General features: G+C 40.6%; 474 protein-coding genes, 2 tRNA genes, 3 pseudogenes, 10 riboswitches and 2 other annotated features (1 of these 491 cut by a window edge). Of the genes and pseudogenes, 152 read left to right on the forward strand and 327 right to left on the reverse strand.

Features of this window, described 5'->3' with window-relative positions:
* The 7 genes from cbpB to fadH form a co-directional block, all read right to left on the reverse strand.
* Nucleotides 1–234: the 5' portion of a cyclic-di-AMP-binding protein CbpB gene (cbpB, locus tag MHH23_RS14300; RefSeq protein ID WP_007498671.1), read on the reverse strand. It extends 210 nt beyond the left edge of the window; only the first 234 of its 444 coding nucleotides appear in the window; the start codon lies at nt 232–234; its stop codon lies beyond the left edge, outside the window.
* A gap of 147 nt (nt 235–381) precedes the next feature.
* Nucleotides 382–573 (reverse strand): antirepressor AbbA, encoded by a 192-nt coding sequence (abbA, locus tag MHH23_RS14305; RefSeq protein WP_008347999.1) that lies wholly within the window; start codon nt 571–573, stop codon nt 382–384.
* 149 nt (nt 574–722) lie between these two features.
* Entirely contained in the window at nt 723–1,238 is a 516-nt protein-coding gene (locus tag MHH23_RS14310) for a ribonuclease H-like YkuK family protein (RefSeq protein ID WP_340959697.1), read from the reverse strand.
* Nucleotides 1,239–1,377: 139 nt separating this feature from the next.
* Nucleotides 1,378–1,620, reverse strand: coding sequence for a YkuJ family protein (locus MHH23_RS14315; protein WP_003212254.1), 243 nt, complete (start codon nt 1,618–1,620; stop codon nt 1,378–1,380).
* A 184-nt stretch (nt 1,621–1,804) separates the two neighbouring features.
* On the reverse strand, nt 1,805–2,701 hold the full coding sequence (locus MHH23_RS14320) for a manganese catalase family protein (RefSeq protein ID WP_019743902.1): 897 nt from the start codon (nt 2,699–2,701) through the stop codon (nt 1,805–1,807).
* A gap of 261 nt (nt 2,702–2,962) precedes the next feature.
* Entirely contained in the window at nt 2,963–4,183 is a 1,221-nt protein-coding gene (locus tag MHH23_RS14325) for an EAL domain-containing protein (RefSeq protein WP_039168704.1), read from the reverse strand.
* 64 nt (nt 4,184–4,247) lie between these two features.
* Nucleotides 4,248–5,012: a 2,4-dienoyl-CoA reductase gene (gene fadH / locus MHH23_RS14330; protein ID WP_138278462.1), complete on the reverse strand. Its 765-nt coding sequence runs from the start codon at nt 5,010–5,012 to the stop codon at nt 4,248–4,250.
* 139 nt (nt 5,013–5,151) lie between these two features.
* On the opposite strand from fadH, the gene MHH23_RS14335 reads away from it, so the two are divergent.
* From MHH23_RS14335 to MHH23_RS14345, 3 genes are all read left to right on the forward strand, one after another.
* Nucleotides 5,152–6,009, forward strand: a complete 858-nt coding sequence (locus tag MHH23_RS14335; RefSeq protein ID WP_024719571.1) for a metallophosphoesterase — start codon at nt 5,152–5,154, stop codon at nt 6,007–6,009.
* A 156-nt stretch (nt 6,010–6,165) separates the two neighbouring features.
* Nucleotides 6,166–6,663, forward strand: coding sequence for a L,D-transpeptidase family protein (locus tag MHH23_RS14340; protein ID WP_073414335.1), 498 nt, complete (start codon nt 6,166–6,168; stop codon nt 6,661–6,663).
* Nucleotides 6,664–6,736: 73 nt separating this feature from the next.
* Nucleotides 6,737–8,014: an MFS transporter gene (locus tag MHH23_RS14345; RefSeq protein WP_251210769.1), complete on the forward strand. Its 1,278-nt coding sequence runs from the start codon at nt 6,737–6,739 to the stop codon at nt 8,012–8,014.
* A 227-nt stretch (nt 8,015–8,241) separates the two neighbouring features.
* Here the strand turns inward: MHH23_RS14345 and MHH23_RS14350 are convergent, their stop codons facing one another.
* Nucleotides 8,242–8,418, reverse strand: coding sequence for a hypothetical protein (locus MHH23_RS14350; protein ID WP_340959700.1), 177 nt, complete (start codon nt 8,416–8,418; stop codon nt 8,242–8,244).
* 167 nt (nt 8,419–8,585) lie between these two features.
* Between MHH23_RS14350 and MHH23_RS14355 the strand changes: the two genes are divergently transcribed.
* Nucleotides 8,586–8,801 carry a hypothetical protein gene (locus MHH23_RS14355; protein ID WP_008348016.1) on the forward strand — a complete coding sequence of 72 codons (216 nt, stop codon included), beginning with the start codon at nt 8,586–8,588 and terminating at the stop codon, nt 8,799–8,801.
* A gap of 165 nt (nt 8,802–8,966) precedes the next feature.
* Here MHH23_RS14355 and MHH23_RS14360 read toward each other — a convergent pair whose 3' ends face one another.
* Complete coding sequence (locus MHH23_RS14360) at nt 8,967–9,398, reverse strand: hypothetical protein (protein WP_178930097.1); 432 nt, start codon at nt 9,396–9,398, stop codon at nt 8,967–8,969.
* A 312-nt stretch (nt 9,399–9,710) separates the two neighbouring features.
* Between MHH23_RS14360 and MHH23_RS14365 the strand changes: the two genes are divergently transcribed.
* Nucleotides 9,711–10,172, forward strand: coding sequence for a YkyB family protein (locus MHH23_RS14365; protein WP_007498684.1), 462 nt, complete (start codon nt 9,711–9,713; stop codon nt 10,170–10,172).
* Nucleotides 10,173–10,207: 35 nt separating this feature from the next.
* Here the strand turns inward: MHH23_RS14365 and MHH23_RS14370 are convergent, their stop codons facing one another.
* The 3 genes from MHH23_RS14370 to MHH23_RS14380 form a co-directional block, all read right to left on the reverse strand.
* Nucleotides 10,208–11,116, reverse strand: a complete 909-nt coding sequence (locus tag MHH23_RS14370) for a chemotaxis protein (RefSeq protein ID WP_024719666.1) — start codon at nt 11,114–11,116, stop codon at nt 10,208–10,210.
* A 73-nt stretch (nt 11,117–11,189) separates the two neighbouring features.
* Nucleotides 11,190–12,500: an MFS transporter gene (locus MHH23_RS14375; RefSeq protein ID WP_007498688.1), complete on the reverse strand. Its 1,311-nt coding sequence runs from the start codon at nt 12,498–12,500 to the stop codon at nt 11,190–11,192.
* A gap of 124 nt (nt 12,501–12,624) precedes the next feature.
* A complete protein-coding gene (locus tag MHH23_RS14380) occupies nt 12,625–13,164 on the reverse strand; it encodes an RDD family protein (RefSeq protein WP_058337409.1) in 540 nt (179 codons plus the stop codon).
* A 300-nt stretch (nt 13,165–13,464) separates the two neighbouring features.
* Here MHH23_RS14380 and MHH23_RS14385 point away from each other — a divergent pair, with 300 nt between their 5' ends.
* Nucleotides 13,465–13,617: a hypothetical protein gene (locus MHH23_RS14385; protein ID WP_017367142.1), complete on the forward strand. Its 153-nt coding sequence runs from the start codon at nt 13,465–13,467 to the stop codon at nt 13,615–13,617.
* A 64-nt stretch (nt 13,618–13,681) separates the two neighbouring features.
* Here the strand turns inward: MHH23_RS14385 and MHH23_RS14390 are convergent, their stop codons facing one another.
* Nucleotides 13,682–14,566, reverse strand: coding sequence for a cation diffusion facilitator family transporter (locus tag MHH23_RS14390; protein WP_340959702.1), 885 nt, complete (start codon nt 14,564–14,566; stop codon nt 13,682–13,684).
* A gap of 294 nt (nt 14,567–14,860) precedes the next feature.
* Between MHH23_RS14390 and MHH23_RS14395 the strand changes: the two genes are divergently transcribed.
* The gene (locus MHH23_RS14395; RefSeq protein WP_007498694.1) at nt 14,861–16,033 is read left to right on the forward strand and encodes an aminotransferase A; all 1,173 of its coding nucleotides are present in this window, start codon (nt 14,861–14,863) and stop codon (nt 16,031–16,033) included.
* 25 nt (nt 16,034–16,058) lie between these two features.
* On the opposite strand, the gene MHH23_RS14400 is transcribed toward MHH23_RS14395, so the two are convergent.
* Both MHH23_RS14400 and MHH23_RS14405 read right to left on the reverse strand, forming a co-directional pair.
* Nucleotides 16,059–17,885, reverse strand: coding sequence for a PAS domain-containing sensor histidine kinase (locus MHH23_RS14400; protein ID WP_041507383.1), 1,827 nt, complete (start codon nt 17,883–17,885; stop codon nt 16,059–16,061).
* A gap of 156 nt (nt 17,886–18,041) precedes the next feature.
* Nucleotides 18,042–20,165: a peptidoglycan D,D-transpeptidase FtsI family protein gene (locus tag MHH23_RS14405; protein WP_138278460.1), complete on the reverse strand. Its 2,124-nt coding sequence runs from the start codon at nt 20,163–20,165 to the stop codon at nt 18,042–18,044.
* Nucleotides 20,166–20,501: 336 nt separating this feature from the next.
* Here MHH23_RS14405 and MHH23_RS14410 point away from each other — a divergent pair, with 336 nt between their 5' ends.
* Nucleotides 20,502–21,299 carry a CAP domain-containing protein gene (locus MHH23_RS14410; protein WP_007498701.1) on the forward strand — a complete coding sequence of 266 codons (798 nt, stop codon included), beginning with the start codon at nt 20,502–20,504 and terminating at the stop codon, nt 21,297–21,299.
* Between the two features lie 114 nt (nt 21,300–21,413).
* Here the strand turns inward: MHH23_RS14410 and MHH23_RS14415 are convergent, their stop codons facing one another.
* The 17 genes and pseudogenes from MHH23_RS14415 to MHH23_RS14490 form a co-directional block, all read right to left on the reverse strand.
* On the reverse strand, nt 21,414–22,289 hold the full coding sequence (locus MHH23_RS14415; RefSeq protein ID WP_340959704.1) for an NAD(P)-dependent oxidoreductase: 876 nt from the start codon (nt 22,287–22,289) through the stop codon (nt 21,414–21,416).
* A 13-nt stretch (nt 22,290–22,302) separates the two neighbouring features.
* Entirely contained in the window at nt 22,303–23,088 is a 786-nt protein-coding gene (locus tag MHH23_RS14420; protein WP_251210771.1) for an SDR family oxidoreductase, read from the reverse strand.
* Between the two features lie 76 nt (nt 23,089–23,164).
* Entirely contained in the window at nt 23,165–24,112 is a 948-nt protein-coding gene (locus tag MHH23_RS20160; RefSeq protein ID WP_370529227.1) for a methyl-accepting chemotaxis protein, read from the reverse strand.
* Nucleotides 24,104–25,126: pseudogene (locus tag MHH23_RS20165) on the reverse strand (cache domain-containing protein); the annotation flags it as partial. The gene MHH23_RS20160 and the pseudogene MHH23_RS20165, both read right to left, overlap by 9 nt.
* A gap of 115 nt (nt 25,127–25,241) precedes the next feature.
* Nucleotides 25,242–26,270 carry a spore photoproduct lyase gene (gene splB / locus MHH23_RS14430; RefSeq protein WP_007498710.1) on the reverse strand — a complete coding sequence of 343 codons (1,029 nt, stop codon included), beginning with the start codon at nt 26,268–26,270 and terminating at the stop codon, nt 25,242–25,244.
* A gap of 80 nt (nt 26,271–26,350) precedes the next feature.
* Nucleotides 26,351–26,578, reverse strand: coding sequence for a transcriptional regulator SplA domain-containing protein (locus MHH23_RS14435; RefSeq protein ID WP_008361179.1), 228 nt, complete (start codon nt 26,576–26,578; stop codon nt 26,351–26,353).
* Nucleotides 26,579–26,692: 114 nt separating this feature from the next.
* Complete coding sequence (ptsP, locus tag MHH23_RS14440; protein WP_008348058.1) at nt 26,693–28,411, reverse strand: phosphoenolpyruvate--protein phosphotransferase; 1,719 nt, start codon at nt 28,409–28,411, stop codon at nt 26,693–26,695.
* The gene (locus MHH23_RS14445) at nt 28,411–28,677 is read right to left on the reverse strand and encodes a phosphocarrier protein HPr (protein ID WP_003211078.1); all 267 of its coding nucleotides are present in this window, start codon (nt 28,675–28,677) and stop codon (nt 28,411–28,413) included. Before MHH23_RS14445 ends, ptsP begins: the two co-directional genes overlap by 1 nt.
* Nucleotides 28,678–28,770: 93 nt before the next feature.
* Nucleotides 28,771–30,870, reverse strand: coding sequence for a glucose-specific PTS transporter subunit IIBC (ptsG, locus tag MHH23_RS14450; RefSeq protein ID WP_024719659.1), 2,100 nt, complete (start codon nt 30,868–30,870; stop codon nt 28,771–28,773).
* A gap of 202 nt (nt 30,871–31,072) precedes the next feature.
* Nucleotides 31,073–31,927 (reverse strand): glucose PTS transporter transcription antiterminator GlcT, encoded by an 855-nt coding sequence (gene glcT / locus MHH23_RS14455; protein ID WP_017359435.1) that lies wholly within the window; start codon nt 31,925–31,927, stop codon nt 31,073–31,075.
* A 55-nt stretch (nt 31,928–31,982) separates the two neighbouring features.
* On the reverse strand, nt 31,983–32,972 hold the full coding sequence (locus MHH23_RS14460; protein ID WP_256689214.1) for a LacI family DNA-binding transcriptional regulator: 990 nt from the start codon (nt 32,970–32,972) through the stop codon (nt 31,983–31,985).
* A gap of 292 nt (nt 32,973–33,264) precedes the next feature.
* Nucleotides 33,265–34,359 carry a M24 family metallopeptidase gene (locus tag MHH23_RS14465; RefSeq protein ID WP_340959707.1) on the reverse strand — a complete coding sequence of 365 codons (1,095 nt, stop codon included), beginning with the start codon at nt 34,357–34,359 and terminating at the stop codon, nt 33,265–33,267.
* 104 nt (nt 34,360–34,463) lie between these two features.
* Nucleotides 34,464–36,383, reverse strand: coding sequence for a heavy metal translocating P-type ATPase (locus tag MHH23_RS14470; protein WP_340959709.1), 1,920 nt, complete (start codon nt 36,381–36,383; stop codon nt 34,464–34,466).
* A gap of 295 nt (nt 36,384–36,678) precedes the next feature.
* A complete protein-coding gene (gene stoA, locus MHH23_RS14475; protein ID WP_340959710.1) occupies nt 36,679–37,167 on the reverse strand; it encodes an endospore biogenesis thiol-disulfide oxidoreductase StoA in 489 nt (162 codons plus the stop codon).
* Nucleotides 37,168–37,221: 54 nt separating this feature from the next.
* Complete coding sequence (locus tag MHH23_RS14480; protein ID WP_340959711.1) at nt 37,222–38,538, reverse strand: polysaccharide biosynthesis protein; 1,317 nt, start codon at nt 38,536–38,538, stop codon at nt 37,222–37,224.
* 114 nt (nt 38,539–38,652) lie between these two features.
* Nucleotides 38,653–39,306 carry a cell wall hydrolase gene (locus MHH23_RS14485; protein ID WP_045035134.1) on the reverse strand — a complete coding sequence of 218 codons (654 nt, stop codon included), beginning with the start codon at nt 39,304–39,306 and terminating at the stop codon, nt 38,653–38,655.
* A 306-nt stretch (nt 39,307–39,612) separates the two neighbouring features.
* The gene (locus tag MHH23_RS14490; RefSeq protein ID WP_008348081.1) at nt 39,613–39,807 is read right to left on the reverse strand and encodes a hypothetical protein; all 195 of its coding nucleotides are present in this window, start codon (nt 39,805–39,807) and stop codon (nt 39,613–39,615) included.
* Between the two features lie 167 nt (nt 39,808–39,974).
* Between MHH23_RS14490 and MHH23_RS14495 the strand changes: the two genes are divergently transcribed.
* Complete coding sequence (locus MHH23_RS14495) at nt 39,975–40,163, forward strand: YkvS family protein (protein ID WP_003211747.1); 189 nt, start codon at nt 39,975–39,977, stop codon at nt 40,161–40,163.
* Nucleotides 40,164–40,296: 133 nt separating this feature from the next.
* On the forward strand, nt 40,297–40,821 hold the full coding sequence (locus MHH23_RS14500; protein WP_047946005.1) for a GNAT family N-acetyltransferase: 525 nt from the start codon (nt 40,297–40,299) through the stop codon (nt 40,819–40,821).
* Between the two features lie 99 nt (nt 40,822–40,920).
* Here the strand turns inward: MHH23_RS14500 and MHH23_RS14505 are convergent, their stop codons facing one another.
* Nucleotides 40,921–41,139, reverse strand: a complete 219-nt coding sequence (locus MHH23_RS14505) for a hypothetical protein (protein ID WP_035700544.1) — start codon at nt 41,137–41,139, stop codon at nt 40,921–40,923.
* 567 nt (nt 41,140–41,706) lie between these two features.
* Here MHH23_RS14505 and MHH23_RS14510 point away from each other — a divergent pair.
* A complete protein-coding gene (locus MHH23_RS14510; RefSeq protein WP_340959712.1) occupies nt 41,707–43,467 on the forward strand; it encodes an AIPR family protein in 1,761 nt (586 codons plus the stop codon).
* Between the two features lie 137 nt (nt 43,468–43,604).
* Here the strand turns inward: MHH23_RS14510 and queF are convergent, their stop codons facing one another.
* The 5 genes from queF to MHH23_RS14535 form a co-directional block, all read right to left on the reverse strand.
* Nucleotides 43,605–44,102: a preQ(1) synthase gene (queF, locus tag MHH23_RS14515; protein ID WP_003211403.1), complete on the reverse strand. Its 498-nt coding sequence runs from the start codon at nt 44,100–44,102 to the stop codon at nt 43,605–43,607.
* Between the two features lie 15 nt (nt 44,103–44,117).
* Nucleotides 44,118–44,849, reverse strand: a complete 732-nt coding sequence (gene queE / locus MHH23_RS14520; protein ID WP_340959713.1) for a 7-carboxy-7-deazaguanine synthase QueE — start codon at nt 44,847–44,849, stop codon at nt 44,118–44,120.
* Nucleotides 44,842–45,282 carry a 6-carboxytetrahydropterin synthase QueD gene (gene queD, locus MHH23_RS14525; RefSeq protein WP_024719651.1) on the reverse strand — a complete coding sequence of 147 codons (441 nt, stop codon included), beginning with the start codon at nt 45,280–45,282 and terminating at the stop codon, nt 44,842–44,844. The genes queE and queD overlap by 8 nt, the downstream gene beginning before the upstream one ends.
* Entirely contained in the window at nt 45,283–45,939 is a 657-nt protein-coding gene (gene queC, locus MHH23_RS14530) for a 7-cyano-7-deazaguanine synthase QueC (RefSeq protein WP_008348090.1), read from the reverse strand.
* Nucleotides 45,940–46,098: 159 nt separating this feature from the next.
* A riboswitch (PreQ1 riboswitch) is annotated at nt 46,099–46,143 on the reverse strand.
* 71 nt (nt 46,144–46,214) lie between these two features.
* Nucleotides 46,215–47,258, reverse strand: a complete 1,044-nt coding sequence (locus MHH23_RS14535) for a YkvI family membrane protein (RefSeq protein ID WP_135008967.1) — start codon at nt 47,256–47,258, stop codon at nt 46,215–46,217.
* Nucleotides 47,259–47,503: 245 nt separating this feature from the next.
* Between MHH23_RS14535 and MHH23_RS14540 the strand changes: the two genes are divergently transcribed.
* The 3 genes from MHH23_RS14540 (at nt 47,504) to motB (ending at nt 51,727) form a co-directional block, all read left to right on the forward strand.
* Entirely contained in the window at nt 47,504–49,609 is a 2,106-nt protein-coding gene (locus tag MHH23_RS14540; protein ID WP_340959715.1) for an ATP-dependent Clp protease ATP-binding subunit, read from the forward strand.
* 563 nt (nt 49,610–50,172) lie between these two features.
* A complete protein-coding gene (motA, locus tag MHH23_RS14545) occupies nt 50,173–50,967 on the forward strand; it encodes a flagellar motor stator protein MotA (RefSeq protein ID WP_008346088.1) in 795 nt (264 codons plus the stop codon).
* A complete protein-coding gene (gene motB, locus MHH23_RS14550; RefSeq protein ID WP_340959716.1) occupies nt 50,960–51,727 on the forward strand; it encodes a flagellar motor protein MotB in 768 nt (255 codons plus the stop codon). Before motA ends, motB begins: the two co-directional genes overlap by 8 nt.
* A 186-nt stretch (nt 51,728–51,913) precedes the next feature.
* On the opposite strand, the gene MHH23_RS14555 is transcribed toward motB, so the two are convergent.
* Nucleotides 51,914–52,369, reverse strand: coding sequence for a MarR family winged helix-turn-helix transcriptional regulator (locus tag MHH23_RS14555; RefSeq protein WP_003211701.1), 456 nt, complete (start codon nt 52,367–52,369; stop codon nt 51,914–51,916).
* A gap of 204 nt (nt 52,370–52,573) precedes the next feature.
* On the opposite strand from MHH23_RS14555, the gene MHH23_RS14560 reads away from it, so the two are divergent.
* Nucleotides 52,574–54,073, forward strand: coding sequence for an ATP-binding protein (locus tag MHH23_RS14560; RefSeq protein ID WP_007498739.1), 1,500 nt, complete (start codon nt 52,574–52,576; stop codon nt 54,071–54,073).
* Between the two features lie 51 nt (nt 54,074–54,124).
* Here MHH23_RS14560 and MHH23_RS14565 read toward each other — a convergent pair whose 3' ends face one another.
* The 6 genes from MHH23_RS14565 to MHH23_RS14590 form a co-directional block, all read right to left on the reverse strand.
* Entirely contained in the window at nt 54,125–54,367 is a 243-nt protein-coding gene (locus MHH23_RS14565) for an aspartyl-phosphate phosphatase Spo0E family protein (RefSeq protein ID WP_008346101.1), read from the reverse strand.
* A gap of 301 nt (nt 54,368–54,668) precedes the next feature.
* The gene (locus MHH23_RS14570) at nt 54,669–55,199 is read right to left on the reverse strand and encodes a 1,2-dihydroxy-3-keto-5-methylthiopentene dioxygenase (RefSeq protein ID WP_019743068.1); all 531 of its coding nucleotides are present in this window, start codon (nt 55,197–55,199) and stop codon (nt 54,669–54,671) included.
* Between the two features lie 16 nt (nt 55,200–55,215).
* Nucleotides 55,216–55,848, reverse strand: a complete 633-nt coding sequence (locus MHH23_RS14575) for a methylthioribulose 1-phosphate dehydratase (RefSeq protein WP_099496475.1) — start codon at nt 55,846–55,848, stop codon at nt 55,216–55,218.
* The gene (locus MHH23_RS14580) at nt 55,812–56,507 is read right to left on the reverse strand and encodes a 2-hydroxy-3-keto-5-methylthiopentenyl-1-phosphate phosphatase (RefSeq protein WP_099496474.1); all 696 of its coding nucleotides are present in this window, start codon (nt 56,505–56,507) and stop codon (nt 55,812–55,814) included. Before MHH23_RS14580 ends, MHH23_RS14575 begins: the two co-directional genes overlap by 37 nt.
* A complete protein-coding gene (gene mtnW / locus MHH23_RS14585) occupies nt 56,508–57,725 on the reverse strand; it encodes a 2,3-diketo-5-methylthiopentyl-1-phosphate enolase (RefSeq protein WP_340959719.1) in 1,218 nt (405 codons plus the stop codon).
* A 98-nt stretch (nt 57,726–57,823) separates the two neighbouring features.
* Nucleotides 57,824–57,925, reverse strand: a riboswitch (SAM riboswitch).
* A gap of 44 nt (nt 57,926–57,969) precedes the next feature.
* Nucleotides 57,970–59,160 carry a pyridoxal phosphate-dependent aminotransferase gene (locus MHH23_RS14590; RefSeq protein ID WP_251185363.1) on the reverse strand — a complete coding sequence of 397 codons (1,191 nt, stop codon included), beginning with the start codon at nt 59,158–59,160 and terminating at the stop codon, nt 57,970–57,972.
* A 164-nt stretch (nt 59,161–59,324) separates the two neighbouring features.
* Nucleotides 59,325–59,482, forward strand: a riboswitch (SAM riboswitch).
* An 80-nt stretch (nt 59,483–59,562) separates the two neighbouring features.
* On the opposite strand from MHH23_RS14590, the gene mtnK reads away from it, so the two are divergent.
* Both mtnK and mtnA read left to right on the forward strand, forming a co-directional pair.
* Nucleotides 59,563–60,756 carry an S-methyl-5-thioribose kinase gene (gene mtnK / locus MHH23_RS14595; RefSeq protein ID WP_017359452.1) on the forward strand — a complete coding sequence of 398 codons (1,194 nt, stop codon included), beginning with the start codon at nt 59,563–59,565 and terminating at the stop codon, nt 60,754–60,756.
* Between the two features lie 6 nt (nt 60,757–60,762).
* Nucleotides 60,763–61,824, forward strand: coding sequence for an S-methyl-5-thioribose-1-phosphate isomerase (gene mtnA / locus MHH23_RS14600; RefSeq protein WP_340959722.1), 1,062 nt, complete (start codon nt 60,763–60,765; stop codon nt 61,822–61,824).
* Between the two features lie 24 nt (nt 61,825–61,848).
* Here mtnA and MHH23_RS14605 read toward each other — a convergent pair whose 3' ends face one another.
* From MHH23_RS14605 to MHH23_RS14615, 3 genes are all read right to left on the reverse strand, one after another.
* The gene (locus tag MHH23_RS14605; RefSeq protein WP_017359454.1) at nt 61,849–61,983 is read right to left on the reverse strand and encodes a hypothetical protein; all 135 of its coding nucleotides are present in this window, start codon (nt 61,981–61,983) and stop codon (nt 61,849–61,851) included.
* Between the two features lie 89 nt (nt 61,984–62,072).
* Nucleotides 62,073–62,564, reverse strand: a complete 492-nt coding sequence (locus MHH23_RS14610) for a methylated-DNA--[protein]-cysteine S-methyltransferase (RefSeq protein ID WP_058337424.1) — start codon at nt 62,562–62,564, stop codon at nt 62,073–62,075.
* A gap of 1 nt (nt 62,565) precedes the next feature.
* On the reverse strand, nt 62,566–64,761 hold the full coding sequence (locus MHH23_RS14615) for a PAS domain-containing sensor histidine kinase (protein ID WP_024719640.1): 2,196 nt from the start codon (nt 64,759–64,761) through the stop codon (nt 62,566–62,568).
* 293 nt (nt 64,762–65,054) lie between these two features.
* Here MHH23_RS14615 and MHH23_RS14620 point away from each other — a divergent pair, with 293 nt between their 5' ends.
* The gene (locus tag MHH23_RS14620) at nt 65,055–66,074 is read left to right on the forward strand and encodes an acyltransferase family protein (protein WP_007498757.1); all 1,020 of its coding nucleotides are present in this window, start codon (nt 65,055–65,057) and stop codon (nt 66,072–66,074) included.
* Nucleotides 66,075–66,103: 29 nt separating this feature from the next.
* Here MHH23_RS14620 and MHH23_RS14625 read toward each other — a convergent pair whose 3' ends face one another.
* The 5 genes from MHH23_RS14625 to htpX all read right to left on the reverse strand — a co-directional run bounded on the left by MHH23_RS14625 (nt 66,104) and on the right by htpX (nt 69,660).
* Entirely contained in the window at nt 66,104–66,289 is a 186-nt protein-coding gene (locus MHH23_RS14625) for a hypothetical protein (protein ID WP_039169158.1), read from the reverse strand.
* Nucleotides 66,282–66,446: a hypothetical protein gene (locus tag MHH23_RS14630; protein ID WP_178897130.1), complete on the reverse strand. Its 165-nt coding sequence runs from the start codon at nt 66,444–66,446 to the stop codon at nt 66,282–66,284. The genes MHH23_RS14625 and MHH23_RS14630 overlap by 8 nt, the downstream gene beginning before the upstream one ends.
* Nucleotides 66,443–66,970 (reverse strand): DUF421 domain-containing protein, encoded by a 528-nt coding sequence (locus MHH23_RS14635; protein ID WP_159145630.1) that lies wholly within the window; start codon nt 66,968–66,970, stop codon nt 66,443–66,445. The genes MHH23_RS14630 and MHH23_RS14635 overlap by 4 nt, the downstream gene beginning before the upstream one ends.
* 300 nt (nt 66,971–67,270) lie before the next feature.
* Nucleotides 67,271–68,617 carry a TrkH family potassium uptake protein gene (locus tag MHH23_RS14640; RefSeq protein WP_007498761.1) on the reverse strand — a complete coding sequence of 449 codons (1,347 nt, stop codon included), beginning with the start codon at nt 68,615–68,617 and terminating at the stop codon, nt 67,271–67,273.
* A 143-nt stretch (nt 68,618–68,760) separates the two neighbouring features.
* Nucleotides 68,761–69,660 carry a protease HtpX gene (htpX, locus tag MHH23_RS14645; RefSeq protein ID WP_008346130.1) on the reverse strand — a complete coding sequence of 300 codons (900 nt, stop codon included), beginning with the start codon at nt 69,658–69,660 and terminating at the stop codon, nt 68,761–68,763.
* Between the two features lie 278 nt (nt 69,661–69,938).
* Between htpX and MHH23_RS14650 the strand changes: the two genes are divergently transcribed.
* On the forward strand, nt 69,939–70,655 hold the full coding sequence (locus MHH23_RS14650) for a DUF1836 domain-containing protein (protein WP_268430922.1): 717 nt from the start codon (nt 69,939–69,941) through the stop codon (nt 70,653–70,655).
* A gap of 124 nt (nt 70,656–70,779) precedes the next feature.
* Nucleotides 70,780–70,974 (forward strand): alpha/beta-type small acid-soluble spore protein, encoded by a 195-nt coding sequence (locus MHH23_RS14655; protein ID WP_008346135.1) that lies wholly within the window; start codon nt 70,780–70,782, stop codon nt 70,972–70,974.
* A 23-nt stretch (nt 70,975–70,997) separates the two neighbouring features.
* Here the strand turns inward: MHH23_RS14655 and MHH23_RS14660 are convergent, their stop codons facing one another.
* From MHH23_RS14660 to MHH23_RS14675, 4 genes are all read right to left on the reverse strand, one after another.
* The gene (locus MHH23_RS14660; protein ID WP_268430923.1) at nt 70,998–72,206 is read right to left on the reverse strand and encodes an anti-sigma factor domain-containing protein; all 1,209 of its coding nucleotides are present in this window, start codon (nt 72,204–72,206) and stop codon (nt 70,998–71,000) included.
* A complete protein-coding gene (gene sigI, locus MHH23_RS14665; RefSeq protein ID WP_268430924.1) occupies nt 72,203–72,958 on the reverse strand; it encodes an RNA polymerase sigma factor SigI in 756 nt (251 codons plus the stop codon). Before sigI ends, MHH23_RS14660 begins: the two co-directional genes overlap by 4 nt.
* A 215-nt stretch (nt 72,959–73,173) precedes the next feature.
* The gene (locus MHH23_RS14670; RefSeq protein ID WP_039169162.1) at nt 73,174–73,965 is read right to left on the reverse strand and encodes a TerC family protein; all 792 of its coding nucleotides are present in this window, start codon (nt 73,963–73,965) and stop codon (nt 73,174–73,176) included.
* A 32-nt stretch (nt 73,966–73,997) separates the two neighbouring features.
* Nucleotides 73,998–74,168, reverse strand: a riboswitch (yybP-ykoY riboswitch).
* A 78-nt stretch (nt 74,169–74,246) separates the two neighbouring features.
* A complete protein-coding gene (locus MHH23_RS14675; RefSeq protein ID WP_039169164.1) occupies nt 74,247–74,861 on the reverse strand; it encodes a DedA family protein in 615 nt (204 codons plus the stop codon).
* A gap of 247 nt (nt 74,862–75,108) precedes the next feature.
* Between MHH23_RS14675 and MHH23_RS14680 the strand changes: the two genes are divergently transcribed.
* Nucleotides 75,109–77,532 carry an EAL domain-containing protein gene (locus MHH23_RS14680; RefSeq protein WP_340959728.1) on the forward strand — a complete coding sequence of 808 codons (2,424 nt, stop codon included), beginning with the start codon at nt 75,109–75,111 and terminating at the stop codon, nt 77,530–77,532.
* A gap of 30 nt (nt 77,533–77,562) precedes the next feature.
* Here MHH23_RS14680 and MHH23_RS14685 read toward each other — a convergent pair whose 3' ends face one another.
* The 3 genes from MHH23_RS14685 to MHH23_RS14695 form a co-directional block, all read right to left on the reverse strand.
* Entirely contained in the window at nt 77,563–78,027 is a 465-nt protein-coding gene (locus MHH23_RS14685) for a MarR family winged helix-turn-helix transcriptional regulator (RefSeq protein WP_088004396.1), read from the reverse strand.
* Between the two features lie 357 nt (nt 78,028–78,384).
* Nucleotides 78,385–78,549, reverse strand: a complete 165-nt coding sequence (locus MHH23_RS14690) for a hypothetical protein (RefSeq protein ID WP_008346148.1) — start codon at nt 78,547–78,549, stop codon at nt 78,385–78,387.
* Nucleotides 78,550–78,587: 38 nt separating this feature from the next.
* Nucleotides 78,588–78,743, reverse strand: a complete 156-nt coding sequence (locus MHH23_RS14695) for a hypothetical protein (protein ID WP_008346151.1) — start codon at nt 78,741–78,743, stop codon at nt 78,588–78,590.
* A gap of 192 nt (nt 78,744–78,935) precedes the next feature.
* On the opposite strand from MHH23_RS14695, the gene MHH23_RS14700 reads away from it, so the two are divergent.
* The gene (locus MHH23_RS14700) at nt 78,936–79,265 is read left to right on the forward strand and encodes a MerR family transcriptional regulator (protein WP_007498778.1); all 330 of its coding nucleotides are present in this window, start codon (nt 78,936–78,938) and stop codon (nt 79,263–79,265) included.
* A 258-nt stretch (nt 79,266–79,523) separates the two neighbouring features.
* Here MHH23_RS14700 and MHH23_RS14705 read toward each other — a convergent pair whose 3' ends face one another.
* Nucleotides 79,524–79,886, reverse strand: a complete 363-nt coding sequence (locus MHH23_RS14705; protein ID WP_084231747.1) for a cupin domain-containing protein — start codon at nt 79,884–79,886, stop codon at nt 79,524–79,526.
* A 208-nt stretch (nt 79,887–80,094) separates the two neighbouring features.
* Between MHH23_RS14705 and MHH23_RS14710 the strand changes: the two genes are divergently transcribed.
* Nucleotides 80,095–80,958: a LysR family transcriptional regulator gene (locus MHH23_RS14710; RefSeq protein ID WP_160757952.1), complete on the forward strand. Its 864-nt coding sequence runs from the start codon at nt 80,095–80,097 to the stop codon at nt 80,956–80,958.
* 144 nt (nt 80,959–81,102) lie between these two features.
* Here the strand turns inward: MHH23_RS14710 and MHH23_RS14715 are convergent, their stop codons facing one another.
* From MHH23_RS14715 to MHH23_RS14755, 9 genes are all read right to left on the reverse strand, one after another.
* On the reverse strand, nt 81,103–81,501 hold the full coding sequence (locus tag MHH23_RS14715) for a hypothetical protein (protein WP_286070000.1): 399 nt from the start codon (nt 81,499–81,501) through the stop codon (nt 81,103–81,105).
* 100 nt (nt 81,502–81,601) lie between these two features.
* A complete protein-coding gene (gene mgtE, locus MHH23_RS14720) occupies nt 81,602–82,960 on the reverse strand; it encodes a magnesium transporter (RefSeq protein ID WP_007498785.1) in 1,359 nt (452 codons plus the stop codon).
* Between the two features lie 208 nt (nt 82,961–83,168).
* Nucleotides 83,169–83,333, reverse strand: a riboswitch (M-box (ykoK) riboswitch).
* 131 nt (nt 83,334–83,464) lie between these two features.
* Entirely contained in the window at nt 83,465–83,608 is a 144-nt protein-coding gene (locus MHH23_RS14725) for a hypothetical protein (RefSeq protein ID WP_008346168.1), read from the reverse strand.
* A gap of 174 nt (nt 83,609–83,782) precedes the next feature.
* The gene (locus MHH23_RS14730; RefSeq protein ID WP_008346169.1) at nt 83,783–84,301 is read right to left on the reverse strand and encodes a PepSY domain-containing protein; all 519 of its coding nucleotides are present in this window, start codon (nt 84,299–84,301) and stop codon (nt 83,783–83,785) included.
* Nucleotides 84,302–84,394: 93 nt separating this feature from the next.
* Nucleotides 84,395–85,084 (reverse strand): PepSY domain-containing protein, encoded by a 690-nt coding sequence (locus MHH23_RS14735; RefSeq protein ID WP_019743443.1) that lies wholly within the window; start codon nt 85,082–85,084, stop codon nt 84,395–84,397.
* A 66-nt stretch (nt 85,085–85,150) separates the two neighbouring features.
* Nucleotides 85,151–86,500, reverse strand: coding sequence for a sensor histidine kinase (locus tag MHH23_RS14740; protein WP_100324919.1), 1,350 nt, complete (start codon nt 86,498–86,500; stop codon nt 85,151–85,153).
* Between the two features lie 3 nt (nt 86,501–86,503).
* Nucleotides 86,504–87,190 (reverse strand): response regulator transcription factor, encoded by a 687-nt coding sequence (locus tag MHH23_RS14745; RefSeq protein WP_019743445.1) that lies wholly within the window; start codon nt 87,188–87,190, stop codon nt 86,504–86,506.
* A gap of 199 nt (nt 87,191–87,389) precedes the next feature.
* Nucleotides 87,390–87,605 (reverse strand): helix-turn-helix transcriptional regulator, encoded by a 216-nt coding sequence (locus MHH23_RS14750; RefSeq protein WP_169476040.1) that lies wholly within the window; start codon nt 87,603–87,605, stop codon nt 87,390–87,392.
* Nucleotides 87,595–87,897 carry a hypothetical protein gene (locus tag MHH23_RS14755; RefSeq protein ID WP_039170291.1) on the reverse strand — a complete coding sequence of 101 codons (303 nt, stop codon included), beginning with the start codon at nt 87,895–87,897 and terminating at the stop codon, nt 87,595–87,597. The genes MHH23_RS14750 and MHH23_RS14755 overlap by 11 nt, the downstream gene beginning before the upstream one ends.
* Nucleotides 87,898–88,356: 459 nt before the next feature.
* Between MHH23_RS14755 and MHH23_RS14760 the strand changes: the two genes are divergently transcribed.
* The 3 genes from MHH23_RS14760 to MHH23_RS14770 all read left to right on the forward strand — a co-directional run bounded on the left by MHH23_RS14760 (nt 88,357) and on the right by MHH23_RS14770 (nt 92,679).
* Nucleotides 88,357–89,316 carry a S8 family peptidase gene (locus MHH23_RS14760; RefSeq protein ID WP_007498796.1) on the forward strand — a complete coding sequence of 320 codons (960 nt, stop codon included), beginning with the start codon at nt 88,357–88,359 and terminating at the stop codon, nt 89,314–89,316.
* Nucleotides 89,317–89,428: 112 nt separating this feature from the next.
* Nucleotides 89,429–89,621, forward strand: a riboswitch (cobalamin riboswitch).
* A gap of 156 nt (nt 89,622–89,777) precedes the next feature.
* Complete coding sequence (metE, locus tag MHH23_RS14765) at nt 89,778–92,066, forward strand: 5-methyltetrahydropteroyltriglutamate--homocysteine S-methyltransferase (protein WP_340959731.1); 2,289 nt, start codon at nt 89,778–89,780, stop codon at nt 92,064–92,066.
* Between the two features lie 142 nt (nt 92,067–92,208).
* Nucleotides 92,209–92,679: a nucleoside deaminase gene (locus tag MHH23_RS14770; protein ID WP_008346184.1), complete on the forward strand. Its 471-nt coding sequence runs from the start codon at nt 92,209–92,211 to the stop codon at nt 92,677–92,679.
* A 73-nt stretch (nt 92,680–92,752) separates the two neighbouring features.
* On the opposite strand, the gene MHH23_RS14775 is transcribed toward MHH23_RS14770, so the two are convergent.
* Nucleotides 92,753–93,172 carry an organic hydroperoxide resistance protein gene (locus tag MHH23_RS14775; protein WP_008346186.1) on the reverse strand — a complete coding sequence of 140 codons (420 nt, stop codon included), beginning with the start codon at nt 93,170–93,172 and terminating at the stop codon, nt 92,753–92,755.
* A gap of 161 nt (nt 93,173–93,333) precedes the next feature.
* Here MHH23_RS14775 and MHH23_RS14780 point away from each other — a divergent pair, with 161 nt between their 5' ends.
* A complete protein-coding gene (locus MHH23_RS14780; RefSeq protein ID WP_008346188.1) occupies nt 93,334–93,780 on the forward strand; it encodes a MarR family winged helix-turn-helix transcriptional regulator in 447 nt (148 codons plus the stop codon).
* A 34-nt stretch (nt 93,781–93,814) separates the two neighbouring features.
* Here MHH23_RS14780 and MHH23_RS14785 read toward each other — a convergent pair whose 3' ends face one another.
* Nucleotides 93,815–94,243 carry an organic hydroperoxide resistance protein gene (locus tag MHH23_RS14785; RefSeq protein WP_007498801.1) on the reverse strand — a complete coding sequence of 143 codons (429 nt, stop codon included), beginning with the start codon at nt 94,241–94,243 and terminating at the stop codon, nt 93,815–93,817.
* Nucleotides 94,244–94,490: 247 nt separating this feature from the next.
* Here MHH23_RS14785 and MHH23_RS14790 point away from each other — a divergent pair, with 247 nt between their 5' ends.
* Nucleotides 94,491–95,846, forward strand: a complete 1,356-nt coding sequence (locus tag MHH23_RS14790) for an IS1182 family transposase (protein ID WP_073416015.1) — start codon at nt 94,491–94,493, stop codon at nt 95,844–95,846.
* Between the two features lie 99 nt (nt 95,847–95,945).
* Here the strand turns inward: MHH23_RS14790 and MHH23_RS14795 are convergent, their stop codons facing one another.
* From MHH23_RS14795 to purU, 5 genes are all read right to left on the reverse strand, one after another.
* On the reverse strand, nt 95,946–96,080 hold the full coding sequence (locus MHH23_RS14795; RefSeq protein WP_008346190.1) for a hypothetical protein: 135 nt from the start codon (nt 96,078–96,080) through the stop codon (nt 95,946–95,948).
* Nucleotides 96,070–97,206, reverse strand: a complete 1,137-nt coding sequence (locus tag MHH23_RS14800) for a Rap family tetratricopeptide repeat protein (RefSeq protein WP_024719625.1) — start codon at nt 97,204–97,206, stop codon at nt 96,070–96,072. Before MHH23_RS14800 ends, MHH23_RS14795 begins: the two co-directional genes overlap by 11 nt.
* A gap of 125 nt (nt 97,207–97,331) precedes the next feature.
* The gene (locus tag MHH23_RS14805) at nt 97,332–98,579 is read right to left on the reverse strand and encodes a glutamate-5-semialdehyde dehydrogenase (RefSeq protein ID WP_041092333.1); all 1,248 of its coding nucleotides are present in this window, start codon (nt 98,577–98,579) and stop codon (nt 97,332–97,334) included.
* A gap of 12 nt (nt 98,580–98,591) precedes the next feature.
* The gene (proB, locus tag MHH23_RS14810) at nt 98,592–99,689 is read right to left on the reverse strand and encodes a glutamate 5-kinase (protein ID WP_156060684.1); all 1,098 of its coding nucleotides are present in this window, start codon (nt 99,687–99,689) and stop codon (nt 98,592–98,594) included.
* Between the two features lie 56 nt (nt 99,690–99,745).
* Nucleotides 99,746–99,965 (reverse strand) — a binding site (T-box leader).
* A 43-nt stretch (nt 99,966–100,008) separates the two neighbouring features.
* The gene (purU, locus tag MHH23_RS14815) at nt 100,009–100,911 is read right to left on the reverse strand and encodes a formyltetrahydrofolate deformylase (RefSeq protein WP_007498809.1); all 903 of its coding nucleotides are present in this window, start codon (nt 100,909–100,911) and stop codon (nt 100,009–100,011) included.
* A gap of 163 nt (nt 100,912–101,074) precedes the next feature.
* Here purU and MHH23_RS14820 point away from each other — a divergent pair, with 163 nt between their 5' ends.
* Nucleotides 101,075–101,260: a hypothetical protein gene (locus MHH23_RS14820; RefSeq protein WP_024719622.1), complete on the forward strand. Its 186-nt coding sequence runs from the start codon at nt 101,075–101,077 to the stop codon at nt 101,258–101,260.
* 33 nt (nt 101,261–101,293) lie between these two features.
* On the opposite strand, the gene MHH23_RS14825 is transcribed toward MHH23_RS14820, so the two are convergent.
* Nucleotides 101,294–101,608 carry a DMT family transporter gene (locus MHH23_RS14825; RefSeq protein WP_017367096.1) on the reverse strand — a complete coding sequence of 105 codons (315 nt, stop codon included), beginning with the start codon at nt 101,606–101,608 and terminating at the stop codon, nt 101,294–101,296.
* Nucleotides 101,605–101,934, reverse strand: a complete 330-nt coding sequence (locus tag MHH23_RS14830) for a DMT family transporter (RefSeq protein WP_024719620.1) — start codon at nt 101,932–101,934, stop codon at nt 101,605–101,607. Before MHH23_RS14830 ends, MHH23_RS14825 begins: the two co-directional genes overlap by 4 nt.
* Before the next feature lie 66 nt (nt 101,935–102,000).
* Nucleotides 102,001–102,110, reverse strand: a riboswitch (guanidine-I (ykkC/yxkD leader).
* A gap of 199 nt (nt 102,111–102,309) precedes the next feature.
* Between MHH23_RS14830 and MHH23_RS14835 the strand changes: the two genes are divergently transcribed.
* Nucleotides 102,310–103,353: a bifunctional transcriptional activator/DNA repair enzyme AdaA gene (locus tag MHH23_RS14835; protein WP_047945982.1), complete on the forward strand. Its 1,044-nt coding sequence runs from the start codon at nt 102,310–102,312 to the stop codon at nt 103,351–103,353.
* Nucleotides 103,354–103,371: 18 nt separating this feature from the next.
* On the opposite strand, the gene MHH23_RS14840 is transcribed toward MHH23_RS14835, so the two are convergent.
* From MHH23_RS14840 to MHH23_RS14860, 5 genes are all read right to left on the reverse strand, one after another.
* Nucleotides 103,372–103,917 (reverse strand): GNAT family N-acetyltransferase, encoded by a 546-nt coding sequence (locus tag MHH23_RS14840; RefSeq protein WP_340959735.1) that lies wholly within the window; start codon nt 103,915–103,917, stop codon nt 103,372–103,374.
* 17 nt (nt 103,918–103,934) lie between these two features.
* Nucleotides 103,935–104,423, reverse strand: a complete 489-nt coding sequence (locus MHH23_RS14845) for a small multi-drug export protein (protein WP_007498817.1) — start codon at nt 104,421–104,423, stop codon at nt 103,935–103,937.
* A gap of 110 nt (nt 104,424–104,533) precedes the next feature.
* A complete protein-coding gene (locus MHH23_RS14850) occupies nt 104,534–105,286 on the reverse strand; it encodes an HAAS domain-containing protein (protein WP_268361379.1) in 753 nt (250 codons plus the stop codon).
* Between the two features lie 4 nt (nt 105,287–105,290).
* A complete protein-coding gene (locus tag MHH23_RS14855; RefSeq protein WP_017367090.1) occupies nt 105,291–105,617 on the reverse strand; it encodes a PadR family transcriptional regulator in 327 nt (108 codons plus the stop codon).
* Between the two features lie 114 nt (nt 105,618–105,731).
* Nucleotides 105,732–106,253 (reverse strand): acyl-CoA thioesterase, encoded by a 522-nt coding sequence (locus MHH23_RS14860; protein ID WP_008346212.1) that lies wholly within the window; start codon nt 106,251–106,253, stop codon nt 105,732–105,734.
* Between the two features lie 179 nt (nt 106,254–106,432).
* Here MHH23_RS14860 and MHH23_RS14865 point away from each other — a divergent pair, with 179 nt between their 5' ends.
* Nucleotides 106,433–107,293, forward strand: coding sequence for a dimethylarginine dimethylaminohydrolase family protein (locus MHH23_RS14865; protein WP_340959736.1), 861 nt, complete (start codon nt 106,433–106,435; stop codon nt 107,291–107,293).
* Between the two features lie 61 nt (nt 107,294–107,354).
* Here the strand turns inward: MHH23_RS14865 and MHH23_RS14870 are convergent, their stop codons facing one another.
* The 10 genes from MHH23_RS14870 to proG all read right to left on the reverse strand — a co-directional run bounded on the left by MHH23_RS14870 (nt 107,355) and on the right by proG (nt 117,750).
* Entirely contained in the window at nt 107,355–108,323 is a 969-nt protein-coding gene (locus MHH23_RS14870; protein WP_008346217.1) for an ABC transporter ATP-binding protein, read from the reverse strand.
* On the reverse strand, nt 108,313–109,230 hold the full coding sequence (locus MHH23_RS14875) for a C40 family peptidase (protein ID WP_024719615.1): 918 nt from the start codon (nt 109,228–109,230) through the stop codon (nt 108,313–108,315). Before MHH23_RS14875 ends, MHH23_RS14870 begins: the two co-directional genes overlap by 11 nt.
* Nucleotides 109,230–110,309: a dipeptide epimerase gene (locus MHH23_RS14880; RefSeq protein ID WP_340959737.1), complete on the reverse strand. Its 1,080-nt coding sequence runs from the start codon at nt 110,307–110,309 to the stop codon at nt 109,230–109,232. The genes MHH23_RS14875 and MHH23_RS14880 overlap by 1 nt, the downstream gene beginning before the upstream one ends.
* Nucleotides 110,306–111,247 (reverse strand): S66 peptidase family protein, encoded by a 942-nt coding sequence (locus tag MHH23_RS14885; RefSeq protein WP_340959739.1) that lies wholly within the window; start codon nt 111,245–111,247, stop codon nt 110,306–110,308. The genes MHH23_RS14880 and MHH23_RS14885 overlap by 4 nt, the downstream gene beginning before the upstream one ends.
* A gap of 114 nt (nt 111,248–111,361) precedes the next feature.
* Nucleotides 111,362–112,981, reverse strand: a complete 1,620-nt coding sequence (locus MHH23_RS14890; protein WP_035700454.1) for a peptide ABC transporter substrate-binding protein — start codon at nt 112,979–112,981, stop codon at nt 111,362–111,364.
* Entirely contained in the window at nt 112,978–113,991 is a 1,014-nt protein-coding gene (locus tag MHH23_RS14895; RefSeq protein ID WP_007498841.1) for an ABC transporter ATP-binding protein, read from the reverse strand. The genes MHH23_RS14890 and MHH23_RS14895 overlap by 4 nt, the downstream gene beginning before the upstream one ends.
* Nucleotides 113,992–113,998: 7 nt before the next feature.
* The gene (locus tag MHH23_RS14900; RefSeq protein ID WP_024719611.1) at nt 113,999–114,961 is read right to left on the reverse strand and encodes an ABC transporter permease; all 963 of its coding nucleotides are present in this window, start codon (nt 114,959–114,961) and stop codon (nt 113,999–114,001) included.
* Nucleotides 114,958–115,893 carry an ABC transporter permease gene (locus tag MHH23_RS14905; RefSeq protein ID WP_048001639.1) on the reverse strand — a complete coding sequence of 312 codons (936 nt, stop codon included), beginning with the start codon at nt 115,891–115,893 and terminating at the stop codon, nt 114,958–114,960. Before MHH23_RS14905 ends, MHH23_RS14900 begins: the two co-directional genes overlap by 4 nt.
* An 18-nt stretch (nt 115,894–115,911) precedes the next feature.
* Nucleotides 115,912–116,736 carry a M55 family metallopeptidase gene (locus MHH23_RS14910; RefSeq protein WP_268431445.1) on the reverse strand — a complete coding sequence of 275 codons (825 nt, stop codon included), beginning with the start codon at nt 116,734–116,736 and terminating at the stop codon, nt 115,912–115,914.
* Between the two features lie 189 nt (nt 116,737–116,925).
* Entirely contained in the window at nt 116,926–117,750 is an 825-nt protein-coding gene (gene proG / locus MHH23_RS14915) for a pyrroline-5-carboxylate reductase ProG (protein ID WP_268431442.1), read from the reverse strand.
* 169 nt (nt 117,751–117,919) lie between these two features.
* Here proG and MHH23_RS14920 point away from each other — a divergent pair, with 169 nt between their 5' ends.
* On the forward strand, nt 117,920–119,239 hold the full coding sequence (locus MHH23_RS14920) for a S1C family serine protease (protein WP_268431441.1): 1,320 nt from the start codon (nt 117,920–117,922) through the stop codon (nt 119,237–119,239).
* A gap of 42 nt (nt 119,240–119,281) precedes the next feature.
* Here MHH23_RS14920 and MHH23_RS14925 read toward each other — a convergent pair whose 3' ends face one another.
* Complete coding sequence (locus MHH23_RS14925) at nt 119,282–120,232, reverse strand: ring-cleaving dioxygenase (RefSeq protein WP_072367660.1); 951 nt, start codon at nt 120,230–120,232, stop codon at nt 119,282–119,284.
* A gap of 329 nt (nt 120,233–120,561) precedes the next feature.
* Here MHH23_RS14925 and MHH23_RS14930 point away from each other — a divergent pair, with 329 nt between their 5' ends.
* Nucleotides 120,562–121,887 (forward strand): APC family permease, encoded by a 1,326-nt coding sequence (locus MHH23_RS14930; RefSeq protein WP_144678892.1) that lies wholly within the window; start codon nt 120,562–120,564, stop codon nt 121,885–121,887.
* Nucleotides 121,888–121,900: 13 nt separating this feature from the next.
* On the opposite strand, the gene MHH23_RS14935 is transcribed toward MHH23_RS14930, so the two are convergent.
* The 18 genes from MHH23_RS14935 to ggt all read right to left on the reverse strand — a co-directional run bounded on the left by MHH23_RS14935 (nt 121,901) and on the right by ggt (nt 139,238).
* Nucleotides 121,901–122,230, reverse strand: a complete 330-nt coding sequence (locus MHH23_RS14935) for a hypothetical protein (protein WP_024719605.1) — start codon at nt 122,228–122,230, stop codon at nt 121,901–121,903.
* Nucleotides 122,231–122,293: 63 nt separating this feature from the next.
* Nucleotides 122,294–123,250: a sugar-binding transcriptional regulator gene (locus tag MHH23_RS14940; protein WP_007498849.1), complete on the reverse strand. Its 957-nt coding sequence runs from the start codon at nt 123,248–123,250 to the stop codon at nt 122,294–122,296.
* A gap of 92 nt (nt 123,251–123,342) precedes the next feature.
* The gene (locus tag MHH23_RS14945) at nt 123,343–124,128 is read right to left on the reverse strand and encodes an SDR family NAD(P)-dependent oxidoreductase (protein WP_326116653.1); all 786 of its coding nucleotides are present in this window, start codon (nt 124,126–124,128) and stop codon (nt 123,343–123,345) included.
* Complete coding sequence (locus tag MHH23_RS14950) at nt 124,106–124,801, reverse strand: SDR family NAD(P)-dependent oxidoreductase (RefSeq protein WP_268431435.1); 696 nt, start codon at nt 124,799–124,801, stop codon at nt 124,106–124,108. The genes MHH23_RS14945 and MHH23_RS14950 overlap by 23 nt, the downstream gene beginning before the upstream one ends.
* Before the next feature lie 31 nt (nt 124,802–124,832).
* Complete coding sequence (lpdA, locus tag MHH23_RS14955; protein ID WP_268431433.1) at nt 124,833–126,215, reverse strand: dihydrolipoyl dehydrogenase; 1,383 nt, start codon at nt 126,213–126,215, stop codon at nt 124,833–124,835.
* Nucleotides 126,216–126,227: 12 nt separating this feature from the next.
* The gene (locus MHH23_RS14960; protein ID WP_178897143.1) at nt 126,228–127,550 is read right to left on the reverse strand and encodes a dihydrolipoamide acetyltransferase family protein; all 1,323 of its coding nucleotides are present in this window, start codon (nt 127,548–127,550) and stop codon (nt 126,228–126,230) included.
* A 17-nt stretch (nt 127,551–127,567) separates the two neighbouring features.
* Nucleotides 127,568–128,548, reverse strand: coding sequence for an alpha-ketoacid dehydrogenase subunit beta (locus MHH23_RS14965; protein WP_026050078.1), 981 nt, complete (start codon nt 128,546–128,548; stop codon nt 127,568–127,570).
* 31 nt (nt 128,549–128,579) lie between these two features.
* The gene (gene pdhA, locus MHH23_RS14970) at nt 128,580–129,563 is read right to left on the reverse strand and encodes a pyruvate dehydrogenase (acetyl-transferring) E1 component subunit alpha (protein WP_048001645.1); all 984 of its coding nucleotides are present in this window, start codon (nt 129,561–129,563) and stop codon (nt 128,580–128,582) included.
* A 180-nt stretch (nt 129,564–129,743) separates the two neighbouring features.
* Nucleotides 129,744–130,775 (reverse strand): alcohol dehydrogenase catalytic domain-containing protein, encoded by a 1,032-nt coding sequence (locus MHH23_RS14975; RefSeq protein WP_017367078.1) that lies wholly within the window; start codon nt 130,773–130,775, stop codon nt 129,744–129,746.
* A complete protein-coding gene (locus tag MHH23_RS14980; RefSeq protein WP_008346260.1) occupies nt 130,772–131,218 on the reverse strand; it encodes a hypothetical protein in 447 nt (148 codons plus the stop codon). The genes MHH23_RS14975 and MHH23_RS14980 overlap by 4 nt, the downstream gene beginning before the upstream one ends.
* Before the next feature lie 62 nt (nt 131,219–131,280).
* A complete protein-coding gene (locus MHH23_RS14985; protein ID WP_017367077.1) occupies nt 131,281–131,559 on the reverse strand; it encodes a PTS sugar transporter subunit IIB in 279 nt (92 codons plus the stop codon).
* Nucleotides 131,560–131,578: 19 nt separating this feature from the next.
* Complete coding sequence (locus MHH23_RS14990) at nt 131,579–132,952, reverse strand: PTS galactitol transporter subunit IIC (protein WP_035700436.1); 1,374 nt, start codon at nt 132,950–132,952, stop codon at nt 131,579–131,581.
* Between the two features lie 50 nt (nt 132,953–133,002).
* Nucleotides 133,003–133,470 carry a PTS sugar transporter subunit IIA gene (locus tag MHH23_RS14995; RefSeq protein ID WP_008346265.1) on the reverse strand — a complete coding sequence of 156 codons (468 nt, stop codon included), beginning with the start codon at nt 133,468–133,470 and terminating at the stop codon, nt 133,003–133,005.
* A 240-nt stretch (nt 133,471–133,710) separates the two neighbouring features.
* Nucleotides 133,711–134,442 carry a sulfate/molybdate ABC transporter ATP-binding protein gene (locus MHH23_RS15000; protein ID WP_217967307.1) on the reverse strand — a complete coding sequence of 244 codons (732 nt, stop codon included), beginning with the start codon at nt 134,440–134,442 and terminating at the stop codon, nt 133,711–133,713.
* Nucleotides 134,443–134,457: 15 nt separating this feature from the next.
* On the reverse strand, nt 134,458–135,327 hold the full coding sequence (gene cysW, locus MHH23_RS15005; RefSeq protein ID WP_138278430.1) for a sulfate ABC transporter permease subunit CysW: 870 nt from the start codon (nt 135,325–135,327) through the stop codon (nt 134,458–134,460).
* 5 nt (nt 135,328–135,332) lie between these two features.
* Nucleotides 135,333–136,178, reverse strand: a complete 846-nt coding sequence (gene cysT / locus MHH23_RS15010; protein WP_144666491.1) for a sulfate ABC transporter permease subunit CysT — start codon at nt 136,176–136,178, stop codon at nt 135,333–135,335.
* An 11-nt stretch (nt 136,179–136,189) separates the two neighbouring features.
* Entirely contained in the window at nt 136,190–137,221 is a 1,032-nt protein-coding gene (locus tag MHH23_RS15015; protein ID WP_045034931.1) for a sulfate ABC transporter substrate-binding protein, read from the reverse strand.
* Between the two features lie 262 nt (nt 137,222–137,483).
* Nucleotides 137,484–139,238, reverse strand: a complete 1,755-nt coding sequence (ggt, locus tag MHH23_RS15020) for a gamma-glutamyltransferase (protein ID WP_035700423.1) — start codon at nt 139,236–139,238, stop codon at nt 137,484–137,486.
* Nucleotides 139,239–139,465: 227 nt separating this feature from the next.
* On the opposite strand from ggt, the gene MHH23_RS15025 reads away from it, so the two are divergent.
* The 6 genes from MHH23_RS15025 to MHH23_RS15050 all read left to right on the forward strand — a co-directional run bounded on the left by MHH23_RS15025 (nt 139,466) and on the right by MHH23_RS15050 (nt 143,055).
* Entirely contained in the window at nt 139,466–139,924 is a 459-nt protein-coding gene (locus tag MHH23_RS15025) for an ASCH domain-containing protein (protein WP_024719593.1), read from the forward strand.
* A gap of 206 nt (nt 139,925–140,130) precedes the next feature.
* Nucleotides 140,131–140,748, forward strand: coding sequence for a DUF47 domain-containing protein (locus tag MHH23_RS15030; RefSeq protein ID WP_017359157.1), 618 nt, complete (start codon nt 140,131–140,133; stop codon nt 140,746–140,748).
* A gap of 15 nt (nt 140,749–140,763) precedes the next feature.
* Nucleotides 140,764–141,762, forward strand: coding sequence for an inorganic phosphate transporter (locus tag MHH23_RS15035; RefSeq protein WP_024719592.1), 999 nt, complete (start codon nt 140,764–140,766; stop codon nt 141,760–141,762).
* 146 nt (nt 141,763–141,908) lie between these two features.
* Nucleotides 141,909–142,679, forward strand: a complete 771-nt coding sequence (locus MHH23_RS15040) for a type II toxin-antitoxin system SpoIISA family toxin (RefSeq protein WP_019743468.1) — start codon at nt 141,909–141,911, stop codon at nt 142,677–142,679.
* Nucleotides 142,648–142,824 (forward strand): type II toxin-antitoxin system SpoIISB family antitoxin, encoded by a 177-nt coding sequence (locus MHH23_RS15045; protein WP_008346289.1) that lies wholly within the window; start codon nt 142,648–142,650, stop codon nt 142,822–142,824. Before MHH23_RS15040 ends, MHH23_RS15045 begins: the two co-directional genes overlap by 32 nt.
* Before the next feature lie 99 nt (nt 142,825–142,923).
* Complete coding sequence (locus MHH23_RS15050) at nt 142,924–143,055, forward strand: hypothetical protein (RefSeq protein WP_256734188.1); 132 nt, start codon at nt 142,924–142,926, stop codon at nt 143,053–143,055.
* On the opposite strand, the gene MHH23_RS15055 is transcribed toward MHH23_RS15050, so the two are convergent.
* Nucleotides 143,044–143,943, reverse strand: a complete 900-nt coding sequence (locus MHH23_RS15055; protein WP_017359601.1) for an N-acetylmuramoyl-L-alanine amidase — start codon at nt 143,941–143,943, stop codon at nt 143,044–143,046. The genes MHH23_RS15050 and MHH23_RS15055 overlap by 12 nt on opposite strands.
* A 311-nt stretch (nt 143,944–144,254) precedes the next feature.
* On the opposite strand from MHH23_RS15055, the gene MHH23_RS15060 reads away from it, so the two are divergent.
* Nucleotides 144,255–144,839 (forward strand): ImmA/IrrE family metallo-endopeptidase, encoded by a 585-nt coding sequence (locus MHH23_RS15060; protein WP_008346294.1) that lies wholly within the window; start codon nt 144,255–144,257, stop codon nt 144,837–144,839.
* Here the strand turns inward: MHH23_RS15060 and MHH23_RS15065 are convergent.
* Nucleotides 144,830–145,453, reverse strand: coding sequence for a poly-gamma-glutamate hydrolase family protein (locus MHH23_RS15065; protein WP_047945590.1), 624 nt, complete (start codon nt 145,451–145,453; stop codon nt 144,830–144,832). The two genes, MHH23_RS15060 and MHH23_RS15065, sit on opposite strands and share 10 nt — an antisense overlap.
* Nucleotides 145,454–145,697: 244 nt before the next feature.
* Between MHH23_RS15065 and MHH23_RS15070 the strand changes: the two genes are divergently transcribed.
* Nucleotides 145,698–146,069, forward strand: coding sequence for a DUF5412 domain-containing protein (locus MHH23_RS15070; RefSeq protein ID WP_017359605.1), 372 nt, complete (start codon nt 145,698–145,700; stop codon nt 146,067–146,069).
* A gap of 39 nt (nt 146,070–146,108) precedes the next feature.
* On the opposite strand, the gene MHH23_RS15075 is transcribed toward MHH23_RS15070, so the two are convergent.
* Nucleotides 146,109–146,933 (reverse strand): methyl-accepting chemotaxis protein, encoded by an 825-nt coding sequence (locus MHH23_RS15075; RefSeq protein WP_019743472.1) that lies wholly within the window; start codon nt 146,931–146,933, stop codon nt 146,109–146,111.
* 221 nt (nt 146,934–147,154) lie between these two features.
* Here MHH23_RS15075 and MHH23_RS15080 point away from each other — a divergent pair, with 221 nt between their 5' ends.
* On the forward strand, nt 147,155–148,624 hold the full coding sequence (locus MHH23_RS15080; RefSeq protein ID WP_159159572.1) for an NAD(P)/FAD-dependent oxidoreductase: 1,470 nt from the start codon (nt 147,155–147,157) through the stop codon (nt 148,622–148,624).
* Between the two features lie 27 nt (nt 148,625–148,651).
* Here MHH23_RS15080 and hag (MHH23_RS15085) read toward each other — a convergent pair whose 3' ends face one another.
* From hag (MHH23_RS15085) to MHH23_RS15100, 4 genes are all read right to left on the reverse strand, one after another.
* Complete coding sequence (hag, locus tag MHH23_RS15085) at nt 148,652–149,572, reverse strand: flagellin Hag (RefSeq protein WP_041092274.1); 921 nt, start codon at nt 149,570–149,572, stop codon at nt 148,652–148,654.
* 283 nt (nt 149,573–149,855) lie between these two features.
* Entirely contained in the window at nt 149,856–150,722 is an 867-nt protein-coding gene (gene hag, locus MHH23_RS15090; protein ID WP_159159571.1) for a flagellin Hag, read from the reverse strand.
* A 225-nt stretch (nt 150,723–150,947) separates the two neighbouring features.
* Nucleotides 150,948–152,420 (reverse strand): Kelch repeat-containing protein, encoded by a 1,473-nt coding sequence (locus MHH23_RS15095; protein WP_326112541.1) that lies wholly within the window; start codon nt 152,418–152,420, stop codon nt 150,948–150,950.
* Between the two features lie 133 nt (nt 152,421–152,553).
* Complete coding sequence (locus MHH23_RS15100) at nt 152,554–153,168, reverse strand: TetR/AcrR family transcriptional regulator (protein WP_159159569.1); 615 nt, start codon at nt 153,166–153,168, stop codon at nt 152,554–152,556.
* Nucleotides 153,169–153,382: 214 nt separating this feature from the next.
* Here MHH23_RS15100 and MHH23_RS15105 point away from each other — a divergent pair, with 214 nt between their 5' ends.
* Nucleotides 153,383–154,495, forward strand: coding sequence for an NAD(P)-dependent alcohol dehydrogenase (locus MHH23_RS15105; RefSeq protein WP_159159568.1), 1,113 nt, complete (start codon nt 153,383–153,385; stop codon nt 154,493–154,495).
* Between the two features lie 74 nt (nt 154,496–154,569).
* On the opposite strand, the gene alr is transcribed toward MHH23_RS15105, so the two are convergent.
* Entirely contained in the window at nt 154,570–155,751 is a 1,182-nt protein-coding gene (gene alr / locus MHH23_RS15110; RefSeq protein WP_268431424.1) for an alanine racemase, read from the reverse strand.
* Between the two features lie 182 nt (nt 155,752–155,933).
* Nucleotides 155,934–156,539: a hypothetical protein gene (locus tag MHH23_RS15115; RefSeq protein ID WP_340959753.1), complete on the reverse strand. Its 606-nt coding sequence runs from the start codon at nt 156,537–156,539 to the stop codon at nt 155,934–155,936.
* A gap of 167 nt (nt 156,540–156,706) precedes the next feature.
* On the opposite strand from MHH23_RS15115, the gene MHH23_RS15120 reads away from it, so the two are divergent.
* Nucleotides 156,707–157,054: a YunG family protein gene (locus MHH23_RS15120; protein WP_072367649.1), complete on the forward strand. Its 348-nt coding sequence runs from the start codon at nt 156,707–156,709 to the stop codon at nt 157,052–157,054.
* Between the two features lie 61 nt (nt 157,055–157,115).
* On the opposite strand, the gene MHH23_RS15125 is transcribed toward MHH23_RS15120, so the two are convergent.
* The 4 genes from MHH23_RS15125 to MHH23_RS15140 all read right to left on the reverse strand — a co-directional run bounded on the left by MHH23_RS15125 (nt 157,116) and on the right by MHH23_RS15140 (nt 160,217).
* Complete coding sequence (locus MHH23_RS15125; protein ID WP_072367648.1) at nt 157,116–157,574, reverse strand: GyrI-like domain-containing protein; 459 nt, start codon at nt 157,572–157,574, stop codon at nt 157,116–157,118.
* Between the two features lie 263 nt (nt 157,575–157,837).
* A complete protein-coding gene (locus MHH23_RS15130; RefSeq protein ID WP_039168787.1) occupies nt 157,838–158,257 on the reverse strand; it encodes a GNAT family N-acetyltransferase in 420 nt (139 codons plus the stop codon).
* A gap of 31 nt (nt 158,258–158,288) precedes the next feature.
* The gene (locus MHH23_RS15135) at nt 158,289–158,828 is read right to left on the reverse strand and encodes a TetR/AcrR family transcriptional regulator (RefSeq protein WP_235632433.1); all 540 of its coding nucleotides are present in this window, start codon (nt 158,826–158,828) and stop codon (nt 158,289–158,291) included.
* Nucleotides 158,829–159,059: 231 nt separating this feature from the next.
* Nucleotides 159,060–160,217, reverse strand: a complete 1,158-nt coding sequence (locus MHH23_RS15140; RefSeq protein WP_251210863.1) for an MFS transporter — start codon at nt 160,215–160,217, stop codon at nt 159,060–159,062.
* A gap of 112 nt (nt 160,218–160,329) precedes the next feature.
* Between MHH23_RS15140 and MHH23_RS15145 the strand changes: the two genes are divergently transcribed.
* Both MHH23_RS15145 and MHH23_RS15150 read left to right on the forward strand, forming a co-directional pair.
* Nucleotides 160,330–161,235, forward strand: coding sequence for a LysR family transcriptional regulator (locus MHH23_RS15145; RefSeq protein WP_019743043.1), 906 nt, complete (start codon nt 160,330–160,332; stop codon nt 161,233–161,235).
* A 16-nt stretch (nt 161,236–161,251) separates the two neighbouring features.
* Nucleotides 161,252–161,815, forward strand: coding sequence for a GNAT family N-acetyltransferase (locus tag MHH23_RS15150; protein ID WP_047945580.1), 564 nt, complete (start codon nt 161,252–161,254; stop codon nt 161,813–161,815).
* A gap of 4 nt (nt 161,816–161,819) precedes the next feature.
* Here the strand turns inward: MHH23_RS15150 and MHH23_RS15155 are convergent, their stop codons facing one another.
* Nucleotides 161,820–162,344: a DinB family protein gene (locus tag MHH23_RS15155; protein WP_079919373.1), complete on the reverse strand. Its 525-nt coding sequence runs from the start codon at nt 162,342–162,344 to the stop codon at nt 161,820–161,822.
* A 192-nt stretch (nt 162,345–162,536) separates the two neighbouring features.
* On the opposite strand from MHH23_RS15155, the gene MHH23_RS15160 reads away from it, so the two are divergent.
* On the forward strand, nt 162,537–163,235 hold the full coding sequence (locus MHH23_RS15160) for an aspartate/glutamate racemase family protein (protein WP_047945578.1): 699 nt from the start codon (nt 162,537–162,539) through the stop codon (nt 163,233–163,235).
* Nucleotides 163,236–163,258: 23 nt separating this feature from the next.
* Nucleotides 163,259–164,134 (forward strand): LysR family transcriptional regulator, encoded by an 876-nt coding sequence (locus MHH23_RS15165; protein WP_340959763.1) that lies wholly within the window; start codon nt 163,259–163,261, stop codon nt 164,132–164,134.
* 33 nt (nt 164,135–164,167) lie between these two features.
* Here MHH23_RS15165 and MHH23_RS15170 read toward each other — a convergent pair whose 3' ends face one another.
* From MHH23_RS15170 to MHH23_RS15190, 5 genes are all read right to left on the reverse strand, one after another.
* On the reverse strand, nt 164,168–164,998 hold the full coding sequence (locus tag MHH23_RS15170) for an SMI1/KNR4 family protein (RefSeq protein WP_178897155.1): 831 nt from the start codon (nt 164,996–164,998) through the stop codon (nt 164,168–164,170).
* 273 nt (nt 164,999–165,271) lie between these two features.
* Nucleotides 165,272–166,390, reverse strand: a complete 1,119-nt coding sequence (locus MHH23_RS15175) for a response regulator aspartate phosphatase (RefSeq protein ID WP_178897156.1) — start codon at nt 166,388–166,390, stop codon at nt 165,272–165,274.
* A 221-nt stretch (nt 166,391–166,611) separates the two neighbouring features.
* Nucleotides 166,612–167,259, reverse strand: coding sequence for a type A chloramphenicol O-acetyltransferase (gene catA, locus MHH23_RS15180; protein ID WP_178897157.1), 648 nt, complete (start codon nt 167,257–167,259; stop codon nt 166,612–166,614).
* A gap of 336 nt (nt 167,260–167,595) precedes the next feature.
* Nucleotides 167,596–168,198 carry a YczE/YyaS/YitT family protein gene (locus MHH23_RS15185; protein ID WP_096881299.1) on the reverse strand — a complete coding sequence of 201 codons (603 nt, stop codon included), beginning with the start codon at nt 168,196–168,198 and terminating at the stop codon, nt 167,596–167,598.
* A complete protein-coding gene (locus MHH23_RS15190) occupies nt 168,191–168,643 on the reverse strand; it encodes a GNAT family N-acetyltransferase (RefSeq protein WP_249856026.1) in 453 nt (150 codons plus the stop codon). The genes MHH23_RS15185 and MHH23_RS15190 overlap by 8 nt, the downstream gene beginning before the upstream one ends.
* Before the next feature lie 546 nt (nt 168,644–169,189).
* Here MHH23_RS15190 and MHH23_RS15195 point away from each other — a divergent pair.
* The gene (locus MHH23_RS15195) at nt 169,190–169,810 is read left to right on the forward strand and encodes a LysE family translocator (RefSeq protein WP_249856027.1); all 621 of its coding nucleotides are present in this window, start codon (nt 169,190–169,192) and stop codon (nt 169,808–169,810) included.
* A gap of 285 nt (nt 169,811–170,095) precedes the next feature.
* Here MHH23_RS15195 and MHH23_RS15200 read toward each other — a convergent pair whose 3' ends face one another.
* From MHH23_RS15200 to MHH23_RS15220, 5 genes and pseudogenes are all read right to left on the reverse strand, one after another.
* Nucleotides 170,096–170,257, reverse strand: coding sequence for a RapH phosphatase inhibitor (locus MHH23_RS15200; protein ID WP_178897158.1), 162 nt, complete (start codon nt 170,255–170,257; stop codon nt 170,096–170,098).
* Nucleotides 170,247–171,365, reverse strand: coding sequence for a response regulator aspartate phosphatase (locus MHH23_RS15205; protein ID WP_268431407.1), 1,119 nt, complete (start codon nt 171,363–171,365; stop codon nt 170,247–170,249). Before MHH23_RS15205 ends, MHH23_RS15200 begins: the two co-directional genes overlap by 11 nt.
* Before the next feature lie 226 nt (nt 171,366–171,591).
* Nucleotides 171,592–171,729, reverse strand: a pseudogene (locus MHH23_RS15210) (CatA-like O-acetyltransferase); the annotation flags it as partial.
* A gap of 266 nt (nt 171,730–171,995) precedes the next feature.
* On the reverse strand, nt 171,996–172,319 hold the full coding sequence (locus MHH23_RS15215; protein ID WP_045035245.1) for a SunI/YnzG family protein: 324 nt from the start codon (nt 172,317–172,319) through the stop codon (nt 171,996–171,998).
* Nucleotides 172,320–172,446: 127 nt separating this feature from the next.
* Entirely contained in the window at nt 172,447–173,274 is an 828-nt protein-coding gene (locus MHH23_RS15220) for a sialate O-acetylesterase (protein WP_268431406.1), read from the reverse strand.
* Nucleotides 173,275–173,524: 250 nt separating this feature from the next.
* Between MHH23_RS15220 and MHH23_RS15225 the strand changes: the two genes are divergently transcribed.
* Together MHH23_RS15225 and MHH23_RS15230 are read left to right on the forward strand one after the other, a co-directional pair.
* Nucleotides 173,525–173,971, forward strand: coding sequence for a MarR family winged helix-turn-helix transcriptional regulator (locus MHH23_RS15225; RefSeq protein ID WP_340959776.1), 447 nt, complete (start codon nt 173,525–173,527; stop codon nt 173,969–173,971).
* A 32-nt stretch (nt 173,972–174,003) separates the two neighbouring features.
* The gene (locus tag MHH23_RS15230; protein ID WP_268431404.1) at nt 174,004–174,948 is read left to right on the forward strand and encodes an acetyl-CoA carboxylase carboxyltransferase subunit alpha; all 945 of its coding nucleotides are present in this window, start codon (nt 174,004–174,006) and stop codon (nt 174,946–174,948) included.
* A gap of 158 nt (nt 174,949–175,106) precedes the next feature.
* On the opposite strand, the gene MHH23_RS15235 is transcribed toward MHH23_RS15230, so the two are convergent.
* The 3 genes from MHH23_RS15235 to MHH23_RS15245 form a co-directional block, all read right to left on the reverse strand.
* A tRNA-Val gene (locus tag MHH23_RS15235) sits at nt 175,107–175,179 on the reverse strand.
* A gap of 128 nt (nt 175,180–175,307) precedes the next feature.
* On the reverse strand, nt 175,308–176,486 hold the full coding sequence (metC, locus tag MHH23_RS15240; protein WP_268431255.1) for a cystathionine beta-lyase: 1,179 nt from the start codon (nt 176,484–176,486) through the stop codon (nt 175,308–175,310).
* Entirely contained in the window at nt 176,483–177,601 is a 1,119-nt protein-coding gene (locus tag MHH23_RS15245) for a methionine biosynthesis PLP-dependent protein (RefSeq protein ID WP_025207168.1), read from the reverse strand. Before MHH23_RS15245 ends, metC begins: the two co-directional genes overlap by 4 nt.
* 79 nt (nt 177,602–177,680) lie before the next feature.
* Nucleotides 177,681–177,802: riboswitch (SAM riboswitch) on the reverse strand.
* A gap of 220 nt (nt 177,803–178,022) precedes the next feature.
* On the opposite strand from MHH23_RS15245, the gene MHH23_RS15250 reads away from it, so the two are divergent.
* The 3 genes from MHH23_RS15250 to MHH23_RS15260 are packed head-to-tail and all read left to right on the forward strand — an operon-like array spanning nt 178,023 to nt 179,772.
* The gene (locus MHH23_RS15250) at nt 178,023–178,763 is read left to right on the forward strand and encodes an esterase family protein (protein ID WP_268416955.1); all 741 of its coding nucleotides are present in this window, start codon (nt 178,023–178,025) and stop codon (nt 178,761–178,763) included.
* 52 nt (nt 178,764–178,815) lie between these two features.
* Nucleotides 178,816–179,331 (forward strand): YjcG family protein, encoded by a 516-nt coding sequence (locus MHH23_RS15255; RefSeq protein ID WP_024720139.1) that lies wholly within the window; start codon nt 178,816–178,818, stop codon nt 179,329–179,331.
* A 6-nt stretch (nt 179,332–179,337) separates the two neighbouring features.
* Nucleotides 179,338–179,772, forward strand: coding sequence for a GNAT family N-acetyltransferase (locus MHH23_RS15260; protein WP_008348412.1), 435 nt, complete (start codon nt 179,338–179,340; stop codon nt 179,770–179,772).
* Between the two features lie 83 nt (nt 179,773–179,855).
* Here the strand turns inward: MHH23_RS15260 and MHH23_RS15265 are convergent, their stop codons facing one another.
* Entirely contained in the window at nt 179,856–180,113 is a 258-nt protein-coding gene (locus tag MHH23_RS15265) for a hypothetical protein (protein WP_008348414.1), read from the reverse strand.
* A 126-nt stretch (nt 180,114–180,239) separates the two neighbouring features.
* Here MHH23_RS15265 and MHH23_RS15270 point away from each other — a divergent pair, with 126 nt between their 5' ends.
* Nucleotides 180,240–182,549 carry an ATP-dependent helicase gene (locus MHH23_RS15270; protein ID WP_268431253.1) on the forward strand — a complete coding sequence of 770 codons (2,310 nt, stop codon included), beginning with the start codon at nt 180,240–180,242 and terminating at the stop codon, nt 182,547–182,549.
* A 16-nt stretch (nt 182,550–182,565) separates the two neighbouring features.
* Here MHH23_RS15270 and MHH23_RS15275 read toward each other — a convergent pair whose 3' ends face one another.
* From MHH23_RS15275 to MHH23_RS15295, 5 genes are all read right to left on the reverse strand, one after another.
* Nucleotides 182,566–182,823, reverse strand: a complete 258-nt coding sequence (locus tag MHH23_RS15275) for a stage VI sporulation protein F (RefSeq protein WP_008348417.1) — start codon at nt 182,821–182,823, stop codon at nt 182,566–182,568.
* Nucleotides 182,824–182,959: 136 nt separating this feature from the next.
* The gene (locus MHH23_RS15280) at nt 182,960–183,097 is read right to left on the reverse strand and encodes a YjcZ family sporulation protein (protein WP_008348419.1); all 138 of its coding nucleotides are present in this window, start codon (nt 183,095–183,097) and stop codon (nt 182,960–182,962) included.
* Nucleotides 183,098–183,181: 84 nt separating this feature from the next.
* Nucleotides 183,182–183,403 carry a hypothetical protein gene (locus MHH23_RS15285; RefSeq protein ID WP_008348420.1) on the reverse strand — a complete coding sequence of 74 codons (222 nt, stop codon included), beginning with the start codon at nt 183,401–183,403 and terminating at the stop codon, nt 183,182–183,184.
* Nucleotides 183,404–183,487: 84 nt separating this feature from the next.
* A complete protein-coding gene (locus MHH23_RS15290; protein ID WP_008348422.1) occupies nt 183,488–183,616 on the reverse strand; it encodes a hypothetical protein in 129 nt (42 codons plus the stop codon).
* A 71-nt stretch (nt 183,617–183,687) separates the two neighbouring features.
* Nucleotides 183,688–184,038, reverse strand: coding sequence for a DUF1360 domain-containing protein (locus MHH23_RS15295; RefSeq protein WP_035700339.1), 351 nt, complete (start codon nt 184,036–184,038; stop codon nt 183,688–183,690).
* Nucleotides 184,039–184,215: 177 nt separating this feature from the next.
* On the opposite strand from MHH23_RS15295, the gene MHH23_RS15300 reads away from it, so the two are divergent.
* The 5 genes from MHH23_RS15300 (at nt 184,216) to MHH23_RS15320 (ending at nt 186,851) form a co-directional block, all read left to right on the forward strand.
* Nucleotides 184,216–184,602 (forward strand): spore coat protein, encoded by a 387-nt coding sequence (locus MHH23_RS15300; RefSeq protein WP_041092031.1) that lies wholly within the window; start codon nt 184,216–184,218, stop codon nt 184,600–184,602.
* A gap of 44 nt (nt 184,603–184,646) precedes the next feature.
* The gene (locus MHH23_RS15305; protein ID WP_035392394.1) at nt 184,647–184,982 is read left to right on the forward strand and encodes a hypothetical protein; all 336 of its coding nucleotides are present in this window, start codon (nt 184,647–184,649) and stop codon (nt 184,980–184,982) included.
* Between the two features lie 88 nt (nt 184,983–185,070).
* Nucleotides 185,071–185,556, forward strand: a complete 486-nt coding sequence (locus MHH23_RS15310) for a spore coat protein (RefSeq protein WP_008348431.1) — start codon at nt 185,071–185,073, stop codon at nt 185,554–185,556.
* 147 nt (nt 185,557–185,703) lie between these two features.
* Nucleotides 185,704–186,195, forward strand: a complete 492-nt coding sequence (locus MHH23_RS15315; protein ID WP_008348432.1) for a CotY/CotZ family spore coat protein — start codon at nt 185,704–185,706, stop codon at nt 186,193–186,195.
* A gap of 212 nt (nt 186,196–186,407) precedes the next feature.
* Nucleotides 186,408–186,851, forward strand: a complete 444-nt coding sequence (locus tag MHH23_RS15320; protein ID WP_008348434.1) for a CotY/CotZ family spore coat protein — start codon at nt 186,408–186,410, stop codon at nt 186,849–186,851.
* A 37-nt stretch (nt 186,852–186,888) separates the two neighbouring features.
* Here MHH23_RS15320 and MHH23_RS15325 read toward each other — a convergent pair whose 3' ends face one another.
* From MHH23_RS15325 to MHH23_RS15370, 10 genes are all read right to left on the reverse strand, one after another.
* Nucleotides 186,889–187,464: a CotO family spore coat protein gene (locus MHH23_RS15325; RefSeq protein ID WP_217967353.1), complete on the reverse strand. Its 576-nt coding sequence runs from the start codon at nt 187,462–187,464 to the stop codon at nt 186,889–186,891.
* A 113-nt stretch (nt 187,465–187,577) separates the two neighbouring features.
* Nucleotides 187,578–188,354: an enoyl-ACP reductase FabI gene (gene fabI / locus MHH23_RS15330; protein WP_003211867.1), complete on the reverse strand. Its 777-nt coding sequence runs from the start codon at nt 188,352–188,354 to the stop codon at nt 187,578–187,580.
* A 148-nt stretch (nt 188,355–188,502) separates the two neighbouring features.
* Nucleotides 188,503–189,309, reverse strand: coding sequence for a bifunctional hydroxymethylpyrimidine kinase/phosphomethylpyrimidine kinase (gene thiD, locus MHH23_RS15335; protein WP_047945548.1), 807 nt, complete (start codon nt 189,307–189,309; stop codon nt 188,503–188,505).
* A 17-nt stretch (nt 189,310–189,326) separates the two neighbouring features.
* Nucleotides 189,327–190,340, reverse strand: coding sequence for a thiazole biosynthesis adenylyltransferase ThiF (locus tag MHH23_RS15340; protein WP_340959786.1), 1,014 nt, complete (start codon nt 190,338–190,340; stop codon nt 189,327–189,329).
* Complete coding sequence (locus tag MHH23_RS15345; RefSeq protein WP_007498979.1) at nt 190,337–191,104, reverse strand: thiazole synthase; 768 nt, start codon at nt 191,102–191,104, stop codon at nt 190,337–190,339. Before MHH23_RS15345 ends, MHH23_RS15340 begins: the two co-directional genes overlap by 4 nt.
* 4 nt (nt 191,105–191,108) lie before the next feature.
* Nucleotides 191,109–191,312, reverse strand: coding sequence for a sulfur carrier protein ThiS (thiS, locus tag MHH23_RS15350; RefSeq protein WP_008348442.1), 204 nt, complete (start codon nt 191,310–191,312; stop codon nt 191,109–191,111).
* On the reverse strand, nt 191,309–192,421 hold the full coding sequence (gene thiO / locus MHH23_RS15355) for a glycine oxidase ThiO (protein ID WP_178930038.1): 1,113 nt from the start codon (nt 192,419–192,421) through the stop codon (nt 191,309–191,311). The genes thiS and thiO overlap by 4 nt, the downstream gene beginning before the upstream one ends.
* The gene (tenI, locus tag MHH23_RS15360; RefSeq protein WP_144678917.1) at nt 192,405–193,022 is read right to left on the reverse strand and encodes a thiazole tautomerase TenI; all 618 of its coding nucleotides are present in this window, start codon (nt 193,020–193,022) and stop codon (nt 192,405–192,407) included. Before tenI ends, thiO begins: the two co-directional genes overlap by 17 nt.
* Nucleotides 192,997–193,707, reverse strand: coding sequence for a thiaminase II (tenA, locus tag MHH23_RS15365; protein ID WP_268431247.1), 711 nt, complete (start codon nt 193,705–193,707; stop codon nt 192,997–192,999). The genes tenI and tenA overlap by 26 nt, the downstream gene beginning before the upstream one ends.
* A gap of 78 nt (nt 193,708–193,785) precedes the next feature.
* A riboswitch (TPP riboswitch) is annotated at nt 193,786–193,895 on the reverse strand.
* A 53-nt stretch (nt 193,896–193,948) separates the two neighbouring features.
* Nucleotides 193,949–195,796 carry a monovalent cation:proton antiporter family protein gene (locus MHH23_RS15370; RefSeq protein WP_007498989.1) on the reverse strand — a complete coding sequence of 616 codons (1,848 nt, stop codon included), beginning with the start codon at nt 195,794–195,796 and terminating at the stop codon, nt 193,949–193,951.
* Between the two features lie 160 nt (nt 195,797–195,956).
* On the opposite strand from MHH23_RS15370, the gene prpE reads away from it, so the two are divergent.
* The gene (prpE, locus tag MHH23_RS15375) at nt 195,957–196,700 is read left to right on the forward strand and encodes a bis(5'-nucleosyl)-tetraphosphatase PrpE (RefSeq protein ID WP_017359667.1); all 744 of its coding nucleotides are present in this window, start codon (nt 195,957–195,959) and stop codon (nt 196,698–196,700) included.
* A 40-nt stretch (nt 196,701–196,740) separates the two neighbouring features.
* On the opposite strand, the gene MHH23_RS15380 is transcribed toward prpE, so the two are convergent.
* The 4 genes from MHH23_RS15380 to MHH23_RS15395 form a co-directional block, all read right to left on the reverse strand.
* Complete coding sequence (locus MHH23_RS15380; protein ID WP_178897242.1) at nt 196,741–197,634, reverse strand: RluA family pseudouridine synthase; 894 nt, start codon at nt 197,632–197,634, stop codon at nt 196,741–196,743.
* A 17-nt stretch (nt 197,635–197,651) separates the two neighbouring features.
* Nucleotides 197,652–198,452 (reverse strand): NAD kinase, encoded by an 801-nt coding sequence (locus MHH23_RS15385; RefSeq protein ID WP_008355343.1) that lies wholly within the window; start codon nt 198,450–198,452, stop codon nt 197,652–197,654.
* A gap of 65 nt (nt 198,453–198,517) precedes the next feature.
* The gene (locus tag MHH23_RS15390; RefSeq protein WP_008348457.1) at nt 198,518–199,147 is read right to left on the reverse strand and encodes a GTP pyrophosphokinase; all 630 of its coding nucleotides are present in this window, start codon (nt 199,145–199,147) and stop codon (nt 198,518–198,520) included.
* A 33-nt stretch (nt 199,148–199,180) separates the two neighbouring features.
* Complete coding sequence (locus MHH23_RS15395; protein ID WP_024720125.1) at nt 199,181–199,546, reverse strand: UPF0738 family protein; 366 nt, start codon at nt 199,544–199,546, stop codon at nt 199,181–199,183.
* Nucleotides 199,547–199,763: 217 nt separating this feature from the next.
* Between MHH23_RS15395 and MHH23_RS15400 the strand changes: the two genes are divergently transcribed.
* The 5 genes from MHH23_RS15400 to MHH23_RS15420 all read left to right on the forward strand — a co-directional run bounded on the left by MHH23_RS15400 (nt 199,764) and on the right by MHH23_RS15420 (nt 203,183).
* On the forward strand, nt 199,764–200,339 hold the full coding sequence (locus tag MHH23_RS15400; protein ID WP_025207157.1) for a CYTH domain-containing protein: 576 nt from the start codon (nt 199,764–199,766) through the stop codon (nt 200,337–200,339).
* A gap of 25 nt (nt 200,340–200,364) precedes the next feature.
* Nucleotides 200,365–201,129 carry a lytic transglycosylase domain-containing protein gene (locus MHH23_RS15405; protein WP_008348461.1) on the forward strand — a complete coding sequence of 255 codons (765 nt, stop codon included), beginning with the start codon at nt 200,365–200,367 and terminating at the stop codon, nt 201,127–201,129.
* Nucleotides 201,130–201,406: 277 nt separating this feature from the next.
* Nucleotides 201,407–201,805, forward strand: coding sequence for a globin domain-containing protein (locus MHH23_RS15410; RefSeq protein ID WP_007499001.1), 399 nt, complete (start codon nt 201,407–201,409; stop codon nt 201,803–201,805).
* On the forward strand, nt 201,802–202,713 hold the full coding sequence (locus MHH23_RS15415) for a ClpXP adapter SpxH family protein (protein WP_007499002.1): 912 nt from the start codon (nt 201,802–201,804) through the stop codon (nt 202,711–202,713). The genes MHH23_RS15410 and MHH23_RS15415 overlap by 4 nt, the downstream gene beginning before the upstream one ends.
* Nucleotides 202,714–203,009: 296 nt before the next feature.
* Entirely contained in the window at nt 203,010–203,183 is a 174-nt protein-coding gene (locus MHH23_RS15420) for a hypothetical protein (RefSeq protein ID WP_008348466.1), read from the forward strand.
* Nucleotides 203,184–203,409: 226 nt separating this feature from the next.
* On the opposite strand, the gene pepF is transcribed toward MHH23_RS15420, so the two are convergent.
* From pepF to mecA, 4 genes are all read right to left on the reverse strand, one after another.
* Nucleotides 203,410–205,236: an oligoendopeptidase F gene (pepF, locus tag MHH23_RS15425; protein WP_340959787.1), complete on the reverse strand. Its 1,827-nt coding sequence runs from the start codon at nt 205,234–205,236 to the stop codon at nt 203,410–203,412.
* Nucleotides 205,237–205,450: 214 nt separating this feature from the next.
* The gene (locus MHH23_RS15430) at nt 205,451–206,611 is read right to left on the reverse strand and encodes a competence protein CoiA (RefSeq protein ID WP_340959788.1); all 1,161 of its coding nucleotides are present in this window, start codon (nt 206,609–206,611) and stop codon (nt 205,451–205,453) included.
* A gap of 162 nt (nt 206,612–206,773) precedes the next feature.
* Nucleotides 206,774–208,294: a cardiolipin synthase gene (cls, locus tag MHH23_RS15435; protein WP_008348473.1), complete on the reverse strand. Its 1,521-nt coding sequence runs from the start codon at nt 208,292–208,294 to the stop codon at nt 206,774–206,776.
* An 85-nt stretch (nt 208,295–208,379) separates the two neighbouring features.
* Entirely contained in the window at nt 208,380–209,045 is a 666-nt protein-coding gene (mecA, locus tag MHH23_RS15440; RefSeq protein WP_008348474.1) for an adaptor protein MecA, read from the reverse strand.
* A gap of 264 nt (nt 209,046–209,309) precedes the next feature.
* On the opposite strand from mecA, the gene MHH23_RS15445 reads away from it, so the two are divergent.
* Complete coding sequence (locus tag MHH23_RS15445; protein WP_007499010.1) at nt 209,310–209,975, forward strand: TerC family protein; 666 nt, start codon at nt 209,310–209,312, stop codon at nt 209,973–209,975.
* A gap of 40 nt (nt 209,976–210,015) precedes the next feature.
* Here the strand turns inward: MHH23_RS15445 and spxA are convergent, their stop codons facing one another.
* The 8 genes from spxA to MHH23_RS15485 all read right to left on the reverse strand — a co-directional run bounded on the left by spxA (nt 210,016) and on the right by MHH23_RS15485 (nt 217,344).
* On the reverse strand, nt 210,016–210,411 hold the full coding sequence (gene spxA / locus MHH23_RS15450) for a transcriptional regulator SpxA (protein ID WP_003211421.1): 396 nt from the start codon (nt 210,409–210,411) through the stop codon (nt 210,016–210,018).
* Between the two features lie 193 nt (nt 210,412–210,604).
* The gene (locus MHH23_RS15455) at nt 210,605–211,183 is read right to left on the reverse strand and encodes a GNAT family N-acetyltransferase (protein ID WP_024720065.1); all 579 of its coding nucleotides are present in this window, start codon (nt 211,181–211,183) and stop codon (nt 210,605–210,607) included.
* Nucleotides 211,184–211,320: 137 nt separating this feature from the next.
* Entirely contained in the window at nt 211,321–211,608 is a 288-nt protein-coding gene (locus MHH23_RS15460) for a hypothetical protein (protein WP_025207152.1), read from the reverse strand.
* Between the two features lie 105 nt (nt 211,609–211,713).
* Nucleotides 211,714–212,631, reverse strand: coding sequence for an ABC transporter ATP-binding protein (locus MHH23_RS15465; protein ID WP_024720064.1), 918 nt, complete (start codon nt 212,629–212,631; stop codon nt 211,714–211,716).
* A gap of 1 nt (nt 212,632) precedes the next feature.
* A complete protein-coding gene (locus tag MHH23_RS15470) occupies nt 212,633–213,712 on the reverse strand; it encodes an ABC transporter ATP-binding protein (RefSeq protein WP_007499018.1) in 1,080 nt (359 codons plus the stop codon).
* Between the two features lie 12 nt (nt 213,713–213,724).
* Nucleotides 213,725–214,642, reverse strand: coding sequence for an ABC transporter permease (locus tag MHH23_RS15475; RefSeq protein WP_017360167.1), 918 nt, complete (start codon nt 214,640–214,642; stop codon nt 213,725–213,727).
* A 3-nt stretch (nt 214,643–214,645) separates the two neighbouring features.
* Nucleotides 214,646–215,590 carry an ABC transporter permease gene (locus MHH23_RS15480; RefSeq protein WP_007499022.1) on the reverse strand — a complete coding sequence of 315 codons (945 nt, stop codon included), beginning with the start codon at nt 215,588–215,590 and terminating at the stop codon, nt 214,646–214,648.
* 116 nt (nt 215,591–215,706) lie between these two features.
* Nucleotides 215,707–217,344: a peptide ABC transporter substrate-binding protein gene (locus MHH23_RS15485; protein WP_007499024.1), complete on the reverse strand. Its 1,638-nt coding sequence runs from the start codon at nt 217,342–217,344 to the stop codon at nt 215,707–215,709.
* A 482-nt stretch (nt 217,345–217,826) separates the two neighbouring features.
* Nucleotides 217,827–218,045, forward strand: a binding site (T-box leader).
* Nucleotides 218,046–218,098: 53 nt separating this feature from the next.
* On the opposite strand from MHH23_RS15485, the gene trpS reads away from it, so the two are divergent.
* A complete protein-coding gene (gene trpS, locus MHH23_RS15490) occupies nt 218,099–219,094 on the forward strand; it encodes a tryptophan--tRNA ligase (RefSeq protein WP_008348488.1) in 996 nt (331 codons plus the stop codon).
* 35 nt (nt 219,095–219,129) lie between these two features.
* Here trpS and MHH23_RS15495 read toward each other — a convergent pair whose 3' ends face one another.
* From MHH23_RS15495 to MHH23_RS15535, 9 genes are all read right to left on the reverse strand, one after another.
* Nucleotides 219,130–219,882, reverse strand: a complete 753-nt coding sequence (locus tag MHH23_RS15495; protein WP_025207150.1) for a YjbA family protein — start codon at nt 219,880–219,882, stop codon at nt 219,130–219,132.
* A gap of 165 nt (nt 219,883–220,047) precedes the next feature.
* Nucleotides 220,048–220,947, reverse strand: coding sequence for an oligopeptide ABC transporter permease (opp4C, locus tag MHH23_RS15500; RefSeq protein ID WP_008348491.1), 900 nt, complete (start codon nt 220,945–220,947; stop codon nt 220,048–220,050).
* Between the two features lie 33 nt (nt 220,948–220,980).
* Nucleotides 220,981–221,931 (reverse strand): ABC transporter permease, encoded by a 951-nt coding sequence (locus MHH23_RS15505; RefSeq protein WP_008348492.1) that lies wholly within the window; start codon nt 221,929–221,931, stop codon nt 220,981–220,983.
* 77 nt (nt 221,932–222,008) lie between these two features.
* Nucleotides 222,009–223,643 carry a peptide-binding protein gene (locus tag MHH23_RS15510; protein ID WP_025207149.1) on the reverse strand — a complete coding sequence of 545 codons (1,635 nt, stop codon included), beginning with the start codon at nt 223,641–223,643 and terminating at the stop codon, nt 222,009–222,011.
* A gap of 85 nt (nt 223,644–223,728) precedes the next feature.
* Entirely contained in the window at nt 223,729–224,724 is a 996-nt protein-coding gene (locus tag MHH23_RS15515; RefSeq protein WP_029575386.1) for an ABC transporter ATP-binding protein, read from the reverse strand.
* A 23-nt stretch (nt 224,725–224,747) separates the two neighbouring features.
* Nucleotides 224,748–225,728, reverse strand: a complete 981-nt coding sequence (locus MHH23_RS15520; protein WP_035392443.1) for an ABC transporter ATP-binding protein — start codon at nt 225,726–225,728, stop codon at nt 224,748–224,750.
* A 170-nt stretch (nt 225,729–225,898) separates the two neighbouring features.
* Nucleotides 225,899–226,693 (reverse strand): DUF2268 domain-containing protein, encoded by a 795-nt coding sequence (locus MHH23_RS15525; RefSeq protein ID WP_056407963.1) that lies wholly within the window; start codon nt 226,691–226,693, stop codon nt 225,899–225,901.
* Between the two features lie 77 nt (nt 226,694–226,770).
* The gene (fabF, locus tag MHH23_RS15530; protein WP_116306714.1) at nt 226,771–228,012 is read right to left on the reverse strand and encodes a beta-ketoacyl-ACP synthase II; all 1,242 of its coding nucleotides are present in this window, start codon (nt 228,010–228,012) and stop codon (nt 226,771–226,773) included.
* A gap of 21 nt (nt 228,013–228,033) precedes the next feature.
* Nucleotides 228,034–228,972 carry a beta-ketoacyl-ACP synthase III gene (locus tag MHH23_RS15535; RefSeq protein ID WP_024720058.1) on the reverse strand — a complete coding sequence of 313 codons (939 nt, stop codon included), beginning with the start codon at nt 228,970–228,972 and terminating at the stop codon, nt 228,034–228,036.
* A gap of 169 nt (nt 228,973–229,141) precedes the next feature.
* On the opposite strand from MHH23_RS15535, the gene MHH23_RS15540 reads away from it, so the two are divergent.
* On the forward strand, nt 229,142–229,375 hold the full coding sequence (locus MHH23_RS15540) for a hypothetical protein (protein WP_116306712.1): 234 nt from the start codon (nt 229,142–229,144) through the stop codon (nt 229,373–229,375).
* Between the two features lie 11 nt (nt 229,376–229,386).
* On the opposite strand, the gene MHH23_RS15545 is transcribed toward MHH23_RS15540, so the two are convergent.
* From MHH23_RS15545 to MHH23_RS15560, 4 genes are all read right to left on the reverse strand, one after another.
* A complete protein-coding gene (locus tag MHH23_RS15545) occupies nt 229,387–229,584 on the reverse strand; it encodes a ComZ family protein (protein ID WP_008348507.1) in 198 nt (65 codons plus the stop codon).
* A gap of 11 nt (nt 229,585–229,595) precedes the next feature.
* Complete coding sequence (locus MHH23_RS15550; protein ID WP_193804220.1) at nt 229,596–230,561, reverse strand: BMP family ABC transporter substrate-binding protein; 966 nt, start codon at nt 230,559–230,561, stop codon at nt 229,596–229,598.
* A 90-nt stretch (nt 230,562–230,651) separates the two neighbouring features.
* Nucleotides 230,652–231,227 carry a hypothetical protein gene (locus tag MHH23_RS15555; protein WP_039167361.1) on the reverse strand — a complete coding sequence of 192 codons (576 nt, stop codon included), beginning with the start codon at nt 231,225–231,227 and terminating at the stop codon, nt 230,652–230,654.
* A 75-nt stretch (nt 231,228–231,302) separates the two neighbouring features.
* Complete coding sequence (locus MHH23_RS15560; protein WP_007499048.1) at nt 231,303–232,043, reverse strand: hypothetical protein; 741 nt, start codon at nt 232,041–232,043, stop codon at nt 231,303–231,305.
* Between the two features lie 212 nt (nt 232,044–232,255).
* Here MHH23_RS15560 and MHH23_RS15565 point away from each other — a divergent pair, with 212 nt between their 5' ends.
* The gene (locus MHH23_RS15565; protein ID WP_024720055.1) at nt 232,256–232,450 is read left to right on the forward strand and encodes a YjzD family protein; all 195 of its coding nucleotides are present in this window, start codon (nt 232,256–232,258) and stop codon (nt 232,448–232,450) included.
* Between the two features lie 119 nt (nt 232,451–232,569).
* Here the strand turns inward: MHH23_RS15565 and MHH23_RS15570 are convergent, their stop codons facing one another.
* The 13 genes from MHH23_RS15570 to MHH23_RS15630 form a co-directional block, all read right to left on the reverse strand.
* A complete protein-coding gene (locus tag MHH23_RS15570; protein ID WP_268432030.1) occupies nt 232,570–233,835 on the reverse strand; it encodes an MFS transporter in 1,266 nt (421 codons plus the stop codon).
* A gap of 169 nt (nt 233,836–234,004) precedes the next feature.
* On the reverse strand, nt 234,005–234,184 hold the full coding sequence (locus MHH23_RS15575; RefSeq protein WP_008348517.1) for a YjzC family protein: 180 nt from the start codon (nt 234,182–234,184) through the stop codon (nt 234,005–234,007).
* A 103-nt stretch (nt 234,185–234,287) separates the two neighbouring features.
* Nucleotides 234,288–235,238, reverse strand: coding sequence for an ornithine carbamoyltransferase (gene argF / locus MHH23_RS15580; protein ID WP_268432029.1), 951 nt, complete (start codon nt 235,236–235,238; stop codon nt 234,288–234,290).
* Nucleotides 235,235–238,315 (reverse strand): carbamoyl phosphate synthase large subunit, encoded by a 3,081-nt coding sequence (locus MHH23_RS15585; protein ID WP_268432028.1) that lies wholly within the window; start codon nt 238,313–238,315, stop codon nt 235,235–235,237. Before MHH23_RS15585 ends, argF begins: the two co-directional genes overlap by 4 nt.
* The gene (locus MHH23_RS15590; protein ID WP_017367005.1) at nt 238,308–239,369 is read right to left on the reverse strand and encodes a carbamoyl phosphate synthase small subunit; all 1,062 of its coding nucleotides are present in this window, start codon (nt 239,367–239,369) and stop codon (nt 238,308–238,310) included. The genes MHH23_RS15585 and MHH23_RS15590 overlap by 8 nt, the downstream gene beginning before the upstream one ends.
* A 69-nt stretch (nt 239,370–239,438) precedes the next feature.
* On the reverse strand, nt 239,439–240,590 hold the full coding sequence (locus tag MHH23_RS15595; protein WP_340959795.1) for an acetylornithine transaminase: 1,152 nt from the start codon (nt 240,588–240,590) through the stop codon (nt 239,439–239,441).
* On the reverse strand, nt 240,587–241,363 hold the full coding sequence (gene argB, locus MHH23_RS15600) for an acetylglutamate kinase (RefSeq protein ID WP_017360181.1): 777 nt from the start codon (nt 241,361–241,363) through the stop codon (nt 240,587–240,589). Before argB ends, MHH23_RS15595 begins: the two co-directional genes overlap by 4 nt.
* A 14-nt stretch (nt 241,364–241,377) precedes the next feature.
* A complete protein-coding gene (gene argJ, locus MHH23_RS15605; RefSeq protein WP_039167371.1) occupies nt 241,378–242,598 on the reverse strand; it encodes a bifunctional ornithine acetyltransferase/N-acetylglutamate synthase in 1,221 nt (406 codons plus the stop codon).
* 20 nt (nt 242,599–242,618) lie between these two features.
* Nucleotides 242,619–243,656, reverse strand: a complete 1,038-nt coding sequence (gene argC / locus MHH23_RS15610; RefSeq protein WP_202394317.1) for an N-acetyl-gamma-glutamyl-phosphate reductase — start codon at nt 243,654–243,656, stop codon at nt 242,619–242,621.
* A gap of 138 nt (nt 243,657–243,794) precedes the next feature.
* Nucleotides 243,795–244,343 carry an MFS transporter gene (locus tag MHH23_RS15615; RefSeq protein WP_052320257.1) on the reverse strand — a complete coding sequence of 183 codons (549 nt, stop codon included), beginning with the start codon at nt 244,341–244,343 and terminating at the stop codon, nt 243,795–243,797.
* Nucleotides 244,340–245,785, reverse strand: coding sequence for an FAD-binding oxidoreductase (locus MHH23_RS15620; RefSeq protein ID WP_268432026.1), 1,446 nt, complete (start codon nt 245,783–245,785; stop codon nt 244,340–244,342). Before MHH23_RS15620 ends, MHH23_RS15615 begins: the two co-directional genes overlap by 4 nt.
* Before the next feature lie 122 nt (nt 245,786–245,907).
* Nucleotides 245,908–246,216, reverse strand: a complete 309-nt coding sequence (locus tag MHH23_RS15625) for a metal-sulfur cluster assembly factor (RefSeq protein WP_003211530.1) — start codon at nt 246,214–246,216, stop codon at nt 245,908–245,910.
* A 46-nt stretch (nt 246,217–246,262) separates the two neighbouring features.
* The gene (locus MHH23_RS15630; protein ID WP_041093094.1) at nt 246,263–247,048 is read right to left on the reverse strand and encodes an alpha/beta fold hydrolase; all 786 of its coding nucleotides are present in this window, start codon (nt 247,046–247,048) and stop codon (nt 246,263–246,265) included.
* Between the two features lie 137 nt (nt 247,049–247,185).
* Here MHH23_RS15630 and MHH23_RS15635 point away from each other — a divergent pair, with 137 nt between their 5' ends.
* From MHH23_RS15635 to MHH23_RS15650, 4 genes are all read left to right on the forward strand, one after another.
* Complete coding sequence (locus MHH23_RS15635; RefSeq protein WP_008348537.1) at nt 247,186–247,998, forward strand: Cof-type HAD-IIB family hydrolase; 813 nt, start codon at nt 247,186–247,188, stop codon at nt 247,996–247,998.
* 88 nt (nt 247,999–248,086) lie between these two features.
* Nucleotides 248,087–248,239: a hypothetical protein gene (locus MHH23_RS15640; protein WP_008348539.1), complete on the forward strand. Its 153-nt coding sequence runs from the start codon at nt 248,087–248,089 to the stop codon at nt 248,237–248,239.
* Entirely contained in the window at nt 248,236–248,427 is a 192-nt protein-coding gene (locus tag MHH23_RS15645) for a DUF3813 domain-containing protein (protein ID WP_008348541.1), read from the forward strand. The genes MHH23_RS15640 and MHH23_RS15645 overlap by 4 nt, the downstream gene beginning before the upstream one ends.
* 101 nt (nt 248,428–248,528) lie before the next feature.
* Complete coding sequence (locus MHH23_RS15650) at nt 248,529–249,884, forward strand: IS1182 family transposase (protein ID WP_268357090.1); 1,356 nt, start codon at nt 248,529–248,531, stop codon at nt 249,882–249,884.
* A 111-nt stretch (nt 249,885–249,995) separates the two neighbouring features.
* Here the strand turns inward: MHH23_RS15650 and MHH23_RS15655 are convergent, their stop codons facing one another.
* Both MHH23_RS15655 and MHH23_RS15660 read right to left on the reverse strand, forming a co-directional pair.
* Nucleotides 249,996–250,451, reverse strand: coding sequence for a BsuPI-related putative proteinase inhibitor (locus tag MHH23_RS15655; protein ID WP_008348542.1), 456 nt, complete (start codon nt 250,449–250,451; stop codon nt 249,996–249,998).
* Nucleotides 250,452–250,465: 14 nt separating this feature from the next.
* The gene (locus MHH23_RS15660; RefSeq protein WP_007499067.1) at nt 250,466–251,308 is read right to left on the reverse strand and encodes a YitT family protein; all 843 of its coding nucleotides are present in this window, start codon (nt 251,306–251,308) and stop codon (nt 250,466–250,468) included.
* A gap of 141 nt (nt 251,309–251,449) precedes the next feature.
* On the opposite strand from MHH23_RS15660, the gene MHH23_RS15665 reads away from it, so the two are divergent.
* Nucleotides 251,450–252,307, forward strand: coding sequence for a DegV family protein (locus MHH23_RS15665; RefSeq protein WP_008348544.1), 858 nt, complete (start codon nt 251,450–251,452; stop codon nt 252,305–252,307).
* Nucleotides 252,308–252,348: 41 nt separating this feature from the next.
* Here the strand turns inward: MHH23_RS15665 and MHH23_RS15670 are convergent, their stop codons facing one another.
* The 3 genes from MHH23_RS15670 to MHH23_RS15680 form a co-directional block, all read right to left on the reverse strand.
* Nucleotides 252,349–253,998 carry a methyl-accepting chemotaxis protein gene (locus MHH23_RS15670; protein WP_098680893.1) on the reverse strand — a complete coding sequence of 550 codons (1,650 nt, stop codon included), beginning with the start codon at nt 253,996–253,998 and terminating at the stop codon, nt 252,349–252,351.
* A complete protein-coding gene (locus tag MHH23_RS15675; protein WP_024720046.1) occupies nt 253,995–254,972 on the reverse strand; it encodes a BMP family lipoprotein in 978 nt (325 codons plus the stop codon). Before MHH23_RS15675 ends, MHH23_RS15670 begins: the two co-directional genes overlap by 4 nt.
* Nucleotides 254,973–255,129: 157 nt before the next feature.
* The gene (locus tag MHH23_RS15680) at nt 255,130–255,978 is read right to left on the reverse strand and encodes a CvfB family protein (protein WP_024720045.1); all 849 of its coding nucleotides are present in this window, start codon (nt 255,976–255,978) and stop codon (nt 255,130–255,132) included.
* 226 nt (nt 255,979–256,204) lie between these two features.
* Here MHH23_RS15680 and MHH23_RS15685 point away from each other — a divergent pair, with 226 nt between their 5' ends.
* The 5 genes from MHH23_RS15685 (at nt 256,205) to MHH23_RS15705 (ending at nt 264,298) form a co-directional block, all read left to right on the forward strand.
* Nucleotides 256,205–256,696: a YajQ family cyclic di-GMP-binding protein gene (locus MHH23_RS15685; RefSeq protein ID WP_340959796.1), complete on the forward strand. Its 492-nt coding sequence runs from the start codon at nt 256,205–256,207 to the stop codon at nt 256,694–256,696.
* 81 nt (nt 256,697–256,777) lie between these two features.
* Nucleotides 256,778–256,896: riboswitch (SAM riboswitch) on the forward strand.
* Nucleotides 256,897–256,974: 78 nt separating this feature from the next.
* Nucleotides 256,975–258,816, forward strand: a complete 1,842-nt coding sequence (locus MHH23_RS15690) for a bifunctional homocysteine S-methyltransferase/methylenetetrahydrofolate reductase (protein ID WP_340959797.1) — start codon at nt 256,975–256,977, stop codon at nt 258,814–258,816.
* Nucleotides 258,800–262,228 (forward strand): methionine synthase, encoded by a 3,429-nt coding sequence (gene metH, locus MHH23_RS15695; RefSeq protein WP_340959798.1) that lies wholly within the window; start codon nt 258,800–258,802, stop codon nt 262,226–262,228. Before MHH23_RS15690 ends, metH begins: the two co-directional genes overlap by 17 nt.
* Before the next feature lie 117 nt (nt 262,229–262,345).
* Nucleotides 262,346–263,281, forward strand: a complete 936-nt coding sequence (locus MHH23_RS15700) for a hypothetical protein (protein WP_017360193.1) — start codon at nt 262,346–262,348, stop codon at nt 263,279–263,281.
* Between the two features lie 159 nt (nt 263,282–263,440).
* A complete protein-coding gene (locus tag MHH23_RS15705) occupies nt 263,441–264,298 on the forward strand; it encodes a GNAT family N-acetyltransferase (RefSeq protein ID WP_340959799.1) in 858 nt (285 codons plus the stop codon).
* A 45-nt stretch (nt 264,299–264,343) separates the two neighbouring features.
* Here the strand turns inward: MHH23_RS15705 and MHH23_RS15710 are convergent, their stop codons facing one another.
* Genes MHH23_RS15710 through MHH23_RS15735 form a run of 6 tightly spaced genes read right to left on the reverse strand, consistent with a single transcriptional unit; the run spans nt 264,344 to nt 272,654 of the window.
* Nucleotides 264,344–266,158: an IucA/IucC family protein gene (locus tag MHH23_RS15710; protein WP_340959801.1), complete on the reverse strand. Its 1,815-nt coding sequence runs from the start codon at nt 266,156–266,158 to the stop codon at nt 264,344–264,346.
* Between the two features lie 13 nt (nt 266,159–266,171).
* The gene (locus MHH23_RS15715; RefSeq protein ID WP_039167398.1) at nt 266,172–267,521 is read right to left on the reverse strand and encodes a lysine N(6)-hydroxylase/L-ornithine N(5)-oxygenase family protein; all 1,350 of its coding nucleotides are present in this window, start codon (nt 267,519–267,521) and stop codon (nt 266,172–266,174) included.
* A complete protein-coding gene (locus tag MHH23_RS15720; protein WP_007499091.1) occupies nt 267,496–268,050 on the reverse strand; it encodes a GNAT family N-acetyltransferase in 555 nt (184 codons plus the stop codon). The genes MHH23_RS15715 and MHH23_RS15720 overlap by 26 nt, the downstream gene beginning before the upstream one ends.
* Complete coding sequence (locus tag MHH23_RS15725; RefSeq protein ID WP_282746857.1) at nt 268,047–269,828, reverse strand: IucA/IucC family protein; 1,782 nt, start codon at nt 269,826–269,828, stop codon at nt 268,047–268,049. The genes MHH23_RS15720 and MHH23_RS15725 overlap by 4 nt, the downstream gene beginning before the upstream one ends.
* Nucleotides 269,825–271,321, reverse strand: coding sequence for a pyridoxal phosphate-dependent decarboxylase family protein (locus MHH23_RS15730; protein ID WP_138278379.1), 1,497 nt, complete (start codon nt 271,319–271,321; stop codon nt 269,825–269,827). Before MHH23_RS15730 ends, MHH23_RS15725 begins: the two co-directional genes overlap by 4 nt.
* Nucleotides 271,308–272,654, reverse strand: a complete 1,347-nt coding sequence (locus MHH23_RS15735; RefSeq protein WP_193804211.1) for an aspartate aminotransferase family protein — start codon at nt 272,652–272,654, stop codon at nt 271,308–271,310. Before MHH23_RS15735 ends, MHH23_RS15730 begins: the two co-directional genes overlap by 14 nt.
* A 387-nt stretch (nt 272,655–273,041) precedes the next feature.
* Between MHH23_RS15735 and MHH23_RS15740 the strand changes: the two genes are divergently transcribed.
* Entirely contained in the window at nt 273,042–273,578 is a 537-nt protein-coding gene (locus MHH23_RS15740; protein WP_017360201.1) for a serine O-acetyltransferase, read from the forward strand.
* Between the two features lie 167 nt (nt 273,579–273,745).
* Here MHH23_RS15740 and MHH23_RS15745 read toward each other — a convergent pair whose 3' ends face one another.
* The 3 genes from MHH23_RS15745 to MHH23_RS15755 all read right to left on the reverse strand — a co-directional run bounded on the left by MHH23_RS15745 (nt 273,746) and on the right by MHH23_RS15755 (nt 275,526).
* Nucleotides 273,746–274,021 (reverse strand): hypothetical protein, encoded by a 276-nt coding sequence (locus MHH23_RS15745; protein WP_035392471.1) that lies wholly within the window; start codon nt 274,019–274,021, stop codon nt 273,746–273,748.
* Between the two features lie 63 nt (nt 274,022–274,084).
* Nucleotides 274,085–274,645 carry a GNAT family N-acetyltransferase gene (locus MHH23_RS15750; RefSeq protein WP_035392472.1) on the reverse strand — a complete coding sequence of 187 codons (561 nt, stop codon included), beginning with the start codon at nt 274,643–274,645 and terminating at the stop codon, nt 274,085–274,087.
* A 14-nt stretch (nt 274,646–274,659) separates the two neighbouring features.
* Nucleotides 274,660–275,526 (reverse strand): helix-turn-helix domain-containing protein, encoded by an 867-nt coding sequence (locus MHH23_RS15755; RefSeq protein WP_045034702.1) that lies wholly within the window; start codon nt 275,524–275,526, stop codon nt 274,660–274,662.
* A 113-nt stretch (nt 275,527–275,639) separates the two neighbouring features.
* Between MHH23_RS15755 and MHH23_RS15760 the strand changes: the two genes are divergently transcribed.
* On the forward strand, nt 275,640–277,016 hold the full coding sequence (locus MHH23_RS15760) for an MATE family efflux transporter (RefSeq protein WP_340959804.1): 1,377 nt from the start codon (nt 275,640–275,642) through the stop codon (nt 277,014–277,016).
* 81 nt (nt 277,017–277,097) lie between these two features.
* Here MHH23_RS15760 and MHH23_RS15765 read toward each other — a convergent pair whose 3' ends face one another.
* The 4 genes from MHH23_RS15765 to asnB form a co-directional block, all read right to left on the reverse strand.
* A complete protein-coding gene (locus MHH23_RS15765) occupies nt 277,098–277,937 on the reverse strand; it encodes a phytoene/squalene synthase family protein (RefSeq protein ID WP_024720032.1) in 840 nt (279 codons plus the stop codon).
* On the reverse strand, nt 277,930–279,405 hold the full coding sequence (locus tag MHH23_RS15770) for a phytoene desaturase family protein (RefSeq protein WP_340959806.1): 1,476 nt from the start codon (nt 279,403–279,405) through the stop codon (nt 277,930–277,932). Before MHH23_RS15770 ends, MHH23_RS15765 begins: the two co-directional genes overlap by 8 nt.
* Nucleotides 279,402–280,919, reverse strand: a complete 1,518-nt coding sequence (locus tag MHH23_RS15775; RefSeq protein ID WP_056705142.1) for a phytoene desaturase family protein — start codon at nt 280,917–280,919, stop codon at nt 279,402–279,404. Before MHH23_RS15775 ends, MHH23_RS15770 begins: the two co-directional genes overlap by 4 nt.
* Nucleotides 280,920–281,066: 147 nt before the next feature.
* On the reverse strand, nt 281,067–282,908 hold the full coding sequence (gene asnB / locus MHH23_RS15780; protein WP_340960147.1) for an asparagine synthase (glutamine-hydrolyzing): 1,842 nt from the start codon (nt 282,906–282,908) through the stop codon (nt 281,067–281,069).
* A 156-nt stretch (nt 282,909–283,064) separates the two neighbouring features.
* Here asnB and MHH23_RS15785 point away from each other — a divergent pair, with 156 nt between their 5' ends.
* Nucleotides 283,065–283,592: a DUF2777 family protein gene (locus tag MHH23_RS15785; RefSeq protein ID WP_100324866.1), complete on the forward strand. Its 528-nt coding sequence runs from the start codon at nt 283,065–283,067 to the stop codon at nt 283,590–283,592.
* 38 nt (nt 283,593–283,630) lie between these two features.
* Here the strand turns inward: MHH23_RS15785 and MHH23_RS15790 are convergent, their stop codons facing one another.
* The 4 genes and pseudogenes from MHH23_RS15790 to MHH23_RS20170 all read right to left on the reverse strand — a co-directional run.
* Complete coding sequence (locus MHH23_RS15790; protein WP_007499115.1) at nt 283,631–283,999, reverse strand: YisL family protein; 369 nt, start codon at nt 283,997–283,999, stop codon at nt 283,631–283,633.
* A gap of 91 nt (nt 284,000–284,090) precedes the next feature.
* On the reverse strand, nt 284,091–284,996 hold the full coding sequence (locus MHH23_RS15795) for a fumarylacetoacetate hydrolase family protein (protein WP_178897182.1): 906 nt from the start codon (nt 284,994–284,996) through the stop codon (nt 284,091–284,093).
* Nucleotides 284,997–285,014: 18 nt separating this feature from the next.
* Nucleotides 285,015–285,302, reverse strand: coding sequence for a hypothetical protein (locus tag MHH23_RS15800; RefSeq protein ID WP_375839929.1), 288 nt, complete (start codon nt 285,300–285,302; stop codon nt 285,015–285,017).
* Nucleotides 285,187–285,648 (reverse strand): annotated as a pseudogene (locus MHH23_RS20170) (CotG/ExsB N-terminal domain-containing protein); the annotation flags it as partial. The pseudogene MHH23_RS20170 and the gene MHH23_RS15800, both read right to left, overlap by 116 nt.
* 202 nt (nt 285,649–285,850) lie before the next feature.
* On the opposite strand from MHH23_RS20170, the gene MHH23_RS15810 reads away from it, so the two are divergent.
* The 8 genes from MHH23_RS15810 (at nt 285,851) to MHH23_RS15845 (ending at nt 289,320) form a co-directional block, all read left to right on the forward strand.
* Nucleotides 285,851–286,945: a CotH kinase family protein gene (locus MHH23_RS15810; RefSeq protein WP_340959810.1), complete on the forward strand. Its 1,095-nt coding sequence runs from the start codon at nt 285,851–285,853 to the stop codon at nt 286,943–286,945.
* Between the two features lie 122 nt (nt 286,946–287,067).
* Nucleotides 287,068–287,229 carry an aspartyl-phosphate phosphatase Spo0E family protein gene (locus MHH23_RS15815; protein WP_008348605.1) on the forward strand — a complete coding sequence of 54 codons (162 nt, stop codon included), beginning with the start codon at nt 287,068–287,070 and terminating at the stop codon, nt 287,227–287,229.
* Nucleotides 287,230–287,356: 127 nt separating this feature from the next.
* Nucleotides 287,357–287,578 carry a spore germination protein gene (locus MHH23_RS15820; protein WP_003211745.1) on the forward strand — a complete coding sequence of 74 codons (222 nt, stop codon included), beginning with the start codon at nt 287,357–287,359 and terminating at the stop codon, nt 287,576–287,578.
* 14 nt (nt 287,579–287,592) lie between these two features.
* Nucleotides 287,593–287,826: a spore germination protein GerPB gene (locus tag MHH23_RS15825; RefSeq protein ID WP_003210877.1), complete on the forward strand. Its 234-nt coding sequence runs from the start codon at nt 287,593–287,595 to the stop codon at nt 287,824–287,826.
* Between the two features lie 31 nt (nt 287,827–287,857).
* Nucleotides 287,858–288,472: a spore germination protein GerPC gene (locus MHH23_RS15830; RefSeq protein ID WP_008348607.1), complete on the forward strand. Its 615-nt coding sequence runs from the start codon at nt 287,858–287,860 to the stop codon at nt 288,470–288,472.
* Complete coding sequence (locus tag MHH23_RS15835) at nt 288,469–288,645, forward strand: germination protein GerPD (RefSeq protein WP_003210893.1); 177 nt, start codon at nt 288,469–288,471, stop codon at nt 288,643–288,645. Before MHH23_RS15830 ends, MHH23_RS15835 begins: the two co-directional genes overlap by 4 nt.
* Nucleotides 288,645–289,079 (forward strand): spore germination protein GerPE, encoded by a 435-nt coding sequence (locus MHH23_RS15840; protein ID WP_024720023.1) that lies wholly within the window; start codon nt 288,645–288,647, stop codon nt 289,077–289,079. The genes MHH23_RS15835 and MHH23_RS15840 overlap by 1 nt, the downstream gene beginning before the upstream one ends.
* Nucleotides 289,080–289,101: 22 nt before the next feature.
* A complete protein-coding gene (locus MHH23_RS15845) occupies nt 289,102–289,320 on the forward strand; it encodes a spore germination protein (protein WP_003211468.1) in 219 nt (72 codons plus the stop codon).
* A 47-nt stretch (nt 289,321–289,367) separates the two neighbouring features.
* Here MHH23_RS15845 and MHH23_RS15850 read toward each other — a convergent pair whose 3' ends face one another.
* From MHH23_RS15850 to addB, 5 genes are read right to left on the reverse strand one after another with little or no spacing between them, the layout of a single operon-like run.
* On the reverse strand, nt 289,368–289,667 hold the full coding sequence (locus tag MHH23_RS15850; RefSeq protein WP_017360217.1) for a hypothetical protein: 300 nt from the start codon (nt 289,665–289,667) through the stop codon (nt 289,368–289,370).
* A 17-nt stretch (nt 289,668–289,684) separates the two neighbouring features.
* Nucleotides 289,685–293,077: an exonuclease subunit SbcC gene (sbcC, locus tag MHH23_RS15855; protein WP_340959812.1), complete on the reverse strand. Its 3,393-nt coding sequence runs from the start codon at nt 293,075–293,077 to the stop codon at nt 289,685–289,687.
* Nucleotides 293,074–294,249 (reverse strand): exonuclease subunit SbcD, encoded by a 1,176-nt coding sequence (gene sbcD / locus MHH23_RS15860; protein WP_249855776.1) that lies wholly within the window; start codon nt 294,247–294,249, stop codon nt 293,074–293,076. Before sbcD ends, sbcC begins: the two co-directional genes overlap by 4 nt.
* 25 nt (nt 294,250–294,274) lie before the next feature.
* On the reverse strand, nt 294,275–297,979 hold the full coding sequence (gene addA / locus MHH23_RS15865) for a helicase-exonuclease AddAB subunit AddA (protein WP_340959813.1): 3,705 nt from the start codon (nt 297,977–297,979) through the stop codon (nt 294,275–294,277).
* Complete coding sequence (addB, locus tag MHH23_RS15870; RefSeq protein ID WP_340959814.1) at nt 297,957–301,466, reverse strand: helicase-exonuclease AddAB subunit AddB; 3,510 nt, start codon at nt 301,464–301,466, stop codon at nt 297,957–297,959. Before addB ends, addA begins: the two co-directional genes overlap by 23 nt.
* A gap of 166 nt (nt 301,467–301,632) precedes the next feature.
* Between addB and MHH23_RS15875 the strand changes: the two genes are divergently transcribed.
* Nucleotides 301,633–302,079, forward strand: a complete 447-nt coding sequence (locus MHH23_RS15875) for a ferritin-like domain-containing protein (protein ID WP_007499129.1) — start codon at nt 301,633–301,635, stop codon at nt 302,077–302,079.
* Nucleotides 302,080–302,269: 190 nt separating this feature from the next.
* On the opposite strand, the gene MHH23_RS15880 is transcribed toward MHH23_RS15875, so the two are convergent.
* The 3 genes from MHH23_RS15880 to MHH23_RS15890 are packed head-to-tail and all read right to left on the reverse strand — an operon-like array spanning nt 302,270 to nt 303,992.
* On the reverse strand, nt 302,270–302,680 hold the full coding sequence (locus MHH23_RS15880; protein ID WP_008348626.1) for a DoxX family protein: 411 nt from the start codon (nt 302,678–302,680) through the stop codon (nt 302,270–302,272).
* A gap of 57 nt (nt 302,681–302,737) precedes the next feature.
* On the reverse strand, nt 302,738–303,577 hold the full coding sequence (locus tag MHH23_RS15885) for a M56 family metallopeptidase (RefSeq protein ID WP_025207106.1): 840 nt from the start codon (nt 303,575–303,577) through the stop codon (nt 302,738–302,740).
* Nucleotides 303,570–303,992 (reverse strand): BlaI/MecI/CopY family transcriptional regulator, encoded by a 423-nt coding sequence (locus MHH23_RS15890; protein ID WP_007499135.1) that lies wholly within the window; start codon nt 303,990–303,992, stop codon nt 303,570–303,572. Before MHH23_RS15890 ends, MHH23_RS15885 begins: the two co-directional genes overlap by 8 nt.
* A gap of 274 nt (nt 303,993–304,266) precedes the next feature.
* Here MHH23_RS15890 and MHH23_RS15895 point away from each other — a divergent pair, with 274 nt between their 5' ends.
* The gene (locus MHH23_RS15895; protein WP_024720016.1) at nt 304,267–305,409 is read left to right on the forward strand and encodes an AbrB family transcriptional regulator; all 1,143 of its coding nucleotides are present in this window, start codon (nt 304,267–304,269) and stop codon (nt 305,407–305,409) included.
* 239 nt (nt 305,410–305,648) lie between these two features.
* Here the strand turns inward: MHH23_RS15895 and lepB (MHH23_RS15900) are convergent, their stop codons facing one another.
* Nucleotides 305,649–306,161, reverse strand: coding sequence for a signal peptidase I (gene lepB, locus MHH23_RS15900; protein WP_007499139.1), 513 nt, complete (start codon nt 306,159–306,161; stop codon nt 305,649–305,651).
* Nucleotides 306,161–306,778: a TVP38/TMEM64 family protein gene (locus tag MHH23_RS15905; RefSeq protein WP_243825096.1), complete on the reverse strand. Its 618-nt coding sequence runs from the start codon at nt 306,776–306,778 to the stop codon at nt 306,161–306,163. The genes lepB (MHH23_RS15900) and MHH23_RS15905 overlap by 1 nt, the downstream gene beginning before the upstream one ends.
* Before the next feature lie 159 nt (nt 306,779–306,937).
* Here MHH23_RS15905 and MHH23_RS15910 point away from each other — a divergent pair, with 159 nt between their 5' ends.
* Together MHH23_RS15910 and MHH23_RS15915 are read left to right on the forward strand one after the other, a co-directional pair.
* Nucleotides 306,938–307,300 (forward strand): hypothetical protein, encoded by a 363-nt coding sequence (locus tag MHH23_RS15910; RefSeq protein WP_017360224.1) that lies wholly within the window; start codon nt 306,938–306,940, stop codon nt 307,298–307,300.
* A gap of 85 nt (nt 307,301–307,385) precedes the next feature.
* On the forward strand, nt 307,386–307,820 hold the full coding sequence (locus MHH23_RS15915) for an enoyl-CoA hydratase (protein WP_340959818.1): 435 nt from the start codon (nt 307,386–307,388) through the stop codon (nt 307,818–307,820).
* A 232-nt stretch (nt 307,821–308,052) separates the two neighbouring features.
* Here MHH23_RS15915 and MHH23_RS15920 read toward each other — a convergent pair whose 3' ends face one another.
* The 7 genes from MHH23_RS15920 to MHH23_RS15950 all read right to left on the reverse strand — a co-directional run bounded on the left by MHH23_RS15920 (nt 308,053) and on the right by MHH23_RS15950 (nt 314,621).
* Nucleotides 308,053–309,009 carry an LCP family protein gene (locus tag MHH23_RS15920; RefSeq protein ID WP_007499147.1) on the reverse strand — a complete coding sequence of 319 codons (957 nt, stop codon included), beginning with the start codon at nt 309,007–309,009 and terminating at the stop codon, nt 308,053–308,055.
* A 337-nt stretch (nt 309,010–309,346) separates the two neighbouring features.
* Nucleotides 309,347–310,291, reverse strand: coding sequence for a siderophore ABC transporter substrate-binding protein (locus MHH23_RS15925; protein WP_340959820.1), 945 nt, complete (start codon nt 310,289–310,291; stop codon nt 309,347–309,349).
* Between the two features lie 22 nt (nt 310,292–310,313).
* A complete protein-coding gene (locus MHH23_RS15930; protein WP_019743341.1) occupies nt 310,314–311,072 on the reverse strand; it encodes an iron ABC transporter ATP-binding protein in 759 nt (252 codons plus the stop codon).
* On the reverse strand, nt 311,063–312,013 hold the full coding sequence (locus MHH23_RS15935) for an iron chelate uptake ABC transporter family permease subunit (RefSeq protein ID WP_039963452.1): 951 nt from the start codon (nt 312,011–312,013) through the stop codon (nt 311,063–311,065). Before MHH23_RS15935 ends, MHH23_RS15930 begins: the two co-directional genes overlap by 10 nt.
* Nucleotides 312,006–312,956, reverse strand: coding sequence for an ABC transporter permease (locus tag MHH23_RS15940; RefSeq protein ID WP_017366964.1), 951 nt, complete (start codon nt 312,954–312,956; stop codon nt 312,006–312,008). Before MHH23_RS15940 ends, MHH23_RS15935 begins: the two co-directional genes overlap by 8 nt.
* Before the next feature lie 154 nt (nt 312,957–313,110).
* On the reverse strand, nt 313,111–313,389 hold the full coding sequence (locus tag MHH23_RS15945; RefSeq protein WP_017360231.1) for a barstar family protein: 279 nt from the start codon (nt 313,387–313,389) through the stop codon (nt 313,111–313,113).
* A 62-nt stretch (nt 313,390–313,451) separates the two neighbouring features.
* Complete coding sequence (locus MHH23_RS15950) at nt 313,452–314,621, reverse strand: MFS transporter (protein WP_212360640.1); 1,170 nt, start codon at nt 314,619–314,621, stop codon at nt 313,452–313,454.
* A 142-nt stretch (nt 314,622–314,763) separates the two neighbouring features.
* On the opposite strand from MHH23_RS15950, the gene pdxR reads away from it, so the two are divergent.
* A complete protein-coding gene (gene pdxR / locus MHH23_RS15955; protein ID WP_340959822.1) occupies nt 314,764–316,203 on the forward strand; it encodes a MocR-like pyridoxine biosynthesis transcription factor PdxR in 1,440 nt (479 codons plus the stop codon).
* Between the two features lie 30 nt (nt 316,204–316,233).
* Here pdxR and MHH23_RS15960 read toward each other — a convergent pair whose 3' ends face one another.
* The 3 genes from MHH23_RS15960 to MHH23_RS15970 all read right to left on the reverse strand — a co-directional run bounded on the left by MHH23_RS15960 (nt 316,234) and on the right by MHH23_RS15970 (nt 318,931).
* The gene (locus MHH23_RS15960; protein WP_008348662.1) at nt 316,234–316,716 is read right to left on the reverse strand and encodes a hypothetical protein; all 483 of its coding nucleotides are present in this window, start codon (nt 316,714–316,716) and stop codon (nt 316,234–316,236) included.
* A gap of 386 nt (nt 316,717–317,102) precedes the next feature.
* Nucleotides 317,103–318,209, reverse strand: coding sequence for a D-TA family PLP-dependent enzyme (locus MHH23_RS15965; protein ID WP_268430746.1), 1,107 nt, complete (start codon nt 318,207–318,209; stop codon nt 317,103–317,105).
* Between the two features lie 143 nt (nt 318,210–318,352).
* Complete coding sequence (locus tag MHH23_RS15970) at nt 318,353–318,931, reverse strand: competence protein ComK (protein ID WP_017366958.1); 579 nt, start codon at nt 318,929–318,931, stop codon at nt 318,353–318,355.
* Between the two features lie 289 nt (nt 318,932–319,220).
* Between MHH23_RS15970 and MHH23_RS15975 the strand changes: the two genes are divergently transcribed.
* Nucleotides 319,221–319,451 (forward strand): IDEAL domain-containing protein, encoded by a 231-nt coding sequence (locus tag MHH23_RS15975; protein ID WP_003210924.1) that lies wholly within the window; start codon nt 319,221–319,223, stop codon nt 319,449–319,451.
* Between the two features lie 64 nt (nt 319,452–319,515).
* On the opposite strand, the gene MHH23_RS15980 is transcribed toward MHH23_RS15975, so the two are convergent.
* Complete coding sequence (locus tag MHH23_RS15980) at nt 319,516–320,376, reverse strand: SDR family oxidoreductase (protein ID WP_017360297.1); 861 nt, start codon at nt 320,374–320,376, stop codon at nt 319,516–319,518.
* A gap of 142 nt (nt 320,377–320,518) precedes the next feature.
* Here MHH23_RS15980 and MHH23_RS15985 point away from each other — a divergent pair, with 142 nt between their 5' ends.
* From MHH23_RS15985 to MHH23_RS16000, 4 genes are all read left to right on the forward strand, one after another.
* On the forward strand, nt 320,519–322,051 hold the full coding sequence (locus MHH23_RS15985) for an FAD-dependent oxidoreductase (protein WP_047947076.1): 1,533 nt from the start codon (nt 320,519–320,521) through the stop codon (nt 322,049–322,051).
* A gap of 40 nt (nt 322,052–322,091) precedes the next feature.
* Nucleotides 322,092–323,438 carry a globin-coupled sensor protein gene (locus MHH23_RS15990; protein ID WP_373368001.1) on the forward strand — a complete coding sequence of 449 codons (1,347 nt, stop codon included), beginning with the start codon at nt 322,092–322,094 and terminating at the stop codon, nt 323,436–323,438.
* A 61-nt stretch (nt 323,439–323,499) separates the two neighbouring features.
* Complete coding sequence (locus MHH23_RS15995; protein ID WP_025207047.1) at nt 323,500–324,084, forward strand: histidine phosphatase family protein; 585 nt, start codon at nt 323,500–323,502, stop codon at nt 324,082–324,084.
* A 387-nt stretch (nt 324,085–324,471) separates the two neighbouring features.
* A complete protein-coding gene (locus tag MHH23_RS16000; protein ID WP_008348814.1) occupies nt 324,472–325,617 on the forward strand; it encodes a serine alkaline protease SapB in 1,146 nt (381 codons plus the stop codon).
* A 46-nt stretch (nt 325,618–325,663) separates the two neighbouring features.
* Here the strand turns inward: MHH23_RS16000 and MHH23_RS16005 are convergent, their stop codons facing one another.
* Nucleotides 325,664–326,947: a M48 family metallopeptidase gene (locus MHH23_RS16005; RefSeq protein ID WP_335364796.1), complete on the reverse strand. Its 1,284-nt coding sequence runs from the start codon at nt 326,945–326,947 to the stop codon at nt 325,664–325,666.
* 177 nt (nt 326,948–327,124) lie between these two features.
* On the opposite strand from MHH23_RS16005, the gene MHH23_RS16010 reads away from it, so the two are divergent.
* Nucleotides 327,125–327,541, forward strand: coding sequence for a sporulation protein (locus tag MHH23_RS16010; protein ID WP_340959823.1), 417 nt, complete (start codon nt 327,125–327,127; stop codon nt 327,539–327,541).
* Nucleotides 327,542–327,734: 193 nt separating this feature from the next.
* Here the strand turns inward: MHH23_RS16010 and MHH23_RS16015 are convergent, their stop codons facing one another.
* From MHH23_RS16015 to MHH23_RS16025, 3 genes are all read right to left on the reverse strand, one after another.
* Nucleotides 327,735–329,288 (reverse strand): fatty acid--CoA ligase family protein, encoded by a 1,554-nt coding sequence (locus tag MHH23_RS16015; RefSeq protein WP_035392511.1) that lies wholly within the window; start codon nt 329,286–329,288, stop codon nt 327,735–327,737.
* A gap of 172 nt (nt 329,289–329,460) precedes the next feature.
* Nucleotides 329,461–330,450: a lipoate--protein ligase gene (locus MHH23_RS16020; RefSeq protein ID WP_008348846.1), complete on the reverse strand. Its 990-nt coding sequence runs from the start codon at nt 330,448–330,450 to the stop codon at nt 329,461–329,463.
* Nucleotides 330,451–330,452: 2 nt separating this feature from the next.
* Nucleotides 330,453–331,196 carry an MBL fold metallo-hydrolase gene (locus MHH23_RS16025; RefSeq protein ID WP_285527981.1) on the reverse strand — a complete coding sequence of 248 codons (744 nt, stop codon included), beginning with the start codon at nt 331,194–331,196 and terminating at the stop codon, nt 330,453–330,455.
* A gap of 155 nt (nt 331,197–331,351) precedes the next feature.
* Here MHH23_RS16025 and yhfH point away from each other — a divergent pair, with 155 nt between their 5' ends.
* Nucleotides 331,352–331,489, forward strand: a complete 138-nt coding sequence (gene yhfH / locus MHH23_RS16030; protein WP_008359029.1) for a protein YhfH — start codon at nt 331,352–331,354, stop codon at nt 331,487–331,489.
* Nucleotides 331,490–331,828: 339 nt separating this feature from the next.
* Entirely contained in the window at nt 331,829–333,118 is a 1,290-nt protein-coding gene (locus MHH23_RS16035; RefSeq protein WP_008348850.1) for a cation:dicarboxylate symporter family transporter, read from the forward strand.
* 32 nt (nt 333,119–333,150) lie between these two features.
* On the opposite strand, the gene MHH23_RS16040 is transcribed toward MHH23_RS16035, so the two are convergent.
* The 8 genes from MHH23_RS16040 to MHH23_RS16075 all read right to left on the reverse strand — a co-directional run bounded on the left by MHH23_RS16040 (nt 333,151) and on the right by MHH23_RS16075 (nt 343,197).
* Nucleotides 333,151–334,200, reverse strand: a complete 1,050-nt coding sequence (locus MHH23_RS16040) for a M42 family metallopeptidase (protein WP_024720001.1) — start codon at nt 334,198–334,200, stop codon at nt 333,151–333,153.
* Nucleotides 334,197–334,322 (reverse strand): hypothetical protein, encoded by a 126-nt coding sequence (locus MHH23_RS16045; protein ID WP_008348854.1) that lies wholly within the window; start codon nt 334,320–334,322, stop codon nt 334,197–334,199. Before MHH23_RS16045 ends, MHH23_RS16040 begins: the two co-directional genes overlap by 4 nt.
* A 21-nt stretch (nt 334,323–334,343) precedes the next feature.
* The gene (locus MHH23_RS16050) at nt 334,344–336,653 is read right to left on the reverse strand and encodes a YhgE/Pip domain-containing protein (RefSeq protein ID WP_045034864.1); all 2,310 of its coding nucleotides are present in this window, start codon (nt 336,651–336,653) and stop codon (nt 334,344–334,346) included.
* A 64-nt stretch (nt 336,654–336,717) separates the two neighbouring features.
* A complete protein-coding gene (locus MHH23_RS16055) occupies nt 336,718–337,296 on the reverse strand; it encodes a TetR/AcrR family transcriptional regulator (protein WP_007497184.1) in 579 nt (192 codons plus the stop codon).
* A 176-nt stretch (nt 337,297–337,472) separates the two neighbouring features.
* The gene (hemY, locus tag MHH23_RS16060; protein ID WP_008348859.1) at nt 337,473–338,885 is read right to left on the reverse strand and encodes a protoporphyrinogen oxidase; all 1,413 of its coding nucleotides are present in this window, start codon (nt 338,883–338,885) and stop codon (nt 337,473–337,475) included.
* A gap of 22 nt (nt 338,886–338,907) precedes the next feature.
* A complete protein-coding gene (gene hemH / locus MHH23_RS16065; protein ID WP_268430738.1) occupies nt 338,908–339,846 on the reverse strand; it encodes a ferrochelatase in 939 nt (312 codons plus the stop codon).
* A 32-nt stretch (nt 339,847–339,878) separates the two neighbouring features.
* Nucleotides 339,879–340,937, reverse strand: a complete 1,059-nt coding sequence (gene hemE / locus MHH23_RS16070; RefSeq protein ID WP_340959824.1) for a uroporphyrinogen decarboxylase — start codon at nt 340,935–340,937, stop codon at nt 339,879–339,881.
* A gap of 124 nt (nt 340,938–341,061) precedes the next feature.
* Nucleotides 341,062–343,197, reverse strand: a complete 2,136-nt coding sequence (locus MHH23_RS16075; RefSeq protein ID WP_268430737.1) for a transglycosylase domain-containing protein — start codon at nt 343,195–343,197, stop codon at nt 341,062–341,064.
* A 127-nt stretch (nt 343,198–343,324) separates the two neighbouring features.
* On the opposite strand from MHH23_RS16075, the gene MHH23_RS16080 reads away from it, so the two are divergent.
* Nucleotides 343,325–343,810 carry an antibiotic biosynthesis monooxygenase family protein gene (locus MHH23_RS16080; protein WP_007497177.1) on the forward strand — a complete coding sequence of 162 codons (486 nt, stop codon included), beginning with the start codon at nt 343,325–343,327 and terminating at the stop codon, nt 343,808–343,810.
* A 257-nt stretch (nt 343,811–344,067) separates the two neighbouring features.
* Here MHH23_RS16080 and MHH23_RS16085 read toward each other — a convergent pair whose 3' ends face one another.
* Nucleotides 344,068–344,361: a hypothetical protein gene (locus MHH23_RS16085; protein WP_224562986.1), complete on the reverse strand. Its 294-nt coding sequence runs from the start codon at nt 344,359–344,361 to the stop codon at nt 344,068–344,070.
* 143 nt (nt 344,362–344,504) lie between these two features.
* Here MHH23_RS16085 and MHH23_RS16090 point away from each other — a divergent pair, with 143 nt between their 5' ends.
* Nucleotides 344,505–345,692: a M20 family metallopeptidase gene (locus MHH23_RS16090; protein WP_041507510.1), complete on the forward strand. Its 1,188-nt coding sequence runs from the start codon at nt 344,505–344,507 to the stop codon at nt 345,690–345,692.
* A gap of 28 nt (nt 345,693–345,720) precedes the next feature.
* On the opposite strand, the gene MHH23_RS16095 is transcribed toward MHH23_RS16090, so the two are convergent.
* The 3 genes from MHH23_RS16095 to MHH23_RS16105 are packed head-to-tail and all read right to left on the reverse strand — an operon-like array spanning nt 345,721 to nt 348,428.
* Complete coding sequence (locus MHH23_RS16095; protein WP_340959825.1) at nt 345,721–346,428, reverse strand: EcsC family protein; 708 nt, start codon at nt 346,426–346,428, stop codon at nt 345,721–345,723.
* 46 nt (nt 346,429–346,474) lie between these two features.
* Complete coding sequence (locus MHH23_RS16100) at nt 346,475–347,695, reverse strand: ABC transporter permease (protein ID WP_007497169.1); 1,221 nt, start codon at nt 347,693–347,695, stop codon at nt 346,475–346,477.
* Nucleotides 347,688–348,428 (reverse strand): ABC transporter ATP-binding protein, encoded by a 741-nt coding sequence (locus MHH23_RS16105; RefSeq protein WP_008348877.1) that lies wholly within the window; start codon nt 348,426–348,428, stop codon nt 347,688–347,690. The genes MHH23_RS16100 and MHH23_RS16105 overlap by 8 nt, the downstream gene beginning before the upstream one ends.
* Before the next feature lie 487 nt (nt 348,429–348,915).
* Between MHH23_RS16105 and MHH23_RS16110 the strand changes: the two genes are divergently transcribed.
* From MHH23_RS16110 to MHH23_RS16120, 3 genes are all read left to right on the forward strand, one after another.
* Nucleotides 348,916–349,344: an HIT family protein gene (locus tag MHH23_RS16110; RefSeq protein WP_340959826.1), complete on the forward strand. Its 429-nt coding sequence runs from the start codon at nt 348,916–348,918 to the stop codon at nt 349,342–349,344.
* 158 nt (nt 349,345–349,502) lie between these two features.
* Nucleotides 349,503–350,582 carry a 3-phosphoserine/phosphohydroxythreonine transaminase gene (serC, locus tag MHH23_RS16115; RefSeq protein WP_039167563.1) on the forward strand — a complete coding sequence of 360 codons (1,080 nt, stop codon included), beginning with the start codon at nt 349,503–349,505 and terminating at the stop codon, nt 350,580–350,582.
* A gap of 125 nt (nt 350,583–350,707) precedes the next feature.
* A complete protein-coding gene (locus MHH23_RS16120; protein WP_008348886.1) occupies nt 350,708–351,226 on the forward strand; it encodes a tryptophan transporter in 519 nt (172 codons plus the stop codon).
* A gap of 55 nt (nt 351,227–351,281) precedes the next feature.
* On the opposite strand, the gene MHH23_RS16125 is transcribed toward MHH23_RS16120, so the two are convergent.
* The gene (locus MHH23_RS16125) at nt 351,282–351,473 is read right to left on the reverse strand and encodes a hypothetical protein (RefSeq protein ID WP_008348888.1); all 192 of its coding nucleotides are present in this window, start codon (nt 351,471–351,473) and stop codon (nt 351,282–351,284) included.
* A 128-nt stretch (nt 351,474–351,601) separates the two neighbouring features.
* Between MHH23_RS16125 and MHH23_RS16130 the strand changes: the two genes are divergently transcribed.
* Nucleotides 351,602–351,958 (forward strand): YtxH domain-containing protein, encoded by a 357-nt coding sequence (locus tag MHH23_RS16130; protein ID WP_007497160.1) that lies wholly within the window; start codon nt 351,602–351,604, stop codon nt 351,956–351,958.
* 187 nt (nt 351,959–352,145) lie between these two features.
* Nucleotides 352,146–352,760 (forward strand): HTH-type transcriptional regulator Hpr, encoded by a 615-nt coding sequence (locus MHH23_RS16135; RefSeq protein ID WP_008348891.1) that lies wholly within the window; start codon nt 352,146–352,148, stop codon nt 352,758–352,760.
* Here MHH23_RS16135 and MHH23_RS16140 read toward each other — a convergent pair.
* Nucleotides 352,738–353,082 (reverse strand): YhaI family protein, encoded by a 345-nt coding sequence (locus tag MHH23_RS16140; protein WP_007497157.1) that lies wholly within the window; start codon nt 353,080–353,082, stop codon nt 352,738–352,740. The genes MHH23_RS16135 and MHH23_RS16140 overlap by 23 nt on opposite strands.
* 234 nt (nt 353,083–353,316) lie before the next feature.
* On the opposite strand from MHH23_RS16140, the gene MHH23_RS16145 reads away from it, so the two are divergent.
* Together MHH23_RS16145 and MHH23_RS16150 are read left to right on the forward strand one after the other, a co-directional pair.
* Nucleotides 353,317–353,835: a DUF3267 domain-containing protein gene (locus MHH23_RS16145; RefSeq protein WP_007497155.1), complete on the forward strand. Its 519-nt coding sequence runs from the start codon at nt 353,317–353,319 to the stop codon at nt 353,833–353,835.
* A gap of 82 nt (nt 353,836–353,917) precedes the next feature.
* A complete protein-coding gene (locus MHH23_RS16150; RefSeq protein ID WP_072368131.1) occupies nt 353,918–354,103 on the forward strand; it encodes a hypothetical protein in 186 nt (61 codons plus the stop codon).
* 53 nt (nt 354,104–354,156) lie between these two features.
* Here MHH23_RS16150 and MHH23_RS16155 read toward each other — a convergent pair whose 3' ends face one another.
* Together MHH23_RS16155 and MHH23_RS16160 are read right to left on the reverse strand one after the other, a co-directional pair.
* Complete coding sequence (locus tag MHH23_RS16155; RefSeq protein ID WP_017360317.1) at nt 354,157–354,246, reverse strand: YjcZ family sporulation protein; 90 nt, start codon at nt 354,244–354,246, stop codon at nt 354,157–354,159.
* A 145-nt stretch (nt 354,247–354,391) separates the two neighbouring features.
* Nucleotides 354,392–354,478 carry a YjcZ family sporulation protein gene (locus MHH23_RS16160; protein ID WP_008361129.1) on the reverse strand — a complete coding sequence of 29 codons (87 nt, stop codon included), beginning with the start codon at nt 354,476–354,478 and terminating at the stop codon, nt 354,392–354,394.
* Nucleotides 354,479–354,639: 161 nt separating this feature from the next.
* Between MHH23_RS16160 and MHH23_RS16165 the strand changes: the two genes are divergently transcribed.
* Nucleotides 354,640–355,515, forward strand: coding sequence for a peptidylprolyl isomerase (locus tag MHH23_RS16165; RefSeq protein ID WP_024719991.1), 876 nt, complete (start codon nt 354,640–354,642; stop codon nt 355,513–355,515).
* 55 nt (nt 355,516–355,570) lie between these two features.
* On the opposite strand, the gene MHH23_RS16170 is transcribed toward MHH23_RS16165, so the two are convergent.
* The 4 genes from MHH23_RS16170 to MHH23_RS16185 all read right to left on the reverse strand — a co-directional run bounded on the left by MHH23_RS16170 (nt 355,571) and on the right by MHH23_RS16185 (nt 360,943).
* Nucleotides 355,571–355,801, reverse strand: coding sequence for a sporulation YhaL family protein (locus tag MHH23_RS16170; protein WP_017360318.1), 231 nt, complete (start codon nt 355,799–355,801; stop codon nt 355,571–355,573).
* 108 nt (nt 355,802–355,909) lie between these two features.
* Complete coding sequence (gene yhaM / locus MHH23_RS16175) at nt 355,910–356,863, reverse strand: 3'-5' exoribonuclease YhaM (protein WP_007497151.1); 954 nt, start codon at nt 356,861–356,863, stop codon at nt 355,910–355,912.
* A 62-nt stretch (nt 356,864–356,925) separates the two neighbouring features.
* On the reverse strand, nt 356,926–359,712 hold the full coding sequence (locus MHH23_RS16180) for an ATP-binding protein (RefSeq protein WP_340959829.1): 2,787 nt from the start codon (nt 359,710–359,712) through the stop codon (nt 356,926–356,928).
* A gap of 16 nt (nt 359,713–359,728) precedes the next feature.
* Entirely contained in the window at nt 359,729–360,943 is a 1,215-nt protein-coding gene (locus MHH23_RS16185; RefSeq protein ID WP_047946609.1) for a metallophosphoesterase family protein, read from the reverse strand.
* Nucleotides 360,944–361,116: 173 nt separating this feature from the next.
* On the opposite strand from MHH23_RS16185, the gene MHH23_RS16190 reads away from it, so the two are divergent.
* On the forward strand, nt 361,117–361,305 hold the full coding sequence (locus tag MHH23_RS16190) for a YhzD family protein (RefSeq protein WP_024719988.1): 189 nt from the start codon (nt 361,117–361,119) through the stop codon (nt 361,303–361,305).
* A gap of 35 nt (nt 361,306–361,340) precedes the next feature.
* Here MHH23_RS16190 and MHH23_RS16195 read toward each other — a convergent pair whose 3' ends face one another.
* Nucleotides 361,341–362,156 carry an enoyl-CoA hydratase gene (locus MHH23_RS16195; protein WP_081105402.1) on the reverse strand — a complete coding sequence of 272 codons (816 nt, stop codon included), beginning with the start codon at nt 362,154–362,156 and terminating at the stop codon, nt 361,341–361,343.
* Nucleotides 362,157–362,291: 135 nt separating this feature from the next.
* On the opposite strand from MHH23_RS16195, the gene MHH23_RS16200 reads away from it, so the two are divergent.
* The 3 genes from MHH23_RS16200 to MHH23_RS16210 all read left to right on the forward strand — a co-directional run bounded on the left by MHH23_RS16200 (nt 362,292) and on the right by MHH23_RS16210 (nt 364,407).
* Nucleotides 362,292–362,618, forward strand: coding sequence for a potassium:proton antiporter (locus MHH23_RS16200; protein WP_234833554.1), 327 nt, complete (start codon nt 362,292–362,294; stop codon nt 362,616–362,618).
* 64 nt (nt 362,619–362,682) lie between these two features.
* A complete protein-coding gene (locus MHH23_RS16205; protein WP_017366937.1) occupies nt 362,683–363,180 on the forward strand; it encodes a cation:proton antiporter regulatory subunit in 498 nt (165 codons plus the stop codon).
* Nucleotides 363,181–363,183: 3 nt separating this feature from the next.
* Nucleotides 363,184–364,407 (forward strand): cation:proton antiporter, encoded by a 1,224-nt coding sequence (locus MHH23_RS16210; RefSeq protein ID WP_007497140.1) that lies wholly within the window; start codon nt 363,184–363,186, stop codon nt 364,405–364,407.
* A 36-nt stretch (nt 364,408–364,443) separates the two neighbouring features.
* Here the strand turns inward: MHH23_RS16210 and MHH23_RS16215 are convergent, their stop codons facing one another.
* The 6 genes from MHH23_RS16215 to MHH23_RS16240 form a co-directional block, all read right to left on the reverse strand.
* Nucleotides 364,444–365,718 carry a lysine N(6)-hydroxylase/L-ornithine N(5)-oxygenase family protein gene (locus MHH23_RS16215; RefSeq protein WP_340959833.1) on the reverse strand — a complete coding sequence of 425 codons (1,275 nt, stop codon included), beginning with the start codon at nt 365,716–365,718 and terminating at the stop codon, nt 364,444–364,446.
* 75 nt (nt 365,719–365,793) lie between these two features.
* Nucleotides 365,794–367,293, reverse strand: a complete 1,500-nt coding sequence (locus tag MHH23_RS16220) for a coproporphyrinogen III oxidase (RefSeq protein WP_340959834.1) — start codon at nt 367,291–367,293, stop codon at nt 365,794–365,796.
* A gap of 113 nt (nt 367,294–367,406) precedes the next feature.
* Nucleotides 367,407–368,273, reverse strand: a complete 867-nt coding sequence (locus tag MHH23_RS16225) for a Cof-type HAD-IIB family hydrolase (RefSeq protein ID WP_340959835.1) — start codon at nt 368,271–368,273, stop codon at nt 367,407–367,409.
* 231 nt (nt 368,274–368,504) lie between these two features.
* On the reverse strand, nt 368,505–368,651 hold the full coding sequence (locus MHH23_RS16230) for a hypothetical protein (RefSeq protein WP_008348925.1): 147 nt from the start codon (nt 368,649–368,651) through the stop codon (nt 368,505–368,507).
* 68 nt (nt 368,652–368,719) lie between these two features.
* On the reverse strand, nt 368,720–369,076 hold the full coding sequence (locus MHH23_RS16235) for a YlbF family regulator (RefSeq protein WP_008348927.1): 357 nt from the start codon (nt 369,074–369,076) through the stop codon (nt 368,720–368,722).
* Nucleotides 369,077–369,198: 122 nt separating this feature from the next.
* Nucleotides 369,199–370,332 (reverse strand): DUF445 domain-containing protein, encoded by a 1,134-nt coding sequence (locus MHH23_RS16240; protein ID WP_274661003.1) that lies wholly within the window; start codon nt 370,330–370,332, stop codon nt 369,199–369,201.
* A gap of 214 nt (nt 370,333–370,546) precedes the next feature.
* Here MHH23_RS16240 and MHH23_RS16245 point away from each other — a divergent pair, with 214 nt between their 5' ends.
* The 7 genes from MHH23_RS16245 to MHH23_RS16275 all read left to right on the forward strand — a co-directional run bounded on the left by MHH23_RS16245 (nt 370,547) and on the right by MHH23_RS16275 (nt 376,796).
* Entirely contained in the window at nt 370,547–371,653 is a 1,107-nt protein-coding gene (locus tag MHH23_RS16245; protein WP_340959837.1) for a YheC/YheD family protein, read from the forward strand.
* Nucleotides 371,610–372,965, forward strand: a complete 1,356-nt coding sequence (locus MHH23_RS16250) for a YheC/YheD family endospore coat-associated protein (RefSeq protein WP_340959838.1) — start codon at nt 371,610–371,612, stop codon at nt 372,963–372,965. The genes MHH23_RS16245 and MHH23_RS16250 overlap by 44 nt, the downstream gene beginning before the upstream one ends.
* Nucleotides 372,966–373,110: 145 nt before the next feature.
* A complete protein-coding gene (locus MHH23_RS16255) occupies nt 373,111–373,320 on the forward strand; it encodes a YheE family protein (RefSeq protein ID WP_008348933.1) in 210 nt (69 codons plus the stop codon).
* Between the two features lie 20 nt (nt 373,321–373,340).
* Nucleotides 373,341–374,216, forward strand: coding sequence for a helix-turn-helix domain-containing protein (locus tag MHH23_RS16260; protein ID WP_340959839.1), 876 nt, complete (start codon nt 373,341–373,343; stop codon nt 374,214–374,216).
* Nucleotides 374,217–374,353: 137 nt separating this feature from the next.
* Nucleotides 374,354–375,460, forward strand: coding sequence for an ABC transporter ATP-binding protein (locus MHH23_RS16265; RefSeq protein WP_340959840.1), 1,107 nt, complete (start codon nt 374,354–374,356; stop codon nt 375,458–375,460).
* Between the two features lie 226 nt (nt 375,461–375,686).
* On the forward strand, nt 375,687–375,890 hold the full coding sequence (locus MHH23_RS16270; RefSeq protein WP_340959841.1) for an alpha/beta-type small acid-soluble spore protein: 204 nt from the start codon (nt 375,687–375,689) through the stop codon (nt 375,888–375,890).
* 288 nt (nt 375,891–376,178) lie between these two features.
* Nucleotides 376,179–376,796 (forward strand): NAD(P)-dependent oxidoreductase, encoded by a 618-nt coding sequence (locus MHH23_RS16275; RefSeq protein ID WP_008348943.1) that lies wholly within the window; start codon nt 376,179–376,181, stop codon nt 376,794–376,796.
* Between the two features lie 206 nt (nt 376,797–377,002).
* On the opposite strand, the gene MHH23_RS16280 is transcribed toward MHH23_RS16275, so the two are convergent.
* From MHH23_RS16280 to MHH23_RS16290, 3 genes are all read right to left on the reverse strand, one after another.
* Nucleotides 377,003–378,355 carry an IS1182 family transposase gene (locus tag MHH23_RS16280; RefSeq protein ID WP_340958755.1) on the reverse strand — a complete coding sequence of 451 codons (1,353 nt, stop codon included), beginning with the start codon at nt 378,353–378,355 and terminating at the stop codon, nt 377,003–377,005.
* Nucleotides 378,356–378,501: 146 nt separating this feature from the next.
* A complete protein-coding gene (locus MHH23_RS16285; RefSeq protein WP_340959843.1) occupies nt 378,502–380,517 on the reverse strand; it encodes an ABC transporter ATP-binding protein in 2,016 nt (671 codons plus the stop codon).
* Entirely contained in the window at nt 380,514–382,271 is a 1,758-nt protein-coding gene (locus tag MHH23_RS16290) for an ABC transporter ATP-binding protein (protein WP_024719974.1), read from the reverse strand. The genes MHH23_RS16285 and MHH23_RS16290 overlap by 4 nt, the downstream gene beginning before the upstream one ends.
* Nucleotides 382,272–382,830: 559 nt before the next feature.
* Between MHH23_RS16290 and MHH23_RS16295 the strand changes: the two genes are divergently transcribed.
* Nucleotides 382,831–383,337 (forward strand): universal stress protein, encoded by a 507-nt coding sequence (locus MHH23_RS16295; RefSeq protein ID WP_017360333.1) that lies wholly within the window; start codon nt 382,831–382,833, stop codon nt 383,335–383,337.
* A gap of 47 nt (nt 383,338–383,384) precedes the next feature.
* On the opposite strand, the gene dat is transcribed toward MHH23_RS16295, so the two are convergent.
* Nucleotides 383,385–384,239, reverse strand: a complete 855-nt coding sequence (dat, locus tag MHH23_RS16300) for a D-amino-acid transaminase (RefSeq protein ID WP_340959845.1) — start codon at nt 384,237–384,239, stop codon at nt 383,385–383,387.
* 295 nt (nt 384,240–384,534) lie between these two features.
* Between dat and MHH23_RS16305 the strand changes: the two genes are divergently transcribed.
* Nucleotides 384,535–385,389, forward strand: a complete 855-nt coding sequence (locus tag MHH23_RS16305; protein ID WP_024719972.1) for a polysaccharide deacetylase family protein — start codon at nt 384,535–384,537, stop codon at nt 385,387–385,389.
* A gap of 38 nt (nt 385,390–385,427) precedes the next feature.
* Here MHH23_RS16305 and MHH23_RS16310 read toward each other — a convergent pair whose 3' ends face one another.
* The 3 genes from MHH23_RS16310 to MHH23_RS16320 form a co-directional block, all read right to left on the reverse strand.
* Nucleotides 385,428–386,159, reverse strand: a complete 732-nt coding sequence (locus tag MHH23_RS16310; protein WP_026050067.1) for an NAD-dependent protein deacylase — start codon at nt 386,157–386,159, stop codon at nt 385,428–385,430.
* A gap of 29 nt (nt 386,160–386,188) precedes the next feature.
* Nucleotides 386,189–387,277, reverse strand: coding sequence for a mechanosensitive ion channel family protein (locus tag MHH23_RS16315; protein WP_024719970.1), 1,089 nt, complete (start codon nt 387,275–387,277; stop codon nt 386,189–386,191).
* Nucleotides 387,278–387,441: 164 nt separating this feature from the next.
* Nucleotides 387,442–387,543, reverse strand: a complete 102-nt coding sequence (locus MHH23_RS16320; protein ID WP_017360338.1) for a YhdX family protein — start codon at nt 387,541–387,543, stop codon at nt 387,442–387,444.
* 306 nt (nt 387,544–387,849) lie between these two features.
* Here MHH23_RS16320 and MHH23_RS16325 point away from each other — a divergent pair, with 306 nt between their 5' ends.
* From MHH23_RS16325 to MHH23_RS16335, 3 genes are read left to right on the forward strand one after another with little or no spacing between them, the layout of a single operon-like run.
* The gene (locus MHH23_RS16325; RefSeq protein ID WP_100325438.1) at nt 387,850–388,566 is read left to right on the forward strand and encodes a glycerophosphodiester phosphodiesterase; all 717 of its coding nucleotides are present in this window, start codon (nt 387,850–387,852) and stop codon (nt 388,564–388,566) included.
* Nucleotides 388,566–388,967, forward strand: a complete 402-nt coding sequence (crcB, locus tag MHH23_RS16330) for a fluoride efflux transporter CrcB (RefSeq protein ID WP_034647784.1) — start codon at nt 388,566–388,568, stop codon at nt 388,965–388,967. Before MHH23_RS16325 ends, crcB begins: the two co-directional genes overlap by 1 nt.
* Nucleotides 388,968–389,333 (forward strand): CrcB family protein, encoded by a 366-nt coding sequence (locus MHH23_RS16335; protein ID WP_007497111.1) that lies wholly within the window; start codon nt 388,968–388,970, stop codon nt 389,331–389,333.
* Here MHH23_RS16335 and MHH23_RS16340 read toward each other — a convergent pair.
* Nucleotides 389,330–389,722 carry a hypothetical protein gene (locus MHH23_RS16340; RefSeq protein WP_017360342.1) on the reverse strand — a complete coding sequence of 131 codons (393 nt, stop codon included), beginning with the start codon at nt 389,720–389,722 and terminating at the stop codon, nt 389,330–389,332. The two genes, MHH23_RS16335 and MHH23_RS16340, sit on opposite strands and share 4 nt — an antisense overlap.
* Nucleotides 389,723–389,811: 89 nt before the next feature.
* Nucleotides 389,812–391,194, reverse strand: coding sequence for a hemolysin family protein (locus MHH23_RS16345; protein ID WP_025207018.1), 1,383 nt, complete (start codon nt 391,192–391,194; stop codon nt 389,812–389,814).
* 335 nt (nt 391,195–391,529) lie between these two features.
* Between MHH23_RS16345 and MHH23_RS16350 the strand changes: the two genes are divergently transcribed.
* Together MHH23_RS16350 and MHH23_RS16355 are read left to right on the forward strand one after the other, a co-directional pair.
* Nucleotides 391,530–391,970: a MerR family transcriptional regulator gene (locus tag MHH23_RS16350; protein ID WP_076821966.1), complete on the forward strand. Its 441-nt coding sequence runs from the start codon at nt 391,530–391,532 to the stop codon at nt 391,968–391,970.
* Between the two features lie 58 nt (nt 391,971–392,028).
* Nucleotides 392,029–393,360, forward strand: coding sequence for a hemolysin family protein (locus MHH23_RS16355; protein WP_008348975.1), 1,332 nt, complete (start codon nt 392,029–392,031; stop codon nt 393,358–393,360).
* A gap of 40 nt (nt 393,361–393,400) precedes the next feature.
* Here the strand turns inward: MHH23_RS16355 and MHH23_RS16360 are convergent, their stop codons facing one another.
* On the reverse strand, nt 393,401–394,003 hold the full coding sequence (locus MHH23_RS16360) for a lysophospholipid acyltransferase family protein (RefSeq protein ID WP_024719965.1): 603 nt from the start codon (nt 394,001–394,003) through the stop codon (nt 393,401–393,403).
* A gap of 386 nt (nt 394,004–394,389) precedes the next feature.
* Here MHH23_RS16360 and MHH23_RS16365 point away from each other — a divergent pair, with 386 nt between their 5' ends.
* The 3 genes from MHH23_RS16365 to MHH23_RS16375 are packed head-to-tail and all read left to right on the forward strand — an operon-like array spanning nt 394,390 to nt 396,210.
* On the forward strand, nt 394,390–394,881 hold the full coding sequence (locus MHH23_RS16365) for a sigma-70 family RNA polymerase sigma factor (RefSeq protein WP_008348979.1): 492 nt from the start codon (nt 394,390–394,392) through the stop codon (nt 394,879–394,881).
* Nucleotides 394,874–395,932: an anti-sigma factor gene (locus tag MHH23_RS16370; RefSeq protein WP_024719964.1), complete on the forward strand. Its 1,059-nt coding sequence runs from the start codon at nt 394,874–394,876 to the stop codon at nt 395,930–395,932. The genes MHH23_RS16365 and MHH23_RS16370 overlap by 8 nt, the downstream gene beginning before the upstream one ends.
* Nucleotides 395,920–396,210 carry a hypothetical protein gene (locus MHH23_RS16375; protein WP_008348984.1) on the forward strand — a complete coding sequence of 97 codons (291 nt, stop codon included), beginning with the start codon at nt 395,920–395,922 and terminating at the stop codon, nt 396,208–396,210. Before MHH23_RS16370 ends, MHH23_RS16375 begins: the two co-directional genes overlap by 13 nt.
* 44 nt (nt 396,211–396,254) lie before the next feature.
* Here the strand turns inward: MHH23_RS16375 and MHH23_RS16380 are convergent, their stop codons facing one another.
* Nucleotides 396,255–397,655, reverse strand: a complete 1,401-nt coding sequence (locus MHH23_RS16380; RefSeq protein WP_338704850.1) for an amino acid permease — start codon at nt 397,653–397,655, stop codon at nt 396,255–396,257.
* Nucleotides 397,656–398,111: 456 nt separating this feature from the next.
* Complete coding sequence (locus tag MHH23_RS16385) at nt 398,112–398,942, reverse strand: C40 family peptidase (RefSeq protein ID WP_007497097.1); 831 nt, start codon at nt 398,940–398,942, stop codon at nt 398,112–398,114.
* A 354-nt stretch (nt 398,943–399,296) separates the two neighbouring features.
* Here MHH23_RS16385 and MHH23_RS16390 point away from each other — a divergent pair, with 354 nt between their 5' ends.
* Entirely contained in the window at nt 399,297–400,661 is a 1,365-nt protein-coding gene (locus tag MHH23_RS16390) for an alkaline phosphatase (RefSeq protein WP_041507529.1), read from the forward strand.
* 50 nt (nt 400,662–400,711) lie between these two features.
* Here MHH23_RS16390 and MHH23_RS16395 read toward each other — a convergent pair whose 3' ends face one another.
* Nucleotides 400,712–402,136 (reverse strand): SpoVR family protein, encoded by a 1,425-nt coding sequence (locus tag MHH23_RS16395; protein ID WP_007497093.1) that lies wholly within the window; start codon nt 402,134–402,136, stop codon nt 400,712–400,714.
* Nucleotides 402,137–402,203: 67 nt separating this feature from the next.
* Nucleotides 402,204–403,403 (reverse strand): globin domain-containing protein, encoded by a 1,200-nt coding sequence (locus MHH23_RS16400; protein ID WP_340959850.1) that lies wholly within the window; start codon nt 403,401–403,403, stop codon nt 402,204–402,206.
* A gap of 183 nt (nt 403,404–403,586) precedes the next feature.
* Between MHH23_RS16400 and MHH23_RS16405 the strand changes: the two genes are divergently transcribed.
* Nucleotides 403,587–404,018, forward strand: coding sequence for an Rrf2 family transcriptional regulator (locus MHH23_RS16405; RefSeq protein ID WP_041507532.1), 432 nt, complete (start codon nt 403,587–403,589; stop codon nt 404,016–404,018).
* Between the two features lie 160 nt (nt 404,019–404,178).
* The gene (locus tag MHH23_RS16410; RefSeq protein WP_045034838.1) at nt 404,179–405,654 is read left to right on the forward strand and encodes a catalase; all 1,476 of its coding nucleotides are present in this window, start codon (nt 404,179–404,181) and stop codon (nt 405,652–405,654) included.
* 45 nt (nt 405,655–405,699) lie between these two features.
* Here the strand turns inward: MHH23_RS16410 and MHH23_RS16415 are convergent, their stop codons facing one another.
* Nucleotides 405,700–406,083 carry a YqzG/YhdC family protein gene (locus MHH23_RS16415; RefSeq protein WP_203144215.1) on the reverse strand — a complete coding sequence of 128 codons (384 nt, stop codon included), beginning with the start codon at nt 406,081–406,083 and terminating at the stop codon, nt 405,700–405,702.
* Between the two features lie 128 nt (nt 406,084–406,211).
* Here MHH23_RS16415 and MHH23_RS16420 point away from each other — a divergent pair, with 128 nt between their 5' ends.
* Complete coding sequence (locus MHH23_RS16420) at nt 406,212–406,460, forward strand: YhdB family protein (RefSeq protein ID WP_008349000.1); 249 nt, start codon at nt 406,212–406,214, stop codon at nt 406,458–406,460.
* A gap of 162 nt (nt 406,461–406,622) precedes the next feature.
* Here MHH23_RS16420 and MHH23_RS16425 read toward each other — a convergent pair whose 3' ends face one another.
* The 11 genes from MHH23_RS16425 to MHH23_RS16475 form a co-directional block, all read right to left on the reverse strand.
* Nucleotides 406,623–407,273: a response regulator gene (locus tag MHH23_RS16425; protein ID WP_007497084.1), complete on the reverse strand. Its 651-nt coding sequence runs from the start codon at nt 407,271–407,273 to the stop codon at nt 406,623–406,625.
* Nucleotides 407,270–408,415 (reverse strand): GAF domain-containing sensor histidine kinase, encoded by a 1,146-nt coding sequence (locus MHH23_RS16430; RefSeq protein ID WP_340959851.1) that lies wholly within the window; start codon nt 408,413–408,415, stop codon nt 407,270–407,272. Before MHH23_RS16430 ends, MHH23_RS16425 begins: the two co-directional genes overlap by 4 nt.
* Before the next feature lie 151 nt (nt 408,416–408,566).
* The gene (locus MHH23_RS16435; protein WP_024719954.1) at nt 408,567–410,312 is read right to left on the reverse strand and encodes a phospho-sugar mutase; all 1,746 of its coding nucleotides are present in this window, start codon (nt 410,310–410,312) and stop codon (nt 408,567–408,569) included.
* 143 nt (nt 410,313–410,455) lie between these two features.
* Nucleotides 410,456–412,117 carry a glycerol-3-phosphate dehydrogenase gene (gene glpD / locus MHH23_RS16440; RefSeq protein ID WP_039169256.1) on the reverse strand — a complete coding sequence of 554 codons (1,662 nt, stop codon included), beginning with the start codon at nt 412,115–412,117 and terminating at the stop codon, nt 410,456–410,458.
* 139 nt (nt 412,118–412,256) lie between these two features.
* Nucleotides 412,257–413,753 (reverse strand): glycerol kinase GlpK, encoded by a 1,497-nt coding sequence (glpK, locus tag MHH23_RS16445; protein WP_007497075.1) that lies wholly within the window; start codon nt 413,751–413,753, stop codon nt 412,257–412,259.
* A gap of 15 nt (nt 413,754–413,768) precedes the next feature.
* Nucleotides 413,769–414,584: an MIP/aquaporin family protein gene (locus MHH23_RS16450; protein ID WP_008349011.1), complete on the reverse strand. Its 816-nt coding sequence runs from the start codon at nt 414,582–414,584 to the stop codon at nt 413,769–413,771.
* Between the two features lie 215 nt (nt 414,585–414,799).
* Entirely contained in the window at nt 414,800–415,357 is a 558-nt protein-coding gene (locus MHH23_RS16455) for a glycerol-3-phosphate responsive antiterminator (protein ID WP_017360356.1), read from the reverse strand.
* Nucleotides 415,358–415,715: 358 nt separating this feature from the next.
* The gene (locus MHH23_RS16460; protein WP_135009107.1) at nt 415,716–417,053 is read right to left on the reverse strand and encodes an aspartate aminotransferase family protein; all 1,338 of its coding nucleotides are present in this window, start codon (nt 417,051–417,053) and stop codon (nt 415,716–415,718) included.
* A gap of 240 nt (nt 417,054–417,293) precedes the next feature.
* Nucleotides 417,294–418,886, reverse strand: coding sequence for a PucR family transcriptional regulator (locus MHH23_RS16465; RefSeq protein WP_285528037.1), 1,593 nt, complete (start codon nt 418,884–418,886; stop codon nt 417,294–417,296).
* 28 nt (nt 418,887–418,914) lie between these two features.
* On the reverse strand, nt 418,915–419,832 hold the full coding sequence (locus MHH23_RS16470) for an AEC family transporter (RefSeq protein ID WP_007497064.1): 918 nt from the start codon (nt 419,830–419,832) through the stop codon (nt 418,915–418,917).
* Nucleotides 419,833–419,915: 83 nt separating this feature from the next.
* Nucleotides 419,916–420,332, reverse strand: coding sequence for a VOC family protein (locus MHH23_RS16475; RefSeq protein WP_024719950.1), 417 nt, complete (start codon nt 420,330–420,332; stop codon nt 419,916–419,918).
* Between the two features lie 166 nt (nt 420,333–420,498).
* Between MHH23_RS16475 and MHH23_RS16480 the strand changes: the two genes are divergently transcribed.
* Nucleotides 420,499–420,915, forward strand: coding sequence for a hypothetical protein (locus MHH23_RS16480; RefSeq protein WP_024719949.1), 417 nt, complete (start codon nt 420,499–420,501; stop codon nt 420,913–420,915).
* A gap of 45 nt (nt 420,916–420,960) precedes the next feature.
* On the opposite strand, the gene MHH23_RS16485 is transcribed toward MHH23_RS16480, so the two are convergent.
* The 3 genes from MHH23_RS16485 to MHH23_RS16495 form a co-directional block, all read right to left on the reverse strand.
* A complete protein-coding gene (locus MHH23_RS16485; RefSeq protein ID WP_007497061.1) occupies nt 420,961–422,499 on the reverse strand; it encodes a bifunctional GNAT family N-acetyltransferase/carbon-nitrogen hydrolase family protein in 1,539 nt (512 codons plus the stop codon).
* A gap of 14 nt (nt 422,500–422,513) precedes the next feature.
* Nucleotides 422,514–423,179, reverse strand: coding sequence for an HAD family hydrolase (locus MHH23_RS16490; protein WP_024719948.1), 666 nt, complete (start codon nt 423,177–423,179; stop codon nt 422,514–422,516).
* Between the two features lie 307 nt (nt 423,180–423,486).
* Nucleotides 423,487–423,828 (reverse strand): DUF5365 family protein, encoded by a 342-nt coding sequence (locus MHH23_RS16495; RefSeq protein ID WP_048003243.1) that lies wholly within the window; start codon nt 423,826–423,828, stop codon nt 423,487–423,489.
* A 108-nt stretch (nt 423,829–423,936) separates the two neighbouring features.
* On the opposite strand from MHH23_RS16495, the gene MHH23_RS16500 reads away from it, so the two are divergent.
* Nucleotides 423,937–424,839 (forward strand): RluA family pseudouridine synthase, encoded by a 903-nt coding sequence (locus tag MHH23_RS16500; RefSeq protein ID WP_249855787.1) that lies wholly within the window; start codon nt 423,937–423,939, stop codon nt 424,837–424,839.
* Nucleotides 424,840–424,873: 34 nt separating this feature from the next.
* On the opposite strand, the gene MHH23_RS16505 is transcribed toward MHH23_RS16500, so the two are convergent.
* The 3 genes from MHH23_RS16505 to MHH23_RS16515 all read right to left on the reverse strand — a co-directional run bounded on the left by MHH23_RS16505 (nt 424,874) and on the right by MHH23_RS16515 (nt 431,824).
* Nucleotides 424,874–425,440 (reverse strand): class D sortase, encoded by a 567-nt coding sequence (locus MHH23_RS16505; protein ID WP_081114735.1) that lies wholly within the window; start codon nt 425,438–425,440, stop codon nt 424,874–424,876.
* A gap of 32 nt (nt 425,441–425,472) precedes the next feature.
* Entirely contained in the window at nt 425,473–428,379 is a 2,907-nt protein-coding gene (locus MHH23_RS16510; RefSeq protein WP_340959855.1) for a 5'-nucleotidase C-terminal domain-containing protein, read from the reverse strand.
* An 82-nt stretch (nt 428,380–428,461) separates the two neighbouring features.
* Nucleotides 428,462–431,824: a CheR family methyltransferase gene (locus MHH23_RS16515; protein WP_340959857.1), complete on the reverse strand. Its 3,363-nt coding sequence runs from the start codon at nt 431,822–431,824 to the stop codon at nt 428,462–428,464.
* A 144-nt stretch (nt 431,825–431,968) separates the two neighbouring features.
* Here MHH23_RS16515 and MHH23_RS16520 point away from each other — a divergent pair, with 144 nt between their 5' ends.
* Nucleotides 431,969–432,613, forward strand: coding sequence for a spore coat protein (locus tag MHH23_RS16520; protein WP_217967405.1), 645 nt, complete (start codon nt 431,969–431,971; stop codon nt 432,611–432,613).
* A gap of 29 nt (nt 432,614–432,642) precedes the next feature.
* Here MHH23_RS16520 and MHH23_RS16525 read toward each other — a convergent pair whose 3' ends face one another.
* Entirely contained in the window at nt 432,643–433,518 is an 876-nt protein-coding gene (locus tag MHH23_RS16525) for a hypothetical protein (RefSeq protein ID WP_041507543.1), read from the reverse strand.
* A gap of 156 nt (nt 433,519–433,674) precedes the next feature.
* Entirely contained in the window at nt 433,675–434,181 is a 507-nt protein-coding gene (locus tag MHH23_RS16530; protein ID WP_008349054.1) for a YhcN/YlaJ family sporulation lipoprotein, read from the reverse strand.
* Nucleotides 434,182–434,334: 153 nt separating this feature from the next.
* Between MHH23_RS16530 and MHH23_RS16535 the strand changes: the two genes are divergently transcribed.
* On the forward strand, nt 434,335–434,751 hold the full coding sequence (locus MHH23_RS16535) for a spore coat protein (RefSeq protein ID WP_212360732.1): 417 nt from the start codon (nt 434,335–434,337) through the stop codon (nt 434,749–434,751).
* A 35-nt stretch (nt 434,752–434,786) separates the two neighbouring features.
* Here the strand turns inward: MHH23_RS16535 and MHH23_RS16540 are convergent, their stop codons facing one another.
* The gene (locus MHH23_RS16540; RefSeq protein WP_340959859.1) at nt 434,787–435,167 is read right to left on the reverse strand and encodes a hypothetical protein; all 381 of its coding nucleotides are present in this window, start codon (nt 435,165–435,167) and stop codon (nt 434,787–434,789) included.
* A gap of 94 nt (nt 435,168–435,261) precedes the next feature.
* On the opposite strand from MHH23_RS16540, the gene MHH23_RS16545 reads away from it, so the two are divergent.
* Nucleotides 435,262–436,353: a GGDEF domain-containing protein gene (locus tag MHH23_RS16545; RefSeq protein ID WP_045034824.1), complete on the forward strand. Its 1,092-nt coding sequence runs from the start codon at nt 435,262–435,264 to the stop codon at nt 436,351–436,353.
* A gap of 211 nt (nt 436,354–436,564) precedes the next feature.
* Nucleotides 436,565–436,765: a cold shock-like protein CspB gene (cspB, locus tag MHH23_RS16550; protein ID WP_008349061.1), complete on the forward strand. Its 201-nt coding sequence runs from the start codon at nt 436,565–436,567 to the stop codon at nt 436,763–436,765.
* A 114-nt stretch (nt 436,766–436,879) separates the two neighbouring features.
* Here the strand turns inward: cspB and MHH23_RS16555 are convergent, their stop codons facing one another.
* The 9 genes from MHH23_RS16555 to queG form a co-directional block, all read right to left on the reverse strand.
* Nucleotides 436,880–437,239, reverse strand: coding sequence for a hypothetical protein (locus tag MHH23_RS16555; protein WP_017360371.1), 360 nt, complete (start codon nt 437,237–437,239; stop codon nt 436,880–436,882).
* Nucleotides 437,240–437,252: 13 nt separating this feature from the next.
* Entirely contained in the window at nt 437,253–437,777 is a 525-nt protein-coding gene (locus tag MHH23_RS16560; protein WP_008358701.1) for an NAD(P)H-dependent oxidoreductase, read from the reverse strand.
* A 17-nt stretch (nt 437,778–437,794) separates the two neighbouring features.
* Nucleotides 437,795–439,414 carry a DHA2 family efflux MFS transporter permease subunit gene (locus MHH23_RS16565; protein ID WP_340959862.1) on the reverse strand — a complete coding sequence of 540 codons (1,620 nt, stop codon included), beginning with the start codon at nt 439,412–439,414 and terminating at the stop codon, nt 437,795–437,797.
* Nucleotides 439,415–439,453: 39 nt separating this feature from the next.
* Nucleotides 439,454–440,086, reverse strand: a complete 633-nt coding sequence (locus MHH23_RS16570) for an HlyD family efflux transporter periplasmic adaptor subunit (RefSeq protein ID WP_007497037.1) — start codon at nt 440,084–440,086, stop codon at nt 439,454–439,456.
* 362 nt (nt 440,087–440,448) lie between these two features.
* The gene (yhbH, locus tag MHH23_RS16575; protein ID WP_340959864.1) at nt 440,449–441,612 is read right to left on the reverse strand and encodes a sporulation protein YhbH; all 1,164 of its coding nucleotides are present in this window, start codon (nt 441,610–441,612) and stop codon (nt 440,449–440,451) included.
* Between the two features lie 140 nt (nt 441,613–441,752).
* The gene (locus MHH23_RS16580) at nt 441,753–443,648 is read right to left on the reverse strand and encodes a PrkA family serine protein kinase (RefSeq protein WP_017360374.1); all 1,896 of its coding nucleotides are present in this window, start codon (nt 443,646–443,648) and stop codon (nt 441,753–441,755) included.
* Between the two features lie 443 nt (nt 443,649–444,091).
* The gene (gene trmL, locus MHH23_RS16585; protein ID WP_003211950.1) at nt 444,092–444,565 is read right to left on the reverse strand and encodes a tRNA (uridine(34)/cytosine(34)/5-carboxymethylaminomethyluridine(34)-2'-O)-methyltransferase TrmL; all 474 of its coding nucleotides are present in this window, start codon (nt 444,563–444,565) and stop codon (nt 444,092–444,094) included.
* 43 nt (nt 444,566–444,608) lie between these two features.
* Complete coding sequence (locus MHH23_RS16590) at nt 444,609–445,511, reverse strand: amidase domain-containing protein (RefSeq protein ID WP_019743970.1); 903 nt, start codon at nt 445,509–445,511, stop codon at nt 444,609–444,611.
* A 61-nt stretch (nt 445,512–445,572) separates the two neighbouring features.
* The gene (queG, locus tag MHH23_RS16595) at nt 445,573–446,721 is read right to left on the reverse strand and encodes a tRNA epoxyqueuosine(34) reductase QueG (RefSeq protein WP_041507594.1); all 1,149 of its coding nucleotides are present in this window, start codon (nt 446,719–446,721) and stop codon (nt 445,573–445,575) included.
* 95 nt (nt 446,722–446,816) lie between these two features.
* Here queG and MHH23_RS16600 point away from each other — a divergent pair, with 95 nt between their 5' ends.
* Nucleotides 446,817–447,401, forward strand: coding sequence for a hypothetical protein (locus MHH23_RS16600; RefSeq protein ID WP_340959867.1), 585 nt, complete (start codon nt 446,817–446,819; stop codon nt 447,399–447,401).
* Between the two features lie 96 nt (nt 447,402–447,497).
* On the opposite strand, the gene MHH23_RS16605 is transcribed toward MHH23_RS16600, so the two are convergent.
* The 8 genes from MHH23_RS16605 to MHH23_RS16640 all read right to left on the reverse strand — a co-directional run bounded on the left by MHH23_RS16605 (nt 447,498) and on the right by MHH23_RS16640 (nt 452,941).
* Nucleotides 447,498–447,571 (reverse strand) — tRNA-Gly (locus MHH23_RS16605).
* 127 nt (nt 447,572–447,698) lie between these two features.
* A complete protein-coding gene (locus MHH23_RS16610) occupies nt 447,699–448,355 on the reverse strand; it encodes a hypothetical protein (RefSeq protein WP_138825438.1) in 657 nt (218 codons plus the stop codon).
* A gap of 79 nt (nt 448,356–448,434) precedes the next feature.
* The gene (locus MHH23_RS16615; protein ID WP_072368395.1) at nt 448,435–448,716 is read right to left on the reverse strand and encodes a hypothetical protein; all 282 of its coding nucleotides are present in this window, start codon (nt 448,714–448,716) and stop codon (nt 448,435–448,437) included.
* Nucleotides 448,713–449,618 carry a PqqD family protein gene (locus MHH23_RS16620; protein ID WP_008349091.1) on the reverse strand — a complete coding sequence of 302 codons (906 nt, stop codon included), beginning with the start codon at nt 449,616–449,618 and terminating at the stop codon, nt 448,713–448,715. The genes MHH23_RS16615 and MHH23_RS16620 overlap by 4 nt, the downstream gene beginning before the upstream one ends.
* Nucleotides 449,602–451,068 carry a hypothetical protein gene (locus MHH23_RS16625; RefSeq protein WP_019743966.1) on the reverse strand — a complete coding sequence of 489 codons (1,467 nt, stop codon included), beginning with the start codon at nt 451,066–451,068 and terminating at the stop codon, nt 449,602–449,604. Before MHH23_RS16625 ends, MHH23_RS16620 begins: the two co-directional genes overlap by 17 nt.
* The gene (locus MHH23_RS16630) at nt 451,046–451,792 is read right to left on the reverse strand and encodes an ABC transporter ATP-binding protein (RefSeq protein WP_008349096.1); all 747 of its coding nucleotides are present in this window, start codon (nt 451,790–451,792) and stop codon (nt 451,046–451,048) included. The genes MHH23_RS16625 and MHH23_RS16630 overlap by 23 nt, the downstream gene beginning before the upstream one ends.
* 115 nt (nt 451,793–451,907) lie before the next feature.
* Nucleotides 451,908–452,120: a hypothetical protein gene (locus tag MHH23_RS16635; protein ID WP_003211695.1), complete on the reverse strand. Its 213-nt coding sequence runs from the start codon at nt 452,118–452,120 to the stop codon at nt 451,908–451,910.
* 665 nt (nt 452,121–452,785) lie between these two features.
* Nucleotides 452,786–452,941 carry an FbpB family small basic protein gene (locus MHH23_RS16640; RefSeq protein ID WP_019743964.1) on the reverse strand — a complete coding sequence of 52 codons (156 nt, stop codon included), beginning with the start codon at nt 452,939–452,941 and terminating at the stop codon, nt 452,786–452,788.
* Nucleotides 452,942–453,206: 265 nt separating this feature from the next.
* Here MHH23_RS16640 and MHH23_RS16645 point away from each other — a divergent pair, with 265 nt between their 5' ends.
* The gene (locus tag MHH23_RS16645; protein ID WP_019743963.1) at nt 453,207–454,499 is read left to right on the forward strand and encodes a homocysteine synthase; all 1,293 of its coding nucleotides are present in this window, start codon (nt 453,207–453,209) and stop codon (nt 454,497–454,499) included.
* Between the two features lie 42 nt (nt 454,500–454,541).
* Here the strand turns inward: MHH23_RS16645 and lepB (MHH23_RS16650) are convergent, their stop codons facing one another.
* Entirely contained in the window at nt 454,542–455,108 is a 567-nt protein-coding gene (lepB, locus tag MHH23_RS16650) for a signal peptidase I (RefSeq protein WP_017360387.1), read from the reverse strand.
* A gap of 156 nt (nt 455,109–455,264) precedes the next feature.
* The gene (locus MHH23_RS16655; RefSeq protein ID WP_007497007.1) at nt 455,265–457,208 is read right to left on the reverse strand and encodes an LTA synthase family protein; all 1,944 of its coding nucleotides are present in this window, start codon (nt 457,206–457,208) and stop codon (nt 455,265–455,267) included.
* A gap of 534 nt (nt 457,209–457,742) precedes the next feature.
* Between MHH23_RS16655 and MHH23_RS16660 the strand changes: the two genes are divergently transcribed.
* From MHH23_RS16660 to MHH23_RS16680, 5 genes are all read left to right on the forward strand, one after another.
* A complete protein-coding gene (locus tag MHH23_RS16660; protein ID WP_096881164.1) occupies nt 457,743–458,546 on the forward strand; it encodes a DUF2262 domain-containing protein in 804 nt (267 codons plus the stop codon).
* A gap of 18 nt (nt 458,547–458,564) precedes the next feature.
* Nucleotides 458,565–459,254: a DUF1963 domain-containing protein gene (locus MHH23_RS16665; protein ID WP_024719926.1), complete on the forward strand. Its 690-nt coding sequence runs from the start codon at nt 458,565–458,567 to the stop codon at nt 459,252–459,254.
* A gap of 64 nt (nt 459,255–459,318) precedes the next feature.
* Nucleotides 459,319–459,612, forward strand: a complete 294-nt coding sequence (locus MHH23_RS16670) for a hypothetical protein (protein ID WP_039170151.1) — start codon at nt 459,319–459,321, stop codon at nt 459,610–459,612.
* Nucleotides 459,613–459,729: 117 nt separating this feature from the next.
* The gene (locus MHH23_RS16675) at nt 459,730–459,921 is read left to right on the forward strand and encodes a hypothetical protein (RefSeq protein WP_008349128.1); all 192 of its coding nucleotides are present in this window, start codon (nt 459,730–459,732) and stop codon (nt 459,919–459,921) included.
* 71 nt (nt 459,922–459,992) lie between these two features.
* Nucleotides 459,993–460,538, forward strand: coding sequence for a histidine phosphatase family protein (locus MHH23_RS16680; RefSeq protein WP_268430681.1), 546 nt, complete (start codon nt 459,993–459,995; stop codon nt 460,536–460,538).
* Nucleotides 460,539–460,580: 42 nt separating this feature from the next.
* On the opposite strand, the gene MHH23_RS16685 is transcribed toward MHH23_RS16680, so the two are convergent.
* Nucleotides 460,581–461,285, reverse strand: coding sequence for a hypothetical protein (locus tag MHH23_RS16685; RefSeq protein ID WP_268430679.1), 705 nt, complete (start codon nt 461,283–461,285; stop codon nt 460,581–460,583).
* Nucleotides 461,286–461,373 lie beyond the last annotated feature (88 nt).

Genomic DNA, 461,373 nt, shown 5'->3' on the forward strand with positions numbered 1-461,373 from the left:
AAATTCAATTCGTTCTAAGCCAAAGATTTTATCCATGATCATATTTGTTCCAATTAACCCATGAAGGTGATAAGAAGCATCCAGAACAGGTATCGCTGTATATCCTGTTTTTGTCAGGACCAATAGGGCGTGCTCAAGATTATTTCCAATTTGAACGTGTGCCACTTTATCTGCATCAATCATATGCTCAGCTACTGTTGACTCAAGTAATTGAGCCGGTTCTATCTCTATCATGTTTCTTCGACCCCTTTTCTCTCAATCATCAATCATACATTCCCCTTTAACATTAAGCATAAACTAAAACGAATTTTGTCGAAAGATTTTTTTTCTGCATAAAAAAGATACTCAGCGTAGAGTATCTAATAGAATGTTCAATCGATATTAATTCTCAAACCTTACTCTGTCATACAATGTGATCAATTTCTTATACGTATTGTCGTCGACATTTTTTGTTCCACATTCTATATCATTGATCTCACTGCTTAGTAATTCGACAGCATATTCCTGATTCAGTAATACGTTTAATAATAGCTTTTTCTCTTCTTCATTAAAACGATTTTCGATGACGCTCATTCAACATCAGGCCCCCTGTTTCATATATGCTTTTATATTGATTAGCAGGCGTTTGAATGTCTGCTTCCTCTCTATACAGCTAGAATAAGGAACTAGAATCGAATCGTCAACCGCACGTTTCGACAACGTTTGGAGAAAAATGACGGAATTTATTTTGTGTATCGATTGGCGTAGCAAAATGCTGCGTATGAGTCGGGTTTTATTTTTGCTTCAATTCCCATGACTGTGATCATTCCGGTCATTTCCTGGATCAGCTCTTTTGTACTTCCTTTTTTGCCAATATCTAGATGGACTTCAAAACGAAGGTCTGCCCCTTCCTCAGCAAACGGAAGAAGCAAATCCATCAGTTCTGTTAAAGGTCCCTCAAGGATGTCTGCACATACCTTTTGGCTAAACGCTGTTTCTAATGAAATTTTTTCTCTAAGACTTTGTACAGGCCGATTCAACACTTGCTGCGTGAGACAGCCCCAAGCTCCTTTGCCGATCCGGTGAAGATGAATTGCAGTCATAAATCTTGTGACATTCTGATTGACCTGAGAGTCCGTACCAATTGATAGTACATAAACAGATCTCGGGTCTTTCTGAATAAAGTCTTTCATTCTCATGACAACATCAGAAAACGCTAAATGCTCTTCAGAAAGATTAAAGAAAAAAGAATCACTCACAGAAAGGAACTCCTTTTTAATGGTCTCTTATCCGAATATTGCACTGAATGATCATCTTCCATTTGTTCATCACTTATGAAGTGTATGCTTCCGTAATCAACGAAGGAATTCTTAGAAAAAACATTTCATACGATTCAGCTTAGGATTGTAGAAGCTCAAAAATCTCAATCGAAATCATATCAATGTTGTCAAATGGGAAAGTGTTTGGCTTATCCCCTTGTTGAAAAACAGTCAATTCAAACGTTTGATTCTTTTCGAAATACTTAACACTACAGATTTTCTCACCGTTCACTTCGAAATAACGCTGTGCCGGCTCGTTTGCAGCTTCTGCTGTCTCTTGAAGACTTTGCAGCCTTGTAATGATACCCATTAATTGTGACATTCTAAAAAAAGACTCCTTTCAAAAAAACAACTCAAGATGAACCCGTATTGATTATACACAAGTCCTACAAAGCATCATACCATAAAGTGTTCTCAGATGATATTTTTCCTCTTGAATTCAAAAAAAGAAAAAGAATCTGTTTTTTTATTTTGAGTCTTTTTTCTTTTCTCATGCATCTTGTTTTTTATAAACCGGCCGATCTCATCAGGCGTTTCGCAATTTCGTCAAAATCTTCTTTCGAAATACCTGGAGCAAACTCTTCCGGCAAATCTCTATAATCTGGCACGGGTGCACCTTTTGGCGTGCCCTCAATAACTGTCAGCGGCTTTCCATCAATCGGATGGTTTCCTTTCCAAATTTGATTGATATCCTTATAATCCGTATCACTAAATGTATACAGTTTTGTATGAATATTCTGATCTTCAAACTTTCTTGCAGAGTCAAAGTATTTATTGTCGAGATTTGGAATTGGCAGCATCTTCCCAACATCTACCCCTGTCGCTACCTCAAGGGCTTTTGCATACGCCACAACATGAACGCCGCCTCTGACAAGTAAATAACCGATCATTTCTCTTGCCGTAGGGTGATCAGTCATTTCATATACACGCATTTTATGCGTGCGAGCTCCGCACTCTAGGAAGAAGTTATGAAGAAGATCCAGAATCAGATTACCACTTGAGAACACATTCTCACCTGTCCACGGCTTTGCCATGGAGTCAAACGGATAGCCTGTTTGTGCCGTTTGGATAAAATGCTGCGTATTTCGTTTATCAACAGCCGCTTTCATCGGGGTCGTATCTGGATCGCCCCCATGGGTGGTTCCCGTAATCATGAGATTGACTGCAGTTGTCACAAGCTCTACATGACCGAATTCTTCAGCTGTAATACTTGATACAAGATCATAAAATGGTTTGAGCTTTCGTTTCCCTCTAAAGTTAAACGATTGAAACATGTAGTTATTTAATGTGGACATTTCACCAAATTTTCCGCCGAGTAATTCTTGCACAGCCGCTGCACCATTTGCATCTGGGTGATCTGGCATTGGTAAATCAATCAGCAGCCGCTTGTCACGTTTGATCATGACTTTTCCCTCCTACTGTCTAACTATCATCATTTAAGGTGTATGGATGAATTGGGATGTCCTATGCATGAAGGAAATGATTGGCGCACAAAAAAAACTTGGCGGGGGTAGCGCCAAGTTTTTTGGATCTTGATCTGATAGAGGGGTTGGGGAACAGAGAGTAGCTTCTCTCTATAACTAAATGATAATGATTATCAGTTTCATTGTCAACCATTTTTTCTATCTTTTTTCTAATAAAAAAAACAGCCTTGACGGCTGCTTTTAAATTAATCCTTCCTGCTCATATAGATAAGCATACGGAAGATCTACAAACAAATACACGTCTCCCTCTAACGGATAAGAAAACGTACGTATTCGTTCTCCAGTTTCTAAATCACTGTAGATATCGCTGAAAAATCCTTTTCCGCTAATTCTCATTTGAAGAATATTTGCTAGAAAATAAGGGCGCCAGCTCCAGTTTTTCTCTATATACTCTGGCTGAAACAGCCATTCTTTCTCTTTCTTAAACACATTTCCAGTGATTTGAAACCCTTCTTCATTACACATATAAATGCGAAAGCTGCAATCGGTTAGTTCAAGTGCCAGTTTTTGTATAAGTTCATCATTTGTGCTGCATGATTTTTTTAACGTACTGACGGCTTGATGAATTCGCTTATAAAAGGTTTCAGAATGTTCATAGACAGCTTGGAGTTTCTTTTTCTCATGGGCAATGAATTGTTGAAATTCTTCTTTAAGCTGCTCTTTTCGTTTGTTACGGTCAATTAATTGTGCGGCAGGCTCGTGAAGGTAGAAGCCTTGAAAATATCTTCCGCCATTTCTCCATGCATATTGCAGCTGAAAATTTGCTTCAATGTCTTCATAGATTAAAGCCGCTCCTATTTTTCTTGCAAGAAGTGAAATGCTGTATAACACATATTCATAGGAAGGAGATGGAGACGAAGCTCTTAAAGCCTGAAGATCTATTTTTAATAGATCAGGTGAAAGCAGAGCAATCCGGTCAAGATTGCTGCTTTCTTTTCCTATATTAGATACGGCGATTTTGATCCCATATGTACGATAATACGTTAACGTATGGTAAAGTTGTTCAATGTCGCCGCTAAACGTATGTTCAGTAATTTCAATGACAAACCGGCTAAGCTGAATACCCCTTGCTTCATATTCTTTTAAAAGTTCTAAAAAACTTTCGCCATGATCAAGCATGAGGACATTCGCATCATGATTAATAAAGATGAGCAAATCTTCATCTGCGGTTGTGAAGAGATCAAGCGCTTGACTTAATACTTTGTGATCTACTTCCAATTTATATTCGTCAGGAATAGATGAATCCGTAAAGAAGGAGCCTAGACTAACTGTTCCCGACTCAAGCTTCATTCTTCCAAGAATCTCATAGCCTATCACTTTTTGTTCCTCCGCACTGAAGATCGCTTGATAGTGCGGGAAAACATCTTCAATATTCGTTAAAATATCCAATGGATCGACCATTTTCATCACCTGCTTCTCTCTTTGTGTGATTATACCATATCAAAAGCAGGTCTTACACGGTCATTCAAAATGGTGATTGGTTGAGCCATTGCCCCCCATCCATCGTGATACAATCTCCATTAATATAAGATGCATGCTCAGATAATAAGAAACTCGCAAGTTCTGCAATTTCTTCTGGTGTGCCAAGTCTACCGAGCGGAACACTATCTAATGTTCTTTGGGCAGCCTCTTCTGATTCCCACAGTTTATCTGCACCACCTGTTCTTTCAATGGGCCCCGGCGCAATGGCATTTACGCGAATTCGATATTGCTTTCCCCATTCGACTGCAAGCGTTCGGGTAAGCGACAGTACGCCTGCTTTTGCGGCTGCTGAATGCGCTACACCAACACCAGCCCCCCATGCATATGTGGCGACCATGTTGATCATACTTCCACTTTTCTTTTGACGAATCCAATAGTTGCCCACTGCATGGCTGCAAAAAAAGGTGCCATTTAGCACAATATCAATGACCGCTTTCCAGCCGTTAGGAGACAGTTTTTCTGCTGGAACTAAAAAGTTCCCTGCTGCGTTATTAATAAGTGCATCCACATCACCAAATGTATCTACCGCAAACTTCACCATTTGATCAGCATCTTCTGGATGTCGCACGTCCATTTGAAAATAAGCGATCGAACCACCTTTCTGTTTGATTTCATTTGCCGTTGTTTCAAGGGTCTCTTCTGTTCTTCCAGTAATCACAACATTCCAGCCCCCGAGTGCCAAATGAGTCGCCATCGCCTTTCCCATTCCGCTTGATCCTCCTGTGACAATCACTGTTTGCTTCGTCATTTGTTCTCCCCCTTTGTGTGTTTTGAATGACTATTCATTCATTATTCGTCTATCATATCATGATTCCCCCTCCATGCACCATATAGGAGATTCATCAAAAATCATGCTATACTTAATTTTATTTTTAAAGGAGTCTTATATGAAGCAACTTTCCCGTAGGCAGTTTTTAAAAGGAGCAGCTGGTGCGAGTATTCTCGGACTTTTGGCGACCACATCCGGTTATGGCTATGCTCGGTACATTGAGCCGCGCATGATCGACACCGTATCACTCACCATTCATGATGCTCAGCTACCGGCTTCTTTTGACCAATTTAAAATTGCGCAATTTAGTGATGTTCATTTAAGTGATACATTTTCGGCAAAAGATTTAGAGACTGTTGTCCAAAAGATCAACGCTGCATCTCCAGATCTCATTGTGTTTACAGGTGACCTTGTTGATTTTGAAGCATCGATTGAAGAACATGAAAAAGCCAAAGCCTCTTTGTCTAAGCTTGATGCTCCGTTTGGAAAGTTTGCCATATGCGGAAATCATGACTACGGACCCTTTGGCATTGATGTATATGAAGAAACGATGAAAGCTTGCGGTTTTACATTATGTAAAAATGAAGTGTTTCACTTAGAAAAAGAAGGCGGACGCATACAGATCGCTACACTGGATGATCTCATGATGAGTATGCCTGATTACCATTTCATCAAACGAGAAGTCTCTTCTGATCTCTTTACGTTATTGCTTGTGCACGAGCCTGATGCCGCACTAGAACTTGAAACAACACCTATTAACTTGCAGCTTTCTGGGCATACGCATGGCGGTCAAATACAGCTTCCTTTCTATGGACCGATTCTCACAGCACCTTTTGGGCGTACATATGTCGAAGGCTTATACGGTAGCTATCAGCACCGTATCTATGTCAACCGAGGGCTTGGGACAACTAGACTGCCGCTTCGGTTTTTAGCCAAACCTGAAATCACTTTTTTCACCTTAACATCTCACGTGTAAAGAGAAGCCAAATCACCTTTTCCTGCATATGTATAAACAAAGATCATTCTCATGACAAATGTTAGGAGAAACCTTACTGGGCCTGATCCCGTCCATATAGTATATGTGAGGCGGGGATCATGGCTTCTTTTATTTGAGTAAAAGGAGTGTGCTTTCGTGCTGCGATACACGGTAAAAAGTGGAGAAACACTTGCTTCTATAGCACTTGATTTTCGAACAACGACAGAGGATTTAAAGGCTGCAAATCCGTCACTTCAAGCCCGCGAGCCAGAACAAAATGAAGTCATCATCATCCCTGGGTTACCGGATCCTAACACGATCCCTTACCGCATATCTGTGTCAATTTCAGCGAAACGTCTCGTGCTGTTTTCTGGATCACAGCTCTTGCGCTCATACCCGATTGCAACTGGCAGAATATTAAACATGACACCGACTGGTTCTTATTATATTGTCAACAGACAGCCAAACCCAGGAGGTCCCTTTGGCGCCTATTGGCTGAGCCTTTCAAAAGTTCATTACGGCATCCATGGAACGAATAACCCGTCTTCAATTGGTAAAGCTGTGTCTAGAGGGTGCATTCGCATGTACAATCAGAATGTCATCGAACTTGCTTCAATTGTTCCAAATGGAACACCTGTGACCATTAGCCAGTAGGAGAAATCAATTGTACGAATGGTTAAAATTTTATATGATAGAAAGTGGGATCTTCAGGTTAAGGAGCGTATTTATGGATATTTTTAAAAACAGAAATTTTGTTCGTCTCTTTTTTGCAGCACTTGCCTCGCAAATGGGGACAACAGTAGGCAATATGGCGTTTGCCTTTTATTTGCTCGATCATTTTAGTCATCAGCCCGCTTACGCCACTTTAGCAGAGTTAATGTATTCACTGCCTACGATCTTTGTCTTTTTTATGGTCGGTGTGGTCGCAGACCGTTTTGATCGTAAAAAAGTCGCAGAGAATTGTGATTGGATACGAGCTGGGCTGACGATCGTTTTATTTATCGTCATTTATTTAAATTCACTACCGCTTATTTTCTTGATCTTGTTTATACGAAGTGCCATTACGAAGTTCTTCTATCCAGCTGAAGCCTCTCTCGTTCAGGCCATTTTAAATAAAGATCAATATGCAAAAGCTGCAGGTTTAAATCAGATGCTGTTTAGTTTGTTTATGGTATTTGGTGTTGGAATTGGTGCCATTATGTATAAAACGATTGGACTTCACGGTGCCATTACCATTGATTTGGTCAGTTTTATTATTTCCGGTATTCTTATTCGATCATGCAATATTCCAATTGAAGCACGACAGCCTAATGGACAAGCAGGCTGGAAAGGCATGACCGTTAAAACGTCTCTAAAAGATTTTAAAGAAGGCATTCTCTATATTTTAAAAAATAAATTATTGGCTTCTTTAATTTTTGGCTTTTTTGTTTTTGGTCTTGTGAATGGCGCATTTGCCGTTCTTCCGATGTTTACAATGAAATACGGTCTTTCACCGGACCATTTTGAACTGCATACATCCTTTTTTACGATCGCGATCGGTGCCGGACTTCTAGTTGGAAGCTTACTTGGCTCTATTCTTGCGAAAAAGGTAAAGATGCAATATCTCATGTCGATTCCAATTCTAGTTGCAGGTATTTTAATTTTTGTCCTTGGTTCTACCCATACATTATGGTTATTTTATGTCACATCATTTGTCATTGGTACATGTATTGGTCCAGTCAACATTGTCATTGGAGGCTGGCTCCCAAGAATTGTTCACCCTCGTCTGATGGGACGCGTATCAGGGTGGGTTGATCCGCTCACCATGTTTGCACAATCAATGACGCTAGGTTTAATTGCCGTGTTATTTCCAAAGCTCATCACCAATGTTTCTTACATTTATTACGGAATGGGTATTATTATTTTACTCGTCTTTCTTTTTTACTTCATTACACTGCCAAAGTTCAGCAGAGAAGCTGCTGACTTAGATGTACAGCGTGAATTAAAAGGTCAGGGAGTACAATAGATGAAGCAAAAAGGCTAAAATAATGTTTATTTTAGCCTTTTTGCTTCTTTTCAGCGTGATAGAAAACCTTTGAAGTCTAGGAAGGACGAGTACTGGCGCGGAGCGAATTTGTCATTCGTGAGCACCAGCACACAGGACTGACAAAGAATGCGAGGGTTTGTCTACACGCTGAGGACTTTCTTCTATAGAAAGTCCTTTTTTCATGGAAGTATCAAGATAAACGACGCTTATTTTTTCTGCTCATCGAAATGAATTGAAGCAAAATGAACGATTCTATCGACTGTATAAATGCTAATAAATAAGATGAGAAAAAGAAGAAAAGGATGAATCGGCTGAACATCTATCACGTACACAATGCCTCCAACGACAAAAGCGACCAATAAAGGCGTTAAAATATCTTTCAATCTAAACCGTCCTTTCTGTTCTCATTGACTTTGATCTTCATATTTTATAACACATTTCCCTTTTTATGAAATAAAAGGAATGTGCATAAAATTGCAACAATTTTAATAAAAAACCTTTACATTATTGGAAGTTTTATAGTAGGATAGTCAGGTTGGAGGTGAGGGGTATGCTAAAAAGCTATTATTTTATTCATACAAAAAATGATCAAGGACAATACGTTGTACATACAGAAGACTGCGCATTTTTAGGTGATGCAGCAAGCCGTACGTTGATTGGTCTACACATGAACAGTGAAAGCGCCATGGATGAAGCCAAAAAAATGACGAGTGAAACTGATTTTAACGGCTGTTTTTACTGTGCTTATTCTAGCCATACGAAATAGTCCATGTTTTTAAGCCATATGTTTGACTTTGATTGTCTTGCATATGGTAGATCTGCAATCATCAAAAACTTATTTAATTTTGATCTGTACAATAAAAATCCCCTATTAAAAGGGGATTAAGTTATATCTATTTGCTATTAACTTTTAGACATGTTTATGAATTTTCTAACGTTTTTTTATATTAATTGTTTTAGAATTTACATACCCTAGATCTTTACCATTCTTACTAAATAAATCGACATGTACAACAGCTTCATATCCTCTATGTTTGTATTCTGGTAGATTTAAACTTAATTTTTTCAGCGGGGTTTTATATTTAAAACTCCCTCTTTCAAATTTTGCGGTATATGTATAGAGTCCGATTGGAGACAAATGAGCATCATATCTTAGTTCACCACATTTACCATTTTGTTCAATTGTAAAATCAACAGTTTTAGCTTTTTTAGAATAATTGGTAGCATCTGTCCATACTCTTACCTTACATGTAGATTTAGCAAAATACGGGGTTTGCCAATTGCTAGTAGCAGCTGATGCATCGATAGAAAAAAAGATTGATACACATAAAAATACAAACGAAATTACTAGTCTTAACTTCATAAAATCACCCTTTTTTAAAAATATATAGAAATTATACAATATTATTACATTTTACTCAACAATTCCTTCTGAATCACAATATACGAAAACGTTTCCAAAATTATTTTTTCAATTTTCATATTATAAATAATTTTTTGCGTATTTAATCCATTTTGTTTCTATAATAAACATCAAGTCATGTGCACAATTAAAAAAATGCCTATCAAGTCCAATACATATATCACTTTTAACAATAACTCTATTTGCAATTTACTAATAAAAACGTATAATTTATACTAAGCACAGGAAGACGAAAGACAAAGGAGAGAAAAAATGGACGATTATGCTCATACTAAAGACATAGAACCTACAGCAGAAAACATCGCAAAAGCCATTTATACTGTTAACCGCCATGCTAAAACCGCACCAAATCCCAAGTTTCTTTATCTTTTGAAAAAACGTGCGCTGCAAAAACTATTGCAAGAAGGTAAAGGAAGAAAAGTGGGCCTACATTTCTCTAACAATCCCAGATATAGTCAACAACAGTCCGACGTGCTGATTGAAATCGGAGATTATTATTTTCATCTGCCACCAACTAAAGAAGACTTCGAATTTTTGCCACACTTAGGAAATTTAAATCAATCATATCGCAATCCGAAAGCGAATATGTCATTAAATCGAGCAAAACAAATACTTCAAACGTATGTCGGTTTAAAAGAAAAACCTGCCGCCACAAAACAAAAATCACATTATACAAAACCCGTCTTCAAACGTCTCGGGGAAAGTTACTTTTAAACAGAAAAACCACTCAAAGCGAGTGGTTTTTTTCTTTAGATAATAAAATGATCTACTTTTTCAATCAGCTGATGAATTTCTGGTTTACTAATTTGATCATCTGCACCGATGGTTTCCCCTTTATGACGCAGATCGTCCGTAATTAATGAAGAGAAAATGAGAATTGGAATGGACTGTGTTAAAGGATTGTCCTTCAGCAGCTTTGTTAATCGATGTCCATCCATTTTTGGCATTTCTATATCTGTAATAATCATATCAATTTCTTCTGTCACACTAATGCCTTTACTGACGAGATCCATGACATGGTCATATGCTTGTTTCCCATCTTCAAAGGTCACAATGTTTTTATAGCCTGCCTCGGTTAATTCATTTGTTAATAAGCGCATGAGAAGCGGAGAATCTTCAACAACATACAGCTTCTTCCCTGTTCTTCTCTCGTCTTTCTCACCGTCAAACATATGATATGTGTCTACGCCAGATGCGGATTCAATATCATAGATGATTTTTTCGTAATCTGGAAGGAAAATCATTTTCTCGTCAAGCTTGATGATCCCTGTTAAATGACGGTCCATTCCTTGATTGAGTGCAGTTGGTTTTTCAATCTCTTCCCAGCTGACGCGGTGAATTTGTGATACCGTTCCTGTATGGAACACAAATTTCCGTTGGTTGAATTCAGTCACAATGTATTTCTCTTGTTCTGACTGATCTGACTCGACATTAAAAAAGGAAAATAGATTGATGACTGGTAAAATCTCGCCTCGTAAACTAATCATCCCTTCTACATCTTGGTGAGAGTGCGGTATAACTGTCACCTCAACTGGCTGAATAATTTCTCTTACTTTCATGACGTTAATGCCGAATTGATTTGAACCAATTTCAAACTTCACAATTTCCAATTCATTAGTACCAGAGTCAAGTAAAATTTCTTGTTTGTTTAAAGCCACGGAAATCCCTCTATTCTTCAATATAAGATTGTACTTTTTATATCGGCAGCATGGGTAAAAAGTTGACGTTTCTTTACGCTTTCTCTCGCACGAATTGATGAATCACAAGTCCTATGGCTGCAAGGATGAGCAAAGACCCTAATGCAAGACGGCTTGCGAGATTCCCATGTGCTGCAAATAGCAGTGTGACGGAGCCATAAATGATGGGACCGACGATTGAAGACACCTTTCCCGAAAACGCAAAGAGACCAAAAAATTGCCCTCGTTTTTCTTTAGGCGTCAGCTCAATAATGAGGATTCGTGATGATCCCCAGCTTGCACCAAGTGAAATTCCGAATAGACTGCCTGCTACCCAGAAGACCCATTCAGTTGTCGCTGTCACAGCTAGAATGAGCGCCACAATTAAAATGACATACACGACTGTAATCGAGCGCTTTGCCCCGATGGCCTTTGTGACATATCCGAATAGAAACGAGCCAATGATACTTGAAATCGTGGACACAAGATAAAGCAAAATAAATTGACCTGCCGTAAAGCCAATGATAATTTTCGCATAAACAGCCATCATCGCAATCGCTGTCTGCAACGCATCATTCATAAAAAAGAAAGCGATCATAAAAATAAAAGCCGGTTTGTACTGCTTCATCTCTTTAAACGTACGAATAATCTCTTTATACCCGCTGAAAAAAGACGCCTTTTTCTCTTGCTGCGGGAGAGGTTGAGGATCTTTTATAATAAAGAGAAAGGGAAGAAAAAAGAGAAAGAATAAAAGGGCTGTCGGAATAAATGCTTCATGAAACTGGTCATTTCCTACAAGTAAATAAACAGAAAGGCCGACAAGTGTACCTAAATAGCCGACAGCAATACCGAATCCAGAAATGAGGGGGATTTCATCCTTTGTCCCAAGATCGGGCAAAATGGTGTCATAAAAAACAAGACTAGAGTGATAGAAAAATTTGGCGATGACGAACAAAGTAACCACCACCAATAAGGAGACAGGAAGACCAAACCATTCGCTTGAGAAATCAATCCCAGCAAAGATCCCCATCATAAAGGTACAGGCAATACAAATCAGGGTAAACACCGTGATATACCGCTTCTTTTTCCCTGTACGATCAATCAGCACACCGTATAAAGGCGTAAAAATGACGAGGAAAAAGCTTGCAAGTGCGTTCGCATAAGAAATAAATGTACTGGCGATTTGATCCATCCTCGCACTGTCACCTATCGTCTCCTGCAAGTAAAATGGGAAGAAAATGGTGATCATATTCGATGAAAATATCGTATTTGCAAAATCATACAATGCCCAGGCCAAAACAGGTGCGGTGAAAAAGAGCCCGAAGCTTGCCCCTTTTTTTTGAACGGTCATTTTCCCTCTTTTCAATAGATTGACTCCCTTCTCTGCTTTATTTTCACTATCATTCTACTTTATGTGACGTTTCCCTCTTCCATACAAGCAATCTATACAAAAAGCACCCCTAACTATTTAGCAGAGGTGCTTCTTTTCATTATTTCTTTACGACAATGGTACTTGCAATCAAATCGTGAAGTGCTTGTTTTTTTTCTGTGAAAAACGCAATGATGTAGCCAATACATAAGATTGGAGACAAAAAGCCTTTTGCAAAAAAGCGGCCTGTCGCGCGCCCGAATGTTATTTTTCCACCCGTTACTTTTGTCACTTTGATTCCAAGAGCCATTTTACCAAGAGTTCCTTGCAGCTTTGATGATTCCATGATCGCATAATACAGCCAAGTCACCGCGATACCGACTAAAATCGTTGCGCCATAGAAAAAGATAAAGCCCATTATGACTGCCCATTCTTCATCCGTGATCACCGTAGAAGAATAGTAATAGCTATCATCATACATTAAAAATGCCGCCTCAGGGCTTGAGACAAAAAAGAGTGTGGCGAGAATAAATACAATGAATGAAAATGGTACACTAATAATGACACCGTCTAAAAGATGAGCAAGAAAACGATAACCTACTCCAGCTAGTTCAGGATGTTTTTCTTCTTGAATAGGTGCTTCTGACATGTTTGTTTCCATCCTATTTCTCCTTTATTATGTATGTTTTCTATAAATTTCTTATAATCATTCGTTATTATATCTTATGAATATCGCAAGATCAATGGAGCTTTTCATTTTTACATGAATTTTAGATCATTTTGCAATGATGATTTATGTGAATAAATACTGAAAATTCACGAAAATTATGGCACATCTAGTTCTTTCAACGCCTGATTTTTTAACATTTTGTGATATTTTTGTCTCATTTCGATTCTTCTGTTGACAATCACGTTTCACATGGTACAATAGTCAAGGATTTTTTAAAGAAAGGTGTTCATGATGGGAACTGTCGTACTATTAAAGAACAACGAAATGACTGTGATTGAAGATATTTGCGAAGCTGATTTTTTAGATATGAAACATGGTTTATCTAATGAAGATGCTGCTTATATCTCTTGGTATGAAGATTACGATACTGCTTATGGATATTGATTTCATTTCATAGATGAAGCGTAAAAAAAGGCGATACAACCTTCAAAGAGGTGGTATCGCCTTTTTACGTTTGTGTGCTTCTTTCACTTTCAGGTTCTACATGAATAAAGATTTGTGCATGCGGAAACGCCTGCTGAATGTTCTCTTCAATTCGATCACATAATTGGTGGACATTTTCAATGGTTGTTTTTCCATGAACAATCAAATGGAAGTCAATATATTCTTCAGCACCGGATCGTCTTGTTCGAAAGTCATGATATTCAATGAATTCTTGACTAAATGTTTGAATGATGCCCTCTATCGCTTGTTCTTCTTCCGGGGTTAACCGGGCGTCGACAAGCGGCGGGAAGGCTTCCTTCATGAGTTTAAATGCTTCACGCATAATATAGAGCGCTAGCACCATTCCAATAATCGGATCGAGGAAATACCAGTCCGTTAATGCAACAAGCAATAAACTAAAGGCAACCCCTAGTGACGTAAACACATCTGTTAAAAGATGCAGTGCATTCGATTTCATGGCAACAGAATGTACTCGCTCTGCCTCTTTGTTCACAACTCTCGACACAACAAAATTGATAAGTGCCCCGATCAGCATGACCACAATACCAAGTACCGGCAGTTTAACAGGCGCAGGATGCATTAATTTATGAACACACTCATAAATGATCCAAATCCCAGCTACAAAAATCAACAAAGTTTCAATCGTTCCAGAAATATTCTCAACTTTCCCATGTCCATAAGGATGTTTTGAATCTGCCGGCTTTCTTGAAATACGAACAGAGATAAATGCAATAAAAGAGGCCATTAAATCGAGAAAAGAGTGAATGGCTTCTGATAAAACCGCAACAGATCCAGTTAACACCCCTACAATGATTTTAAGGACCACAACAAACGTATTACTCATGACGGATAAAAAGGCTATTTTCGATGTCTTTGCTGATTGATCCATCTATTATCGTCCTCCTTCAGGAGATCGTATGCCTGTGAAAGCAATTCCCATGACTTGATTCTCTCGTTCTTTCAGTTTATACCGTTTTGCCTTATTCTAATCATCTTAAGCAGAGCTGTATTTTCCGAGCAGGTTACGCTATAATAAATGTTGCTCTTTCTTCATATATCACTCATGCTGTGATGGATGGGAGAATAGACTACATATAACGATATCCGAAGCCTTTCCGCAGGTGACATTTATGCAGTGAATGGTAAAATAGGATAAAAACATAAATTTTTAAGGTGATGAGAAATGGAGCATTTGCTGAATCCAAGAGTAAAGGATATTGAAATTTCAGGCATTCGAACATTTTCAAATCTCGTATCTTCATATGAGGATGTCGTTTCATTGACCATAGGTCAGCCCGATTTTTATACGCCGCATCATGTCAAAACAGCTGCCAAAACAGCCATTGACGAGAATTTCACCTCGTATACTCATAATGCTGGATTTTTAGAGCTAAGACAAGCGATCCAGCAGTACATCAAAAAGAAAGTCCATCTTGATTATGATGCAGAGACAGAAATCATTGTGACAACAGGTGCGAGTCAAGCAATTGATGCTGCGTTTCGAACCATTTTGACTGAAGGCGATGAGGTCATCCTGCCCGGCCCTGTGTACCCTGGCTATGAACCGATCATTCGGATGTGCGGTGCGGTGCCTGTGCATATCGACACAACAAATGCCGGTTTTAAATTAAACGCCAAGCTGATTGAAGATGCATTAACGGAAAAGACAAAGTGTGTTGTCCTTCCATACCCTTCAAATCCAACTGGGGTCACGCTATTAGAAGAAGAATTGAAAGAAATTGCACAGCTTCTTGAAGGAAAGGATATTTTTATTCTATCTGATGAAATTTATAGTGAGCTGACATTTGATCGTCCGCATCACTCCATTGCTTCTTTCTTAAAGGAACAGACGATTGTCATCAATGGACTGTCAAAATCTCATAGCATGACCGGATGGAGAATCGGCTTTTTATTTGCTTCCGCCCCTATTGCTAAACATGTATTAAAAGTACATCAATATAACGTGTCTTGTGCCTCGGCTATCTCACAAAAGGCGGCACTTGAAGCAGTGACAAATGGTGTGGATGATGCACTGATCATGAGAGAGCAATATAAGAAAAGACTCGACTATGTATATGATCGACTCATTTCTATGGGGCTTCCGGTCATTAAGCCTTCCGGCGCTTTTTATATTTTCCCTTCCATTGAATCGTTTGGGATGAGTTCATTTGATTTTTGCATGGAGTTGTTAGAAAGTACAAGACTTGCGGTCGTACCTGGTTCTGCTTTCTCTTCACTCGGAGAAGGATATGTGCGCCTTTCCTATGCATATTCACTTGAAACGTTAAAAGAAGGACTTGACCGTCTCGAACAATTTGTTCTTGAAAAGCGTTCCATACAATCAATAGACGGATGAAACAACGGCTCTCTTGCCGTTGTTTTTATTTTGCGGGAAACATGATGTGAAACACAGTCCCTTTCTCTGGGTCGCTATCTACCCGGATGGTTCCGTTGTGATTTTCTAAAATATTAAATGTCACCATGAGCCCAAGTCCTGTTCCCTTTTCTTTTGTTGTTAAAAAAGGTTCGCCGATCCGCTTCATGACCGATTCAGGAATACCAATTCCTTCATCTCTAATCGTGACAAGTATCCCTTCTTTTTCGGCTTTGGCGGTAATGTCTACCTTCCCTCCGTCCGGCATGGATTCGACGGCATTTTTGATTAAATTGATAAATACCTGCTTCAGCTGGTTTTGATCCCCATTCATCAGGAGATCCTCCTCGATATCACTTGTGTTCATCAAAATTCCATTTAAGTTGGCCTGTGTCTCTAACAGAGCGGTGACTTCGCTAATGATTTTTTTCAAATCAAGCGTCTGCATGGATGCTGTTTGCTGCGGCTTCGCAAGCATTAGTAGCTCACTTAAGATGATTTCAATCCGGCTCAGCTCAGAGAAGACAATTTCAAAATATTGATCACGGTCTTTTGTTTTTGGTTTAATGAGCTGTAAAAAGCCCTTAATCGCCGTCAGTGGATTCCTTATTTCATGTGCAATGCCTGCTGCCAATTGACCTGCGATTGATAATTTTTCAGAGCGCAGCATGAGTTCTTCTGTCTGTTTTCGTTCAGATATATCTCTTAAAATAATTTGAACGGCTGTTTCACCAAAAAATGTGGTAGGGATACAAACCATTTCTGTATAAATCAACCGGTGTTTAAACGTATGGCAGCTCATCGTCACAATCTCAGAATCTGATGCTCTTTCGATTATACGTGATAAGCTCTTTTTGACTTTTTGTTGATCACATGAATGGATTTGATGAAAGATATCTTTTCCGATTAATTTATCGTAATGTTCGGCTTCAAATAATTTAATACCTGATTCATTCATAAATACCCATTTATGATCGTGGATGACGGCAATGGTATCAATAGAATTTTGGATAAGCAGCTGATACCGCTCTCTGCTTTTCTGAAGAACGGTTTGAAATTTTTTACGGGAAGAGATGTCTACTAATAGTAAAAGTTCTGCCCGTTGATTTTGATAAATTGCCGGAGATGACTTCACCTCAATATGAATCATGCTCCCGTCTTTCCTTTTCCATATTTGTTCAATCATTCCGACTGGAAGGCCTTGCTGCAGTCTTTTGATTCGGCTTCTCACAATGTCATGGTACTCCTCGGCAATAAAATCAAACGCAGACTTGCCGATCATTTCATCTTTTGTACATACACCCATTAATTGCAGCATCGCATCGTTGGCATACACAATTTTCCCAAGCGCCGTAATACATAACGGATTTGGCAGCATGGCAATCAGATTTTCAGCTTCACTGACATCTTGGAAAGCCGGTAGACTGCCTAACGACTGTTCTGACACTTCTGTTGGTTGAAATGCTGCTTTTTGAGGCTCTGTATTCATTACCCTCATTTTCAGGATCATTTCTCTACTTAAATCGTTGTCTAACCCATCACAAGCAACAAAATCAATGCTTGCTTCTACCCATACAGCTGTAAGATCACTTCTAAGCAGTCTAAAGTGGCAAATCTCTAGCATGTGCTGATTATAGAAATAACTTTCGACGAGAAATTGATCTTCGGTATGAACAAAGTCTTTCAAAAAACACCCTAGTAAATCCTTTTGTTCATAGAGCAAAAGCTGCTTACAATTGGAAGAAATGTAGAGAAAGCGGCCATTAGAAGAAAGAACGGCATGTAAATCAATATTCGAGTACAGCTGATTCGAATCTTTCATTTTTTGTTCCATCGTCGTCCGACCCTCCTTTAATTTTTTTAGGGTTGTCCTTAGTTTGATGTATAAAAAGGATTCGCTAGAAAAACCGTATTTTCCTCCCAATCTCTTGTGAAACGTCCATATTTTCAGCAAAAAGGGAGCACTTTCTCTTGCTGTGCTCCCTGCTGTTTATTGCTTTTCATATTTCTTTTGTAATTCAACGTACTTATCAACAATTTTACTTGGAATGGTTTTAATGACAGGATCTTTATCTGATACATACGGTGTGACGACACTAAATGCCACTTTCGGATTGGAAGAAGGATAATATCCTCCAAAGGTTAAATTGTACGTGGCATTCCCCCACCAGCTCCGGTTGGCACCATAGTAGAAGGTTTGGGCTGTACCCGTTTTCCCTGCGACATCATGCTGACCGAACCGGCCAGCGGCAGTCCCGCCTGTTGATGTGACCATTTTTAGTCCCATTTTGACACGGTCGATATCTGCTTTCGAGTTGTTAATGGTGTTCAGCACCTTCGGCTCATATTTCTTCACAACAGGACCTACTTCTTCCTTATTCGTTGGGAAGTGAACACTTTTCACCACTCTTGGCTGAATACGGTTACCTCCATTTGCGATGGTCGACATGTATTGTGCGACTTGAAGTGGTGTATATGTGTCATACTGACCAATCGCTTCATCAAGCAAAAGTCCGCCGACTGTCTTAGGATGCGTCTGCATTCCGCTTGATTCCTGCGGCAAATCGATGCCTGTTTTTACGCCAAGACCGAATTGAGCATAGTAGTTTCTCATTTTTTGTAAGTGTTCAGGTCTTGCTGGTAACGGGCCATCCTTTTGATAGGTGATCCCTGCCATTCTCATCGCTACTTGGAACATATAAACGTTGGAACTCTTTTGGAGTGCCTGAAGGTCATTAACCCACCCAAGATCTTTGTAAGACCTCTTCGGTTTTCCACTTCCCGCAAAATACAGCGGTGTATCCGTATAGGATTGGTTGTGTGACATACCATCTTGATAACCAGAGAGGACAGTAGCTCCTTTGACAACAGAGCCCATTTCATACTGTGTCGTAAATGTTCCGATCGCATAATCTGTGACGTCTCTTCCGTCCATTTTCTTCCCTGACATTGCGAGAACATCACCTGTGTTAGGGTCCATCATCACAACAAAGGCACGGTCCATCATATAGTTTCTTGCACTAGCAGATCTTAGCTCTGACTCAACGATTTTGTCGACTTCCTTTTGCAGCTCCATATCAAATGTGAGTGCAAGGTCAAGTCCTCTTCGTCCTTCTGTCCGCTTGATTTCATCAAGCAGTTTGCCGCCGACCTGTGTATATTGAACAGTTGCTTTTTCTGGATTGAGAAAATCTTCATATTGATATTCTAAATAACTTTTTCCTACTCGGTCATTTCTCGAGTAACCTCTTGCCATATAGTAATCTTCACGCTCTTTTATAATGCCTTGCTCTGGGGTGGTGACACCGCCAAGGACATTATAGAGGGTTTTTTCGTACGGATATTTCCTTGTCCAGTCATTGATGACATTTACACCAGGCAGTTCATCAAGATGCTCTGATACTAGTGAGATCTCTTCGTATGTCAAACTTACGGATGATGTCTGTTTTGATTCTTTTGTTTCATCAAGCAACGCAACTTTTTCGTCCCCTTTTTTCTCTTCGTTCGGGTCCATTGCTTTCACGATTTGAGGTTCAAAGGCATATCCGCCTGTAAACCTGCGATAGATCGCTGCAACTGCTTTTTCCTCTGCATCTTTTTCGATCGCCTTGACTTCTTTCTTAGGCACACGCTCTACTTGAAGAGGATAGACATCTTTTGCTTTAAGATTCTTTTGCTCTGCTTTTGAAATGAGCTTATCCGCTTCTTTCGGATGGCTTGCCAGCCAAAAATCTCGAATGTCACGCTCTCTCAAAAAATCTGTATCCATTTTTATATAAGTCGCAAGTTTTCTTGCTACTTTAATCTTATCCTCCGCTTTCACACCGCTTTCTGATGTATAAACGATGGCAGGTACACTTTCGTTATCAACAACGACTCTTCCTCTCGCGTCATACATTTTTCCTCTTGGAGACGGGTATGATGCTGTTTTGACCTCAGTTCGGTTGGCTTGCTTTTTATAATCCTCACCATTGACGATTTGCAGCACACCGAGCTTGATGACAAGTCCAGCAAATAAACTAAATACAGCGAAGAAAAAGAGATTAATTCTCCAGGCGTTCCGGCGCTTCATTTTTTTCTGCTCGGCAGCACCTTGATGCTGTTTCTCTCCCACTTATGTAGCTCCTCTCATCCTTTCAATCTTTTACAATTACCACTCATTATTGTAACACTTTTGTAATAGTTGTTACAGCGAAACAAGTGAAAAAAAGCTGTCAATCCCTATTCTGCAAAAAAATATACTAACACTTTAAAATATTGGTATGTTTATGTCGTTTTCTTTAAATAGAAAGATTCTCCATTCATTGATATAAGGAGACTCTTTCTATGACTTTAACAAAAATGACAAATGGGCGTTGTCAATGGAGGATGCTGGTACGTTTATAACAAAAAGTCTATGTTATGATTTTCTGTGAGAAAACAAAACAAAGATTTTAGGAGGAGTTACAAAATGAAAAAGAAATCATTCATTTTTTCAGCGCTGACAGCTGCTGCATTGATCACGTTCACTGGAGGGCATTCAGCTGATGCGAAAGAGCTTAACCTGAAACAAGTCATAAACGTACAGCATCAAGCCATTGATCTTCATACATTAGCTGCAAAATTACATATCTCTTCAGATGTAAACAAGCTAAGCACTTCAAATCAAAAAGAGATCGAAGCTCTATTAAACAAGCTGATCAAAAGTGGTCAACCTGTTACTGGAACAAAAGTGGTGAAAGAAGTAAACAAAGCAAAAAATGAGCAAAAACAAGAATCAGTGAAAAAACCAGCTGCTTCTAAACCAAGCACACCAGCAAAAGAAAACACAACGAACAACAGCTCAAAATCTGATCAAAAAGACACAACTGCAACAAAAGCAGACAGCAGCTTAAATGCATTTGAACAAGAAGTGGTTGAGCTGACAAATAAAGAGCGTGCAAAACAAGGCTTAAAAGCTCTTTCTGTTGATTCTAAATTAAGCAAATCTGCTCGCGCTAAATCACAAGATATGAAAGATAAAAACTATTTCTCTCATACAAGCCCAACTTACGGATCTCCATTTGATCAAATGAAGCAATTTGGTATCACGTACAAAACAGCAGGTGAAAACATTGCTCAAGGTCAAAGATCACCTCAAGAAGTAGTCACAGCTTGGATGAACAGTGAAGGTCACAGAGCGAACATTTTAAACAAAAACTATACACATATCGGTGTAGGTTATGTGAAATCTGGTAACTACTGGACGCAGCAATTCATCGGAAAATAAGATCAAAAAAACCTGTCTCTATTTGGGACAGGTTTTTAGTTTGTCTTCTTTTTTCAGCAATGTGAGGGCTTGTTTACACGCTACAAACTGTTCCACGTAGGCGGAGCAGTTTTTTTATTTCACCCATAATTTATAGATGCTTTGTGTTCCGCTGTTTTCTTCGCCCTGTTCGCTGAGCTTTTCATATAATGACTTCGCTAATGACAGACCTGGCATCTCTTCTCCCATCAGCTCTGCTTCTTCAAGCGCAATGCCCATATCCTTAATAAAATGCTTCACATAAAATCCTGGCTCGAAATCACCTTTCAGCATTCTTGGTGCAAGGTTTGACAAAGACCAGCTGCCGGCTGCTCCTGTTGTGATGCTTTTAAGTACCTGCTCTGGATCAAGTCCTGATTTTTCCGCATAAGCCATTGCCTCAGCGACACCTACCATCCCTGCTGCGATAGCAATTTGGTTACACATTTTTGTATGCTGACCACTTCCTGCAGGTCCTTGATATTGAATATTTTCCCCCATTTGCTGAAATAGCGGCAGGCACGCTTCATAGGCTGCTTTTTCTCCGCCAATCATAATGGCAAGCGTGCCGTTTTGGGCTCCAACGTCTCCGCCAGAGACCGGCGCATCTAATGCAAATAGTCCTCCTTTTCCCTTCGCTTTCGCTTCAATTTCTTTTGCCAGCTGAGGTTTCGATGTGGTCATATCAATGAGGTATGTACCAGGCGCAGCATGTTCCAAGAGTCCATCTTCTCCTAAATAGACTTCTTCTACATCTGATGGATACCCGACCATTGTGATGACGGCATCTGCCTCCTTTGCGATCTCCTTTACGGTCGATTTCCATAGAGCACCTTTTTGAACCAATGTGTCTGCCTTTTCTTTTGTTCTTGTATAAACGAGAACTTCGTAGCCAGCATCCATTAAATGCCCTGCCATACTACGTCCCATTACACCGATTCCAATAAAACCAACTGTTTTGATTTGTGCCATCAAGAATTCCTCCTTATAGAGACTTTGTCAATCCACCATCAATGATGAGGGTTTGACCTGTCATATATGTATTGGCTTCAGATAAAAGAAAAGCCGCATATGCTGCAAATTCCTCTGGCAGTCCGTAACGGCCCAGCGGAATCATCCGTTCAGCTTGTGCTTTGATCTCTTCAACCGATTGTTGCTCCTCCTGTGCACGGTGTTTGTCCAACTGTTTCACGCGCTCTGTTTCAATTTTCCCCGGGGCTAAGGTATTGATCAAAATACCATCTTTGGCAAGCTCCTGGGCAGCTGTTTTTGTCCAGCCGGTAATGGCCGGTCTAAATGTATTCGACAGCATCAAGCCTGGGATCGGTTCTTTGACCGACATAGATGCAATATTTAAAACTCGTGCACCTTGTTTTTTTAAATACGGCAAGGCTTCTTTTAATAACCGAATATAGCTGAGTAAATGAAGCTGAAAGGATTCCATCCAATCTTCATCTGTTAAGGTTTCAAGTGTTCCTGTTTGAGGACCGCCTGTATTGTTCACGAGTATATCAAGGCGTTTTTCATCACCTGCTGCTGCGACGACAAGCGCTTTAATTTGCTCGGCATCAGATACATCACATACTTGATAAGTCAGCTTCCCTTTTACAAGCGGGGATAATTCTTTGACCGCTTCTTGCAGCGTGTGCTCATGTCTTCCCGAGAGCATCACATCTGCTCCCTCTTTTGCAAGATGAAAGGCAATGGCTTTACCGATACCTTGACTGCTTGCAGCGACCAATGCTTTTTTTCCAGATAGATTAACATGTATGTTGGCACCCTCCTCTGTTCATATTTTATCATACAAAAAGAACCTTGCTCACATGGCAAGGTTCTTTTCTGCAAGATTATAGTTTAAACCGATTGACTGCCTGACGCAGTGCCTGACTTGATTCGTTCAACATTTCTGTTGAAGTTTTCGTTCTTTCTAAAGCTTGTACTTGTTCGTCTGTGGAAGCATGTACTTCCTCAGCTGAAGCGGCGGATTCTTGTGAAATGGCCGCAATACTTTGAATGGAATCATTCATTTTCTGCTGTTCTTCAGTCATTTCATTGATTTGTGTATGAATGCTGTCAATGGAGCCGACAAGTGCCTGCATTTCCATTGTGATACTGCTGAGTGCCTCACCTGTTGAATTGATGGCATCACCTTGTTCTTCATTCATTTTACTTGCTGCTGTCATCGCTTCAGCTGCCTTTTTCGATTCATCTTGAATGAGTTTTACGGTTTCACTAATATGTTTGGTTGATTCTGCAGATTGTTCAGCCAGCTTTCTGACTTCTTCTGCAACAACAGCAAATCCTCTTCCGCTTTCTCCTGCTCTCGCTGCTTCAATACTTGCATTCAGTGCGAGTAAATTCGTTTGATCTGAGATTTCAGAGATCGCTGTTACGACGTTTTCAATATTTTTCGTTTTATGCTCAAGGTCAAGCAGCATTTGCTCTACCTTCTTCGATTCTTCATTCGCTTGTGTTGATTTTTGGACGAGCAGACCAAGAGCATCAAGTCCTCTATAGCTTGCATCTTCCGATGATTTTGAGTTGGTTTGCATTTGCGTGGCAAGCTCACCCATATGACGAACTTTTTCATACAAATGCTCTGATTTTTCATTAATGGTTTCCGCTTCTGATGCTTGTTTCGTCGCTCCTACAGCGACCTCTTGAATAGCCGTTGCAATCTGTTCACTAGACAGCAAGGTCTCGTTTGAAATTTGGGTCACTTCATCCGTTGATTTCACAACCTGATCTGAAGACTCTTTCACTTTTTCAATTAAATCCCTGATGCCTTCAGTCATTTGATTAAAGCTTTTCGTCAGGAACCCTATCTCATCCTGAGACTTCGACTCAAGCGAGCTGGTTAAATCGCCTTCAGACACTTTACGAACATGCTCGATGAGGCGTTTAATTGGTGTTGTAATGCTTCTAGCCAATAAGTAGCTTAGAATCATGGCAAGTATAATGGCAATGACAGAAATAATGATACTTGTCTGATTCATTTGTTCAGTGATCCAAAGAAGTTTCTTTTTCTCGAAGCTCACACCGATCGTCCAGTTTGCCTCTTTAATTTTTGAGATGACGGTCAGCTGTTTGTCATCATCAATACCCGAGTTGTCGATCGCTTTTTTCACAGAAGCGACTTTTGAGATATTTTTTCCTTGCTCTGTTGGATGTGCCAAAATGGTCCCTGTGCCGTCAACTAAGAAAGCCGTTCCCATATAAGGAATCTTTTGTTCTTTTATATAAGACTGAATGGAAGCCAGTTTCAAGTCAAGTCCAGCGACACCGACTACTTTCCCGTTTCGTACGATCGCCTTTGTGGCTGAAACGACCATTTCATTTGTTGCTTTATCAATGTACGGATCTGTCCATAGGACGTCGTCAGGCTTTTCAGCCGCTTGAATATACCAGTCTCGTTTAGACGGATCATACCCTTCACCAAAATCGGACTCCGGGAAAGCGAACATTTTACCATCACTTGTTCCTATATAGGCAAGCGAGATGAGTTCATCCTGCTCCTGCAATCCTTTTAATTCATCGTTTTCAAATGCCAATGTCTGCTTTGTTTGTTTCTGTGCAAAATCTTCAGTAAGTGTACTTGTTGCCAATTTGTTAATCGTATCACCGTAATTCTCAAGCTTTAGTGCTATGATGTCTCTCATGCTTTCTGCCGTTGCTGCTGTCGTTGTTTTCGCATCTCGTTCAATCAGTGGTCTTAATACTAAATTGGAACCCACTTGAACTGCGACAACGGTTAAAATTAAAATAACTGAGATGAAAACAGCTATTCTCACTTGAAGTTTCTTAAACATCTCATCACCCCTACATCCTACTTTCGCATCTTAATGTGTATATCGGCAAAATTGGTACCGCATTCAATAGTTGTAAGAAAATTTAAATAGAAAAAACAAGCCATAATGACTTGTTTTAAGTAAAATATTCAATTTTTGCAGACGGAAAGTACTGTTCTATATATGATTCTAATGTCTGTCTAAGTTCTTGTTCTTCATCTTTTTGATAGATATATTTTCCAATTCCGTATCTACCCCACTTATATCTTCTCTTTTCTTCATCTAGTTCTAGTTTTGTTTTTGGATAGTTTTTTTGGATGACACGCTTCGCCGGTTTTGTAAAACGGTGCTGAATCATTTCAAAGGTGATATCTTGTCTCACTTCTTCAGGGAGAGCTGCATCGAGTTTTTCAAATAGGACTTTATAGCCCTCTTGCCACCCTTCATGAATGTAAATAGGGGCAATAATAAAGCCAAGTGGATAGCCTGCTTTTGCTACCTTTACAGCCGCTTCAATCCGCTGATCGAGTGGTGATGTTCCAGGTTCGAAATATTTAATGACATAATCGGCATTGATACTAAAGCGGAATCTTGTTCGTCCATTGTGTTTTGCATCTAACAAATGGTCTACATGATGAAATTTCGTAACAAAGCGTAGTTTGCCAAGATCGGTTTGACCAAAGTATTCAATCGCTCGTTTGAGTGTGTGAGTCAAATGGTCAATTCCGACGATATCAGATGTACACGAGGCTTCAAATCGTGTGATATCAGGCGCACGCTCGTTCATGTACTGTTCAGCCTGATCTAAGATCTCTTCTACATTGACATATGTGCGAATGTACGGCTTACTCCCCATAGTCGTTTGCAGGTAGCAATAATGGCAATGCCCCATGCATCCTGTCGCAAAAGGAATGGCATACTCTGCAGATGGTTTAGATGTATCAAATTTTAAGGTTTTTCTCACGCCGATAACGAGCGTCGACTTTGCATTACGGTACTTTTGCAAATCATTTTTCCCCGGAATATTTCTCACTTGGTTGTGTGAGGTTGTTTCTCTAATTTCAATTCCCATGCCTTCAAACTTTTCTTTCAGCTCTTGTCCTAATGGGTACTCTAGCGCCCGAGGTTCAATATACACAAGCTGGGGAACGAACGGTTTGATCATAATTAGCACATCCTTACCTTATAGGTTCATATCGTTACTTTAACCTCTCAGGATGGCTTCTATCCTTTCTAAAATCTCCCTTATTCAAACAGATCTTGATAAAGGGCTTCTGCTTCTTCGTATGTTGGAAATACGGCATCATCAGGGGCTAATGGGTGATATGTTTCAAGTAGAAATAGCGCAAGCTCTTGCTCATTGTAAGGGTGTGAAACGATTTCCGCTTCTTTAATTTGTGCGACATTGGCTGCATGTGGATTTCGATAAATGACATATACTTGATCACCCGGCTTATAGTTAGAGAAAGACAAACTGGTCACCTCCATTTTTTTATTTTAGGATGCCCTTCTCTGCAAGCGATATGACTGATTATGATAAAATTCGACAAAAAAACCAGACAGTTTGACCTGTCTGGTTTACATCACCTAGTTATGTTGAAACGTTTTTTTCACGAAATCAACCACTTCTTCAGTTGTGCTCAGTGATAAGATATGCTCTTTAAATGATGCAGCTTCTTCCTTAGAAAGCTTGCTTAACTGCGTTCTTGCTGGAAGAATCGATGTTGCGCTCATTGAAAATTCATCTAATCCTAATCCAAGTAGGAGCGGGATTGCGATTTCATCTCCTGCCATCTCACCGCACATGCCAACCCATTTACCTTCTTTATGCGCTGCTTCAATCACAAGAGTTATGAGGCGTAAAATAGCTGGATTGTATGGCTGGTAAAGATAAGACACTCGTTCGTTCATTCGATCAGCAGCCATTGTGTATTGAATCAAATCATTTGTTCCAATACTGAAGAAATCTACTTCTTTTGCAAATTGATCTGCGATAACAGCTGTTGATGGAATTTCTACCATCATTCCGATTTCAATTGAATCAGATACTTCTGTACCAGCAGCAACCAATGCTTCTTTTTCTTCAAGTAAAATAGCTTTTGCTTCTCTAAATTCTGATAACGTCGCGATCATAGGGAACATGATTTTCAAGTTTCCATATGTACTTGCACGAAGTAACGCGCGTAGCTGTGTTCTGAAAATCTCCTGCTCTTCAAGGCAAAGGCGGATCGCTCTATAGCCAAGGAACGGGTTCATTTCTTTTGGAAGCTGCAAGTAAGGAAGTTCTTTATCGCCACCAATATCTAGTGTGCGGACAACCACTGCTTTGCCTTCCATCTTCTCTAAAACGGTTTTATACGCATCGAACTGCTCTTCTTCTGTTGGGAGCTGATCTCTGCCCATGTATAAAAATTCTGTACGGTACAATCCAACTGCTTCGCCGCCATTTTCAAGTACACCTTTTACATCTTCAGGTGTTCCGATATTTGCAGCTAGCTCTACGTGAACGCCGTCTTTTGTGACCGTTGGCTGGTCAACAAGTTTCGCCCATTCCGCTTTTTGAGCTAAGTAGTCTTCATGCTTTTTTTGATACGCTTTCACTTCATCTTCAGAAGGCTGAATGATGACGTCTCCACTAATACCATCAACAATGATCAGATCATTGTTTTTCACCGTTTTTGTTGCTTCTTTTGTCCCAACAACTGCTGGAATTTCCATTGATCTTGCCATAATCGCTGAGTGAGAAGTACGACCACCGATATCTGTCGCAAAACCTTTGACGAATTGTCTGTTCAGCTGAGCTGTATCAGAAGGTGTTAAATCTTCAGCAATGATAATGACTTCTTCAGAAATCATACTTGGGTTTGGAATGTCAACGCCTAGCAAATGACCAGTGACACGTTTTGTAACGTCGCGAATATCCGCTGCACGTTCTTTCATGTATTCATTGTCCATTGCTTCAAACATTGTAACAAACATTGTTGCTGTTTCTTTTAAAGCAAATTCAGCATTTACTTTATCCGATGTAATTTTATCCTTTACTGGGTTGAGCAGCTCTGGATCACTTAACACAAGAAGGTGTGCAGAAAAGATATCTGCTTTGTCTTGGCCAAGCTCTTTTAGCGCATGTTCTTTAATTGCTTCAAGTTCTTGTTTAGAAACATGAATTGCTTCTTCAAAACGCTTCACTTCTGTCTCTGGATCGTTGATGTCTTTTTGGTGAACTGTTAAATCTGGTTCTTCCAGACGATATGCTTTTGCAATCGCAACGCCTGCTGAAGCACCGATTCCTTTCAGTTGTTGCATTACTCGCCTAGGCCTTCACTTTTCATTGTGTCTTTAAGTGCAGCAAGTGCATCATTTTCATCAGAACCAGAAGCAGAGATAGTGATTGTAGCACCTTTCGCAATTCCTAGAGACATTACACCCATAATAGATTTCAGGTTCACTGTTTTACCATTATATTCTAAGTTGATATCAGCATCATATTTACTAGCAGTTTGTACAAGAACTGTTGCAGGACGTGCGTGAATTCCAGAATCTGCAGTTACTTTGAATGTTTGTTGAGCCATTTTTATCAATCTCCTTTTTATACATTTCATACATCCACAATATTATATCATACTGCCGAGCTTGTCATCTAACAAGAACGGCAGTTATGAAAATTATTTTGAAATTTTCATGATGTTTTCTTGGCCAGCTTTGATTTCACCGGATTCTTGAAGGTCAATAAATTGTCCTTCACTTAAGTTTGTAAATACAATTGGTGTCATTAAAGATGGTACTTCTGACTTAATTTTATCAATATCAACCTCTAAAAGTTTTTGACCGATTTCTACTTGGTCTCCCTCTTGTACAAATGCTTCAAATCCTTCTCCTTTGAGGCTGACTGTATCAATCCCGAAGTGAATCAAGATTTCAAGTCCACCATCAGACTGGAGGCCGATGGCGTGTTTTGTTGGGAACACATTTAAGATTTTTCCTCTTACTGGTGAAACCACTGTTCCCTCTTTTGGCAAGATAGCAAAACCGTCACCCATCATTTTCCCTGAGAATACTTGATCTGGCACATCTGTAATTGGATGCAGCTCCCCTGTAATTGGTGAAGCAAACGTTTCTTCCCCTTGTTCGTTTTGAAGCGGTTTTGCAATGACTTCTTCAACCTGCTGACTGACTTCTTCTTTTGCAGAAGGGTCTTTCGCTGGTCGAGGTGTGCGCCCTGCAATAATGTCTTGCATTTGTGTTTTTAAATTATCAGAGCGTGGTCCAAAGATGGCCTGGATGTTATTCCCTACTTCAAGGACACCTGAAGCGCCAAGCTTTTTCAAGCGGTCTTTATCCACTTTTTTCTGATCATTTACAGTGACACGTAAACGCGTAATACAAGCATCTAGGTGTTTAATGTTTTCTTGGTCACCCATTGCTTCAAGAATTTCATAAGGTAAGTCATCGCCTTTTCCAGATTGAGCGCTACTTGCACCGTCAGCTGCTTCATCTTCTCGTCCTGGCGTTTTCAGATTAAACTTGCGAATCGCAAATCTGAATCCGAAGTAGTAAATGACAGCCAGTACGAGACCGACTGGAATAACAAGCCACCAAGCGGTTCTATTCGGCAGGATACCAAATAGGAAGAAGTCGATTAACCCTCCTGAGAAGGTCATCCCGATTTTCACGTTTAGAATATCCATTATCATAAAGGATAATCCAGCAAATACACAGTGAATCGCAAATAATATCGGTGCAACAAACAAGAATGAGAATTCAAGCGGTTCAGTGATCCCTGTTAGGAAAGAAGTAAGGGCCGCTGACCCCATAATTCCTGCTACAAGTTTTTTATTCTTAGGTTTTGCTTCATGGTAAATCGCAAGTGCTGCTGCTGGAAGTCCAAACATCATGAACGGATATTTCCCTGTCATGAATGTCCCGGCTGTCAGCTGAACACCATCTTTGATTTGCGCCATGAAAATACGCTGGTCACCACGGATAATATCTCCTGATAAGCTCTTATAGCTAAAAAATTCATACCAGAATGGTGCGTAGAATATGTGGTGCAGACCAAACGGAATTAATGAGCGTTCAATGACACCGAATACAAAGGCAGCTAGCGGCTCATTCGCTGCAAGCAGTCCAGTTGAAAATGAGTTCAATGCACCTTGGATTGGCGGCCAAATGACGAGCATCAAAAGCCCTAAAATAAGTGCTGAAATCGACGTAACGATTGGAACAAAACGCTTACCAGCAAAGAAGCCAAGATATTGCGGGAGCTCAATTTTGTAAAATTTATTAAACATATAAGCGGCTAATACCCCGACAATAATCCCGCCAAAAACGCCGGTAGACAAGGTCGGTATGCCGAGCATATTCACATACGCTGGATGACTTTCCTTAAAGAACTTAGCCAATTTGATTGAATCGGATGGAATGGAACCGTTGGCCATTAATACGGCACTCATCGTTACGTTCATGACAAGGTAACCGATGATCGCGGCAATCCCTGCCACACCGTCTCCATTGGCAAGACCGATGGCAACCCCTACAGCAAATAAGAGTGGAAGATTCGAGAAGACAATATTCCCCGCATTCTCCATAACACTAGCAACAAGCTGAATTGTATCATTGCTTAAAAATTGAGCGACATCAATCAGCTGCGGATTTTGCATCGCATTTCCGAGTGCTAGTAAAATACCAGCAGCAGGAAGGATCGCAACTGGAAGCATAAGTGCTCGTCCAATTTTTTGCAACACACCAAAAAGTGATTTAAACACTGGTTGAACCTCCTTTTGTTTTCGCTTACAACATGCATTTCAATTACACACTGACGTACATTTCATAATTAACCGTTTACATTTCACTTTCAGAACACAAAAAAGACATGGTGATATAAGGTTGCGCAAATAACAGGATCTTATCCTGTATTTACCTTAAGTCACTCATGCCTGATCGAATCAGTTACACGTTTCAAGGAAACTATGAAATTTTATTCGTCAATCTGTACAGGTGAAGTGTCAAATAGACAGCTTCGGCATCTTGTACAGGCTTTTTCAATGCATGTTGCAAAATTTTGATCATTTTCCAAGCAGTATTGTAGCATAAAGGATATTCATTTTTCAATAGATGAAGCAACTTTTCTGGCTCCTCTAATGATTCTTCCCGTTTAATACGCTCAATCGAAAACGTAATATGGCGCAGTAAGCGTAAATAATGAATACTTTCTCTATCTACTTTCATATGAAATGCATCTTCTATGACTTGGACCATTTGTGTCATGAGCTGCGAATGACGGTTGACCTCGGATAAAGGCCGGTTCGTTAAAGCAGAGTGAATGTGGAGCGCAATAAAGCCAATCTCTCCTTCGGGCAGCTTTGTTTCAACATCTGGCCGCGCATTTATCAGTTCCACGACTTCCTTTGCGACCTCGTATTCTTTCGGGTATAAGGATTTCGTTTCAAGCATAAAAGGATTGGTGATATCATAGCCTTGCTTAACTCGCTTAAAACTAAAGGCAATATGATCTGTTAGTGCAATATGAATATGCTCATTTAAACGATGCCCCATTTTTTCTCGTATATGATAAATGACGTCATTGGCAAGCTCAATCATGTCCTCATTAATGTGGTGCAGCAATTGTTTGTATTCTGTTTGCTCTTTTGTATTCTTTAACACAAACATTTTCTCAAATGCCGCTTGATCGAGAACGTCACCCGATTTTTTCCCAAAGCCGATCCCTTTATCAATCAGGACCACTTCGCCTAAAGAAGGGTGTTTTGCGATGATGACATTATTATTTAACGCTTTATCAACGGTGAAGGATTCCATGAACATCCCCACCTCCTTCTTATTCAATCCTTCTTATCGTACAAAACAGATGAAACGTGCGTCAACGATTGTTTTTCAAAATAGTCGTTGTGCGCTCAACGAGTCGATATGACAGCACCCTTTTTTCTGGTGCCTCACCTTGTAATACTTGGTTGAACAAGTCAAATGCTTCCTGCCCCATTTGTTTGAGGGGAATATCTATACTAGAAATCCCCAATGCTTCACTCAATTGATCGTTTTGAAAGCCAAGTATGGCTGGTGATTCTCCAACGTTTATTTGGTGACGCTGTGCTTCTAGTAAAAAACCTGCTGAGACATCATCGTTTGTAATCAGTAAGGCTGTCGGACGATTTTTCATCTCTTTCCATTCTGTAAATAATTGCTTGCCATCAAAAATGGTTAGTTTTCCTTCAATGACCCATTCATCATCAATGTCCTGTCCAAGCGACCGCATCATTTCTTGATAAGTCTGAATGCGAACTTGGCTGTTCTCCCCTTCTGTTCTAGCAAGAACGATTGCGATTCGCTCATGACCGCATGCCGCTAAGTGTTCAAGCCCTTCCTTAAAAGCCTGATCATGCGCAATCGATACCGATGAACATGTATCATGCGGAGTAGGATGACAAAAGATAATAGGACCAGATTCCTGCCACTTTAAAATTTCTCGATCACTTAACGCATTTGAGCAAAAGATTAAACCATCCACACGCTGCTCTTTTAAGCTCATTAATGCTTCTTTTTCCTTTAATGGGTCATATCCTGTTTGAAACAAGGCAAAATGCATTCCGCACTCCTGTGCTTTCTCTGCAATCCCTGTGACAATTCCGCTGAAATAGGAGTGATCAATTGTCGGAAGTACAATTCCAAGCATATTGGAATAGCCCTTTGCTAAATGCACTGCCTGAATATTCCGTGTATATTTGAGCTCTTTCATCGCACTAAGTACGCGCTCTCGCTTTTCTTCTTTGACATAAGGATGATCATTCATCACTCGTGATACGGTGGTAACAGATACACCCGCTCTTTTCGCAATATCCCTTATGTTAGGCATTTTTTCTCCTACTTTCTCTTGATATGGTAAGCGTTTCATACTTTAAGATGTATGTGAGCTGAACAAATCACTGGGTGGAAAGGGGAATTCAAGATGGGTATTATCATATGGATTATATTATGTTTGACTATTTTGTTTTCTGCTCGATTCGCACTACATCCTTTAGGAAAAGAACATAAAATCAAGCCGTTTCAATCAATTGATGATTTTTTTGTTGATAAGGATCGCAAAGAGTGACAAAAAAATCACGATGACGCTCCCAATACTTGGACGTTCATCGTGATTTTTTTCATTACTTGATGATCGTCAACTCTTTTGGATAATTGGTTAAGGTGACTGGGCCATCTTTTGTAATGAGAACATCGTCTTCAATTCTAACCCCGCCGACTCCTGGTAAATAAATACCCGGCTCGATCGTATAGACCATCCCTTCTTTTAGAAGGTCATCATTTGCTTGACTCATAGAAGGGAACTCATGAACAGAAACCCCGAGTCCATGCCCTAGACGGTGCGGGAAGTATTCGCCATATCCTGCTTCTGCGATCAGCCCTCTTGCTTTTAAGTCAAGGTCACCAATTCTCACACCCGGCTGGCTCATATCAAGTGCTGCCAATTCGGCTTTCAAGACGGTGTTGTAAATATCCTTTTGTTGTTCAGACGCTTCTTGATAGATGAAGGTTCTTGTAATATCTGAACAATAGCCATCCACAATCACGCCGAGGTCAAATAAAACAAAATCACCTTTTTTCAAGGCTGCCTGCCCCGGATTTCCATGAGGTTCTCCTGATTTTTCTCCGAATAGTACCATGGTTGAAAAGGACATGCCCTGAATGCCTTTTTTCTTCAGTTCATATTCGATGACAGCAAGAACTTCGGTTTCCGTCACCCCTTCTTTTAGGGCATGAACCCCAATTTTGACGCCTTCGTCTGCCAATTGAGCAGCTTTTTTCAATGTTTCAATTTCAGCTTCGTCTTTAATTAGTCTTAGCTGATTGAGCACATCTTCTGCCCGGACGAATGTTTCTGCCCCAGTGACAGCTTGAAGCTGCTCTGCTCTTTGCAAAGGAATGGATTCTTTTTCAATCGCTAGGCGAGTCGCTTTTACTCCTCGTTTTTCTAGTGCCTTTTGTATGAAATCAAAGGGGTTTTCATGGTCTTCATATCCAATGATATCTCCAGCCCATCCCGCATTTTTTGCTTGCTCAACTTCCATCTTAGGCAAAATGAAAAATGGATCTGCTTCCTCAAAAACAAACAGCCCCATCACTCTTTCATGCGGCTCTGTGAAGTATCCAGATAGATAGAATACATTCTCCTTTGTATGTATAAATGCACCTTGAATGTCTTTTTTCTTAAGCCAAGAAGACAAGTTTTTCATTCGATTCATCGTGATCCTCCTCACACGTTTGACTACTGATCTATTGTATCAGTTTTCACTGTATTTCGCACAAAAGCGCACTGACCTAAAGCCAGTGCGCTTTTGTGATTTGCTTAAGAAGCACGAAGCAAACGAAGTCCGTTTAAAATAACCAAAATCGTACTGCCTTCATGCCCAATGACACCAAAAGGTAAATCAAGAACTTGTAAGAAATTCGCACAGATTAACAAACAAATAACTGTTAATGAAAAGATGATGTTTTGTTTAATGATTCGGTTCATCTTTCTTGAAAGACGGATCATCTTTGTTAGATTGTTTAAGTTATTTTTCATTAAAATGAGATCTGCTGTTTCTAAAGCAACATCTGTGCCTCCGCCCATTGCGACGCCAACATCTGCTGTGGCGAGTGCCGGTGCATCATTGATTCCATCTCCGACCATAATGATCGAATCACCTTGTTTTTTCAGTTGATTGACTTCATGTACCTTTTCATCTGGAAGACATTCAGCGACAACGGTTTGGATGCCTGCTTCCTCTGCAATCGCTTCAGCTGTTTTTTGCTGATCCCCTGTGAGCATGACGGTTTGGATGCCTAAATCATTCAGCTCCTGAATCATTTTTTTGGCTTCAGGTCTAATTTGATCCTTCAAACCGAGACAGCCGACGACTTCTTGATTTTTTTGAACATAGACAACTGTATATCCTTTGGATGAAAGAACATCACCATTCTCTTCAATGTCACGATCCATTGAAGCTTTTCCGGCAAAATCTTTCTTCCCAATCCGCCATGTGTCCTCATTTAATTGTGCTTCCACACCAAAACCTGATGTTTCTTCAATGGTTACGTGGGCTGCCCGCTCTGTATGATGCTCTTTTGCCATATCAGAAATGGCTTTAGCTAATGGATGGTTTGACTGACTTTCAATTTGATAGAGTGCATGATAAAAGGTCGATTCATCTTGCCCTTTTGCCAAGACCACTTTTTCAACAGCTGGTTTTCCACTTGTAATCGTACCCGTTTTATCAAATGCAATCATCGTACTTGTGCCCAGTTTTTCTAAAAAGACACTTCCTTTTACAAGCATACCGTTTCTTGCACCGTTTGAGATGAGTGAAAGAGCTGCTGGCATAATTGAGGCAACAAGTGCACAAGGCGAGGCAACTACCATAAACACCATCGCACGGTAGAACGTTTCACTCATGCTCCAGCCAAGTACAAAATGAGGCAGGAACATTAAAATCGCTACAGTGATGAGCACACCTTTTACATATGCACCTTCAAATTTTTCAATAAACGCTTGGCTTGGCGATACACTTTCTTGTGCAGATTCCACAAGCTTAATGATTTTATGAAAAAGTGTTTCTTCATTATGTTTTGTTACTTCTACTGTTAATGAACCATTTAAATTCACTGTTCCTGCAAACACATCTTCCCCTTGCCCTTTTTCCTGAGGCACCGATTCACCCGTTAAGGCAGATTCGTCTACACTTGTTCTTCCGTTCATGATCACACCATCTGCTGCAATTCGTTCGCCCGCTTTGATTAAAATACGGTCACCTGGCGTAAGTGAAGAAGCAGCGATTTGGATGGTGGTGCCATCTTCTTCAATTAAAGTGGCTTCATCTGGAGCGATACTCATTAAAGCCGTTAAGTCTTTTTTACTTTTATTTGACGTATACGTTTCTAGCGCACCGCTAAGCGAAAAAATAAAAATTAAAATGGCGCCCTCTGCCCAGTAGCCAATGATCGCTGAGCCTATCGCAGCAAATATCATTAAAAGTTCTACATTTAATGTCTTGGATGAAATGGTTTCTTCAATTCCTTCCTTTGCCTTTGCAAAACCACCAATAACAAAAGCAAGAATGAAAAGAGGAATACTCCACATCGTTTCATCCTTTAGAAACCATCCAATCAAGATGAGAATCCCCGAAATGCCTGCTGCGATTAATTCTCCGTGCTGTGCCCATTTTTGAAAGAGCGAGTTGGATCCTTTTTGATCTGTCGTTTGATAAAGTGCTGTATTCTCATTCATGATTACTTTCTCCTCTCTAATTGATAATGATTTTCACATTATCAATCGTTGCCCGTTCCGTTTATCATCTATATTTTCTGCTATTTCAAGCTTTTTATAGGTCTGTAACTCATTATAACAGGTTCTGATCAATTTTCAATTAATAATTATTATAATTTCTTTTTGATAATAATTATCATTATTAGTGTCCGACATTTCTTCCTCTTTCTGAGCACATTTTATTCATCTGAAAGGTAATTGAACACAAAAAAGAACCAACGGATCGCCCATTGGTTCTTTACAGAAAGCTTGTGTTCTACGAATTTGTCCACTCTTTGATTTGTTTTTTCGTCAGCGGACCTACATGGTTTTTGACCACTTCACCCTTTTCATTGATGAAAAAAGTCGTCGGGATCGTAATAATTTGGTATTTCTTCATCATTTCGCCGTGCTCATCGAGAACGATCGGAAATGTGAACTTTCTGTCTTTCACAAATTGGGCAACTGCATGCTTGCTTTGCTCAGCACCAAGTAAATTCACAGTTAGTATGTCTACATCACTTTGATTTTCTTTCACGATCTGTTCAAAGGCTGGCAGCTCCATTTTGCAGGACGGGCACCACGTTGTCCAAAAATGCAGAATGGTCCGCTTCCCTTTCACCGGGATCACCTGCGTTTCACCTGTTAATGTAGGAGCTTCTATCCTCGGCGCCATTACAGGCTCTTTTGCTTCAGCCTCTATGTTCATCAGAAATAAAAGAAGGGTCATCATGAGAAGACTGGCGGGTAGATATTTAAAATTCATCAGCATCTTCCTTCCTGATTTTCCTATAGCTTGCCCGCTAGCTGCACATGACATTCAAGCTTTTTTCAATGTAAGAAACATGGAGACGCCGAGTTCCTTGCAAATCGTCGCATAATGCAAAGCCGTTAATAGCAGCATCCCCGTGTTCATTCCTAAGATAACGCCCATCATATTTAAGGATTCAATGGACCCTAGGAAATACACCATAGAGAACGACACCACGTGCACCCATATATTATGTAGGAACACATCTTTAATGAGACCCATACCAATTAAGCACGCTTGAAACGGCATGACGAACAGGTGGCATAAGAAGTAAGGCCAGAGCAGCTGCAAGTAGACGGCTGCTTGAGGTGAGTCAAAAAAGAGCTGCGTGAGCGGATAAGCGAAATAATACATGATCATCACGGCTGGCACCGCATAGCCAAACGTAATGAGAATCGCTTGTCTGACACGTTTTTTCACGAGATCATACTGCCCCAAGGCATAGGCTTCTGATACATTCGGAATCATCACAATCATAATGGAATGAGCGATAAACGCCGGAAAAAAACCGATCGACATCGCTACGCCAGCAAGCATTCCGTAATGATCAACAGCAAGCGTACCAGAAATGCCCGCTGCAACGAGGGCTCCTTTGATTAAAAACGGTTCAACCGCATTGGCAATGGCATGAAAGATACGCATACCTGTTGTCGGAATGGAGACTGCTAACAAACGTTTTCTGACGTCAATCCCTCTTAACTCAACCGATCTGACATTCACAGCATTTTTCGCCATGACGTATTGGGAATATAAATAGATAAAGACGACGAGATCACTTGCAACAATCACACCAATCGCGATAAGCACCGCTGTTTCAATATCAAACGAATACCAATGAAAAAACAAAAATAAACAGATAAGCTGGATCGTTTTTTTCAGCATATTGGCTAGAGCAATTCTACCCATTTGCTGCTTGCCCATAAAATAACCGCGTGCAATGGACGTAAATGCGATGATTGGAATAAGTGACAGAACCAATCCCTTCATCAGCGGATGATACGATTGAAATACAGGAATGAAAGGCAGTACAATGGCTGCTATTGTCGTTGTTGTGCATGTCACCACAAGCGTCATTTTAAATGCATGGCGAAGCATACTTTTATGAAGCCGCTCATGCGATTCTGCAATGAATTTAGAAATGGAGACTGGCAGCTCTAAGCTGGCGATCACAAGCACAAGCATGATGATGGGAAGGATGCTCATATATAAACCCATTCCATGTTCTCCAAGCTCTCTCGCTAAAATCATATTGACTAAAAACTCGATACACTCAGCAATGAAAGCTGCGACAGATAGCAGAATGACCCCTTTTACAAATCGATTCATGTAGCCTCCCCTTGTCTAAAAGCAAATTCTTTTCACATTCTATGAGACAAGTCCTGAAAATATTTTAATAATTGAAGACAAAAAAAACAGCGACTGATTGATCGCTGCTTTTCTTTACACTGCAAACACGTGACGGCCTATGCGTTCTACAATTTTACGAGAACGAATCCAGTTATCTGTCGCCGTTTTTGGATTATAAAAATAAATCGCCTTTGTTGTTCTGTCATCTTCTTTGACAACCTGCTTCACAGCTTTTACGGAATCCTGGTCTGCCTTATCATTGATACTTCCATTTGATACGGGCTGGAAGGCATTTCGCTGATAAATCACGCCTCTGACACTGTCAGGAAAAGAGCGGTGTTCCACGCGGTTTAAGACGACGCTTGCTACAGCTTTTTTCCCGGCGTAAGATTCACCTTTTGCTTCGGCATGTACCAACCGAGAAAGCAAGTCCATTTCTTCATTAGAATAGTGTGATTGATTTCTTGAGCTTGCTGGCTTTGCCGTTTCCTTTTTCTTCGGCTTCGGTTTTGATGCCTTTTCCTCTGTTGATGTGCTTAGCATTTTCACTTTCGGCTGATGTTTCTCCTCTGAAAACGCAGGAATCACGGTATGCTTATTATCTTGATCTATATATGAAAGCTGATGCTTTTCAGGTGCTTGTTCAAGTTTCTGACTTAATGTGCCCTCTTGCTCTTGTATATTGTCCATCTTGATCGCTGAGATGAGCATAAGGATGGCAAAAAGAGCTGTATGAATTTTGATCATTCGCCTCATTCCTCCCTTAATTAATGTAGGCCGTAAGATACTTGTCCACTCTAACAAGAGCTTCTTCTATTTTCACGCACAAAGATTTTCATGCCTGTCCAAATTCCGTCATTAAATGGCATGTCCTAGATGAAATACGCATGAACTGGTAATGTAAGCGTTTAATATAGTCTCTTTTTAGCCTATAATCATCCTTATGCTCCTGATTATGGATTATTACATTTTCTTTTCATATGTATCAAGCTGGTTTGAAGTGTGACAAAAGAACCAAAATAAAAAGCTTTTTCTCATGAATGAGAAAAAGCTTTAGCTTCTTGCTTCTTTAAGATATTCAAAAATAACATCTCCACCATGCTTGGCAATTCCGCGAAAATGTTTAAAATCATCTTGATTGACCAATACAGAACGAAATGTTAAAAAATCATCCTTTTGAATGGTCACTTGTTTTTCAGTACCATTCCGTAATGATTCTAGTATTGTGTTGATGTGTTCTTCAGTCAAAAAAATCGCTCCTTTTCAGCCTTGATCAAATATTAAATATACCATTCGTTTTCAAAGCGTACAACGAAAACGAAAGAAAAACGTCTTTATCCTTTACATTGGTATGAAAATATTGCAAAATACTTTTTAATAGGGAATGAAATCTGTTTTTAAAGGAGAGGGATCGGTTGAAGATTGCAAAAATTGGGAATGTGATCGAATTTAGAAATGGTTTAACAGGTGTAGTTGAAAAAGTGAATGAAAACTCTGTTATTGTGGATGTCACCATTATGGACAACTATAGAGATTTAGAACTGGATTCACTAACAGTCGTTAATCATAAAAACTATAAAATCATCAAAGACTCCGTACATTAATTTGCAATCCTCAATTCAGACTACCGTTACATAAGGATATACGAAGCAGAGCTGATCACAATACCTTACTCTTTATGATTTATGTAAAAAAAGTGATCTGATGCAATATTAGCTCTAGACAGGAGAAACTAATATGCAACATTCAAATGATATCATTGTACGTTTTGGAAAAATAGAAGATGCTGAAACTACTTTAGAAATTCAAAAATCAGTGATTGCTGAGTCAGATTATTTACTGACAACGCCGGAAGAATACAAAAAAAACTTGTTAGAACACAAGGAATGGATACAGAAAAGAATAGAAAACGAAAATGAGACGTACATAGTTGCCCAAACTGGCGATCAAGTCATTGGATGGATAGCCTTTGAACAATCATCAAATAGAAAAAGAAACTCTCACGTTGGTTCTTTCGGTTTGATGGTTGATAAGAGCTATAGAGGTTTAGGCATAGGGGAAATGTTACTAACAGCATTATTAAATTGGGCAGAAAAAAACCCTTCAATTGAAAAGGTTAGTTTAGCCGTTTTCTCCACAAACCAAAAAGCTATTTCTTTGTACAAAAAGATGGGTTTTTTAGAAGAAGGGCGTAAAATAAATGAATTTAAAATAAATGATCATGAATACTGGGATGATGTATTAATGTATAAGCTCGTTTAATACGATGAAAAAGAATTGCAGAAATAAAGACATAATAAATTGAATCATCAATTTATTATGTCTTTTTCTTATTTTCTCTAACATCATTTGATGAAGGCGTCAGTCTTTTTGCGCGTGAAAGGTTTGCATTTCCGCTTTTGTTTTGTACATATCAACTTCTTCAGGTGTTATCACACCTTTATCAATTAAAAGGGCGATCACTCCAAGTAATGTGGAGGCACTCCATTTATATCGTTCTTTGTTTTGATGTTCAAGCATCTGAAGCTCTTCCTTTAATTCCATCAGCAGCTTCTCTGTTTTGTCTTCTTTGTTTGCCAACACAAACGCCTCCATTTCCATTCGCTCGTTTCAATTTTATCTTAAAGTAAATATATCAAGAATAAAAGCATGATACACCTTTACAAACATACGTTCTGTCATGTATACTATACATACGAGCTGGTAGCCCCCAGCCGTCCTAGCAAGTTCTATTCCTATTGGTATGAGAAGAGTGACATGACTCTTCTCTTTTTTTATGTGTGATCATGATCTTTCCCATAAAAAAAGACATGTCATCCACATGTCTTTTCTTATTGTTAGGCAAAACATGATTTTGAATGTTCAATGTCACCTACTATAGGCTACCATCTAGCATCTAGCACAAAAAATACCCCCTGTTTTTATACCTTTTCTTATAGAAGTCATTATCGCTCAGATGTTTCTTTATGTGATGTATGATTCACACTATACTAAAGATCATTTAGCAAGTTTTCAAACACAAAACTTTACTGATAACATTTTGCTGTTCAATCAGATCAAAATTCATACAATTTAACAAATATATGGATGATTTAAAATTGGTATGTTATTCTTATCAGGTAATTATTACTAATCAACTTAAAAAGGATGATAGCTTTGAGCAACCAATTGACTTTACTAAATGTTCATTTAGATGATTATATAACTAATAGCCAATTCGACAATTCTGATAAAGCATTTGAGTTATTCGCAACTGAGCAGATATTTAAAGACCAAGATATAGCAATTGATGAAGTCTCCGTCGGTCTAATTGGTGATAGCAAGGATTATGGTATTGACGGAGTCTACATCTATCTGAATGATGAATTAATCAATAATATTGAAGAAGTCGAAATTCATAGTAAGATGAATTTAGATCTTCATTTTCTTCAATATAAAAATACTAACACTATTCATGAATCTGTCATTGATAAGTTTATTGTAGCTACTGACTTCATTTTTGATTTAGATCAGGATCTTGACTCGATAAAAGATGCTGTCTCTATAAATCTCATTGAAAAAATGAATTTAATCCATACTATAATAAAGAAAATAGCCATAAAACACCCTAAAATAAATATTACCTTTTATCATGTGTGTAAAGGTGATAGCCGAAAAATACAAGGTCAAAAATATACAAACCATTCATATTTAAATAAAATTAAAATATTAAGAGATAAAACGCTCGAATCAAACTTAGGTAAGATGGATTTTGACTATAAGATCATCGATGCTGAAGTTTTACTGAACCTTTTGCGCAAAGAACCTGACTACTCGATTGCATTAAAGCTAAATGAAAATCCTATTGCTATTGATTACAGAGAATCTGACCAAAGAGGCTATATAGCATCTGTAAATGTAGTGGAATATTATAAGTTCCTGTGTGATCCTGTAGATAATTCTTTAAGAAAGTACTTGTTTGAATCTAACATTCGGGACTTCCAAAACAACACTTCTGTGAATAACGATATTGCAGAGACTCTTAAAGAAAAAAATGAATTTGATTTTTGGTGGCTAAATAATGGTATTACTATCATTGCAGAAAACGGCACATTAGTTGGGAAAACATTACAATTGGAAAACATCCAAATTGTGAACGGTTTACAGACTTCTCATACTCTATATAATTCTTTCAGTACTGATCTTCCTAAAACTGAAACTCGCTCAATATTATTAAAGATTATAATAACTGATAAAAAGGAAACTATGGACACTATTATCAAGTCGAACAATTCTCATAATCCTGTCCCTCCTGCTTTATTAAGAGCCACTCATAAGGTACAGAGAGATATTGAAGATTATTTTTTAGCAAATGGCTATTACTATGATAGAAGAAAGAATTATTATAGAAATCAAAACAAACCGATAAAGAAGATAATTTCTATAAATTATCTTTCTCAATGCTTAACATCTATTGTTGAAAAAAATCCATCAAAAGCTAGATCAAATCCTACAATTCTCACCAAAAAGGAGAGTGATTATGACAGACTCTTCCCTGATAGAAGACCAATGGAAACTTATCTCCAATCTATAAAAATAATGAAACGCATAGAACAATTCATAAAACAAGTGTTTAAACCAACGGATGAAGTAGACGTCGCTCTATCAACTTATTACCATTTCCATATTTCTAGGGTTCTAGTTTCAGTTATTTTGAATCAAGCTCGTTTCAATGGCGATAGAGACTTATGTAGCTTCAATATAGAAGACATAACTGACGAGATAATATTCACATCTTATCAATTTACAAAAGAATTAGTTTTAAACTACTCGCGTGAAAACGCTCAAAACAATCTAACCTATGTTTCGAAACAAATCCCTTTTAGTGAATATATAAACAATAATATCTCTGACCTTCTTACTAAATAAGATTATCTATACTCCTAAAAAATTAAACCTGAATTTTTCAAATTAAAATTCTATACTATTTAACAGAGCAATATAAAAAAGGTATCTCTATATGGAGATACCTTTTTTGCGTAAATTGCATGGTAACACATTTGAACTTAGCGATTATCAATCGTTTCTGGATACATATCGTGATTCATCATACGATACGATGCCATCTCTTCATACTTTGTCCCAGGTTTTCCGTAGTTCGTATACGGATCAATTGAAATACCGCCTCTTGGTGTAAATTTGCCCCATACTTCGATATATCTTGGGTCCATTAATTCAATGAGGTCGTTCATGATAATATTCATACAATCCTCATGGAAGTCACCGTGGTTACGGAAGCTGAACAAATATAATTTTAATGATTTACTTTCGACCATGATTTCATTTGGGATGTAGCTGATATACACGGTCGCAAAATCTGGCTGCCCTGTTTGCGGGCAAAGTGATGTGAATTCTGGGCAGTTGAATTTCACAAAATAATCTCTATTCGTATGTTTATTCGGGAACGTTTCAAGCACTTGTGGTGCATAGTCAAACAAGTAATTGGTCCCCTGGTTTCCTAGTAAAGTGACACCTTCTAATTCTTCTGGTTTTCTTGTCGTCATTTTGTTTCTTCCTTTCTATACGCCTCGTTTATTTCCCCACAATAGCGTGTGCAGTTGTGGTAAGACTCTCACACGATTCAAATCAGGGTCTTGCGCTACTTGATCTACAAGCATTTCGTATTTCTTTAATAAGTGCGTCAATAGGTACGCATCATTAGCTGTTGTTGTATCATCATTTCCCACCTGCAAATAAAAGGGGAGTTCTGGGTATTTCGCATGAACATCCTTTGCATAGGCTAGATCAAGATCATCAAAGATCACGACCTTCAGACTTGCATGTTGCAATCTGTTTCCCTTTTTCAATTCATCTATGATACGCGTAAGTTTCGTAAAATCTGTTTTCATATTAGAACTTGGTGGCTTTGGAGAAATGGTTAAATCATCTATCTTCAAAAACCAATCTTGATACATCGTTCCCTGCGTTTCAAGCGCCGTATCAATTCCTTCTTCATGCAATAAATCAATAAGTGATTCCATTTGTTTTAAAAGCGCAGGATTCCCACCTGAAATGGTGACATGAGAAAAAGCCTTTCCACCTATTCTCTTCAGCTCTTTTACAATGTCCTCTGCCTGAAGCCACTGAATATCATGCTTAGCTGAGCCATCCCATGTAAAAGATGAATCACACCAGCTGCAAGAGTAGTCACAGCCAGCCGTTCTGACAAACATGGTTTTTTGGCCAATGACCATTCCTTCTCCTTGAATGGTTGGACCAAAAATTTCTAAGACAGGAATCGCTTTAGTCATTGAGCTCAACTCGTTTCGGACGGTAAATGCAGTAGCTTGTTGGTGTCTCTCTGACAAAAACTTGAACACATACCGGTTTGTTCGCTAAAGTCGTTAAATATGCGGCCACTTTATCATACACAGTCTTTGCGACAACCTCAGTGGTTGGCATCGCGTATGGATCATTTGATGAGAATTCTTCATGGTCATTGAGCAGTGTATGGTCGTACTGTCCATGAATGAGTTTTTTTAGCGTGCTAAAATTCACAAGGAAACCTGAATCATCTAGATGATCTCCTGCAATCGTAATGTTAATCGTATACGTATGACCATGTACACGGCTACAAGCGCCAGCATCTTCTCTCGGGATAAAATGGGCTGCCGATACATGCATATCTTTATTCAATTCAAACGAAAATGGATGATTCGTCTGTGGATAGATTTGAGAAAGCATTTAGTTCGCCTCCTTCATGTCCATATAAGTGTCATAGCCATTTTTCCGAAGCTTACATGCAGGACATTCCCCGCAGCCATCAGAAATGATGCCATTATAGCAAGTGAGTGTTTCATTTTTCACAAAATCTAGCGCATTCAGTTCATCAGCCAGTTTCCACGTTTCAGCTTTATTCAGCCACATGAGCGGCGTATGGATGACAAATGGTTTTTCCATTGCCAAATTCACCGTGACGTTACAAGATTTCACAAACTCATCTCGGCAATCTGGGTAGCCGCTAAAGTCTGTCTCGCACACACCCGTGATAATATGACGTGCTCCAATTTGATACGCAAGAATAGATGCAAAGGATAAGAAAACTAAGTTTCTCCCCGGAACAAATGTGGAAGGCAGTTCTCCTTCTTTTTCTTCAATATCAATGTCATCTCTTGTTAAGGCATTGGGTGCAAGCTGATTTAAAAGAGACATATCTAATAGATGATTTTTCACACCTAGCTTGTCAGCAATTCTTTTGGCGACATCAATTTCTTCTTGATGACGCTGATTATAATGAAAGGTTACCGTTTCAACCTCTTTAAATTGTTGAAGTGCCCATAGTAAACATGTCGTACTGTCCTGTCCCCCGCTAAAGACAACGACCGCTTTTTCATTTTTCATTTTTCCTTTTCCTCCTTTTGCAGATCCGCACCTCCGCACAAAGCTGCATCTGAAAGGTTCATGAAAACCCCTATTTTTCTCAAAAGAAAAGACACCTTTACATGTGTATGAGGTGTCCCAGCCATAAAAAATAAAAAATGCCACATCCAAGGATACGGCAAGTCCTTAGTTTTTTATAGAGGGTTTTGCTAGAACCTCTCCCGTTTTCACGGATTTTTGTTCAATTTTCACAGAGGATAGTGTACCACATAATTGGTGTACAAGCTATCCCTTCTTTACTTATCACGTGATGCAGGCACTTTTTTCAGACAAAGAAAGAGGATAAAAAAGATACTGACATAGCCAAAAACAGGGTAAACCGTTGAAATGAGTGTGCCGTATCCAATTTTACTGATGACATAACAGCAAAGCAGAATAAAGGATATCGTATACATACTGTTCAATCGAATATACGCCCTCACCTGTCTTTCGAGACCGTATAAATTCCCTATAACGGATGTAAAGACTTCACCAAAGATCACGAATAAATAGATGAGATGAATGGAGTTTGCGACTTGATACACCACTTGGGCCATCGGAATATCATACGCTTCCAGCATTTCTAATGAAGAAAGGGATAAAAAGCAGGCGAGCAGAATGAGTGTCAGCATCAGACCTCCAAGCACCGCTCCCCTTTTTATAACGGCTTCGGATGTCATTTCGTTTGCGACCGGCACTAATACGGCTTGAGACAGCGCTAAATTAAATGCACCATATGAAATCGCAGACAACATCCATTCGCCCCCTCCCATTTGCAGCCCCAGAACGTGGCTTTCACCGCTACTAAACACAAATGAGTCTAGAAACACAATCAGCGAAAAGAAAATCAGCATTGGAACGACAAGTACATTGACACCAAATAACCCTTTTGAACCTTTAAAAAGGACAATGACACTTAAAATAATCGTTAAAAAAATACCATATTCTTTTGAGATGCCAAGTTGTTCTTCAAAAATAGCGCCTGCGCCAGAAATCATCACTGACGTCACACCTAGTAAAATAAAAAACATGACTATGTTAATATATCGACTCGCAGCAGCTCCAAATAAAAACCGATTCATATCTTGATAAGACTCCGCTTCAATTCGTTTGGAAATAAGCATCATTTTTGCGCCAAGGCCGGTGAAAATAACACCGCTAATCAAAATCCCGATCAATCCAATCCAGCCAAAACGAACAAAAAATTCTACGATTTCTTTTCCTGTAGCAAACCCAGCTCCAACCACTGTTCCTACATATACAAAGGCAAGCTGAAAAGCGGATTCATTTGAACGTTTCATATGACCCCTCCGCACCCATCACTTTCGATTGTCTCTTTTTTATCCTATGAGACAAGTTCCTTGAAAAGAAGGACAAACCATGATTAAATGCAAAAAAGGATTTTTCATTCAGCTATGAGCAAAACAGTTGAAAGTCAAAATAGGTCAGAGTATACTATAGTCAAAGATGGTCAAACAACAGACCATTTTATTTAACATTCATTGGTCAAATAAAGTCAAACTTTATTTTAAGGAGGTCATGGCTCATGCGTTGTCAACATTGTCAAGTAAATGAAGCAACTATTCGCCTGAATATGCAAGTAAATTCGTCCCGTAGCCAAATGGTTTTATGTGAAGACTGCTATACCTCTTTGATGGAACAGTCAAAAATGAAAATGGGTCCTAACCTGTTCGGAGGCGGTTCATTCTTCTCTGAGCAAGCAGGACATGCGACGAGCCAAGAGCGGCCTAAACAAAAAGGCTTACTCGATGAGCTTGGCCGGAACTTAACGGATGGCGCACATGCTGGTTTAATCGATCCTGTCATTGGCCGTGATGAAGAAGTCACAAGAGTCATTGAGATTTTAAATAGAAGAAATAAAAACAATCCTGTCCTCATTGGTGAACCTGGTGTTGGTAAAACGGCCATAGCCGAAGGACTAGCACTAAAAATTGCAAATGGAGATGTACCAAATAAATTAAAGAACAAACAAGTTTATTTATTAGATGTCTCTTCACTTGTGGCAAACACAGGTATACGTGGTCAATTTGAAGAACGGATGAAGCAATTGATCAAAGAATTGCAAAGCCGTAAAAATATCATCTTATTCGTTGATGAAATTCATCTTCTTGTAGGCGCAGGCTCTGCCGAAGGGTCAATGGATGCCGGAAACATTTTGAAACCAGCTCTAGCTCGAGGGGAACTGCAGCTAGTAGGTGCGACAACATTAAAAGAGTATCGTCAGATTGAAAAAGATGCTGCCCTTGAACGCAGGTTCCAGCCTGTCATCGTTGATGAGCCAACACAGGATGAAGCATTCGAGATCTTAAAAGGCGTTCAAGATAAGTATGAAGCCTATCATGGTGTCACCTATTCTGACGAAGCCATTAAAGCGTGTGTTCAATTATCTTCGCGGTATATTCAAGACCGCCACTTGCCAGATAAGGCCATTGATTTAATGGATGAAGCAGGTTCAAAAGCGAATCTCTCCATTGATGCAGCAAGTGAAGATGAATTAACAAACCGTCTTGCGCAAATTGCCGCTGAAAAACAAGCTGCTTTAAATGAAGAACGATATGAAAAAGCAGCGAAGCTTCGAGACGAAGAAGAAGCGATTGAAGCGAGATTGCAAAACAAAACAAATGACAAAGAACATGTCGTCACAGCTGAGGACATTCAGTCGATTGTAGAACAAAAAACAGGTATCCCTGTCGGCAAACTACAAGCAGACGAACAAACAAAAATGAAAGAAATTGATGTCCGCTTAAAAGCCCGCGTCATTGGTCAGGAACATGCGGTTGAAAAAGTGGCGAAAGCCGTAAAAAGAAGCAGAGCCGGCTTAAAATCAAAACACAGACCAACTGGCTCCTTCCTATTCGTTGGGCCAACAGGCGTCGGGAAAACCGAATTGTCTAAAACATTAGCGGAAGAATTATTTGGCTCAAAAGAAGCGATCATTCGTTTAGATATGAGTGAATACATGGAGAAACACTCCGTGTCCAAAATCATCGGTTCTCCTCCTGGTTACGTTGGACATGATGAAGCCGGACAGCTCACGGAAAAGGTTCGCAGAAAACCATACAGCATCATTTTGCTCGATGAAATCGAAAAAGCGCACCCTGATGTCCAGCATATGTTCCTTCAAATCATGGAAGATGGCCGGCTAACAGACAGCCAAGGCAGAACCGTCAGCTTTAAAGACACAGTCATCATTATGACAAGTAACGCTGGCAGCACAGATAAAAAAGCGGTCAAAGTCGGATTCCAGTCTGAACAAGAAGAAGCCATCGAAGAACAATCTTTGATTGATTCACTGAGCGCTTATTTCAAACCGGAATTCTTGAACCGTTTTGACAGCATCATTCAGTTTGATTCATTAGATAAAGACGATTTAGTCAAAATTGTGGATCTTCTGCTCAAAGATTTGTCAGAGCAGTTAAAAGAACAAAATCTAACTGTTCACATCACAAACGAAGCGAAAGAAAAAATCGCTGAACTTGGTTATCATCCAGCATTTGGGGCTCGTCCGTTACGAAGAACGATTCAAGAGCATGTTGAGGATCAAATGACGGACATCTTGCTTGAAGAAGAACAACTTACTGGATTTACAGTCGATGTTGAACATGACGAAATTGTTGTGAAAAAGAGCTAAGTACATCCTAAGGAGGATCTTCAGCTCCATCATGTTGAAGTGTCTAAATTCCATCTGAGCGCCGACGCTCCCCCTCCTCTTTTCCTTTACGATAAAAGAAAAAGAGGTGGATCACATGGATCACATGATCAATTGGAACTACGATTTGATCAAAATCATACATGAAGAAAAATTAAAAGAATTGCTCTTAGATGAAACAGCTCAAAAAAGATGAAGTTTCCAGATTGTTGACAAAGGGCTAAAATGAACTTGATTTTAGCCCTTTGTCTTCTTTTCAGCGTGATAGAAAACCTTTGCAGCCCTAGGAAGGACGAGTACTTGCGCGGAGCGAATTTGGCATTCGTGAGCACCAGAGCGCAGGACTGACAAAGAATGCGAGGGTTTGTCTACACGCTGAAAACTCCCTTTTATATGAGGGAGTTTCTTTTTTTACGGCTTTCAGAAAGCGCTTTCGTCAAAATTTCTTCACATAAACTGTCTTAATTTTATATTCTGACTAAAACCCTTCTAGAAGACACCGATATTAACTATAGAAAAAGATAGTTAAAGGATTTGGTGAGATAATGGACAAAACATCGTTAATTGGTATTATTTTAGCATTTATTGCACTGAGTGTCGGTATGGTTTTGAAAGGTGTGAGTCTAACCGCTCTTATCAACCCGGCGGCTATATTGATCATTGTGGTTGGGACAATTTCAGCTGTTGTCATTGCCTTCCCATCTAGTGAAATTAAGAAAACACCAAAATTATTCGGCAAAATTTTCAAAGATAGCAAACTTCCAACGATACAAGAAATGATTCCTCTATTTTCAAACTGGGCACAAATTGCTCGTCGTGAAGGTCTTTTGGCATTAGAGGCAAATCTTGAGGAAGTCGATGACGATTTTCTAAAGAACGGCTTAAGCATGGCAGTTGACGGTCAAAGTGCTGAATTTATTCGCGACGTCTTAACTGAAGAAGTCGATGCCATGTCGGAGAGACATCAGTCAGGCGCATTAATCTTTACACAAGCTGGTACATACGCTCCGACTCTAGGGGTACTTGGTGCCGTTGTCGGACTTATTGCCGCACTTGCAAACATGGGAGACATTGAAGCACTTGGACATGCGATTAGTGCTGCCTTCGTCGCCACACTGCTTGGGATTTTTACAGGGTATGTGTTGTGGCATCCATTTGCCAACAAGCTGAAGCGTAAATCAAAGGAAGAAGTAAAGCTTCGTCTCATTATGATTGAAGGGATTCTTTCTGTCCTTGAAGGCCAGTCTCCAAAGGTCATTGAGCAAAAACTTCTGATGTACTTACCAGCAAAAGAACGTGCAAATCTTGTCATTGAAGAAGGAGAAAAACAGAATGGCTAGGAAACGTAAAAAACATGATCATGAAGACCATGTAGATGAGTCTTGGCTGATCCCTTACGCCGATCTTCTTACGCTTCTTCTCGCCCTCTTCATTGTGCTGTTTGCATCTAGCTCCATTGATGCGGCAAAATATGAACAGATGGCTAAATCGTTTAATGTTGTCTTTACTGGCGGCACTGGCGTAATGGACCAATCAAGCATGCAGAGCACCGAAGAAACAGAAAACAGTAATCAAACCAAAAAATCAGCAGAAGATGATGAAGAAGAAGCAAAAGCGAAAGCTCGTGATCAAGCGGTATTAACAAAGGTTAAAAAGCAAGTAGATTCATTCATTGCGGATAAAAAACTTGGTTCGAAGCTTGAAACAAAGCTGACGGATGAAGGTCTGCTTATTACAATTGAAGACAGCATCTTCTTTGATTCTGGGCGAGCGGTGATCCGCTCGCAGGATGTTCCGTTAGCCAAAGAAATATCCAAGCTGCTCGTCATTAACCCTGCTCGTGATATCGTCATTAGCGGACATACAGATAACGTTCCGATTCGGAATTCTGAATTTGAATCCAACTGGTATTTAAGCGCCATTCGTGCGGTCAACTTTTTAAATATTCTCCTTGAAAACAGCAACCTAGACCAAGAGAACTTTAGCACAAAAGGTTACGGTGAATTTAAACCGATTGCCTCTAACGATACCGCAGAAGGCAGAAGTAAAAACAGACGCGTCGAAGTTCTTATTTTGCCAATTGAGAAAAAAGCAAAATAAATAGGAAGCCAGCAGCTTCCTTTCAGATCATGACAAAGGGCTAAAATGATGTTTATTTTAGCCCTTTGTTTTTCTTATGAGCGCGATTGAAAGCGCTTGTCGTTTATCGGTCCGCATGACTGACACCATATACGAGGATTAGTCTACATACTAAAAAGGAAGCCAACGGCTTCCTTTTTTATGTGTTTATTCTTTATGATCATATAAATGCTTGGCACGCAGTCCTACATGTTTGAGCATATCGATGCAGGCATCCTTCTCCTCTTCACTAAGCACACTGATCATCTCGTGAATCTCTTTTGCATGATCTGGGAAGATGTCATCAAGTAAAGCTCTTCCCTGCTCCGTAATATGTGCAAATGTCACCCTGCGGTCTTCTGCACAAGCTTTCCGGCTAAGGAGTTCTTTTTTCTCCAATTTATCAACCACATACGTGATGCTTCCGCTTGCGAGTAAGATCTTATCACCTATTTGCTGAAGCGGCTGATCACCTTTATGATACAGCAATTCTAATACAGCAAATTCAGTCGGATTCAGACCGTGCTTCACAATATGTTTGTTCATGTGGTGATTAATGGAGCGATAGGCACGTGATAGTACAATAAATAATTTCAAAGATTTCTCAACATTATGATTTTCCATTTTTTATCATCCTTTATGAAATGCAACCCACTAATGTGACATTAATAAACAATAAGTAAAATGTCAACATGTTGAACCGTTTTTAGCATGAAAAAGAGACCAGAACGAATCACCTAATTTTTTAAAAATCTCACAAGTCATCGTAATAAAGATAGGTTCAATGCTATAATAAGTCTATTAGGTAATACGTTGGAGCGATGAATCATGAGTATACTGAAAGGGTTTTGGAAGAAGATCAAGCTTTACCTTATTTTGGTCGTAATTCCAACCCTCATCATTAGTTATTTTATCTACGAAAAAGAAACTGAGAAAATTGATGTAAAAAACAAACAAACCGCTACACTTATGTTAAATATTCACAAAAACCAAATGAATTATTTAATCAGTGAAACAGAAGCAAGATTAACTTCCCTTGCCATGGGATTTGACCAGCCGCTTGAAGCGAAAAGAGTACAAAACATCCTAGAGAAAATCTATAAACAAGAACCTCGTTTTTCAGGCCTGTATCTCCTAGACCAAAAAGGAAATGTCACAGCCAGCACCACACCATTAAAGGAAAAAATCAACCTGTCATTTAGAGATTACTTTAAACGTATTCAAGTCACAAAACAGACCGTCATTACAGATAACTATGTAAGCCGCATTACTAAGCAGCGGATTCTCTCCATTTGTGTCCCTGTTTTGAATGAGAACGACGAAGTCACGGATGTGCTAGTCGCTGCGATTCAAATTGATTATTTAAGAAATATTATGAATGTATTAAACCCAGAGCTTCATTTTAAGATGCTGAATCAAAATGGAGACGTTGTGTTTACAAGTGGTCCACAGCCAGCATCTGAAAGTGATAGCACCGTGTCTACATATTTAGATGAAAACAGCTGGAAGCTGGAGGTTTTTCCGCAGCGTGCGACAACAAGTGAAGTACTGTCTGTGATGCTGTTTCCTTTATCCAGTGCATTTATTCTCTTAAATATCTTATTCACACTCGTCCAATATATCATTTTAAGACGACAAACCCAGCAGGAACGCCACCAAAATGAAGCACAAAAACTTGAACTCATTGGAACACTTGCGGCAAGTACAGCGCATGAAATTCGCAATCCATTAACAGGCATTAGCGGGTTTATTCAACTTTTGCAAAAGAAGTATCGTTCAGAAGAGGATCAGCTTTATTTTTCTGTCATCGAGGAAGAAATTAAACGGATTAACCAAATCGTCAGTGAGTTTCTTGTGCTAGGAAAACCAACGGCTGAAAAGTGGCAAAATAATTCTGTGAAAGAAATTGTGAGTGAGATCATGCCCATTGTATTTTCTGAGGCGAACCTTTATAATGTCGAGGTTGATTTGCAAATCAATACCATTCAAGATGTTGGCGTGTATTGCACGAAGGATCACATTAAACAAGTGGTATTGAATGTAGCGAAAAACTCGTTAGAAGCGATGCCAAATGGCGGTCATTTGAAGATTGTCATTGAGGCTGAAAAAGAACAGGTCATCATAAAAGTGAAAGATACAGGCGAAGGTATACCAGAAGAGATGCTGAAACATATCTTCCTCCCTTTTATTACGTCGAAGGAAAAAGGAACAGGTCTTGGGCTTGTTGTGTGTAAACGAATCATTTCGATGTATGGGGGGACAATCGATATCGAGAGCGAAGTGAATAAAGGAACAACCGTGATCATCATGCTCCCTTCTGCACACTAATAGCTGAAGTATTCATCCGGTTTTGCTAATGGCAAGACCGGTTTTTTGATGTCAATAAGAAGGACGATTGACAGAAAGGAGACTCATTTGTGATACAAGATCATGAAAGGAAGCAACAGATTGTTGTTCATGAAAAAGAAGATACTGATATTCATTCATCAGGTTGTCCAGTTCTTGACTATATTTAATTGTCGTCTCACCTGTATAGCCTTCTACTTGAGCAGCTTCTACCATTTGTCTTCTCTTTTCATCAATTGACATTAATAGCTGTTCTTTCCGTACATAAATATTCATGATCTCAGCTCCCGCTATGAATTCGTCTGTCTACGCTCTAAATGATCCGACACCAAAATTATACTTTATTTGTAAATTAAATTAAATATGCTTATTTTATTTAATTTTTTACAGCCTAAAGACCTTTTACCCAATGAATTCTGGGGGTAAACTTCAAAATTGGACAGGACTGACACATTGATTAAACAGAATTTTATCCTATGCAGAAGACCAAAATCAACTATTTTCTCTCTCATTTTATGTCTATTTTCCTAAAAAAAAGCTGATCTTCCGCCTCATGCGAAATGATCAGCTCCCACTATTAAACCGTTTCTTCTTCGTAAATTGGCACCCAGCCCTCAGTTGTGACAAATATGCGAACTGCGACGACTTGACGATCTTCTTGAAGTGTAAAGTAGTGACGAATATTCGGGGGCACAGAAATTAAATCACCTGGATTCAGTCTCACATCAAAAAAGACGCCGTCTTTGCCTTGAATGGCAAAGATTCCATGACCGCTCACGATAAATCTGACTTCATCATCCGTATGATGATGCTCACGTTTAAAGTTTTGAAGCAGTTCATCCAGATTAGGAGTCGCATTTGATAATGAAATCACATCCTGCGCTTTGTATCCTCTTCGCTCGGAAATACTCTTTATTTCCTCTTGAAACACAGTTAAAATTTCTTCCTTTTCATCATCTGTTAAATCGTACTTTTCTGATAACTGTTTTGGTAGTTTTTCAATATCCCAATGTTCATAAATGACCCCTTGCTGTTCTAAATACGCCTGAACCTCTTGTTCGTTCTCAAGTAACGTGTTCTCTTCATTATGAATGTAAATGGTCGCCATGTGTGTTTCCTCCTTTTTATTTAACAAGCTGCTTTTGATAAAGCGCTACTTTCAAATGATAGGTAAATAAAAATTCATAAGCCTCTAAGACTCGTTTGGCTTCAAATGCGCTTTTCCCCCAAACGGTGATGCCATGATTACGAATGAGTACAGCACCAGCATCGTCCGTCAGGTGCACTGCAAATTGCTCTGCAAGGTGCGGAATATGAGCTGGGTTTTCAATAATAGGAACAGCAACTTCTGCATCCTCTTCCCAATAACCAAGCGCTTTAATGATTTCATTACCTTTAAAACGAATTTCTCCTTTATCGCCATACAGCTCAGAAATGACATTGTTATCGATCGTGTGGACGTGAAGACAACATCCTGCTTTCGTCCGCTCATAAACGTATGTGTGAAGCAGTGTTTCAGCTGATGGCCTGAGCGGCTGATTCGGATGAACCGGCTGACCTGCTGCATCAACAAGAACAAAATCTTCATCGGTTTCTTTTCGTTTATCTTTGCCGCTTGCCGTCACCAAAAACGTGATGGGATCATCCGACACTTTTATCGATAAATTGCCGCTCGTTCCGTAAAACCAGTCTCTTTGTGCCAATTCACGTTTGACGTCTGCTAGTTCCTTCCAGCGTTTACTCTTCTCGTCTGCCATTCCTTCACTTCCTTTATTTGATCAAATTGCGCTTTTAGATCAACAAATGTTTCATACTCTTGATGTACGAGCCCTAGCTCTTTACATTCGTTCAGTAAATAATCACGCGCAAACGTGAGATCCGCATGTTTCGCTGCCTCAATATCAGTCACTGAATCACCAATCATGATAATAAAATCATCTTCCTGCGTCAGCTCTCGAATAATGGAAGGCTTGCAGCAGCCACAGCCATTTTGGCATTCTGAATCACAGGCATGCGGCCATTCAATTTGAATATGATCTTCTTTAAATGATGCATGGTTACAATAAATATTCTCTTGTTCGACAATCCCTTCAAGGATGGGATAGACAAAAAAGTCCATACCGCCGCTGAGTACATAGAAAGGAATGTCTGCTTTTTTGACATCATCGACAAACTGTTCAAATCCTTCACGAATCTCTGTATCCTCTAAAATAAATGACCGAATGGCTTCTTTCTGATCACTCGTCAGTAACTGAAACATCTGCCCGACGCCTTCTTGGATCGTGATCTCTTTTGCTAGAACACCATCCTTCCATTTCGTCCATTCTTTTGGAGCAAACTGCTTCATGATGCGAATGATATTATCATTTTTCGTAATCGTACCATCAAAATCACAACATACAATTGGTTTTTTCATTTATTCTGCTACCCTTCCCCAAAGATCAAGTGCTGCTTGTAAGTCTTGACAAGTTGATGCTTTTTCTTCGATAGACTCTTTTTTGACCACCGCATCAATGATCGAACGAAAGGCTTTCCCTCCTCCAATTGCTCCCCGCGGATGTCCGTGAATTCCCCCGCCTGCATTAATGACATGATCAAGTCCAAAATCTTTGATTAAGATCGGCACCATTCCCGGGTGAATGCCTGCTGAAGGGACAGGAAATGTTTGTTGAACTGTATCCTCTTTCACACATGCTTCGAAAATGCCAATGGCATCTTTTTTCGGAAGGGCGACTGATCCATAAGGAGAGGGAAAAAGACTTAAATCAGCGCCAGCATATCGATTTAATTTGCCTAAAAGAAGAGAATGCGAGAATCCATAGTCTGGAGAGGATGTCATTGCACCGCTCACTGCCGGATGTGCCATGATCGGCAATGGGATCTCTGGATCTTCAGCCAAGCTTTGCATGACATCAAGTCCATAGGCAAAAACGTTGAATAAAAGCGCATCAGCCCCGAGTTCGACTGCCTTTCTTGCTCGATCTTTCAAATCAAAAGTTCTACCAGTTAAATTAACAGCATAAAGCGTGCGATGTCCTGTCTCTTCATATGTTTCTTTTAATATCTTTTTTCCTTCCTTGATTCGATCTTCAAAAGGGGCTAATGGGCTTTCAAATAAAATCTCATCATCTTTGATGAAGTCTACTCCACCTAAAGCCTGTAAGCGGAGCTGTTCTTTTAAATCCTCCATATCACGACCGATCACGCCTTTAAATATACTCATCAATAGCGGCCGATCAAACACGCCTACTTTCTTTCGTATCCCCTCAATGCCAAATACCGGTCCTGGCAGACAGCTTTTAAACCTTTCCGAAAATTCGATATCAACGAGCTTTACTTTCCCATCCAGTGAAAGCTTTCCAAAAATCGTCGTCAACACCGCTGGTATATCAGCTGAAAAGTTCGCCTCAGGATAAGCAATGGTCACCTCTGATTGATACAGACCACCAATTGAGGGAGACTGTTCTTTTACGCTCACCACACGGCCTTTATGTTTTTTCAGCTGCTCCTTTTTGAGCTGCGGCAAGTCCGTCCATGACCCGACCGTTAACCCAAGTGCGATCTGCTCTGCTTTTCGGTCTATTTGTTCATCCTCTCGATGTGTTAGTACGTATGTTGCCAGTAGTTCACTCACTAGGAATCCCCTTTCGATTGCGTCCTGTATATGGTCAATAAAAAACCTCTTTAAGTGCTTGATCAGCGCGTTAAAGAGGTTTCGTCTCATTCATCCGAATCTTATCTCTCAGCGCTTGCTGCAAGAATTAGCACCGTGCTTCATGGAAGTCGGTTGCCGGGCTTCATTGGGCTAGTCCCTCTGCCTACTCTTGATAAGAATATTCAATTTTCTTAAATATTGCCTGAATTATCGCACCATTTTTTTACGTTGTCAATGGCTTTTTTTCAAATAACTGCAAGGCAGCGATACGATCAGCGGCTTCCTTTAGCCGCTCCTCACTTGTTAAAAGTCCGACTCTGACGTAGCCTTCACCGTGAGCACCAAAGCCATTCCCGGGTGCAACAACAACATGTGCTTTTTCTAATAATACATCAGAAAAAGTTTCCGATGTATACCCTTCAGGCACCTTTAACCAAGCAAAAAACGAGCCCTTTGGCGCACTGACGTCCCAGCCAATCTCTTTGCATGCAGCAATCCAAGTGTTTCGTCTTTTTTCGTACCGATCATTTTGTACTTGTACGCACGTTTGATCGCTTAAAAGTGCTTCTGCTGCTGCATCTTGAGTTGCTTTAAACAGTGACACAAACAGGTGATCCTGATAAAGCTCAATGGCTTCGATAACAGAGGCATTCCCTGCTGCAAAACCGACTCTCCAACCAGCCATATTATACGTTTTGGACAATGTATAGATTTCAATACCTGTCTCATTTGCTCCGTCTATTTGCAGGAAACTAAGGGGCTTTTCGCCGTCAAATCCTATGCCGCCATATGCAAAATCATGGACTACACACATCTTATTTTCATTCGCAAACGCAACAGTATCTTCAAAAAATGTCCGGGTTGCAGTCGCACCAGTCGGATTATTTGGGTAATTTAAGTACATCAACTTTGCTTGATTCTTATCCTGCTCTGACAATTGGTGGTAGTCAGGTAAAAAATCATTTTGTTCAAGAAGAGGCATTGTGACCATGCGAGCTCCGGCAAGCACAGCGCCTGACCAGTAATCAGGATATCCTGGGTCTGGAACAAGCAGCGTATCACCTGGATTCAGTAAGCATTGCGGCAATTCGACTAGTCCCGCTTTCCCTCCAAATAAGATGGCAATCTCTGTCTTTGGGTCAAGCGTGACGCCATATTCTCTTTCATAAAAAGCAGCTGCAGCTTTTTTTAGTTTCGCTGTCCCGCGGAATGAGGAGTATTGATGATTTTCAGGTTTTGCTACCGCTTCCTGCATCGCTTTCACAATATGTGGAGGAGTGGGCTGATCAGGATTTCCTTGACCTAAATTAATCACATCTGCCCCTTCCTGCACTTTTTTCTGTACTTTTTGTACAAGCGACGCAAAAAATTGTTTCGGTAAATGTTTCAATACATCCGATTGCTGGAATTCCATTTTTTCACCTTCTATTCAAGTTACATGACAATACAATCACTGTAATGGATTGTTTTATGAATTGTAAAGCAATTTTGAAAAAAGATTGACATGTGAACTGCAGCTCTGATAATATCTAGAATTAAGAAATGCAAGCAGACATGAAACAATTACATATTGATTTCTCTTATCGAGAGTTGGGCGAGGGATTTGGCCTTTTGACCCCAACAGCAACCGACCGTTAATACCACTGTGAAGTGGGGCGCAGCAAGTACAGCGCCAAGACAATTGTCTTATAGGGCACGGTGCTAATTCCATCAGACGTATGTGCTGAGAGATAAGAGAGGCTTCGAGCATACACGCCATCAAGCCTCTTTCTCTCAGGAGAAAGAGGCTTTTTTATATGATTTGGAGGGGAAGCAATTGGTTACACTTACGGCATCATATGAAGAATTAACAGAAAGTTCGGCAGTTGCACTTGCCATTAGACTTGGATTGATTCAGGAGAGCAGTCATTTAACATGCACTGAAATCGGTGACGGAAATTTAAATTACGTCTTTCATATTTATGATCACAAACAAGCAAAAGGACTGATTATCAAACAGGCCCTTCCTTACGCAAAAGTCGTTGGAGAAAGCTGGCCGCTGACATTAGATCGTGCAAGAATTGAAAGTGCAGCACTCATCAAGCAGTCAGAGTATGCACCTCATCTTGTACCAGCCGTCTATTATTCGGATACAGCTCTTGCAGTGACGGCAATGGAGGATCTATCACACCTTGAAATCGTCAGAAAAGGGCTAATTGCCGGAAAACATTATCCGTATTTATCAGATCATGTCGGAGAATTTTTAGGCAAAACACTATTTTACACGTCTGACTTTGCCACAAATCCTAAAATCAAAAAACAATTCGTGAAACAGTTTACGAACCCTGATCTTTGTGACATTACAGAAAAACTCGTCTTCACAGATCCTTTCTTTGACAGCGAAACGAATGACTTCGAAGAGGAATTAAGAGAAGAGGCACAAGCACTATGGGCTGATCTTGAACTGCAAGCAAAAGCAGCCGAATTGAAACGGATCTTCTTAACCTCTGCTGAAACACTGGTACATGGAGATCTTCATACCGGCAGTATTTTTGCAAACGAAACGGAAACGAAAATCATTGATCCAGAGTTCGCTTTTTACGGTCCTTTCGGATTCGATATCGGTCACTTTATTGCCAATCTGTTCATAAATGCTTTATCTCATGAGAATGAGCAGGATCAGCAGCACCTTTTTGATCATGTCGTCAATGTGTGGGCAACATTCAAAGAAGTGTTCACAAAAGCATGGAAAGAAGACAGTATTGAAGCGTTTAGTGTATCGGACAGCTTTTTAGAAACAACGTTTGACCGTATTTTAAAAGAAGCCACCGGCTTTGCTGGCTGTGAGCTTGTTCGCCGAACCATCGGTCTTGCACATGCGGCTGATCTCGATGCGATTCCATCACATTCTAGAAGGCTTCAGCAGAAAAAAGCAGCACTTACACTAGGAAAAACATTCATCAAACAATATCAAGCAGTGGAAACAGCGTCTGACCTCGTCGCATTATTCCAGCAAACTGTAAAGGAGTGACGAGTTTTGTCTAAAGAATTTGAAGTTCCCCGTTCCGTCGAATGGGAAGAAAACCGTATCAACATTTTGAATCAGCAAAAATTACCCGCTGAAACCGTGTTTGAGCATTTATATACAAAAGAAGATGTGTATGATGCCATTGTGACGCTAAAAGTGCGCGGAGCACCTGCTATTGGCATTACAGCGGCTTTTGGGCTCGCACTCAGTGCACAAGAGATTGATACAGAAGACATTGATCTCTTTAAGCGAGAAGTCGCTCGCCTGAAAGAATATTTAAACAGTGCTCGTCCAACCGCTGTGAATCTTGCCTGGGCATTAGACCGGCTTTATCAGCGCATTGAGCGTGCTGCTTCGGTGAATGCAGCCAAAACTGATCTTGTCCATGAAGCCATACAAATTCAAATCGAAGATGAAGAAACATGCCGGCAAATCGGTCAAAATGCTCTTCAGCTCTTTAAATCTGGTGATCGAATTATGACCATTTGCAACGCAGGCTCCATTGCCACAAGCCGGTACGGAACAGCGCTTGCACCCTTTTATTTAGCGAAAAAGAAAAACCTCGATCTTCACATTTACGCATGTGAAACACGTCCTGTCCTTCAAGGCGCTCGTCTGACGACATGGGAATTGATGCAGGGCGGCGTAGATGTGACGCTTATCACGGATAATATGGCAGCCCATACGATGAAAGAAAAACAAATTTCTGCCGTTATTGTTGGTGCAGATCGAATCGCTAGAAACGGTGATGCAGCAAATAAAATTGGAACGTTAAGTCTGGCTATTTTAGCTAAACACTTTCAAATTCCATTTTTTGTGGCTGCGCCTCTTTCGACCTTTGATGTGTCAACTCAGGATGGGTCAGATATTCCGATTGAAGAACGCGACCCGCAGGAAGTAAAGGAATTAAACGGCATCCAAATTGCGCCTCCTGACGTGCAGGTATTTAACCCTGCCTTTGATGTGACTCCTCACCACCTCATTTCTGGAATCATTACAGAAAAAGGCATTATCACTTCCAACTATACAGAAGAGATTGATGCACTATTCACCGAAAGCGTGTCACTTTAATCAAACAAAAGCGCGGGGTTCTTATCATTTAAGAGCACCGCGCTTTTTTGTTTCGTTCGTTTTTGCTAATATTTCTTTTTTCTGTTCTTCTGTCAACACGTTCATTTTGACGCATAGTGATGTGACGGCATACATTTTATCTTTTTTGCCCCATAACATGTTAGCAGCCTCCTTTTTCCCTAGGCCAACTTTTTTAGCTTAATAAAAGGATATGTCGCTCACTAAACATTTGGAACAGGTCAATTCATTTATTTTTGAACAAATGGGATGCCTTCTAATTCTAACAGGATCGCTTTCATCCCTGTCTTCGTCCCTGCATAACCAGTCAGAGTCCTGTCTTTTCCAATGACCCGGTGACACGGGATAAAAATAGGCAATGCATTGCGTCTATTAGCTTGTCCAATGGCTCTGACAGCCTTTGGATTGCCGATCGCTTCTGCAATATCAGCATAGCTTTTTGATTCACCATACGGAATAGTAGAAAGTGCCTCCCACACTTGCTCTTGAAACGGAGAGCCTGCTTGCTTGAGCGGGAGATCGAACACTTTCCGATCGCCCTTAAAATATTCATCCAGCTGTTTTTTCGCTTCTTTTAATACAGGCGTGTCTTCTTGTTTAAAACGGTCTCTCTGCTCTTTGACCAAAAACGATTCATCATCAAACTTCACTTCAATGATGGCGCCATCTTTCTCTAGTATGTATAATGCCCCGATTGGTGCGGTATAGACTGTATAATACACATTAAAGCTCCCCTTCTTGTTTCTGCTGCCGGAGTGGAAGCGTGAGATGGAACACTGTTCCGACCCCTTCTTCACTCTCTACCTCAATGGTTCCTTGATGCTCTTCAATAATTTTATAACTAACCATTAACCCAAGTCCAGTGCCTCTTTCTTTTGTTGTATAAAATGGTTCTCCGAGACGCTTTAGTTTATCCTCTGTCATGCCGCAGCCTTCATCACGAAGAGAAATCACAATGTGCTCCTCCCCCTTCCTTTGAATGCTCACGTATACATTTCCTTTCTGAGGCATTACTTCAATCGCATTTTTTAAAATGTTAATAAAGACTTGCTTCAATTGATTTTGTTCACAGTAGATGAGCGGAATATCATCGAGCACATCTAAATGCATTTGTACATTGCCAAGATTGGCCTGTGCGTGAAGAAGGTCCATCGTGTCTTTGACAATTTGCACGACATTTTTTTCTTCATAGATGATGGCCTGCGGTTTCGCTAAAATCAAAAATTCTGTAATGATGGATTCGATTCTTTTTAGCTCTGATGTGATGACATTAAAATAGAGCGAATACTCCCCTTCAATGTTTCCTTTGAGCAGCTGAATGAAACCTTTTAAAGCCGTCATTGGATTTCTAATTTCATGGGCAATTCCAGCGGCAAGCTCTCCGACAACATGAAGCGTATCCGATTTTCTTACCCGCTCCTCTAATTCCTTGCGCTCAGTCACATCTCTAAAGATGGCCAAATTCATGTTATGAATAATATTTCGTTTAAAAGAAAACTCCAAAATACGTTGATCTGGATGGTTCAGCACAAATGGAACTTCATTGTCCATCTCGTCTAATGACATCGCCTGAGCTGGCTGTGCCAAATTTTCAATTTGATATGGCGCAAGGATATGAAAAAGGTTCATTTCCGTTAAGTGATCATCTTTGAGGCCAAGCAGTTCACTTGCGGATGGATTCACATCAATAATCCGGTATTGATTATCGAAAAGAACAATGCCATCCATAGAGCCATTAAATACTTTACGGAATTTGAGCTCACTTTCTCGCAGCTCCTCTTCCATTCGCTTTCTGTCACTGACATTCCGTAGAATGGTTAAGTGCTGCCCTTCTAATACCGCATGCTTAGAGGTGAACTCAAGCTCTTTGAATTGGCCATTCGCCATTCTAAAGAGGAGTTCTTCTCTGATTTCAAGATTCCTGATATACCGTCTTCTTGTCGGCCGGTATCTGCGATCAGATTTGACTAGAAAATCCATAAGTTTCTTGCCAATCAGCTGATGCATCGGTAATTCAAAAATTCGGCAGGCTGATTCATTTGCCCTGACAATTTCTCCATCATCCGCCCAAATGATGATGGCATCCATCGCATTTTCGAATATTTCTCTAAAACGTTCTTCACTTTTTAGCAGCTTTTCTTCCATTAATCTTTTTTCTGTAATATCACGCATGATGGACATGTAAAAACCACTCATCACATTGGATGTGATGGTCAGTTCGAATAATTTGTGCTGCCCAGATTGAAGGGTAACAGGAAGTTCTCCCTTTGCTTTCCCTGTTTCTTTCAATGAAGTTAAGAGCTGCTGGAGCGCTGGAAGATTTTCTTCTTCAACAAATTCATTTAAGTAGCGGTCTGTTAAATCTGTTTTTTGAAGTTCAAAGCTCTGGCAAAAAGAGTGATTGGCGTCAATCATACAACCATCCTGATCAAAAATGACCATACCGTCAATCGCTCGATCAAATAAATCTTTAAACAGCTGCTCATTCATCGAACGTTCTCGCTCTAATATTTTCTTTGAAGAAATATCACGCATGACGACAATATATTGTTGATTCACCACGTCGTGCTCCGCCACAAATTCAATATATTTTGTCTCTCCATTTTCAAGTTGAATGGAGATCTCTCTTTTTAACGTTCCTTTTCGAAAAAAAATCTCAAGCGAGCAGTCAATTTTGTTTTTCGGGATGCCGTATAGGAAATCTAGAACGGATTTATTGAGGAGGTCTTCTTTCGGTGTTTGCACAAGCCTGCATGTCGCTTCATTGGCTTGGATAATGTTGAGGTGCTGATCAAATATAAAAATCGCATCTAACGTCTTATTTAACAGCATTTTGTGCTGTATCAATTCATTTCGCAAATATTCGTTCTCTTTTTCTAATTTTCTGATATTTTTCGCACCATCGAGCGTTTCAGTCATTCTCTTACACTCCTTTTCCAGCCTCATTCCTCTACAATATTTCTACAAGATTTTCATTGTTCCTTCATTCGACTCATAAAAAAAGAGAACTTTTTACACGAGGCTTGCTTCATTTGTTTCATTTGGATGACACGATTGTATAACGATTCTCTTTTCTTACGCTTCTTTTACAACCGTTCTACAATTTCACATCAAATAGCGAAATGAGCCAATTTGTATTTTAAAATGGGGCAAATGAGGGAACAGTGCACTTAGAACGTTTATGTTCGAAAAGAAGCAGGAAAGGTGATGTTATGACGTCAACGAGAGACAGTTATTTTGATAATGCAAAATTTCTTCTGATTTTTCTAGTTGTTTTTGGTCATTTGTTACGGTCATTCATACATGATAATGACTGGATACTCTACTTATATAAATTTATTTATACATTCCATATGCCCGCTTTTATATTGGTGTCTGGCTTCTTTGCCAAAGGTTTTAGAAAACCAGGTTTTATGAAAAAAGTCGCAGTTAAACTGATCATCCCATATTTGATTTTTCAGGTCATCTATTCTGTGTATTATTATTTCTTACAGGATCAAAGCATCTCTAACTTAAATCCGATTGATCCGCAATGGTCTTTATGGTTTTTAATCAGTTTATTCTTTTGGAACTTACTACTCATTCCTTTTTCAAAACTGCCATTCCACTGGGCAATGATCGTCAGTTTATCGATGGCGTTACTTGTCGGTTATGTGGACAGCATTAGCGATACGCTCAGCCTATCTCGTACGTTTGTCTTTTTGCCGATGTTTTTAGCTGGCTTTTATTTAAAAAAGCAGCACTTTGAATTTATCCGAACAAGCAAAGGCAAACTGACTGCACTTCTTGTACTGATGGCCGTGTTCATGTTTTGCTATTTTTATGAATTCGATTATTCCTTTTTATTTGGGTCACAATCGTACGCTTCTCTTGGAGATGAAGGACTCATTGCAGCGATGAAACGAATGGCATGGTATTTACTTGCATTTGCTGCTACCTTTAGTTTCTTTGCATTAGTCCCTACACGCCGGTTCTTCTTTACCAAATGGGGCACAAGAACGTTATATGTTTATTTACTTCATGGCTTTGTGATTAAGCTTTTAAGAACGACTTGGTTTGATGATTGGGCTCTAAATACGGCAAGTGTATTGATTCTATTGCTGCTTACGGTCCTCTTAACCTTTACCCTATCTAGCACATTTGTTAAAACTGTTGCACAACCAGTCATCGAGCTCAAAATGACCAGTCTGATGCGAACCATCACTGGCAGACAAAACAGTTATATTAAATAGAAAAAACGATCTCTCAGGATCGTTTTTTTCTATTTATTTTTGTTTTTCTGTTCAGTGTGACATTCATCATTTTTTTTAGGCTTCATTAAGGTATCAATCCATTTACTGCTGTTTATATCTCCTAGCTCGCTGCCAAATTCCTCTTCCAAGATATCGGGGTTCATCGGTTTTTTATGGTCTTTCATATCTTTACTTTTCACATGTTTTTTAGTCACGAGATGTTCCCCCCTGTTTACCTTGATGAGAATTTCGGTTCGCTTGGCGGTCTTCTGATTGCTCGTCAAATTGTGTTTGTCCTTGATCGTGTGCCATGCTTTCTGTAGGCGTCATATTATTCGTGAGTGCTTCATTTTTTGCTGTTTTTCTTTTCATTTGTCATCATTCCTTTTTAACATGTTTATTTCTTCGCTCAATTGATCAAACAGCTCTTTCATTTGTTTGACTGTCACTGGTTTTTCCTCAGGCTTTAACTCATATCCAATTTGCCCATTCGCTTCTAGTGTTGCTTTTTTGAGACTGCTGATGTCTGTGATGCCCTGCTGCTTTAAGCGCATTTTGAATTGGTCCCTTGTCAGCCGCGTTTTTTTCAGCTTGTGATCAAGCATTTCTCCATCCTCTAAAATCACCACAGACTTCCCTGAAACCAATTTTTCAAAAAAATCAAATTGGATCGACAGCTTTTCCATAATCACAAGCGCCACAATAAAAATGGCGGCCGCATAAATGGTTTCAAGTAAATTATGCTCAATAAAGGGTTGGATAATAATCGATCCAATCGAAATCATGATGACTGTCTGTTGAACCGTTAATTGACTAATGGATTTAGGCCCTGCTATTCTCAGCAGCAAGGTACCAACGAGCAGCATTACAATTGCTTTCCATAACACATCCAGCACGTCTCTTTCACCTCTTACCTATAGATTGCGAACATCCTTTGTGATTTAGCCAGTTATATAATGGAAATAAAAAACCAGCATTCAGTAGGAATGCTGGTCTGATTGTCGACAAAGAGTTAAAATGATCGTTATTTTAACTCTTTGTCTTCTTTTCAGCGTGATAGAAAACCTTTGCAGCCCTAGGAAGGGCGAGTACTGGCGCGGAGCGAATGTCACATTCGTGAGCACCAGCACGCAGGACTGACAAAGAATGCGAGGGTTTGTCTACACGCTGAAACCAGCATTCAGTAGGAATGCTGGTTAGCCGATGATCACACGCTCTTTCGGATAATGATAATTCGCTTCACTTTCCCGGCGGCCAATTAAATACAAGAAGCTTGGAATTCCAATCCGTCCTATAAACATGACCACCATAATAATACACTTACCAAATACGGACAAGTCAGACGTAATTCCGAGCGACAGTCCCGTTGTTCCGAAGGCAGAACAAACTTCAAATAAAGTTTCAAGAAGTGTATGATGGTCTGATAAAGTTAACAGAAACGTAGCACCAAACACTAAAATAAAGGCCATCATCGTCACCATGAGGGATTTATTAATATCCGCTTGATGAAGCTCTCTTTTAAAGATTTTAATGGACTTATTTCCTCTCGCAAAATGAAACAAAGCAAGTAAATTAAGGGCAAACGTGGTTGTCCGAATTCCGCCCCCTACCGAGCTTGGAGATGCCCCGATAAACATCAGCAAACATAAAAATAAGAGTGTCGGCTCTGTCAATTGCGTAATATCTAATGTCGAAAGCCCGCCACTTCTGGTAGCTGTTGATTGAAACAAAGAATAAAACAAGATTTCATGCCAGCTCTTTCCTAGAAAAGTGAACCGCGCTTCAAGTGCATAAATCCCAATTGCCCCAACGACAACAAGGAGGCCAAACGTGATCGTTGTAATTTTCGTAAACAATGAAAACGATGCATGTTTTCGGTCTTGATTGAATAAATAATCCTTTACTTCGACAAGTACCGGAAAGCCAATAGCGCCAAAAATGATGAGCAGCATCGTGATAAATTGGACGAAATAGTCATCTTTATAAGGAATTAACGAATTCCCAGTAATATCAAAGCCTCCATTGGTTGTGGCACTGATACTAGAGAAAAATCCGTGTAAAAAAGCGCCTTGCACATCGTAATACTTTAGAAAATACATACTTAAAATCAGACCACCTACAAACTCAATCAGCAAGATTAAATATAAGACCTGCTTCATGAGTTTTACAATTCCTGATAAGTTGCTCTGGTTTTGGTCTGCCATAATTAATTTTCTTTCTTTAATGCCGATCCTTTTTCGCATAACCAGCCAGACGAATGTACCAAGGGTCATAATGCCGATACCCCCGATTTGCAAAACAAATGCAAGGATCCACATCCCGGTCACACTAAATGTTTGTGACGTATCGACAACAGTCAGACCCGTGACACTGACAGCACTCACAGCTGTAAATAGCGCATCAATAAATGTCCATTTGACTCCTTCTTGGTGAGCCACTGGCAGACTGAGCAGTATGAACGACACGGTCACAGCAAGAAAATAATAAAGGGCAATCAGCTGAAAAGCCGACAGCCGGTCGATTAGTTTTTTCATTGGATTCATGGTTATTCCTTCTTTTATCTTTCTTTTCGAATACTATATCATTTTAATGAAAAGAAAAAAGATTTTAAAGGTATTTTGTGCTTTATTTACTTTTTCATCAAAAAGAAAAAGACATCCTTACGCAGAATGTCTTTTGATCTTTCTTATTTTGCTTCTAGTCTTCTAATTCTTTCGTTTAAATCAGGGTGTGTTGAGAAAAGAGAAGCTTTTCTTTTACCACTGATTTTCAGTGTAGCAACAGCTGCTTGATCATCATCTTTAATTCTTGATGTATACGCCTCTAGTGAACGAAGCGCATGAATCATTTTATCTTTTCCTGCAAGGTCCGCACCGCCGCGGTCTGCATGGAATTCGCGATGTCTAGAGTAAGCAAATACGACAAGGCTTCCTAAGATAGAGAAAATAATTTGGAAGACGATCACAGCGATAAAGTGAACAATCGGCACAAGCTCTTCACGTGGAACGAAACGGCTTGCGATCCATGCCGCAATTCTTGAAAGGAAGACAACAAACGTGTTGACGATCCCTTGGAGTAACGTCATTGTAACCATGTCACCGTTCGCTACGTGAGCGACTTCGTGAGCGATAACCCCTTCAACTGCTGCATCATCCATTTCATGAAGCAATCCAGTTGATACGGCAACAAGCGATCTTCTTTTAGAAGGGCCTGTCGCAAATGCATTTACTTCAGATGATTGGTAAATACCGACCTCAGGCATTTTAGAAAGGCCTGCTGCTCTTGATAGTCTGTGAACGCGGTCAACAAGCTGCTGCTCATCATATGTTAAAGAATCCTTTTCTGGATTTAACACACGCACACCCATCATCATTTTTGCCATCCAGCGAGACATCGCTAGTGACATAAACGAGCCTACAAAACCAACAACTGCACTGAATACAAGAAGATAAAGGATATTAAGTCTTCCGTCTGCTCCTATATAAGAACCAACACCAGTTGCTGCACTAATAACCGATAGGACAATACCAATCGTAGTGATAACAAGAATGTTCGTTAATATAAACAGAAATATTCTTTTACCCATACATAACCTCCGCTGTCATATTAAGTTCATTTGAACTTATTAATAAAATTATAAAAATAAACGTCTCAAATTGCAAGGAAAAAGGAATCGTTTTCTATGTTTATCATACTGGCTAAAACCTCGTCATTTCAATGATTACGCTACTTGCATCCGCAAACAAGTGAACAAATTGTGACGCATCGGTCCTATTTTAGTTTATTTTGCATTTTCATTAAAAAGAGATTATGATGTTGAATTAGATGAATAATCACGTTTTGACGTACAAAATGAGGTGGAACATGGTGACTTTTAAATTAACGAGAATTGACATGACGAGACTTCTGTATTCTCTAAAAGGCGAGGGAGATCTGACTCCGCTTCAGCTTTTGAATTTATCTGTAAAAAGCGAAAAGGAACATGAATATGATGAATTAAAAATCCCTTCTTTTTTTGAAAAACTCGAACGGCGCAAGCAAAAATCAGAGCACGGGCTTTCAACGAACGAAATCGTTGAGCTTGGCAACTTGTGTGAGCTGACTTCACTTAAATCAACAGCCATTCAAAACTGGATCAAGCGCGATATTAAAGATATGATCGGCCATCCAGAGCTTGGCAAGAAGTACTCCATTGATCAAGTCGTTATTTTATTAATTGTCCGGGATTTAAAATCAGTATTTGATTTTGATGCTATTCGTACGATTTTATCTGCCTTATTTAATACGATCACAGATCGAACGGATGATATTATCAGCCCCATCCGTTTTTATGAAGCATATGCGCACGTCCTTGATTTTATTTATCACCATACACATTTTCCATTAAAGGAAACGAATTTACGAGAAATGACAGAAGAGCAGACGGACAAGCTCCACGAAGAGTTTACAGAATTGACGAAGCCGCAATGGCATTTGATTAAAGGCATTATCAGTTCTACCGTTTTCTCCGTTTTCACTTCTCACTTGCAAAGCACGGCGCAAGAAATGATGTTTAATACGCTTCAGCTGAAAAAGGCTTAAAACTGAGCCCGAGGTGACTTTCATCACCTCGGCTTTTTTGTGCAGCAATTGCCAGCATAATTGCAGGCTGTTTTTTTCAAAATAAGAAGGCGTAACAAACATGAGGTGAAAGGAGGAATATGTGATGGCAAATCGAAATCAACTTCTTGTTCCTGGAGTGGAACAAGCTTTAGATCAATTTAAATACGAGATCGCTCAAGAATTTGGCGTGAATCTCGGTTCAGATACAGTCGCACGTTCAAACGGTTCTGTTGGCGGCGAGATGACAAAAAGACTCGTACAGCAGGCGCAATCTCAAATGGGCCATTCAACTAAATAAAGACATGGTGAAATACGCCGGATCTATTCTGGCGTTTTTTTACTGTTCATATGTAGGCTCATCCCGGTTTTCACGGTATGAGGGCGATGTGTTGTTTCCTTTTTGTTTGACGCCATCTCTGTTACGTTCGCTGTACGGACGATTCTGACCACTGTCGTTTTTTTTACATGCTTTTCAGCATCACCACGTGATGTGCCGTTTGGATGTTTTTTTTCATCTGGATCAGTTGAGTGATTTTTTTTTTGCTCTTTGTCTTTTTCAAAAGAGCGATCCTTTTCTTCTTTTCCCTTTTTCTCTTTGTTGTCAAGATTAGGGCTTGTTTGGTGAGGCTTTTGAACAGCTCCTTGCTCTTCCCTCTCAACTTCCTTCTGCTCTTTGTCTTCGCCTTCAGGAGCTTCTTTATCCGGCTGCATCTCATCGCTACCGTCTGTCTTTATGTCTTCTTTTTTGTCTTCGTCTTTTTGATCTTCATCAGCATTTTTCGGCTCTTCTTCTTTGACAGCCTCGTCATCTGCTGGATCTTCATCTTCTTTTTTAACGTCCTCTTGTTCGTTGTCTTGCATTTCCTGATTTCTAATATAAGTTCCTGTTGAAATGCCTGCTTTTTGTGCCTTTTCTCTTGTTTCCAGGTCACCCTCCACAGTTTCCAGCTTATAATTGCGCTTTTGATATTCCCCCGAGATGGTGCTGATTTTACTTTTTACGTTTGTTTTGTATGTATGATCCTGCTTGTTTTCATAAACAGTTGAAATATAAATGCTTTTAGAGTGGTTCACGTATCCTTTTTTATCACAATCATCGATGATTTCCTGCACGACTTTGGTCATGTCGTTTTTTTCTAAATCTTTCATACTGGCCAGTACTTGCTTCGCATCTTTATTCAGCGGAGTGACACCGATCACTTGATAATTGTGATCGAGTTTCAGCTCAAAGCTTGGGTTAATGTCAATCGTCATATATGCATATGCTTTTTGACTTGAGAAAGATGGCATCATAGTGAAAATCACGACAATAATTGCTGCAATTGATAGAATTCCTGCATTTAACGGACGTAAACGAAGCAGGTCAAAAAAACCGGCTCTTTTTCTTTCGAGACGTGATTCATTCGGAAACGTCACTTCTTGACCGATTTCATAGTCTTGCTGTTCATACTTTGTCCGCAGAAATTGTCCATCAGGGGTCAGCAGTGTGACATATTTTTTGTTTTTCTCTACTATAATGCCTCTTCTCATGAATTAAGCACCCCTTTAAGGTAATCTTTCAAATACACATAATCACCTGTCATAATGATCGCCATCGCAATAATATATTTTCTATTTCTCTCAATCGTTTTGCGGCTGACTTCCACTAGCTTTTCCAGCTGTTTGACTGGCAATTGTTTTTTCTGAAATAAAATGGTTCTCAGTTCATCGTGCTTAACGAGTGTATGGGCCACTTTAATGGCATTTTGTCTCGCATCCGCATGCTTTGGTGAATGCTCAAGCAGTTCTTGAAACGTAAGACCATATACTTTCAATCGTTCTTTAAAATGTTCAATCTCTTCTCTTCTATGTTCTTGTTCAATTAAACGCCTATATTCATTTGCAGAAAGCTCTGCTTCAATCATGCTTTGCGAGTATTCGCCATTCTCACTTTCTTGAAGGTCCATTTTAACCGTTGGCGCGTTTCTTGCTTCTTTTCGAATATAGTCGATTACTTTTCTTTTAATAATTAACTCCGCAAATGCAAGGAGTGAGTTGCCTTTTTCGGCAGAGTATTTTTCTATCGCTTCATTAAAGGCAATTAAGCCTACGCTAAATTCATCATCTTTTTCATCTATATATCGTTTACAAACGGATGAAACCGTCTTAGCGACAAATGGTTTGTATTGCTCTATTAATGCATTTTGCAGCTCGGTATCACCCTGTTGGATGTTGATTGCCGACTGCTCTAATGTTTGCTTTTTCTTTCCCTTTTTAAACAAAAGGCTAAGCAATGGTTTCACCTCAGTTCTCCCTATATTACTCATTTATGATAGCTAATTTATGAGGGAAGCGCAAAGGAAGAAATGAGGAATTCATTTCCTGTTACTCAATTGTGACATGTATTTCTTTATCTACTTTACAACGTTTCGTTTAAAAGCAAAGAAATAAGGGGGTATCCCCCCCTTTTTTGTAATATACGTGTTATGAAAATGAAATGATATTTCTTTCAAAAAACCTACTCTTCCAGCCGAATCTCTTGTTTTTCCTCGTTTTGCTGGCCGCCTTTTCTTGATGGACTTGATAAAAACCAACCAAATGCTGCAATCGCGAGAAGGACCGTCCAGAAAATGATTTTCCATAATGTTGAATGAATGAAATGAGAGGACACGATCCCAATGGCTGGATGAGAAAGTGTATAGAGCGTCAACTTCACACCAACCCATCCGACAATGACAAATGCTGCTGTTTCTAGGCTTGGTCTCGTTTTAAGCAGTTTCACAAATACAGTCGCCGCAAACCTCATGATCACTAGACCAATGATACCGCCTAATAGAATGACAATAAATTGACCGCCATCAAGCCCGCCAATTTGTGGAAGGTTTGTTGCTGGCAAAGTCACAGCTAATGCAACGGCTGCTAAAATAGAATCTACTGCAAATGCAATGTCAGCAAGCTCAACTTTCACGACGGTTGCCCAAAAGCCGCTTTGTTTCATGTTTGTGTCTGCTTCCTTTTTCTTAAATACGTGCGATTTTAAAATATGGTGAATCGAAATATAGAGAAGATAAATTGCGCCAATGGCTTGAACTTGCCACACATCTACTAAAAACGAAATAAGAAAAAGAGAACCAAATCGCATGACAAATGCTCCCGCAAGTCCGTAAAACAATGCCTTTTTTCTTTGTTTTTCAGGAAGGTGTTTGACCATTACAGCCATAACCAGCGCATTATCAGCTGCTAAAATGCCTTCCAATCCAATCAATACGAGAAGAACCCACCCGTACTCTAAAATAATTGCTGCATCCATCATCATTCCTCCTTATTTTTTATCTATTGTCCCACAACAGACAAAGGCTTATGAATGCAAAAAAGACCTTTGCCTGTAATGGCAAAGGTCTTGCTAGACATGTGATATGTAAATCATGCCAACAAAGCCGATGGAATGAGATTCCATGTAATGACGACTTTGTTTCCGGTGATAACCGGACGCTACTCCCCTTTGGTGGGATTAAGAATATTTAGATTACTTATATCATAATCAACAGATCCCGGATTGTCAACAGGTGACTTTTCATCTTCACCCGCTGATTAAGCCGTTGGTGTTTCTGTTTTTCTTTTTCTTCGTTTGAGCCACACGTAGACAACAAACAACAAGAGCACACCAATTCCAATCGGCAATACATATGGTTCTAAAATGGTTCCAACCTCTTGCCAGTTCTCTCCAAGGACAAATCCTAAATACACGTACACAAATGTAATCGGCGTAATCGCCAAAAACGTATACAGACAAAAAACCCACACATTCATCTTCGCAATCCCGCACGGAATGGAAATAAGGGTTCTGACCCCTGGAATAAACCGGCCGCTAAACGCAACAAATCCGCCATGCTTTTCAAAAAAGGCATCCGACTTATCAAGTGACTCAGGTTTAACAAAGAAATACTTCCCATATTTATTTAAAAAGGGTCTCCCTCCATAACGCCCTAACCAGTACAAGGTCAAGGGGCCTGCCACACCGCCAATAGAACCGGCAGCCACAACACCGATGAAGGCCATGTCCCCTTTTGAAACCCAGTAACCTGCAAGAGGCAACACCACTTCAGCAGGAACAAATTCAATGCATAATGCAAGAAAGATGCCGAAGTACGACAAATTCTTAAAGGCATCAGCTAATGAAATAATAAAATCTTCGATGTTTATCAATCCCTTTCACACATAATCAGTTTGACAGGCTATGCTTGCAAATCGTACCGTGCCACCTATTAAACGAATAAAACACCAAAAACGATTCACTTTTTTTCGTTTTTTTACATTAAATTTGATTTTACTATAAAAAATGTTCAAAAAAATGCTGAATGCCCTTTTTAAGTAAAGGAAAAGTGAACACAGGCGCCACTTGATCCGATATATTAAGTATATGTCTGTTTTTAGATACAGGAGGTTTTCTTACATGACACATTTAACAGGAAGCTACAACGGATGGCTTGTCTTTCTGTCAGTCGCTGTCGCCGCTGTCGCCTCCTACTCAGCTCTTCAATTAGCCAGCCGGGTGATCCAGTCGAGCGGCGCAAAGAAAAGAGTATGGTTGATCATTGGTGCGATGATCATGGGGATGGGAATATGGTCAATGCATTTTATTGGCATGATGGCGTTTCATCTACGTTCTGGTATCACATATGAAACACCCTTACTCATTTTATCGATTTTGGCCTCTTTTATCGGTTCTTTCATTGCTTTTTCAATATGTATTCAGCAGCAACTTTCCACAAGGCGACTTTTGATTAGTTCGATCACGATGGGCTCAGCTATTTGCAGCATGCACTACCTCGGATTGGAATCAATGGCGAATGTCACCATCAGCTATGACCCTGTTCTCTTTTTTCTTTCGTTTTTTATTGGTGCGCTCGCTTCATTCTTTTCATTACACCTTTTTTTCCGGCTCCATCGCTCTGAGAAAAGGCGGGAAGATCAGCTGTTAAAAATAGCGGGTGCACTGATGATGGGCGGTGCTATTGCGGGCATGCATTACACTGGCATGGCGTCTTCGACGATGTTTTTTCATTCAGATGGTCAGGTCGCTGCGGGTGGTTCTCTTGAAATGTCACCATTTAGCCTGTCCATTTTCATCGGCCTGATGACGCTTATCGTCCAATCACTCATGATTTTCGGCGCCTATATTGATCAACGGATTATGTCACAATCAGATCAGCTAAAAGAAAATGAACAGCGGTTCCAATCACTGATCAAACATAATATAGATGGTATTATCGTGTTATCTGTTGATCGAAAAGTGATATCGGCGAATGACCCAGGCAAACACATTTTGAAAATGTGCAATTCCTGGATTGGTGATGATGTGAGTCAATACGTCATGCCGACTGAGATGTGGGAAGACTTTATTTATCAATCAAAAAAAGCAATCACGCGCGAAGCAGAACTGAAAGCAGCAGATCGTTTTTATTATTATCATGTTACATACATACCCGTACACGTCAACCATACACTTGACAGCATTTATCTCGTTTTAAAAGATTTAACCCAGCAGAAGATTGCTGAAAAAGAAATTCATGTGATGGCACATTATGATGCATTAACTGAACTTCCGAACCGTCGTCACGGAATTAATCATTTAAATGATGTATTATCCGCTCAAGAAGAGACAAAAACGTCAACGGCAGTTCTTTTTCTTGATTTAAATCGGTTTAAAATTATTAATGATGCCCTTGGTCATAACATAGGCGATCTGCTGTTGAAAGCCGCCGCAAACAGACTAACCAAATGTTTGCCTGACAATGGCTTTATTGCAAGAATTGGCGGGGATGAATTTTTAATGCTCTTTCCTCACATGGAGCATAACACACATAAAATTGAACAGCTTTTGAAAAACATCATTCGCCAATTTGAACGTCCTTTTTTCATTCAAAACCATCAGCTCATTACATCCATTAGTATTGGAATCGCCATCTCTCCGCAAAACGGTAAGAATGGTATGGAATTGATGAGAAAAGCAGATATGGCCATGTATTTATCAAAGAAACATAAACAAAGCCGCTATGAATTCTTTACTGAATCTATGGAGAGATTGAGTGAGGACAGACTCAATCGCGAACTGGAGCTACGAGATGCCATTCAAAGAAAGCAGTTTGTGCTTCATTATCAGCCGCAAATCAGCGCCAAAACAAGACAGATGACAGGTGTTGAAGCCCTTTTAAGAATGAAAGCACCAGACGGTTCTCTAAAATCACCAGAGGCTTTCATTGAACTTGCTGAAGAATCGGGCCTGATTATCGATATTGGAAGGTGGGTCATTGACACGGCATGTAAGCAGGCAAAATTGTGGTATGACAAGCAATTGAAAATCCCTGTAGCGGTCAATTTATCTGCTAAGCAGTTTAACTCTGAAGACTTAATTGATTTGATCAAACTAACGCTAAAAAAATACGACCTTCAACCATCACTTCTTGAGCTTGAAGTGACAGAAAGCATGACAATGGACAACATCAAGCAGTCAAAACAAGTACTGACATCTCTAAAACAACTTGGCGTCCGTATTAGTATTGATGATTTTGGTACAGGCCACAGCTCTTTAAGCTATTTGAAGGATTTGCCGATTCACCGTCTGAAAATTGATAAATCATTTATCGAGGATATTTTGAGCGATTCAAAGTCTGAGCAAATCACAGGGGCTATTATTGCAATGGGGCACCAGCTATCTCTAGAAGTCATTGCTGAAGGTGTTGAAACTTTTGCACAAGCGCAACTTTTATCTGCGCAGGGCTGTGACGATCTACAAGGCTTTTATTATGCCAAGCCACTTCCAGCTAGTGACATTGAAAAATTTATCGCCTATCCTGCTCATCAGCTGGATACATAAAAAAGGTGCCAACCATGGCACCTTTTCGTTTTATCTAAATAACAAATGCTGACTGTGAATACCTGCTTTTTTCAGCAGACTAATTAATTGCTCCTGTTCTTCACGCGAAAGACCAGAAAACGCCCGCGCAATTCGAAGAGAATGGATTGGATAAATTTTATCCAAATAACTGCGCCCTTTATCTGTTAAATGGGCATAAACTGACCGCTTATCCTTTGGGTCCTGTTCTCTTTCAATGAAACCATTTCGTTCTAACTTGTCAATTACGTACGTAACATTCCCGCTGACAAGCAGGAGTCTTGAGCCGATTTGCTGAAGTTTTTGAGCACCTCTCGTATACAGTAATTCGAGAACGGCAAATTCAGTTGGATTGAATCCATGCTCCTTGCTGTCTCTAATACTGTGTTCGGAAACGCTTTTAAATGCCCTTGCAAAAACTTTGTAAAGCGTCATTGAACGTTCTACTTCTTCTTCATTAAACGATAGTCTCATCACATATCTACCTCTTATAATATTTTTTTAACTTCAAGGCTTTCTTGCGGTGCAGTTGGAGCCTTTCGTAAAAAATAGAAGTACGTTTTTGAAAACCCTTTCAACCACATAAGTGACTCCATTCGTGTTATGTATAAGATTTCGATATAAACTTTTAAAATCCTTCTTATTTTTCACAATCATCTCGAAAAAAAGCTTTTCCAGCAAACCATCATGTTACGACAAATTTTAACATAATCTGTAAAGGCTCTATATTTTCTTACATTTGATTCGTCAAATTTCTACAAAATCCAATATTGCTATAATATTAAACACACAAAAAAAGAACCCTTCATGTGACAACGCACATGATAAGGGATGTTAAAGATAGCGATCTGTTTTGTTGAAAAAGAAATGATACTCTTTTTTTAAGTCACTAATTGTCATGTTCTTGGTCATATCAGGGCTATACACCCCAAGTGAGCAAAGCTGCTTCGTATAATAATGTCTTTCTTTCGCTAAAGCTTCTTTTAATATACGCCGCATGACTTCTCCCCTCCTATCAATGGATATGGATCGGGTGCTTATGAGGACTTTTTATACAAATCATTTTGTACGGCTCTAAGAAGAGCATGTGCATTCTGACCCGCAGCCTGCATGAACTGCTCCAGCAGTTCATCCCTCTTCACATCTAATGCGATGATTTCTTTTGCCATACGGATGATCTGTGTTTTCTCCATCAAGTGCGCCTCCTCCTTATTTTTTCTTTTTATTATCATATGTTCACGTGATATGATTTGCACTTTATATGTTAATTTTCCTTCCATTGTTTTTCGTTTTTTTCATTTTTGTGTTATATTATCTAACAAACGTTAGGTTTTTTTACTGACTGTTCGATATAATATGAAGAAAAGACTTGCAGGGGTGAGGATATGACGCAGGAAGATGTATCTTATAAAGATAAAAAAGTCATTTCAATCGGGATTGTCAGTGAATTAACAGGGCTTTCCGTCAGGCAAATCCGATATTATGAGGAACGTAAACTCATCTACCCCCAGCGCTCAACAAGAGGCACACGGAAATATTCTTTTTCTGATGTAGAACGTTTAATGGATATCGCCAATAAACGGGAAGATGGTGTGCAGACAGCGGAAATTTTAAAAGACATGAAGAAAAAAGAACAGGCATTAAAAAGCGGACAATATAAGAAAAAAATGCTGGAAGGACAGATCAACGCGCACTTCCGGTACAAGAATCGATGAACTAAATAACAATTGCTTACTCGGCAAAATAGACTTAGCATCTGATCGTCCTGAATATGAATCGATGAAAGCACGAACTGACCCAAAGACCGATTCTTGCTGAAGAGTCTATTTCAGGTAGCGAAAGGAAATGCGTTACAGCTCATCTTGAATCATTGAAGCAACAAAACGAGGCAGCAATTGCAGCCTCGTTATTAGCTAAAACAACCATTCAACTATTTATCACCTAAGATACTTGATCTTTAACGATTTAGTTTTTCAAATTTGTTCAGGAATCGAAACAGTTCGTTCATTGAGCACATTCCCCGTGTTTAGCGTCGTTTTGGGTTCTATTAAGAGCAAGTGAACTTCTTCTTCAGCAATGGGCTGATGTTCAACTCCTTTTGGAATCACAAGAAATTCCCCTTCATGAAGCGTTATTTCCCTATCCCTAAAACGGATGACTAGATTGCCTTTCCACACAAAGAACATTTCATCCTCATCATCATGGTGATGCCAAATGAATTCACCCTTCATTTTCACCATTTTCATGTATGAGTCGTTCAACTCTCCACCTATTCTAGGATTCCAATAATCATTTATTTGCGAAAATTTTTCTTCGATATTTACCTTTGTAATCAATCGATTCCCCTCCTTATTAAATGGAAACGTCTGTTTTAATTGCCACAGCTAAAAAATTCTCATTTTCTCCTCTCGATCAGATAAAAGGGACGCCGCAATGAGCATCAACCTCTTCTATCATTTAGTTTACATACTTCTTTGGATCACGTAAAATCAAAAAATAGCATATAGATCATCACAATTTGTGATGCAAAAAAGGAGAGTTAGTTTGGATATTAAATCTTTGGAAGTATTTAAAGCCGTTGCCATTGAACAAAGCATCACAAAAGCTGCTCAAAAATTAAATTATGTGCAGTCCAATGTCACCGCAAGAATCCAACGTCTTGAACAAGAGTTAGGTGTACCTCTTCTCTATCGATATCATAAGAAAATATCTTTAACGCCTGCAGGACGTGAACTGCTGCCCTATGTAAATAAATTACTATCCGATTACGAAGAAGCGATAGAAGCAGTAAAGCTTTCCTCTACTCCGCGGGGATCTTTACACATTGGATCTATAGAGTCCACCGCATCTACAAGATTGCCCAGCATTTTCACAGAATATCACAAAAAATTTCCACAAGTAGAATTGAGCTTGTATATGGCACCTACAGTCGATCAAGTTAGCGCTATCCTCAACTACAAAGTAGACAGCGCGTTAGTAGATGGGCCAATTCTTCATCCAGAAATCATCGAGTATCCTGTATTGGAAGAATCCCTCGTTCTCATTACAAGCTACTCCACGGAGCAATTCCAGGTAGAATCTATTTTACATGAGCCGTTGCTCTCGTCATTCGCCCATTGTATTTATTTAGGACGATGGCAAAAGTGGCTAGAGAACAACGGCTATCCTCCTATGAAGGTCATGGAATATGGTACGTTAGAGGGCGTCCTTAAATGTGTTGAAAGCGGGCTGGGCGTGACTATATTACCAAAATCTATGGTTGAATCTCGGGGGGAAGGCAAATTTACCTGTCATCCATTACCGGAACCGCATCGGATCGTGCCCACTGTGTTGATCAGGCGACGTGATTCGTACATGACCAGTGCTCTGTCACAATTTATGGAGTTAATAGGCATTACGAATATGTGATCTGAGACAGATCATTGTTTTCATAAATAAGATCATGTGTGATAAAAAAGAGGATAGATAGAGCGACATTCTTTCAGCTCTTCTATCCTTTTACATTATCTCAACTTATGCCTGATTTATCATAAAGCATATGAACGATTCTTTTTATTTAGATGAAGCGTCAGTTCCTTCAACAACCCCTACAAAGTCAATTCGTACGCCGCCTTTTTCAGGATCTTCTTTCACCCGAAAGGCAAGCGCCTTTTTTTCTCCAGTGTTTGCATCTTTATAATTTGCATGAAAGACATGGATGCTGGCTTCTTCCAATTGAAAATCTTCATAAGAAAGCGTCTCAATTCCCCATTCCTTTTTCGATTTAAGAATGTCACTTGGGCTTGGGACTGCGCCTCCGACATAGACATTGTCCATTTTTCGTTTATTTCCTTCAGTTATCGCTTCTAACATATGCTCTGATGCCACAAGTCTTCTGTCTTTCCCCTCGTCTTCTCTTGAACATGCACTTAGCAAAACAATGCACATGAAAATGAATAAAAACTTCTTCATTTTTTCTCCCACCTTCTCCTTAAAATGTAAAGGATGGAAGCGCTATATGCAATCTTTATTCAAAAAAGACTGTAAAACGTTACATTTTACAGTCTTTTGACTACATCAGTGTATGAAGAAATGCTGTTGCAATTCCAAAATAGATGAGTAAGGATAAAATATCATTCAATGTTGTGATCAGCGGTCCAGATGCAATGGCTGGGTCGACGTTTAATCTGTGTAAAATAATCGGCACGACCGTACCTGCCATCGTCCCAATAATCAGTGTTGCAAGAAGCGAGGAACCAACAACAAAACCTAAAATCATATTGCCCTGCCATACCATGGCAACGACCGTAATAATGATTGAACAAACAATCCCAATATAAATACTTGTTCTCAGCTCTCTGAAAATCAAGCGCATAATGGTTTTTTTCGTTAATTCTTCTTTTGACAATCCTCTAATGACAACCGCTAGAGACTGTGTCCCTGTATTCCCTGTCATACCTGCAATCATCGGCATGAAGAATGCTAAAGCAACGACTTGCTGCAAGGTATCTTCAAAATAATTCAAGATACTGCCTGAAATCAGCCCAATGAATAGAAGCAAAATGAGCCATGGAAGACGGCGGTATGCCGCCACAAATGCCGGTGTGTCGAACGTGATATCTTTACCAGAGGCAGCAAACTTTTCATAGTCTTCTCCTGCCTCTTGAATCACAACATCAATGATATCATCGACTGTCACAATTCCGACTAAGACATTGTTCTCTTCTACAACAGGGATGGCAAGGAAATCATATCGCTCAATGAGTTTTGCGATTTCTTCCTGGTCTTGAAAGGCACCAACGGCAATGACTCTTGTAAACATAAGATCCTGCACTTTTTCATCTGGCTCACCTAAAATAAGATCCCTGTATGAGAGTACCCCTACAAGCTGTTTTTGATCATTTATGACATATAAGTAGTTGATCGATTCGGCAATTTCAGCAAAGCTTTTCAGCTTCACCACGGCATCCTGAACCGTATAATGCTGCGGAATCCAAACGTACCGATTGGTCATGATCCGGCCCGCTGTCTCAGCAGGGTAATTCATGAGAAGCTGGACGGCCTTGGATTCCTCTGCTTCCATGTTAGATAAAAGCTGATCCTTCAGCTCATCCTCCATCTCATCAAACAAGTTGGCTAGATCATCGTTATCCATTTTGTTTGTGACGAAGGTGGCTTTGTCTTTCCCTACTTTTTCAAGAACAATCTCTTGATATTCCCGCTCCAGTTCACCCATCATTTCCGTCACGTCATCGACTGTTAAAAAGCTGAGAAAGCGGCCGCGGTGTTTTTCTGGAAGCTCCTTGAATAAGTAGGCCATATCATAAGGCTGAAGTTCTTCCATAATGTTTTTAAATTCTTTACGTTTCCCATCTCTTAGTAAAATAATGATGCGTAAAATGAGTTCATCGTACGTAATGTTCTGTATCATCGCTGTTACCTCCCCAAAATCAGGAGATACCCGAATCCCTTAGATTGTGCGGGGGGTCAGGATCTCCGCTATCTGATGCGTCAATCTGATCTTTTGACATACTCTCTATGTGTCTCGAATCGGGATGATCCATCCCCACACCTCCTTTTCTCATAAAAAAGCACCTTCAACCGAATGAAGGCGCTTTGTAAGCATGACAAATAAACACTTGCTCCTTCAATCGTAGAGCTTTAGCACTGTATGGCATAGGATTAAATCCAGCTGCATTAAAAATCACCTTATGTCGATGATTCCTGTTGACCCATTGGCGTCTTTGGACATTTTTGGGCAGCAGCGTATCTCCATACAGGAGCCTCACCTAACGAAGTCTCATATTGTTGACACACTGAGATTACAGAAAAAGCGCAATGATGTCAATAAGCAAGATGCCAAGTTTCCTGATGTATTCGCTTACTTTTCAAAAAAAGAGCGATAGACAAGTTGACCATCGCCCTTTCATGTCTTCTATTCCTCTTCTGGCTGATTCATATCCTCTTGGGAGAGGAGATGAAAAGAATCATGCAAAAACAAAGCATATCCTTCTCCATCAGGATGGGGAACATATTCCGCACGATCCATCGTCTGTTCTTCTTCTTTTTTCTTCATCATATTCTCTCGCCTCCTTTTCAGTAGTTTGTCCCAATGAAAAAACCTTACACATAAAAGTGTAAGGTTCAGCGAGTGCGTGCTGGTGCTCACGAATGTCAAATTCGCCCCGCGCCAGTACTCGTCCTTCCTAGGGCTGCAAAGGTTTTCTATCACGCTCAAACGTTCATTTAAAGCTTAATCGTCCCATTCTTGCTTGAGGATTTTGCCTGTTTTAGCGGAAATCTCAAAATCAACTTCTTCACCGCTTGGTGTCGTAATTTCAATTTCATATAAGTACACACCATTTTCTTTATCTAATTCTGAATCTGTGACTGTTCCTTTTACTTTTGCAAGGGCAATTTGTTCAGCCTGTTTTTTGGTGATTTTTACATTTTGTTTCTTTTCTTTGACTGGATCATTGAGCGCTTTGCCTGTTTTGGCATCGACATATACTTTATATTCAAAGCCGCCTTTTTTAATCTCGACCTCATATACCCATTTTCCTTTTTTACGCTCAAGATCTACATCATCTACATAGCCTTTCACAACTTTTAATGCTGCTTTTTCAGCCTGTTTCTTTGAGACAAATGAAGATTTCTTTTGCACCACTTGTTCGGCATTTGCCGTTTGATTTGTATTTTGCGCTTGAAGGGTGAAACCACCTGCGACAAGGGCTCCTGTGAATGCTGTAGCTACTAGTACTTTTTTTATCATATTTCATTCCTCCTCTGTTTGATTTCTCCTTTATCTTAAAAAAACAAGATGATAAAGGAAGGAAAGGAACATGAGAAAATCATGAGAAAATGATTAGTTTTCGTACGTAATGCCTTCAATATCTCCTGTATAGGCATTCACTAATACCTCTGCCTCTCTTCCATCCGGCAAATCGAGCTCTACCTCAAACACGAGCATTCCGCTAAAAGTTTCAAGATCTGCATCATCCACTGTGCCGCCCACTTCTTTTACAGCAATCTGAATGGCTTCTTCTACCGTTATTTTTGTCAGCTTCTTTTCTTTAGAGGTTGGCTTTTTCTTTTCTGCTTCAATCACCTTGAACGTGTCTTTCTCAACATCCACTTGATACAGTTCTTTTTTTGATTGAATCGTAAAGATAAAGCGATCCGATTTTTCTTTCTTTTGAATCACGGTACCCTTCACTTTTTTCACTGCCACTTCTTCTGCTTGGAGTTCGGCATTTTTCTCATTTGGTTTTTGATAGCTCTTTAACTGTTTCATCTCTTTCATTTGACCGCTTGAGGAAGATGCAATGATTTGATAGATGCCATTTGAATTTTCAAGCGTCAATGTATAGTCCTGTTTATGATTGATCAGATCAATATTTGTGATGTTTCCATTGTAGTCTTTTGCGATGATTTTTTTAATGTCTGCTTCGCTTAATATTTTTTGGTCAATGGTTTGAATCATGAGCATTGCAAAGGCCACAAGAATGAAAAGACATCCTGCGAGCGTAAGCAGCATTTTCATTTTTTTAGACATGCAGCGCCTCCTTCCTATTTCCTATTTTATAAGGAAGAAATGAGAAATTGATGAGAAAAGACCTACTTATTTCTGAAAAAGAATGGTCATCACGGTTCCTTCACCGATACGGCTGTCTACCTTTAGCTCAGCCCCATGCTCTTCAGCAATTTGCTTCGCAATTGACAGGCCAAGTCCAGTCCCGCCCGTCTCACTGTTTCTCGCTTCATCCACACGGAAAAAGCGGTCAAAGATTTTCGGCAGATCCTCTTCTTTTATGCCAATTCCTTTGTCAACAACCGAAATAAACGGTTTCTCTCCTGCTCGTCCGCAGTTCACATCAACTGGCTCTGCACTATATTTAACCGCATTATCAATCAAGATGGTCAAAAGCTGTTTGATCTTCTCTTCGTCTCCTTCAGCAATCACAGGCTGATCTGTTTGTACATGAGTAAGGATGGTTCTATTGGTTGCCACTTCAAGTGTATGGCCGACTTGGCTGCACATTTGACCAAGATCAACCGGCTTCATGTCCAAGTAAAGCGGCTGCCCATTTTTCGCCAGTGTGAGTAGTTGATCTGTCAGCCTTTTCATTTTTTTTGCCTCATCATGAATGGCTTGAGAGGATTCTTCTACGACCTCTGGCCGGCTTTGCCCCCAGCGTTTTAGTAAATTGCTGTAGCTCATGATGACGGTAATGGGTGTTTTCAATTCATGAGAAGCATCGTGTAAAAATTGCTGCTCTTTCTCATAATGTTTCTCGAGAATTTCGGCCATTTCATTAAAGGTTTGACCCATTTGATACAGTTCATCCTTTGAATCGCCTGTTAATTCAATTCGTTTAAATGCCTTTTCTCTCATACTTGCTTTCATCGTATTGGTCATTCGACTAATTGGACGTACAATTTGTTTCGTTAAAATGTGGCCTGCAAAATAAGAAAGCACAATAAACAAAACGCCAGTAGCGATTAAAATCATTTTTAATAACGCCAAGTTCTCTTCTGTATTTTCAATTTCTTCATATACTTGCAGCGACACAATGTCCCCATTTGTCCAAATGACAGGGATAGCCGCGAACGCAATCATATGCTTATTGTATTCTTGAATTTCTGCTGTCTGACCAGATTCGTATGTAAAAGGAAGTGAGCTAAACGTAGATTCCTTCGTGACGGTCAGCTTTGATTCACCTTTCTCTGTGACGACACGGATCATACCATTTTGAGGCAGATACGCTTTCAGAAGCTCTGAAGATGGAAGCCCCTCTTCTTCTGACTTCTTTAGTGCAATAGCAATATTTTCAGCTACTTCCGACAGTCTGGACATATCTTTTTGCGTCAAGGTCATCGAAAAAATAAAATAAATCGCTGTATGAAACAGCAGCACCATTAAAAACAAGGACAACGATGTATAAAGCTGGATCTTATTTTTTAATCTCATGCTTTATCCTTTCATCACATAACCCACACCTCTCACTGTGTGAATCAATTGTTTTTCAAACGGGTAATCGATTTTTTTTCTTAAATAGCGAATATAGACATCAACCACGTTTGTGTCACCAAAATAATCAAAACCCCAAACAGCTGTTAAAAGCTGATCTCTTGTGAGCACTTGCTGCTGATGTTTCAATAAATGAACAAGCAAGTCATATTCTCTCGGTGTCAGCTCAAGCGTCTGATCGCCTCTTTGAATTTCTCTTGTTTTCTCATTCACCGTTAAATCTGCAATACTTAGCTCAATTTCCTTTTCCTCTTGCGCATTGTGATTGAACCTCAGCTGTGCACGAATTCGCGCTAATAATTCTTCTATATCAAAGGGTTTTGTAATATAATCGTTTGCCCCAAGATCAAGACCGCTGACCTTATCGGGAACACTTCCTCTTGCGGTAATCAAAATGATCGGTGTTGCCGTATTTGTCTTTCGAACCCTTCTAAGCACTTCAAGTCCGCTTAATTCTGGAAGCATGACATCTAGAAGCACTAAATCAAAACTCTCCTCTTCGAGCGCCTGGAGTCCTTTCATCCCTGTATCTTGGACTGTGACCTCATATCCTTCATATTCAAGTTCTAATGACAGCACTCTTGCAATTTTCTTTTCATCTTCTACCACGAGTATCTTCCCTTTGTTCATCTCTATCTCTCCTATCTGAAAGGCAAGCTTGTCTTTCCATTATTATATGTTGCCTTTCTCCATTGGAACAGTCACAATCTTCATATCTTATTTTTCATGAATAAGGAATTGTTATGTAATATGGTTGATTTTTATTTTCAGCTGATCCTTTCACATTACACAAATCAACAAAAAAAGCCTCTTTTCTGAGGCTGGTCCCTTACTTCTTTTTAGGTTGACTGACAAAAAGCTCATCTACAGTCGTATTCAAAACAGAAGCGATGTCAAAGGCTAATTGTAAAGTAGGGTCGTACTTATCGTTTTCAATGGCATTGATGGTTTGTCTCGAGACCTTACACCGTTTAGCAAGTTCTTCTTGGGATAATTTAATGGATTTCCTTAGTTCTCTTATATGATTTTGCAATTTAATCACCATATTTTTTTCTGTATATGAGTAATGTAACTAAATATATGACCGACATCACAGTTAGGAACATGATGGGAGAAATCCCAAACCCCTTATCAGAATTGTTCCCTTGGGTCGTTAAAAATATGGACTCTGCGACTTCTAATAAAAGCATACCAATGACCACCATAAATGCATACGATTGAGCTTTTGAGTAGATAAATCTCTTTCTTTCATCACCCTTTTGAATCATGGGCGCGATAAAAATGAACAGTCCGACCACTAATAAGATGACTGAATACACAACTTTGACAACATCCAACGGTTAGTCCCCTCCAATCAAAATGTCAAATACTTTTTACATTTCAATCATATCATCCGCTTAAAAAATGTCAAATACTTTTTACATTTTATATTCCTTCGATCATTATAATGAAAAAACAATTATCTGCACATGCCATGTACCTTTTTCTTTTCTGTCATCCTCTATCTCTTTATATGATTGTTTTTTCGATCTGCCTTTTTTAGTTCTTTTCACCCATTTTCATCTGTACAGGTGCAAGCTCACTATGCAGCATTTCCTTCTTTTTCATATGATACTAAGAGTTTTCCTCAAAAGGTGACTTCTTTCGGCAAGATATGAGGAGAACTGCACAATAAATAATTATTTGATTATTTGAAAAATTATTACAATTGACCCTTTCCGATCAAACATTTGTTTTATACAATAACATTACGCAACCTGAATCTACTTTGAAAACAAAATAAGGAGGGCTTTCTTATGAAAGGTGAAATTCGCTTAATTCCGTATGAAGTAAAAGCCAATGTGATGGAAGCGAAAGAGACGCCGGAAAGTATTCAGGAGATTAAAGCACCCGAACTTTGGTCAAGTGGCTTCAAAGGAAAAGGCATAACCATTGCTGTCCTTGATACAGGTTGCGACACGGAGCATCCCGATTTAAAAGATCAGATTATCGGAGGAAAAAACTTTACCGATGATGACAATGGCGATGCTGAGAATGTAAAAGACTACAACGGGCATGGTACCCATGTCTCAGGAACGATTGCAGCAACGGATCAAAATGGCGGCATTTTAGGTGTTGCGCCTGAAGCCAAGCTGTTGATCGTGAAAGTTCTTGGAGGGAAAAATGGCAGCGGGAAATACGAATGGATTATCAATGGCATTAACTATGCGGTTGAACAGAAGGTTGATATTATTTCCATGTCTCTCGGTGGGCCAAGCAATGAACCAGAACTGCAAAAGGCCATCCAACATGCGGTAAGCAGCGGTGTGCTTGTTGTCTGCGCAGCAGGAAATGAAGGTGACGGAGACGAGCGTACTGAAGAGTTCTCCTACCCAGCTGCATACAACGAGGTCATTGCCGTCGGCTCTGTCTCTCTTGCAAGAGAATCCTCTGAATTCTCCAATGCGAATAAAGAAATCGACCTCGTCGCTCCAGGTGAAGACATTTTATCCACTCTCCCTAACCATAAATACGGAAGACTAACAGGCACTTCCATGGCTGCCCCTCATGTGAGCGGTGCACTCGCCATTATTAAAAATGCCGAAGAAGAAGCGTTCCAGCGTAAGCTGACAGAACCTGAGGTATATGCTCAGCTCGTACGGAGAACCCTTCCGCTAAAACAATCGAAAACCCTTGTAGGAAACGGGTTTTTATATTTAACTGCACCAGATGTACTTCTTGAGAAAACATTAGAAGCAGAACTTTTGTCTCTATAGGTACATGTTAGGTCCTGAGAAAAGATAGAATTTTCTCAGGATTTTTTTAATTAAAATTATTCAAAATTTACTTTGACGAAATGAAGTGAACGTTATATAATCGAACACAATAAATTCATAGTTTGAGAGTCGGTAATTCGATCACACGTCGAATTTTAATTGGGAAGACCGGTGAAAATCCGGCGCGGTCCCGCCACTGTAAGTGAGGAGAGCTTTTCGTTAATCATCCACTGTCGTGAAGATGGGAAGGATGAAAAGCTTGCAGATTCACTAGCCAGGATACCAGCCGCTCTATCACATCAAACCCCCTACGGTTGATAGGAGATGTCGGAAAAGCGTTCGTCATTGATACTTACGCCTTCTTTCGCACACACATTTTGTCTTTTTAAACCAGACATTTGCCCTCATCAATCTTGACCATGAGTGTGAGTGTCTTTTTATATTTAGAGGAGGAATTGGAATTGACAATTGTTAAAACAAGTAATCTAGGTTTTCCGCGAATTGGTTTAAACAGAGAATGGAAAAAAGCACTTGAGTCTTATTGGAAAGGTCAAACTGACCGAGAAACCCTCTTAAGCACACTCGATGAACAATTTTTAGCCGCTATTAAAACTCAAATTGATCAACAAATTGACGTTGTTCCTTCTGGGGACTTCACCTTCTACGATCACGTGCTGGATACTGCCGTTATGTTCAATTGGATTCCAGAGCGCTTCCGCAGCTTGAAAGACCCGCTAGATACATACTTTGCGATGGCAAGAGGAACAAAAGATGCTGTCTCAAGTGAAATGACAAAATGGTTTAATACAAACTATCACTACATCGTTCCAGAATACGAAAAAAGCACAGAATTCAAACTCACACATAACAAACCGCTTGAAGCATACGAAAAGGTGAAAAAAGCGTTTGGTGTTGAAACAAAACCTGTCGTTCTTGGTCTTTATACATTTGTTTCTCTTTCTAAAGGCTATGAAGCCAATGAAGTGAAAGAGATTCAGCAGCGCCTAGTGCCGCTTTATACTCAGTTGTTAAAAGAGCTTGAAGAAGCCGGTGTAAAATGGGTTCAAATTGATGAGCCTGCTTTAGTCACAGCTTCAAGTGAAGACGTGAAAGCAGTAAAAGCCATCTATCAAACGATTAAAGAAGCTGTACCTGCCTTAAACGTTCTCCTTCAAACATACTTTGACTCAGTAGATGCCTATGAAGAGCTTGTGACGTATCCTGTTGAAGCCATCGGTCTTGATTTTGTCCATGATCAAGGACGAAACCTTGAACAATTGAAAAAACACGGCTTCCCAAAAGATAAAATTTTAGCAGCCGGTATCATTGACGGCAGAAATATTTGGAGATCAGATCTAGGAGAAAGATTATCGTTTATTTCTGAAGTGATTGCTGACGTGCAGCCGAAAGAAGTATGGCTGCAGCCTTCAAGCAGCCTGCTACATGTCCCAGTTGCAAAACATCCGAGCGAACAGCTTGAAGATAAACTATTAAACGGACTTTCTTATGCCACTGAAAAGCTGGCTGAATTAACGCTATTAAAAGAAGGCTTATCAAAAGGAGCGGCTGCCATTGATGCAGACATCCATGCAGCAAATGAAGCACTTCTGACGTTAAAAGAATTCGCGAAAGGAACGAATGCGGACCTGACAGCAGAGCGCAACAATCTTTCATCAAAAGATTTTAAACGTCCAGTTGCTTTTGAAGAACGACTACGCATTCAAAATGAATCTCTTGAACTGCCGCTTCTTCCAACCACAACAATCGGAAGCTTCCCTCAGTCAGCTGAGGTGCGCAGTGCTCGTCAAAAATGGCGCAAAAATGAGTGGACAGATGCAGAGTATGATGAATTTATTAAAAAAGAAACAAAAAGATGGATTGATATTCAAGAAGAGATTGGCCTAGATGTACTCGTTCATGGAGAATTTGAACGTACAGACATGGTTGAATACTTCGGTGAAAAACTCGCTGGATTTGCCTTTACAAAATTCGCTTGGGTTCAATCTTATGGGTCACGCTGCGTGAAGCCGCCGATCATTTATGGAGATGTAGAATTTACAGAGCCAATGACAGTGAAAGAAACGGTTTACGCTCAAAGCTTAACGGAGAAAAAAGTCAAAGGAATGCTGACAGGGCCTGTCACGATCTTAAACTGGTCTTTCCCAAGAACAGATATCTCTCGTAAAGACATTGCCTTCCAAATCGCTTTTGCTTTACGTAAAGAGGTAGAAGCGTTAGAAGCAGCGGGTATTCAAGTGATTCAAGTGGATGAACCTGCGCTAAGAGAAGGTCTTCCTTTAAAAGAGAGTGATTGGGCCGCATACTTAAACTGGGCAGCAGAGTCATTCCGTCTATCGACATCGTCTGTTCAAAATGAAACGCAAATTCATACACATATGTGCTACAGCAACTTCGAGGATATTGTTGATACGATTGAAGACCTTGATGCAGACGTGATTACGATTGAACATTCACGCAGTCATGGCGGGTTCCTCGATTATTTAGAAAAACACCCGTATTTGAAAGGCCTTGGACTTGGGGTATATGACATTCACAGCCCGCGCGTTCCATCTGTTGAAGAAATGAGTAAAATCATTGATGATGCACTGAACGTATGTCCGACAGATCGCTTCTGGGTCAACCCTGACTGTGGACTGAAAACAAGACAAGAACCTGAAACCATTGCTGCTTTGAAAAACATGGTGACAGCTGCTGAAGTCGCTCGTAAAAAGCTAGCGCAGCACGCATAATGGACTCACTCTTCCCCTGCTGAACATTTGGTAGGGGTTTTTTATCCGTAAATTGTCCTGTTCGATCTCCTCCTACAATGATTCCTTTTCTATCATGATTCGTTTATACTAGAGAAGTCAGTCGAACAAAGGGAGGAAGACAATGAATCACGAAGCTTTTTTACAACGCGCAATTGATCTTGCAGTAGAAGGAGTAAATAGTGGCACAGGCGGCCCTTTTGGAGCGGTCATTGTCAAAGACGGTCAGATTATTGCAGAGGGAAGCAACAATGTCACAACAAGTAATGATCCAACTGCACATGCAGAAGTGACAGCTATTCGAAAGGCGTGCCAAACACTACATACATACCAATTAGAAGACTGTATTTTGTATACAAGCTGTGAGCCTTGTCCAATGTGTCTTGGTGCTATCTATTGGGCTAGACCAAAGGCCGTATATTTTGCCGCTGGACACAAGGATGCAGCGACTTCTGGTTTTGATGACTCCTTTATTTATGAAGAAATCAATAAAGAATACGAATCAAGAAACATTCCATTTTACCAGCTGACCCTTCAAAAAACCCTCGCTCCATTTGAAGCATGGGACACATACGACAAAAAGAAAGAATATTAAAAAAAGACACCTGCTCCACAGCAGATGTCAGTAGATTCTTGAGAAAGGGCTAAATTTTAGCCCTTTTTTCTTTTCATGATTCCGCCACTTCAAGCTCTACTTCGATGTTTCCTCTTGTTGCTTTTGAATATGGACAGAATTCATGTGCAGCCTCAACAAGCTCTTTCGCTTTGTCATGATCAAGCCCTTTAGCGGAAACAATCAGCTTCACGCCAAGTTTAAAACCGCCATCACTTTCATCTTTTAATAGACTGACATGTCCTTCTACTTCTGATTCAATTTCGACACCTTGCTTCTTGGCGACTTGTTCAAGCGCCCCTCCGAAGCAGGCCGCATAACCCGCTGCAAATAATTGTTCAGGATTCGTACCAGTTTCTCCATCTTTCTTTGCGTTTGGCATCACAATGTTGTGGTCAAGCACACCATCATCAGAACGAACATGTCCTGCTCTTCCGTGCTGTGCTTTTACTTTTGCAGTAAATAATGGTTTCATCTTGATCTCCTCCTTCTTCTACTTATACCTTTCACGTTCTATTCGTTGCTCAAACATTTATGGCACATTGAAGAATTTTTCATTTTTAGTCTGTAGTTATTTTAAAAAGGAAGAAAATCTTATACAATGATAAGTATGACAAAAAATAGTTGGTGACAGATATGACAAATGAATTTGAACATATGAAGCTGGAAAATCAGCTTTGTTTCTTGTTATATGCAAGTTCAAGAGAAATGACGAAGCAATATAAACCATTATTAGAAGAGTTAAATATCACATACCCGCAATATTTGGCACTGCTTTTGTTATGGGAGCATGGGACATTAAATGTGAAAACAATGGGAGAGCTTTTATATTTAGACTCCGGTACACTCACACCTATGCTAAAACGAATGGAACAAAATGGACTCATCATCCGTGAACGTTCAAAAGAGGATGAGCGTTCGGTCCAAATTCGTTTAACAGAATACGGAGAAGCTTTACAAGAGAAGGCCACTTCGATTCCATTTCAAATGCTGTCTGGAACAGGCAGATCAGAAGAAGAGCTGAAAACACTTCGCGCTTCTTTACATGAGCTTCTGCAAAAATTAACACAATCAAAAGGCTGAGGGAATATTCCCTCAGCCTTTTTTTTGATGTCTATTATTGAGCGACAGCTACTAATTCTACTTCAATGTTTCCTTGCGTTGCTTTTGAGTATGGGCAAACGCCGTGTGCTTTATGAACAAGTTCATCAAGTGCAGATTGCTCAATTCCAGTTCCTTTTACTTCTAATTTGACACCTAGTTTGAAACCGCCGTCTGAACTGTCTTTGATTAAGCTTACATGTGCCGTTACTTCACTTTCAAAACGGATACGCTCTTGTCTTGCGACCATTTGAAGGGCTGAATCAAAACATGCAGAATAGCCCGCTGCGAATAATTGCTCTGGATTCGTTGCTTTCTCAAGCTTTTTCGCTCTTGGCGTTCCTGGCATTGCTACATCATGCTCTAGTACACCATCTGTTGACACAACCTTACCTTCTCTTCCTCCTACAGCTGATACCGTTGCAGTAAATAAAACTTCTGACATGAATATAACCCTCTTTCGCTCTATTAATATTTCCTACAATTTAATTGTACACAATCTAAATTCAAGAGTCAATGAAAAACACTCACTTTCATCTTTCCTCCATTTTTTATTTTTATGAATGTGCAACCTACGATGATTGAAGCGGTCAATAAAAAAAGCCCTTTAAAAAGGGCTTTCAGCTTGTAGACAAAGTCTACAAGCTTTTTTGTATAATAAGGGTAATAACACAATTCTGTGGGGGATAAACATGTTATCGAAACGTGAAGAAGAAAGAAGAAATCAATTAGAAGTAGTGGCCTTAGATGAATTAGTGCCTGAAGATCATCTTGTACGAAAAATTGATCAAGCGATCGACTTTGATTTCGTTTATGATCTTGTCAAAGATCATTATAGTTCTGACAACGGTAGACCAAGTGTTGATCCCGTTGTTCTCATTAAGATGGTCTTAATTCAATATCTATTTGGCATTCGCTCTATGCGGCAAACCATTAGAGAAATTGAAACCAACGTGGCTTATCGTTGGTTTATTGGATATGGATTTTCCGAGAAAATCCCGCACTTTTCTACCTTCGGTAAAAACTACGTGAGACGCTTCCATGATACAGATTTATTCGAACAAATTTTTTACCGAATCTTAAGAGAAGCGATGAAAAAAGGACTCGTTGACCCTTCTATTGCCTTCATTGACTCCACTCATGTAAAAGCGAATGCCAATAAGAAAAAACTTGAAAAGAAAATCGTTCGAGTAGAGACGAGAAGTTATCAAAATCAGCTTCATGAGGAGATCAATATTGACCGTGAAGAACATGGAAAAAAGCCTTTACCCCTACAGAATAAAGAAGAGACAAAAGAAATCAAGGTAAGTACGACTGATCCAGAGAGTGGTTACTATGTGAAGGATGAGCGAGAAAAATCATTTGCCTATTCATTTCATACGGCTTGTGATTCTAAAGGATTTATTTTAGGATCACTGGTCACAGGTGGAAATGTTCATGATAGTCGTATGTTGGATTCACTCGTATTAAAGGTGACAGAAAAAGTCGGAAAACCATTTGTAGTCGCAGTAGATGCAGGATATAAAACACCTTACATCGCTAAGTTTTTAATGGATCAAGAGATAAGACCTGTCATGCCTTACACTCGCCCAAGAACAAAAGCTGGTTATTTGAAAAAGAATGAATACGTGTATGATGCATATTTTGATTGTTACATTTGCCCCAACGGGCAAATTCTCTCTTATCGTACAACGACTAGAGAAGGCTATAAGCAATATGCGTCTGATTCAGAGGTATGTAAATCCTGCTCGTTTTTAAATAACTGTACACAAAGTCAAAATCACACTAAACAAATTCATCGGCATATTTGGCAGGACTATCTAGATGAAGCAGACCATCTGAGGCTGACACAAATGAATAAAGACATCTATGCAAAACGGAAAGAAACAATAGAACGCGTTTTTGCGGATGCAAAAGAAAAGCATGGTATGCGTTGGACGAAACTTCGAGGACTGAAAAAAGTTTCAATGCAGGCGATGCTTACTTTCGCTGCCATGAATCTTAAAAAGCTAGCAAACTGGACATGGAAAGAGCCATGTCCAGCGTAAAACACATAATGTTTTTATCAAAAAATGTGAAAACCCCACTTTTACTTGAAGTAAAGGTTGGGTTTGTCTACGGTCTGAAAGCCCTTTAAAAAGGGCTTTTTAGATCGTGATATGCTGCGGATTCGGTTTTTCTAGCGTATGGTTTCTGTTATCGGGGTCGGCATTAGGTGATGTGATCCATAATGCCAAGATCGTGATGCTTGTACAGACGACTGCCCATTTTTTAAAATTCATATAAACAATCCCCTCTCTGAATATAGATACGAGCATGTTCCGCTTCCCCATAGAACATGGAAGATTTTTCATAATCCTCCATTTCATTATAATACTTTGCGGTGTCTAAAGCCAGCTCTTCTATATCTGGATATGCATAAGAAGATTCTAAAAAATGGAAAATCCGTTTAATATGCTCTGCATCTTGTCGTAAGTACAACGCTTCTAAAAAAATGGTCTTCTGAATATGAATGTCATCCTGCAGAGCTTCTGCTCGTTTCATACATTCTTCTCTGTAATATAATGCTTCATCGTTTTTACCTTGTTTGTATAAGATCTGAGCGGCTGTATAAAGAGGGTCTATCGATCGACGAAGATGATCAGATTGGTTTTGATCAAATAATGAGATGGATTCTTTCATTAAGTCGAGTGCGCGGTTCAAGTCTCCCATTCTGTAATAACTGTTGCCCATATTAAACAAAGAAGAAGCAATAAAACGCACATTCTGAAAGTCTCTTGACCTTGCAAGTGCTCTTTCGAGATGTGGCAATGCCTTTTCATGCCTTCTCATATCATCATAATTACCGGCTACAATAAATTCACACTGAATGGTACGAAGCGCATATAGTTCGTGCTGAATATAGACATCCAGCGCTAGTTTGGCATGGTGCATCGAAATGTGTGTTTGTTTCATGTGATAATATATTTCTGACATTTTAAAATGAAATTCTGCACGTTCAATATCGTCGGATACAAAAGAAAGCTTGTGCTCTGCCTTTTGATAGGACGATATGGCAGCAATGTACTCTCTCCGGCCGAACTCATACATGCCTCTGAAGAAATGATAGTAATATTCAAGCATGCCTGTGACATGCGTTTGATGCTCATCTATTTCTTTCGAAAGCTCGGAAAAGTTGGCGCGAAGCTTTCCTTCCTTTAATGGCTTTAAATAATCGAGCATGACCTCATGCCTGAATTCCATTAAAGAAAAATAGAGAAGCAAATTCTGATCTTCTTCCATTGAATCAAGAGAGGTGCGAATTTCCTGCTTTAACTGTTCTGCTTGTTCTGAATCAAATCTGCGGATTAATTCATACCACTTGTTGATTTTCACTCCAATATCCGAAGAGGGAATGATTTTCGCCATACGTTGCCTTCTCCAATCTTCTCAAAATATAAAACATTACCATATTTTATCATACTTGACCGAAGAAATACAAAAATGAAAGGAAAAAGAGAGCCTTGTGCGATAAGACTCTCTTTTTGGATGGGTTATTCTCTTATTTGTCCTTGACCACGAATCACAAATTTTTCAGAGGTTAGGGCTGGCAGACCCATTGGTCCTCTAGCATGCAATTTTTGTGTGCTAATGCCGATTTCCGCTCCGTAGCCAAATTCAAAGCCATCTGTAAACCGGGTAGATGCATTATGATACACAGCGGCAGCATCAACGGCTGTTAAGAAAAGTGCCGCATGCTGCTCGTTTTCCGTAATGATCGCTTCAGAATGCTTAGAGCTATACATTTGAATATGCTGTATCGCCTCTTCCATGGTCTTGACGGTTTTAATACTGACAATCGGCGCTAAAAATTCCGTTTCAAAATCAGTGGTCGTCGCTAATGTGGCACTAGGTGCAAGTGCACATACTGCTTCATCGCCCCGTATTTCTACACCATGTGTCTGAAGTGCTTCAAAAAGCGAAGCGCCATGTTCTTTTGCCCATGTTTCATGAATGACAATGCTCTCAATGGCATTACAAACAGATGGTCTTTGTGTTTTCGCATTCAGAACAATTTGTTCAGCCATTTCTTTTTGGGCTGTTTCATCAATGTAAATATGACAATTCCCTGCACCCGTCTCAAGTACTGGAACAGTAGACTCTCTCACAACAAGATCAATTAAATGTTTCCCGCCGCGTGGAATAAGGACATCTAGATAGTCATTTAAAGTGAACAGGGTTTTAGCCGTCTCACGGCCTGTATCTTCAATCAATTGTACACTGTCTACGGGAATATCCGTTGGTTGCAGCGCTTCATGAATGACTTTCACAATCGCTTTATTACTATGAATGGCCGATGAACTTCCTCGAAGAATCACAGCATTTCCAGTTTTCAAGCAAAGAGTGGCCGCATCGACTGTCACGTTTGGTCTTGCTTCGTAAATCATCCCAACCGTTCCAAGAGGCACACGTACTTTTTCAATGAGAAGCCCGTTTTCTTTTTGAATGGTCTCTAATGTTTCACCAATTGGGTCTTTGAGCTGAATGAGTTGATGCGTAGCGTCTGCAATCGCTTCAATTCTCTCTTCTGTTAATGTAATTCTGTCGATCACAGATGGCGTGAACTCTTTGTCTATAGCCGCCTGAACATCTTTTTGGTTTTCGGCAATTAAATAAGCTGAAGATGCTTTTAATGCTTTTGCAATAGCGTCTAATGCAGCATTCTTTTGTTCAGTCGTTTTTAATAGCAACTGATCTTTGGCTGCGCTTGCCTTTTTTGCTTTTTCTAGAACTTCATTCATCGTTTTCCCTCCTCAGTTTTGTACGTGCTGAACCCAGTGATCTCGGTGAATGACTTCAGGTTTTTCATAAGAAAGCTCCTGACTTCGCATCCCTTTAATGCCAAGAAGCTCATCTGAATCATACAATGTTTGCCCTTTACCGACTAACCCGTTTGGACCAACAACTTCGACGACCTCTCCTTTAGAAAATTCACCAGCTACATCAATGACACCAGCTGGAAGAAGACTCCTTCCATTATGCAAAATCGCCGCCTCTGCCCCCGCATCAATCATGATCTTTCCAGAGACTGGTGAGTGGAATTGAATCCATTGGCGACGGTTATTGACTGATGATAAGTCTTGTTCACCAATATATGTGCCGTCCCCTTGACCAGCGAGAATGTGAAGAAGCTTGTCTTCCCCTGCACCTGTACCAATGAAGACTTTAACGCCAAGGGAGAGAGCTGTTTGTGCAGCTGAAAGCTTAGATTTCATCCCGCCTGTTCCAACCTTTGAACCCGTACTTTTCGCATATGAGAACAATTCATCTGAAATGTGAGTCAGCACATCAAACCGCTTCGCATCAGGATTCTCACTTGGATTGGCATCATAAATTCCGTTGATATCTGTTAAAATGATCAATTGGTCTGCATGAATTAAGCCACTGACCAGTGCTGATAACATGTCATTATCACCAAAGGTAAGCTCCTCGATGGACACAGAGTCATTTTCATTAATGATCGGTAAAATTTTTCTTTCGAGCAGTTCCATCATTGTTGCGTAAGCATTTCGATATCTTGTACGATCTGAAAAGTCATTACGTGTTAAAAGCATTTGTGCAGGCGTCATCTGAAACTGTGAAAATAGTTCTGTGTATTTCTGCATTAACAAGCCTTGACCTACGGCAGCAGCAGCCTGCTTCCCTTTTAAGGTCACAGGTCTTGACGGATATCCTAAACTGCCAAATCCCGCCGCAACGGCTCCTGACGAAATGAGAATGATTTCATGTCCTGCCTCTTTTAGCTTTGCAATGGCTTTGACATGATCCTGCATTTTTTGTTCATCAATGGCTCCTTTTTGCTCTGTTAATGAACTGCTACCAATTTTTATGACGATCCTTTGCTTTTTCATCATTGATTCCCTCCGCTATACCTTTCACCACATAAAAAATCCCTTTTTCTCCTTATGTAAAGGACGAAAAAGGGATTTTCCGTGGTACCACCTTCATTGAATAAGCATACGTCTGCTTATTCCACTCAACTCCTGTAACGCCAGGCATGCGCTTAGATTTTTCCTCTAAGGCTCAAAGGGTAGGTTCAGCAGCTGTCTGCGGCAAATGTTTCAGCATGTCATTTGCTCTCTTTTACACAGCAGGTCCTGCTTACTATTCCTTCTCAACGCTCGTTAATTTTTTTATATTATCACCAATTGCTTCAGAAAAGTCAAGCGGTCAATTAAACACAATCGTTTTATTCTCATGAACAATGATTCGATCTTCCAGATGCCATTTGACAGCTCGGGCAAGCACACTGCGCTCAATCGTGCGGCCAATATTTTTTAATGCCTCTGCATCATCTCTATGATCTACCCGCTCAATATCCTGTTCAATGATTGGCCCTTCGTCTAAATCATTTGTCACGTAATGAGAAGTCGCCCCAATCAGTTTAACCCCTCGCTCATATGCACGCTTGTAAGGGTTAGCCCCTATAAAAGCCGGCAGGAAGGAATGATGAATATTAATGATTTTGTTCGGGTGCTGTTCGATAAAGGCTGGCGTCAAAATTTGCATGTATCTAGCAAGCACAACCGCATCAATATCATATTCTTCTAATAATGCAAGCTGTTGTTTTTCTGCATCTTGGCGAATGTCTTTATTTGCTTTCACGAAGTGGAATGGAATGCCGAGTGCTTCGACTGTATCTTTTGCCGTTTCATGATTGCTGATGACAACCGCTATTTCAGCCATTAAATTACCGCTTTGCCATTCCCATAAAAGTTCATGTAAACAATGAAGCTCTTTGGACACAAAGATCGCCAGCTTTTTCAGATCACTTGCACGCGACATGCTCCATGTCATGTGAAATGATTGCGCAATTGGCTCAAAACTGCTTTTCAATTGATCTAAGTTGGCAGAAATGTCTTTCCAATCAAATTCAATTCTTAAAAAGAACCGGCCACTCTCATGATCTGTTGTGTATTGACTAGATTCGATGATGTTTGCTCCATGTTCAAATAAAAAAGTAGAAACAGCTGACACAATACCAGGCTGATCCGGGCAGCTGACTAAAAGCCTTCCTTTTTGCTCATGCTTTTGTCTGTGTAATTCAAGTTTCTCTGTAATCAATGTTCTCATGGCTTATGACCTCATTTACGTTTTTCATTCTAATGAAATATTATACTGGACTGGAAAGAGAAAAAGCAATTAAGTGCCGTATTTTTTATTGAATATTCATTCAATTCTGCACCTGGCGTGATATAATATGAATAGACCTTTTATCACAAAAGGAGTGATGGAGATGAAAAGCATGACTTTGTTTGGTAAAGTGAGCTTTTGGCTCGGCATCGTATGTCTAATCACGGGCATTTATCTATTTATGACCGGAGAAAGACTCATTCCTTTACTTACATTTGGTGTATGTTTTCTGCTTGTGAGTCAGCTTTACCGCAAAAATGAAAACGATTCCAATCATCATTCGATGTAGCAAAAAGGCTGGCACATGTTTGCCAGCCTTTTCTTATTCAATGATTTTCAACCCGACCGCTGCTGATAAAATCAGTGCGATAAAGAAAATACGTTTTGCGTCTTTCGACTCACCATAAAACAGCATCCCAACAATCGCTCCTCCAGCTGCTCCGATTCCTGTCCAAATCGCATACGCCGTTCCCATCGGAATTGTATTCATCGCAAGAGACAGCATCAGAAAGGAAAGCGAAAAGCCAGCTGCTATGAAGAAAATCCATTTGACATGGCGATCTTTCTGGAATTGATTCATCATGGTGACACAAAGCATTTCTAAGATGCCTGCCCCAATGAGTAAAAGCCAGCTCACGATTCAGCCTCCCCTTTCTTTTCACCTGTGGTCAATTTGAGTCCTAATACACCGCTTAAAAGCACCATGATCAAAAGTAATTTTACTAGCTGTACCGGTTCACCCATGACCATCCCTACTATGACCGTACCGGCTGTTCCAAGTCCGGTGAAAACGGCGTAAAGTGTGCCAACTGGAAGTACAGTCGTGGCTTTCAGGAGTAAATAAAAGCTGACAACAATACAAACGATGGTTGCGCTCCATTCCAATATAGAGCCAGCATATTTCAACCCCATCACCCAGCCGACTTCAAATACGGCTGCAATCAAAACATTTCCCCATTTCATTCGATCTCTTCCTTTCTTACCGATTCCAAGCAATAAAAAAAGCCCGGAAATCGATCGTTTGATCAAATCTCCCGGGCTTTTATCCCTCCGTGTCCATACGGTCTATTGTGTAGACCCTATGTGTTTTCTCTCGGTCCAGACTGCGCTGCCCGCACGGAACCCTAGAAAACCAATTCATGATAATCAGATCTAGCGTAGAGCCGATTCTGTATGAAAAAGTGTATCACACCCTGATATGCCGGTCTACCACTTTGCTTTTCCCCTTCAAATATACTTGTTCATTTTTCGAAAGAAAGTGGATGAAAGCGAAGTATACTAAATGTTAGAAAGAGGAACGACCACATCACTGATATAATAAAACAAGAGGTGGATCAAATGATGATGACCGACGAACAAAAACACGAATTTTATCAAGCACTTGTTGATAAGAATCCGCAATATGATGGCACGTTTTTTGCTGGTATTAAAACAACCGGCATCTTCTGCCATGCCACGTGCACTGCTAGAAAACCAAAATATGAGAACTGCGAGTTTTTCTTTACAGCAGAGGAGGCACTGCTTGCAGGGTATCGGCCGTGTAAGCGATGCACGCCTTTAACATATCCTAACAGCATTCCAGAAGAAGTCAAAACACTTGTATCAGCAGTTGAAGAGAGTCCTGAGAAACGGTGGAAAGAAGAAGATTTTCGCCAATTAGGGATTCACTCTGCAACAGCTCGGAGAAAATTCAAAGAAATCTATGGAATGACCTTTGTTCAATATGCTAGATCACGCCGAATGGGGCTAGCGTTTAAAGAGATTCTGAACGGAAAAAAAGTCATTGATCAGCAAGTCACCTTCGGTTACGAGTCTTCCAGTGCCTTCAATGATGCCTTTACGAAAATCATGGGGAATCCACCCAAAAAGGCGCAAGTCAATATTTTGCATGCGAATTTTATTTCTACTCCGATTGGGCGGATGATGAGCATTTCAGATGCAACCCATGTGTATTTGCTTGAATTTATGGACAGGCGAGGATTAGAAAGAGAAATTGAGAACATCAGAAAAAAACATCATGCCCGTATTTTAGTTGGAGAAACAAACGTTCATCAGCAATTAGCAAAGGAATTGGCCTTATATTTTGACAAGAAACTCACGCAGTTTACTGTGCCACTTGCTATACAAGGCACCCCTTTTCAGAAAAGGGTATGGGATCTTCTATTACAGATTCCGCCAGGCGAAACGAGATCGTATCGAGATCTTGCCATCATGCTTGGCGATCCCCATTTGGTTCGGGCAGTTGGAAATGCAAATGGTGCCAATCAGTTGGCCATCATCATTCCTTGTCACCGAGTCATTCAAACAAGCGGTGAACTTGGCGGATATGGCGGGGGAATCGAACGAAAGAAATATTTACTTCAGTTAGAACAGCGTCTATAAAAGAAAAAGCGGCTCTCCTTATGATTCAAGCGAGCCGCTTTTTCCGTCACGAGTAACACTGTAAACATCAATCATTTGATCCCATTTTGAAATGGTTTTTTCTTTTTTCATCCCCATTTTCATTGCGACCTTGACTGACGCTTCATTGTCAGGGCGAATTAAGCTGACCATTCGCCTCACCTTCATTTCGTCAAAACCATACGCAAGACAGCCTTTTGCAGCCTCAACAGCATATCCTTTTCCCCATGCCGATCTCTTTAGCATATAGCCAATTTCAAGCTCTGTTTGTCCTTCGACGTTTTGGAGAACAATTCCGCTTTGTCCAAGTGGTTCTTTCGTTTCTTTTTCTTCAATGATCCACAGGGATGTATGGTAAGTGCGGTCATTCTTTTGATTCCAAGCAATCCACTCTTTTGTCTGCTTTTCATCCTTTAGTGAAGGATAAAACTTCATGACCTCTTCATCTTGGAACAGCTTTTCGTATAAAAAAGGCGCATCGTCTTCATCCATTGTTCTCAGTCTGAGACGCTCTGTTTCGAGCACGATCCGTGTTTGATGTGCCATTTTTTATCCCCCCCTGCTTACTTGCTAAAAATATCCCCGAACAACCCATTTGAATCTGGGGCAAAGTAATGGAACCCCGCACCCGTTAAACTAGCAGCTAATGCGGTCCACATGATTAAACTGACCGTCATCCACACAGTGACTTGTTTTCTTTTCGTACCGAAGCTCATACACATAAAAGCCGCTAAATGACTGCCAATGATAAAAGGACCGATAAGTGCCAAACCAGGGAGACCATACCGTTCCCAAACCTTTCTGGCTTTCAGCTGTTTTTTCTCTCCTTTTTCATCATGTTTCTCCTCTTTCCTTTTCAGCCACCACGCTTTAAATCGGTCCACGAAGACGATGAGTAGCAAGACGGTAAGAAAGTTGCCGACGAATCCAATAACTGCCGTTGTCACAGGATGCAGACCACTTAAAATCCCCAGCGGAACGACACCAACCACTTCAAAGAAAGGTAAAGCAGCCAATATAAAAACGAGTACATACCCCCATACAATATCCAATCACAGAACCCCTTTTCATTTTTGTCCTCTTCTCATTGTAAAGAAAAATGTGATCCCATATCTACATTTTTTTAGAAAAAGAAAAGCACATCGCAAGTGATGTGCTCTATCTACATTAAATGTTCATTTTTCTTGTTTGTTTTCTGTAAAAAAGCGATTGTGAGCAAGACTAAAATCACAATGGATACCAGACTTGTGAAAAGAAGCATCAGAGGTGATGTCCATCCAAGCCATTCGAATAGGAGTTGCGGTCCAAAGAAGATCAACGGAATGAGCGACATCATATTCGCCTTTAATATGGCATTCAATAAGACAATACACAGCAGCAACAGAAGAATGACGCCCCATCTTTGGCTCGAGGTCAGCACAAGTAAAGGAGTACCAAGTTTTTGGTCCAATAATTTCACTGTGATCAAGGCTGTCATCTGAAAAACACCTAATATCCAAAAGTAAAAGAATGCCCTCCCGCTTGTTTGAAAGGCAGAAGCTCTAAACATCACAATGGTCATGATCACATTGGCCACTATGATGAGCGGATAACCAATGAGTGCATACCAAGAATACGATAAACTTTGACTGATGGCATCTGCTAACATCATGTAAAAAAGAGATCCAATTAAAAAAGCACTGACAAACGGAACCCAGTCTTTATGATTTCTAGAAAGCTCTTTCGCTAGCTCGTCAGCAAAGCCCCGTGGATCTCCGCCAAATACATCTTCCCCTGTTTTCCCATCTTTCTCAGCTTCGACAGCATGTGTTGTTAATTCATCCATCACCTCGTCGATCTCGTCCTGATTTTTCCCTTTTGATATGAGATAGAGTTGCAGCTCTAATAAGGTATGTCTCGTTTCTTTTGTTACCATCTTCTCACTTCCCTTTATGTAATAATCGCTCTACATTCCCTGACAGCTCATTCCATCGCATGGTAAAATCCGTCAGCGCTTCTTCGCCTCTTTGTGTGAGCGTATAGTATTTCCTTTTCGGTCCACTCGCCGATGCTTTTGTGGACGTATGAACCAGTTGTTCTTTTTGCATGCGCAGCAAGATCGGATAAATACTGCCTTCACTAATTTGATCAAACCCATAGTGAGCAAGCTTCTTTGTCATTTCATAGCCATAAATTTCACCTTCAGAAATAATCGACAGCAGGCATCCCTCTAAAATTCCTTTTAGCATTTGTGTTGATTGTGTCATCATCGATCCTCCGCTTTCAGTACCTTGCATGACAAGATAGTTTGATCTTACCACACACTATCTTGCTATGCAAGATACCGACTCAGAAAAAAATCACCGCTTAAAGGGTGATTTTTACGCCCAAGGCTTATCCGTCCCAAGTGCATCAGCCAAAGCTTTACTATGCTTTCGGCGGCTTTTTCTTTCCTCTGCCCGCTGCTTCGCTGTTTGATGAAGCATGATTTCTTCCTCTGTTTCCGGCATGACTTGTGGAACTCGTTTTGGCTTCCCGTTTTCATCAAGCGAGACAAAGGTAAGAAATGAAGTTGCTGCGAGTCTGCGCTCTCCAGACATCAAGTTTTCCTTAATGACTTTGACGAATACTTCCATAGAAGATGTGCCGACCCATGTTACATAAGATTCTAAGCAGACGGACTCTTTCTGTCCAATCGGCTCTAAAAAATCAACTGAATCCATTGATGCGGTGACTGTTTCACTACGGCTGTGTCTTGCTGCCGAGATGGAAGCAATGTCATCTATATAACTCATTAATTTCCCGCCAAATAACGTTTGGTGGTTATTCGTATCGAGGGGGAATACCCTGCTGGTTTTCACAACTTTCGATTCCTTGCAGTATTTGAAATTTTCTTCACTCATCGTCATAGCTCCTTCTTGCTGTTTTCGTTGATGCGGAACGACTTTTATTAAACACTATTCTATTAGGTTTGTCTAAACTTTTTGCTTTAGTCTCTCATGAGAGATTTTCTTTCGGAAATGTTTCAACATTTACTAGAAGGAGGAATAATATAACTATCGATAAACAAGGAGGCCCTTTGATGGATTCTATGAAATCAGAGAAAGTGTATAAAACGCCGCAATGTATGAGTGAATATGATGATTTACAAGAAGTCCTCTTATGCAGTCCAATTTATATGGAAATTAAACAGATCATCAATGAAACCCAAAAGCATTTTGCAAGAGAAAATATTTCTCAAATCAAAGCCCTCACGCAGCATAAGCAATTCATCCAAACGCTGAAAGACCATCATGTCCGGCCTGTCCTTCTTCCTGCAAATGAACGTTTCCCTGAACAAGTCTTCACTCGGGATATTGGATTTACAATTGGACAGATTTTATTTGTTTCAAACATGGCAGCCCCTGTCAGACAAGGAGAAGAACATTCCTTAAAAGAATGGGCACAGACAAAAGGATGGACAACCATCACGCTGGATGATGGAACGATTGAAGGCGGCGATGTGCTTGTAGACCAAACCCGGGTATTTGTGGGGATCAGCAAAAGAACAAATCTAGCCGCCATCCAGCAGCTCAAAAAAGAACTGCCGAATCACGACATCATTCCTATTCATCTTCCTTCTCACATTTTGCATCTTGATTGTGTGATGAATATTCTTTCTCATCATGAGATCTTGATTTACCCTGAAGCTTTTACGGAAAAGGATCTTCATATGCTCAAAAAGCATTATGATCTCATTGAAATAAGTGAGCAAGAGCAGTTCACACTTGGACCAAATGTGTTGTCCATTGGACAGAAAAAAGTCATCAGCTTACCAATCAACCAAGAAACAAATGCTGCATTAACAGCCCGCGGCTACACCGTCATTGAAGTAGATTTTTCAGAAATCATTAAATCCGGCGGCTCTTTTAGATGCTGTACATTACCTATTAGGCGTTCATAAAAGCCAAAAAGCCAGCTTGTCTACTCGCTGGCTTTTTAAATGCTTACCTTCTTCCCTCTATCTATTTCCTATCATATAAATGACAAGCCACTTCATGTCCTTCTTCGACTGCTTGTAATACTGGCTTTTTGTCCGCACATACATCCATTGCAGCAGGACATCTTGTCCGAAATACGCAGCCGCTTGGCGGATTCACTGGACTTGGAATTTCTCCCTTTAAAATAAACCGCTTGCGTTTATCTTCCACATCAGGATCTGGAATCGGGATAGCAGACAGCAATGCTTGTGTATATGGATGAAGCGGTGTTTTATATAAAGCATCACTGCTAGTCATCTCCACGAGATGTCCTAAGTACATGACACCGATTCGATCGCTAATATATTTAACCATCGATAAATCATGAGCAATAAATAAAAACGTCAATCCCTCTTCTTTTTGCAGTTTTTTCAGCAAATTCACGACTTGAGCTTGAACGGATACATCTAGTGCAGAAATCGGCTCATCTGCCACGATAAACTTTGGTGATAAGGCTAGTGCTCTAGCAATCCCTATTCTTTGCCTCTGACCTCCGCTGAATTCGTGAGGATAGCGTGTAGCAAAATCATGACTTAGCCCCACCGCTTCAAGCAGTTCCTTCACACGTTCGAGTCTTTTCTTTTGACTGCCATACAATTGGTGGATCTCCATCGGCTCTAGCATAATATCTTTTACAGAGAGCCTAGGATTTAAAGAAGAATACGGATCTTGAAATACCATTTGAATTTGTCTATTGAAATCAAATGATTCTCGGTTCGATAAGTGATGGAGACTTTTCCCTTCATACAAAGCTTCACCTTCTGTCGGGTCATAAAGCCGCATGAGCACTTTTCCAAGTGTAGATTTACCGCAGCCTGACTCACCAACAAGACCAAAGGTTTCGCCTTGTTTCAGCTGAAAGGTGACACCATCTAATGCTTTTAACGTTCTTCCTTTCGATAGATGAAAATGCTTTTTTAAGTTGTTGACTTGCAGAAGTGGTTCACTTCCCATCACATCTCCCCCTCTCAGCTTTCAAATACCGCCTTGTTCCTGCCCATTCCTGTTCATATGAAGTACCAGAAAGAGAAAGGAGTTCAATCTGTCTGCCCGTTTTAGGCGAGTGAAGCATCATGCCATCTCCAGCATACATCCCTACATGGCGAACTGCTCCCTTCCCATTGTCATTGGCAAAAAACATGAGATCACCTGGCGCCAAATGGTTTGATGCGACTGGAGTTCCTTGAACTGCTTGGTCACTTGCGTCTCTCGGTAATAAACATCCACACGCTTTGTACATGCTGTAAACAAAACCCGAACAGTCGTAGCCATAGCTACTCATGCCGCCCCACAAATATGACAGTCCAATAAATTGTTTTCCTATGGCTAAGGCATCCTTACCGCTCATAGAAGAAGGTGATGAAGCACGGCGCACATCTTCTTTTTTGATTTCTCTTCTTCCTACTGGAGTTAGAACATCAAAGGAATCGCTCGTTTCTTCAACAGGTGCTAGTTCTGTTAAAAAACTAACCTCCATATCCGGTGTTCCGTTTTGATATAAAACCGCTTTTTTCTGACAAACAATCAAGGGACTAGCAGGTGGTTCACTCTCTGATACTTCATTTAATTGCTCTACAGGGATATAACCTGGATAGCCTTGCGGGTGTTTCCGGCTTGCCTGCTGCGGGATGACAACTTTCATCCAGCCATCTGTTTCCTCCAGCCCAATGACTCGTTCGCCAAGCAGTACTTGGGTTTGAATAAGATTTTCTTCACATAAGGCCAATTTCTGTTCATATGTTTGCTCATCAATCCATTCTTTGATCTGGACGGAACTTTGAAGAACGTGTCGATCTATTTCTCTCGGCGACTGCGGTGCTGTCCATATATTTGCGACTGGAACCTTTGATTCATATAACATCATAAGACCCCTTTCACTCTTTGAATGCCTAACCCATGATGCGGCGGAAAGAGAATATCTTTTCCTTGATAGATAATTCCTCCGTCTATTAAGTCCTCTTTGAGCATAAGCGGCGCATCAAAATCGTAACGGGTAATATTCGGTTGGCTTGCAGCAAGATGAGCGGCTGCGGTAATCCCTAGTTTTGATTCGATCATACTGCCAACCATGCACTTGACGCCGTATGCTTCTGCTAAACTATTGATTTTCAGCGCTTTTTTGATACCGCCTGTTTTCATTAATTTTAAGTTGATGAGATCACAGCTTCTCGTTTCTAACACCTTGATGGCATCATGGAGGCTAAAAATACTTTCATCTGCCATAATCAATGTGTCTGTTGCTTCCGTCACCCGGCGCAGACCCTCGATGTCTTCTTTAGGCACTGGCTGCTCGACTAGTTCAATATCGAGTGCCTCCATTTTTCGAATGGCGACAATCGCTTCCTTCCATGTCCAGCCTTGGTTGGCGTCAAGCCTGATTTGAATATCCGGCCCGACTTTTTCTCGAATCCGTTTGATCCGCTGAATATCCGTATTTATATCATCTTTTCCCACTTTGATCTTTAAGGTACGAAAGCCTTCAGCTGCATATTGCTTCGCATCCTCTGCCATTTCTAGCGGACGGTTGACACTAACCGTGTAATCTGTTTCCAGCTGATCACGATAACCACCAAGATATTGATAAAGCGGCAGGCCAGCCTGCTTCGCTAAACCATCGTAAATCGCCATATCTATTGCAGCCTTTGCACTCGTGTTTCCTACAAGTACACGGTCGATCGCTGAAAAGATTTGTTCATATTGTGACAATGAGGCCCCAATCAAGAGCGGCCTCATCACAGCGCAAATAGCATAGTCGATACTTTCCAGTGTTTCACCTGTAATGACCGATGTCGGCACTGCCTCTCCATAGCTGACATCACCTTGATCATAGGTGATAATCACAATAAGAGATGCGGCGTCATACACCGTTCTTAATGCTGTTTTGAAAGGCTTCTTTAGCGGTACACTCGTTCTGCATGTGCGAACATCTACGATTTTCATTTGATCGCCTCTTTCGCTGCAACACCTGGGGAAATATGCAGTTTTTTCCCTGTAGCATCTAATGTAGCCTGCACGCCGATTGGAATGGCGAAGTTTGGAGAGGAATGACCGATCCGAAAGCCGCCAAGTGCAGGTTTCTGTTGCGGGACAATATACGTCTCCCATAACTGATCGAGCGTTAACGACTGCTCTTTCTTTTTCGGCTCACATTGATGAAAATCACCAATGATAAATCCCGCCGCATCATGTAATTTTCCTGCAGAGGCTAAGTGCTGCATCATTCGATCGATTTTATATGGTTCTTCGTCTATATCTTCTATCAATAAAAGCTTCCCCTTTGTATCAATTTCAAAAGGTGTACCAAGTGTCGTGACAATAAGGGCAAGATTTCCTCCGGTGATTTCGCCTGAAGCCGTGCCATGATAAAAAGTGTGAAGAGGTGACAGGTGGTTCGTATACGAAAAGGCTTTCGGAGTGAATAGCTGTAAAAAGGTATCCTTTGTATACGGATGAACCTCTTCAAGTCCCACATCAGAGGAGAGCATTGGACCATGAAAGGTCACAAGACCCGTCTGCTGCTGAATGGCTGTATGTAAAAACGTAATATCACTGTATCCCCAAAAGATTTTTGGGTTCCGGCGAATCAAGTCATAATCAATGGCTTCTGCAATTCTTCCTGTTCCGTATCCTCCGCAAGCACAAATCACTGCCTTCACATCTGGATCTTGAAACATGTGATGAATATCTTCCACTCGTTCATGATCATGAGCTGCTAAATAACCATACCGGGAGTTGATATACTTCCCCTTTTTCACCTTTAGCCCTAAGCTTTCTAAAAAAGAAATACCTCTTGCTAATTTCAGCTCATCAGGCGGGCTTGCTGGTGCAATGATTCCCACTGTATCTCCTGTTTGAAGTGCCGCTGGCAGATGGTTCATGCCAATCCCCTCTTTCTCTTCGTTTCTTTCAATCTATGGGCATCTTCTTCATAACATGAACAAATAAAGGAACAGACGCTTTTTTCAAAGCGTCCCGTTCTCTCAGTTTTTCATTTACTCTCCATCTACCTGTGCCCATTTCAAATCAATGTAACCAACAGGATGACGGACAATGCCCTTTACGCCTTCTTTTTGTAAATAGACTTGGTTATAAAAATGAATGGGAATGATCGGTGCTTCTTCCATCAGAAGTGCCTCGGCATCATGCAGCATACGATTTCTCTTTTGTTCATCTGCTTCTTGACTCGCCTTTTTGATCAGCTGATCATACGTATCATTTGACCAACCTGTCCGGTTCATCGCATTTCCTGTTTGGAAGCTCTCTAAGAAATTGATTGGGTCTGCATAGTCAGCTAGAAATGAACTTTGCGAGAATTGGAATTTGAGTGCCTTTTGATCTTCTGCAAACACATTTGCTTCCATGTTGGCAAGCTTCACATCTACCCCTAGCGCTTCTTTTAATTGCTGCTGAATGGCTTCTGCTTTTTTCTTATTTTCAGGCTTTGTACTATATGTTAATGTGACGGGCGGTAGCTTTGAATAGTTCTCTTCCTTCAACCCTTTTTCTAATAGTTTTACAGCTTCACTCGTATCATGTTTGACAAGGTCGCCGCCAGCTTCTCTGAAATCTTCACCCTTTGAATCTAAAATTCCTGGTGAAACAAAGGCACGTGCTGGCTTCTCTTCATTTTTCGTCACATACTCTACAATATCCTGAGGATTGATCGCCATTTGAAAGGCTTTGCGAATGTTCTTATTTTGAAAAGGCTCCATGTTGACATTTAGACGATAAAAAAACAGCCCTGCTTGATCCTCAATTTGCACATCTTTGCTTTTTAACAAGTCTTCACTTTGTTCTGCCGGAACGAAGGCCGTATCTAAATCTCCTGATTGATACATTTGATAATCTGTGTTTCGATCACTGATCATGAGCCATTTCACTTGGTCTAGCTTGACCGTTTGTTTGTCCCAATACGTGTCACTTTTTTCCATTGTAAAGCTTTCATCATGCTTCCACTCTGTCAGTTTAAACGGTCCATTGCCGACAAAGGTTTTCGCATCCTTGGCCCAGTTTGGGTCCTTTTCCGCTACCTTCTCATTCACTGGGAAAAAGGCAGGGTTTGCCGTCATATTTAAGAAAGATTTCTGCGGGTATGCTAGCTTGACCTCTAGCGTTTGATCATTAACAGCCTTGACTTTTACATCTTCTTTCTTCCCTTTTCCGCTGTTAAACGCTTCGCCCCCTTCAATCATATAAGCTAAGAATGCCGCAGAAGAGCCCGTCTTTGGATCTAGCAGCCGCTTCCACGCATATTCAAAGTCACTTGCTTTGACTGGATCACCATTTGACCACTTTATCCCGTCCCTTAAATGGAACGTGTACGTTTTTCCATCCTTTGAAATGTCCCATTTTTCCGCCATGGCAGCAGATGGTTCGTGCTTCTCATTCAGTCTCGTTAATCCTTCCATTAAGTTATTGAGCCCTTGCCAGGACACATTATTAAAACCAATGGGTGGATCAAATGATGTCGGTTCGTTTTCGTTATTTAATGTTAAAACTTTCTCTTCCCCCTTGCTTGAAGATCCTTTACCTGCTTGCTCATTGGCTGTACATCCTGCAAGCAGCATCACTGCGATAAAGCACATACTGAGAATCCAACCTGTTTTTCTCATGAAAAACTCCCCCTTTGTGTTGAAGATAAAACCGTTTGCTTCGCTCGTTCATCTTGAAGCCAGCAATGTACTGCATGTGTAGGTGAACGCTGCGTTTCATGCGGCATAATATGATCACACACTTTCATCGCAGACGGACATCGATCGGTATATGGACAACCTTTTGGCGGAGCAAATAAATCTGGCGGGCTTCCTTCAATAGGAATGAGTTCATCTTTCATATCCAGCCTTGGAACGGATTGCAGCAGCCCTTTTGTATAGGGATGCTGTGGACTGTAAAAGATATCTCGCCTTGTCCCAACTTCAACGATTTTCCCCCCGTACATGACAGCCACTCGATCAGCGACTTGTGCTACAACCCCTAAGTCATGTGTGATTAAAATAATTGTCACGCCTGTTTTTTTCTGAATCTCTTTAAATAGTTCTAAAATCTGCGCCTGTATGGTGACATCTAGTGCAGTTGTCGGTTCATCTGCAATCAGCACCTTCGGCTCACAAATAAGAGCCATTGCAATCATGAGCCGCTGCCTCATGCCACCGCTGAATTGATGCGGATATTGCTTCAGCCTCTCTTTCGGCTGCGGTATCCCCACCAAATCAAGCATACGAAGCGCCTCTTCTTTCACTTCTTTTTTTGTCAGCTTCTGATGCACTTTTGCAGCCTCCATCAGCTGATCTCCAATTGTCAGCGTCGGGTTGAGTGCTGTCATAGGATCTTGAAAAATCATGGAGATATCGACACCACGTATGCTTCGCATGTCTTTTTCAGATAATGACAGCAAGTTGCGATCACGAAACCAAATTTCCCCTTGATCGACTTGTGCGCTGTATGCAGGGAGAAGCCGCATGATACTTTGAGACGTCACGCTTTTTCCGCAGCCTGATTCTCCGACAATGGCGAGGGTTTCTTTTTCATACACATCCACATTCACCCCGCGTACCGCTTGAACAGAACCGCCATATGTCCGAAAGCTAACATGCAGATCGATGATCCGAAGCATTTTTTTCATCACGCCATCACCTCTTCATCTTCGGATCAAGCGCATCTTGCAAGCCATCACCTAAATTATTAAAGCAAAACATCGTCAGCGAAATAAAAAATGCCGGAAAGAATAAACGCCACCAGTGACCATTATCTGATAGCACTGTCGGCAAGGCATCATTGGCCATCACACCCCAGCTTGCAAACGGCGCTTGAATCCCTAAACCAAGAAAACTTAAGAACGCTTCAGCAAAAATCGCTGTCGGTACAGTTAGCGTCATCTGCACAATAATCGGTCCCATCGTATTCGGCAGTAAATTTCTGCGGATGATGCGCAAACTTTTTGCGCCAAAGGTTTTCGAGGCAAGGACATATTCTTGGCTTTTCAGCTGAAGGACTTGACCTCTCACAATTCTTGCCATCCCGATCCATCCTGTAACAGTGAGCGCCACAATAATAGTGACAAGCCCAGGCCCCATCAGGACCATCAATAAAATGACGACGAGTAAATACGGCAGACCGTAAAGCACCTCGACAATCCGCATCATGACATGGTCATACTTCCCGCCTTTATAGCCTGCAATACCGCCATAGATGACACCGATTGCAAAATCAATGAGAGCGGCCATCACGCCCACAAATAACGAAATGCGTGCGCCGTACCAAGTACGTGTAAACACATCACGTCCAAGTTCATCTGTTCCAAACCAGTGAGCAGCTGAAGGTGGCAAGTTTTGCATGGAAAGCCGCTGTTCTGTCACACTATTCGGTGCCAGGAGTGGGCCTAATACAGCCATGACGAAAAGAAAAATCAGCACCGATAAACTAAACATAGCGAGTTTATTTTGTTTTAACCGTCGCCAAGTATCTGCCCAATACGAAAGTGAGGGTCTTTTAATGGCATGGACTTCAGATGTCTTTTGTTCTTTAGGAGCAAACCATTCATCTGGCACTTCATGCGCTTGATTCGTTTGATCATGCTGAAGATGTATACTCATGCCTTTCCTCCTTTCTGATGCAGCTGGATCCTTGGATCAAGCAGACGATATGTCACATCTACAATGAAAAGAAGGGTAATTAAGATGATGCTGTAAAAAACAGTGGTTCCCATGATGACAGGATAGTCACGATTATTAATACTCTCAACAAAGTATTTTCCCATTCCAGGGATCGCAAATATTTTTTCAATCACAAAACTGCCTGTTAAAATACTTGCGACAAGTGTGCCAAGGATCGTGACAACAGGTAAAAGTGCATTCCGCAGGGCATGTTTAAACACAATTTTATAAGGGGAAAGCCCTTTCGCTTTTGCAGTTCGAATATAGTCCTGCGACAGCACTTCAATCATGCTCGATCTCGTTAACCGGGCAATGATCGCCATTGGACCTACCGCCAGTGCAATGGTAGGAAGCACCATATGCATTGGACTTGTCCACATCGCTGTAGGAAAGAGCTTTACATTCACAGCAAGCTGCTGAATTAATAAGGTAGCAAAGATAAAGTTTGGTATGGATATACCGAAAACAGCAATCGTCATGGCGATATAATCAATCAAGCCATTATGCCGGAGGGCAGCCATGATTCCGAGCAAGATGCCGGAGATGACAGCAATCAAAATAGAGATAAGACCAAGTTCTAATGAGACTGGAAAACCTCTCGCCAATAAATCATTGACACTTTCAGAAGGCTTTTTAATGGAAGGACCAAAATCAAAAGTAACGATGGATTTTAAATAGATCATATATTGAACATAGAGTGGTTCGTCTAAGTGATAGTAGCTTTCGAGGTTTCGCTGGACAGTTTCGTTTGTATTTCGTTCTTCATTGAAGGGCGATCCTGGGATGACCTTCATTAAAATAAACGTTAACGTCGTAATCGTTAAAATCGTGGCAATCATCGCAATCAAACGCTTGAGCAAAAAGCTGGTCATCTGCCGTCTCCCCCTCGCTTAACAAAATGTTGTACGTGCGGCAAGCTCTGTCATGACAAGCATCGCTTGGTAGGCTTCTAATATATTCTCTGCTTGGTACGTCACCGTTGTTGTCCCTTCGATGATGGCCGTACCTGGCATTAAATTCGCCCATTCGGCTTGTCCATAATTGGCAAACTCGATTTTCAGCACTGGCTGCTCAGGAGGCGTGAGCGGCTTCATTTGATGAATTTGTTTCATGGCAGCTTCCACTTGCTGCGAGATGAGGGTGCTTACTTTCGCTGGTGTTAAGCATTTCACAGCAGATCTTGAAATGGTTTCTTTCACCGCCACTGTTTTCACGCCAGGCATTAACTTTTCGGCTTCAAGTGCCGCTTGATCGTCTCCGCATACAAGAATGACTGGAACACCATAATAGCCTGCGACATACGCATTAAAGCCCATTTCACCAACTGGATGATCATTTATGTAAAAATGTCTGACACCAAAAATCATACTGTGAGACATCACACCTTTCATTGATGCCCTCGCATGGTAGCCTAAAAAAACAGCGGCATCATACGTTTGATCTAATCCTTGAACCATTGAATAAGGCTTTACATCGCCCGATATGAGAGATGCTTCCTCATGCAAATCTTCAATCAACAGATTATTCATTTTAGAATGGCTATCATTCACTAAAATCTCGGTCGCCCCATGTGTAAGAAGAGCTTCTACACAGGCGTTCACTTCACCTGTCATGAATTTTCTCCCGCGCTCATAATTGTGCTGGCGGCTATCAACAAATGTATGATCAGCTAGACCAGTAATTCCCTCCATATCGACTGATACATAGAGCTTCATCCCCATCCCCCTTTAATTAAACTTAAAATTTGTGTATATTTTTCTAAATTTTCTAAAAAATTATATGAGAACTTGATTGATTTTTCAATACAATGTCTGAAAATAAGGAAATTAGACTCAGGTAATACAGGTCAAAAGCATTGATGATAAAGGATTTATTTGACAGAAAAAACACCACTAGCTATGTCTTTAGTGGTGTTTGTCTGCTTCATCGATTTGCGATTTTAGCTGCGCATATTTTTTCATCGTTTGTGTAAACAAGTCATCGAACATTTGCGGTGCCTGCTGCTGGATGACTGCAGCGCCTTCTCCTGTAATCCCGCCTTTTGTTGCGACCCTGTTCACCGTTTCAGCAAATGTCAGTCCGCGTTCAACAAGAACTTGTCCTGTACCGAGCAGCGCATATGTTAAAAATTCATAGGCTTCGTCTAAAGAAAGCTCACTATTCCGAACAGCGGATCTCGCCATTTCTTCAAAGATTGCTGCAATAAAGCCCGGAGAAGAGCTTGTCAAATTACTCGCCGCATCAAACCGGTCCTCTTCCACTTCCCTGACGATACTAAAAGCTGAAAGCAGGCGGTGGAGTCGTTCTTGTGCCTCCTGCCCAGCGGTTTCACCATGCGCCACAAGGGATACACCTGTCCCTACAGCTGATGTCAAAGTGGGAATGTATCTAGACACCGGCTGATTCGTATGTTGCATTAATTTGTCTAACGTGACAGCCGCTGCCACTGATACGATATGAAGAGATGTCTTTGCGGGGCTCAGCTGATCTAAGACATCAAGTACAGCAAGCGGTGGTACACAAACAAACACGACATCACATGATGCAGAGATGTCATCTAAAGAGCAAATGTTGACATGCTGGTTCTTCTCTTTCAGCTGTTGCAGCCGCTCCGTTTCACTTCTTGTATGGATCATAAATTGACTGGCATGAAGTACTCCTTTGTCCAGCCATTTTTGTACCATCATATCTGCCATGCTTCCATATCCAATGATTCCAATAGTCTCCACAGTTTAATCTCCTCTATTTTGCTTAGATTCACTACTTATTTTAACAATTTCCCACAATGTTTTCATTTTTATCCCACACTTTTTTCTTACGATAAAGTCAGTATCCACCACATACGGTCAATCACCTTACACACATACATGTAAAAATCGATGAAAGAGAGTGATCTTGATGACACATCACAAAGATGAAAAACACACTTCTTATGAATTACAAACCATTGAACAGCCGAAACAAAAGCAGAAGAAGCCAAGTGGCTGGCTGAAGCCATTTGTCAGCGGGATTGTAGGAGGTACGTTAGCGTTAGGTGTTTACGTTCTAACTCCATATGCTCAGCATTCAGAAAATAGTTCAACTGATTCGTCAACGAAAACAGCCGCTGTATCGACAAATGATACAAGTACAAATTCGTCAAAAACAACAGCGTCACAAACATCGAATTCGACCAGCAGTATTTCCAGTATGGTCGAAAACGTATCACCAGCCATCGTCGGCATTACAAACTATCAAACACAAAGTCAAACAACCACAGATTTTGGCGATATGAACACACCTTTTGATGGATCACAGCAAAATCAAAACAGCAGCAGTCAAGAACAAGAAAGCGGTACCGGATCAGGGGTTATTTTCAAAAAATCCGGCAGTAAAGCCTATGTATTAACAAACAACCATGTGATTGAAGGAGCAAATAAATTAACAGTCTCCTTGCATAATGGCAAGACGGTAGCAGGAAAAGTGGTCGGTTCTGACCCGCTGACCGATCTTGCTGTTGTGGAAATTAGCAGCAGCGGCGTTACAAAAGTCGCTGAACTCGGAGACTCCTCATCCCTTCGTGCGGGAGAAACCGTCATCGCAATCGGAAACCCTCTTGGTGAAGATTTATCAAGAACAGTGACACAAGGAATTGTCAGCGGTGTCGATCGAACAGTTTCTATGGATACATCAGCTGGCGAAAGCAGTATTAATGTCATTCAAACAGATGCCGCCATTAACCCCGGTAACAGCGGCGGACCGCTTTTAACAACAGACGGAAAGGTTGTGGGGATCACCAGTATGAAAATTTCTGAAACAGGTGTGGAAGGTATCGGATTTGCGCTCCCAATCAATGATGTCAAACCAATTGCAGAACAGCTTCTCACAAAAGGAAAAATCGAACGACCTTATATCGGTATCAGCATGCTGGATCTCGAACAAGTACCAGATGCTTATCAGAAGGAAAAGCTTGGACTGACAAGCAGTCAGCTGGATAAAGGCGTGTACGTAAAAGAAATCGCTGCTGGCTCACCTGCTGCAAAAGCTGGATTAAAGGCAGAGGATGTTATCACCGCCATCAATGGCAAAAAAGTGACAACCGGCAGTGAATTACGCCACGAGCTTTACACGAATGCTAAAGTAGGAGATACCATCAGCATCACACTCGTTCGTAATGGAAAAGAAGAAACAAAACAAGTGACATTAACACAATCTGAATCAAAGCAAGTCAGTTCTTAACGAAAAAAGCAGCTCATAAAAATTGAGCTGCTTTTTTCATGTTCACTTGATTGGGACCAATCTTTGTTCAATTTCTGCTCGTTTGTGCTCTAAAAATGGTGGAAGTGCTAATTGATCACCAAGTTCATCCACGCTTTCATCCACTGTAAATCCAGGACCGTCTGTTGAGATTTCAAACAAAATACCGTTTGGCTCTCTAAAATATAGGGCTTTAAAATAAAAACGTTCTACAACACCAGAGTTGGTGAAACCGGCTTTGGCTATTTTATCATGCCATTTTTCAAGCTCTTCTGCGTCCGCTACACGAAAGGCTACGTGATGAACACTCCCTCTACCAGATCGCTCAACAGGTCCTTGTGCTTTTTCGATGACATGAATCTCTGTTCCAGCTCCGCCTTGTCCTGATTCAAAAATCGTCACGATTTCCCCATCATTTGATTGTTCACGTGCTTTTTCTGTGAAACCAAGGATGCTCGTTAACACACTGATCGTTTTATCTGCTTCTGCGACTGTTAATTCTACTGGTCCCAAACCTCTGATCGCAAAATCAGCAGGAATCTCATCATGCACTGGCGGCTTCGCTCCATCTTGCACGCTTGGTTCTACAGTCAAAAACAGCTGCTGTCCTTCTGGATCTGTAAATTTCAAGGCAGGTCTGCCGCCTCTTAAAGAAGCTGTTTCTTTCTTTACACCTTTTTCTTCAAAGCGCTTTTCCCAAAAGGTGATTGCCTCTTCTGAAGTGACAATCAACCCTGTGCGTGAGATCGCATTTGTTCCGTCCAGCCGGCGGGCGAGCATCGGTATTTCAAAAAACGTCAGCTCTGTACCAGGTGAGGCGACCTCATCTCCATAAAATAGATGATACATCGATGGATCATCTTGATTGACTGTTTTTTTCACCAGTTTTAAGCCAAGGATTTGGCGGTAGAAATCAACGTTTTTCTGAGCATTTGCTGTTAGTGCTGATACGTGGTGAATCCCATTTATTTTCATTGTGTTCACTCCTATTATAAAATATCTCGAATTCAAGATAATTTCCTTATGAATAAAATAGGTCATTTTAGAAGAAAAGTCAACCATTCGGCTTCATCTTTATTGGATGTTCGGTTTCCGCCCATTAAATTAACATTACATCAAAAATATTCTTATATTGTTCGCTTTTAAGATAACATTCATCCTAATATCTCCAATAAACGAACACTTTTAAATACAAATACGAAAATCAGAAAATTTTTTTAATTCTTGTTTTCCTAAAATCGTATTACAATGAACAAAATACATGTCACAGTAACGTACGAAAGTGATGCAGGAGGTCGTGTGTAATGAACAAAGAACAACCAGCGTTAAAACAAGACATCGGCTTATTTTTTGCCCTATCTCTTGTCATCGGAACAATTATTGGATCTGGCGTTTTTATGAAGCCTGGCAACGTCCTTTCTTATTCAGGAAGCTCAGGCATCGCCTTATTCGCATGGCTGTTAGGCGGGATCTTAACCCTTGCAGGCGGACTCACAGTCGCTGAAATTGGTACACAAATCCCACGTACTGGCGGTTTATATGCCTATCTTGAAGAAATATACGGTGAATTTTGGGGCTACTTATGTGGCTGGGTGCAAATTATTATTTACGGGCCAGCGATTATTGGTGCTCTTGGTCTTTATTTTGGTTCATTATTAGCTAATTTATTTTCTCTTTCTTCTTTATGGGCTTCAACCATTGGCATTATCACCGTTCTTTTTTTATGTGTGATCAACATCATGGGAACGAAATACGGTGGTTTTGTCCAAGGACTGACCACGATCGGAAAGCTTGTTCCAATTGCAGCAATTATTGTGTTTGGCTTATGGAAAGGAAATGAACATATTTTCACAGCCGTCAATGAGAGTATCGCACAAATGAACTTCGGTGCAGCAATTTTGGCAACATTATTCGCCTATGATGGCTGGATTTTGCTTGCAGCGCTTGGCGGTGAAATGAAAAATCCAGAGAAACTGCTTCCTCGTGCGATGGCAGGCGGTATTTTAATTGTCACAGCATGTTATCTCTTTATTAACATCGCCCTTTTGCATGTGTTACCAGCTGATCAAATCGTTCAACTAGGTGAAAATGCAACAAGCACAGCTGCTACAATGCTCTTTGGTCCAATTGGCGGTAAAATTATTAGTATCGGAATCATCATTAGTATCTTTGGCTGTTTGAATGGAAAGGTTCTTTCGTTCCCGCGTGTCATTTTTGCGATGGCAGAACGAAAACAAATTCCGTTTGCCAAAGCCATTTCACGCATTCATCCTACTTTTCAAACACCTTGGATCGCTGTATTTGTACAGATTTTGATTGCCATTGTGTTTATGATCGTCAGTAATCCCGAGAAGCTGTCAGAGGTTTCGATTTTCATGATTTACATCTTTTATGTGATGGCCTTTTTCGCTGTCTTTAAGTTAAGAAAACAAAACAAGGGAATGAAGCGCGCTTATAGCGTACCACTTTACCCGCTCACACCGATCATTGCGATTATCGGCTCTTTCTTTGTCTTAATCAGCACCATGATCACCGATTGGCAAAGCTGCCTGATCTCCATGCTGATCGGCATTGCCGGACTGCCGATTTATTACTACATGAAAAAAACACAAAATAAAGCAGAGCGCTAAGACAGCCTCTGCTTTATTTTTTATATTGCTTAATGACCTTATAAGATTCGTTTAAATATCTCATCAGCCGGTATGGCTTACTTAAAACCCGGATGGGGAGTCTTGAAATAAATCCATTCAGATTCGCCTTATACTCCTGCGTCATCCGCTTCGGCTTTGTGGCAATTTTTTCATATACTTCTTTGTAAAATTCCTTCATGATGTCGACTTGCACACTGATCTTCTGATGACACTCTGTACACTCAACGCTTTTCATCTGATCATTCACATAAACGATGCTGTGGAGGGTCTCTTCTTGGCACCGAGTACAGTGTAGGTTTGCTTCCATTTCGGTTTGCTTCAAGATACACAGCTCCTTTCTCGTTTGATGTTGCTCTTTTTATACAATACGATGGCTGTCAGCTGTTTATTGGACAGATGCTTCCTTTAAAATAGCTGCCGCAGTCAATTCATCGGTGACGAGCACCTGAATAAAGCCACCGTTTAAGGCTCCTAAAATACTTTCAGCCTTATGGGTTCCTTCCACAACTGCGATGACTTTTTTCACGCTCTTTAATTGTTCTAACGATAATCCAATCACCTTTTGGTTCAGCTCATCTTGGACTGGTTTCCCTTCCCCGTCAAAGAAACGAAAACCAATATCACCAACAGCTCCTGATTGCCTTAAACCAGACAAATCCTCTTCTTTTAAATAACCGACTGTTTTCAATGTAGAGCCTTTATGCGGATTCCCAATACCGATCAGGGCAATATCAACATTTCTGCCTTCTTCAAGCACAGCTTCTATGTCCTGCATCGCCATCAGCCGCTCTTTTAATTCTTCTGTTTCTAAAATCGCAGGTGCATATAAATAGGAGCACGTACCATTCATCTTCTTTGCCAGCTCATATGCCAGCTGATTCGCGTGAATGTCGACCGCCTGCCTGCCCATTCCGCCCTCTAAAGGAATGACTTTGACATCGTTTCTTCGCTCAAATGGATATTCCTTCACTAGCTCGGCAAGTGTGGTTCCCCATGAAATACCGATTTTCTCAGCGCCTTTCATGTTTTTAGAAAGATAATAGGCGCCCGCTTGACCAACTGCCCGTTTGACCATCTCAGACATTGTCCCGACACTTGGGACAACGACAGCATCCGTTAATTGAAAGGTCGTTTCCAGCTGCTTTTCAAGTTCCACTGTATGAATACTTTCGTCTTTAATGTACACTTCAACGATTCCCACATCTTTTGCTTTTTGTAAGAGCTTTGAAATGACTGGTCTTGAGACATTGAGTTTTTTTGCAATCTCCTGCTGCGTCCACCCGTCTGTATAATAAAGATGAGCAACCTTGACGAGCTGTCGTCTTTCTTCCCAATTCAGCATGTGACATCATCCTTTTAATATACTATGATTACCAGTATACCAAACATTCGTTTCTAATTGGAACAATTGTTATGAAAATAAAAAAAGAGCGATTAACTCTCCGCTCTTTTTCCCTCGCTATATTTAGGCTGATACGTTCTCCCGCCATCTAATAAGAGTATCTGTCCGTGCAAATAGCTTCCCTCGTCACTTGCGAGAAATAAAGTGACTCCAGCAATATCTTCTGGTTTTCCTAATCTCCCGATAGGAATAAGTGATCGAAGCTGACTTTTCTCAAGCTCAGTCGGATAGAGCGTATCAAGCATCTGAGATTCAATGACGCGCGGTGCAATGACATTGATGCGGACATGATGGGAACCCAATTCCTTTACAAGCGAACGCATGAGACCAAATGCCCCGGCTTTTGACGCGTAATACTGGATGCCGCCGCCAGAGCCTGTTATCGCAGATCCTGATCCAATAATGACGACGCTGCCTTCTTTCCGCTCACATAGATAGGGTGCTAATGCTTTAATGCAGTAGAAAAGACCATATAGATTCACAGCCAGTGTCTTTTTCCAAAGTGAAAAATCAACCTCTAAAAAAGAAAGGGATTTCGTCATTCCTGCTGAATAGACAAGATGCCCAATGCCACCCAACTCCCTTTCAGCTGCTGACGCCATTTGCTGAACACTTTCCCACGATGAAACGTCAGCTTGGAACGTCAGCAGCTGAGGATGCTGTTGTTTTAAAAGCGAAAGTCCCTGTTTATCTATATCTGACACAGCTACACGATGCCCTTCTTTTAAAAAACGCTGAGCAATTTCTTTGCCGATTCCTTGGGCGCCACCTACGATGAGAACTGGTTTTTGTTGATTAGCCAGCGCTCTCACCCCCATCAAGCATAATTGCTGCTCCATCTGTAAATGCACCGTACGACGTACTTAAGAAAACCGTCATATGAGCCACCGTCTCCTTGATTTGCTCTTTGTCAGGAAGCAAATGGAGAGGCGGCGGAAGTAGTGCCAATACTCGGATGCCTTTGTCTTTAAATTCGCGCGCTAATCCTTTTGTCATGGCATTCAACATACTATTTGATGTAGCATGTGAGATCCCGCCATCACCTGTTATGCTGCCTGATGAGGAAATATTAATGATGCAGCCCTGCTTCTGATCCACCATATGCCACACAGCGGCTTGACTGGAAAGAAAGACTGTATTTACGGATCTTTCCACTTCATCGACCCATATCTCAGGACTTACGTCATTAATCCCCCCATCTGCTTTTTGCTCGGCTTGATTGACTAAAATATCAAGCTTGCCGCATGTATCGATGACTTGTCTTAGCATAAGCGTAGCATCACGCGGTGTCTCAAGCGGATTGATGACAACAGTCGATTGGCCGCCTAATTTTTCAATGTCTTCGCTTATCGACTTTGCTTTTGATTCATCACGAAAAGCGTGTATGAAAACATGTGCACCTGCCTGGGCCAAAGCTAGGCAGATGGCTTCTCCAAATCCATCTGTGCTATCTGTCACAAGTGCCACTTTCTGATGAAGCTGGACGTGCACACGGATCTCCTCCCTATCCCTTATTTGGCATTTATTTTCTCAGCTTACTTACAATATCAAGAGCTGCTTCATAAAAGCCTTCTGAGATGGTTGGATGCGGGTGAATCATTTTGGCCATCTCTTCCGCTGTTCCTTCTAAATACATAAATGAGGAAGCCTCTGATATCATCTCCGTTACATGCGGACCAACCATTGTAGCGCCAATGACTTCACCATATACGGTATCGTACACGAGTTTAATAAAACCGGTTTGAACACCTGCTGCCAACGCTTTCCCGCTTGCAGCTAAATCAAATCGCTCTGCCCGCACGTTCAGCCCTTTCGCTTTCGCCTCTTTCTCAGTCAGTCCAACACTCGCTACCTCTGGCAATGTATAAATACATCTAGGAACGATGTCGTGATTCATTCTTTCAGGTTCGCCGCATATATTGCTGACCGCAACGGCTGCCTCTGCCATCGCCGCATGAGCGAGCTGATAGCCACCGGCTACATCTCCAATTGCATATACACCTGCAACACTTGTCTTCATCTCGTCGTTTACTTTAATAAAAGGACCATCCAGCTGAAGATCAAGCTGACTGACAGCAGAGACATTTGGTCTTCTTCCGACGCAAACTAGCAGTCTTTCAGCCGTAAAGATGTGCGTCTCTCCTTTATCGTCTGTCGCATGAATCGCTTTGACTCCTTCGCTTTCTGTTACCTCTGTCACCGTCGTTTTCTTTGCGATATGGATGCCTTTTTTCTTCAATTCTTTTTCTAGTAATTTCGCCGCTTCTTCATCTTCCTGCGGAATAATCGACGGAGCGGCTTCTATAATGGTGACTTTTGATTGGAGACTCTGGAAGATGCATGCCAGCTCAAGACCAATTACACCCCCGCCAATAATGACGACAGATGCAGGAATATCTGGGATGTCAAAGATCGTATCACTTGTGTCAAATTGAATCTCTTTGAGCCCTGGAATAGGCGGAATAGCAGGTGATGAGCCAGTGGCAATGATCAGCTCTTTTGTTTCAATCGTTTCTGATCCATCTTGTTTTTCAATGTCAATACGATTTTTTGTCACAGCTGTGCCTCTGCCGTTATATACATCAATCTTTCCTTGCTTTAATAAAAAGGCGATTCCGCCCCTGAGTTTTTCGATGACATCATCTTTACGTTTTCTCATTTTATCGAAGGAAAGAACCACCTCACCTGTTTCGATTCCCCAGCTTTTTGCTTTCTCAATGGATTCAATGACTTCTGCATGTTTGAGCAGTGTCTTTGAAGGGATACAGCCTCGATTTAAACAAGTCCCCCCTAGAAAATCCTCTTCAATCAATGCAACTTTGTGTCCACGTTCAGCGGCTTGAAGGGCGGCAGTGTATCCGCCAGGCCCTCCGCCAATGACTGTCAGATCATACGTTTTTGTCATCCGATTCATCTCCTACATTAGCAATTCAAATGGTTGTTCAAGCACTTTTTTAAGGTCTGTTAAAAAGGCTGCTGCTGGTGCACCATCTACCACTCGATGATCAAATGATAAACTGACGCCCATCATTGGCCGCACCTGAATTTCTCCATCGATCACTACAGGTTTTTCTTGAATGCGTCCAACGCCTAAAATCGCCACTTCCGGCTGATTAATAATTGGGGTAAACGTGTCAATGGCATACATCCCTAAGTTACTAATGGTAAATGTAGACCCCTTCAACTGGTCTGGCAGTAGCTTTTGATCGCGTGCATTTCGACCAATTTCTTTTGCTTCTTTTGTGAGCTGTTTCAGCCCTTTTTGATTTGCATGAGAGATGACCGGAACCATTAAGCCGTCTTTCACAGCAACCGCAAGACCAATGTGCACATCCTCATGGAAATGGAGCTCATTTTGTTCAAACGTCATATTGATTTGCGGATGGCGCGTGAGGACACTGCTGACCGCATGGATGATGATTTCTGTAAACGACAATCTGTAGCCTGTCTCTTTTTCAATCGCTGGGAGCAGCTGTTTGCGCACTTCTTTTGCTTTTGTCATATCAATTTCACTTGTTAATGTGACGTGCGGCGCTGTAAAGGCACTTTGTGACATGCGATCTGCGATCACTTTTCTCATCCCGGCTAGTTTTTGTGTTCTCACTGGAGCAGCCTCTGCCTTTTGTGCGCCTGCTGCTGTCACATCACTCTTCATGATTTTGCCGTGAGCGCCAGAACCAGCAACATTCGCTAAGTCGATCCCTTCACGAGCAGCCACTTTTCCTGCAAGTGGTGATACGCGCTGGCCTTCCTCGTTCGTGTGAAGGGCCGCTTCGACATCCCGTTTTTGAATTCTGCCTTTTGGTCCTGTACCAGATACTTCGTGAATGGCTACTTGGTGATCTTTTGCCGTTTTTCTCGCTGCAGGAGTTGCGCGTACTTTCTCACCCACCGCTGGTTCAACTTCAGTCGAAACAGATGGTTCAGATGGTGATGACGTTCCGCTGTCTTCAGAAGATGCTTCATCTGACTGCGCTGGCGGCTCGCTCGGTACCTGCTCATTAGCCTCTCCGATATATCCAATGACAGCATTAACTGGAATCTGATCATCTGCTTCGTAATATTTCTTTAGAAAAACGCCATCATCATAGGCTTCAACCTCGATATTGATTTTGTCTGTCATAATCTCAAATAGAGGCTCACCGATTTCAACCGAATCTCCTTCTTCTTTAAACCATTGAAGCAAGGTACCGATCTCCATCGTACTGCTTAGCTTCGGCATAAATATCTCTTTTGGCATGATCTTCTCCCCTTTACTTAAGAGCGCACGAGCTCTTTTGCTGCTTCAATAATATCTGGCACTTGTGGAATGACTGCTTTTTCCAGCGTTGGGTTGTACGGTATTGGGACGGCAAGACCGCCAAGTCGTTTAATAGGTGCATCTAAATAGTCGAAGGCTTCACTTTCCGCTATCATACTGGCAATCTCTCCGCCGTAGCCGCCTCGTTTCACTGCCTCATGCACAACGATACATTTGCCTGTTTTTTTCACAGATTCAATAATGGTTTCTTCATCTAATGGGACGAGCGTTCTCGGATCAATGATCTCGACATCGATTCCTTCCGCTTCTAGTTCCTTCGCTGCTTCGAGCGCTTTGTGCACCATAATGGCTGTTGCAACAATTGTGACGTCCTTTCCGCTTCTCTTCACATCCGCTTTCCCTAAAGGAATCGAATACTGCTCTTCTGGTACTTCACCAATTGTTTTATATAAAAGCTTGTGTTCATAGAAAATGACAGGGTTGTCATCATCCATTGCTGCTTTTAAAAGTCCTTTTGCATCATAAGCTGTTGAAGGCTGAACCACCTTTAGTCCAGGAATATGAGCCATCCACGCTTCTAAGCTTTGGGAGTGCTGCGCTGCGGCACCTGTCCCGGAACCTGCTGGTGTTCTGACAACAAGCGGCACTTTCCCTTTTCCGCCAAACATGTAACGTGTTTTCGCTGCTTGGTTTACAAGCTGATCCATTGCAATTGTAATAAAGTCAGAGAATTGTAGTTCTAAAATCGGACGCATCCCTGTCAAAGCCGCTCCGACTGCCCCCCCTGCGATGGCAGCCTCTGAAATCGGCGTATTGCGGACGCGTTCTGGACCGAATTCCTCGATCATCCCGCGCGTGACACCAAATGCGCCACCGTATACGCCGATATCTTCACCTAAAATGAAGACATCTTGATTTTTTCTCATTTCCTGACTCATTGCTTCTCGAACGGCTTCTAAATATGAAATCTCTCTCACTGTCGTGTTTGTCACGTGATTCCCCTCCTAATTAGGCGTATACATCCTCTAATAGTGTGTCAATTGATGGTTCTTTACTATTTTTCGCAAATTCAACAGATGCCTCGATCTCTTGCTTCGCTTCTTCTTGTAAACGAGCAGCCTGCTCTTCTGTCAGAACATCTAGCTCCATTAAGAGTGACTTAAAGCGTTTAATTCCGTCTTTTTGTCTCCATTCTGTCTCTTCTTCACGTGTACGGTATTTTTTCGCATCACTCTTTGAGTGACCCTTCCAGCGATACGTTTTCATTTCAATAAGTGATGGCCCTTCTCCAGCTCTTGCACGGCTGACCGCTTCATCTACTGTGTTCATAATCTCAACCATGTCATTTCCATCAATCGATTTTCCTGGGATTCCATAGCTTTCTGCTCTTGTTGAAATGTCTTCAATGTTGATCATTTCTTTCACAGGACCAGACATGCCGTATTGGTTGTTTTCACAAATAAACACAACAGGTAAATCCCAAATGGAAGCAAGATTCAGCGCTTCATGGAAGCTGCCTTCATTTGTGGCGCCGTCTCCGAAGAAACAAAGGACCACAAAGCCTTCCTTTTTCATCTTGGACGTGAGCGCCGCACCTGTTGCAAGCGGAATACCGCCGCCAACAATTCCATTTGCCCCAAGGTTTCCTTTTTCTAAGTCGGCAATATGCATGGAGCCGCCTTTTCCTTTGCAGTAACCCGTTTCACGTCCGAACAGTTCAGCCATCATTTTATTGACCTCTGCACCTTTTGCAATACAGTGACCATGTCCGCGGTGTGTACTGACAATCTTATCTTCATCCTTTAACACAGCAATAGATCCAACAGCCGATGCTTCCTGTCCAACACATAAATGGGTCGTTCCATGGATTAATCCTTTAGCAAAGAATTGATCGACCTTTTCATCAAAATATCTTACTAACCACATTTGTTTATATAAATCTGCTAATTTCTCATGACTAATCTGTTCAGGCAAAGTGATTTGTTTTTGCATTTCTTCTCTCCCCTTTACATTTGTTCTTATGTGTTACATTTGTAATTATCATACGTTTAACTCTCATTGAAGTCAAGCATTTCCGTTTATTTTTTAAGCGTTTTCATCTTTTTTCAGAAAAAAAGAGAAAGGCAAAGCCCTTTTCCAAAGACCTTCTCTTTCTCTCCATCTCGTACATTCTCATTCATCTGGATACATCATGATTTTGACGCTTTCACCTTCTGGATGCCTAGCGCATTCTATCGCCTGACGAAGCTGACTTAATGGATATCGATGCGTCACCATTTTTTCTGTATGAACGACTTTCGCTTTTAAAAGCTCTAGCGCTTCACGATAATGATATGGATGCGAGGAATAAGCTCCAACTACTTTCACTTCATCATGGAAAAAACGTTCTGCTGGAATGGAGACATCCCCTTTCGGAAAGTGAGCAAAGACCAAAATCGTTCCGCCTCTTGCGACAGCTTGAAATGCTTCTTTTAAAAGCGCACTACTCCCCACAGAAATAATGACAAGGTCCGCTCCCTTTCCATCTGTTTCTTTCATGACGCGGTTTTCTACTGGCTCAGATGCTGGATGAAAAGCGACGTCCGCCCCAAGATTTCTTGCTTGAAGGAGCCTGTTCTCATTTACGTCTGTAATCATCACTTTTCCAGCCAAATAATATTTGGCAAGCTGTAATTGAATGCAGCCAATTTGCCCCGCTCCAAGAATCAAGACCGAATCTCCAGGATGAACGGGCGCCCTTTCAAAGCCGTGAAGACAGCAGGCAACCGGTTCGACCATCGCTCCTTGTTCATATGAGACGTCATGTGGGAGCTTGCCCATTGTATGCTTAACATGTAAAGCAGGAACACGAATATATTCCGAAAAACCGCCCGGCTCTACATTTGTGGCTGCAAATTGCGGGCACATTGTATAAAATCCTCTTTGACAAAAGTCACATGTAAAACAAGGGACATGATGCGCTACATACACCCTGTCTCCCGTTTGAACATGTGTGACGTGACGGCCTGTTTCGATAATGTCACCAGCGATTTCATGCCCTAGCACTGTGCCAGGAGGTACCGTCTCATGTGTCGCTTTATAAATATCCGTCCCGCATAACCCGCAGGCACGCATTTTTAATAATACTTCGTCGTCACCAATGGCTGGCCGCTTCCGCTCCTCGTAACGAATGTCCTCTGAAGAATAAAAGACAGCTGATTTCATTTAGCCGCATCCTCCTTTTCATCACATGTCGCAAGACTCTGCAAGGATTGAACGAGCTGCTTGTACTCACTCATCTCACTTGAAATCCAGTAGCGTCCGCCAAATATTCGCGCAGGTCCCACTCTGACATATACTTTCCCGATATGAGGATATGGTTTTAAAAACAATTTTCCTTTAATATCGGACACCGCATATGTGTGCCACCTGCCAAAAGCACCTATTTTCAGCTCATCTTCACTAATCATGATATTCGTTGGCTGATTCAGGCCAGTGATGCTAGAAAGCATAAGGATAGGCAGCGTATAGACACCTAACACAGCTAATGGCTCAGGTCCTGCCGACATCAACGTATAAAGAGACCAGAGAAAAAACACACATATTAACAAGGCCGGAAGGAAAATAGAAAACATGGCAGACGTTCGGCTATAAGCATGCTGCTGCATGAGAACTCCCCCTTTCAAATGACATGGAAGGAGCTTTCGCAGCTCCTCCACGCAATCATCGTTCACTTAATATGATCGATAATTTTTTCAATATCATCTTCAATGCCAAATCCCGTTAAAAAAGATAACGTTTGAATCACAGGCGTTCCTTTTGTATCACTAACAGGCGTTGTCGTCACAATTAAATCAGCACCCTCTGCTTTCTGCGGAACCTCAGATGCCTTACACTGTTCAACGATGACATCGTATCCTTTTTCCTTTAATGTCTCTTCTACCTTTTTTGCCACAACCGTTGACGTAGCAACTGCCGTTCCGCAAGATACTAATATTTTTTTTGCCATGAGAATCCCTCCAGCTCGTTTATTGATCTTTCTGATCTAAGCCCATTTCTTTTGCATACTGCTTTTTAATATCATTTCGCACCCAGTACCAAAGAAGCGCATATGCCAGTGCACAGATAATCGCTGCAATGAAGTAAGGATTGCTCGGATCAAGAAGTCTCACCATGATCCAAGGAATGACGTGTGAACCAAGATCGATACCAGAGATCATATTTGCCCCTTCTGGGAAGTCGAAACCAACTGCTTTCCCCATTGTTGTGGCGAGTGGTGCAAGGTTCGTTGCAATGAAGAAAACAATCATTAAGGTAAAAATACTGTTAATGAGGCCGCGAATAATATTCCCACGAGCGGCTGCTACTGCCCATACTACTGTAAATGGCAGAACCGATAAGTCTGCAAACGGCAGCATACCATTGTAAGGAAGAACGACAGCGAGCAAAATGGTGATTGGCACCATCAAAAGGGCTACAGCCATATTCGCTGGATGACCAATGACAATCGCTGTATCCAAACCAATATAGACATTTTTTCCAGGGAAACGCTTTTGAATATAAGAACGAGCACCCTCAGAGATTGGAATAAGTCCTTCCATTAATAAAGCAACCATTCTTGGCATTAACACAAGCACTGCAGCCATTTGAATTCCAAGGGTCATGACACCTTTTGCATCATAGCCCCCAAGAAGACCAATAATGATACCAAGTATAAGACCCATTACAAGCGGTTCACCAAAGATGCCAAAACGTTTTTTCAAAGTTTCTGGATCCGCATGAATTTTGTTTAGACCAGGGATTTTATCAATCACGCGGTTTGACGCATACATGAGCGGAGCGAAGTTGACCGTTTCAGCATGAGCCATCGATACGCCTTTTAATCCGAAATGGTGTTCAATCGTCGGTGCCGTCCAATCGGCGAGTTTTAGTGTAATCGCAGAAACGATTAAACCAACGGCAAGAGCTAAGAACATATTATGATAAGCGTAGTAAGTAACAGAAGCAGCGAAAATCAAATGCCAGAAATTCCAAATATCCACATTCAATGTTTTCGTAAAGTTAACAGACAGCAAAATGACATTTAACAAGAGCACAAGAGGAATCATCAAAGGGGCAACAGGTGTACCAAAAGAAATGGCGGCTCCAATCGGCCAACCGACATCTAAAATATCAAGCTTTAATCCAAGGGAATTGACCATGGCTTTGGCTGCTGGTCCAAGACCGCTTACAAGTAAATTAATGACAAGATTGACCCCGACAAATCCAATTCCGATGGTAATACCTGCACGGAAGGATTTTTTAAATCCTTGCCTTAAAATCATACCGAATAACGTCATAATAATTGGGAGCATAATTGTTGGCCCTAAGTCTAAGATGAAATCGACGGCTTGCTTGATCATACATCCACCTCCTGATTTTAAATAAAGCGCTTACATTATGTCTTGAATAACTATTGGTTTAATTCTTTTTGAAGTACATCAACGGCTTCTTCATACGATGTCATGTGAGATAAACTTGTCATTACTTCTTCTTTTCTGAAAAGCGTCATCAGTTTCTCTAACATCACGAGCTGCTTACTAGGTTCAGAGATTGCCAGAACGAACACAATTTTGGCTTGAACTGTCTCATGAGGGCTTCCCATCTTATGAAAAATAACAGGTTCCTTTAATGTCGCTACACTGATCGCCGGTTTGTTTACATGTTCAGGATCTGTATGGGGAATGGCTACCCCAAAGGTCGCAAGAGGAAGACCGGTCGGATATGTTTTTTCTCTTTCAAGCACTGCTGGTAAAAAGCTCGATTTAATATACCCTCCAGTTTCTAACCTTTCTGCTAAATAGGCAGTCACCTCCTCACTTGAAGATGCTTCGTATTGCAGCTCAATCAGCTGTTGATCTAACTCAAACAAGCTGTTCAAACAACCACCCCTTTCATTTGGTATAAATATGAACACATGTAACAAATAGAATGAACATTTTAAAATAGAACCTTTTGTAAAGCGCTTACAAACAGATGTGTTATAAAATGTTCAATACTGTTACCTTTGTAAAGATATTATAATATTCGAAATTATAAGTCAATGTTCCTAGGAAAATATTTATAAAAAAAGATGCAGCTTTTTGCCGCATCTCTTTCATTACATCACATCAATTTCTTGTTAAATATGGCTTCCTATATCTAAAAACTCAGATACAAAAAGGTTGTCTGTCTGCTCTGTCATTTCTTTTTTTGTGCCGATTTTTTCGATTCTGCCCTCATTCATCACCACAACACGATCAGCGATATCAAACGCTTCTTCTTGATCATGCGTCACAAAGATGGTCGTCATTTGAAATTCTTGATGAACTTTTTTCAGCCAATGTCTTAAGTCTTTTCTCACCTTTGAATCTAGTGCACCAAAAGGTTCATCTAAGAGAAGAGCTTTCGGTTTAACGGCTAGAGCACGTGCAAGTGCTACACGCTGCTTTTGTCCACCTGACAGCTGCTCTGGATAACGATGTTCATACTGCGTTAATTGAACGACTTTCAGCAGCTCATGCACTCGCTCTTTGATGTCTTTTTTAGACAGCCTTTCTCCTCTAGGTTTCATCTTCAATCCATAAGCCACATTATCAAATACCGTCATATTTCGAAAAAGCGCATATTGCTGAAAGACAAAACCAATTTGCCGTTTTCGCACTGGGATGTGAGTATAATCCTGTTCTCCAAATAAGATCTGCCCTGTATTCGCATCATCAAGCCCTGCAATAATTCTTAATAAAGTCGTCTTACCTGATCCAGATGGTCCTAGTAAGGATATTAATTCCCCATTTCCGATCGTCAAATCCACGTTTTGCAAAACCTTCGTCTGCCCAAATTGCTTTGATATTTGTTTCACTGTAATCCCCAAGGCTGATCCCTCCATTTATTTTGAACGCTTGCCAAGCCTACGATCTCTCTGCTGAATGATCTGCTTGATGATTAATGTGATGACCGCAACAAACGCCATGAGAGAGGCCACGGCAAAAGCCGCTTGGAATTGATACTCGTTGTATAGAATTTCTATATGAAGCGGCATCGTATTCGTCATTCCGCGGATATGACCGGATACAACCGACACTGCACCAAATTCACCAATTGCCCTAGCCCCTGCTAAAATGGCGCCGTAAAAAAGGGCCCATTTTATATTTGGAAGTGTCACAAGGAAAAAGGTCTTCCACCCACTGGCACCAAGCGTAAGCGATGCTTCTTCCTCATGAATGCCTTCATTTTGCATAAACGGAATTAACTCTCTCGCAACAAAAGGAAATGTCACAAAGATGGTCGCAAGAATCATCCCCGGTACAGAGTAAATCACTTTCCATCCATTTGCTAAAAGCCACGGTCCTAAAAGTCCATTTGAACCAAATAAAAGTACAAATACAAGTCCTGCAATGACAGGTGACACCGCAAACGGAAGATCAATGACAGTCGTTAACAAACGTTTTCCCGGGAAATGAAATTTTGTGATGAGCCAAGCAGCACTGACCCCAAAAATCATTTGAAGCGGCAATGTGATCATCACAATGAAAACAGTCAATTTAATTGCAGCAAGCGTGTCTGGATGTGAGATGGCAAGAAGATAAGAACTCCATCCTTTCTCAAAAGCCTTTGAAAACACAGCAATCAACGGCATGAGTAAAAACAAAATCAAAAAAGCATACACCACACCAATCAACATACTCTTCACCGCTTTTGATTCCGTCACAGGACTCCTGTACTTGATGCGGTGCTCTTTAATAAGCTCCCTTTCCAATCATCTCACCTCACTTCCACTTGTTTTTTCCGCTCGACAAACCACTGCAATCCGTGAATCAATAACAAAATGACAAATGATAAGAGCAGCATGAAACAGGCAATGGCTGCGGCACCTTGATAATCATACTGTTCAAGCTTAGACATGATCATCAGTGGTGTAATCTCTGTTTTAAACGGAATATTTCCCGCTATAAACACAACGGAGCCATATTCACCGAGTGCTCTTGCAAATGCAAGAGAAAATCCAGTCAGCACCGCTGGAAACAAGGCAGGCAGCAGTACATGAAAAAAGGTCTGTTTTCTTGTAGCACCAAGTATAGCTGCGGCCTCTTCCACTTCCTGCTCAAGCCCCTCAATGACCGGTTGAACCGTTCTTACGACAAATGGAACGCCAATAAAAATCAGTGCCAAAATAATACCGAGCGGGGTGTATGCCACCTTCACATGCAAAAATTGCCCAATCCACCCATTCGGAGAATAAAGAGTCGTCAAAGCGATGCCAGCCACTGCCGTTGGAAGAGCAAACGGCAAATCGATGAGGGCATCCAGGATGTTCTTTCCTGGAAACGAGTACCGCGTGAGAACCCATGCGATCAGTACACCGAAACCTGCATTGATGAGTGCAGCTGCAAAAGAAGTCGTAACCGTAAGCTGCAGCGACTTTAGCACCCGCGCATCACTAAAGACATTCCAAATTCCTTCTGCTCCTAATGAAGCCGTCCAAATAAATACCATAGATAAAGGAATCACGACAATCGCACTGACATAAACAAGTGTCACTCCGAGACTCAGCCCGAATCCAGGCAATACACGTTTTCTTTTATTGGCGGCAGCATAGCCTTTCTTCATCACGTCGCCCCCTATTTTTGTCCGCTATATATTTGATCAAATAATCCGCCATCATCAAAAAATCTTTTCTGCGCCTTTCGCCATCCGCCAAATGCCTGATCAATGGTCACCATATCAATCTCTTTAAATTGATCTTTATATTTGTTTAGCACTTCTTGATTTCTTGGTCGATAATAGTTTTTCGCCGCAATTTCCTGTCCTTTTTTAGAATACAAATAATCTAAATAAGCCTTTGCCACTTTCTCTGTTCCTTTTCGTTTCACATTTTGGTCGACAACGGCAACGGGCGGCTCTGCTAGAATACTAATGGAGGGACTGACAATCTCAAATTTGTCTTTGCCTAATTCATGCAGTGTCAAATAGGCTTCATTTTCCCAAGCAATTAACACGTCACCAAGACCGCGCTCGACAAAAGTTGTTGTGGCGCCACGAGCACCTGAATCGAGCACCTCGACATGCTCATATAACTTTTTCACAAAATCCTTCGTTTTTTCTTCATCCCCATGAAAGGTTTTATCGGCATATGCCCATGCGGCTAAATAATTCCATCTTGCACCGCCTGACGTTTTTGGATTTGGTGTGATGATAGATACACCTGGCTGAATCAAGTCATCCCAGTCTTTAATTTTTTTGGGGTTTCCTTTCTTCACAAGAAACACAATAGTAGACGTATAAGGTGTGGACTGATTCGGAAATTCTTTTTGCCAATCCTTTGAAAGTAGCCCTCGATCTGCAATGGCATCAATGTCGTACCCAAGAGCAAGTGTAGCCACGTCTGCTTCGAGTCCATCAATAATCGATCTCCCCTGCTTACCTGACCCTCCATGAGACTGCTGTATTGTCACATCTTCACCGGTTTTGTCTTTCCAATAAGTCTGAAAGGCTTGATTGTATTCCTGATACAATTCACGAGTAGGATCGTATGACACATTCAACAGCTCAACCTTTCCCTTTTGATTTGAGGCTTCATTCGCATTTGAGCATGCAGCACTTGTGATGATGAAAAGTGTCATCGCAATAGAAATCCATATCCATTTTTTCATGTTATCCGCTCCCTTTCACATTGAATAGTGACACCAACCTTGCCGTTTTCAGTTCAATACGCAAAAAAGGCTCTCAGCGATTGAAGTACAAAAAAGTTCTGTACGTCAATGCCAAGAGCCTTCGGTTGTCCGATCAGCTATGTATGATTGATGTTAGTCTATATATTATTCAAACTATTCACAGGTGTCAACTATGTTTTTATTTTAATGAAAACTAAAAAGAAACGCCTTCTTGATGAGGCGCTTCTTTTCCCGGGAAATGCTATTGATCTGCAGCTACCTTTAGATTGACACCTACAGCAGTTCCATTTCTCGTTGAATCAGCTACTCCAGTGAATGTCCCTGCTTTTCGATCAATCAGTAAAGCTTGCACATTCCCTATATCAATAGGGGAACTGCCAAACTGGTGACCCATATCATTTAACTTTGTTCTTACATCTAGAGGGACACCTACTTCATAACGATACGAAGTTAAGCTGTTTGTGTAGATTCTTGGCTCTTCTACCGCATCCTGTAGCTCCATGTCATATTCAAGTAAATTGAGAATCGTCTGTGAAACAGAAGCAATGATCGTCGTTCCACCAGGAGATCCAACAGTCATGACAGGCTCTCCATCTTTAAAAATGATCGTCGGGGTCATACTTGATAATGGGCGTTTATTGGGCTGGACTTCATTTGCCCCACCAGGTCTTGCATCAAAATCAGTCAGTTCATTATTTAAGAAAAATCCATACTCTGGAACAAGAATCCCTGTACCAAATAATTGTTCAATGGTAGTGGTGAATGACACAACATTTCCCCACTGATCTGCAACAGTAAAATGGGTCGTCTCACCAATGGTTTTATCTTCTGGCTGAGGAACAATTGGGGATGGATTTTTTTCATCCTCATATGCCCAAGGATCTCCTTCTTTCGGGCTGCGATTCATTTGATCTAATTGAATGAGAGAGGCTCTTTCTGAAATGTAATCATCGTCTAGTAGTCCTTTTAGTGGAACATCTACGAATTCGGGGTCGCCGGCATATGCGGCTCTGTCAGCATAGGAGAGGTGCATTGTTTCAGCAAGCAGCTGATATTTTTCGAATGATTTGGGGTCATACTGAGACAGGTTAAAATGGTCAAGTATTTTGAGAATTTGTAGCATAAACACCCCGCCTGAGCTTGGTGGAGGCATGCTTGCAAGCTGATATCCTTTATAGTCTCCCCAGATTGGCTTGTCAGTCTTGACTTCATAACGTTTGATATCTTTTGAAGTCATCGTCCCGCCAAAATCTTGAACTGTATTTGCAAGTGCCTTTGCTACTTTTCCTTCATAAAACGCTTTGCTTCCTTTTTTCGCAATGAGTTTAAATGTTTTTGCAAGACCTGGCTGGACAAGCAGATCTCCTTCTTCGAGCGGCTGATCATTTGGAAGAAAAATTGGCGCTGCGGCCGTTTTTTTCAATTTTCCTTGGTGATCATCAATCGCATTTGCCAAGACAGAATCAATTTCAAAACCATCTTCTGCAAGTTGAATGGAGGGCTCAATCAATTCCTTCATAGAACGAGTACCCCACTTATCTAATGCAGCTTCAAGACCTTTTACAGTCCCTGGAACACCTACCGCATTTCCATGTGTAGATCGCTCAGCAAACGGAATCACTTTCCCATCATCTGTTAAAAACATGTCAGGTGTTGCGCCCTGTGGTGCTCGCTCTCTGCTATTGATGATGGAAGTTTCCTTTGTCTTCCCATCATAAACCATCATAAATCCGCCACCGCCAATTCCAGACATCATTGGCTCTGTTACGTTAAGTGCGTACTGAATGGCAACAGCAGCATCCACTGCGTTCCCACCTTTTTTCAATACGTCAGCACCAATCTCCGATGCAAGCGGATGTGCAGTAGCCACCATACCATCTTTGCCAACAGCTACTTTATTCCCATGAGTTTCGTTTGCAGTGACTTGGCTGACCGGCAGGAAAAACGAGAAAACAAACAGACATATGGACAAAACAGTTAGAGAAATGCGTTTCATGAACAACACCCCTTCCATATTCTTACTTTGACCTTACCGACTTCTTGACCAGAATACAATAGATTATTCTAAAATTTCAAAATTTTTCATTCTATCATCCTATATCTGCCAAACAAAACACATGTTTTCAAAACATATGACATGCACATCTCGTAGTAATAAAGACATATGTTTTCCAAGTTTGAAACTTCACGATATAATAAACTCATAACAAAGGGGGAAAAAGAATGAACCACAAAAGCACTTTATTTTGGGAATCTTATTGGGAAGAAAAATCAGAAAAGACTCCTGATCACGCCTCTGTTTCTGCTTGGGCATTTGGCGCAAATCCAGATCACTTGCTTGACCTTGTACAACAAGGAAAAAAAACAGCCACTTGTTCTGGATACCTTTTTTACGAAAAAGAACAAGAGCCTCTTCCAAAACCCGGTCAATATGCGGTCATTTTGGACAGTCAGGAGGAACCAAAAGCCATCATAGAGATCACGCAAGTAGATATCATGCCAATGAATGAGGTTCCTGAATCATTTGCAAAAGCAGAAGGTGAAGGCGATCTTTCATATGACTATTGGTACAAAGAACATGAAGAATTTTTCACAGAAGCCCTTGAGCCGTACGGATTAACATTTAAGGAAGATATGCTTCTTGTTTGTGAGCGATTTAAGCTTGTTTATTCAGCTTCTTAACTTTTAAGCGGTACCAAAAATGGTCCGCTTTTTTGCTTTCTTTTCCCCTTTCTGAAAAAGGTGAGTTGAGATCACATCTTTAGGTCAGAATAAGATCAAATAGAAAAAGTGAAGAAATTTTCGACTACACCTGTTTTTTTTCGACAAAAGAATATATAATTATTTGATGTGTGCATTGTCTCATTTATACAATGGAGGGTTTTTACATGTTAAAAAGGAAAAAAGACAAGTTTTCCGTCTTGTTAACGGAAATTGCTAAAAATTTAGATGAAACTGCTGAGTATTTTGTTAGCTATAAAGTAACAAATCAAACCACTCTGAAAGAATTTTCTGACACATTGAAGGAATATGAGACAAAAGGTGATAATCATGTTCATACCATGATTAAAGAGCTGAACAAAGCCTTTATTACACCGATTGAACGTGAAGACATTCTTCAATTGACGAATAGCCTCGACGATGTTTTAGACGGCATTGAGCATTTTTCAGCAACTTTAGAAATTTATTCAATTACAAGCTCTGACGAACATATCGACAAATTCAGCCACTACATCAGAGAATGTGCGAAAGAAATTTTAACGACTATTGAATTACTGGCTGATAATCGCTTGAAAGATATTCATCCGCACGCAATCAAAATTAAAGAGATTGAGCATAATTGTGACAATCTTCACCGCAAATCACTAAAGAACTTGTTTGGAAAAGAAACAGACCCAATTAAGGTCATTCAATACAAAGAAATTTACGAAACACTTGAAGAAATCGCAGATTCCTGTCAAAGTGTTGCCAACAATCTAGAAACAATCATTATGAAGAATGCGTAACGGGGTTAGTTAAACATGGATACATTACTCATCCTTACCATACTTATTGTCATTTGTGCACTTGCTTTTGATTTCATTAACGGATTCCACGATACAGCAAATGCCATTGCTACTTCAGTTTCAACAAAGGCGTTAAAGCCAAGACATGCTATTATTATGGCAGCGTTTATGAACTTCTTAGGAGCAATGACATTTACAGGTGTGGCAAAGTCCATTACAAAAGACATCGCAGATCCTTTTACACTTCAAAACGGATCTGTCGTCATTTTGGCTGCTTTAATTGCAGCCATTACTTGGAACTTGCTTACTTGGTATTACGGGATTCCGAGTAGTTCTTCACACGCACTGATCGGGTCAATTGCAGGAGCTGTTATTGCCTCCGCTGGTTTTGGCGCTTTAAACTATTCGGGATTCATTAAAATCATTCAAGCACTATTGCTTTCACCTATCCTGGCTTTTGTTTTGGGATATATCGTGTATACCATTATCAAAATTTTATTCCGAAACAACAATCTCGCAAAAACAAATAAACAATTCCGACGTGTTCAAATTTTAACGGCTGCACTGCAATCGTATACCCACGGAACAAACGATGCGCAAAAAGCGATGGGAATTATTACGATGGCTTTAATTGCAGGTAATTTGCATACAACAGACGACATTCCTTTCTGGGTACAATTCTCTTGTGCGCTTGCAATGGGACTAGGTACGTCTATTGGCGGCTGGAAGATTATTAAAACAGTCGGCGGTAAAATCATGAAGATTCGTCCAGTAAACGGAGTATCTGCAGACTTAACGGGTGCAGCTATTATCTTCGGTGCAACATTTATTCACTTACCTGTTAGTACCACTCACGTGATCTCATCTTCTATTCTAGGTGTAGGTTCTGCACATAGAGTAAAAGGAGTTAACTGGGGTACGGCAAAACGTATGCTTGTCACTTGGGTGATCACATTACCGATTTCGGGAACTCTAGGGGCACTTATATACTTTGTGTTAAATGCGATTCTCTAATATCAAAGACCTGTCTAACAGGTCTTTTTTTATTTGTTTGCATCCTCAAATGCTCTTTTTCTGCAAGCCATTTTTTCATGAAGCAGGGTTTCCAATCATATCCATAGAAATAAATAAGTATCCATCTGTCTATGGGAGAGAAGAACATGCTATTATTTTTTCAATTGACTGTTTGGTTATTGCTAGGTGCTCTTGCTGTATATGTATTTGCGGTATGGCGCTTTGAACAAAAAGTAAAAGAAAAGATGTTTGCGATTCGTAAAACGTGGTATTGGATTTATGTAGCGGGTGCTGTTGTGTACTGGACAAATGACCCTGCTTCAATCTTCACCGATTGGATGCACTACCTGATTATTGCTGTTTTTTTCGCATTAACTGATGCCTTTATTTTCCTCAGCTCCTATATAAAAAAACTCGGAAATCATGAACTTGAAACCGACACCCATCAACTCCTAGAACAAAATAACGATCTGCTTCATTCTTACCTCAATAAACTAAAAACGTACCAATACCTATTGAAAAACGAACCGATCCATGTATATTATGGAAGTATAGAAGCATATATAGAGGGAATTGAACGACTGATCTATTCTTTTGCAGAAAAAATGAATATTCAAGCAGTTCTTTGTCCTTATGATACGCAGGAGCAAAAAGATGACCTGCTGCGGACACTTGATCAGAGAGCGCTCATTCAAGCAAAGCTTGACAGGCAGGAAGTGTATTACGATGATTTCGGCAAATTGGTTCTCATCCCGTTTTCAGTAGCGGATGCACACTTTGTGATTAAGCTGACCTCTGAGGATATTGTCACTGAATTCGACTATTTATTAATGACTTCACTTACAACGATTTATGACCTAATCTTGCCTGACGAAGAGGAAGGTGATGAAGATGGAACACGCACTTCAAGGGGATAATAACAATCGCAAGAAAAACCCATTTAAGATTTTAAAGAAAAAACGCCATATTAGTATGGCTGATTACAAAGTAAGTCCCCATACGGAGCGTATTTTCAAAAAGAATGAACAGCTCCTAGATGAGTATAAAAATAAAAAAGCTTGATTACACTAAAGGACGCGGAACTTCATCCGCGTCCTACTTCCGTTTTCACATCTACTTGCATACAATAAAACCAACTGCTGCAACGATTGAGGTGCCAATATGAAAAAGAAACTTAAACAATTGAGGTATGTTCAGTTTGCTGAATTTAAGCCATCCCCTTATGTCTGCCGATTACACGAAAAAAGTGTAGCAGTCATTCAAGCGGCCAAAAAGAAAGACTCACTGATTTAATAGTTGAAGCAACTTCACTTTTGTTTTAGGACCGTATACTCCATCACTTGTTAGACCATTCATCAGTTGAAATCGCGCGACGGCATTGGCTGTTTTTTCCCCATAAACGCCATCAATGCCCTTATCTACAGCTGTTTTGTCAGGATAAAAATACACAGCAGCAAGCGCTTTTTGGACGAGACGTACATGCTCCCCTTTTGTCAGAGGTGATGTCACCTTTAACACCCCATCCGGCAGTTCATAACTGAGCTTTTCTTCTGCATGATAAATCTTGAGAACTTGTCCAACTCGAATCATGTTCGGGTCACTAATCTGATTCCATGTCTGTAAATCACTCACTGTGACACCATGGGCTTTGGCAATACTCGTTAGCGTATCCCCGCTTTTCACCACATATGTGATAACCGTTTCCGGATCACCTGCAGTCTCAATTCCTCTTTTAAATTCATCCCATGTAGCTAGTAGCAGACGTGGACATGTTTTTCCTGACCAATGCTGATGCGTCACCACATTTGCTAATGGAATGCCATGTTCTTTTAAAAGCTTTTGAATAAGCCACTGGGCATGTTTGACAGCTTGTTGAAAGTTTCCATCCTCATTTTCACAAATTTCAATGCCAATCGATTTTCGGTTGCCATCTCCATGTCCATCCCCAGCATGCCATCCATTTTCATTTAAAGGGAGATGCTGAAAAATTTCCTTGTCATCCACTGTAAAGTGCCAGCTTACCTCTGTTGTTGAGCGTTTGACATATGCCGCGTGACTTTTTGCGTCAGCTCCCTTAGATGTATTGGCTGTGTTATGCACAGTTACATAAAGCGGCGTCATAGCATATCCTGGCCGATTTCCGTTTCCAACTGGAATAAAATCTTGATAAATTTGTACCATGTTTTGCACTCCTTTTTGTTAAATTGATGTTTGATCTTGCTCATCAATCGGTGGCAAACGTAAGACAAATTTGTTTGTTTTCGTCATAAGACTATGGTAAAATTTGAATTCAATCGCCGTTTTATCTTTGTAAAAAATAAAAAATTAGAATAAAAAACAGGAAAAACTTCCAATTTTCTTTGATTTTATGTTAAAATTGTTAAAAACAAGCCGATATAAGAAGTAAGCGATAGCTTTATTAGCCATTTAGTCCTATATGGACTTTTCTTTTACGGCAAAAATAGAACATACGTTTGTATGGAGGTTTTGACATGACTTATTTTTTAACCCATTTAGAAGAAGATATTAAACGGTTATACACTCAACTGCAAATAAGCGGTCCTGCCTATGTAGACATGCATAGGATCGCCGCTGAATTTCATGTATGGGTACACTACGAGGATACTGGCAGCATGATGATCAAACATCAAGGTCTTTACAGTATTATTTTAAACAGAGCCTTATCGTCAGAAGAACAGTGGCAGGATTTCGCCCACGAGCTTTGTCATGTGCTGAAGCATACAGGCAACCACTTTAACATGCACAAGCTCTTTCGAGAACTGCAAGAGTTTCAAGCAAAACAATTCATGTATCACTTTTGTGTTCCGACTTTTATGCTGCTGCAAATGACGCTCCCAAACCTTAGGCAGCAAGCCATTTTGCATATTGCTCAAACATTTCATGTCACTCGGGCTTTTGCTGAAAAACGGCTTGCTCTATTTGAACAGCGAAGAGCCGGCATTCAATTTCAAAAAGAATTCACTTCTTATTTAATGAGAGCAGGCAAGGTCGCAGAAAATGAAGCTGCGTATCAAACAAAAGCGTCTGCACACGTGACGTCAGAAGTTTATTCATAAAGGCTTAACACTTGTTTCAGTACATTTGTGTATTGATAAAATTGTTCGGTTTGTGTATCACGCCTACGGCTCCGCCTAAAGTCTTGAAAGAAAGCTCTTCTCTGAGCTTGGCTAATTTCAATTTGAACACTTTTTCCTGTGAGGCATTGATTATTAATATTTTGAGGATGTGTTCCAGCAAATTGATCCGATTCAGATAAAAGTAAGGCATGGAAGCCATTTTGTGTGAGACACTTCACTGTTTCAGCAGCTTTTTCCCTGTCGGTACCGCCAACTAAAGTTTGTAGGACGTCTGTTTCTCCATAGCCGTGGAGTGCAAACGTATAATGATGTGTATGCACTTGAGAAAGACAAATCGGCTCATCAAAACGTGTGCTCGTAATATGAAGAACATGATTGCCTTTCACTTTAAGGCCCTCGAATAAATACATAGAATAATCGGTTGCTACTTCATGGACCAGCTCGCTCACGCCAGATTCAATTCCTCCCGCATGAGGTGACAGGACGAGAAGCTGATCCCCTTTCCGCTGATGAAGAATCTGATAGTCGATCCCTTTTCTTTCATGAGCGGAAAGCTCTTCATAATTTTGATACGTATCTATGATTTGATTCATTCCATCTGCCCCATTTCTCTATATGAGCATAAGTCTACTGATCGCAAATTCTTTTGTAAAGTGTTTTCGAATAACCAGTGTGATCTGAATGCATCCTTAAATTTTCCTTATCTTTACGGGCTAACTGTTGAATGTTGAGAAAAAATGACCGATAATTGAAATGAATAGAACTTTTGGACTATATGAATCTTTTTGTAATCTCTCTCATATATTAGAATATTGCGATCTACACCTGGAGGAATTCATGTTTAAAAAGAAAACCACCATCATCCTTGCCATCTTATGTCTTAGCTTCGCCGGAATTATTTACTGGAAATGCTTCTCTCTTCAAGGCGTGTCTCACGGAACATTCATCCGCTCGATATCATCACCTGATGGAACCTATACCATTAACACATATCGACATAGCGGAGGAAAACTAAAAGAGAATGCGGTCAGAGCAGAAATTGAAAACAAACTCACCCATCACAAAAAAACAATCTACTGGAAGTACCCTGATAAAGATCCTCTGATCAAATGGGAAAATGCACAGCTCGTTCAAATTGGACATGAGTTTTTAAATGTGGTCAAAGGTGAAACATACGATTATCGCTTTGATCAGAAAAATAGAAAATAACGAGCCAGCAAAAAAACGAACCCTTTTTGGATTCGTTTTTTACGTTGACATCACCTTTTGCATAAATTCTTTCATTTCTTTGCTAACCGTCGTCAACCTGTCTACAATTTCACTAAACTCCGTCACTAATAAAGCCTGTTCTGAAGATGACCCTTTCATATGGCCCATACTCTCAAGTAACGTATGTATATTAGAGGAAATCCCTTGCAATGAGCTTTCTATGTTTTCTGTTGCACGTGAGGTTTCGCTTGAGAGTTTTTGAACCTCGCTCGCTACCACACTAAAACCCGCCCCCTCTTTCCCTGCCCTGGCCGCTTCAATTGAAGCATTCAATCCTAGCAAACTCGTTTGTTTAGAGATACCTTTGATCATTTTTGTAATATCTGAAGTTTTTTTCGAGCTTTCAAGTGTTTGCTGTGTTTGGAATGTCATTTCCTCACTTGTCGCAGAGAGCTCTTCTGAATGAGCCGCCACCACATGCACTTTTTCTTGAATACTTTGAATGATGTCGTTCAATGACTCCATATACGCCTCAAGCTCTATTTGATTTTTAAGCGGAAAACCTAAAGCGATTGCACCAATGACTTGTTGATTTTCATCGAAAATCGGCAATCCCATTGCATTTAAAGGCGTCCCATACACCGATTCAGGTACAAATGTACTTGATGTTTCGCCTCTAAGCGCATTTTTCATATTCTGATCATCTGGTTTAATGGGATCTCCTGTCCGTATTTGAAAATCCACATCTTTTGATGGCAAATACAGCAAGAATTTTTCTCGATCAATGACCCCCATCGTCACTTCATCTTTTAAAATCTTCATCATATAAGGTGCTGCTGTTACAATACTCTGTAGTATATCCATCTTCTCTACCCCCTTAATGTATTTATCGGTCATTCCTCTTAAATTTGATTATTGTTTTTTAAAAATAATGATCAAGATTGAAGTTTTTTTCATATTTACGAGTAAAAAGTATGCCAATTCCTTTCTATATTCAAAAAAACGAGAATTTGCTATACTTAGAAAATCAACATATGATGAAATGGTCATGTAACCATTTTATATATTCACTGGAGGCGCATGTTGTGACACAACCCATGAAGTATGAGCGGGCGATCGTCATCGGAGGCGGAATAACGGGAATGCTCGCTGCAAAGGTTTTATCAAGTTTTTACCTTGAAGTATTGATCATTGAAAAGGACGAATTGCCAGACGCTCCTGAAAATCGTCTTGGCACGCCTCAAGCTTTTCATCCACATAGAATGCTGCCACTAGGCAAACAAATAGTGGAACGTCTATTTCCTGGTTATACAAAAGAATTACTAGAATTGGGCGGGTACAACACACGGCATCAGACATCTCGATTTATGACAAAAGATGGCGAGTTAGTACTCACTGATACTGAAGAAACAGCTGTCACACGACGTGCCATGCTAGAGTGGGTGCTGATGCAAAGAATGTTACGTGAGGATCGTGTTCAATTTTTAGAAAAACATGAAGCGATCGCTCTTCTTTTTGAAGAAGAAACGACTAAAGTGAGTGGATTACAGGTCAAAGATCGGAGAATAAAGCCTGGAATCATCAACAAAATAAGTGCGGACTTAGTCATTGATACGTCTGGAAGAATGTCTAAATTGCCAAAATGGCTGAAAAGCGCAGGACGAACCTTGCCGCAGACAGATGAGCTAATCGTGTCTCTTGGCTATAGCACAAGATACTACCAAATACCATCTGAGGCACCGAACCTAGAACCAATGGTCATCGTTGGACAGCCAAATAAAAAAATTCCAACAGGACTGTTTGAACGTGTAGATCATGATTTAGCAGCGGTTCTTCTCTCAGCAGCTGGCGGCTCTCATTATCCAACAACGGACGCTGATCAGTTTGATGTAGAGACCGCTAGGCTGACCAATCCCTCGATAGCAGAAGCCATCACTCATTTAATTCCCTATACGAAACCAAAAGGATTTAGAGTTCCGGCTTGTGTCAGAAACCACTATGAACAAATGGAAGATTGGCCAAGCGGCTTATTGGTCATGGGTGATGCCTTATGCACATTAGATCCAATACATGGTCAGGGAATGACAAAGGCAGCTCTTGAGGCACAGACACTTGAGCGTATGCTCAAACAAGCACAAGAAGATGGGCTTATTTCTTTTGAACGGCATACCTTACAACAAATGCAGCATGCCAATGAGCTTGGCTGGTGGCTTTGTGCAATTGCGGATATGGCATGGGAAGGCGTCGAGTTAAAAGGAACCCCCATTTCCCATCTGACATTTGTACAAGAATTTTTCAATTATTATGTACAATATGCCGTTCAAACAAAACAACCTAAATACCTTGAGGCGTATCATCGTATGCATTCATTCTTAATAGAACCGAGAAAAATCATCAACCTAGAGCAGCTGCAAGACATGATTCAAGCTGACTTCACTGGTGAGGTCGGCCACTGGTGGCATAGGTGGGATCAAAAGAATGATGAATTAAATCGAGCTTTCTTCTATGAAGCTGTTCCAGATTTTCAATTACATCTGTTGCTAAAATCAACATAAAAAAAGCCCCTCAAAGGGGGCTTTTAATTAACGTAATAATTGAAGTACGTTTTGTGGCTGTTGGTTCGCTTGTGCAAGCATTGCTTGAGAAGCTTGAGAAAGAATGTTGTTCTTTGTGAACTCACTCATTTCTTTCGCCATATCAACGTCACGAATACGAGACTCAGCAGCTGTTAAGTTTTCAGCAGAAGCGCTAAGGTTGTTGATTGTGTGCTCTAGACGGTTTTGGACTGCACCAAGCTTAGATCGCTGAGCAGACACTTGCTTAATAGCTGTTTCAATAATACCAAGTTGTGCATCAAATCCAGCAGCTTCCTCGCCATCTTCACCACTTGCACTAATAAATTTTGTCACATCGATTCCAGCAACAGAACCGGCTCCATCTTCACCTTCAGCCGTCCCATCTGTACCTAAAACTGAAGCACCCATGTTTTCGATGTTAAGTGTAATTTGTTGTGTTGCGTTTGCACCGATTTGGAATACAAGGCTTTGTGCCTCACCACCGTCATCAGCACCCTTAGACGAATAAGTTCCATCTAATAATTTCTTCCCGTTAAACTCTGTACGAGTAGAAATACTTGTAATCTCATCTTGCAAGTTTGAGATTTCATCTTGAATGGATGCTAAATCTTCTTCCTGCTGTGTACCTGTGTTCCCAGCTTGAACAACTAGCTCACGAATACGTTGAAGTATCGCATGAGATTCAGTCAATGCGCCTTCAGCCGTTTGAATAAGAGAGATACCATCTTGAGAGTTTTTAGTAGCCATTTCTAGACCACGGATTTGACTTCTCATTTTTTCAGAGATCGCAAGACCTGCTGCGTCATCCCCTGCGCGATTAATGCGAAGACCAGAAGAAAGTTTCTCCATGTTCTTTTGGCTTGAACCGTTGTTAGTAGAAAGACGATTCAATGTGTTAAGTGCTGCGATATTGTGGTTAATTCTCATATTAAATGACCTCCATGTGTTTGAACCAATTAGACATCCATGTCTAAAAGTTCTAAATTAGAATTTTTCTGTAAGCCTTACAATCCATTTATCGAACTTTAATGGAATATGTTTAACAAAAAAGGAATAAATAAGGGGAAAGTCTCATTCAATATGATCGTTTCGCTAGAGTATGCCAAATTTAAAGGTCGTTTTTCATGATTTAATAGAGGGATTAAAGAATCACAAGTGAAGAGAAGGAGAAAAAAGAGCATAAAAAAAAGCCCCATTAAGGGGCCTTTCATTAACGTAGTAATTGAAGTACGTTTTGTGGCTGTTGGTTCGCTTGTGCAAGCATTGCTTGAGAAGCTTGAGAAAGAATGTTGTTCTTAGTGAACTCACTCATTTCTTTCGCCATGTCAACGTCACGGATACGAGACTCAGCAGCTGTTAAGTTTTCAGAAGAAGCACCAAGGTTGTTGATTGTGTGCTCTAGACGGTTTTGAACCGCACCTAGTTTAGCACGTTGAGTTGATACTTGGTTGATAGCTTCATCAATTCCAGCAAGTTGGTTATCAAAAGATGTAGTTGCGAAAGCAGTTACATCAATATCACTGATTTTTACTGTCGCACTTCCTAAATCAGCTGCTTTCATGCTGTCAATGTTTACAGTCAGTTGTTGGCCACCATTAGCTCCAATTTGGAATACTAAATCAGCTGTACCACTAGCAAAAGAACCATCTAAAAGGTCTTTACCGTTGAATTGAGTACGATCAGCAATACCTTTACTTCCAGTTTCTCCACCGACTTCTTCAATTAAAGCTTTGATTTCTTCTTGAATTGAACTTAGATCTGTATCATCTTGTGTACCTGTGTTTCCAGCTTGAACAACAAGTTCACGAACACGTTGAAGAATTGAGTGAGTTTCAGTCAATGCACCTTCAGCGATTTGGATAAGAGAGATACCGTCTTGTGCGTTTTTAGAAGCCATTTCTAATCCGCGGATTTGTCCACGCATTTTTTCAGAGATTGCAAGACCTGCTGCGTCATCTCCAGCACGGTTGATTTTAAGACCAGAAGAAAGTTTCTCCATGTTCTTTTGGCTCGCACTGTTGTTTGCAGACAAACGGTTTAAAGTGTTAAGTGCTGCGATATTGTGGTTAATTCTCATTTCCTATTACCTCCATGTATGTGGGACCTGACAGACGTCCTTGTCTGAAAAAAGTCCTTTATTCTAGGGCTTATCAACCCTGACAATTCTATTATCGGACGTGGTTATGGGATGTTTAGCAGATTTTTAAAAAAATATCTTATTTTTTTATGATGTTCATCCTAATTTTAACAATAATGTAAAATATAAAAAGCTGCTAATCTATTATCAGCAGCTTTCATTTTATTAATATTGCTTGATATCAAACATTAAGATATTTTGGTACACCACGTAATCTTTCTTACTTGTGAAAGGTTCTTTATTGTGTTCATCATTGATCTCATAAAAGTTTATTCCGATTCCAAAGCTTCTTTCTTTATACCAATTAAGAAAATCGTTGATTTCTTTCATTGAGAGCAGATAATCCTTTTGTAACCCATTGATCATGGTAATGGAAAGTATACCTTTTACAGTTTCTTCTCCTGGTTTTGTTCCATCTTGGTCTTTCGGCTCTTCTGTTGTGCCGTCACCTGGCTGTGTCCCGTCCTGATCTTTCGGTTCTTCTGTTGTATCATCACCTGGCTGTGTCCCGTCCTGATCTTTCGGTTCTTCTGTTGTATCATCACCTGGCTGTGTCCCGTCTTGATCCTTTGGGTCTTCTGCTATCCCATCATCCGGCTTTGTTTCGTCCTCAGTCACTTGTAAGTCTTTTAATGAAATAGAAATCACGGATCTGTAATCACTTTTCACAGAAAGATGTCTCATAGATTCCGAATAGTTACGTCCGCCAATGACATACAATTGGTCATCAACAATTGCTGCGACAGCTGATACTCTACCTTCTGGTAAATCATATGCTGAATTTTTAAATTGGCCATCTTTTGGATTGAAAATCTGAACTTTGTTTACCATATTTTTTGAACTATCACCATATAATTGCCCACCAATAATAAAGAACTTGCCGTTGTAAGTTTCATAGGAGGGTTCATATGTATAAGATGTTAACTGAACATCAATTAATCTCTTCCAAGTATCTGTTGAAATATCATACTGAAACAAATACTTTTCTCTACTATGCCCTATCGAATTTTCGCCACCTGCAACATATATATTTCCGTCAATTGCAGAAATGGCTCTCCCATTCCGAGATGGTAAACCCGATGAGTTCAAGCTCTTCCATTCACCAGAGACTGTATTGTATTCATAGACATTATTCTTATATGAGTTTTTTGAAGATACAATATATATCTTCTCTTTCACTGCAACTGCTTGTAAAGTTCCTTTACTATAAGCTGAAAAAACCGGCTCTCTTGGAATTCGAATCGGCTCTTCAGCCCACTGATCAAGTTCTGCATCATAAATATCTATAGTGTTATAAGCTACTTCTGTCTCTTCATTAATTCCACCTATTAGATAGATTTTTTTACCTACAGTAGCGTAAGTACCGCCTGTTCTATTTCTTGGCATACTGGCTTTCTCTTCCCAAACATCTTTTTTTGGATCATACATAAATGTTTGGTTATTTAACTTATTTTTTTCACTAGCTCCACCAAATACATAAATTTTCCCATCAACAACGCCCACACCAGCATTAATACGTTCTTCTGGTAAATCAGCTCGTTTCGTCCATCCAATTGAATTTTCTGCATTTGCTTTAAATGGACTAAGAGTACTCATTAATAGGAGTACCGTGATAAATAATAAAAACCTTTTTTTCATTTTCTATTCCTCCAACTCGTTATGTTCCCTCCTTTTATCGTTCTATTTTTTACAAAGTTTACAATTTAAAGAAGTTTTAAATATAACTTTATATACATTCAAAATGTTGTGCGCTAGAGATGCGGCCTAAGCATTACCTTTTCATAATCGCTTCTTCATTTTTCAACTGAATCATGAGTGAGGATTGAATATATAATAAATTGATAATACGTCGTGCCATTTCTGAGGGAGATGCATTGTAGTCATTTCTGATCCATTCAATGATAAAACCAAAGATGCCGTATGAACGATACTGGACAAAATAACTGTCGTTGATTTCTGCATACTGATCACTCACAAATGACATTCTATTTTGAAAAATATATTGTATTTTCTTAAGCAATTGTTCTTGTATGTGGGGAATTCGGTCTTCCATCACTAATAAATCATAATAGTCGCGATTTTCAACGATATATTGAAATACATCGGTGCCCTCTGGTTTCATGCGAGTTAAATCCAACAGTGGATTTTCACGAGTCGGCTTACAAAATTCATATTCGAAATCTACCATTTCCCGGTGAATAACATCTGCTGCTAATTCATCTTTACTTTCATAATGCACATAAAACGTCGTCCGATTATAGTTTGCCTTTTCCACAATATCCTTCACTTTTACGTGCGAATATCCTTTTTCTTTTACTAGTATTTTGAATGTTTGACGAAGTGTTTCTTTTGTTCGCTCAACACGGCGATCCTCTTTTTTGATCATGGGCCCCTCCTTTAGACACTTTTTAATAAATGTTGATTAGATATACATAAATTTATTTGTGTTGAAAACCTATACAAAAAAGATTTTTTGCTGATTGAAACGGAAAATCTTTCGTCCTACAATCAACTTAGTCATAAAGAAATGAATTTTTTGTGACATTTGATCTAACCTTTCTTCAGAATATCATACTATACAAAAAGTGAGGGCACATGATATGGAAATTCAAGCGATGGTCACAACAAATGAAAAAGATTTCGAGAAACAAACACTATTACTAGATGATCCAAAAGCAGATGAAGTGCTTGTCAAAATCGTTGCATCTGGCGTTTGTCATACAGATGCCACAGTATTAGATGGTACGCTCCCTGTCCCACGTCCTGCTTTATTAGGACATGAAGGCTCTGGCATTGTCGTAAAAGCAGGTTCTAATGTCACAACCGTTCAAGAAGGAGACCACGTTGTACTTGGTTTCGCTTATTGCGGTCATTGCCATAATTGTCTTGACGGGAACGCTGGTGGATGTGAAAACATGATTCCACTGAATTTTTCTGGTCGTAATAAACATAATGAAACGCCTATCCATACACATGATCATCAAGATGTATCACAATTTTTTGGTCAATCGTCATTTGGTACATATGCAACGGTTGATGAGAAAAATGTGGTGAAAGTAGACAAAGAAACTGATTTACGTTATTTAGGACCATTCGGTTGCGGCTTAATGACTGGGAGCGGTACTGTCTTAAATTCACTTGCTCCAGCTCCAGGTACAAGCTTTGTTGTGTTCGGTACAGGTGCTGTTGGTTTAAGTGGGTTAATGGCAGCAAAAATTGCAGGCTGTGATCCGATAATTGCCGTTGATATCCATGATAGCCGCCTTGAGCTAGCAAAAGAATTAGGTGCAACACATGTCATCAACAGTAAACATGAGAACCCAGCTGAAAAAGTGAAGGAAATCACAGAAGGAAAAGGGGCACATTACTCATTTGAAACAACTGGAGTACCAGAAGTCACGCTAGCTGCCCTTCACTGCCTGCGTGTCAAAGGAACTTGTGCAACAGTAGCAGTAGGAAAGCACGATTTAACGTTTAATGTGACCAATGATCTCATGCTCAATGCGCTCACGTTAAAAGGAGTGATAGAAGGCGATGCCGTTCCTCAACTATTCATTCCTAAACTAGTCAAGTTCTTTAAAAATGGACAATTCCCAGTTGAGAAACTAGCAAAATTCTACGAATTAGAAGAGATTGAACAAGCCTTTGAAGATTCTAAAAACGGATCTACGATTAAACCAATTCTTATTTTAGATAAAGAGTATCGAGCTTAAGCCGAAATAAGACGTGAAACTCAAAATCCCCCTTTATAAAGGGGGATTTTTGGACTTTCATGCTGTCCTTACTTTCACACATACATCACCGGCGTCGATATTTTAATAATCTTCCCGCCTCGACGATAAAACCTTGGAACACGGCGGCTTAATGTTGCAATGACTTCATAGTTAATCGTATTGAGCATTTCAGCAATTTCATCAACAGAAATTTCTCCGCCCTTTTGACGGCCATAAATGACGACTTCCTCGCCTTGCTTTGCTTTCATCTCTCCTAAGCTGATCATCGTCATATCCATTGTGACTCGGCCAGCAATCGGCATTCTTTCTCCGCGGAAAAGCATAAACCCTCGATTAGATAAAGCACGTGAGTACCCATCTGCATAACCAATCGGTATGGTCGCAATGACTTCGTCAGGCTTTGCCACATAGGTTGCCCCATAGCTGACCGTTCTTGGCTTTGTCACCATTTTCTTCACGAACGCAATTCTTGCTTTTAAACTGAGAGCGGGCTCTAGCTGAACAGCGTCTAAGCTTTTAATGTATTGCGAGGGATACAATCCATAAAGTCCGATGCCAAGCCGGATCATATCGGCGCTAAATTCAGGAAACGCAATCGAAGCAGCTGTATTGTTCATATGTACGGTCGGCAGTTTGATCCCTTCTTCTTTCAAGAACCGAAGAAAATCAATGAAGATGCTGTGCTGCAGCAACGTGAAATCAGGGTCAGGCTCATCCGCAGTGGAGAAATGCGTAAATATTCCATCCCACCTCAGGTTTTCACTCTTTTCAAGCGCCTTCACCACCGCTAACAGCTCTTCCTTTGTCCGTACACCTAATCGCCCCATCCCCGTGTCAACATTGACATGAATCCCAAGCCAGCGCTGGCTTTCTTCTTCCGCTAAGATCTCATTTGCTTGAGCAATCCAGTCTTCTCGAAGGCCGGAGAGATCAATTCTCCAGGCTGCGGCCCTTTTCACACAATCGAGCGGTGTAAATCCAAGAACCAAAATCGGCGCTTCAATTTTTGCTCTTCGCAGCACAATGCCTTCCTCTAAGCTAGCAACTGCGAGCTCCGTCGCACCGCTTTCCAGTGCCTGCCGTGCTACCTCCACTGAACCGTGTCCATAAGCATTCGCCTTCACGACAGCCATGATCTTACTTTTTCTTGGAATATGCGCTTGAATCGCTTCGATATTTCTTTTAATCGCATCAAGATTGACTTCGATCCAGACTTCCCTGCAAAGCTTTTGCATGTATGCTTCCTCCTCATGACATGAGTCATTTCAATATGAATGTTCGTTTTCGTGTCTAGTCTATCTTTATTCATTTTTGAGAAAAACATTCAACTACAATGACTGGACTGGCTTTAACTTGATTGAGATAAAAAAAGAAACCACATCAAAATGTGATTTCTTCTTTATGAACAGGAATTTAGTTAATATACAGATTTCATCATCGAATTAATTTGATGATAAATCTCCTCCAAATTTTCTCGTTCAATCAAATATTCAGCGGTGCTCTTACGAACTGGCACATCAAATTGCAGGAAGGTGATCGTGATCGTTGATGCTTCTTGATCATTCATCGTTAATCTTAATTGAAGTGTAGAAATCTCTTCATTATTATCACTCTCAGTAGAATGTTCAATCGGTTTACCATCTTCTAACACGTCAACTTGTTTCAACTCTTTCAAGGAAAGCTCTGTGACTTCAAACCTGAATTTCTGAGATGAGCCGCCAGGTTGATGTGTAATAAAGCGCATTTTCTTTCGCTCGTCATCAATCGCAAATCCTTTATCAACATTTTGCGAAAAGATGTATGTTGAGGACTGAAATCCGTCTTCGTGAAAGAGCATCATCATCTTATCTAATAAGATGTTTGGATCATTCTTTTCTTTTTGTCTTTGCAGCCTTCCCGCTATGAATAAAATGACCATTCCCCCAATGATGCTAAAAGCCGTTCCCAACCCATTACCTACGAAAACAGTAAAGCCTAAAATAGCAACAATAAAAGCGATTACAATTCCTATGATGAATATCACACCATGCTCCTCCTGACATGACCTTTCATTGTTTTAGCCATAGTATATCATTTGGATCAAGTGCTTCAACGAAAAGGTTTTATTGGTTTTTAAATGAAGAAAATCTACTATAGACTAAACAGATGCTATATTTATCTCACTCTTTAAATAGAAAGGATCTTTAGTAAATGAACCTCTACTCGACAGACGAAATCATTGATGCTTTATATAAAGCCTGGTCCTCTCAATCTAGTTCAAAATGGAGTAAAGACAACCCAGCAAACGGACAATGTGGCGTCACTTCTTTAGTTGTCCATGATCTTTTAGGCGGAAAAATAAACAAGACCTTATTACCCAGCGGATGGCACTTTTACAACGTAGTGAATGGAACAAGAATTGACTTTACTTCTTCACAATTCTCTGAAGAAATTTTTTATATGGATGTACCTTCAAATCGGGAAGAAGCATTTCAAGATACGAATAAGGATCAATATCGTTATTTAAAGGAACGAGTCCTAAATTATTTAAACGTATAGATTTTATATTCATGAAAACAGACCACAAGAGGTCTGTTTTCATGAAAGTTAGATAAAATGTTTAAAAGATAGGCAGTAAGAATTCACACACCTTATCTTCGCCTTCATCTTCTCTATATCTCTCCATAATAGGTGCATGGCGTATGTTCAATTGATTATGTTGGATCATTTGAGGTAATTGTCTCCAAAACAAATTCACTTTTTCGGCTGTATGTGTCACCGTAAACACAGCATACTTTCCTCCTTCAACATGACCAGTCTGAACAAGTTGATCTTTGGAGAAATCTCTATTTGTCATGAACATGAGGTCATATCTGCAATTTTCAGGTGAAGTTCTTGCAGGATCATCTTGAGGGACACCGTATATGCCATGTTTCTTTAATTCATCATTGAATTGATGTTCGTTGATCCATTTTTTAAATTTCTTCATCATCTCCACATTCTCTTTACTGCCATACGGTCCTATATTTCTCATATACACCATTTTCATATTCGTTAACATTTCAATTTTGTAACTCATGATTCCCTCCAACTCTTATTGGAAGATTGGCCAATCATTCCTTACATCCAACGGTAACACCCTTTAAAATATAATGCATTAGGATATTAAAAAATAATGGAATCTCATATTCTCATTCATAAGATGTCCAATTTTTAAGCATAAAAAAGAACGGATTTTAGCCGCTCATTTGTTATTGATTTTCCTTTGAAAAAATGGCTTTTAGAAACTGACAATCAAAAAGGCCCTATAAAGGGCCGTGTGAATGATAGATAACATGATTTCTATTCATAAATAAGCACCCAGTACTTCGCCCCAGGCTCCCCTTCCTCTACAACAGCCTTCCATCCTCTTTTTTGATAAAAAGACAAAGCTTTGTGATTTTCGGATACACATTTGAGGGTGACTGGTGTTCCCAAAACTTTTATAGCTTGCTTAAGCAGTAGATCGCCAGCCCCTTGACCAGCAGCTTCTGGATGTACAAACAAGAGATGAATAAAACGATCTGGCACATATAATGAGATGAACCCAAGGATTTTATTGTTCTCCTCAGCTAAGAAAATTTGCTCTTCCTGCGTATCTTGATCAAAATCTTGCAGTTTGATTTCTTCTGTATTGAGCCAGTGAAAGCTCTGACGTCGGGATTCTAAATAGATTTGTCTTAATTGTGGATAATCTTCTATGCTTGCTTCTCTAATAAACATCGCAACATCTCCTATGTTTTTCATTTGAATGTTAATTCGCTTCTAAAATGTGTTTTGCCTGTGTTCTGCCTGCCAATAACAATTGATCACTGAACTGCGAGTCATTGACAGCACGCGCAAGAGCAATTGTACCAATCATGCTGCTTACTAGTGCGTAACTCTTAGAGTGATCTATGTTTCCCGTATCGGCTATAAACGCCATAAACCGTTTCAATTCATCGGTATAAGCTTTCCGTACCTCTTGCGATAATTGAGCAATCTCCCCTGCCAGTGCAGGCAGTATACAGCCGACTTCCGTCTGATCACGGTGAACGGTACTTAAATAAAATTCAATGATCGTCTGAATTCGAGGCTGATCTGCCTTCTTGTCTGCAACACTTTGTAGCATCTTGATCGTATCAGTAATAGCAAAATGAAAAGTCTCTATCACCAACTGATCCTTGTTCTTAAAGTGAGCGTAAAACCCTCCATGAGTTAGACCTGCTCCTTTCATAATGTATGGCAAACTGATATTACGGACGCCATTTGTTCGAAATGCTCGTGCAGCACTAGCGATGATCTGCTCTCTCACTTTTGACTAATGACCTTTCGGATAAGGCATCCTCTTTCCCCCTCCTTCATTAGGTGAAATGATCATGGAGGCTGCAGAAATGGCCACTCGTAAAGTTGAAAAATTTCTTTCACGATAATTCATTCAGGTGCATCTGTTTCGATTGAGCAAAATAATCGTCATAGCCTACTTAGAAATAGGCTATGGCGATTTCAATTGAGTGATGATATAAAAGCAGCGGTATACTGATCTTTAATTGGATACCTCTTCACGTTTTTTCCCTAACTTCATAGATAACTGAACACCAATCATCAGCACCACGATGGCGAGCATTGCGACAATAGCAGCTTGAAAATGTCCGCTGATATCGAAAATCAAACCGATTAAAAATGGACCAAATCCTCCCATGATGTACCCGCCCATCTGCGACATCGCTGACCATGTGCCGGCTTCTTCTGGCGTACGCGTTTCAATAATAGGCAGCATAAGCGCCAAAGGAAATAATCCACCTGCTCCAATCCCTAGAAAAATAACAGCTGGCAGGATCGGCATTGGCAGTAGAAGGAATAGGAGGCCAATCAGCTCTGACAAACTGCATAAGATCAGAAATAATTTCGGCTTTCCTAGACGATTGACGATGTTTGGAACGAGTAATGCCACCGGAATCTGAATGAGTGTAAATATCGTAAGCAGCATGGCGGCATACTGCGGACTATTCCCAAAATCAAGCGCAATGGGTGAAATCCACGCTGTTAACGAATAGAACATGCTAGACATAAAGCCAAAGAACAAGGTGAATTGAATGGCTTTTTTGTTTCGCAGCGGTAATCTCAGTGGCACGTCTGCAAGATCCGCTTGTTGGTTTTGACGAGCTAGACCGAGCCATAAAATCATGGCAATAACGCCTAAAATCGCCCAGCAGGATAACGCAAGTGGAAGGTTATGCTCACTGCGAAGGTAAATCGGAATGGTCAAGCCCGAAGCAAGTGCAGCTCCAACTGTCATCGATATAGAGTACACACTGACAATCCCAGGACTTTTCGGGAAATACTTTTTAATAAAACTAGACAACAATGGTCCGGCAAAACTAATTCCAACTCCTCCTGCAAAAGCAGTCATGAGAAGGATGGTAACTGTTTGACTTGTACCACGCAGTCCAGTCGCAATTGTGATAAGAAAAATCGAGAAAAAAAGGGTTCTCTCTAATCCAAACCGGCGGCTTAGTTTCGTTGCTACAGGGGCAAACACTCCCATGCACAAGACCGGCAAAGTGGTTAAAAGACTTGCCGTGAGTGCACTAACGCCAAGGTCTGATTGAATCATGCTCATCATAGAAGCTACGGATGTAATGATTGGGCGCAAGTTTAAGGCAGCTAAAAATAAAGCAGCTAAATAAAATATTTTTTTTATCAATACTCTTCTTCCTCTCTCATCTTGTTGAGGTTACTATGAGTATAAATCCGCTTCATTCATTGATCAATACAATAATTCGTATTATGATGATAGGAAAATACTATCATTAATGAAAGGATGGCATATGGATACTCGTCACATTACCTATTTTATGGCTGTATTCGATCATTTACATTTCACAAAGGCTGCAGAGCAACTAGGTATATCACAGCCTACATTAAGCCAACAGATTCAGCTGCTTGAAGCTGAAGTTGGGATGCCGCTTTTTGACCGAATCGGTAAAAAAGTAGTTGCAACTGAAGCTGGTACGCTCCTTTATCAATATGGCATGAAAATGCTTCAGGCTGAACGAGATGCAAAAAATGCTATGAAAGAACTGTTATCTGAACAGCGGGGTACCGTTCGGCTTGCCGTCCTTCCCTCTGATCTTGACTTTCAGCTTGTTCCGCTTTTTGTAGAATTTAAAACGCTGTATCCAGAGATCAACCTAAAGGCTTTTTCGACCATCTTTGTTCGTGACGAGGTGCTCTCACATAAAGTCGATATCGGAATTGGGCTGCGCGGGCCTGCGGATAAACGCCTGATTCAAATCCCTCTTGGCGATGAGCCCTACGAATTGTTTGTTCATTCAGACAGTGAACTGGCAAAAAGGCGTGAAGTGACGCTAAAAGAGCTGACAAAACATGCACTGGTCATGTATCCAAAAGGCTATCTAGGAAGAGATTTGGTCGATGACGTATGTAAAGAACACGGTTTTGAATTGGACACGGTCATGGATGTTGGGTCTGCCACTTCATTATTGCAGTTGGTTGAAGCCGGGATCGGCGCCACCATCCAGCCAAGAGGGCTGTTAAAGCAACATTCAGCATGGCCTAATATTGTCTCTATCCCTATTTCTGCCCCTGCTCCTGTTCGGCATCTTGAATTAACGTATTATGCCGATCGATTTGTGACCAAAGCGCAAAAACAGCTATCTGAATGGCTAATAGACTTTTTTAAATCAAGAACAAACTAAAAAGTGAGGGTAACACATGAAGAATGCAAACAGCATATTTACAAGAACAAACCGGGTTGTGATTCGTCAGTTTGATCAGCAAGATATTGAAGCATTTTATCAATACCGATCAAATCCCTCTATTGCCACATTTCAATCCTGGGAAAACTACACGCACGAAGACGCTGAATCATTTGTTCAACACCAAATGACGCAACAACCTAATCAACCAGGGACGTGGTTTCAATACGCGATTGCCTTATCTGAATCCAATCAGTTGATAGGAGATTGCGCCATTCATACACTCGGCAGCGAGCCTAGAATCGTTGAAATAGGATTTACCCTCGCGCCTGAATTTCAAGGAAAGGGCTATATTCATGAAGCCTTGAATTCAATGATCGAATATATTTTCACTACACTGAACAAGCATAAAATCATTGCCTTTACAGATGTACGAAACGAAAAATCTATTCGAGTGCTGGAACGTTTAGACATGAGACGCGAAGGACATTTGCTACAAAATTATATGTCAAAAGGACATTGGGTCGATGAGTATCAATATGCGATTCTTCAATCTGAGTGGGCCGCTAAGCATCATTAAACATTTATTTCCTATTCAAAATCCCTAAATAGGCGCTCCACGGTCCTACATCGGTTCGATATCGTTCCGCCATGACCCGAACAATTTGGGAAATATGGGTGAAATCATGGACAACCCACGCAGAAAGTAATTCGCTCACTTGCACGACGCCGAATTCTGGATGGACGCCCTTTTTCTCTAGATCAAGACTTGAATGTGTCATACGCTGAATGTATGCCACATTCTCCATCCGCACATGATGAAACTCTGCTAGTGCTTGTTCTATCTGTCTTTCAGTTTGATTCAAATGGGCGTAGCGGTCAAATGCAGGAAATGGGGTATTCTCTCCATCAGCAAGAATGACATTTAATCGGGGAATCCAGTTGAATTTCTCTGCTTCAATCAAATGTTCAATGACTTCAACGGGATTCCACGTTCCCTCCCCTTCACGACTGTGAAGCCAATCCTTCGATAAACCTGACAAAAGACTTTCTAATGTACGAGGAGTTCGACTCAACATATCTAAAGCTTCATCCAAATTGAAATTCATATGGTAGCTCCTTTATCAATTTTTCTTTATTCTAATGTTTTTTGATTAGATTGCAACTCATACTGCAAAACAGATAAAGAAGAAAATAAAAGGTGCTTTTGATCAACCTTCTATATACAAATAGAACTTTTCTATAACACTCACCATCCTTTCTTTTTTTATAATAGAAAAAAATGAAATGTGGTGATAGTGATGTCTACAACGATTGGGATTATGGGTGGTATGGGCCCTTTAGCGACGATTGATCTGATGAAAAAAATTATCTCTCATACACCAGCTATTAAAGATCAGGATCATCTCCATGTGATTGCTGATAATTATCCGCAAATCCCTGATAGAACCAATGCCATATTTGGGAAAGGCGAAGATCCTACAGAATATATGATTGCATCAGCTAAAAGATTAGAACGCGCAGGAGCGGACTTTATTCTGATTGCATGCAATACCGCTCACTTCTTTTTAGAAAACGTACAACAATCCACTCATATCCCTATCATGAATATGCCATTAGAAACCGCAAAGCACCTGAACAAACATCACTATACGTCTGTGGGCTTACTATGTACTGATGGCACATTAAAAACCCAGCTCTATCAAAAGGCTTGTGCCCATCACAAGATTGATGTCATGACTCCTAGTGAAACTCTTCAGAAAAACGTGATGAATGGGATTTATGCCGTGAAAGCAGGGAAATTGAGTAAAGGCGAAAGTGAACTGGCGTTAGCTGCAGAAATTTTAATCAATCAAGGAGCAGAAGCCATCATTGCCGGCTGTACAGAAATTCCTTTAGTTCTAAGGTCAACCAAAGCTGTGAAAGTGATTGACCCTACTGTCATTTTGGCGAAAGAAGCTGTAAAATTAGTGTATGAGCTTGAAAAGCTAAACATTTAAAGAACGTCATATAAGGGGATAACATGAATATTGAGAATATAGAAGCGTTTATTTATGTATGCCAGCTAGGCAGTATCAATAAAGCTGCAGAAGCACTGTATTTAACCCAGCCTTCTGTATCGGCACGTATTCAATCGTTAGAAAAAGAATTAGATCTGAAATTATTTGATAGACAGAGAAATAAATTATCTCTGACGGAAAAAGGTGAACAGTTTTACCCGCATGCCAAAAAGATTCTCCATTCTTATCAAGAAGCAAAGCATAGTCTCAAACAAACGATGATCCCTTATGAATTGACGATTGGATGCGCATCCTCTATTTCCAATAATCTATTGCCTAACATATTGCCCGCCCTAAAAGAAAAATACGAAAACCTGAAAGTGAAAATTGTAACAGGACATTCAAAGGATGTTGTCCAAAAAGTGATTAACAACCAAGTAGACTTTGGCATTGTCAGGACTGAAACACATCCTCAAATTGAATCAATCCCGATTTTCAGCGATCCAATCGGGCTGTTCGTCCCAACTCATCACCCGCTCGCCAGCCTAGGCAACATCAATATGAAAGAACTAGAAGAACAACCTTTTATTTTCTTTGACTATGGGTCATTTGATTGGTTGATGCTCCACCGATTATTTCAAAAAAACAACATCACACCGAACATTTCCATTGAGGTTGATCATATGGAAACTGCAAAAAATTTGGTGATGCAAGGAATGGGACTATCGTTTCTTCCTCATCATTGTGTTAGAAATGAAGTAAAACAAGGAACATTAAAACAAATTTCTATCGATCCATCTATCAATTTCAACATCAATATCGAGTTCATTTATAAAAAAGGAAAATCCAAATCCGTTTTCATTGATCAGCTCAAACAATTTTTTCATGAATTAGATTAAAAAAAGCCCTTTTTAGGGGCTTTTTTTCTTTCACTATCGTTTTTTCACTGGATGAATGCCCTCTCCCAAAAAGGCAGTATTCGGATCTCCACTATTTTCTAGAAATTCAGCCATTTCTTGCAGCTCTTGATTAATACAGTCATTCCTTGGCATATCTGGGTTTAACAGAAGGTTGGAGTGAATAGCAGTAGCTGTTTCATACAAGACATGTTGATCTTTTATCTGTTTGATGCACTGTTTCATGCGCATGAAAAACCATGCGATCTCTTCAATGTCTTCCATCGGATAATGCGCTATTTTGAAGAGATTCTGCTGACGAAGGTCTCCTCTCTCAAAAATGTGTTCAAGCTCTTCTTTACTGATATATAAATCCGAAGCTTCCTCCTCAATCTCTATTACTTCAACCATGGCGTCGTCAGCTGTATATAACCGCTCAACAAATTCATCGAAACTATCTGAAAGCTTAAAATCTACTTCCAGCTCTAAATCGAAATAGTGAATAGGAGGATGTTCCTTCGTTTCTCGATAATCCATGGCGATCCATGTATCTTCTTCCCCGCTGATGAAAACAAGTCCCTCTGGCAGCTCCAATTCATCACTTAACTGAGCGCTATTCATAATTCCATCATCTTTGGCAATTCCTCTTAGATGGTCGAATTGAACATGATCCTCTGCCCATGAATTCGGCCGATCGGTTGGAAAAGCATTACGAACTGTAAAACCACCATTCCATTCTAAAATGAGTTTTTTGTATGTATCAGGTAAAGTGACACCAAGCGTTCCCTCTGCTTCACGAATTTGTGCCTCATGTATCTTTTCTAACGTAAAAGGACTCTCTTCTTCTTTCTCCCAGAATGACTTCAAAGTGGATGCCTCCTCGTATCTATCTGAGATAAGTATAACATTGACCAACTGTTCATTTACTCATTCTACTTCATAAAAAAACAGACTCTTAAAGTCTGTTTTAATCTTGTCTATACGTTTTCAGAGGTTGTATTTCGATCAATCATAGTCATGTTTCGATTTGATTTTTGTTCCTCCATTGTTGTATTCCGAATTGATTTCGTTTCAATGATTTTTAAAGTTTCTACTGTTGAAACACTTAACAATACAATGGATACAATGATTAGTAATTTTTTAATAATCATACAGACACTCTCCTTTTTGAATATCATTTTGAGCCTTAAGAGCCTTTCTGTAATATTCGGCAGCTTTTTCAAAGTCCCCTTTTTTTTCATAAAATAACCCGACACTTTGAGCAAATGCTTCCACATAGACATGTAGTTTCTTTTCTTCAAAAATATCAAACACTTCTTTCAAAGCCTGTTCATTAGTATCCATATAAATAGCTTTTAATGCTTTAAATAACAAGACACTTAGCGAATCATTTACCTTTGAGGAATATATAAGTCCATCTTCAACGAGCAGATCCGCTTCATCACTTTGATTAGACTTGTACAGCGACCAACATAAACTAAATAGAGTGATTGGCTTTATGTCACTATTTTCCGAAGAAATGACATCTAACACTTCTTTATAATGCTTTATTGCCTCTGTATACTTTGATTGCCTATCATATGTATTACCAATATTTAATAATGTTTTTGCTACTAAACGTTGATCGTTTGCGTCCACAGCAATTGAATAAGCAGTCTTTAAATGTTGCAACGACTTTTCATATCTCATGAAATCATCATAATTTCCTGCAATGACAATTAGACTTTGAATTTGGCGAACTTTATACTGCTCATGTTCTTTATAAATATCTAGCGCCTTTATGATGTGATGCATAGACACATGCGTTTGCTTCATAATATAGTAGGCCTCAGCCACCTTGAAGTGAAACTCCGCTTGCTCAATATCATCGACAACCAGTGCAAGCTGCCTTTCAGCGATCTTGTAATATTGAATAGCCTGTACATATTCTTTCTTACTAAATTCATGCATTCCTCTAAAAAAAGCATTGTAATATTGCAACATACCCGAAAGTTGATGATTAGAATTCTCAATTTTATCAACCAATTCAGAAACAGAAGGCGATCGTTTTTCTGAAGGTTTAATATAATCGAGCATAAGCTGATGACGAAAACACATCAATTGATAATAAATGAGCAGATCTTGATCCTCTTCCATTCGTTCAATTTCTCGTTCGACCTCAGCTTTCAAAATCTCTGCATCAGGTACACTGAATTGCCGAATCATTTTATACCATTCATTGATTTTCACACCTACATGTGAAGAAAGAACTTTCTCCATCCCTTATCCCCCTTCCACTGAACTCCCTTATATGACATTTATTATCACATACAAGAATTTACAAAGCACCGAAAAGAAACCGCAAAAAGAACAAATATAGCCTTAGTAAACCTTTGGAACATTTTCATTCTCATCACAAAACAAAAAGGCAGACTCATTTCAGTCTGCCTTCATCTTCTAGATTTTCATGAGAACACCTTTTGTCTTCAGGTAATTTGCATTCAATCATTTAGCCACTCTTCACAATGTTTAATAAGCCACCTCAAATATTCCACATATTGACCGACATGATAGCCATCACAAACAGCATGATGGACTTGAATCGCAACTGGCAAGGTGATTTTTTCTTCTTTCATCTTAAATTGACCTAACGTAAATATTGGTAGTAAATAAGTTATATCTGTAGATACATTAAGGTTAAAAGAAGTAAAATCAATCCACGGCAGACTTGAAATATTGAACATGTTTTCTGGCATATGAGGTTTCGGAAATAGGCTGCTGCTTTTGCTATAAGTGTCCATGTCCGTTACACAGCTTTTATAAAACCGACCAAAGTTTTCGTCATAAGGCGTCCAAATACTTGAAAACGTCTTTGTTTCTTTATTTAAAATCGTATAACTAGGATGGAGAATCTCCCAGTAACCAAGTGCATCGTTCACTTGATCCATCCGAAATTCCGGTATTTTTTGCACAGCTCTTGCTAACAAATAAATTTGCACAGGATATACTTTTAGCCTTTTTTCTTTTAATATTGCATACAATTTCGTGATGTCTAGATCGATCACCAGACTATATGAGCATCGGGTTACCGTCATATAATGATGAAAGTGCTCTTTTCTCGGATAATTTTCATCTATTTGTTTAAACATTTTTTATCTCCTCCTGAATGTAATTGCTTGTATTCAGGAGGAAGCTTTATCTGTTTTTACCACCACAATCATCCTTTCAACAGATCGGTTATGTTTCTATCCAATACGGTCTGTGATTTATCACATTTTCATTCAAAAGCTACCATAAGCTTATCCTACAATAAAAAGTTCAGCAACTCTTCGTAAGTAATTTCCCCTAACGTGAAGGGTTCTAGTGCCATATATATTTCTCCACTGTCAATATAGAATTTGTCATTTTGAGTGATATCCTCTATTCACTTCTACCCTTACTGCTGCAGAAGCTTTTTCATTGATTTATCGTACCCAGCCAAATCATCAATTTGATAATAACCGACGGTTAACAATAGGCATGAAAAAGTGAAGAATGATGCCTCCGAAACAAATCGTTAATATGGTACCAGCACCAATAGGACCTTTACATATAAAAGCTAATATTAAGAAAATTGCATATAATATTGTTCTCGAAAATGCGATGGTTCTTTTTGAAATATCTCGAAGAATGAGTGTTAAATGATCAATTGGCGTTGATGCGAATTTTGTTTGAAGATATACGGCTGTTCCAAGACCAATGAATATCAAACCAGCTCCGAAGCAAGTCAGTTTGCTAAACCACGTGTTTGTATCAATGACATATTTGATGAGGAGTAACCACAGATCAATACCGATTCCAGTCACGAACGCTGTAATCAAACCTAAAAAAACAGGTTTTTTTCTCACTAATATAGAATTGCAAATTAAGATGATGATAGAAATTAAGACCTCCCAGCTCCCTACGGTAAGACCAAATTCGTTGGAAAGGCCAACTAAAAGGGCATCAAATGGAGAAGCACCTAGTCCTGATTGTATTGTTAATGAAATTCCTAAACTTAATACAAGTACACCTAATCCGTAATAAACATACTTCGTTTTATTAGACATGATCTCTACTTAAAGATAATTTTTTTATCATTAAAACGTGCGGAATTCCGTCTTCCATAAATTCATCTGAAGCAGTTTGAAAACCAAGTTTTTTATAAAAACCTTCTGCTTGTGTTTGTCCATGCAGCTTTATCTTTGCAATTCCTTTTTCTTGCATGATTTTTTCCAGTTCTCTGATAATCACTTTGCCTAAACCGTACTGACGATAAGGTTTTAGGATGCAAATTCGTTCCAATTTACCTGTACCATCCACAATACGCACCCGACCTGTGCCGACAGGTTCATTCTCATGGCATACTAAGACATGCTGACATTGATCCTGAAGAGTGTCAAATTGATCAAATTCTTCAGACTCAGGTACTTGCTGTTCATCAATAAAGATCGACTTTCTAATATTAAGAGCAACTTGTAAATCATTTTCAGTTGTTATTTTTTTTATATGCATTGTTTATCAATCCTTTTCTGATATTAGTCTGAACTAGGTGAAGCATTTATATGGTCTTATACTAGTAAGAATAAAATATTTTTATTGCAATTACAACAAAAATACAAATTTTAAGATAGTGGGCATTTTGCAAGAGAAAGAAATTGAGAAAGCTGGTTTTAGTAGTGAATGTCGAGGCGGAATTAATGCGGACTATTGCGCCACTTATCAGTTTGTTATCTCTTAGCGTTACACTTCTCACTTTTAGTGCCTTTGTTTTTTTGTGATTAACCATTTGAAGAAGGTTCTCAGAAAAAAGCCCCTGGCCATAAAAGTCAGGGGTTTTACTTTGTTCATTTTTCAATACCTGTCCAATTGTTTCTTTCGATTTAAGCACATAATTCCATTCGCCACAGGTCCAAGCTGCAATGAGTTGACCGCATCTGCTGTCTTTGAATCACAGTAGCCATTTACCTCATTGAATTTTGCTCATTATGGCACTTTCATGTTGCATTGAAAATGTTTCTGAGTTAGTATGTATTATTACTTTTGAAAGGATGTGAGAACATGAAGGATTTTGTGACTTTCCTTCTTCTTACCTTATTTGTCGTTGCATCTCCTGGAGTTGATTTTGCGTTAATTACGAAAAGAACCATCGGAACAGGAAAATCTGATGGAATGAAGATGGCATTAGGTCTTACATCTGGCGCTCTCATTCATACACTTGCCGCAGCATTTGGACTTTCTATAATTTTAATGAAGTCTGCCTTAGTGTTTGAAATCATCAAGTATTTAGGTGCTATTTATCTTATATATCTAGGTGTATCTTCTTTCATCAACAAGAAAAAGAAAGACAATACATCTTTACAAGAAGTTGAATTACCACAACAATCTGCCTTTAAACAAGGTTTAATTTCAAATACTTTAAACCCAAAGGTTGCTATTTTCTTTTTAACGTTTTTACCTCAATTCGTTACACCACAGTTCAGTATTAGTCTTCAATTTGTCATTATGGGCTCTATTTATGCTCTATTATCTATATTGTGGTTTACGACGATTGTATTTCTGCTTGGCTACATCAGGAAATTCCTATTATCAACAAAAGTGCAAATGACCATTGACAGAATAACAGGAATCGTTTTAGTAGGTTTTGGTGTGAAACTATTATTTACAAATCCAAAACATTAAATTTTGACTACTAGTAGAGTTACACCATTTAAAATATAAAAACCCCCTTGCTAGGCAAGGGTTTCAACGATGATTCCAACTGGGATCGAACCAGCGACCTCTACTCTGTCAAGATGAATGATCTTATCCAAAGCAAACGTGGGTTCTCTGAAAAAGACTGATTTAATAAGATTCTATGATGAGCCTTTCTGATTAAAAATTTTCATTTCTGAACAAAACTGAAAGGGTTCGTCCCCAATCCGTCCCCATAAAAAACAGACCATGCAGGGTCTGTTTTAATTTTGCCTATACGTTTTGAGAAGTTGTGTTTCGATCGATCATAGTCGTGTTTCGATCGATTTTTTGTATTTCTATCGATGTCGTGTTTCGATCAGTTGCAATAGTGTACACTCCTGCAGCTGCAACCACAGTAAGAGCAATCATCGTAAAACCCTTCTTAAAACTCATACAAACAATCCCCTCTCTGAATTTTGAGTTGTGTTTCTAATACCTTTTGATAAGCAGCTGTTGCTTCTTCAAATTGACCTTGTTTCCAATACTCATCTGCATACACTATATAGCATGCCTCAGCGTAAGCGAAAAGCTGTTTCTGTTCTAGATACTGAAACACTTCGGCCAGCTGCTCCTCATTTATATTATTAACATAAATCGCTTCTAAGAAGGTAAATAGATTTTCATAAAGCTTATTAGGGGCTTCCTCAAGTATATTAGTTCCTTGTTTTAAAGATGCTTCTCCTTCTTTAAGTCTTCCTGCTTTAAATTGCGTACAGCTAATCGCAAAATACAATTTGGTAAGAAGCTCCGAATCATCATCTGCCTTTAGAATAGCCTTCTCAAAATAATTGATAGCTTCATCCCATTGACCGTCTCTATCAAATGTATGGCCAATGTTCAAAAATGCTTTAGTTAGGATTTTTTGATCTCCAATTTCCTCTGCAATTTTAATTGCATTCTTTAGATGAGGAATTGATTTATCATGTCGAGCCAAATCATCATAATTTCCTGCTATGACAAATAAACATTGAATTTTTCTTACTTTATACAGATCATATTGATCGTAGATTTCCAGAGCTTTTAAAATATGATGCATCGAAACGTGGGTTTGTTTCATAATATAGTAAGCTTCAGCCACCTTGAAATGAAATTCAGCTTGTTCAATTTCATCTATAACTAGCGTAAGTTGTTTCTCTGCCATTTTATAGTATTGGATGGCCTGTACATATTCTTTTATACTGAACTCGTACATCCCACGAAAAAAAGCGTTGTAATACTGCAGCATGCCGGACAATTTATGATTGGAGTTTTCTATTTTATCAACTAAGCCTCCAATGGATAAAGAGCGTTGATCAGAGGGTTTAATATAATCAAGCATAAGCTGATGACGAAAGCACATCAATTGATAGTAAATCAGTAAATCCTGGTCTTCTTCCATTCGTTCAATTTCTTGTTCTACCTCAGCTTTCAAAATCTCTGCATCTGGAACACTAAATTGACGAATCATTTTATACCATTCATTTATTTTCACACCAACATGTGAAGAAAGAACCTTCTCCATCCCCTTACTCCCCTTCCACAAGATTGCCTTATGTTACATTTATTATGACATACAGAAATTTACAAGGCACCGAAAAGAAACCGCAAAAAGAACCATTGTACATCAATAAACCTTTGGCACATGTCTTTATCATCACAAAACTAAAAGGCAGACTCATTTCAGTCTGCCTTCATCTTCTAGATTTCCATGAGAATACCTTTTGTCTTCAGGTAATTTGCATTGAATCTAGCCTTTTTTCTTTTAATATTGCATACAATTTCGTGATGTCTAGATCGATCACCAGACTATATGAGCATCGGGTTACCGTCATATAATGATGAATGTGCTCTTTTCTCGGATAATTTTCATCTATTTGTTTAAACATTTTTTATCTCCTCCTGAATGTAATTTCTTGTATTCAGGAGGAAGCTTTATCTGTTACCACCTCAATCACTATCATCCTTTAGAGATATATCATGTTTCTGTCTATTCAAAGTTAACCATGAGCTTTGCCTACGTTAAAACCTGCAGCAACTCTTCGTAAGTCGTCTTACCCAACGTAAAAGTACTCATGCTATTAGTATAATCTAAAGAAGTTACACTAAAGGAACTTGAATAAAAAAGCACCTTCTTTTGTAGAAGGTACTTATCTTATACTCTAGTACTAGCTTTTTTATATTTTTGCAGAAATTGATGACTTTCATTTAAAAAAACTAGAAAACGCTTATTCATAGTTTCAATAACGATTCTATCTGGTTGACCATATGGAGCACCAATTCTATAATCAATATTATCTGCTACTCCATACTTGTCCGACTCTTTAATACTAACGATTTGATCAATTGGTATTTCTGTTTTAGATAACCCAAATTTTAAGACTAAACATTTTTCATCAAAACTATAACGAGTTTTTAGGAAAACAGTAAAAATAAAAAAAAGTGCTAATAAAAAGATTAATATGATTACATATTCCATAGAATCACTCTTTCTTATACTTTTATCTAATTTTACCATGTTTTTTACTTTTAAAACAAAAAACTTTAAGAGACGTGTTATATCAGTTTAAATTCATCCTTTTCTGCCCATTCATGAGCTTTACCTATCATAAAGCCTGCAACAACTCTTCGTAAGTTATCTTGCCCAACGTGAATTTTTCTAGTGCTATATATGTATTCTCCGCTGAGGTATTCATTCTATTATGACAGTCTTTCACTAGCTCATGTTCATTTGGTAATGGTTCATGTATATGTTCTGTTTTTCGAAATGCTTCATAGTATCTTATCCCAAATATTCTCTGGGACATCGCATTGATGTGAATTCCGTCCGGATTAGGTATAAGGCCTTTCGCAGTAACATAATAACAATTTTCATGATGATTTGCATATTTTTGTAGTACCTCATTGATCAGTTGATATTCCACACATCCTGCGCCAAATGCTGTCTTTCCTAAGAAATCGCCCAAACCACCTATCACAAGCGGAATGTTAGGTACAGATAATTCAGTTCTTAGCTCATGAAATAATCTTCTTATTTTTTCATCGTATTCTTTGTATTTCCCATCTTGGCTGTCACTTTCTCCTTGATGCCATAATATCCCGGCCAATTCGCTATCTTCCTTTGCAAATGTAGCTTCATTTATTGCATGACGAAATAATCCCCCATCTCGTGACCACTCATCAATGGAACTGCCACCTTCGGCACATGGAATAAGACCAATTTTTTCTCCCTTATGATCCTTACACCAAGTCTCCGCGAAGGAAGCCGCCAGTCCTACACCAGCTACCGGCCTATCAAAATGAATCGGTTCAGTCATCATTTGCCATCTTCCATTTCGCAGCATCATGATTCTTTCATTATAAATTGGCGGCACTTCATGCTTAAAGCCTCGACCCGCCATATTAGATTGTCCAATTAGTAAAAATGACTTCATATTTTTCTCCCCCTCTCTTTATTTTTCATATTTTTGTTGAAAGAACAGTAAACAGCAATTACTTAGGGTAAGATCCTGATGCATCTATCAATCAGGTGGATCGACTATGATCAATCCACTTAAACCATTTTAACAAGAAGAAATCTCTTGTCCATGTTGTCATATGGGCTTGCGTTAAACTTGTGAAAAAAACATATTCATGTATAATACAATTGATGTATCATACATGAATTTTAGGAGGGTGGCCTTTTTGAAAAGAGAAGATGCCTTAAAACTAAGATCAGATATTAAGAAAATGATTATAATAACTGGGGTTTTTGAATCTCAAAATTTGCCCAATGGACCATTTGAAAAACCTCTACCAACCTCTCAAATGATGGCGTTAGAGGAAATAGAGATGGAAAAATTAACCGTTTGGCAACTATCCAATAAACTTAGATTAGAGACTTCAACTGTAAGTAGATTGGTAGATAAGTTAGTAAAAAAGGGACTTGTTTATCGTGAAGTAAATGAAAAAAACAGAAGAGAAATTTTTCTGCACCTCACAGAAAAAGGACACATTACTGTTAATCGCTTAAGAGAACAATCCCTTACATTTTATCAACGTATCCTCAATAATTTATCAGAATCAGAACAAAAAATAGTTGTGGATGGTTTTGAATTATTTATTGATTCTATTTCTAAGTCTTTTGATTAGATTGAGGTAAATCATACCCTTTGGAGGATAAAATGAGTTTGGATTTTGAACGTCCTATTATTGAACTAAAAGAGAAATTTGATGAATTAAAGAAAATGATGAAAGAACATAATGTAGATTTATCATCAGAAATTCAAGAATTAGAAAAACGTTTAAATAAGATGCAAGATGAAATTTATTTTAATCTTACACCTTTTCAACGAGTTCAAATTGCAAGGCTACGTAACCGGCCCACGACATTGGATTATATACCTTTATTGTTTACAAACTTTTTCGAACTTCATGGTGATCGATTATATGGTGATGATCAAGCAATGATAGGTGGTATTGCAAAATTTAAAGGAGTGCCCGTTACGGTTATAGGTCATCAAAGAGGTAGAAGTACAAAGGAAAATATAGAAAGAAATTTTGGAATGTCACATCCAGAAGGATATAGAAAAGCGCTAAGACTGATGAAACAAGCTGATAAATTTAATCGCCCTATTATTACATTTATTGATACAATTGGCGCCTATCCAGGGAAAGGGTCTGAAGAACGTGGAATTTCTGAAGCGATAGCTCGAAATCTATTGGAAATGGCTACACTTAAAGTGCCAATTGTTTGTATTGTAATTGGAGAGGCATCAAGTGGTGGAGCTCTTGGTATTAGTGTCGGTAACCATATCCATATGTTAGAGTATTCATGGTACTCGGTCATTTCGCCAGAAGGAGCAGCATCTATCCTATGGAAGGATGCTAAGTATGCTCCAGAAGCTGCTGAACATATGAAAATTTCAGCAAAAGATTTAAAGCATTTAGGAATTATTGATGAAATCATTCCTGAAATTAAGGGTGGAGCACAAAATGATATAAAATCACAAGCAAAATTGATTGAATCTGCAATCGAATCATCTCTTAAAAAATTGATACGATTATCCTCGGAAGAGCTTATACAACAGCGGTATGACAAGTATAGACAAATAGAGAATTATAAATGAAAATACTGTGTGATCGGTATGGAAAAGGGATTTTTTGATTCTAAAAATCCAATCTGGCGGATAAAGTTCGTCCCCAATTCGTCCCCAATCAAAAGAAACAGAACAAATATTCGTTGTCAAAAAAACAAAAAACCCTTGCTAGGCAAGGGTTTCAACGATGATTCCGACTGGGCTCGAACCAGCGACCTCTACCCTGTCAAGGTAGCGCTCTCCCAGCTGAGCTACGGAATCGGGTTATGTATCAGTTCTGGGCTTTCTGTTACTGACAGTCTCTATTATATAACCATCATGATCAGTCGTCAATGGTTTTGTTCAAAAAAGGCACAAAGCCGGTATCCATACCGGCTTTTTACTGACTTTTATGATTGCTTCACAAGAACTGGCTTTAGTTGATCTAGTGCTTGTTTGAAGTCCCTTTTGAGATCTTCTCCGTTTTCTACGCCCACACTTAATCGAAGTAAACCATCCGTGATGCCTCTTTTTTCTCTTTCTTCTTTTGGCATAGCGGCATGGGACATTTTGGCCGGATAGGAAAGAATGGATTCGACTGCTCCGAGGCTGACGGCGAATACAGGTAATGTAACGCCATCGACCAATTCTTTGACAGCCGCTTGGTTTTCTAGTTCAAATGAAAGAACAGCACCTGCACCGCTCGCCTGCTTCCGCTGAATGTCTGCCCCTGGGTGATCATCTAATCCTGGGTAATATACTTTTTTGACCGCAGGATGTTCTTTGAGGAATGTAGCCAGTTCTAATGCGGTTTGACTGGCTTTTTCTAATCTGACTTGAAGGGTCTTTAATCCTCTAAGCACAAGCCAGCAATCCTGTACGCCAAGTACCGCCCCGAAGGAGTTTTGCAGCGAATAAAGTTCGTCTCCTAGCTTCTCATCTTTCACCACGGCTAAGCCTGACAGTACATCACTGTGGCCGCTTAAAAATTTCGTTGCGCTGTGCAGCACAACGTCAACACCAAGGTCCAGCGGACGCTGAAGCGCAGGCGTTAAAAACGTATTATCTAAGAAAGTCAGACAGTCATGTTCTTTCGCAATCTGTACGACACCTTCAATATCCGTAATACCGAGTGTAGGGTTTGACGGTGTTTCCATGTAAATGACTTTTGTATTTGATTGAATGCCTTGTTTCACTTCATTCAAATTGGTCATGTCCACAAAGGTATGCTCAATCCCAAATCTTGAAAGAACTTGGGTGATCATTCGGAAAGTCCCGCCGTACACATCTCTTGTGACAAGGACATGATCTCCTTTTGATAATAGAAGAAAAGCGGTTGAAATGGCTGCCATACCTGACGCAAAGGCAAGCCCTCTCGTTCCTCCTTCTAGCGCTGCAATGGTATCCTCCAATGCCTGACGTGTAGGGGTGCCTGATCTGGAGTAGTCATATTGACCAAAGTCATCGAAGCTGCTTTGGTGAAACGTCGATGCATGTTGAATCGGTACACTGACTGCACCTGTTGAGCGGTCTGTTTTAAACGCATTATGAACGAGTTGTGTTTCGAGTGTCCAATCATGTGTGGTCATTTCGTGTGTACCTCCTCTTTCACATTTGATAGTGCCTGTTTCAGGTCTGCTTTTAGGTCTTCCACATGCTCAATCCCGACTGAGAAACGGAGCAATTTGTTACAAACACCGTTTGCGATGCGAATCTCTTCTGGGATGTCCATATGGGTTTGCGTTGCAGGATACGTAATGAAGCTTTCGACTCCGCCAAGGCTTTCAGCAAAACAAATCGTTTTCAGCTGCTTCAAAAATGGATTGACCCAGTCCTCTTTGGCTACTCGGAATGACAGCATGCCTCCCTTTCCTGGGTAAAGGACATCTTGAATTTCAGGCTGCTGCTTTAGAAAATCAGCTAATTCCTTCGCATTTGCTTCGTGCTGACGCATTCTCAGCGCCAATGTTTTCATTCCTCTCATTAAAAGCCATGAGTCAAATGGAGATAAAACCGCCCCAATGGCGTTTTGATGCTGGAACATGTCTTCCGATAGCTTCTCTCCTTTTGTGACGACAAGTCCGGCAAGAACATCGTTATGTCCGCCTAAATATTTGGTTGCACTATGAATGACAATGTCCGCTCCGAGTGTAATCGGTTTTTGCAAGACGGGCGTATAAAAGGTGTTATCCACAATGACCAATGCACCGTGTTCTTTTGCGATTTTCGCAACCTTTTGAATATCCGCTTCCTGCATGAGTGGGTTTGTTGGCGTTTCAATAAAGACGGCTTTTGTATTTGGCGTCATTTTAGAGCGTAAACAGTCTTCATCTGAAAAATCATCATAAACAAAGCGCAGTCCGTACTTTTTCCATTCGTTTTCAAATAGACGGTATGTACCGCCATATAAATCTGATGAAACAATGAGTTCATCCCCGCTCTCAAACAGCGCCATGATCGTTTGGATGGCAGCCATTCCCGAACTGAAGGCAAAACCGGCCGTTCCTTCTTCGAGTGAAGCAATCGCATCTTCTACAAGCTGCCTTGTTGGGTTTTTCGTCCGAATATAATCAAATCCTGTTGATTCCCCAATGCCTCTATGTCTGTAAGCTGTTGAAAGATAAACGGGAGGACTGACAGTACCAGTCACCTCTTCGCTGCGGTTTCCAATTTGCGCTAACTTCGTTTCCACATGTTCTGTCATTTGACACCATCCTAAGTAAAAATCTAATTTCAAAACAGAAAAACCCCTTCTTCATAAGAAGAAGGGGTTTAATCGCTTCCTCTTATCTTCCAAGCAAAAAAGCTGCTTGCTGGATTTAGCACCTTGGTACATCACATGAAGTGATGCATACCGGTTGCTGAGGTTTCAAAGGGCCAGTCCCTCCACCTCTCACGATAAGAATGTGTTGTCTGTCTGTTCTAATTCTTAATACTGTAACGCATTAAACCTCATTTTTCAAGGGGAAATGTAACGATTAATTAAAATTTTCTGTATTTTGTAGCAGATCGAATGTCAGCCAATTTGATTGCATGTTAGCATATAGGAACAACGCTGTTTTTCGTGTTACAATGAATGGAAACGTTTCACTTATGATGAATTTGGTTAGCTGGAGGAATGGATTATGGTGAAGAAAACAGGCATCATTCAAGAAGAAACCTTACAGTCAAAAGAACTTGGGGCAGAAATGACCATTTTGATTTATTTGCCAGTCAATTACTCCCCCCTTTATACATATCATGTCATCATTGCACAGGATGGTCATGATTATTTCCGTCTAGGTAAAATAGGCAGACAAGCGGAAGAATTAATGCAAAACAAAGAAATGGAACGCTCGATTATCATTGGTGTCCCATATGAAAATGTGACTGAAAGGCGAAATACGTATCATCCAGACGGACCAAAGTTCGAGGCGTATAAACGCTTTTTGGCAAATGAACTAGTTCCGTATATTGATGAACACTATCCAACGTATCAAGTTGGATCAGGTCGTACATTTATTGGTGATTCATTAGGTGCTACGATCTCACTTATGACAGCCATTGATTATCCTTCGTTATTTGGCGGACTGATTTTGCAGTCACCTTACGTGGATGAGTCGGTTCTGCAAGCAGTCAAACAATCATCATCCCTTGCTCATTATGCCATTATCCATCAAATCGGGTTAGAAGAAACAGCTGTGAAAACGACAGATGGGCAAGTGCTAGACTTTATTCAGCCGAACGAAGAATTAAAGGTCCTTTTGGAGAAGTCCGGTGCGGATTATTTATTTGAGACATTCGAAGGCGATCATAAATGGACGTTTTGGCAGCCGCTCATTTCACCTTCGTTAAAAAGAATGCTCCCATATTCGTTAATCAACTGAATTTTGTTATAATAAAAAATAATAAATACTTTCTTAATCAGGAGGGAACATGATGAAATACGGAGTTGTTTTATTTCCATCAAAAAAATTGCAAGACATTGCGAACTCTTATCGGAAACGTTATGATCCGAACTATGCACTCATACCACCTCATTTAACATTAAGAACACCTTTTGAATTAACGGATCTAGAAGCAGCTGAGGTCGTCTCCACCTTGCGAGAGTACGCAAAAAATGCTTCTCCTATTACGTTACGTATTAAAAAATTCAGTTCATTCGCTCCTGTAAACAACGTGATTTATATGAAAGTAGAACCGAACGAAGAATTAATGACTCTCAATGAGAAGTTATACACTGATCCGCTTGCTGGTACACCTGAATATGCATTTGTTCCGCATGTGACAGTGGCTCAAAAGTTATCAGACGATGAGCATTCAGACGTTCTAGGCACATTGAAGCTGAGAAAAATTGACCACGAGGAAACGGTTGACCGCTTCCACCTTTTATATCAATTAGAGAACGGTTCTTGGACCGTTTATGAAACATTTATCTTAGGAGAAGAGGGTTAAAGACATTTGAATACAGTCATCGTAAAAGAACAAACACAACGAGAAGATGCTTATTATGTTCGAAAAGAAGTTTTCGTAAAAGAACAAGAAGTCCCGTTAGAGATCGAAATTGATGAACTTGAGGACGAAGCCATTCACTTTGTCATTTATAATGATGACAACAAACCACAAGCTGCTGCTAGACTGCGCATAATTGAAGGTCATAAGGCTAAGCTTGAACGAATTTGTGTATTAAAAGAGGCGCGCTCTTTCGGTCTGGGCCACCAGCTTTTAGAAGCACTTGAGTCTGAAGCGATGGCAAACGGAGCGAAAGAAGCTGTCATGCATGCACAAGTCCAAGCTCTTCCTTTCTACGAAAAGAAAGGCTACAAAGCCGTTTCAGAACCGTTTGAAGAAGCAGGGATTACACATGTCAAAATGACAAAAACACTATCCGTTTAACGAAAATAAAAAGCCAGGGCATCATGGATGCTCTGGCTTTTTATTGATTCCATCTCGTTCGCTCAGGAAGAAAGCGCAGTCATTTAGACGTAAGTATTGATATGAACGCCCTTACCTTCTTCCATAAACATATCTCGTACAAAGCGTTCCCGCTTTTTTTGTTGTACTTTCGTTTCCGCTTCTGTCACTAAGTCCTCTTTTTTCTCCAGCTCTCTGTATACCTTGTCATGAAAGGTGCGGGTGACCTTCGTCACTTTCGCATAGTCTTCTTTATCCTGAGGAGCAGGACGATTGATATATTGAAAATACAGATCCGGCTGAATCGGGGCTATATATCCCATCAAGAACGCCTCCTTTGCTTCTCTTCTACTCTACTATTCCCTAATTATGACTGTTTGAAACACGCCTCATTTGATATGATTAGATGTGTTTCTTTTTAAGATTGATTGACTATTGGAGGACTAGCTTTGAAATGCGCACGACGACATGATCGAACGATCTCATTACATACATATTCGAGAGAACACTATCAATTCCTCCATGATGAGGGGAAAAAAGGGCATTTATCTTGCCCATATTGCGGACAACCCGTCTTTTTTAGATTAAATATACATGAAGAACCTGCCTTTATCCATAAGCAAATATCTCAGCAAGAGATTTGCGAAAAAAGAGAACAACAAGAGGAAAAGAAACCGGCTGGACAAGAGGAACATGCATCCTACAAAGAACTTGGCGGCTTTCGCTTTCCAACCGGCAAACAGATCATCTCACAAACAGAAGAATCGGATGACTGGCAGGAACCACGATCCATTCAATTTGGCGAAACCTTTCATTTAGAAAAGAATGAAGAAGTGCATACCATTGACCTCTTTCCACACATCACCTTTAGCGCACCGCAGCTTCAAGCAGTCACACACAAAGACGGTCCGATGCTTGTGCTAGCTGGCGCCGGCAGCGGGAAAACAAGGGTACTGACAGCAAGAGCTGCTTATCTGATGTCATACCATCAAATCCCTGCTCACCATATCCTGCTCGTGACCTTCACCACAAAAGCAAGCAGTGAAATGAAAGAAAGACTGCGTATGCAGTATCAGCTTCATCCTTCACAGGCGAGCCAAGTTGTGACAGGCACATTCCACAGTCTATTTTATAAAATGCTGCTTCACGATGATCGGGGTAAATGGAACGGACAGCATTTGATTAAATTCGACTGGCAAAAAGAGCAGTATATTCGCAAAGCGATCATGCATGAAGGACTTGATGAAAAAGACTATCCAACCGATCAAGTGCTGCAATCAATCGGCTATTGGAAAAATGCTTTTTTACCAAATGAACTTCCTGAGCTGAAAGATGAAAAGGAAAAGCAAATGTGGACAATCTATCAGTCATACGAACAGCAAAAGCGTGAAAATCAACAATTTGACTTTGATGACATGGCGATTGCCTGTTTACACATGCTGAATAAGCAGCCTGAATTGCTCAAACAATATCAAGAACGATTCAAGTATATTTTAGTAGATGAATTTCAAGATATTAATCCCGTACAATATCAATTAATCCAGCTTTTAGCTGGAGAATCCGAGCAGCTATTTTGTGTAGGCGATGATGATCAAGCCATCTATGCATTTAGAGGAAGCAATCCCGCTTTTATTCTTGACTTCAAACAGGACTATCCTTCGGCCGAGATCGTCCATTTACATGCAAATTACCGCTCTCATCATACGATTGTCGCAAGTGCTGACGCCATTATTAAGAAGAACCAGCATCGTTACGAGAAAACGTTAAAAGCCGTACGCGTGGAGAAAATTCCGCCGACTCTTTTTTATCCATATGACGAGGAAGAGGAAGCAACCATGATCGTAGCAGATATTCAGGAGAAAATTAAAAACGGTGCAAAACCGAATGACTTTTGCGTGCTGTTTAGAACGAATACAGGAGGCCGTGCGATTTATGAACGTCTTCATCAATCGGCGATTCCGTATCAAACCGATGCTGGCGTAAAAGCCTTTTATAGCAGAAGAATTGTTCGGGTGCTGCTCGCTTTTCTTTCGCTAAGTCAGGATGCAGATGATGTCGCCGCAATGAAGCTGCTGCTGCCCGTTTTCTTTTTAAAGCAGCAAACACTGAATACCCTGAAGGCGCTGACCATTACGGAAGATTGTTCTATGGTAGAGGCACTTGGAAAGCTAACAGACATTCAGCCGTTTCAGCGCAAAAAACTGCAATCGATCGTTCCCCTGTTTCGAACGTTAAAATCGTTAAAGCCATCTGAAGCTGTAGCGTTTATTGAACAAAGGATGGGACTTGGTGATTATTTAAAAAAACGTGTGAATGATACGAATGTGCTTGAAAAAGGAACAGATGATGTACGAGATGTGAAAACAGCGGCGAAACGTTTTGAAACAATTGAAGCCTTCCTCGCTCATGCCGAACATATGAAATCTGCTGAAAAGGAAAAATCAGATGAACCAGGCGTTCAGCTCATGACGATCCACCGTGCGAAGGGACTAGAATTCCAAACAGTGTACATCACGAGTGTGGTTGATGGGGCGCTCCCTCATGACTTTGCACTTGATGAGCTGAGAAACGGTGATGAAGAAGCCATTGAAGAGGAGCGGCGCTTATTATACGTTGCCATGACGAGAGCAGAACAATCCCTTTATCTATCCGTTCTATCATATAGAAGAGGAAAAACTGCTCACCGCTCCCGCTTTTTGTACCCTCTTTTAAAGAAAAATCGTGAATTATTCACACAAAAACAACAGGCCCCCCTTTAAATGGAGAGCCTGTTGTTTATTTTTTGTTGTTCATCATTTTAGCGATTGTATTAAAATCAAGCTTTTCTTTTCCACTTGTAATCGATTGAACGATTTTGTCTTCCATTTCTTTAGGTACACGTTTGTTTGCAAGCTGCGCCACTTTTTTAATGACACCTCGAACGGTATTCTCATCTTTAAAGTTCGCGTTTTGCAAAGAACCTGCAAGCTTAAAGACATCATTCATATTTACACCTGTTTTATTTTCCACACTTTTAAAGAACTTATTATCCATTCCTTTGCCTCCTCTTTGTGGAGTAATCACCTTACTATATGAAAATAGGCGAGATATGTGCCTATCCTGCTGCCTTGTTAGCAAAGAGAAAGGAAAGCAAAAGGCTTCCCTATTGCTTCCCTCACCTTCTTACTGTTTAGTTAAAGAAAGAAGCACCAACGATGATTAGAAGGATGAAAAGCACGACGACAAGAACAAAAGTTGAACCATAACCGCCGCCGTAGCCGCCACCATAACCTCCGCAATAACCGCCACCGTAACCGTAACAACTCATATTTAAGCACCTCCTCTTCTCCCTTACAAAATATGAAAAATACATGAAATGGTTTGGACGATCACATAAAAAAGTGCGGAATTTTTATTTCTGCTGTTTAAAGACGTAATCTGCCTCTCCATGACGGATCATGAATGCTTCTGTTTCTTTCGCAAAAGTATCCATTTTCTCGCCAAATGCTTTTAAGTGCTCTTCAAGATCCTTCGCTTTATTCGCTAGATCCATTTCAGCTTTTTCGTGCGCTTGCTCTTTCCCATCATGGGGTTTAGTGAACAAGGAACCGATTAATTGTTCGAATGCATCCATTCTGGTCACCCCTTCTCTCTTACATATGCATCACCCAAAAAAAGGGCAACAAAAAAACCGGATAAATCCGGCTTTTGTTTTTCCCTATTGAGGTTTCTTTTTCTTCCCGCAGCCGCAGCCCGTCTTCTTGATTTTCTTCGTATATACAGATTGTTGATTTGACTGCGCTGGATACCCTTGAAGCATATGTGACGGTGTTTCAGTTGGTTTCATCGCAACCCTTCCTTTCCTATTCCATGTTAGTATATGCATTTTCTTTAAGCGTGTCTGATCAGAATGCCTGTTTATTTCACAAGCTTCGACACGACTGCTTCAATCAAGCCTGCTGCGGCGGCAATCGCTAATAGTAAATTAAGCCACATGCTGATGACAGGAAAAAATATGTATATCAGTAGTAAAGCAGCAGTGCACCACATACCCGTACACCAATAACAGCTTAACAGCTCTCCTATCCACGATCGCAGTCCCTTCCCCTTAATGACGATATAGGTCTCGACTTCACCTTGTTCGTTTACCTCTTCTTGCTCTTCATGAAATAGACGGCGAAAGGGGGCTGTAATCGTATCAAACACGATCAATCTCGTCAGCCTAAAGGATGCGAGGGCAAATATAGCAAATGACAAAGCGCCGCTCATGGAACCTCCACCTCCTTCATTCTTCTTTTTCCGTCCTTTCTTTATATATGCAAAAAGAAAGACCACCATGATGAATCGGGTGCAAATAAAATTGGGTTGTACTTTTTCATGCTTTCCGATTCCACCTTGAGCCCCTGCTGCATTAAATAATGTATAGATAAGAAAGGAGTGAAAGTATTGTCTATTGAAGAAAGTGCTGATTTATTATACACACAACTGTTAAACGAATTAATCAGCAATTATGATGATTTCATCGAGATCAAGGATTCCGAAAATGTCACGATTCATAAAACAGATGTAACAGCCGCACTCTCCCTTCAAGCGACCGTAACGACAATCATTACTCTTTTAATTCAAATTCTTGTACCAGATGATGAAGTGGCTGCAAACATCACAGAACAGCTTTTAGCTGCACAACAAGTGACAGTTCAAAAGAAAACAGTGATTCAAATCATCAATTGTTATAACGTCACGATTACATTATCTGATGCATCCATTATGAACTCCGTACAAATTCTCACTCAAACACTGAATGTACTTTTAGTTGAAGCCGGCATTCTTTGACCCTTTCTTTTTCTAACATCACGTATGAAAGAGGTGAAATAATCGTGGCTGAAGAGAACGAAAAAAAGGAGTTTCAAATCAACACTGATGTTGATCCATTAACAAGCCTTCTTGTGAGTGATATTTTAAACAAAAATAATGTCACAGATGATCAGAAAGCAAACCTTTCAGAAGATCAAAGAAGGATGATTTTGAAGCTGGTTCAGGATTTACAAAAGAAAGCAGATGATTTCGTACAGCAGCAGCAGGAGAAAAAGCGTCAGGCAGAGGCAGCAAAACATGCAGAAGAGGTCGAGCCTGAACCACAAGTGCGCCCTAAACGAAATTCACTTAGAGAACGTATCCAGCAGCGTCGTCAAGCGCAGCAAAATAACGATTAAATAAAAATGGGTTGCCTGCTAGGATAAATGCCCGAGACAAAACCAATCATTCCAGCATTTAATAAAGTAAACGGAAGGAGGAAAAGAAATGGATTCTAAACCATACTCTTGGGTCGCTCTAGATCGCAACTGTACACACCACGGCGATTACCATCATAACTACGAAAGAAAAGCAGTTTGTGACGGCCACTATTATGATGATGAAGATGTTTTACAAGACTTTGATCAAGTGAGTGTAACAAAGCAGACATCTGAGGAAGTCATTATCGTTAGAGATTCTTGTGACATTAACGTCTCTTCTGTTGATGCACAGGTTGCAGCATCTATCCAAGCAGCTGTTCAAACAGCGATCATCACCATTACAAACATCTCAATCGCTGATGGTGACCTAGCTGACCGCGTCACGCAAGATCTATTGCAAGCAGCTAGCCACAAACAAACAAATCGCCAGAAACTTGTCATCGAAAACTCTAGAAACGTTACAGTCTCTACAATCGATGCAGACATCTCTATTGCCATCCAAACGCTTACACAGACACTTGTTGCGACGATCGTTGCAATTGGTATCCTCTAATGTACAAAAGCAGAGCGAAAAGCTCTGCTTTTCCTTTTTCTAAAAATACAACAAAGATAAATAGTCATTTACCCACACCAACTAGAGGGCGCATACATATGTTGTTAAGGACTAAAGTCAAATACCTTGTTAAAGGAGCTGAAATCCATGAGCTGCGGAAAACACCATGGCCGACATGATGAAAACTGTGTATGCGATGCGGTTGATAAGATTTTAGCAGAGCAGGAAGCTGTAGAAGATAAATGTCCTACGAGCTGCTACAGTAATTTATTAAGCCCGACAGTTTCTGGAAAAGATACGATTCCGTTTTTACTTTTTGATAAAAAGGGCGGATTGTTCTCTACTTTCGGAAACATTGGAGGATTTGTTGACGATTGCCAATGCTTCGAATCCATTTTCTTCCGGGTTGAAAAATTGCATGACTGCTGTGCCACATTATCTGTATTAAGACCTGTTGATGTACACGGACATACGCTAAGCGTTTGTCACCCTTGCGATCCTGACTTCTTTGGTTTAGAAAAAGCGGACTTTTGTATCGAAGTTGATTTGAACTGTTTCTGCGCGATCCAATGTTTAAATCCAGAACTTGTCGACAGAGTCATGCCAACAAAAGATAAAAAGCATCATCACCACGGCTAAACCAATCGCCCGCTCATCTAACTTGTCATAAGTCAAAGCATCCCCTTCCTCACGAATGACAACCAATCATGCGGAGCAGTCAGCAAAAGGCGGCCGCTTCCGCATTGATTGACATTAGATGCATCAACCGGCGAGACACGTAATAAAGCTTATAGATGATGATGACAGTGCTCAAACACTCAAACAAATTTCCTTGTATAGGAGGGTTGAATATGAGCCGCAAACATTCATGGAACTGTGTAGCAGAGGCTGTTGAAAACATAAACGACTTACAAAATGCCGTCGAAGAGGATTGCCCAACCAGCTGTTACAGCAATCTCCTTTCTCCATCACATTCATTAGGTGACACTGTCCCGTTTGTTCTATTTACCTCAAAATCAAAACCATTCGTTGCATTCGGAAACGTCGGAGAAGTAGATGCTGGCCCTTGCTTCAGCACTGCATTTTTCAGAGTCGAACACATCTCTGATCACTGCGCAACACTCAGCTTGCTTATTGCATTTGACAAAGATCGTCATATTTTAGATTTTACAGATAAAGATTCCGTATGTGATGTGTTCCGTTTAGAAAAATCAAAATATTGCATTGAAGTAGACCTTGACTGCTTCTGCGCAATCGAGTGCTTAAATCCAAGACTCATCAACCGTAGCTGCTAACAAAAAAAGTCCCGTTATGGGACTTTTTTTATGTTCATTAAAAACCAAGTGGATGAATAGAAGAAATATCACCAATCGCTAATTCCACTGGATTACCGCCGCCTGCTGTGCGGATGACGACCATATTGTCTTGTCTCTCCATGATGATTCCTCTGTATGTTTTTCCATCGGCTTCGATGAGGCAAAGCGCTCTCGGCATATTATGCGGCAGACTTGTAAGAAAATCGACTTTCTCCTCGATATTCATTTGGCTTAACGGCTTCTTCACTCGTTTTCTTCTTGGTTCTTCTTTTGTTTCATGAAATACGCCTTCTGGCTGTTTTTCTTGTTCTTGTACTGGCTCTCGATTTTGTGAATTATCTTTTTCTTGATTGATCTCCCGCTCTTGCTGTAGCGCAGGCGGCTCTTCTTTTTTCTGCTTTACTTCCTGTGATACAGTTTCTTGCACGCTCTCTTCGATTGCATGCTCTTTGTCGCTTTTTTTGGTTTCTGAAGGTTTTTCTGACTTCTTGCGCTTTCTCACAATATTTTGCATGGCCGGCGCTGATTCATCATAGCTCGGCTGAACAATATACATAAGCGGCTTTTGATTCTCATCACCTTTATTTGACATACTAATCCCTCCCGAATGATTCATTCCTTATATATATGAGAGGACACCCCAAATCAGAAGAAAAATAAAAAACAGCATACCAGTGATTGGTATGCTGCAAATCATTTATTCGTTTAGCGGGCAATGATATGGAAGCCAGAATCAACATGAAGATTCTCACCTGTCATGCCGCGCGATAAATCACTGAATAAGAATAGTGCTGTATCGCCAACTTCTTCAGGAGTCGTTGTACGGCGAAGCGGTGCACGCTCTTCAATATCCTTCAGGATCGTATTAAAGCCGCTGATTCCTTTTGCAGATAACGTACGAATTGGACCAGCAGAAATGCTGTTCACACGGATGCCTTCCGCTCCAAGATCAGCTGCTAAGTATTTCACACTTGCTTCAAGGGCTGCTTTTGCTACACCCATGACATTGTAGTTAGAGACAACGCGCTCTCCGCCTAGGTAAGTAAGTGTGACAATGCTTCCGCCTTCTGTCATGAGCGGACGTGCTGCTTTTGCTACAGCTGTTAGTGAATAGGCACTAATGTTGTGCGCTAAAAGGAAACCTTCACGGTTCGTGTTCAAATATTCACCGACAAGCTCTTCTTTGTTCGCAAATGCAATCGCATGTGCAACACCATGGATGACTTGTACTTTTTCTTTAATCGTTGCAAAACATTTTTCGATTTCTTCATCACTTGTCACATCACACGGAAGAATAATGGAATCATCACGCTCTAGCGTGCTTGCTAGCTCTTTTACTGATTCTGCCAGACGATCTCCAACATAAGTAAAAATCAAACGAGCTCCTGCTTCGTGAAGTGAACGAGCAATTCCCCAAGCGATGCTTCGTTTATTGGCAACACCCATCACCACAATATTACGGCCTTCTAAAGAAAAGTTCATATGTATTAAAGCCTCCTATTTTTTCAAGACATAGTATTAGTACCTGATCATAATCTTATCACAAATCATGAGATATTGACAATTTTGCTGAAAGAAAGTTTTTATTTCAGCAAAAAGACCGCCCTCACAAGTGAAGACAGTCTTCTTTTTATGCTTTGACTCTGTTTTGCTGATAAGCAAAGTGGTTAGTCGGTCCGTGCCCAGCGCCAATATTCAGAGGGAATTTGATCGCCTCATGGACAAAGGTTTCTGCCGTTTCAAAGGCTTCCTTCATGGAACGACCTTTTGCTATTTCTGCCGTTAATGCCGCTGCAAATGTACAGCCTGTTCCGTGTGTATGTGGTGTATCAATATGTTCATTACTGAGTTCAAAAAAGCTTTTTCCATCGTACAAAAGGTCTGTAATGAGGCCGTCTGAAGGGCTATGACCTCCTTTGATCACAACATAGGACGTGCCAAGCTCATAAAGTCGTTCTGCTGCTTTATGGCGATCGTCTTTTGTCTGAATGCGCATGCCTGTCAGCACTTCTGCCTCAGGGAGATTCGGTGTGACTGCATAACTGACAGGTAGTAACTGTGTTTTCATAGCAGAGACCGCATCTTCATTTAATAAAGAAGCGCCGCCTTTGGCAATCATGACTGGATCGACAATTAGTTTCAAGTCATATTGCTTCGTCTTTTCAGCAACGACACTGATCATGTCGGCACTCCACAGCATCCCTGTTTTAGCGGCATCTGGCAACAAGTCTTCTGCTACTGCATCAATTTGACTTTCGAGCGCCTCGATAGACAGTGGATAAATACCGTGAACACCAAGTGTGTTTTGAGCTGTAATGGCCGTAATGGCGGACATTCCGTACACACCAAGCTCCTGAAAGGTTTTCAAGTCTGCTTGAATACCTGCTCCACCACCAGAATCAGTACCTGCGATGGTTAATGCTTTTTTAATCGTCATGTCATCTCACCCTCTCATTAGCCAATCCATTGATGATAAATCATTCTCGCTTTCGCAATATCATTTGTCCCATGTACAAGCGCTCTGCCATCTTTGAATAAAACAAGCTTGTACTCATCCTTCTGACACGAAAGTAAATAAGGATTTTCCAGCACATCCATTCCTGCTTTCTTTAGCTGACGGGCTACTTCATGCAGCGCCGGGGGTGCCCCTAGTGCACTGCGAATTTGTACGGTATTTCGTCCACATAATACAGCTGCTTTTGCTCTTTGATCATATGAGAGAAATGGGTATGTCTTAAGACCGCAGCTTGGACATTGTTTCTTTTTTAAAGACGTAACGGATCGAATATCAGATCGCTCGTTTGTCCATAAATCAAACGATCTTAATACCGGCGTGATGTGGTGTCCTGTTAAAAGCTTCAGTGCATCCGCCACTTGATAGGCCGCAACCTGCTGTACAACTGGACTAATAATTCCTGCTGTATCACATGTCATGCCTTGTGCAGGTAAATGCTCAAGCAGGCAGAGTAAACATGGTGTTTCACCAGGAATCACTGTGAATTGAATACCGTAGCTTGCTACACAGGCTCCGTAAAGGAACGGAATTTGATGTTTGACGGCTGCATCGTTCGCAATCATTCTCACCTCAAAATTATCCGCTGCATCCACGATGATGGATGCCCCGCTGACGTACTCATCAATATTTTGAGCGGTCACGTCAATGACGATTCCTCTCACATGAACGTCACTGTTCACCTGCTTGAGTCTTTTCTCAGCAGCCACAGCCTTTGGCAGCCGATCAAGAACATCTTGTTCTGTGTATAGCTGCTGACGCTGCAGGTTGCTCCATTCAATATAATCTCTATCCAAAATGGTGACAGACCCTACGCCGGCACGAACGAGCATTTCGGCACTAGCTGTTCCAAGTGCCCCAGCCCCAATAATGACGGCCTTTGAGGCATGTAGCCGTTTTTGTCCTTCCTCTCCAATAGGCCTAAAAAGCTCTTGGCGTGAATAACGTGTGCTCAAAATGCTGGCATTCCTTCCTGCGGACTGCTGGCTGTTCCATAGTTTTTGAGTGGAATACGGCCTGCCTCGAACCCGAGTCTTCCAGATTCAATCGCCAGCTTCATCGCTTTAGCCATTTTCACAGGGTCCTTTGCGCCAGACACGGCTGTATTCAGTAATACAGCATCAGCGCCCAATTCCATCGCATAAGCAGCATCCTTCGGAGAACCAACACCCGCATCAATAATAACTGGCACCTTTGCCTGTTCGATAATAAACGATAGATTCAGAGGGTTTAAAAGCCCTTGACCTGATCCAATTGGAGAAGCACCTGGCATAATGGCATGGACACCAAGTTCTTCTAATTTCCTTGCCAGCACCACATCATCTGACGTATATGGCAGCACGATAAAACCTTCTTCTAATAGCATTTCAGATGCTTTTAACGTTTCGACTGGATCTGGCAGAAGAGACCTTGAACAGCCAATGACTTCTACTTTGATCATGTCACACAGTCCAGAAGCTTTCGCTAAACGGGCAATCCGCACCGCTTCTTCCGCTGTACTTGCCCCGGCAGTATTTGGCAGCAATGTATAGGCTGATAAATCAAGCTGCTCTAAAAAATTAGGCTGTGATGGTTCAAATATGTTCATTCTTCGCACAGCAAAGGTCAAAATTTCAGCTTCTGATACGTTGACCGCCTCTTTTTGAACTTCAAATGATGGATACTTTCCTGTCCCTAGTAATAGTCTTGATGTAAATGTTTTTCCGCCAATGCGCAGCATGGTGTCATCCTCCTCCTACAAAGTGAACGATTTCAATCGTGTCATTTGATTGAATTTTTACCTGTTGATAGGCTTCTTTATCTATAATTTCTTGGTTCTTTTCAACGATCACCACTCGGTTTTCAAGTTGATAGGCTGATAGCAGATCAAAAATCGTGCCATTTTCCTTATCGAAATCAACCATTCTTCCATTCAATTGAATTTTCATACGAACAATGCCTCCTTTCGCCCAATACGAAACGCATGAAGCCATTCCTTGTGAACAGACTCGCCCGCTATTAAGCCGCGAATGATTTCCCCCGTAATTGGCGCAAGTAAAATGCCATTTCGGTAATGTCCCGTTGCAAAAAGAATACGCTCGTCTTCTGGATGTTTTCCAATATAGGGGTGTCGGTCGCTTGTCGCTGGCCGAAGACCTGCCCAGCATTGATCAATCGGCATCTCTCGAATAGAAGGCATGAGCTGAGATGCTTTGTGAATAACTGCTTCAATACCGCCAAGTGTCGGAACGGCCTGCCAGTCATTCGGTTTCATCGTTGCACCAATCACTAGCTTACCGCTATCCCTTTGAACGATATAACAATGATCATGATAGATGGTGTGTGCAAGCGCTGGACCGTTATTCCAAACAGACACGCATTCTCCTTTTACAGGATAGAGAGAGTGTGATAACCCCAGTTCTTCTAAAAAACGGCCTGACCATACACCACTTGCTACAGTCAGATGATCACATGTGAAGATGCCTTTAGCTGTACTGACTGTCAATGTTTCTTTTCCCCTCTTCACATCGATAACGGGGGTAAACTCCTTCACATCCGCTCCGTGCCGAACAGCCGCCTGCCAAAAAGCCCTGCATACCGCATATGGCTCGACATGTACATCATCTGCTATCAATCCTGCTCCTACGATGTTATCTGCTATTTGAGGCATACGTTCTTTTACGCTGCTTGCTTCAAGCCATTCAAATGTGGGCAAATGCTGCATCCGGCAAAGCGCTCGCTTTTCTTGTTCTGTAAAAGCCACCTTCATAATCCCGCCCACTGATGTCCGAATATCAATGCCCGATTCACGCTGAAGGTCGACCGTTAATTTTTCATATAAAACCTGACTTTGTCTGCCTACTTGAAAGAAAATATCCTCATCACCTTCTCCTTCAGCATGTGCACCCAGCATGCCAGCAGCCGCACTCGTCGTTTGCTTCCCGATCTCATTTGCCTCAAATAAGACAATCTGCTTTCCTGCTTTTACAAGGTGATAAGCGATCGACATCCCTATGATTCCACCACCAATGATTGCAACATCATAATGCTTGTTCATAAGGATTCTCCTTTCGCTTTTTAGAAAATGTTTGCGCCATTTTGCGCGGATGAGGATGAGCAAAAATCCCCGACATGACGGCTATTCCCTTTAAATCAACATGCATCAATTCTGGCAGTCGTTCTGGTGTGATTCCACCAATGACAACGACTGGAATGGACAGCGCAGAAGTCATGTTTTCCACAATCTTTATGCCTCTCGCCTGTAGTCCGGGTTTGCATGCGGTATCATACACATGCCCAAACATGACATACTCTGCCCCGTTCTTCTCTGCTGCTTTGGCTTCTTCTATCGAATGAACCGATACCCCCGCATGGAGGTGAGGAAATTTTTGTCTTAATTCCTTTGGCGAAAAGCTGTGTCCTGGAAGATGAACCCGGTGAATATTGGTCAGCAGCGCAACGTCAACTCGGTCATTTATAATCAGCTTTTCTTTCGGAACACCTTCTGCTAGGAGTTGTTTCACGAGGTGAACCAGCTCACCTGCTGCCTTCGATCGTTCACGAATATGAATAAAGTCTACTTCAGACGCAATGTCTTTTATTTGCTTGATGAGCTCCCTGACAGGAAGCATATCATTTGTCACTGCATGGAGTTCCATTTGCACCAACCCCATCTAAGCATGCTGTTTGCCACATTTCTTTTTCATACGCCATCTCCCAGAAATGGTATTCGTAATAGCTCGAAATCACGAAATTTTCTTTCATATTAGCCCGCACATGTTCTGGCGCTTTTTCTGCAAGTTCATCAAAACGGTTCACCTGTTCAAAAACAAGCTCTTTAAACCAATCCCCGCCATATGTCAAAATCCATTCTTGATAAATCGGATGGTCAGGCGTTGTTTGTTTCAGTTTTTCTCCTACCTCATAATAAAGCCAGTAGCACGGCAATAATGCGGCTAAAATTTCTTCAAAACGACCGCTTTTCACAGATCGGTACATATGCGAGGTATATGCATAAGCAGTTGGAGAAGGTTTAAAGTTTGCCAGCGCTTCATCAGAGATCTGGAGCAGTTCTGTGAAATTTCTATGCAGTGATAGCTCTGCTTCATACGTACCCTGCGCATGATATGCCATTCTGCCTGTCGTATGTAAGTCCTCACTAATGGCGGCTCCATACGATTGTACTTTTGCAAAATGAGTTAAATAGTACGAATCCTGCATCACATAATAAGTGAAACGATCGAGTGAAAGTGTGCCATCACCAATCCCTTTCACAAAAGGGTGTGTAAAGCTCCCATTCCACCATCTAGCTGCTGCTTCTTTACATTCGTTCGAAAATGTCATGTTCCTCTCCTCCTGTTTTTCCATATAAAAAAACCACTTTCCGCGTGGAAAGTGGTTTGGAATTTGTAAAAAGCATAGTCAAACACCGCACCACTTCCCTACGCAGGTATGAACCTGTTCAGGTAATGAGGGTCTAAAAGTCTACACTTTTATCTCAGCCCTTTTAAAGGACTCCCCTAGTGGATCAAACATATATTGTTGTACCTCTATCTTAATCAGGATTTGTTCATCGGTCAAGGGTTCATTGCAACTCTAATTGGGCTCTAAGTCCTGCCACATACTCCCGGGAGCCAGACACAAGCACGCGGTCACCGCTTCTAAGCGTCGTATCCCCATGCGGTACTAAGCTGTCAATTCCTCTAAAAATACGGACAAACACCAAATCGCCGGTAAAAGGAAATTCCCTCAGCATGACATTATGATACCGATGATTGTTCATTTGAATTTGATACAAAGAAGAATCCTCATTTGTTAACAAGCGAATCGCATCAGGTGCTTCAATCAATGCCCTCAGCACCGTTTTAGATGATAAGAAGTTAGAAAAGGTATCGATCCCTGCTTCCTTTAAAGTCAGCTCGGCTTCCGCTTTGTTAACACTTGCAATGACTTGTTTAGACCCTTCTTCTTTTGCAAATAAAGCAATTTCCTTATTTTTCGTTTCACTGCCTGTAGCCACAACGAGCACATCCTCTTGCCCGATGCCAGCCTGCCTGAGCGTATCATCGTCATATTGTTCAATCGCTTCAACTTCAAAGATGGAGTCAGCAAGCAAGGCTTCTTTATTTTCCTGAAAGACGTGTAAAATACGGATGTCATATTCATCCTGATGCAAATCAAGCGTCACAGGTAACGTCAGCTGATTCGCTCCAATAAACGTCACACGCTTTTTATGATTGGTTTCACGTTCTTGTTTAAATAACGCCTTAAACCAAACAGGTGTTAAAACACTCGTGAGCACAGCGACTAGAATAAGGGCTCCTGACATTTTATGATCAATGACACCAAGCCGCTCACCAATCGTTGCAGCAGCAATAACTAGGGATAACGTCGAGGTTAATAAAAAACCAGAACCAATGACTTTTTTCATGTCATACCATTTTTTTAAATAAAGAATCGGAACGAGTTTACTAAGCAATAATGCGATAAACAGCAGCGGAATCATGATCATGATGGTTGGATCTTTAAAGAGTGACCATATATTCAGGTCCACACCGACCATCACAAAAAAGATCGGAATTAAAAATCCATAGCCAAACGAGTCCAGCTGCTGTACGAGCTCTTTATTAGGCGAAAGAAGAGACACAAGCACACCTGCTAAAAAAGCCCCAAGAATATTTTCAGCACCGAGTGATTCAGATAAGGCAACTAAGACTATAATGAGAGTAAAGATGGCTCTTGTCCCAATTTGCACCGTTCCTTTTGACATGGACTGAAAAATGGACTTTGTCTTAAATACCCGGCCAAATAAATAAAGAAGAATACCTGCCGCAAATAATAATAAGAGCAACCACATGTTCCCTGTTCCATCGCCATAAATGGAGGAAAACACAGCAAGTAAAATCATTGTCACCAAATCAGCAATGACGGCTACAAGCAAAATGATTTGACCAATATTCGTCTGCATCAACTTTTCCTCTTTTAAGGTAGGAACCACGACACCCAATGAGATGGTGGAAATAATAAGCGTCATTAAAAAGGCATTTTGAATAAATCCTGCAAGGACAAACGCATAAGACAGGATAAAGGACATACAAAATACGCCAACAAAAATAATGGTCGCTGTTTTAAATGTATTCGGTTCTTTTAATCCATTTGGTAGTTCTCGCGCTTTCTTCTTTGATTCAAAAGAAGAAAAATCTATTTCAAGTCCACTTAAAAACATAAGAAAAATAAAACCTAGCATGGATAACGTATCTAGCCATGCGTCGTGTTCAACAACTAGTTGAAGACCGCTTTTTCCAATGATGAGCCCCATGATGATTTCAGCGACAACGACCGGGATGGTCAGCTTAAATCGGTGCAATAAAATGGGGGTGAAAAAGGCTACAATAATAACGACAACGAGTGATGAAACAGATGTATGCTCCATTGGCTAAAGCCTCCTAACATTCTTGTTTAATTTTTAAGTTTTACGTTAAAGCATTGATTCTAACAATTGCTTAAAATAAATGAAAGCCATTCGTTATATTTTCTAAAATTCAAACTTCTTTATATCCGATCAATGGATGAAAAAATCAGGAGGAACCTTTATGAAATTCGATATCATCGGCGATATCCACGGCTGCTACGAAGAGCTGCTTACTCTCATACACAAACTAGGATACGAACTCAAACATGGACTACCTGTCCACCCTGATAAGAGAACACTGGCCCTTGTTGGTGATTTAACAGACCGCGGCCCTCGATCAGTTGCCGTCATGCAATTTGTCATACACGCCTATTCTAAGGGCGCAATCCGCTATGTGCCTGGCAACCATTGTTTTAAGCTGTATCGCTATTTGAAAGGAAATCCCGTAAAATTACTGCATGGCATTGAAACAACGGTGAACGAAATCAAAAACCTGCCGCATGATGAACAAACCATTTTATCACGTGAATTTAAACATTTATTTGAAAAGGCACCGCTTTATGATGTACTGATTCCGAATGAACTGATCATTGCACACGCAGCGATGAAGGAAAAGGATATTGGCAAAAAACCGAACAAACAGATGAGGTCTTATCTATTATTTGGAGCAGTCACCGGAGAAACATGGCCAGACGGTCGACCTGTCAGGAAGGACTGGGCAAAGGAATATCACGGAAAACCATGGATTGTGTACGGGCATACACCCGTAAAAGAACCAAGATTTATCGGTAGAACGGTTAATATTGATACAGGCTGCGTCTTTGGCCACAAGCTCTCTGCCCTTAGATATCCAGAGCTTGAGACAGTATCTGTTCCTTCATCTATGCCATATGATGATTCAAGATTTCAGCATTTCACGCAATAAAAAACCCGGTCCACCATGACAGGTGACCGGGTTTACTTGTTTACTGAAGCAATAATGTCATATCATCCGGCAAAGGAGCCGAAAAGGTCATGGACTCCCCTGTTATCGGATGCGGAAAAACAAGGGTTTCACTATGAAGTGCCTGCCTGCCTATTCTCTCGCTTGTTCCACCATATAGTGTATCTCCAACAAGCGGATGACCAAGGAATTGCATGTGAACACGAATTTGATGAGTTCTTCCCGTTTCAAGGGTAAGGGACACATCAGACATATCTAAATGAGTATGTACTGCCCGCACCGTATAATGTGTTACGGCTTCCTGACCAGATTCATCCACCATTCGTTCAATAATGCTGTCCCCTTTTCGAGCAATTTTTGCTCTAATTGTTCCTTCCTTTTGCGTGATCATGCCATGTGTAATGGCTCTATACGTTCGCTTGACTTCCCCTTTTTTCTGCGCCTTTGATAAAAGGCTGTGTGCAAAGCGATGTTTAGCGACTAACATGACACCAGAAGTATCACGATCAAGACGGTTCACCAAGTGGACAGTCAGCCGAACGGACTGCTCAGCATAATGGTGAAGCACCCCATTTGCAATACTATACTCAGGGTGCTCTCGAGAAGGAATCGATGGGATATACGGCTTTTTATTCAGCACAAGCACGTGCTCGTCCTCAAATAAAATATCAAGCGGAATGGCCGCAGGTTTTAGCCCTTCACTCACTTTTTCCTCGGGAAATAAAATGGTGAGCCTGTCTCCCTCGCGCAGCTCATATCTCACGGTCACATGCTCTCCATTAATCAGAAGGTCACCGCCATCAAATTTAATATCTGTCAGCATTCGTTTTGAAATGCCAAGATCGATTAAGTAGTCCTTTAGCAGCCTGCCTTCTTCTTTGGCTGATATGGTTTTGTTTATCTTAAAGTATTCCAGCGAGAACAACCTCTTTCTTATTCTCCTTTGCCGATAAAGGAATCTTGCACCCTTTTCCAAAACGGAAATGGTCTAAATCGGGCAAACCGGACATTCTCGTCTGCCACTCGGCATTGAATGGATTTCACATCTTTATGCAGCAGCGACAAATGATCTATCGTCACCTGAAAATCCACATCATTAATCGGTTTGATCACACACGTATGGTGGTCCGGCAAAATGAGCGGCGAACCGACCGTTCTAAACACTCTGTTGTTGATTGAAGCCATTTCTGCCAGCTGGATCGCCCTAATGGATGGGTGAATAATAGCCCCGCCAAGTGCCTTATTATAGGCTGTACTGCCAGATGGTGTAGACAAACAAAGACCATCTCCTCTGAATGTTTCAAAAAGCTGACCCCTAATCTCAACATCTGCCACAAGTGTACCTTCCATACTTTTAATCGTACATTCATTCATTGCTAAATATTTTTCTTCCCGGCCCCCATCGTTGTACCTGACGATGACTTCAAGAATCGGATATTCCACAATATGATAAGGCGTTTTGGCAATGGCTAACACAAGCTTTTCAATTTCACTCGGGACCCAGTCCGCATAAAAACCAAGATGGCCTGTATGTACGCCGACAAAAGCGGTTTCGTTCAGACGGTTGCTATACCGGTGAAAAGCGTATAAAAGGGTTCCGTCTCCGCCAACTGTAATGACGAGATCGGGTTCCTCTTCATTTAATTCCATTCCAAAATCCAATAAGTAGGTCTGTATTTTATTTTTAAGTGTGTCAGATACAGAATTCCCTTTCGAAGAAACTGCAAATTTCATGAATTCTTCTCCTTTTCCACCTTGCTGCGACGAGAAAGCAGCATCATATTTGATCAAGCTTAGGCTCAGCTATCGTTTTTCTTTTTCCGGGAAAATGCCACTTGCGCTTCTTGAATTTCCCCTCTGATTTCAGACATCTCATCATCAAGAAGAGATGCTGCCTCAGAAGCTCTTTGAAGGCGCTGCTTGACCTTCTCCGGGATATTCCCGCTATATTTATAATTCAGAGAATGCTCGATGGTCGCCCAAAAATTCATGGCTAATGTACGGATTTGGATTTCGACGAGGAGCTGCTTCTCTCCATTGATCGTTTGCAGCGGATATAACACAACAAGGTGGTACGAGCGGTATCCGCTTTCTTTATGTTCTGCAATGTAGTCGCGTTTGTCTACAACCACGAAATCTTTTCGTGACTGGAGCATTTTCTTGACGACTTGTATATCTTCTACAAATTGGCACATAATGCGAAGCCCTGCAATATCCTGCATCGTTTCAATCTCATGCATCGGGATGTTTTTACGCTTTGCCTTTTCCAATATGCTGGCAACGGGTTTCACTCGGCCAGTGACAAATTCTACTGGTGAATGGTCATCCTCAAATTCATACAGTTTTCGAATGCCTTTTAGTTTCACTTTTAATTCTTCGACTGCTTGCTTATATGGTGCGAGGAATTGATCCCATTGTTTTTTGTCCATGAAACTTCCCCCAATTCCAAATACCTAATTATTTCAGAGGAATGTGCTCTTCACTTTCTCTTCCATATCTCCGTAATTGGCATTGTCTTTAATATTGTCGATTAAATAGTTTAATTCCTGATGAAGTTGAATGAGTTCTAGCGTTTGCTCTTCCGCCGCCAAATAGACAGGGATTTCACGATTCATTGCTTCTTTTAATGGAGCCCATGTATGTTCTCCTAAAATAAGATACGTAAAAGACTCCTCAGTCTCAAGTATGTAAACGAACGCAAAGTGATCAGAATCAACAAGCATTTGTCCTGATGCTTTTGCTTTTTGAATTTGCTCATCTAACTGGACCGTCAAGATCAGCCTGTCTTCTTTTAAAGTTGCTTCTGTGATTTCAATTCTGTTTTGCATCATGATCTCCTTTACAACAAAGTACAGCTTTATTTTATCATATCAAGTTCAATATTGATAAACCGAACTTTTTGAGAAAATTTGATTTCTCCATTTCGTTGTTCATTTTGCCTCATTTAGCATCTATATACGTCTCTTTTTAAGGAATAAATAAGAAAAAAAGAAGCTTTTCATGTACAATAATCATATTTCCTCTAAATGAAAGGTTGATGTCAAAATGGCACAGGAAATTGAGATAGAACTAAAACAATTATTAATGAAAGAAGAATTTGAACAGCTAAAAGAATACTTTCAATTAAAGGACGAGGACTTCCACACTCAAACCAACTATTATTTTGATACACCTCAATTTGATATAAAATCCAAATTCGCTGCATTACGAATGAGAGAAAAAGGCGGGCAGTGGGTCCTCACATTAAAGGAACCGCATGAGATCGGCCTTTTGGAAACTCACCAAACGATCGATCCTCCCGAAAGCCTTGAACATTTCCACCTGCCAGAAGGTGAAGTGGCAGACAGATTAGTACACCTTCACATCCAAAAGGATCAAATCGTGTATTTTGGTTCACTGGAAACGTCAAGAGCAGAAAAAATGATCAAAGAAGGCTTAATTGTTTTGGATCACAGCCGATATTTAACAGTAGAGGACTATGAACTTGAATTTGAAGTGAGCGATTTAGACATTGGACAAGCCGCTTTCACAGCATTGCTTCAGCTATTTCAAATCCCACCAAGACACACGAAAAACAAAGTCGTACGTTTTTATGAAGAAAAAATGAAAACAAAAGAATAGATGAATTCCTTGAAGGAGGAACATGATGAACGTCAATCAACTTCAATCCTTTATGCAGCTTCAAGCACTCAAAACGTTACAATCTGATAACGGACAAACACAACTCACAGCTGGACAAGAATCAAGCGCTGAGACTTCATTCCAGTCGCTGTTGCAAGATTTTTTAGGCGGATCAGAATTATCTCGTCTCCCGCTTTCCATTTCTGCTTTCATGGGATCGGACCCATCAACGTCTCCGAACACGCAATATGCACGCATGAATCCATATTTATCTGCGATAGCGGGCAGTGAACAGCTTCAATCTCAGTCTCTTTATGCAAATGACAGCCAATTGAATACCGCAAATGGTATTGGAAACGTCTTAAATAACAGCTACACACCGCCGCTTCAAAAAGCTGTTTCAGGCTCTTCATCAAAAGAGATTAATCAGATCGTCTCACAAATGGCTCAAAAGCACGGAGTTCCAGAAAAGCTGATCCACGCAGTGATCAAGCAAGAATCCGGTTATCGCACGAATGCTGTCAGCCATGCAGGTGCACTTGGACTGATGCAGCTTATGCCGTCTACTGCTAAATCACTTGGCGTGAACAATGCCTTTGATGCAGCCCAAAACATTGAAGGCGGAACGAAGTATTTAAAACAAATGCTGCAAAAATATAATGGAAATGTCTCACTTGCCTTAGCCGCTTATAACGCAGGCTCAGGGAATGTAGATAAGTACGGAGGCATTCCTCCATTTAAAGAAACACAAAATTATGTAAAGAAAATCACAGCTCAATATTTCGCCTAAACCGAAGAGAATAACCTCTTCGGTTTTTTGTATGTCGCTTTTCACCCTTTTTTGACTGAATGTGTTATGATATGGTCAATTGAACACGGACCCTGTCTCCCTCACTATTCCCAAAGCACCAAAGCGGTTTGTTTGTGGAATTGAGTAGAGGTTGTTAAAATAAGTATACAAGAATAGAAACAACAAAATAGAACAAACTGAATATCACTTTTGAAATACATGAAATTCGCAATAGGGTGAGCCATCCTATTAGCTACGAGTTAAAGGAGTAGTCAACATGGTACAATCGTTTAACGCACCTTACGAAGCGGTTGGAGAGGAACTTCTATCGCAACTTGTTGATACTTTTTATGAAAATGTAAAGTGTCATCCTTTGCTTCATCCTATTTTCCCGGATGACTTAAAAGAAACAGCAAGAAAACAAAAACAGTTCTTAACTCAATATTTAGGCGGACCGCCGCTTTATACTGAGGAGCATGGTCACCCAATGCTACGGGCGAGACATCTCCCTTTTCCGATTACTGAGGAGCGGGCGGACGCATGGCTTGAATGCATGGAGGATGCAATGGATCAAGTAGGACTAACCGGCGATATTCGTGACTTTTTATTTGAGCGGCTGTCTTTGACGGCTCGTCACATGGTCAACCAAATACCTGAAAAGGACGGACGATCTTGAGCTGCAATCCGCATGAGCAATATTTCTCACATTGTCACGGACATCCTCAAAAGCCGATTGAAATCTATGTATTCATTGATCCTCTCAGCCCGGACTGCTGGTTATTAGAGCCATCAATTAAAAAGTTGAAAATGAAATATGGCCGTTTCTTCACTTTACGAACGGTTACAAGTTCTAGTATTAATGCTTTGAACCGGAAACGAAAAAAACATTTACTAACCGAAGCGTGGGGGAAATTTGCCACGAAAACTCAGACCAAAAAAGAACAAATGCTGTCTGAACAAATTGTGACATCACCTTATCTCGCCTCTCTTGCATTAAAAGCAGCTGAACTTCAGGGCAGAAAATGCGGAATGAAATTTTTACGACTCATTCAAGAATCGCTTTTTTGCCATCAGCAGGACGTCACCAGTGAACAAGTCTTGCTAGAAAATGCAAAAACGGCTGGACTGGACATTGAAGAGTTCCAGCGAGATATCCATTCTCAAAGTGCTGTCAAAGCGCTCCAATGTGATATGAAAATCGCAGCTGAAATGGATGTGTCTGAGCTTCCCACTTTCGCCTTTTTTAATACGATAAATGGTGAAGAAGGATTAAAGATTTCAGGTGCATATTCTTATGATATTTACGAGGAAATTCTCTTTGAAATGATTGGCGAAAAACCAACACCTTCAGAACGACCGCCAATTGAATGGTTTATCGCTTACTTTCAATTTGCATCAGCAAAAGAAATTGCCGTTGTATATGACCTGACCCTTGAAGAAGTTGAACGCGAGATGAAAAAACTCGCATTTGCTAAAAAGGTAGAACGTGTACAAGTACATCAAGAAATGTTTTGGCGTTATACAGAAGGAGACAATCATTCAGATCTTGATGTCTACCGCTGTGAGAATGAACATGGGTGCTGACCCATGTTTTTTTCTTCACTCCCAAAGGAACACTCGTTCTATTTATAAGTACGAAGAAACCGCGCCGGGATAAGCGCGGTTTCACTATGTCTTAACGACAACAAAGGGGATGGGAGAAATTTTTCACGGTCAAACAAAGGGGTAATGTTTGTATGTGATTAATTTCACATCTGTAGTATATCAAATTTTGTCGACTTATGACAACCGATATACTATATGTTCATATTTTTGTCACAAAACATAAGAGGACTGTCACTTTCATATAGTGAAAGTAACAAAAAAATGGGGGGATCTGCATGCGCAGCACAACCATCGGACTTGTTGCCATTGGCTTATGTTTCTGTTTAAATATATTAGGCTTAATGAAGATGCTGCCTCTTTACCTGACATCTCCACTCCTATTCGCTTCCATTCTCTTTACACTCTATCGAATGAATCACCGAAAAACCTTCAAAGGATTTAAAGCGTAATCATTGAATGTACAAACCTCGTTCATATAGACGAGGTCTAGCGTGTAGGCAAACCCTCGCATTCGGTGTCAGTCCTGCAAAGGTTTTCTATCACGCTAAAAAGAAGTCAAAGGGCTAAAATTAAGTTCATTTTAGCCCTTTGTCAACAATCTGGTCTTTTTATTTCAAGAAAAAACTCCTGCCAAAAGGTGAGTTTGCACTCACACATCTGACAGAAGTCTTCTCGTTACTCACCAGTCTTTGAGATGAGCTCTTCCATTTCCTTTAATTTTTCTTCAAACAATTGACATGCTGCCTCAATTGGCTCTTTCGATGCCATATCTACACCAGCTTTTTTCAGCACGTTGATTGGATAGTCAGAGCTTCCTGCTTTAAGGAAGTCTGTATAGCGCTCCACCGCAGGTTTCCCTTCTTCTAAAATTTGTTTACTTAATGCCTGAGCCGCACTATAGCCTGTCGCATATTGATACACATAATAGTTGTAATAGAAATGCGGAATTCGCGTCCATTCTAATCCGATTTCCTTATCCACAACCATACCTTCGCCAAAATACTTCTTATTCAGGTCGTAATACAGGTTCGTCATAAACTCTGGCGTTAATGCCTCCCCTTCTTGCGCTTTCACATGAATCAGGTGCTCGAACTCTGCAAACATCGTTTGTCTGAATACCGTCCCTCTAAATCCTTCTAACAAATGATTGAGCACATACAAGCGCTGCTTTTTGTCCTCTAAATGATTCAGTAAGTATTCACCTAGTAATGCTTCATTTGTTGTAGAAGCTACTTCCGCTACAAAAATACTGTAGTTTCCGTACGGATATGGCTGATGCTTTCTTGTATAGTAGCTATGAACAGAGTGACCAAATTCATGAGCCAGTGTAAATAAATTATCAATATTATTTTGCCAGTTCATTAAGATATAAGGATTCGTACCATAGCTTCCAGAAGAATACGCGCCGCTTCGTTTCCCTTTATTCTCATAAACGTCTACCCAGCGATTTTCGAGTCCCTCTTTTAATACCGAAACATATTCTTCTCCTAATGGCGCTAACCCTTTCAGCATATAATCCTTTGCTTCATCATACGTCAGCTTCATGCCAGCATCTTTTACTAATGGTGTATACAAGTCATAATTGTGCACTTCATCAAGCTTTAATACCTTTTTACGCAATTCAATGTAGCGGTGTAATAACGGTAAATATTGATGAACTGTATCAATTAGATTGTCATACACTTCTTCAGGAATACTGTTGCGTGATAACGCTGCTTCTCTTGCAGATTTGTAATGACGTACTTTCGCATAAAAATTATCCTTTTTAATCGAGCCGCTGAGTGTAGACGCCAAAGTATTCTTATATTGATCATACGTTTTATAAACGGCTTTAAAAGCATTTTTTCTCACTTCACGATCATCACTGTTTAAAAAGGTAATGAAGTTGCCATGAGTAATTTTCTTTTCTTCTCCATTTTCATCCTTAACAGAAGGGAACGAAATATCTGCATTATTAAACATACTAAACGAAGTGGATGATGTTGATAAAGGTTCAGAGGCTTCAGCTAATAAAGCTTCTTGCTCCTCACTTAAAATATGCGGACGCTCTTTGTTAATTTCTTCGAGAGCGTGAGAATAAAGTTTTAATTCTTCTTTTTCCAAAATAAATTGCTGCAGCTTATCTTCTTGAATAGATAAAATTTCCGGAACAATATAGGCAGATGTACTAGACAGCTGTGTAAATAAATTGGATGCTTTATCATTTAAAGCCTGAAATGATGAATTTGTTGTATCTTCATCGTATTTCATGTGCGCATATGTATAAAGCTTACCAAGCTTTTCAGAAAGTTGATCCTGAAATGTTAGGGCTTCATACAAGACATCAGCAGAATGGGCCAGCTTGCCTTTAAATTGGGCGAGCTTCGGAATTTCTTTTTTTACAGCTTCGAATTCCTTATTCCAAGAATCGACACTTTCAAAAATATCTTCAAGGCGCCATTTGTTTTCTTCTTTTACTTCGCTTCTGTCTGGTAAATGATTGTTGTTATTTTGTGAAGTCATATGAATCCCCCTTGCATGAGTTGTGTTGAACCAACCTTTCGGAAAGTGAAAGAAATTGGTGTTGTATTTATCTTCTTTGTTTTGAACTATATTTGTCAAATCATATGCAGAAATAAATACCAAACAAACTAAAAAAATGAGAAAAAAGCGTTTCTTTCTATTCAATAGCAGCACCACCTTTTTCTTATCATGATCAAAGTGGGCATGAAACATGCTAATGAAATAAGAAAGCATCTCGTTTTATCGCTTCATCTGCTGTTTGTATAGGCTTTTGATTCGACGTTACTTGATAATTACCCTCTTTCGTCATGTATAAAAACCCTAGATTCACAAGCGCCCGTACATATGAAATGATCACCCCTTTGATTTCTTCTATTGTGACATTGGTATATCGGAGCTTCACTTCTTTATTCTGGACACATCGCTTAATTTCTTTTAAAAGTAGATGAATGGTCACTTGTTCTTTTCCCTTTCTAACCATCCAATCATAAAGACATCCTTGCCACACATAAACAGGGCTTGAAAAGATATATGCTTCTGTCAGGGGGATAAATAATTCTGTCGGTAGAAATGGCCATGCTGTTTGATGATGCTCATAAAAAATGGTTCTTAAACGCTTGCTTTCATTTGCTAAAATGCGGGGTGGCCGCTCCCTAAATTGCCGAATACACTTGAGCCACTCTTTATACAATTGATGATTGCTCGAGGAAACAGATAAGAGTGCTGGTAGTTGGCGATAAGATGAAGGCGATCTAACGGTCATTGAGGCACATATTTTCGTTGGCTGAAACACGAGAAGTTGATCCAGATGGATAAATCTATTTTGGATCGGACAATAAAAAATGAGTCTCCTATTCTTTGACTGCCTTAGAATTCCCCAATGAATGGAGGAGAATGAAAAGAGCTGGCCAGCCATTCGTTTTAAACGATTCGCCCCTATGATCCATATAGGATAGTGTCCCGCAGCACGGAGACCTTCCGTTCGTTTATGTAGCTCTTTCCACGAAATATTTGCACATTGAAATTCGATGGCATAGCTTTTATTTTCTATAGCAACGGTCACATCAGGGCGCTGCTGAATGTTTGAAACATACTTCTCTAGTAACGGATCATATCCAAGCTGCGTGAGCCAATCCTTAAGAGCCATTTTCCCTGCCTGATGATAAGCTGTTTCACCGGTGGACGCTAATGGACATGCCGAGAGCTGTTTATGTGCAAAATGATGGACACGATGCTCACCTAGCTTTAATAGAACCTCCTGCCTACATTCAGGACAGTAAAATTTGCACGTAGCTCTTACATGCTCTAGCCGCCTTTTAGTCAGATCTTGTGTGATGCGAATCAGCTTGCCATTCTCCATGATCGCTGCATTCATATATTTCGCCCCTTGCTCTTTGATGACCGTATTATAGCTTTTTCTCTCACAAGAAAGCGAATATGGAAAATGAACTTTTACCGTGTCAAAACACGATTTCAACCTGCTTACCCTTAGTAAAATCAAAAATCCCCCTTTTAGAAAAGGGGGAAAATACACTTTTTATAAAAGGGGTGATAATAATCTTGCTGTTGATTCAAACAGCCTCACCCTCAAAGGTCTCTTCGCAAATTCTTCTGGAACAATTTCATGTGACTGCTCTAAATCACCTAAGAAATCGTTGACCAGCTTCTCTGTGCTTTTTGTTTTATAGAGGAAAGCATTCACTTCAAAGTTCAGATGAAAACTTCTCATATCCATATTTGCTGTACCAATTGATGCTAGCTCACTATCCACAATGATAAACTTGCTATGCATAAAGCCTTGATCATATTCGTATACCTTCGCACCTGCTTCTAAAAGTTCGGGGAAGTATGAACGGGACGCATGAAACACGATGCGTTTATCTGGATTTTTCGGCGCAATGATTCGCACATCGACTCCGCTCAACGCAGCAATTTTCAGTGCGGACAAAATATCATCATCAGGTACAAAATAAGGTGAAGCAATCCAAATTGATTTTTTGGCGGAGATAATCATGGAGAAAAAGAGATTTTTAATGACTTCCCACTGTTTATCAGGACCACCCGCAATCATTTGTACGCCTTCTGCTCGACTCTCCATATGGCTGAAATCTTTAAAATAATCCACACCCGAGCATCTTTCATTGGTCATGTAATACCAATCCTGCATAAAAATCTGCTGCAAATCACGAACGGCCTCACCTTTAATCATCAGGTGTGTATCACGCCAAAATCCATATTGTCTGCTTCTACCCATATATTCGTCCCCAATGTTAAGTCCTCCGACAAATCCTACTTCTCCATCAATCACCACGATTTTCCGGTGATTTCGGAAATTGATTTTATTATTTAATAAGGGCAGTCTCACTGGTAAAAACGGAACGATCTGCACGCCAGCCTTTTCTAAGTCAGCAATATATTGACGGGAGAGTTTTAGGCTGCCAACATCATCATATAAAAAGCGGACAATCACACCACTTTTTGCTTTCTCGATTAAAATGTCCTTTAATTCTTGTCCCAGATCATCATGACGGAGAATATAATATTCTAGATGAATGTGATGTGTTGCTTTTTTGATCTCTTCAAAAATATGAGAGAACGTTTCTTCTCCATTGGTCAGAACTTTAGAGGATGTGCGATACGTAATAGGGGTATGTCCAAGTCTGTGGGCCAGCTTAAATAAGAGCTGCTGATGGTCACCCATATGAGTCATTTTTTCAATTGCTTCTCTGTGGATACGTTCATCTTCCTGGACAAGCTGTTCATCCAGTACCGCTTTCTTTTCAAAAAGTCTGCGCTTTTTAATATTGCGTCCAAAGAAAATATAAAACAAAAACCCGAAAAGCGGAAAGCTCCCAAGCAGCACAAGCCACGTAATCGTTTGAGAGGGATTTCTGTTTTCTAAGAAAATGACAAACCCGATGAAGATAATCGATAAAGTGAATAGAACACTGACGGAACTTAATACACTTACCGCTAGATCACCGGCAAAAATTTGGATAATCAAATAAGCACCTATCGTAATGATAAGAAAAAATAGAACTTTGACTACATTTCTCATTTCATTTTCTCCTTGCCGATCACTTTATTTACTTTTTCATTCAGATAAAAAAGTCGATTCCTCTATAGAAATCGACTTTTGGTTGTTACGAGAAGTGCTGTTGAATCGTTTCAAGCGCATTCTCTTTGACAATCAGCTGACCGTATTCTTGCAGTCTGTAGATGCTGACCACTGATTCATGAGCATATTCAAGCAGAATACTAAGCTTATTCTCCACCTGCTCATCTGACAAATCCTCGTGGAAGTCAACATATAGATAATAACGGTTTTCAAACGAATATAAACTTGTCGTAAAATCCTGCATATTTAATTGAGAAAGTGCAATCAAATCTTCAAAGTCATCCATTTTCAATACGAACTGAAGTTGAAGTTTTTTGTCCTTCTCATTATGATCTTCTTGATCTTGCTCTTCTTTATGAAAATCATCAAGCAGAGCATCTAAACTTTCTTCATCTGTTTGATCTTTTTTATCTTCTGGAATCGGCAATTCGAGCTTTTGTCCATCTTTAGAAAGTTGGGCTTTTGTCACGACAATTTCAAGACCTTTATCAAGTGCCTGTACTTGAATCCAAAGTGGTCCCTCTACTGCAAATTCTTCTTCTTCGTGCACTTCGTCCATCACTTCCCAGAACAGCTCTTCACTGCGCTCACGATTATACCAAATCTCTTCACGGTCAAAACCGCGATCTTCAATATCACCGTAGGAAATATAAAATTTGACTGTATGTTCATTTATTCTTTCGATTTCCATTTTGCCAACCTTCCCTTCTATATAAGATGTTGAAGGGACATACAAGCTCCCAATTAATAGTACTTTACTACACTTTACCCGTTCCGTCTACATGTTAACCATTTAAAGAAATGAGGTATTGCTGTGTACTGTCTATTTTATGATAAAACATGAATAAAAGAAATAAAAACGCATTTTTTGCAGAGAAAACTTGCAGAAACATATATTTGAATTGTCCTCATATATTGGTTGTACGAGCTATTTTAGTGAAATGAGGTGAACTGGATGGAAACAGAGTGGATCGTATCCTTACTAATGATTATTGGCATAGACCTCATATTAGGCGGAGATAATGCATTAATCATTGCGATGGCCAGTCGAAGCTTATCAAATGAAAAACGAAACAAAGCCATATGGATCGGCACACTTTTGGCAGTGCTGATGAGAATCACCATGACTGGTGCTGCCGTTTATTTATTGACCATCCCCTATTTGCAATTTATCGGCGGTCTCTTTCTCCTTTATATAGGATACAATTTGTTAATTGAACAAAAGAAAGAATCCATTCGGATTAAAAGCAGCGGCTCCCTTTGGCGTGCTGTTCAGACCATCGTGATTGCAGATCTTTTTATGTCACTTGATAATGTGATCGCTGTTGCAGGGGCAGCTAAGGGGAACATGGTGCTCACTGCCTTTGGCTTAATGATTTCAGTTCCGATTATTATTTGGGGGAGTAAGCTGATTCATGCAGCACTAACCAAGTTTCCGATTCTTTTATACGGAGGGAGTGCCCTTTTAGCTTTTACTGGCGGAGAAATGATTGTCCGTGATGTAAAACTAAATGAATTTATGGCGCAGCATACAACACTTGAATTGTTGCTTCCTTTTTTAACCGTCGCAACCGTTATTTTAGCCAGTCTCTTTTACGAACAAACGGCTGAAAATAAATAAAAAAAGCTGCCAAATGATCGGCAGCTTTTCGTGTTGTCTATTAGTTAGCGAGTCGCTGAGCTTCTCGAAGTTGGAATGTACGAACCGTTCTAGGAAGGAAACGTCTAATTTCATCTTCGTTGTACCCAACTTGCAGTCTTTTTTCATCCAAAATAATTGGACGTCTTAGAAGACCAGGGTGCTCATTGATTAGTTTATACAATTGTTGAAGCGGCATTGTCTCAACATTTACATTTAGTTTTTGGAATACTTTAGAACGTGTTGAGATAATTTCATCTGTACCATCTTCCGTCATACGAAGAATCTCTTTGATTTCATCGATTGAAAGAGGCTCAGAAAAGATATTTCTCTCTTGGTATGGAATATTGTGCTCTTCTAACCACGCTCTTGCTTTTCTACATGATGTACAGCTTGGTGATGTGTATAATGTTACCATAAATCTTCACTCCTCAATTTGTAGAATGAATATTGATCTGTATTCTTAAATTAAAATTGTTCTAAATAAGTAATCTTTATAGTGATTATACTATAAAAAAGTAAGTGTGAACAGATTTTCTTGCAATTTTTGTGACAAAAACTAGACAATTTCATTCTTTTTGTGCTGATGTTTGAAGTCTGAACATTCTCATTTAGTCGAGATGATCGAAAATATTTTTTTGTTTTCTATTTTCAACGAGCTTCAGCACATCATCAACATCCTCATACGATTGTCCATACCATTCTTCGTCTTTATACGTATGGATTCTTTCGTACGTCTTTCTCATGGCCTCCATCATTTCTTCCTCATTATCTGTCCGAGGCGACCAATAAAGAATTTCCATGCGGTTCACTTCATTCGTTGCAAGTGACCTGCGTTTATAACCAATTGATTCAGCATGCTTGAAGTGCTCTCTCTGATAAAACTTTAGGCGTTTTGCAGTATCTGCATCATCTTCATCTACAGGCTCGACCTCAAGCAAGATCGGTTTTCTTTTTTCCTTCAGCTTATGAATGAGCTTTGAGCCGAGGCCTTCACCTCTTGCATCCTTGGAAACAAATAAATAATCAATAAAGATGAAAGAATCAAATTCAGCGTACATCATCACATGATGAGGCCCTTCTTCTTTATGATAAATATCACTTCTTTCCTTTAATAAAGCTTCCATATGCTCTTTTGACTTCATTTCTTCTATCGGGAAGTATTCACTGAGCTTTTCATACCAATTCATGGATCCGCTCCTTATGATGTAGTTAAGAACCACTTCCTTATCTATTCCCGATTTCCTGCTATTTAAACGCCTGTACTAGTAAGACGCAGCAATGCCATTGGTGGTTTCACTTTTTTTCAAGAGAAAGCAAAAAAGTTTTATATCGAACGATTCATGAGCATTTGAAAGCAAGCAAACAAAAGAAGTGTCATGGCGATCTGAAACATGATGAAATAAAGGTACTTCATACGCCGGACTTCTTCCTTCTGTTTATTCGTGCGCCGATACACAGCAAATTCAACCGAAAACGAAATAATGCAAATGAGCACTAAAAATGCGATCATCCACTTTCCTCCGTTTGGTTCCGTTAAAAAAGATATTGAAAAAAGCATCGTGACGATAAAAAAGTGAAGACATGAATAGCGAAACGTCTTCCATAACAACATTTCATTTCCTCCTAGTTTACTCATTTTACATAAAAATTACCATCAACTTGTTTTTTTGTAAAATAAAAAAAGAAGCACTGATATCGCAGTGCTTCTTCTCTATTCTTATTGTTTTGCTTTGATCTCTTTGAATTCTTCCTCAGTACAGCTGACAAAGTGACCTGGCTTAACTTCACGAAATTCCGTATTTGTTCCTTTATGAACAGATGGATCGTATTTAATCCGTTTGCGGTTACGCTCATAATCAGGATCTGGAAGCGGAATCGCAGATAGTAATGATTTTGTATATGGATGAAGCGGGTTTTCATATAATTCATTCGCTGGTGCCAGCTCAACCAATTTCCCAAAATACATCACACCGATACGATCGCTGATATATTTCACCATGGAAAGGTCATGGGCAATGAATAAATACGTTAAGCCCTTTTCTTCTTGCAGTTCTTTCATTAAGTTAACGACCTGCGCTTGGATCGACACATCTAGTGCAGAGATTGGCTCATCGGCAATGATGAAATCCGGCTCAACAGCTAACGCACGAGCAATCCCAATACGCTGCCTTTGACCGCCTGAAAATTCATGCGGATATCTATTCGCATGCTCTTTATTCAAGCCAACCGTTTCAAGCAATTGATACACACGGTCTTTACGTGCTTGCTTTGTTTTCGCAAGACCATGAATGTCAATCCCTTCTGCAATGATATCAAGCACTGTCATTCTAGGGTTAAGTGAAGCATATGGGTCTTGGAAAATCATCTGCATTTGACGGTTAAATTCAAGCATTTTTTGTCTTGATTTCTTTCCGTGTACGCTTTCTCCTTTATAGAGAACTTCACCATCTGTCGCATCATAAAGTCTAATGATCGAACGGCCGGTTGTCGACTTTCCACATCCAGATTCACCTACAAGTCCAAGTGTCTCACCTTTATAAATATCAAATGAGACACCATCAACTGCTTTTACAGTCCCTCTTGCTGTATGGAAATGCTGCTTTAAATTTTTAATTTCTAACAGTTTTTCTGCCATGCTATTCACCCTCTTTTACTAATACAGGTTTTTCGTAGCTACCTTCTAGTTCACGCATTCTCGCCTTTACGGAAGCAGGCGGTTCAACTTTAGGGGCATTCGGATGAAGTAGCCATGATTTCACATAATGCGTATCTGATACTTTGAACATTGGTGGTTCTTGTTCAAAGTCAATTTTCATTGCATAATCGCTCCGGAGTGCAAATGCATCTCCTTTCGGCGGGTTTGTTAAATCTGGTGGTGTTCCTGGAATCGCCGTTAGTTTCCCTTCAGCTCCTCCATCAGTGTCTAGGCTTGGCATAGATGCTAAAAGTCCCCATGTATATGGATGTTTCGGATTGTAGAAAATTTCATCAACAGTCCCTGTCTCCACAATCTGTCCAGCATACATAACGGCTACACGATCAGCAACATTGGCCACAACACCTAAATCATGGGTAATAAAGATAATAGATGTTTCGACTTTTTGCTGAATTTCTTTCATTAATTCTAAGATTTGCGCCTGAATGGTTACATCAAGTGCAGTCGTTGGCTCATCAGCAATCAATAGCTTTGGATCAGCTGCAAGTGCCATCGCGATGACAACCCTTTGTCTCATCCCGCCACTAAATTCATGCGGATATTGTTTGATTCTTTTTTCAGGCATTGGAATCCCAACAAGCTCTAAAAGTTCAATGGCTCTTTTTTCAGCCGCTTCTTTTGAGATTTGTTCATGCTTGAAAAGTACTTCTGTAATTTGTTTCCCGACCTTCATGGTTGGGTTCAAAGAAGTCATCGGATCTTGGAAGATCATCGAAATGTCTTTTCCTCGAATGGTTTGCATTTGCTTTTCCGTTTTCTTGACAATATCCTGCCCATCAAATAAAATCTCTCCGCGCTTGAAATAACCTGGCGGCATCGGGATTAATCTCATGATGGCCTGTGATGTTACACTTTTTCCAGAACCAGATTCACCTACAATTGCAAGTGTCTCGCCTTTATTTAAGTGGAAGTTCACACCACGAATGGCTTGAACCTCTCCACCATATGTTTTAAATGAGATTGCAAGGTCTTTCACCTCTAGAATACGTTCACGTTCCATCCTAATCACTCCTTATTTACGCAACTTCGGATCTAAAGCGTCTCTTAGTCCGTCTCCAACCACGTTAAAACCAAACATTGTAATACAGATAAATGCGGCTGGGAACCATAATCTCCATGGATAATACGTCATGGCCGGAATTCCGTCAGAAGCCATTGTTCCCCAGCTAGCTAATGGAGCCGGTACACCAAGCCCTAGATAGCTTAAGAATGCTTCTGTGAAAATAGCAGAAGGAATCGTTAATGTCATTGTGACAAGAATGGGTCCCATTGAGTTTGGAATCAAGTGTTTAAATAAAAGTCTAGATGTTTTTGCACCTAATGTTTGTGCTGCAAGAACGTATTCTTGGCTCTTTAATTGTAAAACTTGTCCCCTAACGATACGTGCCATGTTAATCCAGCCTACGACTGTCATAGCAAGGATAATCGTTAATAATCCTTTTGGCAGAACCACCATCATTAAAATAACCATTAATAGTGTTGGAATTGCCCATAAAACGTCTGCGATACGCATCATGACTTCATCTGTACGGCCGCCTTTGAACGCAGCAATACTTCCCCAGATGATCCCGATGATCACGTCAAGAACTGCTGCAGCAAGACCGATGAAGATCGAAATTCTTGCCCCTACCCATGTACGAACAAACATGTCTCGGCCTAGATCATCTGTACCAAACCAATGCTCTTTTGATGGCGGCTGATCTGCATTAAGCAAATCTGTTGTTGAATAATCATATTTTGAGAACACTGGAACGAAAATGGCCAGAATCACAATAATGAAAATAATTGCAAGTCCAACCATTGCAAGTTTATTTGCACGGAAGCGAAGCATGGCATCCTTCCATAAAGATAGACTAGGTTTAGAAATTTTTTCAGATTCTGCTGCGTCAGCTGTCGCAGGCACAAATAAATCTTTTCTCATCTCTTCCATGTGTTAGACCCCTTTCTTCGCCTTCGTCAGTTTAATTCTAGGATCAATAATACCGTAGAGGACGTCAACAACTAGAATACTGACTAATAGAATAATACTGTAGAAGACTGTGACACCCATGATGACTGTGTAATCACGGTTTGTAATGCTTGTAACAAAGTGAGAGCCAAGACCAGGAATACCAAAAATCTTCTCCACGACAAAACTACCTGTTAACACTGAAGCAGCCATTGGTCCCATGTATGTGATAACAGGTAACAATGCGTTTCGAATGGCGTGTTTGATCGTCACAGCTGATTTTGTTAATCCTTTTGCTCTAGCCGTTCTAATGTAGTCACTATTTAATACTTCAAGCATACTTGACCGTGCAAGTCTAGCGATAAATGCCATTGGCATGAAGGAAAGTGCAATAGAAGGTAGTACGGTGCTTGCCCAAGACTCCCATCCTGCAACTGGGAAGATCGCTAAAAAGCTTGCCTCAGATGCAAATACATATTGTAATAGCGCCGCTAAGATGAAACTTGGAACTGAGATTCCAAAGATCGTTAAAATGGCAATCGTATAGTCTTGCCACTTGTTATGATAGAGCGCTGCAAGGACCCCAAACAATACACCAAATGCTAATGCGAGGAGAATTGCCTCAATTCCGAGGGTAAAGGAAACGGGGAATCCAGAACTGATTAAATCATTAACAGTTTGTCCTTTATATTTAAATGAGGGACCAAAATCTAATTTTGCAACTGAACCTAGGTAGCTCACGTATTGAACAAATAAGGGTTTGTCCAACCCGTAGTGCTCGTTTAGGTTTGCTTCAATTTCAGCAGGAAGTTTCTTCTCTCCAGAGAATGGACCACCAGGTGCTGCCTGCATGAGAAAGAAAGTTGCAGTTACAATAACAAACAGTGTGATTAAAATATATATTAATCGCTTACCGATATATTTAAGCAACGGAATTGCACCTCCATGATTTTACAACAATTTCTCTAATCAGCAAGAAAGGTATATGGAGAGACATCCTCCATATACCTTAAGATCCTTGCCGTAGATCTCTTACACTATAACTCTTACTTTTCGAAATGTGCCCATTTGTATTGAACATCACCAAGTCCAGATACAACCACACCTTTAAGTTTTGGATCTTGTACCCAAAGTTGAGTGTAGAAGTAAATAGGCGCTACAGGCATATCGTCGATGATGATTTTTTCTGCTTTTTTCAGCATTTCTTCACGCTTTGTTTTGTCTGTTTCTTTTGCAGAATCATTCAATAATTGTTTGTACTCTTTGCTTTCCCATCCAGTGTCATTGTTTCCACCGTCTTTATCTTTGTAAAGCTCAAGGAAGTTCACTGGATCGTTGAAGTCACCTAACCAGCCCATACGTCCGATTTGGTAGTCTCCACTGTGGATTTTATCGATGTATACGTTCCACTCAGAGTTATCAAGTTCAACGTTCACACCTAAATCTTTTTTCCACATTTCTTGAATTGCTTGTGCAATCTTTTGGTGGCCTTCATCTGTGTTGTAAGACAATTTCAATGTCGGAAGATCAGAAACTGACTTATAACCTAATTCTTTCGCACCTTTTTCAAGAAGTTCTTTAGCAGTCGCTACATCATGATCTTTGAAGTAACCAGTTTTGTTATCCGTGAATCCTTCCATTGTTGGAGGAACGATTGCCATCGCTGGAACTTGTTCACCTTGCGTAATTTTGTCAACGATTGCTTGACGGTTGATTGAGTATGCAAGGGCTTTACGGATGTTCGCATTGTTTAAAGGTTTTACTTTTGTATTGAATTTGTAGTTATAGATACCAGCGATCGTTTGAATTTCAAGACCGCCTTCTTTTTTCAACGTTTTTAAAGACTCAGTTGGAAGGCTTCCAGTTGGAGAACCAGCCCAGTCAAGTTCGCCTTTTTTGAACATGCTAAGTTCAGTGTTTGTATCTTTGATCATAGACATGTTAATCTTTTTCAATTTCACAGTGTCTTTATCCCAGTATTCATTGTTCTTTTCAAGTGTGATAGAACCGCCGTGCTTCCATTTAGAAAGAACGAATGGTCCATTAGATACGTAGTTTTCACCAGCATTTGTGTACCAGTTTTTATTCTTTTCAGCCACTTTTTTGTTGACTGGCATATACGTATAGAATGCAGTTAGTTCAGTAAAGAACGGTGTTGGGTTCTCTAGCTCAACTACAAGCGTTTTGTCGTCTTTTGCTTTAATGCCAACATCAGAAACTTTTGCTTCCCCTTTGTTAGCAGCTTCAGCACCTTTAATATAATAAAGCTGGTAAGCATATTGAGATTCATTTTTAGGATCTAATGCCCATTTCCAAGCATATTCGAAGTCTTGTGCTGTGACAGGGTCACCATTAGACCATTTTGCATCACGAAGTGTGAATGTGTAAGTTTTACCATCATCACTTGTTTTGATATCAGAAGCCATTGCGTTTTCTGGCTTACCTTCAGCGTTAATTCTTGTTAATCCCTCAAAAGTCTGACGGATGACACTTCCTGAAGTTGAATCATTTGCCAATCCCGGATGTAGAGAAAAAGGCTCAGTGGAGATATTCACATTTAATGTTGTTTTAGCCTCTCCAGAACTGCTCGTGCTGTCGCCTGATTTGTTTCCGCTGAAACCACAAGCGCTTAATACAAGTGTGAAAATAAGCATTAAAGTAACAACAGACCAACGCTTTTTCAACTGTATTCCCCCTTATAATATGTTTTTAGTTCAAAGGTCTCGATAGAAGATGAGATTCAGATTTAAGAAATAGCGTAAAAAAGTCCCTGAATAGCTTACTTTCTATTTCTTTTGTTTTTTCTGAATTTTCACTATGTAAAGAGCCTAGCACAAACGTGTGAACAAATTCATTATAATGAATAGAATAATTTATTGCAATATCAATTTCACATATTTTTAAAAAACGTAAATGGGGATAAAGATTGATTTTTATAAACTAAAGTCTCAATCACTTCAACAAATTAAAGCGTAAATTGATTAAAATAATTTAACAAATTCAGCAGGAATAATGTTTTATACATATAATTAATCATCCTTTTTTAAAAAATTCTGACAGATAGTTACTATTTTATCTAAAATTTTAAGTGTCAAACGACATGATGAGAAGGTCACAAATAGGCTTCGTGACTTTTTCATGGTCATCCTTTATAATAGATAGACATACTGTTGCGATGAAAAAGAAGAGTACATATATTCACCATTTACAGAGAGTCTGCGGTCGGTGCAAGCAGATAATGGCATGTATGGAATGGGCTTTGGAGCAGCTAACCGAACACTTGATAGAGTCAGTAGGCTTAGACGGAGCAGTCTCCGATATCAACGTCTTGAGTGATTTCGTATTGAAATAACAAGGGTGGTACCACGGTTCATTCGTCCCTTTTCTGTTGAAAAGTGATGGGTGGGCCTTTTTATATTGAAGAAAAGAGGTTTTAGTATGACAAAAAAGACGATTTTCTCAGGCATACAGCCTAGCGGTTCTGTGACATTGGGGAACTACATTGGAGCGATGAAACAATTTGTCGATCTTCAGCATGATTACAACGGCTACTTTTGTGTGGTCGATCAGCATGCCATTACGGTGAGTCAGGATCGTTTAGCCCTTCGACAAAATATTAGAAGCTTAGCCGCTCTTTATTTGGCAGTGGGACTTGATCCTGAGAAGGCAACATTGTTTATCCAATCAGAGGTACCTGCCCACGCCCAGGCAGGATGGATGCTGCAATGTGTCGCTTATATTGGGGAATTAGAAAGAATGACTCAATTTAAGGACAAATCTGCTGGTAAGGAAGCAGTCGTTTCAGGACTATTAACGTATCCGCCATTAATGGCTGGCGATATTTTGTTATACGGTACGGACTTAGTTCCTGTAGGAGAAGATCAAAAGCAGCATCTTGAATTAACGAGAACGCTTGCTGAACGCTTTAACCGAAAGTATAACGACATCTTTACTGTACCTGAAGTCAAAATTCCAAAAGAAGGCGCTCGGATTATGTCTTTAACAGACCCAACGAAAAAGATGAGCAAATCTGATCCGAACCAAAAATCTTTCATTACCTTATTAGATGAGCCAAAACAGCTTGAAAAGAAAATCAAAAGTGCTGTGACTGATTCAGAAGGCATCGTCAAATATGACAAAGAAAACAAACCTGGAATTGCCAACTTGCTGACGATTTATTCTGTATTAGGGAACGTATCGATTGCAGAGCTTGAACAAAAATACGAAGGCAAAGGTTATGGTGAATTTAAGGGAGATCTTGCGAACGTTGTCGTGGATGCGTTAAAACCGATTCAAGATCGCTATTATGAACTCATTGAGTCAGATGAGCTTGACCGCATTTTAGATGAGGGTGCTGAAAAGGCAAACCGTGCGGCAAACAAAATGCTGAAAAAAATGGAGAATGCAATGGGTCTTGGCCGGAAACGCAAATAAAACAAGCTTGCAGCATATTCAGCTGCAAGCTTGTTCTAATTCACTTTTGATTCGTTTTCCATTTCCCAAAGTTTTTCAAAAAATGGCTGTCCTTTAATCATTTTTTCACAAAAGGCTAAATGGTTTTCTGACCATCCATCAATGGTTTCGTTATAAAGCATGTTCCAAATTTCCTCGAAAGACATTCGTTTGATCTGGTTGTACATGCGCGGATTCCATTCTGTATACCAATAGGCAATTTCTGCTCGGTTTTGAAGCCCCTTTAGTTGATCTAGCGCCATAAACATCAGCTGCTTCAGCTGTCTTTCTTTTCTCGTTAATCCGCTGATATGCTGCGGTGGTAATGATAGGATGTGATATTCTTTCGTCGATTCAAGGCTGTCCGGCGTGAATTCATACTCCTCTGCCTTCACATCTTTCACCATTTCATAGACCAATTGCTCCTGTCTTGGAATCAATCGGCTCTTTCTCACAGGGATGGAATAACCAATCGTATCCACAGCGATGATTCTTATCCCGTCCGTAACCACAAAGCAATACTCTAATTTACGGCGTTCATGATTTTTTCGAATATATGATTTCTCAAATACAGTCTCTAGCAGCGTCTTTGGCAGCTCTGATAGATCATTCTCTATGTAATCAAACAAAGGACTCTGCACCTTGAGTAAAGGTACTTGATCTAACAGCTCCACGCTGTCCTCCTTGCGCCACTCATGAAAATGACACACATTATAGCCATTCTCTTCCCCTTCAAACCAATTCACCCATACGTCATGAAGAAATAACATAACCAATCCCTCACTTTTTAAAAACTGTTGTCCACAGTATGGGCAAGGGATAGAGAAATTATTCCAACTTTATTAAAACTTCGCCCTGACGGAAGGACGGCTTTATTTCCTGGGAAAAGAAGAACGTCTCGCAGTGTCCTTTCAAGATATTCTATAAGCAGAACCTTATTTTAGCTTTTTAGGATCAAGGGCATCTCTCAGTCCATCACCTAAGAAGTTAAAGCATAAAACGGTAAGTAGAATCAGTAAGCCTGGGAACAGTGGATACCACCATGCTTGCACCATTATGGAGAAATTTTGTGCATCTTGAAGCATGTTTCCCCAGCTCGCCGTTGGAGGCTGGATTCCGAACCCTAGATAGCTAAGTGTCGACTCAGCTAAAATAACAGAACCGACTTTCAATGTAGCAGACACAATGATAGGGCCGATACAGTTCGGTAAAATATGCGAAAAGATGATGACATGGTTTTTCGTTCCGATCGTTCTTGCTGCGAGTACGAATTCTCTTGTGCGAAGTGACAAGAATTCACTGCGGATCAGCCTGGCGGTTGTTGTCCAGCCAGTCAGCGCAAAGATTAAAATCAATTTATCAATACCCGGTTTAAAAATTGTCACTAGCGTGATCAAGAGAAAAATATCTGGAATAGACAATACGACATCCACCATTCTCATGAGCACAGAATCAACAAAGCCTTTAAAGTATCCCGCTACCGCCCCAATGACGGTACCAATGGTGATGGCTCCGACTACTGAGACAAAGCCAACTAATAGAGACACCCTCGCTCCGTATAGCACCCTTGAAAAAATATCTCGACCAAACTTGTCGGTTCCCATAAAATGCTCTGCACTTGGAGGCTGTAGCCGTTTCAATAAGTCTTGCTGTTCCGGTGCGTAAGGTGCGATCACCGGAGCGAAAATAGCGGAAAAGATAATGACCAATAAAATAGCGGAGCCGGCAACCGCCAATTTATTTTTGAAAAATTTCTCGCAAAATAAACGAAGCATCGTCTCTGGTTTTGGCGGAAGGCCTTCTTTTAATTTGAGATCAACTGGAGGTGTTCCCATATTAGGTTGTGCCAATTGTGCTTCAGCTCCCTTCTAATATTCAATACGCGGATCAACGATCGCATAGAGAATATCCGCTATTAAGTTTCCAACGACCACGAGCACAGCAGAGATAACAGTCATCGCCATAATGACGGGATAATCTCTTGAAAAAGCAGAATCGATAAACAGTTTCCCAAGCCCTGGCCATGTGAAGATTTGTTCCACCACGACTGCGCCGCCAATAAAGGATGGAATCATGAGTCCAAAGATCGTAATAACAGGCATCAGACCGTTTCTCAATCCATGTTTGAAGATGACTTTGTTCTCTCTAAAACCTTTCGCTCGCGCCGTGCGAATGTAATCCTGCCGCATCACATCGAGCATACTTGACCTTGTATAACGTGTAAGGCCGGCCATATCAGCCGTTGCTAAAACAAAGGCCGGTAAAATAATATGATGAAGCCGGTCAAATAGATTAAAATCTGCATTTAAGGTAGAGACACCCCCGGTCGGAAACCATCCTAAATTCACTGATAACACCATAATAAGGATCAAACCAAACCAGAAATTCGGAATAGCCAGTCCGATAAATGATGTAACCGTAATACCATAGTCAAGTTTTGTATACGGACGTTTTGCTGAAAGAACACCAAATGGGATGGCAATGATCAGGGCAACTAATGTAGAAAAGATCATGAGGATGAGGGTATTTGGCAGCCGGGCAAAAATCAAATCCGACACGGGCGTTCCTTTTTTTACAATGGATGTGCCAAAGTCACCTTGAAGCATATTACCGAGCCATTTCATATATTGCACATATTCAGGATCGTTCAAGCCATACTTATCAATAAAGGCTTCCCGGTCTGCGGCACTAATGGTCGGGTCCATCATGAGTGACATCGGATCGCCTGGTGCTGCTTTCATAATCGCAAAGGACAAAATCGTAATACCAAACAAAATTGGTATGGAAAGAAGTGTCCTTCTAATGATATATGTAACCATGTGCACAACTCCTTTTTCATCGGATGGCCATACTATGATGAAAAAAGGGGAGACCCCTCCCCTTCTTCACTAGCAGACTACTGTTCAATCCACCATTTTTCGATTTTGTAATATTCATCTTTCGGGTGGTAAGAGTAGCCTTGTAGATTAGATGGCATCGCGCGATGTGAGTTGGCATAATAAAGGAACGTATACGGCTGGTCTTCTGCAATCAGCTCATAAATTTTTTCATACGCCTTTGAATACTCTTTACGATCACTCAAGTTTTTGGCATCAACTAGCAGTTTATCGACTTCTTCATTTTTATACCAAATGTTATTTAAGCCTTTTTCAGACTGACTTGAATGGAAAATGCTGTATTGATCAGGGAATGTCGCTAAGCTCCAGCCGAGTAATAACGCATCATAATCCCATTTTGGCGGGGTTGTTTGTTCGATTAATGCACTAAATTCTACAATTTGCGGTTTTGCTTCAATGCCAATTTCTTTGAGCTGCTGCTGGACAACGACAGCAATATCTTCACGGACTTTGTTTCCTTGGTTCGTCTTCAAGACGAAGGAGAACTTCTTACCGTCCTTATCCAGATAACCATCTCCATCTGTATCCTCCCAGCCTTCTTCTTTCAGCATCTTTTTCGCTTTTTCTTGATCAAATTCAAATACTGGGACATTTTCATTTTTAGGGTAGTTCCATGACAGCGGGCTTTCTGGGATGTTGGCTACTTTCCCGTCTCCATTTAACACTTGATCGACAATCGTTTGACGATCAATAGCATGGGTAAGAGCTTGACGGACTTTTTTACTTTTGAACAGTTCGTTTTTCTGATTCCAGCCAATATATGAATAATTTAGCCCTAGATCAGATTCGATTTTGATGTTACTAACTTTTTCAGCTGTTTGCAGTTCTGCTCCAGGCACTGCAAAGAAATCAATATCACCTGCGGATAGCTGGGCCATGGCTGCATTTTGATCAGGAATCGTTTTAATGGTGACTGTATCAAGGTATGGCCGTCCATCCCAATAGTCATCAAATGCTTCGAGTTTGACATAGTCTCCTTCTTTCCACTCGGCAAATTTAAATGGGCCAGAGCCGATTGGATTTTTTCGGTTAAATTCATTTTCGCCAAGATCCTTTATAGGGACATCACCTAAAATATGCTTTGGTAAAATGCCATAGCTTCCTAGCGTGACATTATAAAAATATGGATCTTTTTTATTCAGCTTAAATTCGACCGAATAGTCCCCTGTTTTTTTGACAGACTCTAATACTTCAAAGCCTGATCCACGCTCACCATTGTAATCTTTATTGATCGGAATGCTGTATGTAAACACAACATCATCAGCAGTCAGTTCTTCTCCATCATGAAACTTCACGCCTTTTCTAATGGTCACATCAAACTGTTTGCCGTCATCGGATTCTTTAATATCTTCTGCCAACGCCAGCTGTGGGTTTAGCTTTCCATCTGTTTGCAGTAAAAAGCTATAGATTCTTTCTTCAATATCAGAACTTGCCACGTCTGTTGAGTAAAGTGAGTTAAATAATGTAGGCTCTGCAATCGAACCAATGACAAGATCGCCGCCTTGTACAGGTTTACCTGTGGATTTCTTTTCACTGTCTCCAGACGTTTTATTTCCACCAGAACAAGCAGCAAGGATCAATGTAAAGATCAGCAGCAAACTGACCAAAATGGACTTTCTCTTTCTATCTTTCATAGACAATTCCCCCTATCTTTTTTAAAAAATGATGACAGAAGCCCGTTTTATCCCCCCTCTCAAAGATGAGATCATACAAGCGTGATCAAGCGTCGTAGAGGTGGCAGGCCACAAAGTGGTTCGTTTTTAATTCTTGAAATTGTGGTACTTTTTCTTTACAGACTTCTTTCGCGTGCGGGCATCTTGTATGAAACACACAGCCTTTTGGTGGATTTGCAGGGCTTGGTAAATCCCCTTGCAGCATAATCCGTTCCCTTTTCACCTGACCTTTTTTACGGGTGACTGGAACGGAAGATAAAAGCGCCTGTGTATACGGATGAAGCGGATCATCGTACAGGCTATGTTTATCTGCAAGTTCCATCATTTTGCCAAGATACATGACGCCCACTCGATCACTAATGTGGCGGACCACACTGAGATCGTGAGAGATAAAGAGATAGGTGAGGTCAAACTCTTCTTGAAGCTCTTCCATCAAATTGATGACCTGCGCCTGAATGGAGACGTCAAGCGCTGAAACAGGCTCATCTGCTATGATCATTTCAGGATTCATGGCAAGTGCACGAGCGATACCGATCCGCTGCCTTTGTCCGCCGGAGAATTCGTGCGGGTATCGATTCGCAAAACTTGGGTGAAGGCCGACTTTGGATAAAAGCTGTTCTACTTTTTCATTTCTTTCTTTTAAGGAATATAAGTGATGTGTTTTGTAGGGTTCTTTGATGATACTTCGAAGTGTTTTTCTAGGGTTGAGTGATGCAAAGGGATCTTGAAAGACCATTTGGATGTTTTTCCTTGTTGATTGTCTTAGTTTTGATTCTGATACATGAGAGATATCTTGCCCTTTAAATAGAATTTGTCCTTCTGTTGGTTCATATAAACGAATCATCGTCCGTCCTAATGTGGATTTACCGCATCCAGACTCTCCAACGATGCCTAACGTTTCGCCTTTATAAATGTTTAAGTCGATGCCGTCAACCGCTTTGACTGCTCCTACTTTCTTTTGCAGCACCCCAGCTTTAATCGGAAAGTGTTTTCGTATATTTTTTAATTCCAGGATGGTTTCTTTCTCAGATCGATCTGTCATGTATGGTTGATTTTCAGCAAGTGTCATGTTTGGCTTGCCTCCTCATATAAGAAACACCTGACGCTTCTACCATTTTCAAAGGTTGTCAGTTTGGGCAATTCACCTATGCAGCGTTCCATTACTTTCGGGCATCTAGGCGCAAAACGGCATCCTGCCGGAAGCTGATCTGGCGCAGGGACATTTCCTTTTATCGCCGTTAATGGCTGAATGTCTCCGTCAATGACTGGAATGGATTCAAGCAGTCCTTCTGTGTATGGGTGAAGCGGCTGATCAAACAACTCTTCAACGGTTCCATTTTCAACAACCTGTCCGCAGTACATGACAATGACGCGGTCTGCTACTTCCGACACAACACCTAAATCATGCGTAATGAGAAGTATAGATGTACCAAAGGTCGAACATAAATCTTTCATTAAGGTCAGCACCTGGGCTTGTATGGTCACATCGAGAGCAGTAGTCGGCTCATCCGCAATGAGGAGCTTCGGATCACAGCTTAGCGCAATGGCGATCATGACTCGTTGACGCATACCGCCGGATAAACGGTGCGGGTAATCTTTGATGATTTGTTCTGGCCTGGAAAAACCTACAAGCTTTAGCAAATCAATCGCTTTTTTGGTCGCTTCTTTTTTTGAAAGTTTTTTGTGGTAAATGAGGATTTCTGTTATTTGTTCCCCGATGGTTAAGACGGGATTAAGTGAGGTCATGGGTTCCTGAAAGATCATGGATACATCATTACCGCGAATATTGCACAATTCCTTTTCACTATATGTAACAAGGTCTTTTCCATCAAGCTTAATGGAACCATCCATAATCTTCCCACCAGTCCCATTAATCAGACCCATGATGGATAAAGACGTAATACTTTTACCAGACCCAGACTCACCGACTAATGCGACTGTTTCGCCTTTTTTGATACTAAAATCAACGCCATCAACAGCAGGTATTGGTTCCTTTTTTCGAAAAAAATAGGTTTTTAAGTTTTGCACTTCAAGCAGTGTGCTCATGCATTCGCCCCTTTCTCCATAGATTAAATGAACCGAATCGAAAAATTCTGTCTTTTTAGAATAAAAAGAATTATCAAAATTTATATTTGTATATTATTACATCAGCATGACGAAATCAAGAAGTATTTAGTAAAATTGTAATATGTCACTTTTTTTGTGAATGTTTGTCTTTATGATTCTATCGCCTTTAAAAACGTTTCCGCTGGCTCCGCAATCATAGACTCCTCGCTGATTCGGTGCTCATCGAAATACTTTTTCACGATATAAAATCCAGTGGCATAGCCAAGCATTTTGGGGTAGTTCCCTTTTCCATAAAGGAGATTCTGTATCAGCCTTTCGTCGTCCTGCACTTTCTGATAAAGGTGGCTGGATACCCATTTCTTGTACATGCGCTGCAGCTGCGATTCGTCATATAAAGTCGTCCACTTTGCTGTATAGCTTTCTCCATATCTATGATACACAGCATATTCAGCGAGCCCCTCCATCATGATTGTATCAAGGAATGTAAAATCTTTTTCTTCTTTCGTGAGAAAATGCAACCTGCATACATGATGATATTCATGCGTCAGCAACGTACCGATTCGTTCCTTCGGTGTATGCGGGGATAAAAAAAGAAAGATTTTGTCATCAAATGCCATGCCGGATTGAAAGTAAAATTGTTCTCTGATCTCTTTGCTGCTCTCATTAACAGGCAAAATAAAGACGGGGACATCAGGACCTCCCCACTTTTTTTGCAGCGCTTTGTATTCTTTCATCACAAGCTTGAAATACCCTTTTTCTTTGAGCTTGTCGATCATTTCCTGGCAGGCGTTCCATGATCGCACCATTCCGTGATGTTGTAAATGGGCGAGAATAGATGATCCTTCTTTTTTCTCCGCTCCTTTAAAATAAGGGACAAAACGTGCCGCCAGCTCCTGAAATGATGATGATTGTTGGATGAGATATTGTGTATTGATCAGACCCATACCGCTGAACACCTCCATTTTCATCATATGCAAAAAGGCGGCGATCTGTTTATAGATCGCCGCCTTCTTAAGACATATTACCCTTCGTATTTTTTGAAGATAATTGTCGCATTGTGCCCGCCAAAACCAAGTGAGTTGCTCAATGCAACTTGTACTTCTTTTGAACGTGCTTCATTTGCTACATAATCAAGATCACATTCTTCATCTGGTGTTTCAAGGTTAATCGTTGGCGGAATGACACTGTCTTTAATCGCCAGAACAGAGAAAATCGCTTCTACTCCGCCTGCTGCGCCAAGTAAATGACCTGTCATTGATTTTGTCGAACTGATCGCAAGCTGATTCGCATGCTCTCCAAACACTTCTTTAATCGCCATTGTTTCAAACTTATCATTATACGGTGTGCTTGTTCCGTGGGCATTGATATAATCAATTTCTTCCACTGTTAAACCTGCATCACGAATTGCTTCTTTCATTGCACGTACGCCGCCTTCTCCGTTTGGAGCAGGTGCTGTGATATGGTATGCATCTCCAGTTGAACCGTAGCCAACGATTTCTGCATAAATGGTCGCACCACGTTTTAACGCATGCTCTAATTCTTCAAGAACAACAATTCCCGCTCCCTCACCCATAACAAATCCGTCACGGTTTTTATCAAATGGACGACTTGCTGTATCTGGATCAGGATTTGTCGAAAGGGCTTTGTTTGCACAGAAACCAGCAAACGACATTTTCGTTAATGGTGCTTCTGTTCCACCTGTAATCATCGCATCTGCATCTCCGCGCTGAATCACTTTAAAGGCATCACCAATGGAGTTTGTTCCTGTCGCACATGCTGTCACTGTACAAGAGTTAACCCCTTTTGCGCCAAGTGCAATCGAAATTTGACCTGTCGCCATATCTGGAATCATCATTGGAACGAAGAACGGGCTTACGCGTCTTGCTCCTTTATTTGAATACACTTCGAATTGCTCTTCGAATGTTTCAAGTCCGCCAATACCAGATCCAACCCATACCCCAACACGAGGTGCGTTTTCATCTGTAATTTCAAGGCGTGAATCTTCTAAAGCCTTTTGAGCAGCAACGACTGCATATTGTGTGAAGCGTGCCATCTTTCTCGCTTCTTTTTTCTCCATGTAATCTTCGATGTTAAAATCTTTTAGTTCTGCTGCTACTTTTGCTGTATATTCACTTGAATCAACACGTGTGATCGGGCCAACACCTGATACACCTGCTACAGCATTTTTCCATGTTGTCTCTACATCGTTGCCAAGAGGTGTCAAAGCACCTAATCCTGTAACAACTACTCGTTTCTTATCCATTAATTTGTGCACCCCACTCTTTTATCGGCCCCATCGCATAGCGATTGCGCCCCACGTTAATCCGCCACCAAAACCAACCATTACAATCACATCGCCGTCATGAATTTTTCCGGCTTCGATTTCTTCACATAGTGAAATTGGAATGGATGCTGCTGATGTGTTTCCATATTTATGGACTGTTTTCGACATTTTTTCAACTGGCAGCTCTAAGCGTTCGCGTGCTGCTTCCATAATGCGAATATTTGCTTGATGCGGAATCAAGAAGTCTACGTCTTCTTTTGATAGTCCAGCTTTTTCAATCACGTTTACACTTGACTCGCCCATTTGTCTAACAGCAAATTTAAATACTTCTCTTCCATTCATGATTGTATGATCTTTTTCATCTAAGTACAAGTGCTTCCCGCCTCTTCCATCGGCTCCAAGCTCAAATGATAGAATTCCCTTGCCTTCGCTGACTGTTCCTAGTACAGCAGCACCTGCTCCATCTCCAAACAAAACAGCTGTGTTGCGGTCATCCCAGTCGGTAATGCGAGAAAGCTTTTCTACACCAACGACAAGCACATGTTTGTAAGTGCCAGATTCGATAAATTGTTTTCCAGTAACAAGCCCATACATAAAGCCAGCGCAGGCAGCGCTAATATCCATTGCACATGCTTTATGTGCACCGAGCTGCTCTTGAATCATACAAGCGACTGTCGGAAATGCTTGATCTGGCGTAACTGTCGCTACAAGAATCATATCAATATCTTCTGCAGCCACATCTGCGTCAGCTAATGCTTTTTTTGCAGCAGCAAGCGCCATATGAGATGTATTGACATCATCAGATGCAATTCTTCTTTCTTCTATACCTGTTCTAGTACGAATCCACTCGTCAGAAGTTTCAACCATTTTTTCTAAATCACGATTTGTTAATACTTTTTCAGGTATATAGCGGCCAAGGCCAATAATTCCAGCATTCATTGAATAAGACTCCTTTTACTCATACGAGCATGTGATATTGTGATCTTATATTAGTATCTGGTACTAATTTTACCTTATTTTTTTCTCCTTGGCAATACAAACGTCTAACCTTTCCTCTCACTTTTTTCATAGATTAATGATATACCAATAGTAGAAAGGAACATGTGATATGGCGCAAAAGGATATTTTCTCAGCAATGATGTTTGGTCAGCCGCTTGAAAAGGAGAAAAGCAAGACAGAAAAAAAGGAGGAGCGTGCAGATACTTCTTCAAGTGATGACTCCATTGACTACATGCATGTCATGAATCAAATTGGAAACATTATGAACTCCATCGATGAGCTGAAGCCTGTGTTTAAAGATGTCGGCCCTATGATTAGTGCCTTCAAGAAAAAATTATCATAAAAAAAAAGCCACTATTCTGTGGCTTTTTCTGATGCTGCATCTGCTTTTCCAAGCTCATATGCCTCTTGCATGACAGATGTAAACAAAGAGAGAAGCGGCTGAAGTGCTTGTGGATCAAGCTGAATCCCTGCTTTATCTAATTCTTCTTTTGCTTGTGGAAAATACTTCATCGCAATTTGTAAAAACTCCATCGATTTTTCGTGCTGCATGTTCAAAGTCCTCACTTTTCATTTGGCAATTTGCCTGTTTTTTTGTAATTCGCAATATCCTTCTCAATGTCTTTCACAAAAGCGCGGTCTATGGTTGAGCTAAATTTCCCCATTTCGATCACTCCTTCTTTAAAGTCAAAGGAGTACTCACCTTGTTCGTTTAGCTTGCCTTCATTAAACTTCTTCGCAATGATACTGTACGCTTTATCGACATGCTGTACAGTGCTAGTTAACACCGTATGGCTTCCAAGGTTGGATTGATCAGTGACATATCCGATCGCAGATAAATTGTCGGTTTTGATTTGTTCAATGACAGGGATATTATAACCATCACCTGCTGGATACACAACATCTACACCTTGTTTTTTCAATTTTCGATAGAGGTTCACGGCTTTGTCAGCATCATCCCAGTTTTCGACAAATTCCGCTAGGACTTGCACATGTTCGTCCTGATATTTTGCACCTTTGATAAAACCGTCTACTTCACTTTGCCAATCATATGTAGCCAGAATACCAATCTTTTTTGTTTTGGACATATGTGCTGCTGTCATGCCTCCGAAAAAGCCCATTGCTTCTCCTTTAAACGTGACGTTTGTGACATTATCAGCTTGAGGCTTGCCTCCATTGACCGTGATAAATTGTGTTTTCGGATAATCTTCACTGATCAAGTTGAAAATTTCGCTGTATTCATTGCCATGGCCAATAATCAAATTGACTCCTTTTTTATGAAATTCTTCAATGGCATCAACGATTTTCTCCTTGTCGACCATCCCTTCCTTATAATAAACATCTACACCAAATGTTGATTGGATATTTAATAAGCCTTTATAACCTTTCGTTCCCCAAACTTGATCATTAATCGTATCGGGGACGAGTAAACCCACCTTCTCAATATGTCCTTTTAACGGCGCCTGCGAGCAGGCAGATAGCATAAGAAGAAGGAACGAAAAGATCATGACAAGCCGCTGGTACTTCATGCCATGTTCAACTCCCTTTGCAACACGCAGGCATGAACCTGTATGTTAAATATAGGTTTATTTTATACTGAAAAAAGATAAGATGGAAGATCATTCTTGCTTTTTGTCGAAAAATGTTGAGTTTTGTCTTTTCCATTCTGCTATGATTTCTTCTGCTTGTTTGTCACCTGTTTGTCTTTCTACCTTCAATTGATGGATCATTTCCTGCCTTTGATCAGTACGTGCCCACTTTAAAAGCTCCTTTGCGACATCTTCTACAAAAAATGCGTGATCGTCCTTTATTCGTCTCTCTTCATGGAGTGTCCACGGACCAAACATGCGTGGAAGGATAACAGCCGAAACGCTTTGTTCATGCGAATGGCTTTCGGGTTCTTCGTAAAACAAGCGGTATATGCCATGCTTCGCTTCGAGGTCTGTCTCTCTGTTCATTGAATCATCTGATTGAAAAAAGATCAGGTCATATGCCTCTTTCCTATCTTGACCATCAATAACGCGGACAAGATCATTGCGGCCGAGCCACATCATCCGCTCTTCTAATAACATTTTTTGCTCCTCTGACTGCTCCTTAGGATATGTGATATCCACTTGTATGCCCTCTTTCATCATATATTCACAAAGTGTCAGTCCAAAAAATTCATCTGCACCTATGATCAGTCCTGTTTCCATGTTCATGTCCCCTTTTTTAGCATATCGAATAAAAAGAAGAGCCCTTTCCATGAAGGGCTGTTATCATCCTATTCATTACAATTCTCTTTCATGCGATTTATAAAACTTGTGAATGGACTGAAAGATTCTTCTTGGATGATCAAACATATGCAAGGTAAGGTCCATCTGACAATGGTCTGGATTCATCATATGTTGATCAATAAAAGGCTTTGCATGTAGTTCATAGGCATACGGTGCGCCGTTTAATCTCTGCCATATATGAATCGGTACATGAGCTGAATGAACGGGGCAAGAAGGAAGTGGATACGTTTCTGCTTCCTTTGCAGAGCACCCATAGCTCTGTGCGAGTTCTTTCATGAACTGTTTGTAGAAGAATTTGTGTTCCTTTTCTCTTTCTCTTTGTGCTTGCAGGTGTAGACATGGATTCATCATGGCTATAGACCTTAGCACTTCTGGCATTTCTTCGGCAAGACTCATGGCGACAAGTGCGCCCATTCCCTCTGCCAGCACATGAATTTCCCGGTTTAATATTTCTTGTTTTAATGTGTGATGAACAAGCTGTTTCGCACTAAAAACAGCATCTTCACATCCCCAGTGATTCCCATGAAGATGACTATTAAACAATGTATATCCTTCATCCTTTAAAGCAGTTAAAAGCTGGTTTCTTCCGTAATGCTGAAGCCAGAATGATGTATTTTCCTGCACAAAGTGATTTCGGTCACCGAGGATTAGAATGCCAAAGCCATTTGGTTTTTGAGGAAGGTGAATGACGTTCCACTGGGAACCAAGCTGGAAAAAACGTTCGCTTACACCCATATGGCCAGCCTCCTTTCAGTGATTCTGCTTTCTATGATATGAACAACAACTCTTGTAGGAATAAGGAAATCCCCTAAAGACAGAAGAATTCTTTTTATTTTTATAGTAGAAGGTCTCAAAATGGTCACATAAAGGCGGAAAACAGTCTTTTCTCTGAACTCGTATCTATGGTATGATAGTCAATAGATTGTTACATAAAGGACGGTGGAATAATGCATTACATTATCACCCTCATTTGGACTTTTCTGCTGACACATATGGCTGGTTACATCGTTTCATCTATGAATGGAGCTGCTTATGATTTTACGTTAACTTCCATTCTTGCCATAGTGTTTACGGTTATTTTATTCATCTTTGCTGAAGTAAGTCCAATGAAAGAAACAGAAAGTTCAACAGAACATTCTTAATATTGCTGGAAAAGAGCTAATGATTTGAGATTAGCTCTTTTTCTTTTTTTCAGAATGATGACTAGAAGTTGAGAGCGCACGCTAAAACCCCCTGCCGTCAATTACAGGGGGTTTTTGAGTTACACCTCAACCGTTTCGGACTTCTGTTTGTCTGCTGACAAATGGCTTTTCGCAAGCCCTGTGAACAGGAAGATCGCGATGCCCGAGAAAATTTCAAGCACACCACCCCCCGCAATGACAGGTCCTGCTCCAAAGCGTTCTGCCAGGACGCCCGATATGACGGCTGCAAGCGGGAGAAAGACATTTGATGACGCATTGATCACGGCATATACTTGCGGCTGATCTTCTTGGTCAACAGACGTTTGAATAATGACCATCTCTGGGACATTGATCGCACTGACGGCTGCACCAAAAATAAAGGAAGCTAGAAGAACGACTGGAAGCCATGTACTCATTCCAGTGATAAAGAATGCAGCACCTTCAATCATGCCTGCGACAATAAAGAACAAGCCGAATCTTTTGATTTTCACCTTCGCCAGTGCAAAGCCCATCATAAACGCACCGACTGCAGCGACACCTCTTAAAATGGAATACACCATTGAATCACTTTGCAGCGCTTCTGCTACATATACAGCGGATAATGCCTGCCACGGAGCTGCGGCGACATTCATTAAAATACAATAAAGGGTCAGTGCAAATAAAATATGATGATTTTTAACGACTAGAAAGCCTCTTTTTAAGTTATACAGATATGTATTCTTTGCTTGTTTAATGTCTGCTGCTTTTTCTGCATCTGACTTTTGGAGTTTAACGCCAATAATGAACAAGCCCGATATGATAAATAAAGCAGTGGTGATTAGGAGCGTATCTGCAGGGCCAATTAATTTGACCAAAAGACCAGCGACCATCACCGCAGCAAGTGCGACAATTTCAAAAGATGATTGCAGGATCGCATTTGCTTTTTGAATGAGATGCTTTGGAACAATCTGCGGCAGGATGGCCACAGAAGCCGGGTTATATGCTGCACCTGTTGCCGATTGAATAACCATTAATGAGATCAATAACCATAGAGGCAATATGTGCGAAAAATGCAGTAGTGGAATAATGAGTACAATGGTTGCTCGAATGACATCTGAAGCAAACATCCATTTAGATAAATGATGTCTTTTCATAAGAGGTCCTAGTATTGGGGCCAACAATGATGAAGGAAGAACTGTCACTGCTAGAAGAAGTCCGGTACCGAGCGCTCCATCCCCTCTTAAAATCAATAACCAAAGAACGGATGTAAAAGCAAAACTTTCTCCTGTATTTTTTATGAGTCTTGATATGAACAATGAGGTGAAGCGTTTATTCCAAACACTTTCACTGAGATTCATCTTTTCCATCACACAAATCCTTTCAACCTTATACTATTTTTACATATTTTACCTTAATCTTTCTTTTTTTCATACTATTTATTTGAAAATTGGAACTTAATTGTTTTTTATTATAAAGAAAAAAGAGGCATGACACATGCCTCTAAAGACTTATTCATATGGACTCTTAGTCAATTGCTTACGGCTTTCTTTGGTACGTCCAAACGCGGTTATGGTTCGAGTTATCCGGAAAGACGTCTCCTGCTTTAAGCTTTATCTTTAAAGGATCTTTCACCATACTACCGGTCTCACCGATTTCGATATAAACACCATTATTAGGTGCCTTATTACCAGATTTAAACTGATGCTGTTGACCCATTTCCATCCTCCTTTCTCGATTGATGTTATTATGTCCCGTCCATTGCCTCTCCAATCCAATATGTAAAAAGTCCCTGCTCAGTCGAGACAGGGACACTTGTGATTTATTTAGGTTGTTGATACATGAGCTCTTTGATTAACGCTTTTTGCACATGCAGGCGATTTTCTGCTTGCTGGAATACTTTAGAGTGTGGTCCATCAATGATATCAGCCGTCACTTCTTCTCCGCGATGTGCCGGCAGACAATGAAGGAAGATATAATCTGCTGCTGCATGTTGCATGAGTTCCTCATTGACTTGATATTCTTTAAATTCAGCTAGACGTTTCTCTGTTTCAGCTTCCTGTCCCATGCTTGTAAATACGTCTGAATAAATGACATCTGCATCCTGAACAGCAGCTACTGGATCTGTTGTGACGATGACTTCTGCGCCTGATTGTTTTGCAAACGCCTGAGCAGTGTCTGTCACCTCTTGAAGAGGTTCATAGCCTTTTGGTGATGCAACGGCAATGTCGCAGCCTAACTGCGCGCAGCCGACCATTAAGGAATGAGCCACATTATTCCCATCACCGATGTACGCCACTTTCACACCTTTTAGTGTGCCTTTTGCTTCTTTAATCGTCAGTAAATCAGCCAGTGCCTGACATGGATGAGAGTAGTCCGTTAGTCCGTTGATCACTGGAATAGTGGCGTATTTTGCAAGTTCTTCTACCTTCTCATGTTCAAAGGTTCGAATCATAATGCCATCTACATACCCAGACAGCACCTGCGCTGTATCACCAATCGTTTCTCCTCTGCCAATTTGCAGATCATTTGAGCTGAGGAAGAGCGCATGTCCGCCTAGCTGCGTCATGCCCGCTTCAAACGAGACACGGGTTCTAGTTGAAGATTTTTCAAAGATCATCGCTAATGTTTTTCCTTTGAATAAATCTTGATATGGATGTTGTTTCATTTCTTCTGCTTTTTCAATTAAGTACGCAATGTCATTGATCGAAAAGTCTTTTAACGATAAAAAGTCTTTTCCGTATAATGCCGGTTGCACGTCGACTTGGCTCATGCCGTCACTTCCTTTTTATATAATTCGTGGAGAGATACTGGTGATACATCTCCATCTTTTCCTTGCAGGAACGCTTGCGCCGTTTCATATTCGGTTAGAACTTGAACACCATGTGTGAGTGCTTTTACACGCTGTTCTTTTGCCTCTTCATCATCACCTAAATGAATGTGAAGCGATTTATCGTCTTGTTGCAGCCACGATTCAAAGCTGCCAGTCCAGACGTCAAAGCCTGCTCGTTTTGCTTCATCTACGAATAATTCACTGCCTTGTATAAAGAGGCTTCCTTTCTGTTTCCAGATCGGTGCAAACACTTTTTTCAAGGCACTTTCGACGTTCTTTCCTACACACATTCCTTCACCCGTCGCCTTCATTTCAGGTGTGAGCTTTAAATCGATATCTTGAATGGCATGTGAGGAGAAGACTGGGAATTTAACAGCTGTGCCCCCCTTATTCTTCGTTGCCGGTTTCAATTCTTCAAGCGTTGCACCAGCTAACAGCTGAGTCGCCATTGGGATCATGTCAACACCCATGACTTTACTTACAACTGGGACAGTCCGGCTTGCCCGAGGATTCACCTCTAATACGAGCGCCTGGTTCCCTTTTATCACAAATTGAATATTCATAATGCCTTTAAAAGCTAATTTCTTTGCGATTTGTTCAGAAGCGTTATACACCTGTTGTTTGATGTCTTCACTAATAGAGACACTTGGTAAGATGGCAAAGCTGTCACCTGAGTGTACGCCCGCTTTTTCAATATGCTCAACAATTGTTGGAATGAATGTCGTTTGTCCGTCTGAAATAAGATCCACTTCCACTTCTTTTCCAGTGACATACTCATCAATTAAGATCGGATAAGGTAAATGATCTGGCTGATCAAGTAGTTCTGCCAATTGAGCTTCTGTATGAACAACGATCATGCCCATTCCACCAATGACATATGATGGACGAATAAGAACAGGGTACCCGATGCTTGCAGCATGCCCCAGTGCTTCTTCTTTTGAATGAGCTGTATCTCCTTTTGCATGAGGAAGATTCAGTTCATCAAGAAGCTGATAGAATAAATCGCGATCTTCTAATGCATCTAGTGTGTCAAAGGACGTGCCTAACAAGGTAACGCCGGCTTTTTCTAAACCTTCCGCCACATTGATTGCTGTCTGCCCGCCAAATTGAACGATGACAAAATCAATTTGCTCCGCTTCAACTACGTTTAAAATATGTTCTAACGTGATCGGCTCAAAGTATAAACGATCTGCAATCTCATAATCGGTACTAACCGTTTCTGGATTATTGTTCATCATGATGGTTTCAAATCCAAGCTTTTGTAAAGTAAGAACGCCATGAACGGCACTATAATCAAACTCGACCCCTTGCCCAATTCGAATCGGACCAGAGCCAATGATGAGTGCACGCTGCTTTGTTTTCTCTTGATGCTCTCCATCACTTTTGCCAAAGTACGTAGAATAGAAGTAATTCGTTTTTGCATCGAATTCAGCCGCACATGTATCGACAATTTTAAATGAAGCGGCAATGCCATACTCTTGACGAAGCTGTCTGATATCTTGTTCACTGCGATCCGTCAGAGAAGCGATTGTTTCATCAAGGAAACCTTTTTCTTTCACCTTTCTTAAGGTGTCTTTGGATAGCGTCCCCTGATGATTCTTCAATTCTTGTTCGAGTGTGATCATATTCTTGAAGACATGTAAGAAAAACAGATCAATCTTCGTCGTTTCATGAATCGTTTCAACGGTTTCTTGTCTGGAAAGAAGCTCCATGACAGCGAAGAAACGGCGATCGTCCGGTGTTTTGATTAATTCAAACAACTGTTTAGTCGAATGTTCTTTCAGTTCAGGCAAGTGGAAGCCCTTTGTTTTGATTTCAAGTGATGCGACGGCTTTTTGAATGGCAGATTCTAAATTACGGTCAATCGCCATGACTTCACCAGTCGCCTTCATTTTTGTGCCTAATTTCCGGTCTGCCTGTTTAAATTTATCGAACGGCCAACGCGGGAATTTCACCACGACATAATCGAGTGCCGGCTCAAAGCTAGCATACGTTGTTCCTGTAAGCGGATTTTTCAATTCATCTAGTGTATAACCGACCGCAAGTTTTGCCGCCATTTTGGCAATCGGATAGCCTGTTGCTTTCGATGCAAGAGCAGAAGACCGGCTGACCCGAGGGTTGACCTCAATGACAAAATATTCTTTGCTGAGTGGATCGAGAGCGAATTGGATATTACAGCCCCCAACGACATCAAGCGCTGAAATGATTTTTAAGCTCGCTGAACGGAGCATTTGATAATCCTGATCCGTTAATGTCTGTGACGGTGCAACGACAATCGAGTCGCCTGTATGCACACCAACTGGATCGATATTTTCCATGTTACATACAGTGATACACGTATTTTGACGATCTCTCATGACCTCATACTCGACTTCTTTAAAGCCAGCAATGCTTTTTTCAACTAAGCACTGATGAATCGGACTCGCTAGAAGAGCACCTTCAATCAGCGGTTTAAAAGCCTCTTCAGTTAAAGCGATGCCTCCCCCTTTACCACCAAGTGTGTAGGCTGGTCGAAGAATGACGGGAAAACCCACTTCTTTTGCAAATTGAAGGGCGTCTTTCGCATTATCCACAATTTCACTTTCTGGTACAGGTTCATTCAAATGCTTCATGAGAGCACGGAATTTCTCACGATCTTCACCGTTTTCAATTGTTTCAACTGACGTTCCGAGCAGTTTTACCCCATGCTTTTTCAGCACACCGGCTTTTTCCAGCTCGACAGCAAGGTTTAAAGCCGTCTGTCCGCCAAGATTGGCTAAAAGACCATCTGGTTTCTCTTTTTCAATGATTCTTGTCACTGAATCAACTGAAAGCGGTTCAAAATAAATTTCATCAGCAAATGACTCGTCTGTCATAATGGTTGCTGGGTTGTTATTCACTAAGATGACGTTGTAGCCTTCTTCTTTTAAGGCCATACAACCTTGTGTTCCTGAGTAATCAAATTCTGCTGCCTGACCAATGATGATTGGACCAGACCCGATGACTAGAATGGTTTGTATGCTTTGATCTTTAGGCATGTGCGACTTCTCTCCTTGCTTGTTTCACTTTCTCAATAAAATCATCGAATACCCATTCACTTTCTGCAGGGCCTGGATGTGCTTCTGGATGAAATTGAACGGACATAATCAGCTTCTCTTTATGAATGAATCCTTCAACAGATCCGTCATTCACGTGGAGGAATTTGACGTCCACTTCTTTGTCATTCATGCTTTTTTCATTGACCACATAGCTATGATTTTGGCTTGTCATAAAGACACGTTTTGATTCTGTATCTTGTACAGGATGATTCGCCCCGCGGTGGCCAAAAGGAAGCTTATACGTATCCCCGCCAAGCGCAAGAGCAATTAATTGATGACCTAAGCAAATGCCTAATGTCGGGAAGGTCATCATGATGTCATGAATGGTTTTTAAATATGGCTTCATTGTTTTTGGATCTCCAGGTCCATTTGACAAAAGGATCGCATCTGGCTTGATATCAAATACCTTTTCCATTTGTTTGTACGGAATCACTGTGACTTTACAGCCGCGCGCTTCGAGTGAGTCCGCAATTGATTTTTTAAAGCCAAAATCAATGAGCGCTACATGATCCTCGCCGCTGCCTTGTGTGTATACTTCATCTTCTGTGACCTGCTCAACCACATTGTCTTGCTTCATTGCAGGTGGCGTTTCATTTTCGTCTAAACTAAGCACTGCATTCATCGTTCCATTGGCTCGAATGTTCTGCACGACTGCACGAGTATCTGTATGTGTAAGAAGCGGAATGTTCCACTTCTGTAAATAATCTTTTAAGCTTACGGCTGCAAGGTGATGAGAAAAATGGTCAGCTGCCTCATAGACAACGACCGCTTTCACTTGTGGTTTTTTGCTCTCAAAGTCTTCATGATTGATGCCGTAATTTCCGATGAGCGGATATGTGAAGACAATGATTTGTCCTTTATAAGAAGGATCTGTGAGCACCTCCTGATAACCTGTCATCCCTGTAAAAAAGACCACTTCACCTGTCATGCCAGCTTCTCCTGTCAGATCTCCTTCAAAAGAGGCTCCATCTTCTAAATTTAAATAACCTTTCATGCTTGTGTCACCCCACATTGAATAATTAATAATATAAATGCATGTTTATGCGTTCTGGTGTAAAAAAATTTAGACCGTTACTGCTTCATTTGCTAACACTTGAATGATGGCTTCAATGGCTTGATCCAATTCAACTTTTTTGACATTCAGCGGAGGTAATAAACGAATGACATTCGGACCAGCTGGAAGCACAAGCAAACCTTGCTCTCGAAGGGCTGTGATGTAATCACCTACTGGCTGATGACACTCAATTCCTGCCATTAATCCTTTGCCCCGTACTTCTTTCACGATGTTCAGCTGTTTGACTTCTTGCAGTCTCTTTAAAAGGTACGCACCCTTTTCTTTCACTTCTGAAAGAAAGTCTTCTTTGAATATTACATCAAGAGTTGCGTTCACAGCTGACATAGCGAGCATATTCCCACCAAATGTTGTGCCATGAGAGCCTGGAGAAAATGCATCCCCTAAAGTTTTTTTCCCTATCACTGCACCGACTGGAAATCCATTTCCTAAACCTTTTGCGGCTGAAATAATATCAGGATCAAGTCCCGATTGCTCATAGGCAAATGCTGTCCCTGTTCGCCCAATACCCGTTTGGATTTCATCTACGATCAGCAGCGCTTGATGTTTTTTGCAAAACGTTTGAACGGCTTCTAGAAATTCAGCTGTAGCTGGATTCACTCCACCTTCACCTTGCACCACTTCCAGCATGACCGCTGCGACATCATCGATTTCACACGCTGTGATCGCTTCAGGGTCATTAAACGGTACATAATGAAAGCCTTCCAGCATCGGTCCAAAACCAGTTTTGATTTTATCTTGACCTGTGGCAGCCATACCAGCATACGTGCGCCCATGGAAAGAGTGCAAAAACGTCACAATATTTGTTTTACCTGTTGCTTTTCGGGCCAATTTGATAGCCCCTTCATTCGCTTCAGCCCCGCTGTTGCAGAAAAATACGAGATCTCCTGAACTGTTGGCTGCCAGCTTTTCCGCTGCTTTTTCTTGCAGTCCATTTTCAAATAGATTTGATACGTGCCAGACCTCATCAAGCTGCTTCTTGATGGCTTGATTGACCTTTGGATGATTGTGACCTAAATTCGTGACCGCAATGCCTTGTATAAAGTCTAAATATTTTTTCCCAGTTGTATCAACTGCCCAAGAACCTTCTGCCTCTTTAATTTCAACATTCCACCGTCCGTACGTTTGAAAGAGATGACTCACAGGACCGCCTCCTTTTGTTTTACAATTCGAGTTCCTTTAAAGGTATCTCCTGTAAAAATACTGCCTTTTCCATTCACAATCATGACTTCATCCACATCTCCTGATAAAGCACTTAGCGCAGATTGCACTTTTGGAATCATTCCCCCGGAAATAATACCTTCATCGATGAGCTTGAGAGCTTCTTGTTCGGTGACAACGTCTAACAGCTCACCATTTTTTAAAATTCCTTCCACATCTGTGACAAACATGAGCTTATCAGCTTTCATAGCTCCTGCGACTGCTGATGCTGCAAGATCAGCATTTACATTTAACGTTTGGCATTCTTCGGTCATAGATAGCGGCGCAATGACGGGAATGAATTGTTTCTCCATTAGTGCTTCTGCCATCTCTGGATTGACTTCTTTGATTTCGCCAACGTACCCATATACATCTTGATCGAGAAAATCGGCGACAAGCATCTGTCCATCTTTACCAGATACACCGACAGATGATATATCATGCTTTGCCAACTCTGAAACAAAGTATTTATTCACCGTTCCTGAAAGGACCATTTCGGCTACCTCTAACACCGGCTTTGTTGTTTTGCGCTGTCCATCTACAAATTCCGTTTTCACTTCTAATTTTTGCAGCATGCTCGTGATTTCAGGACCCCCGCCATGTACGATAGCCAGTTTAAACCCAGCAGCTTGAAGTGAGCGGACATTTTCATAAAAGGTATCGGAAAGTTCTCGAATGACACTGCCTCCACACTTGAACACGATCGTTTTATCCATGTCTATCTCCTTCATTATGTGCGATAGCTCGCGTTAATTTTCACATAATCATAGGTAAGGTCACAGCCCCATGCTGCCGCTTCACCATTTCCTTCATTCATTTGAATGAAAATCGTAATCTCATCCTGCTCTAGATACGCTTTTGCTTCCTCTTCTGAGAAAGACTGAGGTTCATTATGTTTAAACAGACATTGCCCGCCTAAGTAAACTTCAACCTCTTCTGGCGTGACAGAAGCTGCGCTATGACCGATTGCTCCGATAATCCGTCCCCAGTTGGCGTCCGTACCGTATACGGCTGTTTTCACAAGACTTGAACCTACGATTTTTTTTGCAATAATACCCGCTTCTAAGTTGTTTTTTGCACCAACAACTTTCGCTTCGATTAATTTGGTTGCGCCTTCTCCGTCTCTTGCAATCTCTTTTGCTAGATCTTCACAGGCTAGTTTTAATCCTTCTTTAAACAATGGCCATTCTGGATGTTCTTCATTCAGTGCCTGGTTTTCTGCCATCCCATTTGCCATCACAAGCACCATATCGTTAGTTGATGTTTCTCCATCGACGGTAATTTGATTAAACGTCACATCTGTAATGTCACGAAGAGCATTTTGCAAAGCTTCTTGTTCGACATTTGCATCGGTTGTGACAAACCCGAGCATTGTTGCCATGTTCGGATGAATCATACCAGATCCCTTTGCTGCACCTGAAATGAGAATCTCTTTCCCGTCTATCGTCAAGGAGTATGTCGTATTTTTAATGACTGTATCTGTTGTTAAAATCGCTTCTTCAAAGTGGCCATTTCCTGCTTTTGCTTCTTTTAGCTGAGCGATGCCTGTTTTGATTTTATCCATATCCAGACACTCTCCAATGACACCAGTAGAAGAAACAGCAATGTAATCAGGCTCTGTGCCTAACATGTCTGCACAGGCTGCCTGCATGTCGTATGCATCTTTTAATCCCTGCTCACCTGTGCATGCGTTGGCGATGGCACTATTGACAATGACACCTTTTAGTTTGCCCGTCTTTTTTAAGCTTTTTTGTGTGACTTGAAGAGGCGCAGCTTGAAAGTGACTTTGTGTGTATACCGCTGCACTCGCTGCTGGTACTTCACTGATGATCAAGCCAAGGTCTTTTTTTGAATAGCGTAATCCTATATGAATCCCCTTTGCTTCAAAACCTTTTGGTGATGATACGTCCCCGTCAATTTTGACAATACTTTTTTCATTCAATTCGATCATGTTTGTTGTCTCCCCTGTTCTTATGGATAGAGAGGTGTCATTGTGAGGCCCGCCTCTTCATGTAAGCCTTTGATGATGTTGAAGTTTTGAACCGCTTGGCCGGCTGCACCTTTCATGAGATTATCTATGACAGATACAATCGTCAGTCTCCCTGTTCGCTCATCTAAATGAAAACCAATGTCACAGAAGTTACTGCCGTATACTTCTTTTGTTTGCGGATATATCCCATGATCTCTCACTCTTACAAAATAGGAATCTTCATAAAAATCCTTCATCCGTTTCATTAATTCTTCTTTTGTGACATCTGATTTCAATTGTGTATACATCGTCGCCATAATCCCTCTTGTCATCGGGACAAGGTGTGTTGAAAATGTGATGTTCGCCGTTTGCGGGTTCCATTCTCTAAGTACTTGTTCTATTTCAGGTGTGTGCTGATGTTCATTCACCTTATAAATTTTAAAGTTATCGTTCAGCTCTGAAAAATGTGTGCCAAGTGAGGCTGATCGTCCTGCACCGGACACCCCGGTTTTTGCATCTATTATGATCATAGATTCATCGATTAAATTCTGTTTCATCAGCGGTGCTAAACCTAGAAGAACTGCAGTAGGAAAGCAGCCTGGGTTTGCAATGACTTCCGCTTGCTTAATGGTTTCACGATTCAATTCAGATAATCCGTATACAGCTTGTTGAACCGATGCATCATCCGCTGCCCTTCGTTTATACCACGCTTCATAAACAGTTCCATCTTGAATGCGCAAGTCACCTGATAAATCAATAATTGGCACCCCTTGATTCATGAGCTTCGGTGTGAGTTCACTTGAAACGCCTGCTGGTGTCGCTAAAAACACAGCATCTGTTTCTCGCACAATGGCAGCCGGATCAATGGCTTTTAATGTTTGGTCAGTAATCGTTGTCAGATGCGGATAAGATTGACTGTATAATTGCCCATCACCACTTGATGAATACAATATACATTCCTCCACATGTGGATGCTGCTTAAAGATACGAACTAATTCCGCACCACCGTACCCTGTAGCACCTATAATACCTATTTTCAACGTCAATACACCCTCTTGATCTTTGTGAAATTATTTAACATTATAACATGTATAAAAATTAATTCAATTGTATATTTAATATTTGTTTTCATTTTTTTTCATAAAAAAATCCACATATCTTCGTGAGACATGCGGATTTTATCTATTGTTCTTCATATTGAGGACCAGAAGCGCACTGCATAAATATAATAGGGAACTTGCATAAAAAATCAAATGAATGGTGAAGAAATCAGCAAAAAGGCCGCCAAGCATAATGGCGATGGATGAAAAAAGCGCTGTCCAAAAATGATAGTGCCCAACTTCTTTCATTCGCTTTTTCTCATTTGTGAGTTCGGTGACGAGTAGTTTCTCTCCGTGCTTCTGAACACCACCTAGCACACCTAAGGCAAGCTGAATCATATAAACTTGCTCTACTTCTGTGATATGTGGAAAAAGTAGAAGAAGAAACCCCATACCAAACGAATGAATGATTAAAAAGAGACGCCTGTCGGTCGTTTCAGGAAGTTTTCCTAATAATAAATGAATGAACGCACCACTCAAACCAAACAGACCATAAGCAAGACCAAATTGAGAGTAGCTCGACCCAACATTTTTAATAAAAAGAATATAAAAAGGGAAAATGAGACTACTGGCGAAAAACAGTAGACTTTGTGAATAGACGAACCATTTCATTGCTTTAGCATTCATTGTGTATTATACCTTTCATAAAAGTAGTTGATAAATCTGCCATCTGGATCTGCTTGCTTTTTCTTTTGAAAGAATAGATCGGTTTTTGGATACGCTTGTTTCATTTGTGCTTTCGTTTGATACGGCATGTATGGTAAGTAATAGCTTCCATGGTGCCGCAAGGTGATATCTGTCATTTGCCGGATGACCCGCTCTGCTTCTGCCCTCTCTTCTTTCTCAAAACCATAATTCACTAACAAAACAAGTGCAAACATATCTTCTTTCGCATATGAGAGATCCGCTTTTTCATTTTTTTGTACGTAGCGGATCGTGATGTTCATTAAATTCAATTCTTCCTGTTGTAAAAAGCTTCTCATGTCATCGATATACGCACGAAAACGATCAACTGGAACAAAGTATTCTTGAAGCACATCGGTATCTGACTCATTTTCGTATTCTAAAAAAGCAGAATCAGACCGCATCACGTTATTTCTTGTGATCAGCTGGTCATTTTGACTTTGAAAATACTTCTTTTGCAAGTTCCATAGCAAATCTTTCCCCATATCAAATCTTCTCGAAAGGCCGAGCATAAATTTTAAAGGGATGACGAGCTGATCTTCTTTGAGCTCGCGGTATGGATCAATCTGTTGATCAGAAGTAAGCGAATAATTCGTCACATACATCTCTTTCAAAAAATTTGTTTTCGCTGTAGAGATTCTTGCGAGATGCATGCGCACTTCTTTATTGTTCTTTACATGCTTTTGAAAATAATCAGTGTATTCATCGAAGTGTAGAGAGGTTGTCTCCATTTTATATAATTCATCCTTTGTTAAGGAAAGCTCAACATCTAAAATGACACCGAATAAGCCGTATCCTCCAATCACGGCAGTAAATAAATCATCGCTAGGCTTTACTGTGATGATCTCTCCATCTGCTTTTAACAGTGTGAAAGAGCGCACAGTGTCAATGAGTGAGCCGTAGCGAATGTCACGTCCATGTGCATTTGCACTTAACGAGCCACCAATCGTAAAGATGTTTTGAGATTGCATCACCTTTACTGCAAGACCATATGGGTTCACATATTTTTGAATATCATCCCATGTGGCGCCGCTCTGGACCCGAATGGTCTTCTTTTTTTCATTAAATGATACGATTCGGCGAAATTTCGTCATGTCTAGTACAATGCCATTTTCATAATACGTGTGGCCGCCCATACTATGCTGCTTTCCGGCGATTGAAATGGGCAGATTCTTCTCTTTTGCTTCTTCTAATACTTCTTTTAAAGATTCTATTTCTTTTCCTTGCACGACTTTTTTTATTTTGACCGGCATGAGGTGACTCACATCTGTAAACGCATCAAGTCCTTGTTTTTTGTGTGCTTGACTTTCACGTATAGAGACTGATGCAAAAAAGGCAGCGCCATATCCCATCAAAAGAACGATCCATATCCACTTTCGTTTCATTATAGGTACTCCGTTCTATAAAATTACATCCATTATATCGAACCATACTCCTCCTCTACCTTAATTTTTCATAAAAAAACCTGGTACGAGTTCAACTCATACCAGGCATTTTCCGTATTTACTTATTGAATACCAAGCGCAATTTTAGCGTATCTTGACATTTTGTCACGTGTCCAAGGTGGATTCCATACGATGTGAACTTCTGTTTCTTTCACTTCAGGCAAGTCACTTAATGCTTTTTTCACTTCATCCACGATAACTGGTGCAAGGGGACACCCCATTGATGTTAAAGTCATCGTGATATCCGCTTTTCCATTCTCATCAAGATCGACATCATAGACAAGTCCAAGGTTGACGATGTCTACGTTTAACTCAGGGTCAATCACCTGTTCTAGGGCGCCTAAAATATTTTCTTTCAATGCTTCATCCATGATATCCACTCCTTTTTCAACTAGTATAACGTACTTTTCCTTTTGGCTAAACGTTTGTGCTTTTCAGGTGTGTCACAAACCAGTCAATGGTTTCAAACATCGCTTGTCTTGAGACCTTATGGCCAGCCTGTCCATCTGTGATAAAACGAATCAGGTGAGGATCTTCTTTATATTGGGTTTCTGCTAACTCGTCATAAAGAGCTTTTGCATGTCTGTAAGGGACAACCGGATCGTTTTCTGCATGCCAGAATAACAATGGCCTTTTGTTTAATCGATCTGTTTGCAGCGTTAGATCATAAGGACGCAGCGCGTCTAATTGCTGATGAACCTCTTCATCTGTAATCTCTTTCATCAACCCTTTGTGCCGCATGTCCATAATTTGTGCTTGTAGGAATGTCGTATATTTCGGACTGCCCATCAAGCTGACTGCCGCTTTAATCCAATCATGTTTTGCGAGTGCACCAAAGGTCGTGATGCCTCCCATGGAAGTACCTGCAACACCTATTAGATCGGCTTCAATCAATTGTTTTTCTTGAAAATATGTTTTTAAGATATCGATTTCACGTATTTCGTTCAGGACGATTTCCCAAAACTTTGATGCCAGTTCCTCTAAGCTGAGGTTTTCTGATCTTACACCATGATAAGCACAGTCAGGCAAAATGACTCTCATGCCTTTTTCCGCCAAATGAAAGGCGAAGTGTAAGTTGTGCTCGCGTGCACTTGTAAATCCATGTATAAAAAATACAAGTGGCAGTGGTTTATCTTTATTTTCAGCTTTTACGATATGTAAAAATGGAATATCGTGCGTCATTTGCTCATCAATGGTGATCACAGCCTATGAATCCTCCTTTATCATTCCCGTCTTTGTTTATTTTAACATGTAGACAACGAAGATGTGATAAAGATACACTATAGGTGGAGGCACCCGCACCAACTGCCTCCTATTACTTACAGATCAAAGGAGATTTTATGGAGACTAAACCTTATCTAATCGCACTTGACCTGGATGGCACGTTATTAAAAGACGATAAAACGATTTCTGCACACACACTTGATGTCATTCAAAAAGTGAAAGACAGCGGGCATCATGTCTGTATTTCAACTGGCCGGCCATTTCGTTCCAGCTCTCCTTATTATCAGCAATTGCAGCTCGATTCACCGATTGTGAACTTTAATGGAGCGTTTGTCCATCATCCTCTTGATGAAAAATGGGGCAGATTTCACACATCACTTGATCTTCAAGTCGTGAAACAGCTTGTGGATATTAGTGAGGAATATAAAGTGCACAATGTGTTAGCTGAAGTGCTAGACGATTTGTATTTCCATTATCATGATGAAAAGCTCATTGATATATTTAATATGAATGCAAACAAAGTGACCGTTGGAGACCTTCGGAACAATCTTGGAGAGAATGTCACAAGCGTCTTAATTCACGCAAAAGAAGAAGACGTCGGAGCGATTCGGAGCTATTTGACAGATGTTCATGCAGAAGTGATTGACCACAGACGCTGGGCTGCTCCGTGGCATGTCATTGAAATCATTAAAACAGGTATGAACAAAGCCGTTGGACTGCAAAAGATCAGTGATTATTACGGTGTGCCTCAGGAGCGGATTGTGGCATTCGGAGATGAAGACAATGATTTAGAGATGCTTGAATTTGCTGGATGCGGGGTTGCCATGGGCAACGGGATTGATGCAGTGAAACGCGTCTCTAATGAAGTGACAGATACGAATGAACAAGATGGGATTGCAAAATTCCTAACGAATTACTTCTCGCTTTAATTTTTCCATTCATACATAGCAGGTCGAAGCGGGCATACTACTGTTAGACAGGATGTCCTGTCAGCTTGTGTAAAGGGGCGGATTCCGAATGGGTAAAAGAAGCAAATCGAAACGCTTTATACAACAAGGTAAAGATTCAGTCAGTCTGCATGACGCACGTTTTCCGTATCGTTCCACACTTGAAGAAGCTGCGGAGGACAGGGGAAATATGAAGACTGATGCTTCTGGAGGTTCATTGTGAGAAACGAACTTTTTGATCAAGCCAAATCATTTACTGAGGAAGCCCTTACTTCTTCATTTCCATCTGGTTTAGAGCGTCAACAAGCAGTTCAGCGAGCTAAAAACGCCGTATCATCTGCATTTGCTAATTCGACAGATGCAGAAAGAAACCAGCTGCATACGTTCCAAGACCTGCTTGATGATCTTTAACGAAAAAAGCTGTCCGCTTTGCGGACAGCTCAGCTTGTAGACAAAGTCTACAAGCTTTTTTGTATAATAAGGGTAATAACACATTTCTGTGGGGGATGAACATGTTATCGAAACGTGAAGAAGAAAGAAGAAATCAATTAGAAGTAGTGGCCTTAGATGAATTAGTGCCTGAAGATCATCTTGTACGAAAAATTGATCAAGCGATCGATTTTGATTTCGTGTATGATCTTGTCAAAGATCATTATAGTTCTGATAACGGCAGACCAAGTGTGGATCCCGTTGTTCTTATTAAAATGGTTTTGATCCAATACCTATTTGGCATTCGCTCTATGCGTCAAACCATTAAAGAAATTGAAACTAATGTGGCTTATCGTTGGTTTATTGGATATGGATTTTCGGAGAAAATTCCGCACTTTTCTACCTTCGGTAAGAACTACGTGAGACGCTTTCATGATACAGATTTATTCGAACAAATTTTTTATCGAATCTTAAGAGAAGCGATGAAAAAAGGTCTCGTTGATCCATCTATCGCTTTCATTGATTCAACTCATGTAAAAGCAAACGCCAATAAGAAAAAACTTGAAAAGAAAATTGTTCGAGTAGAAACGAGAAGTTATCAAAATCAGCTTCATGAGGAGATCAATGTTGATCGTGAGGAACATGGAAAAAAGCCGTTACCCCTACAGAATAAGAAAGAGAAAAAAGAAATCAAGGTCAGTACAACTGACCCAGAGAGTGGCTACTATGTAAAGGATGAACGTGAAAAATTATTTGCTTATTCATTTCATACGGCTTGTGATTCAAAAGGATTTATTTTAGGATCACTGGTCACTGGTGGAAATGTTCATGATAGTCGTATGTTAGATTCACTCGTATCAAAGGTGACAAAGAAAGTCGGAAAACCCAATGTAGTCGCAGTTGATGCTGGATATAAAACACCATATATCGCCAAGTTTTTAATGGATCAAGAGATAAGACCTGTCATGCCTTACACCCGCCCGAGAACAAAAGCTGGTTACTTGAAAAAGAATGAATACGTATATGACGCACATTTTGATTGTTACATTTGCCCAAACGGGCAAATTCTTTCTTATCGTACAACGACTAGAGAGGGATATAAGCAATATGCGTCCGATTCAGAGGTATGTAAATCCTGCTCGTTTCTAGATAACTGTACACAAAGTCAAAATCACACCAAACAGATTCACCGACATATTTGGCAGGACTACCTAGACGAAGCAGACCATCTGAGACTCACTGAAATGAATAAGAACATCTATGCAAAACGGAAAGAAACGATTGAACGCGTTTTTGCGGATGCAAAAGAAAAGCATGGAATGCGATGGACGAAACTTCGAGGATTGAAAAAAGTTTCGATGCAGGCGATGCTTACTTTCGCTGCCATGAATCTTAAGAAATTAGCAAACTGGACATGGAAAGGACCTAGTCCAACGTAAGGTAACTGATCAATTTTATTAAATTAAGTGAAAACCCCACCTTTACTTGAAGTAAAGGTGGGGTTTGTCTACGGTCTGAGCTGTCCGCTTTGCGGACAGCTTTTCTTATGCTTATTTCACTTGGAACGTTTTCTTCTCAGTGATTTGCTTTAGCCCTTCTGCTTTTCCTTTAAATGTGACGACCGCTTCATACGTTCCCGGCTCCACACCGTTTGACCACGTATCTTGGAAGTCATATGTTTCATCTGCTTTCAGCACAAAGGATTGGATGGCTTGTGTGAACATACGGTCTTTCGAGTAACGGTATTTTTCATTTCCGTCTTCATCGTACACACTCAATTCGAATTTTTGGCTTGTGTTAAACGTGAATTCAATATCTCGATCTGATTCATTTTTTAGTGACATATGAAATTGAACCGAAGAACCTTTTTGGACGGGGTCTACTGTGAGTACAACGGTTTTTTCTCCCATTTGACCGGATACCTCCTTGTCTGGTTCATCCTTTTTTTGTTGTCCACAAGCTGTTAAAACCAATAGAACGAGAAAAAGCACTAACCCTTTTTTCATCTTCTACCCACCTTTTAATCTCGTCTGAAAAATCCAAGAATATTGGTTGTTTGAACAATATTTGTAAAGGCTTTTGGATCGACTTCCTTTATAATTTGTTCAAGTTCATACAGCTCATACCTTGTAATGACAATGACCATCATTTCTTTTTGTTCATTGGTAAATGCCCCTTTTGCCGGAACAGTCGTAATCCCTCTGACCATTTTTCCATAAATGGCTTCTTTGATTTCATCTGCTTTCTTTGTCACAATCATGGCGGTCAGCTTTTCATGTCTCGTATGGATGGCATCAATTACCCTAGTCGTCACATATAATGTGACAAGGGTATATAAAGCTTTCTCCCAACCTTGTAACAATCCTGCTGTAAAAATGATAATTCCGTTTAAAATGAAGAAATACGTGCCCACTGGTTTGTCTTTCCATTTCGCTAAAATCATCGCAATAATGTCAAGGCCGCCTGTAGATGCCCCATATTTCAGTGTAATCCCAATGCCAAGTGCAGAAATGACTCCGCCAAATACAGCATTTAATAAAATATCTTCAGAAACACTTGTCTCTGGTAAAATGCCGAGGAAAATCGTTGTCAGCGCCACACTAATAATGCTATACAAAGTAAAGGAACGACCAACCTTCATCCAGCCTAAAATGCCGACCGGAATGTTTAAAATAAATAATAGGATCCCTGTTGATAAATAAAACGGTGCATATTGATCGATTAAACTAGATAACAGCTGGGCAACCCCAGTAAAACCACTTGCATATACGTCAGCAGGGATTAAAAATAAATTCAGCCCAATCGCATTAAGTAAGGCACCAATGACGACGACGATGAATTTTTTTGCTTCTCCAATGAACATGTTGTCATTCCTCCACTTACCATTCTCTCTATGGTTTTCCCTAAAATTTAGAATTTGAACACGAAAAAATGATTTTCTATGATATAGTTAGGCTAAAAAGATGTAAAATATGGTTGATTTTTTTAGAAAGAAGGGATTTTGATGACTGTTCATATCATAGCAGACAGTGCTGCTGATCTGCCTCTTTCTTATTATGATGAACAAAACATGACACTCATTCCGCTGCGTGTGTTACTCGGCGAGCAGGAATTTGAGGATTTGATCACCATTGAACCAAAACAAGTATTTGATGCGATGAGACAAGGCGCAAGTCCAAAAACATCACAAGCTTCACCGAACCGGATCAAAGAAGCCTTTGTTTCTGCGGCCCAAACCCATACATCGGCTATTTATGTTGCCTTTTCATCAGAGCTTTCAGGTACATACCAAACCGCTGTGATGATGGCAAACGAAGTGAAAGAAGAATACCCTGATTTCGATTTACGAATCATTGATTCTAAATGTGCTTCACTTGGTTATGGACTAGCTGTCAAACACGCTCAATCACTTGCCATTGACGGAAATACAATACAAGAAATTGAAACGTCTGTAAAGCATTTTTGTGAATCTTTACAACATATTTTTACTGTAGACGATTTATCGTATTTAGCAAGAGGCGGAAGAATCAGTAAAGCGTCCGCATTTGTTGGCGGATTGTTAAGTATTAAACCCATTTTACACGTTGAGGATGGAAAACTGATACCCCTTGAAAAAATTCGTGGCCGTAAAAAATTATTGAAACGCATTATCGAGCTGATGAAAGAACGCGGATCTGACTGGTCTAGTCAAACTGTTGGCATTAGTCATGGAGATGACCCTGCACTTGCAGAAGAAATGAGACAATTAATCGAAGCGGAATTTCACCCAAAAGAAATCGACATCCAGGTCATCGGCGCGGCTGTTGGGTCCCACTCAGGCCCTAGCACACTTGCCATCTTCTTTACAGGCAGCCCATCATAAAAAGCACCCTTCCCTGAAACATCACGGGAAGGGTGCTTTTCTTATGATAGCTTAAATCGGTGAACGGTTTCGTTTAACCTTGCTGTCATACTCATCAGTTCTTCTACTTGTTTGTTCATTTGATGGAAAGATTGCAGTTGTTCGTTTGCCGAGGCAGAAATTTCTTCGCTGCCCGCTGCCGTTTCTTCTACAACGGCACTAATATTTTCAATCGAGTGCAGCACTTGTCCGCCAAGCTCTGTTGATTGAATAATTTGGTCATTTAAGACCGCCATTTCTTGCTTAATATGTTGTGCTTTTGTTTCTATATCTTCAAAGGAGTGTGAGGTTTTGTCCATTGCATCTTGCTGCTGAAGTGATAGCTTGACCCCTTCTTGTACAGTTTGGCTAATGGATTGAATGCCTTTTTCAATATGACTCACCATGTCAAAAATTTGTCTTGTTGCACGAGACGATTCATCTGCCAGCTTACGAATTTCGTCCGCTACGACGGCAAACCCTTTGCCAGCTTCTCCTGCTCTTGCCGCTTCAATCGCCGCATTGAGTGAGAGGAGGTTTGTCTGGTCCGCAATATCAGAAACCGTTTTGGCCATTGCGGAGATTCCGCTTGCGTACTGAGTGAATTCTCCTGCTGACTCTTCAATTTGTCTCGTCGCACGTGTATTTTTTTCAATGGCTGCTTTTGTTTCTGTTAACGTGTGCTTTCCGCTTTCCACCGCTTCAATGGCATCCTCTGTACTACGGATGACTGTATGTGATCTTTCGGAATTCTTACGGCCATGTGAATCCATTTTCTCAATCAAACTAACGCCATGCTGAAGGTCTTCTGAAATCGCTTGTGAACCATTCGCCATTTCGTCTGTCGATACTGACACTTGATTGGCCGATTCCATAAGCTTTTTGTTTTCATCATCTAACTGAACCGAGAATGATTCTACTTGGCTTGAGACATGGCTGATTTCTTGAATCAAGCTAATCAGCTGATCCGTCATTTGATTGAACGACTCATTTAAGCCACCGATTTCATCTTTCCGCTTGATGTTCATCCGCTCCACAGCGAGGTTTCCTTCGGCAATCTGTTTTGCCCGGTAAGAAAGGGATTTGATTGGTGTCACAATGGATCTCGTTAAACCAATATTTAAAAAGACGGCGATGACAATCAGCGTGAGGGCTGCGACAGATGCGCTTGTGATGATCCTTTGCACATTGTCTGCCGCCTCCTCTAAATGGTATTCATACGCTTCTTGTGCTCTTTTATTCATCGTATGCACGTCGTTTAAAACACCGTCAATTCTGGCAGCCACTCGTCTGGCATCAGAGGCATTTTTTTCACCAATGGCATTGTTTGCTTCTTGCGTCCATGTGTCAAACTTTGAATTTAACCGTGTTAGGGCTTCTTTGTTCATATTTCCTGCGTTTTTGTTTAACGTTTGCAGCTGTTTTTTTGCTGTCGATATATCGCTTTGAACGACCTCTAGCTGTTCATCTGAAAGGGTCATGGAATAATTGGTCATGGCTTGTTCGACACTTTCAAAGCTGGCCTTCGTTTTTTGTACGTTCAGTAAGGTTTGAACTTCTGTTTCGCTTGATGACTGAATTTTTGTCATGCTCACAATAATAAAGGCAATTACGCCAACCGCTAAAAGAAGTGAAATGAGTGAGTTGAGCAAAATTTTGATGCGTAAGCTCATGATGCTGCCCCCTCTTCTTTCAGAAGTGTCTGCTTCAGTCCATTTAATTTTTTGGTCAATTTCTCAGCATCTTTGAGCACCCGGATTCTTGCCATATCGATTCCGTCATTACTTAAGTCATAAACGATATGCCCGCTTTTGATTTTGCTGCTTTTGACGAGCTGTTCGCTGAATTGATAGACGACTTCATCTACTTTTTTGACCATAGACGAAATAACGGCTTTTTCAGCTGTATAATACTGATCGCTGTCCACGCCGATTGCGTATTTGCCTTGCGTTTGCGCTTCTTTTAATACACCAACACCCGTATAACCGGCTGCGGCATATAAAACATCTGCTTTCTTTTTGATCATGTCTTTCGCTATTTTACTGCCTTTGCCTGCATCACTAAATGTGCCAGCATACGTGGATACGACCTTGATTTTCGGATTCACTGATTTTGCGCCTTTTTGATAGCCTTGTTCAAATCGATGGATCACCTCTGCATCGACTCCGCCCACAAAACCAATGACATCACTTTTTGTTGTCATGGCAGCAAGTGCTCCCGCTAAATAGCTGCCCTGCTCTTCTTTAAAAGTCACTGATGTGACATTTTTCAGTTCAGACACAGCATCAATGAGTAAAAATTGCTTTTTCGGATATTTTTTCGCTACCTTTTCTAAGTCTTCTTGCATACTGAAACCTACACCGATGATCAGGTCATTTCCATCTTTCACAAGCTCGGTCAGCCCTTGTTCATATGTATCGGTTTCTGCAATTTCTCTATAATCGAATTCAATGCCAAGCTCATCACGTGCTTTTTCTAATCCTTTAAATGATGAATCGTTAAATGATTGATCACCAAGACCATCATCCGTCAGCATGACACCAATATGCTTCGCATTTGATATCGGTGGTCCTCCCTGCTGATTGCTGCATGAGGCGAGTACCATGATCATCGCTGCCATCAGAAGTAATGAAATCTTCACTTTCATCCAAAAACACACTCCTTTTATCATCCTTACCCCTTATTTATCGGATTTGAGAGGCATTGTTTCAATGATAAAGTGAAGGATTTTCAGCTTTTTTCATGACTTTTTTCACTGAAAAAAACCATTATTTATGATAAAAATAAAAAAAGCGAGCAAATGCTCACTTTTTCTCGTATGTCCATCCTTCTTTTTGGTAAACAAGATCATTTTTCATTAGATGACCTAATGCTCGTTTGAAGGCTGCTTTGCTCATTTGAAATCTTTCCCGGATATCTTCTGGATCACTTTTATCCCCGTAAGGCATTGCACCGTTTCTCGTTCTCATATAAGTTAAGATTTCTTCTGCATCGACAGATAATGCATCCTGTTTTCTAGGAAGCAGAGAAACGTTCACGGTTCCGTCCTCTTTCACTGCAATAACACGTCCTGTCACGGTCGATCCTAATCTAGGCTCTTCCTTTCGTTCCGTGCGGTGGATAAACCCACGCACGCCTGTATCTGTCAGCATAAAAGAACCTGTCGCAATTAAGCGATAAATCGTTCCCGTCATTTCTTTGTTCATTAACGTTTCTGGCGCCTCAGTAAATAATTCACTGATCACATCTTCAGTGGCTGGTTTTGCGAACATTCTCCCGTAACTTGTCACTTTGAGCATACAGTATAGTTTGTCGCCTTTTTTCGGCCACGCTTCCTCAAAAGGCGGGAGGTGTTCAGTTGCAACAAGTGCATCCTTTGACAAACCTATATCGACAAAAGCACCCATATCTTCTACAACGTCTACGACTTCTACCCAGTCGTATGTATGTGCATTGATTTTAGGAATTTTCATCGTCGCTGCCAGTCTTTCCTCATGATCTACATATAAGTAGACCTCTACTTCATCACGATCTCCAATATCCTCTGTCATCTCACTGCGATGTAGGAGAACAGAATCTTCGCCATCTGTTAAAAAGTAGCCGTATTCCATCTCGTTATCTATTTGCAAGGTCAGTTGCTCACCTGGTCTCATGTTCTCTTCCTTCCTATCTGCCCTTAAAAGAGCGTTCGTTCATCTTTTGATTCACTTTATTCTACTATACTTCTGTCATCATGAACATCTCTAGTTCTGTTAGCTAAAGTGGACAAACTGTACTTGAATTATACCGCATACATCTGAACTCTCCTCGATAAAGTTTCTTCTTCCCCTATTGGCATGATAAAATAGACGCAATATCTATAGTTGGAGGTCATATGTGATGGCAAAAGAAAGTTCATTTGATATTGTATCGAAGGTGGAGCTGCCAGAAGTGCAAAACGCCATTCAAGCAGCACTGAAAGAAATTAAAAACCGTTATGATTTTAAAGGAAGTAAAAGTGATATTTCACTAGAAAAAGAAGAACTCGTTCTCATTTCTGATGATGACTTCAAGCTGGAGCAGCTAAAGGATGTCCTTGTGACAAAACTGATTAAACGAAACGTACCGACTAAAAACATTGACTACGGAAAAACAGAACATGCCCTAGGTGGAACCGTTCGCCAGCGTGCAAAGCTGATTAGCGGGATTGATAAGGACAATGCCAAAAAGATCAATGCCTTGATCAAACAATCTGGTATAAAAGTAAAGTCGCAATTTCAAGATGACCAAGTGCGTGTGACAGGAAAAAATAAAGATGATTTACAAGAAGTGATGGCGCTCATGCGCAAGGTAGATTTACCGATTGACGTCCAATTTATAAATTTTCGATAAATTTCAAATTTTCCATTGATTATTTCCGATTTTTTCGATACAGTTGATGGAAGTTCAATTCATTGACATGTTCATATCGCTTTCTTATCAAGAGAGGCAGAGGGACTGGCCCTGTGAAGCCTCAGCAACCGGTGTAGTAGAAATCTATTTTCTATGACCAAGGTGCTAAATCCAGCAAGCAACTGCTTGGAAGATAAGGAGAAGAATTTCAATACAGCCAAAAAGTCTTCTTCTTATCAGAAGGCTTTTTTTGTTACATAGAAATAAGGAGGAAACCAATGGGCCTATTACAAGACTTACAAAATCGCGTACTGATTGCTGATGGAGCAATGGGAACACTTTTATACTCTTATGGCATTGACCGCTGCTTTGAAGAATTAAATTTATCGAAAGAAGATGAAGTCAAAAGAGTGCACGAAGCATATGTGCAAGCTGGAGCGGACATTATTCAAACGAACACATACGGTGCGAATTATATTAAACTATCCCGCTACGGTTTAGAGGAAGAAACAAAACGCATCAACACAAAAGCTGTACAAATCGCAAAAGCAGCCGCTGGCTCAGCTTATGTCCTTGGAACGATCGGCGGCATTCGAACATTTAACAAAAATGCCTACTCTTTAGACGAGATTAAACGGAGCTTTAGAGAACAGCTCTATATCCTTTTAAATGAAGAACCTGATGGATTACTGCTTGAAACATATTACGATATTGAAGAAGCAAAAGCCGTTCTTGAGATTGCTCGCAAAGAAACTGCGCTTCCGATTGTCATGAACGTCTCCATGCATGAGCAAGGTGTATTGCAGGACGGTACACCGCTAAAAGACGGTTTATCTGAATTATCCTCACTTGGCGCTGATGTCGTCGGCATTAACTGCCGATTAGGCCCTTATCATATGATTCAGGCACTTGAAGGCGTTCCACTTTTGCAAAATTCGCATTTATCTGTCTATCCAAACAGCAGTCTCCCCTCCCTTGAAGAAGGCAGACTCGTCTATGATACAGATAATGATTATTTCCGAAAAAGTGCACTTGAGTTTAGAAATCAGGGTGCACGAATCATTGGAGGCTGCTGCGGAACAACCCCTCAGCATATAAGCGCCATGGCTGAGGCGGTCAAAGATTTAGCACCTATCACCGAAAAAGAAGTGAAAGTATTAAAAGAGGAAATCATTTCCATCCAAGATCAACGGACAGAACCAGGTCTTGACGAGCTTTCTGTGAAAAAACGTTCGATTATCGTCGAGCTGGACCCGCCGAAGAAGCTGAACTTTGAAAAATTCCTTATCGCAGCGAACGAATTAAAAAGTGCAGGCATTGATGCCCTCACACTGGCCGATAACTCTCTAGCTACCCCGCGTATTAGCAATGTAGCATGCGGCGCTTTATTAAAACAGCAGCTTGATATGCGTTCACTTGTCCATATCACATGTCGTGATCGCAATTTGATTGGACTACAATCTCATTTAATGGGGCTAGACACGCTTGGACTAACCGATATTTTAGCCATCACAGGCGATCCGTCTAAAATTGGGGACTTCCCAGGTGCGACATCTGTGTATGATTTAACCTCCTTTGATTTGATCCGTCTGATCAAACAATTTAACGAGGGGCTATCTTTCTCTGGGAAACCGCTCGGGAAAAAGACTAATTTTTCAGTGGCTGGCGCGTTTAATCCCAATGTCCGTCATATTGATAAAGCGGTCAAACGCCTCGAGAAGAAAATTGAATACGGTGCCGATTATTTTATTTCACAACCTGTTTACTCTGAGGAACAGCTTGTGAAGATTCATGAAGAAAGCCGACATTTGGATAAACCGATTTACATCGGTATTATGCCGCTAACAAGCAGCCGAAATGCTGAGTTTATTCATCATGAAATTCCCGGCATTAAATTGTCTGACTCGATTCGTGAAATTATGGCCAAGGCAGGCGAAGATAAAGAAAAGCAGCGGACAGAAGGGTTAGCGATTGCCCGTTCTTTATTAGATACAGCCTGCGAATTGTTTAATGGTATCTATTTAATTACCCCTTTCCTTCGATCAGATTTAACAGCAGAACTGACAACCTACATCCATCAGAAAGAAAAGGAGCCAAACATCCATGCCAACTATCACTGAACAGCTCAAAAAACGCATCCTCGTCCTTGACGGTGCAATGGGCACAATGATTCAAAACGCCGATCTCACAGCAGAGGATTTCGGCGGAGAAGAGTATGAAGGCTGTAACGAATATTTGAACGTCACAGCCCCTCATATAATCTCCACGATTCACCGGCAATATCTTGAAGCAAGTGCAGATTTAATCGAAACAAATACATTCGGCGCGACGAAGCTCGTTCTCGATGAATATGGACTTGGCCATCTCGCCTATGAATTGAACGTAAAAGCAGCTCAGCTGGCAAAGCGTGAAGCAGACCGTTTGTCGACACCAGACTGGCCCCGCTTTGTTGTAGGCGCAATGGGGCCCACTACAAAAACATTATCCGTGACAGGCGGCACAACGTTTGAAGAGCTCGTTGCAAATTATGAAGAACAAGCCCGCGCCCTGATTGATGGAAAATGTGATGCTCTTCTTTTAGAAACAAGTCAAGACATGCTGAATGTCAAAGCTGGATTTAAAGGCATTCAAGAAGCTTTTCATGCAACCGGTATTGAGCTACCACTGATGGTGTCAGGGACGATTGAACCAATGGGTACCACCCTTGCCGGTCAAGATATTGAAGCCTTTTATATCTCACTTGAGCATATGAAACCAATCAGCGTCGGACTAAACTGTGCAACTGGTCCAGAATTTATGACAGACCATATCCGTACACTCTCCTCCATCTCAAAGTCGGCTGTCAGTTGCTATCCAAACGCTGGTCTCCCTGATGAAGAAGGGCAATATCACGAATCCCCTGCTTCGCTTGCTAAAAAAATTGCCGCTTTTGCAAAAGAAGGCTGGTTAAATATCGTCGGTGGCTGCTGCGGTACAACGCCTGCACATATTCAGGCATTGTCAGATGAAGTACGTTCGCTTCAGCCCCGCAGCATGTCGCATGAGTCATCACCGCATACCGTATCAGGCATCGAGCCCCTCATTTATGAAGAAGCGATGCGCCCCCTCTTTGTTGGTGAGCGCACAAATGTCATTGGTTCACGCAAATTCAAACGGCTCATCGCAGAACAAAAGTTTGAAGAGGCAGCAGAAATTGCTCGTGCTCAAGTGAAAAATGGCGCTCACGTCATTGATGTGTGTCTAGCAGACCCTGATCGTGATGAGATAGCAGACATGGAAGGCTTTTTAAAAGAAGCCATGAAAAAAGTGAAAGCTCCTTTTGTCATTGATTCAACCGATAAACATGTCATCGAAAAAGCACTCATGTATTCTCAAGGAAAAGCCATTATCAATTCTATTAATTTAGAGGATGGAGAAGAGCGCTTTGAAGAGATTCTTCCGCTTGTCAAGCTATATGGCGGCGCACTTGTTGTTGGAACAATCGATGAAAAAGGGATGGCCGTCACAGCAGATCGAAAACTTGAGATTGCCGTAAGATCCCATGACCTGCTCACGAAAAAATATGGAATCCCTGCGAGTGATATCATTTTTGACCCGCTTGTCTTTCCAGTAGGTACTGGAGACGAACAGTATATTGGGGCTGCTGAAGAGACGATTAAAGGCATTGAGCGACTCAAAGCAGCACTGCCTGAATGTCTCACCATTTTAGGCATTAGTAACGTGTCTTTCGGACTCCCGCCAGTTGGCAGAGAAATATTGAATGCCGTTTATTTGTATCACTGCGTAAAAGCAGGGCTTGATTATGCGATCGTGAATACTGAAAAGCTTGAACGCTTCGCTTCAATTCCAAAGGAAGAAATCAAGCTGGCTGAAACTTTACTTTATGAAACAAATGATCAAACCCTTGCTGAGTTCACCCAATTTTATCGCGGGAAAAAGAAAACAGAGAAGAAACCAAAGATCTCCTTATCACTTGATGAAAGGCTGGCACTCTATGTCGTAGAAGGGACAAAAGAAGGCCTGATTGATGATTTGGCCCTTGCTTTGGAGAAATTTGAATCACCTCTTCATGTCATCAATGGACCATTAATGCAGGGAATGTCAGAGGTTGGGCGCCTTTTTAATCAAAACGAATTGATTGTAGCTGAAGTCCTCCAATCCGCTGAGGTCATGAAAGCATCTGTTTCATACCTTGAGCAATTTATGGAGAAAAAGGACGCAAGCGGCAAAGGGAAGATTCTCCTCGCCACCGTCAAAGGAGATGTCCATGATATAGGGAAAAACCTGGTCGACATCATTTTGAGCAATAATGGCTTTCACGTCGTCGATCTCGGAATCAAAGTAACCCCACAAACATTGATTGAAGCGGTGCAAAAAGAAAAGCCAGATATGATTGGACTATCAGGTTTACTTGTCAAATCAGCACAGCAAATGGTCTTGACCGCTCAAGATTTACAAAAAGCAAACATCTCTGTTCCCATTTTGGTGGGCGGCGCGGCGCTCTCACGGAAGTTTACGAAGATGAAAATTTCGCCTCAATATGATGGTCCCGTCCTTTACGCCAAAGATGCAATGGACGGCCTGTCTTTAGCGAATGAATTAAGAGCGAACCCTCTTCAATTTCAAACAAAACCCTTAGAGGATCAAGAAACACTCCATAAGGAAAAAGAAACAACGCAGCCAAAAGCCGTGATTGAATTACTAGAAAAACGCGCGACACTTCCGGAGGCAGCGATTTTCACGCCAGAAAATACGAAACGCCATTATGTACGGGATATTGATTTGCACCACATTATGCCCTATGTCAATGAGCAAATGCTGATCGGCCATCATCTCGGTTTAAAAGGAAAGGTCAAAAAGCTCTTGGCTGAACAGCATCCAAAAGCATTGGAGTTAAAACAGCTGATCACAGATCTTCTTCAAGAAGGCAGAGAGAAAAACTGGTTTGCACCTGCATTCGTCTATCAATTCTTCCCTGCCAGTTCAAATGGGAATGACCTGCATATCTATGATCCAGAAGCGCCTGACCGCGTCATTGAGACATTCCAATTTCCAAGACAGGAAAAACTTCCGTACCGGTCTATTTCTGATTATGTGCGGAAAAGCGGAGAGAACGAGAAAGATTATATCGCCTTATTTGCAGTGACGGCTGGCGCCCGCATACGAGAGGTTGCGCAGCAATTTAAACAAGAGGGTGACTATTTAAAAATGCATGCGGTCCAAGCTTTAGCACTTGAGCTTGCAGAAGGATTGGCTGAACGAACGCATCAAGTAATTCGTGATAAATGGGGATTCCCAGACCCAGTCGATTTCACGATGGAGAAACGGTTCCAAGCCAAATATCAAGGTCAGCGCTATTCCTTTGGCTATCCAGCGTGCCCTAATCTAGAAGACCAAGAAAAACTATTTCACCTGCTGCAGCCAGAAAAAATCGGGATTCATCTCACAGAAGGGTTTATGATGGAGCCCGAAGCATCCGTTTCAGCCATTGTCGTTTCTCATCCTGAAGCTCGATATTTTAACGTTCACTAAAAAAACCTCCTGAATTGGAGGTTCTTTTTATAAATAAAAATGGAATAAATATGAAAAATTACGTTTATTTACCGATATGATAAATGAAAGTCATTTACTTAAAAGGAGATGTTTGTCATGTTCAAAAAGAAGATCGGGGTTTTATTGCTTACAGGCCTCTTTATCGCTAGCCCTCTTTTCCAATCACCTGCTCAAGCGAGTGAAACTTCTACGAAACAAACAACATATTATACAGAAGAATTGGAGCATCTGTATCCAGACAGTGATTATGCAAACAATGATACGATGGACAAAGCTCAATTCTTACAGCACTCTCTTCATCTAAACAAGACATATTTATATCACGAAGGTAGTATCTCTTCTATGAATGACATTGATTTTTACCGGTTCACCAGCTCTAAATTTGATGGAGCAGATGGCCGCTTTTCTATCAAACTCGTCAATGTGAAAGCTGGAAATGATTTCGATCTTTATCTTTACAATCAGAGCGGGTCACTCGTGTCTTCCTCTGTGCGGACAAACAACCAAAATGAAATCATCCATATGCCGAAAATTGCCGCAAGCACTGACTACTATTTAGCCGTCAAACCAAAGCAATTATTAAATGAAGAGGACAACATGTATCGTATTGTCTTTGATAAAAGTATTGAAAAAGGCACAACCAAACGATATGGATCACCTGCCACATTGAATAGTTTCAATGAAGCCGGATCTCCCAATTCTTCTTTTGATTTAAGCAGCTTGCCGCAGGATGCCGTTGTCACTGGCCTGTCATTAGAAGCTGAAAAAGGCAGTACAAATGCATATAATTATGTATTCACCGTCTCTTCCTTAAAAGGCGGAACAGTGAACGTACCTTGGAACGGTCAAAAAGTTGACATCTCTTCTTATAAAACAAGTCAAGTGCCAGCAAAAGACCGCTTTTTTGTTTCTTTTAATGCAACTGAGGTTCCTCAATTGATCGGTGGACGGCTAATCAAAGTAGGCGTTGTCTCAATTAAGAACTTACAGCTCACCTTTGAATATGAATACAACCGTGACCTCAATTATTAAACTAGACAAAAGGAAAAGGGAGCACCGAAGCGCAGGATTGACACCGAATGCGAGGGTTTGTCTATACACTGAAGGAAAAGGTATCCCCTTTTCCTTTTTCTTATGCGTTCTTATGGTACGATACATATAGAGAAATCAGCTAAGAAGGAGTTGCGTGTATTGGCAAACGTTATACAACGAACTTTAACCCTTGATGACATACCAGACCTTGTCGCATTGTCAAAAGAGGTCGACTGGCCTGATTACAATGCGGAAGAGCTCACATCTCTTTTAACAAATGGGCATTTTACCGGTTTTACAACAACTGACGGACAAGTCATTTCATGCGCTGGACTTTTTCAGTATGACAGAGTGGCATCAATTGGGGCGGTCATTGTATCTGAGACACATCGAGGCCTCGGTCTTGCCCGTCAAATGATTGACACACTACTTCGTCATAGTGATCCAAGTGTCCCTGTCGTTTTAACGGCTACTGTACAAGGACAGCCAGTTTATGAAAAAATCGGCTTTCAGACAGCCGGTTATATTCATACATACAAAGCACAAAAAACAAATCCTAGTGCGCTTCACCCGTCACATCAGATTCATCTTTTTCCCGCTGATCAAACGCACCTCCCGTCTATTGAAAGGCTGGATGAAAAAGGCGCAGGGACCAATCGATCAAACTTCTTAATAAAGCGAATGGAGCGAGCAGCATTTAAACTGATCGCAAAGGATGAACACCACGAAATCACCGGCTTCGCGTTTGGTGTGGAAACACCAGCTAATCTGCTGATTGGCCCGCTTGCAGCAAACGATGAACAAACGGCGCTATCACTCATTCAATCACTTCTCACGTCTTATTCTGGCGCCTTTCGTTTAGATATGCAGGAAGAAACAGCTGAACGCCTGCATGCATCACTTGTAGAAGCAGGATTTACGAAAACAAACGTCGCACATTTTATGATGATTCGCGGGAACGAAAAGCAGAACGATCCGGCGCTTCTCTATTTCCTGGCCTCACAAGCATTTTCTTAAAAAATCAAAAAGCTGTAGACAGAAGTTGTCTACAGCTTTTCTTTTTTATTTTTCGCCTACGGATGAGAGAACTTGAGCGAGTGCATTTGTGACCTTGCCATGCTCTGATGCATGCGGCCGGTCATCTCCATCTCCATAGCCATAATCAATCATGCGATTACGGTTTAAGCAAAGCTTTGTCAGCTGAGGCTGGAATAGATCAAATAAAGCAAAACGATCTTTTAGCTGTGGAAATTGCTTTTGATACTGCTGAATTTCTTCTGCAAGCAAGCGCCAAAGCGTCGTTTCATCTAACAGATTGTGATTGTCTAACACGTTTGACACGTAACGAAGATTGCAAATAAACAGGCCCGTAAAAATAAATTGTACAAGACCCTCTGGCGGCTCACTACGCAGCACTTCCTTTAGATCTTCTTCTAATGAAGCCAATTCAGGCAGCGGTTGATCACTAATGTTCACATCATCAACAAAATCTTTGATCGCCAAGCGATGCGGCTTATGATCTTTTAATACAAGAATTGTATTTTGTCCGTGAGGTGAAAACACCGTGCCATATTGATACATAAAGTGCAGAAGCGGCGGCATGACAACATGGAAGAATGACGCCATCCATTCTTTTGCTGACAGACCCGATTTTTCAATGAGCTGCTTCAGATAAGGCTCGCCTTCATGATCTTCATACGTCAGTGCCGCCAACGTAACAGGGCTCTCCCCTTCATCTAAATACGTATAAATGCTTTCTCTAAAAATGACCCCAAGCATTTCAAGGTATTGATATGGCGCACCAGGTAGCTTGCTGTAATAAGGATGATCAACATTGATACTCGCATTCTCACCTGGTAAAATCACGCGGCATACATCGGATAAAAAGGCGTCTTGATCGGCGATTCCTTTAATATGTGCTGTAATACGAGGAGCAATCACCGTACGTTCTGATGGGAGCCCCCGGTACACTAGCGTATTTAAAATACTCATTGGCAGTTTAATATGATGCTTGCCTTTATTTGAGATGTTTGTAAAGGTTCTGATCGATTGCTGTGGAATATATTGATCCAGCCCTTCTCCTAAATACACAATACGGCGCATGGCTAAATCTTCAGGGAAATGCTGGATGATCATATGCGTCCACTGCCATTTATGAACAGGCATCATATAATAATCAGCCGCATTCAGCCCTTCATCCTTTAACACACGTTGGAATTGACGAATCGTGACTTCGTCTAATTCTTTGGCAATGATGTGCTCATAGTTCTCATGATCGACCGCATGGAAAGTCGCAAGTTCTCGGTGAACAGCAATCCAAGACAGCTGCACACATTCCTGCCTTTCAGGTGCATAGGCTAAGTAATCATCGTAGCTGAATCCAATACGCCCTTTGTTATAGACGATCCACGGATGACCAGTCATCTCGCCCTCAATCCATGCATAATCTGTATCTGTTAGCTCATCTGCACGAAGTGCTTTTTTCGACAGCAAATGAACATCCGCTAACAAGGTATGGTGAAGCTCTTTGATCAGATGACCAGTTGTTTCAGAAGACATTGGGATGATTGGCTGAATGTCTAGTAAAAACACAATGGCACTAACATCCTTTGTCCATGTTCCGTCTTGACAGCAATCGATCGATTCAGCAATCGTATCAAAACTATCAAACAAACGAGGTTTTGCGAGATAACGATATTTCTTCTGTTCGTGAATGATTAATTCATATTGGGCGATGCCATCCTGATGATTTAGCTGAACGGGATGAAGCATATCCTCATACATATATTCGGACAGCATTTTTGCCACCATTCGCTGGTTTGCTTTTTTCCAAGCAGCAGGATTGACCGCTTTTTTCAATTCATCTTGTACACTCATCGGTTCATCCTCCTTACCCTTTGATTTCTTCAAATGTATTTGCGTGTTTATGTGTACCGAATGTCTGGAAAACATGCTTTTGATAAAGTGGATACACAGGTCGACGAGCCAGTTCATTGATAATGACACTGTTTCGGTACGCCCCTAGCCCTAAATCTGGTGCGCCTACTCCATGTGTATGAAGCTCTGCATTTTGTACAAAAATATCATTCTCACCTAATGTGTTTGTTTTCAATCGATATTCACGTTCAACCTGGAAGCGTCCTTGATGATCCCACTGAATATGATGGGAAATCGGATCAATAAATGGTGGTAATACAGATTGATAGCCCGTTGCCAAGACGACAATGTCTGTCTCATGCGTAAAGGATTCCTCTTTGACCCATTGATTGCATGAAAGCGATAAGCCGTCCCTCGTTTCCTCAATCAAATTGACTTCCGTCATCGCCTGCAGCACGGTGTTCAGCTGCTCTCCGCAAGCAGAACGTTCATAAAGCAAGTGATAAATATCTCGGATCATCGCTGAGCTGATGCCTTTATACAGCAAATCTTGCTGCTTTAATAGCGCATCTTTTTTAGGCTGCGGAAGCTCATAAAAGAAATCAATATAGTCTGGAGAGAAATACTCAAGACCCAAATTTGAATATTCCATTGGGAAAAACCCTTTAGAGCGTGTAAACCAATGAATATCCTTCGCCTCATCGTCTGATAAAATGTCATAGAATACTTCTGCCGCACTTTGACCAGAACCGATGACCGTCACGGATTTTCCTTTAAAACAGCCTTCTTTCTTTCGTTTCAAGTAATCAGCAGAATGAAACACCCGATCCCCTAAAGCTGGCTGAAGAGATGCTGGTACCGCAGGCTGTGTACCGATACCTAAAACAAGATGCTTACTTTCAAACACCTCTACCGTTTGATCTTTCACATGACGGACATGCACTTCATATCGTTTTTCTCCAGCTTTTTCAACGATGGAGACAGATTCGACATTCATGCCAAATCGGCAAGAATCTAATTGATCCGCGACCCAGCGGCAATAATGGCTATATTCCTTGCGCGGGATATGGAAGTCTTCTAGAAAGTAAAATGAATACAAACGGTTTTGTTCCTGCAAATAGTTGAGAAAGCTATATTTGCTTTTCACATCTGCCATACTGACAAGATCCGCTAAAAAAGGGACTTGAAGTGTTGTCCCTTCAATGAGCATACCCGGATGCCAGTGGAACGCTTCACTTCTTTCAAAAAACAAAGCGTCAATTTCGTCTACTTCTTCAGATAATGCAGCAAGCCCTAGGTTAAATGGTCCAATGCCAATCCCAATGACATCCACTACATTATTTTGCTTGTTGAACCGCGTCATGGTTATACTTCCTTTCAAATCGATCTCGATGACAAAACATCAAAAGACCTGTTTTATCTGGTAAAGTGACTGGCTTCACACGTTCGAATCCACACTTTTCAAAGACATGAATCATTTTTTCGTTCCGAATATCTGGCTCAGCCACGATTTTTTCTGTTCGTTTGTTCTGCTCAAACTGAAATGCTGTCATGGCTTGAAGCAGCGGAGCCGCAAATCCTTTCCCTACATAATCTGGCTCTCCAATTAACAGGTGAATGCCTTGATCATGCGGAGAAGGCTCATAGTACGATTCAATGATATCCCCTTTCACATTGTATGCTTCAAAATAGCTCATCGGCGTGCCATCAATGGTTCCTAAATAAAGGGTTTGATGCGGATCATGAATGGCCTGATAAAAGTGCTTTTCAAAAGCAGGAAATGGAATATTCAAATGCCAAAATGGGTGGACATACTCTTCTTGCATCCACTTGTGGACAAGCTGGACGTCCCGTTCATATTCAGCGCGAATGAACCCAATTCGATGCCTCATCCAATCAGCGCCTCCTTATGTAAAAAGAGCGGATTCAATACAGACGTGTACCTGGATTGAGTTTCTAAAGAACCCGTCAGCTCATCCATATCTTCAAACCGCGTGAGTAAGTTCGCTTTTGAAGGCAGCTCCTGTGACCGAAGAAGACTGTTCGTCAGCTCAGATGCACCATATGTCTCTTCATGCGCAAGCAGTGTGTCTCTAATCAGGGCTAATAAATCTTCTTCTTTTGCAAGCCCCTCTGTACCAAAACCATTCACAAGACCAAACAAATGATTAAAGAAGAAATAGTAACGCAGTCTCTCAACCGCTACATCGTCTGCACAAATGGTTTCACTTCTTACGCTTAAGTTTTGAACAAGCTTCGCAAGCTGATCCTTTTTCGATTCGCTATAATAGTAGCCTTGGTTGTCACGATAATAGAATGTGTGCGGATATCCATTCTTTAGCTGTACGACAGCATTTTGCTGATGAGCTTCAAGGGCAAGTCCATACGTTTCAAACAGCCAAAGCATCGGCTTTAACGCAATCGATAAATATTGTGTGAACCAATCACGGCTGACATCTTCTGTTGATCTGCCTTCAGCGTCTGCTAATTCATGGATAATGCCTGAAAGCCTTGATTTTCCTCCGTATGCATGATCCTGACATAGCCCTGCAATTAAGCTTGCCCCTTTTTCATGATGCAAAAATGGATTTTGACGAATGACGACTTCAAAGCCAGATTCCGCCTCATCCCCTTGAATAGATAGATACGCAGGATCTTCAATCACACGGAATCCAGAGAATTTGTCATATAAAGAAACGCCTAATTCTGTTTTTAAGATACGAGACATCTCAACTCCACGATCAAGTTCCTTTTGTTTGTTAACGCGTAAAGAGTTTGTGATCTTTACAGGGACAGAGAATTTAAGCATGTACGCAGAGTCTTTTTGATAGACCGTTCTAAAGGAAGATGTCGCTGTGTATTCAGATCCTAGCGGCCCTAAATACGTCAGCATCCCGTCCTCTATATAACGCTTGACGAACGCTTTCTCCATGACCACTTGGACTTGTAGCGGATGAATCGGAATCAGGGCATATTCACCGCCTTCTGTTAACGTCGTCAGTCTCTCTTTTTCTTCTGGCATCTGGCGCATGAGCTCCTCAAACATGAGACTTGCCGCAGATTGTGAAAGAGAAGAATCCTGAAGCACAATTGACGGATGTGCTTTAAAGTAATGAAGCTGGAAAGAGCCTTTCAGCTCAGGAGAATAAATAGCTTCCTCCTCTTCTGTCATTCCTTGTCTGCTTTTTGGTGTAGGATGCGTTAAATGCCCAAGAAGAAGTGACTGCTCCGCTTCAATATATTCAAAATCAGCTGAAGAAAGAGCCGCTCGATCACTTTCTCTCTCTCTGATGAATCGTTCAATATTCCGGCAGCTTAAAATGATGCGAAGCATGAACTCATCCTCTGCATCTGTGCGGCCATATTCAATGAGAAGTTCCTTTGAACATAAAGCAACAAGTGTGGTGTAATCGATGATCGTTCCCTGTTGCTCACTGCCTTTCGGGCGAAAGCGAACGGGAAAATCAAAGAGATGACGGCCTACAGTCGAAAAATATCGAATCGGAATGACAAGCTCAAGATTTTGTTTTGCTAATGCTGCTACAAATACAAGTGAGCCGTCTGCTTTTGTCTCTTTCTTTGCAGATCGATCAATTCCTGTTTCACGTAAAAAACAGTTTAAAAAGCTTTGCATAGTTGCATTTTCAGCCATTTGTTTATATTGACTCAACGTAGTACCCTCCCGGATTGAATATGAGCGATCCCGATATCAACAATGTCAGAAAGGATTTCCTCAATATGTGTAATAGTCGTTCTCGGATTTAACAAAGTGAATTTTAAGCAAGTTTGGCCATCGGCTACTGTTTTTGCTACGACAGCCGTTCCTGTTTGGAAAAGTGTGCGATGAATGATTTTATTGATGTCCTCTGCTTGATGATCATCTATAAAACGAAACACGACTGCATTGATTTCTGGATCAGGATTGATCACCTCAAGATGCTCATTTTTCTCAATCAACGTAGCCACATCTTTCGCAAAATGGATGGTATGGTCAATGATACTTGCAAATCCTTCTTCTCCAATCATACGCAGAGAGAGAAGGAGTTTTAGCGCATCAAACCGGCGCGTCGTCTGAACAGATTTATTCACGAGATGCAGAATGCCTTCCAGTTCATCTTCCTTTGGATTGAGATAATCTGCGTGGTAATCAATCAAACCAAAATGTCTTTTATCCTTTAGTAAAAATGCCCCGCAGGAGATCGGCTGATAAAATTGCTTATGAAAGTCAATCGTGATCGAATCAGCCAGCTCGATGCCATCTAATTTTCCTTGGAAGGTTTTGCTTAATACAAGCGCTCCTCCATAGGCAGCATCTGCATGAATCCACAAACCGAAAGGCTTCACCATGTCATATATGTCACGTACAGGATCAATACTGCCAAAATCAGTTGTCCCGCAAGTCGCCACGACTGCAAATGGAAGCAAATCCTGCTCTTTAAGCTCCATAAGCTTCTTCTGCAAATCATGCAGGTCCATTCGATGATGTTCGTCCGTCTGAACTAACACAACAGCCTGTTCACCTAAACCTAGCTGAGATGCTGATTTTTTCACAGTGAAGTGGGCATTCTTGGAGCAAAGAATCCGCATACGGTTTGCCTCGCTCGGCAACCCTTTCTGCTGTACATTCCATTGCCAAGTGTTTTCGCAAAATGCATCTCTTGCTAAAAGCAGTCCCATGTAGTTAGATTGGGTTCCACCGCTCGTAAAGGTCCCATCTGCTCGTTCTCCATAAGAAAACTTTTCACATAACCACTTGAGGATTTCCTCCTCAACCAAAGATGCAATGCCGCTTTGATCAAAGGAATCCATTGATTGGTTAAAGGAACTTACGATCACCTCTGCTGCCAGAGCAGGGATAAGAGGTGGGCAATGCAAATGTGCCAGGCATTTAGGATGTGACACATCAACTAAATGCGGTAAAAGGTGATTTTTTATATCTTGAAAAACAGACTCAATGGATTCACCAGCCGGTTGAATCTGGAATAACGATTCGACATGAGCCGCTAATTTCCCAGGCAATATTCCACTATACGGTCCTCTGCTTGTTTGCCACTCTGCCAGTAAGCTGTCGATGGATGTGTAGAGAGCCGCTTGGAAGGACTCCCTCCCAAGCTGGCTTTGTTGAATAAATAATGAATCGACAGATGGTTTAGTTGACTGCATCGTAAACTGCCTCTTTAAAAATCGTGATGACTTTTTCAAGCTGTTCTTCTGTCATGATCAAAGGTGGTAAGAATCGAATCACACTTCCAAAACGGCCTCCTGTCTCCACAATTAAGCCTTTATCAAAACAATTCTTTTGAATGAGACTGGCTAGCTCTGGATTTGCTGGATAACTGCCGTCCACATCCTGTTTCTCATCTGGATTCACAACTTCAACACCAATCATTAATCCTCTTCCTCGTACATCACCGAGAGCAGGCACTTGTTTTTGAATGTCTTTTAGATTGGTCTGCATACGCTGACCAAGCGCTTCTACATGATCAAGCAGATTGGTTTCTTTTATAAATTTAAGCGTAGCAGTTCCAGCTGCCATCGCCATTTGATTTCCTCTAAACGTGCCAATGTGCGCACCTGGATTCCATTGATCTAAGTCTTTGTCATAAATCACAACGGATAGCGGAAGGCTTCCCCCAATTGCTTTTGATAACACAATGACATCTGGCACAATACCAGCATGTTCAAAGGCAAACATCTTACCTGTTCGGCCGATGCCTGACTGAACCTCGTCAATAATAAGTGGAATTCCTTTTTCTTTTGTGATTCGTCTCATTTCTTGTATCCATTCAATTGATGCCGGGATGGAGCCGCCCTCCCCTTGCACCGCTTCAAAGATCATGCCTGCTGGCGGGAGAATTCCACTCTCAGGGTCATTTAATACACGCTCAATATAAGAGCTTGAAATGCGATGTGAGTCTTTACCGCCAATTCCAAATGGGCAGCGGTATTCATATGGATAAGGCAGGAAGTGAACATCTGGCATTAATCCTTGTACTTTTTCTTTTGGCGATAAGTTGCCGCTTAATGACATCGTGCCATGTGTAGCACCATGATATGCTCCGTGGAATGATAGAATGGAACGATTTCCCGTCGCTGTCTTGACTAATTTAATTGCTGCTTCTATAGCATCACCACCAGTTGGTCCACAAAATTGAATTTTTGCTCTTTTTGCAAACTCTTCTGGCAAGTGAGAAAAAATCTCATTCACAAATTCTTCTTTAATCTCTGAAGTGATGTCCAGCGTATGCAACGGTCTTTTTTCATGAAGCATACGTTCAATAGCATCTATAACAACCGGGTGATTGTGACCAAGGGCAAGTGTTCCTGCACCTGCTAGGCAGTCATAAAATTCTCTACCATCTGCATCTGTCACGATCATACCTTCGGCTTTTTGCATGGCTAATGGGAACCGTCTCGGGTAAGACCTTGCATTAGATTCTCTTTGACTTTGTTGCTCTAAAAATTGCTGATTTTTAGAAACGGTTTTGATGGACATAATAAAACACTCCTCCAATTGATAAAGATTATCATTTTCATTTACTAGCCTAGAGGATGTAAGATACGAAAGTCAATTGTATTCAAAAAGATGATTCTAAAAGCATATGAATGCTATATTCTCTTTTTAACGAGTAATTTCGTGTATTTTTTACAAACATCTACAGCCATAAGGGCGATGTAACGTTTGAGTATGAAAAATATTGAAAAAAATTACAAAACAATTCTCCTGGTTCTTTTGCTCTATTCGTTGTAGCTCCCCTGTTTGATACAGGACGGCCGAATGAAATGAATGTAGTAAAACAAAAAATGAACGTTATTTTATCTTGATATAAATGGTTATGATGGTATAATTTCTCTGAAACGAAAGGGAATCGAGGGAGATCTGATGATTTTAACGAAGCATGACCTTCACCACTACTTGGCACAAGATCAGAAAGCACTTGCCATCAATCGAAAAAGACCAAAGTGGCTTGGGGATGATATTTGGAAATATCAAAGATATTTACGAAAATATGAGTACTATACGAATAGCGGTGCTACGTTACGCAAATGGTTTTATCGTTACTTACATAAAAAGAAAGGCATGCAGCTTGGCTTTGATATCCCAATTGGTGTATTTGGACCTGGGCTCAGAATCAACCATACTGGGCTGTTGATTGTGAACAAGCATGCCAAAATCGGCGCGTTTTGTGATATTCATCAAGGTGTGAATATCGGTCAAAACCATCATGAAAAAGATGTGCCCGTCATCGGAGATCATGTATGGATCGGCCCTGGCGCTAAACTGTTTGGAAATATTTATATTGCGAATCATATTTCCATCGGAGCAAATGCAGTAGTGAATCGCTCCTTTCATGAAGAGCGGATTGTCATTGCAGGTGTCCCAGCTCAAAAAATAAAAGAAAAAAGCCCTTCTTTATGAAGGACTTACTTGACCAAAGCAGTGAGCCACATGAGATAAAATAAGATGGATAAACATGAGGATCATCCTGCCCGAGCCCATCACCATTTATCCTATGATGCTTTGGCGCAATCAAACCATCAATCGGTAGCAACTTGAAGTGAAACAAATCACCACAGCCGTACTCTCTAATTTGCGTTGGAGTACCCGAAGACCAGCATGAGAAAGTACAAGACAAAGACGAGGATGGCAATCGCATAGATGAAAATGGACACAATCAGTACTGTCCAGCCCAACCCTTTTCTTCCTGTTTGAATGAGATATATTCCAAGTGTGAAGAGCCCGAGTAAAAGACCTAAGATGGCCCATAACCATTTATTTTTCCCGTGTTTTGGTGCATCAACGAATAGGTAGATTGCGACTAAGATGGATACAAACCAACCTGTAATCCATTTCACATTCATCCGCCACCCTTCTTTTTCAATTTATTTAATCTTACTATACTTTTTTCCTAATCTTAAAAACAACTATTCAAATGAATGATTCGGAAGGCTTTGCCATTCTTCTCTCAGCATCCCATACCGCATCGAATCATAATACTCCCCTTGATAGTAACGTACCTTACGCAGTCTTCCCTCAAGGATAAACCCGCATTTCTCTGCGCAACGCATCATGCGTTCATTTCCAGACCAGGTGGTCAGACCGATGCGTGGGATATCAATGTGTGAAAAGAGTTCATCGATCCATAGACGCAATGCCTTTGTTCCAACGCCCCCATTCCAAAAACGTGAGTCATAAATAAGAATCCCACACTCCAGCCAGCGTGTGCGTTCATTCTCCCAATAATAAGAAACTGTGCCCTTTAATTCACCTCCGACATCAATGCCAAATAGTTTTGGCAGGACAGAATCATCCTGTAAATAGCGTTTTTTAAATGCAGCAAGCGATATGTCATGTTCAATAAAATACGGTGCATTCCACTTTCGATAGGCCTGGTCTGGTGCTTTAAACCTTAAATGCCATACCACTTCTAAATCGGTTTCGTCTAATGGACGTATGCTCACAATCTCTTCTTTTTTTCCTTTCATCTGTTCACGTTCCTTTACTTTGTCGTTCTTTTAGCAAGATGACGATACTCGATAGGCGTCATGCCTTCATTTTGCCGAAACAGCTTTGAAAAATAAGTAGGGTCATCAATGCCTACATGTTCTGCAATGAGAGCTATTTTTTCATTCGTTGAAGCAAGCAGGCTTTTGGCTTTTTCAATTTTGAGTCGATTGATGTACTGACTCGGCGTCAGTCCGTACACGGTCTGCATGCACCTTGTCATGTAATCAGGATGATAATGAAGAATCTCTGCCAGCTTCTCCATCTGTAATTTTTGCGTAAAATGACGTTCAAGATAGTGAACCACTTCTGAAGCGACAGTCTCCTTTGCACTTGGAATATGAAATGCTTCTTTTTGTAAATGAATGAGCATTTCCTCAAATTGAAGCTGCTTTTTGAGCTGAAGTTCAGACGCATCATCATTTAAAGCGCGCATCGCTGAAAGATGCTTCTGTAGCACGCTTTCCCCTTTCACTTTTCCTTTTCGGGGCAGACGAAATTCATAGCTTGCTGCTTTTTCAAAAGTGGCTTGATTTTGCTTCATGTCAAACCAGTGTTCTCTCGGCCGATCTGTAAACTCAAATGAATCAATTGAAAAATGCAGCCACTCATAAAGTGTTTCTTCTTTGCATGGCAGATGTCCACCATGGGCAAGTCCCGGTGATAAGATGATATATTCTCCCTCTTTTACGTGATGAGGCACCTCGTCTTCTGTGATCCACAGTTCACCTTTCGTGACATAAAGAAGATCAAATACGGTGAAAATTCTGGAGATATGTCGTTCTCCTCGATGGAATACACCTTTGCCTGAAGCAATATAGACTGGAAATGGCGGTACAGTAAATGTAATAAACGGACCCATATTCATCCCCTTATGAAGTCGGATTTCTCCAATAAGTTTCGGTTTCATCTCTTCTTATTATAGTCGATGCAAGGTACACTATAAATCGGATTTATACGAAAGAAGGCGATGTGATGAAACCACAAGCACTGACAATACAAAAGGTCCAAGCCAAAAGTGAAAAATCCCACCCTTCATTATTTGCATTAACTTGGCCTATTTTTATCGAAATCTCTTTATATATGCTGATGGGGAGCGCAGATACACTGATGCTCAGCCAGTATTCTGACAATAGTGTTGCCGCAGTAGGGGTAAGCAATCAGCTATTAAATCTATTAATTGTGATGTTCAGCTTCATTACGACTGGGACGACGATTGTCATTGCGCAGCTTTTAGGAGCGGGCCGCAAGCAGGAAGCGACCCAAGTTGCCTATGTATCACTAGGCACCAACTTCCTCATTAGCTTTGTGATCAGTCTTCTTATGTTTGTGTTAGCTGTGCCCATCCTGCATATGATGGGCTTATCAAGCGAGCTCATGCCAGATGCAACCGTCTTTTTACAGATTGTCGGCCTGCTTTCTTTTATTCAGGCGCTCATTATGACCTATAGTGCTATTTTAAAAAGCTATGGATTCACGAGAGATACGATGTATGTCACCATCGGTATGAACTTGTTAAATGTTGCTGGTAATTATTTGGTCATCTTCGGACCATTTGGCTTCCCTGTATTAGGTGTCATGGGTGTTGCTCTTTCCACATCATTTGCACGGTTGATAGGTCTTACAGCCATGATTCTCATTGTTCGACACCGCATTGGATTGCAGTTTTCATTCAAGCGAATGTTTTACATCCAGCGAACGCATTTAAAAAAACTGCTAAAAATCGGCATTCCTTCTGCTGGAGAACAACTTTCTTATAATGGCTCTCAAATGATTATTACGCTGTTTATCACATTTATGGGCACGCAAGCACTGGCAGCAAAAGTCTATACCCAGAATTTGATGATGTTCATTATGTTATTTGGTGCCGCCATTAGCCAAGGAACGCAAATCTTAATTGGGCGCCTGATCGGGGCGAAAGAATTTGATGCGGCCTATCGAAGATGCATGAAAAGCTTATACTGGGCCATTGCCATCTCACTTCTTTCTTCTACTGCTTTATCTTTATCATCGACGCATTTACTTACTTTTTTCACTAGCAACAGTGAGATCATTCAAATAGCGAGTCTCCTCCTCATATTGACAATTATTTTAGAGCCTGGACGCTCTTTTAATATGGTCATCATCAACTCCTTGCGGGCAGCTGGTGACGCGAAGTTTCCAGTCTATATGGCGATGATTTCAATGTGGGGCATCGGCCTTCCGATCGCTTATTTATTAGGCATTCAACTTGAAATGGGCCTTATCGGGGTTTGGATTTCTTTTATCGTGGATGAATGGGTAAGAGGTATCTTCATGTATAGGCGGTGGCGTTCAAGGATATGGACGGAGTACCGGTTTACTTCCACATAAAAAGGACTGCGGGTGCAGTCCTTTCAGATTGTTGACAAAGGGCTAAAACGAACTTTATTTTACCCCTTTGTCTTCTTTTCATTACGTAATATCTTCTAAAATAAGTGCTTTTTCTTGTGTTGAAATATATGACCGCTTCGTAAAGACGCGGTATTCGTTTTCTCTAGTTTTATCTAAAATAGCCTTATAAAAGTGAGCAGCTGCTTTCACTGGTATCCTTGAATAAAGTGGGAATTCATGGAGATGGTCAAAAAATTCCTCATAGTACGCCTCTGCCTCAAAAGCAATATATTCCCATACATGCTGGAAGGCTTGATTGACGATCCCTTCTTGTAATTCTTGCTCTGTATACCCAAATTGATCCATGACTTGTTTTGGCAAATAAATGCGGTTCCTTTCCGCCTTATCCTCACCAATGTCTCGAAGAATATTGGTCAACTGCATGCCAATCCCAAGGGAAATCGCGGCTTCTTTTAGCTGTTCTTTTTTACGCGGTGCAATGATCGGAAGCAGCATTAATCCAACTGTACTTGCGACATGATAGGAATAGATGAGCAGTTCATCTAACGTTTCATATCGATGTTGCTCTAAATCCATCTCCTGTCCTCGCAGCAGGTCACGGAATGGGGATTCATCCATACGAAACTGTTGAAATGTATACTCCAGCGCCACCCACATTGGATCATCACGATCTACTTCTCCTTGCAAGAAACGTTCAAATGCCTCCTGAAAAGACGCCAGTTCTTCCTTTGGTGAAGGAGACTCATCTACAATGTCATCCGCTCTCCTACAAAAAGAATATACGGCCCAAACAGCCTGTCTTTTCTTTTTAGGCAGCATGGAAAAGGCACGATAAAACGTTTTTGAATGGGTTTGAATGGTCTCTTCACATATTTTTAATGCTGTTTGCACATCAACCACTTAGCTTCACTTCCTTTCTGTTGTTCAGCTCTTTAAGCAGTACAGAAGCCATGAGCTTTGCACTTTGCATCACGATCGGTACCCCGCCGCCGGGATGGATGGAAGCACCTACCGCATATAGATTGTCTACATCTGCAACCTTTACTTGCGGGCGAAACACACCTGATTGAAACAAATTAGGAGCGAGTCCAAAGCTGCCGCCTTCAAACAATCCTTCTCGCATTGAATCATTCGGTGTTCTCACCTTTTGCCAGACAACCGCCTCTCGCAGCTGTGGAAAGCCTCTTTTCTCAAGACGCTCCACCATTTTATCCACAAAGTCTGTCTCTTGTTCCCAATTGATGTGATCTCCTGATGGAACAGGAATGAGCATATATAGGACACTGCTGCCTTCTGGGGCAAGGGATGGATCGATGGTCGATGGATTAAAAGTATAAAATGATGGATCTTGAGGTATCGTTTTCGTTTGGAACACCTCACTCATATGCTGATCAAAGTGTTCTCCCATGAAAAATTGATGAACAGGTGCTTCATCGTATACTTTGTTTAACCCTAGATACACCATCACGCAGCCGGAGGATGGAACGTATTTACGCCGGTCTTGTTCACCTAAACCAAGCTGTTTTAACGCCACTGGATAATCTCCGTTCATCACAAATGCATCAGCTGCTATGTGCTCATCATTTATTTTTGCCTTGACCACACGTTTCCCCTCAAACTCAAATTGTGCGACTTCTTCACTTTTTCTTATGTGTACACCCGTCTTTAAGAGCTGTCTCTCCAATATATCTACTAAACTCGCATATCCGCCTTTTAAATAGTGAATTCCGTGTGCGTGCTCACTATATGAAACAAGCGAATAAATGGCGGATGCTTCATACGGATTTCCTCCGACATAGAGGGTTTGAAGTGCATATGCATCTCGGAGGCGCTCATCTGAAAAATATTTTTTGAGAGAACTTTGAACGGTTCGATATGCTTTTAATTTCATTAAAATCTTCATGTTCGCTTTTGTAAAAAAGGTTCGTTTTTCATGAAATGATTTTTCTAGAAAAGCTTCCTGCCCTTCTTGAAACCGATCCGTCATTTCTTGCATAAATGTTAAATATCCCTGTTCTTCCTTTGGAAATACACGTTTGATTTCTTCTAGTTGTCGCAGTGTATCAGAGTATTTCGTATAGGAGGTTCCATCTTGATAGTGGATCGTATACAGCGGATCGAGCTGCAAGAGATCAAGAGATGTTTCATCAATGCCTACGTCATGTAAAATGCCTTTTAACATATCAGGAAGTAGGACAATGGTCGGACCTTCATCTACTTTATATCCTTTCTCACGTACAAAAGCAAGTCTCCCGCCGAGCCGTTCATTTTTTTCAACAAGGGTGACATCATGTCCAGCTTTTTTTAAATAGAGAGCTGAGATCATTCCGCCAATACCGCCGCCAGCAATCAATATATGTTTTTTCATGAGGCGCTCCCCTTTTCTTGATGTGGCACTCTTTTGTGCGTATGTTTCTCTTTTGACAGAATCGCATTTGTCGTAATACGCGCTGATTCTAAAATGGTTGGCAATCCGCTGCCCGGGTGGGTTCCTCCACCAACGAGCCAGCAATGTTTCAACTCATCAAATTCATTATGCGGCCTGAGTACCATCATCTGCGTCAATTGGTGACCAAGATTAAATGTAGCTCCTTCATACACGTACAGCTCTTCTTCCCAATGCTTCGGCGTGATCATCCGCTCGACTTCAATATGCTGCCTGATATTCTTAAAGCCTGTTTTCCGCTCCAGCGTATCCAGCACAAGCTCTCTAAATTCTTCTTGATACACTTCCCAGTCAATACCGCTTTGATTATTGGCAACAGGTGCTAACACATAAAGAGCGGACTTGCCTTTTGGCGCAAGCGAATCATCTGTCACACTTGCATTTTGAATATAAATGGACGGATCATCCGGCAGCTCAAAGGTTTTCGTAATCTCTTTGACGAACTTCGCATAGTCATCGGAAAAAACGATGGTATGATGTGGCTCATCATATATCGTATCTAAACCTAGGTACAGCATGAAGGTGGAACATGAGAATTTTTTCTTTTTCAGTTTCTTCTCGCTATATTTCTTTAAAAGACCCGGCTCTACAAGCTTTGTCATCACGTGTGCAAAATCACCATTTACGACCACCTCATCTGCCTGTATTTCTTCACCAGTTTCTAAGCGAATGCCCTTCACTTTCCTGCCTTCCGTCAGCAACTTGTCAACTCCAGTTGATAGATGAAGGGTAGCCCCAGATTCAACAGCTGCCTTTGCCATCGCTTCTGACAGCTGATTCACTCCGCCTTTCGGGTGATAAACGCCTGTGTCATGCTCCATAAAGGAAAGAATTGAGAACGCTCCTGGGCATTCCCAAGGTGACATCCCTAAATATTTTGATTGGAATGTAAAGGCATATTTCACTGATTCATTTGAGAAATAATCCGACAGCACATCATATAAGCTTTTATTTAATGAGAGCTGAGGAAGTGCTTTGATGACTTTTGGTCGCAAGTAATGATGGAAACGATCCATTTTACTTTGTAGAATCGGCGTTAGGCGGTCCATTTTTCGTTTTGTATCATTCATAAAACGTACATACCCCTCGCCCTCACCAGGTGCAAAGGCTTCTAGCCGTTTGTACATTTCGTCTCGATCTCGAATCATATCAAGCTTCTCATCTTGAAAGATTAATCTATACATTTCTTTTAATTCAATCACATCTATATAATCATAGAGATTTTTACCGGCAAAGGTGAACAGTTCCTCTGCAATATGAATCATACTGAGAAAAGTAGGACCTGTATCAAACGTGAAATCACCAAGTTGAAACTTAGAGTTACGTCCGCCAACAAAGGACTGTTTTTCATATATATGAACATCATGTCCTTTGCTTTGCAACATCATAGCTGCTGCAAGTCCCCCTGGTCCTGCTCCGATCACAATGATTTTCATTATCCTTTTTCCTCCAAATTAATTCACTTTAAGTTAATTATACAAATTGAAGCGGTTAGATCAACTTTTGATGTGCTCTAAAAGTCTCATGTTATGTATCAAAAAAGCCGACTTCCTTTCAACAAGTGCAAGAAAGCCGACCCTTTGTTATGCTTCTATATCAATTCGATATGTTTCAAACCAATGATGAATCTGTGCCAAATGGGCAATGAGCTGTGGGCCTTTCATTAACTGACCATACCAAGGAACCTGGAAAGAAGCCCCTTCCGTTTCAATCAGCTGTTTTAATTGATGTGGAACTAAAAATTCATGAAGCACAGAATCCTTTTGCGCGAGACAATCTGTTAACATCTCTTTTACCGCCTGAGTATAAGCAGGATGATGTGTTTTCGGATAAGGGCTCTTCTTGCGATAAAGCACTTCATTCGGTAAAATTCCCTCTAATGCTTTTCTCAAAACCCCTTTTTCCCGATTTCCATACATTTTCATTTCCCAAGGAATATTCCATACATACTCAACAAGACGATGATCTGCGAATGGAACACGTACCTCAAGGCTCGCCCCCATGCTCATACGATCTTTTCGATCCAGCAGTGTTGTCATAAACCAAATCATATTTAAGTAAAAAAGTTCTCTTCGGGCTTTATCTACTCCAGTTTCCCCATCTAAAAGAGGGGTTTCTGCCACGGTTTCTTCATATTTGCTTTGCGCATATTCCTTCAGTGATAATTTCTTTTGCCATGAGTCTTGAAGAAGCTGAATGCGTGCTTCCGTTGATCTCATCCACGGAAATCCATTGGTTTCGCTTGCCATGTGAAACCATGGGTAACCTCCAAAAATTTCATCTGCACATTCACCTGATAAACCGACAACAAAATCCTTTTTAATTTCTCGGCAGAACCATAGTAAGGAAGAATCAATATCTGCCATCCCCGGCAAATCTCGCACTTCAACCGCTTCTTTCAAATAAGAAGCCAGCTCTTTTTGCCCAATGATACAGCTATGATGATTCGTTTGAAACGCTTTGGTCATTCGATCAATCCACGGGCCGTCAGCATTCGGCTGAAATTGACTTGCTTCAAAGAATTGATCATTTCCGTCGTAATCAATGGAATACGTATGCAGCGGGGCTTTCCCTATTTTCTCAAAGTGCTTGGCGGCAATGGCCGTAATGGCACTAGAATCCACTCCGCCCGATAAAAACGTACATACAGGCACATCTGAGACGAGCTGTCTTGTAACAGCATCCGTAAAGAGTTCCTTCACGTGCTGAGCGGTGTCATCAAGCGAATCTGTATGCTGCTTGCTTTTGACATTCCAGTACCTCCACACACGCAAACCATCTTTTGAAAAGGTTAGGGCATGAGCAGGTCTCAGCTCTTTCACCCCTTTAAATACGCCTTGCCCTGGTGTTCTAGACGGCCCTAAACCAAAGATTTCTGATAACCCTTCATGATCCACTTTGGCTTTCATTTCAGGATGAGCTAGAAGTGCTTTGATTTCTGAGCCAAACAAAAAGGAATGATGACGTTCTGTATAGAAAAATGGCTTGACACCGAGCCGGTCTCTCGCTGCAAATAATAATTCACGCTCACTATCCCAAATGACAAATGCAAAAATTCCATTAAAATGGGTCACACACTCTTCCTTCCATTCTGTATAGGCGTGAAGAAGAACTTCTGTATCAGAATGCCCAAGAAAGCGGTGCCCCCTTTTGAATAATTCTTTTCGTATATCCTCCGTGTTATAGAGTTCTCCATTGTATACCACCGTATAATCATGGTGTTGATGGGTATATGTCATCGGCTGCTTTCCGCCTTCAACATCGACAACGGCTAACCGTTTATGGCCGAAAAGAACGTGCTCACTTTTCCACGTATTTGTATCATCCGGCCCTCGTTTAGATAATGTATCTGTCATTTGATTGATTACATGATCCTGTTGGATGAGCTGCTTTTTAAAGTCTGCCCAGCCTGTTATTCCACACATCATCATCAGCTCCCATCCGTTTTTCATCAAGTGTTCTCATTTAGCCTTTCTTAGTTTATGCATCGGCTCCTTGATAGTTGATTTGTCCTTTTTTCCCCCTGTGTATAGGACAAGCTTCATTTGGTAAGAAAAGAAAGAGGAAAGGAGGTTTTGCGAATGGAGAACCGAATGACATATCTTCAGCAAAACCACCCAAAATGGTGTAACGGGTACTTACTGATGGAAAACGGTCATTGTCTGATTGAAGACGAAGAAGGAGACATCATGCTGCCTGAAAGCCTTCAAAGTTCTATGATCTGTTTGAAAGAAAAGGAGCGATGGACAAAAGGAGAATTGCTCGGGTCTGTCGTTCTTTGTGAGAATGGGAAGTTGATGGAGGTAAAAGGCGGTGAACGCATTCAATATACAGCGTCTCTTTCTAAAGGGTGGCTTGATTTGCTCATGTTCGTACCGGAAAGCGTCTTTTATCAGATCATTGACTATGTAGAACAGCTTGGCTTTTCCGTCTATGATTGTGTCTTCTCTTCCTTCCACCCTTCTCATCGCGTGTCTTTTTTTCAGTTTTCAGGAGACATGCAATCACTTGCCCTTCAATGCCACCATCATTCGGGTACAAATCAAGTTCAATTGGAATGGACGACGTCTGACGGTCACCGGCTGATGTCTCAGTTTGATCTCACATAAAAAGGGCACTGCTTTTGATAAGCAATGCCCTTTTTATCTTAAAAGATATGGAAACCGATCGGCAGACGTAAGCCGAGAAGAATGGTCACAATAGCAACCACGATAAAACCAATGAATACACCCGTCACCGATTTTCCTTTTTTCTTGCGTACAAGGACCATTTCCATGAAACCAATCACAAGAATACCAAGTATCATTTTTCCAACATACTCGCCCCCGTAACCCGGGATTTTCATTCCTGTGCGAACATACAGCTCTACGCCTGTTGCAATAATAATCAAGTAGAACAGTCGTACGATCATATGCACAATTTTAGCGCCTTTATCGTTTTTACCTGCTAATGCAAAGGCAACGAAAAATAAAATAATACCTAGCACCCACGCTGTAATATGTAAATGTGTTCCCATTTGTGATTTCCCCCTTTATCAGAACAATTACCTTCTCATCGTACCACGAAATAAGTCGAACACAAAGCGACAATCCTGTGTCAACACGCCTTTATTTGACGCGATTTGATAACGTCCCAATTGGTTCAATTGTTACATCAACCTGATCGCCTGAGGCTAAAAATTTTGGCGGTTCAAAACCTTTGCCGACTCCAGAAGGTGTACCTGTTGCAATGATGTCTCCCGCTTCCAGCGTCATCCCTTTTGAAAGAGTTGACACAATGTCTTCAATTGGGAAGATCATTAATTCTGTACTGGCAGACTGACGAACCTCTCCGTTTACCTTTGTTTCCACATGGAGTGCTCCATGATCCTTGATCACTGACTTGTGAACGATATAAGGTCCCATTGGACAAGTTGTATCTAAGCTTTTTCCGATGAAAAATTGTTTGTGTTTTTTCTGCAAATCTCTTGCCGTTATATCATTTAAAATGGTGTAACCGAAAATGTAATCGTGGACCTCTTCTGGAGCAATATTCTTTCCTGTTTTGCCAATGACAATGGCAAGCTCCCCTTCGTAATCCAATTCACTTGTCACATCTTCATGTAGAAGAATGTCCGCTTCATGCCCTACAACAGAGGTAGGCGCCTTTGTAAAGATCATCACGTCTTTAGGAATATCTGCCGCACTTCCCATTTCCATGACGTGATCTTGATAGTTTTTCCCAACACACATGATGTTTTTCGTTGGTTTTGGAATCGGTGCATGGAGTGTCACGTCCGAAAGCGGATAGACATAAGAGCCGCGGTCTTCTTCTTTTTTCTCCGCCCAATCAAGAAGCTGTTTGACGTGTTCGACAAACTTGTCCCCCATGTTGATGCATTCAGATAAAGAGTTTGGCAATGTCTCCAGCTCAAATAGTTTTGCTTCTGCCTTTTTGACGTCCATCACCCATTCATCATCAATGACGACCCCGATAAACAATCTGTTATGTATCTCACCTGTAAAAAACTTCATGTTTTCCCCTCACAATCTTCATTTCACTACATTATGATGTCTCATTTTTATTTCTCTACGAAATAAAAAAAACCCTTTTTTATCATACTCTCTTTTAAAAAGGGTTTCAAAAATGAAGACCTGACATTTAGCGGTAGCGTCGATACTCCCACATATTCCCTTGATCCCATTTACGATCAACATTTCCTTGATGGCGGGAATGATGTTTTTTCTTTCCGCATCTTCGGCAAGAGTGACTCCGTTTGTGGTGATGAGAACGTTTAGATCGATGGCTGCGGTGTGATTTGCGGCAGCTTTTCTTATGATGTGATCTGTGTTTGCTGCGGCATGATTTTCTTGGTTCACTCTTTTTGCTGCGGCAAGACTTTTTGCTTTTATACGACTTTTTACTTTTGCATGGTTTCTCGCTCTTTACACTTTTCTTTGAACAGCGACTTTTTTTAGAGCGATAGCTTTTATGGCTTTTTTTGCTGCGATGTGACTTACGGCAGCCTCCTCCACCAAAGAACCAGTGACGGCGATTTGAATGACGAGAACGAGATGATTTGTGCGAATGTCCCGATTCTGGTTCACGATCTAAGTGTTGATCACGCCCCTCACTTCGAAGTGAATCAACTGCATGTTCAATATGCGAATGATCAAATGTGCTCACGAACAATTCCCCTCCCAAACTGTGCTCTGACAAAACAAACAGACAAAGCTGTTTATCTTCTCTGCTTTATGTTACGAGACTCGATAGACAAGTGTTCTTGGCGAATGCCTCTTTCTTAGAAAACTCCATGAATACCTACCAGAAGGTACAGGACATTCCTTCAATTTCATATAGTGGAGGAGAATAGGAGGGTGATGAATGCATGGACACAGAACCTTTAAAACAACTGGATATCTGGATTCATCCAAAAGATCTCATGGAATTAAAAAAGGACGTATGGAACGATGAACCCGTCGAGGCCATTCTGAAAACCGGCCAAACGAAGTCACATATTTATGCCTCATACCGAGGATCACACATCCGAAAGCTCAAGAAAAAATCCTATCAAATTGAATATCGAAAACCAAAGCAAAGACAAGGCGAATCCCTTTTTCACTTAAATGCAGAGTACAATGATCCTTCTTTCATTCGCAACAGGTTGTCTTTTTATTTCTTTGAACAAATGGGTGTGTTCAGCCCGTCCGCTTCTCATGTGTTTCTGACCATTAATGGAAGAAAAGAAGGCATTTATTTAAAAATAGAATCTGTAGATGAGCTGTTCCTCCAAAAACGACAGCTGCATGGAGGCGGCATTTATTATGCTGTAGATGATGACGCCAATTTCTCTCTTTTAAGTTCATTTGATAAAAAGCCAAAAAAACATCTTCTTCTCGGTTATGAGAAAAAAACGGGAACTCCTGAACACGACAAGCAGCTGAGTGAATTTATTTACTTTTTGAACACCGCAAGGGACGACACGTTTGCAAATAAGATTGAGCAGTATCTTGATGTAACACAATATTTCCGCTGGCTCATTGGTGTCGTGTGTACCCAAAATTTTGATGGCTTTGTTCATAACTATGCGCTTTATGTGAATGATCAAGGAAGGTTTCAAGTAATGCCTTGGGATTATGATGCGACTTGGGGTCGTGATATTCACGGAGAAGAAATGGCGTTTGATTATATTCCAGTCAGCGGCTTCAATACATTAACAGCTAGATTACTAGACATCCCTGCATTTAAAAGAGACTATTATGCCCTTTTCCAGCACATACTAGATACACATTTTTTAGAAAAACGACTTCTCCCCATCATTGAGACATGGCATGCTTCGATTGAGCAGCGAATTGGAGATGATCCATATACAAAAAACCGACAAGACATGCTGCGTTCAGAGCGAGAATTAATCCGACAGTATATCAACAAAAGACGACGTTATTTACAAACTGAGATTAAAAAAGAGACATCGCGCCTGTAAAGACACTTTCGAATTTTGTCACTTTAGTTCTCATATTGACGAAAGAGCTTTTTTTATAGAAAAATAGGGTATACTAACCATATCCTTCTATTTGATAAAAAATGTGAGAGTTGGCGTCCGTTATGATCAATTATGAAATTGAACAAAAAAGATTACATTTGATTGAGACCGCAAAAAAATTCGGAATGAATGCCGAAGAAACCATCAGGTGCAGTCAAGAGCTTGACACACTCTTAAATAAAGGCATCAAAACCACCTCTAAAGAATGCTCGAATAAAGGGTAAACCATACACTTCATTCCTCTCATCAAAGTTCTTCAAAAAGACAATCACATATTAAAAGACCCATCATAAGCTATGGTGAAACGCCCAAAAACGAAGTGCCCTATTTTTCTAAAGGATGTGCACCGCTATGCCGGCTATTGTTGGAGCCTTTAAAGTAAATGCCGTCGGAACGAGCGGAGTCGTTCATGTTGGAGACTGCATCACCATTTCTCCAAATAGTCAGGTTAAAACGTTTGCTGGCGCAGGCAGTTTTAACACTGGTGATCAATTACGCATTAGCAACTATAAAAGTGTGACAAATACGTATGATAGTGATGTCATTGATCAACCGCTTGTTGGTAACTTGTAAGGAGTGAGAATCCGTTGAACTTCTATATTAATCAAGCGATACAAATTAATTACTTACGTGTGGAGTCTGTGAGTAACTCATCCGTTCTGCAAATCGGCAGTGCTGGATCAATCAAAGCACTCTCCAATCTGTATAACACTGGTAGCTACGTAGAAGCAGCACCTGCCGCAGCAGGCACACAAGGAATTGAAGAGTCTCAAGGCGCAAGCACGGCACCTTTTGTACCGCTTCAGTCACCAACAACATAAGTTCATCTGCAATCCCCGGAGGTGTATGCATATGTATGACTATCAAAACAGCGCTTCACAAATGTATGGCATCATTCAAAAGCAAACACAGCAAATCATGATGCTTGAAAAAAGGCTTAACGAGCTTCAGCAGGAAATGCAAATGATCAAAGATAAACCGACAACAACGATTGAACGGATTGATTATCAATTTGATCAACTGAAAATCGAGCGGCTGGAAGGCACATTAAATATCGGCCTCAATCCATCTGATCCAAATAGTGTTCAAAATTTTGAAGTGGGCCAAACAACAACCCCGGGAATTGGAATGATGCAGCAAGAAATGGCTGATCAATTTTTCAATCAAACACGCCAGCTTGTCGATGCATTCTTAAATGAAGAAGCACCGCAGCTTCTTGAAGAACTAGAGCAGCGATACGAAGGCTCGCTTGATGAAAGCAACAAGCACCATATCATTGAGGACATTCGAAAACAAATAGACAGCAGAATCAAATATTATGCCGGGCAGCTGCCACAAAGGGAAGATATGACCCCGCTTCAACGTTCCGAGCAAATTGCTGAATACGTGAAACATGATGTCAAACGGGCAATCGAGCACTTTTTAGCCCATATTCCAAATGAAACGAAAGGAGAGGAAAACGGATGAATTTCACAGTCGTCAACCGCAACATCGAAACTGGAAGCATTAAAGTAGTTGGGGTATCGTCCTCCTCCCTATTTATTATCGGGGACACGGACCATGTACAACTGTCATCGATTTTCGATACACCGCCAGAATCATTAATTATTGGCCCGTTTGTTCCTCTAGCCCCTCGATAATGATTAAGCGCACATCTCAAGTGAAGTTCTCGAAGGTGAATTCTGTCGGGATTTCAAGTGTTGTTCAAATTGGTGATACACAGGAGCTCTGCCCGAACGTGAAGGTGCTAGCTGTCCAGCGAACGATTAGTTTATTTTATGGAAATGAAGCTGAAAACCTAGATGCAAAAGAATTTGAAGTGTATTATGAGCCGATCCCATTGATGCTGCCAGAACGAGCGGTTAGAACGGCCTTTTATCATGAAAAGCCTCTCATTAAAGTGTCGTCCATTCATGTAGAAGGGGTCTCTTCCTCCTCTATCTATCAAATTGGCTCTACGTGCGGAATAAATGCCGTTGCGCGAGTGAAGCATATTCGAGAGTTATTTAGCAACAATGACGAACATCCGCCAAACTCACAATTGGACCTACCTGCGCATATGATGGTGATATGACTTCGAATAAAGGATGTCGATTATGCCAGCAATTGTCGGACCCATTTACATTAACTCGATTTCTGGGGGCGTCGTAAACGTCGGTGACTCATTTTATCTTTCGCCTAAAAGTTCTTCAAAATCTGCTTTAGGCTCTGGAGCGGGGAATACCGGAGATTTCTTGATTTTAAATAATGGCATTAGCGCCACCAACTATGTGGATCCTGACTTAAATGATCAGAATATGGTAGGCAATGCATAAAGCGGCTCCTCTACACTCATTTCATTTAGAGGAGCGCTTTTTTATGCTTATTTCTTTCTGCGTTGTCTTGATTTCTTTGTCTTGACCAGCTTGCTTGCCGGCTGCTTTCTAATCCATTTGATGTACGGAACAAGCTTTTCATCTTGTCTTAGGGCATCCAGCGTATTCAAACGTGCGGCAAGCTCCTGGTTTGTATAAAGAGCATGTACCTGTTTATGGCAAGGGATACACAGGAAGGCAGTCGGTAGAAAGGCCCCTCCTTCTTCTCTTGGCGTTAAGTGATGTTCTGTAAGGACGACCTCTTGTCTTCCGCACAGCTCACATAATCCAATCGTTTGCTTTGCCATCCTGAGATCACCTCACTTTACATTAATTCCATCGAGACTGTTGTTCCTTTCCCGCTTGGATCTGCTGGGTGGACAATCAGTTTCTTTGGCAGTCTCATCTTTAATTCTTCCACATGGCTGATCACACCAACAGCTAAATTTTGAGATTGTAGCTTCTCTAATGCTGTAATCACCGTATCTAACAAGTCTTGATCGAGTGTACCAAATCCTTCATCTAAGAAGAAGAATTGCAGCGGGAACTCACCTCTCAGCTGAATTTGTGCAGACAGAGCAAGGGCAAGTGCTAAAGACGTCAGGAAAGTTTCTCCCCCAGACAAGCTGGATACCGGACGTCTGACACCTCCATTGGCATCATCCCGCATCACAAAACCGCCCTCTGAATCGACTTCAATGGCATACCTTTGTCTTGTCAAAATTCCAAGACGATGAGAAGCATCACGGCTGACACTTTCTAGCTGTTCTTCTGCTAGGAACTCAACAAATGTATTCCCTTTAAACACCGTTTGAAGCTTATCCAGCCGGTCAATTTCTTGTTGCAGTTCTTCAAGACGTACATGAATGCTTGCAAAGCGCTGATGGTTTGCTTCAATCACTCGCAGATGCTCCTGTGCAGATCCACTCAGCGCTGTCGCTTCTTCAAGCGCTTTTTCCGCCGCTTCTTTTTTTAGTTGAATGTCTGTCCACTCGTCTTCATCCAGCGACTCACCTTTTAACAGTTCAGAAATTCGCTTTAAGTTTGCTGCACATTGCTTTCTTTTATCCTCAAATTCCTCAATTTCCTGTTTGACTGTAAGACGTACAGATCGATCCATTAAAGCAGGTGCTATCTCCTGAGGATGAGCAAAAGGAGTAGATGCTGTTTCTTTTTGCCACGCTTTCTCAGCTTCTTGTTTTCGCCGCTTCGCCTCTTGAAGCTGACGTTCACTGCTTGAGAAATGGCTTTGTGCCTCACTAAATAATTGCTGTGCATGCTTAAATTGCTCGTACGATTGCTGTTCTTTTTCATTTAGATGAACAAGAGATTGTTGAACTTCGTCCAGTTCATCAGAAAGAGAAGCTTTTAAAGGATATCGCTGTAAATCTGTTTCATATTGATCGATCAGGTGTTGCTGGCTTCCCAGCTGATGCGCCAACTTATCGAGTTCCTTCTCTAGATTGTATATGGCTGTTTGCAGATGCTCTTTTGCCTGCTGTTTTTCCTCTAGAAAAGAAATACTCTTCTCAATACGCTCTTGATAACCTTCCGCTTGTTGATCCTTTTCGTCAATTTGTTGCTGCATTTCCTGCACTTGGTTGATTGTCAGGTGAGGAAAGGTCTGTTCAAATTGCGTCAGTTGTTCGGAAAGCTCAGATCGAAGCTCCTTGATCAGCATGTCTAGTTCTTGTATGCGCTGCTGCTCAAATGTCAGTTGATCTTTTACTTTGCTCATTTCTGCCGCTTGATCATAAGTGACGTCCATTAAACGAGCTCGTTTGCTTTCGATTGCTTGAATATCTTGTTTTACGCCTTTCCATTCTTGAATCAGCTGGTGCAAAGACTGCGGATTCTGTACTGCTTCTACTGCTGCAGCTACTTCCGAATCAGGGGCTTTTTGAGATAAAAAGGAGAACTGTTTAACTAATTGATTGGCATGCGTTTCAAGCAGCTGCTTTGCAGCATACATGTCTCTAGCATATTCCTCTGCCAACTTGAGCTCTTTATCCATTTTTACAATCCATTCATCAATTTGGGCAACCGTTTCTTCATGGTCATTGTCTATCACAGCCTTTGGATCATGATGAATCGATCCACAAACAGGACATGGTTCACCGTCTACTAGCTCTGCCGCTAATTCTTTTCTTAATTCTGCCGATCTGACAACATCACGCTGTTTTAATTTTTCTTGTTTTTTGTCCTGCTCTTTATGACTCCATTCTGTAAGACCTCGTTCAAATTCACATACATAAAAATACAATTGCTCTATCGCTTGAAACGATTGATTTATTTTTTCATGATGATCTTTTTGCTGTTTTTGAAGCTTTTCATACGATTGTGTCGCCTGTGCTGAACGCTGTCTTAGCTTCTCAATCTTTTGTTCTTCCTTTTGAATGCTCACATTCATTCTTTGAACATTTTCACTGAAACGAAGTGCGTCTTGTACAAGTTTCCGCTCTTTGACAGAGACTTGTAATTGTTCCAGCTCATGCTTCAACTGTGTTTGTTTCGCAAGCGCACGCTCTAATAAAGATTGCACGTTTTCGGCTTCCGCTTTTTTTTGAGTCAATTGCTGCGCTTTTTCATGGTTTTGCTGCTCTAGTACGGTCTTTTCCTGAAGTGCTGTTTCTTTTTTTCGTTCAATTTCTTTTAATTGAATAAGCTGCTCTTTCTTTTGAAGAAGCCCTGGCTCATTTTCCATTTTCTTTTGCCGCGTTTGCTCATACTCCTGCGTCATTTGATCATAGATCGTTCGTTGATGAAGTAAATGTTTTTCTGCTTCCTGCTTCTCTTTTGATGCTTGAGAGAGCTGCTTTTCAGCCTTTGTTAATGCATCCGCATAAGGCTTTAATGTCTCTGCCTGCTCTGCAATGTGAAGTTGATTCTTTTTCTCTTCCATCGTGGATGCCAGCAGATTGAGGTTGTGTTGTTCCTTCTCGTACGCTTCTTGTTCTTTTTGATACTGCCAGATGGCTTGCGCTTTTGTAAAAGCAGTGAACGCTTCGTCCCGCGTTTGTTTTTTCTCATAAAAAATGGCTTGCGCCTGCGCAGCTGCTTCTTTAGCTTTCGCTAATGCCTCTGGACCAGCTTCTCCTAATCCAGTCAGTTCAGCCAGCAGTTCGTTTTTCTGTCCATAGTGATTTTGAGCCTTTGCGCGTAAACGTTTGACGAGCTGATCACCATATTTCTCCAAATTAAACAAACGCTGCAGCATTTGGCGTCTGTCGGCTCCTTTCAATGAAAGGAATTCCGCAAACTTTCCTTGGGGTAAAACAACCGCTCTCGTAAAATCGTCAATGGTTAAACCAAGTAATTCTTCTATTTTACGATTGACCTCACTCGCTTTATCTGCAAGAACTGTCTGCGTATCACCAATTTCAATCAATCGGCATAACGTCGTTCTAACCTTCATTTCATCTGCCCGTTTAAAGGCACGTTCCACTTTATAAGAAATATGGTGTTCCTTTTGCAAAGCGAACGTAAAGGAGACAGACAGCTTTTCTTCAGCTTGGTTCAAAATACCATGCGTATTATTGAGTGCACGTTCGACCTTGCCATAGAGTGCGAGTGTCATGGCATCTAATATGGACGATTTTCCGCTTCCAGTCGGTCCGAAAATACCAAACACACCTGCATCACATAAGGAGCTAAAGTCAATGGTTTGCTCTTCTCTGAAGCTATGAAGTCCTTTAATGGTTAGCGTGATCGGCTTCAATTCGCTTCCTCCTCTTGCATGTCATTGGCAAGCTCTAAAAATAGCTTGACGGTTTTTTCATCAGGTAGACCTCCACCTGTCTGACGCTCATAAAATTTCACGAACCGCTCTTCAATCGAGAGCTTTTCCACTTGTTTTTGTTCTTCTTTTTGCTGTAACTCTTTAAACTTTGGTCTAATATGGACAAATCCACTATGCTGTTTTCTAAGCTGATGAATTTGTTCGATCGACAGCTGATCTGTTAAGTGAATCTCTAAATCAATCCAGGCTTGAAGATCCCGCTTTTCATCCAGCCAATTGTGTACTTGGCTCAGCCCTTCAGTCGCCTTCCACTTCATAAGTGGTTTACCGCTTGATAAAAACACTTCTTTCCAGCTTGCTGTTTCATTCGGTTTTGCATCCACAATGGTGACTGATTTGGCGTAGCCTGCTTCAGAAAAGCTGTATGCAAGTGGAGATCCAGAATAGCGGGCAATCGTTTTGGCACGTTTAATGGTTTGGGGGCGATGCAAGTGCCCCAATGCGACATAACAAGCCGCCTCAGGCAGACTTTCGGCCGCAACGGTATATGCGCCTCCCACTTCAATCGGCCTTTCCGAATCCGTTTGACTGCCACCTGCCACATAAATATGACTTGTTGCGATATTGACCGTATCCGCCTGAAATTGGCTGCTTAAATGTTGAAACATTTGTTGTATTTTTAAATTGTACTGATCACGAAGCAGTTTCTCTTCAAATGTTTCAGCCAGCACCTCGTTTAGCCTTGCTTCAGACGGGTAAGCGAGTGCTGCAATAGATAGACGTTCACTTGCAGAAGAAACATCGACATGAATTAAATCATTTGTCGGATATCCAATTAAATGAATCCCCTGCTCATTCGTTAAAGGAGATGCGGCTGATAAACGGTCTGGGTTATCATGGTTGCCAGAGATCACAACCACCTGACGCTTTCCTTTATCAGATAATGCAGACAAACTTTCATAAAAAAGCTGTTCTGCGCGAGCAGGAGGGTTCACTGTATCAAAGGCATCGCCTGCCATCACAACGACATCAATGTGTTCATCCTTGACGATTTGATTTAATTCATCTAAAAACTCAGCCTGCTCCTCAAGCCGGCTTCGGCCTTCAAGGGTTTTCCCTAGATGCCAATCCGCTGTATGCAGAATCCTCATGTGATTCACCTCTCATTCATTCCACCTATAAAGAAATTTCTAGATTTCCATCAAAGAAATAAAGGATTTTCTCCTCTAATGTTCTGTTTGTTAAACGTTCTACCGCTGCTGAATACAACGATATTTGCGTTTCATAGCGTTTTTTTAACATCGCTTCAGCTTCCTCTAATCCACCTGAGAATCTGCCAGTCACTCGATCTGTTTTATAATCAAGTAAATAGAGCTTGCCATCTGCTTCAAATAAACAATCAATCATTCCTTGAATGAGCACAGGTTCACCTTCTGTATCAATATGACTGTATACCTCTTTAACCGGTAAAACCATACTAAACGATACTTCTCGTTTCACCCAGTCCGCATTCCGCAGTTTTTGACCAATAGCAGTAGAAAAGAAGGCCACAATTCCTTCTCGATTGATGGACTGGATTTGTTCATCTGTTAGTAAGTCTTTCTCTTTTAAAGAATGGAGCAGCTCTTCTACACGAGATTCATCATATGGTTCATTTGAAGGAAGAGGAATATGCTGCATGACTGTATGCATGGCCGTCCCTTGTTCTGCGGCTGTGAGTGTTTTTTTCTTCATAAAAGTCGGTCGTTCGTACAGTGTCGCATGAGCTTTTCGAATGGAAGCAGGCACACTGTATTCATCCTGTATTTCTTTCATTCTTTTGATCTCTGAAACTGACTGCTTTGTCCCTACTTGGGAGGCCGCTAAATATGGATAACGCCATGAAAGTCTTTCTTTTACTTCCTCCTCGTAATCGCCATATTCTTGAACAGGCACACCTTCCATTAATGCTTGTACCACTTCGTCTTGTTTTTGTTTTTCAAGTGACATGTCTTCTTGTAGAAGATCGGACGCTTGATGAAAGGTGATAGAAAATGATGATGGATGCAAGAGAACGACTTCTCTCGATTCTTCTAAAAGAGAAGACATCGCTTGATGACGGATAAGAGCAGGGCCAATAAAATCTAAGTATGTTCTCGCTTGATATCGTTCAAAATCAGGGAGGAGCCAGTCGTCTCCGTTTGCGGCATTTTGCCACTTGCTTAAAGCTTTCACTTGATTTTTGACAGAGCCGACTAAAAATAATTTTTCCTTCGCCCTTGTGAGCGCCACATATAGAACCCTCAGTTCTTCAGATAATAACTCTTTTCTCATCTTTTTTTTCATCGCGATCAGCGGTAATGTTGCATAACTAATTCTCAGCTCAGGATGAATATATTTGCTGCCAAAACCTAATTCTTTATCGAGCAAGTAGGACTGGTTTAAATCCATCATGTTAAAGTTCCTGCCAAGTCCTGCAGTAAATACAACAGGGAATTCGAGTCCTTTACTGCTATGAATGGTCATCATGCGGACAACATCCTCTGTTTCACTGAACGTTTTTGCCGCTCCAAGATCATCTCCACGCTCTTGCATTCTTTCAATAAATCGAAGAAATCGAAACAGCCCTCTAAATGCAGCCTTTTCATACTGTTTCGCTCGATCATATAAAGTCCGAAGGTTTGCCTGTCTTTGCTTACCTCCTGGCATCCCGCCGACATAATCTAGATATTGTGTATCTCGGTACACTTCCCAAATCAGTTCTGCTACCGAATGCTGAATCGAAAAATCACGCCATTTGCGTAATTGAAGGAAGAATCGCTCCAGCTTTCTGCATGTCGGATGATCAGAGTGTGTCACACTCATAAATGCCTTCACAGCGTCATAATAAGTGCCTTTTTTATCACTGGTTCTAATCAGTGCCATCTCATTTTCGTCTAAATGAACAAGAGGTGACCTTAAAACAGCAGCGAGCGGAATATCTTGATATGGATTATCAATCACTTTTAACAAAGAAAGAATGACAGATACCTCTGTCGCTTCGAAATAGCCTGAGGAAAGATTCGCATAAACAGGGATTCCCTGCTTCTTCAACTCTTCCATCATTTGCGGAGCCCACGGCATTGAGCGAAGCAAGATCACAATGTCTCGATACTGCAAGTTGCGGGTCAGCTGCTGTTTTGCATCGTACACTTGAAAAGGCTGTTCTACCAATTCTTTTATTTTCTTTGCAATCACTCTCGCCTCAAATTGTACCGTCTCTAGCTCTTCTCGTTCTTCATCGCTTTCTGTGTCGTGCTGATCTAAATGAACAAGAAGCATTTCTGTCGTCGTATCTTCGCTTTGCGGATAACTCGCTCCAAGCTTTAATTCAGCTTGTTCGTCATATTCAATTTCTCCAACTGTTTCTCCCATCAGCTGTTTGAACAGAAAGTTGGTACTGTCTAATACATCAGCCCGGCTACGGAAGTTTTTATTTAGATCAATTCTTTTACCTGTTTCTTGGCTATCTGCTTTAAATTGTTTATATTTATTTAAAAAGAGCATCGGCTCTGCAAGTCTAAAGCGATAAATGGACTGCTTCACATCACCAACCATAAAGCGGTTGCCTTCTGCAGGATGTTTCCCTTTAGACACGAGCTTTAAAATCGTTTCTTGGACAAGATTTGTATCCTGGTATTCATCCACGAGAACTTCTTCAAATTGCTTTTGATAGTATTTAGCCGCTTCTGTTTCAATGAGATTTCCTTCTGCGTCCTGCTTCGCTAAAATGCGCAAACAATAATGTTCTAGATCCGAAAAGTCTACGATTGATTTTTCTTGTTTTGCTCTTTCGAAACGCTCTCCATATTGAATCACAAGCTCTACAAGTGTTTCTACAACTGGCTTCATTTCAGCCAAGCTTTTTAAATGCTGATCGGGACTGCGCATAAAGTATTCATCTTTTAGCTTTTCTAATTGTTTTTTGGCTTGATTGCGTGCATCTGTTGCTTTTTCTAACAGAGCTGGGTCATAGTCATCCCCTTTGCAAGTCTTTAACCTTTTAAAATTGATATTTGGCAAAAGCTTATAAAGTGTACCAAAATCATCTTGATGCCTTATTAATTCATTTACTTGCTCTAAATCATCTATAAAATTCTCTGCTCTCGGTGCTGGACCGCCCGGCTCTTTTGATAAAGCGAGCGCTTGTTCCAGCAGTTCCTGGCAGCTTCTTAAAACGAGAGAAAGGTCCTCTTTGATATATGGATAAAAGGGTAATTCTTCTACCTTTGTCTGTGTATCCACATCATAAAGAGAAAGGAATGCCCGCATCCACTGTTCTGGCGCTGGATGTGATCTAGAAAACTCATAAATTCTTTTGACAAGCCATTGAAGATCTAAATCATGCCGATCAGATGTGTAACGATCAACGAGTTCAAAGAATGACGGCTTTCCAGCCTTATACTCATCCTCAAACAGTTCATCTAACACTTCATCTCCTAATAATTCTCCTTCTGTTTGATCAGCCAAACGAAAACCTGGATCAAGGTCAATCTCATAATAAAAGGTACGGAGAACTTGCAAACAAAAGGAGTGCAAGGTAGAAATATTGGCACGATTCATAAGTGACAGCTGTCTCCGCATATGAAGGGAACCAGGGTTTTTAGATAGTTCTTTTTCAAGTGCTTCAGTGATCCGGTGCTTCATTTCTGCTGCTGAAGCATTGGTAAAAGTCACTACGAGCAACCTGTCCACATCAACTGGCTGCTCCGGCCGAGTCATTTTTCGAATGAGCCGTTCAACCAAGACCGCTGTTTTCCCTGACCCTGCCGCCGCAGCAACAAGAATATCTTGTCCTTCTGAAACGATGGCGTTCCATTGGTCATCTGTCCAAGTACTGTTATTCGGTTTTGGTATTTGCATACTGATCCCCTTCTTTTTTGATCCGGTCTAACATGACATCATCCTTCTCAGAGGTGAGCACCCTAAATTCATTATCTTCTATTGATTCATCAAATTGGCAAATAGACTTAAAGGAGCAAAAGCGGCAAGGGGTTTGATCCCTTAATTTATATGGGTTTATCTCTACCTCACCGCTTGTAATTCTTTCTCCTGCCTCTTCAAAGGTTCGCCGAACGTGTTTTGTGAGAATGTGAAAATGATCTTCACTTAATACCGCAGAGTCAGATCGGAAAGAACCATCCTTTTTCAAACCAGCTTGGATGACTTGTGATCTTCCTGATTCGAGTGTTTGATCCATCAACTTCACTGCTTCCACATCTTCGAGCAATAGACCCTTCATTTTAAATTTCTTCAATATTTCCTGCTCAATTGCATCTTCTCCAAGCGGAATAGGCGCTTGAATCAGCGGGTCATGAATATGGAAGTATAAAATTCCTGCCGGTGTCGCTTCCATGCCAAGCCATTCTTTAGAATACGTAATGGTCAGGTCTAAATAAGTGAGCATTTGCAAGGCTAAACCGTAGTAAACTTCTGCTAGATCAAGCCCCTTCTCACTGGACTTATAGTCGACAATTCTTAATAGAAGTCCTTTTGACCCTTCTGCTTTATCCACTCGGTCAATCCTTCCAACAAGCTCCATCGTGCAGCCGTTTTTTAATTGAAAAGTAAACGGCGGCAGAGGTCCTTGACCTCCAAAACCTAACTCAAGTCCAACCGGAGAGAATCCGCTCACTTTTGCATGTTCGCTTAATATAGAAGACACCCTGATGAGGATTTTTTGAAGCTTTTCTTTTATATAAGCATGCCGATTAGAGCTTAATAAAATTTCTTTTTGCAGACGTGGAGCCAGCTGTTCAATTGCATGCCTTGAGTAGGTCACACAATCTTCCTTCGTTAAGTTTTTCCAATCCTTTTTTTGTTCAACAAGCGTATCTGAAATCAGTTTTAAAGCCGAGTGAAAGAGCTGGCCGATATCAGGTGCTTCTAATTTGTAAAATTGTCGGTCTTTTAGTTTTAGCCCGTGGGAAGCAAAATGAGAAAATGCACATGCATTGAATTTCTCCATTCTTGAAACACTGCCCTGAATATGGTCACCGTAAAGTTCTTTTGTGACATTCGGCTTTAAACGTTTCGCTCTATTGGTAAAGAACAAGCTGGACATGATTTTTTTTGATACGTCACGGTTGGACGAGGTCATCAAATGATTATATACACTCCACCATACGCCGCTGATCGGATATTGATTGAGCCATTGTTGCAGCTGCGAAACGGTATAGGATAACGAGACATGCTCGTTTGTTACAAATTTTAATTGCTCCTGATCATCCAACTGCTCTGGATCTAACACATAGAGGGCTTGCTGATGGTTTGGCATCAGTTCCTCACAATACTTGATGAGGGTCGAAGGCAAAAGAGACCGCCCTTCCGTATCTGAAGCTGAATAGGATAAATACAGGTAGTGCGATGGACTGGACAGCGCTTGATATATCAAAAATTGTTCATCCAGCAGCCGTTCCTTCCCTGTCTCTGCCAGCTCTGCTCCTGCCCGCTTTAACCATTCCCGGTCGTCTTCAGACAATACACTTTCATCAGAGGGCCGTGCAGGTATAACTCCATCATTTACTCCAATGACAAACGTACACTTTACTTGATACATTCTGGATAAATCCATACTTCCGATAAACACTTGATCAAGTGAAGGGGGAATCAAAGCAAACTTGAGAGAGGACAGTCCTGTATCCATCATCTGTTGAAATAATGGAAATGAGAGCTCCTTCTCGCCCAGCATTTCAACAAATTCATCCATCAATTGAATGACAGCATCCCACACTTGCCCATGCTGCATCGCTTCAGCTAACCTGCCTGCTTCTTCTGCCTCAAGCCTTGCTTTTTCAAGCTTTTCTGGCACTTGGGCTTCTTCTAGAAAGACATACACTGCCTCCACCATGTCTCTTAGCTTTTGCGCTTTTTTCAATCTTTTTTGCAATTGAAAGAGAGGCGGAACAATCCATTCTTTTACATCATTTAGCATTTGCTCCATTTCTATTTCTTGATCGGTTTGTCCAAAATCTTCATCTAGTGATTGGAAGCGGCGATAATGAAAGCGTGAACCATTCGTCCAGCGTTCACCTTTTACACCGTAAGCAATACAATAGTTTTCAAGCTGATCCGCCTGTTCTCTCGCTTTGTTTTTGGCGAGTTCAAGCGGAAATAAGAACTCTGTTTTCACACAGCGAAACACCGCCTCATACCGCCAGTTCCCTTTTATGACATCGAGGCTCGAACGAATGAACTCAATGAGCGGATGATACTGCATCGATTCATTTCCATCAATAAAGAAAGGAATATCGTAATCTCGAAACACCTCTTTTAACGTATCTTTATAGTCGTCTACATGTCTTGCAACAATTGAGATGTCTCGTAACCTAAGACCTTCCCCTCTTACTAAATCAAGAATATCTCTCGCTACTCCCTCAATTTCAGCTCGTTTATTTGCACTTTTCGATACGGTAAGGTGAGGCGTTTCTTCTTGGTACGGCTGCAAAGGTCTCTGTTCATATTGATTTTCTAAATAAGCTAGATCTGGGGTATGAAGATGCCGCTTATTTCTCTCCAAAATGTTCTCAGAAATAGCCGCTCCGCACTCTTTGGCCAGCTGATAAAGCTGGGAATATGTCTTACCTGTCATGCGAAATAAATCAAGTTCATTTGGCTGCGTGTCATGATAGGAACGATCCACTGTGAATGCAGCTGTTATTTTTTCGGCATGTAGCAAAAGCTGTTCAATGACAAGAAGCTGCTGGGGGGTAAACTGATAAAAACCATCTATATAAATGTGTGCCCCTCTCAATTCTTCTGATAAAGGAATTTGCTGAGCCAGAAGTGTCAAGTAATCCTCTGAGTGCACATACTCATCTTGCAGATGCTGCTCCATCTGCTGATAAAGAACATGAAGGTCATGCAATTTTTCCGCCGCACGTCTTTCTTCTGTATACTCTGAATGCATGCTGGATGCCGAAATTTTTTCAATATCCTCCGGCATCATACAGTACCTTTTGAATTCAGCCATCGTCTTTTCTATTTGCTCAACAAATCCCGGTTTATCACTCGCCTTTTTGAATACCTTAAACTTGTCTTTCTGTTCTTCTATTACTTTTCTTAAGAGCATTTGAATCCCTGTGCTTGTGACAAATTGACGGTTCGCACCGCCAGTCTGCTGTAATATAGACCAGGCAAGCCGAGTAAAACTAAAGACTTTGGCCCTGATCATTCCACCAGCTTCAGACGTTTTTGCAAGCTCATATTCCATTAAAAATGTCATTTGATCCGGGACTAAAAAAATGATTGGCGGACCCAGCGGATCAAGCCGCAGTTGTTCTTTGATTTCTTCTAGAATTGCAGTCGTTTTTCCACTCCCCGATCTGCCTGCTAAAAACTGAATCTCCACGTTCCACAACACCTTTCTTATGTACTCATATTCTAGCGAAAATAAAGGTAAATAGCTATTTTCCTATCACCTTCCCTTTCTCCTCCGATTGAAAAGAAAATAGGCACCTTTCCCGACTCTTTTCATATCATAAACCATCATGATCTAAAAGGAGGCTGGCAATATCATGTATTACGGTTATTATGACTACTCGCCATATGACATGCGCCAAAACACAAGGATCATTGCAGACCTTGAAAAGGCCATCAATGGCGAATATTCTGCGATCCAATGCTATGAAAAACTTGCACAAAAAGCAAAAAATCCTGAAGCGAAAAAAATCATTCAAGAAATACGTCAGGATGAAGTCAGACATTATCAGCTATTTACAAAGCTATACTATTCTTTGACTGGTAAAAACCACAAACCAAGCATAACAGAGCCTTGTCCAGACCAATTTAGGGAAGGTCTCTTATTTGCCTTTAAAGACGAACAAAAAACAGTCGATTTTTACTTAACGGTATCAGACTATGTCCGTGATCAAGGAACAAAGGAATTAATGAAGCGTATTGCTCAAGATGAACAGCAGCATGCCGTCTGGTTTCTATATCTTTTAACGCACCATGTTTCTTAGTTACCCCTATTTTAATAGGAGATCGTATGTTCCGTCAAAAAATGAAATTGCTTTTTTGCTCATTCAATATGTGAAATAAAGGGCTGTCATCATCAAAACGCCTCTTCGCTTTTCCTTTTTTAATGATAAAACGACCTTTTGACCATAAAAAAACTCCTCTGCTACAAATCGCAGAGGAGTTTTTTGTTATTTAATGAAATTTTGCTTCATTACTTTGCTGCTGTTGTTTTAACAATCCATCAATCGATAGCATCTTGCTGCCACTAAGTGTCAAGTAAAGCGCCATGACCATTAAAGAAAGTTCAAATTCATAACCGCCCACAAATCCTCTTGCAAAACCAACTGTGATAATGGCTACAGCCATAATTGGCACAAATAAAGCTGCGAAAAGACGTGTGCCTAAACCTAGAATCAGGGCAATTCCACCAACCAGTTCAATTGTTTTGACAATATAGGCCATAAATTCAGGGACACCAATTTGACCAAAAAATGCAGCAGTGCCTCCTAGTCCACCTTGATATGCTTGAAGCCCATGTAAAAAGAAAATAATGCCTAAGATGACGCGTACAAAAAGTGTTCCTATTTCTTGATTTGTTTTCATATAGTGATTTCCTCCCATTTTTACACTACATCATGTAATGTTCATTCGTAAAAAAAATTAGTAATTTAAGTTGAGCATAATCATTAAGACCAACATGAGGATGGTTGATGTCACAATTGGGATAAGTGGTACATTGAACGGTATGTTGTATGTTGGGTTTAAGATTTTTTGGATTCTTAAATTCAATGCTCGATCTCCAAAGGACACGGCAAATTTTGTTTGTTTTTGAAACTGAGTTCTATTTTTAATGAGTTTCAAAAGGGCTTGCCCTACTCCAAGCTCAGTCCCTGTCTGCTGAATGGCATAGTCATCTGCAATGACTTCACGAAAAACGGAGTAACTTTGTCTCATATGCTTTAACACAGGAATGTACCAAATCACTTTTGTGAGCATAGAGAAAGCGAAAGTCTTTAAAGGATCGTAGCTGTATTTGTGATGTAATTCGTGATAGACAACAGCATCGATTTCCCCTTCATCCAGCATGTCTATAAGCGCTGTTGAGAGATACACTTTTGGCCGAAGCATCCCCATTGCGAAAGCAAGCGGTTCATGGCAATGAAACACAATGATCTCATTTCTATAATTGTCTGATAGACTTTGCGTTGAATGTTGATCGACTGCCATCATCATATTTCTTTTGAAATGAAGATACTTTCTGACCTGCTTTGTCATATAGAAAACGGCAAAACCAAGCGTATACAAGACGAACGCATCCAGAAAATACTTTAAAGGAGTGAATCCATAAAATTCGAGAACAGATTGACATACATGGATCAGGTTATATGCTTGATTCCAGCCAAAAAAGCTTGAGAGTACATAATAGCCCATCTGGTAAAAGATCACTAAGCCAATCAATATACCGCCTAAAAACAGCAGACTCGACTTCATTTTAATCATGTCGTTTCTCCTCTTTTTTGGATGCAAGCCTTGCTTCGAGTACCTTCAGTAATTCAGGATCAGCACTTTCAATTGCGTCCACCATATGATTGACTGCAAGGGGGCCGAAATCATCCATCAGTCCTTGAGTAATCCATTTCGTTTGCTCATTTAGAAATTCTTCTTTTGTTAAAACAGGGTTATAGATAGATGAACGCCCTTTTGTTTTCTTTTCCACAATTCCTTTTTCGGTTAATCGATTGAGTACCGTCATGACCGTGTTGAAATTAATTGGCTTCTCATCTGACAGCTTCTGCTGTACCTCTTTAATCGGCATATCCTCACCTTGATAAAGGATCTCCATAATCCTTCCTTCTAAAGGACCGAAAAAGCGGTTCAATCCCTTTTCGTTATATTTAAAAGAAGGAATTTTCATGTCATCACCTCACACTAAGCATTGTAGTGTAATTGAAAATGATAGTCAACAGATAACAAAAATAGGGGAAAATCGTTGTATATTGTATTTGTTTTTGAAAAAATTATATGTCATTTATATCAAAAAAATCTCTTTTCTAACAGAGTTAACCATAAGATAATCTTATGAAAATACTAAAAAAATTCGTATTTTATTTATAGAGACTTTTGTATTATAGTGAAGATAACAACATTTCACTTACTGAACAAATATACAGGAAGAAGGTTTATACGTGATGAAGCAAGGAAACAGCCTTCGAACCGATCTCATTTTGATTGCGGTAAGCGGTTTAGGTGGATTCCTTTTGTCTCTAACAGGGATGTCTATCGGCTGGATGATTGGCACATTAATGACAGCTGCATTTATTGCCCTGCGCCGTCCCGCCCTGTTTCAGCGTAAAGGAAAGAATACCTTACGTATTCACAGCAGATGGCTACTCCTTGGTCAATTCATTCTCGGAATCGAACTAGGACAAAAAATGAACATGAAAGTCCTTCACATTTTCGCTGAAAATTGGCTTCCCGTGAGTTTCATGCTCGTCTTTTCTATTTTATTAGCCATGCTCTCCGGGTTTGTTTTATGGAAGCTGAGTAAAACAGATATGCTGACCAGCTTTGTCGGCACTGCCCCCGGCGGTCTTTCCGCTATGCCTGGCATCGCCCAAGAGGTTGGAGCTAATACAGCTGTAGTGAGTCTCGTACAAACGATACGTGTGTTAATGGTCGTACTGACCATTCCATTTACGGTATTTTATTTAAATACAAAAAGCCAATCAGATGTGGTAGTCGCCCAAGGCAGCGCCTTCTCATCAGGCGTTTTCACAATATCAAACATTTCTTGGACTGCTGCACTCATTTTAGGGGCATGGATGATGTCACGCCTAGCCGTGCGTCTTCACTTTCCCGCCCCTTGGCTCATCGGCAGTATGTTAGGTGTGGCGGCTCTCCAAGTAGGGGCAGGCGCCTTGACAGGTCATGATTTGATTCCTTACTGGCCAGCCCAAGCGAACATTGCGTCACAGGTATTTCTAGGGGCAACCATCGGGTCAAAAATGAATAAACAAATGTTTGTCGGGCTAAAAAATACCTTGATTGTGGCCGTCGTCAGCTCAGCCGGATTGATTGCTGCGACCGTTCTCAGTTCAATTGCCATCGCAGAAATAACAGGTATTTCTGTCATTACGGCCATTCTTGCTTTTTCGCCTGGCGGTATTGCAGAAATGGCCACAACAGCTGTTACACTTCATGAGGATTCCACATTTGTTGTGGCTGTACAAGTCGTCAGAATTATTTTGGTCATCGCCATGCTGCCACCGTTTTTTCGTTTCTTACATCATGTCTGGGCAAAAAGACAGACTGATTATAAAGCCGCTAAATAAAAAGAGCCGCTTTGCATAAGCAGAGCGGCTTTCAGATGGTCTGACAACGGGCTAAAATGATGTTGATTTTAGCACGTTGTCTTCTTTTCAGCGTGATAGAAAACCTTTGAAGTCTAGAAAGGTCGAGCACCAGAGCGGAGCGAATTTGACATTCGTGAGCACTGGAGCGCAGACATGACAACGAATGCGAGGCTTTGTCTACACGCTGAGCCGCTTTGCATAAGCAGAGCGGCTCTTTTTTATTCATCATGATTCCTTTTTACACCGACTACTTGATCCTTTGAGATCGTTCCAAAATGCCGGCTGTCAAAGCTATGTATTCGATTATCTCCGATTACGAAGTAATGATTGTTTTGTATGTTCTGACGACCGGTGATGGCTTTCAGCTGAAAATCACCTGTTAGGACGTTGCCCATTTTATGTTTTTTCTGCTCTTTTAAATACGGCTCTTTCCATTTTACACCATCAACAAACAGTTGATCATCTTCATATTTGATTGTTTCTCCTGGAAGTCCAATGACCCGTTTGATCAAGATTTGATTTTTAGGGCCATGAAATAATACATAGTCAAACCGGCTAATTTTTGTGAGTTTTGGCGAGAACTTGTTAATTAATAATTCTGTTCCATCTGTAAATGTCGGGTCCATACTAACCCCTTCTACTTTGTACGTGACAAACATGAAATTCTTTACTTGGAACAACAAGACAATGCATGTAATAATCATGAACCATAGCAATGGCTTCTTTTTCATTAAAAGCCTCCTTTGTCCTCACGCTGACTCATCCGAATATTCAACCTATTTTCTACTCTCTTTCCAACATACCATAATAAAGCAATGACTAGAACCGCAAAAACACTTCTTAACGGATTCTTTACTAAAGCTGAAATGTCATAGCCGATAAAACTAATTATAAAGAGCATGACACACTTCCCTGATAAAGCAGCTAACGAGAACTGCCAGACGCTGATTCTTGATAGACCTGCTACGACATTAACGGCAGCAGAAGGTGTAAAAGGAAAGCAGAGTAAAATAAATAACGGACCAAATCCCCGCTTTTCAACCCAAAGCATTAGCTTTTGAATAGAAGGGTGTCTGCTAATAAAGTTCAACATCCTCATCTGTCCAAATTTTCTGATCAGTAAAAAGACAAGGATAGACCCTGCACTTGCACCAATCCAGGTCAATAAAAAGCCTTCCCATAGCCCAAAAGCATTTGCATTGGCCACCGCAAATGCCACGAGAGGTAAAAACGGTAGAAATGCTTCTATTAAAGGGAGTAATATAGCCACAATGGGTCCAAAAGCCTTGTAGCTTTCAAAAAATGATGTGATATTTTCATGAGTAAATATAGAAAGAAATAATGGCAACTTGTTTGACTCCTTCAAGGTTTGTCTATCTTTCATTTTACATGGAAAACATAAAAATATACAAATGAATCCCTCTCAGCCCCCCCTTGAGATTTTTTAACTCATCCGATATAATAAATAAGAACAAATGTTCTATAAACAAAGAAAGCAGGCATGGACATGACGAGATTATCAAGCGTACAGCTTCAGATGATGGAACAGGCCATCTTTCTTCCAATGGTCATCTCCATCCTCAATCGTGATTTGACGTACCTTAAAAAACATCAAACATTCAAACTAAATGAACCATATATTCAGCTAGTCACCTCTTCATTAAAAGAAGCACAAAAAGCCCTTTATCAACTGAAACAACAGTTACGTAAAGAAAAAATGAACGTACAGCAAATTGAACACGATGAAGGATTTACGACATATTTATTTCTGATAAATGGCTATGAAGAAAAGCATAAATATTTTAATCCCCGTATACGTCATCGTGTAGAGGAAATGCTCACCCATTATTTCCTCCATTCAGGAAAATAATATGGTTATATTTTACATTTAAAGAAGGAACTCTTCAGTTGTTGGCGAATTGATTGTTATACCAAAAATTAGGAGGTTCCAACTCATGTTCAAAAAAATAACAGTACTCACCTTAGCAGCAGGATTACTTGTGCCAAGCACAGTGTCAGCATTAGAACCACTGCAAACAGGAAAACAAGCCCCAGCAGCATCTGCACAAATAACAAGTGTAGCCTATACAACGGTTTCTATCGTTGGAAAACGAGTGAAGTTTGAAGTGAAAGCACTCGAAAATCCTTTCAACATGAATTACTATAATCGAATTGCTTGGACGAGTACGGACGAAGAGCCAAGTGTATTCAATGACAATATTCTATCGGTCATTGTCGCTAAAAAAACCGGACAGACTTATCAAGTCTTTTCATACGAAGCGCTCATTTCGGTAAAGGACAAGATTGAATCAGGTCAAAAGGTGTATGGCTGGGCGCTTGCTTTAAATGGTGTGTGGTACCCAACGATGCCTGCAACCATCTATTATTAAAAAAAGCCTGCCACAGTGGCAGGCTCCAGATTGTTGACAAAGGGCTAAAATGAACTTTATTTTAGCCCTTTGTCTTCTTTTCAGCGTGATAGAAAACCTTTGCAGTCTAGAAAGGACGAGTACTGGCGCGGAGCGAATTTCACATTCGTGAGCACCAGCACGCAGGACTGACAAAGAATGCGAGGGTTTGTCTACACGCTGAAGCCTGCCACAGCGGCAGGCTCTTTCTCCATTATGACAATTCGAGCTGTTTTCTCAGCTCTTGTCTCACTTCTTCTAATCCTGGTCCATCTAACTCAAAGTAATACACATTCCCAGGCTGGTAATCGTGCCCTTTTAACTGAATGGTATCCACTGATTTTAATGAACTCAGTAAAGGGAATAGACCGATCAACTGCTTCATGGATAAATTGGTGGAGACGTTATCCCCAAGTGTATCAATGATGTTGTCATAAGACGGTATGGAAGAAATGGATTTGGATTTTTCAAAGATGGCTTGAAGTGCTTCCATTTGGCGCTTTCCGCGCATGAGATCACTATCTGCCTTTCTCGTTCTCACAAACGCTAATGCTTCTTCACCACTGAGCGTATGCGTGCCGGTTTCCACATGAACTTTTCCTTTTGAATCCTTTTCCATTTGTTTTGCAATGCCTTCATCTTCAATCGTTACGTCAATTCCATTTAGCTCATCGACAATGTCTTGAAACGCCTTAAAGTTTCCTGCAATCACATAGTCTACCGGGATGTTTAACAAATTCTCTACCGTTTTGACTGATAAATCTGCACTCCCAAACGCATGGGCGTGAGCAATTTTATCATATCCTCTCCCCGGTATATCAACATAAGAATCACGAGGAATACTTAGGAGCTTGATCGTTTTGTCTGTTCGATTCACCGTCGCCAGTAAGACCGCATCACTTCTTGCTTCGTCTACCGTTTCACCTGGACGGCTGTCAATCCCTAAGAGCAACACCGAAAAGCTATCCTTTCCTGGATCAAAAGCTTTCACACGCTTTTGCGAGGTCTCTCCTCTTTCTAAAGATACTTGCGCTTTATTCGACGCTTTTGAAATTTTATAGTATGCGTATCCTGTGACAGATACTGCCATGATCATGACAAATGCCATGATAAACAGCACGACTTTCACCCAAGGTCTTAGCCTTCTTTTTGATCTTGTTTTCTCCTTCATCCTTTCCGAACCCTCACTCTATCTTAGTCTCACAATGTAGGTTCCACTATAACATATTTTGATGAAAGTTTCCTGCACGCAACATATTTTTATGTATCCACAATAAAAAAGCTGCTCAAAATGAGCAGCTTCAGATTGCTGACAAAGGGCTAAAATGAACTTTATTTTAGCCCTTTGTCTTCTTTTCAGCGTGATAGAAAACCTTTGCAGTCTAGGAAGGACGAGTACTGGCGCGGAGCGAATTTCACATTCGTGAGCACCTGCACGCAGGACTGACACCGAATGCGAGGGTTTGTCTACACGCTGAAGCTGCTCAAAATGAGCAGCTTTTCATCCATTACTTTTGTTCAATTCCTTTTTTCACTTCATCAATCATCGCATTCAATGATTCAAGGCCGCCGCCTGCTAAATACCACATGTCAGAGTTTAAATACACCACATGATTGTTTTTAACCGCTTTGACTGATTTCACATAATCATTTTCAACAAGCTGTTTTGCAGACGTTTCTTCTCCAATCGCCGCGCCTCGATCCACGACAAATAAGTAATCTGGGTTCGTTTTGACCATATACTCATACGAAATGCTTTGTCCATGTTTATCAGATGGCTCTAGCTTTTGATCTGCTGGTGTGATCCCAAATACATCATGGATCAGACCATATCTTGACTTAGGACCAAATGCCGTCATTTTGCTGTCGTTCGCCATGATGACGAGACCATTTTTGTTTAACTCTTTTGCTTGTTTCTTTAATGCATCTACTTTTTGATCAATGGCAGACAGTTCTTTTTTCACTTGGTCTTCTTTATCGAAAATCTTTCCTAACGTTTCGGCATTCTTTTTGAATGATTCCATATAGTTTGCGTTATCTACATCCATATAAATCGTCGGAGCAATTTCAGAAAATTCATCAAATGCATCTGCTTGGCGGTGCTGAATAATGATCAAGTCAGGGTGAATCTCTGCAATTTTTTCAAAGTTTGGTTCTTTTAACCCGCCGACATTCTCATATTTGTCACTTTCATATTTAGATAAATATGTAGGGATCACTTGTTTTGGTAAGGCTGTCACGTTGACACCAAGCTTATCAAGTGTATCGAGACTTCCCATATCAAAGACGACGACTTTTTTCGGGTTTTTCTTGACCTTCACACCGTCTTTATTCAACATATCCTTTACTGTTACGGTTTCCTCATTCGTTCCCGCTGTTTCTCCTTGGTTACCACAGGCAGCAAGGACAGCAATCGCTGTTAATACTGTTATCATCCAAATCCATTTTTTCATGATTGATCACCTCTTCATTTTTTCAAGAAAAATATAAGCAAATACGCTCACCACGAATGACTTCGATCGGTATGCGCATGTCATAAATGTGTTCAAGTGCTTCTGTTTGAATCACTTCATCAACGCTTCCTTCTTTGATCACCTGACCCTCTTTTAAGGCGACGATGTGATCTGAATAGACAGATGCAAAGTTAATATCATGGAGAACAACAACAATCGTTTTTCCAAGATCTTTCACGAGCTGCTGAAACAGCTTCATCATTTCAACTGAATGGTTCATATCTAAATTATTTAAAGGCTCATCTAAGAAAATATAATCCGTATCCTGAGCTAGCACCATGGCAATAAAGGCTCTCTGCCTTTGTCCGCCGCTTAGTTCATCTAAATATTGATGCTGGATTTCGACGAGTCTCATGTATTGAAGCGACACATCTATCATGTTCTCATCTTCTTTTGTCAAGCGGCCTTGAGAGTAAGGAAAGCGGCCAAAGCTGACAAGCTCACGAACGGTCAAACGCACACTCATGTGGTTCGACTGCTTCAAGATGCTCATTTTTTTCGCAAGCTCCTGAGGAGAGTACGCACGATAAGGTTTATCCTCTAAATAAGCTTCCCCAGTATCAGGTTGAATCAGGCGGCTCATGATGGACAAAAGCGTACTTTTGCCTGCGCCATTTGGACCAATGAGAGAGGTCAGCTGTCCTTTTTTTACACTGACAGTTGTTTCGTGAAGCACTGTTTTTCCGTTATATGTCTTACTGACTCCCTTCATCACGACCATGAACGACTCTCCTTTAAAAGTAGATAAATAAAATACAGTCCGCCGACTAAATCAATCAGCACACTAAGCGGTGTTTGAAACGTAAATACCTTTTCCACAAGAAATTCCCCGCCTACAAGCGCAATGACACTAATGAAAAACGAGCCTAATAGCAAGTACGTGTGCCGATATGTACGAAACAGCTCTCTTGCCACATTTACAACGAGTAAGCCAAGAAACGTAATTGGGCCGACGAGGGCCGTCGCAATCGAAACAAGGACGGCAATGACGATCAGCATCTTTTTTGTGATCCTGTCATAGTCAATCCCGAGATTCACAGCCTGTTCCTTTCCTAATGACATGACATCTAATTTCGCGCGGAAGGTCCATATATAAAGACAAAGTGCCGCAAATAAAAGAGAAGCGAAGAGTAAAATATCTGTGTTCATGTGATTAAAGCTGGCAAAGGACTTGTCCTGTACGACTTGGTATTCATTCGGGTCAATGAGCATTTCCATAAAGGAAGAAAGACTTTTGAACAATGTTCCAAACACAATCCCGACAAGCAGGAGTAAGAAAATATGCTTGTTTTTGCGCTTGAACATGACCGTATAGAGCAGCACAGAAAAAAGAATCATTAATCCAACGCAGAGAAAGAAATTCAGGTTCTTATTCGCGATCATCATATTGGTCGATCCAAAAAGATAAATAATCGCCGTTTGCAAAAACAAGTAAAGCGCGTCTAACCCTAAAATGCTTGGCGTTAAGATTCGGTTATTGGTCAATGTTTGAAACACAACAGAGGAAAAGGCAATCGCGCCTCCTGTCAAAGTCATGGCAAGCACCTTTTTTAAACGGCTCGGCACTGTGTACTCCCAGTACCCCATTTGAAAGGTGACGAAGATGACAACGAATACGGCTGCAATGGCTGCAATGAGAAATAATGTTCGTTTCTTATGCATAGCGCTTCCTCCTTAATAACATGTACAGGAAGATCGCACTTCCAATGATGCCAACCATAAGCCCGACAGATATTTCATATGGATAAATGATCACCCGTCCGAGTACATCACATATGAGCACAAAAATGGCCCCTAATAAAGCCGTATGCGGCAGGCTCTTTTTCAAGTGATCCCCTCGGTAGATCGATACAATATTCGGAATGATTAAGCCGAGGAATGGCAGCATGCCAACAGTCAAAATCGTTACAGAAGTAATCATCGAAACAATCACCAAACCAACTGCCATGACACGTTTATACGTTAAACCTAAATTGACGGCAAAGCTCTCACCCATACCAGCCACTGTAAAGCGGTCAGCATATAAATACGCGATGATCAATAGAGGAACACTTACATAGAGCAGTTCATAACGCCCCTGAACAATAAGAGAAAAATCCCCTTGCAGCCATGCGGATACGTTTTGGATCAAATCATATTTATAGGCTATAAACGTGGAAATTGAACTAACAATTCCGCCAAACATTAAGCCGACTAACGGTACGTAGATCGTATCGTTCACCTTAATATGGCGTAAAATTTTTAAGAATAATAGATTGCCAGCTAACGTAAATAAAAACGCAATCGCCATTTTCATCAGTGGGCTTGCCTGTGTAAAAACAAGCATGGCGGTTAAAATACCCAGCTTGGCCCAATCCATTGTTCCTGCAGTCGTTGGAGAGACAAATTTATTTCTCGTCATGCTTTGCATGATAAAACCGCATAAGCTCAGGCTCATGCCAGCAAGCACAATACTCATTAGCCGCGGGATGCGACTTGAAAATAAGGTGTTCATTTGTTCATCTGATAGATGAAACAACTGTAAAAGAGACAGGTCCTGTACCCCGACAAACAGCGACGCACATGCCAAACACACAAACAACAAACTTAATTGGTACAACTTCATACAGGGTTCACACTTTCTATCAAGCTCTCTGCCACAAATGATTATCATTATCAATTAAGCGACAGTTCATATATTATCATATTTAGTGAAATATTCAATAGTAGAATGAGGGTGAAAACCGCATAAAAAAACAGCTTTTGGAATCAGCTGCTTTTTACGCTTCAATATTCAATTGAAACTGCCCCTGCAGTTCCTCTTCAGCCTCTTGAAATAACTGCCGCAAATTCTCTGCATAATCACCAAGCTCGTCTTTGCTTGCTTGATAATGAATCCACGTGAGCTCTACAGGCAAGCTCACTTCTCCTGTTAAACAGTCCCAAAGGGCATCAAGATTTTTGCCGTAATGATCAGGAAGTTGTAACACTGTTTTTAGTTGATCATGAAGCTCCTCTTGTGATCTGCACATCGCACCATTTAGCTGTACTTTTTTCATTTCCCTCCCCCTCTTCTGTCTTTATTTTAAACGAATTGGAGAGGAAAGAGAAAGAATCCATTTCACTTTTGCCTCTCTCTGAAACTTAAACTAAACAAGATCAGACAGGCAGACAACACGAGCATGAAAAAGAGCGTTAACACTGTCTGAGTACCGTACATATCAGCAAAGAGACCAACGAACACACTTGGTATGCCAAGACCTAGATACGCAAACAAGTAATATCCAGCAACGGCTCTAGCCGCTTCCTTCTTCCCTTTCTCAACAATCAGCTGGAGACCTCCTAAGTAAGTAAATCCATAGCAAGCTGTGCCCGCTAAAAGAGTTCCAGCAAGGACAAGGAATATGGACCCGCTATTAGCACCGAATAACAGCAGGCCATATCCACACGGAAGACAAATAAAACCGATACGAAGCGCTGCACTGCTATTCATCTTTCGGACAAAAGGCTGCATCAGAACACCTGCCATATTAATAAAAAACAGCGCCGGGCCTACCCACAATTCATAGCCATTTAATTTAAGCTGTGCTGGCAAAATCGAAATGACAAGACCGCACACAGACCATGCGAGAGCAATGGCTATGTTCGCAGGCATTGTCCCTTTTGGAAACCTCGGCATGTTCATTAGCGGTTTACTTGCCTCCCCTTGTACAGGCGGCACCAAAAAGAATACAGCAACAATCGTCAACATAATCAAGACCAACACAATCCAATAGCTAAGAGGCGTCAGTGACACTTGCTCAAAAGAAAGAATCGCTGTAAAAAGAGCACCTCCCCCAAATCCAATTGAACTGCATAATGCGATAAACGTTGGGATCCAGCCCGATTTCTCTGGATATAAAGCAATCAAGTAGGCAGTACATGTGCCAACACTTAGCCCAAGTCCCACTCCTTGCAGCAGCCGGGCGACAAAGAGCATTTGTATAGTCGGATGCACGATCATGAGCAGGGTGGCACATAATGAAAAGCAAAGTGCGATCAATAAAATCGGTTTTCGTCCTGCCCGGTCAGACATGCCGCCAAGTAACAGTAATACTGGAATCAGTCCGAAAACATACGCAGCAAACACAAGGGCTGTTGACGCCTTTCCGTATCCTGCCTGCTCTGCATATTCCGTATAAAGAGGGACTTGCAAGTTCACTGCTGTTGTAATCATAAAAAGGCTAAATAAAACGAACACAAACGGAATCATAGATAGCTGTGCTGTTTCTTCTTTTGATGCAGGAATCATGTTACTCTCTCCTCTGTGTAAATGATATGAACCAGTGTACACATGATTTGGATTTCTTCCCACATCCAAAAATGAAGCTATTGACCAGTCCATAATTCCATGTCATCATCATGATGACATGACAAAGGAAAGAAGGTGCACTGTGTACATTCATTTAGACCGTTCCAGCTCTACCCCGCTCTGGCAGCAAATCGTCAATGGCATCATTCAAAAAATTCATACAAACACACTGAATCCTGATGATCAGTTGACTCCGTCAAGAGTATTAGCACAAGAGCTCAACGTATCTCGATCCACCGTACAGCTTGCCTATGATGAACTGCTGGCAAGAGGTTATGTCAGCACCTCTAGAAGAGGCGGAACAAAGGTCATTTCAAGTGATCACAATGCTGCTTCTCCCCCACATCAAAACGAACCGCCTTTTGCACTTCCGACAAGACCTCACTTTGACGAGGCTGAAAAACAAATGGATCACTGGCTCTCGGCCAATCAATTTCATGACACACTTGAGATTGATTTCCGCCATCAAGAACCAGCCATCGACGACCATTTTCAAAACATATGGAAACGCTCGCTTCTAAAAGCATTACAGCGCTTAAATATGAAAGATTGGGGTTATTCTTCTCCGCATGGATTATGGGAAGTGCGTTCAGAGATTCGCCAATACTTATCGGTTGAACGCGGCATTGATATAGAAGAAGACCAAATCGTGTTAACAGGGGGCACACAACAAGCCATTGACTTAATTTCACAAGTCATGCTCAAAAAAGGAGATACAGTCGCAGTTGAAGATCCTGGTTTTCCTGGAGCTAGGTTGTCCTTTTTACATCGCGAAATGACTATTTACCCCGCACCAGTCGATGAAGAAGGAATGATGGTGAATACATTGCCAGAACGTACAAAACTGATCGCTGTAACGCCCTCTCATCAGCGGCCAACCGGAGTCTGTATGAGCGTCAATAGAAGACGGGAGCTGCTGCAGTTTGCTGCGAAGGCTCAATCTTACATATTAGAAGATGATTTTGATGGGGATTATCGTTATCATGGCGGACCGCTTCCTTCTTTATTTTCAGAAGCACCCGATCATGTGATCTATATTGTCAGTTTTTCCAAGGTACTTGCTCCAGGCATCCGCCTTGCTGCCATCATCGGCTCCAAAGCAGTCATCAAAGAAATCGCTGCACTGCAATCACTTATTCAAAGACAGCTGCCGATCATGGAGCAAATCACTCTTGCCTCTTTTTTCAGAGAAGGAGAGTTTACGCGATATGTCAGGCGGATGAGACAGGTGTATAAAAAACGGCAGGCAGCGATGATGGATGCTCTTTTGACACATCACTTTGACAAACACTTCCGTTTATATGGAACTGATACAGGCCTTCACGTCTTTTTGGAAGGAACACCAGACTTTGATGAACAAGGTACGATTGAGGCCGCAAAAGCGGCAGGTGTCGGCATTTATCCATTAAGCCCCTATTGTTATGAAAGCAAAAGGAAAGGGTTGCTGCTTGGTTTTGCCTGTACGGATGAAGCCATGATTCAAGAAGGTGTTCGCCGATTAAAGCAAACACTGCACATCTAAAAAAGCCTGGAAGTCTCTCTTCCAGGCTTTTCATTGTGATTGCTGAACGTTTCCCACTTCTTCAATGAAAGAGGCTGTCTCTTGCAATCCATCTTGAAAATGTTGAGTGGCTGACATAAACAGCTTTTCTTGATCAGGACGCTTTAACAGCTGCTCTACCTTGCTAATTCCTTTTTCAAATGAAGCAAGACCTGTCTTTAATTGTTTGTCTGCCTTTTGATACACAGCTGGCACTTCTTGATGAGTAAGCCCTTTTTGAATGACACGGTCGAATGCTTTCGTCGCTTTTGTCAATTTTTCATTCACTTGAATTTTTCCGTGTCCATCTGAAATAAATTGATCGGTCATGTTTTCATATGCTTCATTTAACTCATCCATATAACGCTGAACCCATTGTTCATACGCAGCTTCTTTTGTGTTTTGTTTTGAAGGCGGCTGACCTGCTTGATTGCAGGCTGTGAGTAGTGTCACTGTCACGGTAAATAGCAGCATCAAATGCCATCGTTTTTTCATACACGGCCCCCATTTCTCTTTCCCATTTGTTCATATCGGTCAAATATGATCAACTTTTACCTCATACGAACACCTTGCAAGAAATGACTTATTTTTATTGTAACAGACCGCATGTATCACTTCTGTGATTTATGCGGAAATGAATGAAAATCCTTCTAATGGTTCACATTTCCCTGCCATTTCATGATGATACAGTCAATAGACGACGAGAAAGGCACATTTGGTTTCAATCTATTTCATTTTCGCCATTTTTTCTCAAATAAAAAAGACCCCTTTCGGCGCCTTTTCCTTAGATGTATGGATTTCAAATGATGATCTTTCTTAGCATGGAAGCTGCCTTATATTCTGCTCTGCATAGCGGCAACACCCTCTATGATCCTACCAATTTATTGCAGCTTTCCTTTACAAGCAATCTCCAGCTCTTCTACCACCTTGCCATCTTGAATGAGGTATGCTTTTTCATGAAGATTCACAGCAGGACAGATGTGATTCGGAATCATTTGCACCTTCTCACCGATCTGTACACTTTGACGAAAGCCTTCATGATAGATAATGGCATGCTCGTCAAATACGCTTGAAACAAATACATCATCATATTCTTTCACTTTGCCTAAGCCCTCTGTTTTGGTCAGCCCTTTTGTACGCGTTTGTGCCGTCAGCCCCTTGGCCCCTACATCTGTAATCACCCGGCGCTCTGTCGGTTTACTAATGACCGTCGTCAGCACAGATGCTGCACAATGTGAATATGTGCCGATTACATTGGACTGGGAAGCATCCATCAAGATGTATGTGCCTGGCCGTATTTCAGTGACTCCTTTTGGAATATCAAATTGAAATAAAAATGGCGGTGTTGATCCAATACTGACGACCTCTAGCGGCATACCAGCTTCTTCTGCAATCTGCGCAAAACGGAGCGTTCGATTAACAGCCTCCTTGTATAATGTCCGGCAATGTGCTTTACTTTCCGCTTGATACGTATGACCATCATGAGAAAAAATCCCCTTTAAATGAACGGCATCACTTGTTTGAATCGCCTCTAATATGTGGCAGAAATCACGTTCTTCAATGACACCAGACCTTCCCTCTCCAACCTCTATCTCAATTAAAACCTCCGCTTTTTTCTCTGATTCACAAAAGACTTGCTCAATCTGCTTCACATGCTCAACACAATCTATACCGAATGAAATCTGTATCGACTCTGCCAGTTTACGAATCCGCTTGAGTTTAATCTCACCTACAATTTGATTGGCGATAAAAATATCCTTGAGCCCATGGGCTGCCATTACTTCAGCCTCTCCTACTTTCGCCACCGTAATGCCAGATGCACCTTTCTCTTCCTGCAGCTTGGCAAGTGCAGGCGTTTTATGAGTTTTCGTATGAGGGCGCAATTTGACATGCTGACGGTCTGCGTATTGCTGCATCGCCGCTACATTCTCCATCATCACCCGTTTATCAATGAGTAGTGCCGGCGTATCCAGTTCTTCATACATCATCCCCATGACCCCTTTCGTTATATAAAAAATTATATGATATAGATAAATTATATATTTTTTTATACGATAATCAATGGTTTTTTCTGCAAAAAAGTGATGACGATGAGTAAGCAGTCCAGCGGCTGTCTGCCGCTGGTCTCTCACTAATAACGATTACGAAGTTCTCTTAAGATAAAATCATACACAAGGTTGAGCTGCTGTTCCTTTGGATACAGCATAAATTCTTGTTTCTTAGGAAGACCTCCATCAAGTCGATCTTGAAATTTTGTTCGGAGATACGCTGTTCGGTGTACCTGACTCTCAAATGACTTATATGAGACATCTAGTTTGACCGATTGCTCATTTGTAAAAGTAACAACCGTATCTCCGAGGGATGATTCCTGAAAGATATGAATGTATTTGTGGGAGATCCATCCGCATTGAGGGCGGTTGGATGAATAGGTTGGGAAGAAATACAGATGATTGGATGAGTCAATCACGATGGGAGGCTTGTGTGATATACCTGTTACTTCATATGTTCCCGCTTTTCTGCCTGCATAGCTTGAGCCAAAGAACCTGCAACTGCGTTCTATAATTTGCAGCGGCTTTAATTCAACGTAAAAGCTTGTCTCTCTTTCGATCACTTTTGAATATACTCGTTTTCCTTCTTCAACCGGAAGGACCGCCATTGTTGTTTGATTAATGACGTATGAATCTAATGGTGTTTCACTAATTCCTGACACTTCATTTCCTCCTGTGTTAATTTTTGGTTATTTTAGATACTATTAATCTATCACCAACGTATAAGAAACGACAGGATTTTTTCAATATTTATTTAAAATTATCTTTTTATCATGTTTTTTAGTACATTCGATCTATCTAAAAGCCATTTTTAAAGATATATCGCATCTTGTCGACTGGACAAGGGGTGTCGATATGGCTCAAAAATAAATTGTCTAAAAATTATAAATTCTTGTTGATTTTTTCTCCGCCAATCCATATACTATAAAAAAGGCATCGGGGGGATTCTTTATGAAAGAGAAAAAAACGTATGCTGAGCTCATGAAGTCCCGCAACACCCAAAAAACCGAAGAAAACGGCGTGACGATTTTAGACATCTATATTCAAATGGTTTTAGATGAGGCGCTTTATAAACAGCGCTTAACCTTCCTTAGAGAAGAGATTGACAAGGCTCTAGATCAGCGTGATGAAAAGCGATTCAACGACCTGTCAGCTCAATATGCAGAACACTGCTTACATTAATTATGATGATTTTACTTGCGGCAGAGAGACAGAAACTTGTCTCTTTACCGCAAGTTTTTTGTTTTTATCCATTTAATATGGTTCCGCCATTCACATGAATCATTTGTCCATTCATATAAGAAGAGTCTTCGCTCGCTAAAAATAAATAACTTGGCGCTAACTCTACTGGCTCACCAGGCCGCTCCATTGGGACATCTCCACCAAATTCAGACACTTCCTTTTCCGTAAATGTGGATGGAATCAGCGGTGTCCAAATCGGTCCAGGCGCTACCCCATTTACCCGAATCCCTTGTTTGATAAGAGATAGAGATAATGACCTTGTAAACGTTACAACCGCCCCTTTTGTCGATGAATAATCAATTAAGGTTTCATGACCTTTATAAGCAGTGACCGATGCTGTATTAATAATACTGCTTCCTTTCTTTAAATGAGGGAGCACCGCTTTTGTTAAATAGAACATGGCAAATATATTCGTTTGAAATGTCCGAAGAAGCTGGTGAGAGGTAATCTGTTCAATGCTTTTTTGCGGATGCTGTTCACCTGCATTGTTGACCAAAATATCAATCGAACCGAAAGCATCTTTTGTTTGTTTGACGACCTCGTGTGAAAAAGCTTCATCCCCTAGGTCACCTGATATTAAAATGACGCGACCTCCCATCTTTTCAATATAGTCCTTCGTTTCTTCCGCATCACGATGTTCATTCAAATAAACAATCGCTACATTGGCTCCTTCTTTGGCAAATAAGACAGATACTGCTCTTCCAATCCCGCTGTCTCCACCTGTGACAATCGCCGTTTTCCCTGTCAGCTTTTTGCCTTGCACCTCTCGATCAAAGATAGGTCTAGGGTTCATTTTATATTCAAGTCCTGGACGTTCGTTCTGATGCTGAGGCGGTAACGTTTTCTTTGGCTGCTTTGTTGACACGTCAGTCCACTCCTTCCTTTTTATCTCGTTTATTTTTATGTGTTGCTCATTTTTTTATGTATTTCGCTCTTGTTTTCACTAAAATGTATGATTTTCAGCATCGTGGAAAAATTATACACAATAAGTGACTGGAGGCGACAACATGGAACAAGAACATAAAGGATCGGAACAAGCAAAGTCGTTATGGCTAGCTGATAGTGAGAAGCCCTCTTTTCTTACTGTCAGCGAAGACCTTACAGCAGATGTCATCATTGTCGGTGCCGGTATTACCGGTATCGCTACTGCATTTGAAATGACAGAACGCGGACTGGATGTCATCATCATAGATGCTGATCAAGTAATGCAAGGAACCACTGGACATACGACAGCGAAAATTACTTCCCAGCATGATGTTTACTATCATGAGCTGATTCAGCATATTGGTATGCCGAAAGCCCGTTTATATGTAGAAGCAAATGAAAAAGCAAAGGAGCTCATCCAAGCACGTGTGAAAGAGTATGACATTGATTGTCAGCTTGAGGTAAAAGATGCTTACCTTTATACAACAGAAGAAAACGGCGTCAAAAAGTTAAAGAAAGAATTAGATGCGTACAAACAGCTCGGTATCGATCGCGAATGGAAAACAGCGCTCCCGTTTGATGCTGGCATCAAGGCAGCCCTCGCCATGACGCAGCAGGCACAATTTCATCCTCTTCATTATCTTCATGCACTGATCGATCAGCTCATTGACCGAGGCGTGCGCATATTTGAACAGACAGCGGCAGTCGATGTAAAAGAAGGAAAACACCCTGCTGTTATCACAAAAAGTGGTCATCATCTGATGGGGCGCTCTATCATTTCATGCTCACACTTTCCTTTTTACGATGGCAAAGGACTGTATTTCACGCGAATCCATCCTGAGCAATCTTATGTCGTCGCAGCCAAAACAAAAAAACCGCTTCCAGACGGCATGTACTTAGGAATTGATCAGCCTGCCCATTCATTAAGAACGGCGAAACTCCATGGAGAAGATGTCGTGCTCATCGGTGGACAAGGCCATAAAACCGGACAAGGCGGAGATGAATCCGCACACTATGAAGCACTAGAAAAGTTTGGTGAAGCGACCCTTGGCATAACGGAAGTCCTTTACCGCTGGTCCACGCATGATATGGTCACAATGGATCAAATCCCTTACATTGGCCGCCTGACATCACATCATTCGAATATTTTTGTGGCAACAGGCTTTAGAAAATGGGGCATGACCACTAGCCACGTAGCAGCAACACTGATCGGAGATTTGATCGAAGGAAAATCGAATCCTTACGAATCCATCTTTACTCCATCAAGACTCGTGTCAGACGCATTCGTAAAAGACTTTATCAAAGAAAACACCAATGTTGCAGCGAAGCTGATCAGCGGTAAATTAAAGCGAGCTGATCAAACAATTGATGATTTAAAACCGGGTGAAGGCGGGATTGTGTCTTATGAGCATAAAAAATGTGGCGCTTTTAAGTCAGAGGACGGCGATATCTTTCTTGTCGATACAACCTGTACTCATTTAGGCTGTGAAGTCGCGTGGAATAATAGTGACCGCACGTGGGACTGTCCTTGTCACGGGTCTCGCTTCTCCATTACGGGAGAAGTAGTAGAAGGTCCGGCTAAAAAACCACTAAAAAGGTCATATAAAGAACAGTAAAATTTCACTGTTTTCCCTTTAAAAAAACCAAAATTATCCGATAAAAAACATAAAGTCTGATATTTTTGATAATCATGGGGGGACAAACACATTGTTATTTAAAAAAGAGAGTAAAAAGAAAAACACTGCTTTTTTCACACAGCAGGATGATGGGATAAAACGAATCAATTTTCCGGAGAATACGGACATTGCCAAACAAATTAAAATGATTGATTTGACGCAGCAAGACCTTTTTATCTTGAAACAGCTGAATCCAATCGTTCAAGATGAAATTGAACATATCGTCGATAAATTTTATAAAAACCTAGAAGTCGAGTCTTCCTTGATGCACATCATTCAAGATAACAGCTCAGTCGAGCGTCTAAAGAAAACACTACGCATTCATATTAGTGAAATGTTTGCCGGTGTGATTGACGAATCTTATGTGGCCAAAAGAATTAAAATTGCACAAGTTCATTTAAGAATTGGACTTCAACCTAAATGGTATATGGCAGCCTTCCAAGACCTATTGCTATCCATAATGGATTTATTTGCCCAGCATATCCAAGATTTCAAAGAATATCAGACGGCAGTGAAAGCGACGACGAAAATTTTAAATCTAGAGCAGCAGCTTGTCCTAGATACGTTCCAAAATGAATACTCTAAAGTTCGTGATGAAGCAGAACTACAGCAAAAAGAGCTTCATACAAAAATTACAGAAACATCTAATTCACTTGCTTCTCTCTTCTCAAACACAACAAATGCAGTGGACAAACTTGTATCAAAATCTGATGAGATGGCGGATATGTCACAGGCTGGCACAAAGATCTCAGCACAAGTTGAAGAGAAATCAATTGGCGGTAAAAAAGAGTTAGAAATTCAGCAGACGCAAATGAACCAAATTGACGGCAGTATGACAAAGATTGAAACAGAAATTAAACGCTTAGAAGAAATTGCGAAACAAATTGAACAAATTTTTGGGATCGTCACAGGTATTGCGGAGCAAACGAATTTACTCTCTTTAAACGCTTCAATCGAATCAGCTCGAGCAGGTGAACATGGCAAAGGCTTTGCTGTCGTTGCAAATGAGGTTCGCAAATTATCAGAGGATACAAAGAAAACGGTTTCAACTGTATCTGAGCTCGTCAACAACACAAATTCACAAATTGCCATTGTGTCACAGCATATTGCTGATGTGAATTTACTTGTGACAGACAGTAAAGAAAAAATGACCCAAATCAACTCGCTATTCGATGATATCGTCAGCAGCATGAACTTAAGCAAAAACCAAAACGGAAAAATTGAAATAGATTTGCAAACATTCCTAAACGAATTGAAAGAAGTCAAACAAACTGTGTCCCAAGTGGCAAGTTCGGTCGAATCCTTAACGAGTCTGACAAATCACTGATCCAGTCATTCTTCTTCTGTTTTAGTATAATAGAGGAAAAGATAGAAAAGGCGGGATTTGATTGACAGCAATTTGCCTAGTCAGACACGGAGAAACCGATTGGAATGCAGCGAAACGAATTCAAGGACGAACAGATATCCCTTTAAATGACACTGGTAAATGGCAAGCGGAACAAACCGGTCTTTACTTAAAAGATGCCCACTGGGATGTTGTCATTTCCAGTCCGCTATCAAGGGCAAAAGAAACAGCTCATTTGATTTTACAGCATGTACATGCACCGCTCGTGATCATGGACGATTTTATTGAACGTGACTATGGCGACGCTGAAGGCATGTCATTTGAGGAACGTCAGAAACTGTTTCCAAATAAACAGTATCCAAATATGGAACCACTATCGGCACTTCAAGATCGAATGCTAGAAGGTATCGAAAAAGTGAGAGCAACCTACCCAGATCAACGGGTACTAATCGTAGCACACGGTGCTGCCATCCATGCCTTACTCACCTCACTAGCTGACGAACATATGGGTATTAAGGATACAAGACTTGAGAATGCCTGCTTAAATTATGTGGAATGGACAGATGGTGAATGGAAGGTGAACGATTACAACGTGGTCAGCCATTTAACACAATCTGCCCCTTCTTAAAGAACCTGTTTTCATAACAGGTTCTTTTTCATGTCAAAAACAATGATAAAATAATATTTTTTTATATCGAAATTCGAAATAGATGATAGCCTTTTCTACCTATTTTATGGCATTTCGGGTATCGAATGTTTATCCTCAAATGGATCATGAGAAAAAAAGCACGTTTCCTTTTTAATAGAAAACCGTTGGAAATATAAAATAAACATATTTTACCATCATTTCCAAGCGACTTAATTCCCTATTTTTCGCTAGGACTTCCACAAAAATTCGGGTCTACTCTTATTTGCCTATCTCTATTAAACTGAAAATACAGAATAATCAAACGGATCATTCTTATAGACTACGGATGATTATTCTGAAATAAGAAAAAAGGGATGTGGAATGTGCGTGAAAAAGAAAAATGTGATGACAAGTGTTTTATTGGCTGTCCCTCTTCTGTTTTCAGCAGGGTTTGGAGGCTCGATGGCAAATGCCGAGACTGCCTCAAAGTCAGAAAGCGAAAAAAGCTATATCGTTGGCTTTAAAGCTTCTGCCACCACAAACAGCTCTAAGAAACAAGCAGTGACACAAAATGGTGGGAAATTAGAAAAACAATACCGCCTCATTAATGCTGCACAAGTGAAGATGTCTGAACAAGCCGCAAAAAAACTTGAACACGACCCTAGCATTGCTTATGTAGAAGAAGACCACAAAGCAGAAGCATATGCCCAAACCGTCCCTTATGGTATCCCTCAAATCAAAGCTCCAGCCGTACACGCTCAAGGTTATAAAGGTGCTAACGTCAAAGTAGCTGTCCTTGATACTGGAATCCACGCCGCACACCCTGACTTAAATGTTGCAGGCGGTGCTAGCTTCGTCCCTTCAGAGCCAAATGCCACACAAGACTTTCAATCACACGGAACTCACGTAGCCGGAACCATTGCTGCCCTTGATAACACGATTGGTGTTCTTGGGGTTGCGCCAAGCGCCTCCTTGTATGCCGTTAAAGTATTAGATCGTTACGGCGATGGACAATACAGCTGGATTATCAGCGGTATTGAATGGGCTGTTGCCAATAACATGGATGTCATCAATATGAGCTTAGGCGGACCAAACGGCTCCACAGCGCTTAAAAATGCTGTAGACACAGCGAATAACCGCGGAGTAGTTGTCGTTGCCGCAGCAGGGAATTCAGGTTCAACTGGCTCTACTAGCACCGTTGGCTATCCTGCAAAATACGACTCTACAATTGCTGTTGCCAACGTGAACAGCAACAATGTCAGAAACTCGTCTTCTAGCGCAGGTCCTGAATTAGATGTTTCTGCACCTGGTACATCGATTTTAAGTACAGTACCAAGCAGTGGATATACGTCTTATACGGGAACATCAATGGCATCTCCTCATGTAGCAGGAGCAGCAGCGCTTATCCTTTCTAAGTATCCGAATCTATCAACGTCTCAGGTTCGTCAGCGCTTAGAAAATACGGCAACACCGCTTGGTAATTCGTTCTATTATGGAAAAGGATTAATTAACGTTCAAGCGGCTTCTAACTAAAATAAGTGTGACAAAAAAATCCGGCGAACTGAGCCGGATTTTTTATTTATTGCTTTTTCGATGTTTCCTCTTTTTTTGCGGCTTTTTCCATATCGATGATTCTCTCCATCATCGTCGGGTGTCCATAGCGGAATATTTTCACTAAAAGTGGCGGATTGACTTGGGAAAGCCCTGATTTTGCAAGCTTTTGAAATGACGTCACCCCCGCCTCTCCATCTTTCGTCAAGTTCACGGCGTATTCATCAGCTGCACGTTCTTGATGCCTTGACACAGCATTTGTAAAAGGAGAAGCAACAAATGACAGCATAGATACAATGATCAACAGAAGCGGAAGAGTAGCAACGTCATGTGGTGCCTTCAGACGAAATGAAGAAGCGCCTTTTTGGTAAAGGGAAAAATAAAAACGGTCAATGGCAAAAAATCCAACCAGAGACAGCACTAAATATCCTGCTAAACCGATATACACATGCTTCATCACGTAATGTCCCATCTCATGCGCCATGATAAATAAGATTTCACGGTCTTTCAGCTTTTGAAGTGTCGTATCCCACAAAACAATACGCTTATTTTCACCAATTCCTGTGACGTAAGCATTCATCGTGTTTGTTTTCTCTGACATGTTGACTTCATATACATGATCTGCTGGAATGTGTGCTTTCTCTGCAAGAGTTAATATCTTTTTCTCAAGCGCTTGATCCTTCAATGGGTAAAAATCATTGTAGAGTGGATCAATAACGACCGGCTGTATAAAGAAGAGAAATAGTGTAACTGGAACGGTTAAACACCAAGCATACAGCCACCAATATTTCCTTTTCTTTTGAATGAGCCAAAAGAACACAATGGCGCATAGAACAAGCAGTGGATATTGAATCCAAAAATCAAGCGTTTGGTCTTTTAGCCAACTTGCCGTGCTTTGTGCTGAAACACCGTAGTTCAAGGACAACTGGTAGCTCACCCACTTGACCGGCAATGTGATCAGCATCGTCAAAAGTGACAGCACAAACACATACACAAGTTTGCTCAAAAGGTGAAAACGAGCTGCTGCCAAGCTCCAATCTGCTAATTTCCTTGAAAACCCTGAAATGAGCAAAAGGAAAAAGACATACCAATCTAAAGGAATTGTCATAAAGTACAACAGGTTACGAATGTTCGAGTAATTTCCACTGATCAAAAGCTCATGGGTTGTCATAAATGTATGCGGGTCTGCACTTGTCCCTTTCACACTGTCAGGGACAGATGAATCCCCCATTAGGAATAAGTAAGAATAAATAAAAAGACCGTACAATATGTATGCTACCGTTGCAAGAGCTACCCATTTGCGTACTCGCACTGGTCAGCCTCCTTTCCATTTCTCTCTCTATTGTAATCACGCACGTTTTTGTTTAGAACCTGTCTCATGTGGCTCCATCATAGCATGCCCTATCTGAAAAAGCTTGAGTGAAAAAAATGATTATGCTGTTCAAAAATCGGAGAAACTAACTATAAAAAAGTGAGTTGGAGGTTCATCATGAAGAAAATCCTTGCAGGAATTTTGATCTTTGGGCTTTTACTGATTACCTTCTTTTATGTGTTCAGCCGGACAAGTGACATCTTCGATGAAAATCGAGCAGAGAAATTATTGCTTTCACCGACGAACCAGTCCATTTCTTATGAAATAGATGATAAAGATACAACTGAGGATCTAATTGAACAATTAAACAAAGGGAAACAAACAAGCAGCAATCTCAAAAAGAATGTAAAGAAGCCAGATTATATCGCCAAGGTCATGTTCGGACGGACAAATGGCACTTCTTTTCAGCTATGGACCAACCGCTCTCAAGTTGTTTTTTTAGTAGACGGCACCTATTATGAATTAAATCAAAAACAGTCAAATTCCTTTCGAAAACAGGTACAAGAAGCGATTCAAAAAGGAGCCTCTTCATAAGAGACTCCCTAGATTGTTGACAAAGGGATAAAATGAACTTGATTTTACCCCCTTGTCTTCTTTGCAGCGTGATAGAAAACCTTTGCAGTCTAGGAGGCGCGGAGCGAATGTGAACCAAGCACGCAGGACTGACAAAGAATGCGAGGGTTTGTCTACACGCTAAGGAGCCTCCTCATAAGAAGAGACTCTTTTTTTATTTACTTGTTTCTGCTTGGTACTTATCCTTTAGCGCTCTTCTTAAAATTTTACCAGTCGTGTTTTTTGGAATATCATCAATGAAATGGATCGTTTGGGGCTGCTTATATTTCGCCAAATAGCGTGAACAATGTGTGATGATGTCTTCTTGATTGATGTGAGCATGTTTCTTAGGGGAAATGTAACAGACAACAGCCTCTCCTGTGTTTGGATCTGGCACACCGATGACAACGGCTTCTGCTACAGCTTCATGTTGATAAAGCACTTCTTCTACTTCTCTTGGATAGACATTATACCCGCCAACGAGAATCATGTCCTTTTTTCGATCGACGATATAAATATATCCGTCTTCATCTCTTCTCGCCAAATCTCCTGTGTACAGCCAGCCATCTTTCAGTGCTGCTTCTGTGTCTTCTGGCATTTGATAATAGCCTTTCATAATGTTTGGCCCTTTTGCAATCAATTCTCCGACTTCGTTTGGTCCAACTTCCTCTCCAAGTTCATTCACGATCTTATTTTTCACATTCATAATATCAGTTCCGACTGAACCTGGTTTTCTTTTTCCATCAAGGGGATTGAATGCCGTCACTGGGGAAGCCTCTGACAATCCATAGCCCTCTAACACCGTGACACCGAACTTTTCTTCAAAACCGTGAAGTAAAGCAACAGGCATGGACGCACCGCCTGATATACAAATCCTCACCGACTTCATCGCTTCCTCATGACCGTCCTGACGATATAAATAGTTATACATGGTTGGAACACCAACAAATAGCGTTGGTTTTTCTTTCTCCATCATTCGTAAAAGCTCTGATGGGCTGAAATGCGGCAGGACATAGATGGTCGCTCCATGAATCAAAGGGGCATTCATACAGACGGTCAAACAAAACACATGGAACATCGGCAAAGCAGCAATCACCTTGTCCTTTTCATCAATTGACAGGTACTCCGCAATGTCTCTTGCATTTGAATATAGGTTAACATGAGTGAGCATTGCCCCTTTTGGTTTTCCTGTTGTGCCAGATGTAAATAAAATAACGGCCGTATCGTCAGGTTGTATGACAGGATGCTCAGTTTCCGGCGCATCTCCAGACACAAGCTTTCCGAAGAAAACAAGACGATCAGATACTTCTTTTAAACTTGACCTGCACGCAGATTCATTTTGTGCACAAATAATGACTCGTTCAATAGCTGGAAGCTGTTCATACACCTGCTCGTATATCGGCAGAAGCTGATCCGGTGCAACAATCCCTTTTACATCACCAGTGACCAGCATATAGCCGATTTCACTTGGCGTGTATGTTGGATTGACAGGTACAACAACAAGTCCTGCCTTTAATGCACCAAAAAATGAAATCACAAAATGCGGTGAATTTCCTAAAATCAGCGCGATATGATCTCCCGCTTGAAACCCTTCGCTCACTAAACCATCTGCAAAACGTTCGATACTTGTCATCAGTTCTTGATAGGTCCACTTGTTCCCTTCAAAGATCAGTGCGACGTTCTCTCCCTTGGTCATCGCAGTCTGCTCAAGATTTTTGATCAAATCCATTCTCCCACCCCTTATACTTCATCAATGAATGAATAGCCATTCATTTTATGACCAAACATTCCTCCTTTCTATTATAATAGACAATCGAAAAAATTCACAAGATCAAATGTAAACCGCTTTCATCTCTTTCATTAGAAAAAGCACCGCTATCTCTAGCCGTGCTTGTCCTTGCTTAATAAATCAAATCCAGAAAATCTTCTTTTGATACGTTACCAAAATAATGGCGCATATCCATGTCTTCTAATACATCACTAATGGTTTTGCGATCATATTGCTGCCCAATGAGTCGTTTCTCAATATCAGCAATATCCCCTACACCGAAGAAGTCACCAAAAATTTTGCAGTCTTGAATGATGCCTTTTTTCACTTCTAATCGAAGATCAATCGATCCAGCTGGAAAACGCTTAGAGTGCTGCAAGTTAAACTTAGGTGAACGGCCGTAGTTCCATTCCCATTTTTGGTATCGATCACGAGAAATCTCATGAATTTTCTCCCAATCCTTTTCTGTCAGCTGATACTCAGGCACGTCTCCGTTCGTGTCAAAAATATAGCTTAAAAGAATTTTTCTAAATTCTTCTGTTGTCATCTTTTGATCCATCAGTTCACTAATATTCGCAACCCTGCTTCTAATGGATTTGATACCTTTTGATTCGATCTTTTCTTTCTTCACATTTAATGCCGAGACAACATGTTCGATTTCTGAATCAAATAATAGGGTGCCATGACTGAAGATACGTCCTCGTGTAGCAAATTGAGCATTCCCCGAGATTTTACGCCCATCTGCCATGATGTCATTTCTGCCGCTTAATTCCGCTTTGACGCCAAGCTTTTCAAGCGCTTTGATGACTGGCTCGGTGAATTTTTTAAAGTTATGAAAGCTGTCCCCATCGTCTTTTGTAATAAAACTGAAGTTCAAGTTTCCTTTGTCATGGTAAACTGCACCACCGCCAGATAACCTGCGAACGACTTTGATGCCATTGTCTTCCACATATTTTGTATTGATTTCTTCTATTGTATTTTGGTTCTTTCCAATAATAATGGACGGCTGGTTGATGTAAAACAGCAAATACGTTTCTTCTGGATCTAAATATTTTAAGCAATACTCTTCAATTGCTAAATTAATCATTGGGTCATAATGTTGCTCGTTATCGATAAACAGCATCTCTATCTTCCTTCCTTGTTCCATCTAAGCCCTGATTGGGCAAGCTGTATATTGCCAGTATATAACGCCTGTGCTTCATTGACTAGGTCTTTATGCCGACCGAAATGAGGCAGATGGGTGATGATGAGCTCTCCAACATTTGCTTCACTTGCCAGCTTCCCTACTTCAGTGCTGTTCATATGTCCTGCACCCGATCCGTCTTGTCCAGCGTAAAAGTTGCTTTCGGCAATAAGTAAGTCTGCTTCCTTGCTAAAAGGGATAAATGCATCTTGATAGCTGGAATCAGCTGTATACACCACCACAGCCTCATTTGCCTGAATTCTCATCGCATAGCATTCTGCCGGATGAACCGTTTTCAAAAAATCAATTTGAAATGGTCCAATTTGAATGCCCTCTTCCGGGTGATAAGGTTTTGTCTTTGTATGTACATCATCAGAGAGCCGCTGAAATGCTGCTTGATCCCCGGTATGTCCGTAGATCGTTAGCGGACCACTGCTTTTTCCTAAATGATAACCCACTAGCTTCGCATATTGGAGAGGTCCGATATCTGCAATATGATCGTGATGATAATGAGAAAGGAGTACAGCATCTAGTTCTTCTATATCAATGTATTGCTGAAGCTTTGACAGAACTCCGCTCCCGCAGTCAACAAGCAGACGAAAACCATCTGATTCAAAAAGATAACCTGATGTGGCTTCACCTGCTGCTGGAAATCCTCCGTAGCAGCCAATCACGGTTAATTTCATCGTCATATTTCCTCCTTTTCAAAAAATCCCCTTCTTACAATATACCCATTTTTCATAAAAAAAGCATTCTTCTTGCCTATTGTTACAAAACAGATTGACAATTATCAATCTGTTATAATACAATGATAACAATAAAACGTATTGGAGGATGACAAATGCTAGGAAAAATCACTGAGTTTTTTAGAAATTTGCCTTCAAAAAAATGCACAAAATGTGGAAATGATTTAATGGAACAGCACGAGTGTTACGGTAATGAATGTGAGGAATGCTCACAAGTAAGTTATCTTAAATAAGGGAATAAATAGAATAAAAAAGCACTTTTTTCTTCCTTCGTCAGTTGGAGTCAAAAGTGCTTTTTATTTTTTCTGAAAAATAGGTAAAAAGGTAAAACCCTTGGTACAGAAGGGTTTTTTAGTATTTTCATATGATGACTTTTAGTTCGGAAGGCACTTTTTATTGACTTAAAACAACGAAGGGGGTTCGAAGTGTCCATTTTTTCAAATAATTTTGTATTTTCTTAATATAATTTAATCGTGGACGAACCTCTTTAATTTTAGTTATACTTTAATTCATATATTAAAACTTAATATAATGGGAATATTCCTTTAATGAATATGTTAGGGAGGAAATCTATGAAAAAATTAAAATTTGGATTAGCAACTCAAATCCTAATCGGTCTTATTCTCGGTGTCGTGGTTGGTGCGATCTTTTTCGGTAACCCTGGTGTTGAGACATATTTAAAACCAATTGGAGACTTCTTCTTACGACTCATTAAGATGATTGTCATTCCGATTGTCGTATCTAGCTTAATTTTAGGTGTTGCAGGTGCGGGTGATGGTAAAAAAGTAGGGAAGCTTGGTTTTAGAACCATTCTTTATTTTGAAATTATCACAACGTTTGCGATCATCCTTGGTCTTGTGCTTGCGAACTTTGTTCAACCAGGTGCAGGCGTTGACTTTGGACATACAGAAAAACAGGATATTAGCCAGTATGTTGAAACGGAAAAAGAACAAAGCAGTAAATCAGTTGCTGATACGTTCCTTCATATCGTTCCGACGAACTTCTTCCAATCATTGGCGGAAGGTGATTTGCTTGCGATTATTTTCTTCACTGTATTATTCGCACTTGGCGTTTCAGCGATTGGTGAACGCGGCAAACCAGTGCTCGCCTTCTTTGAAGGTGTGTCACATGCGATGTTCCATGTCGTCAATGTTGTGATGAAAGCAGCACCATTTGGTGTGTTCGCGCTCATTGGTGTGACAGTATCAAAATTTGGTCTTGAATCTCTTGTTTCATTAGGTAAGCTCGTAGGTCTTGTTTATTTTGCGCTCGCTCTCTTCCTTATCGTTGTATTCGGAATTATTGGAAAGATGATTGGCGTCAATATTTTCAGATTTCTTGCTTACATGAAAGACGAAATGCTTCTCGCCTTTAGTACATCCAGCTCTGAAACAGTTTTACCGAGAGTCATGGATAAAATGGAGCGCATCGGGTGTCCAAAAGGAATTGTTTCTTTTGTTATCCCAATTGGTTATACGTTTAATCTGGACGGCTCCGTCTTGTATCAAGCCATTGCGGCGCTTTTCTTAGCGCAGGTATATGGCATTGACCTCACGATCGTACAGCAGCTCACACTAATCCTTGTATTGATGGTGACATCAAAAGGAATGGCTGCCGTTCCTGGTACATCCTTTGTTGTATTACTTGCAACACTTGGAACGATCGGTGTTCCTGCTGAAGGTCTAGCCTTTATTGCAGGTGTTGATCGTATCATGGATATGGCAAGAACCGTTGTCAACTTAACTGGTAATGCACTTGCAGCTGTCGTGATGTCTAAATGGGAAGGGCAATATGACCCTGAAAAAGGACACCGCGTGATGACTGGACAAGATGTACCTGAGCCAACACAACTTTCAAGCTAATCAAAAAGAACCCCGCGATCGGGGTTCTTTTTTTATACTGTGATTAATTTGCTTTGAACATAGTGGTACAGAAGATTGGCTGTATGAATCAATGAGTCTTCATGGGTTCTTTCAAAGGCATGCGAAGAGTCAATGCCAGGTCCAATCAGTCCATGAATGATATCATGCCCTGCTCGAATCGCTGCTGACGCATCTGAACCATAATAAGGGTATATATCAAGGCGGTAATCGATCTTATTTGCCTCAGCTAATGCTGCTAAATGTTTGCGCAGACCATAGTGATAAGGACCACTAGAATCCTTCACACATATTGACACGCTGTATTCATCGGTTGATTGACCGTCACCGATGGCTCCCATATCAACAGCCAAATATTCCACCGTTTCTTCCGGGATATTCGAGTTCCCACCGTATCCGATTTCTTCATTATTTGAAATTAAGAAATGTGTCGTATGCGGCAATGTGATGTTCTCTGTTTGAATGCGGTGAATCAATCTCAGCAACAACGCCACACTTGCCTTATCATCAAGGTGTCTTGATTTAATAAAACCTGAAGACGTCACTTCCACTCTAGGATCAAATGAGATAAAGTCTCCTACTTGAATGCCGAGTGCTTGCACATCGTCTGCATTTTTCACTTTCTCATCTAAGCGAATTTCCATATTTTCTTGATTTCGCTTCGCTTTTCCAGCATCCTCATATACGTGAACGGACGTTTGATGCATCAGAATGGTACCTGTGTATGTACGGCCTGTTACTGTTTCAATTTCACAATACTCGCCTTCTATCGAGTTATATTGAAAGCCTCCAATGAGTGCAAGACGCAGCCGGCCATTTGATTTAATTTCTTTGACCATCGCACCGAGCGTATCGACATGTGCTGTCAGCATGCGGTGTTCCTTGTCATCTGTTCCTTTTAGGGTGGCAATTAATCCGCCTTTTCGATTTCGCTTCGTTTCAATATTTAAATCTTGTAAAAAACGTTCGACAAAGCCAATCACTTTCTCAGTATTTCCTGATGGACTTGGGATCGACACAAGCTTTTGAATAAGCTGAATCGTTTCATTTACTTCCGTTGTCATTCGGCATATCCTCCTTCATCTAAAAGAAATTCTTTCCAAGCATGCCTTTTTTCAGCATCCTTCTTAAAATATATCGCTTCGGGTTCCTGATGTCTAATTTCTAATAGAAAAACCTTTCTCATGAAAGAGAAAGGTTTTTTTGATTAAGCTTCTTCTTGTTTCATTTTTCTTATGTTCCAAGCAAAGTATGCTGTTGTTGCAGCCATCATGATGATGGCTACTGTTCCAAGAATCGCTGCTTGGTGCCATAAATAACTGTTATCACCGCTTGCAATGATCGTTCTAAATCCGTTGATGGTATACGTCATTGGAAGCAGACTGTGAATAACTTGGAAGAATTTTGGTACAAGCTCAAGCGGGAATGTACCCGCACTTGCTGCAAGCTGAAGAACCAAGATAATGACGGCAATAAAGCGTCCTGGGTTCCCCATCGTCGTCGCAAGAAGCTGAATGATCGCTAGGAATGTCAGACTGACGATGATCGCAAAGAGATAGAAGCGCCAGAGGCTTTCCACCTCAAGTCCAAGTCCAAAGATGAGCATGGAGCTTGCAATCACTGCCTGCAAGATACCGACTAAGAGAAGCACACTATATTTGCTGACAAACCATTCAAACGCATTTCTAGGGCGTCCAGCAGGATCTTTCATTGGGAATACAACAGTCAGCATAAGAGCTCCAACAAAGAGTCCCATTGATAAAATATATGGTGTGAGCCCTGTTCCATAGTTATCAATTTTTTTCGCTGTATCATTCTCTGTTTTGACTGGGCTTGCAATCATATTGTAATTGTCCTGCCCCGCATCAATGTCTCCTGTTTCATCTGCAGCGCTTTTTAGCTTATCAGAAAGCTTTCCAGTCCCACTTTTTAAGTCACCTAATCCTTTATCAAGGGATTTTGACCCTTCAGCCAGTTTAGATGAGTTGCTTTGGATACTCGCTGATCCACTTTCTAGTTTATTCAATGCTGCACTAAGCTGGCTTGAACCATTTGCCAGTTTATCCGCACCACTTTTCGCTGTATCAAGCTTTCCATTTGCTGTTTGCAGGCCATCTTGTAATTTCCCTTGACCCGTTTGAAGCTTCAGTGCACCTTGATACAATTTATTCGTACCGGATGTCATTTGATCAATCGCATTTTGTATGGCGACTGTCGATGTATACAGCTGTTCTGTTTTCTCTGGCAGCTGCTTGACTTGCTGTAGCTGTGCTTTTGCAGATGCAACCGCAGACTGAACTTCACTTGCGTCAGGCAGTTCCTGCAGCGCCGCTAAGCTTTGCTCAAGACCAGACAAATCAGGCAGTTCAATTTTAGGAAGACTGTCTAGCTGATCCATTGCCGCCTTTTTCTCTTCATCTGTCATCGAGCTGTTTTGAATAATACTTTTTACTTTTGCATCTCGATTAGATAATGCTTCTTTTAAAGAAGCAAGTTTGGTACTGAACGTTTTTGCATCTTCTTTCACCTGATCAATCTTAGGCGCCATCTTTTCAAGATTCGCTAATTCAGGTGAAGACAATACTTTCTCCACAGCAGCGATTTTTTCTGAAAATGACTGTGCTTTATTGTTCAGCTGCTCAATGCCTGCTGTGAATTGCGGCATTTTAGAAGAAAGCTGCTCATGTCCTTCACGGCTTGTGTTTAACCCTTCGGTCAATGTATCAATTCCTGTGCCAAGCTCACCAAATTTCTGATCAATCGTTTGATAGCCTGTTAAGAGCTGACCAAGACCGCTATCAAGAGATTGAATTCCAGTGTTCAGTTCACCCATTTTTCCTGCAAACTGATGAACACCTTCGCTATACGTTAACGTTCCTTCTGCCAATTTCGCCAGATTGTCTTTTAACTTTTGGCTACCGTCTTTTGCGCTTTTTGTTCCGTCATCAATTTTCTTCGCTCCATCGCTTGCTTGATCTAATCCTTTTGCAATCGTTTTGAAGTTATCAAAGATGACCTCTGCATAATTTTCTGTGACTTCCTTTGAAACCGAATCTTTTAATTTGATAATGGCGTTATTCGCAATTTGAGACGCAGCATAGTTTGCGCCTGGATTCGTATAATATTTCAGATTCGATTTTTTCGGATGTTTGTCTAGTACTGTACTCGCATTTTTCGAGAAATCTTTCGGAATCTCGACGACGAGATAATAGTCTTCGTTATTTAACCCTTTGATGGCCTTTTCTTCACTATCAACAAAATGCCATTTAAAACTATCGTTTTTCTTCAATTCCTTCACTAAATCATCGCCCACTTGAAGGGTTTTGCCGTCATAATGACTGCCTTCATCCAAGTTGACAACCGCTACAGGTAATTGATCAACTGTACCATATGGATCCCAGTAAGCTTTTAAAAATACACCACTATAAATCAGTGGAATAAATAAGACAGCTAAAATCGGGATCAGTAGTTTTTTGCTCGTCACAATGTCTTTCCATTGATTCCGAATTAAATTCATTGCTGTTTTCCTCCCATTGATGAATGACTAAATTAAGAATTCGGTCATTTGAACTCAAAAAAAATTATGTTGTTGCAGACAGTCCTTTTAGTACATAAAGCTCGAGCGATTCAGCGACCTCTTCTTTTGTTAAAGGCTCATATCGCTTTTCCCAGTCAAAAATAAGTGCAATATATAGTTTCACCATCACAAATGCCGTCAATTCAGGATCACAGGGCTTAATGTCGCCTTTTTCAATCGCTTCTTTTACTTTTGTTTTAATATAGCGAATGATCATCTGCTCCATTTTTTCAATCATTTCTTTCACTGCTGATGTGCCAAGCTCCGCATTTTCCTGAAAGATTTTAATTGTAAGCTGGTGGTTTTTTCGAAATTCTAATATTGCAAAGAGTGCTAAATGAAGGTTTTCTGAGAAACTATTCTTCTCATCTATTGCTTCATCTGCAATTTTCCTCATCTCCATTAACAGTGATGTGAAAATTTCATCGAACAGCTCTTCTTTGTTTTTGAAAAAAGTATAAATCGTTCCTTTTCCAACGTTGGCAAGCTTTGCTACAAGGTCCATTGTCGTGGCTTTATACCCGAACTGGGTAAATGCCTTTGTTGCTCCATCTAAAATCATTTGTCTCCTATCAACACTCATGATCTCACTCCCAAAATGACTATTTGAACGTTTCGGTCATTAAGTACAGAAAGTAATATACCACATCCTTTTCCTCAGATGCAACAACTTTGTTCAATTTTATTATTCACCACTCTTTTCTAAACATACGAACATGAAAAACTCCCTTTCCATGACAGAAAAGGGAGTTTGTTTTTTTATGAAAATAGATAAGATACAGCTTCTGAGATGGCAGCTTTTCCTTGATCAATACAATCAGGAATCCCAACACCTTCAAATGCAGCACCCGTGATATAAATACCAGGATATGATTGCTTAAACGTTTCTCGCATCGTCGAAATCTGTTTTTGATGACCCACATGATATTGCGGCATGCTTGTTTTCCAGCGAGTCACTGTCGTCAGCTCTGGATCTGCTTTAATATCCATGATTTTCTTCAAATCCTCCAGCACGATGCTCACGATTTGATGATCAGACTGTTCGACAATTGATTCATCGCCAGCTTTCCCAACGTATGCACGGAGCAATGTTTTTCCTTTAGGTGCAGTGTGAGGCCATTTCTTATTTGTCCACGTACATGCTGTAATGGAGAAATCACTATTTCTTGAGATGACAAAACCAGTACCATCATATTCATTGTGAACATCCTCTTCTTTAAATCCGAGTGCAACTGTTGCAACAGAAGTCGATGTCATGTCATGCAAGTACTCAAGCCCTGCTTCTTTTGGAAACATGGAATAGATCGATTGGTGAGGAGTTGTCACAATGGCAGAATCTGCAAAAAGCGTTTGACCGCTGTCTAATTGAACGCCATAGCCTCCCTCTGCTTTTTCGATCTGGGTCACTTTTGTCCCTTTGTAAATCTTCGTCAGCTTGAGTTTACTTTCGACCGCTTCAACAAGTGCTTGCAGCCCTTGATTGATTGTCTGGAACTGTCCTTGCTTTTTCGCTGTCACTTGTTGCGCTTTTGCATGCTGCTGTGATTTTTTCATCCCAAGAATCAAACTGCGATGCTTCTGTTCTGTTTGATAGAACTGCGGGAAGGTAGACATTAAGCTCAGGCGATCAATGTCACCAGCATAAATGCCTGATAGTAGCGGTTCAATTAAATTCTCCACCACTTCATCACCCACACGTCTTCTAAAAAATTCCCCCAGAGACTGATCTTCCGTCTGTTTGCTTTTTGGCAAAACGAAATCCATCGCTGCACGTGCTTTTCCGGCAACTGAAAAAAGCCCAGTTGTAATGAAAGGACTGATTTGAGTTGGAATGCCCATGACAGCCCCCTTTGGCATCGGATGAAGGGTTTCATTGACTAATACATACGCTTGCCCTGTTTCATTATTGACGAGCTGATCAGATAGACCAACATCTTTTGCCAGCTGGGGTCCACTGACCTTTCTTTCTAAAAATGAATCGGGTCCACGTTCAATGATATAACCGTCTTTATATAATGTTTGAATTTTTCCACCTAGCCTAGGACTCGCTTCAATAAGAGATATTTGGATAGGAAGGCCTTTTTCTTCAATTTCCTTTTCCAAATAGAAGGCGGCGGCCAAACCCGTGATGCCACCGCCAATGATGACAAGGTGTTTTTGATTGTCATGCATAGGATCGCCTTCTTTTATATGATTACTTGCTTTCATTAAGCTTCTTTAATACGACTGCTGCCAGTGCATCAATAAATGCTGGTTTCGCATTTGGCATTTCTGGACGATAGTAGGCTGCACCAATTTCATCCGTGACGACTTTACATTCATAATCATTGTCGTATAACACTTCAAGGTGATCAGCGACAAATCCAACAGGCACGTATACAAATGTTTTATAGCCTTTTTGCTCAAATAGGTCACGCGTGAGATCTTGTACGTCTGGTCCAAGCCACGGATCAGGCGTATTGCCTTCACTTTGCCAGCCAATTTCATAATGCTCAATTCCTGCACCTTCAGCAATCATTTTTGCAGATTGTGCAAGCTGATCAGGGTATGGGTCTCCTGCTGCAATAATTTTTTCAGGAAGACTGTGTGCAGACACAATCAGCACTGCTGAATCTCTTTCTTCCTGACTCATGGATGCATACGTCTCTTTCACTTGTTTCACCCAATAGTCCACAAACTTCGGTTCATCGTACCAGCTTTCAACAGAAGTAATGTTCAGATGGCCAAGCTTTTCTGCTTCATCTTGTGCACGTTTGTTATACGATTTCACACTAAATGTGGAGAAGTGCGGTGCAAGGACAATACTCAGCGCTTCTGTGATGCCATCTCGGTGCATGTCAGCGACTGCATCTTCAATGAAAGGCTCAATATGTTTTAACCCAATGTATACATGAAATTCAATCTCGTCTTGGATCTCATTCAAATGTTCACACAAACCATTTGCCTGCTGTTCTGTAATTTTTGATAAAGGAGAAATGCCGCCAATTGCCTTGTAGCGGTCCTTTAAATCTTGCAGCATCTCCGGCTCTGGCTTTCTGCCCCTACGGATATGTGTATAGTAACGTTCAATGTCTTCTTCTTTATATGGGGTGCCATATGCCATGACAAGTAGCCCCATTTTCTTTTTCTCCACAACCAACACTCCTTCAGATCATTTGAAATCATTTAGATGGATGTCTTTTTATGTTTAGCTGAATAATCGTGAATAAAATCAGTCAGCTTCTTTAACGTGTCTGGTGAGACATCAGGGAATACCCCGTGACCTAAGTTAAAGATGAATTGATCTGATTTCATCCCTTGATCTAAAATCGCTGCTGCTCTTTCTTCAATCACTTCCCAAGGAGAAAGTAAAATCGTTGGATCAAGGTTTCCTTGTAACGTTTTTGTTAAGCCTTCTTTTCGCGCTTCGTCTATACTCATACGCCAATCCAGTCCAACGACATCAAGCGGCAAGTCATGCCAATCTTTGGCCAGATGGCTCGCACCGACACCATACATAATCATTGGTACGTTTTCAGACTTCAGCTCTGTGAAAATACGCTGCATGACAGGCTTAATGAAGGTCCGGTAATCTGCTGCATTTAAAGCGCCAACCCAAGAGTCGAAGATTTGAAATGCTCGGACGCCTGCTTTTACCTGAGCGCGTATGTATGTGTTCGTCATATCGGCTAATTTATTCATCAAAAGCATCCATGTCTCTGGCTCACTGTACATGAGCGCCTTTGTTTTATGATAATTTTTAGATGGACCGCCTTCGATCATATAGCTTGCCATCGTAAAAGGTGCACCTGCGAAACCAATCAGCGGAACATTCAACTGCTCCTCTGTTAACAGCTTGATCGTATCAAGCACATACGGCAGGTCTTCTTCAGGATGAAGCTCTCCAAGACGCTGGATATCTGCCTTTGTCCGAATAGGCGAGTCAATCACTGGTCCAATTCCATTTTTAATTTCAACATCCACTCCAATAGCTGGAAGCGGAGTCATAATATCTTTATATAAAATAGCGGCATCTACACCATATTGTTCTACAGGAAGTCTTGTTACGTAAGCACATAGCTCTGGCTGATGCGTAATTTCAAATAGCCCGTATTTTTCTTTAAGGGCACGATATTCAGGCTGCGAGCGTCCTGCCTGTCTCATATACCAAACCGGTACATGGTCTGTTTTTTCCCCTTTGCACGCCTTTAAGAACGTGTCATTAAAAGCCTTCGTTTTTCCCATTACCTTTCATTCCACCTTTCGCCTCACACTCTCTTTGTATAAGGCTCAAACACTGCTTTTACTATACCGCTTTTTCAAGGCTCGGTATACTAAAGCGGCTCAATGTTCAAAAAATCGCCGAATATTAACGTCCAAAAGCCTCCGGCTTGATATAAGCACTGCCTTCGCCTTCTTCTTGTGTTTGAGTATTGTATGGAACAACCTTATACTGCGCATCTGAAAACACATTTGCATACGGCATTGTGTAGCTGTTTGTTCCTGTTACAGAATCGATCAGGGTCTCGCTTCCATTTCTCATTTCATAAATACGATATTCAACGCGTTTGTCTTCCTGTTCATCCCATGACAGCTCCAATGTAAAGAGCCCTTTGATTTTAAATGCATAACGTGCTTCAAAGCCTGACAGTCCTTCTAAATGGATTGGCGATTGAAGTTCTTTAATTCCCTCTGGTTTTTGGAAGGTTTCATTGGTTATTTGGGCTGTCGTTAAAATATCTTTCATCAACTGCACTGGATACTGACTGCCGCCAGTTAAATAATGACTGTTATCCGTTTTGTCATACCCCATCCAGATTGCCCCTGTTGTACTAGGCGTGTAGCCAGCAAACCAAGCATCTTTCGTTGCCCCTTTGACACCGGAATACGTAGTTGTACCTGTTTTACCAGCCAAATCTCCAGCGTATGATCCGCTCTGAGCGGTTCCGCCTTTGACGACCTGTTGAAGCATTCTTGTCATATTCCAAGCATTTTGTACGCTAAATACTCGTTCTTCTTTGTTTCGATTTTTTTCAACGGTTTCTCCATCATCATTCGTGATTTTCTGAATGAAGAACGGATTTTTATAGACGCCTTCATTTGCAAATGTATGAAATGCTCCAGCTATCTGCAATGGAGAAACCCCTTTTTCTAGACCACCAAGCGCTATGGCAAGTCCTTTATCCGAAATATCCATCCCCATTTTCTCAAGATAGGATTTAGACGTATCGATGCCAAGCTGGCTTAACGTCCATACGGCAGCTGTATTTTTACTTTTCATGAGAGCCTCTACCATCGTGACCCTGCCCTCGTACTGTCCATCGTAGTTCTTTGGAGAATAGCCGTCATAGCTTTTTTCTTTGTCCTCAAGCAGTGAATACGGTCTGAATTTTTTCTCCTGCATCGCTGGACCATATACTGCGATCGGCTTAAAGACAGAACCAGGCTGTCTAACAGCTGTGACTCTGTTATAGCCTCTTGCCTGATATTCTCGTCCGCCTATTGCTGCTTTTACACCACCAGATGCGTTGTCAATAAACACAGCGCTGCCTTCAGGTGACCCGCTTTTTCCCGGGAAATAACGATTGTTTTTCATTGCATCATAGGCAACTTTTTGCAAATTCATATCGATTGGTACCGTAATGGTATAGCCGCCTTGAAGCAATTGTTCATGCGAAATCGAATACTGTGATTCTGCTTCTTTAATCATGAGATCTACATAACTGTCCACCCAAGGGGTTTCTGATTTCTTTTTTAAATGAATACCAAGTGTTCTTCCTTTTGCTTCAACTGTTTCTGTAGAAGACAAATATCCTTGTTCATTCATTAAATTCAGGATGGTATCCCGTCTTTGTTTATTTTTATCTGGGTGTAGAACAGGGGAATACGTTGAAGGTGCCTTTGGCATGGCAGCAAGTGTAGCTCCTTCACTGACAGTGAGATCTTTTACATCTTTACTAAAATAGTAATTGGCTGCTGCTTGGATCCCATAGACGCCATGACCAAAGTAAAGCTGATTCAAATACATTTCAAGCAGCTTGTCCTTTGAATAATCTCTTTCTAAATTGATCGCAATAATGACTTCTTTTGTTTTTCGAAGAAACGTTTTATCATTTGTGAGAAAGATATTTTTGGCGAGCTGCTGGGTGATGGTACTGCCGCCTTCCACCTTTCCACCTGCTAATATATCTCGATAAACCGCCCTTGAAATCGATTGTGCATCAATTCCGTGGTGCTCATAAAAGCGCTTGTCCTCTACAGCAACAAAAGCTTTCGCCACTTTATCTGGGACCTCTTTTAATGACACAGGGTCCCGATTTTCTGAATACATGCTTGTGAGTTCTTTTCCATTCTGATCAATGATTTTCGAGGAAGCGTGAAAAACGAGCTTCTTCTCATCTATGACATAATGTCCTAAAAATAAAATGGTCAGATAGCCAATAAATGAAAGCACGATTGTACTTCCTGCAATGACTAATGGAATGATTATCTTCTTTTTCTTCAAATTAGGTCACCTCATTCCTTTATACGGATAGTATGGGATGTATTGCTTCATAATATGTTTTATGGATTGACTACCAAAGAATTATATATCATTCTTTTGTTATACTATCAAGCAGGAGGCGGTTTAGATGAATTTCTATATTACATATGGAACAGCAGACTTTTTGCAAAAAATCGCAAAAAAACATCATCTTGAAAATCTGCTTTATACGGTCGGTAAGGAACAAGCGGCTCTTTTTCATGAAACGGAGGGTGAGACAGTCTTTAAAGCACCCCATGCCTATGATGTGATTTATACAAAAGGTGAGCTCGTCCAATCTGGCTTTGTCACGCTGAATCATATCCCTGTAAAGCTCGAAAGCAGAGCACTTTTTGAATCCACCTTTCAGAAAAAAACAAACATGTCAGAGCACCAGCGCGGCTTTCAGGCGCTTCGTGTTTTAAGACCAAAAAAGGATGAAGAGGTGTACTTAATTTTGACCCTTTGGGAATCTGAAGACTTATTTCAAGACTTTCAAGAGTCAGAAGCATTCTTTCAGCCACACGAGGATACTGGCTCCATCTTCTCTCGTCCTGCCTATCTGACATCCTATCATGCCGTCATAGACCATTAAGGAAGTGCTGCTTTTCGCACTTCTCAGATTGTTGACAAAGGGCTAAAATGAAGTTCATTTTAGCCCTTTGTCTTCTTTTCAGCGTGATAGAAAACCTTTGCAGTTTAGGAAGGACGAGTACTGGCGCGGAGCGAATTTCACATTCGTGAGCACCAGCACGCAGGACTGACAAAGAATGCGAGGGTTTGGCTACACGCTGGGAAGTGCTGCTTTTCGCACTTCTTTTTTTCATAAAAAAAAGCCCTTCTGCTGGGCTTTCAACGCTTATCTCTAAGCTCGTACCGATGAATGATTGGCTGAAGTACATAAAAATTCAGCAAGATCCATCCTAATAAGATTGGCCATTTGAGCATAGGTGAAGCACCTTTCATCTGAATAAGTAGTACCAACAGTGGAATCAAACAAATCATCAAAAAGCTCATCTTCGAAACGAACGTTTCTTTGATTTGATGCCGGCAGCTTGGACAAAGCATCATTCTCGTATGCGATAAATGAAATTTTTCGACGAAAGAAAATGCTTTTGAACAATTTGGACAGCTTCCCAATGCCACTCCCCCTTTTTCAAGCTTCATACTTAACCTTCGACTTTTATGTAAAATGACCTTCTCTGTCATTCTCGACATCCTCTTCTGTTGAAAGATTCTAACAATTACCATACAATCAGTAAAAGAGCCTAAAGGAGGTTTTCGGATCAATGACAGTATCCACTTTACACAAAAGGATCAATGAACGTCTTGATGAACATTATGAGGAAATGGTTGAAATTAGACGCCATCTCCATATGAATCCAGAACTTTCTTTTCAGGAAGAGGAAACCGCTGCTTACATCGCTCAATATTATGACAGATTACATATCCCAACACGCACACATGTAGGCGGACATGGTGTACTCGCTTTTATTGAAGGAGCTTCCCCTGGACCGACCATTGCACTGAGAGCTGATTTTGATGCACTTCCCATTCATGATGAAAAGGATGTACCTTACCGTTCAACAAAACCTGGCGTCATGCACGCATGCGGTCACGATGGCCACACAGCAACACTTCTCGTCTTAGCGAAGATCTTACATGAGCATCGAGATCAATTAAAAGGAAAAATCGTTCTTATTCATCAGCACGCTGAAGAATATGCCCCCGGCGGTGCGAAACCAATGATTGAAGACGGCTGTTTAGACGGTGTTGACGTCATTTTCGGCACCCACCTTTGGTCCTCAGAGCCATGCGGCACTGTTCTTTATAAAAGCGGGAACTTTATGGCAGCCGCCGATCGTTTTTCTATTCAAGTGCAAGGTAAAGGCGGACATGGCGCACAGCCGCACCTGACGAAAGATGCCGTACTCATCGGTTCACAAATTGTAGCCAATCTTCAGCAGGTCGTGGCCCGTAAAGTCAACCCGATTGATTCTGCGGTGGTATCTGTAGGGGGATTTGTCGCTGAAAATGCCTTTAACGTCATTGCAGATTCGGCCGTGCTAACAGGTACTGCACGTTCCTTTGAAGAGAGTGCACGCCATATCATTGAACGTGAAATTGAACAGGTGGTGAAAGGTGTCTGCCACATGCACGATGCCTCTTATACTTATGAATATGTAAGAGGCTATCCTGCAGTCAAAAATCACCCTGCACCAACTGAATATATAGAAGAAATAGCCAAACAGACAGAAGGAGTCACAGAAGTAAAAGAAGCCGAAACTCAAATGGGCGGAGAAGACTTTGCTTACTACCTTCAGCATGTTCCTGGTACTTTCTTCTACACAGGCGCTATGCCAGAAAACAGCCAAGATGTGTATCCACATCACCATCCGAAATTTGATATTAACGAAAACGCAATGCCTGTGGCAGCAAAGGTACTCGCTCATGCCGTCCTTTCCTACGATGAATAAAAAAAAGCCGCTGCCACCAGCGGCTTTTCTATTTCGATTCTTTCAACACTCTCAAGTGAAACACATGGCGTGCGACTTCACCAAGCTGTCCTGTCAGCTGATGATTTGCCACCCCACCAACAGCGGCACCGACCACAGGCATTAATTGAAACAGCTTCACAAGGTCAATATAATCTCGATATTCCTGCTGAAAGCTATACCAATCCATTTCTTCCCGGGTTGTTTCCCATTCTTCAATAAGTTTCATCATTTTTTGACGGTGTGCACTGCTTGAAAAGGCGAGTTGAAAAATACAAAGCAAAAAGAGCCTTTCCTCTTTTTGAGACAAATCAAATCCATATATACAAGCAAGCTCATATAGACATTTCATTTTAATACTCAAAAGGAGAGGGAAATCCGCCATTCCGAGAAACAATCCACCCGCACCTGTGCCAATTCCTTCAATCGCAGCGGCCTTTTGATAGTATGTCACCTTTTCCTTTGCCAGCTCATTTCGCTCTACAATAGACATTTGTTCATCAATGACTGTAAATGAAGTAAAATGGCTTCCTGATACGGTGGATTCAACCATTGTTTTCACCGCACTTGTGATGACTTGATGAAATCGAGCAGGGATTCGGCGATTCACTTGCTGCTGAACACCTTTTGAAAACCGCTCGATCTTGGATGGTTTTCTTAAAAAACGCATTTGAAAAAAAATGGCCTCTTCATACAGTTCCCGTTCAGCTGCATTCATCCCAGTTCCCTCCTTGGTGACATCATACACACGCTGTAAAAAATGCTTATCTCATCTTTTTTAATCTGCTTTGTACGTAAGGCTTGAATAGGACAAGCACAAATACCAATGAAATGAGAAGAGCAAGTCCGCTTCCCTTCCATCCACCTGCTGGGAAAACGGCGGAGCTCAGTACAATTGACTGGATGATGAGTACATTTCGTACGAGAACAAAAAAGCTTCGATCTTTTTCTTGCTGAGACACAGGATAAAGTGCCTGTAACGACAGATGAGCAAAGTGCTTTGTTAACGGGACAAGCTGTACACCTGTGATAAAGACTGTAAACAAGACAAGTAATGCCCCCACCCAGCCTGCTGCACCTGTATACAAGAGGATGAGCACAAACACGACCGTTAACCTAAACACAAGACCAAAATAATCATTTGAACGTAAAAACGCCCTCACATACATATAAGAAAAAGCTTTACGCTGTTCATAAGGGACAAACTGCAAGACCCAGTCCATATACGCCCTTCTTTTCACTTGTTTCTTTAAATGAGGGACATCCGTAAATAAGTTTGCCAAGCGGTAAAAACGCTGTTTTCGTTTTAACTCATCAGAAATATGCAATTCCCATTGAAAGGGCTGTTTTTTTACTGCATTTGTTAGATAAATGAGATAGACAGCATATAAAAGATAAAAAACAATGGCAATGGCATAAGCTGCTTGTAAAACGGTATACATTAACATTGTATTGAGCAGAAAACGAATCACTGCATCAATCCATCTGACATGTTTCCCTTGAAAATAAGTGATTCTCCATTGAATCGCTGTATTGAGACCTTTTATTAAGATCATTTGCGCCAAAATGAGCACATATAGCATCAGATCGCCTGAGGAGACAGCCGAATATAGCGGAAGTGCAATAATGGACACGGCAATCAAAGGAAATAACTGAGAAATGAAGCTAAAGTTAAACGCTTGTTTTAAATAAGGGTCCATCTTAGCTTCCAAAGGAAGCATAAACACAAGATCTGCCTCTTTGATCAACGTTCGCACGTAAGAACTAGTCAGTACCAATGAGAAAACAACTGCCATGACCCAATAGGATGGGAAGTGAGCTGGAATATGCTTCAGCCAATTACTGTACCAGCTCGCCCCGCCTGCAAGGAAAAAAATGAGCACAATCACAAGATGATCGTTGAACATATATTTTAAATATTTTCTTGTTTCTTGTACGTGTTCTTCTAATCGTGATTTCCAAATGGTTTGCGTTGTTTTACTCATAGCTTTCTTCCTTTGTTAATTCCAAATAAAGATCATCGAGTGTCGCATCTCTCATGTTGAACTGTTCTCTTAGTTCTGTCAGTGTTCCTTTCGCTCTAATTTCCCCTTCATGCAAAATAATAAAGGAATCACAATAACGTTCCGCTGTGGCTAAAATATGCGTTGACATCAGAACACTTGCGCCATTTTGTTTCGCCGCATTCATACGTTCTAATAGTGCGTTGATCGCAAGCGGATCAAGCCCTAAAAACGGCTCATCGATAATATACAACTCTGGCTCCACAAGAAACGCACACATAATCATCACCTTCTGCTTCATCCCTTTAGAAAAATGAGCAGGGAACCATTTCAATCGCTTCTCCATTCGGAATTCCTTCAGCAAAGACGGCAGACGTTCTTCTAATTGTTCTTTTGAAAGGCCGTAAGCCATCGCTGTCAGCTCTAAATGCTCTTTTAACGTTAATTCTTCATATAAGACAGGTGTCTCTGGAATAAACGTAAATTGTGAACGATACGCCTCTTGATCTTCTTGAAGGGTTCGTCCGTTTAGCTCAATGACCCCTTTATGAGGTTTCATTAATCCAATAATATGACGAATGGTTGTACTTTTTCCCGCCCCGTTTAAGCCAATGAGACCAACGATTTGGTTTCTTTCTAATTCAAATGAAATATTTTTCAGAACGGGATTCTTTGTATATCCACCCGTTACATCTTTTACAGTTAGAAGGGACATCAGTTCGTTCCTTTCTTTCTTTTTTCCTTTATAGTACCAAAAACGAAAGACAATTTGAAATGTTTACCTATAGACAACTCATGAATAAAACATCGGCATACTGGTCATCATAATGTATGTAGAAGAAATGAACTTGATGACCAATACGTAAATGAGGTGTTTGTTAAAGGCAATAACCGCATGACAAATTGGTTTTTCATCTAAAAACCTTAGCTTCTGTTTTGCTTCACTGATTCTTGATTTTTGTGTCCTATACAAATATGTATACGACGAACCAAAACGTCAAATGAGGTGTTTACGGCAGAAATAGCAGGCATATGAATTCTTTATTTCAGTAAATAGAGAATTCAAAAGGCATATCAAATGAAAGCATCAGCATTTCTTCTGCAGGAGCAGGATGAGCGACCAAAGGAGTTCGCTTGTCCTGTTTTCTTTTTTGCTTCTTTTTGTGATACGATAAAGGAAAAATAATGAGGAGTGACATGGCGTGAGCGACTGCATTTTTTGCAAGATCATTGATGGAGACATTCCATGTGCAAAAGTATATGAAGACGAGCATGTATTGGCTTTTCTTGATATCAGCCAAGTAACAAAAGGACATACCCTTGTAATCCCGAAAATACATAAAGAAAACATTTATGACATGACACCAGAAGTGTCTAATCATTACTTCCAAGCGATTCCAAAAATCTCTAGAGCCATCAAACAGGAATTTGAACCAATTGGTTTAAACCTTCTAAACAACAACGGTGAAAAAGCCGGGCAATCTGTGTTCCATTACCATATGCACATCATTCCACGTTATGGCAAAGGCGACGGCTTTGGTGCCGTATGGAAATCTCACCAAGATCAATATACATCAGAGGATTTAAAAGACATTTCTTCTGCCATCCATACGCGCCTTACCTCATCTTAATTGATGAGGTTTTTCTTTTTTTCACTTCTTTTCTGTGCTTATCCTCTGAATCGTAAGATATTTAGGACGATTCAAATTTTTTGTCCAAATGCTTCAAATTTGTGATAGGATGGTTTTATCTTTTGATCCATTAACGCGAGAAATAGGGAGAGATTGTGATGAAGCGAACGACGAATTTTAATGCTGGTCCGGCGGCGCTGCCGCTAGAAGTGCTTCAAAAAGCACAGGAAGAACTTGTTGATTTTAAACAAACCGGGATGTCTGTGATGGAACTTTCTCATCGCAGCGGTGAGTATGAAGAAGTCCACAATAAAGCGAAAGCACTCTTGGTAGAATTGATGGACATTCCAGAAGATTATGAGGTCCTCTTTTTACAAGGCGGGGCAAGTCTTCAATTTGCAATGATTCCGATGAACTTCTTACATGAAGGCGAAACGGCTCATTTCATCCAAACAGGTGCTTGGTCAGAGAAAGCCTTGTCAGAAGCAAATGGGTTTGGTGAAACATCAGTGTTTGCCTCAAGTGAAGACGACAACTATTCGTATATTCCAGATGTGGATGCTTCCGTTTTAAATGACGGAGCTTACTTGCACATCACATCGAACAATACCATTTTCGGTACTCAGTGGAAAACGTTCCCGAATACGTCACTCCCGCTTATTGCCGACATGTCCAGTGATATTCTCAGCAAAAAAATAGACGTGTCTTCATTTGATTTCATTTATGCCGGGGCACAAAAAAATCTAGGGCCTTCTGGTATCACGATTGTGATCGCGCGCAAACGTTTATTAGAGAAAGAAAAAAGCGGCACACCTAAAATTTTAAAATATTCAACACATGCCAAAGCCAATTCTCTTTATCACACACCACCGACTTTTGCGATTTATATGCTATCCCTTGTCCTGGAGCATGTGAAACAGGCGGGCGGCGTAGAAGCAGCAGAAAAACGCAATGAACAAAAAGCAGCGCTTCTGTATGATACGATTGATCAAAGCGGCGGTTTTTACAAAGGACATGCACGTGCTGACAGCCGTTCACATATGAATGTCACGTTTACCCTTCGTGATGATGCACTCACTGCATCCTTTGTGGAGAAAGCAAAACAAGAGCAAATGGTTGGACTCGCCGGCCATCGTTCTGTTGGCGGATGCAGAGCCTCGATTTACAACGCTGTCTCTATAGAAGACTGCCAAAAGCTTGCGGACTTTATGAAAAAGTTCCAGCAAGAAAATGAGTAAAAAGGCTTTTCTATCGTGAAATAAATTTGTTATAATAACGAGAAATATAAAGTCATGACTCTTGCAATAAATGATCAGCCATATTATTGGAGAGTTCTAAGAGCTTAGCAGAGGAGAGCATAGAAATGAAAACAAAAGAATTAGTGATTATGTCATTGCTTGCAGCAATGGGAGCTGTTTTGCATACGATTTTCCCGCCCATCTTTTTCGGAATGAAACCTGATATGATGCTGGTCATGATGTTTTTAAGCATCATCCTTTTTCCGAAGGTACAGCATGTCGTTGTGATCGCCCTAGTTACTGGGGTCATTTCCGCTTTGACAACAGGTTTTCCAGGCGGACAAATTCCAAATATGATTGATAAACCGGTGACAGCCTTTATCTTCTTAGCCCTTTTCTTATCTTGCCAGAAGATCAAGAACAAAGTCGTTCTGACCGCTGTACTCACCGCTGTTGGGACCGTCGTATCGGGCGTGATTTTCCTATCTGCCGCTTTACTGATTACTGGACTGCCGGCTGCGTTACCAGCACTTCTTGTAGGTGTTGTCCTGCCAGCAACTGTGATCAATACGATAGCTATGGTATTTGTCTTCCCGATTGCTCAGTCGATATTAAAGCGTGCAAGAATGATTGAAGTCGCTTAACGAATAACTGAACCTCTTCATTAGATGAAGAGGTTTTTTTCATGCTTTCATGCTTCTATAAAAGAAAAAGGGTAAGCAGCAAAATGGAGAGCGAAATCCCTGCACCTGCCGCACACACAATTGCTTTTTGTCTTAATACATGTTTTGGCGGATAAGACCCTGCATACCCAAGCTGCCTTACATAATGAATAGAACCACCTGCAAAAATCACACACATACACGTAAAAACGAACAGAAAGACAGACAACCTTCTCCCCTCCCTTTTCTTCAAAAGTATGCTAAAATAAAGCAAGCTATGTATGGAAGTTCAATGAAGCTGATCGTCAGCTCAGAGAGAACATGCGAATGTGTAAAATTTGACTAGAGGTGATTGGAATGGCTAGTGGACGTTCTTTATTAACAGGATTATTTGTAGGCGGTCTCCTCGGAGGTGCGGCAGTGCTCCTGACGACTCCCTCTTCTGGCAGAGATGTACGCGGAAAGATGAAAGACGGCTATGACAAATTCGAAGATACGCTGACAAGGTTAAAAAGAGATGGACAAGCTTTAAAAGAGCAGATTGTTGAAACCGCAAAAGAAAGTGCTGAGGTCATTAAAGAGGTCGGAACTGAATTGCAAACATCCATTCAGCAATGGCGCGAGGAAATCAAACCTCATCAGCAGGACTTACAAAAGGAAATTCAGGAAATTGAGGAAAAGCTCAAACAACTGGAGAAAACCTTACAAAACTAATATACTCACAAAAAAATATTCGTTTACAAAAGTGTGCGGGGTGCGTATCCCGCACTTTTTTTGTTGAAAAAAGGTTATTTTGTCAATGTTTTTCATGACTTTTAAAAATTCTTGAATTTTCAGCTTTATTAATCTTTATTTTATTGGCATAATAGAATTACAAGAAAAAGAGAAGTAGGTGAAATGGATGAATCATTCGGAACAGCCTTTCGATGTAAAAGAAGCACTTTTATTCAGTCAAAGAATGGCCCAATTGAGCAAAGCTCTTTGGAAATCCATTGAAAAGGACTGGCAGCAGTGGATCAAACCGTATAACCTAAATATCAATGAACATCATATTTTGTGGATTGCGTATCAATTAAAAGGAGCTTCAATATCAGAAATTGCAAAGTTTGGCGTCATGCATGTATCAACGGCGTTTAACTTCTCTAAAAAATTAGAGGAAAGAGGATTTTTAAAATTTTCTAAAAAGTTAAACGATAAACGCAATACGTATATTGAACTAACGCCAAAAGGCGAAGAGACATTCCATAAACTACTCGAAGATTACGACCCGGCCCGAACTGGTATTGTCAAAGGCGCACAGCCGCTTCATGACATTTACGGAAAGTTCCCTGAAATTTTAGAAATGATGTGTATTATCCGAAACATTTATGGTGAGGATTTCATGGAGATTTTTGAGAAATCGTTTTCAAACATTGAGAAGGACTTTTTGAATGAACGTGGGAAAGTCACGAAAAAGCCTGAAGAACTTGAAGACTCAGCGGAGGAAAAAGCGGCTAAAGCAAATCAAATTGTTTAATGATCTTTATAAATTCATTCATTAACGGCTGAAACAGCCCTTGATCATGCAAAGCAAAAATCGTTTCATGAACATCCAGCTTTTCAATTAACTGTCCCGCAAACAGCGCAAGGAGATCGTCGAACATGACGTAGCCTTGTGCTTTTTGCTTGTCCATTTCATCTGAGAGCTCAGCACAAATACGCTCAATGTCCTTTGCCTCTTCTTTCGATACACGCTGCCGGATCAATAGCGCATAATATGGATAACGACTCATATCTGTCGCCGTCAGTAACAGTTCCATATAATATTCGAGCTGGCTCATTCGTTCCTCAATACTCATGTACGTTCCCTCTTTCTCTTAGTCACTCTATTTTAGCCGAAATTACTCATTGACGAAAGAGACGAACCTCCCTCTTATGTCTTTTTTTCTTGAAAAACCCAAAGTTTCCTCTCTTTATTCCATATGAATGTAACAATTTATTTTTTTTCTTGAAAACCATTGATTTTTATCCTCAGGAAGAGTAAATTATCTTGAGATATTCAATTAGTTTTTTTGAGATTGGAAGGATGAAAAATGAATTGTTGGAAGACCATTAATCTTGAAAAGGATTATGGTTATACGAGAATGATGATTTCAGCCATATGTCTGACTGTATTTTTTTTCATTATGGCATTTTTATGTTTTCAACTGACTCATCCTGAAACGAGACTCAGCAGTCACAATGCACCACTTTTTGTCGTGCTTTTACTTGCGACATTGCTTGTCCATCGCGTGGTTCACTTGATCCCAGTCATGAAACATAAGAAAAAAATGACGTTATTTAAACGAAATTGCTGGCAGCGCGTGCCTAAGAGAGTGATGCTTTTCTCACTGCTCAGCCCGTTTTGTGTCATCTCACCTGTTTACTTTGTTTTAGGAATGGCATTTCCAATGTACGCACACTACTTTATCATGATCGCAAGTATTCATGCAGGCTATTGTTTGCCTGACTTTTTATTTGCTTGGAAACTGCTCAAAGCGCCAAAATCATGCATCATTGATCAAGCCCAAGACGAGTTTGATATTTTAGTTGACCCAACTTCCTCATCATGAGGTTTTTAAAGCCAACTTCTATCTTTTTCATAAAAAATTTGGTAATGTAGTATGGGAATAGCATAGAGAGGGGGGATCTCCGATAGTTTTATTTTACTTCATCGTCTTTGCCGCGTTTATTGTGTATTCAATAAACAGGCTTACTAATACATTATGCCTTGTCAGAGAGATTCCTGAAGAACGGCAAGATAAGGTGTTTCGCTTTATCAATGTATCGATACTGATCTTACTGATCTCATCATTTGTTGAAATTACCATATCTATTTAAGATCAAAGCAAAAGCTGCCTGTTTGATGGCAGCTTTTTGTGTATGATGATCTATTAGCAAATCCAAGATGCACCGATAATGATCAATAAGATGAATAATACGACGACTAGTGCAAAACCGCCAGCAAAGACTTCTCCTCCCATGTGAAAACACCTCCTGCCAGTTCTTCCTCTGTTCTAAGCTCAGTGTATGCAGAAAATTTTAAAACGTTTAGGCACTTGTCATCGTTTTAAAAAAGAACCGCCCGCACGCATGGCAGGACGGCTCCTTTCTGTCACAGCGATTTAATTAATAAAGATATGCTGCACCAACGATGATCAGCAAAATGAATAGCACGACCAATAAAGCAAACCCATTAGAATATCCTGCTCCCATATAATTCAGCCTCCTTTTTGTGATCAATATATGTGTATGTTGGTCGCAAAAATTTGACTAGACGAATGCCCTCCCATTTGCATTTCTTTTTACAGCATGTCACAATATGTTATGATACAAGCAATGATAAATAAATTGGAAAGATTAGGAGTGTTTTTTGAATGAAAAAAATGGCTTTAGCAGCTGTAACAGCAGTAAGTGTTTTAACTCTTGGCGCATGCAGTAGCGGTGACAAAGAAGTGATCGCAACAACAAAATCAGGAGATGTCACAAAAGAAGAGCTTTACACAACACTTAAGAAACAAGCAGGTGGAGATGCTTTAAACCTACTTGTTCAACAAAAGGTTCTTGCTGACAAATACAAAGTATCAGATAAAGAAATTGATAAGAAATTGGAAGAATATAAAAAGACACTTGGTGAAGATCGTTTAAAACAACTTCAAGATGAATTCGGAAAAGATTACATCAAAGATCAAGTAAAATATGAGCTGCTGACTCAAAAGGCTGCCAAAGCTAACATCAAAATCACTGACAAAGAAGTAAAAGCGTATTACGATGACCTAAAAGGGAAAATCCGCGCAAGCCACATTTTAGTTGCTGACAAGAAAACAGCAGATGAAGTAGAAAAGAAATTAGATAAAGGCGAAAAGTGGGATGACCTTGTATCTGAATATTCAACTGACACTGCTTCAGCAGCACAAGGCGGCGACGTAGGCTGGTTCGCAAAAGAAGGCCAAATGGATGAGAACTTCAGTAAAGCTGCCTTCAAACTAAAAGTAAATGAAATCAGCAAACCAGTAAAATCTCAATTTGGTTACCATATCATTAAAAAGACCGAAGAACGCGGTAAATACGATGACATGAAAGCAGACTTGAAAAAAGAACTGCTTGATCAAAAACAAGCAGACAACAATGAAATTCAAACGATCTTAAACAAATTGGTGAAAGATGCTGATGTGAAAGTAAAAGATAAAGAACTTGAAAATACATTCAAAGAAAAATCTGAACAAACCACACAACAAACACCAAACCAATAATGAACGAAAAACCCCTCTACATGAACTTGTAGAGGGGTTTTTTTATTCTTATTGATTATGCAATCGAATGGTCCTCATGCTTCGCCGTTTCCTGGGATCGTTTCATTTGCTGTCCTTGACGTCTACGCTCTCTCTCCTGCTCCATTCGTTCGATAAAGATTTCTCCCTCTTTTTCAATAAAGGATTGATCAATCTCTTGTTCCTCTTTGGCTGTCGTCATTAATTTATAGGCACAAAAGATAATACCAATGATACATGCATATACCCACCATGGAAAAAATAACATTGTCTTCGCCTCCTTTTTCAGGACTAATCTCTCTTCCTTTGTGTTACATGCTTATGCGAAAAGAAGACAAGTTATGAAAAAAAACGCCCGCATCAAACGGGCGTTTTATCATGAGGATTCATTGTGAAAGGTTGGTTTATAAAACGAACGATTCTCTAGTGCAAAAATACGCTCTGTATATTCTCCTGGCTTCACATGTTCAAGCGCACGATCCATCATGTTCATTTTTGCATCTAAATTATCTATATAGTGGAGAATTTCGGCTTCCTTCACCATTGGTGGTTTAGGACTGCCCCACTCCCCTTTTCCATGATGACTCAGCACTAAATGCTGCAGAATCAGAATTTCCTCAGAATCAATGCCAAGCTCCTCTGCGGCTTTCGCAATTTCTGTCACCATAATAGAAATGTGGCCAATTAAGTTCCCTTCTACTGTATATGTGGTGGAGACAGGACCCGAAAGCTCTTTGACTTTCCCTAAATCATGTAGAATGATCCCTGAATATAAAAGATCTCGATCTAGTGATGGGTATAGATCAACAATGGATTTCGCTAAATGAAGCATCGATACCACATGATAGGCAAGACCCGAAACAAACTCGTGATGGTTTTTCGTAGCTGCTGGGTAATCAGCGAATTCCTGTCCATATTTCTTCAGCAAATGTCTTGTAACACGCTGAATATTAGGGTTTTTCATATCAAAAATATATTGCATGATGGTATCCATCATATCGTGCTTTGGAATAGGAGCTGTTTCTAGAAAATCATCAATGCGGATTTGCTCGTTTTCAGCAACAGGACGTATATTCCTAAGCTTCAGCTGATTCCTTCCGCGATAATGATGAATATCACCTACTACCTTCACAATGGTTTGCGCAGCATATGTGAGTTCATCATTCTGCTTTGCATCCCATAGCTTCGCCTCAATATCTCCACTTTGATCTTGAAGAATTAACGTTAAAAATGGTTTGCCATTACTCGCAATCCCTTTAGTAGATGATTTAATTAATAAATGCAGGTCAACTTGTTCGCCGACGTCATAGGTCATGATCCCTTTAGCCATTCAATAAATGCTCCTTCCATGTTTCTGCTCATATAAGTATAACATAAGTCATAATTTGTCAATCATTCCACTGCTAAGCTCGTAATCTGCCCGTCTTCCGCTGCTTGTTTCATATAATGATGACAAGTGAAATAAAACAGCTGTGTTTCAACACGAGTGAGTTCACTCATCAGCTCCAGCACCCTGTCTAGACGGACATGATCAAAGTGAACGAAACTGTCATCCATCATAAATGGGAGCTGACAATCTTGCTGGTGGGACAAAGCAAGTGCAAAACGAATCGAGAGATAAATTTGCTCACATGTTGCTTGTGAAAGCTCCTCCGGGCGGAATAGGCGTCCATCCCTCCGTTTCACAATCAGCCGGTCATCTTCGGCAGAAAATAAAATCACTTCATATCGATCATTCGTTAACGGCTGAATAAATCGGGAAGCTGTTTGGAGGAGTGCTGGTAGCCTCGTTTCTTTATGTTCATTGAGTTTCTCTCGAATGACGGAACGAACGAGCTGAATAGCCGCCCATTTTTTCGCTAGATGCTTTGCCTGCTCCTGCTCTACAGCAAGCTGATGAGTCAAATCAGACACTGTACCTGATGCTTCTATTTGGCGTATTTCTACTGCTAATTCTGCCAAGCGTTTTTTCATATTCGTCACATTCTCTTGCATGTCATTCAGATGTCTTTTTGCTTGTGCACACTGCTCCTCAAGGGTGCGTAAACCTTTACGGACAATGACCTCTTCCTCATCTATATAACCGCTTTTGTGTAGCTCTTGGTTCAGCTGCTGCAAATTGTACAGCCGCTCCCGGTATTCTTTGGATAGATGAGATAGGACATGATAATCTTCTTTTGACGCTGCTTCTACTTTTCGAAAAAGCTCGTCCGTTTGTTTTTCATAATATTGAACTTCTCCTTCTAATGTTGTCAGCTGCTGCTCTACATGTTGAATGGATACGTGCAATGTCTGACGTTCTTTTTCTCTTTTTTCCTCATCTTTCAATATCTCTTGAAAGGCTGAGATATTCTCTTGAATGGTCCCTTCTTTTCTTTGAAGGAGACTCATGAGCGCTGAAACTCTTTTCTCGTAGATCGATTGCTGCTGTGTGAGCATCTCTATTTCCTTGTTAAGCGCCTCATATGCCGCTGTATTCGCTTTTAATTGTTTCAAGATATGGAAAGCTTCCACAAGGAATGAGAGCTCTGAGGACAAACCCAGCTGCCTTCTCATATCTTCTACTTGTTGCTGTACAGGTTCCAGTTCCCGCTCCCAGTCTTCATATTGCTGTATCATTCTTTCGTATAAAAGCTCCTTTTGCTTCACTAGCGTTTCAGCTGAAGCTGTTTGAACTTGAAAGGAATGATAGGCGTTACTGTCGTTTGCTTCCTTCATCTGAGTCTGTTTAAGCACTGGATAAATAGCGATCAAGATAAATACGGAAAATCCTGCAAACAGTAACGTCACCCAGCTCTCTGCTAAAACGAATAAGACCGTGAGAATGACAGCACATAGCACGAACATCAGCGGGAATAACCACACTCTGGAATGATTCTGTTTCACTGTAGCCCTTGTGCCCCTGACATCTTCTGCATCTTGCTGTTTAACGGGCTGCTCCTTTAATCCTTTTAGAGCGGTTTCCGCTTCTTCCAGCTCATGTCTTGCATGATCAAACCGGTCATCGAGCTGCGTTTTCCTATCCATTAAACGAACGTATTGGCTCACAGCCTCTTTTAATTCCCACTCAAAGTCAAGTGAATCATCCAGCTGGTCAAGCTTGATTGGACGATGCCACTTCAGCTTCGCTGATGCTTCTTCTATTTTTTGTTTCAAAGAATTCTGCTCTGTTTTCCCTTCTGCTAAGCGTTTCTTCACAAGTTCAGCATCAGATGATTCAGCTATGACTCGCTTCATCTCCAATACCGTATCCTTGTCATAGAGTGGCTGAACTTGCGTGAGCGACGTTTGCAAATGATCTAATTTTTGTTTCAGTGCCGTCACTTGTGCCTTTTTTGGGTGAAGGTGTGATTCTAATTTATCAAGTTCATGCGCGGTTTCCGGTCTAAACCGTTTGACTCGTTCTGGATAACTAGCCAAATCTTTTTTTAACTCTATCTTGTTTTCTATCATAGGATAAAGTCGAATATGTTCAGTCAAAAGCTGAATCTCTTCTTCAGTCTGTCTCATTTCATGCTGAAGCATTTCTACCTTCTCGGTTAATTCAGCTTGTTCTTTTTTCTTTTCGGTATAACGACTTTCTACCAATTTGGCCTGTTTCAACTTACCTGACAGCTCTTTTACATGATCAAGCTGCTGATTTAATTCAGGCTTACGTCCATTCGGTTTAAAAAGCTGCTCCTGCTGTTTTAGCAGCCTGCTGTCCATTTTGGATGCCGCATCTGAGCCAAACAAACTTGAAAAGAGTAGAAATTCCCCTATTTGATCTTGATTTAATGCTTGTACATTTTGCAGACCAAACACGTCAAAAGAATAGATTGATTGGTATAATCTGCGATCTGTTCCCTTTAACATCGCATGTAGAAACGCTTCATCTTTCACTTCACCATTTGGCAGCAACACCTGAGCTTGGCCGCCATGATCAGATGTTCTTTCAATATGAATCACACCTAATTCCTCATCAAAACATGTAAGAGACCCGCCATAAAATGAGCCATGCTTTGGCTTATACATATGGCTTTTGGAAAAACCAAATAACATCGATTCAATAAACGCCTTCAATGTCGTTTTCCCCGATTCATTCAGGCCATAAACTAACTGAAAACCGTCATCAGAAAAGTGGAAGGTTTGATTGGAAAATTTCCCGAAATTCGCAATATGGAGTGAACGTATTTTCATCATGCCTCTCCTTTTCTCATAAATGCTTCAGCTGTTCTGCCAGCAGCCTTTGTGCCTCTTCTTTAATATCGATCTCGTCCTCTTTTGTAAAAGCTCTTCCTGCCTTTCTATAGGTTGGATGACGCTTGATCGGTGAAAGCAGCTCATCATACGCATCAAACTCGGCAATTTCTGCTGTTAGTTCTGTCAAAAAAGAATCTTCTGGATAGACGGCATCTTCATGTGTCCGGCAGTCAATCGACATCACCCAAACGAACAAGTCTTCATCTTCCTCCTGTTCATGAAGAACAGCCATCAGCTCCTCAAGCACTTCAAGCTGCGTGAGCTCCATATAAGCAGGAGCATCGCCAGTTAGTTCGATTTTCACAAAATGAGGAACACCTCTCTCTTTCAGTCCACTCATCTTTTTGTCCACAAGTATCACAAGATCGGTCATATGAGCGGTATGTGTGATATCTATTGTCAATGTCTCAAAGATGACATCTGAACAGCCCATAAACTCCGCTCTTTGAGCATCTTCAGATAGGTAAACGACATAACAGCCTTTCTCTCCTGTTTCTTTTATATGTCTTCCTTGCACGTTTCCAGGATAGATCACCATTGGGTCTTCATGCAGAAGAGCCCGCTTATGAATATGTCCAAGCGCCCAATAATCAAAATCCCGCGCTAGAAGCTGCTGAAGCTGAAATGGTGCATACGCATCATGCCCTTCTTGACCTGCTAATGTGCCGTGAAGCATTGCAATATGATAAGGGGCATCTGTTGTTTTTTCATAATAAGGTGTCATATTTTCATGGACAGCTCGATCTTTGTAGCTGAACCCGTAAATACTTGCCACAAGCTGACCTTCTCTATAAAAGGCTTGCTCACTTGGCGTACTGCTCAAAAAAACGTGAACATTCTCTGGCCACTCAATTGGTGTCCATTCACCACCTAAATGATCATGATTACCATAAATAATAAACACTTCAATCCCGTGTGATTGTAGCTGTAGAAACTGATTTCTTAAAAAAAGCTGTGCTTTTAGGCTGCGATTCGATTCGTCAAATATATCTCCGCTCAGCAGCATAAAGTCTACTTCTCGATCAATTGCAAGTTCAAACATGTTCTTGGCACTTTGAAATGTACTTTCTTTCAACCTCTTAAAAATTCGGTTCGGTATATTGGACATTCCCGCAAACGGACTATCTAAATGAAGATCTGCGGCATGAATAAAAGTGAGCTTCGTCAAACGTCTATCTCCTTGTACGTTACTGTAGTTGTCCATATTTTATCACGCCGTTTTTACGAATGCACGTTCTATCGCTCTCATTCTAAAAAACACATTTTTAGGGGTGAAAAAAGAGGTTTTAACTTCCTCCTTGTATAATTCATTAAAAAACAAGAAGGAAGGGAAGATCAGAGATGGAGAAAACCTACTATTTGACTGTATTTGATTCGTCAGGTGAAACCTTATTAAACGAAAAAATCACCACAGATAGTGATGAAAAAGCAAAAGAATTAGGACGTCATCGTTTAATCGAACAACAATACACAAAGCATTCTCACCGGCTCGTAAATGATGCAGGTAAACTTCTTTTATTTGAACGTTAAAAAAGCCGGCATCCGCCGGCCATTCAATCTTCTATTTAATGAAACACAGGACGTCTTTTTTCCAAAAACGCTTGAACACCCTCCTGATGATCACGGCTTTGTCTCAGTCTAGCTTGTGCAGCACGCTCTTTTTGAAGAACGGCTAACAGCTGTGATTCTGACTGCTGAAAATAAATCATCTTTGTTTCAACAAAGGCTTGAAGTGGCATATTTAAAAATGGCTTGACGCACGCTTTTTGATACGTATCCACCTCATCTTGAAACACGCCGTCTGCAAGGCGAAGCTTGAGCGCTTCTTCAGCCGGTAGCTTTTGTCCGCTCCAAATCAATTGTTTAGCGGTTTGTTCACTAACTCTTTTGGTGAGGAAAAAATGCCCTCCGCCATCTGGGATTAACCCGATTCCATTAAAGTTCATGGCAAGTTTAGCATCTTGATGCATAAACAAATAGTCACAGCTAAGGGCAAAGCTAAAAGCAAGACCAGCCGCTGCCCCGTGGACAAGTGCAATCGTCACTTTTTTCATACTGGCTAAAGAAAGTGTAATTCCCTCGATCAAATCCATCACGCGATGAAAATCTTCTTCACGATCTTGCTTTAGCATCATGCCAATATCTCCGCCTGCTGAAAACCCTTTGCCCATCCCCTTGAGTACAACAATTTTTGCGCTGCTCTCACTCGCTGTATCACACGCTTCCTTCAATTCAGCAAACATGTCAACATGAAACGAATTATACGCTTCAGGCCTATTGAAAACGATTTCAAAAATATCCCCGTCTACCTGACAATTGATATATGTCATCATCCATTCCCCCTCTTTCTTTTCAAGCTCATGACTTACTTCAATTTCCATCAAGCAATTCCTTTTCCTCTACATAAAAAATTTCAAGATCAACTGATACTAAAATAAGCATAATTGTTGAAACGAGAAATATATTTTTATATAGTAAAATAAGAAATAAAACATCATATGAAAGGGGGAGAATGATTGATAAGAAGTTCCATATGTATATTGATTAGCTGCATCGTCATGTTTTCTCCCTTTTCAAATGTCGTTTTTGCTTCACAAGCAGAAGCGAGCACACCGAGCCTGATTTCTCCATCGATTTATGATGAAGAAATCAACGCTGTGAAGACACCTCCATTTTCAAAAAAACATGCATCCTCTCTTCTGTTAAAACAGAGGTTATCAATAGGCGCTTCAAAAGCTTTTCTTGTAAAGCTTGCACCAGCCACTGCGTTATCTATTGATTTATGTTTTTTAGAAATGAAGTGTGCAATCCCCATTATGTACCAATCAAATTACCTCGACTGATTCATTTTATTTCATCCGTAAGCACTATATGAAAAACAAAACCTATCATATTCGGAGGGATAAAATGAACATTAAAGAAAATGATCTTCCTGGGATTGGAAAGAAATTTGAAATTGAAACGAGAAATAGAGAAAAGATGACGATTGTGATTCATGATGATGGCAGACGGGAGATTTATCGTTTCGACGATGAAGATCCAGATGAAGTACTGTCCACCATTTCTCTCGATGATGCTGAAGCCCGGCAAATTGCTGCCATTATTGGCGGTATGGTGTATAAGCCGCAAGCACTTGAAACGATTGAAATGGCGTTCAATGATTTGATCATTGAATGGTTTAAGGTAGAAAAAGACGCAAAAGCGGTTGGACATACACTCGGCGATTTAGATGTGAGACAAAATTATGAAGTCACCGTCATTGCGATCATTAAACATACAAATGAAAAATTACTCAACCCCGGTGCCGATTCGATTATTCAAGCAAATGATACGATGGTCATTTCAGGCGAAAGAAAACACTTGAAGCGATTGATACGTGATTTTCTTTCTAGAGGGGGAGAGTGATGAATGGATCATTTAGTCTTTGAAGTTGGAACTGCGCTTATTCTCATCGCCATTGCCAGCTTAATCGCCAATAAAATTAAATTTTCTATCATTCCTTTTCTCATTGTCCTCGGGATGATTGTTGGTCCGCATGCACCAACCATCGGGATCATTGATTTGAAATTTATCGAGAGCACCGAGATTATTTCGTTTTTTGGTAGAATGGGTGTCCTGTTCCTTCTATTCTACCTCGGGCTTGAGTTCTCTGTCGGCAAACTCATAAAATCGGGTAAATCCATTGCAGTCGGCGGATCTATTTATATTTTGATCAACTTTAGCTTAGGATTGCTGTATGGGTTTATCACAGGCTTTGGATTCCTTGAAGTTCTCATTATGGCAGGCGTTATCACCATTTCATCCAGCGCCATTGTCGCCAAAGTCCTTGTCGATTTAAAACGGACAGCGAACCCTGAAACAGAGTTAATTCTTGGGATTATTATGTTTGAGGATATTTTTCTCGCCGTCTATTTATCTGTCGTATCCGGTCTTGTCCTTGGAGATGCCACGTCCGTTGGCGGTGCCTTATTATCTATTTTAATCGCTTTTGGTTACATGATGATTTTCTTTATCATCGCACGTAAGCTGCCAAAACTATTAAACAAACTATTCGATATCCGTTCAAATGAAGTATTTATCATTGTCATTTTTGCCGCTTTGTTCTTCGTGGCTGGTTTTTCAGAGACGATACATGTCGCAGAGGCCATTGGCGCTCTCTTACTCGGTCTTGTGTTTTCAGAAACAGAACACTCAGACCGCATTGAACATCTCGTTGTTCCTTTTAGAGATTTCTTTGGCGCCATGTTCTTCTTCAGCTTCGGATTGAGTATTGATCCATTTACATTAGGAGATGCCTTCTGGCTTGCGATCGGCGCTGTCATTCTCACCTTAATTGGGAACTTCACCGCCGGGATGTTTGCTGGAAGAAGAGCCGGTTTCTCTCATAAAGCTTCTTCTAATATTGGATTAACCATCGTATCAAGAGGAGAGTTTTCCATCATTGTAGCCGAACTTGGGATTGCAGGCGGGCTTGCCGCTACATTGAAGCCATTTGCTGCATTATATGTATTAATCCTTGCGATTTTAGGACCGCTAGTGACGAAAGAATCAAAGCGTATCTATCAAATCCTAAACAAAATCTTCAAATGGAAAACTGAAAAACCAAAAGTAAAAAGAGAAACAACCATTTAATTGAAAAGGGCCCAGTGCTGGGGCCCTTTTTTATATCTATTCAAATTGCTGAAATGCTGTTTCTTGCTTTACTTGTTCTTTCGTATCCCCGCGAATGGTTCGGATGACTTTCTGATTGCGGTAGATCGATAGTTTTAAATTGGTCGCCGCTGTTCCATGAGAGTGATCAAGGTTCGTGAATGTAAAGAAATGATGAGACCGTTTGTCTTTAAACACAAGCCTGAAGTCGTCTGTCACTTTAAAATGCTCATCGCTTTCCCATTCAATCAATGGTTCATATGCGCTAAACCATTCCGGAATATTAGGCGTATATCCTGTAGCCAATACCACATGATCGGCTGTCATTTTCTTTTCTTTCTTCAGTTGCCATTGTTTCAAATGCAGCTCTAACTGCTGCTCATCCTCCATATGTATCGCTTCAAGCTCAGTCATTGGCTGAATGAGTACAGAAGGCTCTTCACCTGAAACGGAGCGATGGTACAATTCCTGATAAATACGAGAAAGCGTCGATGCATCTATGCCATTCCTTAATCCTGCCAGTCTAGGCAATGTGTTCATCCGTTCTTCATAAGGAAGGGAATGAAAATATTCAACATACTTAGGTGTAAATAGCTCCTGACCAAGCTCCGCTGTCTCTAGTTCTCTAAATTCACTTGAACGTGTAAACCACGAAAGCTGCTGTCCTTTCTTCTGATGCTGAAGCAGGTCTAAGAAAATTTCAGCTGCACTCTGACCTGAACCAATCACCGCCACCGTTTCAGCTTCATGAAGTTCTTTTTGTTGATCTATATAACGGCTGCTATGGGTCACATGCGGCAACGCAGCTTCTGGCACATCGACAGGAATCATCGGCTTGCTTCCCGTTCCAAGGACGACATGCTTTGCACGATATTCAGAAAGCGATCCATCTTTCAACCGCCGAACTTTTACAAGATACCCGTCTTCACAGTCGGTCACTTCTTCCACCTTCATCCCGAACTGACAGCTATCTAATTCACCTGCAACCCATGATAAATACTCATTGAATTCTCTCCGGGGGATATCAAATTGTTCAAATGTATAAAATCGGTGAAGCCTGTTTGATTCATGTAAATAATTTAAAAATGTATACTTGCTCCTTGGATTAGCCATTGTCACAAGGTCCGCTAGAAAGGAAACTTGTAAGTCCGTTCCTTTGATGAGGATACCAGGATGCCAAGCAAATTCGGTTTCCTGTTCAAAAAAACAGCATGTCACATCTTCATACTCCTCTAATAAAGCGGCCAATCCTAAATTTGCTGGCCCAATCCCAATTCCGATCACATCCATCATATGTACACCTGCTTTACCTTTTTACCCCCTATATACCCTTTTACAAATGAAAAAAACACTGCGTCACCGCAGTGTTTACATGTGAGAAACAAATAATGACTCAAGAAACTGAATCTTCTCTTCCGTATAGTGCTCATAACGATCATTATAAGACTTTGGATCTTTTGGATTGGCATACTGCGTAATTTTTCCGGTTCGCGGATCAATGAATTTACTCGCAGCGCCGCATCCAATGCCAATGATCGTCTGCACCTCTTCCATAATGATAATATTATACAAACTTTCCTGTCCATCTAACGAATACCCGACATTTTCGAGATTCCCCAAAATGTTTTTTTGTCTGTATAAATAGTACGGATGATAGTCATGTGCCTTTGTCCAAGCAACCGCTTCATCCATCATACGTGTGATCTCTTCTCGGTCTGCCACTTGATACTTTTCCTTATTGCGGGTCATTTCAGACGCTCTCTTAAAGGAAAGGGTATGCACCGTTAAAGATTCAGGCTTCAGTTCTTCTGTTTGCTGCAAGGAATGTTGGAATTCCTTTAGCCCTTCTCCTGGCAGCCCAATGATTAAGTCCATGTTAATATTATTCATGTCATACTGCCTTGATAAATGATACTTTTCAATCGTTTCTTCCACACTATGGTGCCGGCCAATCGCTTTCAATGTTTCATTCTCATATGATTGCGGATTGATACTAATCCGGTCAATATGATAACGGTTGAGCACCTCCAGCTTATCAGGTGAAATCGTATCAGGTCTTCCCGCTTCTACAGTGACTTCCCGAATATGTTTCACATCTGGAAAAGAGCGATACATCTCCTCATACAGCAAATCCATTTCTTCTGCTGTAATACTCGTTGGAGTACCTCCGCCAAAATAAACAGTCGTCACTTTAATCCCATGTTCCTTTAACCATTCGCCCATTTTTTGCATCTCATAATGCAGCCCAAAAAGAAACGTTCCTACTCTTCCAGCTTGTCCTTGAATGGCATAAGCAGGGAACGTGCAATAAGCACATTTTGTTGGACAGAAAGGAATACCGATATAAATACTCACTTCCTCCTGTAGATCGTACAGATCTGGAATGGCTTTGATTTGACGATCAACAATCTCCTGCATCAAATTGATCTTTTCATCATGAATCAAGTAATCGCGCTTTAACGCTGCATGTGCTTCTTCCTTTGTCATGCCTTCTCTTAGCATCTTATGAAGTAATTTCGTAGGGCGTATCCCCGTTAGAATCCCCCATTTTTGCGTCATTCCTGTATATTCCTGAAGCAGATGTAAATAAACAGACAGCACCGTGTTTTTGATTTGCTTCCATCGCTCTTTTTCATTCAAGCCCTCTGGCATCTCTCTTGTAAAACAACTCGTCATATCTGATCCAGCAATATGGCCAGAAGCTTCCACCCTACCATGGGTTTCTTTCCAATCAAACACCATAACCAGACCATCGTTTGCTTCACCTGAATCAAACAGCACTTCACTATCTTCTTCGAATAAATTGGCTATATTGACAAGCGGTCGATGAAATCGTTCATTAGACAGCCCTTTAACTAAAATTCGCATCGTATCACCTTTATCTTCAAACTTGTTTCATTTTACAAAATTCATCTAGGAAAAGCAATGAAGAGAACAGACGAAGGCCCTGCCATTTCTTAATAGACAGGGCCTTCACTATATTATCGATTAATATCAAATTGATGTAAAAAACCTTCCCTTTGCTGCATTCTAAAGTATTCTTTGATCATATAAGCAACACCCTGTTCATCATGAGAACGTGTCACCCAATCGGCTTTACGTTTGACCGAATGAGGTGCATTCCCCATCGCAACGCCTAAGCCAGCTAACTCAAGCATCGGGATGTCGTCTGTCCCGTGACCGATCACGACCGTATCTTCTAATGTAAAACCTAGTGCTGAGGTTAAAAGAGAAAGTCCTGCTTCTTTCGATACCCCTTTGCATACAATGTTCATTTTCTCATCACTGATCTTAATCAGATCAACAGATGGGAATGCTTGTTGAATGGTTGTGTGGATTTCAGGCTGAAGTGCTGCCGTCGAATACACTTCAATGACAGGTGTGCTAACCGGTTCATCCATAAGCATATCACTTAATGATTCAACAAATTGAACGGGATAGAAAATGGGATCAGACGGATGAATCAACGTTTTTCCCATCAGTTGAGACTGTGTTTTTTTCCGATTGCCGATTGAGAATTTTTCATGTAACAAGCGAACATTACAATCAAAGCTTTCAAGGATCTGCACAAGATTAAATGTTTTCTCTTCCGTTAATTTCTTCACATGGAGCGGCTCATCAAGCTTATCAGCGATAAATGCACCACTATGCGTCACAAGAGTTGAAGTTGGTATTTTCAACGCCTTGGCAATTTTTTGTGCAGATCGAAAATGACGGTTGGTGACAATCGTCACGTAAACCCCTTTTTTCTTAACATATTCCACAGCTTCTTTTGTAGCGGAATGGATTTTCCCATTGGAACGAAGCAACGTTCCATCTATATTGAGTGCAAGTAGCTTTTTTGACACTGAGGCATCCCCCTTCTTGATGACTGTACTTACGATGAGGATATGCCCTAGCTTAGCGCTTTAGAACATGCAGTTGAAGCAGCCCTTGTTTTATGCCTCAATCGCAAATAAAAAAAGCCTACCCCTAGGCTTTTTTTTATGTATGGTTTGGATGCGTAACAATGGCGTGATGAAGCTCCCCATGATCCCCTCATCTTTCACACACCAAAGCATTGCTTATATCATATCCCCTTATGCTTTGCTTTTCTCCCAGAAGCGCTTCTCTCTCATTTGGCTCATCGCCGTAAATCCAAAGTGGAACGCACCCAATTCATCACGATAGCGCTTTTTGAAAGCACTTTCAATAAGTATTATCGCAGAATTTACGAGCTTCGACAACCCCTTTTTTAAAGATATACAAGCGGCGATATGAATGAAAAAAAGGGCGAATATGATCGCCCTTTCAATTAATTTTCTTCAGTATTTCCATAAAGCTCTTCAAGAGGCTTCATGATAATTTTATTTAATTCACCGATGAGAACACTTACGCGTTGTTCTGCTTCCATCAACTGAGAGATTTTATCGTGCTGCTGCACAAGTGCAACCGTTTTTTGCGCTTGCTCTACTTCTTCTTGTGTAATCTCTTGGCCAGTCATTTGTTTTTGTTGAAGGTTTACTTGAATGTCACGGAAGTTCTCAAACATTCTTTTAGAGGATTCATCCCCGTTTACCTCATCATAAAGATTTCTTAACGCTGAATATTCTTCGCTATGACGCAGTGCTTTTTCAAGGTCATATGCAACATCATAAAGATTTACAGACATGTTATGTCTCCTTTCTATCCGTTATCACCGATATGGATCGGCGGACACCACTCCACTATAACAAACTATGGCTTTCGTTTCACATATATACAATAAATTCATCGAAATTTCTCGATCTTGCCTTAGAATAAGGTGACAAAAATCGCTTGGACAGCACCGATCAATCCACCTAAAAGACCGCCTAAAAATGTGATCATCTTCAGCTCCTTATTAGATATGCTGATTACAAGCTCTTCCATTTTTTCAAGCGGGAAAAGTTCAATTTGTTCACGAATAATTTCTTCAAATTGGAGCTTTGCGAGCAGTCCCTCAAGCGCATTAGATGCGGCTTCAATCCCTTTATCAATGAGAGATGGAGCAAACTTGGTCTTAAGATCATCCGCTACTGCACTGATGTAAACTCCTACTGGTCTATCTAACAGCACCTTTGTAGAAAAATGTGAAAGCAATTGCTTTTTCACACTAAATAGAAGCTCCTTCACATTCCATTTTTCATCAAGCTCATGTAAAGAAAATTGCTTTACCTTGTCCCATTCTTGAACAAGTAAATCTGATAAAAACCTTTTTGTCTCTGCATTCTTTAAGAACTTCATCATTTCAGGATGCACGCGATCAATTAAGCTTGAATTCCCTAAAAACATTTGGACCATACTGCCAAGCATTCCTCGTTCTTTTAAGAAATCATCTATCATATGACCGAGTCTTGCTTTTCCCTCATCACTTTCAAAATAATGAATGCCTCTCTTTAAAATATAATCTGCGGCATCTGGAATTTTTGATGCAAGCTTATTTTCTACATCCTGTGGCAACAGCTCAGACAACGTTTGCTGATCATACTTTTCAAGCAGTGAGTGGAGCTTATGATCAGTCCACTGATGAAGCCTTGCGTCAGCTTTAACGTCAGCCTGTGAAAAACCGTATTTTTCTAACATGGAGAAAACCGTCATTTCCATATCAGCACCTTTATCAATATATCGGTGCACTGTCCGCAATATCTCTTGCTTTGCCTCTGATGATTCAAATCGTTTTTTAATGCCCTCTGGCGTTAGTAAATGCTCCATCACCATGACGCCAACCTGCTTGGCTACTTCATCTCTTCTTTTAGGAATGAGGCCCGGTGTAAATGGGAGCTGCTTCCCAAATAAATAATATGGCTTATACGGACGAAAAAGCATTTTAATCGCGAGATGGTTTGTTGCTGCCCCTATCACTGCACCTATCACAATCATAAAGATAAACGTTGTGAATATATCCAAAGTCGTCATCTACCTTTCAAACAACACCTGAAGTTTATTGTTTTTATCTATACGTATTATAGTTGTTGTCAAGAGTCCAAGCAAATGAAGCATTCAATGTGACATATGAGACAACGATCTGTCGTAATGATATAGGAACGCCAAGTTTATGTAAAATCAACAAAAAGTGTTTTTCAGATGTTAAAAAAAGAATTTGAAAAGTAGGTGTTGTTTCATGACGTCAACGCTCGGCATTGTCACTCTTTCTCCGAAGCATGAAGAAGCATTCACACATCAGCTTGCCAAAGCAGCCTCTTCTTTTGATTTAGAATTTGTTCGTTTTTCACCTCTAGATTTAAAGCCTGCTTCAAATGTCATTCACGGTCAAAAATTTAAGACTGGCAAAGGATTTGAAGCGTCAGAATTTCAGATTCCTGACTTGATTTATGATCGTTGTCTTTATCAGCATGACGCACAATCTAAAAAAGCAAAACCTATCATGAATTGGTTAAAAAAGTATCCAAAAACCGTTTTTTTGAATACTGGAATTTCAAATAAAATGCGGATATTCGAGCAGCTCCGTCTCCTCCCTTCTTTACAACAATACTTACCTGTCTGCTCTCTATTGACAGAGCCTTCAGACCTGCTCAACTTGGTCAGAAAGGGCGGATATTGTAAAATACAGCCGCTTTCTCAACAGCACGCAGCACCCTCTTGCTTCATTTCTTTAAAAGACAAATCACTCATTACTGTGCAGCTAAACGCTAAGCAAATCATCACCTTTTCACATTCAGCAGAGGTTGAACGCTGGTGCAAAAAGTATATCGGCCGATCTTTCCTTCAATTTTTTAACACGAATGATCAAAAAGACGTTATATTCAATGAAATTAGGATTTTTCTTATAAAAAATTCACAAAATCAATGGAATAGCATGGGGATTCATACAAAACCATCAGTAGAAAACAGCCTTTTAAGCAATACACAAAATTCCATTCATGTGGTAGCCTTTGATCACTATTTAAACTCATTAAAGCCACACATCAAGGAGCTGTTGTTAGATGATATTGCCTCCATTCAATCATCTCTTCCAGCGTTTATAGACAAAACTTTCTCACCGTGTATTGAATTCGCTATAGACTTGCTTCATACAAATGAAGGCAGACTTTTCATCTCAAATGTAAGATCAAAGCCAGGACGATCCTCTTTTTTAAAAGCTTACCCTGAGAGGGAGAATCAATTGATTCAGACCATACTTGAACATGCCAAATCGATGATGGCTGAAGAAAAGGAGGTTCCTTATGAAGAGAAAACGCTACATCATCGCTCCTCATTCAGCAAGTGAAAAAACAGTATATCTCCCTGCTCAGTTTAAAGAGCAGGAGGCAATTTTATCTATTGCTTTAGGTTCTTGTTTAGTAGATGATTTCGCCATTTCCTATCATCAATCTCAAATGATTTTATTATCAGAAGACCTTTATCGCGCTTTATTCATTCCATACAAAACGAAAGCTGATGTCATATTAGTTCAACATACACTCTATATAGGACCTCTCATCGGCATTTTCACTGCAGGATTCGAACAAAATACAGCACCTTTAGGCGCAAGATCTTCCTATTTTATGAAATTGCTGCAATCTTGCAGGCAGCATGCTGGTTTTGCATATCTTTTTGGTACTCATTCTATCGATTGGGATAAAGGAATAGTAGAAGGTTTGCTTTACCAAGAGGAGCGCTGGGTAAAAAAGCAGATGCCCCTCCCATCCGTTGTTTATGACCGGCTGCCTAATAGAAAGGCTGCTCAGTCGGCATTCATTCAAGAAACAAAACGAAAACTCACTCAAGATTACGATATCCCTTGGTTCAACCCTTATTTTTTTAATAAATGGGACATTCATGAACAGCTATTAACAGATGAAAAAACAAGCTCTTTCTTACCACATTCTATACGATTAGATCCTGTTGATGCTTTAAATAAAATAGAAACACTCCTTCATATGCATCATGTCATTTATTTAAAACCAACAAACGGCAGTCACGGAGACGGGATTTATCAGTTAAAGAAGACGGAAAACGGGGTCACTGTCTGCTCAAATAAAGGGAAATCCACTTCATATCATTCCGTAGACCATTTCGTAAAAAAACTGCGGGAAGATTGTGCAATTCACGACTTGATTGCACAACAAGGCATTGAGCTTCTTCAAATAGACAATCAACCACTGGATTTTAGAATTCATACGAATAAAAATAAGTATGGTCATTGGACTGTTACAGCCGCTGCTGGAAAAGTTTCAGGAGATCACACTGTCACAACCCATCAACTGCATGGTGGTTCAGTAAAAACACTGTATGATATCTTTCCTGATGCAGAGAAACGTTTGAAGGTTTTGCAAGAGCTCTCTGATACTGCCCTCGCACTTAGTCGTATGATAGATGAAAAAATGCCCGGTCTGATTGGGGAAATTGGTTTTGACTTAGGTATTGATCACTTAGGTGCTATCTGGATGTTTGAAGCCAATTCTCGTCCAGGCCGCGAGATTTTTCTGCATGCACCATTGAAACACTCAGAATGGCTGATTGGGAAAAGAATCGTTGAATACGCATCTTACCTAACACAAATGGCTCTTACTCCTATAGACCATGCAAACGCCTATTGATGTTTTCTTTTCATGTCTCTGAAATCTGTGCTTTCCCTATGCTCTTTTCATCAGATGAGATACAATAAAACCAAGTTCAAGGTTGTTTCCGTATTGTCGTGTGTATTTATTGTTTCATCAATAAAAGCAAGGAGGCAATGATGATATGATTTCTCATTTTCAATGGAAACCTCTCTTTAAAAAAGCGCAATTACCTGGCTGGAAAATATCCTTTTTTCATAATGGTTCACACTATGAAGGCATTTATCACAAAACGGGTGATATTGAATGGGGCTCTCAGCTTCCGCCTCATGAAGTTGAACCAACCTTAAAAGAAGAAATCCACGAATTAATGCTATTCCATGTGTATGATTAAACTGTTTAAGGAGCCTCGCCATGTTAGAAAAACTAAAACTTGTTTACGGACACCATATCATCAGTTCACCAACAAATGATAAACAAATTCTCTGGTATCAAACAGACGAAGGCGAAATTTTCGGAGTAAACAAAACGGAGCTAACAGAAAGGGAAGCGCTTCTTCTCAATTCATTCCTCACACCAATTGATGTACCTCATACGCTGGAAACGGAAGAAGAACAGAAATGGTACAGCTATCTCTTTGAAAACAAATCAATCACCATCGATCAATCCGTCCGTGTTCATTTTTTTAAAATGGATCACCAAGCAGAACAAAGGCAGCAAATAAAAGAGGCTGTGAACAGCAGCCTCGAACATATTCATTTCTTATGGACAGGCACTGAAACAGCTATGCTCATTCAAACAAACGCTACATCAGAAAATGGTCAACTTGAACAGCTACATGATTTGTCTCAAGCCATCACAAGTGATTTTTTAACAGACGTTGTCTTCATGCAAGGACAGCTGCATTTGCCGAATGGAAATTTAAAAATGAGATTATTAAATGAACATCAGCTCTTCTTATGGCATCTGAAGCAAGGAAAACTTAGGTCAGGGGTTGCAACATTTTATCAATGTTTACCTGCTTTCATTCGCCATGATACAGACATGGTTTCTGCCGCTATTTCAGATGCATTTATAGAAACAATCTTTGATCGGGACGTTTACCGGACTCTCACGACCTATATGCAGTGTAATTTAAATGCATCGCAGGCAGCAAAAGCGTTATATGTTCATCGAAACAGCCTCCAGTATCGGATTGATAAATTTATTGAACGGACAGGACTAGATATACGGCATTTTCAAGAAGCGTCAGCTGCTTATTTCATGATGAATCTTCTCGATCTTTCTTAAATGATCCTAACATGAGCACCTTGCCTAAAAATGAAAATAAGATGTTGTGCACGTTGTCCATTTACAGACACCCTTCCTTTTTATACACTTCATTTATAAGTAAAGCGCTTTCAAAAAGGACTGGGAGGCTACCACCTATGGCTGAAATGATGCTGAATCAAATTTATAAAGTGTACGATAACAAAGTAACAGCAGTAGATAACTTTAATCTACATATTGAGGATAAAGAATTTATTGTGTTTGTTGGTCCATCTGGATGCGGAAAATCAACAACTCTCCGCATGATTGCAGGCCTTGAAGAAATTTCACAAGGAGATTTTCTATTAGACGGCAAGCGAATGAATGATGTGGCACCAAAAGATCGGGATATTGCGATGGTTTTCCAAAACTATGCCTTATACCCTCATATGAATGTGTACGATAATATGGCTTTTGGATTAAAGCTTCGAAAATTTCCTAAAGCAGAAATTGATGAGCGGGTTCGAAACGCTGCAAAAATATTAGGGCTTGAACAATACTTAGATCGAAAACCTAAAGCATTGTCTGGAGGTCAAAGACAGCGTGTTGCACTTGGAAGGGCCATTGTACGCGATGCAAAAGTCTTTCTTTTGGATGAACCTCTCTCTAATTTAGATGCTAAACTTCGTGTTCAGATGCGTGCCGAAATTTCTAAACTTCATCAGCGGCTGCAGACGACATTCATCTATGTCACACACGATCAAACAGAAGCCATGACAATGGCTTCTCGGCTTGTTGTCATGAAAGATGGCTTTATTCAGCAGGTTGGCGCACCAAAGGATGTGTATGAAAACCCAGAGAATGTCTTTGTAGGAGGATTTATTGGCTCTCCAGCGATGAACTTTTTTACAGGAAAACTGTCTGACGGAGCCATTGCCATTGGGAATACGCACATTCGTGTACCAGAAGGAAAAATGAAAGTATTACGCAGTCAGGGCTATATCGGAAAAGATGTGATTCTAGGCATCAGACCAGAAGATTTCCATGATGAGCCTGTGTTTATAGAGGCTTCTGAAGGAACAAAAATTGAAGCAAACGTAGAAGTGGCTGAATTAATGGGAGCGGAAACGATGCTTTATTCTTCTCTCGCTGGTCAAACGTTTATTGCACGTGTTGATTCTCGCACAGATATTCAGGCAGGTCAGACGATCCCTCTTGCCATTGATATGAATAAAGCGCACTTCTTTGATACAGAGACTGAGCTCCGCATCCGCTCAGCTGAATAAGAAGACGTTCCACAAACCATCACCATTGGGTGGTGGTTTTTTGTATATGAAAACAACATTTACCATGTTCTTTTTCCGTATGTTTTTTTCGTAGCGAACCATAATATTTAGTACAAAGCAGTTACCGCATTGGGTTTCGCCAAGTGGCAAATGACTTGGTCATTTCGCTGGTGCGACTCCAGCAAACCCAACCAAAAAAATCATATATAAAAAGGAGATTCACATCATGGCAAATTCTAATAGTTCAAATCAATTACTAGTTCCTGGAGCAGGGCAAGCAATCGATCAAATGAAATACGAAATCGCTTCTGAGTTTGGTGTAAACCTTGGAGCAGAAACAACAGCTCGTGCTAACGGTTCAGTTGGTGGAGAAATCACGAAACGTCTTGTATCTTACGCTCAGCAAAACCTTGGCGGAACAAAAGCTTAATTTCATATCTGGATCATAGAAGGCACCTCTTATGGTGTCTTCTTTTTTTGGTTTTATCCCTCACCGATTCCTTTTGAATTCATATGATGTATTAGTTAGAAAGGAGCGGATCTTCATGGACATTATTTCAGGTGTGAATTTTGAACTTCTACAATTTGTCGGTCTCTCTCTATTATGTGAATATGCTCATAGTATTCGGTCCTTTCATCTTTATAAAAAAAGCATGACATAAAACTGTACCATTTTAAGTTCTTTTCACTTATAGTATGTAGTGGAGGGATCGATCAGATGAAAATAGCTCTTTTCGGTGCTCATGGACGTGTAGGACAAGCATTTCTTCGTTTCGTAAAAGAAGATGATCGTTACATGGTTCGCTCGTTAATTCGGACAAACCGGGAAGAAATGCTTGCGGGTATGTTTCAAGTCACCGGCAATTCCAGAAATCAAGAGGATGTGCTTGAAACAATTAAAGGATCAGATATTGTCGTGAGCTGTCTATCAACAGATGGTGATGATACTTTATCTGTTTCAATGGAGCATATCGTACAAGCCATGAAGCAAACAGGAACATCAAGAATTATAACGATTGGCACTGCGGGGATTTTGAAAGCAAGGCAGCAGCCTGAGCTTTACCGCTTTGAAACAAATGAATCAAGGCGAACCACTTCCCGAGCTGCTAAAGAACATGCCAAAGCATTTGAAATTCTTCAATCAACTGAACTAGATTGGACAATCATTTGCCCAACCTATTTACCAGATGGAGAAGTGACACGGTCATATCGCTATGAAAAGAATTTTCTCCCTATAGATGGACAGAAAATCTCAGTTGAAGATACCGCACACTTTTTGTATCAGCAGTTAAACTCAAAAGAATTTGTGCATCAACGTGTCGGTATCGCTTATTGACCATTTAGTTCGTGTAAATGATATACAACCAGTAAAAGTCGAGATCATATCATGAAGCCTCGACTTTTTTCATTGCCATGAAAAAGCCTCTTTCAAATTGAAAGAGGCTTTTCAGATTGTAGAGAAACTCATGTTTTTCTACAATCTTTTTTATTTTCATCGTAATGATGATGGATGAGATTGAATGAAAAAGGCCTCCCACACACCTAACCTAGCTTCGCTAGATGTGTGGCAATCTTCTTCATGTTCTGACAGGCAGCTGTGAGAAGCACTTGCTCACTCACATTTTGTTTTCCCCTCAACCGGCAGTAGCGAAGCCCGTGCAGTTGTTTTGAATCTGCAAAGCTTCGCTCTATTTTTTCTTTTCTTTTTTTATATAGCTCTTTTCCAGAGACAGATAGACGATTTTGTCTGATCCTTTCTTTATGTTCTTCCCATATGTGTCTTGAGATGACTTTTTGATGATTTTTCGACCTTGTGCATCTTTCAAGGAAAGGACACGATGTACATTTTTTAGGATCTGATTTGTAGAACCTATAACCTTTTCGATCAGTTGTTGTATATAATAGCTTCTCACCATTTGGGCATATGTAATGATCATGTTCAGAGTCATACTTGAATTTCCACTTCTCAAATAAACCTCTTGTTGGATGAAAGCGTCTATGTGCGATGACACCAAAAATACGGCGATCTGATAAACCTTTACAGATTGGGGTTGTCAAATAACCAGAATCAAGGGCAACAGCTTCTACTTGAAAACCAAATCGTGCGATTTGGTGATCCAACCGATCAAGATACGGAACAGAATCATGGACATTACCGGGCGTGATGTGGGCATCCGTGATGATATTGTACTTCATATCCGTTGTACGGTGGTCTAGGTAGAAAAAGCCTTCTGGCTTGTTTTCACGATAAAGATAGCCACTTTCAGGATCAGTCGTACTTTGACGAATGTCTTTTTCCGTTTTCACCTCCTCTTTTACCTTTAAGGGCTTTTTTCCGTGTGCCACCCGATCTTCTTGGATCGCTTCTTCTAAATCATTTATATAGTTCTGGGTATCCTGCTCAATCGTTTTTCTCATATATTTATGTTTATTGGCATTGGCTTTAAGATGAGTGGAGTCAGTAAAAAGAACGCGGCCTCCTACCATATCATGATTGATAGCTTGAAGCACGATCTCGTCGAAAATGTCTTGAAAAATCGTTGTATCTTTGAATCGAGTACGACGATTCCAGCTAATGGTCGAGTGATGAGGAACGGGGTCATTGATGTTCAAACCTAAAAACCATCTATACGCCATGTTATAGTAAATTTCTTTTTCAAGTTGTCTTTCAGAACGGATACCATACAGGTATCCGATGAACATCATTTTGAACAAAATGAGTGGATCGAGAGAAGGACGACCTTTATTCTCACTATAATATGGTTTTACTTTGTCTATGATAAATGAAAAATCAATGTATTGATCAATTTTACGAAGTAGGTGATCCTCTTCGACCAGTTGATCTAGTAATACAAATTCGGCTTCGTGCTGAGAAGAATTTCTAGTGTGGAACATGAGAAAAACACCTTCCTTTAGTATGCTTTTCTCTATTATAAAATGGGGTAGTGGAAAATTTAAGGGGAAAAATAAAGCTGTCGAGATTTTCTCGACAGCCTGAAAAGCCTCTTTCAAATTGAAAGAGGCTTTTGCTGCTTATCCTATCAGCTGCTCGTCACAGTTCCCTTTTGTAATTCGTACATTTGCGCATACAGTCCGCCTTGCTCCATGAGCTCTTCGTGGCTGCCGCGCTCGACAATCTCACCCTTTTCTAACACCAAAATCATGTCAGCTTTCTTAATAGTAGATAATCGGTGTGCAATGACAAAAGTGGTTCGTCCTTCTTTGACGACATCTAGTGCCCGTTGAATGATGGCTTCTGTTTCTGTATCAATGTTAGCCGTCGCTTCATCTAGAATTAAAATCGCTGGATCATATGCCAGTGCACGGGCAAATGAAATCAATTGACGCTCCCCAGAGGAAAGAGTACTCCCCTTTTCAACAACTGGTTCATCAAACCCTTCAGGCAAATGCTTTAATAGTTCTGCTGCGCCCACCTGCTTTAACGATGTTTCAATCGTTTCTCTTTTAATGTCTTCATTTCCCAAACTGACATTGGATGCAATCGTTCCAGAAAATAAATAAGGATCTTGAAGTACAATGCCCATTTGTTTACGCAGCGTTTGGCGCGACTGATCATAGATGCTTTCTCCATCAATGAGGATGTCCCCATGCTGAATATCATAAAAACGTAGCAGCAAATTCATGATCGAACTTTTCCCAGAACCGGTATGTCCAACGAGTGCCACCGTCTGACCTTTTTTCGCCTCAAAGGTGATGTTCTTTAATACATTTTTACCTTCATTATACGCAAAGGTAACATCCTGAAATTGGACGTGTCCCTCTAGTTTCTTCTGAATTGGTTCTTCCACTTCAGTACCTGGCTCATCTAATAATCGAAAGACCCGTTCAGATGAAACCCTGGCTAATTCTAATCTAGAGAATTGATTCACAATGCCTGTAATCGGCTGGAACAAACGATTTAAATAATCGACAAATGCATAGAGCACCCCAATCGACACAATGCCCGTCGCACTTAAGGACGCGCCGCCAAAATACCAAATGAGTGCGACATATGCTAAGTTCCGAAGCAGATTCACCAAGTTATGTGAAAGCAGTGAATTTAAATGAAGCATCTTTCGCTGATATCGAAAGTGATTGTTATTCAGCTCATCAAATTCTTCTTTCGTTGCTTGTTCATGTCGAAATGCTTGAATAATCGTCATTCCTTGAATGGCTTCATTTAGCTTGGCATTAATTTCACTAATGATGGAACGAATACGGTGATTGTAAACCGACGCAAACTTTCGATAAGTCATCGACCATAGGAAAATAATCGGAACAGCCACTAAACAAATAAGCGCCAGCTTCACATTTAATAAGAACATGGCGATATAAATTCCAACCATGTAAATGGCACTTGTGACGAAATTAGCGAGTACTGTGACATATAAATCACGAATGGTTTCTGTATCATTCGTAATCCGCGCGACAACCTTTCCAGCCGGTAAATTATCAAAATACCGAATCGGAAGCGTTTGAATATGTTCAAATACGTCCACTCGCATTTTTTGAATAATGCGATTTGCAATACGCTGGAGTAAATAGTGCTGCCCATATTGAAAGAAAATCGCAATGACGAGCATCCCAAAATAAAATAGAACAAGCTGTACCAAACCACTGATTTCCGGCTGATAAAAAGCGAAGATTTCCTCTTTGGATAAACGCTGTACCTGATACGTCTCACGCTCGCTCCCATTTTCAATGGTGAGCTGATCCCCTTCTATTGTCCGGCTCCCGTCAAATCGAATCGGTTCATTCACAAAATAGTACCCAAATCCGACTTGCACGACATTGATTTGCTTTCCAGCTTCATTTTGATTCTGTAGCCGGTCACTTCTTATATAGTTATTTCCCTGGTAATAAACCGTTTTATCTGTTTTTTCATTTACCTCAACATACGGTTTTTCTACACCTAAAATATGATCATCAATCATTTTTTTCCCAATGAAAGGTCCTGTCAACTCAGCACCAACTGCAATGATGAGAAAGATCAAAGCAACAGACAATACTTTTTTATACAGGAGTGCATAGGCAAGAAGTCTTCTCCCTGTTGTCATGCCTCATCCCCTCCTTCCAGCTGATTTGTCAGCTGCTGACGCAGAAATTGCTCTTTATACCATCCGTCTTGCTGAATAAGCGCTTGATGGGTTCCCTTTTGAACAATACGTCCTTCTTCCATGACAAGAATGAGATCCGCATGCTCTACAGCTGATAGACGGTGGGTTGTAATAAATGTCGTTTTTCCATGACGATTTTGTCTTAAATTCTCTAAAATAGCCGTTTCTGTTTTTGCATCAACTGCAGATAACGAGTCATCCAAAATCAAAATGTCTGGGTCAATTAATAAAGCACGTGCAATGGAAATCCGCTGCTTCTGTCCTCCTGACAGCGCTACTCCCTTTTCTCCAACCATTGTTTCCAAGCCTTCTGGTAAAAGGCGTAAATCCTTTTCAAAGTAAGCATCTTTAATCGCTTGTGCTAATTCAGCTTCTCTCGCGTCTCTATGACCGAAACGCATATTCTCTTCTACACTTTTTGAGAAAAGGACATGATCTTGCGGAACATAGCCAATCCATTGAAACAGTTGATCCAATTCAATGTCCTCAATTGGAACACCTGAAAGCAAGATCTTCCCATCACCTGTCGGATACTGACGAAGAAGCTGTTTGACAATCGTTGTTTTTCCGCTTCCCGTTTTTCCTGTAATACCAATCGTTTGCCCTTTTCGTACAGTAAAGGAGACATCCGTTAGATTATCTTTAGAGGAAGTTGGATACCTAAATGTCACATGTTCAAATTGAATATCGCCAGGCTCTTGTAATCTTTTTGGCTTGGCTGCGTCAGTTACATCTGGTTGATAACTGAGTGTATGATTCAACCGGTCTAATGAGGCATTTCCTCTTTGCATGATATTAATTAATTCACCAATGGCAAACATTGGCCAGATCATCATCCCCAGATAGACGTTAAATGCGACAAGCTCACCAATGGTTAAATCACTTTGGAACACAAGATATGCGCCGTAACCGATACCGATTAAATAACTGATCCCCACAAGCAATTTCACCGTCGGCTCAAACAATGAATCAATGATCGCTACTCTCATATTTTTTTGAAAAACATCATCTGTCATTTCTCGAAAGCGATTCACATCTTGTTTTTCCTGTACAAAAGACCGAATTACCCGAACGCCGGCAACTGATTCTAATACACGATCATTCATATCACCAAATGCATCTTGAGCGACTGTAAAGCGTTCATGAATTTTACTGCCATAAAACGCTATCAAAATCGCCATCAGCGGCATCGGAATAATGGCCATTAAAGTTAATTTCCAGCTGATCGTCAACCCCATCGTAAAAAAGATCATCAGCATGTAAGCAGTGGAATCGACTAATGTTAAAACGCCAAAGCCTGTTGTTAAAGCCACAGCATTCAAATCATTTGTACCTAGCGCCATTAAATTTCCGGTTTTTTTCTTTTCATAAAAGGTGGGTGTCATCTTAAGTAAGTGGCGCATTAATTTTCCGCGCATCACACGCTCCATGACATTTGCGCCGCCAAATAACTGATACATCCAAAAGTAGGTGAGCGCATAGACACTGACACCAAGTAAGCAAAAAATGGTTACGTAAAATAAGATACTGGATGTTGTAAATTGACCAGACCGAATGTCATCAACTGCTTGACCTAGATACCTCGGTGGCAGCATTTCAAGCACATTCACAATGAGCAGCAGCGTAATGGCGATTGTATAGCGCCTCCACTCTTGTTTAAAGAACCAGCCTAATTTCACAAATACTGAAAACATGTTTGTCTCTCCTTTTAAAGCTAGCCGCTTTCTATATTTTCCTGATTGTCACCTTGTTTCGTTTTTTGAACTTTTGTCATTTGTCTTGCCTTTGGCATGTTCACATGCTTTCACTCCTCTTCATTTAGTTGTTGATGCATTCCATTATTTCGAGATACGAAATGTATACAACAAAAAAAGAGGCAACCAGCTAACTGGTACGCCTCTTTTATACATGATAAAAAGGCGCATGTTGACAAATACGCAACATACGCCTTGATTCATCCGATCAATTGGAACATACGAGTCCCTTTTCAATGACCAATGAAGGTGTAATTGTCACGTGAATCAACCCATTCATGCAGTTTGATTTCATTCTTCCAATGATGTTGCACATGACATTTCCTCCTTTTGGCTCTTGAATCTTTTTTTATCTTATAGTGGCTGTCACCATTTTGTCAATAAATATTTTTCAATAAATGAAATTTTCTAACAAAAACACAATCGTTTTCATGTGTATCTTTTTCTCATAACGGGTATACCATGAACGTATAGACTCCTTTTGAAAGGAATGAGGACATTGTTTCAAGCTGATCGGATGGTCGTTGCGTTTGATGGACATGAAGACAGTAAGAAAGCATTAAAGAAGGCAATCGCTTTAGCCAAAACGTTGAATGCCAAGCTGACCGTTGCCTACGCTCATGATGGGAAATCCAGCAGACAGGTGTTTGATGCACCTCGCCCAATGACTGGCGGCGCTTATATCGGAGGCGGCATGGCAGACCTTCAAACACCCCCTGTGTACGTACCTCATGATGAACAGCAAAGTCCCTTGATTTTTGAAGATCATACAGAAGAGGTCGTTGCAGAAGCAAGAATGCTGTTAAATGAAGAGCAGTTTGAAGCTGCGATTGAAATTGTTGAAGGGGAGCCTGCAGAAGCGATTATCGAATACGCTGAAAAGATTTCAGCAGACCTCATCGTCATGGGAGCACGTGACCAAAGCAGATTGAAAAAAATGCTCTTTGGCAGTGTGAGTGAAAAGTTATCGTCCAAATCAGATATACCTGTACTGATCGTGAAATAAATGTCATCACAAAAGGCTGTAAACATTGGTTTACAGCCTTTTTCTTTTTACGAAGAAATGGATGCTTCGCTTTCATACTTAATTTTTTTCTGGAACCCTTCCTGTACACGCTTCGTGATCTCTCCTGGAACACCTTCCCCAACCGGCTGACCATCTATCTCTACAATTGGAATCACTTCAGCTGTCGTTGAACTGATGAAAATTTCCTGTGCATGCAAAAGTTCGTCTTTACTCATGCGGGTTTCTTCCACACGACATCCTTCTTCCTGACAAACCTCTAGCAGCTTTCTACGTGTAATGCCGTTTAAAATCAGGTTATTTGCTGGGTGTGTACGAATGACACCGTCAATGACGGCATATACATTCGAGGACGTCCCCTCTGTCACAAAGCCGTCTCTTATTAAAATCGCTTCAAACGCACCAGCTTCAGACGCTTTCTGCTTTTCCATGACGTTATATAAAAGGTTTAAGCTTTTAATATCACACCTTAACCAGCGAAGATCTTCAGACAATAGAGCTTTCACACCAGCTGTCTGCTCTTGAATAGGCTTTTTCACTTGAAATGTATATGCCGTAATCTGAGGGGTAAGTACACCATATTGATGTTTACGAGGTGCGACGCCTCGCGTGACTTGAATATACACGCCGCCATCAATCACTTGATTATCTGCGACTAGCTTCTTCAAATTCTCTTCCATATCGGATACTGTACCTTGCAGATGAATGCCGATTTCCTTTGCACTCTTGAATAGACGCTCAGTATGCTCTTTTAATGTAAACAAAGTCCCATTATATACGCGGATGACCTCATAGACTCCGTCGCCAAATTGATAGCCTCTGTCTTCAATATCAACATGTGCATCTTTTTTTTCAATAAAATCCCCATTGTACAATACTTTCATATGGAATCTCCCCTTCGCTTTGCTTAATGGTTGAATCTGATGCTATCTTAGCGGATAAATGTAAACGTTTCAATGATTATTCAGAATTATTTCATATCCATTTGACTGGATAACCTTCTATTGTAACAAATATAGATTCATAACCAAAAAGATTCCAATTTTTTAGCATCTTCTATATTCATAGGCTCTTTTTTCCTGTATACTTACTCCATATGAGCACGACAAAAAACAGCGAAAAAAGACAGAATCCACTACATGATTCGACACAAACTACTGATTTATTGGAGCGATTGTAATGCAACGGGTTACGAAAAAACAGACACCTTCAAACACGATGCTGCTCTCAAAGGCGATTGGTCTAGTCATCCTGACATTGATCCTTTTTTTCATTTGGGATATGTCTAAAACCAATATGCAGGCAGCAGATCAACCGAATGAAGTGTCTGCGAGCAGTCCATTTCGAGACACAAGTACAAGTCTGAAAGCAAAAGATGATTCGCCAAAAACATTAGATGCACATTTTAAGATCAATCCAAACAAACATGTAACGGATCAAACGATCTTTTTGACCTTTGATGATGGCCCTTCTGCTACATCAAATCAGCTGTTAGATGTGCTAAAGTCACAGCAAGTGAAGGCCACATTTTTTATGCTCGGGCCGCAAATCAAAGAACACCCAGCAGCTGTGAAAAGACTTCATCAAGAAGGTCATCAATTAGGGCTTCATGGCATCACACATGATGTGAAACGCTTTTATCAAAAAAGTGATTCTCCTGTAAATGAGATGAAAGAAGATCAGCGCATATTGGCTTCTGTTACTGGTGAATATACACATCTTGTGAGAACACCTTATGGCAGTTCACCAAACTTAACAGACCAGCAAAAAACACGTTTAAAACAAAAAGGCTTTGTATACTGGGACTGGACCATTGACAGTCTTGACTGGAAATATAAAAGCTCAAAATATGTACCAGAAGTATTAAATCAGCTGCAAGTGCTTGAAACCAAGTACCCGAAAGAGCCAAAAATCATCTTAATGCATGATCAGCCAGCTACCGCAAAATACTTAAACAGTCTGATCACACAATTAAAGGCGAAGGGCTACACATTTGAAGTCCTTGATGAAACAATGAAGCCACTACAACAATAAAGCAAACCCGCACCTATTGGATGCGGGTTTTTTATGATTTATAAAGCATTCACAAGCTCGCCAATTCGTTCGTGAAAGACAAGATCAAACAGCGGATCGAATTCCGTTTCACTTAAATTCATCATGACCTTAAAGATGGAAGGATGATGAGCAGCATCTTCTGGAATATATCGGGCTGGTGCCACTTCTAAGGAAGTTCCCATGACGAGTAGCATGTCCGTTTGCTGGAGCGATTTCTCCACTTGATCAAAGTGCTTCACCATGTCCCCAAAAAGGACAACATCTGTTTTAAGTACTCGTCCACATGTACGGCCGTCTGATGAGATCCGCTCACAAACCGGTACCTCTTCTTGTAATAAATAAGGCAGTTCGTATGTTGACCCGCATGATGGACATGTAGCTGTTTGAATGGAACCATGCAGTTCATACACATGCTGGCTTCCCGCTTTTTTATGCAGACCATCGATATTTTGCGTGAAAATATCCACGCGTTTTCCTTGCTTTTCTAAATTGGCTAAAAAAGCATGTCCAGCGTTTGGCTCGTACTCTCCACTCATCTTCATTTGAAACAATTCTTTGAATTTCGGCCAAAATTGATGAGGATGTGATAAAAAGTAGGACCGGCTCATTGCCTCCATGCGAGAAGTATCTTCTGTCCATAGTCCACCCGTTGATCTAAAATCGGGAATTCCCGATTCTGTGCTCATCCCAGCACCTGAAAGGACTGTAATATGTGAGGCCTTTGATAATCTCTCTCTTAGCGCTGCCACTTTTGTTTGATCCAACCACCATTCCTCCTTTATTCACCGAGCTGTTTCTCACCTTTTTGTTTCATATAAATGGTCTGTCCAGGGAAAGCAAATTCTACCCCTTCTTCATGGAAAATATCAATAATGCGATAGTTAATATCCTGCTTAATATCCAGGTTTTCAGACCAAGCCGTTGTGTTTGTATAAAAGTTAAAGAATAAGTTTAAATAGCTGTCTGCCAGCACATCGAAATTCACCATAATCGTTTCCTTATGAACCCCATCATGCTCATAAAGCATTTGCTTCAGACGTTTGATGCACTTATCAATGTTTTCTTTCGGTGTATTGTAAGATACGCGAACGGAGAACGTAATTTGACGTTTATTCATTCTCGTCCAATTTGTGATCGGCTCCTTTGAAAGGGTCGAATTTGGCACGGTCACCACTGCTTCAGCAGGTGTTCTAAATTTTGTGCTTCGGAAGGTAATGTCCTCTACAGTCCCAAGTACACTTGGAGTCTCTACAAAATCACCCATTGTAAAAGGCTTCTCTGTAATAATCACAATTCCTCCAAAAAAGTTTGCCACTGTATCCTGCGCAGCGAGCGCAAAAGCAAGACCACCTAGACCAAGCCCTGCCACAAGTCCGTTCACATCATAATTAAATTCTTGTGCAATGACGCTAATACTCAGTGCAATAATCATAAACCGAAGAACCTTTGATAAAAATGGCGCTAAAATATCATCCATCTCTAATTCAAATTTTGAATTCACTTTTTGAAATAAGAAGGAAGAAGCTGCGGTTAGATTACAAAGTCCCCACGTCAGCATCAAAATAATAGAGGATCTATACAATTTGACAATGACATCCATATGGTGCTCAAAGTATGGGGCTTGTCTTAACGCAAAATATAAACCTAGTGCCACAAAAAACAGTCTCGCAGGTTTTTCAAACGCCACGACAATTTGATTAATGACTTCGGTTTTAGACCGGTTTGTCAGCTTAAAGAGCAGGTGAAACAAGTATTTCGTAAATACTTTTCGAAGTAATAAAAAAAGCAATAAAATACAAAGGCTAATGCCTATTTGGATCGCAATATCGACTGTAAAATATGTATCCATCCATTTTTGTGTAAACATCTCTGTCTCTCTCCTTTAAAACAATCCTCTCTAGTTTATAATATAACCTTCGTTTATGTCCTCTCTTAAATGTCTGACCTCTATATAAAAAGCCTCGGGACCTATCCCGAGGCATGATGTTCAATTATGAAATTTTGGCTTGAGACATATCGACGGGCAGCAAACTACTTTTTCTTCTGAGCCTGATCAAGGAGAGTCGCTTTAAACATTTCAGCATCCGTTTCGGCCTTAATACGTTCTTCCACTCTAATTCTCCCTTTACCCAATCATCTCGCCTCCTTTTCATCATTATAAAACATCAGAATTTTCAGTCAACATGACGAAAGCACTAATATTTTGACGAACGCTGACGATTTGGACAAAATTGATCGAAGAAAAATTGATGTAATTCAGGTTTACTCAATCAAAGCTTGCTCTATTCCTGTAAATTTTTCAAAATGATACATCAAGCTTTTTCGGTACATGAGGTTCCATGATAATACGGCGCTCTTCTTCTCCATATAGTAAAGAAGGAAAACCACCAAAGCATTTGATATGATAAGACCAGAACTTATGTCAGGGAGCTGGAGCAAGTGTATATTATCGCACATAGAGGGTCATCAAGCGCAGCCCCAGAAAATACAATCGCTGCGTTTGATGTAGCTGTCGAGCAAGGAGCAGATTATATTGAATTAGACGTACAAATGACAATGGATCAGCACGTCGTCGTCATCCATGATGATACCGTTGAGCGAACGACGAACGGAAACGGCTTAGTCAAAAGCTATACACTTGATCAGTTGAAAAAACTGGACGCAGGAAGCTGGTTTGACCAACAGTATACGAATGAACGAATTCCAACATTACAAGAAATTCTTGAAAGATACAGTCAGCGGATTGGGATATTGATCGAGATCAAACACCCAAAACGGCAGATAGGAATCGAAAAGGCCGTTGCCCGCATCATCAATCGGTTTGCCTATTCTCGTCATATCATCATTCAATCTTTTGATGTTCATGCACTACAAAGAATCAAAGCATTCGCCCCTTCTCTTCGCACAGCTTTGATTATCAAGCCTGATGCATTTAAACTAACGAAACGAAAGTTAACGACATACAGCTCGTTTGCAAATTGTCTTAATATGAAGAAAACGATGATCAATAGATGGTGGATAGACCGCATCCACACATTCGAGATGGATGTGTTTATATGGACTGTAAAAGATCAAAAAACAGCGGATCGAATCAAAAAATATCCAATTGATGGTGTGGTAACCGATAACCCGCTATTTTTTCAAAAGGAGAAATGATGCAGATGAAAACTTATTTCGCCGTTTTTATCGGTGGATTGATTGGTACACTTTGCAGATATGAACTAAGCCAAACTGTCATCAGCCAGACATTCCCCTATGCAACGATGATTGAAAACATTTCCGGCAGCCTGCTTCTTGGTTTTGCGACAGGATACTTTCTATTTCAGAAAGGAAAAAAATATCTTGCAGCTTTGATTGGAACAGGGTTTTGCGGCGGGTTTACGACCATGTCCACCTTTTCTAAAGAGACAGTTCTTCTGTTACAGGCAGGGCAGTTCAATTTAAGTATGATGTACATCCTGCTCTCAGTCATTGCTGGAGTAGCCGCTGCTTTAGCAGGCCTGATCCTTGCTGAACGGCTCTTTCATCAAAATAAGCAGCAGAAAGGAAGCAGATAAATGATTGTTTTTTGTACAGCTGTAGCTGGAGGGATCGGTAGTGCATGTCGTTTCTTCATCAGCCAAACAATCCAGAAAACTCCATCCCATGCCCTTTTCCCGTACAGTATTATTTTCATTAATTTATTAGGTGCAGCCGGTTTAGGTTTTCTCACAGGCGCTGTAACGTCCAATCATCCACTGCTAGTGATCATAGGAACTGGTTTTTTTGGCGGCTTTACCACATTCTCTACGTTTAGTGTAGAATCTGCGACGATGCTGATGCAGCGTCAAATAGGAAAGCTTGCTGCCTATTTACTTGTGACAATTATCGGCTCTTTATGCCTTTTTGCGGCGTTTTATCAAATAGGACAACTTCTGTTTTAAATATCTGTGATGGCAGCTAGGCTGATGAGCAGTTGATCCATCAGCTGGCGCTTCATTAAAAATAGTGTCTTCTCACTATAGCCGATTTCGATTGCACATTTTGCCATGCGCCAATCTCGAAAATACTTATAATCAATGAGCTGCTGCTCTATTTCATCCAATTCTTTTAAAGCCGTTTCAATACAAGCAACAATCAGTTCATACTGACTTTTCTGCTCTTCTAATTTTTGACGTGCCATATGATGATGTTGGAGAGAACTTCGCTTTTCAAGCTGTCTTTCAATATTTAAAATGGCTGCTTGATAGTTCTTGAAATTTTTTAAATGAAACTCAATACGTTTCATTGAGGTTTTTTTCTCCGTGATACTTGCTGTTTCATACCAGAGCATGTCCATCCCCCTTTTACGAACGTTTGTTCTCATTATATACGAACATACATTCTCAAAAAAGAGGCTAAATACCTAAAAAAACCTTGAGCTTATTTTTCGCTCAAGGTCATTTCATTTACTAACAGCGGCTCTTTTATATCAAGCCCTGTGCGTGTATTTTCTTTTTCAGATGATGTGACGCCTTTTTTCAGGTCGATCTTTTTCACATAGCGTCCATCCATCTCCAAGACCTTCATCCGAATATCATCAAGATAAATGGATTGTCCTTCTCGGATATCAATGTTCTCATTTAAGATTAGCCCGCCTATCGTATCAATTTCTTCATCATGATATGACATTTCGATCAAATCTTGAACTTCCTCTAATCTCACTTTTCCATCTAATATATAATGATGCTCCGCTCTCTTTTGAATGACAGGCTGCTCATCTTCATCGAATTCATCTCGAATGTCTCCAACAATCTCTTCTAAAATATCCTCCGTTGTGACAAGTCCAGATGTCCCGCCATATTCATCCGTTAAAATCGCCATATGCATTCGATCGCGCTGCATCTTGACGAGAAGCTCTTGAATTGGAATCGTGTCAATCACTTCAATCACTGGATAAATATAATCTTGAAGCTTCAGTTGATCTTTTTCTCCTAGATACACAATATCTGCAAAGAGCTGCTTTTTGTTGAGCATGCCAATGACATGGTCTTTATCCCCTGAAAACACGGGGAAACGTGTGTACTTTTCCTTTGTCATGATCGCCAGTATTTCGTCTAACGGCATATCTTCTGGAATTGCACAAATTTCTCTTCGCGGTATCATAATTTCTCTTGCGATTCGATTATCAAAATCGAATATCTTGTTCATATAATTATACTCTGATGAGTTGATTTCCCCATTTTTTAAGCTTTCAGATAATAAAATCTTTAATTCCTCTTCGGAATGGGAATGTTCTTTTTCAGACCCCATATCGATACCCATCATTTTCGTTAGCACACGGGCTGACCCGTTCAACACATAAATGAAAGGGTACATAAGGATATAAAATGCATGCAGCGGTCCTGACAGCCAAAGCGTCATTTTTTCTGCCTTTTGTATGGCAAGTGTTTTTGGTGCAAGCTCGCCAACAACTACATGCAAAAAGGTAATAATAGAGAACGCAAGTGTTGCTGAGATCAGGCTGATTGCTGAATCAGGAATGTTTGTCAAACCAAAACCTCGAACTAAAAGTTCTTTTACTGCCGGTTTACCGATCCACCCTAAACCAAGGGATGTCACTGTAATACCGAGCTGACAGGCTGACAAATATTCATCTAGCCTTGATGTCACCTTTTTCGCCATGATAGCCTTTTTGGACCCTTCGGCAACAAGCTGATTAATTCTTGAACTTCTCACCTTTACAATGGCAAATTCAGATGCAACAAAGAAAGCTGTTAAAGCAATCAAAACTCCGACTATACTCAGATTAACAATATCGTCCATTTAACCTTGCTCTTTCTTAGAAGAACAAGGAGTCACCTCCTGATTGATGATGTTGTCTTTTGCAAAACGGTTAACTGATTAAATAAGACTACTTTGAGGGCCCCACTTAACCACCTCCGGTTCACGTAAAATCCGTCTCTCTACATATATATGAAACGGTATTCATTTTATCTTACCATAAATAATCTGAAAATTCCTGTATCGCTACAGTATTTTAGAGATGACAACCTAAATTGATGGAAATGCCCTTTGTTTCTTCATATTGGCAGGAAATCTGAACAATTATCTTGTATTTCAGACTCGAATTATATTAAACTATTTTCATAAACTATAACGTGACGGTTAGGAGGAGATGTTCAGATGGGGCTGAGAAAAAGTATCGTATTGGTGAACTAGCACAGATTGCACAGGTGACGAAACGAACTGTAGATTATTATACGAATCTAGGGTTGCTTGCGCCTGTTAGATCTTGCTCTAATTATCGTTATTACGATGAACATGCTTTAAAACGATTACAATTAATCGTTCTTTGCAAACAGCAGAGATTGGCTCTTTCTGACATCAAATCCAGATTAGATGAACAATTCCCTTCTCAAAAGGAAGAACATGACGAACTTGTCCATTTAACCTCTGATATCGATCGGATGAATGAGCATATGGACCGCATTTTGGCACGTTGTAAGCAGCTTCAGCCAGAACAACGTGAAAAACTAAAAGAGCAGCTTACTCCTGAAAAAATGACGGCTGTCCAATCATTTTTACTGCTGTTAAGTTAAAATTTTTACTAAACAGGAGGTGTTACCTTCGTTCTCAAAGTCAGAACGAAGGCCTTAATTGGACATAGTTAATTTACTTATAGTTGCTTTACTTATAGCTTTAACCGCATTTTTCGTTGCATCAGAGTTTGCGATCATTCGCTTAAGAAGCTCAAGAATTGATCAGTTAATCGCAGAAGGTAATAAAACAGCAGTTGCTGTCAAGCATGTCACGACTCACCTTGATGAGTATCTGTCGGCCTGTCAGCTCGGTATTACCATTACCGCCCTTGGGATTGGTTGGTTAGGGGAAGAAACAATTGCGCACATGCTTGCTCCACTATTTGTAGAGCTGTCCATTCCTCAATCAGCTAGTTCTATTGTCACTTTTATTATTGCGTTTAGTATTATGACGTTTTTACACGTCGTGGTTGGAGAGCTTGCACCAAAAACACTCGCCATTCAAAAGGCTGAGCAAGTGTCCCTTCTATTTGCTAGACCGCTTATGATTTTTTACAAAGTGATGTTCCCTTTTATCTGGGTATTAAATGGATCTGCTCGTTTGTTAACAAAAGCGTTCGGTCTTCAGCAAGTTTCTGAGCATGACATGGCGCACTCTGAAGAAGAATTGCGGATTATTTTATCAGAGAGCTATAAAAGCGGCGAGATTAACCAGTCTGAATTCAAATATGTGAATAAAATTTTTGAATTTGATGACCGTCTGGCGAAAGAAATTATGATTCCTCGTACCGAAGTTGTCAGCTTCCCGCACGATATTACGATTGAGGAAATGCTGAAAGTGACCAAAGTCGAGAAATATACACGTTATCCGATTGAAGATGGCGATAAAGACAACATCATCGGTGTTGTGAATATTAAAGAAGTACTCACTGCATGTATTAGTGGTGAATGTTCCACAAGTGATACGATCGAACATTTTGTAAACCCGATTATTCATGTAATTGAAACAGTTCCTGTTCATGATCTACTGCTTAAAATGCAGCGTGAGCGAGTACACATGGCCATTTTATCAGATGAATATGGCGGTACAGCAGGACTTGTAACAGTTGAAGACATCCTTGAAGAAATTGTCGGTGAGATTCGTGATGAATTCGATATTGATGAAATCAACGAAGTGCGTAAACTGGGAGAAGACCACTACATCTTTGATGGAAAGGTCCTTGTAGATCAAGTTAACCTGCTACTAGGTATTCAGCTTGATAACGAAGAAGTCGACACAATCGGCGGCTGGTTCCTTACACAAAAATATGAAGTCGAGAAAAATGACGCGATTCGTGAACAAGGCTATGAATTTATCATTAATGAAGTCGATGGACACCATGTGGCATACATCGAAGTCAAAAAACTAAACGAACAACTATTAGAAGCAGCTGAAGAAGGCGCTTCTTAAGAAAAAAAACGACCCTTGCCTAAGCAAGTGGTCGTTTTCTTTATCCCTTCTCGATTAACTTAGCTTCAAGTTCTTTGATTCTTGTGTTTAATACTTCTGTCATCGCACCTAATCTTTCTTTTGGCGGCAGATGATCAAATTCAGACTGCTCAATCGGTTCACCAATGATTAAGCGCATTTTCCCCTTCTTAAAAAGGCTTTTTGCATTAGAAGGTCCTTTGTACGCTGCTGGTACGATTGGTGATTTGCCGAGCTGCGCAATCGTAACTGCCCCTCTTTTTAAAGGAACATCTTCCGTTGTACGTGTTCCGCTTGGAAAAATCCCAACGATTTTCCCCTCTTTTAATAATTTAATGGGCGTTTTAATACTGCTTGGCCCAGGATTCTCTCGATCAACTGGAAAAGCATGAATCCTCTTTAAAAATCCGCCGATCCATTTATTTGCAAACAATTCTTTTTTCGCCATGTAGTGGATCTCAAACGGAAGAATTCCTGCGCCTAATGCAAGAACATCCACAAAACCCTCATGCGTACAAGCAATGACAAACCCCCGGTCTGTTGGCAGATTCTCTTTTTGATATACTTTGATTCCGCCTCGGAGAGCAAAAAATGCTTTGACGGTATAGCCTGAAAATTTATACATAGTGCACTTCCTTTGTTTGAAGAATGAAGGATTTGTTTCTATTATAACAAATTTTTTATTACCTGGTACTAAAAATTTTCTCCTGCTGATAAAATAGAGACGGTTCACTAAAATCATCTTTTCACTTAAGATGACCGCTCCTTCTGTATTCAAGCATGTGTTTTTAGGAGAGAATAAAGGAAGAAATGTGTCCAAAATTGTCGTTTTTTGAGTTTTTTTCCTGATTTGTTCTATTGAAAACACTTTATAAATGATGCAAATTTCGCTATGATAAGGAGAAATGATTTTGATTCGGTGAAAGAGATGAGTAATGTACGGCCTATGAGAAGTTTCGTGCAACTTTATGCCTTTCTTATGCGTGTATAACATAGAGGGGAGAAAAATCAGTGACGATCGATGAAATTTATCAAATGTATATGAACGATGTTTACAGGTTTCTGCTCTCCATGACAAAAGACAAACATTTGGCAGAGGACTTATTGCAGGAAACCTTTATGCGTGCTTATATACATATTCATTCCTACGACCATAGCAAAGTGAAACCTTGGTTATTTCAGGTGGCACGAAATGCTTTTATTGATTATGTCAGGAAACATAAAAAAGAAGTGACCATATCGGATGATCTCATTGGCGGCCTTTTACAAACGTCTGTACAAAGTCCTGCTGAACAGATTGAAATAAAAGAAGTTCTCAACATGTATTTGGAGCAGCTTCCAGATAACTACAAGGAAGCGTTGACATTGTATTATTTAAAAGAGCTGAATTACAAAGAAGCATCCAAGGTCATGAATATTACTGAAGCAAATTTTAAAAGTGTTTTATTTCGTGCAAGGCAGCGCCTAAAAGCACTATATAACAGAGGTGTTAATGATGAATGAAGAGTTTAATAAGCGATGGGAACAGTATAATAATGGCGAGATGAATGAAGAAGAAATGATGGCGTTTGAAGAAGAGCTCGAAGAAAATGAAAAACGCTTAAGCCAAGAACTGAATGACTCAGATTGGACAGACTTCTCCATCAGTCCTGAAAAACAAAAAGCCATTTTACAATACGGAAAAAGAAAGTCCTATTTACGTATTTCTGTGCTTGCTGTTATATCTACACTGATTATTTTACCGCTTTGTACACTAGGTAGTTATCTATACTACGGCGTTGGCGGAGCAGACAGTAAAGGCAATCATTTTATGGAAACGGCCGCTGTAACAGTCGCCCTAACAAAACCGAATGTCGCCATTGATATGAAGGATTTAAAAGGGCAAGTCAAACTGTTTGGTATGAACACAGAACTTAAGCTACAAAAACAAATTGGCAATAAAACAGAAGCCATCGGCAGTGAACAAATCGAAATGTTTTTCGATAAATTAAAGCAGCCTACGATCTCTTATTATGGCGACAGCGCACGTAATACGGAGGATTTCTTTACGCACCCTTCGTCTCAGGCAGATACATCAAAAAAACAAACACTCACTACTCTAGACAAGCTACCTGAAGGAACAGTGAGTGAAGTGTATGTATCCTATGACAAAGCATACACACCGAAAGACGTGTATTCATTTGCTAAAAAATATGATATGAAAGTGCTTTGGAATGCGATAAAAACAGAAGATTCATTAAGTGGAAATCAGCGTCCAATCGGTTTTCCTGGGAAAGACTCTGAATTTTTAAAAGAGCTTCAGCACACATCAAAAACAGAGGTTGATCAGTTCAAAGATGCCCTCGCCTATGTCAACCAGCATCCATCCTGGGCAAAAACGATCTCTGGCAGACCTGAACTTGACCTCTCTAACCGAATACGCTACATCAATCAAAATGGTGTCACGGTTTACGGTTCTGTTGTCACAGGTCCTTCTAAAGAAATAGAGAAATTTGTGAAGACAAAACGCATTAAAACGGCCAAAGTGAGCGAGGTGGAATTATGGAATTGGTAAGAATTTTTAAAGAGCATAATGTGTTTGGCTGGATTTCAGTCGGCACCGCTATTTTATCGCTGCTCATGCTGAACCTCGCCATTATTAGCAATGTGACATTTTATTCGTTTCAAATGCTTCCTTTTGCAATGGCCGCAGTTCCATTCGGTGTGATTGAACTGTTCATTAAAAAAGGCCGCACTGGACCAGGTTTCCTAGGCGTCGTTCTGAATATTTTTGTCATCGTTTGTGTCTATGCGATCGTCTCGATTGATGTCGATCTTCAATTAGGTTTTTAATACTAAAAAGCCAGTCATACTTGACTGGCTTTTTCTGTACACTCTTATTTTTTGTTTAATTCGGAGTGCTTTCTTGAATATAAGAAATAGACAACAAGCCCAATGGCAAGCCAGATTAAGAAACGAACAAATGTGATGGTGCCAAGCTTATAAATGAGCAGTCCGCAAGATAGAATAGCCAAGATTGGAATGAGCGGCACTGCGGGGCATCTGAATGCTCTCGGTAAATCAGGCTGTGTTTTTCTCATGACAATGACAGCAACTGAAATCAAAATGAAAGCTGAAAGTGTTCCGATGTTCACTAGACTTGCCAACTCATCAAGCGGAATGAATCCACCCATTAATGCTGACAATGTCCCAAAGAAAAGAGTATTGATATAAGGTGTTTTATGTTTTGGATGAACCTTTGAAAGAACCTTTGGTACCAAGCCATCACGAGACATGGCAAACATGACACGTGTTTGGCCGTACAGCATGACAAGCATGACCGTGGTCATCCCTAAAATCGCCCCAACATCTACAATACCCGCCACCCAATTTTGACCGGCTACTTGTAAAACAAGAGACACTGGATGGGATACTCCCTCAAAGTTCATAAATGGAACAATGCCTGTCATGATGGCACTGACTACCACATACAACATGGTACAAACCAATAAGGAAGTGATGATTCCTCTTGGCAAGTTGCGGGATGGATTTTTTGTTTCCTCTGCCGCAGAAGCAACTGCATCAAATCCGATAAATGCAAAGAATACGAGAGCTGCTGCACTTAACACGCCTGAAGTTCCAAAAGGAACGAATGGTGTCCAGTTTTCAGGTTTTACATATTTCACAGCGACTAAAATAAAGAGCAGAATCACCGCAATTTTCATAATGACCATGATGTTGTTGACTCGTTTTGATTCTTTAATACCGAAGTACAGCAAGAAGGTGATGATCATTAAAATAATAAATGCAGGAAGATTAAAATATGTCACTTGACCCTTTAAACCACCTGGTGCTGCTGTTAATTCAACCGGTATATGAATCCCTATCCCATTTAAAAACGATACAAAGTAGCCTGACCAGCCTGCTGAAACGGCACTAGCGGCTAGCATATATTCTAATATCAAATCCCAGCCAATGATAAACGCTAAAAATTCTCCCATAGATGCGTACGTAAATGTATAAACAGATCCTGATACTGGCACTGTGGAAGCGAATTCCGCATATGACAATGCCGCAAATAAACAAGCAAGACCTGCAATTACAAATGATAAAACAAGTCCTGGACCTGCTGTGACGGCGCCTGTACCTGTCAGAACAAATATCCCTGTACCGATAATCGCTCCAATACCAAGCATCGTTAAGTCAAATGAGCCTAATTCCTTTCTTAACGCTTTTTCCCCTTGTGTTGCCGCAATTAGCTCTGAAATGCTCTTCTTTCTAAACAACGAATTGCTCATACCATCACTCCCAAAACTTAGTATCCGTCTAAAGACGCCACCACTTCGTAATTCACTTTATTTTCTGAATATTTAGATTTAATTTAGCGCAATAAATTGGTGGCGTAAAATTATTATATATGAAAATTAAAAAATGAAAACACTTTTTTTCAAAATAGAGTGAAAATTCTTATTTATCAACAAAATACTTGTCAATATTCATGGTAGATTTTCTTCAATCTTTATTCAAATCATAGCTTGGCCTCTTCTATTTATTATACAACATACAAAATTATACTTTTTTGATATAATTTTTATAAAGTGAAAATAAAATTATTCTTTTGATAACTTGTCTTCACTTTTGCTTATTTAAAAGCCTTTAGACTCATAGAGAGCTATGATAAAGGACTGTTTTAGCTGCGCAAACGATATACAAAAAAAGAGACTGCCTAGTAAGCAGTCTCTTAAGATCCATTATTAATTTACAAATGTCTTTGCGCCAAGGTAAATTGGCTTCCAATAGCTTGAAGTCATATCGCTGATCGTCACACCATCAGAAGCAGCGTGGATAAACTTGTTGTTCCCAAGGTAGACACCCATGTGAGATGGGCCAGATTTATAGGTTGTAAAGAAGACAAAATCTCCAACTTTAGGTGTTGAGACGCTTTTCATTGATCCCCAAAAACCTTCAGTCGTTTGTCTTGAAATCTTTGTTTGTTTGTTAATGATATACCACATAAAACCGCTGCAATCAAAGCCTTTCGGTGTCGTTCCACCCCATTTATATGGTGTACCGTTTTGTGCTTTCGCATCTGCTACGAGTTTAGACGTATTTAAAGAAGAAGTAGCAACTGTTTTTTCTTTGACAGGTGTTGGTTTCACTTTGGACGTCTTTTTCACTTTCAGCTTTTGTCCAATTTTAATCAGATCTGTTTTGAGTTTATTTAACGATTTCAGCTCTTTCACTGTCATTCCATATTTTTTGCCGATTTTAGATAAAGTATCACCTTTGACAACTTTATGAGTGGCTGTCGTTGAAGACGCTTTTACTTTTGTTGTTGTTTTTGATGTTTTCGTTACCTTTTTTGAAGAAGTACCATTCACTTTTAAGGTTTGTCCAACATAAATCGTGTTAGATTTCAGTTTATTGTCTGATTTAATCTTACTCACGGTTGTTTTGTATTTTTTCGCTAGAACAGAAAGAGAGTCACCTTTTTGAACCTTTACTGATTGTGCTGAGGCAGCTCCGGCAAATAATGTCGTCCCAAGTAGAACTGCACTTGCAGCTGTGATCAATTGTTTTTTCATTTGTTCCTCCTGTATGTATCTATCGTGATCCGAATTTTTATCTACTTTCTATTATAAGGATCGAATACCAGAAGAAATAGTCTTGACTTCCTACGACATTATGCTTATTAATTCGGCAAAAAATATTTTTTTTTAGGGTTCTTTTTATTTCATTTTTATTACACAATCATGACAAAACAAATGCATCTTGTCATAGATAAATCATACATTCATTTCTCTTTTTGGTTCATTCTATGTAAAGTGGACCTTTACAATTTTAAAGTGAACTTTACGGTGCTGTCATTTGGAATCCACACTTCTGTTCTACCATTGTAAACGTGAGAGCGATACATAAACAATGAGGAGGCAAAATGAATGAGTGTGTTGAAAAGCTCGAAAACGAAAATAGCTGCAATCGCAGCCGCATCAGTGTTATCGATTGGTATTTTTTCAGGAATTGAATTTGGACAGGCTGACAAAGCTGAGGCTAAAAAGAAACCAAAAAATGACGTACAAAATGTGATCGTGCTCATTGGAGATGGCATGGGAACACCTTACCTTTCAACTTACCGCTCATTTAAACACAACGGTGATCTTTCCAAGCAAACAGCGTTTGACCCTTACCTCACTGGCATGCATAAAACATACCCTGATGATTCTAAAAGTAACATTACTGATTCAGCAGCAGCTGGGACAGCCATGGCAACTGGTCAAAAGACATACAACAACGCCATTGGTGTAAACAAAAATGGCAAAAAACTAAAAACAGTATTAGAAGAAGCAAAACGCAAAGGAAAGTCTACTGGTCTCGTCGTCACATCTGAATTAACCAATGCGACACCTGCTGCGTATGCCGCCCACGATGTTTCTAGAAAAAACACAGCAGCCATTGCTGATGATTTCTTCGATGAGAAAATTGGCAAACAGCATACAGTCGATGTCATGCTTGGCGGAGGACTCATCGATTTTGTCCGCAAAGATCGTGATTTGACGAAAGAATTTCAAAAAGCAGGCTATCGTTACGTAACCAATAAAGCGGACTTACAAAAAAACAAACAGCAAAAATTGTTAGGCATTTTTGCTGACGGTGGTCTCGATAAAGCAATTGATCGTGATAAAACAACCCCTTCCTTGCAAGACATGACATCCTCAGCCATCAAACAGCTGTCTAAAAACAAAAAAGGATTTTTCCTCATGGTTGAAGGCAGTCAAATTGACTGGGCTGGACATGACCACGATATTGTCAGTGCGATGAGTGAGATGAAAGATTTTGAAAAAGCATTTGAAGAAGCCATTCGTTTCGCAAAAAAGGATAAAAACACGTTAGTCATCACGACAGCAGATCATTCAACTGGCGGCCTTTCCTTCGGGGCAGACGGCTCGGGCAGCTGGGATTATCAGCCTGTCAAAGCAGCAAAAAAGACACCTGATTTCATTGCAAACAAAATTGTAGGGGGTATGACGGTCGAGACTGCGCTCAAACAATACATCGACCTTGATTTCACAAAAGAGGAAATCGCCTCTATTCAAAAGGCAGCTGAAACAAAAGATCCTGTTCAAATTGATGATGCCATCGAAAAAGTCATCAATACAAGGTCTCATACAGGCTGGACCACATCGGGTCATACAGGGGATGAAGTACCATTTTATGCTTATGGGCCAACAAGCGAACAGCTAAAAGGGCTCATGGAAAATACAGATCAAGCGAAACACATTTTCAAACTGCTGAAAAACCAATAAAGTGCTAATCACAAAAAAAGATGTCTATTCGTAGACATCTTTTTTGATCATTAAGTGAGATACTTCCTATGAACCCCTTTTCCATCGTATGAAAACATCACTTCTTTTCCTTCAAGAACTGACTCGATGTGCACACTTCTTCCCCATAGCTGATACAAATATGGAAGCACCTTTTCTAAGTATTTGAGATCGAGCTCAATGCCTTCATACCAATGTTTAATATAGAGTTCATTGTTTTTTAAATAGTCGCCATCGATGACTGTCAAATACGGAAAGCCGCCATTGACCCTCATGCTGACTAGCTGATCACGGACTGCCTTCCATTCTTTATCAATGACTTTATAGTCTCTCCCCTGCTTTTGAAACAAGTACAAATCTTCCCTCATCACAAGGTCTTTCGTTAAGTAATTTCGAATAAAAGAAATGTCTGATTCAATTTCCCGCACTTCAAACATTTTGCTGCGACCCGACCCTTCCGTCACTCCTGCTTTTTTTAATTCCTCGCATGGATGATCGTAGCGCTCTTCAATATCTTCAAAAATCTTCAGCCCTAAATAGTAAGGATTGATTCCTGTCTTAGATGGCTGCACGACACCTGCATTTAATTTGGCAAATTCAATCGATTCACTTGAATCTAAATCAAGTTCACGCATAATCCGCTGGTGCCAATACGATGCCCAGCCTTCATTCATGATTTTCGTTTCTAGCTGTGGCCAAAAATAGAGCATTTCCTCTCTCAGCATCGTCAGCACATCCCGCTGCCAAGGCTCTAGCTCCCGGGAGTGTGCCTCGATAAAGAGCAATATATCTTTTTCTGGCTTTGGGGGGAATTGCTTGATCGTTTTCTTTTTCTCACGTGTTTTCGGTTCATCCATTCCCCACAAATCATCATATGGCGTTTGACGTTTTGGTTTGTCCTCTTCATATTCATCTTCATCGTCGAGATTCCAGCTTAATTTTGAACGAACAAGCGACGGATCAATATGCTCCTGCAATGCCAATACAGCATCTAAAAAGGACTCGACTTCTTTTGTACCGTGGATATGTTCATATTCTTTAATTCGCTCTGCTGCCGCTGACATACTTTCCACCATATCTCGTTTTGTGTTTTGGAAACGGCAGTTGTTTTTAAAGAAATCGCAGTGTGCCAAGACATGAGCCACAATTAGTTTATTTTGAACAAGCGAATTGTTATCAAGGAGAAAGGCATAGCAAGGATTTGAATTAATCACCAGCTCATAAATTTTGCTTAATCCTAAATCATAATGAAGCTTCATTTTGTGAAATTGCTTTCCAAAGCTCCAGTGGCTAAATCGTGTTGGCATGCCATATGCACCGAATGTATAAATAATCTCCGCGGGACAGATTTCATACCTCATCGGATAAAAATCCAGACCAAATCCTTCTGCAATTTCTGTAATTTCATCAATGGCTCGTTGTAAAAGACGCTTTTCAGATACGCTCAAGGAAACCATCCCTCCTCATCGGACTTATCCCTACTATATGAGCGTACCTAAAAAAACATGATGTTCAGCCAGTTGTTTAGACGACTTCCATCTCTTTCATGGACTGCCCGCCGAACGCTTCAAAATGGATATTCTCTTCCGGAATGTCCAACGCTTTTAGAATAAGGATCATCTCTTGTGTAAATGCTGGGGAACCGCAAACATAAAATTGGCCTTTTCCTTCACCAATGACTGATTGAAGGAAAGGTCGGTCAATCCGCGTAGCCACCTTCTCAACCAGCTCACTCTTTACACTCTTTTCAAATTGTTCGTTACAAAGGATAATACGCCCCTCTGGAGATGAAGTGAGGACGTGTTCAAACTCTTGTTCAAAAGCAGTTACATCCTCTAGTCTGTCTGCATGAATCATCGTGAATGGCTGATTGTTATGCGACGCTGTTTTCACTAAACCAATCATTGGTGTGACACCAGAACCAGCACTAATCAAATAAACGGGTTCTTTTGTGTCATCTTTCAAGCAGAACATTCCCTGCGGCATACTGACGTGAAGAACATCGCCTTCTCTCATTTCATCATGCAGGAATGTGGAGACATGCCCATCTCGTTTCACGGTGATGCGATAGTAAGATGGGTGATATTGATCTGATAAACTGTATTGTCTGCTGCATACATAGGCTTCACCCGGCATATCTACCTGCACCGTAATGTATTGACCAGCTTCATACATTGGTAGCTCAGATTCATCCTCTGGTACTAAATAAAAGGAAATGAGTGATGGAGATTCTTGTTTCTTTTTCTTCACAATAAACGGTTTGACATCTGCCCATCCACCAGTTTGTTTCACATTTTCAGCCATCATTTCTGCCTCAATGGTGATGAATATATTCGCAATGATGTCATATGCAGCCTTCCAAGCCAACAATGTGTCATCTTCCTCTGATAACCCAAATACCTCTTTCATTGCTTCAAGAAGGTGATATCCGACGATTGGGTACTGCTCTTTTTTCACCATGACACTGACATGCTTATGGGCAATTTGTTTCACAGCAGGAAGCAAGTCTGCCAAGCGGTCAATGTGCAGTGCAGCTTGATAGAGTGTTGCGGCAAGCGCCTCTGGCTGGCTTCCATTCATGAGATTTGTTTTATTAAACTGATTGAGTAGCTCTGGATGCTGTCTAATCATATTTTGATAAAAAACTGTCACAAGTTTTGTTCCCTCAGCTTTTAGAAGAGGGGCTGATTGTTTAATGGCATTCATTTGATCTGTGGATAACATCGTTATTCCTTCTTTCAAAAGATGTATTTTAAATACATCTTTATCGTAATGGAAGACAACATATAAAAGCAATATTTATAATACATGTTTTAAATGTTGTCACATTTAGCACTTTCTCGAACAGTTTTTGTCTAAAATGTGTTACGATGATACAAAACTCTATTAGGTTTAGAGGTCGTCCAAATGAAACTTACGAATTATACAGATTTCTCATTAAGGGTACTCATTTATTTAGCTTCGAGAGAAAACAATGAACTGTCAAATATTCAGCAGATTGCCGATATTTATGGCATTTCGAAAAATCACCTGACAAAGGTAATTTACCATCTAGGAAAACGTGGTTATGTAGAAACGATCCGCGGAAGAAATGGTGGGATTAGGCTGGGGAAAAGCCCAGAAAGCATTAATATTGGTGAGGTTGTCCGCTATACAGAGGATGATTTAGTCATGGTTGAATGCTTTGATCCGAAGAAAAACAGCTGTATTATCTCCCCGATTTGTTCATTAAAGCACGTACTTCATGAAGCACTCACTGCTTATTTACGCGTTCTTGACCAATACACATTAAATGATTTAACACAAAACAAAGATGCTCTAAGAGAGCTTCTGCTCTAAGGCGAAAGAATTTATTTCTTTCGTCTTTTTCTTTACCTCCTTGTAATAATAATTTATTTAAAATTATTATAAATAAATATTGACTATCATGTTTGATTCAATATAATTAGGGTATATAGATTGCTAGAAACCATTTTTTGTTTACAGGAGGAGAAAAAGAATGACAAATTCTAATCATAAAAATTTGACAACGAATCAAGGCGTGCCAGTTGGCGATAATCAAAACTCTAGAACTGCTGGTCACAGGGGACCTTCATTTCTTGATGATTACCATTTGATTGAAAAACTTGCACACTTTGACCGTGAACGCATTCCAGAGCGTGTCGTTCATGCAAGAGGCGCCGGCGCTTATGGTGTATTTGAAGTAGAAAATAGCATGGAGAAACATACAAGAGCAGCCTTCTTAAGTGAAAAAGGAAAACAAACAGACGTTTTTGTCCGTTTCTCAACGGTTATTCATCCTAAAGGTTCACCTGAAACATTACGTGACCCTCGCGGCTTCGCAGTCAAATTTTATACAGAAGAAGGCAACTATGATCTAGTTGGGAACAACTTGCCGATCTTCTTTATTCGTGATGCACTCAAATTCCCTGATATGGTTCACTCTCTCAAGCCAGATCCTGTAACAAACATTCAAGATCCTGACCGTTATTGGGATTTTATGACGTTAACACCTGAATCCACTCATATGCTCACATGGCTCTTCTCTGACGAAGGTATTCCTGCGAACTACGCTGAAATGCGCGGTTCTGGTGTTCATACGTTTAGATGGGTAAACAAATACGGAGAAACAAAATATGTGAAATATCACTGGAGACCATCAGAAGGCATTCGCAATTTATCAATGGAAGAAGCTGCAGAAATTCAAGCAAACGACTTCCAGCATGCGACAAGAGACTTGTATGATCGTATTGAAAAAGGAAATTATCCAGCATGGGATCTTTACGTTCAGCTTATGCCGCTCAGTGATTATGATGAACTAGATTATGATCCATGTGATCCGACGAAGACGTGGAGCGAGGAAGATTATCCACTGCAAAAAGTGGGCCGCATGACACTGAACCGCAATCCAGAAAATTTCTTTGCTGAAACAGAGCAATCTGCTTTCACGCCAAGTGCCCTAGTTCCAGGAATTGAAGCATCTGAAGACAAACTGCTTCAAGGTCGTCTGTTCTCTTATCCTGACACGCAGCGTCACCGCCTAGGTGCAAACTACATGCGCATCCCAGTGAACTGTCCTTATGCGCCTGTTCACAATAACCAACAGGATGGCTTTATGACAACAACTCGTCCAAGCGGTCATATTAACTATGAACCAAACCGTTATGACGATCAGCCAAAAGAAAACCCTCACTACAAAGAAAGTGAACCGGTTCTTCACGGTGACCGTATGGTGAGACAAAAAATCGAAAAACCAAACGATTTCAAACAAGCTGGAGAAAAATATCGAAGCTACTCTGAAGAAGAGAAACAAGCATTGATCAAAAACTTGACAGCTGACTTGAAAGACGTAAATGAAAAAACGAAATTACTTGCGATCTGCAACTTCTATCGTGCAGATGAAGATTATGGACAGCGTTTAGCGGATTCACTCGGTGTGGATATTCGCTCATATCTTCAAGGAAGCATGAAATAGATCTTCTTTTCAGCTGGAGCACCTCTTTTTAAAAGAGGTGCTTTTTTATAGCCGGAATACGTTAATACTAATCAAATGACCCGTCACCGGATGAAAATAAATTTCTGCATGTGCTGCAAATCGTGTGGAGCCTTCCTTCACGGTCACGCGAAACACATCTTTTGTTTGATCTTCATTCACTTGTGTACGTCCAATGTAATGATAATCGTTTAAAGCGGCGCCTTCATATTCATCTTGCAAGGCAGTATACGCAAGCCTTTCCCAATTCTCTGCTGGCTGCACAGCTGCTTGTGAAGATGGATGAATCATAAGACTGCCAAATAAAACAATTCCTGCTGCAAAAAGCATCCATAATTTCGGGTGCATGATATCAATATTCTCACTTTCATATCTATTTTGTTTAGGTTTTGCTGGTTGGTTCTTTTTCATACATCAAGCATTTATTCAGCCTATAATTCCCGGTACCCTGTTTATGCAGACACCAACTTTTCCCCTGAAAAAGTCGATCTGATCCGAGCAAACTAAGTAAGACTTCTCAAGGGAAAGGAGAAGGTTTAATGAATGTGGCAGATTATGATAAGGCACTTTATTATACGCATCGCTCGCAATGGGATAATTTACTTATTCTTATGGTCCGTACGCAAGATGATTTGCTCTCGAAACGTATTGAGCATTTCTTACATGCGTATCAATTTAACCGGAACGATGCAGATGTTGAAAAATGTTTATATGGACTCCTGCAGTATATCGACCATGCTTCAGAGGCTGCCGTTGCTGAAGCATATGCAGAACCGATGTACACATAAAGGAAAAGGCTGATTTTCTGCCTTTCAGATTGTTGACATAGGGCTAAATTGAACTTTATTTTAGCTCTTTGTTTTCAGCCTTTTACTAACCGCCTTTTATAAAGAAGAAAAGACTTCATGAGAAATACTCATGAAGTCTTTTGGAATGTCCACCATGACTGTTTACAACAGCTCTTTCGGCTGATTTTTTTGATAATCTACCGCATATAGAGCGGCCTGAGTTCGATCTGCCAGCTCTAACTTTGATAACACATGAGACACGTGAGTTTTCACAGTCTTTTCAGAAATAAACAGCGATGAGGCAATTTCTTTGTTACTTTTCCCTTTCGCAATCTCAAATAAAACATCACGTTCCCTATTGGTCAACTCGTTCATCAGGGCCCATTTTTGCTCTTTAGGTTCAGTTAGATGCTGGACAAGAAACGCTGTAATATGACCATCTAGCTGGTACGTACCATTTTGCACCTCAATCATTGTCGTGAGAAGCTTTTCAGGTGCGACATCTTTGAGCTGATAAGCCTTTGCTCCCGCTTGGATAGCAGGGATCACATAGTCCTTATCTGCATAGCTTGTCAAAATGACAATGCGGACATCCGGCATATCCAGCGTCATTTGCTTTGTCGCCTCAATCCCATTCATTACAGGCATAGAAAGATCCATCAAGACAATGTCAGGCTTTGTCTGCCTCACTACCTGTAGTGCCTCTTCTCCATTGGATGCTTCACCAACGATGTCCACATCTGGCTGGGTTTGCAAGAAAAAGACCAGTCCTTTTCGGACAATGTGATGATCATCTGCAATGACTACCCTCATGACAATCCCTTCTTTTCTTGAGAAAATGGTACTTTCACATCAATCGTCGTTCCCTTCCCTAGCTCAGAATTGATGCAAAATGTACCTCCTGCTCTTCGGATACGGTCAGCCATCCCTTTCAGCCCAAATGAAGGAAGACTCATTTGTTCATCATACTGAAATCCCTTTCCCTGATCGATGATTTTCATACCAAACGTATCTCCTGATTGCTCCAGTTTGACCTCTACTTTCTCAACGCCCGCATGCTTTTGGCAATTATTTAGAGCTTCTTGGCATACGCGAAATAAGGTTTCGTGCTTTGAATGATCTATTTCCATACAGCCTGATAAAGACAATGAACAATTTAGACCTAAAAGCTGTGCATACTCTTCAATCGCTGTTGTAAATCCTTTTTCAAGCCCTTTTGGTCTTAACTGCCAGATGAGTGATCGCATTTCAATGAGGGCATCTTGTGATAAATGCTGAATAAAATCAATCATTTCACCTAATTTTTGATCACTTGTCATTTGACGCGCTGCCTTTGCAGTCAAACTCACGGAAAACAGCATTTGATTCACAGAATCATGCAAATCCTGCGCAAGCCGGTTTCGTTCTTCTAAAAGTGCATGCTGCTGCTCATTTTGCACAAGCTTCATGCGCTGAATAGCCGTACCAATTTGCAGTGCAATACTTTCAAGCAGATTCAGCTCCTCCTGTGTAAATGTGACCTTCCCTTTTGCCGCCACATTTAATAAGCCAAACGTACGCTTACATGCTTGGAGCGGAACGGTTGCATGATGGGTAATTCCTTCTGTATCTCCAAGCTTTTGCTCAATCGCCGTTTCAATCCGTTTACAATTGATGATATTGGTAGCTGATTGCAGTGAGCCTTTCGTGTAGCGGTTGATGCAATAGCAATCGTTTTGACACATCAATTGCTTTCGATCCTTTGCCAACGCTTCAGGTAAGCATACTTCTGCCATTAGTTCATACGATCCGTCTTCTTCTATAAAATAAATCCATGCTGTTTGAAAGCCTGTCACTTCCATAAGCATATGAAGCACTTCATGAAGCGTTTCCTTCATTTCCATCCCTTCATTTAGCTTTTCAGCAATTTCTTTTAACGTTTTTAATGTTTTGACTTTTTCTTGGTAATCTCCCATCGTGTGTACCCCCGGCTTTTACTGCCTCTCTTATCAATATGTTGATTATACCATGAGCATCTGTGCGGCTCTTTCTCAAAAAGGATGATTTTTTCTCATCCTTTTGACTGAGAAAAAGCCATCATGCATGACATGATGGCTTTGTGATATTTTATTTAGCTGTTTCTTCCACAATGTCATAGACGACTTTCATGACTTCTTCTGATAAGTGTTTCAGCTTTTCTTCGCTGTCTGTTAACGATGTGCCTTTGACTGCAATATAAAATTTGACTTTAGGCTCCGTACCAGAAGGTCGTAAACAAAACCATGAGCCATCTTCAAGGAAATATTTCAGGACGTTTGATGCCGGCAGATGAATCGTTTCTTCTTTCTTTTCAGCCACAAGGTGCCTTTGACTTGATTGATAATCCTCAATGACCGTAATGCGCTGACCGGCGATAGAAGCTGGCGGGTTTGATCTAAAGGTATGAAGAATAGCAGAAATCTGCTCTGCTCCTACTTTCCCCTTTAAGGTTAATGACTTTAACCCTTCTCTGTAAAATCCAAATTCCTTAAAAATATCAACAAGCGCATCATATAATGACTTCCCTTGTTTCTTATAAAAGGCTGCGACTTCAACTGCTAATAACGCAGCTTGAACTGCATCTTTATCTCGTGCAAAATCACCGATCAAATAGCCGTAGCTTTCTTCATAGCCAAATTGAAACGTGTATTCTCCGCTTTCCTCGAACTGCTTGATTTTTTCTCCGATAAATTTAAAGCCAGTGAGCGTATCAATCGTGTCAGCTCCAAATGCTGAGGCAACAGCACGCCCAAGCTCACTTGTCACAATCGTTTTCATCACAACGGGGCGAGGCGGCAGCTGACCTAGTTTTTGTTTTTCAGATAATAAATAATGAAGTAGTAAGGCGCCTGTTTGGTTGCCGGTCAAAACGGTAAATTCACCATCATGATTTTTCACAGCGATACCTAATCGATCTGCATCTGGATCTGTCGCAATCAAAATATCAGCATTTTGCTTTTCACCAAGCTTGATGGCGTATTCAAAAGCGGCATGCTCCTCTGGATTTGGAGAAGTGACCGTCGAGAATTGCGGATCTGGTTTTTCCTGTTCAGGCACAACCGTCACATGCTTATAACCAAAGGCCTGAAGTCCGTTTCGGACAGGTTTATTCGCCGTCCCATGAAGCGGGGTAAACACCACTTTGACATCGACTTCTTTTGCAAGCTCAGGGTGCACACGAATCGTTTTTAATTTTTCCATATACGCTTGATCGATTTCTTCACCAATCATGCGGATCAAACCATTTTGCTTCAATACTTCTTCTGATTCCACTGAAATGGCTAATTCATTTTCGATGGCATCTACTTCTTTAATGACTTGATCTGCTTCAAATGGGGGCATTTGGCCTCCATCTTCTCCATAAACTTTATAGCCATTATATTCTGGCGGATTGTGACTTGCTGTCACAACAATCCCTGCAAAGGCATTCAGTTCTCGAACTGCAAAAGAGAGTTCTGGTGTCGGACGCAGTTCGTCAAATACGTATGTTTGAATGCCATGCGAAGCAAGTGTTTTGGCCGCTTCCATCGCAAATTCAGGAGATTTATGGCGTGAATCATAGGCAATGGCGACGCCTCTTTTTTTTGCATCCTCTCCATGTGCTGCAATATACGCAGCAAGACCAGCAGATGCTTTTCGAACAGTGTAAACATTCATTCGGTTCGTTCCAGCACCAATTTCTCCGCGCATTCCTCCAGTACCAAACTCAAGGTTTTTGTAGAAGCAGTCTTCAAGCGCTTGATGATCATCTTGATGTGCCTCCAGCCATTCCCTTAGTTCAGTATCCAGGTGCTTCTCATTGATCCAACGCTCATAATTCGTATTCCAACTCATGGTCGTCCTCCCAGCTCTTATCATCAATAAAATAACATCTACTGTTATTTTATATGGAATTATCCTTCATGTCATGTTATATCATGAACATATGAAAAAACGATGAACAAAATAAAAAAGCCGATACACGATCGGCTTTTTACTTATTCAGCATCAAGCGGTACGACTGCTTCATGGAATAGTCGGTCTAATTCAGTTTGATGTTTCTGTTTTGTCGCTTCATCCCAGCCAAAACGATCTGCCATATAGTCAACAACAGGCTGAGCATACGTTTTTGCCCAATTGATATTAAATAATAGGCTGCCTGTTCTTCTCAAGAAGAAATCGACAGGTGTAACAGCCAATTCTTCTTCGATCGCATAGACAAGTTCAGCCAACACATATGCGGGAATGTTTCGTTTGTCTGCTTCCCCTTGAAGCTGCTCCACACGCTTGAAGACATTGCTGACGTTTGAGCCATATTTCTCAGCTAATTTTTGTGCAATCGGTTCTGTCAAACCAACGGATGCTCCTTCTGCCGTTTTCGCTTGAACAAAGGATGCCATATTTTTCGAACCGCCTACATGCCCGCCTGAAATTGGCATATGTTTCGTTTTACATGGTCCGAAATCTTTTCCAGTTTCCTCTTTAAGTCCATCACGTACAAGATTCACAATGTGTTCAGCCATTTTACGGTAACCTGTTAATTTACCGCCAGCAATCGTGATTAAGCCTGAAGATGATGTCCATACCTCATCCTTACGAGAAATTTCTGAAGGATCTTTGCCTTCTTCATGAATGAGTGGACGAAGACCAGCCCAGTTAGATTCAACGTCTTTCTCTGTAATATGAAGATCTGGGAACATATATTGAATGGCTTTGATCACGTAATCACGATCTGCTTTTGTCATACGCGGATGTTCCAGCTGTTTTTTGTAAACGGTATCTGTTGTTCCCACGTACGTTTTTCCTTCTCTTGGAATCGCAAAGACCATCCGTTTATCAGGTGTGTCAAAGTAGATTGCTTGTTTTAATGGGAAAACAGATTGGTCAAATACTAAGTGAATTCCTTTTGTATGTTGTAAATGTTTCCCCTCTTTTGAGTGGTCCTTGTCTCTTAGCTGATCGACCCACGGACCAGTCGCATTGACGATTTTTTTCGCATATACATCGTATGTTTTCTGTGTTGTGACATCTTCAATGACAACACCGACAACTTTGCCTTTATCATAAATAAATTCTTTTACTTTCGCATAGTTGACCGCTTCTGCCCCGAATTTCACAGCCTCTTTCATGACTTCAATTGTCAGGCGTGCATCATCTGTACGATATTCAACATAGTAGCCCCCGCCTTTTAAGCCATCCTTTTTCACAAGTGGTTCTTTTGCAAGTGTCTCTTTTGCACTTAGCATACTTCTGCGTTCACTATGCTTAACGCCAGCTAAAAAGTCATATACTCTAAGTCCGATTGAAGTTGAAAACTTACCGAATGTCCCGCCTTTATGCATCGGAAGAAGCATCCATTCTGGCGTTGTCACATGAGGACCGTTTTCGTATACGATGGCACGCTCTTTACCGACCTCTGCGACCATTTTCACTTCAAATTGTTTTAAATAACGAAGTCCGCCGTGTACAAGTTTCGTTGAGCGGCTAGATGTACCTGCTGCGAAGTCCTGCATTTCCGCAAGACCGACACGCATTCCGCGTGAAGCCGCATCAAGTGCTGTACCAGCGCCAGTAATACCCCCACCAATGATAAACACATCATATGGTTTTTTTGTCATGTCCTGAAGCATTTGTTCTCTTTCTAAGCTAGAAAAAGTCATCTCTTGTTCCTCCCATGTTGTACGGTAAAGAAAAAGAGACCGCAAACACCCAAAGCGTATTTCTACACTTCGGTGCTTGCGGTCTCTCCAGTTCTCCAACCGTTCTATTAACTTACTTGAAGTATACCATACTTTTTGTTTATTTGAAAGCTTGAGCTGCTTTTACAGCCTTTTTCCACCCGCTGTATAACGAGTCACGGCTGTCTTCTTCCATTTTAGGTTCAAAGCGCTTGTCAAGGTTCCATTGTTTTGCAATGTCTGAACGGTCGTTCCAGAAGCCAACTGCAATTCCCGCAAGATAGGCCGCACCGAGTGCCGTCGTTTCATTAATTTCTGGACGTTCTACTGGTACATCGAGCAAATCACTTTGGAAGCCCATTAAGAAATCATTCTTTACAGCCCCGCCATCGACGCGCAATGTTTTAAGTGAGATGTTTGAATCTTTTTCCATCGCATCTAAAACATCTTTCGTTTGATAAGCAAGTGATTCTAACGTTGCACGAACAAAGTGCTCTTTAGAAGTACCGCGTGTTAAACCGAATACAGCGCCTCGGACATCACTATCCCAGTATGGTGTGCCTAAACCAACAAATGCTGGTACGACATATACGCCGTCTGTTGACTCAACGCGCTCAGCATAAGCTTCACTGTCTTTTGAGTCTTTAAACATTCTAAGTCCATCACGCAGCCACTGGATCGCTGAGCCAGCAACGAAAATACTTCCTTCTAAAGCATATTCAACTTTGCCGTCAATGCCCCATGCAATCGTCGTTAACAATCCATGATCCGACTTAATTGCTTTTTCCCCTGTATTCATCAACATGAAACATCCTGTACCATATGTGTTCTTCGCCATTCCTTCTTCAAAGCAAGCCTGACCGAATAACGCAGACTGCTGATCTCCTGCCGCTCCTGCAATCGGAATATTTTTACCGAAGAAGTGATAGTCTGTTGTTTCACCATAAATGTGTGATGATGGTTTGACGTCTGGCAGCATGGAAGCTGGAACACCTAAGATATCAAGTAGTTCTTCATCCCATTTCAGATCGTAAATATTGAACATTAACGTTCTTGATGCATTCGAATAATCTGTCACGTGTGATTGACCGCCAGTCATTTTCCAAATGAGCCATGTATCAATTGTGCCAAACAGCAAGTCACCATTTTCTGCTTTCTCACGAGCACCTTCGACATTGTCTAAAATCCATTTCACTTTAGTACCTGAGAAATAAGCATCAATGAGTAGACCCGTTTTATTTCTAAACGTTTCATCATGCCCTTGCGCTTTTAGCTCATCACATATACCAGATGTTTGTCGTGACTGCCAAACAATTGCATTGTAAACGGGTGCGCCTGTATGTTTATCCCAAACGACAGCTGTCTCACGCTGGTTCGTAATTCCGATACCGGCGATTTGATCTGCTTCAATTCCTGATTCGATTAAAGCAGTTGAAATAACTGATAGAACAGAGCTCCAAATTTCATTTGCATTGTGTTCTACCCAGCCTGGGTTCGGAAAATATTGATTGAATTCCTTCTGAGCTGTATGTGCAATTTTACCTTCTTGATCAAATAAGATCGCTCTTGAGCTTGTTGTCCCTTGATCTAATGCGAGAATATATTTTTCTTTTGCCATGGTGTTTTCCTCCCCTTACATACTTTCATTGACAGCATTTGTCTGGTTTTTCGTAGAAACATAGAGTCCTAACAATACCACAACTAAAATAACGCTTACAATCCAAAAGGCTGGTGTGACGTTCGCTTTAAAGGCTGCATTATAGAAAACACCGCCAAATGCACCGCCCAAAATTGGACCAACAACAGGAACCCAAGCATATTTCCAATTTGATGGACCTTTACCTGGAATCGGCAGAATGGCATGTGCGATTCTTGGACCTAAATCACGTGCAGGGTTAATTGCGTAACCAGTTGTACCACCTAATGAAAGACCAATTGCGACAATTAAGAAACCAACAATCAGCGGATTGACTCCGTCTGCAAATTTATTTGCACCAATCGCTAAAATTCCTACCACCAATACAAATGTACCAATGACTTCACTGAGCACGTTTGCAAAAGTATGCGGAATCGCAGGACCAGTTGAGAATACGCCTAGTTTTGCACCTGGATCGTCTGTCGCTTTCCAGTGTGGTAAGTAATGTAAGAAGACAATAATAGCTCCGAGTAATGCGCCAAGCATTTGACCGACAATATACATTGGAACATCAGCCCAAGGAAAACTTCCTTCTAATGCAAGACCTATTGTCAGCGCCGGGTTTAAATGTGCACCGCTGATTCCTCCAGTGGCATAAGCTGCAATCGCTACTGCAAATCCCCATCCGAAAGCGATTACAATCCAGCCGGACTGATAAGCGAGCGATTTCTTTAAACTGACTGCCGCACACACACCGCCTCCGAAAATAATAAGAAGCATTGTACCAACGACTTCACCCCAAAATGGTGTCATGAAAAATTCCTCCTCTGGTTCAGTTGCCATCCCCTATAAATGTGTAGAAAAGATAAAGAAAAAAGATCCACAACAAACATACTTTACATCAGGGTCATTTGTCACCTAGTAAAGCGTCGTTGTGGATCTCCGTTTCTCCATCACATGATATTAACTTAGTGCTATAGTAACAGAGGATGAAAACGTTGTCAATCAATTTTCACATTTTATCTTTTTCACTTTTGGAACGCTTTCCAAAGCTCTGTATTCGATGTGGTGACAGCTGTCGCCCCTGCTGCAAGCGCCCTTTCTACATCTTCTTTTGTTCGGATAAATCCTCCTGCAAATATTGGTATTCCAGCTCTTTCGCGCACTTCTGTAATTAAATCTGGCACGACACCCGGCAATACTTCAATAAAATCTGGACGATGTTTCCCGACAAACTCCATGCTTTTTTCCATCGCACTTGTATCAAGTAAAAACATTCGCTGGATGGCATATACCTTTTTCTGCTTGGCTTTTACTATGACAGAAGACCTAGTAGAAATAATGCCAGCTGGTTTCATTTCCTGACAAATAAATTCCGTTCCGTACTCATCATGTTTGATTCCGTGAATGAGATCGACATGGACAAACATTTTTTTATGATGCGCATTCGCCTCATTCATGATGCCCTTAAGCCGCCCTAAGTGAACATCTAGTAAGACCCCATATGTAAATGGACTTTTTAAAAATTCCTCAAATTGCTTCATATTGCGAACAGCAGGTAGAATGGGTTGATCATGAAAACTCATATGCCGTCTCCTTCTCGTGTGTATTGGTTCTATCTTCTCCTTACAGTAATAGAATCGCATGTTTTTTTCAATACACCTAGTGTGCCCATTGACCATTCAGCCTAGCAGATCGATCAAAACCTGATCCTTTCAGGGCATAGAAAAAAGCAGAGAAACCTCTCTGCTACAGCGTGTAGGCAACCCCTCGCATTCTTTGTCAGTCCTGCGTGCTGGTGCTCACGAATGTCACATTCGCTCCGCGCCAGTACTCGTTCTTCCTAGACTGCAAAGGTTTTCTATCACGCTGAAAAGAAGACAAAGGGCTAAAATAAATAATATTTTAGCCCTTTGTCAACAATCTGAAGCAGAGAAATCTCTGCTATAATTGTGCCATGCTTTCTTTTAAAGTATGAATAATGAATGAGGCGTCTTCATCAGTGATATTTAGCGGTGGTGCGAGCTGTGCCACGTTATTATAACCAGCCACTGTATCGCCATTTTTCCCGATGATCAATCCTCGCTTTTTACATTCTGTAATCAATTGACCGACTACACTTGGATCAGCTGGCTTTTTTGACGCCTGATCCTGCACAAGCTCAATCCCAAACAGCAGGCCTTTTCCTCTCACATCACCGACAAATGGATGCTCTTTTAACTCTTGCAAACGTTCGAGCATGTCTTGGCCAAGCGTGCCTGACCGCTCCACTAATTGCTCGTTTTCCATGATCTCTAGGTTAGCAAGTGCCACCGCACAGGAAGCAGGGTGACCGCCAAATGTATTCACATGCCGTAGCCTGTCATACGTATCTTCTCCTGCATACGCTTCATAAATGTCTCGTTTCACGCACGTTGCAGATAGCGGTAAATATCCACTTGTGATCCCTTTTGCCATGGTGATGATATCTGGCTTCACTTCCTCATGCATAAATCCAAACCGCTTTCCTGTCCGGCCAAATCCGCAGATGACTTCATCTACAATGAGAAGCGCTCCATGGGCTTCACAGATATCTTTGACCTTCTTCAAATACCCTTTTGGCGGCATTAGGATACCGCCTCCTGTAATCATCGGCTCCATGATGACGCCAGCAATGGTCTCACTTAATTCCCACGTCATCGCTTGATCGATTGCATCAGCACTTGCCAAGCTCTCTTGATCTTCAGGATGCCGGTACATATCAGGCGGTGCGACATGGATAAACCCCTGCCCTAACGGTTCATATTTGTACTTGCGCTGCGCTTGACCCGTTGCGGCTAGAGCTGCTGCTGTGTTGCCATGATACGATCGATATCGGGAAATAAATTTTGTGCGTGTACTCTCTCCCTTTTGCGCATGATATTGTTTGGCAATCTTAAATGCCGCTTCATTCGCTTCAGAACCACTGTTAGAAAAGAAGATCACATAGTCCCCGTCTAGCCATTCATTGAGCTTCTCAGCCAGCTGAATCGCTGGTACGTGGCTTTGTGTCAGTGGGTAGTAAGGCATCGTATTTAATTGCTTATACGCCGCTTCTGCAAGCTCTTTACGTCCATATCCGGCATTTACACACCATAGTCCTGACATTCCGTCTAAATAGCGATTTCCATGAATATCTGTCACCCATGCGCCTTCTGCCTCATGAATCACCATACTTTCATTTTCTTTGTTTGTCCCTTTCATATGATGCCAAATGAACTGATCATCTTTCGCCTGAAGATCTTGTGCGTTATGTGTTTTCATCTTCCCACGCCCCCATGTATCCGTTTTCATCATCAAAGAAGCTTAAACCGGTCCTGCATATGACCTCTCCATTCATTATATGGATAAAAGTGAGGCATATGAAACTGAAACAAGACCGCCCATGTCGTTACTCTCATTATAAAAAAGGGGCTAGACACATTACATTAGACAGATCGTCAACTGATTGAAAAGAACCATGAGACACTCTACTTGATCCCTTGGCAAATCTAACATATACCGTTAATGGCGATTCCCCTGTAAAAATTCATAAGCAAGGATCGCAAATTCAAGCGCTTGACGTTTTGGCGCTTGCATCATATCCTCACCAAGTAAAGCATGAAGCTTATCCAATCTGTGATAAAGCGTCTGCCTCACAATATAGAGCTGGCTTGCGGTTTCTTTTTTAGAACCGTTTGTCTGTAAAAAGATATTCAGCGTCTGATAGAGCCTGCCGCTATTTTGTTTATCATATAAAATCACCGGCTCTAAATACTCTTTCACCATGCATTCTAATAACCCGCTTTCTTTCATGACAGGCAACAACCGAAGCATATGTAAATCTTGATAAAATGGGCTTTTTATCCGTTGCGGCATCACTTTCTTTAAATGCAGCACTTCTTTCGCTGCTTGAAAACTTTTTCTCATGTACTGAAATTGCTCACAATATGAACCGATTCCATAATTGATGACTGCCTCGCCGGGCTTCTCACGGTCATATAATTGCGTGATGTCGTTTGCCGCTTTTTCTGCACGCTCTTTCCAGTCCTCAACTTTTCTTGTATTCAATAAAATAAATAAGGTTTGTCCTTGATGCTCGTACACAATCAAATAGAAACCAGCACGCTGAAAAATAGAACGGCAAGAGACAAGAAAATAAAGATTCCCTGCGATTTCTTCTATTTGGTGGTTTTTTTGAAAGAGCATCACCACACAGCCGGTCGGTTTTTTCAGTCCTTCTGTTTCCTCAAGGTGTTCTATGATTTCTCTTTCTGTATGCTCTTCATGAAACCATTTTTGCAGCCATTCATTCTCTTTTGTCTTCTTCAGCTCTTCTGTATACAGCTCTCTTAAAGTTTGTTGGGCAAGGGCATTCGCTCCTTTATCCATCACAAGCAGTTCAAATTCCGAGAGCGTGTTCGATTGATGAATGAGGACGAGGTCTGCAAAGGTTTGTTTGAGTGCAAGGACTTGTTTTTGCGTCACTTCATATCCTTTTGGTAATGAAGCATATTGCAAATAATTCATCACAAGCTCTTCTGTTTGTTTGGATGAATCACATAAAATAATCGGTTCACCTTGAACAGGGATCAACAAAAGAATCCCTCTCACGTGCTGATACACTTGATCCAAAATATCCATCTGCGGATGAGGAGTCAATAAAAGCTCATTCAACTTGGACGACAGTGTTTCTAAATCCGCCATCATCTGATACTGACGCTCAATCATCATCGTATGGAGATGCTGTGTAATATTGACGAACTTCACTTCTTTTGTAAACAGAATAAGCGGAAAATCACGTTCTTCTGCATAAATAATCAGTTCTTCCGGTACATCAAACCGGAGCGGTACAAATTCAATACACAAGCCGGCCGCACCTGAGTCAATCAACTGCCTTAAAAACGCCTGAAAGACTTCCAATTGATCATGGAAGCCTGCGGCCGTCGTTAAGATCAGCTCGCCTCCGTTTAACAAATCCTCTACAGCAGGCACTTCAAGTACATGTACCCATTTTACCTGCCGAAACAATCCCTTTTCCCCAGCTAACACTTTCGCATGCGTAAAATGCTTCGTTTTTAACACATCACTTACTTGAAAATGAACATCTACATTCATTCATAAGTCCCCCTTTGTTTGCCGTCCCCTATCCCAGAGGGTGCATGGATAAAATCCATAATAAAACAGGTAAAGTCACAATACTTAAAATCGTACTGAGAAACGTCGTGCTTGAGACAAACTCAGGCTTCGTTCGAAATTGCACAGCCATCAGTGTTGTATTCGCCGCTGTCGGCATCGCTGCAACTAAAATCATAATTTGTTTCACCAAATCATCTACAGGTAAAATAAGTGTAAAACCAAAGGCGATGAGAGGTGAAATAAACAGCTTGAGCAGCACCGCATAGGAAATATTGCGATAATCCACTTGTTTAAAAGAAATCACTGCGAGCTGCATACCTAAAATCAGCATAATCGTTGGTATCGCTGCATCCCCGACCAGCTGAACACCTGTCATAAGCTCTTTAGGTAATGAAAGGTCAATGAGCTGAAATAATAAACCAAGAAGAGCCCCGTAAGCAACCGGCATACGCAGCACTTTTTTTAGAACGACCTTCAAGTCTCCCGCGTCCTCTCCACCTTTTGCTGCATAATACATGCCGATCGTACTCATGACGAGCTGCTGAAGGACCATTAGCACAATCGCAATATCTAAACCAGCTGCTCCAAAAACAAGAAGGACAACAGGCGTGCCGTAATTTCCATTATTCATAAATGCTGATGACAAAATCATGGCACAATACGTTTCATTCGAATACCCGTAAATTCGAGATAAAATGAAGACACATAAAACAAGTGAAAGACAAAGCCCTACGACAAATATAGATAAGTACACATAGTCCATCGATACTTTATTTTGATAAAAGGTTTCAAACGCAAGAAAAGGTGACATTAAATATAAAGACATTGATGAGAGCGTATGTATATCAAAGCCAATTGTCTTCTGCCCAATATACCCTATAAGGAATATGCCGAACACTGGCATTAAGACAAGTAAAAACTCCATGCAGCACCTACTTTTCTCTAGATGAATTCCTTATTTTTTACCCTCTTATCATACCACTGATCATCAATAAAAAAGAAGCACCCTTATGAAAGGTCGCTTCTCTCCTCATCCATATAAAACACTTCCCATAAATGGCCATCACGATCCTGAAAGCTCCAGCCATACATGAAATCATGGTCTTGTTTTTCCTTAAACGGTGAACCACCAGCTGCGATTGCACGCTCTACAAGCTCATCAACCTCTTCCCTCGTCTCGACCTGTAAAGAGATAATGACCTCTGCGCCATTTCTGGCATCTACCAATTCCTTCTCTGAAATGGATTGGAAATGCTTAAGTGATAACAGCATGACTGTGATCGTCTCATTCATCACAAAACAAGCAGCATGTTCATTCGTCAGTTCTTGTTGAAAGTCAAAACCCAGCTGTTCAAAGAAATCCTTTGACTCATTTACATGCTTAACCGGCAAATTGATATACAGATGTTTAGATTCTCGCCCCATATCCCTCTCCCTTTGTAAAACATCATTTCCATTCAGTATATTCGTCTTTTCATTTGGCATCCCTTTGTCGCATGAAAAAATAAGCGGTAAGCCTCATTACCTTATTTTAACAAAAATATATAATAAATCTCGTGCACAATACTAAATGAACTAGGAGGTTTTCTTAATGAAAACAATCGCAAAATCTTTGATGCTCTCCACCTCTGTCCTTTTATTCGCTTCACCTATTACACAAACAGCTGATGCTGCATCTATTCAAACGAAGCAGGTGACAGCAGAAAGTGATTTTCAGCTTCCTTCAACAACAGACACCATTAAACAAAACATCGAACAATCTTTCCAAAAACAAGAAAAGTGGCTACAAAAATTAGAAGTGATTGCCGGACAAGAAAAACGTGAACAATTTGAACAGTTTTTCAACCAGCATGTAGGACCTGATTTAAAAAATCTTTTAGAAGAGCCTGCTCTTACATGGAAACAAGTAGAAAAAACGATTTATCAATCTCTTGTCAAATCAGACGTTCCATTTTTAGCTGCCAAAAGCATTGCCCACTTTGCTACACTCGCATTAAAGAAAATGTAAACATAAAGAAAAGCGCCTCGCATAATTGCGGGGCGCTTGTTTTGGTTATTTCTTATATTCAATATGGTACACGTCTCTTCTTCGGTCTTTCAGCTGACGAACCGTCCCATCTTGACGCTGTCTTCTTAATATTTCTAAGTCGACATCACCGACAACCACCATTTCAATATTCGGGTTGCATTCCCCTACAATGCCATCTCTTGCGAATTCAAAATCAGATGGTGCAAAGATTGCTGATTGTGCATATTGGACATCCATGTTTTCTGTTTGCGGAAGGTTTCCGACCGTTCCAGAAATGACCGTATATATCTGATTTTCAACCGCTCTCGCCTGCGCACAGTAACGTACTCGTAAATAGCCTTGACGGTCTTCTGTACAGAATGGAGTGAAAATAATTTTCGCTCCTTTGTCAGCTGCAATTCGAGCAAGCTCAGGGAATTCAATATCGTAGCAAATTTGGATCGCAATTTTACCGCAGTCCGTATCAAATACCCGGACTTGGTCACCAGCTGAAATCCCCCACCATTTTCTTTCATTCGGCGTGATATGCAGCTTATATTGCTTTTCAATCGTTCCATCACGTCTAAATAAATAGGCGATATTATAGATTTTCCCTTCCTCTTCAACGAAATGAGAACCACCGATGATATTAATGTTGTACTTGACCGAGAGATCTGTAAACAAATTGATGTAGTCCTCGGTATATTCTGTGATCCGCTGCACTGCTAGACTTGGTGATCTCTCTTCTAAATATGACATAAGCTGCGTTGTAAAGATTTCCGGGAAAACGGCAAAGTCAGCTGACGCATCTGATGCCACATCCACGTAATACTCCACTTGATTCATAAACTCCTCAAAGGAATGAATTTGCTTCATTGCATATTGAATGACACAAATTCGTACTGGGAACGCCGATTTATAATATCTTTTCGATTGCGGGCGATAATCGACATTGTTCCATTCCATTAGCGTTGCGTACGTACTGGAAGCTTTATCATCCGGCAAGTAATTCGGATTGATCCGCATCAGGCTAAATTCATTTAACAGCTGAAAAGATAGCACAGGATCATAAATTTGGTGCAACATGACTTGCTCTACATATTGGCGAGGCGTCATTTCCTCTTGATATTTATGATAATTCGGGATACGTCCGCCAATGATGATGCTTTTTAAATTTAATCTTCTCGCTAAGTCTTTTCTTGCTTCGTATAAACGATGACCGATTTTCATCCGGCGGTACTCAGGACTGACCATTACTTCAATTCCGTACATATTCATCCCATCTGGATTATGGTTTGTGATATATCCATCATCTGTGATGTCCTGCCATGTGTGACGATCATCGTATTCATCAAAGTTTATTAATAAACTTGAACATGAGCCAATGATTTCTCCCTCGAATTCCGCACAGAACTGGCCTTCTGGGAAATGTTCAAGGTGGCTTTCAAGGTGCTCTTTTTTCCAAGGGTCCATGCCTGGAAAGCATACCTCTTGCAATGCAATGATTCGGTCGATATCTTCTTCTCTAATATTTCGAATCACCATTCTTTTTTCAAATCGCGTTAAATCTAGTTTTTCTGCCATGATGTATTGCCCCCTTACTGATCCTCTTTTTCAAGCTGATGGAATAGCTGGAGCAATTCGATTTCAGCCATGGATTCTAATCTAACATCATATTCTTCAAACTGCAGTGTGCTCGTCACTTTATTTGGCACGATGACACATTTCATGCCCGCTCGTTTGGCAGCGATTGACCCATTCACAGAGTCCTCAAATGCCACGCAATCTTTTGGCTCAACGCCTAAGCATTGTGCGGTTTGCAAATAAAGTTCTGGGTGAGGTTTCACTTCTTCCACATCGTCTGACGTGCGGATACATTCAAAGTAATCGAAAAGTCCAATTTGTTTCAGGTGATCAGACACCCATTTATAATCTGAGCTGGAAGCAAGTCCAATCTTAATTCCAAGCTCCTTTGCCGCTTCTAAATAAGCTTCTACACCAGGTCTTGCTGCTTCGTCCTTCATTCTCTTTTGAAAACGTGAACGCCGGTCTTCTGTGAGTGCCTCATGATCTAATGTCTTCCCTAACTGCTCTTCCAAATATTCAAAAGGCTTAAAACCTGCCTGCGTTCCAATCACATTTCCCCATACAGACAGAGGCAACTCCGATTCATGCTCCGCAAACATTTCCTGCAGAACCTCATATTCATGTGTTTCTGTATCTAAAATTAATCCATCAAAATCAAATATAATCGCCTTTACCAAAGAGGCCACTCCTTTTTTCCGAAAGTCTGAAATATCTTCCATACTGCTATCATATCGTGAATAAAATTGACTTTCAAAGATGAATGTCTGCTAAAATGATTATGTATAAAAGGAGCCTGCATCGTTTTGTCAGGCTCCTGTCATGTTCGATTCTTTCTGCAAGAGATCCAAGCGCTCCGATTCGTGGAGAATAGACATTGTTGAAAAAGAGCGGAATTGGTATTACAGATCTTGAAGGTTTCTCCGTTCCCTTAAAAATAGTATGTGCGACGACCTTGTAAGTTAACAAGGAAGTTCACACCAACTTTTACGCATTTTGAAGGTGACGGCCTGCAAAATCATCTAAATCAAACGGGAAAGAAAAGCCGCACGCATTAATTTGTTCACGGTTGAGTTCAAATAACTCACGATCTCGTTTTGTGATATGTCGCTTCGGCTTTAAAATAATGGTATGTAATAGCTGAAGACCTGATAAGATACGAAAAGCATCATCCATTGTCCCGTTATACACACCATCAATGAATGTAAGCGGGGGTTGTTTTTCCTGCGCTTCTCCATTGACAGAATGGGATAAAAGATCTTCAATTTCCTTTGATACTTCTTCAATTGCCTGCTCTTGAAGGTCTGTCGCAGCTTTCATTAATCTCACGTGGCATCTACCTCTCTGTCGTTATTACTCCATTCAGAATAGCACAGAAAAAAAGTCATTCGCTAAGGTAAGTGTTTCCTATATATACCCAAAGAGAGGACGAATATCATGATCATAAAAGGACACACGCTCTCCCTAAAAGTAGGTGAGCATCAAAATGGCAATTCCTTAAGTCAATTTTTAAAAGACGAAGTGTCTGCCTCTAAACCGATTATCCATTTTTGGATGGAGCACCAAAAAGTCCGTCTCAATCAAAAACCTGCCCACCATGCTGCAAAAGTGAGTACAGGTGATCAGATTATCATTGATTTATTTGAGACGGAAGAAAGTGATGTGACGCCAGAATACGGTGAATTAGAGGTACTCTTTGAAGACGAGCATTTATTAGTTGTCCAAAAGCCTGCTGGAAGGCCGACGCATCCAAATGAAAAAGGACAAACAGGTACGCTGGCGAACCTAGTCGCTTTCCATTTTCAAGCAAATGGAGAAGAAAAGCGGGTCAGACATATACATAGGCTGGATCAAGACACAAGTGGCACCGTTATTTTTGCCAAACACAGGTTGGCACATGCTGTACTCGATCAAATGCTTTCAAAAAAAGCGATTAACAGAACGTATCTTGCCATCGCACAAGGACTGTTTAAGAAAAAGAAAGGAACGATCCAAGCAGCCATTGGACGTGATAAACATCATGCCGTCAGAAGGAGGGTTTCTCCTACTGGTCAAAGCGCCAAGACTCATTATGAGGTCTTCCATCTCAATAAACGTTTACAGATGACGGCCGTTAAGCTTCGATTAGAAACAGGCAGAACGCATCAAATTCGGGTCCATCTTAGCAGTCTCGGGCATCCTTTAGCTGGCGATACATTATATGGCGGGAAGCGTGACCTGATAAACAGATGCGCCCTTCATGCCAAACAAGTAGACATGAACCATCCATTCACAGGTGAAAAGCTGACGATAGAAGCACCGCTTCCACCTGATATGGCTGAATTAATGGACAATATGTAGAAAAAAGAGCCTGATCATACAGGCTCTTTTGACGTTAGACAGATGCTCTTTTCGCATAAATAATGTACCGCTCTGGTGCGTTGCCGACAAAATGAAATGGATAGCATGTGGTTAACACAAGCTCTTCTTTTTTATTTTGTAAGGTAATAATGGATGTATCATACTGATCCACAATTTTCGTATGCGTAATTTCATAAACAAACTCACCATACGGTACAGTGATTTTCAGCTGATCCCCAATATCCAGTTCACCAGTCCGGCGGAAGACCGTATCCCTGTGTCCCGACAAAACGATTTGTCCATTTTGATCAGGGTAATAACTGCCTTTATAATGACCGACGCCTTTGGCAAGGTCGTCCGCATCTGTCCCTTCAACAATCGGCAAATCGGCTTTTAATTTCGGAATGGTCAGGATGCCAGAGGCTTTCCCCATTTCAGGTGAAAATTTTTCCTTTGTCATCCCTTGATCAGTTTCTACGACCTTCTTTGCTTCCTCTAAAGAATGTGCTGTTTGTAAGTGAGTAGAAGCGATTTGCCAAATTCCCCAGCCAAGCACCACAATCCCCGCTGACATGACAATCACTGCAAGCCATTTTTTCATGCGTTAACTCCTTTGTCTTTGCTGATGATTCTTTAGCTTGCTGCTGCCTTTTCTTCTTGTTTCGCTTGTTGAATTCGGCCCTCTTTTTGATACACAATAGAAGCTCCCTCGAAGCTCTTTACAAAAGCGACCGTTGCTTCTAAATCTTCTGGGCCTGTTTCCGGATTTTTCCCTAGCCGCCCAATCGGTGCATACTTACTTCCAGTGGCAGTCGCCATGAAGTTGTTCACTGTGAGTGTATACGTTTTATCGAAATCAACGGAAGAACCATCAGGCATTTTTAAGTCGACTACTTTATATGTTAACGGATTGTACGAATAAGAAAAGCCTGAAATGCTATAATCCGGTCCAAATTGAGGAGATATTTGAGCTTCAATGATATCAACTAAATCTTTCCCCTTAATTTCCAGCTTCACTAACACATTTCCAAATGGCTGAATATTAAAGAGGTCTCCCCAAGTAATGGGTCCTTTTTCGAGATTTTGTCTGATGCCGCCACCATTCATCATGGCAAAGTCACTTTTCATTGAATATCTCATGCCATCCGCAATGAGGTTGCCAAGTGGTGTATCACCATCATTGGAATAGCCGCCCTCCATCTTGACGCCAGCTTCTCCAACAACCTCACTAATAATCGGCTCCACTTCTTTTCCGTAATGGGCTAAAATGTCCGCTGCTTCCTGATCCTTTTCAATACCAGCATGGTCTACATACTGGATGTTTGCACTCTTTTTGACAATATCCTTTGTTTTCCGGTCAAGTGTGACATTGACTTCTCCAATTGCCTTTCCGTATTCAAAGGCTTGGACAATTAATTTTCCATTCACCTCTCCATTGACCACTTCGTGATTATGGCCAGCGAAAATGACATCGATTTCGTCATCACCTTCTTTGGCAAGCCTTGCACTTTCTCCAGTAATGGTATCACCATTTTGAGAGGCGGTCATATGAGCCAGAACTGCGATCGCTTTAATCCCTTTTTGCTTTAATTCCTTCGCTGCTTCATTGACAGCTTGGACTTCATCAGTAAATTGAATGTCTTTAATTCCTTCTGGCATGACCATACCTGCCGCTGATGTTGTCACAACCCCAATAAAAGCCACAGGAATTCCTTCGACATCCATGATTTCATAGGCCGGTAAAAGTGGTTTGCCAGTATCCTTGTATTCACAGTTTGCACAAACAAGCGGGAAGTTCTGCCCATCGTACCCTTTTGTGCCTTTCGGGTGATCTCCACCTTTTAAAATGCGCAATAGTTCGTCTACACCTTCATCAAACTCATGGTTGCCAACTGTCCCAACATCAAAGCCGATGTTCTCCATTAGTTCAACCGTTGGTTCATCTTGTAAAAGAGAAGATATTGGCGAGCTTCCGCCTATCATATCTCCTGCATGAACTGTCAGTGTATTTTTTTGCGCAGCTTGCTTTTGTTTTATATAAGCCGCCACATAATCCATCCGTCCATATGTTCCTTTACTGCCATCACCTTTTACATCCAGCTCATATTGCTGATCAATTTTCCCATGCAGATCATTCATGCTTAAAATGGTTAATGGGACTTCACTGGATGATGCTGACGCCTGATATCCAGCCTGCTCTGCTTCTTCTTTAGAAGCAAAAAAGACACGTTTATCTACATCGATCTCATTCCAGCTGTCAGGTGATACGTAGGTTTTTGCAGATGAATCCCCCACATAACGTGTGAGCCCTTTTTTCTGCTCGCGTGCTCTAAATTCAAACGGCTGTTCTAACAGAGGATCTTCTTCATTCCAAATACCAAGCCCTTTTTCCTTGGCATCTTTCACTGCTTGCTGGAACATCTGATACTCTTTTTCATCCCCAACAGGCCAGATGAAATAAGTAGAAGCATATCCTTTTTTCACAAGCTCTAGGTTCGTATTCAGCCCTTTTTTGGTTTTGACTTGAGCTAAAAGACGTCCATATCCATCCTTTGCTTCCGGGCCAATCTTTAATGTGACTCGATCACCCCTTGAAAGAAGCGTTTTTAAATAATCCGTCGCTTTTTGTCCAAAGCGCAGCTGGTTTTGATCTAATTCATTTTTTGGCTTGTGGTAGGTTTCTGGTGTGTCCATATTCACGAAGCGTACCTTTGTTGTGCCGAGCACAGGCTTCTTCAAATGAATGGTATCTCCATCCACAACACGATCTACCGTTGCCTCATATTCTTTTTTGATTTTTGGCGGCTTTGGCTGGTGCTTCAGCAATTTGACATCGGTTTTGTGTCTTGGAAGTACTTGCAGCGTATCATATCTGCTTAAAACGCCAGTAAACTCATACCATTTTCCGGTCTTCACTTGATCAATGGCACCCGTATCAACCATGACTCTAAGGACTGTGCTATGATATTTTTTATCGATGATGACCACATTGTATCCACCGCCAGCTGGCTGATCTGGCGCTTGTTCTACATAGCCTTTTACCTTCACTAATCTTCCTTCATATTTGCTTGCCTGCTCCGATTCCAATTGTTTAATGGAAACTTTCTTTGGCGAAGGCAATGGCTGATTCACAGCCTCTATCTTCAGACGACCTTGATCTGGCACAATTTCAACGAGCCCTTTATAAGTCGTCACCTTGCCAGTCACCGTGACCTTCATGCCTGCTTTCAGTTCTGGAAAATTCTTAGGCTGCGCAGAATAAATATTGAGACCAGCTGTTTTGTCTTGAATATATGTTGATAGTTTCCCATTCCCTATAGCGGATTGATCTGCTGTTACGATTCCGCTCACCGTTACCGTTTCTCCTATCAGTTTTCGGGCTTTTTTTATGTTCATCGGCTTTGTTTGTTTCCATAAAGTCTCCTTTTTCTCAGAAGAAGAAAACGCCTCAGCTGTCATCATACTAGGCAGTAAAGATTGCAGACTAAATATCACCAAAATCAAACAACAGACCATTCGAATAGATTGTATACGTTTCATTAGATTTCTCCCCTTTGAACTTCATCTCTTCTAGTGTACAAAGCAAATATTGAGACTGGATGGATTTCATGTAAAACTGATCTCAATTACCTGGAAACGTAATAATCACACGTGTCCCTTCAAAGCTTTTGCTCTCAAAACGAATGGTACCGCCATGGCTTTCAATAATCTTAATGGTCATCATTAATCCAAGACCCGTGCCTTTTTCTTTCGTTGTGTAAAAAGGTTCACCTAATTTCCCAATCTCATCTTCTGGTATGCCCTTTCCTTGGTCTTCAAATATCAGCATCATTTGGTCGTTTTTCAATAATGAAGTCACTTGGATCACACCTGTTACTCCATCCATCGCTTCAATTCCATTTTTAAGAATGTTAAGGAACACTTGTTTCAATTCATTTGGAATGCCTTGAATATGTGGCAGAGAGGGCGCCAGATTCTTTTGAATCGACACTCCTTTTAAGACCGCCTGAGATTCAACGACCATAATGACTTCTTCGAGGAGAAGATTTACATTCACCGGTTCAAATTTAACAGATTTACTTCTAGAGAGCACAAGGAATTCGTTAATAATAGACTCAAGCCGATTAAACTCTGACATCATCACATCGGCATAATCCTTCTGATACTTTTTACTTTGAATCATTAGCTGTAAAAAGCCTTTTAACGACGTAAGTGGGTTACGTATCTCATGGGCAATACCAGCTGCAAGCTGTCCAACTGCTGACAGCATTTCAGACTTCATTAGCATTTTCTCAGACTGTTTTTGACTTGTAATATCCTCTGAAATCCGCATGACAGTAGACTGCATTTTGTCAGGGTCATCGATTCGGTGTAAAGAGACTCTTTCCCATCGCTCACGCCCTGATAAGTCCTGAAAATACAACTCACCTGTCCAGCTGCCTTCTCTTAAACACACGTCCCATTGTTTCACTAGATCATCACATTGACACAACGCATAATAGACAGAAAAAATATCTTTTCCGATCAAGTCATATTCATGCTGCTGTACAAACTGACAAAAGCGCTGGTTGACACACTGAATAACGCCTTCTCCCGTTGCAACCACAATATGAATATGGCTGTTATCAAGTGCTGTCACCGCAAGATGAAGAGCCTGCTTCAATTTCGTCATTTCGGTCATTTTGATCCAGGTCATCACTGCTCCCTCGTGATCTTGATCATAGAAAGGCGTCAAATGAACCGTGAATTGTTCTCCTTCGTTCGTTTCAATTTCACGTTCGATCACGCGCCTATCTGAAATGACAGATTGAATATCATGATAGAGCATTTCCTTCGATAACTTCTTGACCATCGACTGAAACGTTTGCTGGTGCCGGGTTTGAGCTGAAGTGAATAAAGAGGCAGCTGTAGGAGTGTGATAGCGAATATTCATTTCCCGGTCCACAAACAACGTGGCAAGTTCTGGCTTCACAGACGGCCGGTACAGTTCTTCTCTTGTCACCTTTAAATTGTTTATAATATTAATAAAATGCTCGTTTGTTTTCTCGCGCACTTCTATTTGCTTGTTTTTTTCTTTTAATTGAGCCCTTGCTTCTTGCTCCTTTTGTTTGACCTCATTGAGCTCGTTTTCTAAATCGACAATTCGCTGTTGATAAACCGAATTCTGCTCTAACATCCCTTTGTCCCTGCCGTTCTTTTGATTTTTTCCTCTCTCACTCTTCCGAATGAGAATGACGTATACTCCTTTAAAACGGCGATCAAAATGTTTCACTGTAAAATCTGCATACTGCTTTCTTCCATTTTCCGAAATGAGGACATGTTGGAAAACAACCTCAGTCTCTTCAGTCCATACCTTTTGAAAGCTTTGACTTAGTATCTCTTTCATATAATCAGGGGTTACATATTCACATAATTCATCTGAGACTTCTGCATGCGCTAAGAAAGAATAGGCACCGTTTGATATCGCGAGGATTTTCTCGCAATCGTCTATGATGAAACATGCATCATACTCCTGCTCTACTTCTTTCATATATTGGACAGCTCGTTCTTTTAACTCCGTATGACCTGCATTGTATTTAGGAACGTTTGAGTGGGTGTAAATGTTCCACTTTTCATTGAACAAATGAAATAAACGAGGGATATTGGGTACCTTTTCATTCGGTCCTAATATCAACATCCCTTGATCCTTTAGTGCATATTGGAATCGAGATAAGACTCGTTTTTGTACTTCTGGCTGGAAGTACATCAGAACATTTCGGCAACTGATAAAATCGAGGTGGATAAAAGGTGAATCGATCAATAAATTGTGAGGAGCAAAGACTATATGTTTTCTAAGCGACTGCTTCACAATAAAAGCGTCACCTTTTTTTTCGAAATATCGTGCCCTCCATTTTTCTGGCATCCGTGCCATAGACTCAAGCGAATAAACACCTTTGCTTGCACTTTGGATGGCTTTCCGATTGATGTCTGTTGCAAACACTTGAAGTTCAATGGACACTTGTCTTCGTTTCATTTCTTCTAAAAATAACAAAGCAAAAGAATAGGCTTCTTCACCTGTAGAACATCCTGCAATCCAAATGCGGCATCGAGATTTCCCATTTTTCATTGTATTATCAATGATCGACGGAATGATGTGATGTTCACATACTCGAAAGGCTTCCATATCTCTAAAAAAAGAAGTCGTGCCGCTTAAAAGCTGTACATGCAGACGATCAAGCTCATCTGGTTCTCTCTCTAATAAACGATCGTACTCGGACAATAAGGAGATCGATTGGTTCGCACTCCTCATTCTTTTTTGAATGACAGAGAGCAGCCTGCGCTTCTCATAGGTTGAAAATGCAATTCCTTTATGCATTTCAAGACGTTCAATGATTCTGATCAAAACAGGGTCTGCAACATCTGTATGCGGAACGTTGATGATGTTGGCTATATATGACGCAAGTGCAGAAGGGTCTTGAAATGTTTGATGATACATACGATCAAACCCACTATTTGTCTCACTGCACGATATGGCTGTACCGCCTTGCTCAACGATTTGAAGCAAACCACTTCCTACACAATAACCTTTTTGAAAAAAGATCGCATAGGCCTCTTCCTTTTGCACATTGGCAAGTGACTGAAACAACGAATTTACAGCACACACCTTGTTCGTAGGATGCTGCTCTGTTATGTGTAGCCGTTTGTCTTCTGTCAATGTCACAGCTGCATGCTGCGGACAAACATAAATCGTATTTTTCATGACTTTCTCACCATGCTTAATCGGCTTTGCCCGGTAGCCAATCGGTAAAACAAGTGCTTCCAAATCAGTTACACAATCGCCTGTCACATGATTTTGCACAACAATAAAAGAGGCATTTAATTCATGCGGAAATGATTGAAAAAAAGCCTCAAGATGATGCTGTTCAAACGGCGAAACACCGATGCCAATCACTGGTGCCTGCACATGTTCGTCTTCTATCAAACGATTAATGATTTTGTCCTGCATCTGGTACCCCCATGTTCATTCGTCTGATACATTTTTTCGACAAAAAGGAAGAAAACCCTCTAATTGTAAATAATGTTTTTTGCATGAAAGGAGGAAAACTTCCTCACATTAAAACAGACTGTATAAACAGAAGGAGGATTCTTTATGCAAAACGATCAGCAACCAAACGTTCAAGGACATGTCCAGCAGCCCCAATTCAATCATGGCGGGCATGAGTTATTTGATTTACATGAGGTATTAGCAGGGACCATTAATATTTTGGATCAATACATGATCTTTCGACAATTTATCCAAGATCCCGTATTATCCGACATGTTAGATCGACAATATCAATTTGTATTGTCCCAGTACAACGTCACGGTAGATTGCTTTTCTACTGGTCAAAAGCCTAGTGAAGAAACATCTACTTATATGATGAAAGAACAGACACAGGTGACATACGGAATAAAACCATCTCAGCCTAAAAAGCCAAATCAATCAATACAGGATGTAAAAGATGCGGGAATTACAGGGCATATGCTTGGTCTCGTGAAATCTCATGCTGGATTACTCTCAATGACTGCATTAGAGGTCACAAACCCTGTGGTGCGACGTGTGCTTGCAGCGCAAATCCCGAACTTTATTGAAATGGCGTATGAAATTTTCTTATATCAAAACAAACATAGCTATTATCAAGTTCCGCAGCTTACAGCTCAAGATATGCAGGCGATGACGTCTACATTTGCCCCTATGCAGGGACAAGTGCAGATGCCGCCAAGCAAAGCCAACCAGCAAAAACCGCTTCATTAACCAAAAACAACGGCCGCCCTATTTACAGGTCAGCCGTTTTTTCTTTGATAATTCAGTTTAAATTGCTCTTCAAAATCTGTGAGACGTTGTCCTGTCGCTTGTTCAAACCCTCTATCAAAACGACTAGTTTTCGCCGTTTCCTCCATGATCTCATGTATGACATCTCGTCCATAAAGCTGCACAAGCTCATAGATCATATAGTAGCTTTGTAAATAAACATCTGTCTCATACGTCGTGCGAGATTCTTGCCAGTCTTGATCAGAATAAAGAGATTTAAAAGGAATGACGTCAAACCGTTCAGACGTGGCGTTCAGCACATCATAGGCCGTCCATTCTGCTGTTCCTTCATGGAACCAAAGGGGAAAGACGACTGGAGATACATTGTATGCATGCACCTTTTCATAGAAAACGAAATGGGCATACTCATGAATGAATAACGTGTTGAAAAAGTATAAAGGCAGTGTCTCTTTCTTCAACAATTCTTCCCGTTTATCTGGGTATAATCCAATCATATGATCAACATCAGAATAAAAACCTGTAATATGCTTGATGCCGGCAAATTGCTCAATCGTCTCTTTATCATCAAAATAAATGATATCTAACGGTTTATCGGCTTCATACTGAAACACTGACATCGTTCTCTTCTTTGCCTGTTCCAGCGCTTCTATGGTCAAATCGACAAAGGCGCCCTCATCCTTTGCATAGTAGATTCGAATATGTTCATAGACTTGCTTATTGAGTCCTTCCGTTAAGACCGTTTTAGGCGAAGAATGCTGCTCTAGATATTGCTCTGCCAGCTGGAACCCTACATAAATCAAGTACGCAGTGAACGCATAAAAAATCAAACCTGCTGCAATCATTCCGCTTACAAGTTTTTTATGAATTAATGACGGTTTTGCTTTCATTTACTCCCCACCTGAATTCATCCTGCAACCTCTTTCTCTTTCTATGAAAAAACAAAGATCAACAAGAGGTGATATATTTTTTACTTTATGCAGTCAGGTGCGCAAGGTGCGGTTCCAAACAAAAAAGCCGCATATGACATACGGCTTTTGTCGTAGCTATTTTGATTCAGGGAAGACACGTCGAACCGTTTCAGTAAACTCGTCGAAGAATCCTGAAATTGGCTCTCCACTTCTAATACGTTTTCCGTACCCTGCCATACGATCGACAAAGTCTGGATTAGCAGATACATACACATTATCAATTTGTTGATCCGTCGATTTGACTTTGTCAGAAATTTTCTTTTTCAAATCGTCTGTTACATCTCCGCTTTTATTGCCTTCAAGCACGACAGCAACAAATGCATTTTTCCCTGTGACAAGTACGTTCGCTGTTTTCACTTCAGACATGTTGGCAACAAGCTCTGATGCCTTATCTGCCACTTTCACCTTCTGAGGTGTTTGCACATTTGGTTGATCCTGTCTCATGTTGTCGTTCTTATATGTGACATTTTCGTACTGTCGTTTCATTGTTCCTCTTCGTTCATCGCCTTGGTTGTTCATTCCACACCCAGCAGTGATCAATGTTGGAACGAGTAATAAAGATAGCATCCATTTCTTATTCATCAATTTATTCCCTCCTTTTGCTCATAGGTTTTTCATCCAGCAGACTTTTTATGCACACATCCTCTATTTCAGCAATGAATTCATAAATCAGCCTTGATTGGTCATCCTAAACATGATGAAGAAGTATCATCACGATCAAATGGAGGGATTCGTTTGTTTAAAAAGAGAAAAGGTATGAGTACTGGTGCAATGATCGCAGCATCAACAGCCATCATTGCATTATTTTCACCACTATTACGGAGAAGACTAAGCAGCATGACTCAAATGAATTTGTCCTCAACGATGAAAGGCAAAGATCAACACCATCATGAGTCATCTCGTCATGAGTCCCATTCGCATTCACGTAAAGACTCAAAAGGCACAACTGAAGTAGGACAAATGATCAAGCAAGCATTCACCGCTGTCCAACCTAATGAAACAAGCCAGCATCAAACATCATCAAAAACATACCAAACCCATCAGCCACCGAGAGAGTCTTACGCCCAGTCTCTTCACATTGATGAAAGTGTCATGAATGTAATGGATGATGAATCTATTCAGCAAGTGCTCAATGACATCGAGCACAAATAACTAAAACAGGAGCCTTTTTTTCAGAAGGCTCCTGTTTATTCTCCTGAAAAATGCTCTTTCACCATGATGCAGAAGGAAGGCAAGAAGGTGATTTCGATCGTGATAACAAACCGTTCCACACCATCTAATAGTATCAACAGCTCTTTTTCATGCTGCCGATCCTTTTTTATTTCTACATGTCGCACAGTTTTAAAGGCATATACTCCTAAAACGGATGCGTCCTTTTTTCGAACAGCCTTCAAAGAAAATTCTTGTACTCCAAGAGACATCGTCACCACAAATCGCTCTTCCTCATTCTCAAACCGAAACGTTAGATCTTGATATTCAATGGGCATATCTCGTTCAAATCCTTCATCAGGCCACGTCTTAAAAAAAGAAAGCCAGTCCGTTCGATCTGGAAATTGTTTTCTCCTCATTTTAAACCCCTCATAAGTGAAATTTTTATTAATTATCTTGTTTCCCCTTTTCTTTTGCAACAAATTTTAGTAATTTTAAAAAGGTGATTTTATTTTGCTAAGAGACCTCTTTATTAATTTAACAATTCTTGTCACTTTCCATTATTTATTGATGCTTGTGTTTAAAGAGAATTTTTTAAAAAAGGAAGACACCCTGCTCAGACAAATTTATAAAGGAATGATTTCTGGGTTACTCGGTGTCCTCTTAATGTTTTTCTCTATTAAAGCAGGACCAGCCATCATCGATTTAAGACATATCCCCCTTATTTTAACGGCATTTTATGGAGGCATTGCACAAACGTTCATTGCAGCCTGTGTGATCATTATTGGCCGATTATTAATCGAAGCCAATGTCGCTTCTTTCATTAATATTTTTTCCATGATATTTATCGCCACAGCTTCTTTTTTAATTGCTGAGCGTCATATCAATCACGTCGTAAAAATGCTGTTATCTATTACCATGAGCAACGTCATAGCGACGATTTTATTTATCATCATCGTCAATGAAAGATCATTTGAACTGCATACTGCCTATTGGATATTCTCGTATATTGCCGGTTTATTTAACTTTTATGTCATTGAGCATCAAACAAAAGCGTATCAGATGTTAAATTTGTATAAATTTCAAGCTCATTATGACTTTTTAACTGGTGTTTTAAATAAACGGAAATTCGATGAGATATTAAGTGATGCTTTTTCTCTGAACTTAAAGCAACCTATCCATCAAATGTCCTTGATTTATCTAGACATCGATTATTTCAAAACCATCAATGATCAGTATGGACATCATGAGGGAGATATCGTTTTAAAAGAAATCGGAACAAGGCTAATTAAAAACACAAGAAGCTCTGATTATATTGGGCGAATCGGCGGTGAAGAATTTGCTGTGCTTTTACCGAATTGTTCCGTTGAAAAAACATGGCAAATTGCGGAACGTTTACGAAAAAAAATGGCGGATCAGCCAATCTATTTACAAAACGGAACATCGATTCACATTACGGTGTCAATTGGATGTGCTTATGATGCAGGAACAAGTGAAAACATGAAACAATTACCGATTATTGCAGACCAGGAGCTCTATAAAGCGAAGCAGTCAGGCAGAAACCAAGTGAGCTTTTCTGGACGAAAAAGAGAACACTTAACATAGGCTTTTTCCTCAATTTGTTAGCGCTAATTATTTTTAAAAAAGTTTTCGTATAACAGTTGTTTTTTCCCGCAAACACTGGTAAAGTAAAGGTAATTATTTTTGTTCGTATCATCTTTAAGAAGAAAGTTTTGAAAGAGTTTTCGTCTTTGAAGTTTGTGTAAGAGCAAGAATAGTGAATTTAAGCGTTAAGATCGCTTTAGGAGGAAATTTCATGTTAGAAGGTAAAGTAAAATGGTTCAACTCTGAAAAAGGTTTCGGATTCATCGAAGTAGAAGGTCAAGACGATGTATTCGTTCACTTCTCTGCTATCCAAGGCGAAGGCTTCAAAACTTTAGAAGAAGGTCAATCAGTTTCTTTCGAAATCGTTGAAGGTAACCGTGGACCACAAGCTGCTAACGTTAACAAAGCGTAATTTAAGAGCATCTGCTCTTTTAGCACTTTATAGAGTGAAGGAAAACCGCTCGGCTTTTATGCCAGCGGTTTTTTTGTGCAATAAAAAAAGAGAACCTGACGAGAGGTTCTCTTTTTATTTGTCCTTCTGCTTTAGTTTCTGTAAAGCAGAACGATACATATCATCATTCATTTTCGTCTCTGGTTCTTCTTCTTTGACAGGTGGTTCTGGCTGCTTAAACTTTTGAAGCGCCTGTCTATAGAAATCATCACCTGACGGAGCATCATCTGTCTGAGAAGGCTCTGACGCTTTTTCTTCCACTTCAGGCTCTACAGGTCTCGCCGCAACTTCTGGCTCGCTATGCGGCACGTCAGGATGATTCGAAACATCTTCTTTGATCTCTTCCTTCTCGGCCGAAGCGTGTCTGACATTGAACGCTACTAATCCGATAATGACTAGAACAGCAGCTACTAACGCTACAATAATCGTCGCCAAAAGAACCCTCTCCTTATCGCTTAAATGACGCAGTGACTGATGCTACACGTCTTCCTAATGCTTTCCCCAGCTCAATGCCTTCTGCAGAAATCACTTCATCAGAATCAATCGGGCACGTCACACCTGCTCCATAATAAGAGCCGTATAACGCATTTTCTGGAACATTTCCAGGAAGGCCGACCACAAGCATCCCTTGATGGAACATTGGCGTAATCAAATTATGCATCGTCATTTCTAATCCGCCGTGTGTTGTGGCAGTGGTACAGAAAACGGCACCGACTTTATCGATGAGTTTTCCTTCTGCCCATAAATACCCAAGACGGTCAATCCATGTCTTTAATCCAGAACTAATGGTACCAAAGTGACCAGGGCAGCCCCAAATGATTGCATCCATTTGATCAAGCTTGCGGATATCCGCATCTTTCACATGATCAATGAACACTTCAGCTTGCTCTGTTTCACCTGCGCCAGCTGCAATCGCTTCTGCAAGTGCTTTTGTATGGTCACCTTCACTATCGTATACGACATAAATTTTCATGTACGGTCCCTCCACACTTATCTTGCATCTTGGTTTGCTTCCTTAGGTGCTGGAAGCAATGTCATTTCTTGTTTCTTATCCTGCTTTTCTTTTCGCTTTTTATCCTTACGTACATCTCGCAGGAACAAGCTGAGAATCACACCAGCTGCACAGAATAATGTCACCCACATGTAAGCATCATTGATGCCCATCACATTGGAATCAACTTGTGCTTTCGTAAAGAGCTGGGTCGACACATATTTTTGAGCAGCTTCTGCTGTCATGCCCATATGGTGCATCACATTAGAGACAGCCGTCTGGAATGAATTCATAAAGAACGGGTCAGCTGTATTCGTTTGATCTGCCATATTGGAATAATGGAATGTCGTGCGATTTGTATAAATCGTCGTGATCAAACTCGTACCGATCGAACCACTGATTTGTCTCAGTGTGTTTGACATCGCTGTACCATGACTGTTTAAATGCTGCGGTAATTGGTTCATCCCAGCAGTCATGACTGGCATCATCAAGAGTGACATACCAAAGGCACGTACTGCATACATGAGCACAATGTGACTATAAGATGTATCAATCGTTAGCCTTGTAAACTCGTATGTGGTGACAACCGTAATCAGCATCCCCACAATGGCAAGTGGACGAGGTCCAAATTTATCAAACAAGATCCCTGAAATTGGGGACATAATGAGCATCGCAAGTGCCCCTGGAAGCATTAATAGCCCCGATTGCAGTGCAGTAAACCCAACGAGGTTCTGCAAGTAGATCGGTAGTAAGAACATCCCAGTGTATAGGGCAACGGTAATAATAATGTTGATAACACTTGATAATGAGAAAATGCTGTATTTAAACACGCGGAAATCAAGCATTGGATTATCCGCTTTTAGCTGTTGGAAAATAAAGAGAATGATCGCAATCGCACCAATGATAATCGTAGATAAAACGATTGGATCTGTCCAACCATCACTTCCCGCTTCACTCACTCCGTATAGAAGTGAAGCAAAACCAACGATCGACAGAATCGCACCAAGAGTGTCCAGCTTGATTTTTTTAGGCTCTACAATATTTTTAAACATAAAGAAAGCCGCGATAATGACAATCGCACCGATTGGTACAAGTCCATAAAACATAATACGCCATGAATAGTGTTCAATAATATAACCAGATAACGTTGGTCCGACAGCTGGCGCAAACATCATCGCAAGACCAAAAATCCCCATTCCTTTCCCTCTGTTTTCTGGAGGGAAAATAAAAAGGATTGTTGTCATGACGAGCGGCTGTAAGATACCGCCACCGACTGCCTGAATCAAACGACCAATCAGCATCGTAGAAAAGTTTGGCGCAATACCGCAAATAAAAGTCCCTAGTGTAAATGAAATCATCGCCACGAGGAATAAGCTGCGCTGGCCAAAACGTGTGATTAAAAACGCAGATAACGGAATGAGCACACCGTTGACAAGCATGTAACCTGTTGTAAGCCACTGAATTGTCGTCGCACTCACATTAAATTCAGTCATTAAATGGGGCATGGCTACGTTCAAAAGCGTTTGGTTTAAAATCGCTACGAACAAACCGGCCATTAAAATGATCAGTAAAGACAAGGAGCCTGCTCCCTGTTTTGTCGCTGCAGGTTGATTTGCCATCTCAGACAACCTCCTTTCATTTTTTGATATCAGTCATCATTAAGATGAAATTTTGACAGAAGCATTCATACCTGGAAGTACTTTGTCAGATGGATTTTTAATTGAGATTTTCACTGCTACTTTTTGTGTCACTTTCGTGTAGTTACCACTTGAGTTTGTTGCTGGCAGCATATTGAATGTTGAGTTTGTTGCATAACCAATTTGTTCAACAGTTCCTTCAAATGTTGTATCAGGATCGCCGTCTACAACGATGTCCACTTTGTCACCTTTTTCAATGTTCTTAATGTCTGTTTCTTTAATATTCGCTGTAATGTAAAGCTTGCTTAGGTCAATCGTTTCACCAAGAACTGTCCCAGGCTGCACTTGTTGGTTGTTTTGTACTTCTTTTTTGACTAATGTGCCATCAGCCACTGCTTTAATGTTTGTTTTTGCTTCTCCTTCAACTTTTGCAACTGTGCTGTCTTTTTGCACTTCGTCACCTTCATTGATGTCCCAGCCTTTGATTTGTCCAGCTGCTGGCGCTGTAATTTGGTACATGTCACCTGTCACTTTTGCTTCATCTGTTTTTACGAAGTTTGTGCTTTCGTAGTAGTAATAAGCACCTCCGGCAATAATGGCAAGAATCACAATAAGGCCAATAATATTCGTTAGCAATAAACGCCCTCTGTTCATGTTTTGTTTCTCCTTTCATGTATAAAAATATAGTGTCATCTGCTTTAGCAAACTTAGAATGCCCATCATCTGACAGATTATGAAACAAGCTCATAGAGCTGCCTGTTTCCCCTTTTTCTACTCCGCTGAAAATGGTGTGCAGCCCATTTATACTTATTGTTCACTTATGAGCAAAAAGCAGAAAAAGAAGAAAAGACAATCGGCATCTTTTTTGAAAAACTTATATTTAACAAGATTAAATATTAATAAATGAAAATTGAAATGTCAAAGAGAAAGTTTTACTTTTTTTCTGGTGATCCCTTCCTTCTCCACACAAAAAACCTTTCAGCCCTTATGCTGAAAGGTTTTTTTGAATGTTCTCTTTAAGAAAGAACTTCTTCCTGCTGAAAAAATTTTTTTAATGCGAGAAAAACGTCTGATTTTTGCTTCAAAATATAATGCTTAAATTTCTCATCCTGAATATGTTTATATGTTGACATTAACGTAGAATGCCGATTATATTGATTCACTTCACCATAACAAAATAAATTGGCCTTTTTCATAATTTCAGAAACGAGCTTCACGCACCGTGCATTATCAGAGGTCAAATTGTCACCATCAGAAAAATGGAAAGGATAAATATTATATCGTGACGGAGGATATCGTTCGTCTATGAGCTCTAGTGCCTTTCGATAGACAGAAGAACAAATGGTTCCCCCACTCTCTCCCCGAGAAAAGAAGTGCTCCTCATCTACGACCTTCGCCTCTGTATGGTGGGCAATGAATTCGATCTCGACTGTCTCATACTTTGTCCGCAAGAAACGTGTCATCCAAAAGAAAAAGCTTCTCGCCATATATTTTTCCCAAAGCCCCATACTTCCGCTCGTATCCATCATCGCTAGGACAACCGCTTTTGATTCTGGTTTGGTGACTTCATTCCACGTCTTATACTTAATATCCTCTGGATAAATGGGATAAAAGGAAGGGCTTCCTGTCATGGCATTTCGTTTAAATGCTGACAGCATGGTTCGTTTTTTATGAATATTACCGGTTAACCCCGTTTTGCGAATATCATTAAACTCAATTTCCTCGACAACGATATCATCAAGTTCCTTTTGTTTAAGATTTGGTAGCTCCAGCTCACGAAATAGCGCTTCCTCTAAATCCATTAATGAGACTTCTGCTTCGTAATAATCATCACCGGCCTGATCTCCAGCACCTTGCCCCTTTCCCTGCCCTTGCTTACTGTCAGATCCATCCCGAGCGACCACATCGCCAACCTGGCTGTCTCCATCCCCCTGACCTACATGCTTATTCTTATCATAGTTGTACCGAATTTTATATTCATCTAAAGAACGGATCGGAATTTTGACCACATCTTTGCCATTAGACATAATGATGCTTTCCTCTGTGACAAGATCCGGCAAATTGTTTTTAATCGCCTCTTTGACTTTTTTCTGATGACGCTGCTGGTCATCAAAGCCTTTTCGATGGAGGGACCAGTCTTCCTGAGACACAATAAACTGACTTTTTTCTTGCCGGGACATCCATCCCCCTCCTCACCTTTTTGGACAATTCTTGTACCCATCGATTCCATTATCGTATGCTGCTCGTCGTCGAAATGACGATGATTTTTAAAAAAGACATTACCGGTGCTAGTTTGCGCCAATAATGCCTCCTTCATTTATTAACGATTCAGAAGACTGCCTACATATTTTAAGAGTTCATTTGCACTTGTAGAATTATAGCCATGCTCATCAATCAATCGCGCCACTACTTCATTGACCTTTTTCAACTGTTGCTCATCCGGCGTTTTCGTCGATGTCGTAATTTTCACGACATCTTTCAAATCGGCAAAGAGCTTCTTCTGAATAGCTTCTCGTAATCTCTCGTGAGAATTATAATCAAAGCGTTTGCCCTTTCTCGCATAAGCTGAAATCCGAATAAGGATTTCTTCTCTGAATGCCTTTTTGGCGTTTTCAGAAATGCCGATCTGTTCCTCAATTGAACGCATGAGCTTTTCATCAGGATTCATTTCTTCACCTGTTAACGGATCACGCAGTTTGTTTTTATTGCAGTACGCCTCGACATTATCTAAGTAATTATCCATGAGAGTTTTCGCAGACTCCTCATAGGAATACACAAATGCCTTTTGAACTTCCTTCTTCGCCATATCGTCATACTCTTTTCGTGCGACAGAAATAAAATTCAAATAACGTTCCCGATCTTCACTTGAGATCGATGGATGCTGATCGAGTCCTTCTTTTAAGGAACGGAGGACATCCAGTGCATTGATGGATTCCATGTTCTTTCGAATAATAGTGGATGAAATGCGGTTAATGACATATCTCGGGTCAATTCCGCTCATTCCTTCGTCATGAAATTCCTTTTTCATCTCATCAATATCAACAGATTGGAAACCTTCGACACTTTCCCCATCATACAGTCGCATTTTTTTCACCAAATCGATATCAGACCGCTTCGGCTCTTTCAGCCTTGTCAAAATAGAGAACATCGCAGCCACCTTTAGCGTGTGCGGTGCAATATGAACATCTGAAACATCACTTTCTGAAATCATCTTATGATAAATGCGTTCTTCCTCTGTCACCTTTAAATTATAAGGGATCGGCATCACAATAATTCTTGAGTGTAAAGCCTCGTTCTTTTTATTCGAAATAAATGATCGGTACTCCGTTTCATTCGTATGTGCAACAATCAATTCATCCGCACTAATCAACGCAAAACGCCCCGCCTTAAAATTTCCCTCCTGCGTTAATGAAAGAAGATGCCATAGAAATTTCTCATCACACTTTAACATCTCCTGAAATTCCATCATTCCACGGTTCGCTTTATTGAGCTCTCCATCAAACCGGTACGCACGCGGGTCTGACTCTGAACCAAATTCAGCAATCGTTGAAAAATCAATACTTCCTGTTAAGTCAGCAATGTCCTGAGATTTCGGATCCGACGGGCTGAAGGTCCCAATGCCGGTCCGTTTGTCCTCTGAGAAAAAAATTCGTTCCACTCTCACATCCTCAATGCGGCCACCATATTCCTCTTCGAGCCTCATCAAGTTCAAAGGTGATAAATTCCCCTGCACACGTATGCCATATTCTCTATAAAAATCCTCCCGCAGATTTTGCGGAATGAGATGAAGCGGATCTTCATGCATTGGGCAGCCTTTAATCGCATAGACTGCGCCATGATCTGTTAGTGAATACTCTTCCAGCCCTCTTTTCAGCCTTGTGACAAGCGTCGATTTCCCGCCGCTGACTGGCCCCATTAACAATAAAATACGCTTTCTGACATCTAAACGTTTAGCCGCAGGGTGAAAATACTCTTCCACTAGCCTTTCCAATGATTCCTCTAAACCAAAAAGCTCCTGATCAAAAAATTTGTAGGTTCTGACCCCATTCTCCTCTTCAATCCCGCTGTCCTTAATCATATGATAAACGCGAGAATGAGCAGATTGAGCGACAAGTGGATTTTCTTTAATAATATCTAAATATTCGCTGAAGGTGCCTTCCCATTTCAGTCGCTGCTCTTCTTCTCTGTGCTGTTCAATTTTCTTTAAAATATCCATATGAACCTCCTCTTTCAAGATTGAAGCTAGAAATCAGATACTGTTTTACAATCTATGCGGAGGCGTCCTATTACATGCTTTCGTTCTTCAAAATGACGAATTGGCAAACTGAATTGACAACCATCCGCAAGACCCTTCATAATAAAGGAAAAACAGGAGAAAAATGATCTTCATCTCCTGCTTTTCAAGGCGAACTTCACAACATATGAAACCGGCAGCAAAGGAACAAAGGGATAAGGGGGAGCTTATATGAGAACGGTCATTATGATGGGCGTCATCATTACGTTTTTAGTATCCATTTTCACAGCTGGCTACGAAGGCAAGCCTGGTAAATGAAAAAAAGGATGTTCCATCAGCGGAACATCCTTTTTCATTTCGTTCATATTTTCAGCACTTACATATTCACTGAAAGCGAGATGGGATCTCGGCTTTTTATCATGTTCTTATATCAAATCTCGGTATTGTTGCTGACGAAGCGCCTCATACACAAGAATCGCTGCCGTATTCGATAGATTCAGTGAACGAACATGCTCTGTCATTGGTAAACGTAGACAGCGATCCATATTCCGTTCAATCAAATCTTTTGGCAAGCCACTCGTTTCTCTGCCAAATACGAAGAAGTAGTCTTCATCTAGCTGCGAGTAATCGAACGTTGTATGCGGCTTTTGCCCAAACTTTGTGATATAGAAAAATTGCCCCTTCGGATGAGCCTCAAACAATTCATCTAATGAATCATGATAGACGACATTGGCATATTTCCAATAATCGAGTCCTGCACGCTTCAGCATTTTATCATCTGTCGAAAAACCAAGCGGACGAATCAGATGAAGTGTTGTATTTGTTGCTGCACATGTTCGCGCAATATTTCCAGTATTAGCTGGAATTTCTGGTTGATATAAAACGACATGAAGTCCCAAAAAAGTTCACCTCTAATTTTCTTTTCCGCTCAACATTATACCATTAACTATCCTTCGGAGCATCGTCCAAAATGTGAAAAAACGTATAACGAATATTAGGTGTATAAGCCGTTGAATCTTCATACGACCAGTAACGCATACGGCTGTCATACGTTTGTGCATTCACAAGAGGCATTCCGCCTTTATCATGATCAACGACAATGGTTGTATGATTATACCTACCGTCACCCTCAAAATCGTAACAAATAACATCACCTATTTGAAGCTCCTGCGGCTCCTTGAGCTTCTTCGCTCTCAACCCCGCTTTAGAATTCGCTAAGTAATTTTTCATCGAATGTGCCACCGTCCAGCTGTAGCTCCACGTATGTGGACGAACCCACCAGCCAGATCCACGGTTCGGATATCCTCTCGTTGGCGCATTCCCTGCTTTTAGACATTGTGAAATAAAATTCGTACAGTTATCTTCGAAATTTTTATAGGCTGGATTTCGTTTATTCCAATACGTCTCAGCATATTGAACAGCTGCACGCCGGTCATAGTGAAAAGCTCTTCCAAATTGGTCTTCATTTTGGAAGCGCTCATCCACCTGATCTTCCTTTTGTCGTTCTTCTAACATCATCCGATCTTTCACGAGCATGTCGTTATAAAGAAACGCTTCTCTTTTCTCAACCTGTTCCTCTAAATAAAAAGAATCGTCTATATCCTTACAGACATAAGTGAGGTGCGCGAGATATTGTACTTGCTGAGCTCCATCATCTTGAATAGCTGAATCGAGAAGTTTTGCTTTTGCTTTCGCCTTGACAATCTCAACTTGTCTTCTTGCAAACAGCTCTTTCTTTCGCTCCACAGCGTCCACATCAGACATCAGCTGCGGCTGTTTGATCGTACTGCCATTTAATAAATATGCCAGTCTGTCTTCTAACGTTTGTTCTAATAATTGTTTCACACAGACACCACCAAACTTTTTTTAACATCTCTGTTTGGTTCATTCTATGTTCAATGGGAGGTTATTTAGTATTTAAAGGTGTTTGTAACAATTCAATCCCTTTGATGATCTCTTGTTTTGCTTCTTCATCACTTTCCCGCTCAAGGGCTTTTTCGAGTTCTGAAAGCTGCTGATCATCGCCAATTTTACCGATTGCCCAAGCAGCCGTGCCTCGAATGACCGGTCTTGGATCTTTATGCATCAGGTCAACCAAATCTGGTAAAGCAGATGTATCTTTAAAGTGAGCAAGTGCCAAAATGGCATTCCGCTGAATAGGCTTTTTCCCTCGCCATGATCCAGAAACATGACCATACTTCTCTTTAAATTCACGATTGCTGATTGTCAGCAGTGGCTTTAAGAGCGGCTTTGCAATTTCAGGGTCCGGCTCCATTTCAGGATGTAGATGAAAGTCTTTCCCTTTATTAATTGGGCAGACCGTTTGGCACGTATCACATCCATACAACCGATTCCCTATTTTCGAGCGAAATTCGTCAGGTAAAAACCCTTTTGTCTGTGTTAAAAACGAAATACACCTTTGAGAATTGAGCTGGCCTGGATTCACAAGAGCACCCGTTGGGCATGAATCCACACATTTATTACAAGTTCCGCACTGGTCTTCTATTTTCTCATCCGGTTCAAATGGAACATTTGTAATCATCTCAGCCAAATAGACATAAGATCCGAACTCTGGTGTGATAATCATACAGTTCTTTGCACTAAAGCCAATGCCAGCACGTTCAGCTACAGCACGGTCAGACAATTCACCTGTGTCCACCATTGATTTTGTCCGAATATCTTCGTGTTTACTGCGCAAAAATTCTTCAAGCATGTCGAGCTTTTTTTTCAGCACAACATGATAATCAGTTCCCCATGAAGCCCTGCAAAAAATTCCTCTTCTTGCATCCTTTGTACTTCGGGGAGCATCTTTCATTTTAGAAGGATATGCGAGCGCAATGGCGACAATTGATTTTGCTTTTGGAAGCAGCAAAGCAGGATTTGTTCGTTTTTCGATATCAGGCTCTTCAAAACCGGACAAATACCCTAACGATTCATGTAAGATGAGGCGGTCCTTTAATGAATCAAATGTATCAGCACTTGCAAATCGAATTTTATCGACACCAATTTCGTTCGCATATTGAATTAACTCTTCTTTTAATTGTCCAACATGAATCACCTTGCAAACCTCCTTTCTTTGTTTCTTCAGTTGTTTTCAGTATAATACGAGTGTATCATGACCGATTGGAGTGAGTCACTGTGAAGATACAAATGAAAATCTCCCAACCTCAAAGCCCGTCTATCCATGTTGGACAGATTGAATATTCACATATTGAGATAGGAAAATCCCCTCAAATGTTAAAAGGCCGACTGCGCCTGTTTCAAGAATCTTTGTTTTTTGAATATGAAGATCAAACTTTGGAAGAAGTACCAGCGATCAAAGAATGGACGAATCTTCTAGAAGATGTCCCTTTTCTTCCGCTTCTTGCTGATATTCAAAAAGAACAATTTATTGACTCGACCAATTCCGTACAGGATTTGTCGATATTTTTTTCATTAAAATATTTCTTGCCTATCCTTACATTAGATGCCGATCAATTGAAAGGGCCTCTTTCATTATCCAAAAATGAAACTGGTCATATTGAATGGCAGGATGGCGCAGAGCTTAAAGGGTTATTTTCTCAAGCAAGTAAAGCTCAAATTTCTCAAGACACAAAAAGCATTCTTCAAATCATTCTCTTCCCACCATCTATTTCCCGGGAAAAGAGTGAGGCACTTATACAATCCTTGACGAAGATGTTTATACAAATACATGGTGGAGAAAGTAAATTTGAACTCATTGAAAAAGCACTGTAGGTCACAGTGCTTTTTACATTATACTGACATAATAAAAAACGCAACACTTCGTTTATCTATGAAACGAAATACTGCGTTATAAACAAAATTATGTATTGGAGCGGGTGATGAGAATCGAACTCACGACATCAGCTTGGAAGGCTGAGGTTTTACCACTAAACTACACCCGCATCAATCTTTTAAAGACAACATCATTGCGTTGACTTTTATTATGTTACAACTTTCTTAACAATTCGTCAAGAGAATATGAAGATTTTTCGTCAAAAAATTTCATATTCTCCATATATATTACGATAGTTATTTGTCTAGCTGGATATAAAATAAGTAGGCATGTGAAATATGTTTCAGCGCTTGCTTTGGATTTTTTTCAATTTTATCAAGCATAGGAACATCGCCATTTTTCCCCATTGCCGCTGTGTACGCAATGAGTGCCTTATCTCCTGAAGCGACTTTAACAGATTCAGATTGTGCAGAGAAGACATAATCACTTACTTTGAATGGAAAGCTTGACGTCGCTTTCGTTATTCCGCCATTCTTCTTATCTGACCAAATGCTAAATTGTGAGTTGAATATATCTTTCTCATGACTTAGTTGAAAGAGTACATTCATCGTTTGGTCAGTTCCTTCCTGATGTAACGTAAAAGTCGAAGAAGATGCTTCCTTATCAACTAGCCGGCCATTTTTGTAGTGGCTCCCGATAAAAGTAATACTCTTATCATTCTTCGTTAATCCTTTAAGTGTAAGAGCTACTATTTCATTCGTCGTTGATGCCTCTAGTAAGTTTTTTTCTTTCTTTGTCAATTTCATTTTTTCAATCGTTACTTGGTTTTTAGAGTCAGACTCTGTTTCTATTTTAGAGACCGTTTTCTCTGTCGTTGTTGTTTCTGCAGCCTTCTCGCCGCATCCTGCTAATAGAAAAACAGTAAATAAAAGAATGCTCCATTTCTTAATCATTGATATCCCCTTTAGTATTTTTATTCTTTATTATACTAAATTTTGGTTGATTATACAAAAAAAGATTAGGAGTATTCTCCTAATCTTTCACTTTTTTCTGTTTCATGGCTGATAGGAATGCCACAATGAGAAAACTGACAGCAAAAATGACAACCATATAAATAAAAAAGTTTGGTTTGATTTGGAACGTAAATGCAGACGAACCTTCCATCTCAAAAGCAAGACTGTTAAATAATAATTCATTATTTGTTTTTGATTGAAATAAGTGATAGAACAGAACACCAATGGTCAACATCGGAAAACCTAAGAAACCTAGGAAACTACCAACAATTGCACCTTGTTTCATTGCCTGAACGTTCATGATCGTTGTCCTCCCATTCCACCAAGCAATAACTGCTTCATAATAGACTTACCATCCCCCATAAACGGAAGAAGGTAGAGCAATTGAATAAAATACGTGATTGAAAAAATGAAAAATCCTGTCGAAATTGGATTTTCTTTTAGAAATAAAACAGTCACAATGATTCCGGCTGCGCCAATGAGCCCCGGCAAAAGCGGACCAAGCAGTGTAATCCACACCTGTTTTTTCTGAAATGGATCTAAAACAGGCCTCACAAATTTCACAGACATCATATCGCTCGCAAAAAAGCCTTGAGGGCCATCCCGGCCGGCGAACTTCCGATGTGCATACCCATGTGCCGCCTCATGCAAGGCAGTTCCAGTAATTAATCCGAAATAAATAATCGTAAAATAAATGGCAATGGCTGCAATCGATGGATCAGGAATAAATAAAAAGGCGATTCCCGCCATGATCATAAAGAGCACCCAGAAAAAGATGATTTTGCGCGTCACCATCAGCAGAGCCGTACCCAATATGTGAAGAAATGAATGACCCGTGCAGTCAAACCGCTCTTTCATCTTTACTTGATACTGCTTAAAAAATTGACAGAAGGCTGTGACAGTCCGATATGGCGATTGATAATGAATCGACAGCAAGTGATGCTGATTCAGCCCCATCATCAATTGATAAAAATCGCGGGCAATCACAGACTCATCGACCTGAAACAAATCGGCGAGTTCTGCCGTAATACTCGCCTCTGTCCTTTGACCATCCACTTTCGTTAACATATGATATGCACTTTCGTTAATTGGAAGTGAGCTTCCGTACTGCGTATCAGTCAAATGCCTTTTTTGTAAAGTCACATATGGCGCAAGTGCTGGCACCCGCTCAATCTTTAGCTTATTGTTAAGAAGTTGAATCATGTGAATACCTCCATGAAAAACCTTTATATATGGCAAAGATGAGCAGACATTCAAATCCTGCCACAAGCAGCCACTGAAGCATTTGACTCGACTCCCCTATCACATAGTTTCCAATAAATACAATCGGAATCATGATTAAAATAAGCGCTCCAAACGAGAAAATACCTGTGTAAGGATTATTTCGATCAAGGGGTAATAAAATACCTACCACATAAAAGAGAGCCGTTGCATTACACAAGACAGCAGCGCCAATCAACACGATCCATATCTGATCCGGGAGCGTCAGTGTTGTGATCATAAATAAAACAATTTGGATCACACCAACGAGCAAAAGCCCGAGGAACTTATAAAGAGCCACTTCCCACGGCCTTAGACCAAACGTTTTATACATCCCAAGCATACGTTTGTCATTGCCAAATGAATTAAAAGCTGTTAACCCAGCTAGCGCACATAAGACAAAAAAAGCTTCTCCTTCAAAGCGGAAGGCAAACTGATAACGGACAAATAAAATGACAATAAGGAGGATGAGAAAGTTTAAAATATTTTCTTCATTTCTCACTTGTGACTTTATTTCCTTTACAATGAGTGACCACTTTTTCGAAGATGAAAATGGCAGCTTGTGCAGAAAGGTTAACGCTTTTTTCTCAGCCATAATTGGCATTAAAGCAAGAGAAATAAATGCGCCTCCCGCAGATAATAAGATGAAGAGGATCAAAATCGCATAATTCACCCCGTCAGGAGACATCCCTTGTGCCGCTAAGAAAAACGGCGCTGTAAAATACATCAAATGATAATCAAACTGTACATATGATTGCTGAATTTGATTGATGTCGAAATGTGTCATTCCATACGCTACAACTAGCGCTAATAAAACAAATATCGCTGCAAATTTTTGCAACGGTAATTTTAATTTTAGTACGAGTAAATAAGTCACGTTGTAAATGAGCTGAAGCAGTGTTAAGACAAAGAGCGATTGCAACAGCACCATCAAAAAGAATGTAAGAATAAAGAAAATACCGATCCCTTGTGCAATAAAATTAGGTAAAAGCAAAATCCCGATGAAAAATAAAACAAGCCCTGTCACGACTGTCACCATCGGAATGAAGTAACCAAGACTTTTTTGAAAGGTAGACAGCGGAAACCAGCTGAGCTGCATAGAAAAACGATCTTGTTCAGGTGTTCTGACTTTGATCAGTACAAATAACAAGCTTGTAAAAATGGATGCATTGATTGCCATCGACACAACCAACAACCCAAGTGACCGTTCATCTCCATTTAAGAAAGCCTTCATAAAGACACCCGTAAAACTGTATCCGATGATGGCTCCCATTGTGACTGCAAACAAAAAGAATAAGACCACAATGATTCGCTTCGTTTGAGTATCAAAGAGCTTATACATCTCCTGCTGCCACATTTTAAGCATCATTTTAGAAATGATTAATGATTTCATCAAAATGTGCACCCCTATCACTTAACATTGAAGCTTTCAGAAACACCTGTTCCAATGTGCTTGATTGATACTTTTCTTTTAAGGCTGAAACCGTCCCTTCATCCATTTTATTTCCTTTAGAAATAATGGCGATCTTGTGGCACAGCTCTTCCGCTGAAAGCATATCATGCGTTGAAAGCAAGATTGCACCATGGTGCTCGGCATAACGTTTCATTAGTTTCTTTGTGTTTATAACCGCTTCAATATCAAGTCCTCTAAAGGGCTCATCCATGATCACTAATTGACTCTCAAGCATAAAGGCAGCAATCAGCTGTGTCTTTTTTTTCATTCCATGGGAATAGGTTTCAATCGGTCTTGATAAAGCTGATTCCATATCAAACAATTCAATTAGTTGATTTCTTCTTTGAATTGTTTTACATTCATACATAGAAGAAACAAAATCTAAATATTCAGCACCAGTCAATGCTTCAGGGAGCAGCAGATCATCTGGAACATAGGCGACTTGTTTTTTAAAGGAAGGATCATCATTTGTGACATCCTTGATATGAATGGTTCCTTCTGTATGCTTAATGATGCCGAGTACACAGTTAATCATCGTTGTTTTACCGGATCCATTTGGTCCAGCCACAGCAACGATTTGATGAGGGGCAATTTTCAAATGAAAATCATTGACAGCAGTCACGTTATTTTTATACGTCTTGGTTAAATTCTCGATCGTAAACATATAACCTCCAAGTGTCTGCATATTCTTTAAAAACAGATCAGGCTAAACCGCCCGCCACAGACGGTTTAGCCTTGGTGTCTTATCTAAGAAGTAAAAAGATGAATCCTAAGTATAGCTACTTACATTCAATTTGGACTTTTAAGCCACTTTCCCACTGAACGGCTCCTGTAAAGCTACCCTTGCCGTTTGCTAAACACCAAACTGCTGCTCCTAGAACAACTGTTGCTCCCAATCCAAGAAGGACAGCAACAAATACTAAGAACCAAGCTTGGTCCATAATAGCAGGTTCCATAGTGGAATAGTCAACTTGCGGCGCTGCATAAGTCATACTTTTCACCTCCCAGCTTATGATGATCGTATCATAGGCGTCACACTCCAAACATCAACAGAAGATCCCATTTTTGACCGAACATATTTTCGTGTAAAATGTGACTTTTTATTCAATTATTCATGTTCAATTATATAAATTCTCCCTTTTTTACTATTTTTCACCACAACATAAGAACCACAAAACCCATATATTGGCAATAAATCCATCTTTTTTCTGCCTTTTTTCAAATAGTTCATTTTCATCATCTCTTCTATTTAATCTTTCATTTTTTTGAGATAGAAAGAATTCCCCCGATATATCAGATATAAAAGTCCTAATTATATGTCGTTAACACATCAAATACGACATATTAACTGATAATTCCGACAAAAGAGTGAGCATATTTTCCTTCTTCTCTTGTCTCTTAAAATATGTATATACAAGAAAACCTGTTGGGAAAAAAGCCCTTGCCCTATTTCATAACTGCCAACAGCTCACTCTTTTATAAAACCGCCTGTTGAGTGTGGATACTTTACTTTTCATCTATGAGGTTAAAATGATATATCCAGTTCTCTTACATCGAACAAGCAAAACATGTAGAAAAGCTCTTATCTTCAAAACAGAGTGAAGAGCTTTCGTTTGGCACATCAGTTATTCATCATTGTTCAGTTCACATTCAATCATTATTTCGACCTTGTATGCTTTTCATCAATACGATCGTAAATGGCTTCTATTCGTTCTTGATTGCTGTAAATCTCATATTTGTTCCGCTCAATCAAAATGTCTAATGTGATATCCAAATGTTTTCTGTATTTTTTTCGTTTTTTCTTTTTCTCCATCTTCAGCTTCCCTCCTGATTAAAATAAAAAAAGGCCCTTCACTCATGCCTGAGTGAACGAGCCTTCGGTTGACCGATCAGCGATTCTTGTTGGTATTTTCAGTATGCTTATGTTAATACATACTATTCCGACATGTCAACTATATTTATTGTTTTTTCAGATTTATCTAAAAAATGATTGACCGGGCAGTAAACAAGATTTATAGTCTTATTAAATATTTCTTATTAAAGTAGTTGGTTTTATCTAACAAAAGGAGGATACACACATGTCAGAAGAACTTCAATTTCGTTTAGAAACAAAAGCAATACACGCAGGTCAAGAACTGGATTCAGCCACCTATTCAAGAGCTGTACCTATTTACCAAACAAGCTCTTTCGGTTTTAGAGATAGTGAGCATGCGGCGAATTTATTTGGACTTCAGGAACCCGGTAATATTTATTCACGTATTATGAACCCGACAAATGATGTGTTTGAAAAACGGATCGCTGAGCTTGAAGGTGGAATTGGTGCACTTGCTGTCTCCTCAGGACAAGCAGCGACCACTTACTCCATTTTAAACATTGCAGGAGCTGGTGACGAAATCGTATCCTCCAGCAGTCTGTATGGCGGCACATATAATTTATTTGCGCATACCTTGAAAAAGCTTGGAATAACAGTAAAGTTTGTGGATTCCTCAAACCTTGAAGAACTTGAAGCAGCCATTACAGATAAAACAAAAGCAGTGTATGCAGAGAGCATCGGAAATCCAAAAGGCGACATTTTACATATTGAAGCCGTATCAGCCATTGCACACAAGCACCACATCCCTCTAATTGTGGATAACACACTTGCCAGCCCTTATTTGTTAAGACCGATTGAATTTGGCGCAGACATTGTCGTCCATTCAGCGACGAAATTCATCGGCGGCCACGGCACATCCATTGGCGGAGTCATCGTCGACAGCGGTAAGTTTCCTTGGGGTGATAGCGATAAGTTCAAAGGCCTGACTGAACCAGACCCAAGCTATCATGGCCTGACGTATACGGAAGCGATTGGTGAAGCGGCTTATATCACAAAAGCACGTGTACAGCTCTTACGTGATCTAGGGGCGGCTTTATCACCATTCAACTCATTTTTACTCTTGCAAGGCTTAGAAACATTGCACCTTCGCCTTGAACGCCACAGTGAAAATGCATTGAAGACAGCTCAATTTTTACAAGATCATCCTCTTGTAGAATGGGTCAGTTATCCAGGTCTTGAAGGCCATGAATCCTTTGAGCTGGCTCAAACTTATTTACCAAAAGGACAAGGTGCCATCCTCACATTCGGCATTAAAGGTGGCAAAGACGCAGGAAAAAAACTCATTGATTCAGTTCAGCTTTTCTCACATCTTGCAAACGTAGGCGACTCTAAGTCACTCATCATCCACCCTGCCAGCACAACGCATCAGCAATTAAGTGAAGCAGAGCAAAAAGCCACAGGGGTGACACCAGAACTTATTCGTTTATCTGTTGGAACAGAAGCGATTGAAGATATTCTGGCAGATCTAGAACAGGCGATTTCAAAAAGCCAGTCTTAACCAAACAAAAAAAGCACACGCCTGTGTGCTTTTTCTTATTGATTAGTGATTAATTAATCGAATATCTTGGAAGGGATAAAACACGAATGATGTTGTCCCTTGAATGTCACTCTTTGTAAAAAGACCTAAACCATTGCGACTGTCCATTGAGTTTTGGCGATTGTCACCCATGACAAAGTACTTTCCTTTAGGGACTGTAAGAGGACCAAAATCAGGTGTCAACAAGGTGCCATCTGCGGCAGCTTTCTTTTTGTTTGATGCTAAATAAGGCTCCGCCACTTTTTGACCGTTCACATATAGCTGGTCATTTTTCATTTCGATTTTATCACCAGGTAAACCAATCAATCGTTTCACATAGTGAGTACTGCGGTCTTCCCCATCAAGAACAATGATCTGTCCGCGTTTATAATCGCCGAAGTAATCGACTGTTTTATTCACAAACACCCGCTCTGTATTATGCAGTGTCGGTTCCATAGAAGTCCCCTTCACAATATACGGTGCGAATAAAAAGTTACGAATGATAAAAACAGCAATAAATGCGATTAAGATGGCTTTGATCCAGCCCCATAATTCTGATTTCTTTTTTTGTGTTTTTGTATTTGTTGTCATAAGCTCCTCCTGAAATCCCCTAGGACAAAATGAGTTATCGCCAGCTGACCGCTGACGCCACGCTTGTTTCCCCCTAAATATAAACATATTTTGCCAACAAATCAAGCTGTAAGAGAGAAAAAGGCAAGCACCTTTCTGTGCTTGCCCAAAACTCAGTTAGTTAGCAGAAGAATCCGCTTCTGTCTCTTTGTTTGTTTTACCATAGAAATAATCAGATGGATTCACTGGTTTAAAATCAGATAGCTTATGGAATCGAAGAAGATCCCTGTACAGTACTTTATCTGACAGGCTTAACTGATTATCAACACGGGCTTTAATCGCTTCTGTCTTTTTGTTTTGTTTCACCACTTTACCCGTTTTTGTATCGTAGACCGTATTATCTACAAGGGTATATTTTGGTGTCACATAGTTTCCGTTACGGAATGCAACAGTTTGATCATGCTTCTTAGAGAATAAATCTGTTCCAAAATTCACGTACTCATTTGAATCAATACCTTGTAAGTGAAGAAGCGTTGGCATCACGTCTACTTCACCGCCATACGTATGATTCACGCCGCCTTGTTTCCCAGGGATACGAATCATGAGCGGTACACGCTGATTTTGTGCATTTTGATATGGCGTAATTTCTTTCCCTTGAATCTCACTCATTGCACGGTTATGGTTCTCAGAAATACCGTTATGGTCACCATATAATAGAATCACTGAGTCTTTATACAGACCCGATTTTTTCAAGTCCTTAAAGAATTGTTCTAATGACTCATCCAAGTATCTCGCTGTTTGGAAATAATTATCCACTGTTTTATCGCCAGTTGTTGCCTTAGCGATTGTCGCATCTTTCTCATCTAAATTAAATGGATAATGGTTGGTCAATGTCATTAAGTGTGCATAAAATGGCTTTTTCATTGATTCTAACATTGGGATTGATTCTTTAAAGAATGGTTTATCCTTCAGACCCATGTTTACAAGGTTTTCTTCATCCATGTTGTAATAAGATGCATCGAAGAATTGATCAATTCCCATATGTTTATAAATCGTGTCACGGTTCCAGAAAGATTTATAATCCCCGTGAAGCACTGCACTCGTATAGCCTGCTTTTTGATCTAAGATGGCAGGAAGTGATTGGAAGGTATTTTCACCTTTTGTCACAAACGCTGCACCCTCTGGCAAGCCAAACATACTATTATCCATCATGAGCTCAGCATCAGAAGTCTTCCCTTGACCAGTCTGGTGGAAGAAGTTATCAAAATACGTAAAATCTTCTTTTCCATGAGCTAGTTTGTTTAAAAACGGCGTCACTTCTTCTCCATTTAACTTGTAGTCAATTAAAAATGACTGGAAGCTTTCTAAATGGATTTTGATGATGTTTTTTCCTTTTGCTTGACCAAAGTATTCTGCATTTGGTTTCGCATAGTGAGAGGTCGTATAGTTCACGACATCCGTTAAATCATCACTGCTCGCATTTGCTACCTGCGTTGCATTTTGTGCGGTTTGCACGCCGTCATAAATCGCATAGTTATAAACACCTAAATATTTCACAATATACTTATGATCAAATGTTCTCGTCAATAATTCTGGACGATCTTTTTCAGCTAAGTGTAGGTTAACGAAGAACAGTCCAACACCTGCAGCCACAATCAGCAGTGCGAAAGTTTTTTTCATTTGGAACTTCTTCACTTCTGGTCTCCAAATGACAATGGCAATTAAAATGATGATATCAAGGAAGTACAAAAGGTCATGCGGCTTAATACTTGCTAACACACCGCCGGTCATACCTCCCCCAAGATTACCGGCTTGTTTCATTGTCGGGAATGTTAAAAAATCATCAAAGAAACGATAGTACGCTACATTCGCATATAAAAGTGCGGTCATAATAAAATCAATGACAATTAAAACAATGGCCGATTTACGCCCCTTCAAAAAGAGAGCAAGTCCTAAAAACACGATGGCTGAACTAAATGGATTTAATAAGAGAAGACCCTCTTGAAAAGATCCCTTCACTCCTAAATTAAAGTCCATTTTGTAGGCTGTGTACGATTTTGCCCAAAATAGAAGAACAGCCAAAACAAAAAAGCTATATTTGTTCGCAAATATTTTTTTCATAAAACCTCTTCTTTCTTATTTTCGATCTGATATAAATGAAATCATAAAAAATTTACATTGATTTTGCAAATGTAAATCTTCTGCACCAAGCATTCCGATGCTCTTTTCTCCGCAGGTTACATGTGCTCCTTTAATATAACGAATAAGAAGCATCATAAGTTTCAAAAAAAATACGAGTAAATAAAAGGAAAAATATCCATTTACATTAAATTTACTGCCTCTACATGTTTCAGTGAATGATGAAGGTTTTGTAAATCACTCAGTACTACTTTACTTTTTTCATCTAATCGTGTCAAAGTAATTATAAAGAAAAGGAAGAATCACCTAGGCTTTTCGACTCACTTAGCCAAATTTATACAAAATCCGAACCGATTTGCTTTTTTATTGTGACTCAACCTCCTACAATCCATGTATCCTCTCTGCTGCCACATACCTAAAAAACAGTTTTAAATAAAAAAAGCTTGATTTCCCCTGCCAATGTACGGTGTGATAAAGGTATAGCTCCATCAAATAAATCAAGCTGGGGGACATCCTATGAAATCAAACAAACAAATCAACATATTTGAACAAAGATTCTCAGAAGAAGTGATAGACATCATGGCTGTTACAGGACCTTCTGGAGTCGGCGCAGGAAAAGCAGGAAAAGAGACTCTTTGGACTGCTTCAATCCCGCTCATTGCATGGAAGGAAAAAGACCGCATCATAACCGAAAAAGTGAGACTGTGCTGGTTAACAGATGAAAAGGGATTACGAGAAAAACAAGCGCAATTACATAAAGAATCTATCGTCACACTTCAAGTACGTAAAGGTGAAGGTGAATTTATGCTCGTTTCACTTGTTGATACAGATACTGAAGATAAGGAACTTCAAGAAATATTAGAAGAAGCTCAACAACCTATCTTTTACCACGATGACAAGCTGGGTACCTTTGAATTAGTGAAAGGACTAGACTTATTTGAAACAACCATGCAGTGGGGCAATGAGGAGTGCCTTCTTTACTTCAATCTTGAAGAAGAGGAAGAAATGAATGACTCTCTGAAAACGGCTAGACAACTCGTAGAAGAGCAGACGACATGGGATGCCTCCATGAAGTCATATGCAGCAAATCAGCTGATTGAACTAGCAAAAGATTGGCAGGAACAAGACGACTCCGCTGAAAATTCAGAAGAAATCACACCGGATCAATTTATCAGCCGCATCTCTCTTGAAAGCCTCCATGCTTATCCAAATGGAGAATTCGAAGCCTACTATCATGACGGAGATTTATTTTGGGGACATGTCATCATTGTCTCTGGCAATATGAATGGAACATTTCAAGATGCACACATTGCTGGCTAAAGAATGGGGGATGGATAAATGAAGATCAAAGCTTTTGACGAATTAAATCAACTAGGAAAAACACCTATTGTAGCCAAAATAGGCGGGTTTCGCCCTGATCCATCTAAGTACAGCTGGTTTGCTGGTCATTTTTTCATCCAACGTGATAAAGGGTGGCCGGCAGATCAAGATGGAGCTATGATTCCCATTTTACAAATGTATTTACCCGAAGTACCAGGGGGAATGAACGGCTTTGATGAATGTAAGATGATTCAAATTTTCATCAACAAGAAAACCCTTCCGATCGATATCGCCAAAAACGGTGATGGCTGGAAACTCATTGAATATTCATCAATGGAAGGATTAGAAATCGCTGAGACCCCTGAAGACGTGAAAGGAATTAAACCTTTCCAGATAAAGTGGCTCGAAGGGGAACAACCGGATTATCCATGCTGGGAGGAAGCTTGGTCATACGTTGACTTATCAGAGGTTAATGAAAGTGAAGAAGCGACAGATCATTTCTTCGAGCATTACTCAAACTACTCGTTCACAAAAATCGGTGGATACGGAGCTTACATCCAATCTCCTCCCCACCAGATGTCAGGAGAATTCATGCTACAAATCGCTTCAGAAGAAAAACCTCGGTTCATGATTGGTGATAACGGCACGATGTATTTCTATTACGACAAAGACAATAAAGAATGGTTCATGCACTGGGATTGTTTTTAAAACCAATTGAAAGGAACCATTCCCCTTTCTAAACGTAATAAACGATATGAAGGGGGCCAGTGATATGGGATTCATTTTAGACATCTTCAATCTTGCTCTGTATATCCCTTTTTTACAGGTAGATGAAGATGATATATCACGGAATGCAGCACAGCTAAAAAAATACAGCTGGTTTCAAGCGTTATTAAGTGATCAAACGAGCAGAGAGCTGATCATTTATGATCAAGAAGTCCGCCGTGTAATTGGTCAATTTAAGACGAGTAAACTCCATAAGAAGCCATACAACATTAGATGCGAACGAAAGGTACAACAAGCCATACACCGTGCCATGTCAAAACACGGAAAGAGCCGCACTTAGCTGTGGCTCTTTTCGTACAAATGTAATAAATCCTTTTGAAGAAAACAATTGACGCTCGGACAACTCTCCCCGTATATTATGTATAAATCCATCTTTTTTTAGAAAAGGGGGCCTCACATGCGCTTGTTTAAGAACTGGAGAAAAAAGCAGCACAAACAGCCGATTACTTCAGATACGCAAGAAGACAGCATCCCAATTAACTTTTCCACTCTTCCCTTTGGCACAGACACCGTAGATGATTTTTTGTTCAACTTAGACCTAACCTCAAAACTGATAGATCCATACAAAGAAGCAGACACGAACAAATAGAACCTAAACTTTCGTGAACCCTCATCCAATATTGGATGATTTTTTTATACTTAGAGGAAGGTGTACCCCCTATGAAGACATATTATTTCGTCAGACACTGTCAAGCAGATGGACAATCCGAGGATGCGTCTTTAACGCCTCAAGGCATCACACAATCGCATGAACTCGCACAGTTTTTTTCCGGCATTCAGCTCAACCACATCATCTCAAGTCCTTATAAACGAGCGATTCAAACCGTTGTGCCCCTTGCTCATGCCAAACAGATCAAGGTACAAATGGATAAGCGTCTCTCTGAACGTAGGTTAAGCAGTCAACCAATGAAGGATTGGTATAAAAAACTAAAGCTCAGTTTTTCGGACTTGCATATGACCTGTGAAGGCGGAGAATCGAGCCTAGAAGCGATGAATCGTATTGTAGAGGCACTCTATGAACAAATAAAATTAGGAAGAGATCATACTTTATTCGCCACTCATGGCAATATTATGAGCCTGCTTCTAAAACACGCCGATCCTGCAATTGGATTCAAGGAGTGGAAACAACTAAGCAATCCAGATGTCTACATCCTGAAATATTTTAAACCAGACCATGTAGAAATAGAAAGAATATGGCATAAATAAAAAAGGCAGGGTTGATCCCTGCCTTTTTCTTATGAAAAACAACTATTGGTGATAGTAAAATGTCTGTACCCACTCATAGGGCTTCTTACGATCCGCACACCATTTCACAAAGCCTCTTGTCTGCGTCTGCTGAAATTCCTTCCAGTCCGATAAAAGCTGGTTATAGTAGACTGCTAGTTTTTCAACATTGGTTTGAACCTTTTTATCTTCGATCAGTTTCATGACATCTTGAATCCCTTGAATTCGCTCATGATCTTTCTCATAGGTGCTTAAATAAAGATCTTCATGTATATGATGAAACGAATACCACAAAGCCGAGAAATAGGTTTCGCAAATTTGAACAATCACTCGCTGCTCTTTGCTGCCTCCCATCTCTAATGCCTTCAATAAATAGGGCAGCCCTTCCCCCTGATGCACAAACAAGCCTTGCCAGCGATACGGTCTCACATCCATTGGATCAATATTTTCCCACTCTCGAAGAACAGGGTGGATCACCCCATGTACCAATGGATACACAAGCAAATGATGACCATCCTCAAAACGTTCAATGTAATCAAAAAGCCAAGCAACAAATGAACGCCGTGCTGCAAATTCATTCTTATTCATCTCTTCAACAAAAGACTGAAGAACCTTTAACGCATCTTTACGCAGACCCTGTTCTTTCCTTACACAGTACTGTCTAAAAAGCGGATAATCATGTGATCGCTCATCTTCAATCATAGTCTGTAATATCGTCTTCGTTTGCAAGATAACAACTCCGCCTCTTTACATTCATTCTATTGAACTATTATAACCAATTGTAACATCCACATGAAACTAGTAAAAAGATGAATTG

The sequence above is a fragment of the Bacillus sp. FSL K6-3458 genome (genome assembly GCF_038005045.1).
Classification (GTDB): Bacteria; Bacillota; Bacilli; order Bacillales; family Bacillaceae; genus Bacillus; species Bacillus altitudinis.

Coding starts and splice junctions, on each gene's coding strand:
- MHH23_RS15635 (WP_008348537.1), top strand. CDS start 247,186: ATGGAGACTAAACCTTATCTAATCGCACTTGACCTGGATGGCACGTTA.
- MHH23_RS14485 (WP_045035134.1), bottom strand. CDS start 39,306: ATGATCAAAATTCATACAGCTCTTTTTGCCATCCTTATGCTCATCTCA.
- MHH23_RS14470 (WP_340959709.1), bottom strand. CDS start 36,383: ATGAATGAGAATACAGCACTTTATCAAACGACAGATCAAAAAGGATCC.
- MHH23_RS14930 (WP_144678892.1), top strand. CDS start 120,562: ATGAACAAAGAACAACCAGCGTTAAAACAAGACATCGGCTTATTTTTT.
- queC (WP_008348090.1), bottom strand. CDS start 45,939: ATGAAAAATGAAAAAGCGGTCGTTGTCTTTAGCGGGGGACAGGACAGT.
- MHH23_RS15100 (WP_159159569.1), bottom strand. CDS start 153,168: ATGATCAAAAAAGAGGATCGCCGTGTTGAGCGAACAAAAGAAACACTT.
- crcB (WP_034647784.1), top strand. CDS start 388,566: ATGCAGATGAAAACTTATTTCGCCGTTTTTATCGGTGGATTGATTGGT.
- MHH23_RS15525 (WP_056407963.1), bottom strand. CDS start 226,693: ATGGGTCTGATCAATACACAATATCTCATCCAACAATCATCATCATTT.
- MHH23_RS16560 (WP_008358701.1), bottom strand. CDS start 437,777: ATGAAAATTTATGTCGTATACGATAGTGAAGGTGACCATACAAAAGCA.
- MHH23_RS16275 (WP_008348943.1), top strand. CDS start 376,179: ATGAAAATAGCTCTTTTCGGTGCTCATGGACGTGTAGGACAAGCATTT.
- MHH23_RS16235 (WP_008348927.1), bottom strand. CDS start 369,076: ATGTCTGTAAATCTTTATGATGTTGCATATGACCTTGAAAAAGCACTG.
- MHH23_RS14790 (WP_073416015.1), top strand. CDS start 94,491: ATGTTATCGAAACGTGAAGAAGAAAGAAGAAATCAATTAGAAGTAGTG.
- MHH23_RS14860 (WP_008346212.1), bottom strand. CDS start 106,253: ATGAGTGAAGAAAATTTCAAATACTGCAAGGAATCGAAAGTTGTGAAA.
- MHH23_RS16025 (WP_285527981.1), bottom strand. CDS start 331,196: ATGAAATTAACCGTGATTGGCTGCTACGGAGGATTTCCAGCAGCAGGT.
- hemY (WP_008348859.1), bottom strand. CDS start 338,885: ATGCATGACAATCAAAAACACCTTGTCATCATTGGCGGTGGCATCACG.
- MHH23_RS15885 (WP_025207106.1), bottom strand. CDS start 303,577: ATGATTAAAATGAAGTCGAGTCTGCTGTTTTTAGGCGGTATATTGATT.
- MHH23_RS15390 (WP_008348457.1), bottom strand. CDS start 199,147: ATGGACAAAAAACAATGGGATCAATTCCTCGCACCATATAAGCAAGCA.
- MHH23_RS14380 (WP_058337409.1), bottom strand. CDS start 13,164: ATGGAAACAAACATGTCAGAAGCACCTATTCAAGAAGAAAAACATCCT.
- queE (WP_340959713.1), bottom strand. CDS start 44,849: ATGACTAAAGCGATTCCTGTCTTAGAAATTTTTGGTCCAACCATTCAA.
- MHH23_RS15175 (WP_178897156.1), bottom strand. CDS start 166,390: ATGGAGAAAGTTCTTTCTTCACATGTAGGTGTGAAAATCAATGAATGG.
- MHH23_RS15675 (WP_024720046.1), bottom strand. CDS start 254,972: ATGAAAGTGAAGATTTCATTACTTCTGATGGCAGCGATGATCATGGTA.
- MHH23_RS16565 (WP_340959862.1), bottom strand. CDS start 439,414: ATGGCAAATCAACCTGCAGCGACAAAACAGGGAGCAGGCTCCTTGTCT.
- MHH23_RS14875 (WP_024719615.1), bottom strand. CDS start 109,230: ATGTTATATGAATCAAAGGTTCCAGTCGCAAATATATGGACAGCACCG.
- MHH23_RS16450 (WP_008349011.1), bottom strand. CDS start 414,584: ATGACACCATTTTGGGGTGAAGTCGTTGGTACAATGCTTCTTATTATT.
- MHH23_RS15690 (WP_340959797.1), top strand. CDS start 256,975: ATGGGCCTATTACAAGACTTACAAAATCGCGTACTGATTGCTGATGGA.
- MHH23_RS16675 (WP_008349128.1), top strand. CDS start 459,730: ATGCGCTTGTTTAAGAACTGGAGAAAAAAGCAGCACAAACAGCCGATT.
- MHH23_RS14500 (WP_047946005.1), top strand. CDS start 40,297: ATGCAACATTCAAATGATATCATTGTACGTTTTGGAAAAATAGAAGAT.
- MHH23_RS15535 (WP_024720058.1), bottom strand. CDS start 228,972: ATGAATGCTGGAATTATTGGCCTTGGCCGCTATATACCTGAAAAAGTA.
- serC (WP_039167563.1), top strand. CDS start 349,503: ATGAAGCGAACGACGAATTTTAATGCTGGTCCGGCGGCGCTGCCGCTA.
- MHH23_RS16470 (WP_007497064.1), bottom strand. CDS start 419,832: ATGGAGTTTTTACTTGTCTTAATGCCAGTGTTCGGCATATTCCTTATA.
- MHH23_RS16540 (WP_340959859.1), bottom strand. CDS start 435,167: ATGAGGAGAAAACAATTTCCAGATCGAACGGACTGGCTTTCTTTTTTT.
- yhaM (WP_007497151.1), bottom strand. CDS start 356,863: ATGGCTAAAGGGATCATGACCTATGACGTCGGCGAACAAGTTGACCTG.
- MHH23_RS16580 (WP_017360374.1), bottom strand. CDS start 443,648: ATGGATATTTTAAAGAAAATTGAACAGCACAGAGAAGAAGAGCAGCGA.
- MHH23_RS16285 (WP_340959843.1), bottom strand. CDS start 380,517: ATGACAACAGGGAGAAGACTTCTTGCCTATGCACTCCTGTATAAAAAA.
- MHH23_RS16050 (WP_045034864.1), bottom strand. CDS start 336,653: ATGAATTTAATTCGGAATCAATGGAAAGACATTGTGACGAGCAAAAAA.
- MHH23_RS15150 (WP_047945580.1), top strand. CDS start 161,252: ATGAAGAATGCAAACAGCATATTTACAAGAACAAACCGGGTTGTGATT.
- MHH23_RS14820 (WP_024719622.1), top strand. CDS start 101,075: ATGAAAAGCATGACTTTGTTTGGTAAAGTGAGCTTTTGGCTCGGCATC.
- MHH23_RS16010 (WP_340959823.1), top strand. CDS start 327,125: ATGAAGAAAATCCTTGCAGGAATTTTGATCTTTGGGCTTTTACTGATT.
- htpX (WP_008346130.1), bottom strand. CDS start 69,660: ATGGGTAAAAGAATATTTCTGTTTATATTAACGAACATTCTTGTTATC.
- MHH23_RS15370 (WP_007498989.1), bottom strand. CDS start 195,796: ATGGAGCATACATCTGTTTCATCACTCGTTGTCGTTATTATTGTAGCC.
- MHH23_RS15945 (WP_017360231.1), bottom strand. CDS start 313,389: ATGAAAAAAGTACAGCTAAATGGTGCGATGTGCAGATCACAAGAGGAG.
- pdhA (WP_048001645.1), bottom strand. CDS start 129,563: ATGCAAAAACAAATCACTTTGCCTGAACAGATTAGTCATGAGAAATTA.
- MHH23_RS16570 (WP_007497037.1), bottom strand. CDS start 440,086: ATGAACAGAGGGCGTTTATTGCTAACGAATATTATTGGCCTTATTGTG.
- MHH23_RS14480 (WP_340959711.1), bottom strand. CDS start 38,538: ATGAATCGATTTGTAAAAGGGGTCATTCTGCTATCTGTCGCAGCTTTC.
- MHH23_RS15015 (WP_045034931.1), bottom strand. CDS start 137,221: ATGAAAAAATGGATATGGATTTCTATTGCGATGACACTTTTCATCATC.
- lepB (WP_017360387.1), bottom strand. CDS start 455,108: ATGACAACAAATACAAAAACACAAAAAAAGAAATCAGAATTATGGGGC.
- MHH23_RS14835 (WP_047945982.1), top strand. CDS start 102,310: ATGATGATGACCGACGAACAAAAACACGAATTTTATCAAGCACTTGTT.
- MHH23_RS14780 (WP_008346188.1), top strand. CDS start 93,334: ATGACAAATGAATTTGAACATATGAAGCTGGAAAATCAGCTTTGTTTC.
- MHH23_RS15770 (WP_340959806.1), bottom strand. CDS start 279,405: ATGAAAAAACATATATTGATTGCTGGCGGCGGTATTGGCGGAATGATC.
- MHH23_RS15590 (WP_017367005.1), bottom strand. CDS start 239,369: ATGAAAGGTTATTTAAATTTAGAAGATGGAGCCTCTTTTGAAGGAGAT.
- MHH23_RS14760 (WP_007498796.1), top strand. CDS start 88,357: ATGAAAGGTGAAATTCGCTTAATTCCGTATGAAGTAAAAGCCAATGTG.
- MHH23_RS15155 (WP_079919373.1), bottom strand. CDS start 162,344: ATGAATTTCAATTTGGATGAAGCTTTAGATATGTTGAGTCGAACTCCT.
- MHH23_RS15760 (WP_340959804.1), top strand. CDS start 275,640: ATGAAACCACAAGCACTGACAATACAAAAGGTCCAAGCCAAAAGTGAA.
- MHH23_RS15200 (WP_178897158.1), bottom strand. CDS start 170,257: ATGAGTTTTAAGAAGGGTTTTACGATGATTGCTCTTACTGTGGTTGCA.
- MHH23_RS14980 (WP_008346260.1), bottom strand. CDS start 131,218: ATGCAGCAGCATGCTTATAGCCGAACGTCTGCCATGTTTTCTATTTTC.
- MHH23_RS16455 (WP_017360356.1), bottom strand. CDS start 415,357: ATGAGTTTTCATGATCAACCCATTCTACCTGCTGTTCGCAATATGAAG.
- hemE (WP_340959824.1), bottom strand. CDS start 340,937: ATGGGAAAAACGAAGGCTTTTAATGACACGTTCTTAAAGGCGTGCAAA.
- MHH23_RS15250 (WP_268416955.1), top strand. CDS start 178,023: ATGGTGAAGAAAACAGGCATCATTCAAGAAGAAACCTTACAGTCAAAA.
- metC (WP_268431255.1), bottom strand. CDS start 176,486: ATGACCACACATGATTGGACACTCGAAACACAACTCGTTCATAATGCG.
- MHH23_RS15745 (WP_035392471.1), bottom strand. CDS start 274,021: ATGAATGTGAAATGGATTACAGGTTGGTTTGTATCCATCTTAGTCGCA.
- MHH23_RS15640 (WP_008348539.1), top strand. CDS start 248,087: ATGGGTAAAAGAAGCAAATCGAAACGCTTTATACAACAAGGTAAAGAT.
- MHH23_RS16625 (WP_019743966.1), bottom strand. CDS start 451,068: ATGAAATCATTAATCATTTCTAAAATGATGCTTAAAATGTGGCAGCAG.
- MHH23_RS14925 (WP_072367660.1), bottom strand. CDS start 120,232: ATGAAAATAAATGGGATTCACCACGTATCAGCACTAACAGCAAATGCT.
- MHH23_RS16620 (WP_008349091.1), bottom strand. CDS start 449,618: ATGATTCAACTTCTTAACAATAAGCTAAAGATTGAGCGGGTGCCAGCA.
- yhbH (WP_340959864.1), bottom strand. CDS start 441,612: ATGTCCCGGCAAGAAAAAAGTCAGTTTATTGTGTCTCAGGAAGACTGG.
- yhfH (WP_008359029.1), top strand. CDS start 331,352: ATGCTAGGAAAAATCACTGAGTTTTTTAGAAATTTGCCTTCAAAAAAA.
- MHH23_RS14565 (WP_008346101.1), bottom strand. CDS start 54,367: ATGAATATTTATGTACGGAAAGAACAGCTATTAATGTCAATTGATGAA.
- dat (WP_340959845.1), bottom strand. CDS start 384,239: ATGAAAGTATTGTACAATGGGGATTTTATTGAAAAAAAAGATGCACAT.
- MHH23_RS14695 (WP_008346151.1), bottom strand. CDS start 78,743: ATGGAGAAAACACAGATCATCCGTATGGCAAAAGAAATCATCGCATTA.
- MHH23_RS15985 (WP_047947076.1), top strand. CDS start 320,519: ATGGAACAAGAACATAAAGGATCGGAACAAGCAAAGTCGTTATGGCTA.
- MHH23_RS14940 (WP_007498849.1), bottom strand. CDS start 123,250: ATGCTGAATTGGGAAGAAAGACGACAGCTCGTCAAGGTTGCTCATCTT.
- MHH23_RS15790 (WP_007499115.1), bottom strand. CDS start 283,999: ATGGGAACACATTTACATATTACAGCGTGGGTGCTAGGTATTATTTTA.
- lepB (WP_007499139.1), bottom strand. CDS start 306,161: ATGAAAAAGAAGCCATTGCTATGGTTCATGATTATTACATGCATTGTC.
- MHH23_RS15045 (WP_008346289.1), top strand. CDS start 142,648: ATGAAGATGGAACACGCACTTCAAGGGGATAATAACAATCGCAAGAAA.
- MHH23_RS14805 (WP_041092333.1), bottom strand. CDS start 98,579: ATGAATGAAGTTCTAGAAAAAGCAAAAAAGGCAAGCGCAGCCAAAGAT.
- MHH23_RS14655 (WP_008346135.1), top strand. CDS start 70,780: ATGGCAAATCGAAATCAACTTCTTGTTCCTGGAGTGGAACAAGCTTTA.
- MHH23_RS16480 (WP_024719949.1), top strand. CDS start 420,499: ATGAAAACAATCGCAAAATCTTTGATGCTCTCCACCTCTGTCCTTTTA.
- MHH23_RS14700 (WP_007498778.1), top strand. CDS start 78,936: ATGACGCAGGAAGATGTATCTTATAAAGATAAAAAAGTCATTTCAATC.
- MHH23_RS16505 (WP_081114735.1), bottom strand. CDS start 425,440: ATGAAAAAATGGCTTGCAGTGATTGTCATGTCAGCGGGGATTGTGGTG.
- MHH23_RS16615 (WP_072368395.1), bottom strand. CDS start 448,716: ATGAACGTTCAGGCAATGAAACAAGGTGCAATTGTTGGTAGTTTCCTA.
- MHH23_RS16080 (WP_007497177.1), top strand. CDS start 343,325: ATGAATTTCTATATTACATATGGAACAGCAGACTTTTTGCAAAAAATC.
- MHH23_RS14365 (WP_007498684.1), top strand. CDS start 9,711: ATGGACGATTATGCTCATACTAAAGACATAGAACCTACAGCAGAAAAC.
- proB (WP_156060684.1), bottom strand. CDS start 99,689: ATGAAAAAGCAAAGGATCGTCATAAAAATTGGTAGCAGTTCATTAACA.
- MHH23_RS15215 (WP_045035245.1), bottom strand. CDS start 172,319: ATGGAATATGTAATCATATTAATCTTTTTATTAGCACTTTTTTTTATT.
- MHH23_RS14535 (WP_135008967.1), bottom strand. CDS start 47,258: ATGAAACGTTCAAATGAATCCGCTTTTCAGCTTGCCTTTGTATATGTA.
- MHH23_RS16245 (WP_340959837.1), top strand. CDS start 370,547: ATGACGTCAACGCTCGGCATTGTCACTCTTTCTCCGAAGCATGAAGAA.
- MHH23_RS14560 (WP_007498739.1), top strand. CDS start 52,574: ATGAGTATACTGAAAGGGTTTTGGAAGAAGATCAAGCTTTACCTTATT.
- MHH23_RS14960 (WP_178897143.1), bottom strand. CDS start 127,550: ATGCCAAAAGAGATATTTATGCCGAAGCTAAGCAGTACGATGGAGATC.
- MHH23_RS15775 (WP_056705142.1), bottom strand. CDS start 280,919: ATGAAAATCATTGTGATCGGAGCAGGACCAGGGGGACTTGCAGCAGCT.
- MHH23_RS15755 (WP_045034702.1), bottom strand. CDS start 275,526: ATGGGTCCGTTTATTACATTTACTGTACCGCCATTTCCAGTCTATATT.
- MHH23_RS16020 (WP_008348846.1), bottom strand. CDS start 330,450: ATGCTGTTTATCGATAACGAGCAACATTATGACCCAATGATTAATTTA.
- MHH23_RS16600 (WP_340959867.1), top strand. CDS start 446,817: ATGAAAATCTCCCAACCTCAAAGCCCGTCTATCCATGTTGGACAGATT.
- MHH23_RS15560 (WP_007499048.1), bottom strand. CDS start 232,043: ATGGGTGTAAGCGAACGTTTTTTCCAGCTTGGTTCCCAGTGGAACGTC.
- MHH23_RS15965 (WP_268430746.1), bottom strand. CDS start 318,209: ATGATGTATGAAGAACTGGATACGCCGGCACTACTCATTGATAAACGG.
- MHH23_RS15050 (WP_256734188.1), top strand. CDS start 142,924: ATGAAAAAGAAACTTAAACAATTGAGGTATGTTCAGTTTGCTGAATTT.
- MHH23_RS15700 (WP_017360193.1), top strand. CDS start 262,346: ATGTTCAAAAAGAAGATCGGGGTTTTATTGCTTACAGGCCTCTTTATC.
- MHH23_RS15975 (WP_003210924.1), top strand. CDS start 319,221: ATGAAAGAGAAAAAAACGTATGCTGAGCTCATGAAGTCCCGCAACACC.
- MHH23_RS15815 (WP_008348605.1), top strand. CDS start 287,068: ATGATCAATTATGAAATTGAACAAAAAAGATTACATTTGATTGAGACC.
- fabF (WP_116306714.1), bottom strand. CDS start 228,012: ATGGATAAGAAACGAGTAGTTGTTACAGGATTAGGTGCTTTGACACCT.
- MHH23_RS15265 (WP_008348414.1), bottom strand. CDS start 180,113: ATGGGATATATAGCCCCGATTCAGCCGGATCTGTATTTTCAATATATC.
- MHH23_RS15025 (WP_024719593.1), top strand. CDS start 139,466: ATGAACCACAAAAGCACTTTATTTTGGGAATCTTATTGGGAAGAAAAA.
- MHH23_RS15940 (WP_017366964.1), bottom strand. CDS start 312,956: ATGAAGTTGTACCAATTAAGTTTGTTGTTTGTGTGTTTGGCATGTGCG.
- MHH23_RS16215 (WP_340959833.1), bottom strand. CDS start 365,718: ATGATGGATGTGATCGGAATTGGGATTGGGCCAGCAAATTTAGGATTG.
- MHH23_RS14770 (WP_008346184.1), top strand. CDS start 92,209: ATGAATCACGAAGCTTTTTTACAACGCGCAATTGATCTTGCAGTAGAA.
- MHH23_RS16205 (WP_017366937.1), top strand. CDS start 362,683: ATGAACATTAAAGAAAATGATCTTCCTGGGATTGGAAAGAAATTTGAA.
- catA (WP_178897157.1), bottom strand. CDS start 167,259: ATGTTTAAACAAATAGATGAAAATTATCCGAGAAAAGAGCACTTTCAT.
- thiO (WP_178930038.1), bottom strand. CDS start 192,421: ATGAACAAGCATTATGATGTTGCAATCATTGGTGGTGGAATCATAGGG.
- MHH23_RS16290 (WP_024719974.1), bottom strand. CDS start 382,271: ATGTTTTCAGTATTTGTGAAATTAGGCTGGTTCTTTAAACAAGAGTGG.
- MHH23_RS15095 (WP_326112541.1), bottom strand. CDS start 152,420: ATGAAAAAAAGGTTTTTATTATTTATCACGGTACTCCTATTAATGAGT.
- MHH23_RS15195 (WP_249856027.1), top strand. CDS start 169,190: ATGAAGGATTTTGTGACTTTCCTTCTTCTTACCTTATTTGTCGTTGCA.
- MHH23_RS14395 (WP_007498694.1), top strand. CDS start 14,861: ATGGAGCATTTGCTGAATCCAAGAGTAAAGGATATTGAAATTTCAGGC.
- MHH23_RS14540 (WP_340959715.1), top strand. CDS start 47,504: ATGCGTTGTCAACATTGTCAAGTAAATGAAGCAACTATTCGCCTGAAT.
- MHH23_RS16155 (WP_017360317.1), bottom strand. CDS start 354,246: ATGGGAGGAGAAGTCTTTGCTGGCGGTTTTGCACTAGTCGTCGTATTA.
- MHH23_RS14445 (WP_003211078.1), bottom strand. CDS start 28,677: ATGGCTCAACAAACATTCAAAGTAACTGCAGATTCTGGAATTCACGCA.
- MHH23_RS14855 (WP_017367090.1), bottom strand. CDS start 105,617: ATGACACAATCAACACAAATGCTAAAAGGAATTTTAGAGGGATGCCTG.
- MHH23_RS15715 (WP_039167398.1), bottom strand. CDS start 267,521: ATGACGCGGTTCAACAAGCAAAATAATGTAGTGGATGTCATTGGGATT.
- MHH23_RS16105 (WP_008348877.1), bottom strand. CDS start 348,428: ATGTCCCTTCTAACTGTAAAAGATGTAACGGGTGGATATACAAAGAAT.
- MHH23_RS14785 (WP_007498801.1), bottom strand. CDS start 94,243: ATGTCAGAAGTTTTATTTACTGCAACGGTATCAGCTGTAGGAGGAAGA.
- MHH23_RS14620 (WP_007498757.1), top strand. CDS start 65,055: ATGACGTCAACGAGAGACAGTTATTTTGATAATGCAAAATTTCTTCTG.
- MHH23_RS14465 (WP_340959707.1), bottom strand. CDS start 34,359: ATGAATCGAATGAAAAACTTGTCTTCTTGGCTTAAGAAAAAAGACATT.
- argJ (WP_039167371.1), bottom strand. CDS start 242,598: ATGATCGAATTGAATGAAAAAAGTATTGTCAAAATTGACGGGGACGTA.
- MHH23_RS14840 (WP_340959735.1), bottom strand. CDS start 103,917: ATGGCACATCAAACACGGATCGTGCTCGAAACAGAGCGTCTCAGACTG.
- MHH23_RS15310 (WP_008348431.1), top strand. CDS start 185,071: ATGGATTCTAAACCATACTCTTGGGTCGCTCTAGATCGCAACTGTACA.
- MHH23_RS16015 (WP_035392511.1), bottom strand. CDS start 329,288: ATGGATTTGATCAAAAATCTTGAGCAGACTGCGATGACCAAGGGAGAG.
- MHH23_RS14325 (WP_039168704.1), bottom strand. CDS start 4,183: ATGGTCGATCCATTGGATATTTTAACGAATATTGAAGATGTTTTCCCG.
- metH (WP_340959798.1), top strand. CDS start 258,800: ATGCCAACTATCACTGAACAGCTCAAAAAACGCATCCTCGTCCTTGAC.
- glcT (WP_017359435.1), bottom strand. CDS start 31,927: ATGTTCATGGAATCCTTCACCGTTGATAAAGCGTTAAATAATAATGTC.
- thiS (WP_008348442.1), bottom strand. CDS start 191,312: ATGAAAATTCAATTGAATGGAAGAATGGTTGATTTCGATAAGGAAAAT.
- MHH23_RS16260 (WP_340959839.1), top strand. CDS start 373,341: ATGTTAGAAAAACTAAAACTTGTTTACGGACACCATATCATCAGTTCA.
- MHH23_RS16610 (WP_138825438.1), bottom strand. CDS start 448,355: ATGATTAAGAAATGGAGCATTCTTTTATTTACTGTTTTTCTATTAGCA.
- MHH23_RS15405 (WP_008348461.1), top strand. CDS start 200,365: ATGAACGTCAATCAACTTCAATCCTTTATGCAGCTTCAAGCACTCAAA.
- prpE (WP_017359667.1), top strand. CDS start 195,957: ATGAAATTCGATATCATCGGCGATATCCACGGCTGCTACGAAGAGCTG.
- alr (WP_268431424.1), bottom strand. CDS start 155,751: ATGCAAAAGCTTTGCAGGGAAGTCTGGATCGAAGTCAATCTTGATGCG.
- MHH23_RS15345 (WP_007498979.1), bottom strand. CDS start 191,104: ATGCTGCGCATTGGCGGAAAAACATTTACATCAAGACTATTACTAGGG.
- MHH23_RS16370 (WP_024719964.1), top strand. CDS start 394,874: ATGAATGAAGAGTTTAATAAGCGATGGGAACAGTATAATAATGGCGAG.
- MHH23_RS15890 (WP_007499135.1), bottom strand. CDS start 303,992: ATGAAAATTCCTTCTTTTAAATATAACGAAAAGGGATTGAACCGCTTT.
- MHH23_RS16250 (WP_340959838.1), top strand. CDS start 371,610: ATGAAGAGAAAACGCTACATCATCGCTCCTCATTCAGCAAGTGAAAAA.
- MHH23_RS15065 (WP_047945590.1), bottom strand. CDS start 145,453: ATGAATCAAATCATAGATACGTATCAAAATTATGAAGAGCTTTCCGCT.
- MHH23_RS15960 (WP_008348662.1), bottom strand. CDS start 316,716: ATGAAAAAACGATGGCATTTGATGCTGCTATTTACCGTGACAGTGACA.
- MHH23_RS14640 (WP_007498761.1), bottom strand. CDS start 68,617: ATGAATCCAATGAAAAAACTAATCGACCGGCTGTCGGCTTTTCAGCTG.
- MHH23_RS16180 (WP_340959829.1), bottom strand. CDS start 359,712: ATGAAAATACGTTCACTCCATATTGCGAATTTCGGGAAATTTTCCAAT.
- MHH23_RS15670 (WP_098680893.1), bottom strand. CDS start 253,998: ATGAGCTTACGCATCAAAATTTTGCTCAACTCACTCATTTCACTTCTT.
- MHH23_RS16120 (WP_008348886.1), top strand. CDS start 350,708: ATGAAAACAAAAGAATTAGTGATTATGTCATTGCTTGCAGCAATGGGA.
- MHH23_RS16160 (WP_008361129.1), bottom strand. CDS start 354,478: ATGGGAGCAGGATATTCTAATGGGTTTGCTTTATTGGTCGTGCTATTC.
- MHH23_RS15930 (WP_019743341.1), bottom strand. CDS start 311,072: ATGGTCGTGATGAAGGGAGTCAGTAAGACATATAACGGAAAAACAGTG.
- MHH23_RS14740 (WP_100324919.1), bottom strand. CDS start 86,500: ATGAGATTAAAAAATAAGATCCAGCTTTATACATCGTTGTCCTTGTTT.
- MHH23_RS15255 (WP_024720139.1), top strand. CDS start 178,816: ATGAAATACGGAGTTGTTTTATTTCCATCAAAAAAATTGCAAGACATT.
- splB (WP_007498710.1), bottom strand. CDS start 26,270: ATGATCAAACCGTTCGTTCCCCAGCTTGTGTATATTGAACCTCGGGCG.
- MHH23_RS16645 (WP_019743963.1), top strand. CDS start 453,207: ATGTCAGAAGAACTTCAATTTCGTTTAGAAACAAAAGCAATACACGCA.
- MHH23_RS14385 (WP_017367142.1), top strand. CDS start 13,465: ATGGGAACTGTCGTACTATTAAAGAACAACGAAATGACTGTGATTGAA.
- MHH23_RS20160 (WP_370529227.1), bottom strand. CDS start 24,112: ATGACTGAAGGCATCAGGGATTTAATTGAAAAAGTGAAAGAGTCTTCA.
- MHH23_RS14750 (WP_169476040.1), bottom strand. CDS start 87,605: ATGGTGATTAAATTGCAAAATCATATAAGAGAACTAAGGAAATCCATT.
- MHH23_RS16430 (WP_340959851.1), bottom strand. CDS start 408,415: ATGGGAGATTACCAAGAAAAAGTCAAAACATTAAAAACGTTAAAAGAA.
- MHH23_RS16210 (WP_007497140.1), top strand. CDS start 363,184: ATGGATCATTTAGTCTTTGAAGTTGGAACTGCGCTTATTCTCATCGCC.
- MHH23_RS14415 (WP_340959704.1), bottom strand. CDS start 22,289: ATGGCACAAATCAAAACAGTTGGTTTTATTGGAATCGGTGTAATGGGA.
- MHH23_RS14800 (WP_024719625.1), bottom strand. CDS start 97,206: ATGGCGAAAATCATTCCCTCTTCGGATATTGGAGTGAAAATCAACAAG.
- MHH23_RS14670 (WP_039169162.1), bottom strand. CDS start 73,965: ATGGATGCAGCAATTATTTTAGAGTACGGGTGGGTTCTTCTCGTATTG.
- MHH23_RS16630 (WP_008349096.1), bottom strand. CDS start 451,792: ATGTTTACGATCGAGAATTTAACCAAGACGTATAAAAATAACGTGACT.
- MHH23_RS16680 (WP_268430681.1), top strand. CDS start 459,993: ATGAAGACATATTATTTCGTCAGACACTGTCAAGCAGATGGACAATCC.
- MHH23_RS16130 (WP_007497160.1), top strand. CDS start 351,602: ATGGCTAGTGGACGTTCTTTATTAACAGGATTATTTGTAGGCGGTCTC.
- MHH23_RS15075 (WP_019743472.1), bottom strand. CDS start 146,933: ATGGATATACTACAGAGTATTGTAACAGCAGCACCTTATATGATGAAG.
- MHH23_RS16465 (WP_285528037.1), bottom strand. CDS start 418,886: ATGAATGTAGATGTTCATTTTCAAGTAAGTGATGTGTTAAAAACGAAG.
- MHH23_RS14985 (WP_017367077.1), bottom strand. CDS start 131,559: ATGGCAAAAAAAATATTAGTATCTTGCGGAACGGCAGTTGCTACGTCA.
- cysT (WP_144666491.1), bottom strand. CDS start 136,178: ATGAAGAAAGGCTATGCTGCCGCCAATAAAAGAAAACGTGTATTGCCT.
- MHH23_RS16190 (WP_024719988.1), top strand. CDS start 361,117: ATGGAGAAAACCTACTATTTGACTGTATTTGATTCGTCAGGTGAAACC.
- MHH23_RS16305 (WP_024719972.1), top strand. CDS start 384,535: ATGCAACGGGTTACGAAAAAACAGACACCTTCAAACACGATGCTGCTC.
- MHH23_RS15130 (WP_039168787.1), bottom strand. CDS start 158,257: ATGTTTATTAGAGAAGCAAGCATAGAAGATTATCCACAATTAAGACAA.
- MHH23_RS15920 (WP_007499147.1), bottom strand. CDS start 309,009: ATGAAGGAGAAAACAAGATCAAAAAGAAGGCTAAGACCTTGGGTGAAA.
- MHH23_RS15680 (WP_024720045.1), bottom strand. CDS start 255,978: ATGAGACCAGGTGAGCAACTGACCTTGCAAATAGATAACGAGATGGAA.
- MHH23_RS15785 (WP_100324866.1), top strand. CDS start 283,065: ATGGAGAACCGAATGACATATCTTCAGCAAAACCACCCAAAATGGTGT.
- mgtE (WP_007498785.1), bottom strand. CDS start 82,960: ATGATACAGAACATTACGTACGATGAACTCATTTTACGCATCATTATT.
- motB (WP_340959716.1), top strand. CDS start 50,960: ATGGCTAGGAAACGTAAAAAACATGATCATGAAGACCATGTAGATGAG.
- MHH23_RS15810 (WP_340959810.1), top strand. CDS start 285,851: ATGGACACAGAACCTTTAAAACAACTGGATATCTGGATTCATCCAAAA.
- MHH23_RS14345 (WP_251210769.1), top strand. CDS start 6,737: ATGGATATTTTTAAAAACAGAAATTTTGTTCGTCTCTTTTTTGCAGCA.
- MHH23_RS15835 (WP_003210893.1), top strand. CDS start 288,469: ATGAATTTCACAGTCGTCAACCGCAACATCGAAACTGGAAGCATTAAA.
- MHH23_RS14900 (WP_024719611.1), bottom strand. CDS start 114,961: ATGAGTATACATCTTCAGCATGATCAAACGAATCAAGCGCATGAAGTG.
- MHH23_RS15540 (WP_116306712.1), top strand. CDS start 229,142: ATGGCGCAAAAGGATATTTTCTCAGCAATGATGTTTGGTCAGCCGCTT.
- MHH23_RS14555 (WP_003211701.1), bottom strand. CDS start 52,369: ATGGAAAATCATAATGTTGAGAAATCTTTGAAATTATTTATTGTACTA.
- MHH23_RS14865 (WP_340959736.1), top strand. CDS start 106,433: ATGGATTCTATGAAATCAGAGAAAGTGTATAAAACGCCGCAATGTATG.
- MHH23_RS15910 (WP_017360224.1), top strand. CDS start 306,938: ATGACGAGATTATCAAGCGTACAGCTTCAGATGATGGAACAGGCCATC.
- MHH23_RS14975 (WP_017367078.1), bottom strand. CDS start 130,775: ATGAAATCAGCTGTCTTTTATTCTTCAGAGGACATTCGTTACGAGGAG.
- MHH23_RS14605 (WP_017359454.1), bottom strand. CDS start 61,983: ATGTTATGGGGCAAAAAAGATAAAATGTATGCCGTCACATCACTATGC.
- MHH23_RS15650 (WP_268357090.1), top strand. CDS start 248,529: ATGTTATCGAAACGTGAAGAAGAAAGAAGAAATCAATTAGAAGTAGTG.
- opp4C (WP_008348491.1), bottom strand. CDS start 220,947: ATGGGAACACCTCCAGTTGATCTCAAATTAAAAGAAGGCCTTCCGCCA.
- MHH23_RS16270 (WP_340959841.1), top strand. CDS start 375,687: ATGGCAAATTCTAATAGTTCAAATCAATTACTAGTTCCTGGAGCAGGG.
- MHH23_RS14335 (WP_024719571.1), top strand. CDS start 5,152: ATGAAGCAACTTTCCCGTAGGCAGTTTTTAAAAGGAGCAGCTGGTGCG.
- MHH23_RS16135 (WP_008348891.1), top strand. CDS start 352,146: ATGAATCATTCGGAACAGCCTTTCGATGTAAAAGAAGCACTTTTATTC.
- MHH23_RS16360 (WP_024719965.1), bottom strand. CDS start 394,003: ATGTATAAATTTTCAGGCTATACCGTCAAAGCATTTTTTGCTCTCCGA.
- MHH23_RS14690 (WP_008346148.1), bottom strand. CDS start 78,549: ATGCGGCGTATATTAAAAGAAGCTTTAGCGAAAGAAAGACATTATTAT.
- MHH23_RS14580 (WP_099496474.1), bottom strand. CDS start 56,507: ATGAAAAAACCAATTGTATGTTGTGATTTTGATGGTACGATTACGAAA.
- MHH23_RS15875 (WP_007499129.1), top strand. CDS start 301,633: ATGTATTACGGTTATTATGACTACTCGCCATATGACATGCGCCAAAAC.
- MHH23_RS16520 (WP_217967405.1), top strand. CDS start 431,969: ATGCAAAACGATCAGCAACCAAACGTTCAAGGACATGTCCAGCAGCCC.
- MHH23_RS16655 (WP_007497007.1), bottom strand. CDS start 457,208: ATGAAAAAAATATTTGCGAACAAATATAGCTTTTTTGTTTTGGCTGTT.
- MHH23_RS15545 (WP_008348507.1), bottom strand. CDS start 229,584: ATGCAGCACGAAAAATCGATGGAGTTTTTACAAATTGCGATGAAGTAT.
- MHH23_RS15070 (WP_017359605.1), top strand. CDS start 145,698: ATGTTTAAAAAGAAAACCACCATCATCCTTGCCATCTTATGTCTTAGC.
- MHH23_RS15565 (WP_024720055.1), top strand. CDS start 232,256: ATGCATTACATTATCACCCTCATTTGGACTTTTCTGCTGACACATATG.
- MHH23_RS15465 (WP_024720064.1), bottom strand. CDS start 212,631: ATGGCAGAAAAACTGTTAGAAATTAAAAATTTAAAGCAGCATTTCCAT.
- MHH23_RS14315 (WP_003212254.1), bottom strand. CDS start 1,620: ATGTCACAATTAATGGGTATCATTACAAGGCTGCAAAGTCTTCAAGAG.
- MHH23_RS14735 (WP_019743443.1), bottom strand. CDS start 85,084: ATGTCTAAAAAAATGAAAATGCTGCTTACGCTCGCAGGATGTCTTTTC.
- MHH23_RS15205 (WP_268431407.1), bottom strand. CDS start 171,365: ATGGAGAAGGTTCTTTCTTCACATGTTGGTGTGAAAATAAATGAATGG.
- MHH23_RS15185 (WP_096881299.1), bottom strand. CDS start 168,198: ATGTCTAATAAAACGAAGTATGTTTATTACGGATTAGGTGTACTTGTA.
- cspB (WP_008349061.1), top strand. CDS start 436,565: ATGTTAGAAGGTAAAGTAAAATGGTTCAACTCTGAAAAAGGTTTCGGA.
- MHH23_RS16255 (WP_008348933.1), top strand. CDS start 373,111: ATGATTTCTCATTTTCAATGGAAACCTCTCTTTAAAAAAGCGCAATTA.
- MHH23_RS15515 (WP_029575386.1), bottom strand. CDS start 224,724: ATGACAGATCGATCTGAGAAAGAAACCATCCTGGAATTAAAAAATATA.
- MHH23_RS14355 (WP_008348016.1), top strand. CDS start 8,586: ATGCTAAAAAGCTATTATTTTATTCATACAAAAAATGATCAAGGACAA.
- MHH23_RS14945 (WP_326116653.1), bottom strand. CDS start 124,128: ATGGGGGTGAGAGCGCTGGCTAATCAACAAAAACCAGTTCTCATCGTA.
- addA (WP_340959813.1), bottom strand. CDS start 297,979: ATGCAAATACCAAAACCGAATAACAGTACTTGGACAGATGACCAATGG.
- MHH23_RS16420 (WP_008349000.1), top strand. CDS start 406,212: ATGAATGTGGCAGATTATGATAAGGCACTTTATTATACGCATCGCTCG.
- queF (WP_003211403.1), bottom strand. CDS start 44,102: ATGACGACAAGAAAACCAGAAGAATTAGAAGGTGTCACTTTACTAGGA.
- MHH23_RS14510 (WP_340959712.1), top strand. CDS start 41,707: ATGATAGCTTTGAGCAACCAATTGACTTTACTAAATGTTCATTTAGAT.
- fadH (WP_138278462.1), bottom strand. CDS start 5,012: ATGACGAAGCAAACAGTGATTGTCACAGGAGGATCAAGCGGAATGGGA.
- MHH23_RS15125 (WP_072367648.1), bottom strand. CDS start 157,574: ATGAGTTACAAAATTGAAATGTTAACGAATATGAAAATGGTGTATATG.
- tenA (WP_268431247.1), bottom strand. CDS start 193,707: ATGACATTTTCGAACGAATGTAAAGAAGCAGCAGCTAGATGGTGGAAT.
- MHH23_RS14905 (WP_048001639.1), bottom strand. CDS start 115,893: ATGACCAGCTTTTTGCTCAAGCGTTTGATTGCGATGATTGCCACGATT.
- MHH23_RS14410 (WP_007498701.1), top strand. CDS start 20,502: ATGAAAAAGAAATCATTCATTTTTTCAGCGCTGACAGCTGCTGCATTG.
- MHH23_RS15620 (WP_268432026.1), bottom strand. CDS start 245,785: ATGAAACGAAAGTGGATATGGATCGTTCTTTTGATGGGATATGGCGCT.
- hag (WP_041092274.1), bottom strand. CDS start 149,572: ATGAGAATTAACCACAATATCGCAGCACTTAACACATTGAATCGTCTT.
- pepF (WP_340959787.1), bottom strand. CDS start 205,236: ATGACTTCACAAAATAACAACAATCATTTACCAGACAGAAGCGAAGTA.
- glpK (WP_007497075.1), bottom strand. CDS start 413,753: ATGGCAAAAGAAAAATATATTCTCGCATTAGATCAAGGGACAACAAGC.
- MHH23_RS16665 (WP_024719926.1), top strand. CDS start 458,565: ATGAAGATCAAAGCTTTTGACGAATTAAATCAACTAGGAAAAACACCT.
- argF (WP_268432029.1), bottom strand. CDS start 235,238: ATGAGCCAAGTCGACGTGCAACCGGCATTATACGGAAAAGACTTTTTA.
- MHH23_RS16405 (WP_041507532.1), top strand. CDS start 403,587: ATGAAACTTACGAATTATACAGATTTCTCATTAAGGGTACTCATTTAT.
- MHH23_RS16145 (WP_007497155.1), top strand. CDS start 353,317: ATGAATTGTTGGAAGACCATTAATCTTGAAAAGGATTATGGTTATACG.
- MHH23_RS14730 (WP_008346169.1), bottom strand. CDS start 84,301: ATGATAAAAAAAGTACTAGTAGCTACAGCATTCACAGGAGCCCTTGTC.
- MHH23_RS15950 (WP_212360640.1), bottom strand. CDS start 314,621: ATGATTCCTGCATCAAAAGAAGAAACAGCACAGCTATCTATGATTCCG.
- glpD (WP_039169256.1), bottom strand. CDS start 412,117: ATGACTTTTTCTAGCTTAGAAAGAGAACAAATGCTTCAGGACATGACA.
- MHH23_RS15495 (WP_025207150.1), bottom strand. CDS start 219,882: ATGTTATTTCTTCATGACGTATGGGTGAATTGGTTTGAAGGGGAAGAG.
- ggt (WP_035700423.1), bottom strand. CDS start 139,238: ATGAAACGCATTTCTCTAACTGTTTTGTCCATATGTCTGTTTGTTTTC.
- MHH23_RS15685 (WP_340959796.1), top strand. CDS start 256,205: ATGGCAAAAGAAAGTTCATTTGATATTGTATCGAAGGTGGAGCTGCCA.
- hag (WP_159159571.1), bottom strand. CDS start 150,722: ATGAGAATTAACCACAATATCGCAGCACTTAACACTTTAAACCGTTTG.
- MHH23_RS16335 (WP_007497111.1), top strand. CDS start 388,968: ATGATTGTTTTTTGTACAGCTGTAGCTGGAGGGATCGGTAGTGCATGT.
- abbA (WP_008347999.1), bottom strand. CDS start 573: ATGAGCGTCATCGAAAATCGTTTTAATGAAGAAGAGAAAAAGCTATTA.
- MHH23_RS14890 (WP_035700454.1), bottom strand. CDS start 112,981: ATGAGAAAAACAGGTTGGATTCTCAGTATGTGCTTTATCGCAGTGATG.
- MHH23_RS16055 (WP_007497184.1), bottom strand. CDS start 337,296: ATGAGTGTTGATAGGAGACAAATGATTTTAGATGGAGCAACAAAGGCA.
- thiD (WP_047945548.1), bottom strand. CDS start 189,309: ATGACGATTAAAAAAGCATTAACCATCGCAGGTACTGATTCTGGTGGT.
- MHH23_RS15845 (WP_003211468.1), top strand. CDS start 289,102: ATGCCAGCAATTGTCGGACCCATTTACATTAACTCGATTTCTGGGGGC.
- MHH23_RS15665 (WP_008348544.1), top strand. CDS start 251,450: ATGACTGTTCATATCATAGCAGACAGTGCTGCTGATCTGCCTCTTTCT.
- MHH23_RS15710 (WP_340959801.1), bottom strand. CDS start 266,158: ATGAGTGTACAAGATGAATTGAAAAAAGCGGTCAATCCTGCTGCTTGG.
- MHH23_RS15290 (WP_008348422.1), bottom strand. CDS start 183,616: ATGAAACCAACTGAAACACCGTCACATATGCTTCAAGGGTATCCAGCG.
- MHH23_RS15385 (WP_008355343.1), bottom strand. CDS start 198,452: ATGAAATTTGCAGTTTCTTCGAAAGGGAATTCTGTATCTGACACACTT.
- MHH23_RS14390 (WP_340959702.1), bottom strand. CDS start 14,566: ATGGATCAATCAGCAAAGACATCGAAAATAGCCTTTTTATCCGTCATG.
- MHH23_RS16400 (WP_340959850.1), bottom strand. CDS start 403,403: ATGTTATCCACAGATCAAATGAATGCCATTAAACAATCAGCCCCTCTT.
- MHH23_RS15475 (WP_017360167.1), bottom strand. CDS start 214,642: ATGGAAGAGATGAGAAAAGATTTATTTGTGCCTGCGACAGCTGACGCA.
- MHH23_RS16425 (WP_007497084.1), bottom strand. CDS start 407,273: ATGAGGGTAGTCATTGCAGATGATCATCACATTGTCCGAAAAGGACTG.
- MHH23_RS15295 (WP_035700339.1), bottom strand. CDS start 184,038: ATGAGCGGCGCTTTGTCATTTGCTATATTTGCCCTCGCATCCTTTAGG.
- MHH23_RS16345 (WP_025207018.1), bottom strand. CDS start 391,194: ATGGACGATATTGTTAATCTGAGTATAGTCGGAGTTTTGATTGCTTTA.
- MHH23_RS14360 (WP_178930097.1), bottom strand. CDS start 9,398: ATGAAGTTAAGACTAGTAATTTCGTTTGTATTTTTATGTGTATCAATC.
- MHH23_RS15105 (WP_159159568.1), top strand. CDS start 153,383: ATGGAAATTCAAGCGATGGTCACAACAAATGAAAAAGATTTCGAGAAA.
- MHH23_RS16640 (WP_019743964.1), bottom strand. CDS start 452,941: ATGGAGAAAAAGAAAAAACGAAAAAAATACAGAAAACATTTGGATATC.
- MHH23_RS14590 (WP_251185363.1), bottom strand. CDS start 59,160: ATGGAATTCCAGCAATCGGATGTATTGAAACATTTACCGAAACAATTT.
- MHH23_RS16165 (WP_024719991.1), top strand. CDS start 354,640: ATGAAAAAAATGGCTTTAGCAGCTGTAACAGCAGTAAGTGTTTTAACT.
- MHH23_RS16395 (WP_007497093.1), bottom strand. CDS start 402,136: ATGGTTTCCTTGAGCGTATCTGAAAAGCGTCTTTTACAACGAGCCATT.
- MHH23_RS15615 (WP_052320257.1), bottom strand. CDS start 244,343: ATGAATGCTAAAGCAATGAAATGGTTCGTCTATTCACAAAGTCTACTG.
- MHH23_RS15430 (WP_340959788.1), bottom strand. CDS start 206,611: ATGAATGCAGCGATCATGGAGAATGGCAAGCTGATTCGCATCACACAA.
- MHH23_RS16475 (WP_024719950.1), bottom strand. CDS start 420,332: ATGGGGCGAGAATCTAAACATCTGTATATCAATTTGCCGGTTAAGCAT.
- MHH23_RS14745 (WP_019743445.1), bottom strand. CDS start 87,190: ATGAACAAAGGGAAGATACTCGTGGTAGAAGATGAAAAGAAAATTGCA.
- MHH23_RS16460 (WP_135009107.1), bottom strand. CDS start 417,053: ATGAAAACACATAACGCACAAGATCTTCAGGCGAAAGATGATCAGTTC.
- MHH23_RS15275 (WP_008348417.1), bottom strand. CDS start 182,823: ATGGATAATAAGTTCTTTAAAAGTGTGGAAAATAAAACAGGTGTAAAT.
- MHH23_RS15520 (WP_035392443.1), bottom strand. CDS start 225,728: ATGAGCACACTGCTTGAAGTGCAAAACTTAAAAACCTATTTTTTTCGA.
- MHH23_RS14400 (WP_041507383.1), bottom strand. CDS start 17,885: ATGGAACAAAAAATGAAAGATTCGAATCAGCTGTACTCGAATATTGAT.
- MHH23_RS14660 (WP_268430923.1), bottom strand. CDS start 72,206: ATGAGAAGAGGCATTATAGTAGAGAAAAACAAAAAATATGTCACACTG.
- queD (WP_024719651.1), bottom strand. CDS start 45,282: ATGCTTTCTCAAATCTATCCACAGACGAATCATCCATTTTCGTTTGAA.
- MHH23_RS15505 (WP_008348492.1), bottom strand. CDS start 221,931: ATGGTTACATATATCATTAGAAGGACACTTCTTTCCATACCAATTTTG.
- MHH23_RS14575 (WP_099496475.1), bottom strand. CDS start 55,848: ATGGCAGACGAGAAGAGTAAACGCTGGAAGGAACTAGCAGACGTCAAA.
- MHH23_RS15840 (WP_024720023.1), top strand. CDS start 288,645: ATGATTAAGCGCACATCTCAAGTGAAGTTCTCGAAGGTGAATTCTGTC.
- stoA (WP_340959710.1), bottom strand. CDS start 37,167: ATGAATTTTAAATATCTACCCGCCAGTCTTCTCATGATGACCCTTCTT.
- MHH23_RS15145 (WP_019743043.1), top strand. CDS start 160,330: ATGAAAGGATGGCATATGGATACTCGTCACATTACCTATTTTATGGCT.
- asnB (WP_340960147.1), bottom strand. CDS start 282,908: ATGTGTGGAATAACAGGCTGGGCAGACTTTAAAAAGCAGCTCATCCAA.
- MHH23_RS14795 (WP_008346190.1), bottom strand. CDS start 96,080: ATGAATTTTAAAAAATGGGCAGTCGTCTGTACAAGCATCACGATCTTG.
- fabI (WP_003211867.1), bottom strand. CDS start 188,354: ATGAACTTTTCTTTAGAAGGCCGTAATATTGTGGTGATGGGTGTTGCC.
- MHH23_RS14615 (WP_024719640.1), bottom strand. CDS start 64,761: ATGACTGAAACGCTCGATGGTGCGAAAAATATCAGAAAATTAGAAAAA.
- MHH23_RS14920 (WP_268431441.1), top strand. CDS start 117,920: ATGACACATCACAAAGATGAAAAACACACTTCTTATGAATTACAAACC.
- MHH23_RS14830 (WP_024719620.1), bottom strand. CDS start 101,934: ATGAAATGGGGAAATGTTTTGATTGCAGCCGTATTTGAAGTCGGCTGG.
- MHH23_RS16220 (WP_340959834.1), bottom strand. CDS start 367,293: ATGCGAATTTTAGTTAAAGGGCTGTCTAATGAACGATTTCATCGACCG.
- MHH23_RS15550 (WP_193804220.1), bottom strand. CDS start 230,561: ATGAAGTACCAGCGGCTTGTCATGATCTTTTCGTTCCTTCTTCTTATG.
- MHH23_RS15190 (WP_249856026.1), bottom strand. CDS start 168,643: ATGCATATAAAAAAAATAACAACTGAAAATGATTTACAAGTTGCTCTT.
- MHH23_RS15730 (WP_138278379.1), bottom strand. CDS start 271,321: ATGCAGTCAACTAAACCATCTGTCGATTCATTATTTATTCAACAAAGC.
- MHH23_RS15285 (WP_008348420.1), bottom strand. CDS start 183,403: ATGGATGCATTCGAACAATTAATCGGTTCCTTGTTCACTAAACCCCAT.
- MHH23_RS15575 (WP_008348517.1), bottom strand. CDS start 234,184: ATGGGTCAACAGCATCAGTTTAAATCTGGTAATAAGGCACCTAATAAT.
- MHH23_RS16660 (WP_096881164.1), top strand. CDS start 457,743: ATGAAATCAAACAAACAAATCAACATATTTGAACAAAGATTCTCAGAA.
- MHH23_RS15220 (WP_268431406.1), bottom strand. CDS start 173,274: ATGAAGTCATTTTTACTAATTGGACAATCTAATATGGCGGGTCGAGGC.
- MHH23_RS15280 (WP_008348419.1), bottom strand. CDS start 183,097: ATGAGTTGTTACGGTTACGGTGGCGGTTATTGCGGAGGTTATGGTGGC.
- MHH23_RS15040 (WP_019743468.1), top strand. CDS start 141,909: ATGCTATTATTTTTTCAATTGACTGTTTGGTTATTGCTAGGTGCTCTT.
- MHH23_RS15395 (WP_024720125.1), bottom strand. CDS start 199,546: ATGCAAAACAGAATTGAAATCACAGAAGCAACTTTAAAAGAAGACAGG.
- MHH23_RS15585 (WP_268432028.1), bottom strand. CDS start 238,315: ATGCCTAAAGATCAAAGCATACAAACCATTCTAGTCATCGGGTCTGGT.
- MHH23_RS15030 (WP_017359157.1), top strand. CDS start 140,131: ATGTTAAAAAGGAAAAAAGACAAGTTTTCCGTCTTGTTAACGGAAATT.
- MHH23_RS15455 (WP_024720065.1), bottom strand. CDS start 211,183: ATGAATTGGTATGAAAAGCTCAGTGAATACTTCCCGATAGAAGAAATG.
- MHH23_RS15570 (WP_268432030.1), bottom strand. CDS start 233,835: ATGGAAAAGATGAATCTCAGTGAAAGTGTTTGGAATAAACGCTTCACC.
- MHH23_RS14775 (WP_008346186.1), bottom strand. CDS start 93,172: ATGAAACCATTATTTACTGCAAAAGTAAAAGCACAGCACGGAAGAGCA.
- MHH23_RS15830 (WP_008348607.1), top strand. CDS start 287,858: ATGTATGACTATCAAAACAGCGCTTCACAAATGTATGGCATCATTCAA.
- MHH23_RS16340 (WP_017360342.1), bottom strand. CDS start 389,722: ATGCTCTGGTATGAAACAGCAAGTATCACGGAGAAAAAAACCTCAATG.
- MHH23_RS15120 (WP_072367649.1), top strand. CDS start 156,707: ATGAACCTCTACTCGACAGACGAAATCATTGATGCTTTATATAAAGCC.
- MHH23_RS16635 (WP_003211695.1), bottom strand. CDS start 452,120: ATGACTTATGCAGCGCCGCAAGTTGACTATTCCACTATGGAACCTGCT.
- MHH23_RS15720 (WP_007499091.1), bottom strand. CDS start 268,050: ATGAGGCATCGAATTGGGTTCATTCGCGCTGAATATGAACGGGACGTC.
- MHH23_RS14650 (WP_268430922.1), top strand. CDS start 69,939: ATGGTGACTTTTAAATTAACGAGAATTGACATGACGAGACTTCTGTAT.
- MHH23_RS15895 (WP_024720016.1), top strand. CDS start 304,267: ATGAAGCAAGGAAACAGCCTTCGAACCGATCTCATTTTGATTGCGGTA.
- MHH23_RS16195 (WP_081105402.1), bottom strand. CDS start 362,156: ATGGAAATTGAAGTAAGTCATGAGCTTGAAAAGAAAGAGGGGGAATGG.
- MHH23_RS15470 (WP_007499018.1), bottom strand. CDS start 213,712: ATGGAACGTGAACGTATTCTAGAGGTGAAAGACCTTGCAATCTCATTT.
- sbcD (WP_249855776.1), bottom strand. CDS start 294,249: ATGAGGATTCTGCATACAGCGGATTGGCATCTAGGGAAAACCCTTGAA.
- MHH23_RS14870 (WP_008346217.1), bottom strand. CDS start 108,323: ATGGGAAGTGAACCACTTCTGCAAGTCAACAACTTAAAAAAGCATTTT.
- MHH23_RS15625 (WP_003211530.1), bottom strand. CDS start 246,216: ATGGATGAAGCATTGAAAGAAAATATTTTAGGCGCCCTAGAACAGGTG.
- MHH23_RS16435 (WP_024719954.1), bottom strand. CDS start 410,312: ATGAGTTGGAATACGAATTATGAGCGTTGGATCAATGAGAAGCACCTG.
- MHH23_RS15935 (WP_039963452.1), bottom strand. CDS start 312,013: ATGCATAAGAAACGAACATTATTTCTCATTGCAGCCATTGCAGCCGTA.
- MHH23_RS15925 (WP_340959820.1), bottom strand. CDS start 310,291: ATGAAAAAATGGATTTGGATGATAACAGTATTAACAGCGATTGCTGTC.
- MHH23_RS16485 (WP_007497061.1), bottom strand. CDS start 422,499: ATGGCAGAAAAACTAGATTTAACGCGATTTGAAAAAAGAATGGTGATT.
- MHH23_RS14715 (WP_286070000.1), bottom strand. CDS start 81,501: ATGAAGAAGTTTTTATTCATTTTCATGTGCATTGTTTTGCTAAGTGCA.
- MHH23_RS15060 (WP_008346294.1), top strand. CDS start 144,255: ATGACTTATTTTTTAACCCATTTAGAAGAAGATATTAAACGGTTATAC.
- MHH23_RS15915 (WP_340959818.1), top strand. CDS start 307,386: ATGTTCAAAAAAATAACAGTACTCACCTTAGCAGCAGGATTACTTGTG.
- MHH23_RS15400 (WP_025207157.1), top strand. CDS start 199,764: ATGGCACAGGAAATTGAGATAGAACTAAAACAATTATTAATGAAAGAA.
- MHH23_RS14895 (WP_007498841.1), bottom strand. CDS start 113,991: ATGAAAAAAATGCTTCGGATCATCGATCTGCATGTTAGCTTTCGGACA.
- MHH23_RS16035 (WP_008348850.1), top strand. CDS start 331,829: ATGAAAAAATTAAAATTTGGATTAGCAACTCAAATCCTAATCGGTCTT.
- MHH23_RS15230 (WP_268431404.1), top strand. CDS start 174,004: ATGAGTTTGGATTTTGAACGTCCTATTATTGAACTAAAAGAGAAATTT.
- MHH23_RS15850 (WP_017360217.1), bottom strand. CDS start 289,667: ATGGCAAAGCAAACGATTGGATTATGTGAGCTGTGCGGAAGACAAGAG.
- MHH23_RS15410 (WP_007499001.1), top strand. CDS start 201,407: ATGGTACAATCGTTTAACGCACCTTACGAAGCGGTTGGAGAGGAACTT.
- MHH23_RS14910 (WP_268431445.1), bottom strand. CDS start 116,736: ATGAAGCTCTATGTATCAGTCGATATGGAGGGAATTACTGGTCTAGCT.
- MHH23_RS16385 (WP_007497097.1), bottom strand. CDS start 398,942: ATGAAAAAACAATTGATCACAGCTGCAAGTGCAGTTCTACTTGGGACG.
- MHH23_RS15055 (WP_017359601.1), bottom strand. CDS start 143,943: ATGGTACAAATTTATCAAGATTTTATTCCAGTTGGAAACGGAAATCGG.
- MHH23_RS16670 (WP_039170151.1), top strand. CDS start 459,319: ATGGGATTCATTTTAGACATCTTCAATCTTGCTCTGTATATCCCTTTT.
- MHH23_RS16315 (WP_024719970.1), bottom strand. CDS start 387,277: ATGTTTACACAAAAATGGATGGATACATATTTTACAGTCGATATTGCG.
- argB (WP_017360181.1), bottom strand. CDS start 241,363: ATGGATAAAACGATCGTGTTCAAGTGTGGAGGCAGTGTCATTCGAGAA.
- cls (WP_008348473.1), bottom strand. CDS start 208,294: ATGAGAAATGTAGTCAAAGTTCTATTTTTTCTTATCATTACGATAGGT.
- MHH23_RS14320 (WP_019743902.1), bottom strand. CDS start 2,701: ATGATCAAACGTGACAAGCGGCTGCTGATTGATTTACCAATGCCAGAT.
- MHH23_RS16390 (WP_041507529.1), top strand. CDS start 399,297: ATGAGTGTGTTGAAAAGCTCGAAAACGAAAATAGCTGCAATCGCAGCC.
- MHH23_RS16045 (WP_008348854.1), bottom strand. CDS start 334,322: ATGAGAAAGGTTTTTCTATTAGAAATTAGACATCAGGAACCCGAAGCG.
- MHH23_RS15880 (WP_008348626.1), bottom strand. CDS start 302,680: ATGAAAACAAATCAAGAAATAGGAACACTTTTTGTACGCGTCATCTTA.
- MHH23_RS15460 (WP_025207152.1), bottom strand. CDS start 211,608: ATGTTGTTATGGAAGACGTTTCGCTATTCATGTCTTCACTTTTTTATC.
- MHH23_RS15820 (WP_003211745.1), top strand. CDS start 287,357: ATGCCGGCTATTGTTGGAGCCTTTAAAGTAAATGCCGTCGGAACGAGC.
- mecA (WP_008348474.1), bottom strand. CDS start 209,045: ATGGAAATCGAAAGAATAAATGAACATACAGTCAAATTTTATATTTCC.
- MHH23_RS15555 (WP_039167361.1), bottom strand. CDS start 231,227: ATGGAAACAGGACTGATCATAGGTGCAGATGAATTTTTTGGACTGACA.
- MHH23_RS14850 (WP_268361379.1), bottom strand. CDS start 105,286: ATGGTAACAAAAGAAACGAGACATACCTTATTAGAGCTGCAACTCTAT.
- MHH23_RS15655 (WP_008348542.1), bottom strand. CDS start 250,451: ATGAAAAAAGGGTTAGTGCTTTTTCTCGTTCTATTGGTTTTAACAGCT.
- MHH23_RS14725 (WP_008346168.1), bottom strand. CDS start 83,608: ATGATGAAGAAAAAAGAAGAAGAACAGACGATGGATCGTGCGGAATAT.
- MHH23_RS16100 (WP_007497169.1), bottom strand. CDS start 347,695: ATGAGTAAAACAACGCAAACCATTTGGAAATCACGATTAGAAGAACAC.
- MHH23_RS15510 (WP_025207149.1), bottom strand. CDS start 223,643: ATGAAAGATAGAAAGAGAAAGTCCATTTTGGTCAGTTTGCTGCTGATC.
- MHH23_RS15160 (WP_047945578.1), top strand. CDS start 162,537: ATGTCTACAACGATTGGGATTATGGGTGGTATGGGCCCTTTAGCGACG.
- MHH23_RS15165 (WP_340959763.1), top strand. CDS start 163,259: ATGAATATTGAGAATATAGAAGCGTTTATTTATGTATGCCAGCTAGGC.
- lpdA (WP_268431433.1), bottom strand. CDS start 126,215: ATGACAAAAACGTATGATCTGACAGTCATTGGCGGAGGGCCTGGCGGA.
- MHH23_RS16280 (WP_340958755.1), bottom strand. CDS start 378,355: ATGTTCCACACTAGAAATTCTTCTCAGCACGAAGCCGAATTTGTATTA.
- motA (WP_008346088.1), top strand. CDS start 50,173: ATGGACAAAACATCGTTAATTGGTATTATTTTAGCATTTATTGCACTG.
- MHH23_RS16510 (WP_340959855.1), bottom strand. CDS start 428,379: ATGAAACGTATACAATCTATTCGAATGGTCTGTTGTTTGATTTTGGTG.
- MHH23_RS15660 (WP_007499067.1), bottom strand. CDS start 251,308: ATGTTCATTGGAGAAGCAAAAAAATTCATCGTCGTCGTCATTGGTGCC.
- MHH23_RS15735 (WP_193804211.1), bottom strand. CDS start 272,654: ATGTCCATCAAAACCGTTTCTAAAAATCAGCAATTTTTAGAGCAACAA.
- MHH23_RS16040 (WP_024720001.1), bottom strand. CDS start 334,200: ATGACAACGGAAGTAAATGAAACGATTCAGCTTATTCAAAAGCTTGTG.
- MHH23_RS15325 (WP_217967353.1), bottom strand. CDS start 187,464: ATGTCAAATAAAGGTGATGAGAATCAAAAGCCGCTTATGTATATTGTT.
- MHH23_RS14880 (WP_340959737.1), bottom strand. CDS start 110,309: ATGAAAATCGTAGATGTTCGCACATGCAGAACGAGTGTACCGCTAAAG.
- MHH23_RS14885 (WP_340959739.1), bottom strand. CDS start 111,247: ATGAACCATCTGCCAGCGGCACTTCAAACAGGAGATACAGTGGGAATC.
- MHH23_RS15420 (WP_008348466.1), top strand. CDS start 203,010: ATGCGCAGCACAACCATCGGACTTGTTGCCATTGGCTTATGTTTCTGT.
- MHH23_RS16515 (WP_340959857.1), bottom strand. CDS start 431,824: ATGCAGGACAAAATCATTAATCGTTTGATAGAAGACGAACATGTGCAG.
- MHH23_RS16380 (WP_338704850.1), bottom strand. CDS start 397,655: ATGAGCAATTCGTTGTTTAGAAAGAAGAGCATTTCAGAGCTAATTGCG.
- MHH23_RS15445 (WP_007499010.1), top strand. CDS start 209,310: ATGGAAACAGAGTGGATCGTATCCTTACTAATGATTATTGGCATAGAC.
- MHH23_RS16500 (WP_249855787.1), top strand. CDS start 423,937: ATGATCATAAAAGGACACACGCTCTCCCTAAAAGTAGGTGAGCATCAA.
- MHH23_RS16410 (WP_045034838.1), top strand. CDS start 404,179: ATGACAAATTCTAATCATAAAAATTTGACAACGAATCAAGGCGTGCCA.
- tenI (WP_144678917.1), bottom strand. CDS start 193,022: ATGGAACTCCATGCAGTGACAAATGATATGCTTCCTGTCAGGGAGCTC.
- MHH23_RS15740 (WP_017360201.1), top strand. CDS start 273,042: ATGATTTTAACGAAGCATGACCTTCACCACTACTTGGCACAAGATCAG.
- MHH23_RS16415 (WP_203144215.1), bottom strand. CDS start 406,083: ATGAAAAAGAACCAACCAGCAAAACCTAAACAAAATAGATATGAAAGT.
- MHH23_RS15315 (WP_008348432.1), top strand. CDS start 185,704: ATGAGCTGCGGAAAACACCATGGCCGACATGATGAAAACTGTGTATGC.
- MHH23_RS14460 (WP_256689214.1), bottom strand. CDS start 32,972: ATGCCTAACATAAGGGATATTGCGAAAAGAGCGGGTGTATCTGTTACC.
- MHH23_RS16530 (WP_008349054.1), bottom strand. CDS start 434,181: ATGAATAAGAAATGGATGCTATCTTTATTACTCGTTCCAACATTGATC.
- MHH23_RS14680 (WP_340959728.1), top strand. CDS start 75,109: ATGACACATTTAACAGGAAGCTACAACGGATGGCTTGTCTTTCTGTCA.
- MHH23_RS15245 (WP_025207168.1), bottom strand. CDS start 177,601: ATGACAGAACATGTGGAAACGAAGTTAGCGCAAATTGGAAACCGCAGC.
- MHH23_RS15035 (WP_024719592.1), top strand. CDS start 140,764: ATGGATACATTACTCATCCTTACCATACTTATTGTCATTTGTGCACTT.
- MHH23_RS15750 (WP_035392472.1), bottom strand. CDS start 274,645: ATGAAAGGAAAAAAAGAAGAGATTGTGAGCATACGTCCATTAGACGAA.
- ptsP (WP_008348058.1), bottom strand. CDS start 28,411: ATGCAACAACTGAAAGGAATCGGTGCTTCAGCAGGCGTTGCGATTGCA.
- MHH23_RS16140 (WP_007497157.1), bottom strand. CDS start 353,082: ATGAGTATTGAGGAACGAATGAGCCAGCTCGAATATTATATGGAACTG.
- MHH23_RS15320 (WP_008348434.1), top strand. CDS start 186,408: ATGAGCCGCAAACATTCATGGAACTGTGTAGCAGAGGCTGTTGAAAAC.
- MHH23_RS14630 (WP_178897130.1), bottom strand. CDS start 66,446: ATGAAAAGAAAAACAGCAAAAAATGAAGCACTCACGAATAATATGACG.
- spxA (WP_003211421.1), bottom strand. CDS start 210,411: ATGGTAACATTATACACATCACCAAGCTGTACATCATGTAGAAAAGCA.
- MHH23_RS16525 (WP_041507543.1), bottom strand. CDS start 433,518: ATGAAAGCAAAACCGTCATTAATTCATAAAAAACTTGTAAGCGGAATG.
- MHH23_RS15795 (WP_178897182.1), bottom strand. CDS start 284,996: ATGAAGTTTTTTACAGGTGAGATACATAACAGATTGTTTATCGGGGTC.
- trpS (WP_008348488.1), top strand. CDS start 218,099: ATGACAAAAAAGACGATTTTCTCAGGCATACAGCCTAGCGGTTCTGTG.
- MHH23_RS16095 (WP_340959825.1), bottom strand. CDS start 346,428: ATGAATGCAGCTGAACGGGAACTGTATGAAGAGGCCATTTTTTTTCAA.
- purU (WP_007498809.1), bottom strand. CDS start 100,911: ATGAGAACATTGATTACAGAGAAACTTGAATTACACAGACAAAAGCAT.
- MHH23_RS16170 (WP_017360318.1), bottom strand. CDS start 355,801: ATGTTATTTTTTCCATGGTGGGTATATGCATGTATCATTGGTATTATC.
- MHH23_RS16375 (WP_008348984.1), top strand. CDS start 395,920: ATGGAATTGGTAAGAATTTTTAAAGAGCATAATGTGTTTGGCTGGATT.
- MHH23_RS14570 (WP_019743068.1), bottom strand. CDS start 55,199: ATGGCGACCATTTACATTCATAATGAAGAGAACACGTTACTTGAGAAC.
- MHH23_RS14990 (WP_035700436.1), bottom strand. CDS start 132,952: ATGATCAAGCAAGCCGTCGATTTCATCTTAGACTTAGGGCCAACAATT.
- MHH23_RS16265 (WP_340959840.1), top strand. CDS start 374,354: ATGGCTGAAATGATGCTGAATCAAATTTATAAAGTGTACGATAACAAA.
- MHH23_RS16090 (WP_041507510.1), top strand. CDS start 344,505: ATGACAGTATCCACTTTACACAAAAGGATCAATGAACGTCTTGATGAA.